This is a genomic window from Pseudomonas sp. NUPR-001 (assembly GCF_052147955.1).
Taxonomy (GTDB): domain Bacteria; phylum Pseudomonadota; class Gammaproteobacteria; order Pseudomonadales; family Pseudomonadaceae; genus Aquipseudomonas.
Window position 1 is genome coordinate 3130816 of record NZ_CP197353.1, and the last position, 461373, is coordinate 3592188.

At 60.4% G+C, this 461373-nt stretch carries 380 protein-coding genes, 1 tRNA gene and 3 pseudogenes (1 of these 384 only partly in view); 196 read left to right on the forward strand and 188 right to left on the reverse strand.

Going from position 1 to position 461373, the window contains the following annotated elements; all coding sequences use genetic code 11:
• The first annotated feature begins 261 nt into the window (after positions 1-261).
• Positions 262-1077, forward strand: a complete 816-nt coding sequence (locus ACP6KB_RS14110; protein ID WP_442107414.1) for a gamma-glutamyl-gamma-aminobutyrate hydrolase family protein — start codon at positions 262-264, stop codon at positions 1075-1077.
• Positions 1078-1241: 164 nt separating this feature from the next.
• Positions 1242-2315 (forward strand): NAD(P)-dependent alcohol dehydrogenase, encoded by a 1074-nt coding sequence (locus tag ACP6KB_RS14115; RefSeq protein ID WP_442107416.1) that lies wholly within the window; start codon positions 1242-1244, stop codon positions 2313-2315.
• A gap of 56 nt (positions 2316-2371) precedes the next feature.
• Here ACP6KB_RS14115 and ACP6KB_RS14120 read toward each other — a convergent pair whose 3' ends face one another.
• Positions 2372-3052: an MOSC domain-containing protein gene (locus ACP6KB_RS14120; protein ID WP_442107418.1), complete on the reverse strand. Its 681-nt coding sequence runs from the start codon at positions 3050-3052 to the stop codon at positions 2372-2374.
• 5 nt (positions 3053-3057) lie between these two features.
• Positions 3058-3615 (reverse strand): MarR family winged helix-turn-helix transcriptional regulator, encoded by a 558-nt coding sequence (locus ACP6KB_RS14125; RefSeq protein WP_442107420.1) that lies wholly within the window; start codon positions 3613-3615, stop codon positions 3058-3060.
• A 124-nt stretch (positions 3616-3739) separates the two neighbouring features.
• Between ACP6KB_RS14125 and ACP6KB_RS14130 the strand changes: the two genes are divergently transcribed.
• From ACP6KB_RS14130 to ACP6KB_RS14145, 4 genes are all read left to right on the forward strand, one after another.
• Complete coding sequence (locus ACP6KB_RS14130; RefSeq protein ID WP_442107422.1) at positions 3740-4474, forward strand: hypothetical protein; 735 nt, start codon at positions 3740-3742, stop codon at positions 4472-4474.
• A gap of 84 nt (positions 4475-4558) precedes the next feature.
• Complete coding sequence (locus tag ACP6KB_RS14135; protein ID WP_442107424.1) at positions 4559-4945, forward strand: hypothetical protein; 387 nt, start codon at positions 4559-4561, stop codon at positions 4943-4945.
• A gap of 33 nt (positions 4946-4978) precedes the next feature.
• Positions 4979-5275 carry a DUF7693 family protein gene (locus ACP6KB_RS14140; protein ID WP_442107426.1) on the forward strand — a complete coding sequence of 99 codons (297 nt, stop codon included), beginning with the start codon at positions 4979-4981 and terminating at the stop codon, positions 5273-5275.
• A gap of 84 nt (positions 5276-5359) precedes the next feature.
• Positions 5360-7252 (forward strand): tetratricopeptide repeat protein, encoded by a 1893-nt coding sequence (locus ACP6KB_RS14145; RefSeq protein ID WP_442107428.1) that lies wholly within the window; start codon positions 5360-5362, stop codon positions 7250-7252.
• On the opposite strand, the gene chrA is transcribed toward ACP6KB_RS14145, so the two are convergent.
• The 5 genes from chrA to ACP6KB_RS14170 all read right to left on the reverse strand — a co-directional run bounded on the left by chrA (position 7245) and on the right by ACP6KB_RS14170 (position 14191).
• A complete protein-coding gene (gene chrA, locus ACP6KB_RS14150; protein ID WP_442107430.1) occupies positions 7245-8438 on the reverse strand; it encodes a chromate efflux transporter in 1194 nt (397 codons plus the stop codon). The two genes, ACP6KB_RS14145 and chrA, sit on opposite strands and share 8 nt — an antisense overlap.
• Positions 8439-8539: 101 nt before the next feature.
• Entirely contained in the window at positions 8540-9280 is a 741-nt protein-coding gene (locus tag ACP6KB_RS14155) for a TorF family putative porin (protein WP_442107432.1), read from the reverse strand.
• A gap of 96 nt (positions 9281-9376) precedes the next feature.
• A complete protein-coding gene (locus ACP6KB_RS14160; protein WP_442107434.1) occupies positions 9377-11119 on the reverse strand; it encodes an amidohydrolase in 1743 nt (580 codons plus the stop codon).
• Between the two features lie 82 nt (positions 11120-11201).
• Positions 11202-12203 carry a response regulator transcription factor gene (locus ACP6KB_RS14165; protein ID WP_442107436.1) on the reverse strand — a complete coding sequence of 334 codons (1002 nt, stop codon included), beginning with the start codon at positions 12201-12203 and terminating at the stop codon, positions 11202-11204.
• Between the two features lie 83 nt (positions 12204-12286).
• On the reverse strand, positions 12287-14191 hold the full coding sequence (locus ACP6KB_RS14170; protein WP_442107438.1) for a M14 family metallopeptidase: 1905 nt from the start codon (positions 14189-14191) through the stop codon (positions 12287-12289).
• A gap of 72 nt (positions 14192-14263) precedes the next feature.
• On the opposite strand from ACP6KB_RS14170, the gene ACP6KB_RS14175 reads away from it, so the two are divergent.
• Together ACP6KB_RS14175 and ACP6KB_RS14180 are read left to right on the forward strand one after the other, a co-directional pair.
• Positions 14264-14590 (forward strand): cupin domain-containing protein, encoded by a 327-nt coding sequence (locus ACP6KB_RS14175; protein ID WP_442107440.1) that lies wholly within the window; start codon positions 14264-14266, stop codon positions 14588-14590.
• A 67-nt stretch (positions 14591-14657) separates the two neighbouring features.
• A complete protein-coding gene (locus tag ACP6KB_RS14180) occupies positions 14658-16886 on the forward strand; it encodes a C1 family peptidase (protein WP_442107442.1) in 2229 nt (742 codons plus the stop codon).
• Between the two features lie 78 nt (positions 16887-16964).
• Here the strand turns inward: ACP6KB_RS14180 and ureG are convergent, their stop codons facing one another.
• From ureG to phnD, 15 genes are all read right to left on the reverse strand, one after another.
• A complete protein-coding gene (ureG, locus tag ACP6KB_RS14185; RefSeq protein ID WP_442107444.1) occupies positions 16965-17585 on the reverse strand; it encodes an urease accessory protein UreG in 621 nt (206 codons plus the stop codon).
• A 12-nt stretch (positions 17586-17597) separates the two neighbouring features.
• Complete coding sequence (locus ACP6KB_RS14190; protein WP_442107446.1) at positions 17598-18272, reverse strand: urease accessory protein UreF; 675 nt, start codon at positions 18270-18272, stop codon at positions 17598-17600.
• Positions 18272-18817 (reverse strand): HupE/UreJ family protein, encoded by a 546-nt coding sequence (locus tag ACP6KB_RS14195; RefSeq protein WP_442107448.1) that lies wholly within the window; start codon positions 18815-18817, stop codon positions 18272-18274. The genes ACP6KB_RS14190 and ACP6KB_RS14195 overlap by 1 nt, the downstream gene beginning before the upstream one ends.
• Positions 18818-18838: 21 nt before the next feature.
• The gene (ureE, locus tag ACP6KB_RS14200) at positions 18839-19318 is read right to left on the reverse strand and encodes an urease accessory protein UreE (protein ID WP_442107450.1); all 480 of its coding nucleotides are present in this window, start codon (positions 19316-19318) and stop codon (positions 18839-18841) included.
• 10 nt (positions 19319-19328) lie between these two features.
• Complete coding sequence (ureC, locus tag ACP6KB_RS14205) at positions 19329-21032, reverse strand: urease subunit alpha (RefSeq protein WP_442107452.1); 1704 nt, start codon at positions 21030-21032, stop codon at positions 19329-19331.
• On the reverse strand, positions 21029-21346 hold the full coding sequence (locus ACP6KB_RS14210) for an urease subunit beta (protein WP_442107454.1): 318 nt from the start codon (positions 21344-21346) through the stop codon (positions 21029-21031). The genes ureC and ACP6KB_RS14210 overlap by 4 nt, the downstream gene beginning before the upstream one ends.
• 9 nt (positions 21347-21355) lie before the next feature.
• Positions 21356-21658: an urease subunit gamma gene (locus tag ACP6KB_RS14215; protein ID WP_442107456.1), complete on the reverse strand. Its 303-nt coding sequence runs from the start codon at positions 21656-21658 to the stop codon at positions 21356-21358.
• A 9-nt stretch (positions 21659-21667) separates the two neighbouring features.
• On the reverse strand, positions 21668-22501 hold the full coding sequence (locus tag ACP6KB_RS14220) for an urease accessory protein UreD (RefSeq protein ID WP_442107458.1): 834 nt from the start codon (positions 22499-22501) through the stop codon (positions 21668-21670).
• A 421-nt stretch (positions 22502-22922) separates the two neighbouring features.
• Positions 22923-23750, reverse strand: coding sequence for a phosphonoacetaldehyde hydrolase (gene phnX / locus ACP6KB_RS14225; RefSeq protein ID WP_442107460.1), 828 nt, complete (start codon positions 23748-23750; stop codon positions 22923-22925).
• An 81-nt stretch (positions 23751-23831) separates the two neighbouring features.
• Positions 23832-24704, reverse strand: coding sequence for a LysR substrate-binding domain-containing protein (locus ACP6KB_RS14230; RefSeq protein WP_442107462.1), 873 nt, complete (start codon positions 24702-24704; stop codon positions 23832-23834).
• Between the two features lie 29 nt (positions 24705-24733).
• The gene (locus tag ACP6KB_RS14235) at positions 24734-26029 is read right to left on the reverse strand and encodes an MFS transporter (protein ID WP_442107464.1); all 1296 of its coding nucleotides are present in this window, start codon (positions 26027-26029) and stop codon (positions 24734-24736) included.
• 87 nt (positions 26030-26116) lie between these two features.
• Positions 26117-27208 (reverse strand): iron-containing alcohol dehydrogenase PsrA, encoded by a 1092-nt coding sequence (gene psrA / locus ACP6KB_RS14240; protein WP_442107466.1) that lies wholly within the window; start codon positions 27206-27208, stop codon positions 26117-26119.
• A gap of 222 nt (positions 27209-27430) precedes the next feature.
• Positions 27431-28255, reverse strand: coding sequence for a phosphonate ABC transporter, permease protein PhnE (phnE, locus tag ACP6KB_RS14245; protein WP_442107468.1), 825 nt, complete (start codon positions 28253-28255; stop codon positions 27431-27433).
• Complete coding sequence (gene phnC, locus ACP6KB_RS14250; RefSeq protein WP_442107470.1) at positions 28255-29052, reverse strand: phosphonate ABC transporter ATP-binding protein; 798 nt, start codon at positions 29050-29052, stop codon at positions 28255-28257. The genes phnE and phnC overlap by 1 nt, the downstream gene beginning before the upstream one ends.
• Positions 29049-29918 carry a phosphonate ABC transporter substrate-binding protein gene (gene phnD, locus ACP6KB_RS14255; RefSeq protein WP_442107472.1) on the reverse strand — a complete coding sequence of 290 codons (870 nt, stop codon included), beginning with the start codon at positions 29916-29918 and terminating at the stop codon, positions 29049-29051. Before phnD ends, phnC begins: the two co-directional genes overlap by 4 nt.
• A gap of 113 nt (positions 29919-30031) precedes the next feature.
• On the opposite strand from phnD, the gene ACP6KB_RS14260 reads away from it, so the two are divergent.
• Complete coding sequence (locus ACP6KB_RS14260; RefSeq protein ID WP_442107474.1) at positions 30032-30946, forward strand: LysR substrate-binding domain-containing protein; 915 nt, start codon at positions 30032-30034, stop codon at positions 30944-30946.
• Here ACP6KB_RS14260 and nfuA read toward each other — a convergent pair.
• On the reverse strand, positions 30943-31527 hold the full coding sequence (gene nfuA, locus ACP6KB_RS14265; protein WP_028941949.1) for a Fe-S biogenesis protein NfuA: 585 nt from the start codon (positions 31525-31527) through the stop codon (positions 30943-30945). The genes ACP6KB_RS14260 and nfuA overlap by 4 nt on opposite strands.
• A 124-nt stretch (positions 31528-31651) precedes the next feature.
• Positions 31652-33952, reverse strand: coding sequence for a fatty acid cis/trans isomerase (locus ACP6KB_RS14270; protein WP_442107476.1), 2301 nt, complete (start codon positions 33950-33952; stop codon positions 31652-31654).
• A 156-nt stretch (positions 33953-34108) separates the two neighbouring features.
• On the opposite strand from ACP6KB_RS14270, the gene metH reads away from it, so the two are divergent.
• Both metH and ACP6KB_RS14280 read left to right on the forward strand, forming a co-directional pair.
• A complete protein-coding gene (gene metH / locus ACP6KB_RS14275) occupies positions 34109-37816 on the forward strand; it encodes a methionine synthase (protein WP_442107478.1) in 3708 nt (1235 codons plus the stop codon).
• A 191-nt stretch (positions 37817-38007) separates the two neighbouring features.
• Positions 38008-38226 (forward strand): DUF2970 domain-containing protein, encoded by a 219-nt coding sequence (locus ACP6KB_RS14280; RefSeq protein ID WP_442107480.1) that lies wholly within the window; start codon positions 38008-38010, stop codon positions 38224-38226.
• A 259-nt stretch (positions 38227-38485) separates the two neighbouring features.
• Here ACP6KB_RS14280 and ACP6KB_RS14285 read toward each other — a convergent pair whose 3' ends face one another.
• On the reverse strand, positions 38486-39568 hold the full coding sequence (locus tag ACP6KB_RS14285; protein ID WP_442107482.1) for an ABC transporter substrate-binding protein: 1083 nt from the start codon (positions 39566-39568) through the stop codon (positions 38486-38488).
• A 218-nt stretch (positions 39569-39786) separates the two neighbouring features.
• Here ACP6KB_RS14285 and ACP6KB_RS14290 point away from each other — a divergent pair, with 218 nt between their 5' ends.
• Positions 39787-41439: a nitrite/sulfite reductase gene (locus ACP6KB_RS14290; protein WP_442107484.1), complete on the forward strand. Its 1653-nt coding sequence runs from the start codon at positions 39787-39789 to the stop codon at positions 41437-41439.
• Positions 41423-41917, forward strand: coding sequence for a DUF934 domain-containing protein (locus ACP6KB_RS14295; RefSeq protein ID WP_133215363.1), 495 nt, complete (start codon positions 41423-41425; stop codon positions 41915-41917). The genes ACP6KB_RS14290 and ACP6KB_RS14295 overlap by 17 nt, the downstream gene beginning before the upstream one ends.
• Positions 41918-41963: 46 nt before the next feature.
• Here the strand turns inward: ACP6KB_RS14295 and ACP6KB_RS14300 are convergent, their stop codons facing one another.
• Together ACP6KB_RS14300 and sohB are read right to left on the reverse strand one after the other, a co-directional pair.
• The gene (locus ACP6KB_RS14300) at positions 41964-47174 is read right to left on the reverse strand and encodes a dermonecrotic toxin domain-containing protein (protein WP_442107486.1); all 5211 of its coding nucleotides are present in this window, start codon (positions 47172-47174) and stop codon (positions 41964-41966) included.
• Between the two features lie 71 nt (positions 47175-47245).
• Positions 47246-48262: a protease SohB gene (sohB, locus tag ACP6KB_RS14305; protein ID WP_442107488.1), complete on the reverse strand. Its 1017-nt coding sequence runs from the start codon at positions 48260-48262 to the stop codon at positions 47246-47248.
• A 197-nt stretch (positions 48263-48459) separates the two neighbouring features.
• On the opposite strand from sohB, the gene ACP6KB_RS14310 reads away from it, so the two are divergent.
• From ACP6KB_RS14310 to ACP6KB_RS14325, 4 genes are all read left to right on the forward strand, one after another.
• Entirely contained in the window at positions 48460-49170 is a 711-nt protein-coding gene (locus tag ACP6KB_RS14310; protein WP_442107490.1) for a histidine phosphatase family protein, read from the forward strand.
• Positions 49171-49227: 57 nt separating this feature from the next.
• Entirely contained in the window at positions 49228-49545 is a 318-nt protein-coding gene (locus ACP6KB_RS14315; protein ID WP_400172988.1) for an SCP2 sterol-binding domain-containing protein, read from the forward strand.
• A 233-nt stretch (positions 49546-49778) separates the two neighbouring features.
• Entirely contained in the window at positions 49779-50846 is a 1068-nt protein-coding gene (locus ACP6KB_RS14320; protein ID WP_442107493.1) for a phosphotransferase family protein, read from the forward strand.
• A 22-nt stretch (positions 50847-50868) separates the two neighbouring features.
• Positions 50869-51636: an SDR family oxidoreductase gene (locus ACP6KB_RS14325; RefSeq protein WP_442107495.1), complete on the forward strand. Its 768-nt coding sequence runs from the start codon at positions 50869-50871 to the stop codon at positions 51634-51636.
• A 13-nt stretch (positions 51637-51649) separates the two neighbouring features.
• Here ACP6KB_RS14325 and ACP6KB_RS14330 read toward each other — a convergent pair whose 3' ends face one another.
• Together ACP6KB_RS14330 and ACP6KB_RS14335 are read right to left on the reverse strand one after the other, a co-directional pair.
• The gene (locus ACP6KB_RS14330) at positions 51650-52249 is read right to left on the reverse strand and encodes a redoxin family protein (protein ID WP_442107497.1); all 600 of its coding nucleotides are present in this window, start codon (positions 52247-52249) and stop codon (positions 51650-51652) included.
• Between the two features lie 24 nt (positions 52250-52273).
• Positions 52274-52540 (reverse strand): DUF2790 domain-containing protein, encoded by a 267-nt coding sequence (locus ACP6KB_RS14335; protein ID WP_442107499.1) that lies wholly within the window; start codon positions 52538-52540, stop codon positions 52274-52276.
• Positions 52541-52763: 223 nt separating this feature from the next.
• Between ACP6KB_RS14335 and ACP6KB_RS14340 the strand changes: the two genes are divergently transcribed.
• Positions 52764-53504 (forward strand): response regulator, encoded by a 741-nt coding sequence (locus tag ACP6KB_RS14340; RefSeq protein ID WP_442107501.1) that lies wholly within the window; start codon positions 52764-52766, stop codon positions 53502-53504.
• 8 nt (positions 53505-53512) lie between these two features.
• Positions 53513-54805, forward strand: coding sequence for a sensor histidine kinase (locus tag ACP6KB_RS14345; protein WP_442114309.1), 1293 nt, complete (start codon positions 53513-53515; stop codon positions 54803-54805).
• A 160-nt stretch (positions 54806-54965) separates the two neighbouring features.
• Here the strand turns inward: ACP6KB_RS14345 and ACP6KB_RS14350 are convergent, their stop codons facing one another.
• From ACP6KB_RS14350 to ACP6KB_RS14405, 12 genes are all read right to left on the reverse strand, one after another.
• Positions 54966-55661 (reverse strand): TraX family protein, encoded by a 696-nt coding sequence (locus tag ACP6KB_RS14350; RefSeq protein WP_442107503.1) that lies wholly within the window; start codon positions 55659-55661, stop codon positions 54966-54968.
• On the reverse strand, positions 55658-58132 hold the full coding sequence (locus tag ACP6KB_RS14355) for a fused MFS/spermidine synthase (protein ID WP_442114310.1): 2475 nt from the start codon (positions 58130-58132) through the stop codon (positions 55658-55660). The genes ACP6KB_RS14350 and ACP6KB_RS14355 overlap by 4 nt, the downstream gene beginning before the upstream one ends.
• 159 nt (positions 58133-58291) lie before the next feature.
• Positions 58292-59857, reverse strand: coding sequence for an arylsulfatase (locus ACP6KB_RS14360; protein WP_442107505.1), 1566 nt, complete (start codon positions 59855-59857; stop codon positions 58292-58294).
• Between the two features lie 80 nt (positions 59858-59937).
• Entirely contained in the window at positions 59938-60939 is a 1002-nt protein-coding gene (locus ACP6KB_RS14365; RefSeq protein WP_442107507.1) for an HAD family hydrolase, read from the reverse strand.
• Between the two features lie 42 nt (positions 60940-60981).
• Positions 60982-62286 (reverse strand): hypothetical protein, encoded by a 1305-nt coding sequence (locus tag ACP6KB_RS14370; protein ID WP_442107509.1) that lies wholly within the window; start codon positions 62284-62286, stop codon positions 60982-60984.
• Positions 62283-63878, reverse strand: a complete 1596-nt coding sequence (locus ACP6KB_RS14375) for a VWA domain-containing protein (protein ID WP_442107511.1) — start codon at positions 63876-63878, stop codon at positions 62283-62285. Before ACP6KB_RS14375 ends, ACP6KB_RS14370 begins: the two co-directional genes overlap by 4 nt.
• A 1-nt stretch (position 63879) precedes the next feature.
• Complete coding sequence (locus ACP6KB_RS14380; protein ID WP_442107513.1) at positions 63880-64881, reverse strand: vWA domain-containing protein; 1002 nt, start codon at positions 64879-64881, stop codon at positions 63880-63882.
• Positions 64868-65374, reverse strand: a complete 507-nt coding sequence (locus ACP6KB_RS14385) for a DUF4381 domain-containing protein (protein ID WP_442107515.1) — start codon at positions 65372-65374, stop codon at positions 64868-64870. The genes ACP6KB_RS14380 and ACP6KB_RS14385 overlap by 14 nt, the downstream gene beginning before the upstream one ends.
• Positions 65371-66330, reverse strand: a complete 960-nt coding sequence (locus ACP6KB_RS14390) for a DUF58 domain-containing protein (protein WP_442107517.1) — start codon at positions 66328-66330, stop codon at positions 65371-65373. Before ACP6KB_RS14390 ends, ACP6KB_RS14385 begins: the two co-directional genes overlap by 4 nt.
• 3 nt (positions 66331-66333) lie before the next feature.
• On the reverse strand, positions 66334-67308 hold the full coding sequence (locus ACP6KB_RS14395) for an AAA family ATPase (RefSeq protein WP_442107519.1): 975 nt from the start codon (positions 67306-67308) through the stop codon (positions 66334-66336).
• 87 nt (positions 67309-67395) lie between these two features.
• Positions 67396-69726, reverse strand: a complete 2331-nt coding sequence (locus ACP6KB_RS14400) for a tetratricopeptide repeat protein (protein WP_442107521.1) — start codon at positions 69724-69726, stop codon at positions 67396-67398.
• A gap of 143 nt (positions 69727-69869) precedes the next feature.
• The gene (locus ACP6KB_RS14405; protein ID WP_442107523.1) at positions 69870-70718 is read right to left on the reverse strand and encodes a type 1 glutamine amidotransferase domain-containing protein; all 849 of its coding nucleotides are present in this window, start codon (positions 70716-70718) and stop codon (positions 69870-69872) included.
• A gap of 98 nt (positions 70719-70816) precedes the next feature.
• On the opposite strand from ACP6KB_RS14405, the gene ACP6KB_RS14410 reads away from it, so the two are divergent.
• Entirely contained in the window at positions 70817-71737 is a 921-nt protein-coding gene (locus ACP6KB_RS14410; protein ID WP_442107525.1) for a LysR family transcriptional regulator, read from the forward strand.
• A 101-nt stretch (positions 71738-71838) separates the two neighbouring features.
• Here ACP6KB_RS14410 and aspT read toward each other — a convergent pair whose 3' ends face one another.
• Together aspT and ACP6KB_RS14420 are read right to left on the reverse strand one after the other, a co-directional pair.
• The gene (aspT, locus tag ACP6KB_RS14415) at positions 71839-73521 is read right to left on the reverse strand and encodes an aspartate-alanine antiporter (RefSeq protein ID WP_442107527.1); all 1683 of its coding nucleotides are present in this window, start codon (positions 73519-73521) and stop codon (positions 71839-71841) included.
• Complete coding sequence (locus ACP6KB_RS14420) at positions 73518-75146, reverse strand: mechanosensitive ion channel family protein (protein ID WP_442107529.1); 1629 nt, start codon at positions 75144-75146, stop codon at positions 73518-73520. The genes aspT and ACP6KB_RS14420 overlap by 4 nt, the downstream gene beginning before the upstream one ends.
• 330 nt (positions 75147-75476) lie before the next feature.
• On the opposite strand from ACP6KB_RS14420, the gene ACP6KB_RS14425 reads away from it, so the two are divergent.
• The 5 genes from ACP6KB_RS14425 to ACP6KB_RS14445 are packed head-to-tail and all read left to right on the forward strand — an operon-like array spanning position 75477 to position 92669.
• The gene (locus ACP6KB_RS14425) at positions 75477-86936 is read left to right on the forward strand and encodes a VCBS domain-containing protein (protein WP_442107531.1); all 11460 of its coding nucleotides are present in this window, start codon (positions 75477-75479) and stop codon (positions 86934-86936) included.
• A 20-nt stretch (positions 86937-86956) separates the two neighbouring features.
• Positions 86957-88489: a TolC family protein gene (locus tag ACP6KB_RS14430; RefSeq protein WP_442107533.1), complete on the forward strand. Its 1533-nt coding sequence runs from the start codon at positions 86957-86959 to the stop codon at positions 88487-88489.
• Positions 88473-89240, forward strand: coding sequence for an efflux RND transporter periplasmic adaptor subunit (locus ACP6KB_RS14435; RefSeq protein ID WP_442107535.1), 768 nt, complete (start codon positions 88473-88475; stop codon positions 89238-89240). The genes ACP6KB_RS14430 and ACP6KB_RS14435 overlap by 17 nt, the downstream gene beginning before the upstream one ends.
• Entirely contained in the window at positions 89233-90573 is a 1341-nt protein-coding gene (locus ACP6KB_RS14440; RefSeq protein WP_442107537.1) for an efflux RND transporter periplasmic adaptor subunit, read from the forward strand. The genes ACP6KB_RS14435 and ACP6KB_RS14440 overlap by 8 nt, the downstream gene beginning before the upstream one ends.
• Complete coding sequence (locus tag ACP6KB_RS14445; RefSeq protein ID WP_442114311.1) at positions 90573-92669, forward strand: HlyD family efflux transporter periplasmic adaptor subunit; 2097 nt, start codon at positions 90573-90575, stop codon at positions 92667-92669. The genes ACP6KB_RS14440 and ACP6KB_RS14445 overlap by 1 nt, the downstream gene beginning before the upstream one ends.
• A gap of 110 nt (positions 92670-92779) precedes the next feature.
• Here ACP6KB_RS14445 and ACP6KB_RS14450 read toward each other — a convergent pair whose 3' ends face one another.
• On the reverse strand, positions 92780-94462 hold the full coding sequence (locus ACP6KB_RS14450; RefSeq protein WP_442107539.1) for a LuxR C-terminal-related transcriptional regulator: 1683 nt from the start codon (positions 94460-94462) through the stop codon (positions 92780-92782).
• A 153-nt stretch (positions 94463-94615) separates the two neighbouring features.
• On the opposite strand from ACP6KB_RS14450, the gene ACP6KB_RS14455 reads away from it, so the two are divergent.
• The 7 genes from ACP6KB_RS14455 to ACP6KB_RS14485 all read left to right on the forward strand — a co-directional run bounded on the left by ACP6KB_RS14455 (position 94616) and on the right by ACP6KB_RS14485 (position 109745).
• Positions 94616-98716 (forward strand): autotransporter outer membrane beta-barrel domain-containing protein, encoded by a 4101-nt coding sequence (locus ACP6KB_RS14455; protein ID WP_442107541.1) that lies wholly within the window; start codon positions 94616-94618, stop codon positions 98714-98716.
• Positions 98717-98973: 257 nt separating this feature from the next.
• Positions 98974-100971, forward strand: a complete 1998-nt coding sequence (locus ACP6KB_RS14460; protein ID WP_442107543.1) for a hypothetical protein — start codon at positions 98974-98976, stop codon at positions 100969-100971.
• Between the two features lie 677 nt (positions 100972-101648).
• Positions 101649-103466 carry an autotransporter outer membrane beta-barrel domain-containing protein gene (locus tag ACP6KB_RS14465; protein ID WP_442107545.1) on the forward strand — a complete coding sequence of 606 codons (1818 nt, stop codon included), beginning with the start codon at positions 101649-101651 and terminating at the stop codon, positions 103464-103466.
• 78 nt (positions 103467-103544) lie between these two features.
• Complete coding sequence (locus ACP6KB_RS14470; RefSeq protein ID WP_442107547.1) at positions 103545-105455, forward strand: hypothetical protein; 1911 nt, start codon at positions 103545-103547, stop codon at positions 105453-105455.
• 63 nt (positions 105456-105518) lie between these two features.
• The gene (locus tag ACP6KB_RS14475) at positions 105519-108434 is read left to right on the forward strand and encodes a hypothetical protein (RefSeq protein ID WP_442107549.1); all 2916 of its coding nucleotides are present in this window, start codon (positions 105519-105521) and stop codon (positions 108432-108434) included.
• Positions 108435-108665: 231 nt separating this feature from the next.
• Positions 108666-109118, forward strand: a complete 453-nt coding sequence (locus tag ACP6KB_RS14480; RefSeq protein WP_442107551.1) for a hypothetical protein — start codon at positions 108666-108668, stop codon at positions 109116-109118.
• A gap of 177 nt (positions 109119-109295) precedes the next feature.
• Entirely contained in the window at positions 109296-109745 is a 450-nt protein-coding gene (locus ACP6KB_RS14485) for a hypothetical protein (protein ID WP_442107553.1), read from the forward strand.
• 426 nt (positions 109746-110171) lie between these two features.
• Here the strand turns inward: ACP6KB_RS14485 and ACP6KB_RS14490 are convergent, their stop codons facing one another.
• A complete protein-coding gene (locus ACP6KB_RS14490) occupies positions 110172-110642 on the reverse strand; it encodes a hypothetical protein (RefSeq protein ID WP_442107555.1) in 471 nt (156 codons plus the stop codon).
• Positions 110643-110802: 160 nt separating this feature from the next.
• The gene (locus ACP6KB_RS14495) at positions 110803-110892 is read right to left on the reverse strand and encodes a 4Fe-4S binding protein (protein WP_442107557.1); all 90 of its coding nucleotides are present in this window, start codon (positions 110890-110892) and stop codon (positions 110803-110805) included.
• Between the two features lie 359 nt (positions 110893-111251).
• Between ACP6KB_RS14495 and napE the strand changes: the two genes are divergently transcribed.
• From napE to ACP6KB_RS14520, 5 genes are read left to right on the forward strand one after another with little or no spacing between them, the layout of a single operon-like run.
• Positions 111252-111419, forward strand: a complete 168-nt coding sequence (napE, locus tag ACP6KB_RS14500) for a periplasmic nitrate reductase, NapE protein (RefSeq protein WP_442107559.1) — start codon at positions 111252-111254, stop codon at positions 111417-111419.
• Between the two features lie 34 nt (positions 111420-111453).
• On the forward strand, positions 111454-111714 hold the full coding sequence (locus ACP6KB_RS14505; protein WP_442107561.1) for a chaperone NapD: 261 nt from the start codon (positions 111454-111456) through the stop codon (positions 111712-111714).
• Positions 111711-114215 (forward strand): nitrate reductase catalytic subunit NapA, encoded by a 2505-nt coding sequence (gene napA / locus ACP6KB_RS14510; protein ID WP_442107563.1) that lies wholly within the window; start codon positions 111711-111713, stop codon positions 114213-114215. Before ACP6KB_RS14505 ends, napA begins: the two co-directional genes overlap by 4 nt.
• An 11-nt stretch (positions 114216-114226) precedes the next feature.
• On the forward strand, positions 114227-114712 hold the full coding sequence (locus ACP6KB_RS14515; protein WP_442107565.1) for a nitrate reductase cytochrome c-type subunit: 486 nt from the start codon (positions 114227-114229) through the stop codon (positions 114710-114712).
• Between the two features lie 9 nt (positions 114713-114721).
• Positions 114722-115318: a cytochrome c3 family protein gene (locus ACP6KB_RS14520; RefSeq protein ID WP_442107567.1), complete on the forward strand. Its 597-nt coding sequence runs from the start codon at positions 114722-114724 to the stop codon at positions 115316-115318.
• Positions 115319-115329: 11 nt separating this feature from the next.
• On the opposite strand, the gene ACP6KB_RS14525 is transcribed toward ACP6KB_RS14520, so the two are convergent.
• From ACP6KB_RS14525 to ACP6KB_RS14535, 3 genes are all read right to left on the reverse strand, one after another.
• On the reverse strand, positions 115330-115779 hold the full coding sequence (locus ACP6KB_RS14525; protein WP_442107569.1) for a hypothetical protein: 450 nt from the start codon (positions 115777-115779) through the stop codon (positions 115330-115332).
• A gap of 121 nt (positions 115780-115900) precedes the next feature.
• Positions 115901-117208 carry an ATP-binding protein gene (locus tag ACP6KB_RS14530; protein ID WP_442107571.1) on the reverse strand — a complete coding sequence of 436 codons (1308 nt, stop codon included), beginning with the start codon at positions 117206-117208 and terminating at the stop codon, positions 115901-115903.
• A 7-nt stretch (positions 117209-117215) separates the two neighbouring features.
• Positions 117216-117917, reverse strand: coding sequence for a response regulator (locus ACP6KB_RS14535; RefSeq protein ID WP_442107573.1), 702 nt, complete (start codon positions 117915-117917; stop codon positions 117216-117218).
• Between the two features lie 157 nt (positions 117918-118074).
• On the opposite strand from ACP6KB_RS14535, the gene ACP6KB_RS14540 reads away from it, so the two are divergent.
• The 3 genes from ACP6KB_RS14540 (at position 118075) to mobA (ending at position 123030) form a co-directional block, all read left to right on the forward strand.
• Positions 118075-119253, forward strand: a complete 1179-nt coding sequence (locus ACP6KB_RS14540) for an efflux RND transporter periplasmic adaptor subunit (protein WP_442107575.1) — start codon at positions 118075-118077, stop codon at positions 119251-119253.
• 11 nt (positions 119254-119264) lie between these two features.
• Complete coding sequence (locus tag ACP6KB_RS14545) at positions 119265-122393, forward strand: multidrug efflux RND transporter permease subunit (RefSeq protein WP_442107577.1); 3129 nt, start codon at positions 119265-119267, stop codon at positions 122391-122393.
• 61 nt (positions 122394-122454) lie between these two features.
• The gene (gene mobA, locus ACP6KB_RS14550) at positions 122455-123030 is read left to right on the forward strand and encodes a molybdenum cofactor guanylyltransferase MobA (RefSeq protein ID WP_442107579.1); all 576 of its coding nucleotides are present in this window, start codon (positions 122455-122457) and stop codon (positions 123028-123030) included.
• 103 nt (positions 123031-123133) lie between these two features.
• Here the strand turns inward: mobA and ACP6KB_RS14555 are convergent, their stop codons facing one another.
• The 5 genes from ACP6KB_RS14555 to ACP6KB_RS14575 all read right to left on the reverse strand — a co-directional run bounded on the left by ACP6KB_RS14555 (position 123134) and on the right by ACP6KB_RS14575 (position 127050).
• Positions 123134-123562: a MarR family winged helix-turn-helix transcriptional regulator gene (locus ACP6KB_RS14555; RefSeq protein WP_442107581.1), complete on the reverse strand. Its 429-nt coding sequence runs from the start codon at positions 123560-123562 to the stop codon at positions 123134-123136.
• Positions 123563-123667: 105 nt separating this feature from the next.
• Positions 123668-124354 (reverse strand): ribulose-phosphate 3-epimerase, encoded by a 687-nt coding sequence (rpe, locus tag ACP6KB_RS14560; RefSeq protein WP_442107583.1) that lies wholly within the window; start codon positions 124352-124354, stop codon positions 123668-123670.
• Between the two features lie 12 nt (positions 124355-124366).
• Positions 124367-125293 (reverse strand): alpha/beta fold hydrolase, encoded by a 927-nt coding sequence (locus ACP6KB_RS14565; protein WP_442107585.1) that lies wholly within the window; start codon positions 125291-125293, stop codon positions 124367-124369.
• 37 nt (positions 125294-125330) lie between these two features.
• Positions 125331-126908 carry a class I adenylate-forming enzyme family protein gene (locus ACP6KB_RS14570; RefSeq protein ID WP_442107587.1) on the reverse strand — a complete coding sequence of 526 codons (1578 nt, stop codon included), beginning with the start codon at positions 126906-126908 and terminating at the stop codon, positions 125331-125333.
• A complete protein-coding gene (locus ACP6KB_RS14575) occupies positions 126895-127050 on the reverse strand; it encodes a hypothetical protein (RefSeq protein ID WP_442107589.1) in 156 nt (51 codons plus the stop codon). The genes ACP6KB_RS14570 and ACP6KB_RS14575 overlap by 14 nt, the downstream gene beginning before the upstream one ends.
• A gap of 85 nt (positions 127051-127135) precedes the next feature.
• Here ACP6KB_RS14575 and ACP6KB_RS14580 point away from each other — a divergent pair, with 85 nt between their 5' ends.
• Positions 127136-128098, forward strand: coding sequence for an IS30-like element ISPsme1 family transposase (locus ACP6KB_RS14580; protein WP_442107591.1), 963 nt, complete (start codon positions 127136-127138; stop codon positions 128096-128098).
• Here ACP6KB_RS14580 and lysA read toward each other — a convergent pair.
• Entirely contained in the window at positions 128021-129565 is a 1545-nt protein-coding gene (lysA, locus tag ACP6KB_RS14585) for a diaminopimelate decarboxylase (protein WP_442107593.1), read from the reverse strand. The two genes, ACP6KB_RS14580 and lysA, sit on opposite strands and share 78 nt — an antisense overlap.
• 449 nt (positions 129566-130014) lie before the next feature.
• On the opposite strand from lysA, the gene ccoN reads away from it, so the two are divergent.
• Complete coding sequence (ccoN, locus tag ACP6KB_RS14590; protein WP_442107594.1) at positions 130015-131442, forward strand: cytochrome-c oxidase, cbb3-type subunit I; 1428 nt, start codon at positions 130015-130017, stop codon at positions 131440-131442.
• A gap of 10 nt (positions 131443-131452) precedes the next feature.
• Positions 131453-131665: a cbb3-type cytochrome c oxidase subunit 3 gene (locus tag ACP6KB_RS14595; protein WP_442107596.1), complete on the forward strand. Its 213-nt coding sequence runs from the start codon at positions 131453-131455 to the stop codon at positions 131663-131665.
• A gap of 34 nt (positions 131666-131699) precedes the next feature.
• Here ACP6KB_RS14595 and ACP6KB_RS14600 read toward each other — a convergent pair whose 3' ends face one another.
• Positions 131700-131888, reverse strand: a complete 189-nt coding sequence (locus tag ACP6KB_RS14600) for a hypothetical protein (RefSeq protein WP_442107598.1) — start codon at positions 131886-131888, stop codon at positions 131700-131702.
• Positions 131889-132092: 204 nt separating this feature from the next.
• Between ACP6KB_RS14600 and ACP6KB_RS14605 the strand changes: the two genes are divergently transcribed.
• Positions 132093-132959, forward strand: a complete 867-nt coding sequence (locus tag ACP6KB_RS14605; protein WP_442114312.1) for a LysR family transcriptional regulator — start codon at positions 132093-132095, stop codon at positions 132957-132959.
• Here ACP6KB_RS14605 and ACP6KB_RS14610 read toward each other — a convergent pair.
• On the reverse strand, positions 132933-134090 hold the full coding sequence (locus tag ACP6KB_RS14610) for an HPP family protein (RefSeq protein ID WP_442107600.1): 1158 nt from the start codon (positions 134088-134090) through the stop codon (positions 132933-132935). The two genes, ACP6KB_RS14605 and ACP6KB_RS14610, sit on opposite strands and share 27 nt — an antisense overlap.
• 285 nt (positions 134091-134375) lie before the next feature.
• Here ACP6KB_RS14610 and ACP6KB_RS14615 point away from each other — a divergent pair, with 285 nt between their 5' ends.
• Positions 134376-134921, forward strand: a complete 546-nt coding sequence (locus ACP6KB_RS14615; protein WP_442107602.1) for an AAA family ATPase — start codon at positions 134376-134378, stop codon at positions 134919-134921.
• Between the two features lie 19 nt (positions 134922-134940).
• On the opposite strand, the gene ACP6KB_RS14620 is transcribed toward ACP6KB_RS14615, so the two are convergent.
• Positions 134941-139638 carry a dermonecrotic toxin domain-containing protein gene (locus ACP6KB_RS14620; protein ID WP_442107604.1) on the reverse strand — a complete coding sequence of 1566 codons (4698 nt, stop codon included), beginning with the start codon at positions 139636-139638 and terminating at the stop codon, positions 134941-134943.
• A gap of 490 nt (positions 139639-140128) precedes the next feature.
• On the opposite strand from ACP6KB_RS14620, the gene ACP6KB_RS14625 reads away from it, so the two are divergent.
• Complete coding sequence (locus ACP6KB_RS14625; protein WP_442107606.1) at positions 140129-143476, forward strand: Ig-like domain-containing protein; 3348 nt, start codon at positions 140129-140131, stop codon at positions 143474-143476.
• A gap of 56 nt (positions 143477-143532) precedes the next feature.
• On the opposite strand, the gene bcsC is transcribed toward ACP6KB_RS14625, so the two are convergent.
• The 13 genes and pseudogenes from bcsC to ACP6KB_RS14690 form a co-directional block, all read right to left on the reverse strand.
• Positions 143533-147093: a cellulose synthase complex outer membrane protein BcsC gene (bcsC, locus tag ACP6KB_RS14630; protein ID WP_442107608.1), complete on the reverse strand. Its 3561-nt coding sequence runs from the start codon at positions 147091-147093 to the stop codon at positions 143533-143535.
• Positions 147081-148181, reverse strand: a complete 1101-nt coding sequence (bcsZ, locus tag ACP6KB_RS14635; protein WP_442107610.1) for a cellulose synthase complex periplasmic endoglucanase BcsZ — start codon at positions 148179-148181, stop codon at positions 147081-147083. Before bcsZ ends, bcsC begins: the two co-directional genes overlap by 13 nt.
• Positions 148178-150484 (reverse strand): cellulose biosynthesis cyclic di-GMP-binding regulatory protein BcsB, encoded by a 2307-nt coding sequence (gene bcsB, locus ACP6KB_RS14640; RefSeq protein ID WP_442107612.1) that lies wholly within the window; start codon positions 150482-150484, stop codon positions 148178-148180. The genes bcsZ and bcsB overlap by 4 nt, the downstream gene beginning before the upstream one ends.
• Complete coding sequence (gene bcsA / locus ACP6KB_RS14645) at positions 150481-153078, reverse strand: UDP-forming cellulose synthase catalytic subunit (RefSeq protein ID WP_442107614.1); 2598 nt, start codon at positions 153076-153078, stop codon at positions 150481-150483. Before bcsA ends, bcsB begins: the two co-directional genes overlap by 4 nt.
• Positions 153075-153767: a cellulose biosynthesis protein BcsQ gene (gene bcsQ, locus ACP6KB_RS14650; protein ID WP_442107616.1), complete on the reverse strand. Its 693-nt coding sequence runs from the start codon at positions 153765-153767 to the stop codon at positions 153075-153077. Before bcsQ ends, bcsA begins: the two co-directional genes overlap by 4 nt.
• Entirely contained in the window at positions 153764-153976 is a 213-nt protein-coding gene (gene bcsR, locus ACP6KB_RS14655; RefSeq protein WP_442107618.1) for a cellulose biosynthesis protein BcsR, read from the reverse strand. The genes bcsQ and bcsR overlap by 4 nt, the downstream gene beginning before the upstream one ends.
• A gap of 17 nt (positions 153977-153993) precedes the next feature.
• Positions 153994-155592 (reverse strand): annotated as a pseudogene (gene bcsG, locus ACP6KB_RS14660) (cellulose biosynthesis protein BcsG).
• Complete coding sequence (locus tag ACP6KB_RS14665; RefSeq protein WP_442107620.1) at positions 155585-155773, reverse strand: cellulose biosynthesis protein BcsF; 189 nt, start codon at positions 155771-155773, stop codon at positions 155585-155587. The pseudogene bcsG and the gene ACP6KB_RS14665 overlap by 8 nt, the downstream one beginning before the upstream one ends.
• On the reverse strand, positions 155770-157329 hold the full coding sequence (gene bcsE, locus ACP6KB_RS14670) for a cellulose biosynthesis protein BcsE (protein ID WP_442107622.1): 1560 nt from the start codon (positions 157327-157329) through the stop codon (positions 155770-155772). The genes ACP6KB_RS14665 and bcsE overlap by 4 nt, the downstream gene beginning before the upstream one ends.
• A gap of 212 nt (positions 157330-157541) precedes the next feature.
• Positions 157542-160265, reverse strand: a complete 2724-nt coding sequence (locus tag ACP6KB_RS14675; RefSeq protein WP_442107624.1) for a cation-transporting P-type ATPase — start codon at positions 160263-160265, stop codon at positions 157542-157544.
• A 288-nt stretch (positions 160266-160553) separates the two neighbouring features.
• Complete coding sequence (locus ACP6KB_RS14680; protein WP_442107626.1) at positions 160554-160940, reverse strand: GFA family protein; 387 nt, start codon at positions 160938-160940, stop codon at positions 160554-160556.
• A gap of 140 nt (positions 160941-161080) precedes the next feature.
• Complete coding sequence (locus ACP6KB_RS14685) at positions 161081-161680, reverse strand: hypothetical protein (protein WP_442107628.1); 600 nt, start codon at positions 161678-161680, stop codon at positions 161081-161083.
• A 66-nt stretch (positions 161681-161746) separates the two neighbouring features.
• A complete protein-coding gene (locus ACP6KB_RS14690) occupies positions 161747-162610 on the reverse strand; it encodes a diguanylate cyclase domain-containing protein (protein WP_442107630.1) in 864 nt (287 codons plus the stop codon).
• A gap of 194 nt (positions 162611-162804) precedes the next feature.
• Here ACP6KB_RS14690 and ACP6KB_RS14695 point away from each other — a divergent pair, with 194 nt between their 5' ends.
• Complete coding sequence (locus ACP6KB_RS14695) at positions 162805-163173, forward strand: hypothetical protein (protein WP_442107632.1); 369 nt, start codon at positions 162805-162807, stop codon at positions 163171-163173.
• A 186-nt stretch (positions 163174-163359) separates the two neighbouring features.
• On the opposite strand, the gene ACP6KB_RS14700 is transcribed toward ACP6KB_RS14695, so the two are convergent.
• The 5 genes from ACP6KB_RS14700 to ACP6KB_RS14720 all read right to left on the reverse strand — a co-directional run bounded on the left by ACP6KB_RS14700 (position 163360) and on the right by ACP6KB_RS14720 (position 171202).
• On the reverse strand, positions 163360-165786 hold the full coding sequence (locus ACP6KB_RS14700) for a TonB-dependent siderophore receptor (protein WP_442107634.1): 2427 nt from the start codon (positions 165784-165786) through the stop codon (positions 163360-163362).
• A 118-nt stretch (positions 165787-165904) separates the two neighbouring features.
• On the reverse strand, positions 165905-166885 hold the full coding sequence (locus ACP6KB_RS14705) for a FecR domain-containing protein (protein WP_442107636.1): 981 nt from the start codon (positions 166883-166885) through the stop codon (positions 165905-165907).
• Positions 166886-166889: 4 nt separating this feature from the next.
• Positions 166890-167399 carry a sigma-70 family RNA polymerase sigma factor gene (locus ACP6KB_RS14710; RefSeq protein WP_442107638.1) on the reverse strand — a complete coding sequence of 170 codons (510 nt, stop codon included), beginning with the start codon at positions 167397-167399 and terminating at the stop codon, positions 166890-166892.
• Between the two features lie 178 nt (positions 167400-167577).
• On the reverse strand, positions 167578-168279 hold the full coding sequence (locus ACP6KB_RS14715; protein WP_442107640.1) for a tRNA (adenine(22)-N(1))-methyltransferase: 702 nt from the start codon (positions 168277-168279) through the stop codon (positions 167578-167580).
• A gap of 106 nt (positions 168280-168385) precedes the next feature.
• A complete protein-coding gene (locus ACP6KB_RS14720) occupies positions 168386-171202 on the reverse strand; it encodes an amino acid adenylation domain-containing protein (protein WP_442107642.1) in 2817 nt (938 codons plus the stop codon).
• Between the two features lie 272 nt (positions 171203-171474).
• On the opposite strand from ACP6KB_RS14720, the gene mexE reads away from it, so the two are divergent.
• The 7 genes from mexE to ACP6KB_RS14755 all read left to right on the forward strand — a co-directional run bounded on the left by mexE (position 171475) and on the right by ACP6KB_RS14755 (position 181772).
• Positions 171475-172716 (forward strand): multidrug efflux RND transporter periplasmic adaptor subunit MexE, encoded by a 1242-nt coding sequence (gene mexE / locus ACP6KB_RS14725; RefSeq protein ID WP_442107644.1) that lies wholly within the window; start codon positions 171475-171477, stop codon positions 172714-172716.
• 12 nt (positions 172717-172728) lie between these two features.
• Positions 172729-175908: an efflux RND transporter permease subunit gene (locus tag ACP6KB_RS14730; protein ID WP_442107646.1), complete on the forward strand. Its 3180-nt coding sequence runs from the start codon at positions 172729-172731 to the stop codon at positions 175906-175908.
• Positions 175905-177308 carry an efflux transporter outer membrane subunit gene (locus ACP6KB_RS14735; RefSeq protein ID WP_442107648.1) on the forward strand — a complete coding sequence of 468 codons (1404 nt, stop codon included), beginning with the start codon at positions 175905-175907 and terminating at the stop codon, positions 177306-177308. Before ACP6KB_RS14730 ends, ACP6KB_RS14735 begins: the two co-directional genes overlap by 4 nt.
• A 307-nt stretch (positions 177309-177615) precedes the next feature.
• Entirely contained in the window at positions 177616-178671 is a 1056-nt protein-coding gene (locus ACP6KB_RS14740; RefSeq protein WP_442107650.1) for a tetratricopeptide repeat protein, read from the forward strand.
• Between the two features lie 121 nt (positions 178672-178792).
• Positions 178793-179614: an endonuclease/exonuclease/phosphatase family protein gene (locus ACP6KB_RS14745; protein WP_442107652.1), complete on the forward strand. Its 822-nt coding sequence runs from the start codon at positions 178793-178795 to the stop codon at positions 179612-179614.
• Positions 179611-180822, forward strand: coding sequence for a cardiolipin synthase ClsB (clsB, locus tag ACP6KB_RS14750; protein ID WP_442107654.1), 1212 nt, complete (start codon positions 179611-179613; stop codon positions 180820-180822). Before ACP6KB_RS14745 ends, clsB begins: the two co-directional genes overlap by 4 nt.
• Positions 180819-181772: a lysylphosphatidylglycerol synthase transmembrane domain-containing protein gene (locus ACP6KB_RS14755; protein ID WP_442107656.1), complete on the forward strand. Its 954-nt coding sequence runs from the start codon at positions 180819-180821 to the stop codon at positions 181770-181772. The genes clsB and ACP6KB_RS14755 overlap by 4 nt, the downstream gene beginning before the upstream one ends.
• Here ACP6KB_RS14755 and ACP6KB_RS14760 read toward each other — a convergent pair.
• On the reverse strand, positions 181763-182224 hold the full coding sequence (locus ACP6KB_RS14760) for a nucleoside deaminase (protein WP_442107658.1): 462 nt from the start codon (positions 182222-182224) through the stop codon (positions 181763-181765). The two genes, ACP6KB_RS14755 and ACP6KB_RS14760, sit on opposite strands and share 10 nt — an antisense overlap.
• A 152-nt stretch (positions 182225-182376) precedes the next feature.
• On the opposite strand from ACP6KB_RS14760, the gene ACP6KB_RS14765 reads away from it, so the two are divergent.
• Together ACP6KB_RS14765 and ACP6KB_RS14770 are read left to right on the forward strand one after the other, a co-directional pair.
• Positions 182377-183081 carry a type 1 glutamine amidotransferase domain-containing protein gene (locus tag ACP6KB_RS14765; protein WP_442107660.1) on the forward strand — a complete coding sequence of 235 codons (705 nt, stop codon included), beginning with the start codon at positions 182377-182379 and terminating at the stop codon, positions 183079-183081.
• Positions 183082-183252: 171 nt separating this feature from the next.
• Positions 183253-184002, forward strand: coding sequence for a CSS-motif domain-containing protein (locus ACP6KB_RS14770; RefSeq protein WP_442107662.1), 750 nt, complete (start codon positions 183253-183255; stop codon positions 184000-184002).
• 516 nt (positions 184003-184518) lie between these two features.
• On the opposite strand, the gene hppD is transcribed toward ACP6KB_RS14770, so the two are convergent.
• Positions 184519-185595, reverse strand: coding sequence for a 4-hydroxyphenylpyruvate dioxygenase (hppD, locus tag ACP6KB_RS14775; RefSeq protein WP_442107664.1), 1077 nt, complete (start codon positions 185593-185595; stop codon positions 184519-184521).
• A gap of 308 nt (positions 185596-185903) precedes the next feature.
• On the opposite strand from hppD, the gene ACP6KB_RS14780 reads away from it, so the two are divergent.
• Positions 185904-187484 carry an EAL domain-containing protein gene (locus ACP6KB_RS14780; RefSeq protein ID WP_442107666.1) on the forward strand — a complete coding sequence of 527 codons (1581 nt, stop codon included), beginning with the start codon at positions 185904-185906 and terminating at the stop codon, positions 187482-187484.
• A 32-nt stretch (positions 187485-187516) separates the two neighbouring features.
• Positions 187517-188404 carry an EamA family transporter RarD gene (rarD, locus tag ACP6KB_RS14785; RefSeq protein WP_442107668.1) on the forward strand — a complete coding sequence of 296 codons (888 nt, stop codon included), beginning with the start codon at positions 187517-187519 and terminating at the stop codon, positions 188402-188404.
• Here rarD and ACP6KB_RS14790 read toward each other — a convergent pair.
• On the reverse strand, positions 188367-189938 hold the full coding sequence (locus ACP6KB_RS14790; protein ID WP_442107670.1) for a TerC family protein: 1572 nt from the start codon (positions 189936-189938) through the stop codon (positions 188367-188369). The two genes, rarD and ACP6KB_RS14790, sit on opposite strands and share 38 nt — an antisense overlap.
• A 285-nt stretch (positions 189939-190223) precedes the next feature.
• Here ACP6KB_RS14790 and ACP6KB_RS14795 point away from each other — a divergent pair, with 285 nt between their 5' ends.
• Complete coding sequence (locus tag ACP6KB_RS14795) at positions 190224-190811, forward strand: LysE family translocator (RefSeq protein ID WP_442107672.1); 588 nt, start codon at positions 190224-190226, stop codon at positions 190809-190811.
• Here the strand turns inward: ACP6KB_RS14795 and ACP6KB_RS14800 are convergent.
• Positions 190800-191585: an AraC family transcriptional regulator gene (locus tag ACP6KB_RS14800; protein WP_442107674.1), complete on the reverse strand. Its 786-nt coding sequence runs from the start codon at positions 191583-191585 to the stop codon at positions 190800-190802. The genes ACP6KB_RS14795 and ACP6KB_RS14800 overlap by 12 nt on opposite strands.
• 5 nt (positions 191586-191590) lie before the next feature.
• Positions 191591-192133 carry a helix-turn-helix domain-containing protein gene (locus tag ACP6KB_RS14805; protein ID WP_442107676.1) on the reverse strand — a complete coding sequence of 181 codons (543 nt, stop codon included), beginning with the start codon at positions 192131-192133 and terminating at the stop codon, positions 191591-191593.
• Positions 192134-192292: 159 nt separating this feature from the next.
• Between ACP6KB_RS14805 and ACP6KB_RS14810 the strand changes: the two genes are divergently transcribed.
• The 3 genes from ACP6KB_RS14810 (at position 192293) to ACP6KB_RS14820 (ending at position 195698) form a co-directional block, all read left to right on the forward strand.
• The gene (locus ACP6KB_RS14810) at positions 192293-193075 is read left to right on the forward strand and encodes an aldolase (RefSeq protein WP_442107678.1); all 783 of its coding nucleotides are present in this window, start codon (positions 192293-192295) and stop codon (positions 193073-193075) included.
• Positions 193076-193113: 38 nt separating this feature from the next.
• Positions 193114-193998, forward strand: coding sequence for a dihydrodipicolinate synthase family protein (locus tag ACP6KB_RS14815; RefSeq protein ID WP_442107680.1), 885 nt, complete (start codon positions 193114-193116; stop codon positions 193996-193998).
• 224 nt (positions 193999-194222) lie between these two features.
• Positions 194223-195698, forward strand: a complete 1476-nt coding sequence (locus tag ACP6KB_RS14820) for a catalase (RefSeq protein WP_442114313.1) — start codon at positions 194223-194225, stop codon at positions 195696-195698.
• A 3-nt stretch (positions 195699-195701) separates the two neighbouring features.
• Here ACP6KB_RS14820 and ACP6KB_RS14825 read toward each other — a convergent pair whose 3' ends face one another.
• Complete coding sequence (locus ACP6KB_RS14825; protein WP_442107682.1) at positions 195702-196721, reverse strand: AraC family transcriptional regulator; 1020 nt, start codon at positions 196719-196721, stop codon at positions 195702-195704.
• A gap of 168 nt (positions 196722-196889) precedes the next feature.
• Between ACP6KB_RS14825 and ACP6KB_RS14830 the strand changes: the two genes are divergently transcribed.
• Genes ACP6KB_RS14830 through ACP6KB_RS14840 form a run of 3 tightly spaced genes read left to right on the forward strand, consistent with a single transcriptional unit; the run spans position 196890 to position 199545 of the window.
• On the forward strand, positions 196890-198074 hold the full coding sequence (locus tag ACP6KB_RS14830) for an acetyl-CoA C-acyltransferase family protein (RefSeq protein ID WP_442107684.1): 1185 nt from the start codon (positions 196890-196892) through the stop codon (positions 198072-198074).
• A gap of 17 nt (positions 198075-198091) precedes the next feature.
• Complete coding sequence (locus tag ACP6KB_RS14835; protein ID WP_442107686.1) at positions 198092-198940, forward strand: 3-hydroxybutyryl-CoA dehydrogenase; 849 nt, start codon at positions 198092-198094, stop codon at positions 198938-198940.
• A gap of 11 nt (positions 198941-198951) precedes the next feature.
• Positions 198952-199545 (forward strand): TetR/AcrR family transcriptional regulator, encoded by a 594-nt coding sequence (locus ACP6KB_RS14840; RefSeq protein WP_442107688.1) that lies wholly within the window; start codon positions 198952-198954, stop codon positions 199543-199545.
• Positions 199546-199625: 80 nt separating this feature from the next.
• Here the strand turns inward: ACP6KB_RS14840 and ACP6KB_RS14845 are convergent, their stop codons facing one another.
• Genes ACP6KB_RS14845 through ACP6KB_RS14860 form a run of 4 tightly spaced genes read right to left on the reverse strand, consistent with a single transcriptional unit; the run spans position 199626 to position 205673 of the window.
• Complete coding sequence (locus ACP6KB_RS14845) at positions 199626-200816, reverse strand: hybrid sensor histidine kinase/response regulator (RefSeq protein ID WP_442107690.1); 1191 nt, start codon at positions 200814-200816, stop codon at positions 199626-199628.
• On the reverse strand, positions 200810-201385 hold the full coding sequence (locus ACP6KB_RS14850; protein WP_442107692.1) for a chemotaxis protein CheB: 576 nt from the start codon (positions 201383-201385) through the stop codon (positions 200810-200812). The genes ACP6KB_RS14845 and ACP6KB_RS14850 overlap by 7 nt, the downstream gene beginning before the upstream one ends.
• Complete coding sequence (locus ACP6KB_RS14855) at positions 201382-202203, reverse strand: CheR family methyltransferase (RefSeq protein ID WP_442107694.1); 822 nt, start codon at positions 202201-202203, stop codon at positions 201382-201384. Before ACP6KB_RS14855 ends, ACP6KB_RS14850 begins: the two co-directional genes overlap by 4 nt.
• A complete protein-coding gene (locus ACP6KB_RS14860) occupies positions 202200-205673 on the reverse strand; it encodes a response regulator (protein ID WP_442107696.1) in 3474 nt (1157 codons plus the stop codon). Before ACP6KB_RS14860 ends, ACP6KB_RS14855 begins: the two co-directional genes overlap by 4 nt.
• 280 nt (positions 205674-205953) lie before the next feature.
• Here ACP6KB_RS14860 and ACP6KB_RS14865 point away from each other — a divergent pair, with 280 nt between their 5' ends.
• Together ACP6KB_RS14865 and ACP6KB_RS14870 are read left to right on the forward strand one after the other, a co-directional pair.
• Positions 205954-206343, forward strand: coding sequence for a response regulator (locus tag ACP6KB_RS14865; RefSeq protein ID WP_442107698.1), 390 nt, complete (start codon positions 205954-205956; stop codon positions 206341-206343).
• A gap of 90 nt (positions 206344-206433) precedes the next feature.
• Positions 206434-207753, forward strand: coding sequence for a glycosyltransferase (locus ACP6KB_RS14870; RefSeq protein ID WP_442107700.1), 1320 nt, complete (start codon positions 206434-206436; stop codon positions 207751-207753).
• On the opposite strand, the gene cobF is transcribed toward ACP6KB_RS14870, so the two are convergent.
• On the reverse strand, positions 207719-208468 hold the full coding sequence (gene cobF / locus ACP6KB_RS14875; protein WP_442107702.1) for a precorrin-6A synthase (deacetylating): 750 nt from the start codon (positions 208466-208468) through the stop codon (positions 207719-207721). The genes ACP6KB_RS14870 and cobF overlap by 35 nt on opposite strands.
• A 68-nt stretch (positions 208469-208536) precedes the next feature.
• The gene (locus ACP6KB_RS14880) at positions 208537-209826 is read right to left on the reverse strand and encodes an OprD family porin (RefSeq protein ID WP_442107704.1); all 1290 of its coding nucleotides are present in this window, start codon (positions 209824-209826) and stop codon (positions 208537-208539) included.
• Positions 209827-210189: 363 nt separating this feature from the next.
• Here ACP6KB_RS14880 and ACP6KB_RS14885 point away from each other — a divergent pair, with 363 nt between their 5' ends.
• The 3 genes from ACP6KB_RS14885 (at position 210190) to ACP6KB_RS14895 (ending at position 211664) form a co-directional block, all read left to right on the forward strand.
• A complete protein-coding gene (locus tag ACP6KB_RS14885; RefSeq protein WP_442107706.1) occupies positions 210190-210549 on the forward strand; it encodes a histone-like nucleoid-structuring protein, MvaT/MvaU family in 360 nt (119 codons plus the stop codon).
• A gap of 218 nt (positions 210550-210767) precedes the next feature.
• Entirely contained in the window at positions 210768-211289 is a 522-nt protein-coding gene (gene gloA, locus ACP6KB_RS14890) for a lactoylglutathione lyase (protein ID WP_442107708.1), read from the forward strand.
• A 126-nt stretch (positions 211290-211415) separates the two neighbouring features.
• The gene (locus tag ACP6KB_RS14895; protein ID WP_442107710.1) at positions 211416-211664 is read left to right on the forward strand and encodes a hypothetical protein; all 249 of its coding nucleotides are present in this window, start codon (positions 211416-211418) and stop codon (positions 211662-211664) included.
• Positions 211665-211673: 9 nt separating this feature from the next.
• On the opposite strand, the gene ACP6KB_RS14900 is transcribed toward ACP6KB_RS14895, so the two are convergent.
• From ACP6KB_RS14900 to tssA, 24 genes and pseudogenes are all read right to left on the reverse strand, one after another.
• The gene (locus ACP6KB_RS14900) at positions 211674-211886 is read right to left on the reverse strand and encodes a DUF3079 domain-containing protein (protein WP_442107712.1); all 213 of its coding nucleotides are present in this window, start codon (positions 211884-211886) and stop codon (positions 211674-211676) included.
• A 70-nt stretch (positions 211887-211956) separates the two neighbouring features.
• Positions 211957-212652 carry an anaerobic ribonucleoside-triphosphate reductase activating protein gene (locus tag ACP6KB_RS14905; RefSeq protein ID WP_442107714.1) on the reverse strand — a complete coding sequence of 232 codons (696 nt, stop codon included), beginning with the start codon at positions 212650-212652 and terminating at the stop codon, positions 211957-211959.
• Positions 212649-214568 (reverse strand): annotated as a pseudogene (locus tag ACP6KB_RS14910) (ribonucleoside triphosphate reductase). The gene ACP6KB_RS14905 and the pseudogene ACP6KB_RS14910 overlap by 4 nt, the downstream one beginning before the upstream one ends.
• Before the next feature lie 146 nt (positions 214569-214714).
• Positions 214715-215398: a DUF3592 domain-containing protein gene (locus ACP6KB_RS14915; protein ID WP_442107716.1), complete on the reverse strand. Its 684-nt coding sequence runs from the start codon at positions 215396-215398 to the stop codon at positions 214715-214717.
• A 145-nt stretch (positions 215399-215543) separates the two neighbouring features.
• On the reverse strand, positions 215544-215981 hold the full coding sequence (locus tag ACP6KB_RS14920; RefSeq protein WP_442107718.1) for a CopD family copper resistance protein: 438 nt from the start codon (positions 215979-215981) through the stop codon (positions 215544-215546).
• 25 nt (positions 215982-216006) lie between these two features.
• A complete protein-coding gene (locus ACP6KB_RS14925) occupies positions 216007-217197 on the reverse strand; it encodes an NnrS family protein (protein ID WP_442107720.1) in 1191 nt (396 codons plus the stop codon).
• 44 nt (positions 217198-217241) lie between these two features.
• A pseudogene (locus ACP6KB_RS14930) lies at positions 217242-218267 on the reverse strand (coproporphyrinogen III oxidase); the annotation flags it as partial.
• 80 nt (positions 218268-218347) lie between these two features.
• A complete protein-coding gene (locus tag ACP6KB_RS14935; protein WP_442107722.1) occupies positions 218348-218791 on the reverse strand; it encodes a CopD family copper resistance protein in 444 nt (147 codons plus the stop codon).
• A gap of 104 nt (positions 218792-218895) precedes the next feature.
• Positions 218896-219948, reverse strand: coding sequence for a serine/threonine-protein kinase (locus tag ACP6KB_RS14940; RefSeq protein ID WP_442107724.1), 1053 nt, complete (start codon positions 219946-219948; stop codon positions 218896-218898).
• Entirely contained in the window at positions 219945-220673 is a 729-nt protein-coding gene (locus tag ACP6KB_RS14945) for a PP2C family protein-serine/threonine phosphatase (RefSeq protein ID WP_442107726.1), read from the reverse strand. Before ACP6KB_RS14945 ends, ACP6KB_RS14940 begins: the two co-directional genes overlap by 4 nt.
• Positions 220673-224179 carry a type VI secretion system membrane subunit TssM gene (tssM, locus tag ACP6KB_RS14950; RefSeq protein WP_442107728.1) on the reverse strand — a complete coding sequence of 1169 codons (3507 nt, stop codon included), beginning with the start codon at positions 224177-224179 and terminating at the stop codon, positions 220673-220675. The genes ACP6KB_RS14945 and tssM overlap by 1 nt, the downstream gene beginning before the upstream one ends.
• Before the next feature lie 14 nt (positions 224180-224193).
• A complete protein-coding gene (gene icmH / locus ACP6KB_RS14955) occupies positions 224194-225063 on the reverse strand; it encodes a type IVB secretion system protein IcmH/DotU (RefSeq protein ID WP_442107730.1) in 870 nt (289 codons plus the stop codon).
• 5 nt (positions 225064-225068) lie between these two features.
• Positions 225069-226400 (reverse strand): type VI secretion system baseplate subunit TssK, encoded by a 1332-nt coding sequence (tssK, locus tag ACP6KB_RS14960; RefSeq protein ID WP_442107732.1) that lies wholly within the window; start codon positions 226398-226400, stop codon positions 225069-225071.
• Complete coding sequence (tssJ, locus tag ACP6KB_RS14965; protein WP_442107734.1) at positions 226397-226903, reverse strand: type VI secretion system lipoprotein TssJ; 507 nt, start codon at positions 226901-226903, stop codon at positions 226397-226399. Before tssJ ends, tssK begins: the two co-directional genes overlap by 4 nt.
• A gap of 5 nt (positions 226904-226908) precedes the next feature.
• Complete coding sequence (gene tagH / locus ACP6KB_RS14970; protein WP_442114314.1) at positions 226909-228102, reverse strand: type VI secretion system-associated FHA domain protein TagH; 1194 nt, start codon at positions 228100-228102, stop codon at positions 226909-226911.
• A 17-nt stretch (positions 228103-228119) separates the two neighbouring features.
• Complete coding sequence (locus ACP6KB_RS14975) at positions 228120-228251, reverse strand: type VI secretion protein (RefSeq protein ID WP_442107736.1); 132 nt, start codon at positions 228249-228251, stop codon at positions 228120-228122.
• A 94-nt stretch (positions 228252-228345) separates the two neighbouring features.
• Complete coding sequence (locus tag ACP6KB_RS14980) at positions 228346-229863, reverse strand: sigma-54 interaction domain-containing protein (protein WP_442107738.1); 1518 nt, start codon at positions 229861-229863, stop codon at positions 228346-228348.
• 10 nt (positions 229864-229873) lie between these two features.
• Positions 229874-232525 (reverse strand): type VI secretion system ATPase TssH, encoded by a 2652-nt coding sequence (gene tssH / locus ACP6KB_RS14985; protein ID WP_442107740.1) that lies wholly within the window; start codon positions 232523-232525, stop codon positions 229874-229876.
• Positions 232522-233544: a type VI secretion system baseplate subunit TssG gene (gene tssG, locus ACP6KB_RS14990; protein ID WP_442107742.1), complete on the reverse strand. Its 1023-nt coding sequence runs from the start codon at positions 233542-233544 to the stop codon at positions 232522-232524. Before tssG ends, tssH begins: the two co-directional genes overlap by 4 nt.
• Positions 233508-235295, reverse strand: a complete 1788-nt coding sequence (gene tssF / locus ACP6KB_RS14995) for a type VI secretion system baseplate subunit TssF (RefSeq protein WP_442107744.1) — start codon at positions 235293-235295, stop codon at positions 233508-233510. The genes tssG and tssF overlap by 37 nt, the downstream gene beginning before the upstream one ends.
• Positions 235296-235381: 86 nt before the next feature.
• The gene (gene tssE / locus ACP6KB_RS15000; protein WP_442107746.1) at positions 235382-235789 is read right to left on the reverse strand and encodes a type VI secretion system baseplate subunit TssE; all 408 of its coding nucleotides are present in this window, start codon (positions 235787-235789) and stop codon (positions 235382-235384) included.
• Positions 235790-235802: 13 nt separating this feature from the next.
• Positions 235803-237278 (reverse strand): type VI secretion system contractile sheath large subunit, encoded by a 1476-nt coding sequence (gene tssC / locus ACP6KB_RS15005; RefSeq protein ID WP_442107748.1) that lies wholly within the window; start codon positions 237276-237278, stop codon positions 235803-235805.
• A 28-nt stretch (positions 237279-237306) separates the two neighbouring features.
• Complete coding sequence (gene tssB, locus ACP6KB_RS15010) at positions 237307-237810, reverse strand: type VI secretion system contractile sheath small subunit (RefSeq protein ID WP_442107750.1); 504 nt, start codon at positions 237808-237810, stop codon at positions 237307-237309.
• Positions 237811-237843: 33 nt separating this feature from the next.
• Positions 237844-239400, reverse strand: coding sequence for a type VI secretion system protein TssA (tssA, locus tag ACP6KB_RS15015; protein ID WP_442107752.1), 1557 nt, complete (start codon positions 239398-239400; stop codon positions 237844-237846).
• A gap of 348 nt (positions 239401-239748) precedes the next feature.
• Between tssA and ACP6KB_RS15020 the strand changes: the two genes are divergently transcribed.
• Complete coding sequence (locus ACP6KB_RS15020; protein ID WP_442107754.1) at positions 239749-240741, forward strand: formylglycine-generating enzyme family protein; 993 nt, start codon at positions 239749-239751, stop codon at positions 240739-240741.
• A 21-nt stretch (positions 240742-240762) separates the two neighbouring features.
• The gene (locus ACP6KB_RS15025; RefSeq protein WP_442107756.1) at positions 240763-241767 is read left to right on the forward strand and encodes a formylglycine-generating enzyme family protein; all 1005 of its coding nucleotides are present in this window, start codon (positions 240763-240765) and stop codon (positions 241765-241767) included.
• A 56-nt stretch (positions 241768-241823) separates the two neighbouring features.
• On the opposite strand, the gene ACP6KB_RS15030 is transcribed toward ACP6KB_RS15025, so the two are convergent.
• The 7 genes from ACP6KB_RS15030 to ACP6KB_RS15060 all read right to left on the reverse strand — a co-directional run bounded on the left by ACP6KB_RS15030 (position 241824) and on the right by ACP6KB_RS15060 (position 255737).
• A complete protein-coding gene (locus ACP6KB_RS15030) occupies positions 241824-244322 on the reverse strand; it encodes a LysM peptidoglycan-binding domain-containing protein (protein ID WP_442107758.1) in 2499 nt (832 codons plus the stop codon).
• A 19-nt stretch (positions 244323-244341) separates the two neighbouring features.
• Complete coding sequence (locus ACP6KB_RS15035) at positions 244342-245175, reverse strand: DUF4123 domain-containing protein (protein ID WP_442107760.1); 834 nt, start codon at positions 245173-245175, stop codon at positions 244342-244344.
• Positions 245172-247220 (reverse strand): type VI secretion system tip protein TssI/VgrG, encoded by a 2049-nt coding sequence (tssI, locus tag ACP6KB_RS15040; RefSeq protein ID WP_442107762.1) that lies wholly within the window; start codon positions 247218-247220, stop codon positions 245172-245174. Before tssI ends, ACP6KB_RS15035 begins: the two co-directional genes overlap by 4 nt.
• 91 nt (positions 247221-247311) lie before the next feature.
• The gene (locus tag ACP6KB_RS15045) at positions 247312-247830 is read right to left on the reverse strand and encodes an Hcp family type VI secretion system effector (RefSeq protein ID WP_442107764.1); all 519 of its coding nucleotides are present in this window, start codon (positions 247828-247830) and stop codon (positions 247312-247314) included.
• 346 nt (positions 247831-248176) lie between these two features.
• The gene (gene glgB, locus ACP6KB_RS15050) at positions 248177-250387 is read right to left on the reverse strand and encodes a 1,4-alpha-glucan branching protein GlgB (protein WP_442107766.1); all 2211 of its coding nucleotides are present in this window, start codon (positions 250385-250387) and stop codon (positions 248177-248179) included.
• Positions 250388-253699, reverse strand: a complete 3312-nt coding sequence (treS, locus tag ACP6KB_RS15055; RefSeq protein WP_442107768.1) for a maltose alpha-D-glucosyltransferase — start codon at positions 253697-253699, stop codon at positions 250388-250390.
• A gap of 13 nt (positions 253700-253712) precedes the next feature.
• Entirely contained in the window at positions 253713-255737 is a 2025-nt protein-coding gene (locus ACP6KB_RS15060; protein ID WP_442107770.1) for an alpha-1,4-glucan--maltose-1-phosphate maltosyltransferase, read from the reverse strand.
• Between the two features lie 143 nt (positions 255738-255880).
• Between ACP6KB_RS15060 and ACP6KB_RS15065 the strand changes: the two genes are divergently transcribed.
• Complete coding sequence (locus ACP6KB_RS15065) at positions 255881-256048, forward strand: hypothetical protein (RefSeq protein ID WP_442107772.1); 168 nt, start codon at positions 255881-255883, stop codon at positions 256046-256048.
• 87 nt (positions 256049-256135) lie between these two features.
• On the opposite strand, the gene ACP6KB_RS15070 is transcribed toward ACP6KB_RS15065, so the two are convergent.
• Positions 256136-257809, reverse strand: coding sequence for an AMP-binding protein (locus ACP6KB_RS15070; RefSeq protein WP_442107774.1), 1674 nt, complete (start codon positions 257807-257809; stop codon positions 256136-256138).
• Between the two features lie 235 nt (positions 257810-258044).
• Here ACP6KB_RS15070 and ACP6KB_RS15075 point away from each other — a divergent pair, with 235 nt between their 5' ends.
• From ACP6KB_RS15075 to ACP6KB_RS15090, 4 genes are read left to right on the forward strand one after another with little or no spacing between them, the layout of a single operon-like run.
• The gene (locus ACP6KB_RS15075; protein ID WP_442107776.1) at positions 258045-259208 is read left to right on the forward strand and encodes an isovaleryl-CoA dehydrogenase; all 1164 of its coding nucleotides are present in this window, start codon (positions 258045-258047) and stop codon (positions 259206-259208) included.
• 19 nt (positions 259209-259227) lie between these two features.
• Positions 259228-260835 carry a carboxyl transferase domain-containing protein gene (locus ACP6KB_RS15080; protein ID WP_442107778.1) on the forward strand — a complete coding sequence of 536 codons (1608 nt, stop codon included), beginning with the start codon at positions 259228-259230 and terminating at the stop codon, positions 260833-260835.
• 2 nt (positions 260836-260837) lie between these two features.
• The gene (locus ACP6KB_RS15085; protein ID WP_442107780.1) at positions 260838-261656 is read left to right on the forward strand and encodes a gamma-carboxygeranoyl-CoA hydratase; all 819 of its coding nucleotides are present in this window, start codon (positions 260838-260840) and stop codon (positions 261654-261656) included.
• Positions 261653-263608 (forward strand): acetyl/propionyl/methylcrotonyl-CoA carboxylase subunit alpha, encoded by a 1956-nt coding sequence (locus ACP6KB_RS15090; protein WP_442107782.1) that lies wholly within the window; start codon positions 261653-261655, stop codon positions 263606-263608. The genes ACP6KB_RS15085 and ACP6KB_RS15090 overlap by 4 nt, the downstream gene beginning before the upstream one ends.
• Positions 263609-263713: 105 nt before the next feature.
• On the opposite strand, the gene ACP6KB_RS15095 is transcribed toward ACP6KB_RS15090, so the two are convergent.
• A complete protein-coding gene (locus ACP6KB_RS15095; protein WP_442107784.1) occupies positions 263714-264337 on the reverse strand; it encodes a S24 family peptidase in 624 nt (207 codons plus the stop codon).
• Positions 264338-264501: 164 nt separating this feature from the next.
• Between ACP6KB_RS15095 and ACP6KB_RS15100 the strand changes: the two genes are divergently transcribed.
• The 3 genes from ACP6KB_RS15100 (at position 264502) to ACP6KB_RS15110 (ending at position 266996) form a co-directional block, all read left to right on the forward strand.
• A complete protein-coding gene (locus tag ACP6KB_RS15100; RefSeq protein WP_442107786.1) occupies positions 264502-264834 on the forward strand; it encodes a DUF6124 family protein in 333 nt (110 codons plus the stop codon).
• Positions 264835-265286: 452 nt separating this feature from the next.
• Positions 265287-265799, forward strand: coding sequence for a DUF4880 domain-containing protein (locus tag ACP6KB_RS15105; protein ID WP_442107788.1), 513 nt, complete (start codon positions 265287-265289; stop codon positions 265797-265799).
• A 48-nt stretch (positions 265800-265847) separates the two neighbouring features.
• The gene (locus ACP6KB_RS15110; protein ID WP_442107790.1) at positions 265848-266996 is read left to right on the forward strand and encodes a M14 family metallopeptidase; all 1149 of its coding nucleotides are present in this window, start codon (positions 265848-265850) and stop codon (positions 266994-266996) included.
• A gap of 8 nt (positions 266997-267004) precedes the next feature.
• Here ACP6KB_RS15110 and ACP6KB_RS15115 read toward each other — a convergent pair whose 3' ends face one another.
• Positions 267005-267502 (reverse strand): PaaI family thioesterase, encoded by a 498-nt coding sequence (locus ACP6KB_RS15115; protein WP_442107792.1) that lies wholly within the window; start codon positions 267500-267502, stop codon positions 267005-267007.
• A 170-nt stretch (positions 267503-267672) separates the two neighbouring features.
• On the reverse strand, positions 267673-267960 hold the full coding sequence (locus ACP6KB_RS15120; protein WP_128325072.1) for a hypothetical protein: 288 nt from the start codon (positions 267958-267960) through the stop codon (positions 267673-267675).
• A gap of 153 nt (positions 267961-268113) precedes the next feature.
• Here ACP6KB_RS15120 and ACP6KB_RS15125 point away from each other — a divergent pair, with 153 nt between their 5' ends.
• The gene (locus tag ACP6KB_RS15125; protein WP_442107795.1) at positions 268114-268545 is read left to right on the forward strand and encodes a hypothetical protein; all 432 of its coding nucleotides are present in this window, start codon (positions 268114-268116) and stop codon (positions 268543-268545) included.
• Positions 268546-268590: 45 nt separating this feature from the next.
• On the opposite strand, the gene ACP6KB_RS15130 is transcribed toward ACP6KB_RS15125, so the two are convergent.
• On the reverse strand, positions 268591-269535 hold the full coding sequence (locus ACP6KB_RS15130) for a LysR family transcriptional regulator (protein WP_442107797.1): 945 nt from the start codon (positions 269533-269535) through the stop codon (positions 268591-268593).
• Positions 269536-269626: 91 nt separating this feature from the next.
• On the opposite strand from ACP6KB_RS15130, the gene ACP6KB_RS15135 reads away from it, so the two are divergent.
• On the forward strand, positions 269627-270679 hold the full coding sequence (locus ACP6KB_RS15135; protein ID WP_442107799.1) for a Gfo/Idh/MocA family protein: 1053 nt from the start codon (positions 269627-269629) through the stop codon (positions 270677-270679).
• Between the two features lie 43 nt (positions 270680-270722).
• The gene (aroQ, locus tag ACP6KB_RS15140; RefSeq protein ID WP_442107801.1) at positions 270723-271154 is read left to right on the forward strand and encodes a type II 3-dehydroquinate dehydratase; all 432 of its coding nucleotides are present in this window, start codon (positions 270723-270725) and stop codon (positions 271152-271154) included.
• A 6-nt stretch (positions 271155-271160) separates the two neighbouring features.
• Here aroQ and ACP6KB_RS15145 read toward each other — a convergent pair whose 3' ends face one another.
• On the reverse strand, positions 271161-271712 hold the full coding sequence (locus ACP6KB_RS15145) for a DUF4174 domain-containing protein (RefSeq protein WP_442107803.1): 552 nt from the start codon (positions 271710-271712) through the stop codon (positions 271161-271163).
• Positions 271713-271903: 191 nt separating this feature from the next.
• Between ACP6KB_RS15145 and ACP6KB_RS15150 the strand changes: the two genes are divergently transcribed.
• Positions 271904-272401, forward strand: a complete 498-nt coding sequence (locus ACP6KB_RS15150; protein ID WP_442107805.1) for an anthrone oxygenase family protein — start codon at positions 271904-271906, stop codon at positions 272399-272401.
• Between the two features lie 38 nt (positions 272402-272439).
• Here the strand turns inward: ACP6KB_RS15150 and ACP6KB_RS15155 are convergent, their stop codons facing one another.
• Both ACP6KB_RS15155 and ACP6KB_RS15160 read right to left on the reverse strand, forming a co-directional pair.
• Positions 272440-274800 carry a DNA polymerase II gene (locus ACP6KB_RS15155; protein ID WP_442107807.1) on the reverse strand — a complete coding sequence of 787 codons (2361 nt, stop codon included), beginning with the start codon at positions 274798-274800 and terminating at the stop codon, positions 272440-272442.
• A gap of 78 nt (positions 274801-274878) precedes the next feature.
• Positions 274879-275799, reverse strand: a complete 921-nt coding sequence (locus ACP6KB_RS15160) for a LysR substrate-binding domain-containing protein (RefSeq protein ID WP_442107809.1) — start codon at positions 275797-275799, stop codon at positions 274879-274881.
• A 112-nt stretch (positions 275800-275911) separates the two neighbouring features.
• Between ACP6KB_RS15160 and ACP6KB_RS15165 the strand changes: the two genes are divergently transcribed.
• The 5 genes from ACP6KB_RS15165 (at position 275912) to ACP6KB_RS15185 (ending at position 279435) form a co-directional block, all read left to right on the forward strand.
• Positions 275912-276529: a LysE family translocator gene (locus tag ACP6KB_RS15165; RefSeq protein WP_442107811.1), complete on the forward strand. Its 618-nt coding sequence runs from the start codon at positions 275912-275914 to the stop codon at positions 276527-276529.
• Between the two features lie 308 nt (positions 276530-276837).
• A complete protein-coding gene (locus ACP6KB_RS15170; protein WP_442107813.1) occupies positions 276838-277488 on the forward strand; it encodes a sel1 repeat family protein in 651 nt (216 codons plus the stop codon).
• 101 nt (positions 277489-277589) lie between these two features.
• Positions 277590-278288, forward strand: coding sequence for an AzlC family ABC transporter permease (locus ACP6KB_RS15175; RefSeq protein WP_442107815.1), 699 nt, complete (start codon positions 277590-277592; stop codon positions 278286-278288).
• Positions 278285-278608 (forward strand): AzlD domain-containing protein, encoded by a 324-nt coding sequence (locus ACP6KB_RS15180; protein WP_442107817.1) that lies wholly within the window; start codon positions 278285-278287, stop codon positions 278606-278608. Before ACP6KB_RS15175 ends, ACP6KB_RS15180 begins: the two co-directional genes overlap by 4 nt.
• Positions 278605-279435, forward strand: coding sequence for an AraC family transcriptional regulator (locus ACP6KB_RS15185; RefSeq protein ID WP_442107819.1), 831 nt, complete (start codon positions 278605-278607; stop codon positions 279433-279435). The genes ACP6KB_RS15180 and ACP6KB_RS15185 overlap by 4 nt, the downstream gene beginning before the upstream one ends.
• An 88-nt stretch (positions 279436-279523) precedes the next feature.
• Here ACP6KB_RS15185 and ahpF read toward each other — a convergent pair whose 3' ends face one another.
• From ahpF to ACP6KB_RS15230, 9 genes are all read right to left on the reverse strand, one after another.
• Positions 279524-281074 carry an alkyl hydroperoxide reductase subunit F gene (gene ahpF / locus ACP6KB_RS15190; protein ID WP_442107821.1) on the reverse strand — a complete coding sequence of 517 codons (1551 nt, stop codon included), beginning with the start codon at positions 281072-281074 and terminating at the stop codon, positions 279524-279526.
• Between the two features lie 121 nt (positions 281075-281195).
• Complete coding sequence (ahpC, locus tag ACP6KB_RS15195) at positions 281196-281759, reverse strand: alkyl hydroperoxide reductase subunit C (protein ID WP_128325693.1); 564 nt, start codon at positions 281757-281759, stop codon at positions 281196-281198.
• 134 nt (positions 281760-281893) lie between these two features.
• Positions 281894-284437 carry a fimbria/pilus outer membrane usher protein gene (locus ACP6KB_RS15200; protein WP_442107824.1) on the reverse strand — a complete coding sequence of 848 codons (2544 nt, stop codon included), beginning with the start codon at positions 284435-284437 and terminating at the stop codon, positions 281894-281896.
• A gap of 20 nt (positions 284438-284457) precedes the next feature.
• Entirely contained in the window at positions 284458-285198 is a 741-nt protein-coding gene (locus tag ACP6KB_RS15205) for a fimbrial biogenesis chaperone (protein ID WP_442107826.1), read from the reverse strand.
• Between the two features lie 60 nt (positions 285199-285258).
• Positions 285259-285726: a fimbrial protein gene (locus tag ACP6KB_RS15210; protein WP_442107828.1), complete on the reverse strand. Its 468-nt coding sequence runs from the start codon at positions 285724-285726 to the stop codon at positions 285259-285261.
• Positions 285727-285940: 214 nt separating this feature from the next.
• A complete protein-coding gene (gene gorA / locus ACP6KB_RS15215) occupies positions 285941-287299 on the reverse strand; it encodes a glutathione-disulfide reductase (RefSeq protein ID WP_442107830.1) in 1359 nt (452 codons plus the stop codon).
• A 93-nt stretch (positions 287300-287392) separates the two neighbouring features.
• Positions 287393-288232, reverse strand: a complete 840-nt coding sequence (galU, locus tag ACP6KB_RS15220) for a UTP--glucose-1-phosphate uridylyltransferase GalU (protein ID WP_442107832.1) — start codon at positions 288230-288232, stop codon at positions 287393-287395.
• Positions 288233-288434: 202 nt separating this feature from the next.
• Positions 288435-289346, reverse strand: coding sequence for a c-type cytochrome (locus ACP6KB_RS15225; protein WP_442107834.1), 912 nt, complete (start codon positions 289344-289346; stop codon positions 288435-288437).
• Positions 289343-289993 (reverse strand): c-type cytochrome, encoded by a 651-nt coding sequence (locus tag ACP6KB_RS15230; protein WP_442107836.1) that lies wholly within the window; start codon positions 289991-289993, stop codon positions 289343-289345. The genes ACP6KB_RS15225 and ACP6KB_RS15230 overlap by 4 nt, the downstream gene beginning before the upstream one ends.
• Before the next feature lie 239 nt (positions 289994-290232).
• On the opposite strand from ACP6KB_RS15230, the gene ACP6KB_RS15235 reads away from it, so the two are divergent.
• Positions 290233-290961, forward strand: coding sequence for a DUF899 domain-containing protein (locus tag ACP6KB_RS15235; RefSeq protein ID WP_442107838.1), 729 nt, complete (start codon positions 290233-290235; stop codon positions 290959-290961).
• 7 nt (positions 290962-290968) lie between these two features.
• Here ACP6KB_RS15235 and ACP6KB_RS15240 read toward each other — a convergent pair whose 3' ends face one another.
• A complete protein-coding gene (locus ACP6KB_RS15240; RefSeq protein WP_442107840.1) occupies positions 290969-292111 on the reverse strand; it encodes a DUF1624 domain-containing protein in 1143 nt (380 codons plus the stop codon).
• 126 nt (positions 292112-292237) lie between these two features.
• Here ACP6KB_RS15240 and ACP6KB_RS15245 point away from each other — a divergent pair, with 126 nt between their 5' ends.
• Positions 292238-293155 carry a bestrophin family protein gene (locus ACP6KB_RS15245; protein WP_442107842.1) on the forward strand — a complete coding sequence of 306 codons (918 nt, stop codon included), beginning with the start codon at positions 292238-292240 and terminating at the stop codon, positions 293153-293155.
• Here the strand turns inward: ACP6KB_RS15245 and ACP6KB_RS15250 are convergent.
• Entirely contained in the window at positions 293136-294128 is a 993-nt protein-coding gene (locus ACP6KB_RS15250) for a bile acid:sodium symporter family protein (RefSeq protein ID WP_442107844.1), read from the reverse strand. The genes ACP6KB_RS15245 and ACP6KB_RS15250 overlap by 20 nt on opposite strands.
• A gap of 79 nt (positions 294129-294207) precedes the next feature.
• On the opposite strand from ACP6KB_RS15250, the gene ACP6KB_RS15255 reads away from it, so the two are divergent.
• The 4 genes from ACP6KB_RS15255 to ampC all read left to right on the forward strand — a co-directional run bounded on the left by ACP6KB_RS15255 (position 294208) and on the right by ampC (position 299321).
• Positions 294208-295020: an AraC family transcriptional regulator gene (locus ACP6KB_RS15255; RefSeq protein ID WP_442114315.1), complete on the forward strand. Its 813-nt coding sequence runs from the start codon at positions 294208-294210 to the stop codon at positions 295018-295020.
• A gap of 81 nt (positions 295021-295101) precedes the next feature.
• Positions 295102-295476, forward strand: a complete 375-nt coding sequence (locus ACP6KB_RS15260) for a hypothetical protein (RefSeq protein WP_442107846.1) — start codon at positions 295102-295104, stop codon at positions 295474-295476.
• 3 nt (positions 295477-295479) lie between these two features.
• Positions 295480-298101 (forward strand): DUF4132 domain-containing protein, encoded by a 2622-nt coding sequence (locus ACP6KB_RS15265; RefSeq protein ID WP_442107848.1) that lies wholly within the window; start codon positions 295480-295482, stop codon positions 298099-298101.
• A 53-nt stretch (positions 298102-298154) separates the two neighbouring features.
• On the forward strand, positions 298155-299321 hold the full coding sequence (gene ampC, locus ACP6KB_RS15270; protein WP_442114316.1) for a class C beta-lactamase: 1167 nt from the start codon (positions 298155-298157) through the stop codon (positions 299319-299321).
• A 92-nt stretch (positions 299322-299413) separates the two neighbouring features.
• Here the strand turns inward: ampC and ACP6KB_RS15275 are convergent, their stop codons facing one another.
• From ACP6KB_RS15275 to ACP6KB_RS15300, 6 genes are all read right to left on the reverse strand, one after another.
• Complete coding sequence (locus tag ACP6KB_RS15275) at positions 299414-300250, reverse strand: IS3 family transposase (RefSeq protein ID WP_442107850.1); 837 nt, start codon at positions 300248-300250, stop codon at positions 299414-299416.
• Positions 300247-300549: a transposase gene (locus ACP6KB_RS15280; RefSeq protein WP_442107852.1), complete on the reverse strand. Its 303-nt coding sequence runs from the start codon at positions 300547-300549 to the stop codon at positions 300247-300249. Before ACP6KB_RS15280 ends, ACP6KB_RS15275 begins: the two co-directional genes overlap by 4 nt.
• Positions 300550-300809: 260 nt before the next feature.
• Positions 300810-302615, reverse strand: coding sequence for a sigma-54-dependent Fis family transcriptional regulator (locus ACP6KB_RS15285; protein WP_442107854.1), 1806 nt, complete (start codon positions 302613-302615; stop codon positions 300810-300812).
• 50 nt (positions 302616-302665) lie between these two features.
• Positions 302666-303556 (reverse strand): transporter, encoded by an 891-nt coding sequence (locus ACP6KB_RS15290; RefSeq protein ID WP_442107856.1) that lies wholly within the window; start codon positions 303554-303556, stop codon positions 302666-302668.
• A 69-nt stretch (positions 303557-303625) separates the two neighbouring features.
• The gene (locus ACP6KB_RS15295; protein ID WP_442107858.1) at positions 303626-304750 is read right to left on the reverse strand and encodes an NAD(P)-dependent alcohol dehydrogenase; all 1125 of its coding nucleotides are present in this window, start codon (positions 304748-304750) and stop codon (positions 303626-303628) included.
• A gap of 19 nt (positions 304751-304769) precedes the next feature.
• Positions 304770-306233, reverse strand: a complete 1464-nt coding sequence (locus tag ACP6KB_RS15300) for a benzaldehyde dehydrogenase (protein WP_442107860.1) — start codon at positions 306231-306233, stop codon at positions 304770-304772.
• Positions 306234-306565: 332 nt separating this feature from the next.
• Here ACP6KB_RS15300 and ppnN point away from each other — a divergent pair, with 332 nt between their 5' ends.
• The 4 genes from ppnN (at position 306566) to ACP6KB_RS15320 (ending at position 310192) form a co-directional block, all read left to right on the forward strand.
• The gene (gene ppnN, locus ACP6KB_RS15305; RefSeq protein WP_442107862.1) at positions 306566-307939 is read left to right on the forward strand and encodes a nucleotide 5'-monophosphate nucleosidase PpnN; all 1374 of its coding nucleotides are present in this window, start codon (positions 306566-306568) and stop codon (positions 307937-307939) included.
• 189 nt (positions 307940-308128) lie between these two features.
• Positions 308129-308812: a TIGR04211 family SH3 domain-containing protein gene (locus ACP6KB_RS15310; protein WP_442107864.1), complete on the forward strand. Its 684-nt coding sequence runs from the start codon at positions 308129-308131 to the stop codon at positions 308810-308812.
• Between the two features lie 116 nt (positions 308813-308928).
• Complete coding sequence (locus tag ACP6KB_RS15315; RefSeq protein ID WP_442107866.1) at positions 308929-309561, forward strand: hypothetical protein; 633 nt, start codon at positions 308929-308931, stop codon at positions 309559-309561.
• A gap of 13 nt (positions 309562-309574) precedes the next feature.
• Positions 309575-310192, forward strand: coding sequence for a helix-turn-helix transcriptional regulator (locus ACP6KB_RS15320; protein WP_442107868.1), 618 nt, complete (start codon positions 309575-309577; stop codon positions 310190-310192).
• Here the strand turns inward: ACP6KB_RS15320 and ACP6KB_RS15325 are convergent.
• Complete coding sequence (locus ACP6KB_RS15325) at positions 310187-310402, reverse strand: TOBE domain-containing protein (protein WP_010227092.1); 216 nt, start codon at positions 310400-310402, stop codon at positions 310187-310189. The genes ACP6KB_RS15320 and ACP6KB_RS15325 overlap by 6 nt on opposite strands.
• A gap of 493 nt (positions 310403-310895) precedes the next feature.
• On the opposite strand from ACP6KB_RS15325, the gene fdnG reads away from it, so the two are divergent.
• The 5 genes from fdnG (at position 310896) to ACP6KB_RS15350 (ending at position 316717) form a co-directional block, all read left to right on the forward strand.
• Positions 310896-313946 (forward strand): formate dehydrogenase-N subunit alpha, encoded by a 3051-nt coding sequence (fdnG, locus tag ACP6KB_RS15330; protein ID WP_442107871.1) that lies wholly within the window; start codon positions 310896-310898, stop codon positions 313944-313946.
• Between the two features lie 16 nt (positions 313947-313962).
• Complete coding sequence (fdxH, locus tag ACP6KB_RS15335) at positions 313963-314853, forward strand: formate dehydrogenase subunit beta (RefSeq protein WP_442114317.1); 891 nt, start codon at positions 313963-313965, stop codon at positions 314851-314853.
• Positions 314850-315494 (forward strand): formate dehydrogenase subunit gamma, encoded by a 645-nt coding sequence (locus ACP6KB_RS15340; RefSeq protein ID WP_442107873.1) that lies wholly within the window; start codon positions 314850-314852, stop codon positions 315492-315494. The genes fdxH and ACP6KB_RS15340 overlap by 4 nt, the downstream gene beginning before the upstream one ends.
• Positions 315491-316402: a formate dehydrogenase accessory protein FdhE gene (gene fdhE, locus ACP6KB_RS15345; RefSeq protein ID WP_442107875.1), complete on the forward strand. Its 912-nt coding sequence runs from the start codon at positions 315491-315493 to the stop codon at positions 316400-316402. Before ACP6KB_RS15340 ends, fdhE begins: the two co-directional genes overlap by 4 nt.
• Positions 316403-316489: 87 nt before the next feature.
• The gene (locus ACP6KB_RS15350; RefSeq protein ID WP_442107877.1) at positions 316490-316717 is read left to right on the forward strand and encodes a hypothetical protein; all 228 of its coding nucleotides are present in this window, start codon (positions 316490-316492) and stop codon (positions 316715-316717) included.
• A gap of 17 nt (positions 316718-316734) precedes the next feature.
• Here the strand turns inward: ACP6KB_RS15350 and ACP6KB_RS15355 are convergent, their stop codons facing one another.
• Entirely contained in the window at positions 316735-317481 is a 747-nt protein-coding gene (locus ACP6KB_RS15355; RefSeq protein WP_442107879.1) for a transglutaminase-like cysteine peptidase, read from the reverse strand.
• 193 nt (positions 317482-317674) lie between these two features.
• Here ACP6KB_RS15355 and ACP6KB_RS15360 point away from each other — a divergent pair, with 193 nt between their 5' ends.
• On the forward strand, positions 317675-318001 hold the full coding sequence (locus tag ACP6KB_RS15360) for a hypothetical protein (RefSeq protein WP_442107881.1): 327 nt from the start codon (positions 317675-317677) through the stop codon (positions 317999-318001).
• 60 nt (positions 318002-318061) lie between these two features.
• Here the strand turns inward: ACP6KB_RS15360 and ACP6KB_RS15365 are convergent, their stop codons facing one another.
• On the reverse strand, positions 318062-318667 hold the full coding sequence (locus ACP6KB_RS15365) for an RNA polymerase sigma factor (protein ID WP_442107883.1): 606 nt from the start codon (positions 318665-318667) through the stop codon (positions 318062-318064).
• A 458-nt stretch (positions 318668-319125) separates the two neighbouring features.
• On the opposite strand from ACP6KB_RS15365, the gene ACP6KB_RS15370 reads away from it, so the two are divergent.
• Together ACP6KB_RS15370 and ACP6KB_RS15375 are read left to right on the forward strand one after the other, a co-directional pair.
• Entirely contained in the window at positions 319126-319740 is a 615-nt protein-coding gene (locus ACP6KB_RS15370) for a LysE family translocator (protein WP_442107885.1), read from the forward strand.
• A 12-nt stretch (positions 319741-319752) separates the two neighbouring features.
• The gene (locus ACP6KB_RS15375; protein ID WP_442107887.1) at positions 319753-321276 is read left to right on the forward strand and encodes an FAD-dependent monooxygenase; all 1524 of its coding nucleotides are present in this window, start codon (positions 319753-319755) and stop codon (positions 321274-321276) included.
• 9 nt (positions 321277-321285) lie between these two features.
• On the opposite strand, the gene ACP6KB_RS15380 is transcribed toward ACP6KB_RS15375, so the two are convergent.
• Positions 321286-322491: a sugar transporter gene (locus tag ACP6KB_RS15380; protein WP_442107889.1), complete on the reverse strand. Its 1206-nt coding sequence runs from the start codon at positions 322489-322491 to the stop codon at positions 321286-321288.
• A 249-nt stretch (positions 322492-322740) separates the two neighbouring features.
• Here ACP6KB_RS15380 and ACP6KB_RS15385 point away from each other — a divergent pair, with 249 nt between their 5' ends.
• The 3 genes from ACP6KB_RS15385 to ACP6KB_RS15395 all read left to right on the forward strand — a co-directional run bounded on the left by ACP6KB_RS15385 (position 322741) and on the right by ACP6KB_RS15395 (position 323877).
• Positions 322741-322965: a hypothetical protein gene (locus ACP6KB_RS15385; RefSeq protein WP_442107891.1), complete on the forward strand. Its 225-nt coding sequence runs from the start codon at positions 322741-322743 to the stop codon at positions 322963-322965.
• Between the two features lie 119 nt (positions 322966-323084).
• The gene (locus ACP6KB_RS15390) at positions 323085-323348 is read left to right on the forward strand and encodes a PepSY domain-containing protein (protein WP_442107893.1); all 264 of its coding nucleotides are present in this window, start codon (positions 323085-323087) and stop codon (positions 323346-323348) included.
• Between the two features lies 1 nt (position 323349).
• A complete protein-coding gene (locus tag ACP6KB_RS15395; RefSeq protein WP_442107895.1) occupies positions 323350-323877 on the forward strand; it encodes a cytochrome b/b6 domain-containing protein in 528 nt (175 codons plus the stop codon).
• A gap of 112 nt (positions 323878-323989) precedes the next feature.
• Here ACP6KB_RS15395 and ACP6KB_RS15400 read toward each other — a convergent pair whose 3' ends face one another.
• Positions 323990-324457 carry a copper chaperone PCu(A)C gene (locus ACP6KB_RS15400; protein ID WP_442107897.1) on the reverse strand — a complete coding sequence of 156 codons (468 nt, stop codon included), beginning with the start codon at positions 324455-324457 and terminating at the stop codon, positions 323990-323992.
• Complete coding sequence (locus ACP6KB_RS15405; RefSeq protein WP_442107899.1) at positions 324457-325068, reverse strand: SCO family protein; 612 nt, start codon at positions 325066-325068, stop codon at positions 324457-324459. The genes ACP6KB_RS15400 and ACP6KB_RS15405 overlap by 1 nt, the downstream gene beginning before the upstream one ends.
• A 269-nt stretch (positions 325069-325337) precedes the next feature.
• Here ACP6KB_RS15405 and ACP6KB_RS15410 point away from each other — a divergent pair, with 269 nt between their 5' ends.
• Both ACP6KB_RS15410 and ACP6KB_RS15415 read left to right on the forward strand, forming a co-directional pair.
• The gene (locus tag ACP6KB_RS15410) at positions 325338-326024 is read left to right on the forward strand and encodes a TetR/AcrR family transcriptional regulator (protein WP_442107901.1); all 687 of its coding nucleotides are present in this window, start codon (positions 325338-325340) and stop codon (positions 326022-326024) included.
• Between the two features lie 111 nt (positions 326025-326135).
• Complete coding sequence (locus ACP6KB_RS15415; protein WP_442107903.1) at positions 326136-326915, forward strand: TSUP family transporter; 780 nt, start codon at positions 326136-326138, stop codon at positions 326913-326915.
• Here the strand turns inward: ACP6KB_RS15415 and nudC are convergent.
• Entirely contained in the window at positions 326883-327713 is an 831-nt protein-coding gene (gene nudC / locus ACP6KB_RS15420; protein WP_442107905.1) for an NAD(+) diphosphatase, read from the reverse strand. The genes ACP6KB_RS15415 and nudC overlap by 33 nt on opposite strands.
• 33 nt (positions 327714-327746) lie before the next feature.
• A complete protein-coding gene (locus tag ACP6KB_RS15425) occupies positions 327747-328589 on the reverse strand; it encodes a crotonase/enoyl-CoA hydratase family protein (RefSeq protein WP_442107907.1) in 843 nt (280 codons plus the stop codon).
• 158 nt (positions 328590-328747) lie between these two features.
• Here ACP6KB_RS15425 and nhaB point away from each other — a divergent pair, with 158 nt between their 5' ends.
• Positions 328748-330250 carry a sodium/proton antiporter NhaB gene (nhaB, locus tag ACP6KB_RS15430; RefSeq protein ID WP_442107909.1) on the forward strand — a complete coding sequence of 501 codons (1503 nt, stop codon included), beginning with the start codon at positions 328748-328750 and terminating at the stop codon, positions 330248-330250.
• A 92-nt stretch (positions 330251-330342) separates the two neighbouring features.
• Here the strand turns inward: nhaB and zwf are convergent, their stop codons facing one another.
• A complete protein-coding gene (gene zwf / locus ACP6KB_RS15435; protein WP_442107911.1) occupies positions 330343-331845 on the reverse strand; it encodes a glucose-6-phosphate dehydrogenase in 1503 nt (500 codons plus the stop codon).
• Positions 331842-332825 carry a phosphogluconate dehydrogenase (NAD(+)-dependent, decarboxylating) gene (gene gnd, locus ACP6KB_RS15440; RefSeq protein WP_442107913.1) on the reverse strand — a complete coding sequence of 328 codons (984 nt, stop codon included), beginning with the start codon at positions 332823-332825 and terminating at the stop codon, positions 331842-331844. The genes zwf and gnd overlap by 4 nt, the downstream gene beginning before the upstream one ends.
• A gap of 198 nt (positions 332826-333023) precedes the next feature.
• On the opposite strand from gnd, the gene ACP6KB_RS15445 reads away from it, so the two are divergent.
• Positions 333024-333191, forward strand: a complete 168-nt coding sequence (locus ACP6KB_RS15445) for a DUF6026 family protein (protein ID WP_442107915.1) — start codon at positions 333024-333026, stop codon at positions 333189-333191.
• A gap of 100 nt (positions 333192-333291) precedes the next feature.
• Positions 333292-333744, forward strand: coding sequence for a DUF4440 domain-containing protein (locus ACP6KB_RS15450; RefSeq protein ID WP_442107917.1), 453 nt, complete (start codon positions 333292-333294; stop codon positions 333742-333744).
• Positions 333745-333751: 7 nt separating this feature from the next.
• Here the strand turns inward: ACP6KB_RS15450 and ACP6KB_RS15455 are convergent, their stop codons facing one another.
• Positions 333752-334243, reverse strand: coding sequence for a GNAT family N-acetyltransferase (locus ACP6KB_RS15455; RefSeq protein ID WP_442107919.1), 492 nt, complete (start codon positions 334241-334243; stop codon positions 333752-333754).
• Between the two features lie 420 nt (positions 334244-334663).
• Here ACP6KB_RS15455 and glgA point away from each other — a divergent pair, with 420 nt between their 5' ends.
• From glgA to ACP6KB_RS15540, 17 genes are all read left to right on the forward strand, one after another.
• Positions 334664-336223, forward strand: coding sequence for a glycogen synthase GlgA (gene glgA, locus ACP6KB_RS15460; RefSeq protein ID WP_442107921.1), 1560 nt, complete (start codon positions 334664-334666; stop codon positions 336221-336223).
• 16 nt (positions 336224-336239) lie between these two features.
• Complete coding sequence (treZ, locus tag ACP6KB_RS15465) at positions 336240-338018, forward strand: malto-oligosyltrehalose trehalohydrolase (protein ID WP_442107923.1); 1779 nt, start codon at positions 336240-336242, stop codon at positions 338016-338018.
• Positions 338011-340080 (forward strand): 4-alpha-glucanotransferase, encoded by a 2070-nt coding sequence (gene malQ / locus ACP6KB_RS15470; RefSeq protein ID WP_442107925.1) that lies wholly within the window; start codon positions 338011-338013, stop codon positions 340078-340080. Before treZ ends, malQ begins: the two co-directional genes overlap by 8 nt.
• Positions 340077-342845 (forward strand): malto-oligosyltrehalose synthase, encoded by a 2769-nt coding sequence (locus ACP6KB_RS15475; protein WP_442107927.1) that lies wholly within the window; start codon positions 340077-340079, stop codon positions 342843-342845. The genes malQ and ACP6KB_RS15475 overlap by 4 nt, the downstream gene beginning before the upstream one ends.
• A gap of 18 nt (positions 342846-342863) precedes the next feature.
• Entirely contained in the window at positions 342864-343103 is a 240-nt protein-coding gene (locus tag ACP6KB_RS15480) for a DUF2934 domain-containing protein (RefSeq protein WP_442107929.1), read from the forward strand.
• Between the two features lie 59 nt (positions 343104-343162).
• Positions 343163-345307, forward strand: a complete 2145-nt coding sequence (gene glgX, locus ACP6KB_RS15485) for a glycogen debranching protein GlgX (protein ID WP_442107931.1) — start codon at positions 343163-343165, stop codon at positions 345305-345307.
• A gap of 62 nt (positions 345308-345369) precedes the next feature.
• Positions 345370-346164, forward strand: coding sequence for an endonuclease/exonuclease/phosphatase family protein (locus tag ACP6KB_RS15490; RefSeq protein ID WP_442107933.1), 795 nt, complete (start codon positions 345370-345372; stop codon positions 346162-346164).
• A gap of 312 nt (positions 346165-346476) precedes the next feature.
• Positions 346477-347562, forward strand: coding sequence for an autotransporter outer membrane beta-barrel domain-containing protein (locus tag ACP6KB_RS15495; RefSeq protein ID WP_442107935.1), 1086 nt, complete (start codon positions 346477-346479; stop codon positions 347560-347562).
• Positions 347563-347772: 210 nt separating this feature from the next.
• Positions 347773-348288, forward strand: a complete 516-nt coding sequence (locus ACP6KB_RS15500) for an autoinducer binding domain-containing protein (protein ID WP_442107937.1) — start codon at positions 347773-347775, stop codon at positions 348286-348288.
• A 158-nt stretch (positions 348289-348446) separates the two neighbouring features.
• Positions 348447-349661 (forward strand): hypothetical protein, encoded by a 1215-nt coding sequence (locus tag ACP6KB_RS15505; protein WP_442107939.1) that lies wholly within the window; start codon positions 348447-348449, stop codon positions 349659-349661.
• Between the two features lie 1293 nt (positions 349662-350954).
• Positions 350955-351698: a hypothetical protein gene (locus tag ACP6KB_RS15510; RefSeq protein WP_023098648.1), complete on the forward strand. Its 744-nt coding sequence runs from the start codon at positions 350955-350957 to the stop codon at positions 351696-351698.
• A gap of 157 nt (positions 351699-351855) precedes the next feature.
• Entirely contained in the window at positions 351856-352095 is a 240-nt protein-coding gene (locus tag ACP6KB_RS15515) for an AlpA family transcriptional regulator (protein WP_023098647.1), read from the forward strand.
• A gap of 10 nt (positions 352096-352105) precedes the next feature.
• Positions 352106-352975, forward strand: a complete 870-nt coding sequence (locus tag ACP6KB_RS15520) for a ParA family protein (RefSeq protein WP_023098646.1) — start codon at positions 352106-352108, stop codon at positions 352973-352975.
• Entirely contained in the window at positions 352959-353219 is a 261-nt protein-coding gene (locus tag ACP6KB_RS15525) for a hypothetical protein (RefSeq protein ID WP_074198446.1), read from the forward strand. The genes ACP6KB_RS15520 and ACP6KB_RS15525 overlap by 17 nt, the downstream gene beginning before the upstream one ends.
• The gene (locus tag ACP6KB_RS15530) at positions 353212-354909 is read left to right on the forward strand and encodes a ParB family protein (RefSeq protein ID WP_023098645.1); all 1698 of its coding nucleotides are present in this window, start codon (positions 353212-353214) and stop codon (positions 354907-354909) included. Before ACP6KB_RS15525 ends, ACP6KB_RS15530 begins: the two co-directional genes overlap by 8 nt.
• A gap of 2 nt (positions 354910-354911) precedes the next feature.
• Positions 354912-355472, forward strand: coding sequence for a DUF2857 domain-containing protein (locus ACP6KB_RS15535; protein ID WP_023098644.1), 561 nt, complete (start codon positions 354912-354914; stop codon positions 355470-355472).
• 3 nt (positions 355473-355475) lie between these two features.
• On the forward strand, positions 355476-356660 hold the full coding sequence (locus ACP6KB_RS15540; protein ID WP_023098643.1) for an STY4528 family pathogenicity island replication protein: 1185 nt from the start codon (positions 355476-355478) through the stop codon (positions 356658-356660).
• 74 nt (positions 356661-356734) lie between these two features.
• Here the strand turns inward: ACP6KB_RS15540 and ACP6KB_RS15545 are convergent, their stop codons facing one another.
• Genes ACP6KB_RS15545 through ACP6KB_RS15555 form a run of 3 tightly spaced genes read right to left on the reverse strand, consistent with a single transcriptional unit; the run spans position 356735 to position 359387 of the window.
• The gene (locus ACP6KB_RS15545; RefSeq protein WP_023098642.1) at positions 356735-358135 is read right to left on the reverse strand and encodes a patatin-like phospholipase family protein; all 1401 of its coding nucleotides are present in this window, start codon (positions 358133-358135) and stop codon (positions 356735-356737) included.
• 3 nt (positions 358136-358138) lie between these two features.
• A complete protein-coding gene (locus tag ACP6KB_RS15550; RefSeq protein ID WP_023098641.1) occupies positions 358139-358756 on the reverse strand; it encodes a DUF3313 family protein in 618 nt (205 codons plus the stop codon).
• 16 nt (positions 358757-358772) lie between these two features.
• Positions 358773-359387: a TetR/AcrR family transcriptional regulator gene (locus tag ACP6KB_RS15555; RefSeq protein ID WP_079280447.1), complete on the reverse strand. Its 615-nt coding sequence runs from the start codon at positions 359385-359387 to the stop codon at positions 358773-358775.
• A 313-nt stretch (positions 359388-359700) separates the two neighbouring features.
• Here ACP6KB_RS15555 and ACP6KB_RS15560 point away from each other — a divergent pair, with 313 nt between their 5' ends.
• The 11 genes from ACP6KB_RS15560 to ACP6KB_RS15610 all read left to right on the forward strand — a co-directional run bounded on the left by ACP6KB_RS15560 (position 359701) and on the right by ACP6KB_RS15610 (position 370252).
• Positions 359701-360486 (forward strand): PFL_4669 family integrating conjugative element protein, encoded by a 786-nt coding sequence (locus tag ACP6KB_RS15560; protein ID WP_023098640.1) that lies wholly within the window; start codon positions 359701-359703, stop codon positions 360484-360486.
• A complete protein-coding gene (locus tag ACP6KB_RS15565; protein WP_023098639.1) occupies positions 360483-361028 on the forward strand; it encodes a DUF3158 family protein in 546 nt (181 codons plus the stop codon). Before ACP6KB_RS15560 ends, ACP6KB_RS15565 begins: the two co-directional genes overlap by 4 nt.
• A gap of 70 nt (positions 361029-361098) precedes the next feature.
• Positions 361099-361497 (forward strand): single-stranded DNA-binding protein, encoded by a 399-nt coding sequence (locus ACP6KB_RS15570; protein ID WP_023098638.1) that lies wholly within the window; start codon positions 361099-361101, stop codon positions 361495-361497.
• 234 nt (positions 361498-361731) lie between these two features.
• Positions 361732-362511, forward strand: coding sequence for a hypothetical protein (locus ACP6KB_RS15575; protein ID WP_023098637.1), 780 nt, complete (start codon positions 361732-361734; stop codon positions 362509-362511).
• 161 nt (positions 362512-362672) lie between these two features.
• On the forward strand, positions 362673-364685 hold the full coding sequence (locus tag ACP6KB_RS15580; protein WP_023098636.1) for a DNA topoisomerase III: 2013 nt from the start codon (positions 362673-362675) through the stop codon (positions 364683-364685).
• A gap of 843 nt (positions 364686-365528) precedes the next feature.
• Complete coding sequence (locus tag ACP6KB_RS15585) at positions 365529-367091, forward strand: ATP-binding protein (protein ID WP_023098635.1); 1563 nt, start codon at positions 365529-365531, stop codon at positions 367089-367091.
• Positions 367092-367455: 364 nt separating this feature from the next.
• Complete coding sequence (locus tag ACP6KB_RS15590) at positions 367456-367668, forward strand: hypothetical protein (RefSeq protein WP_023098634.1); 213 nt, start codon at positions 367456-367458, stop codon at positions 367666-367668.
• 22 nt (positions 367669-367690) lie between these two features.
• Positions 367691-368083 carry a hypothetical protein gene (locus ACP6KB_RS15595; protein WP_023098633.1) on the forward strand — a complete coding sequence of 131 codons (393 nt, stop codon included), beginning with the start codon at positions 367691-367693 and terminating at the stop codon, positions 368081-368083.
• A 96-nt stretch (positions 368084-368179) separates the two neighbouring features.
• Positions 368180-368641, forward strand: coding sequence for a hypothetical protein (locus tag ACP6KB_RS15600; protein ID WP_023098632.1), 462 nt, complete (start codon positions 368180-368182; stop codon positions 368639-368641).
• A 103-nt stretch (positions 368642-368744) separates the two neighbouring features.
• A complete protein-coding gene (locus ACP6KB_RS15605; RefSeq protein ID WP_023098631.1) occupies positions 368745-369404 on the forward strand; it encodes a hypothetical protein in 660 nt (219 codons plus the stop codon).
• A 125-nt stretch (positions 369405-369529) separates the two neighbouring features.
• A complete protein-coding gene (locus ACP6KB_RS15610) occupies positions 369530-370252 on the forward strand; it encodes a DUF5983 family protein (RefSeq protein ID WP_023098630.1) in 723 nt (240 codons plus the stop codon).
• 183 nt (positions 370253-370435) lie between these two features.
• Here ACP6KB_RS15610 and ACP6KB_RS15615 read toward each other — a convergent pair whose 3' ends face one another.
• Positions 370436-372283 carry a bifunctional diguanylate cyclase/phosphodiesterase gene (locus ACP6KB_RS15615; RefSeq protein WP_023098629.1) on the reverse strand — a complete coding sequence of 616 codons (1848 nt, stop codon included), beginning with the start codon at positions 372281-372283 and terminating at the stop codon, positions 370436-370438.
• A 441-nt stretch (positions 372284-372724) separates the two neighbouring features.
• Between ACP6KB_RS15615 and ACP6KB_RS15620 the strand changes: the two genes are divergently transcribed.
• From ACP6KB_RS15620 to ACP6KB_RS15715, 20 genes are all read left to right on the forward strand, one after another.
• Entirely contained in the window at positions 372725-373522 is a 798-nt protein-coding gene (locus ACP6KB_RS15620; RefSeq protein ID WP_023098628.1) for a hypothetical protein, read from the forward strand.
• Positions 373523-373601: 79 nt separating this feature from the next.
• Complete coding sequence (locus ACP6KB_RS15625) at positions 373602-373967, forward strand: DUF3085 domain-containing protein (protein WP_023098627.1); 366 nt, start codon at positions 373602-373604, stop codon at positions 373965-373967.
• A gap of 347 nt (positions 373968-374314) precedes the next feature.
• On the forward strand, positions 374315-375235 hold the full coding sequence (locus ACP6KB_RS15630; RefSeq protein ID WP_023098626.1) for a DUF3577 domain-containing protein: 921 nt from the start codon (positions 374315-374317) through the stop codon (positions 375233-375235).
• A 155-nt stretch (positions 375236-375390) separates the two neighbouring features.
• A complete protein-coding gene (locus ACP6KB_RS15635; RefSeq protein WP_023098625.1) occupies positions 375391-376218 on the forward strand; it encodes a DUF932 domain-containing protein in 828 nt (275 codons plus the stop codon).
• A gap of 88 nt (positions 376219-376306) precedes the next feature.
• A complete protein-coding gene (locus ACP6KB_RS15640) occupies positions 376307-376966 on the forward strand; it encodes a DUF3275 family protein (protein WP_023098624.1) in 660 nt (219 codons plus the stop codon).
• Positions 376967-377060: 94 nt separating this feature from the next.
• Positions 377061-377459, forward strand: a complete 399-nt coding sequence (locus ACP6KB_RS15645; RefSeq protein ID WP_023098623.1) for a hypothetical protein — start codon at positions 377061-377063, stop codon at positions 377457-377459.
• Between the two features lie 11 nt (positions 377460-377470).
• On the forward strand, positions 377471-377731 hold the full coding sequence (locus ACP6KB_RS15650) for a hypothetical protein (RefSeq protein ID WP_442107950.1): 261 nt from the start codon (positions 377471-377473) through the stop codon (positions 377729-377731).
• A 78-nt stretch (positions 377732-377809) separates the two neighbouring features.
• Positions 377810-378460: a hypothetical protein gene (locus tag ACP6KB_RS15655; RefSeq protein ID WP_023098621.1), complete on the forward strand. Its 651-nt coding sequence runs from the start codon at positions 377810-377812 to the stop codon at positions 378458-378460.
• Between the two features lie 16 nt (positions 378461-378476).
• The gene (locus ACP6KB_RS15660) at positions 378477-379640 is read left to right on the forward strand and encodes a DUF6094 domain-containing protein (protein WP_225321758.1); all 1164 of its coding nucleotides are present in this window, start codon (positions 378477-378479) and stop codon (positions 379638-379640) included.
• Positions 379641-379712: 72 nt separating this feature from the next.
• Positions 379713-380018: a hypothetical protein gene (locus ACP6KB_RS15665; RefSeq protein WP_023098619.1), complete on the forward strand. Its 306-nt coding sequence runs from the start codon at positions 379713-379715 to the stop codon at positions 380016-380018.
• Positions 380019-380108: 90 nt separating this feature from the next.
• On the forward strand, positions 380109-380420 hold the full coding sequence (locus ACP6KB_RS15670) for a hypothetical protein (protein ID WP_023098618.1): 312 nt from the start codon (positions 380109-380111) through the stop codon (positions 380418-380420).
• Positions 380421-380521: 101 nt separating this feature from the next.
• Positions 380522-382801 (forward strand): DEAD/DEAH box helicase family protein, encoded by a 2280-nt coding sequence (locus ACP6KB_RS15675; protein ID WP_023098617.1) that lies wholly within the window; start codon positions 380522-380524, stop codon positions 382799-382801.
• Between the two features lie 257 nt (positions 382802-383058).
• The gene (locus ACP6KB_RS15680; RefSeq protein WP_023098616.1) at positions 383059-383802 is read left to right on the forward strand and encodes a hypothetical protein; all 744 of its coding nucleotides are present in this window, start codon (positions 383059-383061) and stop codon (positions 383800-383802) included.
• Positions 383803-383914: 112 nt separating this feature from the next.
• Positions 383915-384490: a PFGI-1 class ICE element type IV pilus protein PilL2 gene (pilL2, locus tag ACP6KB_RS15685; RefSeq protein WP_023098615.1), complete on the forward strand. Its 576-nt coding sequence runs from the start codon at positions 383915-383917 to the stop codon at positions 384488-384490.
• Entirely contained in the window at positions 384487-385149 is a 663-nt protein-coding gene (locus ACP6KB_RS15690) for a hypothetical protein (RefSeq protein ID WP_023098614.1), read from the forward strand. Before pilL2 ends, ACP6KB_RS15690 begins: the two co-directional genes overlap by 4 nt.
• An 11-nt stretch (positions 385150-385160) precedes the next feature.
• Positions 385161-385880, forward strand: a complete 720-nt coding sequence (locus tag ACP6KB_RS15695) for a TIGR03759 family integrating conjugative element protein (protein WP_023098613.1) — start codon at positions 385161-385163, stop codon at positions 385878-385880.
• The gene (locus ACP6KB_RS15700; RefSeq protein WP_023098612.1) at positions 385862-386452 is read left to right on the forward strand and encodes a transglycosylase SLT domain-containing protein; all 591 of its coding nucleotides are present in this window, start codon (positions 385862-385864) and stop codon (positions 386450-386452) included. Before ACP6KB_RS15695 ends, ACP6KB_RS15700 begins: the two co-directional genes overlap by 19 nt.
• Positions 386449-386991: an integrating conjugative element protein gene (locus ACP6KB_RS15705; RefSeq protein ID WP_023098611.1), complete on the forward strand. Its 543-nt coding sequence runs from the start codon at positions 386449-386451 to the stop codon at positions 386989-386991. Before ACP6KB_RS15700 ends, ACP6KB_RS15705 begins: the two co-directional genes overlap by 4 nt.
• A 4-nt stretch (positions 386992-386995) precedes the next feature.
• Complete coding sequence (gene traD / locus ACP6KB_RS15710) at positions 386996-389158, forward strand: type IV conjugative transfer system coupling protein TraD (RefSeq protein WP_023098610.1); 2163 nt, start codon at positions 386996-386998, stop codon at positions 389156-389158.
• The gene (locus tag ACP6KB_RS15715) at positions 389155-389904 is read left to right on the forward strand and encodes a TIGR03747 family integrating conjugative element membrane protein (protein WP_023098609.1); all 750 of its coding nucleotides are present in this window, start codon (positions 389155-389157) and stop codon (positions 389902-389904) included. The genes traD and ACP6KB_RS15715 overlap by 4 nt, the downstream gene beginning before the upstream one ends.
• 13 nt (positions 389905-389917) lie before the next feature.
• Here ACP6KB_RS15715 and ACP6KB_RS15720 read toward each other — a convergent pair whose 3' ends face one another.
• Positions 389918-390898: a hypothetical protein gene (locus ACP6KB_RS15720; RefSeq protein ID WP_023098608.1), complete on the reverse strand. Its 981-nt coding sequence runs from the start codon at positions 390896-390898 to the stop codon at positions 389918-389920.
• Between the two features lie 198 nt (positions 390899-391096).
• Here ACP6KB_RS15720 and ACP6KB_RS15725 point away from each other — a divergent pair, with 198 nt between their 5' ends.
• Genes ACP6KB_RS15725 through ACP6KB_RS15770 form a run of 10 tightly spaced genes read left to right on the forward strand, consistent with a single transcriptional unit; the run spans position 391097 to position 399522 of the window.
• A complete protein-coding gene (locus ACP6KB_RS15725) occupies positions 391097-391477 on the forward strand; it encodes an integrative conjugative element protein, RAQPRD family (protein ID WP_023098607.1) in 381 nt (126 codons plus the stop codon).
• Positions 391474-391707: a TIGR03758 family integrating conjugative element protein gene (locus ACP6KB_RS15730; protein WP_023098606.1), complete on the forward strand. Its 234-nt coding sequence runs from the start codon at positions 391474-391476 to the stop codon at positions 391705-391707. Before ACP6KB_RS15725 ends, ACP6KB_RS15730 begins: the two co-directional genes overlap by 4 nt.
• Before the next feature lie 17 nt (positions 391708-391724).
• Positions 391725-392084 (forward strand): TIGR03745 family integrating conjugative element membrane protein, encoded by a 360-nt coding sequence (locus tag ACP6KB_RS15735; protein WP_023098605.1) that lies wholly within the window; start codon positions 391725-391727, stop codon positions 392082-392084.
• A gap of 12 nt (positions 392085-392096) precedes the next feature.
• The gene (locus tag ACP6KB_RS15740) at positions 392097-392495 is read left to right on the forward strand and encodes a TIGR03750 family conjugal transfer protein (protein ID WP_023098604.1); all 399 of its coding nucleotides are present in this window, start codon (positions 392097-392099) and stop codon (positions 392493-392495) included.
• A complete protein-coding gene (locus ACP6KB_RS15745; RefSeq protein ID WP_023098603.1) occupies positions 392492-393178 on the forward strand; it encodes a PFL_4703 family integrating conjugative element protein in 687 nt (228 codons plus the stop codon). Before ACP6KB_RS15740 ends, ACP6KB_RS15745 begins: the two co-directional genes overlap by 4 nt.
• Positions 393175-394077: a TIGR03749 family integrating conjugative element protein gene (locus tag ACP6KB_RS15750; RefSeq protein ID WP_023098602.1), complete on the forward strand. Its 903-nt coding sequence runs from the start codon at positions 393175-393177 to the stop codon at positions 394075-394077. Before ACP6KB_RS15745 ends, ACP6KB_RS15750 begins: the two co-directional genes overlap by 4 nt.
• Positions 394067-395488: a TIGR03752 family integrating conjugative element protein gene (locus ACP6KB_RS15755; protein WP_023098601.1), complete on the forward strand. Its 1422-nt coding sequence runs from the start codon at positions 394067-394069 to the stop codon at positions 395486-395488. The genes ACP6KB_RS15750 and ACP6KB_RS15755 overlap by 11 nt, the downstream gene beginning before the upstream one ends.
• Complete coding sequence (locus tag ACP6KB_RS15760; RefSeq protein WP_023098600.1) at positions 395469-395903, forward strand: TIGR03751 family conjugal transfer lipoprotein; 435 nt, start codon at positions 395469-395471, stop codon at positions 395901-395903. The genes ACP6KB_RS15755 and ACP6KB_RS15760 overlap by 20 nt, the downstream gene beginning before the upstream one ends.
• Complete coding sequence (locus tag ACP6KB_RS15765) at positions 395903-398791, forward strand: conjugative transfer ATPase (RefSeq protein ID WP_023098599.1); 2889 nt, start codon at positions 395903-395905, stop codon at positions 398789-398791. The genes ACP6KB_RS15760 and ACP6KB_RS15765 overlap by 1 nt, the downstream gene beginning before the upstream one ends.
• Positions 398788-399522, forward strand: a complete 735-nt coding sequence (locus ACP6KB_RS15770; protein WP_023098598.1) for a DsbA family protein — start codon at positions 398788-398790, stop codon at positions 399520-399522. Before ACP6KB_RS15765 ends, ACP6KB_RS15770 begins: the two co-directional genes overlap by 4 nt.
• A 98-nt stretch (positions 399523-399620) precedes the next feature.
• On the opposite strand, the gene ACP6KB_RS15775 is transcribed toward ACP6KB_RS15770, so the two are convergent.
• On the reverse strand, positions 399621-400622 hold the full coding sequence (locus ACP6KB_RS15775; protein ID WP_023098597.1) for a DUF4917 family protein: 1002 nt from the start codon (positions 400620-400622) through the stop codon (positions 399621-399623).
• A 218-nt stretch (positions 400623-400840) separates the two neighbouring features.
• On the opposite strand from ACP6KB_RS15775, the gene ACP6KB_RS15780 reads away from it, so the two are divergent.
• Genes ACP6KB_RS15780 through ACP6KB_RS15800 form a run of 5 tightly spaced genes read left to right on the forward strand, consistent with a single transcriptional unit; the run spans position 400841 to position 405447 of the window.
• On the forward strand, positions 400841-401221 hold the full coding sequence (locus ACP6KB_RS15780) for a TIGR03757 family integrating conjugative element protein (RefSeq protein WP_199798167.1): 381 nt from the start codon (positions 400841-400843) through the stop codon (positions 401219-401221).
• Positions 401218-402159: a TIGR03756 family integrating conjugative element protein gene (locus ACP6KB_RS15785; protein WP_023098595.1), complete on the forward strand. Its 942-nt coding sequence runs from the start codon at positions 401218-401220 to the stop codon at positions 402157-402159. Before ACP6KB_RS15780 ends, ACP6KB_RS15785 begins: the two co-directional genes overlap by 4 nt.
• Before the next feature lie 10 nt (positions 402160-402169).
• Positions 402170-403564, forward strand: a complete 1395-nt coding sequence (locus ACP6KB_RS15790; protein WP_023098594.1) for an integrating conjugative element protein — start codon at positions 402170-402172, stop codon at positions 403562-403564.
• Positions 403561-403908 (forward strand): hypothetical protein, encoded by a 348-nt coding sequence (locus ACP6KB_RS15795; RefSeq protein WP_023098593.1) that lies wholly within the window; start codon positions 403561-403563, stop codon positions 403906-403908. The genes ACP6KB_RS15790 and ACP6KB_RS15795 overlap by 4 nt, the downstream gene beginning before the upstream one ends.
• Before the next feature lie 15 nt (positions 403909-403923).
• Positions 403924-405447, forward strand: coding sequence for a conjugal transfer protein TraG N-terminal domain-containing protein (locus tag ACP6KB_RS15800; protein WP_023098592.1), 1524 nt, complete (start codon positions 403924-403926; stop codon positions 405445-405447).
• A gap of 14 nt (positions 405448-405461) precedes the next feature.
• Here ACP6KB_RS15800 and ACP6KB_RS15805 read toward each other — a convergent pair whose 3' ends face one another.
• Complete coding sequence (locus tag ACP6KB_RS15805; protein ID WP_031629833.1) at positions 405462-405821, reverse strand: DUF3742 family protein; 360 nt, start codon at positions 405819-405821, stop codon at positions 405462-405464.
• A 232-nt stretch (positions 405822-406053) separates the two neighbouring features.
• Between ACP6KB_RS15805 and ACP6KB_RS15810 the strand changes: the two genes are divergently transcribed.
• The 3 genes from ACP6KB_RS15810 to mobH all read left to right on the forward strand — a co-directional run bounded on the left by ACP6KB_RS15810 (position 406054) and on the right by mobH (position 409789).
• Positions 406054-406812 (forward strand): type IV toxin-antitoxin system AbiEi family antitoxin domain-containing protein, encoded by a 759-nt coding sequence (locus ACP6KB_RS15810; RefSeq protein WP_023098591.1) that lies wholly within the window; start codon positions 406054-406056, stop codon positions 406810-406812.
• Positions 406805-407731 (forward strand): nucleotidyl transferase AbiEii/AbiGii toxin family protein, encoded by a 927-nt coding sequence (locus tag ACP6KB_RS15815; RefSeq protein ID WP_023098590.1) that lies wholly within the window; start codon positions 406805-406807, stop codon positions 407729-407731. The genes ACP6KB_RS15810 and ACP6KB_RS15815 overlap by 8 nt, the downstream gene beginning before the upstream one ends.
• A 234-nt stretch (positions 407732-407965) precedes the next feature.
• Positions 407966-409789 carry a MobH family relaxase gene (gene mobH / locus ACP6KB_RS15820; RefSeq protein ID WP_023098589.1) on the forward strand — a complete coding sequence of 608 codons (1824 nt, stop codon included), beginning with the start codon at positions 407966-407968 and terminating at the stop codon, positions 409787-409789.
• 69 nt (positions 409790-409858) lie between these two features.
• Here mobH and ACP6KB_RS15825 read toward each other — a convergent pair whose 3' ends face one another.
• The 15 genes from ACP6KB_RS15825 to ACP6KB_RS15895 form a co-directional block, all read right to left on the reverse strand.
• Positions 409859-410623: an SAM-dependent methyltransferase gene (locus ACP6KB_RS15825; RefSeq protein WP_023098588.1), complete on the reverse strand. Its 765-nt coding sequence runs from the start codon at positions 410621-410623 to the stop codon at positions 409859-409861.
• A gap of 15 nt (positions 410624-410638) precedes the next feature.
• Positions 410639-411403 (reverse strand): enoyl-ACP reductase FabI, encoded by a 765-nt coding sequence (fabI, locus tag ACP6KB_RS15830; protein WP_023098587.1) that lies wholly within the window; start codon positions 411401-411403, stop codon positions 410639-410641.
• Positions 411404-411576: 173 nt separating this feature from the next.
• On the reverse strand, positions 411577-413391 hold the full coding sequence (locus ACP6KB_RS15835) for a PHA/PHB synthase family protein (RefSeq protein ID WP_023098586.1): 1815 nt from the start codon (positions 413389-413391) through the stop codon (positions 411577-411579).
• Between the two features lie 183 nt (positions 413392-413574).
• Positions 413575-415296, reverse strand: a complete 1722-nt coding sequence (locus ACP6KB_RS15840; RefSeq protein WP_023098585.1) for an acetate/propionate family kinase — start codon at positions 415294-415296, stop codon at positions 413575-413577.
• Positions 415297-415396: 100 nt separating this feature from the next.
• Positions 415397-416803, reverse strand: a complete 1407-nt coding sequence (locus ACP6KB_RS15845; RefSeq protein WP_023098584.1) for a bifunctional enoyl-CoA hydratase/phosphate acetyltransferase — start codon at positions 416801-416803, stop codon at positions 415397-415399.
• Complete coding sequence (locus ACP6KB_RS15850) at positions 416803-419202, reverse strand: DUF3141 domain-containing protein (RefSeq protein ID WP_442107964.1); 2400 nt, start codon at positions 419200-419202, stop codon at positions 416803-416805. Before ACP6KB_RS15850 ends, ACP6KB_RS15845 begins: the two co-directional genes overlap by 1 nt.
• A gap of 38 nt (positions 419203-419240) precedes the next feature.
• The gene (locus ACP6KB_RS15855; RefSeq protein ID WP_031629828.1) at positions 419241-420422 is read right to left on the reverse strand and encodes an acetyl-CoA C-acetyltransferase; all 1182 of its coding nucleotides are present in this window, start codon (positions 420420-420422) and stop codon (positions 419241-419243) included.
• Positions 420423-420494: 72 nt separating this feature from the next.
• Positions 420495-421241, reverse strand: coding sequence for an acetoacetyl-CoA reductase (phbB, locus tag ACP6KB_RS15860; protein WP_023098581.1), 747 nt, complete (start codon positions 421239-421241; stop codon positions 420495-420497).
• Between the two features lie 3 nt (positions 421242-421244).
• Positions 421245-421697: a phasin family protein gene (locus ACP6KB_RS15865; protein ID WP_023098580.1), complete on the reverse strand. Its 453-nt coding sequence runs from the start codon at positions 421695-421697 to the stop codon at positions 421245-421247.
• 48 nt (positions 421698-421745) lie between these two features.
• A complete protein-coding gene (locus ACP6KB_RS15870) occupies positions 421746-422870 on the reverse strand; it encodes an ABC transporter permease (protein WP_023098579.1) in 1125 nt (374 codons plus the stop codon).
• A 1-nt stretch (position 422871) separates the two neighbouring features.
• Positions 422872-425625 carry a ribosome-associated ATPase/putative transporter RbbA gene (rbbA, locus tag ACP6KB_RS15875; RefSeq protein WP_023098578.1) on the reverse strand — a complete coding sequence of 918 codons (2754 nt, stop codon included), beginning with the start codon at positions 425623-425625 and terminating at the stop codon, positions 422872-422874.
• Between the two features lie 3 nt (positions 425626-425628).
• Positions 425629-426702, reverse strand: coding sequence for an HlyD family secretion protein (locus tag ACP6KB_RS15880; RefSeq protein ID WP_225321759.1), 1074 nt, complete (start codon positions 426700-426702; stop codon positions 425629-425631).
• A 15-nt stretch (positions 426703-426717) separates the two neighbouring features.
• The gene (locus ACP6KB_RS15885; protein ID WP_023098576.1) at positions 426718-428250 is read right to left on the reverse strand and encodes an efflux transporter outer membrane subunit; all 1533 of its coding nucleotides are present in this window, start codon (positions 428248-428250) and stop codon (positions 426718-426720) included.
• Complete coding sequence (locus ACP6KB_RS15890; RefSeq protein ID WP_023098575.1) at positions 428247-428819, reverse strand: TetR/AcrR family transcriptional regulator; 573 nt, start codon at positions 428817-428819, stop codon at positions 428247-428249. Before ACP6KB_RS15890 ends, ACP6KB_RS15885 begins: the two co-directional genes overlap by 4 nt.
• 14 nt (positions 428820-428833) lie before the next feature.
• Positions 428834-430345 (reverse strand): MFS transporter, encoded by a 1512-nt coding sequence (locus ACP6KB_RS15895; protein ID WP_023098574.1) that lies wholly within the window; start codon positions 430343-430345, stop codon positions 428834-428836.
• Positions 430346-430611: 266 nt separating this feature from the next.
• Between ACP6KB_RS15895 and ACP6KB_RS15900 the strand changes: the two genes are divergently transcribed.
• Complete coding sequence (locus ACP6KB_RS15900; RefSeq protein WP_023098573.1) at positions 430612-431553, forward strand: LysR family transcriptional regulator; 942 nt, start codon at positions 430612-430614, stop codon at positions 431551-431553.
• A 25-nt stretch (positions 431554-431578) separates the two neighbouring features.
• Here ACP6KB_RS15900 and ACP6KB_RS15905 read toward each other — a convergent pair whose 3' ends face one another.
• Entirely contained in the window at positions 431579-432748 is a 1170-nt protein-coding gene (locus ACP6KB_RS15905) for an RES family NAD+ phosphorylase (RefSeq protein ID WP_074198449.1), read from the reverse strand.
• Between the two features lie 356 nt (positions 432749-433104).
• On the opposite strand from ACP6KB_RS15905, the gene ACP6KB_RS15910 reads away from it, so the two are divergent.
• Positions 433105-435489: a type I restriction endonuclease gene (locus ACP6KB_RS15910; protein WP_023098571.1), complete on the forward strand. Its 2385-nt coding sequence runs from the start codon at positions 433105-433107 to the stop codon at positions 435487-435489.
• 119 nt (positions 435490-435608) lie between these two features.
• On the opposite strand, the gene ACP6KB_RS15915 is transcribed toward ACP6KB_RS15910, so the two are convergent.
• The 6 genes from ACP6KB_RS15915 to ACP6KB_RS15940 form a co-directional block, all read right to left on the reverse strand.
• On the reverse strand, positions 435609-437540 hold the full coding sequence (locus tag ACP6KB_RS15915; protein ID WP_023098570.1) for a tyrosine-type recombinase/integrase: 1932 nt from the start codon (positions 437538-437540) through the stop codon (positions 435609-435611).
• Between the two features lie 226 nt (positions 437541-437766).
• A tRNA-Gly gene (locus ACP6KB_RS15920) sits at positions 437767-437842 on the reverse strand.
• 62 nt (positions 437843-437904) lie between these two features.
• Positions 437905-438465: a CDP-diacylglycerol--glycerol-3-phosphate 3-phosphatidyltransferase gene (pgsA, locus tag ACP6KB_RS15925; RefSeq protein WP_442107970.1), complete on the reverse strand. Its 561-nt coding sequence runs from the start codon at positions 438463-438465 to the stop codon at positions 437905-437907.
• A gap of 32 nt (positions 438466-438497) precedes the next feature.
• Complete coding sequence (uvrC, locus tag ACP6KB_RS15930; protein ID WP_442107972.1) at positions 438498-440321, reverse strand: excinuclease ABC subunit UvrC; 1824 nt, start codon at positions 440319-440321, stop codon at positions 438498-438500.
• Between the two features lie 4 nt (positions 440322-440325).
• Complete coding sequence (gene gacA, locus ACP6KB_RS15935) at positions 440326-440964, reverse strand: response regulator transcription factor GacA (RefSeq protein ID WP_133215797.1); 639 nt, start codon at positions 440962-440964, stop codon at positions 440326-440328.
• A gap of 78 nt (positions 440965-441042) precedes the next feature.
• The gene (locus ACP6KB_RS15940; RefSeq protein ID WP_442107975.1) at positions 441043-441450 is read right to left on the reverse strand and encodes a helix-turn-helix domain-containing protein; all 408 of its coding nucleotides are present in this window, start codon (positions 441448-441450) and stop codon (positions 441043-441045) included.
• A gap of 783 nt (positions 441451-442233) precedes the next feature.
• Here ACP6KB_RS15940 and ACP6KB_RS15945 point away from each other — a divergent pair.
• The 12 genes from ACP6KB_RS15945 to ACP6KB_RS16000 all read left to right on the forward strand — a co-directional run bounded on the left by ACP6KB_RS15945 (position 442234) and on the right by ACP6KB_RS16000 (position 457451).
• The gene (locus tag ACP6KB_RS15945) at positions 442234-443196 is read left to right on the forward strand and encodes an IS30-like element ISPsme1 family transposase (protein ID WP_442107591.1); all 963 of its coding nucleotides are present in this window, start codon (positions 442234-442236) and stop codon (positions 443194-443196) included.
• Positions 443165-444490, forward strand: coding sequence for a nucleotide sugar dehydrogenase (locus tag ACP6KB_RS15950; RefSeq protein WP_442107977.1), 1326 nt, complete (start codon positions 443165-443167; stop codon positions 444488-444490). The genes ACP6KB_RS15945 and ACP6KB_RS15950 overlap by 32 nt, the downstream gene beginning before the upstream one ends.
• A gap of 154 nt (positions 444491-444644) precedes the next feature.
• A complete protein-coding gene (locus tag ACP6KB_RS15955; protein WP_442107979.1) occupies positions 444645-446168 on the forward strand; it encodes a glycosyltransferase in 1524 nt (507 codons plus the stop codon).
• 15 nt (positions 446169-446183) lie between these two features.
• Positions 446184-447347, forward strand: coding sequence for a PilZ domain-containing protein (locus ACP6KB_RS15960; RefSeq protein WP_442107981.1), 1164 nt, complete (start codon positions 446184-446186; stop codon positions 447345-447347).
• Positions 447348-447367: 20 nt separating this feature from the next.
• Positions 447368-448819 (forward strand): sel1 repeat family protein, encoded by a 1452-nt coding sequence (locus ACP6KB_RS15965; protein WP_442107983.1) that lies wholly within the window; start codon positions 447368-447370, stop codon positions 448817-448819.
• Positions 448816-450273, forward strand: coding sequence for an alginate export family protein (locus ACP6KB_RS15970; RefSeq protein ID WP_442107985.1), 1458 nt, complete (start codon positions 448816-448818; stop codon positions 450271-450273). The genes ACP6KB_RS15965 and ACP6KB_RS15970 overlap by 4 nt, the downstream gene beginning before the upstream one ends.
• A 14-nt stretch (positions 450274-450287) precedes the next feature.
• The gene (locus ACP6KB_RS15975; RefSeq protein ID WP_442107987.1) at positions 450288-451715 is read left to right on the forward strand and encodes an MBOAT family O-acyltransferase; all 1428 of its coding nucleotides are present in this window, start codon (positions 450288-450290) and stop codon (positions 451713-451715) included.
• A 9-nt stretch (positions 451716-451724) separates the two neighbouring features.
• The gene (locus tag ACP6KB_RS15980) at positions 451725-452819 is read left to right on the forward strand and encodes an alginate O-acetyltransferase (RefSeq protein ID WP_442107989.1); all 1095 of its coding nucleotides are present in this window, start codon (positions 451725-451727) and stop codon (positions 452817-452819) included.
• 18 nt (positions 452820-452837) lie between these two features.
• Positions 452838-453482: an alginate O-acetyltransferase AlgF gene (locus ACP6KB_RS15985; protein WP_442107991.1), complete on the forward strand. Its 645-nt coding sequence runs from the start codon at positions 452838-452840 to the stop codon at positions 453480-453482.
• An 8-nt stretch (positions 453483-453490) separates the two neighbouring features.
• Complete coding sequence (locus ACP6KB_RS15990) at positions 453491-454882, forward strand: alginate O-acetyltransferase AlgX-related protein (protein WP_442107993.1); 1392 nt, start codon at positions 453491-453493, stop codon at positions 454880-454882.
• The gene (locus tag ACP6KB_RS15995) at positions 454873-455988 is read left to right on the forward strand and encodes a polysaccharide lyase (protein WP_442107995.1); all 1116 of its coding nucleotides are present in this window, start codon (positions 454873-454875) and stop codon (positions 455986-455988) included. Before ACP6KB_RS15990 ends, ACP6KB_RS15995 begins: the two co-directional genes overlap by 10 nt.
• 17 nt (positions 455989-456005) lie before the next feature.
• Positions 456006-457451: a right-handed parallel beta-helix repeat-containing protein gene (locus tag ACP6KB_RS16000; protein WP_442107997.1), complete on the forward strand. Its 1446-nt coding sequence runs from the start codon at positions 456006-456008 to the stop codon at positions 457449-457451.
• Between the two features lie 87 nt (positions 457452-457538).
• Here ACP6KB_RS16000 and ACP6KB_RS16005 read toward each other — a convergent pair whose 3' ends face one another.
• Positions 457539-457967, reverse strand: a complete 429-nt coding sequence (locus ACP6KB_RS16005) for a GNAT family N-acetyltransferase (protein WP_442114318.1) — start codon at positions 457965-457967, stop codon at positions 457539-457541.
• Positions 457968-458046: 79 nt separating this feature from the next.
• Complete coding sequence (locus ACP6KB_RS16010; RefSeq protein ID WP_442107999.1) at positions 458047-458439, reverse strand: DUF488 domain-containing protein; 393 nt, start codon at positions 458437-458439, stop codon at positions 458047-458049.
• 112 nt (positions 458440-458551) lie between these two features.
• Between ACP6KB_RS16010 and ACP6KB_RS16015 the strand changes: the two genes are divergently transcribed.
• Positions 458552-460168 (forward strand): inorganic phosphate transporter, encoded by a 1617-nt coding sequence (locus ACP6KB_RS16015; protein WP_442108001.1) that lies wholly within the window; start codon positions 458552-458554, stop codon positions 460166-460168.
• 39 nt (positions 460169-460207) lie between these two features.
• On the opposite strand, the gene ACP6KB_RS16020 is transcribed toward ACP6KB_RS16015, so the two are convergent.
• Both ACP6KB_RS16020 and ACP6KB_RS16025 read right to left on the reverse strand, forming a co-directional pair.
• On the reverse strand, positions 460208-460981 hold the full coding sequence (locus tag ACP6KB_RS16020; protein ID WP_442108003.1) for an OmpA family protein: 774 nt from the start codon (positions 460979-460981) through the stop codon (positions 460208-460210).
• An 11-nt stretch (positions 460982-460992) separates the two neighbouring features.
• On the reverse strand, positions 460993-461373 hold the 3' portion of the coding sequence (locus ACP6KB_RS16025; RefSeq protein ID WP_442108005.1) for a DUF4398 domain-containing protein. It continues 24 nt past the right edge of the window; only the last 381 of its 405 coding nucleotides appear in the window; the start codon falls outside the window, past its right edge; its stop codon occupies positions 460993-460995.

The following is a 461373-nucleotide window of genomic DNA, read 5'->3' on the forward strand; positions in this document are numbered from 1 at the left end:
AATTAACCGCCGCTGTTGCTGGCAGCCCCGACGGACAAGGGCTGCAGACCAATAATTGCACCAAGGCAATGATAAGCTTCGCCCACGCAATCTGAAGTCGTTTGACATATTAAACGGCTCTGGCAAGCTGTATCACAGGTTTCGACCGGAATATCTGGCCCTCTGAGCCCTTCCGGCAGTGCTCGAAACCTCAGGTAGCGCAAAGGTTTCAGCTGCGCGCCTGCACAATAATGACAGGCTGCGCCTGTCCAAAGGTGACATATGCCCAACAGCAACATTGGCAATAAGAAACAGACCCTGCGTAAACCCGTTGTCCTGATGACCATGGGCGCCCAAGAGCGCAAAGGCCACGACTATCAGGTCATGACCCACAAATACATCGTGCCGCTGGTTGAACATGCCGGTTGCGTACCCGTCCTGGTACCAACTTGCTGCGGTATCGAAGACCTCGAAACCTACCTGGACATGGCAGATGGCGTATACCTGACCGGTGCCGGCAGCAACATCGACCCAGCACTGTATGGCCAGGAAAACGAAACCCCCGGCAAAGGCCAGGATCGTGACCGCGACCTGTTCGACATGCCGTTGGTGAAAGCCGCCATTGCCCGTGGCCTGCCGATTTTCGGTATCTGCCGTGGCATGCAGGAAATCAACGTAGCCTTGGGTGGCGACATCTACCAGAAGGTATACGCTGAAGCCGGCTTCAACGATCACCGGGAAAACCCGGAAGATCCGGTAGACGTGCAGTACAGCGCCGTTCACAGCGTGCGTCTGGAGCAAGGCAGCTGGTTGCAGAAGCTGCTGAAAAGCGATGAGATTCGCGTCAACTCGCTACACGGCCAAGGCCTGAAAAACCTCGGCAAAGGCATCGAGCCGCTGGCTTTCGCTGAAGACGGCCTGGTCGAGGCGATTCATGCGCCAAGCCTGTCGCCATTCCTGTTTGCCGTACAGTGGCACCCAGAATGGCAAGCGGCGAAGAACCCGGACTCGGTGAAGATGTTCGAAGCCTTCGGTGATGCCTGCCGAAAGCAGGTGGCCAGAGCTGAAGGCGGCACTAAGCTGAGCTCGGCGGCCTGATTCACGCAATCGCGGGGCAAGCCCGCTCCTACCAAGCTGGTGGGAGCGGGCTTGCCCCGCGATGCGTTTATTGATCCCAATCACTAGCCTTAGCCCAACCAAGGGCGCACCCTGAGCGTTGACTGCACGACCCAGCCACGCACACCTGCTCAGGAGAAATGGCCATGTCCCGCATGAAAGCGGCAATTTTCGTCGAAAAGAACCGTATCGTTCTGGATGAAAAACCGATCCCCGACGTCGGACCCTCCGACGCCCTGCTGCGCATCACCACCACTACCATCTGCGGAACCGACGTGCACATCCTGCGCGGCGAGTATCCGGTGGCCAAACGCCTGACCATCGGTCACGAACCGGTCGGTATCATTGAAAAACTCGGCAGCCAGGTTCAAGGCTTCACCGAAGGCCAACGGGTCATCGCCGGAGCCATTACCCCCAGCGGCCACAGTTATGCCTGTTTGTGTGGCTGCGCCTCCCAGGACGGCCCCGGCACTCCCCACGGCTTTCGCGCCGCCGGTGGCTGGAAGTTCGGCAATACCATCGATGGCTGCCAGGCCGAGTACGTGCTGGTACCCGATGCCATGGCCAACCTGTCGCCGATCCCCGACGATCTGACCGACGAACAAGTGCTGATGTGTCCGGACATCATGTCCACCGGCTTTTCCGGCGCCGAACGTGGTGGCGTGCGCATCGGCGATACCGTGGCGGTGTTCGCCCTCGGCCCGATCGGCCTGTGCGCGGTGGCCGGAGCGCGGCTAATGGGCGCAACGACCATCATTGGTGTCGACACCGTTGCCGCCCGCCTGACGGTTGCCCGCCAGTTGGGGGCCACCCATGTGGTCGACTTCAAGCAAGGCAATGTGGTCGAGCAGATCATGGCCCTGACCCACGGGCGTGGCGTGGATGTGGCCATCGAAGCCTTGGGCACGCAGTCAACCTTCGAGTCGGCGCTACGCATTCTGCGCCCGGGCGGCACCCTGTCGAGCCTGGGTGTGTATTCCTCCGACCTGACCATTCCGCTCTCGGCCTTCGGCGCGGGGCTGGGCGACTACAGCATCGTCAGCACCTTGTGCCCCGGCGGTAAGGAACGCATGCGCCGCTTGATGGAAGTGGTGGGCAGTGGCAGCGTTGATCTTAAGCCGCTGGTCACTCACCGCTTCAAACTCGATGACATCGAGGCGGCTTACGAACTGTTCGCCCATCAGCGTGATGGGGTGATGAAGGTTGCGATTACGCCGTGATGCGTTTCGCGGGGCAAGCCGGCTCCTGTAGGAGCGGGTTTGCCCCGCGATAAACCTCACCCCAACGGCCCCTGCAACCGCGGCGCCCAATCTTCCACTACGGCTTGTTCCAGGCGCCGCTCCAGGGTCCGTCGCCACGACGGCACCAGCGGCAACTCCAAACACTGACGAATAATCTCAAGGTCGACCCGCTTGTCGAACAACACCGACGACAAGCGCGCCACCGACCACTGCGGATGCGGTCGCTCGATCAGCTCGAACGAAGCACCTGCGGCCAATACGCCCTCCTCCAGCACCCGGTAATACCAGCCGGTACGGCCAGTCTGCTGCACACGCAGGGCCATGTCCTTGACCTGAAAACGGTCATTGAGTTTCCAGCACGGCATCCGCCCCTGGGACACTTCCAGCAACGCGCTACCCACCCGCAGGCGATCCCCCAGGCACAGCGTATGCTCGGTCCAGCCGCGGGTACTGAGGTTCTCACCAAACGCGCCTGGCGCCTGCAGTAACGGATGCTCGCCCAACTCAGCCGCCCACAGCGCGTAGTGCTCGCGCGGGTAATGATGGATCGCCTTGTCCTTGCCTCCGTGCACACGCAGGTCACCCTGCTCGTCACCGGCAAGCCCCAGTTCGGTCACCGCCACCTCACCACTGCGTGGCTGCTTGGCAATTGCACTGGAAGATCCCGGGCGGGTGAACGGCACGGCTTTACCGGTCAAGACAGCGTCAAGCTTCATGGGTATCACTCCGTCAGTTCGGCAAGTTGGTGTTCGCGGCAGATCAGCTCGCGCTCAGGGGGCGTCAACGGCTCTTGGGTCAATTCGCAAAAGCCGCCACTGGCGGTCTGGCGGTGAAAGCGGCAGGTCTTGCACAGGCCGAAGCCCGGCACGTTTTCGCTGCGCTGAATGCTGCGCAGCAAGTCGCTGAGCAAACCCTCCAGCGCTTGCGCATCGGTACCCATTCGCGCCATTGCGGTGACGAGAAAATCCGGCGGCATCACCGCCGCGAGCAATGCCCGGGCCGCTTCGGTCAGGCTCAGGTGCACGCTGCGTTTGTCGGCCTGGTCCTGGGTCTTGACGATCAAACCCTTGGCCTCCAAGGCTTTGAGCGATTGCGACACCGTGCCCTTGGTCAGGCCCAGGTACTCGGTGACCGCCAACGGCGTGTTGGAGTAACGGTTGCAGCGTGCCAGGTACAGCAAGGCGCTCAGCTGGATCGGCTGCAGGTCGGCCAATAGCGGGTGCTGGCGGAACCAGACGCGGGTCAGGCTCGACAGCCGTTCCAACAGATCGAATAACACGGCAGCTGGCCTCGATTGATAGGGTCGATAGATAGTATCGAATAAAAACTATATTGACAAAGACCTGGATGAGCTTAGGCTATTTGGTATCGATTCGAAACCAAATGCCCACAGGAGCCCTACCATGAAACGCACCCTCGCCTTCACCCTCAGCCTGCTCGCCACCCAGGTCTGGGCCCACGAATCCCCCGGTATCAGCAGCGCCAAAGGCAATGCCGAAGCGGCCTTCGACCTGGTTCAGACTCGGGTCTTCAAACAAGGCGACAACCTGGTGTTCGAACAACTGGTCGACGGCAAGGCCGGTAGCCGCCTGCCCAGCGCCAAAGGCGCATTCGCCGGTGCCGAGGTCTACAGCTATGTCTGGCCCACCAGCCTGGACAGCAGCAGCGTCGGCTTCGAGGCCAAGGCCGGCATCCTCGCCCTGGCGCTGACCTCTCACCCGGACTTCGATGACACCCCACAGCTCGATGAAAACCGCGACGGCAAAACCGACAACGACGGCGGCCTGTGGCATTCCCATTGGGTGGTGCTGAGCAAGGACGCCAGTTGCGGCCCCAGCGGCCTGAAAGTGCGTGACATCCCTAAAGGCGCACAACCGAAACTGCCGGCCACCTGGCCTGGCGCACCGATCTACATCGACTCCCCCGGCTACGCCCTGAGCGTGGACAAGAATGCCGCGCAGATCAGTGTGCCGCTGGCGGCAGTGGGCTTCCCGCAGCGCTTCAACTATGACGGTGTGACTGCCGCACTCAAGGTCAATGCTGACCTGCACGACCCGCTGCTGTGCGTCAGCAGTGTGTGGGACATCAGCTCCGGTGACCTGTCGCTGCCAGGCACCTGGAAACTCAAGCAAGAGTAAGCCTCGCCAACCGGCGCGCCGCCCGACGCCCCGTCGCGGCGCGCCTCTGGGCAAAAGCCCCTGCGGGTCGCTATGCTGCAAAGCATGAACGCCTCCTTGCCAACCCGCTCCCCTTGCCCACCCGGCGCCTGCGATTGCGGCCGTGACACGCTGCAGGACCCGCGCATCCTGCTGCTTACGCGCCAGGAGGAAAAGCGTCTGCTGGAGCGTCTGGAAAACCTGCAGAGCCTGGCTGACCTTGAGCACATGCAGCGCAAGCTCTTCGAGAACCTCGGCATCCGCCTGCAGATCAGCCCCAGTGACAACGAAGTGCGCACCATGCGCGGCTTCAACATCCAGCTTGCCGAGCAACCGGGCCTGTGCCGCAAGACCCGGCAAAACATTCCCGCCGCGATCCGCCGGGCCCTTGAGCGCCAGCCGGAGATTGCCTACCGGCTGCTGGATGCCAACGACCTGCTGCGTGATACCTGAGCGCCCATTCCCCTTTACAGGAACAGTGTACCGATGTCCGCCCTTTCGCCCCGTGAGGTTTACCAGCAATTGCGCGACGTCGCCCTCGGCGTGCGCCTGATGGGCCGCCCAGTCCCCGTAGCGGCGAGCGGTCAGGTGCAGGTAGAGATCGAAGGCTGGCAACTGCTGCTGGACTTCGAAGGCAACCGTCTGCACCACTGTGAACAGTGCCTGCACCCCGATGGCCGTCAGGGCTCAGCCGACACCTGGCAGCGCTATGGCACCGACCCGGTGAGTTTGCTCAGCACTTGGGAAATGGCGCAGATCGAGCGATTGCTCAAGGCGCAGTGAGCTGCAGTTCAGTACTACGGAGCAACGCGCGGATGTTAGGATCGCCCCCTCGATCGCGCATTGCCCCAAGGAGCCGCTCTGTACATGGACGCCAGCAACTACTTCAGCAAAGCGAAAACCGGTGGCGCCAATGCCTCCAGCGGTTTCGTCTACCAGGATCTGTGTGCCCTGTACTACCTTGCCCAGCATCTTGGTGACGCCAGCTTCCAGGCCTTGGGTATCGAAACCGATGATGATTTCACCCTGCTCCATGCGTCGCGCAAGATGGCTCTGCAGGTAAAGATCCCCACCCTCAGTGTGCCGATGGCCAAGCGGCACATGGGGCCGGACAAGACGCTGATCGGTTCACGAACCGATAACAGCCTGAAAACGCTGCTCACTTACCTCAGTCAATACCGCGAGGTTGAACAGTCGCTGGAGAGTGACGCGACAAAAGCCAAAGTGCGCGAAGACTTCGACACATTGCTCAAACGCTACAAGATCAAAGGCAGCGCCAGTATTCCCGCGACCTGGTATGTGAATGAGCTTCCAGAAAGCAATCTGCCACAGGTCATCAAGTACACGCTGGCAGCCTGGGGCCTGGCGAGCGGTATGCTGATCGATGTCGAATCCTGCTTCAATGAACTCTACCGCCTGGCCGGCGAGCGTCGGCAACGGCGTGGCTACATCAACAAGCAGGAAGTGCTGGACCTGCTCAATACCAAGACCGCTAACCGCGTCGCCCGCTCCAGCAAAGACTTCGTCGATATCATCGGCATCGGCGAAGAGCAGATCCTCGACACGCTGCAGGCGAAAATCGCTCAGGCCCAGGCGTATCTGGACATCGGCGATCATCAGCGCGCGATTACCCTCTACCAGGAGTTGGCGACGCTGCTGGAAACCGAAGCGCTGTTTACCAAGTGCGCAGCCATTCTGCACGCCAGCGACCAGCTCGACGCAGCCATCGCCTATTGCGACAAAGCCTTGGCCAGGTACCCGAATTCGGCCTACGCATTCGCCATCAAAGGTTCATGCCTCGGCGAGAAAGGTGATCACCGCCGCGCCCTGGATTTGCTCAAATCAGCCAATCACTTCAAACCCGAAGACGCGGTGATTCTCTACAACCTCGGCGTCTGCTGCCTGATGCAAGCCGATTACCAGGCAGCCACTGGTTACTTCGAACAGGCCGTCAACGCCGCCCCTGACTTCAGCTCGGCCCACCTCAACTTGAGTATTTGCTTGTTCAACCAGAACGGTTGGCTCCAGGCGGCCAAGCACATTGACACTTGCCTGTTGCTTGAGCCTGAGTTGCCGCAGGCGCTGTCACAAAAAGGCGAAATCAAGCGTTTCTTTGGCGAATACGACGAAGCCCAGGCGTTGTTTCGCCAATGCCTGGCGCAGACACCCGACAACAGCCTGGCGCAGCAGGGGCTGGCCTTGAGTCTGTTAGTACAGGGCGACCCGCTCGGTGCCGCGTTGCTGGTCAGGCATCTGCAAAGCACCCTGGCAAACTACGACATCAACGACTGCATCGGCCTGATCGACATCGGCTGGCACAGAACCATCGCCTTGACCATCACGGTGTTCGACGACATTTCCTACCTGCTTGACTATAACGGCACCCAACACTACATCCCGAAACCGGGTAATGACCCTATCGGCATCGGCGTGATCGATCTTGATGGTGCGCCCATGCCGCTGATTTTCAAGTGCTATGAACGCCTCGGCAATTTCAAGAATGCCGTCAATGCCTTGAACCTGTCAGATACCGGCACGTTATTGTTGACGGTACAAGGACAGGTCCTCGATCTGCACGATCACTGCGACATCAACATTCAATTCGAACACTACGGCATCAACGGCCAGACCAACAAAGGCAGTAACCAGGGTTTCAACGCCTTCAAAACCCATTACAACGGCTACTGCATGCTGTCGCTGCAACACAAACAGAGCCGCCAGCAGCGCGACTTTGTCATGATGGGCCTGGAGGTCAGCTAAAAAACAATCCACCGGCTGCGCCACACCCGACAACCACCAGCCAGGCGGGCACGCGCCAGAACAGCAACGCCACCAGCGCGAGCAGCGCCAGGCCAAAGTCGCTTGGCTGCAGGATCGCGCTGGTCCACACCGGTCGATACAACGCTGCCAGCAACAGGCCGACCACTGCCGCGTTGACCCCTTGCATGGCCGCTTGCATGCGCATATTGGTGCGCAACTGCTCCCAGAATGGCAGCGCGGCAAACACCAGCAGAAACGACGGCAGGAAAATCGCCACCAGGCACAGCAGGCTACCCAACCAGCCAGACAACGGTGCCGGCATCGATGCACCGAGAAACGCAGCGAAGGTAAACAACGGCCCCGGTACCGCCTGAGTGGCACCGTAGCCCGCAACAAAGGTCGCGTTGCTCACCCAGCCATTGGGCACCACTTCCGCCTGCAGCAACGGCAACATCACATGGCCGCCGCCAAATACCAGCGAGCCGGTACGGTAGAAGGCATCGAACACATTCAAGGCCTGGCTCGGCCACAGTTCAGACAGCAGCGGCAGCCCCAGCAGCAAAGCAAGAAACACCATCAGCCAGCCAGCACCGGCGCCACGGCTGATGCCGATAGGCAGCGGCTCGTGCGCCAACGTTTGTGCTGGTTTGAACATCACCAGACCGATGAGCGCGGCCAGGGCAATCACCACCACCTGCGCCCAGGCCGAGGGCACCAGCAGCACCAGGCAGGTGGCAACGGCCATCAGCGACAGCCGCGAAGCGTCAGTACACAGATTACGTGCCATGCCCCAGACTGCCTGGGCGACCACCGCGACGGCGGCGACTTTCAGCCCATGCAGCACCCCCGCAGGCAAGGCATCCGCGAACCCGGCAAGGCCCAAGGCGAACAGCGTCAGCGCCAGGGCCGATGGCAGGGTAAAACCAACCCAGGCCGCCAAGGCGCCACGGTACCCCGCTTGCGACAACCCCAGAGCAATCCCGACCTGACTGCTGGCCGGACCCGGCAGGAACTGACAGAGCGCCACCAAATCGGCGTAACTGCGCTCGCTCAGCCATCTGCGGCGGCCGACGAACTCCTCGCGAAAGAAGCCAAGGTGGGCGACCGGCCCGCCGAAAGACGTCAAACCCAGGCGCAGGAAGATGAGGAATATCTGCCTGGGGCTGCAAGCAAGGTTGAGGGCCATGGACTGTTCTTCTGAAAAACACGCCTCGAACAATACACGAACCTGTGCGATTGCTCTGGACCAGTCACATCAAATCGCGGGGCAAGCCCGCTCCTACCGAGTCAGAAGGTTTTGCTGGCGCTGGCGACCACGGTTGCCGAGCACAGGTCGTCATAGCCATACCAGCTCAGGCATTCGCTTTTCGACAGGTCGGTGTCGATATAGCTCAGCCCCCAGGTAACGCCGACGAATTCACGGGTGAGCTTTACTTCCCACTCGTAATAGGCCTGCCGGTCATCGCCACTGGCCGACCAGTACGCGGGGTCTTTTACATCGTTGCGCCCGGCCCGTAGCGCCAGGCCCACCTCGCCCGGCAAGGCGAAGCTGTAACCCAGGTAGGTATACAGGGTGTCCTGATCCTGGCCAAAGACGTTCGGGGTGTCGTTGGAGTACAAGGCCCCCAGTTGCACCCCGTAAAGATCGAGCACGGCATACACCTCGCTGAGGTTGAACTGCCCCTCCTTGGGATAGGTGTACTTCATGTAGCCGACATCAAGGCTGATGGCGTCGCTCGCCTGCCAGTACCAACCCGCGTAGTAGTCCAGCTCCTGACGGGTCTTGAAGTCAAAACCGAAATCAACGTTCGAGGTCCAGGCCCCAAGGTACAGGCCGCTGCTGTGCATCAAGGTGGCGCCGGCCTGCAGCGCCGGGTCGCCAAGGGTCTGGGAGATACCGCGGCTGCGGTAGTCGCTGACGCTGGTGAGCTCCAGCTCCAGCGACAGGTCATCACTGAGGGTCAGGGCCTGGCTGCTGATTGGCGCCAACATCAGGCTGGCCAGGGAAATCAGAGTGCGTGCGTTCATACACAAGCCTTATTGTTATAGGTCTACGGGCAAAAAACGTGCAGGCGAAACCCGGCCCCCTGCAGTGCAAGGTGCCAGGCAGGGTCAAGCTGCGGGTCAGGAAGCCGGGGCGTAAACCTGCTTGCCGGCGAAGAAGGTCTTCAGGACCTGGGTGTCGAACAGTTCTTCATTGCTGACGTTGAACACATCGCGATCCAGCACGATCAGGTCCGCCTGCTTGCCAGGCGCCAGTGAGCCGATCTGCTGGTCCAGGCGCAGGGTTTTCGCGGCGTTGAGGGTGTAAGCCTGGAACATGACCTGACGGTCGACGCTTTCCTTGGCATTGAGTACCCCCAGCGGCCCTGTGCGGGTAATGGCCTGGGCAATGGCGTTCCATGGGTTGGCGCTGGACACCGGCCAGTCACTGGCCCCGGCAATGGTCGCCCCGGCGTGCTGCAGGGAGTTGGCCGGGTACTGGTGGCTGTAGGCCGCAGCGCTGATGTAGGGTTTGACCAGCTCCTCCGTGTAGTTCTCGGCGGTGGCCCAAAGCATTTGCATGGAGGCGATCACCCCCAGCTGCTTGAAGCGTGGGAAGTCCGCCGGATCGACCACTTGCAGGTGGCTGATACTGTGCGCCCGGGGTGCTGCGTTGAGTGTGCGCGCATAGGCCACACCGTTGAGCGACTCACGCACTGCCCGGTCCCCCACGGCATGCATGTGCACGATCCAGTCACGCTGCTCGGCGGCTGCCACCAACTCGCCGAAATGCTCAGGCTCAATCAGCAACTGGCCGTTCTTCTGACTGTTTTTATAGGGTTCCAGCATGGCGGCCGTCTGCCCTGGGTATTCCAGCACGCCGTCAACGAAGACCTTGATGCCTGGGAAACTCAAGTTAGGCACCCCCTCGAAGGACTTCGCCACCTTGGCCAGCACCTCTAGGTCTGCCGGCCGGCTCTTGGGGTTGGCGATCAACAACGCCGCAACATGGGCGCTGAGCTCGCCTTTCTCGGCCAGGGTCCGGTACAGCGGCAACACACCAACGCTCTGCTCGGTGGGTTTGAAGTCGAACAACGAATCATCACTGCCCGCGTTGGCGGCGGCGTCCATCCAGGCGGTGACACCGTACTGGTTATTGATGCGCACCGCCTCGCGGGTCGCTTTGAGCATGAACGCCTCACTGGCCGCCGGCACCTGACTGCGCACGCTGTCCCAGCGAGACTCGGCGAAATAACCGTTCGGGGTAAAGTCTGCCTCATGGCCAACGTAGCTGCGGTCTTGCTCGGACATGCCTTTGACCAGTGCGGCATCGATCTTCAACCGTTTAAGCATGGCGCTGTTGGCCCAGCCGGTGTGGCCGTCGATGCCGCTGAGCACCAGTGGCTGGTCGGCCCACCGGCCCTGATTGAACACCTGCCCCAGCTCGCGGCTCTTCTCCCAGTACGCCGAACTCACCCCGGAAATAAGGATGACATCACCGGCGCGACCACGGCCGTCCTTGAGCTCGGCCAGTATCCATTGCTCAAGTGCCGGCAGCGGTTTGACTTCATCGGCAAGGTTGGCGCCGAGGCTGGCCATCGCGCCCATGACCGGATGGCTATGGGTGTCGATCATCCCGGGCATCAGCACCTTGCCACCCAGGTCGATCCGTTGTGTGTTGGCGTCAGCCAGCGCGGTGATCTGCGCGTCGCTGCCCACTTGCAGGATCTTGCCGTCCTTGACCGCTACCGCCTGCATCAAGGCCTGTCCCGGCTCGGCGGTGAACACCTTGCCGTTGAACAGCACCAGGTCTGCGGCGGCCATTGCCGGCAGGGAACCACAGGCCAGGGACGCGGCCAACAGCGTGGGAATCAATCGTTGCATCGGAACACTCTCTTGTTGTTATCGGCTCTGGGCTTACCCTATCGCGCGCTACACAAGAACGGACCTCTGCAAATGAGGAGGGTCAGGCGATTTTCTCGGCCAGCGGCGCGGCCGAGCGCAGGGCGGTGCCCAGTTCCACCTTGCTCTTGACCCCCAGTTGAACGTAGCAATTGCGCAGGTAGGTGCGCACTGTGGCCGGGCTCAATGACAACATGCGGGCGATTTCCTTGTAGGAATGGCCGGCGGCAAACAGCATGGCAGCCGTGCGTTCACGCGGTGCCAGCATTACACCCGGCGCTTGAGACTCAAGCGACAGAATCACATGCTCGGCATTCGGGCTCAGGGTCAGTGTGCAGCGGCCCAGGCGCATCACACAGGGTGCCTTGGTCAACTGCGCGATGACCTCCGGCGGCAGCAACGAGCCATCCCAGCCCGGCACTTCGCGCTCGATGGCCGCGCACAGGCGTGCACCGACGTACAGCAGGCTGCCGTCCGGGCGGGCCACACCGAAGTCAGTGGCGCCGTTGCCAGTGTCGAGGCGGATCATGTCCTGGACCTGGAACCGCCACGACTGCAGCAGGTGCGCGCAATAAGCGTCGAACAAGCCCTCTTCGCAGGCAGTAAAGGCCTGCTCCTGGTGGCCCCGGTACACACAGACAAAAAAGCTCAGGCCACTTTCGGGCAGCTCGAAGGTGATGCTCATCAGGTGATAGAGGTCGTAACGCCGGGCAAAGTCATTGACCGCCTCGACCGGATCGGTGAATTCACTGTCGCGGATCACCCGGCCGGGCCTTGCCAGGGTGTCGTGAGCAAAGCTGTCTTGCCCTGCGACCTGGCGCCATTCGCTGGCAAACGCTGCGGGCAGGTCGATGCGCCCATGCATCCAGCTTTGCATCGGCACACGGTCGGCGGCCGCCGACATTTCGCCCCACCAGGCCGAGGCGAATGGCACCACCTGGCGAAACGCGCGCAAGCCATCGGCAATGAAGTGTGAACCGCCCTCCTCTCTGGCCAAGCGCGCCAGTGCCAGCACGCACTGATTGAAGGCCTTGAGGGTGGTCATGGGCAGGTCTGCGGCGAGCATCTGGGACTCTCTTGTTGTTGTGGTTGCCATCGCGGGGCAAGCCCGCTCCCACAGCGTCGAGTGGGCTTGCCCCGCGATGGCTATCAGTACACCACCCCCACCGGATACACAAACGCATTCACGTCATAAAACGGTGTGCGCTGGTAAAACCACTGCAGGCGCGCAGGGGGGCTGGCGGCAAAAACCTTGTCGCTCTTGAGCTTCTTGTCGAACTCCGCCTTGAGTTCCGGACTTTCGGCGAGCATCTTGCGCGCCATGGGCTCCATCACGTATTCCTCCGGTTCCTCGGCAACCACCAGGGTCGAGTTGAAAAAGCCCCAGGCCCAGAACGAATCAGGGCTTTGCGGATAGAGCAAATTGATCGCCAACACCCCCAACGGTTGGTCAAGGTCGATCACCACCGAGCCTGCAGGAAAGGTCTGCAAACGCTGGAACGGCTTGGCCACGCCGCTGACCGGCAAGCGTCCTTCATAGCCGGGAATCTGGTTGACTTGCGCACGGTCCGGCTCGAAACCACCGGCCACCTTGACCTCGTCCATGCGGTACAGAGTCACCTCAATGGCCGTGGCTTTGTCCAGGGTGGTCATCTGGATACCGTGGGCCTTGAGCCGGGCGATCACCTCGCGCCACTGGCCGGGCACCACGTACTGCTGCGGGCGCTTGGTCACCAGGTCCGGCTCGGTATTGCCGGTCACCGGTACGGTCAATGACTTGGGCTTGTTGCTCCAGACGATGGTTTTGGCGCCGGTGATCGGTGACTGTTCGTAGCGGTAGTCACCAACGATAAAAGGCGTGGTCTGGGCCTTGCCCGGCTTCCAGGTGAGGATCACCTCCTGCTGGTTTTCCAGGCGCTCGCGGTCCTGGCGGATGGCCTCCTTGAGCGAGGCCGATTGCTCGCCAATCACCTGGATCATGGCCTTGAGCATCACGTAGTTGCCCAGCACCTGGGTGCGATACGGATGCAGGGCGTGCTGCTCGATCAGAATCGACGGAACGTTGCGAATGTCTCCGTACTGGTTGGAGAAGCGCGCGAAATCGCTGCGGTATGGGTAGTAGCCTTGGGTCGGGTCCTGGTTGTCGTTGAGGCTGATGCACTCGTGGACCACATGCCCGTCCGCCTGCAATGCCTGGTACACCGGCGCGTGCATGACGTTATCCATCCAGGCGCTGCTGGCTGGCGACCAACCGTTTCCGTTGTGACAGTAAGAACTGTCATAGGGGTACATGGCGCCGTCAGTGGAATGGGTGTCGGCAAAAAAACTCAGGTCGTAGGTGTTGAACACCCAGGCGACGTTGCGGATCTCGGCGCTGTCGAGCTTGGTAAAGTCACGGTTGAGGTTGTAATTCAAACCGTTGACCCGCCAACCAGTCTGCTGCGGGCCGTTCTGATTGATCCGCCCATAGGCGCTGCGGCGCAGGTCGCCATCGATGTTGACGGTAGGAATGAACAGGATGTTGACCTTTTCCAGCAGGCTCGCCAAAGGCTTGTCGCCGGTGGTCATGTCACGCAGCAGCATGAACATGGCGTCTTTGCCATTCGCTTCGCCGGGATGGATCTGCGCCTCGACAAAAATCGTCGGCTTGCCCGACTCGTTCAAGCCCGCCGGCGACTTGTCGACCTCCAGTGAGGCAATGGCCATGACCATCGCATGGCCTTCGGCAGTTTTCTCCGGCAGGTCGTGCAAAACAATGCTGCCGCCGGCAGCAGCTACCAGCTTGTTCAGGTAGTCACGCGTCTGCAGGTAGTCGCTGGTCTGGTTGAAGTCGCTGGCTTCAGCTAGCGTAATCAGCGGGTTGTCGGCCTTGGCAATATAGCGAGTGCTGGTTAGCGCCTGCTCGAACATCGGCGGCAGAATGCGTGTCTTGGCTGCCTCCAGGTAGGCGCTATCATCGATATACGATGGCGCACTGGGCAGTGCGGCCAGTACCGGCACGCCAGTAGCCAGCAACAGGGCGACAGACAGCGGCTGCAAAAGCGAGTGTTTCATGATGATTCCCTATCATGAGTGGCAGCAGCCACGATAGACCACAATGGGTCCGCAGACGAGGGTCATGCTTCGATGCTCAACAACCTGTTCAGCCCACTTCCCTGCGATCAGGCCGAGGAACACTTCGACGAACTGTTGGCGCGCCCCGGTTTGTGTATAGAACGCATCGTCTCCCATGGCCAGGCGAGCCCTGCGGGGTTCTGGTATGACCAGCCGCAGTGCGAATGGGTGCTGCTACTCAAAGGCGCGGCCGGACTACGCCTGGAACATGAAGATTATTCACGGGTGTTGCAGCCCGGTGACTTTGTCGAGATTCCTGCCCATTGCCGGCACCGGGTCGAATGGACCGCCCCCCACCGCGCCACCGTATGGCTGGCGGTGCATTTTGGTGAGATGTGAACGCCCTCGCGCGGACGAAGGCGTGGCAGTGCTGTGACGTAACCCCTCACATTGCAAGGAGAAGCGCATGAGCAAATCAACCAGCAAAGCCGTCAAGCGCCCCGCCGCCCAAGCTGCCGTCAGCCGCACGCCCATCAGCGGGCGGCTGTTTGACGCCCGCCCCGACCGCCTGGACTTTCGCGACTTGCCCTACACCCCGCCGCTGCGTTCACTGCCGCCGTGCGCGCCCGTGCAAGCCGACCTGACCACCTACCTGAAAAGCTACGTGGCCCAAGGGCTGGTGCTCGATCAGGGCAACGAAGGCGCCTGCACCGGCTTCGGCCTGGCCTGTGTGGTCAACTACCTACTGTGGTTGCGCCACTTGACCTTTGGCGGCACCGGCAGCTTCGCCGCCGTCAGCCCGCGCATGCTCTACGAACTGGCGCGACGTTATGACGAATGGCCCGGTGACGACTATCAAGGCTCAAGTTGCCGCGGTGCACTCAAGGGCTGGCACAAACACGGCGTCTGCAGCGAACAGCACTGGCCGTTCTCCAGCGAGGGTTTTGTCCGGCCCCTGCCGCAATGGAATACCGACGCGGCGAGCAGACCCTTGGGCGTGTACTACCGCATCAACCGTAACGCCGTGGTCGACCTGCAAGCGGCGATTCTCAACATCGGCGCCGTCTACGTTTCGGCCAGCGTCCACGACGGCTGGGAAACGCTGATGCACAAGCGCGCCACGGCGGTGCCCGACAGCCTCGACAGCCTGCCGCTGATACCGCCCGCCAAATCGCCCGGCTCACTCGGCGGACATGCCTTTGCCATTGTCGGCTACGACCATCGCGGCTTTGTGGTGCAGAACTCCTGGGGCACACGCTGGGGCCGTTCCGGGTTTGCCGTGTTGCCGTATGAAGACTGGGTCATCCACGGCACCGATGCCTGGGCCTGCGCGCTCGGTGTGCCGCAACAACTCTCGGACCCGCGCGCCCTCAAGCCGGGCAAGCTGGAATTGTTCGATCAGGTGTCTTCGGCCTTTCGCGTCGGTTCGGGGCGCTCACTGACCGGGCTTGATCGTTCGGCGCGGGTACCGGCCAACCCGGTGGACGATCCCTGGCCCTTCGATCACCCGTTCAACGAACCGCGCTACCAGCCGGTCAGCACGCCGCGGGCTTACGAACTGACCCTGGTGACCGGCAATGACGGCGAAATCGTGCCGACCGACTTCACCCGTGGCCCATTGGACCGCGCGGGTCTGGTGCACGAGACCGTGCGTGAGCGGCCACTGGCCTGGCTACAAACGCAAGCGCAGAAGAAAACCCTGCGCCTGGTGATCTACGCCCACGGCGGGCTGAACGATGAAGACGCCTCGATTCAACGCATCCGCGTACTGGCGCCGTACTTTCTGGCCAACGGCATTTACCCGCTGTTCATGACCTGGAAAACCGGCCCCGGCGAAACCCTGGCGAACATGGCCGCCGATTGGTGGAGCAAACTCTTCGGGGGCAAGGATGAACGGGTTGCCGGCCTCGATGATGCCCTCAGCGAGGCCAAGGACCGCGCGGTTGAAGCGCTCGGCCATGTGCTCGGCACCGGTATCTGGTCGCAGATGCGCAACAATGCCCGCGACAGCAGCCAACCCGGCCACGGCCTCGATCTACTGAGCCAGGCCCTGCAAGCACTGGCCGCTGACCTGCAAGCGCAAGGGGCCAAACTGGAGCTGCACCTGGTTGGCCACTCGGCCGGCTCGATTCTGCTGGGCCACCTGCTCGATCTGCTGGGCAAGCTCCCCGCGCTGCCGGTCAAGGTGCAAAGCTGCGAACTGTTTGCCGCCGCCTGTTCCAGTGAGTTTGCCTTGAAGCACTACCTCAACGCGCAAGTCACCGGGGTGCTCAGTCTCAACCAGCTCTGGCTCGACGTATTGCGCGATGAAGATGAAAAGGCCGATGGCCTGCCGTCCCCTAGGCTTCCGGCCTATGGCAAGTCGTTGCTGTATCTGGTTTCGCGGGCGTTGGAGGATGTGCGCAAACAGCCGCTATTGGGCATGGCCCGCGCACTGCAACCGGCGTTTGTCAACGACAAGGACCAGTGGGACGCCAGCAGCCTGCCCAGCGTGCAACAGTGGCAGGCGAACTGGCCGAGCAAACCCGATCGCTTGCGTGTCTGGCAGTCACCCTGGGTGCGCACCACCCACGACGGCCAGCAGATACAGGCGACGCATGGCTCGTTCGATAACAACATCGAAATACTCACTTTTGTGCTGATGCGCATACTCGGCAAGCAGCTGATCGGGCCGATTGAGTGGCTGGACTATTAAGGGTTACCCCTTGTGGGAGCGGGCTTGCCCCGCGATGCGGTGAGACAGACAAACCGTAATCGCGGGGCAAGCCCGCTCCTACCGGAGTTTGAGCATGCCGCGCTCGACAATGAAGTCGATGACCCGCTGCAAACCCTGCCCGGTCTTGAGGTTGGTAAAGGTCCAGGGCCGCTCGGGACGCATGCGCTGGGTGTCTTTCTCCATCACCTCCAGCGAAGCGCCGACATAGGGGGCCAGGTCAATCTTGTTAATCACCAGAAAGTCCGACTTGGTGATCCCCGGCCCGCCTTTGCGCGGAATCTTCTCGCCTTCGGCGACATCAATGACATACACCGTCAGGTCGGCTAGTTCAGGGCTGAAGGTGGCACTGAGGTTATCGCCGCCACTTTCAACAAAAATCACTTCAAGGTTGCCAAACCGGCGTGCCAGCTCTTCCACCGCGGCCAGGTTCATCGAGGCATCTTCGCGAATCGCCGTGTGCGGGCAACCGCCGGTTTCCACCCCGACAATGCGCTCGGGGGCCAGGGCACCGGCTTCGGTCAGAATGCGCTGGTCTTCTTTGGTGTAGATGTCATTGGTGACCACGGCGATTTGGTAATGATCGCGCATGGCTTTGCACAGGGCTTCGAGCAGCGCGGTCTTGCCGGAACCGACCGGTCCGCCGACACCGACACGCAGGGGTTGTTGATAGCTTTGCATGGAGCATGTTCCTCAGGATCGGAATAGTCGGGTGTACTGCGTTTCGTGTCGCGACGAGGCAATCGCCAGCAGTGGCAATCCTGCGCCGAGTTCGTCGTCAGGTAATTCCAGGGCACTGTGCAACACGGCGGGCAGCGCTTCGCTCAGGTCACGCAACAGGCTCTGCGCCGCTTGCTGTCCAAACGGCACCAGCTTGACCCCGGCCATCACCGCGCCCTCCAGCCAGGCGTAACCAAGGCCCAGGGCCAGATCACGCAGCGGGATCTGCCAATGCGCCCCCAGCCAGGCCATACCGCCCAGCTGGCTCAACTCGACATTGGCCCGCCAAGCAGACGACTGGCACAACTGCCAACCATCGAGCAGCCGCGCCAGGGCCATGCCGCGCTGGCGTTCTTCCAGGCGCAGTTCAGCGGTTTCGCGGTTGGCCAGCAGGAACTGGCTCCAGCGGGCGAAGGCCTCGGCATCCTCGGCCAGGCAAGCCTGGTAGAGGCGCGCCAGCACAGGCCAGTCGAGGCAGCCCAGGGTGTCGTGCAACTGCTGCAACTGCCAGCGGCGAAACCCTTCGGCGCCTTGTACCCAACCGGCTTCTACTGCCCACTCCAGGCCCTGCGAGTAGGTAAACCCACCGACCGGCAGGCTCGGGCTGGCCAACTGCAGCAAGCGCAGCAGTTTCAGGTCGTTGCTCATCAGCCCGCCAGCACCAGCGCAGCGCCGGCCAACAGACCACCGCCACAGGCTTTTTGCAGACCCTTGTGTTGACGCAGCAGGCAGCCCGCGCCAAAGCCAACCAGCAGCAACAGGCCGCTGACAGTGACAAAGCCGGCACTGAACAACCAGAAGGCACCGGGGCTGGCTTCAACGCCATGGGCCCAGCCGTGGAACAGGGCGAACAGCGGCATCGCCAGGGCCAGCAACAGTTGCCGGCTGGGCAGCAGCAAGGCCGTGGCAGCCACCAGCAGCGAAGCGATAATCATCTGTTCCATGCCGATCACCCCACCGAACACATGACCGAGAAAGGCGCCGCCGAACATCGCACACAGCGTGAGCAACGGCAGCACCAATGTGCGACCGGTCAATGCCGCCAGCACCCCGGTGCCCAGCAACATCAGCAGGTGATCGACACCCGTCAGCGGGTGCAGCAAGCCATCCTGCAACGGGTTGCTGTCATGCCCGGGGTGGGCGAACGCCGGTACGGCAACCAGCAACAGCGCCAGGGCAAAGGCTTTTTTCATCAGTAATCTCCTTGTTGGTAATCAGTGCTGGGCCACACGTACAAAACGGTGATCGCTGTGTGAATGACTGTGCGGTGCGCTCTGATAGGCGCCCGCCTCAGGCTCGAACGGCGCCTGTTCAACGGTGACCTGCAAGCCAAGACCACGGACCATTTCGTCGAGCACGTGGTCATGCTGGTAACGGACCATGCCGGCGTCGATCTGCAACGGCACGTGACGGTTGCCCAGGTGATAGCTGGCCCGCGCCAGCAACAGCGCATCAGCGCAGCGCACTGTCGACACCTGCTCATCGGCGGCCAGCACACGGATGACTTCGCTACCCTGCTCGTCACCCAAGAGATCGCCACCGCGAATCAACTGCCCACGCTCAAGCATCAGCCCGGCCTCACGGCCATCGTCGAGGGTGACGCGCACCCGGCTTTTGATCCGCGTGTCGAGTGTCAGGGTTAGCGTGCCGCTTACCTGGGCGGGTTCGCCCAGGCGCCGGGTCAAAACAATCATGCTCGCTCCTTCAGAACAGAAAATAACGTTGCGCCAGCGGCAATACCGTGGCGGGCTCGCACACCAGCAATTCGCCGTCGGCGCGTACCTCGTAGGTTTGCGAATCCACTTCGATCAGCGGCAGCAGGCCGTTGTGCACCATGTCGCCCTTGCGCACCGTGCGACAGCCATTGGCCACGCCGATCAGGCTGCGCAAGCCCAGTTGCTGGTGAACGCCGCGCTGATAGGCCGACTGCGAAAGAAACGTCATGCGCGTGGCGTTACGTGCCGCCCCCAACGCGCCGAACATCGGCCGGTAGTGCACGGGTTGCGGCGTCGGGATAGAACCGTTGATATCGCCCATCGGCGCCATGGCGATCATCCCGCCCTTGATCACCAGCGCGGGCTTCACCGCGAAAAACGCCGGTGCCCAGAGCACCAGGTCGGCGAGTTTGCCGGCCTCGATCGAACCCACCTCATGGGCAATGCCGTGGGTCAGCGCCGGATTGAGGGTGTATTTGGCGATGTAGCGTTTAACCCGGAAGTTGTCGCTGTAATGGCTGTCTGGCGCCAGCGGCCCGCGGCGGCGCTTCATCTGGTCGGCGACCTGCCAGGTGCGCAGCACCACCTCGCCGACCCGGCCCATGGCCTGGGAGTCGGAGGACGTCATGGAGAACGCCCCCAAGTCATGGAGGATGTCTTCGGCGGCGATGGTCTCGCGGCGAATGCGCGATTCAGCGAAGGCCACGTCCTCGGCAATACTCGGGTCCAGGTGATGGCAGACCATGAGCATGTCCAGGTGCTCATCAACGGTGTTGACCGTGTACGGCAAGGTCGGGTTGGTCGACGACGGCAGCACATTGGCAAAGGCCGCAGCACGGATAATGTCGGGCGCATGGCCGCCACCCGCGCCTTCGGTATGAAAGGTGTGGATGGTGCGATCACCGATGGCGGCAAGGGTGTCTTCGATACAACCGGATTCGTTGAGGGTATCGGTGTGAATCGCCACCTGCACATCCAGTTCTTCAGCCACGCTCAAACAGCAGTCAATGGCCGCCGGGGTCGAGCCCCAGTCTTCATGCAGCTTGAGGCCCACGGCGCCCGCGTGAATCTGCTCGCGTAAGGCCTCTGGCGCCGAGGCGTTGCCCTTGCCCAGCAGGCCAATGTTGATCGGCAGCTCATCGGCGGCCTGGAGCATGCGCGCCAGGTACCAGGGCCCGGAGGTGCAGGTGGTGGCATTGGTACCGGTGGCCGGCCCGGTGCCGCCGCCGATAAAGGTGGTGATACCTGAGGTCAGGGCTTCCTCGACCTGCTGCGGGCAAATGAAGTGAATATGCGAATCGATGCCACCGGCGGTGACGATCTTGCCTTCGGCAGCAATCACCTCGGTACCAGCGCCAATCGGCAAGGTCACCCCCGGCTGCACATCCGGGTTACCCGCCTTGCCGACGCCGAAAATGCGCCCGTTCTTGACCCCGATATCGGCCTTGACGATGCCCCAGTGATCGATGATCAGGGCATTGGTCAGCACCAGGTCCATCGCCTGATTGGCGAGCATCTGACCTTGGCCCATGCCGTCACGAATGACCTTGCCGCCGCCAAACTTGACCTCTTCACCGTAGATCGTGAAGTCCTTCTCCACCTCGACCCACAGCTCGGTGTCGGCCAAGCGCACGCGGTCGCCCACCGTGGGGCCAAACATGTCGGCATAGGCGCGACGGGAAATACGGCTCATCGCACGTTCTCCAGTTTGCCCATCACCCGACCCTGAAAACCGTAGACCTCGCGTTTGCCGGCATACGGCACCAAGGTCACGCTGCGCGCCTGGCCCGGCTCGAAACGCACCGCCGTCCCCGCGGCAATGTCCAGGCGAAAACCACGGGTGGCTTCACGCTCGAACACCAGCGTGTTGTTGACCTCATAGAAGTGATAATGCGACCCGACCTGCACGGGGCGGTCGCCATGATTGGCGACGGTCACGCTCAGGGTCGGGTAGCCCTCGTTGAGTTCGATGTCGCCCTCGGCGACCTGCACTTCTCCAGGAATCATCGGACACTCCTAAACGATGGGGTCATGGACGGTCACCAGCTTGGTGCCGTCGGGGAACGTCGCCTCGACCTGCACATCGGGGATCATTTCGCTCACCCCTTCCATGACCTGCTCACGGCTGAGTACTTCACGGCCCAGGCTCATCAACTCGGCCACCGTGCGCCCGTCACGCGCACCCTCCATGACCGTGGCGCTGATCAAGGCCACCGCCTCCGGGTAATTGAGCTTCAGGCCACGCGCCAGGCGCCGCTCGGCGAGCAACGCGGCGGTGAACAGCAGCAGTTTGTCTTTCTCTCTTGGGGTCAGCTCCATGGCGTTCTCTCAGGTGGCCCAGATGCGTGGCGGGCACGGCGCCAGGCCGACCACGGCCGGACGCAGGGCATGCCAGATGCGCTGCAGGGTGAAGTTCAGGCGTTGGTTATCGTGATCGAGCAGGCGCACCACCAGCAGCTCACCGAGCAGGGTCGCGCCTGCCGGGACGCTGAGGTCGTCGAGCAAGGCGCGGGTCTGCTCCAGCACTGCGCTGTTGGCCGGGTAGGCACAAAAGGTCGCCTGCAACGGGTAGCCGGCCAGTTTTTCCAGTTGCCCGTCGCTGATGCGCAGGCGTTCACACAGGCCGGGATCGTCAGGCACGTCGATCTGCAAGCGGCTGTCGACGGCGCCGTGGCTGAACGTCTCGTTCATCACCGGCCGCCCCAGGCACAGGGTTTCCCAGGCCAGCAGACGCGCACCCGGCGCCAGGCTGAAGCGGTTTTCCAGGCGCACACGGGCACCAGGAAAGCAGATGCTGCCTTGCGGCAACCACTCCAGCACGCTGTCAGCGGCCAGGTGAAAGTGTTGCTTCAGGGTCGAGGTTGCGCCGCCACTGCGGTAGAACTTGGTCGCACCGGGCATGGTTAGCAGTGCGTGACTGCCGGGTTCAAGGTGCACATCGAGCACCAATTTGTCGCCACCGACCACGCCACCGGGTGGGTGCAGCACATAAACGTGGCACGGCGCGCCCTCCGGATAGAAGGGTCGCTGCACCAAAAGAGGACCGAAATGCCGCCGCGCACCAATACAGGTCTTGGTTGCGCGCTGTATAAAGCGCAGCATCAACTCGGCACTCCAGCCAGAATCACGGGCGACGAGGTCGAGTGGTGGGGCAAGCGTCATGCATCTGATCCCTGTAAATATGGAGTCCGATGTACTTGATCGACTGGTCCTACGCACACCGTCGCAAAGACGGCTTGAAGTTTTGACCAATCGATCAGTAATCGTTACAGGGGGCAAAGCACATAGCGGGCCAGCTTGACCGCTATGGGGCAGCAGTTGTGCGTATTGTTATGGACTTATCCGTTGTTTGTGGGGCCTGGGCTGGCCCTACCGGTGGGAGCGGGCTTGTCCCGCGATTTGCTATATCGCGCCAGATCGCGGGGCAAGCCCGCTCCCACCGGTAGGGCCGGATGCAGGAGCGAGCGGCTTTGCCTACTTTGCCCAAGAGCAAAGTAGGCCGCCGTAAGGGCGGAAGGGGCCAGTACAGCCTCCGCACCGCATGGATAAACTCACAGTTTCCAAAACCATTAAGCGAACAGCATTAACAGCTTTGCGGCATTTCACCACGCGCCAGGCGCAGGTTGATGTCATCAATCACCGTCGGCAGCTCGGCGATAGTGTCGATCAGATAGTGCGGCCGCGAACCTTCAAACAGGCGGCCAATACGTGCACGCTCCTGATCCAGAGTGTCGAGCGCCAACGCTTTATAGTCTTCATACGACAGCCCCAGCGCATTGCCCGAACACGTCAACGCCACAGTCCACATCCCGGCCCGTCGCCCTTCCAGAATACCCGGCCAGGTGTCGTCGACTTTCACACAGGCCGCTACATCGTCGACTCCCAGGGCAATCACGTTGGCCAGGGCTTGCGCCGGCCACGGGCGGCCATTGGGTGTTTCATCAGTGGCGACCACATGATCGGCAACGTAACCATTGCGGGCGGCCAGCTCCACCACTTTGTCCATCACCACTTTCGGATAGCCCGAGCACGAACCAATCTTCAAGCCCTGCTCGCGCAAGGTGGCAATGGCCTGCAACGCGCCAGGGATCAACGCCGAATGCTCAGCGATTTTCTCGATCTGCAGGGGCATGAAACGGTTGTAGATCGCCGTGACGTCCTCATCGCTTGGGGTGCGGCCAAACGCCTGACGGTAGCGCTCGGCAATCTGCGGCAGGTCGCACAAGGTGCGGATATGGTCCCACTTGCCCATGCCCATCGGGCCACGGGCTTCCTCCAGCGACACGGCAACGCCGAACTCGGCAAAGGCTTCGACGAAGATTTGCGTCGGTGCGAACGAGCCGAAATCGACCACGGTGCCCGCCCAGTCCAGGACCACTGCTTGCAAGCGTTCAGGGGTGTTGTAATGCATGGTGTTTCTCCAGTTTCGGGATGAGTTGGGCCGCGCCTTGTGAACAAGGCGTTGGCAGATTGCAGGTGCTAGTAAGGTGGATCAGCTGTCGGGCAGCGGACCGCTGTCGAACAGCTCGGCAATGATCGGGCGGTTGCGCCGTATCGCCAGGCAACACAGGTAATAGCTGATATGAAAGGGTTGTTCGATAAACGAAATGGCCTTGGTGCCGGGCCGGTCGACATACTCCACCGCTGCGACAAAACCGACACCAATCCCCTGCACCACCGCATGCACAATGGCTTCGCGGCTGTTGAGCTGCATGACACAGTCCAGGCTGACGCCGTAGCGCTGACAGCCCTCCTCCACCAGTTGTCGGGTACGCGAGGCCTTTTCCCGTAGCACCAGGCGCTGGCTGCTGATTTCGTGAATGCTGACCTGTTGTTGATGAGCCCACGGATGATCATCGCGAACCACCGCCAGAATCGGCACGGTGCGGTACAAATGCGTACTCAAGCGCTGATCGAAGGCCGACAACGCCAGAATCGCCACGTCGATATCAAAGCTGTACAGCCGCTCCAGCGTCTCGGCTTCGGTGGTGAACGAGGTTTCCAGGTCGATGTCCGGGTACTGTTGCATCAGGTTGTAGGTCAGGCTCATGGCAATCGGCGGTGACACCGCTCCGATGCGCAGCATGCCCTGCTTGCGTTGGCTAAAGCGCTGCAGCAATTGCACGGCTTCATCCTCCTGGCCAAACACACCCTGGGTGATCTCGTAGAGTTTGTGCCCCGCGGCACTCAATTCGATGTAGCGGCCACGGCGATGGAACAACTCAACGGAAAACTTCTTCTCCAGGGTGCTGACCTGCTCACTGACGGTGGGCTGCCCGACGCTCAGGTACTCGGCGGCCAAGGTAAAACTACCGGTCTTGGCCACAGCGTGAAAAGAACGCAACCACTTGTGGTACTGGTACATGAGCGTTTCCGGGTCCTTGGGGTCGGTGGTCAGCGGCGCACGAACAGTGCGACAACGGCACTGCACAGGCAACTGACGGTGACGACAATAAAGATCAGCGAGGTATTGCCGGTGGTGTCGAGCATGCGGCCAATCAACGGTTCCGCCAAGCCGGCAAACAGGTACGAGGAGAAGTTCATCACCCCGGTGGCGGTCCCTGCGCGTTTGGCGCCGACCAGGTCCGGGCACAAGGCCCAGAAACTCGAAGCCGGACCGTAAACAAAGAAGCCGCACAGGAACAACGCCACCAGGCCTACCATGCTATGGGCCGGCAAGCTCCACATCCACAGGCTGGTCGCAGCGCCAAGGAACATATAGAGCATGATCGCCAGGTAGCGTTTCGAACCGAACAGCTTGTCCGACACCCAGCCGTTACTCAGGGCGCCCACGGCCATGCCGACCGGCAGCGCCACGGTGATCCATTTGGGGTCGATGAAGCTTTGCCCCGACTTCCAGTCCGCCCCGAGAAAATGCACCGGCACCCAGACAATCAAGCCATAGCGCGCCGCGTTCTGAAAACCTAACGACACGGCGGCGATCAGCAGGCGCACATTTTTCAGCACCGCCTTGTAGCGCTGCGCCGACGTTTCCTCGTCTTCGTGGCCAACTTCATGGCCTTTGTCTTCAGCGTTGGCCACCCCGGTGTCATCCAGCGCCTTGAAGCCCATGTCTTGCGGGCGTTCACGGGCCACCAGGTAGAAGGTGATGCCGCCGGCCAGCATCAGCAGGACCGGCAAGCGGAAGATCCAGCGCCACTCCAGGTGCAGCACCTCCAGCACCACCACCGAAGTCACATACGACAACACCGAAGCGCAACCCGCCGCAAACACGTAGAAGCCATACACCCGGCCACGTTCACCAGCGCTCCACCAGTTCGACAGCAAGCGGCTGCCAGGTGCCCAGCCCAAGGCCTGGAAGTAGCCGTTGACACCCCACGGCAGAATCAGGCTGAGGAACCCGCCAGCAAAGCTGGTGACCCAGTTCGCCGCACAGGACAACACCGCACCCAGGCTCATGATACGGCGGCCGCCGTACTTGTCGGCAAGGTTGCCATTGATCGCCTGGCCGATGGCGTAGGCCCAGAGCATGGCCGTCGAGGCCCAACCCAACGTCTCTTTGCTCAGGCCGAACTCGGCCTGAATGCCGGGAATGGCAAACCCGAAGGTTTGCCTGCCGGTGTAGAAAAACAGGTAGCAGAACATCGCGGCGAGCAGCATGCGCCACTGTGCGGTACGAAACGGTGACGCAGGGACAGCCAGACCGGAGAGACTTTCGGCACGATTCATGATGTTTTCCTTTGTTTTACGCTAGCGCAAGTCAGCGACCTGCGATACGGCACTCTTGGTTGGTGCAACAGGAAACAGCGGCACGTTTCAGGCGGCGTCAGCGCCTATGAAGTTCTTGCCGCGGGCGCCCTGCAGGGCATAGGCGATCATGGCCTGAGCCTGCGCGGCATCGACGCCGTAATCGGCGAACTCGGTCTTGACCCCGAGGCTGTGAAGGAAATCGCGCAACTGACGGCGAGCGCCGTCCAGATCGCTACCGAACACTCGTTGCAAGGTACGGTCGCGGTCAGCATCGCGGCCCCACGCCAGGCTCAGCACCAACGGCAGGGAGAAAGAGCAGGCAATGCCGTGGGGTACGCCGTAGCGCAAGGTCATTTCATAAGAGATCGAGTGCGCCAGCGCGGTTTTGGTGTTGGAGAACGCCATACCGGCTTTGAGCGCGGCCAGGGCCATACGCCCGCGCAGTTCTGCGTTGCCCAGATCACGCTGCAAGCGTGGCAGGCAGTCGAGGATTTCTTCGATGGCCGACACCGCGAAGGTGTCGGAAAGCGGGTTGGCGTTGACGTTCCAGATCGCCTCCAGGGCATGGGACAAGGCATCCAGCCCGGTCGATACGGTAACGCCAGCCGGCACCGTGAGCATCAATTGCGGATCGACGATCGCCGCCTTCGGCCAGGTGCAGTCCAGGTGCAGGGAGTATTTTTTCTGCGCCGCGCTGTCCCAGATGGTCGCCCAGGGCGTGACTTCACTGCCGGTGCCGGCCGTAGTCGGCGCGGCAATCAACGCCTTGCAGCGTGCCGGAACAAAGGGTTGGCCAAGCGCCAATAGCTGCAGCAACTCCTCGAACTGCCCTGATTCAGTGCCGACGATCAACGCCTTGGCAGTATCAATGGCACTGCCGCCGCCCAAGGCGATCACTGTCTGGCAATCACCGGCTTCAGCCCAGAAGCGCTCGTAAGTGGCACGCAACTGCGCCACATCCGGGTTGGGCTGGACATCCTCGACCACATAGCACAAGCGCTCACCCAGCAGCGCCTTGACCTGATCGACCAAGCCCAACGCACGGGCCTCAGGAAAGGTCACCAGGGCGACCTGCTGACCCTCGGTCAGGGCGCTGATGCGGCTGAGGCTGCCGCTGCCAAAGCAAGTGGCTACCGGGTTATGGAAATAGGCAAGCATGGCGGTTCCCTTTGTTGTTGTTTTGGTTGGGGACATACTCATGGCCAAGTGACTTTCGCTCAAATCGATTGATTCAAGGCTTTCATCGGCTGAACCGATAATGACGGGCGTCGATGAATCGCGGAAAAACCGTTGCACGTTGCACACTCCTGGGCAAATCGCGGGCGCAGCCAGGGCGTGCCCTGACTGGCCAGATATCGAAAAAAGAGGGTGAGGTGTAGCTCAGTGGCGACTGGCGCCCTGGATGCGCTGGCGCAGACGGCTGGAAACCAGGTCAGCTGCGACGACCATCAAGGTAATGACAATGATGCAGGTGGCGGTTTCCGGGTATTTGAACAGCTTCAGGCTACTAACCAGTTCAAAACCCAGCCCCCCTGCCCCGACCATGCCCAGCACCGTCGCCGAGCGCAGGTTGACCTCGAAGCGATACAGCACCACAGCGATCCAGGCGGTGATCACTTGCGGTATCACGCCAAAGACAACCACCTGCAATGGCCGGGCACCGGTGGCTTGCAGCGCCTCGATCGGGCCCTGGTCGATCTCCTCGATGCTGTCAGCAAAGAACTTACCGAGCATGCCCACCCCGTGCAGGGCCAGGGCCAGTACCCCCGGAAACGGCCCCAAGCCCACGGCCGACACAAACACCAGGGCGAGGATCAGCTCATTGATACTGCGGATCACGTTCAAGACTTGCCGAGTAGCGGCATACACCCAGCGATTGCCCTGCAGGTTGCGCGCTGCGAGAAACGCCAACGGAATGGCAAACACAATCCCCAGCAGCGTTCCCCACAGGGCGATCTGCAAGGTTTCGATTGCCGGTTGCCACAGCCTCGGCAGAATGCTCAGGTCGGGCGGCATGGAGCGCGCGAGAAAATCGCCAATCTGCGGCAAACCGTTAGTCAACTCGCGCCAGCTCAACTGAGTACCCGCCGCACTCCAATGCAACAAGGTCACGGCCAGCAGCACCCAGGCTGAGGTGACGATCCAGCCCCGTGTGCTGCTGGGGGTATCAACCAACCATTGGTATCGGCGTGGTGAAGGGTTCATCAGGCACGTCCTCCTTCGGCTTGCAGACACGGCATCAGCGGCGTGCGCTTGAGCGTCTCCAGCATCGGCTCAGCTTGCGGATAAATGCGCTGCAGGCTGGCTTCGTTCAACGCCTCGCGACGGCTGTCAAACACCAGACGGCCGTGGGCCAGACCGACGATGCGATCACCGAACTCACGCGCCAGGTCCACCTGATGCAGGTTGCACACCACGGTGATCCCCTGCTCCCGGGCGGCATCACGCAGGTACTGCATCACCCGCCGGGCCGTTTTCGGGTCAAGGCTGGCAACCGGCTCATCGGCCAGGATCACCTTCGGCCGTTGCGCCAGGGCGCGGGCGATACCGACACGCTGCATTTGCCCACCCGACAAGGCATCGGTACGGGCCGTGGCTTTATGTTGCAAGTCGACCTGCTCCAGGCAGTGCCGCGCCAGGGCAACGTCGTCGCGACTGAACAGCTGCAGCACAGAAGCCAGTGTCGACACTGAACCCAGGCGCCCGGTCAGCACGTTCTTGAGTACCGACAGGCGCGGTACCACATTGTGATGCTGGAAGATCATTGCCACCTGCCGACGCAACTCACGCTGCTGACGGTCATTCATGGCATCGATACCGGCGATCTGCAGTTCACCGCTGTCAGCCTGTGCCAGCCGGTTCATGCAGCGCAACAAAGTGGACTTGCCGGCGCCCGACTGGCCCAGCACCACCACGAACTCCCCGGCGTCGATATCCAGATCGATGCCCTTGAGCACGGCGTTGTCGCGGTAGTCTTTGAGCAGAGTGCGCACGCGGATCATTTCATGCTCCGCAGATCGAGATCGAGGACCTTGGCGGTTTCACGCACCACGTCATAGGCGGCGTCGCTGGTCGGCTGAAAGCCGTTGAGCTGGCCTTGGTCGCCCCACGGCACATCCTTGATATTGGCCATCGCACTGGCCAGTTTCTGTTTCAGCGCCGGGTCCAGGTCCTGACGCCAGACCATCGGTGACTCTGGAATGTCGGCGGAAGACCACACCACCTGCAGGTCTTCGGCCTTGACCTGTCCCTGGGCAACGGCGGAGGCGTAAATACGGTCGGCCACCGCTGCGGCATCGACCTTGCGGTTCGCCACCGCGAGAATGCTGGCGTCGTGCGAGCCAGAGAAGATCACCCTGGAGAACAACGACTCCGGGCGATACCCGGCAGCCTCCAGGCCCGCCTTGGGGAACAGATGACCGGAGGCCGAGCTGGGGTCGACAAAGGCGAAGGTACGGCCTTTGAGGTCGCTCAGTTGCTTGATGCCGCTGTCTTTGCGCGCCAGGATCTGGCTACGGTAGGCGCTTCTGCCCGCCTTGCGCGTCACCGCCACGGCGAAGGCGTCAACCCCGGCTACCTGATGCGCCAGTACATAGGAGAACGGCCCCAGGTAGGCCACGTCGAGCTTGCCAGCGCGCAGCGCCTCAATCACACCGTTGTAGTCGGTGGCCACGAACGGCTTGACCGGCATGCCGAGCTGCCGCTCAAGGTCGGCCAGCACCTGTTTGCTGCTTTCGATCATGGCCTGGGAATCTTCGGAAGGAATCAGGCCGATGCTCAACGAGGTTTGCGCTGAAACCTCGGCGCAGGCCAACAGTGGCAACAGGCCAAAAGCGGTCACACGAAGCAATTTGGCAAACGGGTTCATGGTGAGTGTCCTGCAGGTTGTGTTGAGGTCGCTCCACACTAGGGCTGTCACGTGACAGTCACAGCTTCAAATCACTATGTGTTTTCCCGCAAAACCATTGATGGAAGCTATGGATGTCGACCACCAAACTGCGCACCTTTCTGGCCGTCGCCCGCCAAGGCAGCTTCAGCGCCGGGGCCCGCGCCCTGGGCCTGAGCCAGCCGACCGTGACCACTCAGGTTCAGGCGCTGGAACGTGACTACAACGTCGAGCTGTTTCATCGCCGTGGCCGGCGTATCGAGCTGACTGCGGTTGGCCGTCAGTTGCTGCCGATTGCCCAGCACTTGAGCACGCTGGAACTGGAAGCGTTCAACCTGCTGCGTGATTCCGGCAAGCTCAATCGCGGTCAGTTGAAAGTGGGTGCGGTCGGGCCGTTTCATGTCATCGAAATGGTCGACGCCTATCGCCTGCGCTACCCGCAGATCGACCTGTCGATCAAAGTCGGTAACTCCGCCAGCGTGCTGGCCGATCTGGAAAACTACGTCACCGATGTTGGCGTACTGGCCGGCCTGCACGAAGACCCGGCGTTCAGCGCCCAGTTGTATGCGCGCCATCCGGTGGTGCTGTTCGCCCACATCGAGCACCCGCTGGCGCAGTTTGAACAGATTCCACTCACGGCCCTGCAAGGGCAGCCGCTGCTGCACCGCGAAAGTGGATCAACCACGCGCCTGGCGCTGGAAAAGGCGCTGCTTGAGCACGAGGTAACGCCACGCATGGTCATGGAGATCGGCAGCCGCGAGGCGCTGCGGGAGGCGGTGATTCGGGGGATCGGGGTGGGGGCGGTGTCAGAGGCAGAGTTTATTGCCGACCCGCGGATCAGGACGATTCGCCTGCAGGGCGATCCGGTGTGCACCGAAACCTATCTGTACTGCCTGGCTGAGCGGCAAAACAGTCAGGTGATTGGTTCGTTTCTGGCTTTGGTAACGCAATCGCGGGGCAAGCCCGCTCCCACGGTAGGAGCGGGTTTGCCCCGCGATCAAACACCTTAGTAGTAGGCGTTCTCTTTCTGACTATGGTCAGTCACATCACGCACGCCCTTGAGCTCTGGAATGCGCTCGAGCAAGGTGCGCTCGATGCCTTCTTTCAAGGTTACGTCAGCCTGGCCGCAGCCCTGGCAACCACCGCCGAACTGCAACACGGCGATGCCGTCTTCTACCACTTCGATCAGGCTCACCTGACCGCCGTGGCTGGCCAGCCCCGGGTTGATCTCGGTTTGCAGGTAGTAGTTGATGCGCTCGTTGATCGGGCTGTCTTCGTTGACCATCGGCACTTTGGCGTTCGGCGCCTTGATGGTCAGCTGGCCGCCCATACGGTCGGTCGCGTAGTCAACCACCGCGTCTTCCAGGAACGGCACACTGACCGCGTCCAGGTAAGCGGTGAAACTGGCCAGGCCCACGGCCGTGTCTTCAGGCTTTTCTTCGCCCGGCTTGCAGTAGGCAATGCACGTTTCGGCGTATGTGGTGCCCGGCTGGGTGATAAAGATACGAATGCCAATACCCGGGGTGTTCTGCTTGGACAGCAGATCAGCCAGGTAATCATGCGCGGCGTCGGTAATAGTTATGGCGCTCATGGAAGTTCCTCACAGACTTGTCGGCAGTTTACGCCAACCTGGCCGCCGAACAAAGTCCTAGTATTTCTGTCGGGAAAGCCCGGCAACGCCGGGAACGCTCCAGCAGCGCTCCCGGCGGCCAGTTTCACAGGTTTTCGTAGCGGTTCATGTCGAGCACGCCCGCTTCCACCGCATCGGTTTCCTTGATGTAGGTGTTCAGGTCGTGAAAGTACTGCCAGAACTGCGGATGGCTGCGACGTACGCCCCAGCGCATGACCACGCGCTCGAATTTGTCGGTATCGTCACGAGCGGCTTCCAGGTCCTCGACAAACTCCGGCACATCGGCGGAGGGAATGTTGAACATGAAGTTCGGGTAACTGCTCAGCACCCCCGGTACCAGGGTCAGGGTGTCCAGGCCCGGTTGGTAGCGATAGGCTTCACCAAGCATGAAAGCTACGTTGCTGTGCGCCCGGTTGCGCAGCAGGCTGTAGACCTGACGCTGACCGCCCTGCCCTTCGATGCGCAGCAGGGTCGCTTCAGGCAACTGACCGATCACTTTCAGCCCTGCCGCCGGGCGCGACACCAGCCGGCTCAAGGTCTGCTCGACACCGCGGAACTCGTCGTTCATTTGTGGTCGCGAGCAATAGGCACCCTGGCAGCGGTTGATCGGGTCAGGCGCGGCGTTGAGGCTGCCGGTGCGCTGGATCAGCTTGAGGCCGAAATCGCGTTTCGGGTCTTGCCCATCGAGCTTGAGGGCGCTCGGGGTATCGGTGTCGATCTCCTCGTAGTCCAGCCACATCTTCACTTTGCCGCTGTTCTGGTACCAGTCGCTGAGGATCGCCCCACGCGCATCGGCCGGCATCAGGCGCAAGAAGTTGACCTCGGCACCGTTGCGGATCAGGTCGAAATACAAGCGCGTCTGCGCCTGGTGCGAGACGTTGCCGTAGACATCGAAGTTGACCGCCAGCTGATAGTAGGTGCGCTCGAACAACGGGTAGTCGAACAGCCACAGGGTCTTCGGCACATCGCCGATCAAACCCTTGGTCACCGAAGCACTGTCGAAGTGACGGAAGATGGTCAGCAGCGCGTTGTCGTTACCGGCCCACAGCGTCGACCAGCTCGGCGCGGGCATGTCGGCGTAGGCTTCGCGGCGCAGCACTTCGTACTCGTTGCGCTTGTCGCGGTAGGCATGCCACAGGGTCAGGATGCTGCCAACGTCGTCAATCTGCCCGGGCATGGCCAGCAACGGCGTGGCCTGGCCACGGTACTCGGCATCGGTCAGGTAACGGTCATGCGCCGGTTCCTGGAACAACGCCCAGAAATGGTCACGGATCACATCAGTGGCGATCTGGCCGCGGCACACCGGGCCGCGAATGAAGGTACGGACAAAGTACTCCGCGTTATCGAGCATGAACTGATAACGGGCCACGGCCGGGATCGCTTCGAAGGTTTCAAACGGATTGGCCCGGTGTCGCGGACCGTAGCCGGGCAGCGCACTGGCATGCCAGTCGCCGCTGTAAAACAGCTGCTTGACGCGTTTGAGCTTCTGCGGCCCCATCGGGTAGGTGATGTGGGTTTTATGCACGATCACGCCTTGCACCGGCATCAGGCGGTAATAGAAGTCGGTGCCGGGAGGATCGTTGGGGCGACGTGTGGCGATCAGGTCGATCGGCTGGCCGCTGGGCGTGCGCGAACGCACCCACTGGAAGAAATGCCCCTGCTCGCCGCCCACAAAGTAGATGTGCGCAAGGAACAAGTGTTCGTAAAGCCAGCGCCCGACCAGGGCCTCGGTGGAACCTGGGCGGTTGAGCAATGCTTCCCAGTCGGCAATCTGCGCCGCCTCATTGGCGCTTGGCGTAATAGCGTTGTGGTCGATTGGGGCACCTGCTGCCAGCCAGCGTTGCAGCGTCTGGTACTCGGCATCGGTAAGACCGGTGACCGCCAGTGGCATGCCTTCTTTGGGGTGCGCCCCGGCATAGGCATCGAATTCACCGGGCAGCGGGCACATGTTGTTGCGGTTCAGCCCCAGAACGATTTCTTCAGGCAGCTTGGCATTGGGCGTCAGTGGCGTTTTATGCCCCAGCTCCAGCATCCGCGCCATCAGTGCGGCCTGGCTGCCCTGGTTGTCGAGCACTGAGTAGAAGCCCTTGCGCTGCCAGGCTTCAGTGCTCTGGGCATCGTAGAACAAGCGGGTCGGGGCCACCGCCTGGCTGCGGTCGCCCTGATACACCGGCACTTTGGAGCCCCCCCGTGAGGCGCCCTCGGCACTGCCCAGGTTGAGCTGGCAGGCCGCGTCGTTACAGGCGTGGCAGGCCACGCATTTCTCCGTGAAAATCGGTTGGATGTCCCGGGTATACGAAATAGCCGGGCTGGTTTGAGGGGCTTGCCCCAACGCCACGCCACTGATGAACAGAGCGAAAGCGCCGGCAAGTAAGCGATACACCATGTGCCGAATGTCCTGGGTATTGAAAGCTTCACGATTCTACCGGTGCTGGCGGCGTGCCAACATGAATGAAATTCATGTAAATGCTCGACACGTCTAAAAACCGCGCAGCTTTGTTATTATTCCGCAACTTTTGTTTTCGCCCGACCAGGTAGTCCTATGTCTGACCGCAGCGCTCGTTTCCAAGCACTTCAGCAAGCACTCAAAGAGCGCATTCTGATCCTCGATGGCGGCATGGGTACTATGATCCAAAGCTACCGCCTTGAGGAACACGACTATCGTGGCACGCGCTTCGCCGATTGGCCAAGCGATGTCAAAGGCAACAACGACCTGTTGCTGCTGTCGCGCCCGGACGTTATTGCCGCCATCGAGAAGGCTTACCTGGACGCCGGTGCCGATATTCTCGAAACCAACACCTTCAACGCCACGCAGATTTCCCAGGCCGACTACGGCATGGAATCGCTGGTGTATGAACTGAACGTTGAAGGTGCGCGGATTGCCCGTCAGGTTGCCGATGCGAAAACCCTGGAAACGCCAGACAAGCCGCGCTTCGTCGCCGGCGTCCTCGGCCCGACCAGCCGCACCTGCTCGATTTCGCCAGACGTCAACGACCCAGGCTACCGCAACGTCACCTTTGACCTGTTGGTGGAAAACTACATCGAGGCTACCCGCGGCCTGATCGAAGGCGGCGCCGACCTGATCCTGATCGAAACCATCTTCGATACCCTCAACGCCAAGGCGGCGATTTTTGCCGTGCAGCAGGTGTTCGAAGAAGACGGCCTGGAACTGCCGATCATGATTTCCGGGACCATCACCGATGCCTCTGGCCGGACTTTGTCGGGCCAGACCACCGAAGCGTTCTGGAACTCGGTGCGCCACGCCAACCCGATCTCGGTCGGCCTGAACTGCGCACTCGGTGCCAAAGATCTGCGTCCATACCTGGAAGAACTGTCGACCAAGGCCGGTACCCACGTCTCTGCCCACCCCAACGCCGGCCTGCCGAACGCCTTCGGTGAATATGATGAAACCCCGGCGGAAATGGCCGAAGTGGTTGAAGAGTTTGCCGCCAGTGGCTTCCTCAACATCATCGGCGGTTGCTGCGGCACGACCCCTGGGCACATTCAGGCCATCGCCGAAGCTGTAGCCAAGTACGCACCGCGGGCCATTCCGGACATCCCCAAGGCCTGTCGCCTGTCGGGCCTTGAGCCGTTCACCATCGATCGCAGCTCGCTGTTCGTCAACGTCGGTGAGCGTACCAACATTACCGGATCGGCCAAGTTCGCCCGTCTGATCCGTGAAGAGAACTACACCGAAGCGCTGGAAGTGGCCCTGCAGCAGGTCGAGGCTGGCGCCCAGGTGATCGACATCAACATGGACGAAGGGATGCTCGATTCCCAGGCGGCCATGGTCAAGTTCCTCAACCTGATCGCCGGCGAGCCCGATATCTCGCGGGTGCCGATCATGATCGACTCCTCCAAGTGGGAGGTGATCGAAGCCGGCCTCAAGTGCATTCAAGGCAAGGGCATCGTCAACTCGATCTCGATGAAAGAAGGCGTCGACGCCTTCAAACATCACGCCAAACTGTGCAAACGCTACGGTGCTGCCGTGGTGGTGATGGCCTTCGACGAAGTCGGCCAGGCCGACACCGCCGCACGCAAAAAGGAAATCTGTCAGCGCAGCTACGACATTCTGGTCAATGAAGTTGGCTTCCCACCGGAAGACATCATCTTCGACCCGAACATCTTCGCCGTGGCCACCGGCATCGAAGAGCACAACAACTACGCCGTCGACTTCATCGAAGCCTGCGCCTACATTCGCGACCACCTGCCCTACGCGCTGTCGAGCGGCGGGGTGTCCAACGTGTCGTTCTCGTTCCGTGGCAACAACCCGGTGCGCGAGGCGATTCACTCGGTGTTCCTCTACCACGCGATCCAGAACGGCCTGACCATGGGTATCGTCAACGCCGGTCAGCTGGAGATCTATGATGAGATCCCGGCTGCCCTGCGCGACAAAGTCGAGGACGTGGTGCTCAACCGCACGCCGGAAGGTACCGACGCCCTGCTGGCGATTGCCGACGATTACAAAGGCGGTGGCGCAACCAAGGAAGTCGAGAACGAAGAATGGCGTTCGCTGCCGGTCGACAAGCGCCTGGAACACGCCCTGGTCAAAGGCATTACCGCCTTCATCGTCGAAGACACCGAAGAGTGTCGCCAGCAATGCGCACGCCCGATCGAGGTCATCGAGGGCCCGCTGATGAGCGGCATGAACGTGGTCGGCGACCTGTTCGGGGCCGGCAAGATGTTCCTGCCACAGGTGGTGAAATCGGCGCGGGTAATGAAGCAGGCGGTTGCTCACCTGATCCCCTTCATCGAGGCGGAAAAAGGCGACAAACCGCAAGCCAAGGGCAAGATCCTCATGGCCACGGTCAAAGGCGACGTCCACGACATCGGCAAGAACATCGTCGGCGTGGTACTGGGCTGTAACGGCTATGACATCGTCGACCTCGGTGTGATGGTGCCGGCCGAGAAGATCCTGCAGACCGCCCGCGAGCAGAAATGCGACATTATCGGCCTGTCCGGCCTGATCACCCCGTCGCTGGACGAGATGGTCCACGTCGCCCGCGAGATGCAGCGCCAGGACTTCCACCTGCCGTTGATGATCGGCGGCGCAACCACTTCCAAAGCGCACACGGCGGTGAAGATCGAACCCAAGTACAGCAACGATGCCGTGGTCTACGTCACCGACGCCTCACGGGCTGTCGGCGTCGCCACGCAACTGCTGTCCAATGAACTCAAACCCGGCTTTGTCGAGAAGACGCGCCAGGACTATGTTGAAGTGCGTGAGCGTACCGCCAACCGCAGCGCCCGCACCGAGCGCCTGAGCTACGAACAGTCGATTGCAGCCAAACCGCAGTACGACTGGGCCAATTACCAACCGGCAGTGCCAAGCTTCACCGGGGTCAAGGTGCTGGACGACATCGACCTCAAGGTGCTGGCCGAGTACATCGACTGGACGCCGTTTTTCATCTCCTGGGACCTGGCAGGCAAGTTCCCGCGCATCCTCACGGACGAAGTCGTCGGCGAAGCGGCCACGGCGTTGTACAAAGACGCCCAGGACATGCTTGCCAAGCTGATCGATGAAAAACTCATCAGTGCCCGTGCGGTGTTCGGTTTCTGGCCGGCCAACCAGGTCAACCATGACGACATCGAAGTCTATGGCGCTGATGGCCAGCCACTGGCGCAACTGCACCACTTGCGCCAGCAGACCATCAAGCCGGACAACAAGCCGAACTTCTCGCTTGCCGACTTCGTTGCACCGAAGGAATCGGGCGTGACCGATTACGTTGGTGGCTTCATCACCACCGCCGGTATCGGTGCCGAAGAAGTGGCCAAGGCCTACCAGGACAAGGGCGACGACTACAACTCGATCATGGTCAAGGCCCTGGCTGACCGCCTCGCCGAAGCCTGCGCCGAGTGGCTGCACGAACAGGTGCGTAAAGAGCATTGGGGTTACGCCCAGGACGAGCACCTGGACAACGAAGCGCTGATCAAGGAGCAGTACTCGGGTATCCGCCCTGCTCCCGGCTACCCGGCCTGCCCGGATCACACCGAGAAGGAAACCCTGTTCCGCCTGCTCGATGGCACCGCGATTGGCGAAACCGGCCCCAGCGGCGTGTTCCTTACCGAACACTTCGCCATGTTCCCGGCGGCGGCGGTCAGCGGCTGGTACTTCGCCCACCCGCAAGCGCAGTACTTTGCGGTGGGCAAGGTGGACAAGGACCAGGTGCAGAGCTACACCGCGCGCAAAGGCCAGGAACTGAGCGTCACCGAGCGCTGGCTGGCGCCTAACCTGGGCTATGACAACTAAGTAAATTCGCGGGGCAAGCCCGCTCCCACCGGCCAGGGGCTATGACAGCTAAATAAAATCGCGAGTCATGCCCGCTGTGGGAGCGGGCCTTGCCCCGCGTTTGCGGTTTGCCAGTCACATCGCTTCGCGGGGCAAGCCCGCTCCTACAACCGTCTACACTGAGGGGTGATGCCTACACCTAGGAGCCCCTCATGGACGATCCCGCCCACGGCAAACCACCCACCTTCTGGCAAATGCTCCAAAGCATTCTCGCTGCGGCATTCGGTGTACAAAGCGGCAAGAACCGCGCCCGCGACTTCACCTACGGCAAGGCCAGCCATTTCATTGCGCTGGGCACCGTGTTCACCTTGGTGTTCATTTTGGTGTTGGTCGGGCTGGTCCAGCTGGCCATGCATTTGACCAGCCGCTGAAACGTAATCCGCCCGCAGATGTCCATTCTGCGGGCGGCACATGATTACCCATCGCGTGATGTCACTGGTGGCTGACCCAATACACGGCGGTCACCACAACCAGGATGATCAGACAGAGTATCGCCCAAGCATCGACACTGCTGTCAGGCTTACCCGCTTTGGTTGAGTTTCCCATTGCATCGCCTCTTGTAGTGGTTATGGGAATGCATGTCACCCGTAGCAGTTAAGTTCAGCAATGCCCTTTGCTCAAGCAGGGTTTTTAATATTTGACCGGTGCACTCAGGAACGGATAGCGATAGTCGCTGGTATGCCCCTGGGCACTGAAGCGCTTGAAGTCCAGCCCATAGTCGGCCTGCCCCTGAAACTTCAACCAGCGCCGCGCACGCATCGGGTCGATCAATTGCAGCACCGGCGCCTGGTGATTGCGCAGGCCGTCACGGTCGATGGGCAGATTCAGCGCATCATCATGCAATAACACCATCGCCCAGCCGCCCAACGAAAAGTGCCCGCCCATCAGCACGCTCAACTGTCCATCAATGCGCGCCTGCAGGGCTTGTACCGAGCTGTTGACGGCGCTGAACAGCACATCTTTGCCCGGCATGTGACCGGCTTCGACAAACGCCTGCATGGCGCCGAAGGCCATTTCGTCGTTGGCCGACCAGACCAGGTCGATTTTCGGGTAGCGCTTCAACAATTGCTGCGCCTGCTCATAGGCGCGCTGCTGCCCCCAGCCGCCATACACCACCTGACGCAGGCGCACCTGCGGGTGCTCGGCCAAGGCCCGGCGCATGCCCTGCTCACGCAATTGCGCAGCCGGTGTGGTCTTCAGGCCGGAAAAGGCCAGTAACTCGATGGGCCGCTTTCCGGCCGTTTGCGTGCGCAGTGCGATCAGTTCCTTGAGCATCTGATAGCCAGCCTGCTCATCGTTGCCCACCAGGGTACCAAGCAGCGGCGGGTACTTGTCCGGGTGTTCGGCAATCAAGGCGCTCTGGTCTTGGGTCAGGCCGTTATTGACCAGAAACAGCTTGACCCCGCTACCACGCGACAGGCGGATGATTTCCGGCGCCACATACTGTTCGTTGACCAGCACCAGGTAGTCTGGCCGGTCTTTGCCCTCAAGTACCTCACGGGCCTGCAGCAGGGCCAGTTCCGGGCGCCGCTCGCTGTATTGAATGCGCAGCTGCATGCCCAGGTCGCTGGCGGCGGCCTGCATGAAGTGCGAATAGCTGACCCAGAAGGTTTCGTTGGAATAGCCCGGATTGAGAAACACCACCGACGCGGCCTGCGCGCTGGCAGCCAGCGGCAGACTCAGGCACAGGCTTTGGCACAAGGCCTTGAGCATGCGGATTCGCTCCTGCTATTCAAACCGTCAATTATAAACACCGCAGGGGGGCAAACGGCTAAATGGCAGTCAGTCTCACTTAGTCCAAATGGTTCTTTTCATATGCTAAAACATCACTTTTGCGCATAACCGCAAACTGCTATCTTTCCTCCGCTCCGCTTTGGGAGTGCGCGGCCGTGCGCGCGATTAGCTGCAAGCAGCTTGAGAACAGGACCCCTATGTACGTATACGACGAGTACGATCAGCGGATCATCGAGGACCGCGTCAAGCAGTTCCGTGATCAGACCCGCCGCTACCTGGCCGGTGAGCTGAGCGAAGAAGAGTTCCGCCCCCTACGCCTGCAAAATGGCCTCTATATTCAACGTTTTGCCCCGATGTTGCGGGTCGCCGTGCCGTATGGCCAGCTGACTTCGCGCCAAACTCGGATGCTGGCGAAGATCGCGCGCGACTACGACAAGGGCTATGCCCACATCAGCACCCGGCAGAACGTGCAGTACAACTGGCCGGCGCTGGAAGACATCCCCGAGATCCTCGCGGAACTGGCCACCGTGCAGATGCACGCGATCCAGACCAGCGGCAACTGCCTGCGCAACGTCACCACCGACCAGTTCGCCGGTGTCGCCGCCGACGAAGTGATCGACCCGCGCCCATGGTGTGAAATCGTCCGCCAGTGGACCACCTTCCACCCAGAATTCGCGTACCTGCCGCGCAAGTTCAAAATTGCCATCAACGGCGCCAACAGCGACCGTGCGGCTATTGAAGTGCACGACATTGGCCTTGAGCCGGTGTACAACGCTGCCGGCGAGCTGGGCTTCCGTGTTCTGGTCGGCGGCGGCCTGGGCCGTACCCCGGTGGTCGGCGCGTTCATCAATGAATTCCTGCCGTGGCAAGACCTGCTCAGCTACCTGGACGCGATCCTGCGGGTGTACAACCGCTATGGCCGTCGCGACAACAAGTACAAGGCACGCATCAAGATCCTGGTCAAAGCCCTGACCCCGGAAGTCTTCGCCGAGAAGGTCGAGGCCGAAATGGTCCACCTGCGCGGCGGCAGCACCACGCTGACCGAAGCCGAAGTGCAGCGCGTGGCCAAGCACTTCGTCGACCCGGACTACAAGCAGCTGGACAACCTCGACTTCAGCGAGCTTGAGCAACAACACCCAGGCTTCGCGCGCTGGCGTACCCGCAACGTCCTGGCGCACAAGAAGCCTGGCTACGTTGCCGTGACCCTGTCGCTCAAGCCCACCGGTGTGGCGCCTGGCGACCTGACCGACAAACAGCTCGATGCGGTTGCCGACCTGGCCGAGCGCTACAGCTTCGCTCAGCTGCGCACCTCGCACGAGCAGAACATCATCCTCGCCGACGTCGAGCAGAGCCAACTGCACGCGCTGTGGCTGGAGCTGCGTGAAAACGGTTTCGCCACGCCGAACATCGGCCTGCTGACCGACATCATCTGCTGCCCGGGCGGCGATTTCTGCTCGCTGGCCAACGCCAAGTCGATCCCGATTGCCGAGTCGATCCAGCGCCGCTTCGACGACCTCGACTACCTGTTCGACATTGGCGAACTGGACCTGAACATCTCCGGTTGCATGAACGCCTGCGGTCACCACCACGTCGGCCATATCGGCATCCTCGGGGTGGACAAGAAAGGCGAAGAGTTCTACCAGGTCTCGCTGGGTGGCAACGCCAGCCGCGACGCCAGCCTGGGCAAGATCCTCGGCCCGTCCTTCGCCCAGGACGCCATGCCGGATGTGATCGAGAAGCTGATCGACGTCTACGTTGAAAAACGTACCGAAGACGAGCGCTTCATCGACACCTACCAACGTATTGGCATCGACCCTTTCAAGGAACGCGTCTATGCAGCGAATAATTAAAAACAACGAAATCGTCGACGAAACCTGGCACTTGCTGCCCAAGGACGTGTCCTTCGACGAGTTGACCAACTGCGACGACTACATCGTACCGTTGCAGCTGTGGCGTGATCACGGCCACGCTCTCAAGGCCCGCGACGGCGGCCTGGGTGTGTGGCTGGATGCCGACGAAGAAGCCGAAGAAATCGGTGAAGACGTCGCCAGCTTCCAGGTCATCGCCCTGAACTTCCCGGCCTTTACCGACGGGCGCAATTACTCCAATGCGCGCCTGCTGCGTGATCGCTACAAGTTCACCGGTGAGCTACGCGCCATTGGCGACGTGCTGCGCGACCAGCTGTTCTACATGAAACGCTGTGGCTTCGATGCCTTCGCCCTGCGCGCCGACAAAGACCCGGTTGAAGCACTGGAAAGCCTCAAGGACTTTTCCGTGACCTACCAGGCGGCCACCGACGAACCACAACCGTTGTTCCGTCGCCGCTGAAAAAAACAGGCCCCGCGTGCGGGGCCTGTTTTTTACCTGCCGTGCCTCAAGACTCAGCCTCCAGCGCTTTGGTTAACTGGACCATCAACGCCAGTTCCGCGTTACGGCGAGCATTTGCCAGAGCAATGTTCCCGTCCCGATACTGCAAACGACTGATCTCAACTTTGCTCAAGATGCCGTTTTGAAGTGGGTCTTTTCCCAACTCCTTACGCAGCACTTGCAGCACATCGCTATCGAGTGAGTCGGGTAGTTCGTCTGATGTGCCCTTGCAGTACTCCAGGTACTCCACGCCCTTGACCCAAGTGTCATAAAGTCTGTCGAACTGCTCAGTGTTACGCGGTTTCAAGTAACGCTGCCAGTTACTCTCCTCCGCCATCCACGCTTGGCGGTTTGCCGCTGTATCACCCGCCTTTACTGCCTGGGCAACGCGTTGGGTGGTGCGATCCGACAGGTTCGCGGTGCCCCGGAAAAGCATGCCACTGGAAGGTTCGGGATAGTCCAGCACACCCGATAAACTCTGACGCAAGGCCAACCTGATCTCGATGTCATCGACCTTGTACCTGCTCAGCAGGTCATCGCTGATGTCATCCAGGGGGTCCAGCGCGGGTGCAGGCCGCTCTGCAAGCAGGGCCTGACGCCTCAGTTCACGCTTGCTGGTCAGTACATCCGCCATGCGCTGCACTTCATGGCGGCGGAACAATTGCTTGTACAACGCCACCAGCTCAGTACTACGATTCTGGGTAGTGGCCAGCGCGCTGCGCTCGTACATCAGCACAGCAATCTCCATCGCACTGAAGGCATCGGCACCGGCATCACCACAGGTAACCGGGAATGCGTCGGCGATCTCCAACAGCTCTTCCCTGAGCGGCGTGGACTCCGAGGCCAGCCTGAGCATCGACCACACCCGGGCTTTCACATAGTCCGGATTGGTCCGGAACTCACTTGCGTTGGCAAGGCGATTAAGCACCTCACGCATCGCTGCATGTCTGTTTTCCCCAAACCATTGCTGCCAGAGCGCTTGATTGGCCTCGGTCGCGCCGCGCAGCCATTCCTGGTCCGGCTCCACCCGAATTTCTACCTCAGGAACAAAAGCTTCCCCTACCGCACTCAAGCGCGCAATGCTCGGTGCCTCCAACGGGTTTTGGAACATGTCCAACCGATAGGTGCGCTGCGCATCGTTACGCAGATTCTGGCCGAATTGTGTCGTGGCCAGTTCCGGTAACTCAGTGATTTCGTTGCCCGTCAGTTCAACGTGTCGTAGCGCACAGGGCTCACGATTCATCAGCGTGAATAAACCATCAGGGAACGCAGTGAGTCGACACCTGGACAGGTTCAATTCTTCGATCTGCGTCAGACTTGCAAGTTCAGGTGCCCGCCCCAGGGGGTTACCGCTCATACGCAAACGCCTCAGGTGCTCGAAACCTGAGAACATAGCGGCACCGGCTTCGTCCAGCGTCAGGTTTGTAGAACTCAACTCCAGCGTCTGCAGGGGCAAGCGGGCCAGGGTTTGTAGGGCTGCAGTGCTCAGCGCAACCCTGTTGTAGCGCAAGTTCAAGTCGTTCAACACCGGTAATGACGCCAGCGTCTCCAGCGCCGCGTCCGGGATGTTCTCCAAGCCGCAACTCTGCAGATTCAGCTGCTGCAGCCTGGTTAAAGGCCTGAGCGCATCGAACATGGTGTCGCTACTGTCAAACCTCATCTCGCGCAGATTCAGCGTGCGCAACTGGGTCAAGTTGGCAATTTCAGGCGGAAGAACGCTGATGGTGTTGCCTTCCAACGACAGATGCTCGGCGTTGGGAAAACAACGCAGAAAGCCGTCGGGCAGTTCCTGCAATCCCGTGTGCTGCAGTCTCAGGATTCGTATGTGGTCGAAGCGCGCAGTCAAAGGGGGCAGCGGTGCAATGTCCCCACCCTCCAGTATCAGTTGCGAGCTCAGGCGTCCGCCTTGTCGACGCCATGCGCTGATCAGTTGCCTGCGGGTTCGCTCACGGGTGGCGCGTTGGAAGATGTCATCGCCTTCTGCGACCCAGCCTGTAAGCGTTTGTTCAAGTTTTGCAAGCTCCAGTTGCAGCTTGTACACCGCGTCACCCAGATGTTGATTCTCCTGGAGCAAGCTCGTTTTGAGCCTTTCAAGCTCGGCGAGCGGCAAATTGGGAAACAGTGCATTGAACTTGGCGTCAATGGCCATGCTACCCACTGCCCCCCCCAAGGTGTAACCGACTCGACCATCGGCCAGGCGCATGGGCGGGCGAAACCAGGGTTTGATCGGTTGTTGCCCCAGTGCACTGACCGCAGCGCTGCGATCGGTAGCAGCCGTTGTATACAGCTGGGTTTGCAACGATTGTGCTGCCCCGATCTGCAGACCAAGCGCCTGCCGCTCGCTGTCGGGCAGAGCCTTGAGCAGCGAGGCATACAGCGGCTCGCCCCGACTCAACTCAAGCCCCTGTTCATCGTAGGCCACATAGCCGTCGGCCTTGCGCACGATGATCTTCAGTTCACTATCGGCCTTGCCGGCACTGGCCAGCAGGCGTCCGCTGAGGCTGTCTTCGCGCAGTTCAATGCGCACCGTTTCGCTCCAACCTGGTAGTTTGGGTAACAAGCCAACGGCCAGGCGGTCACTGTCCAAGCTGGCCAGGCTGCCTTCATGCAACCCCTGAATCGCTGCACACAATACCGACTGGCGCTGATACACCCGCGCCTCTTCGGCCAGGCGCATCGGTACGCGGCCATCCGTACCCTGCAATTGCTGGCGTTCACCGGCAGTGGCATCGTCAATGATCTCCTTGGTGGCAGCATCGCTGAGCTTGGGAAAATCACGTATCAATAACGCTTGCTCGGCCGTGCGCGGCGCTCGGCCGTGTTCGAGCAAGGTCTTGAAAATCTCGGCACGACGTTTGACCGCACGTTCGGCAATCAGCCTGCGCAGCACGGGCAGGCGCTGATCGGCTTCGACACTGGATCCGAAGAAATTCAGGGCTTCGCCGTCGCTCAAGTCAGCCAGGACCAGCTCGGCCAACCGGTTGGCATACAGTTGCCTGAGGGAGATACGAATAACCCGCCCATCGGGCCAGCGCGTGGCACCATAGCGAATCGGCTCACGGTCCGGGTTCAGCTCGTCAAACACCTCGATTACCCGCTGCGGCCAACGCGCCAGGTCTTGGCTCAGGCTCGGACCTAAATCCAGGCCGTCGGCACCGACCGTGCCGTCACTCAAGCTTGCGATCAAGCGGCTAACCCGGCGATCCACCTGATAACGGTACAAGGTATCCTTGAGCAGCGGCGGCAGCGGCAACTGCTCGGTGTGCATGCGCCGCAGCACGTCATCATTGACGCCACTGACGTTCACTGCCTGCTCAACCTGTTCGTCAGTCAAGCCGTCCCTGGCAGAGTCCAGGCGCTCCAGCAACTGTTCATGATTCCATTTCAGCGGCTCTTCACCCGCGGCCTGCCAGGTGCCCTCGCCGTTGTGCTTGAGGGCTGGCTGGTACGCGTGTGGGTCGTCGGGATGGCGAATCGACCATTGCTCGCTGCCGTCCCGGGTCACTTCAAACGCCTGTTTTCCGATCCGCACATAGGACTTCGAATCCAGCGCATACACGCCTTTTTCATCAGGTTTGATGTCAGATAGCTCGACATCGCGGGCATACGGCCCAAGGTCGGGCTTCCACAGGCGCTCCTGGCCATTGGGCAGGGTCACACGCAACAGGCCATCGACCACTTCAGTGGAACCGTAGGAGCCACTGAAGTGCCCTGCAGCCCCCAAGCCAACGGCGACTACCACATTCAACGCCACCGCCTCGAAATGCGCCAGCGCCTCGTCGATGTCACCCGCTTGCCAGGCATGCACGCCATCAATGATTTCACTCACCAGTTGCACGGCCGCCACCACCGCCATCACCGCGCCGAGCACCGGCACAAAGAACGCAGCGGCATTGAGCACGTTCAAACCAATGCCTTCCCAATAGGCCAGGCGTAGCTTGTTGGCAGCTTCATCGACCTCGGCACTGGGCACCAACCATTCGCGGGCATTGGCTTTGAGTCGAAGGAGATGGCGGTCTTGCAGGTAGTCGAAGAGGTTGCCGCTAATCGGCACATCGCGCAGGTACAGGTTGCCGTTGGCATTGAACTGGCCGTATTTATCGTAGGCCACTTCCTTTAGTCGCTTGAAAAAATGCGGCTGTTCTTTGTGCTCCACGTAGCCGCGAAACAGCTTTTGATAGGCAGGGTTGAGCAGGTTGATGCGCAGATCGTTGCGAAACGCCTCGACCGAGGCATATTCCTTGAGCGGGTACAGCGGTGCGCCGGGCAGGTAGACGATGATTGACGCTTCCTGCTGACTGTCGAGTCGATCGGCACTGAACACCACAACCTGATCCAGCACGGCGCTGAACATGCTCAACGAATGGCAGATCACCGGCTTGCCATGGAACAACGGCGCACGTTCGCCATCGACCAGCCCTTTGATCATCTTGCGCCCTGCGTCGCTGATTTCGCCTTTCATGAAGGCTGTTTGCGCCGCCTGCCACACGTGATCCTTTTCAGCGGCGATCGACAGCGTGCGCACATTACTTTGCGTGGCCGGGTTTTCGTAAATATGGCTGATGTGCTGCTGGTACTGCTTGCCCAGGTCCAACTCATGGCAAAGGCTGGCAAAGCGTTCGGGGGTCACACTCAGCTTTTCGCAGTAGCGGTACTGAAACTGCGGGTAAGCGCCCGGCTTACCGGGCTTGAGTTCAAGAATGAAGGCGCCTTTGGGCGCCAGTGCACTGCCCCGTTCAAAGGTCTTCCCGGCCGCATAGTTTTGCATGGCCGCCTGCATCAAGGTCTGCTGGACGGGTCGAAGTTGCTGCATCGAACCTAACAGCACAGACTCGTAGTGAACCTCGACTATTTGTGCCGTGTTGACGTCGTAGTCCACGCCCAGACTGTTTTTCAGCTCGGCCTTGAGCAATGGCTCGGCAAAGGCGGTGGGCGACTGAAAGTCTTTCAGCGCCTTGGCCAGCGCCTGGGCGGAGGCGCGGCTGAGCGTTTGCGCATTCAGTAGCGTCTGGCGCTCATCGACACTGGCCTGCGAAAACCAGGTATCAGAGTCTTTGGCGTTTAACTGCGCAGGGCGCAGAAGCGCGCGCCAACGTTTGAGATCGTCCGCCGTGGCGTGCTTGAGCACCTGCGGCAAACGCTCGGCAAGAAAGCGTCCGTGCAGGCCGGAAATACTACCTGGATCGAGTTTGACAAGTTCTATAACTTCGCAGGACATGAGTGTTTTCCTGTGGGTGAATGAACCCACAGGAAAACCGAAGGGCGCGATGCCCTGGCGTTACATAATGCTCAGCGCCATTGACCCAGTTTGCTCCAGAGCCCGAGCACGGTGTTTTCGATGGTGCCACTGGCGGCCAGCCCAACGCGCTCCTGCAAGCTTTTACGCTCGGCAAAATGCAGGTGGTAGAGATTCGCCTCGCGCGCACGCTCACCCAGGTACTCATCGCTGGTCTTGAGCTCATCGACCAGTTGCTTGTTGAGCGCGGCAACGCCCAGCCACACTTCGCCGGTGGCCACGTCGTCGATGTGCAGTTGCGGGCGGTAACGTGAAACGAAATCCTTGAACAGCTGGTGGGTAACGTCCAGGTCTTCCTGGAACTTCTCGCGGCCCTTCTCGGTGTTCTCGCCAAACACGGTGACGGTGCGTTTGTATTCGCCAGCGGTGAACACTTCGAAATCGACGTCGTGCTTTTTCAGCAAACGGTTGACGTTCGGCAACTGCGCCACCACCCCGATCGAACCGAGAATGGCGAACGGCGCGCTGACGATCCGGTCGCCGATGCAGGCCATCATATAGCCGCCGCTGGCGGCAACCTTGTCGATACACACGGTCAGCGGGATGCCCGCCTGACGCACGCGTGCCAGTTGCGAAGCCGCCAGGCCGTAGCTGTGGACCATGCCCCCGCCGCTCTCAAGGCGCAGCACCACTTCATCACGCGGCGTGGCCAGGGTCAGCAGTGCGGTGATCTCGTGGCGCAGGCTTTCGGTGGCCGAGGCCTTGATATCGCCATCGAAGTCGAGCACGAAGACCCGAGGCTTGTCGTCCGGGGTTTTCTTTTCCTGCTTTTGCGCCTTGGCCTGCTGCTTGCGCAGGGCCTTGAGTTGCGCCTTGTCGAGCAGGCTGCCTTCCAGGCGCTCGCGCAAGTCTTTGTAGAACTCATTGAGTTTGTTGACCTGCAACTGCCCGCCGGCCTTGCGCCGACCTTTACCACGCAACCCGGCAATCGCCGAGAGGACCACCAGAATCGCGATCACCAGGGTCGCGGTCTTGGCGAGAAAGCTTGCGTACTCTGCAAGAAACTCCACAGTAACTCCTTAACATGCCGGCGCCCGAACGGCGCGAACCGATAGTCAAGCATACCGAGGCAACCTTGACCCTGCCAGTGTGGGAAATGTCCAGCAACGCAGTTCAAACGCTCTTTTCAAACGCTTGTATGTTTTTTCGTTGACAGCCCGCTGGAGGCGTCCTAACCTCGGCCTCATTCTTAGTGCAGGCGTACGACGTGGGCAGCATTTACCTGATTCGACATGGCCAGGCCTCCTTCGGTGCAGACGACTACGACGTCCTCTCCCCCGTGGGCATCCGGCAAAGCGAAGTCCTCGGTGAACACCTGGCTCAGTTGGGCGTGCGTCTGGACCGTTGCCTGGCAGGCGATTTGCGCCGCCAGCAAGACACCGCACGCCTTGCCCTGGCAGCCATACAGCAAGCAGGAATCGAGGTGCCGCCGGTTGAAACCGACGCCGCCTTCAACGAGTTCGATGCCGACGCGATGATCCGCAGCCTGTTGCCCGGCCTGCTGCCTGATGAACCCGAGGCCCGCCATATCCTGCGCAACGGCCGCGAAAATCGCAGCGAGTTCCAGCGCCTGTTTGCCCTGCTGGTGCAGCGCTGGCACAGCGGTGAACACGCCTGCGACAGTTGTGAGTCCTGGCAAGGCTTCGTCGAACGCGTCGACAGCGGCCTGCAGCGCGCCCTGCAACAGGCCCGCCACGGCGACAACATTGCAATCTTTACCTCGGGCGGTACGATCACCGCCCTGCTTCACCTGGTCACCCGTATCACTGCCAGCCAGGCGTTCGCGCTGAACTGGCAGATCATCAACACCTCGCTCAGTCACTTGAAGTTTCGAGACCGCGAGGTGGCCCTGGCTTCCTTCAACAGCCAAGCCCACGTGCAGCTGCTGAAGGCGCCGGAGCTCATCACCTACCGTTGAGCCCCGGCCCCTGGCAACCCTCACCGTTTGCCGTTATCACTTAATAAGGAACACACCATGAGCGAAGTAGCAAAAGCCGTCGAAGCGATGAAAGCCAAGTTCAACCCAGCTGCTGCTGCCGGTCTTGACCTGGTGTTCGGCTTCAACATCACTGACGAAGACAAGCACTACGCCCTGATCGTCAAGGATGGCACCTGCGAAATCCAGGAAGGCGAAAACGCCGACGCCAACTGCACCCTGGTGCTGGACAGCGAAACCCTGAAAGGTATCGTCAGCGGCGAAACCGATGGCATGCAAGCCTTCATGGGCGGCAAGCTGCGCGTTGAAGGCGACATGATGCTGTCGATGAAACTGAGCGAGCTGTTCCCGGCCTGAGCCCTGCGCTGATGCCACTGAAAACCGAAGCGCTAAACCGCTTCGGTTTTTTTTTGCCCTGGCGCCCTGTAGAAGCGGGCTTGCCCCGCGAGACGATTTCGCTGCCCCACCGCTATCAGGGCTGTTGATTCACCTGCAACACGACCGCCTATAAGGCTGTACCGCGCTTGTCCGCAACCGCTGCGAGAATTAGATTAGCCAATAATCTCTGCCTTCGATCATAAGGGAAAAGTATGACGCTCACTGACCAGTCCACCCAGGTCCGCCCCGGCGAAGAACTCGATGGCGCGGTTATCGACCCTTATCTGAAAGCGCACATCGATGGCCTGCGTGGTACGCCAACAATCAGCCAGTTTCCCGGTGGCGCCTCGAACCTGACCTACCTGGTGCAATACCCTGAGCGTGAGTTTGTGTTGCGCCGCCCACCGTTTGGCCACAAAGCCAAATCGGCCCACGACATGGGCCGCGAATTTCGTATTCTCAACCAGCTCAACAGCGGTTTTCCGTATTGCCCCAAGGCATACGTGCACTGCACCGACGAGACCTTGATCGGCGGTGAGTTCTACGTCATGGACCGGGTCAAAGGCATCATCCTGCGCTCCGACCTGCCGCCTGAACTGGGCCTGGATGCCCCGCGCACCGAAGCGCTGTGCAAGAGCTTCATCGAGCGCTTGGTGGAGCTGCACAACGTCGACTACAACGCCTGTGGCCTGGGTGACCTGGGCAAGCCCGAAGGTTACGTGGCGCGGCAAATCGAAGGCTGGAGCAGCCGCTACGAAAAAGCCCTGACCCCAGACGCCCCTCGCTGGGAAAAGGTAATCAGCTGGTTGCGTGAAAAAATGCCGGCCGATCACCCCAAGCCAGCGATCGTGCACAACGACTACCGATTCGATAACGTCATCCTCGACGCCGACAACCCTATGCGCATCATCGGCGTGCTCGACTGGGAGATGACCACCATCGGCGATCCGCTGATGGACCTGGGCAACACCCTGGCTTACTGGATCGAAGCGGCAGACCCGGCACCGGTGCAGCTGATGCGCCGTCAGCCCAGCAACGCCCCAGGCATGCTTACCCGTCAGCAGTTCGTCGACTATTACGCCGAACGCGCCGGCATCCGCATCGACAACTTCGACTTCTATTACACCTACGGCCTGTTCCGCCTGGCCGGCATCGTTCAGCAGATCTACTACCGCTTCTACCACGGCCAGACCCAGGACAAGCGCTTTGCCCAGTTCATTCACATGAACACATTGCTGGAGCACATGAGCCTGCAGGTCATCGCCAAGTCCAGCCTCTGACAACTACAACAAGGAAAACACCATGTCCAAGACTCAACTGTTCGACCTCGATGGCAAGATCGCGTTTGTATCCGGGGCCAGTCGCGGCATCGGCGAGGCGATTGCCCATCTGCTGGCTCAACAAGGCGCCCATGTGATCGTTTCCAGCCGTAAGCTCGACGGTTGCCAGCAAGTGGCCGACGCGATTATCGCTGCCGGTGGCAAAGCCACTGCAATCGCCTGCCATATCGGTGAAATGGAACAGATCAGCGCCGTGTTTGCCGCCATCCGTGAACAGTTCGGGCGCCTGGACATTCTGGTCAACAACGCCGCCACCAACCCGCAATTCTGCAACGTACTGGACACCGACCTTGGCGCCTTCCAGAAAACCGTCGATGTGAACATCCGTGGCTATTTCTTCATGTCGGTCGAGGCCGGCAAGCTGATGCGCGAACACGGTGGTGGCAGCATCATCAACGTCGCCTCGATCAACGGTGTGTCACCCGGTGTGTTCCAGGGCATCTATTCGGTCACCAAGGCCGCCGTAATCAACATGACCAAGGTCTTTGCCAAGGAGTGCGCACCCTTCGGTATTCGCTGCAACGCCCTGCTGCCCGGCCTGACCGACACCAAGTTCGCCTCGGCACTGGTCAAGAATGACGCGATCCTCAACACCGCATTGCAGCAGATTCCGCTCAAGCGCGTGGCCGATCCGAAAGAGATGGCCGGTGCGGTGCTGTACCTGGCCAGTGATGCCTCCAGCTACACCACTGGCGTGGCCCTGAATGTGGACGGCGGTTTTCTCTCCTGAGTGCTGAGCGGCATCAGGGAGCGAGCCCGCGACGTTCTGCCAACAGTTGCTGGATCACTTGCTCCTGGGTGTCGTAGGCGCCTTCGCCGAAGTGGACAAAACGCACCTGCCCCTGGGCATCGACAAAAAAATGCGCTGGCCAGAACTGATTGCCAAAGGCATTCCAGATGGCATAGCGGTTGTCGATGGCCACCGGGTACTCAATACCCAGTTTGCCGACCTGCTCGCGCACGTTTTCAAGCTTGTTTTCGTAATCGTACTCAGGCGTATGCACGCCGACCACCACCAGCCCCTGGTCGGCATAGCGCTTGGCCCAAGTGTTGACGTAAGGCAGGCTGCGCCGGCAATTGATGCAGTCGTAGGTCCAGAAGTCGACCAGCACCACCTTGCCTTTGAGTGCCTCGCGGTCCAACGGCGGCGAATTGAGCCATTGCACGGCGCCACTGAGTGATGGCATCGGCCCGAGGCTATCCAACGAGCCAGGGCCGGCGAGCAGCGTGCGACCCAAGCCCAGGGCAAGCACCGCGGTCACCAACAGCGCGGCAACACCCACCCGGCGATGCTTGCGGTTAAGACGGCGCCAGACGCCGCCCAACACAGTGAATGCAGACATAAACGAAGCGCTCCTTGCGAATGGTTAACCGCCTTCGTGGCAGGCACCGGTGGCGTAGCTCTGGTATTGCACGCTGCGTGGTTGGCCCTTGGAGTCCAGGTAATCCATCTTCGCGGTCACCACACCACAGGCATTAGCGTTCTGATCATGAATGGCCAGGACTTTCTGGACATCCAGGCGCTGGCCGTAATGATAGGTCTGCACCGGCACGCTGGCGTCGGCAAGTGCACCAAAAGCTGCCATGCCGAAGGTCGCGAGTACAGCGATGCGGGTCAGGGTCTTGAAGGTCATGTCCAGTCTCCCGGGTGAAACATTCACCCTCTGCCAGCGAAGAAAGGCCCTCGCCGTTGAGACCTATTTGAGGCGCGCAAGGTATCGGTGATGTGTCGGGATCAGGCGCTATTGCCTCTTCAGGTATCAGCCGCCAGAGCAGATACACTGCAATACAAACCCGGCAGGCAAGCGCCACCGGGCTCTGTACACTGCGAGCCACGCACTGGAACAGGAGCCGGGCATGGATCATGTCGATCATGTGCTGATCGTTGACGACGATCGCGAAATCAGAGAACTGGTAGGCAACTACCTGAAGAAAAACGGCCTGCGCACAACCATTGCCGCTGATGGCCGGCAGATGCGCGCCTTTCTCGAAGCCGACGTGGTCGACCTGATCGTCCTGGACATCATGATGCCCGGCGATGATGGCCTGCTGCTGTGCCGCGAACTGCGCGCCGGCAAGCACAAGGCCATACCGGTGCTGATGCTCACCGCCCGCAACGATGAAACCGACCGCATCGTCGGCCTGGAAATGGGCGCCGACGACTACCTGACCAAGCCCTTCTCCGCTCGCGAACTGCTGGCCCGGATCAATGCCGTGCTGCGCCGGACGCGCATGCTGCCGCCCAATCTGAGCCTGAGTGAAAGCAGTCGGCTGATCGGTTTTGGCCAATGGCGCCTGGACACCAGCGCCCGCCACCTGCTCGATGGCGAAGGCACCCTGGTGGCCCTCAGTGGCGCCGAATACCGCTTGTTGCGGGTGTTCCTCGATCATCCGCAACGGGTGCTCAGCCGCGATCAACTGCTCAACCTGACCCAAGGCCGCGAAGCGGATATCTTCGACCGCTCCATCGACCTGCTGGTCAGCCGCTTGCGCCAGCGCTTGCAGGATGACGCCCGCGAGCCGGCCTGCATCAAGACCGTGCGCAGCGAGGGCTATGTGTTTGCCCTGCCGGTGCAACGCCTCGAGCCGTCTTCATGAGCCTGCCGATGCGCTGGCCACACACCCTGGCCGCACGCCTGGCGCTGATATTTTTCACTGGGCTGGTACTGGCCTATGGGCTGTCGTTCAGTTTTCAGTTCTACGAGCGCTATGTCAGCTCGCGCTCGATGATGCTCAATAACATGGAGCAGGACATCGCCACCGCAGTGGCGATCCTCGAACGCTTGCCGGCGGCCGAACGCCAGGCCTGGTTGCCGCGTCTGGAGCGGCGCACCTACCGTTTTCGACTCGATCAGGGGATAAACGGTCAGCCGCTGGCACTGCCCGCGGCGCCGATGGCGGCGCAGTCCATCGATAAAGCCATCGGCCAGCACTACGCGCTGAGCTTTCAGCGCCTGCCGGGGGCTGATTCGCACTTTCAGGTGAACCTGCGCCTGGGCGATGGCGAACCCTTGACCGTGGATGTCACGCCAGCGCCTGTCCCGTTGTCGGCCTGGCTGCCGGTGGTGCTTTTGATTCAGCTGGCGTTGTTGCTGCTGTGCACCGGGCTGGCCGTGAAAACCGCCATCGGCCCGCTGACCCGCCTGGCACAGGCAGTCGACAGCCTTGATCCCAATGCCCCGGGGCCGCTGCTGGATGAAAGCGGCCCGCGCGAGGTGCGCTACGCTGCGCAGGCGTTCAACTCCCTGCAAAGCCGGATTGCCGCCTACCTCAAAGAGCGCATGCAACTGCTGGCGTCGATCTCCCATGACCTGCAAACCCCCATCACGCGGATGAAGCTGCGTGTTGAAGTCATGGACCCCAGCCACGAACGAGACAAGCTCTGGAGTGATCTGGAAGCGATGGAACATCTGGTGCGCGAAGGCGTGGCCTATGCGCGCAGCATCGATGGCAGCACCGAAGCCAGTTGCCGGGTCAACCTCGACGCGTTTCTCGATAGCCTGGTTCTCGACTACCAGGACAGCGGCCAACAGGTGGTGCTTGAAGCCAGCACCGACGCGCTGATCGAGACCCGCCCGCATGCCTTGCGCCGGGTGTTGGTCAACCTGATCGACAATGCCCTGAAATTCGCTGGCGCCGCGCAGATACAAGCCGAGGCAACTGCTGATCGGCGCATCGTGATCCGCGTGCTGGACAACGGCCCCGGTATTCCTGCAGAGCAGTTGAGCGACGTCCTCAAGCCGTTCTACCGCGTCGAAGGTTCGCGCAACCGCAGCACCGGCGGTACCGGTCTGGGCCTGGCCATCGCCCAGCAGCTGACCCAAGCCATTGGCGGCAGCTTGAGCCTAAGCAACCGTGAAGGCGGCGGCCTGTGCGCGCAAATCGAACTGCCCGCTTAGCGCCCATGATGCGAGGGCTGACGCTGTGGGAGCGGGCTTGCCCCGCGAAGCAGGCACTGCGGTGAATGGCACGGGCTTCGCCCGCGTTCGCGGGGCAAGTCGGGTCGCCGCACCGCCGCTCCCACAGGTAGACGGTATCTCCTACACAGGATGATGACGCTTAGGGGACAACAAGCTTGATCAGCGCCAAGTGCACGGGGTAGAACCCATAACCCCAGCGCCCCACCGGCCACACCTGCCTGGAATGCAGCCCGTGCAACAGGCGCATCCCCAACGGCGCCGACATAAACGCAACTGCCAGGGCCATCAGGGTAATCGGCGCTGTCGGGTGCTCACGCAGCCACTGGTTGCTCAGGTTGGCCGCCACGGCGATAAACCCCGGCAGCAGCCAAGTCCCCCGGCCACCGCGCAATGCCAGCACAAACGCTGCTGGCAGTACCACCCCCAGCCAGCCGTACATCAGCACGTCGCTGACTAGCAGCGCAAGCACCAGCACTGCCAATGCCTGACGTTTGTGATGGTGAACACCCCAGGCTAGCAGCAACCCCAGGGTCAACGTGGGCATGATGTTGAAGGTACCGGTACCAACATCCAGTGCATGGTACGGCCACTCGGACAACACCGAGAACGCCAGCATCCAGCCCAGATAACGGCCGTTGGCGGCGGTGTACATCTGCCCAGGCGTGGTACGCGCGACGTTGGCGGCGATGCCCAGGCAGAACAACGGGAACGCCAGACGGCCGACAACAAACAACCACTCGGCCGTCGGCCAGATGAAGCGCAGGTGATCGATGACCATGCTGAGCATCGCCAGCCATTTGATCAGGTCCAACCCTGCTGAACGTCGCGCGTTCATTGGCTGCCTTGCGCTTGCCCACCACCGATGAACCAGCGAAAGTACGGGTTGCCCGCCTCTGTTTGCATCAGTTGCCGCACCTCACGCGCCCAGCCCTGGCGGTTGCCGTTGTAAGCCAGCAGCGTCAACCCGTAAAAGCGTTTGAGTACCTGCCATTGATCGGCGACGGCGGCCTGCAAGGCCGGGTCGGCGTTGCTCAGCGGCGGCGCCGTTCTCAACGCCAGCAACTCCGGCAGCACCCGGGTAATCTCGCGGGCGCGCACCCACGGTGCATATTCTATGCGCGGACGGTCGTCGGTGACCGCTTCGGCGCTGCCAGCAAAGCGTTCCAGGCCTTGGCGATCGGTCACCCAGGTAGCGAGCAAGGCGCTGACCGAGTCAACCCCGACCTCGGCCAGCGCGCGATTGACCTCTGGCTGCGCAAAGCGCTGGCTGATACGCGCAGCGTCCAGCTCCAGCGGCGTTTGCGAGCCGATCAAGAGCATTTCGTGAAACTCGGTGGTCCACAACGACGCATGCGGGAAGACATTCAGAAAGCTGCGCACCAGCGAGCGGCTGTCGTCAGTGTTCTGGGTCGGCAAAGGCAGCCATTGGGCAACCATGCCGCCCTGCTCCAGACGCGATGCCGCCAGCTGGTAAAAGTCTTGCGAGTACAGGTTCACCACCCCGGCAGCCGAAGGCGGAGGCGGCTCCAGAGTGATCAGATCGTAGCGCTCGGCGCTGCGCAGCAGCTCGCGACGCCCGTCACGCAAACGGATATCCAGGCGCGGGTCGTTGACCGCATCGAAGTTGCCCTTGAACAGCGGCGCAGCGGCCAGTACCTGCGGCAGCAGTTCAGCCACTACAGGGCGCTCCAGGCCGGGATAGCGCAGCATCGCCCCGGCAGTAATGCCTGTGCCGAACCCGATCACCAGCGCCGAACGCGGTTGCTGAGTGTGGATCAACAGTGGCAGCAAGGCCTGCAAGCGCATGTAGCGCAACGACGGCATGGCATCGCCGGTATTCGACACGCCTTGGATGTATAGGCGATTGAAAGTGCTGTTCTGGCGTTGCTGGGACACCACCGCCACCGTGCCACCTCGGCCCTCTTCATAGAAGGTGATGTTGCCACTGCGCGCCCCCGGCAGCAGTTCGGCCAAGCGCTGCGGCGGTGTCAGGGCACCGATGAGCACAGTCGCCAGGGTGACGCCGAAAATCGCCAGGCGCGTGCCTTTGCGCAGCGTGTCGCCGCGCCAGGCAGCCACACAGCCCACCGCTGCCGCCAGCAGTGCCAGCACCACCAGGGTACGTATCAGGCCGATGCCGGGCACCAGTACAAAACCGGTGAGCATCACCCCAGCGATACCACCCAAGGTATTCAAGGCAACCACAGTGCCGACATCGCGGCCGACTTGCTGGCTGTCCACGCTCAAGCGCAGGGCGAGCGGAAAGGCGGCGCCGAGCAACGTGGTGGGCAGCAACACCACCGACACTGCGGCGACGGCGAAACGGGCGCACATCCCGGCCAGTGCATTGCCGGTCAGGTGCAGCACCCAGGCCTCGAACTGGGTTTGCGCGATGATCAGCCAGCGCCCAAGACCGGCGATCTGCACCAGCGCCAGCAATCCGGCCAGGGCAATCAACAGGCCGAACAGCCCCCACGGATCGCGAATCCGGTCCGCACGTCGCGCATACACGGCACTGCCCACGACCAACCCCGTCAGGTAGGTGGCCAGCACCACTGAAAAGGCAAAGGTACGGGTACTCATGAACTGCACGATCGACTGCGTCCACACCACCTCATAGCCCAAGGCGACCCCACCGGCTACACAGTACAAGGCGATCGCCAGACGCGCGGGCGCTGAACGCGAGGTTGTCATGGGCTGAGGTTGTACTGGAAGGTGCTCATCACGCCGACGCGCCAGCCATGCCCCCAGCGCCGCCAGCAGGTTGAGCGTGGCGGCCGCCAGCGCACTGCCGGTGACCCCCAGTTGCGGCAGCAACACAAAGGCCGCCAGCAAGGTACCGAGAATGGCACCGGCGGTGTTGGCAGCGTACAGACGCCCTCCCGCCTCGGCCAATTGCCCTTGGGCGGGTGTTAGCGCACGCACCAGCACCGGCAGCGTGCCGCCCATCAGGAACGCAGGCACCCCCACCAGCAAGAACGGCAGCCCCCAGGCCAGCAGACCAATGCTGCTTTCCAGGCGGGCGAACAGCCCAGCGCAGTGGGCCAGTGCCAGGGTACTCGACACGCCCAGCAACGCCACAGCCACTTCCAGGCTGGCATACAGCCGCACCGGATGGCGCAGGCGGTCGGCCCAGCGGCCGAACACCAGGCCGCCGAGCGCCAGCCCGGCAAAAAATGCGCTGATCCCGGCGGTGATGGCATAGACCTCCACCCCCACCACCAATGACAGTTGTTTGACCCACAGCACCTGATACACCAGTGCCGCGGCACCAGACAGACACAGCAACAGGGCCGGCACCCGCATCGACAGCGGCACGTGCCGATCGGCCTGAGCAGGCGCAGCAGTATGGACGTGAGAGGCATTGACCGCTGAAGGCATCGCTTGACCTTATCGGAGCACTTCAGGCCTCCGAAAACATGCGTTTAGAAAAGCGCCCGTCGAGTGACGGGCGCTGGCATTGCCTTACTGTTTCATTTTCGCTTCGATTTTCTTGTCTACGTCAGCACGGATCTGGTCAATGCTGAAGCTCGCCGGGCGCTGGCTCGGTGGGTATTCAACAAAGGTTTGCAGGAAAGCAGCGGCTTTGCTGGTGGCCTGGAACACCAGGTAGTCGTTTTTCGTCAGCCAATCGTAGTACTGGTCAGAAACCACGTCTGCGCGTTCATACGGGTCCATGCGCAGGTTGAACAGCTTCGGCACCCGCAGGCAGGTGAACGGTTCGCTCCAGACTTGCAGACCACCAGGAGCGCGTTGCTCGCAATACACGATTTTCCAATCGTTCATGCGCATCGACACCAGGTCACCGTCGTCGTTGAAGTAGTAGAACTCTTTACGCGCACTCTTGTCGGTTTTACCGGTCAGGTAGTCCAATTGGTTGAAGCCGTCCAGGTGCACTTTGAAGTTCTTGCCACCAACATCAGCGCCCTTGAGCAGGCGCTCTTTGATATCGGTGTCACCCACGGCTGCAAGTAGCGTCGGGAACCAGTCCAGGCCTGAGAACATCTGGGTAGAGATGGTGTCTGCCTTGATCTTGCCAGGCCAACGGACCATCGCCGGTACCCGGAAGGCACCTTCCCAGTTGGAGTTTTTCTCGTTACGGAACGGTGTAGTTGCCGCATCTGGCCAGGACCACTGGTTCGGACCGTTGTCGGTGGTGTAGACCACGATGGTGTTATCAGTGATCTTCAAATCATCGAGCGTCTTGAGCAATTTACCGACATCGCCGTCGTGTTCCAGCATGCCATCAGCGTACTCGTTGCCGAGCATGCCACTTTGCCCTTGCATCGACTGGCGCACGTGCGTGAAGGCATGCATGCGCGTGGTGTTCATCCAGACGAAGAAGGGTTTATCGGCCTTGACCTGCTTATCGATGAAGTTGATCGCCGCTTGGGTGGTCTCGTCGTCGATGGTTTCCATGCGCTGTTTGGTCAGCGCACCGGTGTCTTCAATCTTGCCATCGGCGCTGGATTTGATCACGCCGCGAGGCGACGCGGCTTTGATGAAGTCCGGGTCATCTTTGGGCCAGTAGGGCCGCTCAGGTTCTTCCTCAGCGTTAAGGTGGTAGAGGTTACCGAAGAACTCGTCAAAACCATGGTTGGTCGGCAGGTACTCATCGCGGTCACCCAAGTGGTTCTTGCCGAACTGCCCGGTGGCATAGCCTTGCGCCTTGAGCGCCTGGGCAATGGTCACGTCCCGCGCCTGCAGGCCCACCGGCACGCCCGGCATACCGACCTTGGAGAGCCCGGTACGCAGCGGTGACTGGCCGGTGATGAACGACGAGCGACCCGCCGTGCAACTGTTCTCCGCATAGTAATCGGTGAAGATCATGCCTTCTTTGGCAATCCGGTCAATGTTGGGGGTCTGGTAACCCACTACGCCTTTGCCGTAGGCACTGATGTTGGTTTGCCCGATGTCATCCCCGAAGATCACCAGAATGTTGGGTTTATCCGCAGCGAATGCGGTACTGGTTGCCGTCGCCACCGTTGCGGCGAGGGTTAGTGTCGTTAACCACCTCTTACTCAGTTTCATATGGCCTTGTCTCCGTCTGGCATTACTGACGCTGGCCACGACTTCGCGTACAAAAGGGACTGTACGCCTGCGGTTTGGGTTTACTGGCTATCAATGGTGTCGAAGGGATAGACACGCTGCCACTCGCGGGCCATGTCTACCACGGTCCAACCCTGCTTGTTGGCAACTATCAAGGCCTTGTCCAGACGACCGACTTTACTGTCGTGGTCATAGGCCCATTCGCGCTTGCTGTCAGTGTGGTGTACCAGGCCGGCAAAGCGTTTGCCGGGGCCGGCCATGGTCCATTGGAGCATTTGCAAGTCTCCGTCGGAATTGCCGAAGGCCAGAATCGGCCGGCGGCCAATGATCGAATCGATGCTGACCGGTTTACCTGGGCCATCGTCGTTATGCGTGAGTTTCGGCAGACGCTGAATCGACAACTGACCGTCCTTGTCTTGAAAACGTGCATCGAGGGTGGTGCCGATCACCTGCTCAGGTGGAATGCCGTAGACCTCTTCGGCAAATGCACGCATAAACGCGACTTCACCGCCCGAAACAATGTAGGTTCTGAAGCCATTGGCACGCAGGTACTGCAGCACCTCCAGCATCGGCTGAAAGACCATCTCGGTGTAGGGCTTACCGGTTTTCGGGTGCACGGCGGTAGCCAGCCAGCGCCGGGTCTGGGCAATGAACGCCTCGGTGCTCATGCCTGAATGGGTCGCGGCGACGATCTTCAGCATGCCGTCCATGCCACTGGCAGCCAGGGCCTTCTGATCGCCTTCCAGCACAGCCTTGAACGGCTGCTGGGTTTTCCACTCGGGGTGTTTCGGGGCCAGGCGCTTGACTTCGTCCAGGGCAAACAGCACCTCGAAGTACAGCGGTTGCTCGCTCCACAAGGTGCCGTCATTGTCGAACACCGCAATGCGCTCGGCGGGCGCGACGTAGTCTTTGCCGCCCTCCTCGGTCACCGCACTGACAAACTGCTCGATCGCCTGACGCGAGGCACCGTTGTACCAGGACGGTAGCGGATCGGCGGCCATCGCCAGCAGCGGTAACAAAAACAGCAGACTGAACAGCCAACGCAAACGAAGTGGTTGAGGCATAGCGCGTCCTTGAAGTGTCACCTGGGGCCTGAGCGGTTGAAGTCAGGGATTCAGCGGTTTCAATCCATGCGGCAATGGGGCATCTGTACCTTTCGTTAACTGCTGACGCGATTGCTCCAGCGTTTCAAGCATGTTTGCAGGGGGAGCATCTCCCGAAAAACCGGGCCTGAAGCGAATCTTGAGCAAGTCTAGTGAACGATTAACCGTTGAGTCGGATAATTGATCAGAAAATGCCGACAGCGTCCGTTTTCCACTGCTACGCCGTACCCACAGGTACAGCCCGCTCAGTTGCAACGGACGCTCACTCAACTGCTGGCGCATCAGTTGCCAGGCGTAATCGGCAGACGCCAGCCAGGCTGTATGACGACGTTGCCGCCAGGCGTGGTAGCCGGCCAGTGCAGTGCGCGTCCAAGGGCGGGCAACATAGATCAAGCCCGCACCAGCCAGTAGCAATACCGCCAGCAACACGCCGTGCCCGGATAAGCGCACATGCGCCTGGCGCCCCAGCGCGCGTAAATCGTCGTTGATGGAGAACGGCGCGTTGTAGCTGCCTTTAACGGCCTCGAAGTCCAACGCTTCCAGTGATGCGGTGCGTGTTTGTCCAGTGCTGGCATCCCACCAGGTGAAGGTAATGGCCGGCAGGCTGAGTTTGCCTTCCTCGCCGATCACATAGGTCACGCTGTCTTCGCGCTGACCACCTAACACCCCGCCACGGCCGTCGCTCAAGGCACTGACGCTGGGGGTCTGCACATAGCGCTTCAACCCCGGAACCTGGGCGAATGCGGGCGGCGGAATCAGCATGGCCTGGGCGCCTTGCGCTTGAATCGAAACCTGCCGGGTAACACTGTCGCCAACCCGCAAGGGTTCATGCGAACGTTGCAAGGTCTGGCTGATCGTCAGTGCATTGGCCACCAGGTGTGGTTGATTGCCTGCACCGGCTTGCGCTTTGGCCACAAAGCTCAACGGCTGGCTGTTGAGCGTCACCAGGCCGCTGCCCTGCCCCGGCTGCACCTGAAAGGCCAGCGCCGGGATGGTGAACGACTGCGCCGTCTGTGGAGTGATCTGGTAGGTGTAACGCAGGCCAAAAAAGGTCTTGCCATCGAGCGTCTGGTTCAGGTGTTGCGCCTCGCCGCCAGGCGGCGTCACCAAGGCACCGGGCAGTTCGAGTTTGGCCAGGATCGGTGCGGCGGTGAACCAGGTATCGACCAGCAGATCGACCTCCATGCTGAGTGTGCCGCCCACCACGACTTCGGCCTGCGGCAGCAGACGGCTTTGCACCCGGACTTCAGGCGCGGCGCTGGCCAGCAGCGGTGCGCACACCAATAGCATCATCAGCAGCAATTTCATGGCTGACCCTCAGGCGCTTGGCGTGCGGCGTTCTGGAGCATGAACTTGCGTTTGAGAAACTGCGCTGGCGAGGTTGTCAGGTTGTTCAACCACTGTTGATCCGAGGCCGCCTGCGCGGTGGTCAGCTGCTTTTGTTGCGCGCCGGCACTGGGGGTCTGGTCTTCGACCACTTTGTCGGCCTTCTCATCGGGGGTACCGGCCTGTTGCTGGTCTTCATAGTCTTTGAGCAAGGCCTGGGCCAGGGCCAGGTTGGCGCTGGCCTGGGGAAATTCTGCCTGTTTGTGCAGGGCCTGCTGATAGGCGCTGATCGCCTCGGGGAACTTGAACAGGCGTACATAGATATTGCCCAGGTAGAACTGCGCCGCAGCACTGTCGAGCCGGGCAAAGCCAGCCAGCGCTGCCGGATAGTCCGCCGCGTTGTAGGCCGCCAGCGCTTTCCAGTACGGATCGTGAAAGTGCTCGGCTGCCTGAGGAAAGTGACCATGCTCAAAAGCCCAGCGGCCTTGCTGGTCCGGGGTAAAAAAGGCATCGGCCAAGGCCCCGGCCCGCGCCGGTTCAGCGGGCATGCTCAACAGCACGACCAGCCACAACCCAAGCCAGTTCACGCGCCAGCCACGCCGCACGCAGCACAGCGCGATTAGCGCCAAAGGCCAGCACAGCCAATACCCTGCGTCCTTCCAGTGCACCTGTTGCTGATCACCTTGAACCGCCTGCAAGTGCTGCTGCGCATGCAGGGTGATCCAGTCCAAAACGTCATCGTCCAGGGTCAGGCTACCCAGCGGGGCGTCGGCCGCTTGTGCCAGCTGCTTCAAGCCCTGGGCATCGAAGCTTGCCTGCACTGGTTGGCCATCTTCGGCAATGCGTGGACGCCCCTTGGTATCCAGCAGCACCCCACCGTCCTGACTGCCGACTGCCAGTACCAGCACTTGCAGGTCGCTGCCGGACAGTCGCTTGGAAATGCCCTGCAACTGCTCCGGCGCCCCCCCATCGGTGACCAACAACAGGGTGGCGGGCATCTTCTCGGCATCCAGCAGTTTCTGTGCTTGCTCGATCACGCCGAGCACGTCTTTGCCGGGCTGACTGATCAGATCGGTGCTCAATGCTTGCAGGAAGCTGTCGAGCAAGGCCGGGTCTTCAGTGGCGGGCAACACCAGATGCGCATTACCGGCATAGGCAATCAGCGCCGTACGGGCACCGGCACGGCGCTGAATCAGGTCATGCAAGGTGTGCTTGGCCGCGATCAGCCGCGAAGGCGGTACATCGTCGGCATCCATCGACGGCGACAGGTCGACGGCCAGAATCAACACCGCACGGTTGTCGAGAAAATCAGGCGTGTCCTGGGTCCAGGTCGGCCCGGCGGCGGCCACTGCGCCCAAGCCCAGCAATAGCGCCAGCAGGTGCACAGGCTGCACACGAGGCTGCTGCTCAGGGGTAATCAGCAAGGCCTCGACCAGGTGCGGGGCAATCAGCCCGTGCAACTGCCGGCGCAGGTCATGTCGACGCATCCAGGCCCACGGCAGCACAAGCGCCGGGACCAGAAGCAAAAGCCACAGCGGGCGCAGGAAGTGAAAGGCGCTGAGGTCGATGTCCATGTCAGCCTCCGGGCTCGGTACCGGGTGCCTGGCGCTGCAACAGCCAGCCCGACACTGCCGTCACGCTGTGGCTGAGCAGCAACAACAGCAATGCCGCGCCCAACGGCCACCAGAACAGGTCGCGCTTGGGTTGGTGACTCAGGGTCTTGACCTGGTGCGGGGTGATCTGGTCCAGGGTCGCATACACCGTTTGCAGGGCGTGGCGGTCATCGGCGCGGAAGAAGCGCCCACCGGTGGTGCGCGAGATATTCTGCAGCACCGTCAGGTCAACCTTGGCATCGCCGCTGGCCTCGGGGTCGCCAATGCCGATGGTGTGGACCAGAATGCCGCGCTGCTTGGCCAGTTGCGCAGCGTGCTCAGGGGTAATGGCACTGCCGGTGTCGTTGCCATCGGTCAGCAGGATCAGCACTTTCTCCTGTTCCTTGGCCTGTTCGAACAGCTTGATACTCAGGCCAATGGCATCACCCAGCGCGGTATTCGGGCCGGCCATACCGATGCCGACTTCGTCGAGCAGCAGCCCAAGGCTGGCATGATCAAGGGTAAACGGCGCCTGCGGGTAGGCTGCGGTGCCAAAAACGATCAGACCGATGCGATCATCCTTACGCTGCGCGATAAAGTCGCGCACCACGCCTTTGACTGCGGTCAAACGGTCGCTCTGCACGCCGTTGGCGTCGGTGTAATCGGTGGTCTGCATGGACTGGGAGATATCAATCGCCAGCATCATGTCGCGAATCGGCTGTTGCTTTTCGATGGCTTGTTCGACCCACACCGGGCGGGCGCAGGCTGCGATGATCAGCGCCCAGACCAGCAGGTTCAGCAGTAACTGCCACCGCCCGGCGCTTGCCGCCGGGGTGCCCGGCTGCTGGCCAACCGCCCGACTCATGGCCGCGAAAAACGGCACCCGCAGTGAGCTGCGCGCGGCGCGATAAGCGCGCAGGTAGCGGTAGGCCAGCCAGGGCAGCGGCAACAGCAGCAACACCCAGGGGTAGTCAAACTGCCACATGATGGGTCTCGATCCAGGTTCGGCTGGCGGCAAACAGCGTCTGCACCTCGCTTTCGCCGATGCCCAGGACTTCGGCATCTGGCGCATACGCCAGGGAGAACAGGCGCGTCGCGAAGTGTTCCGGCAAAGGTACTCGGGCATGGGTGGTCAAAAATGCCTGCCACTGCGCACCGCTGAGCGCGGCCACCGCCGCAGTGCTGGTCGCCGACAAGGCCACACGTTTAAGCAGCACCGGCAACTGGCGCAGGCCGCGCAGGCGCCCTGCCGTGTCACTCAAGCTGTGTTCCAGGCCTTCGAGCATCAGCAGCGCTTCGCGCCGGTAGCGATCACGTTGCCAGCGCCGCCAGCGGTGCAGCGCCCACCACGCGGTGGCGCACAGCACCATCAGCAGCAGTACCAGCCAGCCCCAGGTCTGCGGCAGGTAGCTGAACGGCGGCGTGGTCAGCGGCAGCTCCTGCAACTGATCGATGTTCGGCAGCGCTGGCGTGGTCATCGCACAATTCCCGAGAGCCGGCCCAGCTCGCGGCGCACTTGCATCAGCGCATCTTCGCCGGTACTGATCATCATTACCGGCACTTGGCTACGTTGCAGCAGCTCGGCGACCTGCTGCAATCGACCGGAAAGAAACTCGGCCATGGGCCGGTGCACATGACGCCGGCCGATTTCCAGCTCCACCTGCACCTGACCTTGGGTGACGGTCACCCGCCCCTGTTGCGGCAACGCCAGTGCGAGCGGGTCGTACACCTGCATGGCGATCACATCGTTGTGTGCACTGAGTTGGCGCAGCAACTGCAAGGTGTGCGCTGAAGCACCGGAAAAGTCGCTGATGATGCACACCAGACTGTCGTGCCCGGCATTGGCGATGCAGGTGCGCAGTACCAGATCCAACTGATCGGCGCCTTCGGCATCAGGGCCTGTGGCTGACAGTGCGTGGTTGCTGCGTATCACTGCGGCGCACAAGGCTTCCACTCGCGCCCGGCTACGCAACGGCCGCACAGGTTGCACCTGCTGGTCGTCAAATACCAGGCCGCCAACGCGGTCGCCCGCGTGAAAGGCAATCCACGCCGACAGCGCTGCCAGTTCGGCGGCGGTCACCGACTTGAAACTGCGTTGCGAGCCAAAGAACATGCTCATGCGCTGGTCGATCAACAGCCACGTCGGGCGGTCGCGTTCTTCGGTAAAGGTGCGCACGAAGGGTTTGCCGAAACGCAACGAGGCGCGCCAATCCAGATGGCGCAGGTCATCGCCGGGGATGTAGCGGCGCAGTTCGTCGAAACTCAGGCCACGGCCACGCAGGCGCGACGCGTGGTTGCCGGACAGGATGCTCGCCAGTGGCTGGCGCGCGAGAAAACTCAGGCCGCGGATACGGTGCTCCAGCGCCATGAGTTGCGCCAACGACGCGTAGACCTGGCCATCGGCCCTGCGGCTACCCGATTGTGGTCCCGGCATGGCTCAGGCCGGGACCGCAACGCGATCGAGCAGCCGGTCGATCACCTCATCGGCGCTGACGCCATCGGCGATCGCATCGTAGGACAGCTGCAAACGGTGGCGCAGGACCGGGTGCACCACGGCACGCACATCGTCCGGTGAAACATAGTCATTGCCCGACAGCCAGGCATGCGCGCGCGACACCCGGTCCAAGCTGATGCCACCACGCGGGCTGGCACCGATCTTGATCCAGCGGGCCAGGTCATCGTCGTAGTCGTGCGGCCTGCGCGTGGCGTTGACCAGGTCGATCACATAGCGATCGATGGCCTCGGCCACCTGTACCGCCGCGACTTCTGCCCGTGCGGCAAATACCACCTCTTGCGGCAAACGCTGGGGCGCTGGCGCCGCCTTGCCGGCTTGCTGATCTTCGCCACGCACCAGGCGCAACACCAGGGTTTCGTCTTCGATCTTGGGGTAGTCCAGTTGCAGCTTCATCAGAAAGCGGTCCATCTGCGCTTCCGGCAACGGATAGGTGCCTTCTTGCTCGATGGGGTTTTGCGTTGCCAGAACCATGAACAATCCCGACATCGGGTAACTGTGCCCGGCCACGGTGATCTGCCGCTCTTCCATGGCTTCGAGCAATGCGGCCTGGACCTTGGCCGGTGCCCGGTTGATCTCGTCGGCAAGAATCACATTGCCAAACAGCGGGCCAGGCTGGAACTTGATCTGGTTGCCCTCGGCGGTTTGCTGCAGGATTTCCCCGCCGGTGATATCCGACGGCAGCAGATCCGGGGTGAACTGGATGCGCCGCATGTTGGCATCCAGGTGGGTGGCCAGGGCTTTGACCGTGCGGGTCTTGGCCAGGCCCGGCAAACTTTCCAGCAACACATGACCATTGGCCAGAAGCCCAAGCAGCACGTGCCGGATAGTGTCGGCCTGCCCCAGAACCTGCTGCGCCACACTGGCCTCCAGCGCCGCTACCTGCTCACGTATGGTCATTAGTGCAGTCCCTGACTGGCTGGCAATGGATTGATCCTAGCAGCCGCTGACCTGCTCGCAAGCCAACGGACTACAGGCGATACACACTCAGGGTTTTTGCCAATAGGGTTCGATCCCCTGCAGGCGCGGGTCATCCGGCGCAACCTGGCGCATGCGTTTTACATACTCGAACGCCTCATCACGCTCCCCAGCCAAGGCATGTAGGTAAATCAGCGAATAGAGCAAGTCCGGATCGTCTGGCGACTGCTGCAACCCGCTGCGCAGGGCACTGATAGCGTCATCACGGCGATTCAGACGCGACAACAGCAAACCCTGGTTGTAGCGAATCCGCGAATTGCCCGGCAGCGCCACGGCTGCGGTTTCCATCCACTCCAGTGCCTGCTCGGCTTTGCCCTGCTCAACCAGCAACAAGGCCAGCATATAGGCCAGGTTGCCGTGGTCGGCGGGGGGCATTTTGTCCAGCGCGAGGCCTTCGCGTAGCACCTGCTCGGCGTCGTCCAGGCGTTGTGCGCCACTCAATTGGGTTACCAGGTTGACCCGCGCGGGCACAAAGTACGGGTCGAGCTTCAAGGCCTGGCGGTATTCATCCATTGCTTCGTTGCCACGGCCCTGCCGGTTCAACAGGACTGCCAGGTTCAGACGGCCACCGGGCAGATCCGCGTTGCCGCGCAAGCGTTGCTCGTAGTCTGCCAGCAAGGTTTTGAACGACTCGCGCGACTCCACCGGCAGTTGCTCGGCCGGCACATCGGCCAAGGCCCTGACAGCCTCATCGCGCACGGCCAGACTCGGGTCCTTGAGCAGCGGCAACAGCGGCTGCAGGCGTTGCGCTGCCGGGACACTGGAAAAACCGGAAACCGCATAGGCACGCACCAGGGCACTCGGATCGTTCAGCGCCCAGCCCAGGCTAATGACGGAACGGGGGCCGAGGTCGGCCAGCTGTTCAGCCGCCGTGGCGCGGACAATCGCGGGTTTGCCTTTATCTGCCAGCACGGCATTGAGCGCATTGAAGGGGATGCCCTCACCGCTGCGCGCCGCATGGAAGTTCTCACCATAGTGAGGCGGACGCTGTGGCTGCCCGAACCAGCCTTCGATGGCCTTGGCGGCCCACTGCGGCTGCTGGTCTGTGTGGCAGCTGGTACAGGCGTCCGGGCTGGCATCCTTGCTGGCCAGGTCGGGGCGTGGAATGCGCAGGCTATGGTCACGCCGGGGGTCGACCACCATGTAGGTCTTAGTCGGCATATGGCAACTGACACATTGGGCGCCCGCCGTGCCTGGCGTGTGGTGATGGTGCGCCTGGCTGTCGTAGTTCTTGGCCTGCAGGCTGGGGAAACGCGCCCGCGGCGGCTGCTCGTTGTGGCATTGCAAGCACAGCCCGTTGCCTTCGATCTTGACCTTACTGGTGTGCGGGTTGTGGCAGTCGGTGCAGCCTACCCCCGCTGCATACATCTTGCTCTGGGTGAACGAGCCATATTCGTAGACTTCGCCGTCAATCTGGCCATCGGCATGATAAAGGCCGCTGCGCAAGGTCGCGGGCAGGCTTTGGTCCAGCTGTGGGTGACCCGGCAGTTGCCCGGCGCCGAGGGTTTGCCGACGGCTGTGGCAAAACGCACACTGCTCGACCAGGCCCTGGCTGCCCAGCGCCTTGTAGTCCACCTGCAAACCAATGTCCTTGGCTGTGGCATAGCTCGGCTGCGCCGCTTTGTTTGCCTTGGCCCAGTCAACATGGGCCTGGCCTGGCCCGTGGCAGCTCTGGCAACCGACGTTCTTTTCCTGCCAGGTCGAGGCAAAGCTGTCGTCACGGTCGTTGTAGTTTTTCATCAGGCGCGTGGAGTGGCAGTCGGCGCACATGCCGTTCCAGTTCTGGTAGCGCCCGGTCCAGTGCAGCGGATCATTGGGGGCAAAGCGTTGGCCGGGGTACAGCGAGAACCAGCGCTGGCCGCCCTCACCGCTGGTGCGGCTGTCCCAGGCGATGGTCAGAGCCTGCAAGCGTCCACGGGGCAAAGCCACCAGGTATTGCTGCAGCGGGTAGTGGCCGAAGGTGTAGAGGATCTGGAAGTCTTCGGCCTTGCCCTGCTCGCCCTCTGTATTGACGAAGAACTGCTTGCCCTTGCGAAAGAAGCGCGCCTTGACACCGGCCTCGTCAAAGCGTGCATCGTTGAAGTTGCCCAGCACGTTGGCGCCGGTGGCGTCACGCATGGCCCAGCCATGGTCGGAGTCTTGCCATTGTTTGGCTTGCTCAGTGTGACAGCCCAGGCAACTGGCCGTGGCAACGTAGCCTTCGGCCACGCTGGCCTGTCCGGGCAGCGGTGTGGCGGGAGCACTGGCAGCCCAAGCCGGTAACACACCGGCCAATAGCATCAGGGCTGCATATGAGCGGATCCGCTGGCAATAGCGGGACACCAGGGTGTGTTGCCTCATTCCTTGCTCCACGGTCGAATCTCAGCGCCCTGATCCGGGCTTTCTTATCGGCTAGCAGCGTTGGCCGTGGGGCTTAGGGTAGTGCATCCGTGTAGGCAGGTCTTGGTGTAATGCTAAAAAGCGCTACTTTTTATTCCAAAGCACTATAGCGCCTTTGCCGCGTCCAGCTTGTGCAGGAGCTCCTTGGCCAGCGCGTGGTCAGAGAACGGATTCTGGCCGGTAATCAGCTCACGATCGACCACCACATTCGGCGACCAGGCCTGGGCGTAGTTCATGTCACCTCCCGCACCGGCCATGGCGGCGGCTGGGTAGAATTGAATGCGATCACCGTTAAGCGAGCCTTCGAACACCTGCTCTTCCGGGTCGGCGAAAATGGTCATGCGGTAGCCCTGGTAGATCCAGTTAGCTGCTGCCGGCTTTTCACCTCGGGTCAATGCCGCCTGGTAACCGAGCGGATCGTCCTGCGCCGACAGCAGCGCAATCGGCCCGTGGCAGATGGCGGCCGTGGGCTTGCCAGCCTGGTGGAAGTGCCGCAGCAGCGCGCCGACTTGCGGGTTGTTGGCCAGGTCGATCAAGGGCGCATGGCCGCCCGGGATCAGCAGCCCGGCAAAGCGGTCGAGATCGCCCTCCAACACTTCCTTGAGCGACACGCTGTCATTGATGCCGGGCAGGCCCTCGACCAGCGTCTGGATACGGCGCATCTCTGCGGCATCGCCAGCGAAATACATGGGGTCGATCGAGCGCTGGTCGACACTCGGTTTGTTGCCTTTCGGGGTCACCAATACCAGTGTGTAGCCAGCCTTGAGCAGTTGATCCGCAGGCACACCGAACTCGTTAAGGTAAAACCCTGTGGGGTACTGCTTGCCGTCTTTGAGTGGCAATTGCTGTTCGCTGGACAGCAATACCAGCACCTCGCCCTTGCTGGCAGCCGGCGCCGTACCGGCCAGCAGCGTGGTGCCCAGGGCGAGTGCCAGGGTGGATAGCGTGCGCATAGTGATGCTCCTGCAGGTCTGTGGGGTGAGTAGCCAGCATCCTACTCAAGGCACTAATATTCGTTAATTCGAAAGCTTTTATTTCTGGCATTCAAAAAATGAATATCACCAACAAGGACCTCAACCTGCTCCTGGTGTTTCACGTGCTCTACCAGGAACGCAACGCGTCGGTGGCCGCAGCGCGTATCGCCCTGAGCCAGCCGGCCCTGAGCCATAAATTGAACAAGCTGCGCCAGCAGTTTGCCGACCCGCTGTTTGTCCGCGCGCCTCGCGGCCTCTCACCCACTCCGCGGGCCCACGAACTGGCGCCCCATGTGCAGCGTCTGGTGAGTGAGTTGGAGGCGTTCTACGACCTCAGTGATGGCCGTGATTTTCTGCAACGGGCCGAGCGTATCCACCTCTACAGCACCGACTACATCGAGCAAACGCTACTGCCGCACTTGTTACCGATACTGCGTAGCCAGGCGCCAAACCTGCTACTGATCACCCATAACACCCGTGGTCAGTTGCCACGCAATGAATTGGAAAAAGGCACCTGCGACCTGGCGATTGCCGGTTTTTATACCGACCTGCCCGACACCTTTCATCAGCAACGGTTGCTCAGTGAAGACTTCGTGGTGCTTGCCTCACGCAGCAATGCACGACTGGCTAATGGCTTGGACCTGGACGCCTTTCTCGCTTGCGAGCACCTGCTTACCACCCTCACTGGTGATCTCGATGGCTTAGTGGACCAGGCGTTGCAGGCCAAGGGCCTCAAGCGCCGGGTAGCGGCCGGGCTCGCCAGTTTCGTAGCGCCTACGCGGTTGATTCGAGGTACCGACATGCTGCTCACCTGCTTGCGTTCACTGGCCCAGGAGGCCGTTGAGCGCGATCCCGACTTGCGCATGCTGGCCTTACCCTTGTCGTTGCCACGGGTTGAAGTGATGCAGATCTGGCATGCGCGCACCGCTGCCGACCCCTTGCGCCGCTGGCTACGCCAACACGTGCAGGCCGTGGCGGCCACCCTTGAACGCCTGTAGGAGCGGGCTTGCCCCGCGATTGCAATCTGTCTGACACACCGCCATCGCGGGGCAAGCCCGCTCCCACAGGTGGTGCAAGACGGTATCTCCTACCTCAGCCTTCAACTGGCTATGTAAACAATGATCGGCCCGCAAACCGCCAGCAGTACGTTGGAAATCGCGTAGCACACGGTAAAACCAATCACCGGCGTGTTGCTCCCGGATTGTTCGATGATTTTGTTCATCGACGCCGCTTCGGTCTGCGCCCCGGCCAGGGCACCGAACAGCACCATCGGGTGCAGGCGCAGCACATAACGCCCGAAATACAGCGATACCAGCGGTGGCACCAAGGTCACTACCACGCCTGAAATCAGCAACGCGACCCCCTGGCTTTGCATCGCGGCAATCGCCGCAGGCCCTGCCAGCAGCCCCACCACCGCACCGAAGGCGGTCAGCCCGAACTCCGAGAATGCCCACTGCGCCGCCGATGGCAAGGCACCAAATTCCGGATGCCGGGAGTTGTACCAACCAATCAGTAACGCAACCAGCAACACACCACCGCCCACCCCCAGTTCAACCGGAATCATGCCGATATGCGTGGACAGCATGCCCAGCAGCGCACCCACGACCATGCCCAGGCTGTGAACGGCGATATCACTTTTGTGATTGCGCTCGCGTATACGCCCCAGTTGCTCCGCCAGGGCTTCAATGCTGGCCGTACGCCCGGTCAGGGAGATGACATCACCTTTGCGTAAAATGGTGTTGGGTAACTGCGGCAACTCCAGCCCCTGGCGGGTGATGGTGTTGATAAAACAGCCCATCCGCTCGGAGCCGACCAGGGCGGCCTTGATGTCGTGCAAGGTCTTGCCGGCCAATGCATCGCGGGTCAGCACCACTTCAACCGAACGGGTGGGAAACGACATCGCCTCAGGGTGATCGATTTCCGGGCCCAGCCATTGCACCAGTGAGGCGACATCTTCACGCAGGGCATACACCCCGACGATGTCGTCTTTTTGCAGGAACAGTTCGCTGTTGCGTTCATGGACCTGGCCTGCACGCACCACGCGCTCGATGCTGATGTTGGCATGCTGTTGCTCGAACGCAGCGATCGACTGGCCATCGGCACGCTCCCCTACCCGGTGCGCGCGAACCACGATACGGGTGTAGGGAATGCTGATGATCTGCTCGTTGCTGGCAATGCCCAACTCCAGCTCCAGTTCGCGGGCAGCGCTGCGCAAATCCACGCCCAACAGTTTCGGGGCAATGGTGCCGACAAACACCACCAGACCAATGGTGCCGAACACATAGGTAATGGCATAGGCCACTGCCATGTGGCTGTACAGCTGATTTTTCGCCGCCTCGTCCAGGCTCAGCTGGGCAATGGCGCTGCTGGCGGTGCCCATGATCGCCGTGTCGGTCAGGGCGCCAGCGCCCAGGCCTGCGGTGAACCCGGCATCGAAGTGATAAATCGCATTCATCAGCAAGATGGTGGCCAGCGCCGTGGCACACAGCACCACGGAAAACAGCACCAGTTTCAGGCTGCTGCTGTTCAAGCAACTGAAGAACTCGGGGCCGCTCTTGAAGCCCACGGCGTAGATAAACAGCACAAAAAACACCGATTTCAGTTCATGCGGCACCTCAAGGCCGATCTGGCCGATGATCAGGCCCATCAACAGCGCCCCGGCCACTGAGCCCAGGTGGAAGTTGCCCAGCTGAATTCGACCGATCAGCACTCCCGAAGCAATCGCCAAAAACACCGCAATTTCGGGATTGGAACGCAATGCGTGGAGCACAAAGTCGATCATGGCTCGCGTCCTGTTTCGTCGGGGGCTTGCGCGGGGGCCATGTACCAGCGGTCTTTGGGCACGCGCTTCTCTTGTTCGGGGTCACCCAGGTAGTGCGGCGACATGATCTGCACGTCGTATTCATTGAAGACATCCTGAATATTGGCATGCAGCATGGTCAGCAACTCGGCACGCGGCCGCGGTTCGCTGGGCACGGCCTGGGCAACCAGGCGGTACTCCGGATAAAAGTCTGACAGCGCCGTCTGGAACACTTGGGGTGTCGGTGAGCGCAGAATCCCTGGCGTGCGCTGCGCCGCTTCCAACAGCATGGCTTCAACCTGACGCCACGGTGTGTCGTAGCCAATGGTTACGACGGTATCAACCACATAGCCTGCGCCCTGCACCACCCGCGAGTAGTTTTTCGTCACCGCCCCGGTAATCATCGAGTTGGGAATGGTCAGTACTTCGCCCAAACCGGTGCGGATGCTGGTGGTGAACATGCCGAGTTCAGTCACGGTGCCCTCGTGTTCGCCAATACGGACAAACTCGCCGGGGCGCAAGGTGCGGGTGTAGGTCAGGATCAAGCCGGCCGCGGCTTGCCCGACCACGCTCGATGCACCGAGGGAAATCATCAAACCGATCAACACCGAAAGGCCTTTGAACGCTTCGGTACCGGCGCCCGGCAGGTAGGGATAGGCCATGGCCAGGGCAAACAGCCAGATCGCCAGCGCAGTCAGGCGCGTGGTCGGCTGCAGGGTTTCGCTGTTGAGCCAGCTGATGGTGCCAGGCTTGGACAAGCGCTCCAGCACCCGCTTGGTAAAGGCACTGATGCCACGGGCAATGAAGAAGATCATCAGGGCAATGATCAGCCCCGGTATGGCGCTGACGATGGCATCGAGCACGTAGCGCAGCAAGTTGAGCAAGTAGTGGTCAAGGCTTTCCCCCCACGGCCGGGTATAGGGAAAGCGTTGCAGCACGAAGGTCAGCCATTCGTACGTCAGCAACAGCGCGACGATCCAGTAGAGCAAATCCAGCAAGCGCCGCACCAGCGGAAACAGGTTGCTGGTATCGAGCAGCGAGGTGTCTCCCACTTTCAATACGCCGTGATGACGACGTATGCGTTTGGGCAACTGGGCCAGCAGTTTGCTGCGGACAAACCCGGCCAGGCGCAGCAACGCAATAAACAGTAAGGTGGCCACCACACTCAGGCCAACAGCGGTCAGCAGAAAGCGCACACTGCGGGCCTGCTGCGACTCCTTCACCACTTGTTCAAGCCGCTTGCCCGCCTGTGCCGCCGCGTCGGCTACCGAGGTTTCCGGGTCGGCGTCCTTGGGGGTGACGATAAAGGCGCGGCGCTCACCCAGTAGCACCATATAGCTATCCTGGATGGTATCCAGGCGCACCTGCGGCTCTTCGGTGCCGCTGAGCACTTCATTGATCACCGTCTGGGCGCGCTGGGCACGTGCCTCGGGTGACTCGCCGAGCAGGCTGGCCTTGAAGGTAAAAATCAGCCGATTGGCAATTTTCAGTTCGGCAGATGCGCCCGCTTCCGTCGGTGCTTCTGGTGCTGCTTGAACGGTGGAAAAAAAACCCATCCACAACAGAAAAGCAACGTGCACATACCAACGTTTTACCCACTCCCCCATGGCACTTGCTCCAGCCAGATGTCCTTGTCAGGGCACAACCGTCGCCTGCTGCACCTTCGTGGCCGTTGACTGCATCGCACCTCCCTGCATCAGTTGATCTGAAGCAGGCAAGCTGAGGATAGTCGCGGTTGCTCACTTGTACCTGTAGTTGCCAGCCGCTATAAAAATGCGCTCCATCAGAATTTTCCTACAGAGCAAAAAAAACAGACTAGGCTGGATCTATCATCCAATGCTACGAACCCCTCAAGGATAGGTATCTGGGGCGGGCATTGGCATGACCAATACGAAGACGGTTCGCCCTTACCCAGGGCTCAAAGTGATGATGTGGACATGACGACCCAGACCCGCTCCGCCGTACCCATTGCATTCAAACCCCAACGCCAGGCGCTGGCTTTGGAGCCGCGCATCCTGTTTGACGGTGCTGCTGCAGCCGCAGCAGACCAGCAGCATCAGGACAGCGGTGACAAGGCCGATACTGGCGCTGCCCACGCCACCCCGTCCGATGCGCGCAGCGAACCGGGCCAGCAGCCTTCGGCCGCGCGTCACCTGCTGGTGCTCGACAGCCGCATCGAGGGCCGCCAACAGCTCACCGCCAACCTGCCCGACAACGTCGAGGTGTTGGTGGTGGATGCCAAGCAGGATGGCCTGGCCGCGATCTCCACGGCACTGGCCAAGCTCGGCCAGGTCGACTCGATCCAGATCCTGTCGCACGGCGCCGCCGGCGAGTTCACCCTCGGCAAAACCACGCTCACGGCAGACAACGTCGGCAAGTTTTCGCAAACCCTGAGCCAGTGGGGCCAGTCGCTGAGTGAAGGCGCCGACATTCAGCTGTATGGCTGCAAAGTCGGTGAAGGCAGCGAGGGTCGCACCCTGGTCGATCAGCTGTCGCGCTGGACCGGTGCCGACGTCGGTGCCTCCAGTGACAATACTGGCAGTGCCAAAGCCGGCGGCGACTGGGCCCTGGAAGTCACCCGCGGCGCTATCGACAAACCCATTGCCTTGACCGCAGCGGCCATGGCCGGCTACGACCGCCTGCTGGCGGCTGGCCCCAGCACCGACCTGTCGGGCGGTGCCGATGTGCTGCTGGGCAACACCTTCAATTTCACCGTCACCTTCACCAACAGTACCAGTGACACTGGCTATGCCCCCTTTGTCGACCTGTTCTTCCCGGCCACGGGCAAAGACGGCGCCGGTACCGAGATCGACGATGGCATCACCTTTGTGTCCGCCACCTACCTGGGGCAAGCACTCACGGCCCATGCGGTGACCTTCGATGCCAGCGGTCGGGCCAATCATCCGTTGGCCGTGGGCGTCGATGGCAAACCGTTGGTGATCAATGCCGCCGATTTCGGTATGCGCGCAGGCGATCAGATGGTGGTAATCGAGCTGCCGTTCGCCAGCGTCAGCCAGGGCCAACCGCCGATCCCTATCCAGGTCACGGCAACCCTGAGCAACCTGGCAGATACCGATTTCTCGTTCTCTGGCTCGACGCCCGACCTGACCATCCGTGCCCGCAGTGGCTTCCAGTACGGCAACGACTCGCTGAACAACCCAGCCACCGACCCGAGCATCCTGGAGCCATCGGCCAACGCCGACAGCTATGTAGTGCATCCGACGGTCATTACCGTCGACCAAGTGGTCACCACGCCGGAAGGCGAAACGGCCACCGGTCCCAACTTCAAGCGTGACCTGACCGTCACCGTGACCCCGGCCAATTCGCAAACCCTGACCAACGTGGTGATCACCCAGCCGGTGCCCGACAACGTCATTGTCACCCGCATCACCCCCGGCGGTGGTGGCACACTGACCTCGGTTACCCTGTACGACGGGCGCACTATTACTGACCCGGTGGTGATCCAATCGCTGCTGGCGCGTAACAACGACAACGACCTGAGCAACGACCTGTACATCAGCTCGTTCACCGTCACCTACCCGACGCTCAGCGCGCCGACCAGTACCGACGTGCAGTTCTTTGTCCCCGATGACGATGCCGACGGGGTACCGGTACTCAATCCAGTCACCGGTGACGACGTCACCATCACCTTCGACGGCCCCACCGCCTCCGGCAGCTGGAAGCCACTGGACCCGCGCGACGCAGCGAACGGCCAGATCAACTTCAATGGCCAGGGCGACGACGTCAGCTTCGTGGCCAAGTCGATCACCCTGCAAAAACAAGTCACCGTTACCGTTGACGGTGGCAGCGCTGGCATCAGCCCCGGCGATACCCTCACCTACCAACTCAACATTGCACTGTCGGATTACTTCGCCTTCGGCAAGACCTTCCTCGGCAATGGCAGCTTCGTCATCGCCGATGGCCTGACTGACGGCCAGTCCCTGGTACCCGGGACCGCGACCTTGAACGTAACGGTAAACGGCATCAGCCAGACCATTACCTTGGTCAGCACCGTCGTGGTCAACGCCGACGGCAGCACGTCACTGGTGTTCGACGTTGGCCAGTCAATGCGCAACGCTTTTGCGGGGCGCAGCTGGCTCAATGGCGACCTGGCCTTCGATGACGTGCTGCAAGGCGCCACCCTGGCGGTCATCAGCTACCAGGCCCGGGTTGGCCAGAGCTATACCCCGCCTGCTGGCGCGCCACACAGCGAGATCAACGAAGGCGACCCATTGGGCAACAATGCCACGGTCACCGCCACCGTACTGCTCGACCCGCTCAACCTCAGCGGTGACGACCAGAGCGACAGTTCCAACACCCTCGTCCGCATTCCCACCAGCAAGGTCGAGATCGACCTGGCCGACCTCAACGGTGGCGGCGCCCCTGCCCCCGGCACCGAGCTGCGCCCCGGTGACCGCGTGACCTTCCGCCTCAGCTACGACCTGGTCACCGGTGACTACGAGAACTTCAAGCTCACCGCTTACCTGCCGCTGCCATTGTTCAACCTCAGCGGTCTGGACCTCAACAGCATCTGGCGCCTGGCCACCGGCAACACCAACCCCAACAGCCCGACCTCGGTAACCCTGGGCCCCGGCAACTCGCTGGTGTTCACCTTCGCCGACTACGTCAATACCGGTGTCAATGGCAGTCGCATCGCCATTGATTTCACCCTGACCGTCAGTGATCAGCCATTCGCCGACCAGCGTGCGTTCAACGTATTGGGCGAATCCAGCCAGACCCGCACCCTGGACAAGAGCGTCCTGGTGACCACCGACGATGTGACCCTGATCGCCTCGGTCGCCGAACCGGCCTTGACCATCAGCCATGGCGTGGTGTCCACCAGCCACGGCACGGTGACCGGCACCACCGGCAGCTGGAACCCGCCGGGCGGCACGGGTGTGCCGTTCAACGGCAGCATTACCGACATCGCTGCGGTCAACGGTAACGTCAGCGGTATCGATGGCAATGACCGCCTGCGCCTGGCAACGGCCATCGAGAACCACGGTGGCGGCAATGCCTTTGACGTCAGCACCCGCATTACCCTTGCGCCGGGGCTGTCGTTTGTCGGCGGCAGTCTGTCGGCGGCCAACCTGCTGATCTATCGCGGTGATGGCACACGGCTGATCGCTGGCACCCATTACACCGTGGACAACGCCACCAACACCATTACCTTCATCGACGGCGCAGGTACAGGCGCCCTGCTCGCCGGCCGCCCTGGCACCGCTGCCGACAACAGTGGGGCAAACGTTGTCGTCATCACCTATGACGTCAACGTCGCCGCCAACATTGCCGCCAGTGCCACCCTGCAGACCAACGCCGAACTGACCCGCTACGCCAGCGTCGAGGGCGGGCAGAACTTCCTCGGTGCCACACCGTTGAGCGACCTGGCCAGCCAACAGGTTGCCGCACCCTCCATCACCAAGACCTACGCCGGTGGCAGCCTCGACAACACTGACTCCAGCGCCAGCCACACCACCGGTGCCAATCTGGTGGTGGGCGAAAGCATGCTCTATGACATCGTCGTCACCCTGCCCGAAGGCACCACGCAGAACCTGCGCATCGATGACCTGATCCCGCCCGGCATGCGCCTGGACACCAGTTTCAACGGTCAGGGCTACCTGGTGATCACCACCGCCGGTGGTGTACTGGCACAGAATTTCGGCGGCACCGTCACCGTTGGCAGCCTCAGCGCGCCGTCCGGCACCCTCGGCGGCGATGGCGTGGATGCGCGGTTTGTCTTCAGCGTCGCCAATACCACCGGCGACAACAACACCGGCAACAACAGCTTCGTGATTCGCCTGCGCCTGGTTGCCAGCAACGTTGCTGGCAACCAGACCAGCGCCGTACACCTCAATGATGCAACCCTGACCTACAGCGACCCCGACGGCGACACCCCCAACGGCAGCACCGCAGTCAATCGGGACGTGCAGGTAACCGGTGCCAAGCCCAGCGTGACCATTCAGGAACCGACCCTGCAACTGACCCAGCAACTGGTCACCCCGCCGGGCCTGGGCTTCGACCAGGGTGACCCGGTCGAATTCACCATCAGCGTCAGCAACGGCGCGGCAGGCAGTGACTACGATGCCTTCGACATCGCCTTCAACAGCACCCTGCCCAGCGAACTGGACCAGTTGACCCTGGTCAGCGTGATCTACACGGTCAACGGCGTCAGCACCAACATCACCGCCAGCTTCAGCCTCGACCCCAGTGGTCGTACCCTGGTCAACACTGGCAATGTCGATATCGCCAAAGGTGGCACGCTGGTGATACGGGTGACCGGCGTGGTCAACGCCACCGGTGCTTCGGTCGCGCAATTCGACAACCTTGCCCAAGTCCGCTGGACCAGCCTCGATGGCAACGTGGCCGGTGAACGTACCGGCCAGGATGGTCCACTCAACGGCGGCACACTCAACGACTATCGGCGTGACAGCGTGCTGATCATCCCGGTGGCGCAAGGTATCAAGTTTTCCCGGGTCGGCGGACTGTCGGACACCGCCGCACCCAACCCGACCAACGCCCTGCAAGAGAACGTCGCGGTGGGTGAAATCATCCGCTACCGCGCCACTGTGCTGGTGCCTGAAGGCAATAACCCCAACTACCAGCTGGTCATCACCCTGGACCAGGGCCTGACCCTGGCCGACCTGAGCAGCATGCGCATCGGCTTTATCTCCGATGGTGGCCTGACCACCAGCCTGACCGACCTGATCACCGGCGGCACGCTGCAGATCATCGGCAACGAGAACAGCCCGCAGGCACAGTTCATCAGCCCGGATCTTTCCGGCGCTGGCCCTACCGGGGTGCTCAACTCGATCTATGTAGCGCTCAGCACCGATGCCAACGGTAACCAGATCGTCACCCTCAACCTGGGCAACATCACCAACGGCGCCCACGGCGGTGGCGACGACGGCAACGACGACGACCTTGAAGGCATCGTCGTGGAGTTCAGCGCCCGGGTCGACAACCGCGTAGAAAACCAGGCCGGTGACATTCTCGGCGCCGTGGTCCAGGACCGCGTCAACGGTAACCTGCGCGCAACCAGCCTGCTGCTGACCGAACGCATCGTTGAAGCCAGCTTCAGCGGTATGAACAAACAGGTCACCGACTTCATCCCCAACCCCGGCGGCACCCAGGGCAACGCCACGGTCAGCATAAGTTTTACCGCCAGCGGAGAATTGCCGGCCTACGACGTGCACCTGACCGACGGCTTCCCCACCGGCACTAACTACACCCTGATCAGCGTCACCATCGGCGGCACCACGTATGGTCCGGGCAACCTGCCAGCGGGGGTCACCTTCAGCACCAGTGGCGGCCTCAGCGTGGACATCGCCAGGGTCGATAGCGGCACACAAGTGCGGGTGGTGTACTCGGTCGACGTGCCCAACGGCACCACCATTGCCAACAGCGACGCCAACCTGAGCTGGAGCAGCCTGCCCGAGACCTTCACCAGTTGGGGCGGCAGCACCGTCGGCGTCGACGGCAGCATCAGCGGCGAACGCACCGGCGCCGACGGCCCGGGGCCAGACGCCAGTGTCCTGAACAACTATGTGCTGCGCGAAGGCGCAGGCCTGGGGATTATCAGCGGCACGCTGTGGAATGACACCGGTACTGCCGCCACTGCGCCCAACGACACCACGCCTGACGCCGATCCGGTGCCTGGCACACCGGGCTACGAGCTGGCCATCCCGAACCAGACCATCACCTTGGTCTGGGCCGGTGCCGATGGTGTACTGGGTAACGGCGACGACAAATCGTTCACCACCACCACCGACAGCAATGGCCGCTTTACCTTTGGCGTGCTGCCTTCGGGCCTGTACCGCCTCGATGCCCCCACCACGGTCAACAGCATTGCCCAGTTCGGTGAGCTGCGCATGCGCATCGATACCGATCAGGCAACGCTAGGCCAGGTCAATGTCAACCTCGGTGAAGGCAGCAGCGCGCAGGCCAACTCCGGCTATGTCGAAGTCAACGATGCGCCCGTCAACACCCTCCCCGGCTTCCAGAGCGGCAGCGAAGACACACCGCTGGCCATCCCCGGCATCAGCGTCAGTGACGTCGATGCCGAGCGCAACCCGGACGTCAACGGCCGCAATATCCAGGTCACCCTGACCGTGACCCACGGCACCTTGTCGCTCACCGGCGCCACTACCGGGGTCACCGTCACCGGTGCCGGTACCGCCACCCTGGTGCTGCTGGGGCGCATCGCCGACATCAACGCGGCACTGAACGGCCTGAGTTACCTGGGCAACCTGAACTTCAACGGCAATGACTTCCTGCAGGTCACCACCAATGACCTGGGCAACTATGGTGACTTCGACAACAACGGCGTGCCGGGGCAACCAACCGATGCACGCCAGGACCAGGATTTCCTGGTGATCAACCTGCTGCCGGTGAACGATGCCCCCGTGGGCGTGCCAGACAGCGCCACTGCGGTTGAGGCCGGCGGCACCGACAACCGTCTGCCCGGCGTCGATCCGCGCGGAAACCTGTTGGATAACGATACCGACGTCGACATTGCAACCAACGCCGATCAGCTGTTCGTCGTCTCGGTCACCTCGCCGCTCGGCGTGGTGGTACCGGTCCCCGTGGCCGCCGTCGAAGTGCTGGGCCGCTACGGCAAACTGGTGATCCAGGCCAATGGCGCCTACCAGTACATCGTCGATAACAGCAACGCCGCAGTGCAGGCGCTGCGCCTGGCCTCCGACCAGTTGACCGAGGTGTTCACGTACGTCCTCTCCGACATCGGCATTGGCGGCGCGCCGCTGCAGGCCACTTCCACCTTGACCGTCGTGATCCAGGGCGCCAACGATGCCCCGGATGCTGAAAACGACGTCGGCACCGCGATCGAAAAAGGCGGTGTCAACAACACCGACAGCGGTAATCCCAACGACACGCCACCCACTGGATTCCCGGTACCCGGGGCGGATGCCACGGGCAATGTGCTGAGCAACGACAACGACGTCGACGGCGGCCCAGGCGACCCGATCGACTATGGCGAAAGCAATTCCGTTACCGGTATACGCCCCCTGCGCGAAACGGTACCCGGTGCCCTGACCGTTGTTCCGCCTGGCGGCAGCGTGAGCATTGCCGGTACCTATGGCACGCTGACCATTGCCTCGGATGGCACTTACAGCTACGTCATCGACAATACCAACACCGCGGTGCAGCGACTCGGCCCCAATGATCGGCTGGTGGACTTCTTCAGTTATCAGGTGTCCGACGTACAGGGCCTTAACGACCTCGCCGAACTGCGCATCAATATTGTCGGCAACTACGACAACCCGGTCGCCAGCGACGACCAGGCCACGGCGCAGGCCGGGGCCAGCAACGCCGACCCTGAAAGCAACCCGGTCGGTAACGTCATCCTCTTCCCCAGCCGCCCAGGCAGCATCACCCAACCCGGTGGCAACGGCGTCGACCTCGACGTAGACCGCGCCGACCGGCCCAGCAGCGTGCTGAAGGTCAACGGCATACGCAACGGCCCTGAACTGGCCGGTGGCACGCTGACCAGCGTCGCTGGCGGCGCCGTGACCCTGGATGCGACCTTTGCCCAGTTCAGCAACGGCACCCCGGTCGGCAGCCCGGTGAACTACGGCACCCTGACCATCAACCCGGACGGCTCGTTCAGTTTCGACGTCAACAGCGACAACCCGGCGATTGTGGCCCTGGCGCGTGGCGCCACCCTGAACGTGATCTTCACCTACCAGATCGTCGATTCGGCCGGGCTGACCGACACTGCGCAATTGGTGATTGTGGTGCGCGGCGCCAACAACCCGCCCCACGCTCAGGACACCGTGGCCCTGGCCACCGAAAAAGGCGGCGTGAATAACACCTCGCCGGGGCTCGACCCTGGCGTGCCGCCAGCGCCGGTACGGCAGGTGACCTTTGTCGACCCCGACAGCGACCCGGTCAGCGTCACCGGCGTGCGCACCGGTCCGGAGGGCGGCACCGGCACTGCCGGCACCGTCGGTAGCGCGCTCAACGGCCAGTACGGTGCCTTGACCATCAACGCCGATGGCACCTACCGCTACGAGATCAATAACAATAACCCCGAGGTCCAGGCCCTGCGCGGCGAGGACGACTTGCTGGTTGAAGTCTTCACCTACCGGGTGACCGACAGTGATGGCGAGTTCGACGATGCGCAAATCATCATCGTCATCCGTGGCCAGAACGACAACCCGGTCGCCAGTAACGACACCGCCACCGCCGTAGAGGCCGGTGGCGTGAACAACAGCAGCGGCGGCGTTGACCCGACCGGCAATGTGCTCAACAACGACAACGATGTCGATGGCGGTGTTGGCGACCCGATCGACTATGGCGAAACCAAGGCCGTGGCATCGGTGCGCACTGGCGCCACCGAGGGGGCTGGCACTGCCGGTACCCTGGGCAGCGAACTGCGCGGCACTTACGGCTGGCTGACCCTCAACGCCGATGGCAGCTACAGCTATCGCCTGGACAACAGCCTGGCCGCCGTTCAGGCCTTGCGCCCGGGCAACACGCTGGTGGAAACCTTCAACTACACCGTGGTCGATACCGCGGGTGCTACCGACACAGCCCTGCTGAGCATCACCATCCAGGGCAGCAACGATGCCCCGGTGGCCAGCAACGACAACGCCCTGGCCGTAGAGGCCGGTGGCTTGAACAACGCCAGCCCGGGTATCAACCCCAGCGGCAATGTGCTGGGCAACGACACCGATGTCGACCGTTTCGGCGAAACCCTCAGCGTCATCGGTATTGCCCAAGGCCAGACCAATGGCAGCGTCGGCAGCAGCTTTGCCGGGCAGTACGGCAGCCTGACGGTCAACGCCGATGGTAGCTACACCTACCTGGTCGACAACAATGATCCGCTGGTGCAAGCCCTGCGCACGCCGAACGATACCCTCAGAGAGACGTTCACCTACACCATTCGCGATCTGGCCGGTGCCACCAGCATCGCTACCCTGACCATCACGATTCAGGGCCGCAATGACAATCCGCTGGCGGTCAACGACAGTGCTGTGGCGGTGGAAGCCGGCGGCACCAACAACGCCACGGCGGGCGTCGACCCGAGTGGAAACCTGCTGATCAACGACCGTGACGTCGATGCCGGTGACAGCAAGACGGTCAACGGCATCCGCGCTGGCAGTGAGGCGGCGGGCGGCACGTTCACCGCGGTCAGTGGCAGCCAGGTGATCCGCGGGACGTACGGCACCCTTACGGTGTTCGCCAATGGCGACTACCAATACCGCGTCGACAATACGCTGGCCGCAGTCCAGGCGCTCAAGCCTGGCGATACCCTGCAAGAGCAGTTCACCTACCGCATGCGCGACAGCGCCGGTGCCCAGGATGTGGCGCAACTGGACCTGACCATCCAGGGCGCCTGGGACGCCCCCGTGGCGCGTGACAACCTCAACATTGCCGTGGCCGACAACGGCGACGGCCTGGTGCTCAACCCCAGCGGTAACGTGCTGCCCAACGACAGCGACGTTGACCAGGGCGACCAGCTCACGGTGACCGGCATTCGCACCGGCGCAGAACTCGGCAGCGGCGTGGCCGGTACCGTCGGCAACGTACTGCAAGGCCAGTACGGCACCCTGGTGATCAACGCCGACGGCAGCTACACCTACACCATCGACACCAACAACCCGGCTGTATTGGGCCTGGACCTGCTGCAGACGCTGACCGATCACTTCACCTACGAGGTGACCGACCGTGGCGGCCTCACCGACCTTGCCCAACTGTCGATCATTGTCATCGGCCGCAACGATGCCCCTACCGGCGTCGATGACAGCGCCACCGCCATCGAAGCCGGCGGCTTGAACAACGCCACGCCGGGCCTGAACCCCAGCGGTAATGTGCTGGGTAACGATATCGACCTGGAGAAAGACACCCTCACGGTCACCGCGATCCGCACCGGCAGCGAAACCGGCTCTGGCACCAGCGGTACCCTGGGCACCAGCTTGCGCGGGCTGTACGGCAACCTGGTGATGAACGCCGATGGCAGCTGGACCTACACCGTCGACAACAGCCTGGCGGCAGTCCAGGCGCTGCGCACCAGTGGCCAGGTACTGGTGGATATCTTCACGTATACCGTGCAAGACCCTCACCTGGCCGATGACACCGCGCAACTGCGCATCACCATCGACGGTCGCAACGACACGCCGATTGCCGTTGACGACAACACCATCGCCATCGAGGCTGGCGGTGTCGGCAACAGCACCCCGGGGCTCAACCCCGGCGGCAACGTGCTGGACAACGACACGGATGTCGACAGCCCGGCCCTGGGCGAAACCCGCCAGGTGCTGTCGGTACGCAGCGAAACCGGCAGCGCGGCCCTGGCTGGCCAGGTGTTGACCGGCCGCTATGGCACCCTGACACTCAATGCCGACGGCAGCTACAGCTACCAACTGGATAACGCCAACCCAGTGGTGCAAGCCTTGCGTACGGCCGGCGAAACCCTGCGCGAAGTCTTCACCTACCGCATGCGTGATACCACCGGGGCCGAGTCCGAAGCGCGCTTGAACGTGCTGATCCAGGGCGCCAACGATACCCCGGTAGCCCGCGACGACAGCAACGTGGCCAGTGACCAGAGCCCGGCGCCGCAAGCGTCCGGCAACGTCCTGCCCAATGATGGTGATGTCGACGGCGGCGACGCCTTGAGCGTGACCGGCATCCGCACCGGCAGCGAAGCGGGCAGCGGCACCGCAGGCAGCGTGGGTCAGCCGTTGGCCGGGCGCTATGGCACGCTGGTGATCAATGCCGACGGCAGCTACACCTACAGCATCGACCTGAGCAACCCTGAAGTGTTGGCGGCAGCAGGCCTGGGGCAGGTCTTGCAGGATGTCTTCACCTACACCCTCAGTGACCGCGCTGGTGCCACGGACCTGGCGCAACTGACCATCACCCTGGACATTACCGCGCCGTTCATTCCGGCACCCGCCGGGCCATTTTTCGGCCGCGACAGTGATGATCCGTTCCAGCGCCTGCCGTTGCCCGATGTCGATCCGGTGGTATTCGTCGGCCCGGTGGTCGAGCGCCAGGAGCAGATCCTCGAGCTTTCCAGCTGGCAGGCCGATGGCAGTAACCTGAGCTACGGGCGCACCCCGGAGATTCTCAGCGAAACCCTCAACCAGCGCCTGGGCACGATTCAGGGCCAGTTCGTCGCCAATGCGGTACGCGGCAGCCGCCAGGCCAGTGATAACGACATGGCCTGGATTCTCGGCCGTCAATCGCGGATCAACCTCAGCGCTGATGGCCTGCTGCCCGACCCTTCGGTGTTCGCCACCGATGCCGCACACCTCACCCAGGGTGATACCCAGTTACCTGCGCCCTCTGAGGCTCGTATCGCGTCCGGTTTTCGTGCTCAGTTGCGCGAAGCTGCCGAACGCCTGCGGGCCATGGATAACAGTACTCGCGAGTAAGCAAAGACCAAGGACTGACTATGCTAAGACTGCCGCAAACGTTGTTCAGTACGGCCATCGCCTCCACTTTTTTGTTGGCCGCCTGCTCTGCGACCAAACCGCATGAGTACACCGAGGACGAAGCGCGTCAGCGGATCGTGCGTGATCAGGCGCAGATGTATGCCAACCAAGAGCCGGTAACCCGGCCGATCACCTTCTATGAGGCGGCGGCGCGTGCCCTGAAGTACAACCTCGACTACCGTCTGAAGCTGATGGAAAGCGCGCTGGCCAGCGATCTGCGTGACGTCTCCAGCCACGAAATGCTCCCGCGTCTGGTGGCCTCGGCCGGCTACGCCGGGCGTAACAATGATTCGGGCGGTACCTCCATCGGCATCGAAGACCGCGAAGAAAGCTTGCGCGCTTCCACCTCCGAAGAGCGCTATCGCGAGCTGTACGGCCTGGGCCTGAGCTGGAGCCTGCTCGACTTTGGCGTGGCCTATTACCGCACCCAGCAGAAAAGCGACCAGATCCTCATGGCCGAGGAACGTCGGCGCAAGGTGGCGCAGAACGTTCTGCAGGACGTGCGCAATGCCTATTGGCGTGCGCTGAGCGCGCAACGCCTGATGCCGCAGGTTGACCGTTTGCTGGTGCGCACCCACCAGGCGCTGCTCTCGGCTCGCCAGGCAGAAACCAAAGGCTTGCTGCCACGCCAGGAGGTGTTGGCCTACCAGCGCGCGCTGCTCGACTCGATTTACCTGCTGACCGTGCGCCGCCAAGACCTGGAGTTCGCCCGCGCCGAGCTGTCGGCACTGATGTCGCTGCCACCGGGTTCGCGCCTGGTGCTGGCCGATGAGGTTGAGCCGCGCTTGCCCGAGGTGTCTCAGGACATCGACAAACTCGAATTGCTGTCGCTGAAAAACCGCCCGGAAATCATGGAAGAGTGGTACCGCAAACGGGTCAACGAGAACGACCTGAAGATCGCCAAGGCGCAGTTGTGGCCGAACGTCAGCCTCGATTTCGGCTACAAGTACGACTCCAACAAGTTCCTCTACAACAGCGGCTGGACCGAAACCGGCCTGCAAGTGTCGATGAACCTGTTGCGTCTGCTGCAGTTGCCTTCGCTCAACAGCGCCGCCGAGTCGCAGAGCAAAACCGATGATTTGCGCCGGGTCGCCTTGTCCATGGCCATCCTCACCCAGGTACGGGTAGGCACCCTGCGCTACCAGCTGGCACGCCAGGAAGTCGAGTTTGCCGACCAGAGCCTGCAGGTCGACCAAAGCCTGTTGAACTACGCTGAAGCGGCACGCACCACTTCGTATGGTTCGGAGCTTGAAGTGATTCGTGCCGAAGGCCGCTACCTGCTCTCGCGTTACCAACGCGAAGCCGCCTATTCCAGCGCCCAGGCGGCCTGGGGTCGACTGTACAACTCGGTAGGCCTGGACACCTTGCCCAAGCAGATTGAACAGCACGACATCCAGACCCTGGCGCGGGAAATCAAGCGCACGCTGGATACCCAGGAAAACGCCAATCTTCTCGTCAGTACGCAAGGAACGCCGAATGCCACGCAGCCTTGAGCGCCGTTTGCTCGCCGTATTTCTGTCGCTTTCACTCAGCCCTGTGCTGGCCGAAGACACCGCGCCAGCCCCTGACCCGCAAGACCCTGGCACCATCCGCGTGTTGTTGGTGGCACGCCTGGAAACCACGCTGTCGAGCCAGATGGCCGGCACCCTCGGTGAGTTCAAAGCCAGCCTTGGCCAGGCCGTGGCCAAAGATGCGCTGCTGGCCCGCTTCGACTGCGCCGAGGCTCAGGCCCGGTCGCGGGTCGCCGCTGCCGAGCTGACCATGGCCAAGCAGAACCTCGACGCCAAGCGCAACCTGCGCAAGCTCGATGCCGTGGGTGATCTGGAAGTGGCGATGGCCAACACCGAGCTGCAAAAGGCCGATGGCGCCCGCGCCCTGGCCCAGGCCCAGAGTGGCTATTGCCTGGTGCAGGCGCCGTTCGCCGGGCGGGTGGCCAATGTGCATGCCAAACCCTTCCAGACCGTCGCGGCCGGCACGCCGTTGTTCGACCTGGTCAGCGATGGCGCCTTGAAGGTGCGTTTGAATGTGCCCTCCAGCCTGCTCCCCCGGCTCAAGGCCAACCAGGCGCTGGACGTCGAGATTCTCGAAACCGGCAAAACCTATCCGGCCCACGTCAGTGCCATCAACGCCCGGGTCGATGCCGTCGCCCAGACGGTCGAGCTTGAAGCCCGGCTGGACGCCGAGCATCCCGAATTGATCGCCGGTATGAGCGGCACTGCCCGGTTCCCACGCGCCGATGACTGAACCTCTACCGCACCCGCAATTGCTGATGGCCATCGCGGCCCTGCGCGACCGCGCGCTGGCCGCCGATTCCCTCAATGCCCTGGGCTTTTCGATTGCCAACGATCCATACTCGCTGTTGCAGTACCACCAGGCGCTGGTGTTCCAGCAGCAAGGCCAGCGCCTGGAGCTGCTGTGCGTGTCGGGCCTGGCCCGCCCCACCGAAGACTCGCCGTACCTGGTCTGGCTGCAGCGCGCCGTGCGCTGGCTGGCCACCCAGCTAGAAGATGACCAGCCCCGTTGGCTTGGGCGCGAGGCCGTCACGCCACCAGACGACATTGCCGAAGGTTGGGCCGAATGGTGGCCCACTGGATTGTGGTGTATTCCCCTGCACGACCGCGAAGGCCAGCGCCTGGGGCTGGTGCTGTTTTTGCTGGATGCACCGCCCGCACCCGCCTTGCAGCCGTTGTTCGACGGGCTGTGGCGCACCTGGGCGCATTGCTGGGCAGGCTTTGCCAAACAACGCCGGCTACTGCGTTGGCGGCCCAGTAAACGTCAGTGGATGCTGGCCCTGGCGGTGGTGCTGGCGTTGTTGCTGGTGCCGGTCAGGCAAACGGCGCTGGCGCCGGCAGAGATCGTTTCGCGCGAGGCCGTCATCATCAGCTCGCCGATTGATGGGGTAATCGACAAAATGCTGGTACGCCCCAATCAGCCAGTGGAAAAAGACACCGCACTGTTCAGCCTCGATGAAACCACGCTCAACAGCCGCGCCGAGGTGCTCAGCAAGGAAGTCGCGGTCGCCGATGCAGAGTTGATGGCAGCCAGCCAGCGCGCTTTTGACAACCCTCAGAGCAAGAGCGAGCTGACCTTGCTCAATGGCCGGGTGCAGCAGCGCCGGGCCGAATTGGCAGCGGTCAAAGCACAACTGCAACGCACCCAGGTACGCGCGCCCAGGGCTGGCGTGGCGGTGTACAGCGACCCCAACGACTGGCTAGGCAAACCGGTATCCACCGGCGAGCGCATCCTGTTGATCGCCGAACCGAAACAGCCGGCCATGCTGATCCAGCTGCCGGTGGCTGACGCCATTGCCCTGGAGCCGGGGGCCGAAGTCACCTTGTTCCTCACCGCTTACCCGCTGACGCCGCTCAAAGGGCAGGTGCTGGAAACCAGTTACCAGGCCCAGGCCAATGAAGAAGGTGTGGTTGCCTACCGCTTGCTGGCCAGTGTCGAAGGCCAGCCCGAGCATGCGCGGTTGGGCCTGCACGGCACTGCGCGCCTGCATGGTGAACGTGTGGTGCTGGGTTATTACCTGCTGCGCCGGCCGTTCGCCGCGCTGCGCGCCTGGAGCGGGTTGTGATCGCCAACGCGGCTGAGCAGCCGCTGGCACCGCTGCGCGATGACCTGCGCTTGCAGGAAACCGCACCCGACAGCCACGGTGAACCGGCCTGGGTGATCCAGGACACGGTGGTCAACCGCTTCTACCGCATTGGCTGGCTGGAGTTCGAATGCCTGCTGCGCTGGGACCGCACGCCGCAAGCCATCTGCAACGCCATCCACGCCGAAACACCGCTGCGCCCGGACGTCGAGCAAATCATCGAGTTTCGCCAGTTTCTGGAGAACCATCAATTGCTGCGCCCCAGCCGCGAAGCGCTCGCCCGCCTTGCCGCGCGCAGTGAAGGCAATGCCTGGCTGAGCTGGCGCTGGTGGCTGCACCATTACCTGTTTTTCCGCGTACCGTTGCTGCGCCCGCAGCAGCACCTGCAATGGCTGGCGAAAAAACTCGACTGGCTGTTCCAACCGTTGACCGGGCTGGTGGTGTTGCTGCTGGGCATCACCGGCGTGCTGCTGGTACTGCAACAGTGGGACACTTTTACCACCGCAGTGGTCGAGTCGTTCTCCGCTTCCGGTTTGGTCAGCTTTGCCATCGCCCTGGCACTGGCCAAGACCCTGCATGAACTGGGGCATGCGCTGGTGGCCACACGCCTGGGGCTGCGCGTCGGCCACATGGGAATCGCCTTTGTCGTGATGTGGCCGATGCTCTACACCGACACCGGCGAAAGCTGGAAGCTGCGCAGTGCCAAACAGCGGCTGGCGATTGCCTCGGCGGGGATCATCACCGAACTGGCGTTGGCCGGGCTCGCCACCCTCGGCTGGGCATTGTCCGACCCCGGCCCGTTGCGCAACGCCCTGCTCTATCTGGCCACCACCAGTTGGGTGTTGTCATTGGCGCTCAATGCCAGCCCGTTCATGCGCTTTGACGGCTATTTCATCCTGTCCGATCTGCTCGACTTTCCCAACCTGCACGAACGCTCCTCGGCGCTGGCGCGGGTGACCCTGCGCCGGGTGCTGCTGGGGCTCGACGAAGACTGGCCGGAAGCCTTCAGCCCAGGTAAGCGCCGCGCGCTGGTGGCCTTCGCCATGGTCACCTGGGTCTACCGCCTGGTGCTGTTTCTGGGGATCGCCGTGGCAGTGTACCTGCTGTTCTTCAAGGTCCTGGGGATACTACTGTTTGCCGTCGAGGTGGCCTGGTTTATCGTGATGCCCGTCTGGAGAGAATTGAAATATTGGTGGAGCCATCGCACCGGTATCCGCCGCAGCCGCCGTCACCTGTGGTGGGCTGTCGGCGCCGTGCTACTGATACTGTTGGCGGTGCCTTGGCGTACCCAGGTGCATGCCCTGGGCGTAGCCCGTGCCGAACAGCAGCTACGCGTCTTCGCCCCTTACCCGTCGCGCTTGCAGACCCTGCACCCGGCAGGTGCGGTGGCGGCCGGTGCGACCCTGGTGACCCTCGATCAACCCGATATCGCCTCCCGGCTTTCGAGCAGCGAGGCCAGTGCCAAAGGCTATCAGGCGCGGCTCGATGGTTTGATGGCCGATCCGACAGGCGCCGATCAGGCCATTGCCACCCGCCAGCGCCTCGATGTGCAGTTTGAAGAAGCGCGCGCCGCGCGTTCGGAAATCGCCCGCCTGACCTTGCAGGCGCCCTTCGCCGGGCAATGGCTGGATCTGGACCCCAACCGCCAGCCAGGCCAGTGGGTGCACAGCCGCGAGCCCATCGGCATTCTCATCGACCCCAGCCGCTGGCAGGTGGATGCCTACGTCGATCAGGACGAAGTGCAGCGCTTGGTACAGGGCGGCGCCGTGCGCTTCTACCCCGAAGGCCAACCCACACCGATCAACGGTAAGGTCCTGGCCATCGGCAGCACCCGTGTCAGTCAGTTGCATCACGCCATGCTCACCTCGCGTTATGGCGGACCGCTGACGGTTGCCAGCCGCGGCAAGGAACTGGTGCCCACGCCGCCGCTGTTCCATGTGCTGATTCAGCTCGACCAGGCCCCTCCTGCCCTGCGCGAAACCCGTGGCCGCCTACAGATCGACGGTGAACGGCGCAGTCTGCTCGGTGAAGGACTGACCCACGTCGCCGCCGTGCTGTTGCGCGAAAGTGGCTTCTAGGTTGTGTAGGAGCGGGCTTGCCCCGCGATAGCGGTGTGTCAGGCAGATCGCGATCGCGGGGCAAGCCCGCTCCCACCAGCGAAGGCTTCCGGCTGATCGTTCTGCAGCGATCAGACGGGCACGACTGCGGGGCATTCAAGCCCGACCAGAAACGCCACCTCGCCATTCTCGTGCACCACCCGAAAACTCCCATCCATCGACTGCGCCAGGTGCTGGCACAGGCGCAAGGCAATGCCGCGGCGGTGTTCCAGTGCCTGGCACAAGGTGATTGCCAGATTAAGGCTCACCACCCCATTCGCTTGCAGGTGGGTGGCGACGCTGATGCGCAGCGGGGCTTTCGGCGCAGCCTCGTGGACGTACTGCAAGAGGTTGTCCAATAACGCCCCGAGGCGCTGGCCATCGAGCCACACCTGCCGCACTGCAACCGCGCCCATCTCCTGCCGGGGCACAGCGGCGTCTTTGGGCAGTGTCGCGTTGAACACGGCAATGCGCGCGGCAAGCCATTCGACGATGTCCAACTGCTCTGCAGCCACCAGCGGCCGTGTACGCCTCAGGCTATTCATCTGCGCCAACTGCGCCAGGCATTGGGTTAGCCTGTCCAGCGCAGCTCGTCCCGGCGCAGGCAGTTGCACGCTGCCAAGGCTGGCATGCAGGCGCTGTAGGGGCACGGAAAGTTCCTCCAGTGCTACAGCAGAGAAATCGGTCAATTCGCGGAATCTAGCCTGAGCCTGCTCATGGGCATCACGCAGTTGACCGAGCAGGGTTTGCCGGTCGGTGAGGTCTTCAAAGCTACCGACCATGCCCTGCACAGCGCCCTGTGCATCACGCCAGGGCTCGCCCCAAAACTGCAGAAAATGCGGTTCGCCAAGAATCTCGACACGGCTCTGGATGCTGACGGCCTCGGCTTTTTCCATGAACGCATCATACCGGGCCTGGTAATGGCGGCCCTGCTCGGCCGTGAACCAGAAAGCATCGGCAAACCGCCCTCCTTGTACGCGATCCAGGGTGGTGTGGTGCAGCACCAGAAAAGGCTGGTTGCACAACAACAAGCGCCCGGCACGGTCACGCACAAACATCGGGTTGGGCGAGGCTTCAAGCAGCGCACGCAACAGCGCATGCTGCGACGGGTCACTGAGCGTCTGATCCTGCGGGTCGGCAGGCACCAGGGTGGTGACCCCCGAGGTGCCGATGCCATTGCGCTGGGCAATGCTTGCCAAGGCCAGGCGCGAGTCCACCTGAAGCTTTTCCTGCAGGCGGGTCTTGTAGGTGCTAACGGTCTTGTAACTGATCGACAGCTGCTCGGCGATAGCCTGGTTCGAGCGCCCCTCGCTGATCAATTCCAGTACCGTCAGTTCCCGTGCTGACAGGGTGTCCAGCTCTGTTGCCCCGGGAGTGGCCGACGCCGCTGCGCCCTCGCGGGGAAAATAACGCCGACCATGCGCCACGGCATGCAAGGCCCGTTCAAGTTCGAGCGGCTCATCGTGCTTGCTGACAAAACCGTCCACGCCTGCCTGCATGCACAGGCGCGCGTACGGGTTGCTGTTGTGCCCGGTGTACACCAGAAACTGCAGGGTCGCATCGCGCAGCTTCAAGCGCTGAATCAGGTCCAGACCGCCCAGCCCGCCAATGGTCAATTCAAGAATGAGCAATTGCGGTGAGTCGTTGCGGGCATGCACCAGTGCCTCTTGGGCATTACCAGCCTCGGCCACTACCTTATGCCCCAGGCGCGTCACCATCTGGCCGATGGCCGCGCGCAATAACGGCTGTGGCTCAACGATCATCACCCGACTCATCCGAGCACTCCTTCGCGGCCAGTACAACGCTGAAAGACAAGCCTAGACCAGTGCAGCCTTCAGTGAAGCTCCTACAAGCACCTAAGGCGACTCCTACAGAGAAAGTACCTGCCTAGGCAGACACTTCCACCCTACATTTTGTTGGAGGTCGTCATGAAACACACCACCGAACACGTACTGCCTCTCGACCATCTGGCCCATAACCACCTGGCCCTGGCGATCAGCCTGATCCTCGGTAGTCTGTGCTATCTGCCGGTACGAGAGGTAGAAGCCGAAGATGCCGTCATCACCGTTGAACGTCTGGACGAGCCACTGCCCTCCGCTGCCGGCCTGAACATCGGCCGTATGGCGCTGATGGGCCTGTTGGGCGCACCGGCGCCGATCATCATTACCATCGCCAATGGGGTCGGCATCACCAGCGGTGCCGCAGACAGCTCCAGCGTCATCCTGCGTGCAGCCAACAGCACCGGGGTGAAAGCCACTGCCGGGGTGCAGATCAGCTTCGAGCAAGGTTCGGTGGTCAACGGTGCAGTGACCGGCGCCACCGCCAATGGCCAGAAAGGTCTGCTGGCTGAAGACAGCGGCAAGATCAGCGGCAGTGGTGTCAAGGTCGAGATGCTGCCACAGACGGCGCTCGGCGTACCCTTCACCGCCAGCAACATGACCGGCGCCACCGCGCAGAACGGCGGTAGCATCACGCTCGACAACAGCCACATCAGCATGGGCGGCTTGAGCGGCAGCAACAACGTCGGCCTGCTGGCAAGTGGCAATGGCAGTGCCATCAACTTCAGTGGCGGCGACATCAGCACCCTGGCCAAAGGCTCGGTAGGCGTGCTGGCCAAGGATGGCGCCGGCATCACCCTGAGCAACGGCACCACGGTCAGCACCAGCGGCGCGGTAAGCGGCAGCAACATCAGCCACAGCCTCAAAGCCGAGTCTGGCAGTCATATCAACGCCAGCGACATCACCGTCAACACCAGCGCGGCATCGGCCAGTGGCGCACGTGCCGAGAGCGGTAGCGAGATCACCCTTAACGACAGCACCTTCAACTCCACCAATGCTGCCACCAGCACCACCAGCACGGCGGTATTGCACGCCCTGGATGGATCGAAGATCACGGGTAAAGGGCTGAACCTCAGCAGCAGCGGCACCTACGTCGCCGGTGCCCGCGCCGAAGCGAGCAGCATTTCGCTGACCGACAGCCAAGTCAGCGTCACTGGCGGCGGTGCGATCCTCAACCCCAATGCCGCGGCCAGAGCCATGGCCGGCGGCAGCCTGGTGCTCGACCACAGCGTACTGTCTGCGCAAGGCACCTACGGCCACGGTGTCTCCATCGAAGGCAGTGGTAGCCAGGCGCAGGTCAGCGACAGCACAATTTCGGTACTTGGCCCACGCTCGATCGGCCTGAACATCACCGGCGGCGCCACGGCCGAGGTGAACAAAAGCCAGATCAACGTCGATGCCCTCAATGCCACCGGCCCGTGGTCGCCGGGGGTATTGGTCGAAGGCCCTGGCTCAAGCCTTGTGCTCAATGACAGCCAGGTCCATACCACACCGAAAACCAGCTATGGCATCAGCGCCGGCAACGAGGCCGAGGTCAAGATCTCCCATGGCAGTGTCAGCACCGAGGGCAACTATTCGGCGGGTATCAGCGCCGGCAACGCCACAATCACCGCCGACAACGTCAACGTCTACACCTCGGGTAACGACAACGCCATGGGCGTGGTCGCCAACGAGAACGCCACGATCATTCTCAATGGCGGTACGGTTACCACCAGCGGCAATGGCTCAACGCTGCAGTCCAACCTGACCTTCCCCCATGCCCTGGCCTCACGCAACGAAGGCGCTCTGTTGATTGCCAACGGCACCCACCTGCTGACCACAGGCCTGCAGGCCTACGGCGCAGCGGTGGATGACGGCGGCAGCATGCAGCTCAATGGTGTGTCGGTGAAAACCGAGGGCGATCGCTCGATTGGCCTGTACGCCGGCATTGGCGGTCCGAAACCAGGCAGTGTCAGCCTTGAAGCCAACAGCGTCACCATTGAAACCCTTGGCGCCAACGCTGCCGGGGCGCGGGTCAGCCGCAACTTCAAAGACGGCTACGATGCCAGCCTGAGCCTCAAGGACTCAAGCATCCGCACCCACGGTGAAAACTCGGCCGCCTTGCACGCTGAACGTGGCGGCCAGTTACAGGCCGACAACAGCGTTGCCAGCACCACCGGCAACGGCGCCCATGGCGTGCTGGTCAGCAGTGCGCCAAGCTCGGCCACGCTGTCCCAGGCCAGCGTCATTACTCAGGGCGAAGCGGCCCATGGCATGCTGGTCAAAGACGGTGCTCAACTGAGCGCCACACAATCGACCGTCAGCGCCGCAGGCGCTGATGCCGCCGCGCTGTACCTGCAGGGCAGCAGCCTCGCCGCCAGCGAGGCGGAGCTGAGCAGCACCGTGCTGCACAACCTCAGCGGCGCCACCGTCGCGGTTGACGGCGTTGCCGACCTCGACTTCGAAGACGTGATCGCCGGCGGCAGTGGTCTGTGGTTGCAGGTCGATGCCGGCGCAACTGAGCCCGGCCTGGCCACCCTCAACCTGGCCAGTTCCCAGGTCAATGGCGCCGCAACCACAGCAGCAGACAGCACCTCGAACCTGACCCTGAGCGATACCAGCCTGTGGAAGCTCACCGGCAACTCAAATTTGACCAGCCTGCGCAACGACAACAGCCTGATCGACTTCAGCGCGCCGGTCGGCGGCAGCTACAAAACCCTCACCGTCAGGGACTACGAAGGCAACAACGGCACCTTTGCCCTCAACACCTACCTGTACGATGACCAATCGCCCTCGGACAAGCTGGTCATCGATGGCGGCAAAGCCACTGGCAGCAGCAACCTGCAGATCAACAATGCCGGCGGCCCCGGCGCTCTCACCACCGGTAACGGCATTCAGGTGGTCGATGCGCTCAACGGCGGCACCACCGAAACGCAAGCGTTCCGCCTGCTCAGCCGGGTCAAGGCGGGCCCTTATGAGTACACCCTGCACCGCGCCAGCCTGGACGACAGCAACGGCGAAGCCTGGTACCTGCGTTCGACCAAAGACGCCACCCCGGTCGACCCAACACCAAAACCTGACGACGACAAACCGAAACCCGATCCTGATGATGACAAGCCGGTGAAGCCCACTCCAAAGCCTGACAACGACAAGCCCGCTCCGGTCAAACCTGTCCCCACCCCGGACAACAACACCCCGGCGCCAACACCCGCCCAGGTGCCGAACTATCGTCCGGAAACCTCGCTGTACAGCGCCATCCCCGGCATGACCCTGCGCTACAGCCGCATGCTGGTAGACACCTTGCACGAGCGTATGGGTGAAGAAGTACGCAACGCGGTCGACCCGCTGCCAGGTGAAGAACGCAGCGACTACGGCCCGTCGCTGGGCTGGGGCCGCCTGATCTACGGCCAGGGCGAACAGGACCTGGGCAACGGCAGTAGCTTTGACTATCACCAGCAAGCCTTCCAGGTGGGTATCGACCTGTACCACAACGAAGACACCGATGGCAGCACCGACCAGGCCGGCCTCTCCCTGTCTGCCGGCAAGATCAGCGGCGACATCGACCACACCGATGGCAGCTCGGCAGGCGACGCTAAAGTACGCGCCACCGGCGTGGGCGGCTACTGGACCCACTTCGGCCCTGAAGGTTGGTACCTGGACGGTGTGCTGCAGTTCAACCACTTCGACATCCAGGCCCAGTCGCAAGACCTGCCACGCTTCAACACCAAAGGCAAAGGCATCACCGCCTCGCTGGAAGCCGGCTACCCGTTCAAGCTGAACAAGGACGAATCGCTGAAGATCGAGCCGCAAGCCCAAATCATTGTCAGCAAGATCAAAATCAACGACAGCCACGATGCCGCAGCCGACGTGCGCTTCGAAGACGTCGACTCGCTGACCGGGCGCCTTGGGGTACGCCTGGACAAAGACATGTTCCGCGAAGACGACAAAGGCAAGCTGCACCGCACTAATGTCTGGGTCCGCCCCAGCATCTGGCACGAGTTCAGGAGCCAGCCGAAAACCGAGTTCTCTTCCCGCGATGGCTTTGTGCCGTTTACCACGGACATGGGCGGTACCTGGATGGAGGTGAACCTCGGCGTTGATTACCAGGTCAGTGAAAAAACCACGATCCATGTCTCCGGTGGCTACGAGAAAGGCATGGACAACGACAGCCACGGTTACGAAGGAATGCTTGGCATCAAGGTCAAGTTCTAGTCGCCATCTAGCGCAATAAACCAAGGCCCGAAACAGTTCGGGCCTTGGTGTTTCTGTTGTCTGATGTTTGCTTTCTCATCAACGGCTGACCGGGTCTCTCAGCCCGCTTCAACATCGACTGCCACAGTGATGCTGCCGTTACACCTAGCATTTTTGTCAGGTTACGGCCCGGTGAACAGCGGGTATAAATCACAAACACGTCTTGGACGTTTTCGCCGAACTTGCTGATCAACAGACCAATAGACAGAGGCCTTTAAATGAACACAAAAGTCCCATCTCTGACCGGTGAACAAGTACGAGAAGCATATCAACTGAGTCAGCTAGAGCGGCGCAAGGCTGCAGAAAAAGTAAGAGACCTCGTTGAACTGGACCCAATCGTTTTGCTCAAATTGCTTCCCAATGATGAGGGGTTTGAGGAGAATCTCATTCCAACTGCGATGCTCTCCAACGACCTTGAGGCGGAGATAAAGAACGCTTGGGCAGGCACGGGAGTAGCTGATTTCCTTGTCTTTTTCAATCAGGGCACCACGCCTATCATTGAAACAAACTACCCCAGACGTCCGCCGTTTCCCTTAGCCATATTGATACCCTCCGGACACTTCCAGGCAGCAGGCACTTACACGCTGCGCTATTCCGTATATAACGGTGGAGGTGACAATAATTCTTCACCCAGCACGTTCACCGTGGATCGAGACGACCCCCATCGGAACATCGTACCGCCTCAAATTGAATTTGATACAAACGTCATCACCCCTGACTACCTCAACACCAATAACGGTTTGCCTTTCACTCTTCCGCTATTCAGTCATCCGCGGCCTGGAGATACGGCAGAAATCCATATGAAAATAATGGATACGGGGGTCATTCATCACGTCGCAAGCATCGCCAAGCGACCAGTCCAGGGCTTTGACCCACTCGTGCCGATGACCGGCGTCATTGCAAAAGATGTTTTCATCAATAGCAGTGGCGATCCTATTTTTGAAGACGGCACCGTCGAGTTTTACTACTACGCTTACTCTCGCGCAGGTAACCAAACGAAATACCCCGATGTCGCTCAGGTTTCGATCGCATTCAAGCCCATGGCAAGCGGCTTGAAAAAGGCCATCATTCCTTTAGCAACGGAAAGCCCTGACCCATTGATCGATCGCTCCGATGCCATCCTCGGTGTTGTCGTTGAAATCGAAGAGTTCCTGAACTATCTGCCGAAAGATGAAATTGAAGTGACCTGGGGTGCTCGTTCCTTGGCGCGCTTCCCGGTCGGCAGCAACCCACAGTTTCCGTTGCAGTCGCCTGCTATCCCCTACGGCGTTTTAATCAGCGAAGGTGATGCAAGTGGCGAAGGACCCAAAACCGTTTCAGTCGACTACCGCGTGATGCGAGGACTTATCGAGGCCAAGCCCGATACAGCGGTAACAACCTCGGTAGACCTGCGCATTCCAGGCCCGGTAAACCCCAATCCAGGGCCCGAAAACCCGCTATTGGGCACGGTGGTGGTGTATGGCGGTGGGGCCAATCCAGAAAAAGACAGCATCAGGGTCGAGGACATCGGTCAACCTGTCAGAGTGCAGTTGCCGGCTTATCCCAACATGCAAGCCGGGGATGTGCTTGAGGTTGTCTGGAACAACACGCTGACAGGCGCCACGCACGTTGTACAAGGTACTGAAACCGACTTCGACATTCGCATGCCATTCGACGTTGTCACGGAGCACGGTGACGGACCCGCTGTACCCGTGCAAATTCAAATCACCAACCCCTCGCTGCCCCCAGGCAACCCCACCATTACCGTACTCACGCCCGTATCGGTCAACACCTTCCAGTTGGGAACCCTGACTTCGGTGATCTTCCCCGACAGGAATAGGTACAACGCCTTGGGTTGCTGCCAAAGCATTTGGGAAGGTGCGAAAGCCAGGATTGGCGGTGACCCGGTGAACTTTGCCGAAAAGGATACCGTTACCGTGTTCTGGGTCGGACGTGATGAGTTGGGAGCAGATGTTCCGGATACCGATGGCAGCCAGGCGTACACACTCACCGCCGCACAAGCCACAGATGGTTTTGACCATGTGGTTGCCTTTGCCGAGTTTGTCCAGCCGATAGCGAAAGAAAAAGCCAATCTCTTCGTCTGGTACGAACTGCAGAAAGTCGGAGGCGCAAGCGGTAAAGCAGACCCATCGGATATCGAAGTAACTTACACCAGCCCTGACGGATGCGAATGCATCGGACCTGGCGTCTGTGATACCAGCGCTTGCCGAACCTAAGGAAGAAAGACCTGAAGCTGCGATCACTTGTTGATACAACCATCAGGCTCATCGGATTTTTCCTACATAAATAATGCAAAATTAACCCTATTGTCTGCAGCGTCAAAACAGAAGTTGATGAGCCTGGCGCTTGTGCACGCCCATCAACTTCTGACTCACCTATAGATACAGGGAGCCGATGCATGCCAATGAATAACACATACACAAAAAAAACGTTTCGCAAAGTTTTACCTTTATGCCTGAGCCTGGCGACCGCAAATGCCGTCGCTGACCAAGTCTTGGACAATGAACAGCGTACGCTGGCTAAAGGTACCGCAGCTGACAATTACAGCCTGGTCAACGGTTCTGTATTAACTAGCGACGGCAGCAACTTGCTGAATGTCTTGATCTCCAACTCCACATTAAACTTAAGCAATGCCGCTGCCGGGCAAATTAGAGCCATTTCCTCTAACGTTAATATCGACAACGCCCAAATCGCCGGTAACGGTCAGTTCAGACAAGCTGTTACTTTGACAGCCAGTAGTGCGCGTATCAATGGTTCAACCTTGGTGAATAATGGAACCCGAGGTGCAGCCATTGCTGTACATAGTAACCTTGGTGGCGTCATCTCGCAGGCGCAAGTCACCGACAGCACCTTGAGGGGTGCAGATGTCGGGGCACTTGTTACAGATCAGAGTGTGCTCGAACTACGCAACACCCTGGTCGATACCACGCAAGACACCGGTATCGGCTTGAGTTTGCAGGCTGCTCACGCCAGCGCCGTCGGCGGCAGGCTGGAAGGCGGGCTGCATGGCGTGGCCTTCAGCCAGGGCTTCAACGAGCCGGTCCGTGCCGACAGCACCCTGAAGCTCGACGGCACCGCAGTGGTTGGCCGTAACGGCTCTGCCGTGTACATCGGCGACGGCAGCGAGGCGACCCTCGATCTGCTCAACGGCACCACGCTGAACGGCAAAGACGGCCTGATCCTCGAGGTCGATCAGGCCTCCCGCGCAACCGTGAACGTGGGCAACAGTGCACTGGAGGGCAACCTCAACATCTCCGGCAACAGCACTGCGGCCTTCACCTTCGACGGCGCCAGCCTGAACGGCAACATCGACAACGAGGCCGGTAGCACCACCAATGTGCGCCTGCAAAATGCCTCAACACTCACCGGCACCCTGAACAACGTGACCAGCCTGACCGCCAATGGCAGCCACTGGCAGATGACCGGTGACAGCCGCGTCGCGACGATGAGCCTGACCGACAGTACCGTCTCGCTCGGCGACGCCGGTGAATTCTATCGCTTATCGATCGGTAGCCTTGCCGGCAGCGGTACGTTCGTCATGTCGGCCGACTTTGGCCAGCAGCAATCCAGTTTCATCGATATCAGCGGCACCGCAACCGGCAACCACACCGTGGTAGTGCGCAGTACCGGGATCGACCCTATCGTCGATACGCGCTTGCACGTGGTTCATGCAGAAGGCGGTGATGCCAGCTTCGCGCTCGGTGGCGGCACGGCCGACCTCGGCGCCTGGTCCTACAAGCTGGTTCAGGACAGCAACGGCAAAGACTGGTACCTCGATGGCAGCACCCGTACCGTCAGCCCGGGCACGCGTACCGCCATGGCCTTGTTCAACACCGCCCCCACCGTGTGGTACGGCGAGCTGGCATCGCTGCGCAGCCGTATGGGCGAACTGCGTTACAACGACGGCCGCAGCGCCGGCCTGTGGATGCGTACCTATGGCAGCAAATACAACGTCGCCGATGCTTCCGGTGTCGGCTACAGCCAGAACCAGCAGGGCATCTCGTTTGGTGCCGACGCACCGCTGCCGATCGGTGACGGCCAATGGCTGATCGGTCTGCTGGCCGGTCACAGCCGTTCCGACCTGGACCTGACCCGTGGTTCCAGCGGTTCGATCGACAGCTACTACGCCGGCGCTTACACCACCTGGCTGGATGCGCAAAGCGGTTACTACTTCGATGCCGTACTCAAGTACAACCGCTATCAGAACAACGCCAAAGTCATGTTCAGTGACGGCGCCCGCGCCAAGGGCGACTACGACAACCATGGCCTGGGGACCAGCCTGGAGTTCGGCCGCCACATCAAACTCGACCAGGGCTATTTCGTCGAACCCTATGCCCAACTGTCAGCGGTGTTCATTCAGGACAAAGACTACGCCTTGAGCAACGGCCTGCAGGCGGAAAGCGATCAGACCCGCTCCTACCTGGGCAAGCTCGGCGTTACCACCGGCCGACGCTTTGAACTGGACGGTGGCCGCAGCGTACAGCCCTACGTGAAAGCCGCGTATGCCCACGAATTCGCCAATAACAACAAAGCGCGCGTCAATGACAACGTGTTCAACAACGACCTGTCTGGCTCACGCGGGGAGCTGGGGGTTGGTGTATCGGCAACGCTGTCGCGCAGCTTCCAGGTGCACGGCGAGTTCGACTACAGCAATGGCAAGCACATCGAACAACCCTATGGCTTCAATGTCGGCCTGCGCTACTTCTGGTAACCGGTTGCCCAACGCCAGCGTGCTCTGGGCGGTGAATTGCAAAGGGCTGTTTCAACCCTTTGTCACAAGGATGCCCCTATGCCAAACGATCACACGCCTCGAGCCGCACCTACCCTGGATGCACCGTCGTTTCCCGATGCATTGCCGCCGCTGGCCGGTGAAACCGCCTTTCTGTTGCCTGTGTCGAAAAGAGCGACGGCTCTGCGCGTCACCATCGAGGACATCTGGCCCGGCTATATGCCGGTCAACCAGGTAACCTTCTTCACTGCGCAGCGCCAACTTGATTCGGTAACCGTAAGTAATCCCGATCCAAGTCAGTTTCCCATGACCTTTGATGTCAGGCTGCTCGACCTTAACATCGGCGGGACTCACCCGTTTTGGTACAGGGTTGAGACAGCAGGCGGGGGAAGTACATCGCAAGACGTCGAATTGGACCTCGACAATATTCCCCCTAACCTCGGCGCACGGCCAACCGCCCTTGAGTTCCCGCCAGAGATTCTGGCTCAGGGTGTGACCCAGCAATACCTCGACGCCAACGACGACAAGGTCATCGCCACCGTCGTGCCGTGGCCTGACATCCGCCTTGGCGATGAGCTCTGGTATTACCTGCGGGCAAGCGTCAGCGGCGGGCAGCAAACCCAGGCGCAAGAGGCCGGCCGCAAGGTCATTACCGCCTCGGATCTGAATCAGCCGACACTCGAGATACCCTTTGCAGGCGACACCTTTCGAGCCTTGGGTAACGTCAGTTGCTATGCCTATTACTTTCTCAAAGACCGCGCCGGTAACGAAGGGCTGAACAGTTTTGACAGCCCGATCTTTGCCATCCACCTCGAACCGCCCCTGCAGTTGCTACCTCCCAGGGTGCCACTGTTCGAGCAGTTTGGCCTGATCGATGAAACGCTGGCACGCACGCCGGTATACGTGCTGGTCCCGGCCATGGCGGGCATCATCGCAGGTGATCAGATTGCGCTGCACTGGGGCGGCGAAGATCTGCCGATACACACCATCAGCGATCCCGGCACCGATCCACTGTTGCGCATCAATATTCCCTACCGTGTGATCCAGGCCGCCGGCAACGGCGTGCTGCAGGTCAACTATGACCTGTGGCGCAACGGTGCTGTGCTGGACCAGTCTCCCGACACTACGGTGGTGGTCGATATCGAGCTACCCGGCGGCCCGGATCCGGATCCGGAAACACCGGAGCATGAAAACCTCCATTTACCCGTGGGGCTGGGCGCCAGCGGTGTACCCAATGTCATTTCCTCGGCGGATCAGGAACTGCCAGCGCACGTCGTCATTGAATGGTATGGGGTCAATGGTGAGGAAGTCTTTCTGCTCAAAGACCGTATCAGCGCGCACTGGGCCAGTATCACCCTGAACCATGAAGTGAGCGCTGCCGATGTGGCGGCCAAACAAGCACTGCAACTTGAGATCAGCAGCGCGCAGATCAAACAGGCGGGCCAGGGTCGCTTGAGCCTGCGCTACAGCGTGACCCGCGACCTGCCCAGTCACCCCGGCCACGCCAACACCGCCTGGTCTGACATACAGACACTGCTGGTGGTGGACGACAGCGAGCTGCCAGGTGGCGGTGACCCGCTGCCGCCCGGCGACTTCCCGGAGAAAAACGCGAATAACAGCATTAACAAGGAAGCAGCCCTGGACGGAACGCCCTATGTGGTCCGACTGGACTACAAAAACGCGGCGGTCGGCGACCGGATCACCTTCAAATTTCGCGGCCATCAAGGCTTTGCCGACGATCCGGCACTGGAGCCGGCCAGACCCTTCCCAGGTTCCTATACCGAAGACCAGCATGACGTCTGCGCAGAAGACCTCGAACGCGGCAGCTATGCGTTCACGGTACCGCGTCAGTTCCTGGTGGCGATCAAATTCGGCTCAGGCAACGGCTATCACTGGGTCAGCAACGCGGCCGGTATGGCAGGTGGGGCTTATTACCACGTGTTCGTCGATACCGCAGACCTTGAGCCGTGAACCTGTACACCCGGTGTCAATCAGCGTCACACCCGACCACCCAAGCAGCCAGCAGGAATCGTCATGACCACCTACCATCGCCTCAGTGCCTTAAGCCGTTTGCTCGCCAGCCTGCACCCCTTCAGCCTGTTTCAAGACCCTGACCCGACCCTGCCCAAACCGCGCATCCCGACTGCCGAGGGCAACGGCGGTATTCGCCTCAAAGACATCTCTGACCCCAACGTCCCGGTGCAGGTGTTGATCACCGCCTATCCACAAATGCTGGTCAACGACACCGTCGAACTGTTCTGGAACGGCCGCCTGGTCGATACCCGCCTGGTTACCGAAGAGCATATCGAGCAAGGCAGCGTTACCCTTAATGTGCCCAGCCTCGCCATCCAGGACGGCACTCCGCCGGTGCATTACCTGATTACCAGCGCCATTGGCGGTAACGTGCGCAAGTCCTTCCCCCTCGATATCCGGGTCAAGACCAATGTACCCGGCGGCACCGACCCGATCCCTTCCACCCCCGAGGTCAATGAAAACCTGCTCGCCGTCACCGGGGTACCGGTGCTGGTCGAAGACGCCGATGCCGACCGCATCGTCGCCACGGTGCCGCCCTACCTGAACATGACCGAGGGCGACAGGATCAACCTCAGTTGGGGCGGCTATTTTGTCGAGCACCTGGTGACCGCGCCCGAGGTCAACCAGCCCATTGCCTTGCCCGTGTCCCGCGCCATCATCGAGCAGGCCGGTGCCGGGCCGGTGGTGGTCGAGTACGAAGTGCGCGACATCGTCAACAACTGGTCGCTGTGGTCGAACAAGTTCCATGTCGATGTCGAGGTCGGTGCTGGCTTGTTGCGCGCCCCGGATGCCCTTGATGCCGTGGACGGCAAGCTTGACCTGGACAAGCTGGGTGGTAGTGATGCCAGCGTCCGCGTGCGGTCCTACGATGGCATGGCCGAAAAAGACGAGATCAGCCTTTCCTGGCTCGGTCGCCCGCCCGTGGGCGGCCCTGTCGAGCACACTGATTCGTTCACAGTCCCTGAGAAAGGCGACGGTTTGCCGACCGAGTTCAAAGTGCCCAACGCCATTGTCAAGGCCAGTGCCGGTGGCACAGTGGCGATCAAGTACAGCGTGAGTTCCAGTCGCGGCCAGCAACATTCCAAACGCACCTCGTTCGAAGTCATCGGCGAGGCCCAGCGTTTGCCTGCGCCCGATGTCGAGCAAGCCCCGGGTGATGAGCTCGAGCTGGACAATCTGCCGCCAAGCGGGGCGACGGTGCGCATTTTGCCCTACCCCAACATGGACGACGGCGACCGCCTGGTGCTGTTCGTCCGCGGCCAGGACGCCAATGGCAGCCCGTCCAGCGACAGCTTCCCCAAGGACATCACCCAGAATGAGGTCGGTGAACCTGTTTACCTGTTCGTGCCCAAGGCCTTCATCACCCCCTTGCTCGATGGCTCATTGAGCCTGCACTACCAGGTCAGAGGTAACGAGTCGGACACCCGCGTATTGAAAGTCGTTGGCCAGATCGCCAATCTGACCGAACCCTCGGTCAACGGCGTGCAGGACGCCCTCCTCGACCCCGACACCGTAGTTTCCGGCACCCAGGCGGTCGTCCCCAACTACCAGGGTAAAGCCATAAACGACACCATTACCCTCAGCTGGGCCGGACTGGCCGAGGCCAGCTTTACCAACAGCATCAAGGTCACTCCCGACAACCTCGGCTTCCCCATCAGTTTCAGCGTGGCCTACACCCCGTACATCATCGGCAATCTCAACACACAGGTGCGCGTGAGCTACCAGGTGCAGCGCGCCAGTGGCGGTTCGGGCGGTTCGCGGCCCCTGACGTTCCAGGTGCAGCGCCAGGCGGGTGAAAACTTTGTGCCGCCAAGCGTGATTCAGGCGCCTTCCGGCACACTGGATCCGATCAATGCATTGACTGGCGCCACCGTACGGGTGCGTTATGAGGGAATGCTCAGCACCGATATCCTGGCCGTGGCCTGGACCGGCCGCAACGACGCCGACTCACTGATCACCGATCAGCAACCTGGCAATGCTTTTGGCTCCGTCGATTTCCCGATCCCGGCGGCGATCGTCGCGGCAAGCCAGGGCAAGACCATCACGGTGATCTATGCGGTAGCACGCAATGGCCAGCCGGGCAAACCCTCTCAGGAACTGGCACTGCGGGTGAACACACTGCCGCCCAGCGAGTTGCCCAAGCCGAACGTGCCAGAGGCCCAGGCGGGGGTGCTCGACCTCAGCACCTTCTCAGGTGACGCCACCATCACCGTGGCGCCATGGAAACTGATTGGTGCAGGCCAGCGCTACTGGATCAGCGTCGATGCCACCTTGGCCAACGGTTTGCCCTACAGCTTTTATCCGGCCCGCGCCGTGGAAGTCAGCCCGGCGCAGGAGGGCACTGGCCTAAGCGTGCCGTTGCTGCGCAGTGAACTGGAAAAGCTTGCCCCTGACAGTGCGTTGACTATTACCGCGAAGGTCAGCTTTGATCGCGCAGTTGAGGAGTCAGCGGCAATTATCTTTCCGGTTGAAACCCTGAAGTTGAAAGCATCGGCGGCGGGCGACTATCTTGATTTTTCAAAATTCATCGCAAATGAAAGAATCTTTAAAGGTAAACCCAGGGATGTCGGTTTCGGCTGGCTACACTGCGATAACAACGAAATCCAGATAAGAAGCACCGAGATCGCCCCGTTCATTACAGGTAATTATCTATTTGGTGAAGACGACGGCTTTGCCCGCCAGGGACAAGCCTATCTGGCGCTTCACAAGGCGGCCACGAGCATCAGGCTGGGGGTCGGATCGTTCGTTAGAATTCACTATGTAGACGAGTCAGGAAAAGAATACCCGAAGGTAGACTACGCTTCAAATCAATGGATTACGATCCACTTTGATAAGCCAACAAAATTGATCTATTTTGCGGCCAAATACGACCGCTCAGGAAAGATGCAAATAGACAATATTACTATTACCTATTGAGCTATCGCCACTCTAATAACTTCAAGCTCAATTCACACTGCAGATCCGTTGCACAAGGCCAAGCTCCGAGTCCCCTCGGGGCTTGGCCTTTTTCCTATCGAATACCAGAGAAACAAGTCCGATGCACCTGACATTTTTATCAGGTTACAACCAGGAGACTCTTATGTATATATAGAAACCACAGTCTAGGCTGTTCTCTTCGGCCTACTGTTCATTGAGAGAGGAACTTACATGAACACCATGGCAGCGTCCGCATCCACCCGCACTGACACACTTGATTTTTCACAGTTCACCACAAATGAGAGAATCTGGAAAGACAAACCCAGGGATCTCGGTTTCGGCAGGCTATACGTCACAAACGACTTGATCTACATAAAAAGCGCCGAGATCCCTCCGTTCATTAGCGAGAATTATCTCTACGGTGAAGATAACGGCTATGCCGGCCAAGGACGTTGCTATATTGAGCTGCACCAGGCGGCCACGAGCATGAGACTGGGGGTCGGAGCATTCGTTAATATTCACTATGTAGACGAAAACGGAAAAGAATATCCAAAGGTAGCCTACGGCCCCAATCAATGGGTTACGATTCAATTTGCAGAACGCACAAAACTCATCTATTTCGAGGCAAGATTCGAATACAATAAAGGAAAAATGCAAATAGACAATATTACCTTTACCTATTGACCTGTCGCTGCGCTAATGAATTCACGCTAAAAATCCAATGTTAATTCGTTACACAAGGCCAAGGCAGGTGCACCTGACATTTTTATCAGGTTACAACCAGGAGCCCCCTATATAAAAATGGCAACTCCAGTCTAAGCTGCACGCTTCAGCCTACTGCTCATTAAGAGAGGAACTTACATGAACACCATGACAGCGTCCGCATCCACCCGCACTGACACACTTGATTTTTCACAGTTCACCACAAATGAGAGAATCTGGAAAGATAAACCCAGGGATCTCGGTTTCGGTAGGCTATACGCCACAAACGACGTGATCGAGATAAGAAGCGCCGAGATCCCCCCATTTATTAGCGAGAATTATCTGTTTGGCGAAGACAGGGGCTATGCTGTCCAAGGACGTTGCTATATTGAGCTGCATCAGGCGGCCACGAGCATGAGACTGGGGGTCGGAGCATTTGTTAATATTCACTATGTAGACGAAAAAGGAAAAGAATATCCAAAGGTAGCCTACGGCCCCAATCAATGGGTTACGATTCAATTTGCAGAACGCACAAAATTGGTCTATTTCGAGGCAAAATCCGACCAAACAGGAAAGATGCAAATAGACAATATTACTTTTACCTATTGACTTGTCGCTACGCTAATAACTTCACGCTAAAAATCCAATGTTGATCCGTTGCACAAGGCCAATGCCCGAATTAGCTCGGGCCTTGGCCTTTTTATCCCCTGACTTTTACTGCCTTATCAGTGAGCCACTCAATATTAGCTGCTACAGTAGCACGGACATTACATCTGACCTTTCTATCAGGTTACGCCCCCGTAGGCAGCGCGTATAACGCATAATCAGCTTTCGATAACACAGACCTAGGGCCTGTACGAAAAGTGTTATGGGAGCGCCGATGGGTGACCCTACTTTTCGTACAAAACCTAGCAGAATTTTGACTTACTAACGTCTCTTGCCCTGCGAAGCCACAGCATTAATTACTGCAGATTCGTAGGGCATCAGAGGAAGATTGAATTAAAGATAAAACGCTGGCCCCGCTCAAGCCAATAGCTATTTCGGCCCCTTGCCCGGTTCCAGCTGAATGAATTGGCCAAGCGCAGCAGCATCGTGACGCGCGGGCTCACACTGGACACTTAAACTCTTGATAGGCAAAGCCAGATACAACTGCTGAGCCGCGCCCCACGAAAACATCGGACGAAGGGTTAAATTCCTGTACACCTCAGGGATGTTTTGAGTATTTATATCCCATTTCATTGCAAAGCTATCGCCAGGATGAACCTCATGCTCAGGTACTTCGTAGTCGTACTCCAGCTCAACAAAAACAGGATCTGTAAAATTTGTCACATTGGCCCACGCCTGAGGCTTGAGTAATCGTGCAGATCTGGCAGTGTTATTGATGAACACCACTTTGAAAATCAACCTGGAAAACTCACGAATGGCAAAATCCTCAGTGCTGTACGCCGTTCCATTGTAGCTACTGAACAGTTTTTTTGGGCAAGCTGAATCGAATACATAGGTCATGTCAAACTCCTTGGAAGATAAGTGACACCCCATTAGACACAGACTGACAATACTCAACAACTAGCATTTTTATCAGGCTATCCGAATTCCAGCAACGCTTCTGCAGGCTATTTAAAATTGGAGTAGCCCTGAACGCTATTCCGCCAATATCATGCGCCGTTCAGGCAGCACTGCTATGTGATATTGCATCAACGGGACAGGCACTTATACAGATATCACAACTAATACAAATATCGTGGTCAACTTCCACTTTTTTGTCAGCCTTATCGATTCAATGCACCGGGCATACTTCAATACAAGCGTCGCACCCCTCACCCACATCCACAATACACGCATCACTTACGGCATAAGTATTCATGGCGCAGCCCTTTGGAAGCTGAGCAAATGCTAATAGACAAAGCATTGCCACGCACCTGACAAAAATAATAGGGCCATTATTCAAACCATCAAAATAAATGATAATTACTTGCGTCTTTATTTAGATTAAACTCCACCACCGGCACATTAAAACAGCGAATAAACGCACCGTCGGTCTAATTCAATCGATAATCTTCAGCCCTTGAAATCGCCTGATCTACGCTGATGCAAGGTCCGCCCGGAGCGCATTCAATGCCAACGGCTGAAGAACAAAAACCTGTGCGTCGCAAGGAAGCCCGGCTGTTCATCTTCCTGGTCGCCTTCCTCTTCCCGCTACTGTCTGTGGCGATTGTCGGTGGCTACGGCTTCATCATCTGGTTTTTGCAATTGCTCTATGGCCCGCCGGGGCCACCCAGTTGAATCAACATCTCACTGTGACTGTTGGAGCCAGCGCATGGACGACACTGTGCATATTGCCAGCCTTGTAGTACTTGCCCGCCCTGAACTGCTTGAGGCCGTGAAAGCCAACTTGCGCCTGCTTGATGGCCTTGAATTGCATCAGCAAAGTGCGGCCGGAAAGTTGGTCGTTGTGCTTGAGACCACGGATGAACAGCAGATTCTGCAACGCATCGATCTGATCAACAATTTGCCGGGCGTCCTCAATGCGGCGTTGATCTATCACGAACTCCTCGACCCCGCAGGAGATAGCCAATGAGCATGACCCGCCGTGAATTCGCCAAGGCCCAGGCCGCCGCCATTGCCGCAGCGGCAGCCGGTTTGCCGATCTACACCAGCGCCAGCAACCTGATCACTGAAGCGGACATGGTCACCCTGGACTGGAACAAGGCGCCCTGCCGCTTCTGCGGCACTGGCTGCAGTGTGATGGTCGCGACCCGCGACAACCGGGTGGTCGCCACCCATGGCGATGTCAAAGCCGAGGTCAATCGGGGCTTGAACTGCGTCAAGGGCTACTTCTTGTCAAAGATCATGTATGGCACCGACCGCCTGACGCAACCGCTGCTGCGCATGAAGAACGGCCAGTACGATAAACAGGGCGAGTTCCAGCCAGTGAGTTGGCAGCAGGCCTTCGACATTATGGAGGCCAAGTTCAAAGCGGCCCTGAAGAACAAAGGCCCCAGCTCCGTGGGCATGTTTGGCTCGGGGCAATGGACGGTGTGGGAAGGCTATGCCGCCAACAAGCTGATGAAGGCTGGCTTTCGCAGCAACAATATCGACCCTAACGCCCGCCACTGCATGGCGTCGGCGGTCATGGGTTTCATGCGCACCTTCGGCATGGATGAGCCGATGGGGTGCTACGACGACATCGAAGCCACCGACGCCTTTGTGCTGTGGGGCTCGAACATGGCCGAGATGCACCCGATTCTCTGGAGCCGAGTCACCGACCGGCGCCTGAGCCAGCCACAGGTCAAGGTCGCGGTGCTGTCGACCTTCGAACACCGCAGCTTCGAACTGGCTGATATTCCAATGGTGTTCAAGCCGCAGACCGACTTACTGATCCTCAACTACATCGCCAATCACATCATTGAAAGTGGCGCGGTCAACAAAGACTTCATCAGTAAACACACGCGCTTCGCCCACGGCGCCGAAGACATCGGCTATGGCCTGCGTCCGGACAATCCGCTGGAAACCGCAGCCAAGAACGCCGACAAGGCCAACACCTGGAGCGACATCGATTTCGAGCAGTTCGCCGCCTTCGTGCGTCCCTATACCCTGGAGCGCGCGGCCAAGGAATCCGGGGTGCCGGCAGAACGGCTCAAGGCCCTGGCCGAACTGTATGCCGACCCCAAGCGCAAGGTCGTGTCGTTCTGGACCATGGGTTTCAATCAGCACACCCGCGGGGTGTGGGCCAATAACCTGATTTACAACATTCATTTGCTCACTGGCAAAATCAGCGAGCCGGGCAACAGCCCGTTCTCGCTCACCGGCCAACCCTCAGCCTGTGGCACTGCACGGGAAGTCGGCACCTTCTCGCACCGCTTGCCCGCAGACCTGGTGGTCAGCAACCCCAAGCATCGCGCCACTGCAGAAAAGATCTGGAAACTGCCAGCGGGCACTATCGAGGAGAAGGTCGGTTTTCATGCCGTGCAGCAGAGCCGCATGCTCAAAGATGGCGTGCTCAACGTGTACTGGACCCAGGCCAGCAACAATATGCATGCCGGCCCCAATATCATGCAGGAGGTACTGCCGGGCTGGCGCAGGCCGGAAAACTTCGTGATTGTCTCTGACGTTTACCCGACCGTATCGGCCCAGGCTGCCGACCTGATCCTGCCCAGTGCCATGTGGGTTGAAAAAGAAGGTGCCTACGGCAACGCCGAACGCCGCACGCAGTTCTGGCACCAACTGGTCAGCGCCCCCGGTGACGCCAAGTCGGATTTATGGCAACTGGTGGAGTTTTCCAAACGCTTTACCACTGACGAAACCTGGCCCGCCGAGTTGCTGGCCAAGTCACCTGAATACAAGGGTAAAACGCTGTACGAGGTATTGTTCAAGAACGGCCAGGTCGACCAGTTCCCGGTCGAGCAGTTGGAAGCAGGCTTCAAGAACGATGAAGCCAAGGCGTTTGGCTTCTACCTGCAAAAAGGCCTGTTCGAAGAGTACGCCCAGTTTGGCCGTGGCCACGGCCACGACCTTGCACCGTTTGATCAGTACCACAGCGAACGCGGCCTGCGCTGGCCGGTGGTGGACGGCAAGGAAACCCGCTGGCGCTACCGTGAAGGCCTTGACCCTTATGTCCAGGCTGGCAGTGGCGTGCAGTTCTATGGCTATCCGGACAAGAAGGCAATCATCTTCGCCCTGCCCTATGAGCCGCCCGCCGAAGCGCCCGATGCCGAGTATCCGTTCTGGCTGAGTACTGGGCGAGTGCTTGAGCACTGGCACACCGGCAGCATGACCCAGCGCGTCGAAGAGCTGTACAAGGCGGTGCCCGATGCCCTGGTGTACATGCACCCTGAAGATGCCAAGGCGCTGAATGCACGGCGCGGCAGTGAGGTGAAGCTGATCAGTCGGCGTGGCGAAATTCGCGCGCGCATTGAAACCCGTGGGCGTAACAAGCCACCGCAAGGCTTGGTGTTCGTGCCGTTCTTCGACGCCAACAAGCTGATCAACAAAGTCACCCTCGATGCCACCGACCCGATCTCCAAGCAGACCGACTACAAAAAATGCGCCATCCGCATCGAGCTGATCAGCGTGGCCTGAGGAGACCCATCATGCCTTTTCGAGTCTTGCCGTTGCTTGTGTTCGCTGTGATCGGTGTGGCCCTGGCCGCTGACGTCGACTATCCGCTCGATGCCCCAGGCCCCGACGGGCGTCGGCCCGGCGGCACCTTGACCCAGAGCATGCCGGCCCCGCCGATTGCCAACGATGAAAACAAAGACCTCAAGCGCGAGCGCAACTACCCCGACCAGCCACCAACCATTCCGCACAGCATTCGTGGCTATCAGATCGACAAGAATGGCAACAAGTGCCTGTCCTGCCACAGCCGTGCCAACAGCGCGCGCAGCCAGGCAACGATGATCAGCATTACCCATTACATGGACCGCGACGGCCAGGCGCTGGCGGCGGTGTCGCCACGGCGTTACTTCTGCAACCAGTGTCATGTGCCGCAAAAAGAGGTAAAGCCGCTGGTGGGCAACAGCTTCGAAACCATCGACAAAATCCTGCAAGACGACGCCAACGCCACGAAAAAACCTTGAGGAGGCGCCATGAAAGCACTGTTCGCCCTGCTTAAGGAATACTGGGGCATCCTCTGTCGGCCGAGCGTGTATTTCAGCCTGGGCTTTTTGACCCTGGGCGGCTTTATTGCCGGGATTATTTTCTGGGGTGGCTTCAACACCGCACTGGAGCTGACCAACACGGAAAAATTCTGCGTCTCGTGCCACGAAATGCGCGACAACGTGTTCGTCGAGTTGAAGGAGACCATCCACTACACCAACCGCTCCGGAGTACGCGCCAGTTGCCCCGACTGCCATGTGCCGCACGAATGGACGCACAAAATTGCACGCAAGATGCAGGCCTCCAAAGAGGTGTGGGGCAAGATCTTCGGCACCATCGATACCCGCGACAAATTCCTCGAACTGCGCCGGGAACTGGCCGAACACGAGTGGGCCAGGCTCAAGGCCAACGATTCACGCGAGTGCCGTAACTGTCACAACTTCGAATTCATGGACTTCACCCGCCAGAGCAAGCGCGCGGCGGCCATGCACTCGACTTCACTGGCCAAAGGGGAAGCCACCTGCATTGACTGCCACAAAGGCATCGCCCACCGGCTGCCGGACATGCATGGCGTCAAAGGCTGGTAGCCAGAGGCTAGTCAGGGCGATACCTGATAACCCTTGCCTTGCAGGCAGCTGGTATACGCCGTAGCAGCGTTCGACTCGTTGCTGCGGCGTTGCTGACGACGCTCCTGGCGTTGATGGGCACCGCCCACCACGGCCCCCGCGGCTGCGGTTTCTTTGGCGCGGTTCTGCCGGTAGTCCTGCTTCACATCGTCGTCGACGCGGTCATAGATTTCGTCGTGTTGGTTGCCCCGCACCTGCGCCCCCACTGCACCGGCGGCAGCACCGACCGCCGCACCACGCACCCGACCGCCGGCCACTGGCGCCGTATTGGTACTGCTGTTGGCGATGGTGTGACATTCACTGATGTCCTGCTGGGTTTGCTGCGAGCTCTGGCCCTTGAGCGGCACCACCGTTTCGGCCAGCGCCGGGGCAGCCGCCAGTGACACAAGCAGGCAAAGGCCGAGAGGCGATAATCTGCACATGATCAGCTCCGCGAAAAAAAAACAGCCACATTAAGTGTAGATCCCCTACGCGCTTGTAGGAGCGGGCTTGCCCCGCGAGGCGATGTGACAGATGGACCGCTATCGCGGGGCAAGCCCGCTCCTACCGGGGAGTGCTGCGTGGCAGGCGGATTCTGAACTGTGCCCCGCCCAGCGCCGATTGCTGAACGGTCAAGGTGCCGCCCTGCCCCTCGATCGCCCGTCGGCTGATTGCCAAGCCCAAACCAAAACCACCAGTAGCACGGTCACGGCTCCGATCAAGCCGATAGAACGGCTGGAAAATCAGTTCACGCTGGTCCGCCGGAATGCCAATACCGTCATCTTCAACGGTCAGCAGGCAGTGTCCTTCGGCATCCAGACTCAGGCGCAACAATAGCTGCCGGTCACAGTAGCGCATCGCGTTGCGCACCAGGTTCTGCACCGCCCGGGCGGTCAAGCGTGGGTCGAGAATAAAGCGCGGCAGGTTGTCTTCAGCGCACACCTGCCATTCGATACCGCGGCCATCAAGCTCTTCGGCAAAGCTGCCAAGGATGCTGTCGACCAGCTCCAGCAACGACACTTCAACGCGCTCACGCGCCTGGTCGATGTTCTGCAAGCGGCTGTACGACAGCAATTCCAGCACCAGTTCGTCCAGCTCCCGCACATGCCCGACCAGCTCCAGCAGACGCTTGCGGCAATGGCTGGGCACTTTATCGAACAGCAGCACCAGACCAAAATCCAGGCGGGTCAAGGGTGTGCGCAATTCGTGCGAGACGGCGTTGAGCAGCTCGCGCTGCTGCGTCAGCAACCGCTCAACGTCCTGGGCCATGGTGTCGAACACCTGGGCCAGTTCACCGATGTTTGAACGCGCCGGGATGTGCGTACGCTCCGACAATTGCCCTTGGCCCAGGCGCCGCGCGGTTTCCTTCAGGCGTTCCAGATCACGCCAGTGCGGCCAGACCCAGAGCAACAGGCAGCCCAGCAAGGCGGCAACAATCAGTACGGTAACGCCCCAGGACAGCAGGTTGATGTCCATCGGATCCGGGGGATTACGCAGTTCCACCGCCCAGGTGCCATCCAGCGGCGCCAGCGCAGACTTGTAATAGCCCCAGTCGCCCAACTGCACGACATTCTCCCCGCCCGCCAGTCGCACCTGATCGGCGGGCGGCAAGCCGAGCTGGTCCTGACGGCGCAACTCGATTTGCAGCGGCGCAAAATCGGCCGCCAGCTCGTCGGCCACCGTCGGCCAACGCGCCTCGGGCACTTGACGAAAGCGCTCGACGATAAGCTTCTGTACGCCCTTGGCCTGATCCAGGTTGTAGGCAATGAAGCGCTCATGGAAGGCACCGACAATCGCGTCGGGAATCAGCAGCAGTGCACCTGCGTAAGCGACGATGATGACCAGGTACAGGCGAACCAGAATCTTCAGCATGCTGGCATCAGTACTCCCACTCCAAACGACTGAACAAGTAGCCCTTGCCCCACACCGTCTTGATTTTGCGCGCTTCACCGGCGCTGTCATCGAACTTGCGCCGCAATTTGGAAATCGCCACGTCGACCGAGCGATCTGTGCCGTTGAATTCGATGCCGCGCAGTTGTTGCAGAATCCGGTCGCGGCTGAGTACCACCCCGGCGTTACGGGCCAGCACCACCAGCAAGTTGTACTCGCCGCTGGACAGTTCCACCGACTGATCGCGCCAGAACACGGTGCGCTCTGCCAGGTCGATACGCAGGCCGCCGACCACGATCAGGTCGGTGTCCAGGCGTGGCTCGTTAATGCTACTGCGGCGTAACAAGGTGCGCACCCGTGCCAGCAGCACACGGGGTTCACAGGGCTTGGTGACATAGTCGTCGGCCCCCATCTCCAGGCCCAGCACCTGATCATGGCTGTCATCGCGGGCGGTCAGCATGAGAATCGGCAACGACTGCGATTCGGCGCGCAGCAGGCGGCACACCTGCAGCCCATCAAGGCCTGGCAGCATCAGGTCGAGAATCACCAGGTCCGGTTTACTGCGCCGGGCCTCGGCCAGCACGTGGTCACCACGGGCAATCACGCTGACGCAAAAATCGTTGCGTTGCAGGTAGCTGGCAATCAGTTCAGACAAGGCGCAGTCGTCTTCGACCAGAAGGATGTTGGGCATGGGTAGTTTGACAGGCTGGGAAAGTCAGGCAAGGATATAGGACCTGACGCGCCGCCAGCGCAACCCTTCACACTTTTTCACACTCGGCCTACACAGCTTAACAGTTGGACGTTGGCCTCCTGCCTTAGCATTGCCGGGTCATTTATGGAAGATCCGCATGTTCAGTTCAAGCCCTGTCCGTCTGCGCGCCTTGCTGGCGTTGCTGGTTGTTGCCCTGCCGCTCAGTGCCTGCAAAGACAGCACCCCTGACGAGGAACAAACACCACCCAGCGCGGTGAGCGTCGAAACCGTACGCGTCGAAGCGCTGGCCATCAGTACCGAACTCAATGGCCGCATTCTGGCCCCGCGTACGGCCGAAGTGCGCGCACGGGTAGCCGGGGTAGTGCTCAAGCGGGTGTACCGCGAAGGCAGTGATGTCAAACAAGGCGATGTGCTGTTTCGCATCGACCCGGCGCCCTTCCAGGCTGACTACGACAGTGCCCGGGCCAGCCTGGCCAAAGCCGAGGCCAACCGCTACCAGGCGCGTCTGCAGGATGAACGCTACCGCGAGCTGATCGCCATCAACGCCGTCAGCCGCCAGGACCACGATAACGCCCGTGCCGCGTTCATGCAGGCTGATGCGGCAGTGGCCGAAGCCAAAGCGGCGCTGGAACGTGCGCGCCTGAACTTGAGTTACGCCACGGTAACGGCGCCGATTTCCGGACGCATTGGCCGCGCGCTAGTGACCGAGGGCGCCTTGGTTGGGCAGAACGAAAGCACCCCCTTGGCAACCATCCAGCAGCTGGACCCAATCCACGCTGACGTGACCCAGTCAACCCGCGAGCTCAATGCACTGCGCCGCGCACTGCGCGCCGGTGAACTGCAGCAGGTCGGCCAGGATCAGGCCGGTGCGACCCTGATTCAGGATGACGGCACGCCTTACCCACTGCCGGGCAAGTTGCTGTTCTCCGACATCAGCGTTGACCCCAGCACCGGGCAGATCACCCTGCGCAGCGAGTTCCCCAACCCAGACCTCGACCTGCTGCCCGGCAGCTTCATCCGCGTACGCCTTGACCAGGCCATCAAGCAGCAAGGCATCAGCGTGCCACAGCGTGCCATTTTGCGTGACAGTGCCGGCCAGCCGCGGGTGTTGCTGGTAGATGCCGAGCAACGCATACAGGAACGCTCCGTGGTCCTCGGGGCCGTGCAAAACGACCGCTGGATCGTCAGCCAAGGCCTGGCTCCAGGCGATCGGGTGGTGGTTGAAGGCTTGCAACACGTCACGCCAGGCGACCAGGTACGGGTCGACAACGCCGGCAAACACACGCCGTCCATCGTTCAGAACACTGGCCAGTGAGGGCCTGATTCATGCCGCAGTTTTTTATCGACCGCCCGATTTTCGCCTGGGTGGTCGCACTGTTTATTGTGCTGGTCGGCGCCCTGGCGTTACCGCAGTTGCCCGTTGCCCAATACCCCGACGTAGCGCCGCCACAAGTCGAGGTTTACGCCGTCTATCCCGGCGCATCGGCTCAGACCATCGACGAAAGCGTGGTCAGCCTGATTGAAGAAGAGCTCAACGGCGCCGACAACCTGCTCTATTTCAGCTCCCAGAGCAGCCTGGGCAGCGCCCTGATTACTGCGACCTTCGAGCCGGGCACGAACCCGGACCTCGCCCAGGTGGACGTACAGAACCGCCTGAAAGTCGTAGAGTCGCGCTTGCCACGCCCCGTCACCCAGCAAGGGCTGCAAGTGGAGAAGGTGTCAACCGGCTTTCTGTTGATGGTCACCCTCACCGCCGAAGATGGCCGTGTGGACGAAGTCACCTTGAGCGACTTTCTGGCACGCAACGTGATGAACGAGATCCGTCGCCTCAAGGGCGTCGGCAAGGCCCAGTTGTACGGTGCCGAACGCGCCATGCGGATCTGGATCGACCCGCGCAAGTTGATCGGTTTCAACCTCACCCCCGATGACGTCAATGAGGCGATTGCCGCCCAGAACGCCCAGGTCGCCCCGGGCAGCATCGGCGACTTGCCCGGTACCGGCAGTCAGGAAATCACCGCCAACGTGATCATCAAGGGGCAACTGAGTACCGTGCAGGAGTTCTCCGATATCGTCTTGCGCGCCAACCCTGACGGCTCGCGGGTGACCATCGGTGATGTCGCCCGGGTCGAAATCGGCAGCCAGGAATACCTGTACGGCACGCGCCTCAATGGCAAGCCGACCAGTGCGTTCAGCGTGAAACTGTCGCCGGGTGCCAACGCCATGGAAACCGCGAATCTGGTTCGCGGCAAACTCGACGAACTGTCGCGCTACTTGCCGCCGGGCACCCGTTTCGAAATTCCCTACGACACCTCGCCGTTCGTCAAGGTGTCGATCCAGCAGGTGATCACCACCCTGCTCGAAGCCATGGCCCTGGTGTTCGCCGTGATGTTCCTGTTCCTGCAGAACATCCGCTATACCCTGATCCCGACCCTGGTGGTGCCCGTGGCGTTGATGGGCACCTTTGCGGTGATGCTGGCGCTGGGCTTTTCGGTCAACGTCTTGACCTTGTTCGGTATGGTTTTGGCCATTGGTATCCTGGTGGACGATGCCATCGTGGTGGTCGAGAACGTCGAACGGATCATGAGCGAAGAAGGTCTGGCGCCACGCGAGGCGACGAAAAAGGCCATGGGCCAGATCAGCGGCGCGATTATCGGCATCACCCTGGTGCTGGTCGCCGTGTTCCTGCCGATGGCCTTCATGACCGGCTCGGTGGGGGTGATTTACCAGCAGTTCTCACTGTCCATGGCCGTGTCGATTCTGTTTTCCGCCTTCCTCGCCCTGAGCCTGACTCCGGCCCTGTGCGCCACCCTGCTCAAACCTGTCGGCAAAGGTGAGCATCAGCACAAAACCGGGTTCTTCGGCTGGTTCAACCGGCGCTTCGAGGCGCTGAGCAATGGCTACCAGCACTGGGTAGTCCGGGCACTCAAACGCACCGGCCGCTACCTGTTGGTTTACCTGGTGCTGGTCGCAGGCCTGGTGTATGGCTTCAACCAACTGCCCTCTTCGTTCCTGCCCACCGAAGACCAGGGTTACACCATTACCGATATCCAGCTGCCGCCTGGCGCCAGCCGCGCACGTACCGAAGCGGTTGCAGCACAAATCGAGGCGCACAACGCCACGGAACCGGGCGTGGGTAACAGCACCCTGGTGCTTGGCTTCAGTTTTTCTGGCGATGGCCAGAACGCTGCGCTGGCCTTCACCACCCTCAAAGACTGGTCCGAACGGGGTGCCGAGGACAGCGCTCAGTCAATCGCCGACCGCGCTAACGCAGCGTTTAGTCAGCTCAAGGACGCCATTGCCTACTCGGTATTGCCACCGCCGGTGGACGGCCTGGGTAACTCCACTGGCTTCGAGTTCCGCCTGCAAGACCGTGGCGGCCTCGGGCACACGGGTTTGATGCAAGCGCGTGACCAACTGTTGGCCGCCGCCGAGAAAAGCCCGCTGCTGGTCAACGTGCGCGAGAGTGCGTTGGCGGAAAGCCCGCAAGTGCAGCTTGAGGTTGACCGCAAACAGGCCAATGCCCTCGGTGTTTCGTTCGCCGACATCGGTAACGTGCTCAACACGGCGGTAGGCTCCAGCTACGTCAACGACTTCCCCAACCAGGGGCGCATGCAGCGCGTGGTGGTGCAAGCCGAAGGCGACCAGCGCGCTCAGGTCGAAGACCTGCTGAAGATTCACGTGCGCAACAGCAGTGGCAAGATGGTGCCGTTGTCGGCCTTCGTCCAGGCCAAGTGGGTCAAAGGCCCGGTGCAGCTGACGCGCTACAACGGCTATCCGGCGGTTGCCGTGTCGGGTGAACCAGCCCCAGGTTACAGCTCGGGTCAGGCCATGGAAGAAATCCAGCGTCTGGTCGATCAGTTGCCTGCGGGAATGGGCCTGGAGTGGACGGGGCTGTCGTTGCAGGAGCGTCTGTCGGGCGCCCAGGCGCCGATGCTGATGGCCTTGTCGCTGCTGGTGGTGTTCCTGTGCCTGGCGGCGCTGTACGAAAGCTGGTCGATTCCGACCGCCGTACTGCTGGTAGTGCCGCTGGGTGTGCTCGGTGCGGTACTGGCCGTGAGCCTGCGCGGGATGCCCAACGACGTGTTCTTCAAAGTCGGCTTGATCACCCTGATCGGCCTGTCGGCGAAGAACGCCATCCTGATTATCGAGTTTGCCAAACACCTGGTCGATGAAGGCCATGATCTGGTTGAAGCTACCGTGCAGGCTGCCCGCTTGCGCTTGCGGCCGATTGTCATGACTTCGCTGGCGTTCATCCTCGGCGTAGTGCCATTGGCCATCGCCAGCGGCGCCAGCTCCGCCAGCCAGCAAGCCATCGGTACCGGGGTGATTGGCGGCATGCTGAGTGCCACCTTGGCAGTGGTGTTCGTGCCGGTGTTCTTCGTGGTGGTCATGCGCCTGACCAGCAAACGCCGGGCCCAGCGCAATGAGCTTGAAGCAACGCCGCAGGAGCACTGATCTGGACAGGCGGTGGCGTGCATGGGATGGTGAACCGTTGAATCAACCTGGAACCTTACCCATGCCCGCCACCACGCCACCCTGCTCTGTTCTTCTGCTCGCTGGCGGTCGTGGCCAGCGCATGGGCGGCCAGGACAAAGGTCTGCTGGAATGGCAGGGCAAACCGCTGATTGCCCATGTGCAAGCCGTGGTGCGGCCTTTGACTGACGACCTGATCATCTCCTGCAACCGTAATCAGACGCAGTACCAACCTTACGCTGATCAACTGGTGAGTGACGCCGAAGCTGACTTTCCCGGGCCGCTGGCCGGAGTACTGGCTGGGCTGGCGGTCGCTCGCCACCCCTGGATGCTGGTGCTGGCCTGCGATGCGCCGATGATCGATCGCCGCCTGGTGCTGGACCTGCTGAGCCAGGCCGATGATCAACAGCAGCCGGTGATGATCCGCCAGAGTGGCTACTGGCAGCCAATGTTCAGCCTGATACCTTGCGCCTTGCGTGGCGAGCTTGAGCGGGCCTGGCAGCAAGGCGACCGCGGCATTCAACGGGCCTTGCTCAAGCACCCGGTGCGGGCGCTTGAGTACCCCGAGGATGACCTGCGCTTGAGTAACTTCAACACGCCAGCGTTTCTGCAGCGCTGACCTACCCTTGTAGGAGCGGGCTTGCCCCGCGATTGCGTTCTGTCAGTCACATCGCTTCGCGGGGCAAGCCCGCTCCTACAACAAGTCCGCTCCTACACTGCCTTCAGCGCAAGCGTGAACGAATGCGCTGACACACGTTGAGCACCTGCTGCACATCACTTTCCACCAGGTCGATCTTGCAGGCCATGTTATTGAAGACCATGGCCGCCTCTTCCTTGAGGGCACGGCCTTTGTCGGTCAGCAACAGGTTACGTCGCCGACGGTCGTTGGGGTCCAGGTAGACGGTGATGAAGCCGTTATCGGCCAGGCGTTTGACAATCGGCGTCAAGGTGCCCAGGTCAAACAGGGTCAACTCACTCAAGGTACTCATCGACACATCGTCCTGACCCCACAATCCGGCCATCACCAGCAACTGCGGATAAGTGATGCCGCGCTGCTTCAAGGGTTCGGCATAATCGCGAACCATGGCGTTGGCCGTCGCGTACAGCGAGAAGCACAGCATTTTGTCGAAGTCGAAGGTAGGGTCAAGCATGCCCGCCCCCCCAGCCCCGCGCAAACGGCTGTAATGTAATTTCGGATTCAATGTGCAAAGACAGATAACTCATGCAGGATTCACGCAAATCGTGGGTAAGACCACTTATTGGTTATGGTGTGACACAGCCGCGCTGATCTCATGGCGCAAGGCCGAAATCGTGGCGCGGTAATCACGTTCAGCGAAGATTGCCGTACCCGCAACGAACATGTCTGCGCCGGCAGCTGCGACCTGACCAATGGTCTGCAGATTGACCCCGCCGTCGACTTCCAGGCGGATGTTTAGGCCACTCTCGTCGATCAGCTTGCGCGCTGCGGCAATCTTGGGCAACACCTGCGGGATGAAACGCTGACCGCCAAAGCCCGGGTTAACCGACATCAACAGGATCAGGTCGAGACGATCGAGCACATACTGGGCAGCCTCCAGGGTGCTGGCCGGGTTGAACACCAGGCCCGCCTTGCAGCCCAGGTCCTTGATCAGCTGAATCGAACGGTCCAGGTGCTGGGTGGCCTCCGGATGGATCGAAATGTAGTCGGCGCCGGCTTCTGCGAAGGCTTGAATCATGCTATCGACCGGGGTCACCATCAGATGCACATCAATCGGTGCGGTGATACCGTGGCTGCGCAACGCCTTGCAGAACTGCGGGCCCATGGTCAGGTTGGGTACATAATGGTTGTCCATCACATCGATATGGATAACATCGGCGCCTGCCGCCAGCACCTGCTCGGCCTCCTCGCCCAGGCGGGCGAAATCTGCCGCCAGAATAGATGGCGCAATCCAGAACTCTTTCACGTACATACTCCGTTATTGATTGACAATGCGTTGTTGCGGGCCCGGATCACTGGCTGCCAGCGCCATATTGAGCTGCTCGATCAACGCGGTGCTCGGGGCATCCAGGTGAAAGTGATGGCCACCGTCGTGCCAATGCACCTGGGTACCCGGGGGCAACGCACTTTTGCGTTTTTCGAATGCGTCGCCAGCGAACAGCCCTTGGCGTCCGAGCATCAGTTGCAGTGGGCAGGTGATCTGTTGCAGGAACTCACAGGCTTGACGCTCCGTCAGTTGCAAGGGTTCTGGCAGCACCAGGCGCGGGTCATGGCGCCAACGGTATCCATGACCGAGGTTGATCAGGTCACGCATCGCCAGCAACCTGGCCCCTTCGGCACTCAGGCTGCCGTCGATGCTGTTGCGCCGCTCACTGATGGCCGTTTCCAGGCTACTGAACTGGGCTTCTTCCGGCCCGCTGAAACCGTGCATACGTGTACGCAGTGCCAGGCGCAGCAAGCGTTGGGACTTGCGCAGGTGCTCGACGGTCTGGCCGTCGTCCACGGTAAAGGGCGCGCCCATGCCATCGATGAACACCATATGCTCGATATTGCGGTTCATCGCCGCCAGAATCGACGCCACACCGCTGCCCATGGAGTGACCCAGCACGCCAAAGCGCTTCCAGCCCAGGCACTCGACCAAGGCATTCATGTCATCGGCGTGTTCCCACAGGTAGTAGCCACTGTCGGCCCGGCGGTGATCAGACCGGCCGTGTCCGGCCAGATCCGGCGCCACCACAAAGCAGTCGTGCAGCCTGGGGGCGATCAGTTCGAAAGACGCGGCATTATCAAGCCAGCCGTGCAGCGCCAACACCGGGCGACCGCCTTCCTTGCCCCAGGTACGCAAGGCAAAGTGGTTGCCGTTGACATCCAGCGACCGGTCGCGACCGCTTCGACCTTGAATCATGGCCCTACCTCCCTCTTCATCCGGCGCGCCCTGGCGCTCATCCGGCAATCATCAGCTGGGCGTTGTGTGCCGAGCGCTGTAACTGCTGCAGGTCGATTTTGCCGTTGGCGGTACGCGGCAGGCTGCTTTCGATACTGATGGACAACGGCACCTTGTGCGGTTCCAGGCCGTGCCGACACTGCTCTAGCAGTTGCCCGGCAGTCAGGCCTACCCCCTGCTCCAGGGTGATGAACGCGCACAACCCTTCGCCGACCGAATCATGCTCGATCCCCACCACGGCGGCGGCTTCCACACCCGCAATGGCATAGAGGAAGTTTTCCACTTCACTGGGGCTGACCTTCATGCCGCGCGACTTGATCATGTGGTCCATGCGCCCGCGAAAATACAGATAGCCATCTTCGTCGAGGCTGCAATAGTCACCGGTGTACAGCACGCTTTCACCCGGATAGCGCCCGGGTTTGAGCTTGAGTGCGGTAGCTGTAGGGTTGCGCCAATAGCCCGCCATGACCGTGGCACCCCGTATGACCAACTGGCCCACCCGATGGGGCTCGTCGATACGCCGGTCCTGCTCGTCGACCAGCCACAACTCGGTGTTGGGAATGGCTATACCAACGCTGCCCGGCTTGCTGTCGATGTCTTCAGGTGGCAGGTAAGTACACCGCTTGCATTCGGTCAGCCCGTACATCGAGAAAATCTGCGCCTGGGGAAACAGCGCTTTCATTTGGGCGATATGCGGTGCCTTGAGCGCTGCGCCGGTGTTGGTCACCATCCGTACATCGGCGAAGACGGCCTCGCGCTTGCGCGCATACTCATGCAGCAAGGTCAGCATGGTTGGCACGAACGGGATCACCGTGATCTGGTACTGGCGGATCTTCTTGATCAGGAAAATCGGCCAGGTGAATTCCTTTTCCAACACCAGGGTGGCCCCGGCGTCGATGGCCATGATCATCTGATACAGGCCGTAGTCGAAGGACAACGGCAACGCGCAGAGCACGTTGTCGTGCTCGTTGTAGCCCAGGTAAGTGTGCAGTGACGCCAACGCCGCCAGCATATTGCGATGCGTGAGCATGACGCCCTTGGGCGCACCGGTAGAGCCGGAGGTGTAGATGATCGCTGCCAGGTCCAGGTCCAGGTTGCCGCTTGGCAGCGGTACACCGGCACCCTGACCGAGCAGGCTCTCGAAGGTCTGGGCCACGGCTGATCCGGCTTCGCCGTCGAGCAGCACGATCTGCCGCAGATGGCTTAGTTCAGCGATGCTGGCCGGCATACTGGCGATTTTATCGGTGGTGGTGATCAACACCGATGCCTCGGCATCACGCACGATATAGTCGAGGCTGTCAGCCGTGGTTTCCAGACCGACATTGACCACTACGCCACCGGCCTTGAGGATGCCCCAAAAAGCACAGACCATCTCAACCCGGTTGCCCAGGCACACCACAACCCGCTCCTGACGCTGCAAGCCATTTGCCTGCAGCCCGGCTGCCAGGCGCGCGCTTGCTTCATCCAGCTGCGCATAGGTATAGGCCTCATCGGCATAGATGATCGCCGGCTTGTCGGGATGCAGGCCATTACGGGTTTCCAGTACGTCCTGCAACAGAACTTCACGCGCTTTCATGTTGCACCTCGAGAGCCTCCACGGATCGTTGCGCCACCCGTGGCTGGCGATGCGCATCGATGTAGCCGGCCAGGGTCGCTACCGTGTTGAAGTGTTTTGGAACGATGGTGTCCGGGTTGACGAAAAACCCTCCTGAATTCATAGAATAAGTGCAACGTTTGAAACGATAGGCAGAGAGTCAGCCACCGGTAGAATCCAGGCTCTCACACCGAAGGATTCAAGCGCAGATGACTACGCATTACCGGCAGCTGACTCAGGGCCAACGTTACCAGATTGAGGCCGGTCTGAGCGCCGGAAAAAGCCAGGCAAGCATCGCGAAACAGGTTGGCGTACATCCCTCGACGATCAGTCGTGAGGTTCGCCGCAACAGCTCCCAGAAGACCTACAAAGCGGTTGCTGCGACCCATGAAAGTGATGCCCGTCGAGCGCAGGCGCGCAAGCACTGCAAGCCATTAACGTGGTTCAGCCATTATCTGCCGCTCTGGCTAAAACACGGTATGAGCCCGGAGCAGATTGCTCAGCGCCTGAAGCAAGAGCAGCCGGAGCGCGCGGTCAGTCACGAGTGGATTTATCGGTTTATCGCCACCGACAAACACGCAGGTGGCGAGTTATACAAGTATTTGCGGCACCGCAGGAAGCTGTACCGAAAACGCTACGGAAGCCACGACCGGCGCGGACAGTTGCGTAATCGCGTATCGATAACCGAGCGCCCTGCTGAGGTCGAAGCCCGCGAGCGTCTAGGTGATTGGGAGGGTGACACGGTGCATGGCGTAGGCGGCAATCTGGTCACGCTGGTTGATCGTAAAAGCGGCTACCTGAGCGCCTATCCGGTCAAGCGCAGGACGCGCCGGCAGGTAACGCGGGCGATCAATCTGTTGCTCAAGGGGCATGCTGTTCACACGCTGACGCTGGATAACGGGAAGGAGTTTGCCGGGCATGAACGCATTGCGCATCGGAGCCAGTGCCAAGTCTTTTTTGCAGAACCCTATTCATCCTGGCAGCGAGGCACTAATGAAAATACCAACGGCCTGCTCCGGCAGTATTTTCCCAAGGGCGGCGACTTCAGCAAGCTGACCGTCGAGGCGGTCAGTCGCGTGGTAACGAAGATCAATTTACGCCCGCGAAAACGCCTGGGCTGGAAGACGCCGTACGAAGTTTATGCAGGGGCGAGCGTTGCACTTATGTGTTGAATTCAGGCCTTCGATTTCGTCTTCCAGGCTGATCAACAGCTCCATGGAGGTCAGCGAGTCCAGCCCCAGGTCGTCACGCAGATGCGAGTCGGCATTGATAAGCGTGCCTTCCGGCAGCTTCAGCACCACGCGCAAAATATCGCTCAACTGACGTTGGGTTGCCGCACACAGATCAGCGTCTGGTTCATTGGCCGTGGCTTTGCTGAGCATCGCTTCAAGCGGTACGTCGGCATGGCTGTCGCGAATGTCCAGGGCCGTCTGGCGCGCACGGACGAGAAACAGCTGGTCGTTGCTGACCACTACCTCGGCCGGATGTCCATGACTATGGAACAGCGTCGGCGAGGCCGAGGGGCCGTAGGCGCCTGAGGCGGTTACGGCCAGCAGGTCGCCCTCCTGCAAGGTTGCCAGGCACACATCCCGGCCCAGCAGATCATCAGGACTACAGAGCGGCCCGGAGACATGGTACTGGCACAGCGGCGCGGCAGAACTGCCTGTCACTTTGACAATATTGAAATTGCGCTTGAGCACCTGTCCGCTGCCTGCCGCTGCACCATGGCAGTTGGTCCCGCCATCGGTGACGGCGAACAGCTTGCCGTGGTTTTCCTTGATGTTGTCGACCGTCACCAGCAACGCGCCGCATTTACCGGCGATGAAGCGCCCGGACTCCAGAATGATGCGGGTTTGCGGGAACTCGTGATGGAAGTCATTGAACAGCGGCGCCAGCAACTGTTTGAGTTCAGCCGTATCCAGCTCTTTTTCGTTTTCGTAATACTTGATACCCAGGCCGCCACCGACATCGACCATACGCATGTCCAACTGGTGGCGCCGGGACAGGTTGCGGAACAGCTCGAGGATGTACGCGGCGTTGTCATACACCGACTGGGCGTCGAGGATCTTGGTGCCGTTGTAGACGTGAATACCCTTGATGCGGATATTGGGCAGCGCCAGGTACTCGGCAAAGTTGGCCACTGCGGTGTCTTCCTGGATGCCGAAATGCGTGGGCCGCCCGCCCATCTTCCAGGGAGAACCTGCCGCCGAGAAGTTCGGATTGATGCGAATGGCGACCGGTGCCTGACACCCGAGCTCCCCAGCCAGGACAGACAACTTGCGCAACTCGCTTTCGGACTCAACCACAATGGCGAACACCCCGACCTCAAGCGCTCGGCGGTGCTCCTCCGGCTTCTTGTACGGGCCTAGCAGAATAATGTCCTGCGGCGCCACACCCGCCTTCAGGGCAATTTCCAGCTCGCCCAGCGAGCAGACTTCCGTGTTGCCACCGTAGGAGCGAATCAACTTCACCAGGGACAGGTTGGGATTCACTTTCAGCGCATAGAAAATGTCGACACAGTCCGGCAGTGCATTGCGCAACTCGTTGTAGCTACTGCGTAGCACTGCCTCGTCATAGAGGTAGGTTGGCGTCCCGAACGTCGCTTTTGCCTGTAGGACGAGTTCCTTTGATAGCTTCATCTGTTGCTCCCGTCGTTCTTATAGTGTCCCGCTCTATTAGTTCTGTTTGCTGACAATGTGTAAGCACCGTCTTACAGACTCATTGGCGGATTGGCTTCATTTTTGATCGCGCTGAACTGACATGACCTTAGGATCAAGGCAAAACTTTGCGCGCAAAGTTTTTCGAAATTCTGCGTCCGGTCAAAGGTGCTGTCAAGGCAAATCCAGCGTCTGCAGGCTGCGGCATAAAAGCACGTCAAGCGGTGCGATGAACGGCAGAACAGAGATATTTCGTCGCACCCTGAGCGGATCAGAGAAGCTTTTCCCCAGTAAATACGGGGCTATTATCTGATCCGCTGTTCTGCCCAGTTTCTGAGCCTGTTTTGAAAGTGGGCAAGTTCCTACAGTCTGCGCCAATGTCCTACCCCTTCCAGGAAGGACGCGCCCTACAGGAACTGTGGAAACTAGCGATGAGCACACATCAACAGGCCCAAGCCTATAACTACAAAGTGGTCCGGCAATTCGTCATCATGACGGTGTTCTGGGGCATCGTCGGCATGGCGATGGGCGTATGGATCGCCTCTCAATTGGTTTGGCCGGAACTCAACCTGGAACTGCCCTGGACCAGCTTTGGCCGTTTACGCCCCTTGCACACCAGCCTGGTGATCTTCGGCTTCGCTGGCAGCGCGCAATTTGCCGCCAGTTACTATGCCGTGCAGCGTACCTGCCAGGTCCGGCTTTACAGCGACAAGCTGGCAGCGTTCACCTTCTGGGGCTGGCAGGCGACCATCGTCATCATGCTGATCAGCCTGCCGCTGGGCCTGACCACCACCAAGGAATACGCCGAGATCGAGTTCACTGGCGCCGTGTGGATGGCCATAGTCTGGGTGGCCTACGGCGTCGTGTTCTTCGCGACCCTGATGCGGCGCAAAGCCAAGCACATCTATGTGGGCAACTGGTTCTTCGGTGCCTTCATCGTGGTGATCGCCATGCTGCACGTGGTGAACCACCTGTCGATTCCGGTCAGCTGGTTCAAGTCCTATCCGGTGTACTCCGGGGCCACCGACGCCATGGTGCAGTGGTGGTATGGCCATAACGCCGTGGGCTTCTTCCTGACCACAGGTTTCCTCGGCATGATGTACTACTTCGTGCCCAAGCAGGTGGGCCGGCCGGTGTACTCCTATCGCCTGTCGATCGTGCACTTCTGGGCATTGATCACCCTGTATATCTGGGCCGGTCCCCACCACTTGCACTACACCGCACTGCCAGATTGGGCGCAGTCGCTGGGCATGGCCATGTCGCTGATCCTTCTGGCACCCAGCTGGGGCGGCATGATCAACGGCATGATGACCCTCTCCGGCGCCTGGCATAAGCTGCGCACCGACCCGATCCTGCGCTTTCTGGTGCTGTCGCTGGCGTTCTACGGGATGTCGACCTTCGAAGGCCCGATGATGGCGATCAAGACGGTCAACGCCTTGTCGCACTACACCGACTGGACCATCGGTCACGTACACGCTGGCGCACTGGGCTGGGTCGCGATGATTACCTTCGGCTCGCTCTACCACATGATCCCGAAAGTCTTCGGCCGCGAGCAGATGCACAGCATCGGCCTGATCAACTTGCATTTCTGGCTGGCGACCATTGGCACCGTGCTGTACATCGCGTCGATGTGGGTCAATGGCATCACCCAGGGGTTGATGTGGCGTGCCACCAACGAAGACGGCACCCTCACCTACTCCTTTGTCGAGGCACTGGTGGCCAGCCACCCGGGCTTCCTGGTGCGCTTTATTGGCGGCGTGTTCTTCCTCACCGGCATGTTGCTGATGGCCTACAACACCTGGCGCACCGTGCGCGTGGCGGATGAAAAAATGGCGCTGGCCAACGCTCGTCTGGCCTGAGGAGAACGACATGGACAGCTGGATGTACGCAGTGTATTGCCTGACCGGCGTGGTGTTCTTCTATCTGGTGACCAGCGCCTGCCTGCGCGACCATAGCCAGGAAGTGGATGAGCACGTCAGCCTGCTGCCCTTTGCCGATGATCCGGCAGTGGCGCAGCGGGTCGAGCAAGCCATTGGTAAACCGGTGCCGGCAGCCAGGCCGGATGCGGCACTCGAGGTCTGAAGTTGCAGAGTAAATCGGGCGCCGCAGCGCCCGTTTACTCTTCTAGCTGAGGGAAATTGCGACAACTCTTGCGCTCAGCCAGCTCCCGCTCACTGGGACGCTGATCGACAAATACGGCATGACCGTCCTTGTAGATCTCCAGGTAGCCCCAGTGCAAATCTTCCTCGCGCTGACCGGGCTTGGGCGGTTCGCGCCACCAGGGTTCTCGACTGATCAGTTCCATGGCCAGGCTCCGCGCTGAACGATCAGTTCACTATAGCCACTGACTGTACGGTGGGGTGGGCTTGTTGTAGGAGCGGGCTTGCCCCGCGATTCGTTATACCTGACACACCGCAATCGCGGGGCAAGCCCGCTCCCACAGCAAGCCCGCTCCTACTGGCTGCCCAAAGCCATTAGAATGGGCAACCTTTCCCCAACGGCAATCTCCATGGATATCGAGCTGGCCCGCACGTTCCTTGAAATCGTCCGCACCGGCAGCCTGGTGGCTGCCGCCGAACGCTTGCATGTCACCCAGACGGCAATCAGCGCCCGGGTGCAAAAGCTCGAGCAACAGTTGTCGTGTCAGTTGCTTATCCGTAGCCGCAGTGGTGCCAGCCTCACCGCCGATGGTGAAGCGTTCGTGGTGTATGCCAATCAACTGGTGCAAACCTGGGAAGCCGCACGCCGCGACCTGCCGCTGCCCGAAGGCTGCCATCAGGTGCTGCATATCGGCGGCGAAGTCAGCCTGGGTAACCCAATGCTGCTCGACTGGGTCAGTGCGCTGCACCGCAGCATGCCCAGCCACGCCATTCGCAGCGAAGTCAGCGATGGCGAATCATTGCTGCACAAACTGGAAATGGGCGTGCTCGACGCCGTGCTGGTGTATCAGCCTACCTACGGTCCGGGCCTGCAGGTTGAACAGCTGATGGAAGAAAAGCTCATCCGCATCCGCCGCAAAGATAAACCCGAACCTTACATTTACATCGACTGGGGCCAGGCGTTCCGTCGTCAGCACGATGCGGCCCTGCCCGAATGCGCGCGTCCGGCCTTGAGCTTCAACCTCGGGCCACTGGCGCTGCAGTTCATTCTGGAGAACGGTGGCAGCGGCTACTTTCGCACCCGTGTGGTCCAGAGCTACCTGGACAGCGGCATCTTCGAGCGCGTGCCCCAGGCACCGGAATTCACCTATCCCACTTATCTGGTGCATGCCCGCGAGCGCGACAGCGAAGCCTTGCAGCAGGCCTTCAGGGTCTTGCGCCAGTTGGTTGCCGACGGTGACAGCGACTGGTCACAACGCTGGGACCCGGTGATCTGAGCTTGCTGCGGCGTTGAGCAAGTGGCGCTTGAGCCCGGCAATCAAGTCAGTCTGGGTAATCACCCCGACCAATTGCGCCCCCTCCAGCACCGGCAGGCAATGCAAGCCCTGCTCGCTGAGCAGCGGGATCAACGTCACGGCAAGCGCATCACTGCGTACGCTGATCACCGGTCGACTCATGATCTGCCCGACCTGCACCTGGCGGCGACGCCACAGCCCACGCCAACTCAAGCGCCCCTGGGCCATCGCCGCGGTAAGCAAATCGCTGAGCGTCACGATGCCCACCAACTGGTGCGCCTCATCCAGCACCGGCAGGGCTTTGAGGTGGTGGCCCGACACCAACTGCCAGGCCTGCTGTAATGAGGTGTCAGGGCGAACCTGTTGTACATCCCGCGACATCACTGAGGCTGCGGTGATCCCGCCAAGGCTGCGCTGCAACGCATGCTGCTCAGTGGCCAGGATGATCCGTTCCAGCTCATCGCGGGTAATGTCGACAAACTCGCCCAACTCCTCCAGCGCCTGATCCAGGTCCGTGGCACTGATGCCCACCCGCTCACTCGGCAGGGCATCGGAGGTATGGTGCAAGTCCTTGCGCGGCGCAGCGGTCTTTGGGTAACGCACCCCGGTCAGGCGGTTGTAGACCACTGCCACCGCCAGCAGTACCAAAGCGTTGAGCAGAATCGGCTCAAACACCCGGTCTCCCAGCGCCGAGAGCGTTGAATCAGCCAACACCACACTGACCGCCACACCGCCACCCGGTGGGTGCAGGCACCGCAGCACACACATCACCACCAATGCCACCCCCAGCGCCAGTGCTGCCACCCACAGCGCCGAACCGAACCAGTGGTGCAGCACCAACCCTACCACCGTTGCACAGGCATAGCTGCCAACAAACGGCCAAGGCTGTGCCAGTGCTCCGGAATGTACGGCAAACAGCAATACCGCCGAAGCCGCCAACGGGCCAAGCAAATGCAGCGCTACAGCAGCACCAAAGAAGTAGCTGCAGGCCGTGCCTGCCAGAAACAGGCCGAGCAACACACCACAGCCTGCGCGCAACCATTCTTTCGGAGGGATATTCAGCGGGGCCGGCAATAGCCGGGCAAACCCTTTATTCAGACGGCGGGAAAACATGGGGAGACGTACTACCTGGCAGTAAAAAAATGCCCGGCCCCCAAGGGCCAGGCGGAGTATCGCAAACGCAATACCTAATGGGCTCCGTCCATGGAGATGGAATGCTTTGGAATATTTTGAAACATGCGTGGATTGTGCCGGGCAAGCGCAACGAGGTGGTAATTCAAAAAACTGCAGTGTGAATGCAATTTTTTTGCAGCATCGGCCCAACAGCCACCCTGGAAATCTGCTTTCACTCGAGCAAAGCCAGCATAATTAGCGGTTTGATCGGAAAGGACGCCTACCATGCAGCGCATCGTCATTCTGGGTAATGCCGGAAGCGGTAAATCAACCTTGGCGCGAGCCCTGGGCCAACAGCTGAACCTGCCCGTCGTGCACCTGGATCGTTTGTTCTGGGAGCCCGGCTGGAAAGAACCCGACCCACAACAATTCCGCGCGCGCGTTAGCGACGCTGTGTCATCAGACGCCTGGGTGTGCGAAGGCAACTACGCTCGGCGCACCTTTGACTTGCGCCTGCCTCGAGCGCAGTTGGTCATCTGGCTGGATACGCCACGGATCACCTGCTTTGCCCGGGTGATCGTGCGCAGTCTGTTGAACCGACCGCGCCCAGACCTGGCGGTCGGCTGCAGCGAGAAACTCGACAAGGCGTTCCTGACCTTCCTCAAATTTGTGTGGACCTTTGATCGTGCCTATCGCCCTGGTATCGAAGCCACGCGTACGGCTGCAGGGCCGCAGGTTCCGGTCATCCACTTGCGCGGAACGCGGCAAATTGCAGCGTTCGTACAAGGGCTGGCAGTTCCCGCCGCACAACACCCGTCGCGTGTCCTGTAGAGGCGACAGCCCCGACAACTCAGGTGAAAGGTATTATCCCTTCAACATCAGCCAACGCCAGGTTTCCTCGGTACACCGCCAATAACTCACGTGAACTGCCGCGCGCCGCTTCCATCTGGATTTTTCGACCTATCAAGCGCTGTGACCAGATTTTGAGATGTCCTTTGACAAACTGCCGTGCCGGAACCATTGCATCTTTATAGTGGAAATGCGCCTCCCAAATGACCCTGCCCTGCTCGTTATGGCGTGACGGCACACGCCGGATCTCATAGACATCCAGATAATCGTTGGCCGCAAGCTCTTTTCGGCTGACGGTATGCTTAATGGCTATTTTGTTTTCTTTGAACAGAAACCGAAGACTGGCCGCCGTAGGATGACTGGTGGTCAGGTGGTAACTGCTCAATAGATCCGTTTGGGTGTCGCCCAGGCGTTTGATGGCATCGCTTAACTGCGTGTCGAACTCACTGGCGATGCCGGCACTTTCCAAGGCTGTACTTGCTTCCTTGAGTTGTTCAACGTGTCCTTCGATAACCGATTGCATGCCAATCGGCTCATTGTTCCCGATGTACTGCTTGGCCAATTTGAGAATGGATTCTACCTGGCCAAGTGCGGCGCGAGCACTCGCTCTTGCGGCGCCCACATCCCTGGAGTCAGGGGCTGGCTGGACTTCAACCGCAGGCTCCTCGACCTGTTCAACCCCCTCCTCGTTGAACGTCTTCAGCACCTTTTTGCCGCTGGAGTCCTTCTGCTGCACAACACTAACGCCATCAACCTCCACCTCTTCGGCGATAACGCTACGTCCCTTACTGGTTTTAACAACCCGATGCTTACCCGTTCGGCGCGAATACACATGAGGTTTAGGTACAACAGGATCAGAAAACTCCGACTCACGTATCGCCTGAGCAAGATCATCCTCTGCCGACGCAATTAACGTATTCAGGGTGTCCTGGTACTGTTTCAGTGGCTCAACTCTAATAGCCGCACCACCTGTCTCACTCAGGTACATCGCGTTACCCTGGAAGGCTTCATAAACTTTCAGTGTGCTGGTCAAGACGCTGATCCGGTCTGCTACCGGCAACTCCAGCGCTGCCAACTGACCATGAGCGGTGCCCGAACTGTCCAGTTCTGCGCTCCACAACTTTTTGTGGTACTGCAGCAAAACTTCTTCATCAACTTCGGCTTTGCGATTGATACACAGTTCGGCCAGATCTTCGAGCAGGCCCAATTGCAAGTCGTTATGAGTGAGTCGGCGCTGCGCAATGTAGTCTGTCAACTGCGCTGACTTGCTTCTTTTCGGCTGTCCTGGTTTCGGGGTAAAAACGATGTCGTTATCTTTTATCGTGTCAACCAATAGCCAGTCCAGTTGCTTCGATACCCAAACAATATCAGACCTCAGCGCCACAACCTTCTCAACCAATGAGTTGACGAAGTCGTAATGCCTGATTTCTTGGTCAGTGATTGGCCGAGCAACCATCTCATCGAGCAGCGGATTCACACCGAGGGAATTAATGTGGTAGGCCTCATCGTTGTAAAGGGCTACACAATCCTCTATCAACTCTTGACGAAGCGAACTGCGCTGTATTTTCGCAAAGCTGAACAACTCGTGCCGCGCGTACTTCAGCTGAACCATCTCGGTCAGTCCCCGATCGAGCTTCAGGGTTATCTTTATCAACTCTTTACAGTCTTCCAAGACCTGGTACTCGGCAGCCGTGAGATCTGCCTGAGCGGCAGCAATCTTTCGGTCGAACGCCAGAATCAAGCTGGCACCGGCCGCAGTGTCTGGAACTTTTCCCCGCTGCGCTTTTAGATTTTCAACGTGCTTTACTCGACTGATACGCACGCTTTTACTCAGTTCGAAACCATCAGCAATACGGTTTCGCTCGCCAATCATGGTCACATTCTGTGCGTTCAGCTCAGCAAACGCTTTGATGTTCGCTTCTCTGGCCTGGTCCGATCGCCGTTTCGGCCCACCACCGAGCAAGCGCAATCCGGCGTCGATGTGCCATTGCCCGTCCTCCCGGCGCAACCAGGGTCCCTGTTCGCCTTCAGCGCCAATCACCCGTATACCTTGCGCCGATAGCTCTACGCGATAGATGTCACTGGCCAGCTTCGCATAGTGATGACCATCAACTTCATACAAGCCACGGGCCTCCCCGGACGTGAGCGCCTGCAAGCCGTTCAAAGAAACGCCCGAACGCATGCCGGACAGCGCTTGGCGTTGCTGCTCCGGCAGGCTGTTGAGCCCATGCCCGTTGCGCCAGGAGAAGTCCAGCGGCAGGTCTTGACGCGTGGCCAACGAACCCGCCAGGCCTAGCTTTCCTTGTTCCGGCACCAGGTTGCTGATTTCGAACCCAGGACTTTGCGGCGCAGCGCCGTTAAACAATGCAGCACCGGGCAAGCGGCTGACCACTGGCGGCTCCACACGGGGAAGACTCAGATGGAACAGGGCCATAGCGAAGTTCATAACGATATCGATCACAGCGGCTATCTTGTCGGATTGGCTGCCATGCTCCAGGGCCGCGTTGTCACCCTTCAATCCCTGAATCGCCTGCACCAGCCAAACGACGCCCGCCACCGGCCCGCTCAGAACCAGGGTAGTCACGTTGAACAACAACCAGGCACCTTGAACCACCACCGCCCAACGACTCTCGGCATTGGAAACAGACTGGCGATCGGCCAACTCGACCAGGAAATTACGATTGGCTTTATACAGCTTGGCATCGACGTCCAGGCGCCAGAACTGCGTCGCCAAGCTGATTGGCTTGACCGGCTCCGGCTGAATCGAGCTGTCAATGATCGGTCGCCCCAGATGCGGTTCATGAAAACCACCGTACTCATACACAGGGCGAGCCTCTGGCTGCAGCCACTCAAGGACACTGTCCTGTAGTGGCCCTGCCTCCGCTATCGCCTCCATCAACGCCTCAAGCGAAGCGAATTCCATCAGGGTACTGCTGCTGTACAACGGCCTGTACAACAACACCAACGCCGGCTGCACCGAATAAAACACGTACATGACGCTGACCAAATCAGATTGGCTGTCTGAGGGTTCACGCTTGAATGCCAGCGGCATCATCATAATGGCCGGCACCTGCGGGTCTATGTTGCCATGGCAGTAATCAACGGCGCACTGCAAGCCCGCATCGCTCAGGGTTCCGGCCAACTTCGCACTCAGTGCACTGAACATCAACGAACAGCGCCATTCCCGCGAAAAGTTGCTGACCCGCTGCTCACGCGTCAGCGGGTCGTCCAGTTTGTCGGCCACGTATCTCGGATAGTTTGCGCCGATGTCGACCTGTTCGATCAGCTTCATCACATAGTCGTGGTTCATCCACTCCATGATCAGTTGGCCAGTGCGATGCTCGATCGAGTGCAATACTGCGCCTTTGAGCGAGCTGAGATTGCCAATGGCAAACTCGGTCAAGGTCATGCGCTTGGTTTCCAGCATGCCGCCGCCAACACCGGCGCCTGCCCCACCTGGATTCGCCTCGGCGTACCAGAATGTCAGGATCAGATCGTCAGGGAAGTAGTTGGCATCCACCGGGTGCTCGGCCAGCAACTGCGCTCTCAGGCGTTGACTGGCATAGCTATGCAGGTCGAGAATTTCTTCGGGCATCTCGGCATCGTTGAACTCGGCCTGCGCCAAGGCCAGTTCAAACAGCGCGCGTTGATAGGCGAAGCTGTCCGCCGCCGAAGCACTTCTCAAACCCGGTGGCAGGATAATCTTGGCAGTACTGACGTGGGTATACCCTTCGATGAACCATTGCGACGGGTCGGTGAGCGCCGCATACAGCTGCTCCATGGCCTGGACATCGGCCACTTGCGAGAGACGCAGTTGCTGCATTGCCTCAAGCATGCCGTTAAGCAACAACGCGGTTTGCTGAGCGAACGCATCCCCTTCCAGCTCATAGCGATTCCAGCGCATCGAATCGAACCGATACTGGCTGCCCATTTCCTCGCACAGGGCCTGGGCAAAATCATCGAACGAGTCAAAGCACTTCACCACGCTCGACGGTGAACACCACAACACTACCGTGCGCTCATCCCACTCACCGTGCAGCAGCAAGTTTGGCAGCAGGCGCGAATGGCTTTGCCCCTCGGCCTCGAGCTGCACCTCCACGACAAACACAGTGGGGCGCTCTCGGCCGCCCTTGAGCAGCCCATACACACAGGCTCTTTGTTGGGCATCCAGGTCGTGCAGTGGCAGGTTCTGCAACAGTGCCGCTTTCAGGGTTTGCTGCAGCCAGCGATCGCGGCTGACACCTGAACTGGAGTTGCCTTGCCAGTATTCAACCTGGGCCTGCTGGAAGTGGAATGGCAGCTCCTGCAGCAGGTCATTGAATGCCTGCGTGGTGTCTGGCAACTCAATGTACTCAAAGCCATCGCTGCCCTTGAAGCGGTAAGGTTCAGGAAAACTCAGGCCGTAAAGCTGGTCGTGGATTTTCTCCAGACTCAACGGCTTTCCATCCAGCACGGCCTGCATGACGCGGTCCATCAGCGATACTGGCGTGAAAGTATATTGAGCCGTGGGCACCATCAAGTGCAGAAGCTCGGCGTCGTTGAGTGGCGGATGCACGGTGGCAAGATTGGGATGACGCTCGACAAAAAACTGCAGCACTTTCTGCCCGACCAGCTTGCGTAGGGTAGGACGGCTGGCGAACTGCAACGCCACGGCGCGTTTGAAGTCCTTGGCGGGAGGTGGGGTGACTTGGCTGTTCATGAACGTGAGGCTCCTGACTGAGGGTAAGGGCTCACGCTATCCAGCTGCACACGGACAGCGACGGTACATATTGCTGGCCAACACATTCTGAGAAAAATCGGCCTGGGTGGGTGGCAACTGTCTTTATCATCCAGTGTGGGAGCGGGCTTGCCCCGCGATAGCGAACTGCCTGGCACACCGCTTTCGCGGGGCAAGCCCGCTCCTACAGGTGGTCCACCGGGGATCTGTCACCAGTATTGGGGGTAGACAGCGGAAATCCCCCACTCCCCACTTTTCCGCCTCAGAAACAATTAGAAACATCCCATTAATAATCCTCAGCTTTTATTTTCCTGCTGGCACATGGCCCAGCAGTTGCTTCTGCCCCTTCAACGCAGCAGCTGCCGCCCCTACCGGGTCGGCAGGTTTCGCCGTTTCGGCATGACGCGAGGGGAAAGTAATGAAAAACGTTACACGAGGGGTCGCTTCACGAAACCACTTGTGGGGGCCGGGCATGGCCTCCATTCTGTTAATTGCCTCCAGCCTTAACTCCGTCAATGCCGCCCCACTCGACGATTTCGGCCCACCGCCGGCGACCGACCCTTCGGCGTTCAACAACCCACCCGACGATCCCAAGGCCGCGCTTGAAGCGTTGAAAACCTTGCCAGAGGCCAATCAAGGCGCACTGGCGCTGCCCAATGGGGTGTTCGGCGACCGCAATACACCACGGGCCGACAACGTGCTGCCGCCGGCCGCGCAGACCTCGTTCAACTTCCCCACCAATGGCAAGCCCAGCCCGCTGTTCGGCGCCCTGCCCTACACCCAACAATTGTTACTGTTCGAAGAGTTCGGCACGGAAAAGCTCGATCCGACCCTGCCAGTGCCACCCCTAACCTTTCCGGTCCCCACCGTCGGCCCTGCGCCGCAACAGGACCCGAACAGCGTTGCCCGCAGTGCGCCGTCAAACGCGGCCCTGGACGCGTTCATGCGCCAACCCGGCTTGTATCCATTCCCGTCTGAGTTTTCCAATGTACTGGATCGCAACCCCTGGAAAGCGCAAATCGAGTTCTTCCTCAACCGTCAGCCGGTGGGGTCGCCCGCCGAAGGCCGGCCACCAGGAAAAGGCTGGTCGCACCAACGCTGGAACGAGTTCTTCCCTCAGGTCGATTTCAAAACCGCGCAAACCGGCGCGCGGCTGAACCTTGGCTTGCGTGACCGCGGGCAACTGCACAAATACGCAGTCGGCGAGTTCGGCCCGGGCGGGCTCTATTACCAGACCTCGGACATCCCGACCACCACCGGCACCACCCGCGGTATCGACACGCGCTTTCACCCCAACATGCCACTGCAAAATCACAATTCGCTGTGGACCTTCGACGGCACCTTTCCACCAAAACTGTTGATGGCCCGCTACGGTCAGCCGTTGCTGATGCGCCACTACAACGCGTTGCCGATCGACCCGTCAGCCAACGCCGGATTCGGCCTGCACACCATCAGTACCCACGAGCACAACGGTCACTCGCCTGCCGAGAGTGATGGCTACACCAATGCGTTTTTCTTTCCAGGGCAGTACTACGATTACCGCTGGCCACTGCAACTGGCCGGCTATGACACCATCAACACCGACGCCCATGACCCGCGTGCGGCGTTCCCCTGCGCACCGGGCGAAACACTCTTCGTCAACGACAAGAGCCCGGGCCTGAAGACCTGTGACAATGGCAGCATCAAAATTCGCGGCGACTGGCGCGAAACCATGAGCACCCACTGGTTCCACGACCACATGCTCGATTTCACCGCGCAGAACGTCTACAAAGGCAATGCGGTGATGATGAACTACTACAGCGCCCTGGATCGCGGCAACGAAGCCCTCGACGATGGCGTCAACCTGCGCCTGCCCAGCGGCTCGGCATTGCCTTGGGGCAACCGCGACTACGACGTGAACCTGGTCATCGCCGACAAGGCCTGGGACGAAAACGGCCAGTTGTGGTTCAACCCGTTCAACACCGACGGCTTTCTTGGCGACCAGATCCTGGTCAACTGGCAGTATCAGCCACGCTTGAAAGTGCGCGCGCGCAGCTATCGCTTTCGCATCCTCAATGGTTCGGTGTCGCGCTACTTCAGGCTGGCCCTGGTGCGTGAAATCAGCGGCAACGGCGGCGAGTTTCCCGGCCCATCGGGCTCAGGTGTGTCTTACACGCGCGTGCCATTCCACCTGATCGCCAACGACGGCAACTTGATGGAGCACACGGTGCCGTTCGACGGCAGTATCGACCTGGACGGCGATGGCGACCGGCAGAATCACAACGCCATCCTGCCGACCCAAGGCATCGCCGAACGCTTTGACATCATCGTCAACTTCGCCAAGAACGGGATCAAAGTTGGCGACAAGCTGTATTTCGTCAACCTGATGGAACACAAAACCGGCAAAGGCCCGGAGAAAAACCCTCTGAGCCTGGCGGATGTGCTGTCGGAGAAGTACAAAGCGGTGATCAAGCAGACCAGCAAAGGCCCGCAGTGGGACAAGGGGGATCCGGCGGTGGGTAAGTTCATGCAACTGCTGGTGCAGCCTTACACCGGGCAAGACCTGAGCATGAACCCGGCCGACTACGAGCCAGCAAAACCGGGCAAGCCAGCGGGTAAAACGATGATCCCCCTGACGCTGGACCGTGACGACCCTGCGGTGCAGGCCAAGCTCAAGGTGGCACGGCATCGCGAATACATTTTCGGTCGTTCCGATGGCACCGACGAGGCGCCATGGACAATCAAGACCGACGGTGGCGTAGGCTACAACATGGACCCGCGACGTATCAGCGCGGCCCCGCAATTGGCCAACGGCCCGACCGATGCCGGGTTTGCCGGTGAAGGCACGCTGGAGGTGTGGAATATCAAAAACGGTGGCAACGGCTGGAACCACCCTGTGCATGTGCACTTCGAAGAAGGCATCATCCTCAACCGCGACGGCAAGGCGCCACCGGAATGGGAAAAGTGGGCACGCAAGGACGTCTACCGCATCGGTGAAGGCATCGACAGTTCCGTTGATGTGGAAATGGCGATTCGCTTCCGGGAATTTGCCGGGACCTACATGGAGCATTGCCACAACACCCAGCACGAAGACACCTCGATGCTGCTGCGTTGGGATGTCGAACATCCGGGGCAGTTTCAGTTGATGCCAACCCCGTTGCCGGGCTGGGACGGTGTTACCTACGTCAACTCTGCCGCGTTGCCAACGTTCCGCACCGGTGATCGGGTTGATGACAACCAGGGCGATAACAAAAAACCGCTGGCCAACCCCGACAGTGCCGTCAGCAACAACGGTCAGCCGCTGGTCATTAATGTACTGGCCAACGACACCGACCCCGACGGTAACCTGCCGCTCAAGGTCGTGGACCTGACCCAGCCGGACTCCGGCCAGGGAACCACCAGCACCGATGGCGTGCGCGTCACCTACACGCCACCGCCCAGCGTCCCGGCGCCGTTTACTGCGACCTTCACCTACAACGCCAGTGACGCCAAGGATGCGGTCTCGGAGAAGCCGGCCACGGTGTCGGTGGCGGTCAGTGCCGCGGCGGTCAATGAAGAACTGGTGGTCAGCAGCGCAACGGTGACCGCGCGCAGCAACAACCGCTACACCTGGGACCTGGCCGGTACAACGTCACAAGCGGCGGGCAATACGATCAGCGTGACGGCCTCGACCACCGGCGGGCCGGTGAGCCTCGGTAGCGCTACGTTAAGCCCGACTGGCAGTGGAGCACGCTGGCGAGTCTCGGTCACCACCACCGGCAACGCCCCGACAGCGAGCCCGACGGTGACCGTCAGCTCGTCGCTCGGGACGAAAGTGACTGCGCCGGTGGGGGTTCGCTAGGGCATTGCGGATCGCGGGGCAAGCCCGCTCCTACAGGCCAGTAGGAGCGGGGCTGTTCAGCGGAACTCGGCATAGGGCTTGAGCGGGTTGACCGGCAATGGCAGGTTGCCTTGCCACGGATCAAAGCTGTAGCGCAGGTAGAGCAACGCACGGTTCGGTGAGTAGTCTTCGCTGCGCTGCAAGGTGAAACCGCCACCCAGCACCCAATGATCATCCAGACGCCGCTCGACCAGGGCCTGGGCCAGGTAGCCCAGGCCTTTGTTGTCATCCCCGCGGCGTACTTCATCGATGTTGCTGCTCAGCAGCGGGCCATACTGCTTGACGATGTCATCGTTGACCGACGACAGCGGAAACGCCCGCTCATCATCGCTGCGTGCCCAGGAATAACCCAGCGAACCTTCGAGATAAACCGACCAGTCCGGGTTGCGCCAGGCATAGCTGACTGGCACACCGAACGACAGGTAGCGCTGCGGGCTGTAGTAACCGCCCTGGCCGAGGGTGTAGCCACTGAGGTTGCGGTCGTAGTGCCAGGTCATGGCCGTGGCACCGATGCGCAGCTCTTCGTCGACGCGGTTGATCAAACGGTAGTAGTACCCGCCCATGACCCGCCAGCGTTTGTTGTCTTCGACGTTTTTTCCTTGCAACCAGTGGTAGCCCAGGCTCGCCCACAGGCCATCGTCGAGGCCACGGTCATGGCTCAGGCCAAGGGTCAGCCCGGTAGCGGTCACCCCGCCCCAACTGATGTCGGTACGCGGGTCTTTGGCCCCGGCGTACGACAGCAACGAGTTGTTCATCGGCCGCCGTGAGCCGGTGAGCGACCAGCCAACGCCATGGGTTTTGCCATCGAAGGTGACGCCGCCCAACAGGTTCTGCACCTCAAAACCCATTGGCGAGGTGCCGAGGTCGGCACTGATACCATCGCCCTGCCAGCCGAGCGCCAAGGTCGTGCCATCGGCCGTTTCTTTGCTGCCCGGGCAACCGCTGGGAATCGCGCCAGCAGCGTTGCGACCACGGAACGAGCAAGTGCCGAAGGCTTCATGGTGCTGGTCATTGGCGTCGGTGTCGAAACTCGCTGCCCGCAGCCCCACCTGCTCGACACGGGCAAAGCCCAGGCCATCGCCAACCGGCATCTGTGCATGCACCATGGTGGTCGAAGTGGTCAGGTCGGAGATGCCTTTGGCACCGTCGTTATCGCGCCAGCCATAATCCTGCTGCACGGTCACCGTCGGGCTGTTGCGCTGATAGCGCTGGTCAACGTCACGGCGCAGGCTTTGCAGCAACCAGTCATCTTCGTCCTTGGCCCGGCTGGCGCGGGTCAGGGCGAAATTGTCCCGTGGGCTGGCCTGTTCAGCGCTCAACAACTGCGCATCGCGCATGGCCAGCGCATAGTAGTCCAGCGCCTGCTCGGCCTGTTGCGGTGGCAGCATGCGCGCCAGATCGCGGTACAACAAGGCATCGGGGGTGGTCTTGCGCCGTGCCACGTCTGCCAGCACCACCCGCGCCCTGTCGGTATCGCCGACTGCCGCCCAGGCGTTGCCCAGACGGCGGCGCTGGTCAATGTTGTCGGCCGGGATCTGCGCTTCAAGTGCTGGCAGTTGCTGCCGTGCGGCGTCGGTGTCGCCCCGCTCAACCAACACCTCAACGTGCCCCAGACGCGCTGCCGGGTTGTCCGGTTGCAGGGCCAGGATGCGGCTGTAGTAGCCCTCGGCGGCGCTCAGGTTACCCGACTGCCGCGCCCATCCGGCCAACTGTTGCAAGTCGCCGACGTGCTGCGCAACCGGCTGGGCAGTGCTCAACTGCCCTTCGAGCAGCGCCATTGCCCCGGCGACGTCACCGCTGTCGGCAAGTGCGCGGGAGCGATCCAGCGTCACCTGACGCTGTAAGCGCTGCTGCAACCCCTGCATGCCTTCATTCCATTGATTGCTCGGCACCTGTGCCAGGCTGTCCAGCCCGGCCTGGCTGCGACCGTCCGCCTCCAGGTACAGAGCGTGGGCGAAACGCGCGGTCGGATCTCGCCCCTGGCGCGACAGCAGGTCGGCGAACACCGCATCGGCCTGTTGGCCCTTGCCCTGCATGCGCAAGGCACGCGCCAGATCGGCAGCCAGCCAAGGGTCATTGGCGGCGAGCTGCCGGGCCTGGGTCAGCTGGCGTTCGGCCTCTGGCCAGTCTTCACGCGCCAGCGCCTGACGGGCCTGGTTGCGCAGCAACTCCACCTGCGACCCCGTGCCGCCAGACGCGCCGGTGGCAGGCGCCGCCGCCCATTGCCGTTGCTTGGCAGGCAAGCTGGCGACATAGCGTGAATAGCGCGCCGGGGACTGCGCCTGATACAAGCGTGACAACGCGCGCACGGTGTTTTCGTTGCCCGGTTGCAGGCGCGCGGCCTGCAAATAGTACTGCTCCGCCTGCGGCAGTTGCTTGCGCGCCATGGCCACGTTGCCCAGACCGATCTGCGCCAACGGCTCTTTCGGATCGCGTTTGGCCGCTTCCTGGTACACCTGTTCAGCAGCAGCGTACTGACGCGCCTGCAAGGCCTGACGGCCACGCTGCATCAACAGCCAGTATTCGGTGGAGGCCAGCAGTTCGTGCCATTTGCTGAGGATGTAGGTGTCTTGCTCTTCAGCGACCGCTTGCTTGAGCCAGTCGACTGCTTCCTGCCGCCGCCCTTGCCGCGCCAGGGCCAGGCCCAGGTAACCCTTGAGCGTGGCGTCTTTGGGATAGGCGGCCAGGGCTTTACGCAAGTTGCGTTCGGCCTGCGCCGGTGAGCGTTTCTCCACCAGCATGCGAATGCCCTGCTGGCCGGCGCGCCAGGCCGGGTCGCCAGTCAGTTTGAGCTGGTCGGCCAGCAACTCCTGCACCTGCGCCTGGTGGCTGTCTCCTGGATAGCGCTGCAGAAACGCCTGCCAATCGCGCACGCTGGCATCGCTGATCGGCTGTTTGCTCAGGTAGGCGTATTCAAGGCCAGCAGCAAGGCTGCGCGACTGACTTTCGTCGGCCATGCGCCTGACCACCAGCAGTGCCTCGTCATTGCGCTTGGCGCGAAACAATTGCTCGGCGAGAAACTGCTGCAACTCAGGGCTGCCGGGATACTGTTTGTCGAGGGCGTAGAGGTGCTCGAGGGTGGTCGGTAACTGCTCGGGCAGGCGACTGCGGATGCGCCAGTACTCCAGTGCCAGTTCCAGGCTCGGTGGCGCGCCCTTGCCGAACGCCGCTTCGTAGCGGGTCAAGGCTTCCTGGAAGCGCCCGGCCGTGGCCAGCAAACGGATCTGCTGCAGGGTTTGCTCGCCCTCCCCGCTGCTCATTTCCAGCAACCGGGCCATTTGCCGATCTTGCGGGCTGCCGGGCGCCAGGCGCTGCAGGTCGCTGTACAGCTGCCGGGCGCGATCAAGCTCGCGGGTGCGTACAGCCTGACGGATCGACGCGGTGAGCGCATCGAGGTTGTTTGGCTCCAGCAAGCGCAGGCGCGCCAGCGAATCTTCCACCAGGCTTTCGCGATGGGTCGCCTCCCCCAGCCGAATCTGCTGCATCAGCCATTCGCGCTGCTCGCTACGGTCTGCTGGCTGAGCCAGCAAGGTCATGGGCAGTGCTCCCAGGCACAGCAAGGTGGTCAGTTTTCGCATTGCGCAGTTTCCCAGCCTGGTACCAATCTTCCTTTACCGTCAAAACGATAGCGATGCTCATCCCAGCCCTGGCCAAACAGGCTCAGCACCCGGTTGTAGTAACCGCTGGCTGGCGTCTGGACCAGGCGCTGACGTTGTTGCTGCAGAGCGCTGTGTTCTTTGAGCGCCGCCAGTAGCGGCAACATGGCTGCGGAGAAACCCACCGGGCCCTGGCCGGTGCCCGCGCCAGACTCGACATTGACGGTTTCCGGCGGCACACCCTGTTTGCGCGTCAACTCGACCATGGGCCGGTAGCGTTCAAGCAAGGCATTGCGCTCGGGCGCCGAGGGGTCGAGCATGCCCAGCCACAGGTACACGCGGATGGCATCGTAGCTGCCCTTGGCGCCGTTGACCGGGTCATGGCGCAAGGTGCCGTTGTCGGTGACGGCGAGCCAGTCAGGCGCCAGGCCCTTGGGCGCGCTGTCGAGCAACAGTTTGCGGCTGTTGCGCGCCAACTCATCCCACAGTGGCGCCAGTTCGGTAAAGCGCTCCAGCACCTGCGGCGGCAGGTAGCTGGTGTTCAACCGCGTACCTTGCGCGGTGACAAACCCGCGGTCGCCGGGCAGCAACATGACGCCGACGCCCGGCAGCGGCCGCAAGGTCTGGGCCGCCACCCGCCAGAGCACCTCAATCGCCAATTCGCGGTACTCGGCCACCGCCCACAAGCGCCCTGCTTCGAGCAGGCTGTAGGCCAGCCACAGATCGGCATCACTGGCGTTGTTGCTGTCGAGTATCCGCCATTTGCCGTGTTCATCCTGGCCCCACTTCCACGCCGGTAGCTGTTTGCTCAGGTTACCGCCAGCGAGGTTGTTTTCGGTCCAGTTGAGCAGGTGCTGAAAACTTTCGCGATCATTGGCCACCAGGGCGAAGAACAGCCCGTAGGTCTGCCCTTCCGAGGTGCTGATGCGCCCTTGGGCCGGGTCGATCACCCGCCCGTCCGCACTGATCAGGTCAGTCTTGAACTGCTCCCAGGCCGGCCAGCAGCCCGCCGTGGCCATCGAGGCGAACAGCCACAGCGCACTGCCCAGCAGCCACTTGCCCGCGGTCATTCCTTGCCCTCAGCCAAGCGACGACGGGCTACCCAGGCCAGCAGACGCCAGGCAACCACACCCAGCAAGACAATGCTCAGCACGGCGCCCAGGGCCAACAGCACCGGGTGGAAGGAGAGTTTCACCCAGAGCAGCATCCACCACGGCAGACGGCCAACGAAATACGTGTCGCCGACGTAGTGGCTGCTCACACCGCTGCTGCGGATCAGGCTGATCGATCCGCCAATGTGATCATTGAGTTTGCCCGGGTCGGTCAGGGCCTGACGCAACAGCGCGTAGTCGGCGTTGTCGGTGGCCAGCAGCGCAACAATGCTGCGTTGCTTGTGAAACGGTGACTGCATGCCGGTGATCGCCGCAATCGGTGCCCGCGCCACCACGTCAACCTGGCTGGCAGGTGTGTTGCGCACACCGTCACGCAAGCGTTGTGCGCTACTGGCATCCAGCGGCCACGGCGAGCGGGCCTGGCGCAGCCAATCACGGGAGCGGTCGAGCAGCAGGTTCAACTCACGACCGCTCGCACCACGCAAGTCGTCTGGCAGCGGCCCGAGCACCAGCAGGTCGGCATCGGCCTTGGCCGCTGCAGCCCAGTCGTTGGTAATGTTCAGGCCGACTGCCGGGTAGCCGATGCGCGAGGCCATGCCGGCGACCAGGTCAAGCATGGTACCTACTTGCAACTCGTTGGCTGTGCCCGGCATCAGCAGCAGGGTCTGCGACAGATCGGCCATGCGGCTGAACGGGAACGCACTGCGGGCAAACGCACGCAGGTCCGGCATGGCGATGTAGTGGTAGTAGCCCGACAGATCGATGGTCGAGTTCTCATCGATAGCCGCCTGCACGTCGGCTGGCAGGAAAGTCTGGCATTGGCCGTTCTGGGCGTTGCCGACCTTGCTGGCAAAGCTGAAGTCGTAGCGCAGTTTGTTGCGGTCTTCGACTTTCGCCGCCGGCACCAACGTCTTGTCGGACAGCGTCGAGCTGTCGGCCGAGAACACCTGACTGCGCAAAGCCTGCAGCGCAGCACCCATGCCATCGGAACCCGGCAATGGAATGCTGCCGACAAAGTGATCGTTGAGGCGGATGGTCAGGCGTGACTCATCGGTGACCACTGGCGGCGTGTAGCGGTACAGGGTCTGCACCGCGACCCCTTGGTTACGCCAGACGAACAGGTCAGGCGGCAGGTTCAGGCTCAGCTCAATCGGTTGTGGCCGCAGGCCGTTGACCTGCAGTTGCCCCGGGTAGTCGAGCAATTCGGCAAAGCGCACCGGGCGATCGGTGCGGACCCAGTTCGGCGCATCGTACGGTTCGCGCGGCTTCAGCGCCTCGACCGACTGCACCGCCACCCGCGAACCGCGGAACAGGTCGGTGCCGACCGCCAGCGCCGAGGCGGCCTTGACCAGATCCTCTTCATTACGCCCCAGCACCAGCAACACCTTGCTGTAGCGGTTGTCCGGGTGGGTGATCTGCTGAATCACCGGCCCGTCTACGGGTGGAAACTGCTCGAGATCAGCGAGAAACGCCGGGCGCCGGTCGTTGGTGGCAAACACGATACTCGGCACCGGCTGCGTAGCGCTCTGCGCTGGCAGCTGGTTATAGAGCACCGGGAAGGTCGCCAGACGCCACTTGGCCTTGCTGCCGAAGTACGAAGCGAGAATCGCCGCCGCCTTCTGCTCGCCCAGCCCAGGGCTGCCGGCAAACACCATGGGGATGCTCAGTTGGTCGGTGTCGCGCGCATCAAAGTACGGCAGCGGGAAATACGCCAGGTCGTTGTCGGTCACCAGCGCCTGTTCATCGACGCGGATCACGCTGTTACGGTTGATGTTCAGCCACAACGAACTGTGCGCCGGGTCTTCGCAGATGTCGGTGTAATGACCGACAAACTCCACGCGCACCCGGTTGAAGTCCTGCACCAGTTTCGGATCGAGGGCCATGCGTTGCTGGCGCTGCTGGCCAATGTCGTCGGCACTGATCGGCACCACGCCCATCAGCGCATCGTTGAGGTACACGCGCAGATGCGACAGGCGCGGCACCAGGGCCGGCGACGGGGTGAAGTTCAGCTCCAGCTCGACGCTGCTGGCCAAGCGGTCGCGGCGCAAACTGAATTCGATCTGATCGCTGTTGCGCACGCCCATCAGCAGGCTGTCACTGCCACGGCCAAGGCTTTCGAAGGTTTGTGCACGCAACCAATGCGGCACCTGGGGTGCGGCAGCCGCCGGCGCTGCTTGCTCTTCGGCGGCCTGCGCCAGGGGCAGGCCCAGGGCAGCCAGCAGCAGTGGCAGGGTCAAGGGAGACAGGAATGAACGCTTCATGTCGTACTCTTCATTGAGTCAGTGGGAATGGGACGCGGCATGCGCGGGAAGAAGCTCAGCAACCAGCGCGCAAGGCCTATGAACGGCATGACCGGCAGGCGCACCCAGGCCGGGGCGTATTCGATGACCCGGTAGTAGCCCATGGCACCGAGCGCCAGCACGTCGAAGAAACTGCGCAGCGGGCGGTCCGGCACATGGCTGTCGCTCCAGCCCAGCCAGTTATCCGCACGGGCAAAGGTGCACTGCACATAGTCGATGCGTTGCTGCACGCTCAGGTCCGCCAGGCTGATGCCTATCTGGCGATCAACGCTGCGCATGACCCGGCCAGGAAAGACGAACTCGCGCCCTGCCCGTTCCAGCAGCAACTGCACCTCGGTATCGGGCGCCAGCGTGCGGGTGGTTTGCAGCTCGATCCCGACACCGCTGTCGGAGTAGTCGTAGAGCAGGCCCGGGTACAGGTGGCCGTCTGGCAGGCGCAAAGCCGCAGGCAGCTTCACCGGTACGCGCTGGAAGCGCCGTACCTGACGCACTTCAGCGGCCACCGCCAGCGCGGAACCAATGAGCAACAGGTTGTAGATCACCCACAGTGAGCTGACGATCACCGTGCCGTACTCGTTGCTCGGCCCATACATGAAGCGCCATACCGCGAAGGCCAGGCCGACAAAGTTGAAGGCGGCCAACACCAGATACGGCCGGGCGATCTGCCAGTCGAGCCGATCGCTTTCGTTCATCCCGCCTTTGACGGTGACGTCGAACTTGCCGCGCTTGGGCGAGAACAGCGCCACCAGGGTCGGACGCATGATGTACCAGGCCAGTACCGACTCGTACACCTCACCCCAGAAGGTTTGCCGATAAGGCCCCTGCACCCGCGAGTTGACCAGGCTGGCATGCAGCATGTGCGGCAATACATAGAGCAACAGCAGCACTGCCGGGGCATAGATCACATAGGCGTGTAGCAGCAGGAACGCCAACGGTGCGGTGAGGAAAATCAGCCGCGGCAGGCCCGAGAGAAAGTGCAGCATCGCGTTGGCATAGCACAGGCGCTGAAACAGGCTCAGGCCCTTGCCCAGCAGCGGGTTGTCCATGCGAAAGATCTGCACCATACCGCGCGCCCAGCGAATGCGCTGGCGCACGTGGGCGGCCAGGCTGTCAGTGGCCAGGCCCGCCGCCAGCGGGATACGCATATAGGCCGAGTTCCAACCCGCGCGGTGCAGGCGCAAGGCAGTGTGGGCATCTTCCGTTACGGTCTGGGTGGCGAAGCCGCCAATGTCGTCCAGAGCTGAGCGGCGCAACACCGCGCAGGAGCCGCAGAAGAACGTCGCGTTCCACAGGTCATTGCCGTCCTGGATCAGGCCGTAGAACAATTCACCTTCGTTGGGTTTGCGCCGGAACGACCCAAGGTTGTGCTCGAACGGGTCGGCGGAGAAGAAGTGGTGCGGGGTCTGCACCAGGGCCATTTTCGGATCCTGGAGGAACCAGCCGACGGTCAGTTGCAGGAAGGCGCGCACCGGGATGTGGTCGCAGTCGAACACCGCCACCAGATCACCGTTCAGGCGTTGCAGCGCATGGTTGAGGTTGCCCGCCTTGGCGCCACGGTTGTCGTGGCGGTCGATGTAGCCTACTCCCACTTCTTTGGCAAACGCGCGGAACGCAGGACGTGCGCCGTCGTCGAGGATGTACACCTTGAGTTTGTCCTGCGGCCAGTCCAGGCCAAGCGCGGCCATCACTGTGGTGCGTATCACCGACAGGTCTTCGTTGTAGGTCGGAATCACCAGGTCGACCGTCGGCCACTGGCTGCGGTCTTCTGGCAGCGCCAGCACCGGGCGGCGCAGCGGCCACACGCTTTGCACAAAGCTCAGGATCAGCACCAGCCACGAGTAAGTCTCGGCCAGCAGCAGGATCATCCCCAGTACCAGGTCGAGGTCGTTGGCCCAATGCAAGGTCGAGGTGTAGCGCCACCACAGGTAACGGCAGGAGATGGTGATCGACAGAATGATCATCATCAAGGTGGGGAAACGCCCGGGCATGTAGCGCATCAACATCGCCATTGCGCCCAGGGTCAAGACGAACACCAGTTGCGCATAGAGGTTGAACGGTGAGGTGATACACAGCAAGGCGATGGCCATCCCCACCACGGCCAATACCCAATAGAACAGGCGCTCGCCAGCTGAGCCACTGGCTTTGATGCGCCGCTGGGTGTGCGCCAGGGCATCACTGCGGCCAATCAGGCGCGGCAACCTGCGCATCAGCCCGACCAGGGGCAGGCGCACTCGCTGCAGCAGATTGAACAAGGTACGGCCCAGGCGTTGCAGCCAGCGAATGCCGCGCCCGCGCTTGAGGTCCGCGCCGCGGGCCGGGCGGGCCGGACGCAACAGCATCAACCAGAGGGTTTGCAGCAGCCCCCGCAGAGGATCGCCCAGGCTCGGGCGCTTGTTTGCCAGTTGCGGGTAATACTGCCGCCAGTGACGCAGCAAGCGCTGCCATTGCGGCGAGTCCAGGCGCAGAAACACCCAGGCCAGCAACGCCCCCGCGCTGAGCACCAGGGCGGTAAACGGCCGGGCACCGCGTTGCCGGTAAGCGCGGTAGCGACTCATACCTGATGCTCCTGCTGCGCCAACAACCAGGTGGCCAGGCTGCGCACATCATGGCTGGCCAGGGAATCTGCGGCGTAGTGCCCCACCGGGCTCTTCCAGGCCAGGGCACCGGCCATGGCTTCGTCGCGGTGAATCACCTGGGGAATCAACTGCGGATGACGTTCACGCCACAGCAACAACAGGTCACGCTGCAACTGGCTGATCGGGTCGAAACGGTTGACCAGCAGGTAGTCATCGCCCGCCCCTTCAAGGCTCAGCAGAGCGTGACAGGCCGCATCGGCCTCCAGCACCCGCAGGCGCATCACCGCATCCGGCAATTGCGGTAACGTCGCCGGAGTGTCCAGCACGATCCAGTCGAAGTGGGCCTGCAAGTGCTGCAAACGTTGCGCCCAGGCCTGCCCCTCAACCGCACGCCCGGGCGCCTGCACCTGCCCAAACGGCAGCAGGTATAAGCCCTCTTCGACCTGGAACAATGCCTCGCTCCAGCTGCCCTCGGCATTCTGCTCGGCAGTGGCCCAGCCATCGGTTGAAGCCAACGCCAGGTTGAAGTGCAGACGCAGCAGATTGCGCGGCTGCAGATCGACCATCAACACCCGTTGCTGCAGCTTGTGCAGCGCAAAGCCCACGCCCGCGACCAGCGCGGTGGTGCCCACGCCGCCACGCATCCCACTCAGTGCAACCACCGTCATAGGTGCGGCACCGGCTGATCGGCTGGCGCCTGCGGAGTATCGCCGCCAGTTACCCAGCCCTCGCTTTCGGCCAGCAGTGGCCAGCGCCGGCAGGCGGCCAACAGTTCGCCCTCGCGGCTGATGTCCTGATAGGCCATGCCCTCATCACCCAAACGCTGCTTGAGCTGGGCAATGTCATCGCTTTGTTGGGTACGCTCGTCCCTTGTCATATCGCCTCCTGTGATGCTCATTCGGGGTAGAGCATCCATTGGGTTTGCCCTTTGATGCGCACATAGGGCCTGCCCTGGAATTCAACGACGGCAGAATCGGAGTTCTCGGAAACCGCTGCCGTGGTCGGCAAGTCGTGAATCAACGCCGCCAGATCAAGCGGGCCGCCCTGCTGCGCATACAGCCGCGCGATCAACTCGGACACCGCCAGGTAACTGGCTGGCGTGGTCACGTGCTGCGGGCCTTGCTGGTCGTTCTCACCCATGTTGATCAGCTTGATCGCCGCCGGCACGTGGGTGATCGACCGCGAAGGAATCTCGCGCATACCGGAAATCTGCATGCGGTCACCGTGCACCGCCGCGCCATGCTCGGGCACCAGCACCAGCACTACCCTGCGGCCGCTTTGCTGGACCCTGTCGATGAACTGGTCGATGTCATCGAGGAAGTTTTTCGCCCGCTCCTGGAACGAGGCGCGACGGGTGCTGCCATCGGCATTGGTGATGCGGTTGCCGTCATGCAGGGTGATGGTGTTGTAGAACAACGACACCGCCGGTTTGTCTTCTTTGAGCCGATGCGCCCACCAGGTCTGCAGCACGTCGCGATCGCGGGCGATGTTGGCACCGTCATACGACTTCAGCGCGGTGGGGAACTCGTCGCTGCTCATCAGCGGTGGCGGCAGGTGCTGGCCGGCCAGGAAAGTCATGTATTTACGGGTGATTGGCCCGTTGTGATTGAGCATCAGCTCCGGGCTGTAGCCGAGCTTGGCGAGGTTATCGAAGAGCATGCACTGCTCGTTCGCCGGCTCGTACAGCTTGATGTGATGCGGCTGACCACAGCTGGCGCGCAACATGCGAATCGCCGCCGGACCGCTGTAGGAGGTGGCCGAGTTGAAGCGGTCGAACACCACGTTCATGCGCCGGAACAAGGCGTTGTCGCGCATGCCGGCATCTTCCAGGTCATCCCAGGCCAGCGAGCAGACGTTGAGCACCAGCAGGTCGAAGGGTTCAGCCGTGGGATTCGCCTCAGGGAAGCGTGTCATCTTGCCGGCCTGCTCGCGGTAAAACTGCTCCAGCCAGGCGTCAATCGCTTTGCTTTCGGCCAACGGACTGTCGGCACCTTGCGCGGCACTGGTCTCGCTCGCAACCGTTTGCGTCGACACGTGAAACGCAGGCAAGGCACCGGCCAGGTACACCCACAACAGCAGTGCCACGCTGATCAGGGTCAGGCGCACCCAAGGGGCAATGAACAGGTAGGCCAGGGCCAGGGCGAAGAGCACGCCGAGCACATCCCAGTTGACGAAACGCCCGAGCAGATCGATGACATAGTCAACGGAAAAGGCCAGCAATTCAGACTGCTCGAACAGCCGCCGAAACGGTGGGTACCAGGTGTCCTTGTACAGCAGTGCGGCACCCAGCGGCACGGCAACAATCGTGCGTAGGCGCGGTAGCCATTGCCCGGGCTACGGCAGCAACAGGCCAGCGGCGAATAACAGGTTGAGCAGTGGATTGAAGTCCAGCAGGCCCATCCACAGCAACACAAACTTGCCGAGAAAGTACAAATTCCACAGCCCGAGCTCCGGCCACTTCAGCGCCGGTGCAGTGGCAACCGCCTCACTCATGGGCGCTCTCCTTGTCTGCGTCATGGCAGATGCGTACACCGCGTGCGATCAGGTGGCGCGGTGGCAGGCGACGCTCGAACCAGGTGAGCAAGCGCCGCCCCAGCACGAATGCGGCGATGGCCAACGGAGCTGTGAGCAAGGCGGTCAGGCCGATGACCCACAGCAGTTCGTCATAGGTCATTGACGTGACTCCAGCGATTGCAAAGAAATTTTCCGTGGTTGCAGCGGCCGAAACGCCTCGGCCTCTGCCGCTGCCTCTGCCGGGGCCAACAACGTGGCATCGGCGGGCGCCTCGGCATCGGACTGAAACTGCGCCAGGGGCAGTACCTGCGACGGCAGCACACTTTCAACGCCGGCCAACAATTGCTGCCACGGCAAGCGGAACACGTTGCGTAACGCGGCATCGACCTGCGTAGGGCTGCAGGCAAACAGGAACAGGTACGGCACACCGTCGGCGACACAGGCGATATCGCCGTAGCGACGCAGCTGCAATTGCTGCAACACCACGCCTGGATTGAGCGTTGGCAATGGCTGCAAGCGCAGCAACTGGTGGCGGACCTCGGTACCGACCGTGTTGTCGCTCATCTTTTTTACCGCTGCGGCAAAGGCCTTCGGTGACAAGCTGCCGCGCACCTGCAGCGGGTGCAGACGCGCCAGCAGGCTCGAAGGTTCGGCAGCCAGCGGGCGCTGCCAGCGCAGCCCCTGGATCGACCGCACCAGGGTCAGAAAGCGCAGAAACGGTGTGCCCTGCGGCACGATCAGGTTGGCGCCGCTGGCCAGCAGCAGTTGTTCTTCATGCTGTCGCATGCCTTGCAGCATCTCGCGTACCACCAGCTTGACCGAGCGCCCGCAATGACTGCGCAGTTGGTACAAACGCGTGGCAAGCGAATTGACGTCGTCGGTGCCACCCAAGGCGAAGATCACCGTCGCTGCCTGCGCATCCATGGCCCGCTCCAACAGCGCATCCGGCGCGTCAAACAGCTGCCATTGAGCGGTCGGCGGCGCTTCGTTACCGAGCACCGCGGCTTGCGCCAGCACCTGGCGTTGATCGTTGGTAGTCGGCGCCAGGTTGTCGTCATCAGGGCGTGACGACACCCGAAAGCCGCTGCCCTCGTCGAGCAGTAGAAAATCATGCGGCCCACTCACCCCAGCGTCGTTGCTCCAGAAGTGCACCAGCAGGTGCCGCGCGCCCTGAGCGACGTAGACCTGGGCCAGGCCCGACAGGTTGTCGTTGTGGCGCAGCAGAATATCGAGCAGCGCTGGCGGCGGCGAGTCGCCTACCACCAGCAGTGTGCTGCCCACCGAGCGCAGCCAGTCCTGGGCGCGGGAACACCACAGCGCCAGCGACTCGGCTACCAGCTCATCCCAGCCGCTGTGCGGCACGCGGATCAGCCAGAAGGCATTTTCACCACCGCGTACCCGCGGGACGTCCTGGCGCACGGCCTGAATCAAGCGTTTAGTGGACATTTTTGGCAGGTCGAACAGGCTCAGGTGCCCCGGCCCGCGCTCATCGGGAATCTGCTTGACCAGATCACGCGAGGCGCCGGCTGCATTCACCAACAAGGCCCGCGCTGAGGCTGGCAAGCTGCTCAGCAGTTGCGTGCACAACCGGTCGGCAGTATCCGGCGACTCGCAGGCCAGCCAGTACAGACCCCCTGTGCGCATGTGCGCTTGTCTGTCGGGAAGACCGGGCAATACCGGTGTCGACGCATGCAATGGCCACCTCCTGGAGGGCATCAATGACAGTTCAAACCGTCAGGCGCGCAAAATTGTGAAATGCGTGCCGCACACGCCTCGATTGTGTCGAGGGTGCTGGGATTAGAAAGATGAACGGGCCTGCAGCAAAAACTTTAGACCGTTTTTTCAGGTCGCAAGATGTTTGCGCGGCAGCAGGATGAAAATCCTGAAGCGGCTGCACACCCTGGCGAACCAGGGTGTGCAGTACATGACTATGTTCTGTTGCTCGCCTTCCAACGGCGCACCACCAGTTTTTCGAGTTCGACTGCGAAGAAAACCAGTACGCCAATAGCCAATGCCACCATCCAGTTACTGAAGGTCAATGGCACGGTATGGAACGCCGTTTGCATGAAGGGCACGTAGAATAACAGGCACTGCAGCAAGATTAAACCCAAGGTAACGGTGAGCAGCGCGCCGTTGCGCAGCAGGGCCAGGTTCAGCGAGAACTGATCCTGCAGGCGGCAGTTGAACAAATAGGCCCATTGCGCCGTCACCAGGGTATGCAGAATCATGCTACGAATGTGGTCTGTGTCCTGGCCGTCGGCGACCATCCACGACTCCAGCAGAAACGCCGCCGCCGTCAGCAGGCCGCCCACAAACAGCACACGCCACACCGCGTAGGCATTGAGAATCGACTCACCGGCTTTTCTCGGCTTACGGTGCATCATCCCCGCCTCACCCGGCTCGAACGCCAGGGCAAACGACAAGGTGGTGGAGGTGGCCATGTTCATCCACAGAATCTGCAACGGCGACAACGGCACCACCGCCCCTACCAGCAAGGCCATGACGATCAACAAGCCCTGCGCCATGTTGGTCGGCAGAATGAACAGCACCGTTTTTTTCAGGTTGTCGTAGACCCGGCGCCCTTCACGCACGGCATTGGTGATGGTGGAGAAGTTGTCGTCGGTCAGCACCATGTCGGCCGCTTCTTTGGTCACCTCGGTGCCTTTGATGCCCATGGCGATACCCACATCCGCCTGCTTCAGTGCCGGGGCATCGTTGACGCCGTCGCCGGTCATACCGACCACCTGGCCGTTGGCCTGCAGCGCGCGTACCAGGCGCAATTTGTGCTCCGGGCTGGTACGGGCAAATACCGAATACTGCATGGCCACGGTTTTCAGGGTGTTGTCGTCGGTCTGCTCCAGCTCTTTACCGGTCATGGCCCGCAGGTCGTTGCCCATGCCCAGCATACGGGCGATGGCCACTGCGGTGTCCGGGTGATCGCCGGTGATCATCTTCACCTCGATGCCCGCCTGCTTGCACAGGGCAATCGCCTCGACCGCTTCCGGACGCGGCGGGTCCATCAGCCCGGCTACGCCGAGGAACACCATGCCTTGGCGCAAATCGTCATGATCGATGTCACCACCGGCATCCGACACCGGCCGGTAGGCGGCTGCCAGCATGCGCAAACCATGCTCGGCGATGTGGTGCATCTCGCGTTCCCAATAATCACGGTCCAGCGGCTGCGGGCCGTCGACACCCAATTGCTGCTCGCACAGGCTCAACAGCACATCAGGAGCACCCTTGAGGTAGATCAGGCGCTGGCCATCGACATCACTGCGCCGGGCCATGTATTTGTACGCCGAGTCGAAGGGGATCTTGCCCATGCGCTGCACCTCGACCGGTGGCAGATCGGCTTTCAGGGCAAGCACCTTCAGCGCCCCTTCGGTGGGACCGCCGACCACCGTCCAGCGGCCGTGCTCGTCGCGCTGGACGCTGCTGTCATTGCAGATGTCCACGGCGCGAATCAACGCCACCAGATCAGGATGCTCAGCCCAGTCCAGGGCTTCGGTGGCCCCGGCCAGGGTGATGCGTCCACGGGGCTCGTAGCTCTCCCCACCCACCGCGTAGAAGCGGTTGGCAGTCAGCACGTGCTTGACCGTCATTTCGTTCATGGTCAGCGTGCCGGTTTTGTCCGAGCAGATCACATTCATCGCGCCGAGGGTTTCTACCGTCGGCAGCTTGCGGATGATCGCCTTGTTGCGGGCCATGCGCTGTACGCCAAGCGAAAGAATGATCGACACGATCGCCGGTAACCCTTCAGGCACCGAGGCCACTGCAAGGCTGATCAGCGACAGCGACAACTCACCCAGCGGGTAGTCGTGAACGAAGAAACCGATAAAGAACAGCAGCACCATCATCCCGACAATCAACTGGAAGATGCGCTTGCCAAGCTGGGCGATCTGACGCAGCAGCGGCGTTTCGGTTTCGTCCACCGTGGCAATCATGCGGTTAATCTTGCCCAGCTCGGTAGCGATGCCGGTCGCGATCACCACACCCTTGGCGTTACCGGCACTGACATGGGTGCCAGAAAACGCCAAGTTGGTGCGGTCGGCCAGTTGCGCCTCGTGGTCCAGCGCATCGCTGTGCTTGGCAACGGTGAGCGATTCACCGGTCAGCATCGACTCCTCGACCTGCAAGTGGTGCACCTCGAACAACCGCACATCCGCAGGGATCTTGTCGCCCGGGCGCAACAGCACCACGTCACCCGGTACCAGCTCACTGGCCTCGATGTTCAGCTTTTGGCCGTTGCGCACTACATGGGCGGTGCTGCTGAGCATGCCGCGCAAGGCGGCCAGGGATTTCTCGGCCTTGTTCTCTTGAAAAAAGCCGATAGCCGCATTGATCACCGCCACGCTGATGATCACCAGGGTATCGGTCCAGTGCCCCATCATCGCCGTGGCCAGCGCTGCAGCCAGCAATATGTAGATGAGTACATCGTTGAAGTGACGTGCAAAGCGGAGCCAGATCGGGTCCACGGCCTTGGCAGGCAGTGCGTTAGGCCCCACGCGCAGCAGCCGTGCCTTGGCCTCCTCGGGTGCAAGCCCGGTGCTGCTGGTTTGCAAATCAGCCATGGTTTGCTGCGCGCTTTTACGGTACCAGGGCTGCGCGGTGCTGCTCGTAGTGCTCGGCGCTTGCGGTTGCAATGATCCCATATCGTCCTCCCGGCATTCGTCCTGAGGTGAATGAGTCAAGCAGCGATTTGCACTCAGCGGGTAAACCAGCAGCTGTTTTTTACGCCGAATATCGCGTTCCACCCCGGGCTACTCATAGTGGTGGTGCATTTTTGCGCCTTGCCGGTTGTCAGTGCTTGATTCAGATCAGCACTGCAAACGCTTGAGAATTTGGGGGGATAGTTCAGCTCCCTGTCGGGCCTTAGCGCCAAAAAGGTGTGCGCTTCTGGCTGCCGACAGCTCTACCATCGTGGTTTTCCCTGAAATCAATTACTGATCAGCCTGCTCGAACCACAGCGCCCTGCTGTCGAGATGAACGTGCTTGTGTTTGCCTGGCGTAAAGGGCGTATCCAGTGTTCCCAGAGCCACCGAAATCCAGTCGGCAAACGCGCCTTGGCTGCGTGACCAGAACAGGGTCGAGCCACACTGGGCGCAGAACTGGCGCAACACCGACGCCGAGGATGCATAGCCGCTGATGTTCGCGGCGCCAGCGACAATCCGCAAGGCCTCACGTGGCACGCTGGCATAGGATGCGAAAGCCGCACCGTGGCCTTTGCGGCATTGCTGGCAATGGCAATGGCTCACGGCTTTGGGCGCACAGAGCAGCTCATATTTGACCGCTGCACACAGGCAGCTGCCTTGGTAAATCTGTGTCATGCCCTTCCCTGACGAGTCTCTGTATGAAAAGTGTTGTGGGGGCAACTGTCTTGATCATTGGCTGTAGGAGCGGGCTTGCCCCGCGAGGCGATGTGGCAGACAGACCGCAATCGCGGGGCAAGCCCGCTCCCACAGATGACCTAGTTGCCTACTGCGTAAGCAGCGGTTGCACGCAGCACCACGGAGATGTCGTAGGTTTCATAGCCACCCCGGTGGGTTTTATAGATGTTGCAGCGCAGTCTGCCCTCCGCTGGGGGAGCGATCAGCGAAATTTCCCGTCCGCGGGTACGGTCAAGATCAAGCGGCGCAGCGGCCAGCTCTCCGCTTTGAATGCCGGCGATGACAACGCCTTTGACCATCTGCCGGACCGCCTTTTGGCGGGCGCCCTGGGTGAGCGCCTTGAGACCCTGGGCAATATACCTGACACACTGCTGGTCCAGCTCGGCAGCCAGCGTGGTGCCAGGTTGTTTGAGCGGCAAGCGGATAAAGCCGCCCTCGCGCGCCGGCATGGGTTCGCTCAGCAGATTGGCACCTGACGCTTTGAATCCGGGCGCGTCGGCAGCGTAGACATAGCTGACGCTCGGGTGGAACGCTGAGCGGTACAGGGCAGGATAACGGTCTTTGATGTGTTCTTTTACATAGGCCTCGGTGTACCAGCGTGCATCAAACAGTACCCTGTTTTTGTCCGAGCCCGCCTGAGCGCCATTGATTGCGGCCCAAGAGATAACGGCTATCGCCAACGTCCTTAGTTTCATCCGTAGTCCTTTGCGGTGGGTATTACTGTTGTAGCTGGGGTGCTGGGGGCATTATCGCGCCAGTGAGCGGCGCTTTTTAATCCGGTACATATCGCCATCGGCATGGCTGAGCAAGGTATCGGCATCCTCACCGTCTGCCGGGTAACAGGCCACGCCGATACTACAGGACGGCATGGCGATGCCGTCGAATTCAGCACCAAGCGGCTCAGCCATAACCGCCAGGATCTGCTCCACCTTCTCGGTTACGGCACTGTGCGAATGCAGGTCAGTCAACAGCACGGTGAACTCATCGCCGCCCATCCGCGCCACCGTGTCGGTTTCACGCACGCAGTGCTGCAAACGTCGGGCAATAGCGCAGAGCACCCGATCGCCCGCCGCATGCCCATGCGCATCGTTGATGCCCTTGAAGTCGTTGATATCGAGAAACAGCAAGGCCAGGGTGCTTTGGTGACGGTGCGCAGCGCGCACGGCAGACTCCAGGCGGTCATTGAACAACGATCGGTTGGTCAGTTTGGTCAGCGGGTCATGATGGGCAAGAAAACGCAGCTCTTCTTCCGCTTTGGCCAACGCGGTGACATTGCGTGCGACACCAATCCGTGCCCCCACCTCCTCTGACCAGAACGCCGCCCAGAGGATCGAGACGACACCGCCATCCTTGCGGATATAACGGTTGCGGAAATCGACGTGGGATTGACCATTCATGACGCGGATTATCGAGGCGCGCGTGGCTGCCAGGTCATCAGGATGCATGTAGTGGGTGATCAGCGTGCCCACCAGCTCATCGGCGCGGTAACCGAGCAAGGCTTCGCAGGCATCACTGACAAACACGATCTGGTTGTCCCGGTCGACCACAAAGACCGTGTCCAGCATCAAATGGATCAGCTTGGGATAGAGCGCTTGCAAGTCGACGGGCATGGGGCTGAAGCATCCGGTTCAAAGGGCTTGGTCAACGCCTGATCGCCAAGGAACACGGCGAACAATCCTGGCGACTTTAAGCAAGTCCGCGGGGCTCAAGCAAGCGTATATCGTGCAAAACATGAACGATTCAGCCGGCGCGCAGGTCAACAGCTTCAATGGTCAGCAAAAAACCCAACAGCACGAGGTTTACCATGAGTACCCTGACAATTGAAGGTTGGTGCAAAGGCGATGGTGAACAACGGTCGACGCCGATAGGCGACATCCACTTTGACATTCTGGGCGCTAACCACAGGCGCCTGGAGCAAGCCGAAGAGCAGTTGCAGGCCAGCCAAGCGCCGGAAGCCATAGTGGAAGCCAACCACACGTGGGAAGCCATGGTGGAAGTCGATATGGCTGCGCTGAACCTGGTTTTGCCAGAAGGGTACGGCCCTCTGGCCGACTGCAGGTTTCGCGTCTACCTGGACGAAGACCAGCGCGGCCAGTTCCACCTGGTGGGTCATCGGGCCACTGATGGCAGCCTGATCTATACCAATGCGGTGTTGATTGCGCAGTTGAGCTAGGGTCTGCACGACAAATTTTGTGTGAGCGGCGGTGCGGCGACCCGATTTACCCGCGAAGCAGGTACTGTGGTGAATGGCACGGGCTTCGCCCGTGTTCGCGGGGCAAGCCCGCTCCCACACTTTTCGCACAAAACCTAGCACGGCAATCCGGGCAGCGGCGGCACCCCGCCGTTGCCCGCTGGCAACTCAGAACGCCGGGCTGTAGCGCACGGTGAACATCAGATTGCGTGGCTCGCCAAAGCTGTTGGCGCCCCAGCTGTTACTGATGTTCTGGTAATAGCGCTTGTCAAAGACGTTATTCAGGTTCGCCTGCAACTGCCATTGCGTACTCGGCTGGTAAGCCAGCATGGCGTCACTGACGCTGTAGCCACCCTGTTTCACACCATGACTCGTGTAGGCACTGCTCTGGCTACGAATGCCACCGCCCACCGTCCAGCGCTCGAGTTCGCCGGGCAGTCGGTAAGTGGTAAACAGCTTGAACAGGTTGTACGGCGTATCGCTGTCGTAGCGATCTCCACGCTGTTGCGTCGCGCTTTGAGTCTTGGTGTATTCAGCCGCGGCATAGGTGTAGCCTGCCGACATCTGCCAACCAGGCATCAATTCGCCCCCCAGCTCCACGTCTACCCCGCGGGTACGCACCTCTCCGCTGGCCTCGTAGCATTCAGGGACACCTTTGGTGCATTGCCCAGATGGCAACGACTTGGCGAGGTTTTCCTGAACCAGCTGGAACAGGGCCAGGCTGGTGTTGAGCGCGCCACCGAAGTACTCGCCTTTGATACCGGCCTCGTAGTTGCTGCCGGTGACCGGGTCCAGCAGGCTGCCACTGGTGTTGCGGGCGGTCTGGGGTTTGAAGATCCGCGTCCAGCTGGCGTAGACCGAGTAGGTATCGTCGAGGTCATAGATCACCCCGGCATAGGGGGTGTACTCGCGGGTCGCCTTGGAGTCGTCACCGAAGCTGTAACCACCGGACTGGGTGGCTTGCTCATACTCGTACCAATCCAGGCGCGAGCCGAGGATCAGATGCAGGTCGTCACGCAGGTTGAAACGCACCGTCGCGTAGGTACTGGACTGCTGTTCACGGCCATCGCGCGACCAGTTGTAGTCGATCGCAGGTTTAGCATACGCATCGGGGTCGAAATGTTGCGGGTCGATAATCACATCCGAGTTGATGCCCGGTCCGCCTGGGCCATCGTCGGTGTCGTCACGGCGCCAGCTGGCGCCCACCACCAGTTCGTGGGTCGCGCCAAACAGGCTGAAGGGACCGGAGACATAGCTGTCGACACTTTTCTGAGTGTGCTGGTAGGTGTACCGGCCGATGTTCAGGTGATAGTCATTGTTTGCGTCGGTGTAAACGCTGCCACCGAGCATTTCCATGTCACCACGCAGCCAGGTCGCGTTGGTGCGCAGTTTCCAGCCATTGTCGAAACGCTGTTCCAGCTCAACGAAGGCGCTGCGGTTGGTTTTGTCCCAGTAGGTCCAGTCGGGTGCGCTGCGGGCTGAACGCGGATAGTCGAAAAAGCTGCCGTCCGGATGGGTGGGCAGGCCGTTCCAGTCGGCGCCCGGGTTGTCTTCACGGTTGTACCAGGCGCCAAACGTCAGGGTGGTGGCTTCATTCAGGTCATACTCGCCGATACCGTAGAACAGCTGACGCTGGTTGCCATAGGCATCAACGAAACTGTTACGGTCCTGGTAGGCGCCCACGAAGCGGCCACGCAGATCTCCATTGGCATCGAGCTTACCGCTGATATCCACTTCACCACGGTAGTCATCCCAGCGTCCGGCGCTGCCGGTGAGGGTCAGTTGCGGTGCCACGGTCGGGCGCTTGCGCACCAGATTGAAGGTGCCTGACGGGTTGCCTGCCCCCACCATCAACCCGGAGGCACCGCGTACCACTTCCACACGATCGTACATGGCCAGGGTCGAGGTACCCAGGGTATCGCTGTCATAGGCCACCGGCAGGCCGTCGATCATGATGGCGTCGATCGCCGTGCCACGCGAATAGAACTCCGGGCGTTCGCCACCGGTTTTGCGCAGGGTCAGGCCTGGGGTGTAGGTGGCAATGTCATCGATCTTCTGCAGGTTCTGGTCGTCCATGCGCTGGCGGCTGACGACGGTGACTGACTGCGGCGTTTCACGCGGCGACGCCGCCAGCTTGGTGCCAACACTCATACTCGAGGTGGTGTAGGAGCCGGTGTGCTCAGTCACCGCGCCCAGGGTATTGCTCGACACCTGGGTTGCCTCGATTTCCAGCGCCGCGCCTGACACTGGCAGTGCCACCAGACTATAACCGCCGCTATCCAGACGACGCATGCCCAGGCCAGTACCTGCCAGAAGCCGGATGAACCCCTGCTCGATGCTGTACTCGCCATTCAACCCGACACTGCGCTTGCCTTCGGTCAGCCCGGCGTTGACCGAGATCGGGATACCAGCACGGCGGCCGAACTCACCAAGGACTTGATCGAGCGGGCCGGCCGGGATGGCAAAAAGCTGAGTGCGCTGAGTGTTGCTGGCAGCGTGTACCGACAGCACTGGCATGACCGCCAGCACGGAACAGCAGACCAGCGTGGCACCAAGCGACTGACGCACGGCGCGAAAAAGTGGGTGAGGCATCATGGGCAAAGGGTCCATTTCTCAAAAGACGTCCGCACAAGCAGACAGGGATTTCTCCCTAAGCCACGCGAGAACTGAAAACCTGCCTCAGTTTGTGTAGTTTTTTCCGCGATCATACGACTTAGCGTGGGCCGACACTGATCCAGTAGCGGGTCGTGCGCCGGACACGCACTGGCAAACTGTCCTCGAGCAAGGCCAGAACCTGATCGGTGTCGGCCAGCGGGTAGGTGCCGCTCAAGCGTATATCCGCCACTTGCCCCGCACAGCGCAGCACGCCCGGGCGGTAACGCTCTAGCTCAGCGAGAAAGTCTGCCAGGCGCATGCGCTCGGCAACCAGGTAACCATCGACCCAGGACCCGTCAGTGCCTTGTAGTACTTGAGGTGCGCTGACACCGGCGGCATCGATCCGCGCCTGCCAGCCGGCCTCGATCACCCTCCTCTGCGCCCCGCTGCGGGGGCTGGCGGCGACACGCCCTTGAGTCACCGCCAACAAAGTACCGCGGTTGTCGTTGTCACGACGCACGCGAAAATGCGTGCCCAGCGGCTGCAACCAGGCATCGTCGCTGACAACCTGAAACGGTCGCCCTGCAGGATCGCTGGCGGTGAGTATTTCAATTTCGCCATAGCGCAAGCGCAGCTGCCGTGTGCTGGCGCTGAACTGCAGATCGATTGCGCTGGCAGTGTTGAGCCACAGCTGGCTGCCATCAGGCAGGCTAAGCTGGCGACGTTCGCCGGTGCCTGTTCGGTAGTCGGCCACAGCCCCCTGCAGTAAATGCGTTTCGCGCCCCTGCCAGGCAACACCGCCAAGCACGCCAAAACCAACCAGCACCTTCAGCGCCCGGCGTCGCTCGGCATCGTGGTAATGCCCCTGCCCGGCCAACTCCCTGCCCAGCGGTGTTGCCAACGTGGTGCTGCGTTGCTGCAAGCTCTGGGTGATGCTGTCCAGGCGCAGCCAGGCGCGCTCATGCTCACTGTGCGCTTTACGCCAAGCCAGCAACTGGCGCTGCTCACTGGTTGTCATGCACCCCGACTGGGCCAGGGTGAACCAGGCAATGGCCTGATCGCGGACCGCGGCGCTTACTGGCAGGTGGTCATGTGCCATGCTGTTACTCGAACCGACTGGCATAACAGGCGGCAAAGGCCTTGCCCATGGCTTTCTGCACCTGGTTGACACTCAGGCCCAGGTGCATGGCGATCTGCGGATAAGTCAGACCATCAAGCTGCGACAACAGGAAAATCTCCCTGACCCGCGACGGCAAGCCTTGGAGCAATTGATCAACCTCCACCAGCGCTTCGATCAGCAGCAGACGCTCTTCCTCCGACGGCACCAGTACTTGCGGGTGTGCAGCCAGGGCCTCCAGGTAAGCACGTTCCACGGCCTGACGCCGCCAGCGGTTGATCAACAGGCTGTTGGCGATTGTCGCAAGGTAGGCCAACGGCTGGCGCAAATCAGCGATGGCACTGCGTGAGCGCATGATCCGGATGAAGGTATCGTGTGCCAGGTCCTCGGCATCGCCATGCCCGCCCAAACGCTTGCGCAACCAGCCTTTGAGCCAACCATGGTGGGCGACGTAGAGCTGTTCCACATCCCGTTCAAATGCCCGCTCGCTGTCCATGCACACCCGTCGTCGATACTTATGATAATCGTTCTCAACTATAACGAATGTTCGACGACTAAGGCAATTGCGCTAATCGTTTGCTGCTTCATTGAGTGGTGGGGCTCTGCAGGCGATGCGGTTAATTGGGTAGCTGTACCGCAAACGCAAACCCGAGCAATCTGTACAGCAAGATGATTTAGGCCTGTTCCAGCAGCTCAGCGATCCAGCGCACTTGCTGCGTCAGTTCCTGGACCTTGCGCGCGGGCACGGCCTGTCGCGCTTGGGCGAATCCGGCCAGAGTCTGCTGCTTCTGCCGCAGCCTGCGCTGCCATTTGCCGAGGAACGCCGGGCTGCGCACCTGCATCTGCAACGGGCCGAAGAACAGTTGCTCGGCGCTGTACTGCACCGCTTCGGCACGTTCGGCGACAATGATTTCGTAGTCGAAGCGGTTTTCCCGCAGTACCTCTTCGTAAAGAATGCAGTAGCCGTTGTCCATCAGCCATTGCCGTAGCGGCTGCTCGCCGCCGTTGGGCTGCAGGATCAGTCGCTCCTGGCCGCTCAGGTGTGCGTTGCCGCTGTCGAGGATGTCGCGGATGGTCTCGCCGCCCATGCCACAGAGGCTGACTGCAGTGATGGCGTCTTCTGGCCTGATCGCCGCCAGCCCGTTGGCCCGGCGCACGCTGATCTGCGGCTCCAGGCCGTTGTCGCGCACCGTGCGTTTCGCCGCCTGGTAGGGCGTCAGTGCGACTTCGCCAGCCAGCGCCACGGCGATCACACCACGGCGCACCAATGCCACCGGCAAGTAACCGTGGTCCGAGCCGATATCGGCCAGGCGCGCACCGACTGGCACCTGCGCCGCCACGCGCTCCAGGCGCATGGACAATGTGTGTTCGTTCAACAACCGCCCCTTTTCACTACCAGCGTCCAGCACCTGTGACTGGATCGGGGCGCGATTCTGTCGGGCTACGCCAAGCTTTTCAACTGCAAAGCGACCACCGCCAGGGTCAGGCAACACCTTCGAGGGAATCGGCCCGACCTCCCTTCCCTGCCCTGTTCCAACGCGCCAAAGCGATGCGCAGCACGGTATTCCAGCAATAGCTCACCAGCACACCCCCCAGGATCGCCAGCAGCACGGAGAACGCCGGATGATCAAACAGACGACGCCCCAGGGAATGGAACTGGAAATGGGTCAGATAGATGTACAAGGTTGCCGAGGCAATCACCGCCCCTGCCCGCGCCACAGGGCCCGGTACACGGATAGACTTGACCCAGATCACCGCGAGCACCGCCGGCAAGGCGATGTCGATGTAGCCGCGCAGTGTCGCCACCTGCAAGTGGTAACCAGCGATAGCGACGTAATCCAGCTCGCCGATCACCAACACCGCCACCGCGCTGGCCACCCATTTCTGCGCCGAGGAATGGGCGAAGTGAATCGCCATACCGAGTACCGTGATCGCCAGGAAGTGTTGCGGCACCCGGTTGTACAGGTGCGTGGCGTCGAACACCAAGCGGTTGAGGGCAATATCCAGCACCACCAGTGCGCAGGAAGCCAGCACCAGGCGCCGGAATGGATCGGCCATGATCAGTCTGCGCACGCGCTCGACCGACACCACCAAGCCGATGATCACGATCATCTGCAGCAGCACTTCGACGTACCAGGCATTGAAATGGCCGACCAGGTGCGGAGGGAACCAGTTGGAAATCAGCAACAGCGATTGCCAGTGCAGCTTGTCGAACAGTATCTGGGTCAACACCGTGTACAGAATGGTCGGCACGGCGATCGTAGCGATCGACTTCAGCAGCACACGCGCATCACCGCGCTCCTCGATGGCCTGGAACTGAAACCTGGCCAGGCTCAGGCCGGAGATCAGAAACAATAACGAAGTCTCACCTGCAACCATCCAGTTGGAAAACACACTGAAGTGGCCGATGACGATGAGGATGATCGCGATCACCCGCAGGCACACCGGCATTTCCATGGCCCGCAGTGACCACCTCGATACCTTGCCCGGCGACCCTTGGGCGGCGAGCTCGGCCAACTGGCGTACTGGGGTCAATTCCCAGCGCTCGGGTAACTGGCCGACCAGCTGTTCCAGCACCATAGACGCCTGAACAAACGACAGTGAATCGCCACCCAGTTCCACGAAGGTCAGGTTGGCGTCGACGCGCGGCACCTGAAGGATGCGCGCCCAGGCTTCACTAAGCTGTTGCGCGACCGGTGACAGCGGCTGGCTGTCACCGCTAGTGTGCACTGCCGGGCTGTCGAACGCCGGTGGCAGCGCGCGCTTGTCGATCTTGCCATTGGGCGTGAGTGGAATCGCGTCGAGGAAAACGAACAGCGCTGGCACCATGTAGTCCGGCAACTGGGCGGCGACTTCCTCGCGCAGTTGCGCCGCAGGCACTGGCTGTGATGCCACGCAGTAGGCCACCAGCCTGAGCATCGCGCTGTCCTGGTTGGCCAGCACCACGCATTGTTTGATCTGCGGGTGCCGGGCAATCGCAGCTTCGATCTCGGCCAGTTCGATACGATGGCCGCGTATTTTCACCTGACTGTCAGCACGCCCGAGAAAACTGACGTCGCCGCCAGGCAGATAGGTGCCAAGGTCGCCAGTGCGGTAGCACAGGTCACCTGCAATGCCCGTAAACGGATTGACCACGAACTTTTCCGCGGTCAGCGCAGCGTCGCCCCAATAGCCCAGCGACAGATAGGGGCTGCGGATCAGAATTTCCCCCACCTCGCCTTCGCCGACCTGTTGACTGGCCTCATTGACCACCAACAACTGTGCACCCTCGATACCAGTCCCCAAAGGAATTTTGCCGCTGTCGGCGAGTGGGTCAATTTCGTGGAACGCCATGGCTTGCGGCGTTTCCGTCGTGCCATAGAAGTTCACTTGAGCGGCCATGGGGGCGACCGCACACATCTGCTCGTGCAACAGCGGGCTAAGGGCATCGCCACCCCAGAACAGGTAGCGCACGCGATTGAGCACTTGCCCGTTAAGCCTCGCGCCGGTTTCGATCAGCTTGCCCAGCGGTGGTGTCAGGTGAATGACCGACACCTGCTGATGGTGCATCCACGCAGCCAGCACCGCCGGATTGATCAGGGTCGATTGCGCCGGGCAGACGATCGTTGCGCCGATCGACAGCGGGGTAAACACATCCCGGTACACCGGGTCATGACCCAGCCCCGACAGCAGCGAAAAGCGCTCATCACGGGTAAAACCATGGCGCCGCACATGCCATTCAATGAAGTGAACAAGGGGCGCGTGATGGGTCACGATGCCCTTGGGCTCACCGGTGCTGCCGGAGGTGAAGGTGATATAGGCTGGCTGGCCGGGATCAACCTCAGGCAGCGGCGTTTGTGGGCAGGCAAACTGCGCCAGCGATGCAGCGACTGCCTCAGGCACGCGGACGACCTGCGGCGGGCGTTCAACGTCGAGTTCGAGCTGAGCCTCACCGCACAGCAACACCACGCTTGGCTCGAGCGTACGGATGATCTGCGCGATACGCGCCGGTGGATAGGCCGCGTCGGCAATGCTGAAGGTCAGACCGGCACGCAGCGCACCGAGCATGGCGTACACAAGGCCTGCACAGCGGCTCGCCACAATCACCACGCGGTCGGAGCGGCCGCCTGCCTTTTCGCGCAGGCCGAACGCTATACCCCGGCTGATCTGCTCAAGCTGGCGATAGCTGCAGGTTTCATCATGCGCAATGATGGCCGGGGCGTCAGGCGTATCGACCGCCTGTTGCAGAAAATCCTCGAAAATCGGGCGCTCGGCACGGTAGTGCAAGCGCTGTGTCGGGTCTGGACGAAGATCCGGCATGTATTTTTCTGCTCCGCATGGTCGGTGCACGCCAGAGCACTGATAGCACCTGGCCGATGGGCTGAACGTTAGTGCACGCCACGGCTCGGCGCCAATGTGTTTGGGCAGTTGCATGCGCTGGAACCCCGTGCCCCGTGAAACGACCGGCGGGATCGACCCAATTGCGGGCGTCCTATCATTCCCAGTGATAGTTATCTTCGCCCCGTTCGATTCGTTGTTAATAGTTACAAATCGCAAAATCCGCCCACTCTCAATAAATTGGCGGATTTCCCATGGAACAGTCACTCAAACCTTTGCGTTACCCCTTGGCGTTACTGGCAGTACTGGTGATGAGTGCCTGCGGTCGTACCCCGGAAGCCGTGCAGGCGCCGGCCGCGACCAAGGTGAGTGTGGCCAAGGTACTGGAACAACCGATCAACGAATGGGACGAGTTCACCGGGCGCCTGGAAGCGCCGGAAACCGTGGAAGTACGCCCGCGGGTTTCCGGGCAGATCGACCAGGTAGCTTTCACCGAAGGCGCGCAAGTCAAGAAAGGCGATCTGCTGTTCCAGATCGACCCGCGCCCATTCCAGGCTGAAGTCCGCCGTCTGGAGGCACAACTGCAGCAAGCCCGCGCTACTGCTGCACGCAGCGATAACGAAGCCCGCCGTGGCGAGCGCCTGCGCAGCAGCAACGCCATCTCCGCAGAGCTGGCCGAGTCGCGCAGCAGTGCCGCCGCCGAAGCCCGCGCCGGTGTCGCCGCGATCCAGGCGCAACTGGACCTGGCGCGCCTGAACCTGAGCTTCACCCGCGTCACCGCCCCCATCAGCGGGCAGGTCAGCCGCGCTCAGTTCACGGCCGGCAACATTGTCAGCGCCGATGTCACCCCGCTGACCAGCGTGGTCTCGACCGACAAGGTGTACGCCTACTTCGACGCCGACGAGCGTGTGTACCTCAAGTACACCCAACTGGCCCGTGACGGCCAGCGCGGGCAAAGCACTCCGGTTTACCTGGGCTTGTCCAACGAAACCGGCAATCCGCACCTGGGTCAGATGAACTTTGTCGACAACCAGGTCAACCCAAAGACCGGCACCATCCGTGGCCGCGCTGTGTTCGATAACAGCAACGGGCAGTTCACTCCGGGCCTGTACGCACGCCTGAAACTGGTAGGCAGCGCCACGTATTCAGCGGTGTTGATCAATGACGAAGCGGTCGGTACCGATCTGGGCAAAAAATTCGTGCTGGTGATGGACAAAGACAACACCGCAGCTTATCGCGCCGTCGAACTGGGGCCCAAGCTTGAAGGCCTGCGTATCGTGCGCAGCGGCCTGAGCAAGGATGACCGCATTGTGGTCAAGGGCCTGCAGCGGGTGCGTCCGGGTTCGCCAGTCGATCCGCAAGACACGCCAATGGCCAGCGAGGCAACCATCGCCGCCCTCGCCCAGCAACGCCAGGCGCTGGAAGCCAGCACCCAAGGCAAACCTGCCGCCACTGCCAGCGTAAAACTTGCCAGTGCCTCGGCCCCCCGTAGCTAAGGAATCGGTCCGATGAATTTTTCCAAGTTCTTTATTACCCGGCCGATTTTCGCTGCCGTGTTATCGCTGCTGATCCTGATTGCCGGCAGCATCTCGCTGTTCCAGCTGCCGATCAGCGAATACCCTGAAGTCGTGCCGCCGACCGTGGTGGTGCGCGCCAACTTCCCCGGTGCCAACCCCAAGGTGATCGGTGAAACCGTGGCCGCGCCCCTGGAGCAGGCCATCACCGGCGTCGAGAACATGCTGTACATGTCCTCGCAATCGACTGCCGACGGCAAGCTGACCCTGACCATCACCTTTGCCCTGGGCACCGACCTGGACAACGCCCAGGTGCAGGTGCAAAACCGGGTAACCCGCACGCAGCCCAAGCTGCCTGAGGAAGTGACCCGCATCGGTATCACCGTCGACAAGGCCTCGCCCGACCTGACCATGGTTGTGCACCTGACCTCGCCAGACAACCGATACGACATGCTCTACCTGTCGAACTACGCCATCCTCAACATCAAGGATGAGCTGGCACGCCTGGGCGGTGTCGGCGATGTGCAACTGTTCGGCATGGGCGACTACTCGCTGCGGGTCTGGCTTGATCCGAACAAGACCGCTTCGCGCAACCTCACCGCCAGCGATGTGGTTGCCGCCATTCGCGAACAGAACCGCCAGGTGGCCGCAGGTCAGCTGGGGGCACCACCGGCGCCGGGCAGCACCAGTTTTCAACTGTCGGTCAACACTCAAGGGCGTCTGGTCACTGAAGAAGAGTTCGAGAACATCATCATTCGCTCCGGCGCCAATGGTGAAATCACCCGCCTCAAAGACATCGCCCGGATTGAACTGGGTTCCAGCCAGTACGCCCTGCGCTCGCTGCTGAACAACCAGCCGGCCGTCGCCATCCCGATTTTCCAGCGCCCAGGCTCTAACGCCATCGAGATCTCCGATGAAGTGCGCTCGAAAATGGCTGAGCTGAAGAAAGACTTCCCGCAAGGAATGGACTACAGCATCGTCTACGACCCAACCGTGTTCGTCCGTGGCTCCATTGAAGCGGTGGTCCACACCCTGTTCGAAGCCCTGGTGCTGGTGGTACTGGTGGTGATCCTGTTCTTGCAGACCTGGCGCGCCTCGATCATTCCACTGGTGGCCGTACCGGTTTCGCTGATCGGTACCTTTGCGGTCATGCACCTGTTCGGCTTCTCGCTCAATGCGCTGTCGCTGTTCGGCCTGGTGCTGGCCATCGGTATCGTGGTGGACGACGCCATCGTCGTGGTGGAAAACGTTGAACGTAACATCGGCCTGGGCCTCAAGCCGCTGGAAGCCACGCAAAAGGCCATGGGTGAAGTCACCGGCCCGATCATCGCCACCGCCCTGGTACTGTGCGCAGTGTTTGTGCCGGCGGCGTTCATTTCCGGGCTCACCGGGCAGTTCTACAAGCAATTTGCCCTGACCATTGCGATTTCCACAGTGATCTCGGCGTTCAACTCGCTGACCTTGTCGCCCGCATTGGCTGCCGTGTTGCTGCAGGAACACCACGCGCCGAAAGACCGCTTCTCGCGTGTGCTGGAACGCCTGTTCGGCGGCTGGTTGTTTGGCCCCTTCAACCGCTTCTTTGATCGCGCCAGCCACAGCTACGTCGGCACCGTTGGCCGGGTCATCCGCAGCAGTGGTATCGCCCTGTTCGTCTATGCCGGCCTGATTGGCATGACCTGGCTGGGCTTCTCGTCCACTCCGACCGGCTTCGTCCCGGCCCAGGACAAGCAGTACCTGGTGGCCTTTGCCCAACTGCCAGACGCCGCCAGCCTTGACCGCACCGAAGCGGTGATCAAGAAGATGAGCGAGATCGCCCTCAAGCAACCCGGCGTTGCCGACTCTGTGGCGTTCCCGGGGCTGTCGATCAACGGTTTCACCAACAGCCCGAACAGCGGCATTGTGTTCACCCCGCTCAAGCCCTTTGATGAGCGCAAAGACCCAAGCCAGTCGGCTGAAGCCATCGCCGCCGCGCTGAACGCCCAGTTTGCTGACATTGAAGACGCCTACATCGCGATTTTCCCACCGCCGCCGGTTCAGGGGCTGGGGACCATCGGTGGTTTCCGTCTGCAAATTGAGGACCGTGGCAACCTGGGCTACGAGGCGCTGTACAAGGAAACCCAGAACATCATCGCCAAAAGCCACAACGTGCCGGAACTGGCCGGGCTGTTCACCAGCTATCAGGTCAACGTCCCGCAAGTGGATGCCGCGATTGACCGGGAAAAAGCCAAGACCCACGGCGTGGCCATCAGCGACATCTTCGATACCCTGCAGATCTACCTGGGCTCGCTGTATGCCAACGACTTCAACCGCTTTGGCCGCACCTATCAGGTCAACGTCCAGGCTGAACAACAGTTCCGTCTTGAAGCTGAACAGATTGGCCAGCTCAAAGTGCGCAACAATCAGGGCGAAATGATTCCGCTGGCTACCTTCATCAACGTCAGCGAAACCTCCGGGCCTGACCGGGTCATGCATTACAACGGTTTCATCACTGCAGAAATCAACGGTAATGCGGCCCCCGGCTACAGTTCTGGCCAGGCGGAAAAGGCCATCGAGAAACTGCTCAAGGAAGAATTGCCCAACGGCATGACCTTTGAGTGGACCGAGCTGACCTACCAGCAGATTCTTGCCGGTAACACCGCGCTGTTCGTCTTCCCGCTGTGCGTGCTGCTGGCCTTCCTGGTACTGGCCGCCCAGTACGAAAGCTGGAGCTTGCCACTGGCGGTGATCCTGATCGTACCGATGACTCTGCTCTCGGCAATCACCGGGGTGATTCTGTCGGGCGGTGACAACAACATCTTCACCCAGATCGGCTTGATCGTACTGGTGGGGCTGGCGTGCAAAAACGCCATCCTGATCGTCGAATTTGCCAAAGACAAACAGGCTGAAGGGCTCAACCCGCTGGCCGCCGTACTGGAAGCCTGCCGTCTGCGTCTGCGGCCGATCCTGATGACCTCGATTGCCTTCATCATGGGCGTGGTGCCACTGGTGTTCTCCTCCGGTGCCGGTGCCGAAATGCGCCATGCCATGGGTGTGGCGGTGTTCTCCGGAATGATCGGGGTGACCTTCTTCGGCTTGCTGCTGACGCCGGTGTTCTTTGTCTTGATCCGTCGCTATGTCGAGCGCCAACAGGCCCGCAAGGCCGAGCGTGCACTGAAGCTGGAGAGCCATGCATGAACCGTTTGAAACAATGGGCACCCAGCCTGCTGGTGCTGGCCTTGTCCGCCTGCGCGGTGGGGCCGGATTACCAGGCCCCGGACACTGCGGCTGCGCAACTGAGCGCCGCCAACGACCCGGCAGCCAAGGGCACGTTTGACCGCAGCCACTTTGAAAGCATCTGGTGGAAGCAGTTCGACGACCCGATCCTCAACCAACTGGTCAGCCAGTCGCTGCAAGGCAACCGCGAGTTGCGCGTGGCCTTCGCCCGCCTCAAGGCCGCGCGGGCAATCCGCGACGACGTCAGCAATGATGCCCTGCCGACGGTTACCAGTCGGGTCAGCAGTGACCTTGGCAAAGGACAGATCCCGGGGCAGACCGAAGACCGGGTCAACAGCGAGCGTTACGACCTGGGCCTGGACATGGCCTGGGAGCTGGACTTGTTCGGGCGCATCCAGCGCCAACTGGAAGCCAGCGAGGCGCAGCAGGACCAGGCCCAGGCCGACCTGCAACAACTGCAGGTCAGCCTGATTGCCGAACTGGTCGATGCCTACGGCCAGCTGCGAGGTGCGCAGTTGCGCGAGAAGATCGCCCTGGCCAACCTCAAGACCCAACAGGACTCGCGGGGTATCACCGAAACCCTGCGTGATGCCGGGGTCGGCAATGACCTTGATGTGGTGCGCGCCGACGCGCGCCTGGCGCAGGTAGAAGCCACGGTGCCGCAGTTGCAAGCCGAACAGGTGCGGGCGCGCAATCGCATCGCCACCTTGCTCGGCCAACGTCCCGATGCCTTGAGCGTTGACCTGTCACCTGCGCAACTGCCGGCCATTGCCAAGGCCCTGCCGGTGGGCGACCCGGGCGAACTGCTCAAGCGCCGCCCGGACATCCGCAGTGCCGAACGGCAACTGGCCGCCGCCACCGCCAACATTGGCGTGGCGACCGCTGATCTGTTCCCGCGGGTCAGCCTCAGCGGTTTCCTTGGCTTTACCGCAGCGCGTGGCTCGCAGCTGGGTTCATCGGCGGCGCAAGCCTGGGCCCTGGGCCCGAGCATCACCTGGGCAGCGTTCGATCTGGGCAGCGTCCGTGCGCGTCTGCGCGGTGCCAATGCCGATGCCGAAGGCGCCCTGGCCACCTATGAACAGCAAGTGCTGCTAGCGCTGGAAGAGTCGGAAAACGCCTTCAGTGACTACAGCAAGCGTCAACAACGCCTGCTGGCACTGCTGCGCCAAAGCGAAGCCAGTCGCAAGGCGGCAGAGCTGGCTTCGGTTCGCTATCGCGAAGGAACCGTGGACTATCTGGTGCTGCTCGACGCCGAACGCGAACGCCTGAGCGCCGAGGACGCTCAGGCCCAGGGTGAAGTCGACTTGTACCGGGGTATCGTTGCCATCTACAAAGCGCTGGGTGGCGGCTGGCAAGCCTGACGTGCTGTTGTAGGAGCGGGCTTGCCCCGCGATAGCGGTCCAACTGTCACACCGCATCGCGGGGCAAGCCCGCTCCCACCGGTAGGGCCAGCACAGCCACCACACTGATGGATAAGCCCACATTCGCACACACAAAGCCAATCTCCCCCGCCAAAAAAACGCCGCGACCTCATCAGGGTCGCGGCGTTCCTCTTAATTGCACTGCATTACGGCAGATACCGGGCTTTATATACGGTCAGCATTTGACGCAAGACCCTCGCCTGTCCCAAGCTGATACTCTTGCCTGCCGTATGCCCCGGATCCACCCATGTCGAAACAACGCCAATTCACCCTTATCAGCCTGACCCTGCTAATCATTCTGGGCCTTGGCGGGTACTTTTGGCGCGATGACAGCCCGGCACCGACACCGGCACTCAAACACTCTTACTCCAAGGCACTGGCCATGGCCCATAACGGTCAGCCGGGTGCCGCCAGGGTGCTGTATCAGCAACTGGCACGCACTGATCTTTCCGCCATTCGCCGTGCCAGCCTGTACGAAGAACTGCCTAACTACCCCTCGCCACTAGCCTTGAAACTGGCCAGCGCTGACCTGCAGCACGCCGATCCGCTGGTGCGCCGGGCAGCAATCAGCGCTATTGCGGCGATGTTGCCCGACGCCCAGCGCAGCCTGGTACTCGGCCCGCTGCTCGAGGATGAAGAACAGCGTGTGCGCTTTGCCGTGGTCGATGCCTTGCTGGGACTGCGCCCCGACGATATCGGTCTGTACTTCGGCCCGTTCCAGCACACGCTGGAGCAGTATCAACAAGCGCTGGCACAACAAACCGACGACCTCGCGGCGCAACTGCACCTGGCCCAGCTGTACCTGCACGAGAACAGCCTAAAGGAAGCCGCTGAAGCCGTTGAAACGGTCTTGAAGCTGGACCCGGACAACCTTGAAGCCCTGGCCGTGCAGGTGCAGATACTGGAACGCCAGGGCCAGACCGACGCCTCGCGTCAGGTTCTGGCCACCGCCCTGCAGCAACGCCCGGACTCTGCGTTCCTGCAGCATGAACTGGGGCGCTGGCTGTTGCGCCACGATCAGGACGAATACGCACTGCTGGCGTTCGCCCGGGCTCTGGAGCTTGAGCCGGACAACAACGAATACCGCTACACCCTGGCAACCAGCCTGCATCAGCTGGAGCAAGTGGAACCGGCGCAAAAACAGCTGGAAGCGCTGCTCTCACGCGATCCGGCCAACCGCAAGGCGCGGGTATTGCTGATCGAGTACTGGAAAGAAACCGGGCAGATGCAGAACGTGCAAGTGCTGCTGGCTCAGCTTGAGCAGCTCAACCCCGACGATCCTCTGGTGCAGCAAGGGCTGTAGCGCTCTGCTGACCGTTGGGCACAAGGCATGAACCTGCGCCTCGATGCCGTGGTCCAGTGATAGTGCAGCAACAGTAACCGCCTCTGGCGAACACTGCCTGCCCTACCACAGGAGACTCCAGGTGAGCGACTCGTCACACGCCCGACAGCGCGACACGGCCACGCACCAGGCACAACCGGCAGACGCCCTGGCCAAAGCCGCTACGGTATCCCATCTACGTATTCTGACGGTCAACGCTCACAAGGGCTTCAGCCCGCTAAACCGCCACTATGTGCTGCCCGAACTGCGCGAAGCAGTGCGCAGTGAAGACGCTGATCTGGTGTTCCTTCAGGAAGTGCTCGGCAACCACCGCCGTCACGGTGCACGTCACCGCAACTGGTCGGATGTGCCTCAGTATGAGTTTCTTGCCGACAGCCTCTGGCCAGTGTTCGCCTACGGCCGCAATGCGGTGTACCCCGATGGTGAGCACGGCAACGCGCTGCTGTCCAAGTACCCGATCGTGCGTTACGACAACCTCGATATCAGTGTCAAAGGCCGCGAACAGCGCGGCCTGCTGCATTCAGTGTTGGCACTGCCGCATGCGCAGGAGCTGCATGCCATCTGCGTTCATCTGGGCTTGGACGAGCGCCAGCGTCAGCAGCAGATTCAGCTGCTATGTGCAGTGCTCGACAGCCTGCCTGATACCGCACCGGTTGTTGTCGCTGGCGACTTCAATGACTGGCGCCAGCGCGCAGATGCGCAATTAGAGCAGTGCGGGCTGCACGAGGTATTCAGCCGGGCCTATGGCCGCCCGGCGCGAAGCTTTCCGGCGCGCTGGCCGCTGCTGTGCCTGGACCGCATTTACCTGCGCAACGCTCAGGCCCACGCCCCCAAAGTCATGTCACGCAGGCCCTGGACGCATTTGTCCGACCACTTGCCGTTGACCGTGGAGGTGCGGCTGTGAACGCGCAATGGCGGGCCGACAATCAGGTGCAGTTGCTGATCAACGGCGAGGCGTATTTCCCCAGCGTTTTCGCCGCTATCGAACAGGCGCGCGAAGAGATTCTTCTGGAAACCTTCATCATTTACGAAGACAAGGTCGGTCGCCAGCTGCAGCAACTGTTGATCAGTGCCGCACAGCGTGGCGTGCGCGTGGAAATGCTGGTGGATGGCTATGGCACCGCTGACCTCAGCGCCAACTACATCAAGGCACTCAGTGACGCTGGCGTGCATCTGCAAGCCTTCGACCCGAGCCCCAAACGCCTGGGCATGCGCACCAATCTGTTTCGCCGCTTGCACCGCAAGATTCTGGTAGTGGATGGCGAAATCGGTTTTGTCGGTGGCATCAACTTCAGCGCCGACCATCTGAATGACTTCGGCCCGATGGCCAAACAGGACTACGCCGTGCACGTGCGCGGGCCGATCGTCACTGACCTGCGCAACGCTACCCTGGCACTCCTTGAGCAATGTACCCGGCTGCAACAACGCAGCCGCCGCTGGTGGCAGCGGGCATTGCCACTGGCAGCCGACAGCGATCAGGCCAGCATGATCCTGTGCATTCGCGACAACCAGGACCACCCCAACGACATCGAACGCCATTACCTCAAGGCGCTGGACGCGGCCCGTGAACGCATCACCATTGCCAATGCCTATTTCTTTCCGGGCTATCGCCTGCTGCGCACCCTGCGCAATGCCGCGCGCCGTGGCGTCAAAGTGACCCTGGTGCTGCAAGGCAGGCCGGACATGCCGTGGGTACGTCTGTGTTCACGCTTGCTCTACAACTACCTGCTGCGCGACGGCGTGCGCATCTTCGAATACTGCGAACGGCCGCTGCACGGCAAGGTCGCCTTGGTTGACCATCACTGGTCAACCGTGGGCTCAAGCAACCTCGACCCCTTGAGCCTGGCGCTGAACCTTGAAGCCAATCTGGTGATTCACGATGTGTCGTTCAACGCATGCCTGCATGAGCACCTTCAGGCGCTTTGCGTACAGCGCTGCAAGCCGGTAAGCCTGCAACGCGCGCTGCGTGGCCACTGGTGGCGCGCACCGCTGATTTTTCTGACCTTTCACTTCATTCGTCACTTCCCGGCCATGGTTGGCTGGCTACCGGCACACATACCGCGCCTGCAACCGTTGCTCCGCGAACAGCAACCAACCGGCAAGGCCACATGAACGCGCACGACGGACACTGGCATCGAGCCAGACAGTTGCTCACCCTGGGGTTCTTCGTTCTGGTACCGGTGCTGTTGTACAGCTTGCTGAAGGACCTGGACTGGCAAGAGCTTCGCCATGCATTGACCGCCTATCGCTGGCAAACGCTGGCGCTGGCCGCCCTGATCAGCGCCTGCAGCTTTGCACTATTCAGCAGCTTCGACCTGATCGGCCGACGCTACAGCGGACATCACTTGCCTGCGACTCAGGTACTCCCACTTGCCTTCGTATGCTACGCCTTCAACCTCAACCTGAGCGCCTGGGTCGGTGCCATTGCCCTGCGCTATCGCCTTTACAGCCGCCTTGGCCTGCCGGTGGCAACCATCACAAAGATTCTCAGCCTGGGCCTGCTGACCAACTGGACCGGCTACCTTTGCCTGGCAGGCACCTTGTTCCTTTGTGGATTGCCGCACCTACCGCCAGGCCTTGAGATGGGTAGCAGCGGGTTGCACCTGATCGGCTTGCTGCTGGTGTTGATGGTGCTGGGTTATCTGCTGGCCTGCCGCTTCGCCCGGCGCCGGGCCTGGCAACTGCGCCAGCATGAAATCACCCTACCCAGTTTGCCCATGGCAACACTGCAGCTACTGATGGGGGCCAGTAACTGGGCACTGATGGCGTTGGTGGTCTATACCCTGCTTCCGGACAAGGTCGGTTACCCGACGATACTGGCCGTGTTGATGATCAGCAGCATCGCCGGGGTCATCACCCACATACCGGCGGGCGTGGGTGTGCTGGAAACCGTGTTTCTCACCTTGCTCCACGGCCATTACAGCCAAGGTACGCTGTTAGCGGCGCTGATCGGCTATCGAACGGTGTATTTTCTCATGCCGTTGCTGGTCGCCGGTGTGGTCTATCTGCTGCTGGAGCGCCTGGCCAGTCAGCGCAGCGGTGCTGCGTCCAGTCACTCCTGACCGATGTCTTCGTTCCACAGTTCCGGCCGTGCGGCAATGAAATCGTTCATCATGCTGACACAGGCGGCATTGTGCTGAACCTCAAGTGCCACACCGCGCGACTTGAGCAACGCTTCTTCGCCCATAAAGGTCTGGTTTTCACCGACGATCACCCGCTTGATCCCGTACAGCAGAATCGCCCCACTGCACATCGCACAAGGGGACAAGGTGGTGTACAGCGTCGACTCGGCGTAAGTCCTCGCAGGCTGGCGGCCGGCATTTTCCAGCGCGTCCATCTCGCCATGCAAAATAGCGCTGCCTTGCTGCACCCGCCGGTTGTGCCCGCGCCCGATAATCTGCCCACGGTGCACCAGCACCGAACCAATTGGAATGCCCCCTTCACTCAGGCCCTTACGCGCCTCGTCGATGGCGGCCTGCATGAACTCATCCGTATGCGTTGTGCTACTGCTCATAGGGCGTTTGACTCCGATGTCAGCTTCAAGGTTACGACAAGGCTAGCACAGCGCTCGACGGCAATGGCAACCCGGCCAGGCACAACTATGCTGTAGGGGTTTACCTTGGCGATCCGGACAGGCCGGGTTCGCCCCATCAAGGGAGCCTGATGATGAGCAAGAAGATGCTGGTGGTGCTGACCAATACGGCCAAATACCCGACACTCAAGCGCGCCACCGGGCTTTGGCTGGGTGAGGCGGTGCATTTCGTCAATAAAGTTCAGGAAGCGGGCTACACCGTCGACTACGTCAGTCCAACGGGGGGCTATGTACCCATCGACCCCCACAGCCTGAGCATGGCCCAAGACATCGACTGGCAATGGTACAACGACAAGGCCTTCATGAATCGCCTAGGCACCACTTTCAGCCCGGGACAGGTCAAGGCTCAAGACTACGTCGCGATCTATTATGCTGGCGGACACGGCGTGATCTGGGATTTCCCTGACAATGCCGGCCTGCAAGACCTGGCTCGCCGTATTTTCGAAGCCGGTGGCGTTGTCGCCTCGGTGTGCCACGGCGCCGTCGGGCTGCTCAATATCAAGCTCAGCGACAACACCCTGCTGGTCAAGGACCGAGAAGTCACCGGTTTCTCCAACGTCGAAGAACAGCTGGCCGAACTGGACAAGGTCGTGCCGTACCTGACCGAGAACGAGCTTGGAGCCCGGGGTGGGCTGTACCTTAAAGCAGAGAATCCTTGGGAAGCCTTTGCTGTCGCCGATCAGAAAGAAGGCCGTTTGGTCACTGGCCAGAACCCCGCCTCCGGAGCCGCGGTTGCCGAACTGGTCATCAAGGCCCTGTCTACGGGCAAGCGCGCTTGACCTTGCCATCACGCTGAAGGGTACTACAACGGCTGAAAATAGCGCCTACAGGCGCCTAAGATCCAGTTCTCTATGCTGATCCTCCGTTCAGCATAGAGGCATCCCTACATGGTCCCACACTCCCACGCCGGGCGTAGCCTGATCGAGTTTCTGGTTACGCTTCTGATCGGAATGGCGCCGATCGCCTGCGGCCTGTTTGTACTGACGTTGCAAGTCGACCGTAAGCAAGAAGAAACCATTGACGTGACCGCACGCGAAGCCGTGTACATCATCGACAGGGTGATCGAGACCCTGCAAACCACTGGCACACAGGCCATGCGGCTGACCGGCCAGGCGTGCGACTCAATTTTGCCGCACCTGCGCGAAGAGGCGGTCAGGCAGCCAAACGTACGCTCGCTGGCGCTGGAGAAAGAAGGTCGAATCTACTGCAGCACCCTGTATGGCAGCACCGATATCTCGATCGACCCCAGTAGCTACGTCAATGGACGCCTGCGCATCTTTACCGGCGACCGTGCGACCCCTGGTTCTGCGATCTTGTTGTACCGGATGCAAGCAAGTGGCTATGCCACAGTCACCTCGGCAAACTTGCGTGCCCTGCAGGCCGAACTGCTGGGTTTTCAGAACGCTGTAGTGTTGAGCCTGGACTTTGGCGGGCATCACGTTTGGGCCACCGGCAACGGCGAGCGTTATCAAATACCCGATCACGCCGAAAACACGACGCAACTTACCTCGCAGCGATATGGCTATACGGTCACTGCGGGCTATCCCGCCGGTGAATCCTGGGATGTCATCAAGCAGTCGATGAAGGCCGTCATGCCCTCTCTGCTGTTGGTTGGAATCATGACCTCTGCCGCCGCCTATTGGGGGTTGTTCAGGAGAAACAAACCTCGCGCTCATCCGCGACCAGAAACACTTCGCTGAGATGCCTGGTAGGATTGGCCTGAGGGCTGCGGGCTTATCCAATTGCTGTGGTGGCACCATTGGCCCCTTCCGCCCTTACGGCGGCCTACTTTGCTCTTGGGCAAAGTAGGCAAAGCCGCTGGCTCCTGCATCTGGCCCTACGCTGCGCTTCGGGTTCCTTCCTTCCGGCATTGCTCCCGCGAGGACTGCCCGTCACCTCACTACGCAAAACCTCCACTCAGCCTCCTGAAGTCGCAAACTGTGTCGCCTGATCCACCGCAGAGGTGCCTTTAGGGCTTGACCCGGTAGGAGCGGGCTTGCCCCGCGATCTGGCGCGATACAGCAAATCGCGGGGCAAGCCCGCTCCCACCGGCAGGGCCGGATGCAGGGGCCAGTGGTGCCACCACAGCAAATGGATAAGCCCGCAGCCCTCGAAGCCAAAGCCAAAGCCAACCCGTCCCCCGACAATCCGTGAAGCACCAAAAAAAAGGCCACTGAGGAAACCCTCAATGGCCTTTTGCCGACTGCTGAACAGAATTACTCGACGTTCAGCACACCACGGCGCACCTGGTCACGTTCAATCGATTCGAACAGGGCCTTGAAGTTACCCTCGCCGAAGCCATCGTCACCCTTGCGCTGGATGAATTCGAAGAACACCGGCCCCATCAGGGTTTCCGAGAAGATCTGCAGCAGCAGACGCTTGTCGCCCGGCTGCGAAGAACCATCCAGCAGAATACCGCGCGCCTGCAGTTCGCCCACCGGCTCACCGTGGCCAGGCAAGCGACCTTCAAGCATCTCGTAGTAGGTTTCTGGCGGCGCGGTCATAAAGCGCATGCCCAGCTTCTTCAAGGCATCCCAGCTCTGCAGCAGGTCATCGCTGAGGAAGGCCACGTGCTGGATGCCTTCACCGTTGAACTGCATCAGGAACTCTTCGATCTGCCCGGCGCCCTTGGACGACTCTTCGTTCAACGGGATACGGATCATGCCATCGGGTGCAGTCATGGCCTTGGAGGTCAGGCCGGTGTACTCACCCTTGATGTCGAAGTAACGGATTTCGCGGAAGTTGAACAGCTTCTCGTAGAACGCCGCCCAATAGGCCATGCGCCCACGGTAAACGTTGTGCGTCAGGTGATCGATGATCTTCAGGCCGGCACCGACCGGGTGGCGGTCTACGCCTTCAATGAAGTTGAAGTCGATGTCATAGATCGAGCTGCCTTCTTCGAAACGGTCGATCAGGTACAGCGGCGCGCCACCGATACCCTTGATCGCCGGCAAGCGCAGTTCCATCGGGCCGGTCTCGATTTCCACTGGCTGAGCACCCAGTTCCAGGGCGCGGGCGTACGCCTCATGGGCATTGCGCACACGGAAGGCCATACCGCAGACCGAAGGGCCGTGTTCGGCAGCAAAGTAGGAGGCGATGCTTTTCGGTTCGTTGTTCAAAATCAGGTTGATGCCACCCTGGCGATACAGGTGCACATCTTTGGAGCGGTGGGTTGCCACCTTGGTGAAACCCATGATCTGGAAAATCGGTTCCAGGGCGCCTGGGGTTGGCGATGCGAATTCGATGAATTCGAAGCCCATCAGGCCCATCGGGTTTTCAAAAATGTCGGCCATGTTCATTACCTCATCATCAAAGCGCTAAAAACAGAAATTACTTGCTATCGATGTCGAGCGAAGATGGCGGCGCGCAGGAGATGCCCCTCACACTGCGTGCGAGGTAGTCACCATAAATCAGCTTGAACCCATGACACTTCATATGGACCCATTCTCGGCGGGTTGATTCTTCAATGGCGAAGAACCTTATTATTGTATGCGTAAGGTGATTCTACAGTGCGTAATAGATTTTGTCGCACTTTAAGTTCAAGCACGATCCCGACGTACGGCTATCCTCTGCACAGTGTGGTTCTTTCAGGTTAGTCGCTATGCCCTTCTCGGTAAAACGCAGGCCCACGCGTCTGTGGCGTACAGTCTTGCCCTGGCTGGTAGGCGCCTTGCCTATGGCGTTTGGCTTGTTGATCATGCACTGGCAAGCCGAGCGCGAGCTGCAAAGCCGCAGCGAGGCCAGTACACGGCAAGTGGTCGCGCAGATCGAGCACATCCTCGACAACATCTCCGACGCCGCCAAAGCACTGCTGCCAATCGCCGGGCAACCCTGTTCCGAGCAATCACTTGCGCTGCGCGAGCAGGTGGTTCGCCATGCCTATGTACGCTCTACCAACCTTGAATACCGCGGCGAGCTGTATTGCAGCTCACTGTTCGGTGACTACAGCGAGCCCGTCAACAGCAGCGACTACTACCACGGCCAGCTCTGGCTGATGGACGGTAATTCGGTAACCCCGGGCCATCCGTTGCTGGTGTACCGCACGTCTGCCAGCGATCGCGGTGCTATCAGCACTGCCGACGGTGAACATCTGGTTGGCGCGCTGCACCTGCTCGACGACGATACCCGGCTGATTCTGCAAGTCGGCCCGAACTGGATGAACCAGCGTGGTGAGGTTCACAAAGGCCCCAAACCTGAACCGCAAGTGGCCCTCAACGAGCTCAGCTCCTTGCGCTACCCCTTTTCGATCCACGGTGGATACGACCAGGGCAAGGTCGGCAAGCTGATGCGCAGCGAGTACCCGGCCTTGTTCGGCTTGCTGATTCTGCTCGGCGCCATGGCTGCCGTTACCTGCTACTGGCAACTGCGCCGGGCCAGTTCGCCGCGCGTCGAACTGCAGCGCGCCCTTGAGGCCGACGAGTTCGTGCCCTACTTCCAGCCGGTGGTGCGCAAGGGCGACTATCAATGGGCCGGTGTCGAGGTGCTGATGCGCTGGCAGCATCCACGCGAAGGTCTGGTCAGCCCGGACCTGTTCATTCCCTATGCCGAACATAGCGGCCAGATCGTGCCCATGACGCGTCAGCTCATGGAGCGTACTGCCCACGTACTGGCACCCTGCGTCGAACATATGGACAACGGCTTTCATATCGCCATCAACATTACTGCCGACCATTGCCAGGACCTGGCGTTGCTGGACGACTGCCGGGCATTTCTGGCGGCCTTTCCAGCCAATCGGGTAAAACTGACCCTGGAGCTGACCGAACGCAAACTCATCTCTCCCAGCGCGCTGACCCACTCGTTGTTCGCCGGGCTGCATGAACTGGGCGTGCTGATTGCCCTGGACGATTTCGGTACCGGGCAATCCAGTTTGGCGTACCTGCGCCAGTTTCAGGTGGACTACCTGAAGATCGACCAGAGCTTTGTCGCTATGATTGGCGGTGACGCCCTGTCCTTGCACATTCTCGACAGCATCATCGAGCTATCGAGCAAGCTGGGCCTGGGCATCGTTGCCGAAGGGGTCGAGACTGAAGCCCAACGTGACTATCTGGCTCGGCACAACGTCGATTTCCAGCAAGGCTACCTGTTCGCCCGGCCGATGTCGGCTGAGGCGTTTGTCGAGGCGCTGCAGGTACAAGGTCTGACGTCGGCACCTGATCAACCGGCGCTGATCAACAGTGGCTGAGCGCCGTTCTTTTTCCTGCTATAGAGGCCCTCGTGTCCAAAGGCATCATTTCATCGGTCACAGCGTCCTGCCTGTTTGCCGTCATGTATTTCTACACCTCGCTGCTGACCCCGCTGGACGGTGAAGAAGTGTTCGGTTGGCGCACCCTGCTGACCCTGCCCTGCCTGACCCTGTTCATGCTGCTGAGCAAAGACTGGCCACTGGTGACCGGCTTGCTCAAGCGCATTCGGCAAACACCGGTGTTGTTGCTGGGACAGATCGGCACCTCATCGTTGCTGGGTGTGCAACTCTGGCTGTTTCTCTGGGCGCCGTTGCACGGCCGTAGCCTGGAAGTGTCGCTGGGCTATTTCCTGTTGCCGCTGGCCATGGTGCTGACCGGCCGTGTGGTTTACGGCGAGCGCCTGTCACGCCTGCAGACCATTGCCGTGGCCTGTGCGGCGACCGGCGTCGGGCACGAGCTGTATCAGCACGGCAGCTTTGCCTGGGAGACCCTGGTGGTCACCATCGGCTACCCGCTGTACTTCGTGCTGCGGCGTAAATGTCGCACCGATCACCTGGGCGGCCTGTGGGCCGACATGTGCCTGCTGCTGCCCGCTGCGCTGTACTTTGTCATCCAGGGCCCATTGAGCGCCCAGGACCTGGTCGAACACCCGGCCCTGTACGCGTTGATTCCAATCTTGGGGGTGATCAGCGCACTGGCGCTGATCTGCTATGTGCTGGCAAGCCGCCAGTTGGCCTTCAGTCTGTTCGGCTTGCTCAGCTATGTGGAGCCGGTGTTGCTGGTGGCCGTGGCCCTGCTACTGGGCGAGACCATCGGCCCCGACCAGTGGCTGACCTACCTGCCGATCTGGCTGGCGGTGCTGGTGCTGATCCTTGAGGGCATCAAGCACCTGCTGCGCCATCAACGGCGCTCGGTGTAAGGCGCACTTCGCGCACGCGACGCTCCTCCACCGCGACCACCGTCATTCTCCAGTTGTTCCAGACCAGGCTGTCACCGACCACAGGCAGCCGGTCAAGCAGGCTCATCACCAGGCCCGCGAGGGTCTGGTAATCCTCGGTGGGTTTGGCGGCAAAGCCTGTGCGCGCCTGAATCTGGCTCAGGTTCAAGGCACCACTGACGACGAAGCCGTCAGCGTCCTCGATAATTCCAGGCCCCTCCACCTCACTGGCATCGGGCAACTCACCGGCAATCGACTCAAGGATGTCGGTCATGGTCAGGACACCGGTGAAATCACCGAATTCGTTGACCACAAAGGCAATGTGCGTCGACTCGTTGCGCATCTGTTCCAAGGCGTTGAGGATGCTGAAACTCTCCAGCAAATTCAGCGGTGCGCGCACCAGGCTTTCGAGGTCGGGTTCGTTGCCGGCCAACAGTTCCTTGAGCAGTTCCTTCTTGTGTACGAAGCCCAGCGGTTCTTCGATGCGACCATGACGGATCAGTGGCAAACGCGAATACGACGAGTGCATCAACGTTGTGCGAATGGCTTCAGGCGACTGCGCCAGGTCGATCGCGTCAACCTTGGCGCGCACCGTCATCAGCGTTTTGATCGGGCGTTCGGCAAGGTTCAGTACGCCACTGATCATCACCCGCTCACGCCGGTCGAACAGCACCTGCTCTTCACCACCTTCGACCAGATCGGCAATTTCCTCACCGACCTCGTCGGCCTCGATACGCCGCCCACCGAGCAGACGCATCACCGCATGGGCGGTACGCTCACGCAACGGCCGATGCTGCTGCAGGCTGCGCTTGCGACGAGCACGGGCGACCTGGTTGAACAGCTCGACCAGAATCGAGAAGCCGATGGCCGCATACAAGTAGCCTTTCGGAATATGGAAGCCCAGGCCTTCGGCGGTAAGGCTGAAACCGATCATCATCAAGAAGCCCAGACACAGCATGATCACGGTCGGGTGGCTGTTGACGAAGCGAGTCAGCGGTTTGCTGGCGACGATCATGATACCGATGGAGAAAATCACCGCGATCATCATCACCGACAAGTGCTCGACCATACCCACGGCAGTAATCACCGCATCCAGCGAAAACACCGCATCGAGCACCACGATCTGCGCCACGATCGGCCAGAACGCCGCATGGCGGGTGCTGCCGTTGCTCTGGGCGACATGGCCTTCAAGGCGTTCGTGCAACTCCATGGTGGCCTTGAACAACAGGAACACACCACCGAAGAGCATGATCAGGTCGCGGCCGGAGAAACTCTTGCCCAATACCTCGATCAACGGCGCGGTGAGCGTCACCATCCACGAGATACTGGCCAGCAGGCCCAAACGCATGATCAACGCCAGGGACAAACCGATTACCCGCGCGCGGTCGCGCTGATGAGGCGGTAGTTTGTCGGCAAGGATCGCGATGAACACCAGGTTGTCGATACCCAGTACCAGCTCAAGAACAATCAGCGTGGCAAGGCCCAGCCAGGCCGTAGGGTCGGCTAGCCATTCCATGGGCGAGTACTCACAGGGGCGAACAACGGGGAAACGTCACAAGGACGGGGGAATGGCCGGGACGGCCAGGTACTGGGGGGCTCCGAGAACGAAGTCATATCAACCTGAAATCAATTGGGGACGTGATCCTACAATTGCAGCAGGGATTTCTAATAGTGCGAAACTATTTCAAATTCTGTATCTGAACTCGCCCGCCGAGAAACAAGCTGCCAGGGTAATTTCCTTCAATACCCTTACCTGCTCAGCCCTCAGACTCAGTCACCCTCTCCCTAAGGATGAACCTTCATGAGCCTGACGCTTTCAATGGCCGCCTTTGCCCTGGCGGCCTCCATCTCCCCTGGCCCGGTCAACATCGTTGCCTTGGGCAGCGGCGCCCGCTACGGCCTGCGCGCAAGCTTGCGGCACGTCACAGGCGCTACCGTGGGTTTCAGCCTGCTGCTGTTGCTGATCGGCCTGGGCTTGCACGAGCTGCTGCGCCATTGGCCTGGCATGACACAGGTGCTGCATGCTGGCGGCGTGGCGTTCTTGCTGTACATGGCCTGGAAACTGGCCAGCGACCGCGGCGAACTGGCGCCCGGCAACACGCAGGCGGCACCGTCGATGCTGGCCGGTGCCACCCTGCAGTGGCTCAACCCCAAGGCGTGGCTGGCCAGTGTGGCCGGCGTCGGCGCCTACGTGGGTGAAGGTGAAACCGCCCTGCTCTGGCAATTTGTCGGGATCTATTTTGTGATCTGCTACCTGTCGGTCGCCAGCTGGGCCTGGGCCGGCAGCCTGATCAGCCAGTACCTGGGCAATGCGCGCCGCGTGCGTGTGTTCAACCGAGTGCTGGCGGCGCTGTTGGTTGGCAGTGCGCTGTACCTGTTAGCGGGCTGACCGGTAGTGCCCCGGGGTCGCGGCCAGGTGGCGTTTGAAGGCACGCTGCAGATGGGCCTGGTCGGCAAATCCGGACTCCAGCGCCACCTCGGCGATCAGCGCGCCGCGACGCAGCCGTGCGCGTGCGTACTGCACCCGCTGATCCAGCAGGTAACCGTGTGGCGTAAGGCCGAAGTGCTGTTTGAACGCCCGGATCAGGTATGAAGTGGACAGCCCTGCGGCTTCGCTGATGTCTTCGAGCCGCAGTGGCAAGGTGCAGTGTTCTCGGATATAGGCTGCGGCGACCAATAAGCCCGGATTGACCCCGCGCACCGCCGGTACATCGCAGGGCAGGCGCTGGATCAACTCACTGAAGAAAATACAGGCTGCGGCGTGCTTGCTGGCCACACTGCACTGATCGTCCACCAGCAAGGCGTGCAGCTGGCACAGCGCCTGGTACAGGTAAGGCGAGCGACTGCTGAGTACGTCGAACGGCTGAAAGCCAAGGGCGTGTAGCCAGGGCAGGTCCACATACAGCATCAGGTACGACCAGGGCTCATCTTCGATCGGGTTGCAGTGATGCACCACACCTGGATTCATCAGCACGACCGTACCTGCGTCGATCTGCTGATGCTGGTCGCCACTGACATAGGTGCTGCGCCCAGCCGTGATCGCGCCGATGGAAAAACCCTCGTGCGAATGCGGTGCATAACAGACCGTACGCCCATCCGCGACACTGCGCGCCTCGATGAAAGGCAGTGCCGGGTCACGCCAGAACCGCGACTGGCTGCTCATCGCCATCAATCCTCAGCGTCGTGCACCACCACCAGCAATTGCGCCTGCTGCTCACCCAGCGAGCGCAGACGGTGTGGGGTCTGGGCGTTGAAATACAAGGCATCACCGCGCTCGAGAATCACCCGCTCGCTCATGAAGTCCACCTCCACCTGGCCTTCGTGGACGAACAGGAACTCCTCGCCCAGGTGCTCCTTGAACGTCGAATCACTGAAGTCGCGCGGCGGGCTGATGATGAACGGTAGCAGGCTGCGGCTGCCGATGTGGTTCGCCAATACGGCATACCCTGGCCCCTGGGCGCTGCCCGACAGCGCCTGACGCTCACCACTGCGTACCAGGCTGAAACGTGCCTGGCCCGGTGTGTCCTCGGCAAACAGCTCTTCGACATTGACCCCCAAAGCCCGCGCCAGCTTCAACGCGGCGGCAATCGAGGGGGTGTTGAGGCCGCGCTCAACCTTGGAGAGGTAGCTTTTGGTCATGCCGGACTTTTCGGCCAACACTTCCAAGGTGATCCCCAGTTTTTTTCTCAGCAATTTCAATCGGATAGACATGCGGTGCAATTTTCCCAGTGCCACGGGCAAGCTTTTTCTTGCTAATGACACATTGTGTCATTTATCCTTTTTTGTGTCATCCGCTTGACCGCCCCTCCACCTTCCAAGTAGCCGGGGCGGGCCAGCCTGACATTTCTCTTCACCATTGAGGATATCCCCATGGCCAAGACTCTGGCACTGCCCAAGGACCAACTGATTAAGCAGGCCCTTACACAGATGCAAGGCTCGCTTGCCGATAATACGTGGACTGCACGGGAAAAGCTGGCCCTGACCTGCCGAATTCTGTTCGACAACGGTCACGACTCCGGCCTGGCCGGGCAAATAAGTACCCGCGGGCCGCAACCGGGCACCTTTTACACGCAACAACTGGGGCTGGGTTTCGATGAAATTACCACCAGCAACCTACTGCTAGTCAATGAAGACCTTGAAGTGCTCGAAGGTCAGGGTATGCCCAACCCGGCCAATCGCTTTCACAGCTGGGTATACCGGGCGCGTCCGGATGTGAACTGCATCATTCACACCCATCCGACCCATGTCGCCGCCCTGTCGATGCTGGAAGTACCGCTGCAGGTGTCACACATGGACCTCTGCCCACTGTATGACGACTGCGCCTTTCTGCAGGCCTGGCCGGGCGTGCCGGTCGGTAACGAAGAAGGTGAAATCATCAGCGCCGCCCTGGGCGACAAGCGCGCCATCGTGCTCTCGCATCACGGCCAACTGTCGACCGGCGCCAGCATCGAAGAGGCTTGTGTCATCGCCCAATTGATCGAGCGTGCGGCCAAGCTGCAACTGCTGGCCATGGCTGCGGGTGAAATCAAGCCGATTGAACCGGCACTGGGCCGTGAAGCCCACGACTGGATCTCACGCCCGAAGCGCCACAGCGCCGCCTTCAACTACTATGCGCGCCAGTGCCTGCGGGTGCATGCCGACTGCCTGAGCTGATTGTTCGCCCTATTTGCCTTCCTTGCGGAGTACTTTTCATGAGCACTAAATTTCACGGCATCATCGGCTACACCATCACCCCGTTCAGCAGTGACGGTCAGCACCTTGACCTGCCAGCCCTGGGCCAATCCATCGATCGTCTGATTGCCGGTGGCGTGCATGCCATCGCACCGCTGGGCAGCACCGGTGAAGGCGCCTACCTGAGTGATCGGGAATGGGAACAGGCCACTGAATTCAGCCTCGCACACATCGCCGGGCGGGTACCTACCATTGTCAGTGTCTCGGACCTCACCACCGCCGGCGCCATCCGCCGCGCAGGCTTTGCCCAGGCCCATGGCGCCGACGCGGTGATGGTGTTGCCAACCGCCTACTGGAAGCTCAGCGAAGCGGAAATCTTCGAGCATTACCGGGCCATCGGTGCCAGCATCGACATCCCGATCATGCTCTACAACAACCCCGCCACCAGCGGCACCGACATGTCGGTGGAGCTGATCTTGCGCATCGTGCGTGAGGTGGAGAATGTCACCATGGTCAAGGAGAGTACCGGCGACATTCAACGCATGCATAAACTGCAACTGCTCGGCGAGGGCAAGGTGCCGTTCTACAACGGTTGCAACCCCCTGGCCCTGGAAGCGTTCATCGCCGGTGCCAGCGGTTGGTGCACGGCCGCGGCCAACCTGATTCCCGAGCTCAATCAGTCGCTGTACAAGGCCGTGGTGGCCAACGACCTGAAAACCGCCAAGGCCGTGTTCTACCGGCAGTTGCCGCTACTGGACTTCATCCTCAAGGCGGGCCTGCCGGCAACGGTCAAGGCGGGTCTGGGCATTTGTGGTTTGTCGGTGGGCGAGCCACGCCGACCGGTGTTCGCCCTGAATCAGGCCGGGACCGATCACCTGCGCACGCTGTTGCAAGAACTGCGCTGATTCCAGCCTGGGTACCAGCCGCCTGTTGCGCGGCTGGTTCTACACCACGGCCTATCCTTTCAATCTTCAATGCCCTACACGCCTGGGCGATCTCCCCGATAGTTCACCCGCGTGCAGGTTTCTAGCATCGCTTGGGCACTTCCCCGATAAATTTGGAGCAGTAGTCCATGATCAAGAAGATCAACACCCACGCACGTTGCACACTGGGTTTACTCGCCTCGGTGATGATTGCCAGCAGCGCGGTCGCCACGCCATTGACCCGCGATAACGGCGCCCCGGTCGGCGACGACCAGCACTCGCAAACCGCCGGCAGCAACGGCCCTACCCTGCTACAAGATGTACACCTGATCCAGAAACTGCAACGCTTCGACCGTGAGCGAATTCCTGAGCGCGTGGTACATGCCCGTGGCACCGGTGCCCACGGTGAGTTCATGGCCTCTGGCGACATCTCCGATCTGACCCTGGCCAAGGTATTCACACCCGGTCAGAAAACCCCGGTTTTTGTGCGTTTCTCCTCCGTCGTACACGGCACCCACTCGCCCGAAACCCTGCGTGATCCGCGCGGCTTCGCCACCCGTTTCTATACCGCCGACGGTAACTGGGACCTGGTCGGCAATAACTTCCCGACCTTCTTCATTCGCGACGCGATCAAGTTCCCGGACATGGTCCACGCGTTCAAGCCCGACCCTCGCTCCAACCTCGGCAACGATGCCAGGCGCTTCGACCTGTTTTCACACATGCCCGAGGCAACCCGTACGCTGACGCTGCTGTACTCCAATGAAGGTACGCCCAAGAGCTATCGGCACATGGATGGCAACAGCGTGCACGCCTACAAGTTCATCAACGCAGCGGGCGAAACGACCTATGTGAAGTTTCGCTGGAAAACCCTGCAAGGGCAGGAAAACCTCGACCCTGGTGCCGTGAGCAAAATCCAGGGACAAGACTTCAGCCACATGACCAACGACCTGGTGAGCGCTATCAATCGTGGCGATTACCCGAAGTGGGACCTGTACATTCAAACGCTAAAGCCGGAACAACTGGCCGCGATGGATTACGACCCATTGGACCCGACCAAGATCTGGCCTGATGTCCCCGAGCAGAAGATTGGCCAGATGGTGCTCAATCGCAATGTTGCCAACTTCTTCCAGGAGACCGAGCAGGTCGCCCTGGCCCCGTCCAGCCTGGTGCCCGGTATCGAACCGTCCGAAGACCGTCTGTTACAGGGGCGGCTGTTCGCCTATGCCGATACCCAGATGTACCGGGTCGGCGCCAATGCCCTGAACCTGCCGATCAACCAACCGCGGGTCAAGGTCAACAATGGCAATCAAGATGGTGCGCTCAACGGGCAACGCACGGTGGGCAGTACCAACTATGCGCCGAGCCGCCTGCAGCCCCGCGCCACCACCGAATCAGCGCGTTACAGCCAGTTGCCTGTACACGGAACCACCCAGCAGCAGCCTCTGCACCGTCAGCAGAACTTCAAGCAGGCAGGCGAACTGTTCCGTAGTTATGACCACAAAAACCGTCAGGACCTGATCAACAGCTTCGGGCAGTCGCTGCTCAGCAGCGACGACGAAAGCAAGCACATTATCCTGTCCTTCCTGTACAAAGCCGATGCCGACTACGGCAAAGGGGTCACCAAGGTCGCCAAAGGCGATCTGGCCAAAGTAAAGCAACTGGCCGCTCAGCTGCAGGATTGAGCTTCAGCGCTGGCGCAGCGCTGCCATTCGTAGCCGGTAGCTGCCCGGGCTTTCGCCGGTCCATTTCTTGAACGCGCGATGAAACGCACTGGGTTCCTGAAACCCGGTGCGTTCTGCAATCTCGGCAATGCTCATCTCCGTGGCGCGCAAGCACTCGAACGCGGTGGCGCGACGCACTTCGTCTTTGATCTGCTGATACGAGCGGCCTTCGCGCTCCAGTTGGCGGCGAAAACTGCTGGCGCTCAGGCCTTGGCGCTTGGCCATGGCCACCAGCGTTGGCCACTCACCCTGCTCGCGCTCGCGCAGGTAGCGGTACACCTGGGCTACCTGGCCATTCTGGTTGCGATAGCGAATGACCAACCATTGCGGCGCGCTGCGCAGGAAGGTTTTCAGCCCCGCCAGGTCCTGGATCACCGGCAGGCGCAGGTAATCGGCGGCAAATTCGATTTCACTCACCCCGGCGCCCAACTGCAGGTTGGGGCCCCAGAGCAGCGGGTCGTCGTCCTGTGCCGGACGCAGGTCGGTCAATGCCGTGCGGTCGATCACCAGACGCTGGCCAGCCAGCCAGCACAGCAGGCTGATCACCAGGGCCAGGAAGGTTTCTTCGGCATACACCCGGGTCAGTGGGTCGTCGATGCTGGCTTGCACGCTGATCACCGCCCGAGCGCCCTTGATCGACACGCTGCCGCGCAGGTCACGCAGGAACAGGGCAAAATTGCTCAGGCACTGGCGCAGCGCCTTGCCCAGCGTTGGCTCCTGAATCAGGCCGCGGCAGATCAGGGCGAAACTGCCAATCGGCATGCCATGGCTGTCCAGATTGAAGAACTCGTCATCCAGGGCCTGGATCAGAATCAGCCACAGGCGGGTGAAGGCCGTGGCCGGCACCCGTGCAGTGGGATCGTCGAGCACCTGCGGATCGATGCCGGCCTCGCGCAACAGCTCTGCCGCGCGCTGTGGCTGGTCGCGCAGCGCGTGCAACATGCTATGAACGAAGTAAACCGCGACTGTGTCGTTGTCCCGCATGGCGGATCTCGAAAAGGTGTGGCAAAAAATACCAGTTTCGCTGAACAGTTAAGGCATAGGCCTGGCTGAAGGCTTTGCCTAGACTCGATGGCAACCTGAACTGGCGTGGCGCGCATTCTCTCAGAGCCTGCCCCCACCCCGCCATGCTTTCGCTTACTGGAGTCGATCATGAGCACCCCGGAAATCTACGTAGTCAGCGCCGTCCGTTCGGCCATCGGCAGTTTTGGCGGCACCCTCAAGGACCTGCCACTGGCCGACCTGGCCAGCACCGTGACCCGCGCCGCCATCGAGCGTGCCGGCGTGGCACCTGAGCAGATTGGCCATGTGGTCATGGGTACCGTGATTCCTACCGAAGCCCGTGATGCCTACCTGGCGCGGGTGGCGGCAATGAACGCTGGCGTGCCAAAAGAAACCCCGGCCTTCAACGTCAACCGCCTCTGCGGTTCGGGCTTGCAAGCTATCGTTTCTGCCGCCCAGAGCCTGCTGCTCGGTGAAGCCGAGGCCGTGGTCGCCGCCGGTGCCGAATCCATGAGCCGTGGCCCTTACCTGCTGCCGCAAGCCCGTTGGGGTGCGCGTATGGGCGACCTCGCAGGCGTGGACTACATGCTCGGTGTGCTGCACGACCCGTTCGCCGGCTTCCACATGGGTATCACCGCCGAAAACGTAGCCGAGCGCAATGGCATCACCCGTCAGATGCAGGACGAAGTCGCCCTGACCAGCCAGCAGCGCGCCGCCCGTGCCATCGCCGAAGGCCGTTTCGCCAGCCAGATCGTCCCGATCGACATTCCGAGCCGCAAAGGCACTGTGCGCTTTGAAATCGACGAGCACGTGCGTGGCAACGTGACGATTGAGCAACTGAGCGGCATGAAAGCGGCGTTCAAGAAAGACGGTACCGTGACCGCCGGTAACGCCAGCGGCCTGAACGACGGCGCCGGCGCACTGGTGCTGGCCACCGGTGATTTCGTCAAACGCCACGGCCTCAAGCCGCTGGCACGCCTGGTGTCTTACGCCCATGCCGGTGTCGAGCCTGAGCTGATGGGCCTGGGCCCGGTTCCGGCAACCCGCAAAGCGCTGGCCAAAGCCGGTATTGAAGTCGCTGACCTGGACGTTATCGAATCCAACGAAGCCTTTGCCGCACAAGCGTGTGCAGTGTCTGCAGAGCTGGGCTTCGACCCGGAGAAGGTCAACCCGAACGGTTCCGGCATTTCCCTGGGCCATCCGGTCGGTGCCACCGGTGCGATCATCGCCACCAAGGCCATTCACGAACTGCAGCGTATTGAAGGCCGTTACGCGCTGGCCACCATGTGCATTGGTGGCGGTCAGGGCATCGCCGTGGTCTTCGAGCGCGTCTGAATCAAGGAGCTTGCAAGGTGAGTATTGAAAACATTGCGGTAATTGGCGCAGGCACCATGGGCAACGGTATTGCCCAGGTGTGTGCAGTGGCCGGTTACCAGGTGACCCTGATCGATGTGTCCGACGCCGCGCTGGAGCGCGGCCTGGCCACCCTGCGCAAAAACCTCGAGCGTCAGGTCAGCAAACAGACCCTGACGGCTGAAACCGCCGCGGCGGCCGTGGCACGTATCCGCACCAGCACCGACTACGCCCAGCTGCAACAGGCGCAATTGGTGATCGAGGCGGCTACCGAGAACCTCGAGCTGAAACTGCGCATCCTGCAGCAGATCGCTGCCAGCGTCAGCAGTGAGTGTGTGATTGCTACCAACACCTCGTCGCTGTCGATCACCCAACTGGGCGCAGCGGTCAGCCATCCTGAGCGGTTTATCGGCGTGCACTTCTTCAACCCCGTGCCGATGATGGCGCTGGTCGAGATCATCCGCGGCCTGCAAACCAACGACAGCACCTACGCCACGGCGTTGGCCCTGACCGAAAAAGTCGGCAAAACGCCGATCAGTGCCGGTAACCGTCCAGGTTTTGTGGTCAACCGTATCCTGGTGCCGATGATCAACGAAGCGATCTTCGTGCTCCAGGAAGGCCTGGCCAGCGCTGAAGACATCGACACCGGCATGCGCCTTGGCTGCAACCAGCCGATCGGCCCGCTGGCATTGGCTGACTTGATTGGCCTGGACACCCTGCTGGCGATCCTCGAAGCCTTCTACGAAGGCTACAACGACAGCAAATACCGCCCTGCTCCGCTGCTCAAGGAAATGGTTGCCGCCGGCTACCTGGGGCGCAAGAGCGGTCGTGGTTTCTTCACTTACTGAGGAACAAGCCCATGAACGCCGCTTTGCGCTGTGCGAACTTCGATGAGCGGCGTGACAGGGCCTTGGCGCTGTTTGCCGAGAAAGGTTTTGGCCAGGTGAGCATGCGCGAACTGGCCAGCCACCTGGGCCTGACCGCAGGGTCGTTGTATCACCATTTCCCCAGCAAGCAGGACCTGCTGTACGACTTGATCGAAGAGTTGTACGAAGAACTGCTTGCCACCCTCAATCAAGGGCGTCGTAGCCATCAGCAAACCCTGGCGCAGGTGATTGCTGCGCATTGGGCGCTGCATGCCGAGCGGCCGTTGCAATTTCGCCTGGCCGAACGCGATCAGTGCTGTCTGACGCCGGAGCAGCAGGCGCGTATCGGCGCGTTGCGCCAAGAATATGAAACCGCGTTGCTGCGCCATATCGCACCCAAGGCGACGTTGCGCGGCAAGGCGCTGACGGCGACCGCGCATGTCATTGCCAATTTGCTCAATAGCCTGCCCGCGTGGTTGCAGGCTTCACAGCTGCCTCAGGCACAAGGGCTGGCCTTGATGGAAAGCATGGTGCTCGGCGGCATAGAGCGGACTTTGCGGGGTGAAAGCCTCAACACCATGGTGTGAGTTCTTGGTAGGAGCGGGCTTGCCCCGCGATTGCGGTGTGTCAGCCACATTGCAATCGCGGGGCAAGCCCGCTCCTACCGTCAAATCGCATTGCGCGGCAAGCGCACCGTGAAGGTTGCGCCCTCGCCTTCAGCGCTGTGCACGTCAATGCGCCCGCCATGCGCCAACACGATCTGCTCCGAGATGTACAAGCCCAGCCCAAGCCCGGCATTGCCCTGGTTTGAGGCCACACGCTCGAACTGCTGAAAGATGCGCTGCTGGTTCTGGGCGCTGATTCCAATACCCTGGTCACGCACCTCGACACAAGCCAACCCCTGCGCCTCGAAGGCCCGCACCTGAATGGGCTTGTGTGCCCCGTAACGCAGGGCATTGGTCAGCAGGTTGGCCACTACCTGTTCGATCCGGAACTCATCCCAGACGCCCGACAACGACGCCTGCGCGTTGAAGGCAATCGTCGAACCCGCCGCTACAGCCTGCGCGCTGAAGTTCTCGACCAGGCCCGCCACCAGTTGCGTCAAGTCAAACGGGCTGGGTCGGATGGACAGTTTGCCGGTGCGTATACGCGATACATCAAGCATGTCTTCAATCAAGCGGATCAGGCTATTGATCTGACGTTCATCGCGATCAACCATCGCCTGCATCTTGTCGAGGGTAAAGGCTTCGGCATTGCCACGCGCCAGGTGCAGCTTGCGCAGTTGGGTCTCCAGAATCAGGCCGTTGAGCGGCGTACGGACTTCATGAGAGACAATCGACATGAAGTCATCACGCATGCGCACCGCATGTTCCAGCTCTCGTCGGGCGCACTGCAGCTGGGTCAGCAACTGTTCCTGTTCCTCGCGGCTGCGCTCCAGTGCTTCGAGTTGTTGACCCAGAGCTTTGCGCTGGCGGAACAGGTCGACAAACACCGCCACTTTGCTTTTCACCGCCTGGGTGTCCAGCGGCTTGTGCAGAAAATCCACCGCGCCGCTTTCATAGCCCTTGAAGGCATAGTTCATCTCGCGCCCGGCGGCGCTGACAAAAACGATGGGGATGTTCTTGGTCTTCTCCGTGCCGCGCATCAGTTCGGCCAGTTCGAAACCGTTCATGCCCGGCATCTGTACATCAAGGATCGCCAGCGCGAATTCGTGTTCGAGCAACAACGAAAGCGCCTGGTCTGCGGACTGCGCTTGATGCACTTCAACGTCGTTGCCCTTGATCAACGCTTCCAGCGCCAGCAGGTTTTCCGGCAAGTCGTCGACGATCAGCAGTTTCGCTTGGATATGACTTAGCATTGCGCAAGTTCCAGTGTGGCGAGCAATTGCCCGATGCCGCTCAACGGCAGTATGTAGTCAGGATGATGCAAGGCCAGCGCCGCCTGGGGCATGGTCGCGACCTGTGCCTCGTGCGGGTCTTGAACGATGGTGTAACCGCCCTGCTGCTTGATCTGCGCAAGCCCCCGGGCGCCATCCTCATTGGCACCGGTCAGCAGCACCCCGAGCAGCGCCGGGCCATAGGCATCGGCGGCGGAGGCAAACAGAAAGTCGATCGAAGGGCGGGAGAAATACACCCGTTCCTCCTGACTCAACGAGAAGCTGCGGTCGCGCTCCACTGACAGGTGGTAACCGGGGCCAGCGAAATAAATCATGCCGGCGGCCACCGGCTGCTTGTCCTGTGCCTCACACACCGGGCGCCCCAGCCTGCGGCTGAACACTTCTGCCAACTGGCTGTGGCGGTCGTCGGGCAGGTGCAGCACACACACCAGCGGCAGGTGATAATCCAGCGGCAAGGCATGGAACAGGCTGAGCAAGGCACTGACGCCACCGGCAGAGGCACCGAGCACAACCGCCTCTATGCCGTTCATGACTTGCGGTAGATCCGTTCGGGTTTGGCCTGGGCCTGGAAACGATCGGCATAGGCGGAGAAATCCAGGGTTTCCTTGCTGCCCAACAGCAAAAAGCCACGGTGGCACAGCGACTCATGAAACAGGCCAAAAGCACGGTCCTGCAGGCGCTTGTTGAAATAGATCAGCACATTGCGGCAGGAAATCAGCTGGGTTTCGGAAAACACACTGTCGGTGGCCAGGCTGTGGTCGGCAAAGGTCACGTTGTCGCGCAGGCTGCTGTCGAGAATCGCGTTGCCGTAGGCACAGGTGTAGTACTCACTGAAGTCACGCTGGCCGCCAGCCTTGCGGTAGTTCTGGGCATACTCGCGCATGCTCTGCATTGAATAGATGCCCTGCTTGGCCTTGTCCAGGGAACTGGGGTTGATGTCGGTGGCATAGATGATGGTACGTTCCAGCAACCCCTCCTCGCGCAGCAGGATGGCCATTGAGTAGACCTCCTCACCGGTGCTGCAGCCGGCAATCCAGACTTTCAGCGAAGGCCAGGTGTGCAATAGCGGCACCACGTCGCGGCGCAAGGCCAGAAAGTGCTCCGGGTCGCGAAACATCTCACTGACGGGAATGGTCAGGAACTGCAGCAGGTGCATGAACGCGCCGGGGTCGTGCAGTACCCGCTCCTGCAGCGCTGACACCGTGCTGCAGTCGAACTGGCGCACCGCATGCAGGATCCGGCGTTTGATCGAGGCACCGGAATAGTCACGAAAGTCGTAGCTGTACTTGAGGTAGATCGCCTCGATCAACAGCCCTATCTCGATGTCGGTGTTATGTTCGATAGTCAAATGCGCTCCAGTTGCGGTAGCCAGACACGGATCAGCGAAAACAAGCGGTCAAGGTCAATCGGCTTGGCCAGGTAGTCATTGGCGCCGGCCTGCAGGCAGCGCTGTTGATCGTCCTTCATGGCCTTGGCCGTGACGGCGATGATCGGCAACTTGCGCCAGCGCGGTTGTTCGCGAATCAGCCGTGTGGCCTCATAGCCATCCATCTCCGGCATCATCACGTCCATCAGCACCAAATCAATGTCCGAGTGTTGTTCCAGGCGCTCGATGGCCTCGCGCCCGTTGCGGGCGATCTCGACGATCGCGCCCTTGTGCTCCAGCGCACTGGTGAGGGCGAAGATGTTGCGTACGTCATCATCTACCAACAACAGCTTGCGCCCTTCGAAGACCTTGTCGCGACTGCGCGCAGTCTTGAGCATGCGCTGGCGCTCATGGGACAACGTCGATTCGACTTTGTGCAAAAACAGGGTCACTTCGTCGAGCAAGCGTTCCGGTGAGCGCGCGCCTTTGATAATGATCGAGCGCGAATACTTGAGCAGATCGGCTTCTTCATCGCGGGTCAGGTTGCGCCCGGTGTAGACGATTACCGGTGGGAAGGCACAAATGTCTTCGGTCGACATGCGCTTGAGCAGTTCGTTACCAAGCATATCGGGCAGCTTCAGGTCGATGATCATGCAGTCGTAGAGGTTCTCGCGCAGCAGGTCCAAGGCCTCCTGCGCCATGCCGACGGCGGTGATCTCGATGTCGTCGTCGCCAATCAGGCGGGCAATGCTCTCGCGCTGCAGGTCATCGTCCTCTACCAGCAGAATGTGTTTGAGCTTCTGGGTCAGTTTGGCTTCCAGACGGGCGAACACCGCCTTGAGCTCTTCCCGGCTGGTGGGTTTCACCGCATAGCCGACGGCGCCCATATGCATGGCCGCCTCCACCCGATCCTCCACCGAAATGATATGCACCGGAATATGGCGAGTGCTGGCTTGCTCCTTGAGCCGTTGCAGCACGGTCAGGCCGGAGTGATCCGGCAGGCGCATGTCGAGCAGGATCGCATCGGGTACAAATCGGGCCGCCAGTTCAAAACCCTCGTCAGCGGCTTGAGCCACCAGGCAGCTGTAACCAAGCTCATGCGCCAGGTCGAAGAGAATGCGGGCGAAATTAGGCTCGTCCTCCACCACCAGAATGCATCGGTTACTGAATGGCGCCAGCTCACGGTCGTCGGCAAATGCCGGTGCACTGCGTGGCAGCAGCGCGCTGGTGAGTGGTACTTGCGGCTCGGCGGCCAGCATCTGGGCCGGTGGATGACTGAGGCGCGGCGCGGCCTCCTGGTTGATGATCGGCTCGTAGCGTTCCGGCACAATCAGACTGAACACACTGCCCTTGCCCAGACTGCTGTCAACGCTGATCTGGCCACCGAGCAGTTGCGCCAGGTCGCGGGAAATCGACAAGCCCAGACCCGTACCGCCGTAGCGCCGGTTGCTGGTGCCATCGGCCTGATGGAAGGCTTCAAAAATGCTTTGCTGCTGGTCTGCTGCGATACCGATGCCACTGTCGCGCACGGCGAAGACCACCCCTGCTCCTGGCTGGTAACTGACGGTCAGGTTGACCTCACCTTTCTCGGTGAACTTCAGCGCATTGGACAGCAGGTTCTTGAGGATCTGCTCCAGCCGCTGGCGATCGGTGAACAGGCTGTGCGGCACCTGCGGTTCGATGACGATGCTGAAGTTCAGCTGCTTGTCGCTGGCCAGCGGCTCGAACAGCGCTTGCAGGCCCTCGCACAAGCCTGCCAACGGTGTATTTTGCGGGCGCACTTCAAGCTTGCCGGCCTCGACCTTGGCAATGTCGAGGATGTCATTGATCAGGTTAAGCAGATCGTTGCCCGCCGAGTAGATCGACTCGGCAAACTTGACCTGCTCATCACTGAGGTTTTCTTCGGTATTTTCTGCCAGCAACTTGGCCAGAATCAGTGAGCTGTTGAGCGGTGTGCGTAACTCGTGGGACATGTTGGCGAGGAATTCAGACTTGTATTTGCTCGAACGCTGCAGCTCTTCAGCCCGCGTCTGCAGCTCTGCCTGCGCGTGCTTCAATTCGCCGTTTTTCCGGTTCAGCGCGTCACGCTGCTCGGCCAGTTGCTCATTGGTTTGCTCAAGCTCGGCTTGCTGCGTCTCAAGATGGGCTTGCGACTCCTTGAGCACCCGCGACTGCTCTTCAAGCTCTTCGTTGGCGGTTTTCAGCTCTTCCTGTTGTACTTGCAACTCTTCGTTGAGCTGCTGGGTTTCGGCCAGCACTTGCTGCAGGCGTTGACGATAGCGGGCGCTCTCAATCGAGGTACCGAGGTTCTCGGCAACCAGCTCAAGCAGCTCGATGTCACGCTCAGTCACCGGGCGCAAAAAGCCCAGTTCGACCACACCGTTAATCTGTCCGTCATTGTTCGCCGGCATCACCAGCACGCTGCGCGGCAAACCCTCGCCAAGGCCTGAACTGACCTTGAAGTAGTCTGCCGGCACATCATCAAGGCGCAGCAAACGCCCCTGATTCACGGCCTGGGCGAGAATACCTTCCTGATGGCCGATCACCTGCTCACGCGCTTCTTGCTCTCGAGAGAAACCGTAGCACGCCACACGATGCAGTCCGCCATGCTCATCACGCACGTACAGTGCCGCCACCACGCTACCCAGGTAGTGGGCAAAAAACCGCAGGACATTGCTGCCCAGCATCGGCAGGGTCAGTTGGCCAATCACTTGTTCGGCCAACTGCGTCTGGCCGCTGCGCAACCAGGCTTGTTGTTCCAGGCGTTGGGCCGAGCGCTGCTGGGCTTGCAGATTGCTGGTAAAGCTCGACGACAACGCCAACAGATCGCGCCGGCCACGGTAAGCCAACAGCGCGCTGAGCAAGACAATAAAGGCCAGGTACACGGAAATCGCCCACACCGTCTGGGTACTGACCTGTTCGTTGCGCGCCACCCGGAACTGCTGCTCCATGCCGATGAACGCCTCGAACTCCTTGCGGATTTCATCGGTGATACGTTTGCCTCGCCCTTCTTGAATCGGTTCGCGGAAGTCACCGTCTTCGCGGCGCAGGCTGATCACCTGGTTGGCGAAGGTGTTCCATTCCTGCTGTAGCGCCATCAAACGCTCCAGACGCTCAACCTGTTGCGGGTTGTCAGTGACCATTTGCTGCAAGTTCATCAAGCCCGTCAGCGCCTGCGGCTTGGCCAGCTCGTAGGGTTCAAGAAAGCGTTCGTCACCGGTGATGAGAAAACCGCGCATACCGGTTTCCATATCGATCGACAGTTTCACCGCCTCGTTGGCGTTGTTGATCACCCGATCGGTATGTTCCACCCACTGGATGGCCGACAACAGGTAGTTGATCACCACCACGAACACCACAGCGCTGAGCAAGCCAACCCCAAGGGGCAGACCAATGTTGCGGCTCAGCAACTTGCGAAAACTTTGCTGATCGATTGAGGCTGGTTGAATCATCGCGAACGTCCGGGCAAGTGAATCAATCAAAAGAGTGTGGCGGATTATTCGAGTATTTGTTCTATATTCCGCTGACTGAAGGCGCTCCAAGCAGCCTTGCAGTCATGAGTCTAAACAGCTTTGGCGCAGCCAACAGGGCATTTAGCCAGTATTTGAGGCCTGAATGCCATAATCGTTCCCTACAGGTATTACAGACTGCCATTGGTAAAACACCCGGGGAACTTCAGGCAACGATCGGCTTACAGAGTAAGTACGCACACCAAAAAACAGGACCTTGAACATGCTTCCACCCAACGCGCCCCTTCTGGTTGTTGAAGATGACGCTATCGTGCGCATGTTGATCATCGATGTGCTGGAAACCTTGGGTTATGCAGTGATTGAAGCCGAGGATGGTGCAGCGGCGCTGAAGATCCTGAATGATCCCGGGCAACCACTGGCATTGATGATGACCGATATCGGTCTGCCTGACATGAACGGCCGGGCATTGGCGGCCAAAGCACGCGAAGCACGGCCCTTGTTGCCCGTACTGTTTGCCAGTGGCTACGCCGAAAACACCGAGGTGCCGGACGGCATGTACCTGATTGGCAAGCCGTTCAGCATTGATCAGTTGCGCGACAAAGTGCAGAGCATCTTGTCAGTAGGAGCGGGCTTGCCCCGCGATGGGGTGTAACGGATCAAGTGCATCGCGGGGCAAGCCCGCTCCTACAAAGGGCATTAGAACCGGGTAGAATGCGCCTTTTTTCCAAGGCCTTTTCCGCTCATGCTCACGCCCGCTCTCAACGTCCTGGTCATTGGTTACGTCTGGCCTGAACCACGCTCCTCGGCTGCCGGCGGGCACATGATGCAGATCCTCGAAAGCTTCGTGCAGCGCGGTTGGCGGGTCACTTTCAGCAGCCCGGCAATGGTCGGCGAACACAAGGCTGACCTTGCCGCGCTGGGGATTGCCGAGCAGGCCATTAGCCTCAACGACAGCAGCTTTGACCACTTTGTCAGCGCGCTGGCCCCGGATGTGGTGCTGTTCGACCGCTTCATGATGGAAGAGCAATTCGGCTGGCGCGTGGAAAAACACTGCCCCAACGCCTTGCGCGTACTGGAAACCTCCGACCTGCAAAGCCTGCGTGATGCCCGCCAGCAACTGCTGCGCCGACGCCTAATCGAAGGGCTCGACCCCAACGACTTCCGCGCCTTGTTCGCCACCTCCGGGCCCGAGCTGTATCGGCAGATGGCCACGGCTGACCTGACCCTGCGTGAGCTTGCGGCGATCTACCGCAGCGACCTGAGCTTGATGATCTCCGATGTCGAAATCGACCTGTTGATCAACGGCTTCGGCGTACCCGAGCACCTGTTGCACTGGTGCCCGTTGATGGTCGATGTGCCGACCACAGCGTACAAGCCTTACGAAGAGCGCGCGCATTTCCTCAGCATCGGCAATTTTCGCCATGCGCCCAACTGGGACGCTGTGCTGTGGATGAAGAACAGCCTGTGGCCGATGATCCGTCGGCGCCTGCCGCAGGCCCAGTTGCACATCTATGGCGCCTACACGCCGCCCAAAGCCACAGCGCTGCACAAGCCGGTGGAAGGCTTTCACATCATGAACTGGGCCGAAGACGCCCTGCAGGTGATGAGCGATGCGCGCATCTGCCTGGCTCCGCTGCGCTTCGGCGCTGGGATCAAGGGCAAGCTGACCGACGCCATGCTCTGCGGCACCCCGAGCGTGACCACACCGATTGGTGCCGAAGCCATGCACGGTGCCCTGCCCTGGCCTGGCGCCGTGAGCAGCACTGCTGAAGGACTGGCCGAGGCCGCCGCGCAGCTGTACAGCGACCCAGTGCGCTGGCAGCAGGCGCAGCAACAGGGACTTCAGCTGCTGGGCGCACGCTACGACCGCCGCCAACACAGCGCAGCGCTGGTCGAACGCATCGAATATGCCCTGGGCGACCTCGACCAGCACCGCCTGTTCAACTTCACCGGTGCGATGCTGCGTCACCATCAACACAAGAGCACGCAATACATGGCGCAGTGGATCGAGGCCAAGAACCGCCTGGCTATAGCGACCGACGCAGCAGATAAGTGTCCATGATCCAACCCTTGCGCAAGCGCGCCTGCTGGCGCTGCTCAAGGATCTGCTCACGTACCGCGTGCAAAGGCCCGGCGATGAGTATTTCATCCGCTGTGCCGAGGTAGGCACCCCAGTAAATCTGCAACTGTGGATCGTCCAGCGCGGCAAACGCGCACTGGCCATCGAGCATCACCACCAGGTTGTCGATCTTCACTTGCTCGGCCAGGCGCCGCCCCGGCAATACCGTCAAGGGCTCGCCAATGCGGTTCAGGGGAATCTTATGACGCGCGGCCAGGGCCTGGACGCTGCTGATGCCGGGGATCACCTCAAGCTCGATGGCAACGCCGCGGGCCTGCACGTGATCAAGGATGCGCAAGGTGCTGTCATACAGCGTCGGCTCGCCCCACAGCAGGAAGGCCCCGCTCTCGCCATCGGCCAGTTCGCTTTCAATCAACCGGGCGTACAGTGCGGCGCGTTGCTGGTGCCAGTCTTGCACTGCGCCCAGGTAATCGCTGGCGTCGGCATCGCGCTGCGGGTCCTCAACCTGCACCAGGCGGTAGTCCGTATGTGGGATGTAGCGTTCAAGGATGTCCTTGCGCATCTGCAGCAGCTCGTCCTTGGCCGCGCCCTTGTCGAGGACAAAGAACACCTGGGCACGTTTGAGTGCATCGACCGCCTCAAAGGTAATCTGGCGCGGATTGCCCGGCCCGATGCCAATCAACAACAGCTGTTTCATTGCATTTGATTCCCTGTCTTGGCCAGCCGCCATTGTCGGCCGGTCAAGAAACAGGGGCAATGTACTGTTTACCAGATAGAGAAGTTGTAGCTGACGATCACCCGGGTTTCATCCATGTCCCGCGCCCACTGCTCGTAGTTGCTGCGATAGGTGGAGTTACGCAGGCGCACGCTGACGTCCTTGAAGGTTCCGCTCTGAACCTGATACTTGAGCTCGGTGTCGCGTTCCCACTCCTTGCCTTCAGCCAGGCTACCGGGCACTTTGATGTGGTCACCGTTGATGTACCGGGTAAAAAAGCTCAAGCCAGGCACGCCCAAGGCTTTGAAGTCATAGTCGTAGCGCAGTTGCCAGGAACGCTCCTGGGCAGCGGCAAAGTCGTTGACCTGCGCGTAGTTGACCAGATACGGATTGCTGCCATCCAGGTACGGCATAGCACTTTCACCGTACATGCGCTGCCAGCCGGCACTGACTTTGTGTCCGCCCAGGCTGTAACCGAGCATGCCACTAAAGGCACGATGGTCGATTTCACCGGCGCGGGCGTTGCCAATGTCATCACTTTTGATCAGGCGCAGATCTGCCGACACACTACCAACGTCAAGGGGTTGGCTGGCCACTACACCGAAGTAATGCTGACGGTAGATGTTCTCCAGCTTGGCAACCTGATACTGAGCGCTGAGCCGCTCATTGAAGCGGTAGTTGATGCCGGCCATATCGAAATGATCGGCAGTGGTGTTGCAGGCATAGCGCTTGTTTTTGCAATGCACACGAATGTCTTGGCGATCGGTCGAATCGCGCGCCGTGTACTTGTCCAGCCGGGCAGCCGTAAAGGTGAGGTTGTTGATTTCCTCGGAGGTGAGCAACGCGCCGTGAAACAGGGTGGGTAGCAAACGGCCGTCGTTGTACTTGAGCAAGGGCATGTCGGGCATCAGCGCACCGTACTTGAGGACGCTGCGCGAATAGCGCAACTTCCCGGTCACGCCGAGCTTGGCATATTGGTCCACCGATTCCCGCGGGTCGTGGCCAGTGGACGGCATCAAGCCACTGTTGCTGTCGGCCGGGCTGGAATCAAGTTTGATCCCGAGCATACCCACGGCATCAACGCCAACACCCACTGGGCCCTGGGTATAACCAGACTGCACGTTGAGAATGAATCCCTGAGCCCACTCTTCGCGTTTCGAAGCGCCCTGGCTGGAGCTGACATGGCCATCACGAAAGTCGCGATTGAAATAGACATTGCGTGCTTCGACTTTAGCGCTGCTGTCTTCGAGAAATCCGCCGGCTTCAGACGAAGCGGCAGCCAACATCGCAAGCAAGCCAGCCAGGCTGCGACCGGGTGCAAGTGGGAATGGGGCAAACATGAGAAGCGCAATCCGAAAGAATGACAAAACACAACCGGCACCGTTCTTGGCCCCGGCAACACAACCGGCGCTCATACATCTTGAGGCCGACCATGAATTATCTCGAAACCGCTCTATTACGGCCCATTGGACCATGGTCTAAGGAGACGACGGGATATTGACTAGTTATTTCCTATTAACGCGCAGGTAAGTAAGAAAGTTCCATTGCAGCAACGTTAAATTTCAAATGTTTACCCGCTGCCGTCGGACTACTACACTCTTTAGTAGTGCCATGTTGTACCCACCCAGTGCTGGCTGCGTTATTCAGACCGTTCCTTGTGTTTACGTATGCCGGGTCACTGCTGACATAAAGGAGTGATGACAGTGTCCAGACTTGCAGAGTTTCGTGCTGCCGAAAAAGCGCTTCAAGAACAGATGGCGCAATTGGAGGCGCTGAAAAAGGACGCCGGCCTCAAGCGCGAAATCGAGTTCGAACAAAAACTTGTCGGGCTGATGAAGAATTATGGCAAGAACCTGCGCGATATCATTGCAATCCTCGACCCCAAAGCCGTGGCCAAAGGGGCGGGAGCTGCACCGAAAACGCGTCGCGCCCGGGTGGTTAAAGTGTATGAAAACCCCCACACCGGCGAGCTGATCGAAACCAAAGGCGGCAACCACCGCGGCCTCAAAGCCTGGAAAGAACAGTACGGGGCAAAAACGGTCGACGGCTGGTTGCGTCAGTGACGGTGTTCTTCACACTTTTTTCACAACCACTCACTCAGGATGAAGACCGCTAAAGGAATAGCGCCCCATACGCCCGCTTCGGCGGGCTGCTAATGCTTGCGCCCCGCCCTTGCCAGGCGGGGCGCTTTTGCTTTGCGCAATGATTTGAGTTCCGTATCATGTGGCCCTGACTGTTTTGCTGGCACTGCAGTTGCCAGCCTCTTGAAAGCGGAGTGCCCATGAGCCTGAACCATCTCGACACCCTCCCGGGTGTCACCGCGCAACCGGATGCCGCGACCCAGAACTTTGTCTTCAACCACACCATGCTGCGGGTCAAGGACGTCGCCAAGTCGCTGGACTTCTACACCCGCGTCCTGGGCTTCAGCCTGGTGGAAAAACGCGACTTCCCAGAAGCCGAGTTCAGCCTGTATTTCCTTGCCCTGGTCGACAAGGCGCAGATCCCGGCTGACGCCGCCAAGCGTACCGAATGGATGAAGTCGATCCCTGGCATCCTCGAACTGACCCACAACCACGGCAGCGAAAACGATCCGGACTTTGCCTACCACAACGGCAACACCGATCCTCGCGGCTTTGGCCACATTTGCATCTCGGTGCCAGACATTCGCGCCGCGTGCGAGCGCTTTGAGCAACTGGGCTGCAACTTCCAGAAGCGCCTGAGTGATGGCCGCATGAAGCACCTGGCCTTTATCAAGGATCCGGACGACTACTGGGTCGAGATCATTCAGCCGACCGAGTTTTAACGAAGCGCTCGCGTTCGTCGGCCCGGCGTCCTCCGGGCCGATGCTGTGGTATACCCGAAAGAGCACCTGAACGAGGAGTGCTTGAGAACGGCGAACGACCGATACCCCAGTAGCGAGGTCAGGACGATGAAAACCCTTCAGTGCACGCATCGCAATTACACCATCACCGCCAGCGTCGAAACCCATGACGGCATCCCCACACCGTTTGCCGGCGGCTGCTTGATCACCGATCCCGAAGGCCACACCAGCAGGCGCTTGTCACTGCCGGTGAAGATGGCATTCATGGCCGACCTGGAAAACGCCCAACATGCCTCGCTTGCGCATGGTAAATGGCTGGTCGATCAGCAGTTGGACAGGCACCAGCGCGTGTTCTGAGCGGTATGTTCAATCGCGGGGCAAGCCCGCTCCCACCCTGGGGGCTGGCTCGCCCAGGCCATAGTCCTTCGGCATATTCCAGTCTTCACCGAACAGCTCTGCCGGGTGCAAGGTCCGTTCGGCACCATTACCGCAAGCCAGAGCGTTTGCCGCGCAATAGCGGTCGCAACCCCAACAGATACGCTCGGGATGCTTTGGGTTGACGGGAAAGGGCTTGGCCATGAAATCTCCCAGACAGACAATGGGCGAGCTTCCACGTTAGTACTTCGCTACCGCGCTGCCTTGATTCACATCAACTGCGCACCTCAAGCTCCGGAAATATCTCGCCAAGGCTGTCCCACAACGCGGACAGCGCGTTTTGCGTCGAAACCTTTGCCAGGCTTGCATCCAACATCTGCGCAGTACGTACCGGCTGTACCACGAAACGTTTGACCCCACGCTCGCTCAGGCGCTGGCCCAGCACCAATAGCCGTGCAGGATCGATCAGTTGCCAATGCACCGTAGTACGGCATTCATAATCAACATCACTGGCCAACAGTAGCTCAAGACTGCGCCAGTTGGCCGCCCCACTGCCCCGCACCCGGGTTATCAGTGCGCACTCTTCGGCTAACGCCTTGACATCGAAGCCAACCCAATCAGCCATCGGCAGGGCCCGGGCAAATGCCTCCGGTTTGATACCCGCACTGTGCAGGCCAACACTGAAACCCATTTGCCGGACTTCTGCCATGGCATCAGGCAATTGCGCTTGCAAGGTCGCCTCACCGCCGCTGAATACCACCGCATCGAGTAAACCGATGCGACGCCCAAGAAACGCCTGCACCTGCTCCCAGGCCAGCTCATGACAACTGCGCGCGGCGATCAATTGTGGGTTGTGGCAATACCGGCAGCGCCAGGCGCACCCCTGGCAAAACAGCACGCAGGCCAACTTGCCCGGGTAGTCGAGGGTGGTCAGGGGCACCATGCCCCCGACCCGTAATGCTCGGCTCATTGGCGCGTCGATGCCGGGCGTTCGGTGAAATGCTGGCGTTCGCGGTGCTCGGTCTGTTTGCCCGGGTTGAACGCCGATACCGGCCGGTGATAGCCCATCACCCGCGTCCAGACTTCGCAGCGCTGGCGTTGTGCTTCAGGCAGGGTATGCAGTGCAGTCATGATTACAGCTCCTTGTGCTCAGGTTGAACGAAATCAGTGCGCCGCAGCCGATTGCTGCGCCCACACCAGCGCCTCATCACATTTGGGGCAAAACTCATGTTCACCCGCCAGATAGCCATGCACCGGGCAGATGGAGAACGTCGGGGTCACCGTCAGGTAAGGCAGGCGGAAGCGACTCAACGCCTTGCGTACCAATTGTTTGCAGGCCTGCGCTGAGGAAATCCGCTCGGCCATGTACAGGTGCAGTACCGTGCCGCCGGTGTACTTGCATTGCAGTTCATCCTGCAGCTCCAGTGCCTCGAACGGGTCATCGGTGTAGCCCACCGGCAACTGTGACGAGTTGGTGTAGTACGGCGCCTGCGCACAGCCCGCCTGGAGAATGTCGGGGTAGCGCTTGCGGTCTTCTTTGGCGAAACGGTAAGTGGTGCCTTCTGCAGGTGTCGCTTCAAGGTTATAGAGGTGGCCAGTCTGCTCCTGGAAGCGCACCAGCGTGGCCCGCACGTGGTCCAGCAGGTTTAGCGCAAAGCGCCGGCCTGCTTCAGTGTGCAGGCCCATCTGGTCATCACTGAAGTTACGCAGCATTTCATGCAGGCCGTTAACGCCAATGGTCGAGAAGTGATTACGCAACGTCCCCAGATAGCGCTGGGTGTAGGGATACAAACCAGCGTCCATATGCTGCTGGATGACCTTGCGCTTGACCTCAAGGCTTTCCATGGCCAGTTCCATCAAGCTGTCCAGGCGTTCGATCAGGCCGTTGCTATCGCCTTTGAACAGATAGCCCAGGCGCGCGCAATTGAGGGTGACCACGCCCAGTGAGCCCGTCTGCTCGGCCGATCCGAACAGCCCGCCGCCCCGCTTGAGCAGTTCCCGTACATCCAGTTGCAAGCGGCAACACATTGAGCGCACCTGGTTGGGCAGCATGTCGGAATTGAGAAAGTTCTGGAAATACGGCAGGCCGTAGCGCGCGGTCATCTCGAACAGGCGCTCGGCGTTGTCGCTGTCCCAGGGGAAATCATGGGTGATGTTGTAGGTCGGAATCGGAAAGGTGAACACCCTCCCCTTGGCATCGCCAGCCTGCATCACTTCAATGTAGGCACGGTTGAGCAGGTCCATTTCAGCCTGCAGCTCACCGTAGGCAAAGGGCATTTCCTCGCCACCGATTACCGGTATCTGCTCGCGCAGGTCCTGCGGACAGACCCAGTCGAAGGTCAGGTTGGTAAAGGGCGTCTGGGTCCCCCAACGCGACGGTACATTGAGGTTGTAGATGAACTCCTGAATGGCCTGACGTACCTGCTCATAGTCGAGCTGGTCCTTGCGCACGCAAGGTGCCAGGTAGGTATCGAAGGAACTGAAGGCCTGGGCACCGGCCCATTCGTTTTGCAGCGTACCGAGGAAATTGACCATTTGCCCCAACGCACTGCTCAGGTGCTTGGGCGGCCCCGCCTCGACCCGACCGGGAACGCCATTGAGCCCTTCGTGCAACAGGGTGCGCAGCGACCAACCGGCGCAATAACCGGCGAGCATGTCGAGATCGTGCACATGCAGATCGGCCTCACGGTGAGCCCGACCAATCGCCTCGCTGTAGACCTCATCGAGCCAATAGTTGGCGGTCACCTTGCCCGCCACATTGAGCACCAATCCGCCCAGCGAATAGCCCTGATTGGCGTTGGCCTGGACCCGCCAATCTTCGCGGTCGAGGTACTCGTTCATCGAGCTCGCCACCTCGATCAGCGTCTTGCTGTCGCGCTTACGCATCCATCCCCCTGGCACTACATATAGGTGTTAATTTTCAAAAAAACACAATATGCAGTGCAGGCTACGGCTAAAGCCAAGGAACAGAATTGATCGACATCAAGCTTGTAGGAGCCGGCTTGCCCCGCGATACGATCAAACGGCCCGACTCAAACCGCACTACCGGGAAGAAATGAAATATCAACGTGATACCTCGTAGGGTCCTTGCTATCGACAAACACGCTGATCGACTGATCCTTGAGATAGCCGGAAGGATCGAACCAGATATTGTCACTTTCAAACACATGAACCTTGGAGGTACGTGGATTCAGCCATTGGCTGCGGATCATGTAAGGGTGCTGGCCGTTGATTGCAAAACGCGGGTTCGTTTCCACCGACTGAATGTCCGCCTTCACCAACTGGCCATGCTTGCGCAAATCGGCTTGCTTGCGCGATTTCCGGCGCCCCATCAGCACCATGATTATGCCAACCGCCAGCAACACTGCACCGAGCGCAGCGAGAATAATCGTCGCGAGCCACACGGTGATTCCTGCAATTTTCCCATCCGCCGGGGCACCTGCTGAATACACCACCTCAACCCGATCACCCACCGAATAGGCTGGTGGGTTGCTGGAAAAGCTGGAAATCAACTCGAAAGGCTTGCCCTCACGGTCAACATAGGCGATGACCGGCGCATAGCCACCTTGATTGTTCAACAACGCCACTACCGAGCCTGTCGCAGATTCAGCCTTGGCCAGGAACTCATCGGTACTTTTATAAGAGACACCTGCTCCCAATAGCAGCAAAGCGCCGATAGCCAAAAATGAACATTTTATGATGCCGATTGCTTTCATCATCCCCCCTGAGCACGCTGATTGAAATGCCACTTCGCTTTTTGCGCTGGCATTAGGCCAATCAGTTAGGGGATCTGAAAGAAGACCTTTCTCAGGTGTTGGTGGGAAACTTCTGAATGGCAGCGTTTCCCTGTGTGCAGCCGGCTCAATGCCCGTAAAACATCGCCTTGGCCAGGATCACGATGAGCAGCATGTGCCCGAGGATACTGCAGCGAATCCAGCGCGCTCGGCCTTCGCTCAAGCGCCCCCGCTGCAACCAGTAGGCCAGCAACAAGTAATGGCCGATGATGCTCAGGGCGAGGACGATCTTCAGGCTCAACAGGCTGGCAAAGCTGCTGGCCAGCGGTTGACTGAGCGCGCCGCGATGGTGCCAGGCCAGGCCAATGCCAGCGCCATACAGCACCAGCACCACCCCATGCAGGACCTTGCGTGAGCGCGAGGCGATGGCCTGGTCTGCCGCAGGTCGGGCAGTGGCTGATAGCTGCCCGCGTGCCGCATACCAGATGAACACTTCAAAGAATAACGAGCCGATGAAGGCAATCGCCGCCAGTAGGTGGATGATCAGTAAATAGGGATACACCATCGTTCGCCTCCTGCCTGGCTAACGGTTATCCGGGATGTCCATCGACCCGGGGGCGCAGCAGCATCGGCGCATAGCGCCAGGCATACAAGGCAAACGCCCCCACCCAACACAGCGCAGCCAGCCACAGCCCCATCAATGGCCACCACAACACCAACAGCACGCGGCTCACTGCCGCCAGATTGAGCAGAATGAACGCCAGGGTCAGCCCCGCTGGCGGCTGCAAGGGGCGCCCGGTATGGCCCAGGCTGACCCGAGCGATCATCGCCAGAATCAACCCGGCCATCGCCCCGACGGTCAGGCAATGCACTGCAAGGCTGGGGTTCAATGCAACGCCGAAATGCCACAAGGCCATACCCAGACAGGCCAATGCCAACCAGCCATACGCCAAGTGCAACGACCACAGCAACGGTACACGCCACAGCCCGCGATCATGCCAGCGCCACAAACGCACCCCGTGCCCCAGTGTCAGCGCAGCGAACAGCGCGCCGATCCAGGCGTTGGCCGACAGCGCCGGGCCAGCGGCATACAGCAAGGCCACCAGGATGGCTCCCGCCAGCAACACGCCGTCAAGCCAGGGCCAGGGGGCAACGCCTTCGACCCGGCCCAGGCCACGCTGGGTAAAAAACGGAATGACCCGACCACCGATCAGGCCCATCATCGCCGCCACCAGCCAGATAGCACTGAACACGCCCTGACGCTGCCAGCCGTCGTGTCCCAGGATCAGTCCGTACAGCGACATAGCATCTGCGCCTGTCAACAGCAGCAATACCAGCACTACCGGGTAGTTTCGCTGCTGCCGGACACGCCAGAGCATGGCGCCCATCAACAGCGCCACAACAAGCGGAAACACCAGTTCCAACAGCGCCAGCAACGGCCACGACAGATTGACCAACCAGGCAATCCGCGCGGCCAGCCACACCAACGCCAATGCCGCCAGCGGTTTGCCACTCACCCCCGGCTGGCCGGTCCAGGTCTGCCCGGCGGTGAGCAAAAAGCCGGCGATAATAGCCAGGCCAAAGCCGAACACCAATTCATGGCGGTGCCAGGCCAGCCAGCCGCCAGCAGGCTGCCAGTCGCCCAGCGCACCACCCAATGCAAACAACCATAACGGCACAGTGACCAATGCCAAGCCACAACCGGCCAGAAAGAACGGACGGAACGCCAGACGCAACACTGGCGTGATGGCCAAGGCTTTACGGCGATCAAGCACTTGCATAGGTCGACTCCTGCCCAATGCTAGGCGGTCGTGGTGGGCACACACCAGCCACGGCAAGTGGCCAACTGCCCCTGTTCGAGCTTTTCCAGATATAGGCCAAGTACCTCGGTGTTTTGTGCGTACAACCGTTCAAACTGGCTGACCGCGCCGAGGCCAAAGCCAATATGATCGCAATCACCATAGCGGGTAAAGCCCAGCGCATTACGGTGCAGACGGCCACGCTCCTGAGCAATGGCCAAGTCATCATCGGGCCGTACAAACAACCCCAGACCGATATGCTGATACCCAGCAGCCAGCAAGCGCTCAAAGCAGATTTGCCGCATCAACGCCGTGTCTGGCTGATGACCTGCCTCGGCTTGAGCACCGTGCATGTACCGTAACGGCGGCTGGGCGTAGTCGAACACCTGCAGGCGGTCGGGCTCCAGTTCGATCAGGGTGGTCAGTTTGCGCGCAACACTCTGTGGGGTTTGCCAGGCATGGCCATAACCGATGTCGACGCTGACTGTATGGTAGCCAAAGGTGCGCGCGGCATCGATCAGCGACTGAATAGGCGCCGGGTTCTGAAAGCCTGCCACCGACAGCCCGTTGCTGATGTTCGGAACGCCGATGCTGACATGATGAAAACCCAGGTCGCGCAGCAGGCCCATCGTCGCCCACGTCGTATGGTGCAGATCAACATCAACGCTGTAATCAGCGCTTTCATGGCTGAGAAAATTGAAGCGACGGCGCAGCTGGCTCATCAATTGCTGCAGCATCGCGGGCTCCGGCGTCATCCCAGCCAGGTGAAACTGTTCAACCCGCTGCTGCATCGCCACGTGACAGCCGACCCGCTCGATCTCCCGGGCCAGGCCTTGGTAATACGCATCGATACCGGGTTCAGCGCTGGCCGGCACCTGCAGGTTCAACGCCAGCGAACGTTGCTGCTGGCGGCTGCGGCGTAGCGCGCGCAGTACATCCAGTGAACCGACACCAGAGTGGTATGCGCCAACATCGACATGGCAATTGCCATCGAGCACGCCTTCATCGTGTCGATCAAAGGGCTCGTTGTGGGCGTGAAGGACGTCGAGCATGACGGGGCTCCGAGACGGGCTGCGGAGTTTCAGTGTCTGCCGAGAATGGCTGATAGGCCTTGATTTGTATCAAACCCAGGCTACCAAGTCAGGTAGAACATGCCTTTGGCCAGCAACACGATCACCACCATATGCGTAAACACACTGGTGTGAATGAACTTCACCCAAGCGGCGCTCATGCGCTGGGTCTTGAACAGCAGCATGGCCCCCAGAAAGTGCAACAGCACGCTGACAGCAAGCACGATTTTCAGCAGCAGCAAGGTGCCGAATGACGAAGTGAATGGATGTTCGATCAGCGGCAGATAACGCAACCAGACCATCCCGGCCCCGGCACTGAACAGTACCAGCAACACCCAAGGCATCAGCTGCCGGGCACGACGGCCGATCGCCTGCTCCAGCAGCACCATCAGCCGGGCGGGCAATTGTTTACGAATAGACTCCAGAAACAGCACTTCGAAGAACACCGTGCCGATAAAGATCAAGGCGGCGAACAGGTGCAGGGTCAGCAGTATTGGATAGATCATCAGGCCCTCTCGGCGCACAGCCTATGCCTGGCATTCAACCTACAGGCCTGGCAGATGAACGAGGTTGATGTTGATCAAGGAAAGCCGCAGCAGCTTGCCGGACATCAGCGCCGATATCGCCAGCGCTGGTACCACGGCAACGGCTCGCTGAACACATCCCGTAACTGCACAACCGAGGCCCGACGGGCAGCGGGATCAAAAGCCAGCGCCCTCTGCAAAACAGGCCAACAATGCTTCGGCAGGTTCGGCGGTGCTTGCAGTTGCTGGTCAAGACGCTCATCACGCGCCTGAGTCGAAGGCAATCGTTGGAACGGGTGCTTGCCGCCGGCCAGCTCATAGATCACACACGCCAGCGAATACAGATCACTACTGATCGACAGTGAAGCCCCCTCCAGCAACTCCGGAGCAGCATAACTGGGCGTCCAGGCGTTGAAACGACTGCGGCTAAGCTGCGGTAACCCGGTCAGAATGCCCTCCTCTGCCCGGCTGAGACCGAAGTCGAACAGGCGTACACCGTCCTCGCACAGCATCACGTTACTCAGCTTCATGTCGCCATGCAGTACGCCGCAAGCGTGGCTGTATGCCAACGCCTCAAGCAGCGGCAACACCACATCGCGCAGCTCGTTCCATGGCAACCCCAACGGCCGTTCGCAGAGCAACTGGTCCAGGGCCAGACCACGCATTAGCTCCATGGTGAAGAAGGCACGCCGACACTCGGTGTCGACCTCGAAACTGTGCACACGGACGATATTCGGGTGACGCAGGCGTCGGCTCAGGGCGAACTCGCTATAGAGCAAGGCGCTGGCATCCGGCGTCTCGGAGAATGCTTCGCTCATGACCTTGAGCGCGATGTAAGGGTCCGGATCGCCGTACTGTTCGTGCAACAGATCCCGTGCACGGTATACCGCCCCCATGCCGCCCGCCCCAAGCAGGCGCTCAAGGCGGTAACGTCCGGCCAACACATCCGGCAGTTCGCCCACCGACGCCACCGTTTTGTTACTGCGGCTACAGTGCTTGCTGGCGCGCTTGCGGCCTTTGCCCTTGGTGGCCAGTCCAGCGGGTACTGCAAGGGCGTTGGCGAAAGCGAAATAGGTCAAGTTACCGACCGCTTCCTCGTCGCTCTGACTGTCGTCGAGCGCTGGTTTGAGCTCGCTCATTGGCGGATCACCACAGCCGTCATGTTGTCCCGTGCGGCCCCGCGCAGGGCGTCGTCGAACAGACGCGCCAGTGCCTGCTGCGGCGACGCCAGGTTCAAGGCTTCGCCCAGGGCATCGCTGCTCAGCCCCTGATACAAGCCATCACTACACAGCAAAAAGGCGTCGCCGGGATAGACCTGCAGCTCCAGGATCTCCAGCGCCAATTGCTCGCGGGCACCCACGGCCCGGGTCAATGCGTTGGCCGCCGGATGCGCGCGCGCCTGCTCGATGCTCATCTGTTGCCCGTCGATCAATTGCTGCATCAGCGAATGGTCTTTGGACAGCTGGTACAAACGCTGCCCGCGCCACAAGTAACAGCGACTGTCGCCGGCCCAGATGCACGCCGCGCGGTCGCCTTTGAGCAACAAGGCAACCACGGTGCTGCCCATGATGCTGTCCTGGCGTCCGGCGCCCACGGTCAACTCCTGGCTGAGGCGTCGGTTAAGCCAGTGCAGGCACCGACGCAGGCCCTCAAGCTGATGCTCGAAACTGTCCTGCGCCGGTAGCTCGGCCAGGCTGGCAACGATCAACTGGCTGGCAATATCGCCGCCCTGATGCCCGCCCATGCCGTCGGCAACCACCCAGAGCCCTTGCCCCGGGCAGTCGAGGAAGGCATCTTCGTTGCGCGCCCGAACCTTGCCTGGATCGGTGCGCGCCGCGCTGCGCCAGACACGGTTATGCGCCATCAGAGCGCTGCCGGCATGCGGAACGTGCGCAACACCCGCATATCAAACGGGTTCGGTACGCGCTGGCTCATCAGCAGATAATTGGCGCGCAGGCCTGCCACCTCAGTCTTGAGAACCAACACATCGCGCCCCGTCAGGTACTCGGTCTGCATCAGGTCGAGCAAACGGAACAGCGACCAGGGCCCGGTGTTTTTTTCGATGCCGATCGAGCGCCCGACCCGCTTTTCCAATACCAGGCTGGTGCGGCCGTCCTCAGCATCGGTTGGCCACTTGAACGCCATCGGTACGATCGGGCCGTGACGGTACTCCAGGGTCTTGTCACCGAAACGGAATTCGGCACGGCTGACTGCCGGATCAAGGGTGTACGGCTCCAGCTTGAACTGCACCTGCGGCTGCGTCGGATTCTGCGCGAAGAAACTCTGGCGGATCACCTGGGCTGCGCCCATCTGATCGAGGTAAGCCCTGGACACCGGCAGACTGTGACCGTCGATACTGCGCAGACGGTAGTTGCCTGAATCGCCACTGACGAACGGGCGCATGTAGGTGTCAAAGAAGCGATCGGCGACGCCTTGCGCCTTGAAGAACTCGCGGAAGTCGCTGATGGCAACATCGCTGGCACTGTGGGCGTTGAACGGATAGCGCTTGCTGATGGCCTTGCCATAGAAGCTGTACAGCTCGCTCTGATAGCGCTGGTTCAGGTACTGATAGGCGTCGCTGAGCACCAGGCGCCAGGCGTCCTCCGCCAACAGATTGAACCAGGCACTGACCGGACGCGGCAGGCGCCCCGAGGCACTGCGCAGGTTGTTCAACGCGTCGCGCTGGCCGCCCATGCGCATCTTGGCCATCTCATACGCCGCCTGCTCGGGTAAGCTGGCGCGGGCCAGGCCGGCCAGTTGCAGCTGCAGGTCATTAAGCGCCTGCAGCACTGGCGCCAGATCCGCTGCCGGGCCGTTGTGCTCATCGAGCAGACGGTGCAACGGCTCGAAGCGACGCTGCAGTGATTTCTTCGCGGTGTCCGGCTGGTGCTGGCCGAGAACCCCCTGCATCTTGCCGGCAGCCGCCGTGGCCACCTTGTCCAGCGCCCCGCCCTTGGCGACGGCTTTGTTCGCTGCGGCGCCAAGCGCTTCAACGTCTGTGCCGATGACCTGGAAACGGGTGTTGTCTCGGACCGCCACCAGCAACTGCACGACCGGCGAGTTGGCCGAAATCAAGCTGGCGAGCTGATCGGCGCCTTCGCCGGCATCATTGAACGGTTGCAGGCCAACCTGGCCGACGGCTTCACTCCAGTAGTTGGCGTAGTCGCCGAAATACAGCTGCTCAAGCGCTACCATCAGGCGGCGCAAATCCATGGCGCTGATAGCGCTGCTTTCACCCAACACCCAGTTATCACGCAGGATGTCGCTGACCAGCGCGCTGCCCTGAACCGAAAAGTACTGCTGGTAGCCCTGCTGGGTGTAGAAGCCCGGGATTGCATAGTCAGTGCCGTAGAACAACTCAGCCTGTGACCCCAGGTGCTGGCTCAGGCGATACTCCGGCAGGCTGCGCCCCTGTTCGCGCAACGCGCGATACACCACGTTGGCCAGCGATTCACTGCGCAGCACCTGACGGGCCTGGGCTACCAGGGTGTCGTTGAGCGGGTAACTGAACGGCAGTGCGAGCAGGTGTTCAAGGTGCAGGTTCAGGCCATTCTGTGCTGCACTGTTGCCGGCATAGCGGGTAGACCAATCGCTGGCGACCCAGTGCTTCAGCCAGGCACGATCGCGACGATCCTCCAGGTTCAGCATCAGGTACGCCCGCAGGCTGTTGAGCAACAGTTCGCGATCGCCCATGCTTGCGCGGATCTGCCCTTCGAGCCTCTGCGCCAGCCGTGGCAGCAACTGTTCCTGCAGCTCACCTTCATAAGCACGGAGCACCACCGGGTTGCTTTCATTACCCTGGTACAGGCCGACCCGCTCGTACAACGCCACCTCCTGCGTGCCCGGGAAGACGCGGGTGGACTCGAATCGGGTGTCGAGGGATTTCAGTATCGCCAGCGCATCGTCGCCTTCACTCAGGCTGCTGCGCTGCTGAATCCAGCCCTGCGCCAGGACGCGCAGCTTTTCCAGTCGCTCGTAGTTGACCGAAAAGCCGCCGGCCCAGAGCAGGCCGAACAACACCAGCGTCACCAGCGCGCCACCGTACAGGGCACGCTGGCCCCAATGGATACGTTTACGCTCGCGCTTGTCCAGACCGGCCAGATTGGCTTCCGGGAAGATCACCCGGCTCAGCAGGTGGTGAATGAAGCGTGTACGACCACTGGGCAGAGCGCCGTTCGGTTCGGCGCCACTGGCGTCATCACCGTCAGGCTTTTCTGTCAGGTGCGGTGCACTGGTCAGATAGAATCCGCGCAAGGCGTTAGCCCGCTGGTAGCGATTGCCAGCGAACGCTTTCTCGACGAACAGGCACAGGTGCGCACCGATCTGTTCCAACTGATGCGGGAAATCCAGAATACGGCCACGGCGCTGCGTGTCGCGTTCCTGGTGCATGCGCATGATCACCTGGCTGTTCAAGCGCAGCAGCAAGGCTTCAAAGGCCTGGCGCAGTACGTCGACGTCGGTGCCGTTCTGCTCCTTGGCAAAGCTGGTGCCGAGTACCTGATCACTTTCCTCGCGGCTCAACTGATCGAAAAACGCGTCGAAGCCCAGCAACTGGTCGGCCTTGCTCAGTACCAGGTACACCGGCACTTTGACGTGCAGTTTCTGCTGCACCTGCTGCAGACGCAGGCGCACCACGCCCGCCAGGTCCTGGACCTTCTGCGCAGTGCCATCGAGCAGTAGTTCCACCGGTACAGTCACCAGCACACCGTTCAGCGGCCGCCCGCGCCGGCGTTTGCGCAGCAGCGTGAGCAAGGTGTTCCAGCCACTACCGTCGACGGCTGCATTGTCCTGGCTCAGGTAGCGGCCCGCGGTATCGATCAACACACCGTGGTCAGCGAAGTACCAGTCGCAGTAGGGGGTGCCAGCGGTGGCGCGCGTGAGCTTGCGCTCGTTCGTATTGATCGGGAACTCCAGCCCGGAGTAATCCAGCAGGCTGGTTTTGCCACTGCCCTGCGGGCCAATCAACAAGTACCAGGGCAGCTCGTCACGCCAGCGTTCGCTACGCCCGCGGTACAGGCTCGAGGTCTTGAGGGTGCGCAGGGCCTGCTTGAAGCGCTTGCGCAGTGCTTGGCGCTCGGCGTCGATCTGCGCTTCACGCTGCAGCCGCGCCTGGCCGTCTTCGCTGTCCTCGCGTTGTTTTTTTCGCACCCCGGCGCGCCAGCTGACAAAGACCATGCTCAGGCCCCAGATCAGAAACAGCACGCTGATGCTGAGCAGGCGCGAGGTCGCGCTTTCCCAGAACTTGTAATCGTTGACCGCCAGCAGCGGCCCGACGCCCCACACCAGCAGCGCCACAGCAAGCACCAGCAAGAGTGTCCAGAGCCAGGTCTGGCGCAGCAAGGAAGCGGTTTTGTTGAAGAAGTTTTTCATTACACGTACCTGTATTACTGCTGCAGCTGGGCCACGGTGGGGTCAAGCTGCTGGTAAAGTTGCAGAACGCTGTCGCGCTGCTCGCCCAGCACCCAGGCGAATCCCGAATACATCACTGCCAGGCTGACCACCGTGAACAGCCCGACCATCCACCACGGCACAATGCGCACCAGGCTGCGGCGCTTGTCGCGCAGGCCCTGCCAATGAGGCGACAACTCACGCGGCACATCACCACGCAACTGGCGAATCTGCCGGTACAGCCCATCACGGATATCGTCCAGCTCGCGTACGCCGCGCGGTATGATCCGGTACTTGCCCTCGAAACCCAGCGCCAGGCACAGGTACATCAACTCCAGCATTGGCAGGTGCCGGACCGGGTCCTTCGACAGCCGATCGAGCAACTGGAAGAATTTCTCACCACCAAAGGTCTCGCTGTGGAAGCGACTGAGCAGACTCATCTGCGACCACATGCTCTCTTCGCCCTGCCTGGTGATGACCACCGCCTCGTCGACCACGGTACACAGCAGGTAGTGGGCGGTGGTGACCTGGCTAGCTGACACCCCGCTATGGCGGGCTCGCGCCTCGAACTCCTTCAGACCATTGGCTAGCCGCTGATTGAGCGCAGGCAAATCTTCATCGGTGTTACTGTGCTTGAGGCGAACCACTTCAGAGAGCACGTCGGAGGCCGCCGCCACCAGCGTATTCAGGCTGATGTTGAAGGTCTCGGCCGGGCGCAGGCGCGCGGCGTAAACCATCCGTTGTTCGAGTTGTTCAACACGCGGCGACGCAGCGACATCCGTCACCGGTGCCTGCGTCGGGCCATTGCCCTGGTGGTCGAGCAGGACGGTTCTGTCATCCTGGTTGTGTTCCACGTCATTGTTCATGTCGGTCAGCCCCTGATGGCCCAGAATTTCAGTTCGAGCTCGGCGAACTCGCCAGACACATGGAAGGCAAAACCGCCCGAACGTTGCAGTTGCGCCAGGTCTTCGGCAGTGAGGTCGAGGATGAAATAGGATTTGTTAGCGTGAAAGGCGATCTGCCGCGGCGCCACCGGCAAGGGTTTGACCTTGAACCCTGGCAGGTGCAGGTTGACCAGGTGCCGAATCTGCTCCACCGCACCAACCTTGAGGTGCGCCGGCAAGCGCTGGCGTAACGCCTCAGCATCGCAGTTGGCACTGGCTGCCAGGACGAACGAGGCCGCCCCCAGCAGGTTGCGGTCGTGCAAGGGCGCGACGCGGATCCCGTACTCCCGCGTCTGCAGCGCTAACTCGATGGCATGCTGTTCGAGCACCATCGACAGCACCTGACGGATTGCGTCCATCAACGTGCGGAAACATGCGCCCTGGTCACTGTGCTGGTAACTGCTGTCCAGGCGCGGCCGCTTGCTGTCGCTGGCAAAGGTGGCCAGGTCACCGAGCATGGTCAGCAGCGCGCGATACAGTTGTTCCGGCTGCACCTGTTCCAGGCCCAGGTCATGGCGCAGCAACAGCTCGGTGCGGTTGATCAGTTGCAGCATCATGAAGTCGCCGACCTCTGCACCGCCGACCTTGCCATTGGCGCGAATCCGCTCGGCAATGGTGTCGCCGCGATGGGCGAGCATGCTGATCACTTCCTTCAGGCACGACAACAGATAGCTCGAAGCATGCACATGGATGAAGGTCGGGACGAAATCAGGGTCGAGGCTGATCACCCCGTCCGGCGTGGTGTCGAGCACTTCGCAGACTTTCAGCTTCACATAGGCCTGGTCGCTCAGTTGCTCGCCGAGCAACAGGCGCAGGTTCGGTCGCGCGCAACTGACCTGACTGCTGGTGTCTTCGCCAGCGTTGGAGTCGGCGACGTCCGCTTCATAGGCGGTGTAGCGTGCCAGCACGTCGGACTGCTCGGCGCGGCGCGCCTCGACATGGTTGCCAGTGACCAGCGGCAAAGCCAGATAGACCGGGGTATTGCTGGTGTTCGGCGGCAAATCGAGGACCAACGGCTCGGTATTGCCACTCAGCTCGAACAGGCTGCCGTCGGGCAGAATGCCGGACGCCTGACTGATCACCACCTTGCCCATGTCGAGAAACTGCAGGTCGATTTCCAGGCGCAGAAAACCCCAGGCATAACTGCCCAGCAGTTGGGTGCGGGTTTTCATCTGGTAGTCGTAGTAACGATCGTTGTGCTGGAAGTGCTGCGGACGCAGCAGCATGCCTTCCTGCCATATGACTTTGTGTGCATTCATGATTTGTTGTCCGCTGTGGTGAGCGTTGCGTGACGGCTGCGGATACCGGTGTCGTCGAGGGTCAGGTCGGCGTCGGTCAACTGCGCGGGCGAGAGCTGCATTACATAGCGCCACTGGGTTTCAGACAGATCGCGGTAAGCCGCCAGTACACCGACGTAGCGACTGCCTGGCTCGACGCTGAGCTTGAGTTCCACGGTTTCGCCCGGGCGCAGTTCCAGTTCTTCACTGACCACCATGTCCGGTGCCAGAGATTCCTTGGCATGCTCGTACAGGCTGAAGAAATCGGCGTTCTCGAAGGCCACCGGGTGCTTGAGCTCGATCAGCCGCACCACGATCGGCGAGGGACGACCATTGAGGTCGGGATTGAGTTGCTCACTGGCGGTGAGTGTGAGGTTCAGCTTGGTCATGTTCGAGTACGGCGACAGCGACGAGCAGCCGGCCAGCAATACCAGGGCGGTCAACGCCGCCAGTGTTTTGAGCAACAGGGTCGAACAGCGAGTCATGCGCATCATCCTTGGACTCCGGTATGAAGAGAGCCGATCAGGCGAATCTGCTCTTCGTAGGCCAGGGCGAAGTCACGGGCCAGCAGGCGCTCGCTCCAGTCATCATCCTGGCGCAAGGCCTGGTGGTAGCGCTTGTAGGCCTTCCAACGACTGCCGTCGGTGACCAGCAAAGGTTTGCTTTGGCGCTCCAGACGCAGGGTCAACTGCTGCGGCGAGAAATGCTCGAGGGCGCCACGCAGCGCCGCGCGGCTGGCCGCCAACAGTGCCACCTGATGGGCCTGCAAATCGCGCCAGGCCTCAAGGATTGCCTGCTCTGCCGACAACTGGCCGGGCTTGCTGGCGCGCAGCAGACTGTCCAGTGCTTCGCTGGCGTCCTGGGCGTACTTGAGCGGGTTGTTGCTGCGCCCCTGGACGATGCTCAACGCCAGACGCAGTTCGTTTTTCAGCTCGTTACGGGTACGCAGGCCCTGTTGCAGGCCGCTGATACTGTGCTTGAGCAACTGTGCGGCGTTGATCGCCAGCGCTTCGCGGCCGTCGTGGTCGAGACCGTTGAGATCCACCCCCAGTGCTTCGCCAAACTGCGCCCAGAAATCATCACGCTGACGCGCAATTGGCACCTGCTTGGCCTCAACGGCTGCTTCAGGTTGCACCACCAGCTCCGGAATCAGCAGGCGCTCGGTGTCGATGCGGGCGAAGTCCCGGTGTTGCCCGAGGTCCTGGTGCGGCGTGTCGAGCGCAGCCAGCGCATCGAATTCCGTGTACAACCGCTCCTGCTCGTCAAGCAGGCTAAGCGGATCGAGGTCGATCAATGCGTCATCGGGAATGGTGTTAGCGGCCGTTTGCGCACGACCGATCTCGACCTCGCCATTGAACACATCGTGCACCAGCTGCGCACGGATCTCGACATCGCCCAGCTGGAAGACGCTGCCCTGTTCAATACGCTGCGCCTGCCCCTTGCGCAAGTACGCGCCGCTGTCGTTGAGCCTGATGCCGTTACGACTGACATCGGTGAGAAAAAACGCCCCGTTGAGGTAACTGACGAGCGCGTGGCGCTTGGACAGGTGACGATCTTCATCGGGGATTGTCCAGTCGCAATCCTCATGCCGCCCGATCACCCCGCCGGCCTGCGTGAAGGTGTGACGGCTTGACGTTTTCGCTGCGGGTTGCTTGCTCTTGAGCAGTTCGAAAACCAGTTCCATCATGATGCTCCTTGCGGTCATTTACCGCGATTGACCGCCTGTGGATCACCCAATGGGCGATAGGTGTTGTCGTTGAATTTGTAGTTGCCGCTACAGCCGCCAAGGACGATCAGGGCCAGTAGCGCAACGAGCCAGTGACGAACAGGCATCAGGCGTTCTCCTTAAGTAAAAAATGCGCACAGCGTCAGCCCTTGCCGGCAACGCTGACGGTTAAAAAAGCGCTTGGGCACAGCGCGTGCCGCGCTAGTGTTCGAAGTCGCTGAGGTTGATGTTCAGTCGCCCGAGGCGATACAAAAGCGTGCGCCTGGGCAAGCCAAGCTCGCGGGCTGCCAGGCTCTGGTTGCCGGCGTTTTTGCGCAGGCAGTCGAGCAGCAGATGACGCTCGACCCGCTCCAGTCGCTCGCGCAGGTTCAGCCCGGTTTCTTCCGGCAGCGTTTCACTGCTCAGGGAGAAGTGCTCAACCTGCAGCTCACCGCCTTCGCACAGCAGCACCGCCCGCTCCACCAGGCCCTTGAGCTCACGCACGTTGCCTGGGAAGGCGTAACTCGACAGCAGGTTCAGGGCGGTTGGCGACCAGCTGAGCAAATCGCGCTGCAGGAACGTGCAGGCCTTGTCGGCGAAGTGCCGGGCCAGATCGAGGATGTCGCCTTCACGCTGGCGCAAGGCCGGTAATTCAATCGGAAACTGCGCCAGGCGGTAGTAGAGGTCTTCGCGAAAGGTGCCTTCGCTGACCAGCACTGCCAAGTCGCGATGGGTCGCGGCAATGATGCGTACGTCGACCTTGTGCGTGTCGTTGGAACCCAGCGCACGAATCTCGCTTTCCTGCAGCACACGCAACAACTTGGCCTGCAGAGACAGCGGCATGTCACCAATTTCATCCAGCAGCAGGGTTCCGCCATTGGCCGCATCGAACAGCCCGGGCCGGTCGCGGTCGGCACCGGTAAAGGCGCCCTTGCGGTAGCCGAACAGTTCGCTCTCCAGCAGGCTCTCGGGAAACGCCGCACAGTTCTGCACAATGAACGCCTGCGAACGCCGTGGCCCATAATCGTGGATGGCGCGGGCGACCACTTCCTTGCCGGTGCCGGTCTCGCCGCAGAGCAATACGGTGTAGGGGCTGTGCAGCACTTTGCTGATCAGCCGACAGGTTTCACCCATGGCAACGCTGCTGCCTATCAAACCGTAGCCACTGGCGCTGACCGGGGCACTGACCTCAACTGCTGGCTCGCCCAGTGGCCGCCGCAGGTGCTGCAGCCGCTGCAACTGCCCGAGCACGAACGACCCCAGTTGCAGCATTGAATCGGCAAAGGCGTGAAGGTCGACAGATTCACGGCTGGCGCACAGCAACAGGCCTTCAACGGCCTTTTGCGTATTCACCAGTGGCACGCACAACAGCGACTGCCAGGGTGTATCCCGGGGTGGCAGGAAGTTGGTGTCGTGCAGGCTGCCGTTCAACCCGACCAAGCTCACCACACGGTTCTGACACAAGGCGAATTGCAGCAACTGCTCACCGTTGTAATCCGCCGGCAGGCTCGCTGCGTCCCTGGGCTGCAGGATCCCGTCCAGGCATTCGGCACTCAGGCCCAGACGGGTATGGGTGGCATCGAGCAAATACACCTGGCTCAACTCGCAACCACTAAGCCCAGCCACTGCGCATACGAAATCCCGCAGCAGCGCGCCGCCATCAGGCGCCTGCGGCAAGCTGACGAACTGCGCCAGCAGTGCCTCCGCGTAGCTCAGTGGTTGCGGTATACCCGAGAACATCACACCCACCTCAAGAGAACTCGCAGGTCACGCTGCCGCTACTGTCGAGCGTTGCGTGCACGTGTTTGAGGGCCTCACCATTGGCCATGGCATCAAGCAGGCGGTCGGCCACCAACGGCAGCACCTGCAGGTCGAGCAAATGGTCGATCAGGCGCGCGCCGCTGTCGCTCTGGTTGCAGCGCTCGGCCAGGTGGTCGACCAGCCGTTGGCAATGCGTGAACCCCAGCTGACGGCGGCTCAGACGTTCACCCAGGCGCTCCAGCTTGACCTCGATCAGCTCACGCAGTACCGGCCCGCCAACCGGGTAGTACGGTATGACGCGCATGCGCGCCAGCAGTGCAGGCTTGAAGTGCTGGCTGAGAAGTGGACGGATGCTTTCCTCCAGAACCTCGGCGTCCGGCCGCTCGCCGTTCGCGCACAAGGTGCTGATGCGTTCACTGCCCAGGTTCGAGGTCATCAGGATCAGGGTGTTGCGAAAATCAATGGCCCGCCCTTCGCCGTCATTGACCACGCCTTTATCGAAAATCTGATAGAACAGATTCAGCACGTCGGGGTCGGCTTTCTCGACCTCATCGAGGAGTACCACCGAATACGGTTTCTGGCGCACGGCCTCGGTCAGCATGCCGCCCTCGCCGTAACCGACATAACCTGGCGGTGCGCCGATCAGGCGCGAGACGGTGTGCTTTTCCTGGAACTCGGACATGTTGATGGTGGTAATGAAACGATCGCCGCCATACAAAAGGTCTGCCAGGGCCAGAGCGGTTTCGGTCTTGCCAACACCGCTAGGGCCGACCAGCAGGAATACCCCCACTGGCGCGTCCGGCTTGTTAAGGCCGGCGGCGGTGGCGCGCATCGAACGGTCCAACGCGTGCACCGCTTGTTCCTGACCGCGAATCCTCACCCGCAGGTCGGCGGCGAAGCTTGCCACCTTGGCGTTGTGTTCAAGGGCCAGTTGCTCAAGCGGTACGCCGGTCCAGGCGCTGATCACTTCAGCCACCAGGCGCGGGCAAACTTCAAAGCTGACCAGACGCTGCTGATGCTGCGCATCACTCAAGGCCCGATGGGTCTCGTTCAGCGCAGCTTCCAGTGTTTCGACGCCCTGCTCCGCGTGCCCTGCGACGGCAAGGGATGAATTCACCGCACCTTCACCGCCCTCTTCCACCGAGGCCTGCAACTGGCAACTCGTAGCGCGGGCCTTGGCCAGTTGCTGGCGCAGGTCGAGCAAGCGCTCGGCCAGGCCGCGCTGTTCAAGCCACAGGGCTTCCAGGCTGTGCTGCTCGGTGGTGGCCTCCGCCAGACGCGCCTGCAGTGCACTCATTACGTCCTGGTCGATTGCCAGTCCGGCTTCTGCATCGCGGCGCATCGCCTGAAGTTTGCGGTTACCTTCGGCCAGTTCGCCACGCAGCGCTTCCAGGCTCTGCGGCGCCGCTGCCAGGCTGATGCGCACCCGCGCACAGGCGGTGTCCAGCACGTCCACCGCCTTGTCCGGCAGTTGCCGCCCAGCCAGGTAGCGGGCCGATAATTCAGCCGCAGCCACCACCGCATCGTCGCGCAGGTAGATACCGTGGCTCTGCTCGTAAACCTGGGCCAGGCCACGCAGAATGGTCACCGCCTCGCTGACGGTCGGCTCAAGCAACTGCACCGGCTGGAAGCGCCGGGCAAGTGCCGGGTCTTTTTCGAAGTACTTCTTGTATTCAGCCCAGGTCGTGGCGGCGATCGTGCGCAACTCGCCGCGGGCCAGGGCTGGCTTGAGCAGGTTGGCCGCGTCGGAACCACCGGCGTTGTTACCCGCACCGATCAGCGTGTGGGCTTCGTCGATAAATACAATGATCGGCGTGCGCGACGCCTTGACCTCGTCAATCACACCCTTGAGGCGGCGCTCGAACTCCCCCTTGATGCTGGCACCCGCCTGCAGCAGGCCCATGTCCAGCGATAGCAGTTCAACACCCATGAGCACCTGCGGCACTTCACCGGCGGCAATGCGCGAGGCCAGGCCTTCGACCACGGCGGTTTTACCGACACCGGCTTCGCCCACCACAATCGGGTTGTTTTTGCGACGCCGGGCAAGGATGTCGATCATCTGCCGGATGGCACCATCGCGGCACAACACGGGATCAAGCTTGCCTTCGCGTGCCTGCTGGGTCAGGTTGTGGGTGAAACGCTGCAACATCAATTCACCCGGCACCGGCGGTTTGCCATGGCTCGGCGCTGGAGTCTGCGACAGGGCAAATGCTTTCAGCCGCTCGATATCAAGCCTGGCCAGCAGCGGCTGGTAACGGCTACCGGCGTAACGCAACGGGTTGCGCAGCAACGCCAGGATCAGCGCCGCCTGATCAACCTGACTGCGACCCAGTTCGAGATTGCCCACCAGCAAGGCATCCTGTAGCCATTGCACCAGCTCAGGCGCGAACACCGGGTTGCGCGAGGCACTCTGCTCAACCTGCGGCTGTAGCGCCGCGCTCAGCTCTGCGGCATCCACACTGGCGTCCTGCAGCGCGCGGGCGAGCAGACCACGGGGTCGCTGCAACAGGCCCAGCAGCAGGTCTTCGACCAGAATCTTGCTGCCACCGCGGGCAACGCAACGTTCGGCGCAGTATTCCAGGTCACGGCGGGTTTCGGCGTCCAGCGCCTGGATAAGTTGCTGCAGGTCTACGTTGATCATGTCATTTGTCCTTCATCAATTTTGCTGCCCAGGATGACCACGCCGTCCGCACGTTCGCGGCCAAGCCAAGAGGTCCATCCGAGGCGACACGCGTTCTGCTCACCGATGCGCAGTTCGTGAATGTCTTGCTGGCGCAACACCAGGCGAATGTCGTAATCCAGCGGATCGCGCAGGGTGAAGCGCACCAGCGCACACAGCGGCTGGTAACCAAAACCGATCGGCAGGAACTCATGGAAACGTTGCCAGTCGAGCTGGCGGATATGAATGCGGAATTTCCCGCAACGGTCGCGTACCTGCTCGCCCAGCACCAGGTCCTCACCAAGCACGCTATTGGCGCGGGCCAACTGGTTGCGTTGCTCCTCCAGAATCACCACCCGGCGCTCGATGCATTGTTCGATCACCAGGTCGGCATGCTTGAAGTAGTAACGCAGCACCGCCTCGATCAGCGCCGCCGAATGGGCGCGCAGACTGAGCAGGCCGAGGTACGGCAGCAGGCGTTTCCAGTTCAGCTCCCTGGCCTCGCGGATGACTTCACCGCCAAGACCGATCAGGGCAAACAGCTGCGCTGAAAACGGGTCGAATGCGCCGCTCCTGAAACTGGCGCGGTAGCGGTACTTGCACCAGATCGGCAGCATCAAGCGCTGCAGGCGATGGTGAAACAAATCGAGAAAATTACGGGTCAGGTTGCCCTCTTCGCCGTCTCCCAGGGCCTGCTCACCGTAAAAAGCCGGCAACGGCGATCCGGCCCCGAACAGGCCGATCAGGTTGAATCTCAGCCGTGCCCGCAGGTGTCCGTGCTCTTGGAAAAACTCCACGCGATCAATGTCACTGCCAGGAAAACCCAGGCTCGGATTGGCCTGGAACTCCAGCTGTTCATAGAGCTCTTCTTCGCCCAGTTCCGGGTGAGCATCGCGTAGCCGATCCACCACCACCAGCACCGCCTGAAACAGCGAGTACTCGCGGATGACCTGGGTCAGCCCATTTAAAGCAGGGGCTGCAGACCCATACGGGGTGTCCATTGGTACACCTCTCCTTGTGTACTTTTTACGCGCAGTTCGTGATAGGAGTTGAGGCTGGCGTAAAGCGCGAAAAACTCATTGAGTACCGAAGCGAACACGAACAGGTCGCCTTCGCCGATGTAACTTTGCCGATCCATGGTCAACTCGGTGCGCAAGCCACGCATCGGCAAGCCCCGGTGCAGCCTGTCGACATGCGTGTGGCGGATCGCCTTGAGCCCGTCCAGCAGGCGCTTGCTGACTTTTTCCTGGTGTTGGTCGTAATAGCGCGGCAAGTCGTAGGTTTCGAGAATCACCTTCAGTGCATCGACGTTGGCCAGCGACAGGTAGTTGAGCGACATGTTGCTGATCAGTTTCCACAGGAAGTCGCGATTCAACGGTGGCGCAAAACTCGAGGTGACCGGGGTGATATTGCTGAACTTCAGGAACTCCGGGGTTTGCGCGCACGTCTGGTTGATCGCGCCGCGCTTCAAACGCCGTGGCAAGTTCTGGTTGGTGCAGGTCAGCTCGATGGACAACGTTTCCTGGGCCTCGGAGTCGAGCACACCAAAGCTCAGGTAAGTGTCCAAACCATCGTGCAACAACGAAGGACGCTGGCGGATGCTGTAGTGCGGGCGCCGTTGCGGGACGTCAAAACTCGGGTCGTGCTCGAAGGACTCGAACGGCACATAGTCCTGGTAGCTGCGAGTGCCGGGGTTCCAAGCGGTCACGGCGTCCACCGAGAACACTCCACAGTTTTCTTGGCTGTAGGTGGCAGGCAGCAGCAGGTACTCATCCTGCTTGCCGTCGAGACGGATCGGCAGGGCATCGTGCTTGAACAGGTTGACGATTGGCGTGCAGTACAGCTTGACGTTGTCCAGCGTCGGCCGCAGGCGCTGGATATCGCTTTTGCGAATATCAAAGCGCAGCTCCAGGCCGTGCATGTGTTTGAGCCTGTCTGCTGGCAGCGACTGGAGCAGGTCGAGGCCATCGAGGTCGACGAACAGGAATTTGTCCTGGAACGCGAAGTACTCCTGCAAATAGCGATAGCCACGAAAGGTATTGAGCGGATACGGGATCAACGCCTCTTCTTCGGCAAAGCCCACCGGCTGCACGCGGCGGCCCGGCAGGTTGAACGACAAGGCGTTGCCGCTGGCATCCAGGCACGGCTGGCCATCCGCATCGAGCGGCAGCAACTGTATGCCTTGGAGGTTGCGCAGCAGGCACAGATAGAGCATCTGGCTGATGTAACGCTCGCCCGCCAGGTGCAGCCGCAGCCGCTCCAGCTTGAGCTCGCCGAGATGGCCGTCGCAGTTCATCTGCAGGCGCAGGCTCAGCAGTGCGCCATCGCCCTTCACCGAGTAATTGAGCGCGTCCAGCCTCAGCGCCTGGACGTCGGTCGGGTAGCACGTGCGAAAGCCGCAGCTCACCTCATCAATCAGCTCGCTCTGCACCGGCGTTTCACGCGCCACGCACCGCGCCGGCCCGGCCTGCGTCAACGGCTCGAACTGCAGGATGCTGAACGCCGGCAGCGGCCGCATGTAGTTCGGCCACAGCAGGTGCATCAACGAGTGGCTCAGTTCCGGCAACTCATCATCGAGCTTCTGTCGCAGCCGCCCGGTGAGGAACGCGAAACCCTCGAGCAAGCGCTCGACATCCGGATCCCTCCCGGCCTCGCTGAGAAACGGCGCCAACGCCGGACTACGCTCGGCGAAGCGGCGACCTAACTGGCGCAGCGCGGTCAGTTCGCTCTGGTAGTAGTGGTTGAAGGACACGTGTTGATCCCTGCTGTGGTGCTGGTTAACGTTGTGAAGTCAGTTGCATGGGCAATGCCGCGCCGAGAGCGGCCATCGTCGCCGGGTTAGCTGACCTTGACCTTGCCGCTGCCATCCAGGTGCGCGGTAAAACGGACCTGGCGCTTGAAACCATCGATCTCCAGCAGGCCTTCAATGTTGAAGGCCAAACGAAGCTGCTCAGGCTCACGCGGCAGGGAAACGACACGCACGCTGCTCAAACGCGGCTCATAGGCTTCGATGAAGGTCTCGATGGCCGCGCGTGCCTGGCTCAAGGCATCGTGCAGGCTCAAGCGCATGTCGTTCAGATCAGGTAGCCCGTAGTCGGACAACGTCTGCACACTGCCCGCACGGGTGCTGAGCATCTTGTCCAGATGGGCAGCCACCGACGCCGTGGCCCCCGCCTCGCGGCTCCAGCCGACACGCTCGTTGGCTTCGCCACTCAGGCGTTCGAACAGGCTGCCGTATCCGTTCATGGCCTAGCCCTGCCTACTCTTTGTCCAGCTTGCCGACCAGCGACAAGGTGAAGTCGGCACCCATGTACTTGAAGTGCGGGCGCACGTTGAGGCTGACGCGGTACCAGCCCGGCTCCCCTTCCACATCGCTAACGACAATCTGCGCGGCGCGCAGCGGACGGCGACCACGCACTTCTGCGCCAGGGTTCTCCTGGTCCGCCACGTATTGGCGAATCCACTTGTTGAGTTCCAGCTCCAGGTCGGTACGTTCTTTCCACGAACCGAGCTGCTCGCGCTGCAACACTTTCAGGTAGTGAGCAAGGCGGTTGACGATCATCATGTACGGCAACTGGGTGCCAAGCTTGTAGTTCAACTCGGCGGTTTTGCCTTCGGCACTGATGCCGAAGAACTTCGGCTTCTGCACCGAACTTGCGGAGAAGAACGCCGCGTTGTCACTGCCTTTGCGCATGGTCAGGGAGATGAAACCTTCCTCGGCCAGTTCGTATTCGCGGCGGTCGCTGACCAGCACTTCTGTTGGAATCTTGGTTTCGATCTCGCCCATGCTTTCGAAGTGATGCAGCGGCAGGTCTTCGACTGCCCCGCCACTTTGTGGGCCAATGATGTTCGGGCACCAGCGGAACTTGGCAAAGCTGTCCGTCAGTTTGGTACCGAACGCATACGCGGTGTTGCCCCACAAGTAATGCTCGTGGCTGTTGGCGACGGTTTCCTGATAGACAAAGGATTTGACCGGGTTCGCTTCCGGATCGTACGGGTTGCGCAACAGAAAACGCGGCAAGGTCAGGCCGATGTAGCGCGAGTCTTCCGACTGGCGGAAGCTCTGCCACTTGGCAAATTGCGGGCCTTCGAAGTGATCTTTGAAGTCTTTGAGGTCTGGCAGGCCGGTAAAGCTTTCCAGGCCGAAGAACGCCGGACCGGCTGCGGCGATAAAAGGCGCGTGGGCCATGCAGGCGACACTGGAGACGTATTGCATCAACTTGACGTCTGGTGCGCTGGGCGACATGAAATAGTTGGCGATGATCGCGCCGACCGGCTGACCACCGAACTGACCGTACTCAGCGGTATAGATGTGCTTGTACAGGCCGGCCTGCATGACTTCCGGCGAATCCTCGAAGTCGTCGAGCAGGTCCTGCTTGGAGACGTTGAGAATTTCGATCTTGATGTTTTCGCGGAAGTTGGTGCGTTCAACCAGCAACTGCAGGCCACGCCAGGCCGACTCCAGCGACTGGAAGTCGGCGTGGTGAAGGATTTCGTCCATCTGCCGGCTGAGCTTGGCATCGATCTCGGCGATCATGCGGTCGACCATGGCCTTCTTGACCGGCTCACCGTCATTCTGAGGCTTCAACAGCTCTTCGATGAACGCCGACACGCCGCGTTTGGCGATATCATAGGCTTCGTCGCCCGGTGTCAGGCGGGTTTCGGCGATGATGCTGTCGAGAATGCTGTACTCGCCATTGTCTTGGCTGTTCTGTGGTGCTGCACGAGTGCTCATAGGGTTGGCTTCCTTTGCGGATGGTGACTCAGGCGTCCGGGGCGGTGGCGTTCAAGCCCAGCTCACCCAGCACGCGGCCGCGCGATTCGTCGTCGGCGAGTACACCTTCGATGGCTTTACGGAATGCAGGGGCGTTACCCAGCGGACCTTTGAGGGCCACCAGCGCATCGCGCAGTTCCATCAGTTTTTTCAGCTCAGGCACTTGCTCGACCAGGCTGGCGGGATTGAAGTCCTTCATCGAGTTGACGTGCAGCGTCACCGCCAGCTCTTCTGTCTCGCTGTCTTGCTGCAGACGGTTAGGCACGCTCAGCGTCAGGCTCAGCTCTTGCTTGGCTAGCACCTCGTCGAAGGTCGCCTTGTCGATGCTGATCGGCTTGCGGTCTTCCACCTTGCGTTCGTCGCTGCGCAGGGTGTAATCACCGACGCTCAATAACTTCAACGGCAGTTCGATTTCTTCCTGAGCATCCCCGGTGCCAGGTTTGAAGGTGACGTTGATCCGTTCTTTTGGGGCTACCGAGCCTTCTTTGGCCATGGCTTTTCTCCGTGCGGTTGTTGGCCGAGTGGCCTATTCGAGTACCACTTCGAGGTCGAGGTGGCACAGCCTGCGATAAATCTCTTCTTTGCGTTCTCGCACGACGTGGTTCTGCGGCAACAACTCACAGCAGCTGTGCAGGAGGTGCAGCACATCCAGGGCAAGATCCGGCTCCCAGGCATGCAGGCCCGAGCGCTGAAGGTCTGCGTCGAGGGTTTCGAGCTGGGCTTTGGCCAGCTCGTACTTCTTGGCCATGTAGCACAGCCGGGCCAGGCTCAATTGCCAGCAAAACCGCGCGCGCCCGCCATGGGCGCTGTGCAGGCCTTGCTTGAGGGTCTGCACGGCAACCTTGAGGCCGTCCCGGCGCAGCACCGGCACTACCTGTTCAAGGGCCAGATCCCAAGCCGGCTGGCTGACAGCCGTGTCAACCTTGCGCGGCGCCCTGGCGCTTTGCAGGTGGGGCATCACATGGCCACTGATCCAGCTGCGGGTGGCCGGATCGGCGAATGGCGTGCCGTCGTGAAAGTGCAGCTCCACCACGCCGGGCAAGCGTTGAAGCAGCAGTGCAAAATGAAACTCCACTTCGCGCATCGCCTGATCGGCCTGCAACCCTTGCAGGCACTCCCAGGTCAGGCGCTGGCCGTCGAACCAGAACGGCGCCCGCGCCAGGCTCGCTTCAACCTCCACCAGCAAATCGGCGTATTGCCCATTGGCGTAGCGCTCCTGGTAGGCCTTCAGCTTGTCGGCCGGCAGCCCGCGTAGCGCCGTGACCTGTTCGCTGTTGCGCTCAGGGACGGTATCGATCGGCAGCCACAGCATGGTGCGGTTCAAACGCAACGCACGCACATCGACAGCCTTTTGCTTGAGCCACCAGGCGCACAGCGGCCGGGCCTGTTCCTGCAACCCACGCAACGTCTTCTGCGCATCCTTCTCGTTGTCGATCGGTGCGCCGGGGGCAAGCAACTGGCTGGCGACCTGCTGAACCTGGGTCACCACCGCCGCCACGATACCGGGCTCTGGCTGGCTTTCTGCCGCCCGCTGCACCATGGTTTTCAACCGTCGGCACAGCGGCAGTAACAGCGGCGCGTCATCCGCCAGATGCTCGGTAAACACGGCATCCAGACCTTCCAGATGCTCGACCATGCAGCGAAACAACGTCAGTTGCTCCCTGATCGGGACGCTATCGCTCAGCACCTGCTCAAGACGCAGCAGCAACCAACTGACAGCCGCCGTGCGGGTACGCCATTTGCCGGGATGAACCTGCAACCAATGGTGTTCACACAGGTAGTGCAGCATGCCTATGCCCGCCAGCAACCCGGCAAAGGACTCACGCTGATACAGCGCCCAGGTCAACCACACGGCAACGCGCAAATCCTTGGATTGCGTACGCAGCAACGCCTCACTGAGCGTTTGCACCTGCAACCAGTCGATTTGCCCGCTTTCATGCATGGACTGGGCTTTGGCCAACTCCGCTTCCAATGCCTCGAACTCGCTTGAAAAACGCACGTCCTCACCTGCAAAGCTTTCGCTGCAGATGGCGGAACTCGCGAGTTCAAGGTAGTGAGCCGACAAGGTACTTGAGTAGGACATTTATAGTGCTTTCATTGAAGTTGGCCGATACAACCACTTAGCGTGCGAACAGAACACCAAAGTATCCAGGTGCAAAAAACGCCACCAATACTTCCGAATGTTTGAACGCGAAAAAAACAGTGGAGCCAAGATACTCCGGGCAAGAAATAGTTCCCATAAGACCATTCCTCGTGGCTTGTGGGAATTTTCCCAAGAAGGCTGTCAGGAACAATATCTCGCACACTATGACATTGCGCCGCTGCGACACCGGTGTGAGAATTCACAACAATAAGCCCTGCCCTTAAAGGTCAGGTCAGAACTGAAACACGCCAATCACAGACTCAACTGGGCAACCATCCGAGCGTTCAAATGCAAAGAGCAATACAACTTTCGCTGTTAGGCATAGTGCTGCTGACAGGCTGTCAGGCTCAGTCCTATCCACTGCCCGAAAGCCAGAAGTTATCTGCCGAAAAAATTGCGCGAATTGCTGCGACAATCGAGCAGGCATACCCAAAACTTTCCGTCGAGGTCCGCAGTAAGCTGTTGATTACTGTGGTGCAGTCGCTGGACAACATGGTGTTTGTTGAAGGTGGCGAGTTTCAGATGGGGGATTTTGGTTGGCCGTATGATGACGATCCCACAAATCTATGTGACTGGCCGTGCGGGATAGAGCCGGAGGCGATGGGACGCATCAGCCCGTTCGGGGATGATGACTTTGTTCATCCCGTTAAGCTGAGCAGCTATCACCTATCTAGGTTTCAAGTAAAAATTGAAGAATTCGATCTATTCTTTACTGCCCACGGCAGGCCAGTATTTGATGCAAAATATCGGATTCGTGAGGATTTACAAAAGCGCTTTCACCCTGATCTTCCTACCGCGACCAAGGACTGGCAAGAAGCCAAGGATTATTGCAACTGGCTAGGGCAATTGAGTGGCTACCCGGTCGATCTGCCGACAGAGGCACAATGGGAGTATGCCGCTCGAAACCGAGGGCAGCACGTGGCATTTCCTACTGACAATGGTAGTTTAAACTACGGGCGAAACTTCCCAGACCCCGATATATTAGACACCTTTCCGGTCGCTAGTTTTGTTCCTAATCCGCTGGACATTTACAACCTTTCTGGCAATGCGACGGACTGGGTCAATGACTGGTATGGCAAAGATTATTATCGGTATTCTCCCATCGATAATCCACAAGGACCAAGCACCGGAACCCATCGAATCAGGCGAGGTGCGGATGTGACTGAGGAACCAACTTACAATTCCAGTACTGTCCGCCGCTGGGGCGACGAGCCGATAAAAAAAGACTACTACCCCACTGTGAGTTTTCGCTGCGCGATTCGGTCAGAAAAGCCCCTGTAATTTTCTCTACAGAGCTAGAGCATGAACTCTCAAACAGAAAGAAAAATAGCATTTCCTTTTTTAACCCTACTGCTTTTGGCAGGCTGCCAAGCCCAGTCCTACCCAATGCCTGAAAGCCAGAAGCTACCCGCCGAAAAAGTCGTCCAGATTGCAGTGACCATCGAGCAAAAATACCCAGAACTTCCTACCGAGATGCGTAGCAAGCTGTTGAATACCGTCGTGCAGTCGCTGGACAACATGGTGTTCGTCGAGGGCGGCGAGTTCCAGATGGGGGATTTTGGCTGGCCGTATGATGATGATCCCGCAAACCTATGTGACTGGCCGTGCGGAGTAGAACCTGAGCAGATGGGGCATATCACTATATTCGGGGATGACGACTTTGTTCATCCCGTCAAGCTGAGCAGCTACCACCTGTCTAGATTCCAAGTAAAGCTCGAGGAATTTGACCTTTTTTTTGTGGCACATGGAAAGCCGTTGTTCGACACAGCATTCAGAGAGCGTGAAGATCTAAAATTTCGCTATCGACCAAATCTTCCAGCACCTACTAAAAGTTGGCAGGAGGCCAAGGACTATTGCAGCTGGCTAGGGCAGTTGAGTGGTTACCCAATCGATCTACCAACAGAAGCGCAATGGGAGTATGCCGCTCGAAATCGCGGTCAGCATGTGATTTTTCCTACAGATAATGGAAGTTTAAATTACGAGCGAAATTTTCCACATCCTGATGAATCTAGAACATTTCCAGTTGATAGCTTTGTACCAAACCCATTGGGTATCTATAACCTCTCTGGCAATGCGACGGATTGGGTCAGTGACTGGTACAACAAGGACTATTACCGTAATTCTCCTGTCGAAAACCCGCAAGGGCCAAACTCCGGTACCCAACGAATAAGGCGCGGCTCAGGTGTACTAGAAGGTCCACTTCTGAGCGCCAGTACCGTTCGCCGCTGGGGAGTTGAGCCGATAAACAAAGGCTACTACCCTTCCGTGAGTTTTCGCTGCGCAGTTCAGTCAGACAAGAAACTATAACTTTAAAGGGCAAAATCACTCACAAGCGCCTTTGCCCTTTAAACACACTACTAATTTTAAGCCAGACCATCAAATAGTCCGCTATTACGAGCAGTCAGCAGCACTTTCTCTTTACGCCAAGCATTGCTAGGCGTCCACGCCACTCTGGTCGAAGACTCAACCCGTTGGTTAATCGCCAGATGCTCCACAAATCTATTGAACTGGTTTTGCTCATACCCGTCCAGAATGGCGTTTATTCTTTCTAAACTCACCATCGCATTGACCTTTTGAGCCGAGGGCGAGCAGTGCTCCAGTACTTCAATAAAATGCCGCCAATTGCGTATCTCCGAGAGCAGAATGACAAGTGCCTCCTCTTGCCGCTCATTAAAACTTTCGACAAAACCTTCGGTCAGCATGTAGACCATCGGGCCAAGCGTTTCAGGCGGGAGCAGGCTAAAAGATACTGGCTGCCCCTGAACCATCATGACTTTTTCCGATTTATGCTGTATCAAAAAATCAGCCATGTTCCGCGCCTCAGCTTTAGATGCAGAACGATTATTCCACCACTGGCTTATTGCTTCAGCACCTTCTTCAAACGCACTAAAATCGACCTTTGCTGGTAAAGTGGCGACCTGATAGAGACCAGAAGTTAGGTAGTCAAAAGCATCTTTCGTCACTCCCAAAAGGAACCGGTAGTCCATGTCCGCCAAGGCATTGCAAAACAGCAAGCTGGCCTTCCCTATCTGCTCAATATCCACCACCGTGCCAAACCCGCCTCCAGCTCCCGGCCCCAAAATCACAGAGCCTTTGCAGCTAAATGCCAAGCGATCTCTCGATACATCGAACCCAAACTCCCCACTCCCCCCAACCCCAAACGCCGCATTCCCCTCCGCAGTAATCTTCGCCAACTCCACCCAATTACTACTGGCATTCGCCTGCCCCACAACCACCTCCCCCAACCCTTGCTTGTCCGGCGCCACCCATTCAAACGCCCCGCTCAGCGCCCCACCGGCCTGCGCCCCGGCAAACGCATCGGCTTTGACGCCGATATGCCCGCTGGGGCCGACCGCCATGTTCGGTGTCCCTAACAATGCAGTCGCACCCGCCGGGGTTTCGCTGGGTTTGTATTGGGTTTTAACCCCCGCCTCGCCCTGCGCTTTGGCGCCAAGAAAACACGACAGTTCCAGCTTGCCGTTCAGGCGAAACACGCCAATGGGGTGCAGCACTTCCTTGCCCAGGGCATTGCGGTAGGACATGTTGGCGACATAGCCGCCCTGACTCGGGAAGAACCGGGTCAACGAGGCGGAGGCCTCTGCCAGCGAGAAGGCGGCGCTGCCTTTGACGCCGACTTCGATGTTGCCTTCCCTGGGGTTCCAGTTGTTCACGCCAGCACTGGCGCTGGCGGCAAAACGCAGGGCATGGGCCTCGGCGCTGACCGCATACCGCGAGGCATCGTTCTGATCGGAGGTCCAGGCCACTTCTTGATGCAAGCTGTTGAGCAGGTTGTCTTCCTTGCTGGTCCAGCTACTGAGCTTGAGTTCCAGATTGCCCAAGGGGCCGGCCTTGCGCCCTTCGCTGATGCCAGCTTTGATGTCCTTGATCAGATCACCTGCCAGCTGTTTGTTGAACGGTTTGCCGGCCATGACCCGTGTCGACACGCGCACCTTCCAGCGGGTGGTTTCGTGGTAAGGGACCGAGATGTAGTGACGCCGGGAGGGATCACTGAACAGAATGATTTCCACTACGCTGACACCACTTCGGGTTTGCTTGCCCTGCTGACGTGCAACGCTACGCCCTTTGCCATGCTTCAGGTCGGGCGCCGCGCTGTTGGCGTTGGTGGCGCTGTCTGCAGGCTCGGCGTTGCGCCGCGCTGCCAGTTGCACGCGCAGTGCGTTGATTTCACCGTCCAGCGCCAGGATCTTCTTGTCCTGCAAGCGCTTCCAGTTACTTTCAAACTGCGTTGAACCAACAAAGCTGGGGCTGTAACGCTGGTACCAGTCCCGCGCCTGCTGCAAGGTCGCCAGCTGTCCCTGCAGGTCTTCTGCCGAGGTCAGAAATGTGGCTTCGGGCGCTGGCGGCTTGCTTTCGCGGGTCAGCAACCCGGCCCCTTCGGCCTTGGTGGCCCAGGCTTGTTTGACGCAGTCGGCGCAGGCGCAACTGGCGTCGGAGTTCTGGCGTTTACTGCACTGGATAGAGGGTAACGCCTTGGCCAGGTTCTGATGCAGTTCGTCCATCAGTTTCTGCACCGCGTTGATTTCCTGCTTCAGCGCCTTGCACTGGGTGTCGGTCAACACGTAGAAGTGCGGTTCGCCGGTGATATGCGCGATATCGGCCAGTTCTTCCTCGCATTCGGTCTGGCACTTGGGCGTTGTCACGCTGCTGTTGTGCGATTGCAGCGGTGGCGGCAGCTCAGGTTCTGGCGCGCTGGCGGGGAGCTTCAGTTGCCAGCCGGGTTTGATGTAATCGGGGTGGTTGATGACCGGGTTAAGTGCCTGTATCTCGGATACTGTCGCGCCATGCTGCTGAGCAATTTTTCCCAGCGTGTCGCCGTGTTTAACCGTGTAGGTACTACTCATTTTTTGTCATCCTTGTGTTTCACAGGCGCTCTAGCTCAAGCAGCTTGTCGCCAAGGCCCAAGCCATCACGGGCCAGTACGTCGGCATAGGCAGCCTGACGGCTGAAGTCTTCGCCCTTGCGTAATGCCAGGCGTAGCCAGCGTTCCTGTTCGGCCACTTGCAGGTACCCGGCCTGGCGGGCTGCCAGGAGTTGTCGATAGACGAAGGCGGTTGGTTCGGGCATGGCCAGCACGGTTTGATAGCCCTGGGCAAAGCGTGCGGCCAACACCTGCAAACGCTGCAGCTCGAGCAGTTGCTGACGTTCGTGCCCGATGTGCAGCCAACCTGGTGCTTGTACCTCGACGTGCAACTCCGGCTGCGGGTGAGCCACACCACGCCAGCCCAGCTCATTGCGCCAGGCAAGGGTGGTGAGCGGCCCCATGAACTGCAGCACTTCGCGTTCGTCGAGGCAGCTCAACAACGGCTCCAGCCAACGCGGTTCGAAAAAACGCATCATCTGCGTCGGTGCGTCTTCCGTGCTGACGGTGAGCAGGCTGCGCCAATGTTCAACGGCCTGATCAAAGGCATGCTCATCCTTGAGATACGCCACAAAGCCAGCGCTGGCCTGCTCCAGCAGGTTGGCGGCATAGTCGGTGATTGCACCAGAGCGCGGACACATCAGGGCAAATGGTCCTGCGCTTTGCAGCGCGGCATAGCGGGTACCCTCCAGCAACGGGACACAACGTTCGATGTCATAACCAATGGCTTGCTCGACACGGGACGGCAAGTCCGGATCAAAACTGGTGTCGAGCATCACGCACAAGGTTCCCGCTGCTGCCGGCGTTTGAAACGGCGATGGGATGGACTGGATCATGATGAGTGACCTGCAGGATGGATCGGGCATTGACCTGAGGCGTCAGGCTGGCAATCCGGCGTGGGTAAAAGCGCGCCAGCCTGCGCTTGCTGTTGCAATAGCGCTACGCTCGGCAGCGCCAGTGCGACGGCGCTCGGCAGCGCTGCCAACATGCCAGGCAACAGTGCAGCAGCGCTGGCCATTGCAGGAGCGCCACCAATTTGAATCTCGCTGCTGCTGAAAATCCCGCCGGGGCCAATGACGATATGCTGGCCACCGCCTTGCAAACTGATGCTGCCCCCGGCGTCGATCACCACGTGGGCACCTGCCTTGATATGCACTTGCTGACTGGCATCGATCACCAGCGTTTGCCCGACCTGGACATGGCGGCTGTCGGCGACGAGCAGATAATCGTTGGCCTTGAGTTCCACTTTGCGATCGGCTTTTACCGTGTGCTGTTCTTCGGCTTCGAGCACGACGATGCTGTTGCCCTTGATGGTCTCCCGCCTTTCGTTGCCGACTTCCAGGCGGCTGTCGTTTTCGATTTTTTGCTCCATATCGCGCTGGGCACGCAGGTAGATCAGTTCCTGCCCACTGCGGTCTTCGATCGAAAGTTCGTTGTAGCCGCCGCTGTCAGGCGTGCTGCGGCTGCGCAGCACGGTTTTGGTCTTGTTGGCGGGCAAGGGATATGGCGTTGGTGTGAGCTTGTTGGCAATGCAACCGCTGATCAGCGGCTGGTCGGGGTCGCCTTCCAGGTAGGTGACCAGCACTTCCATGCCGATGCGCGGAATCGTCACCGCGCCAAAACCCGGGCCCGCCCAGTTGGAGGCCACCCGCAGCCAGCAACTGCTTTTTTCGCTGTTCAGCTCGGCGCGGTCCCAGTGGAACTCGACTTTGACCCGGCCGTATTCATCGCAGTAGATTTCTTCGCCTTCCGGGCCGGTGACCCGAGCGGTCTGGCAGGTCAACTGCGCTGGACGCTTGACCAGCGGCGGACGGTAAAACACATCCCACGGCGTGGCCCTGAAGCAGTTACGGTAGCCCTGGCTGAAACCGCCTTCGGGCGGGCTATCGATGCTGGCCGACTCTTCCAGCACCTGCGGCTGTTTGCCTTGGTGAGTCACACTGAGCAACAGCCACAAATCGTTGTAGGCTTTGCGCGGGTGCTCGCTCAGTTCAAAAAAATGGCCGCTGCGCAGCAAGGGCTGATCGCTGCTGCCTTCGGCCAATTGATAGTCGGTGCGGTGCCGTTCCAACGCCTGACGAGCAAGCTGTTTGCTGCGTTCTTCGCTTTCGTTGGGGACCGGGTAGCGGTAGTCCTCTAGGGCCGGGCTGAAGTCGGCGCTGGTCTGTTTCTCCAGCAAACGGCTGGGACGCTGAAAATCATAGGTGCGTTGGGTCACCTTGTTGGTACGGGTGCTGAAGCGCTGGCTGAACTGGCTGACCACCGGGTACTCGGCGACCATACCGGCCCCTTGCCGAAAAGGCGTTGCACTGAGCTTGGGGAAAAACGTCTGGTGGTCGCTGAACTCCAGGTGGTGGCCCTGGGGGCTGTGCTGGTGAAACCAGGCAATGCCCTCTTCGCTGCAGAGCCTTGATACAAAGCTGAAATCCGACTCCGCATATTGCGTGCAGTATTCACGTTCGCTGCAGTTGCTGACATGAAACGTGAAGGCATCGGCCTGAATGCCATGCCCCTGCAGCACCTCGGTGATGATCTGTGGCACCGTCTTCTGCTGGAAGATCCGCTGCTGACGGCTGAACTGCAGGTAGTGCAGCGCCGGTACCAGGGTCAGTTGATAGTGGATCAGGCGGGTACCGGGTTCGCCGATCAAAACATCTTCGATGTGGCCGTGAATGCCTTCGCCATTGTGGCCAAAGCGCAGGAATGCCGACTGGCCAATCAGGCTGTCGAGGTCGAAGTCTGGGTGCTCGCTGACCAGCTCAACAGTAATCGCATACAGCTGGCTGATGGCTTCGGTGCCGTGAAAGGCCAGGACTTTGAAGTCGTTGCGCACGCTAGGAATAAGTAATTCGAAATGCACACCCTTGGCCGACGTAAACATAGGCTTGTCCTTGAGAAAGACGCTCAGAAAGGCGCATCAACAGTGATGAGCGCACGCAGGCCGGTCCTGCGTGCGCGACGGTCAGAACGCCTTAGCCAGCGACCGGGACACGCCAGTCATCGGAACCGGAAGTACCGGAGACTTCGTGGGTCCAGGTGATTTTGCGGTAGGTGAAGTGCACGTCTTCGAGGTGGGTGAAGTGCGAGTTCGCCGGGTCCTGGCAGTTGTGCATGTAGTCCTTGATATCGACGATGATCGCGTCTTCCAGGGTGGTGGTGTAGTAGTGCTCCTGGGTGCCGGCCGCCGAGGTGCGGTACCACTTGATTTCGATTTTGGTCAGGCGTTCACCAGACGTCAGGGCCGCCAGCAGTAGCGGCGAGGCCTTGTCGAAGACTTTGGTGATGACCACAGGTTTGTGCACGCGCTGACCAGTCGGTTGGCCGGACTGTGGGTCACGCGGGATGATCACCTGGTGCTGGAAACCCTGAACCATGACCTGGTCTTCGTGACCTTCCTGGTAGGTGTTGCCAACCGAATCGGCGGTGAACGCACCGGCGGTGATCAAGCCTTGTTTGGTGCCGGTCACGGACATGTAAGCGGGGGTAGCCATGAAAACTCCTTGCTGAAAATAAAGGTGCCCGACCGGGAAAAATCACCCGGCGGGTACCTATAGCCAAAACAAGGAGCGTGCCAGAAGCTGCAGAAGCCTTGTAAACCGGGGCTTGCAGCAGCTCAAGGGGTGGCTGCAGCCACAGATGCCAGGGCACTCAGGTAAAAAGTGCGCAACTTCTTGCGCAGTGCTGCGCAAGAAGTTGCGCACTCGTCTGTACACAACGAAATACAAGGCCTACAGCGCTGTGCACAGAGCCTTACCCACATTTGAGTGCGCAAAAAGTTGCGCAGTGCGTTTGCCTTGAATCAGCGCATTGCCGTTGCAACAGCAACCTGGCGAACGTTCACTGCGGCCGCAAAATCAGCACCCCCAGTGGTGGCAGATTCAGCGCCAGTGACAGTGGCTGCCCATGACTGGCCAGCGCCTCACTGCTGACTTCGCCGAGGTTGCCATAGTTGGAACCGGCATAGCCCTCGGCATCGCTGTTGAGCACCTCACTCCAGCGCTCACCGAACGGCACCCCAATGCGATAACCCTGGCGCGGCACCGGGGTGAAGTTGGCCACCACCAACAGCGGTTCACCACTGGCGCTCCAGCGCAGCCAGGCATACACGCTGTTGTGCGCATCGTCGCCAATCAGCCACTGGAAGCCTTGGGATTGGCAGTCCTGTTCATGCAACGCACGCTCCTGGCGGTACAGCCGGTTCAGATCGCCCACCAGGCGCTGCACGCCTAAGTGCTCAGGGTATTTGAGCAGGTACCAGTCCAACTCGCTGTCGTGGTTCCACTCTCGCCACTGACCAAACTCGCAGCCCATGAACAGCAATTTTTTGCCTGGATGGGCCCACATGAAGGTCAGGTAGGCGCGCAGGTTGGCGAATTTCTGCCAGCGGTCGCCGGGCATTTTGTCGATCAGCGAGTGCTTACCGTGCACCACTTCGTCGTGGGAAATCGGCAGGATGAAATGCTCGGAGTAGGCGTAGATCAGGCCAAAGCTCATCTCGTTGTGGTGGTAGGTACGGTGGATCGGGTCGTTCTGGATGTAATGCAAGGTGTCGTGCATCCAGCCCATGTTCCACTTGTAGTTAAAACCCAGGCCGCCCTGCTGGGTCGGCTGGCTGACCCCGGGCCAGGCCGTGGACTCTTCGGCGATCACCAGTGCGCCGGGGGCTTCCAGGGCGACGACATCGTTGAGGTGGCGAATGAAGTCGATGGCTTCCAGGTTCTCCCGCCCACCATGACGGTTAGGCACCCATTCACCGGCCTTGCGCGAGTAGTCGCGGTAGAGCATCGAGGCGACGGCATCGACGCGCAGGCCATCGATGTGAAAATGTTTGAGCCAGTGCAAGGCCGAGGCCAGCATAAAACCGTGCACTTCGGTGCGGCCCAGGTTGTAGATGAGCGTGTCCCAGTCCTGGTGGAAGCCCTCAAGCGGGTTTTCATACTCATACAGCGCGGTGCCGTCGAAGCGCGCCAGGCCGTGGCTGTCGGTGGGAAAGTGCGCCGGTACCCAGTCGAGGATCACGCCGATCTGCGCCTGGTGACAGGCGTCGACAAAGGCGGCGAAATCGTCCGCCGAACCGTAGCGGGCCGTGGGCGCGAACAACGACAGGGGTTGATAGCCCCACGAGCCGCCAAAGGGATGCTCCATGATCGGCATCAGTTCGATATGGGTGAAGCCCAATTGCTGGATGTAAGGCACCAGACGATCAGCCAGTTCGCGCCAGTTGTAGAAGCGCGCCACTTCGCCGGTGTCATCCAGTTCACATTGCCAGGAGCCTGCGTGCAGTTCATAGATCGACAGCGGCGCACTGCTGACGTGGCGGTCGCCACGGTTGTGCATCCAGTGCTGGTCCTGCCAGTCATGGATCAGCGGGCCGGCCACTTTTGACGCGGTGCTCGGTGGCAGCTCGGTAGCCCGGGCCAGGGGGTCGGCTTTGAGCGGCAGGATGCCGTCGCGGCCGAGCACTTCATACTTGTACGCCTCTCCCGCCTGCAGGCGCGGCACGAACAGTTCCCAGACGCCTGAGGCGTGGCGCAGGCGCATGGGGTGACGGCGACCATCCCAGTTGTTGAAGTCGCCCACCACCGACACTCGCCGGGCGTTAGGCGCCCACACCGAAAAACGCACGCCACTGACCCCGTCCACCGTCAGCAGTTGGGCACCCATGCTGGATGCCAGGTCGCGGTGATTGCCTTCGCCGAACAGGTAAAGGTCCATGTCCCCCAGCTGTGGCCCGAAGCTGTAAGGGTCCTCGGTGACCTGCTCGCCATTGGCCCACTGGATCTGTAAGCGATAAGGCTGCTGTTCGCTCAGGTGGGCGATAAACAACCCCGGTACCGGCTGTTGCTCCAGCTCACCCAACAGCCGCCCATCGTCGCGGGCAAGCGCCTGCACACTCAAGGCGTTAGGTAGATAGGCGCGGACAAACTGGCCGCCCGCCCCATCCGGGTGCGGGCCAAGCACGGCGAACGGATCAGCATGCTCGGCCCTGACCAGGGCGTCGATATCACGTTGATCCAGCCCGCCTTCCTCGCGCTTGCGTTGTTTCATTCAGCTTTCTCCCCAGGTACTTGTCAGGCCATGGAGACCATGCAAAGGCACGGCCAACCAACTTGGGCGGTTTTCGGCTTCGTACAGAATTTCGTAGGCCGCTTTTTCCAGGCTGAACAGTTCCAGTGCCGCTCGCTCGCCGTCGGCATCTTCCCAGGCATGGGGCATGGCCGCAGTGGCCAAGCCGTAGGCCTCGACAAACGCATGTCGGACCTGGTGCAGATAACGCCTGGCGACTCGCTGACGGGCCTGGCGGGCGTTGTCCGAGAGATCGACACTGGAGGCACTGCGCAGCACCATGGCAGCAGCATAGTCGAAGGATCGCAGAACGCCGCTGACATCCTTGTACGGGCTGTGTTTGGCCCGGCGCTGATCCAGCGGCCGGGCCGGTTCGCCTTCGAAGTCAATCAGGTAGGCATCGCCCTGCACCACCAGCACCTGGCCCAGGTGCAGGTCGCCATGCACGCGCATCATCAGCCCACCCTGGGCCTGTACGCTCAAGGCTGAGACGGTGGCCAGCAGGTCCTCGCGCTGCTGGTGCAGGTCGTCGATCAGGCGTTGGCTGTCGCTATCGAGATCGCCACGGTGGGCTTGCAACAGATCCAGGGCGTGGCTTAATTGACTGCCGATGTGCGTTGCCCATGCCTGGCAGTCCTGCGTGTTGCTGGGCCGGGGCCGGAAGGCCGGGTCGTGGCTCGGCGCTGCCAGCAACAGGTGCATTTCGCCCAGACGCTGCCCCAACATGGCGGCAAAGTCGGCCAGGTCTTGCAGGGCATCGGTATGGCCGTCGCGCTCAGACTGACCGGGCTCCAACTCATCGCGAATGGCGCGTTCGAGGTTGTTCTGGGTCCAGTCCCAGGCATCACCCTGATTACTCAGGTAGCCCTGGGCAATCATCAGCAAGTGGCTGTGCTGCGCCGTGTCGACCCGATTCATCCATCCCAGTAACGGCGAAATATTGCTGAAACCGGCCGCGGTGAGGTAGGCACTCATTTCCAATTCCGGGTGAATCCCCGGATTGACCCGGCGAATCAGTTTGAGCACCACACTGCCGCCGACCACCACCGAGCTGTTGGACTGCTCGGTGGAAAGGTAGCGCACCGGCGCATCGTCACCCAGATTCAGCGCCGCCAGTTGCTCGGTGGCATGAAACTGCAGCTCACCTTCGGCACAGGGCAAACGCTGGCCGTCGCGACATGCCGCCAGCAGCGCATGGATAAAACTGTCGAGGACAAAACCGTCGGTGATCAGCCCGACCTGACGCCCGCGCCGCACCCGGGCCAGGGCCAGCTGTTGCGGCGGTGCGCTGGTGATCTGCTCTTCAGCGATCAAGCCGAACGGCAACTGATAGCGACTGCTGTGGCCGGCGCTAGTTACCTCAAGCTCACTGAGCAGCACCGGACTGCTGGCACTGCCGAAGCGCACACCGTAAGCGATCTGCACCTGGTCGATGCTGGCATCCTTGCCCGCGAACCAGCGACGCTTGGGCAGGTACTGGGGCAGGATGCTGTCTTGCAGCGTCGAACGTGCTGGCGCTTCGAGCAGTTCTTCCATGCGTTTTTTCAGCACCAGGGTGGTGAATTCCGGCAGGCTTTGCGCCGGTTCCACGTGCCAGCTGGGCATCTGGTCCTTGTCGGCCAGCAGGAACCAATAGAACCCGTACGGCGCCAGGGTGAGCAGAAACGGCAACTGGCCAATCGGCGGAAAGGCACTGCCGCCGAGCATCTCCACCGGCACACTGCCAACGTAGGCTGACAGGTCCAGTTCAGCCGCCTGGGCAGCGCGCGATACGTTGGCGACACACAGGATGATCTCGCGTTTGCCAGTGCTATCGGTGTATTCGCGCAGGTAGGCAAGAATCCGCCGGTTGCTCGGCGACAGCATGATCAGGCTGCCGCGGCCGAAGGCTTTTTGCTGCTTGCGCACCGCCAGCAAGCGCCGGTTCCAGTTCAACAGCGAATGCGGGTCATGGGCTTGGGTTTCGACGTTGACCGAGGCGAAGCCATACAGCGGGTCCATGATCGGCGGCAGTACCAGACGTGCAGGGTCCGCCCGCGAAAAACCGCCGTTGCGATCGACCGACCACTGCATGGGTGTGCGCACGCCATCGCGGTCGCCGAGGTAGATGTTGTCGCCCATGCCGATTTCATCGCCGTAGTACAGCGTCGGCGTGCCGGGCATCGACAACAACAAGCTGCTCAGCAGCTCGACGCGTCGCCGGTCACGTTGCAGCAACGGCGCCAGGCGTCGGCGAATGCCCAGGTTGATGCGCGCCCGGCGGTCTTCGGCGTAGAAGTTCCACAGGTAGTCACGCTCGCGGTCGGTGACCATTTCCAGGGTCAGTTCATCATGGTTGCGCAGAAAGATTGCCCACTGGCAGTTGGCCGGGATTTCCGGGGTCTGACGCAAGATATCGGTGATCGGAAAACGGTCTTCCTGGGCCACCGCCATGTACATGCGCGGCATCAACGGGAAGTGAAAGGCCACGTGGCACTCATCGCCCTGCCCGGCGCCAAAGTACAGCTGGGTGTCTTCCGGCCATTGGTTGGCCTCGGCCAGCAGCATGCGGTCGGGGTAGTTGGCATCGATCTCGGCACGTATCTGTTTGAGCACCTGATGGGTTTCCGGCAGGTTCTCGTTGTTGGTGCCGTCGCGTTCGATCAGGTACGGGATCGCATCCAGGCGCAGACCGTCGACGCCCAGATCGAGCCAGTAGCGCATGACGCCAATAACGGCCTTGAGCACTTGCGGGTTATCGAAGTTGAGGTCTGGCTGGTGCGAGTAGAACCGATGCCAGAAGTACTGGCCGGCCACCGGGTCCCAGGTCCAGTTGGACTTCTCGGTATCGAGGAAGATGATCCGCGTACCGTCGTATTTCTGGTCGCTGTCCGACCACACGTAGTAGTCCCGGGCCTTGCTGCCGGGCTTGGCGCGCCGCGCCCGCTGAAACCAGGGGTGCTGGTCGGAGGTATGGTTGATGACCAACTCGGTGATCACCCGCAGGCCACGTTTGTGGGCTTCGGCGATAAAGCGTTTAACGTCGCTCAACGTGCCGTAGTCCGGGTGTACGGCTTTGTATTCAGCGATGTCGTAACCATCGTCACGCCGTGGCGACGGGTAGAACGGCAGCAGCCAGAGGGTGTTGACCCCAAGGGCGGCGATGTAGTCGAGCTTGGCGATCAGGCCGGGAAAATCACCGATGCCGTCGTTGTTCGAATCGAAGAAGGACTTCACGTGCACCTGATAGATGATCGCGTCCTTGTACCACAGCGGGTCGTCGATGAAGGCTGCCGGGCGGGTTCGCTTGGCCATGGTCGACTCCTTTCTAGAGGGCTTTTTCGATACGCCAGATAGCAAACGGCAAGTGCCAGGGTTCGATGCGCATCCATTGGGTTTTGCCGTGCCAGGTCCAGCGGTGGCCGGTCATCAGGTCTTCACCCAGGGTATCGGCGTTGTCATCCAGGCCGAGTTCCCATAGCGGTAACTCGAAATGCGCCTCCTGGGCGTTGTGTGGGTCAAGGCTGATGGCAATCAGAATGAAGTTGTCGCGCTCGGCAGTGCGCTTGCCGAAGTACACAATGTTGTCGTTCCAGGCGTGATAGAACGCCACCCCCAGGTGCGTCTGCAGCGCCCGGTTCTGACGACGGATGCGGTTGAGCTGGGCGATCTCGGCGATGATGTTGCCGGGCTGGCTGAAATCACGCGGGCGGATCTCGTATTTTTCCGAGTCCAGGTACTCTTCCTTGCCCGGTATCGGCGTTGCCTCACACAGCTCGAAGCCCGAATACATCCCCCATAAACCCGAGCCCATGGTGGCCAGGGCTGCACGGATGAGAAAACCGGCGCGACCGGATTCATGCAGGAAAAACGGGTTGATGTCCGGGGTATTGACGAAGAAATTCGGCCGGTAGCAATAGCACCACGGGGGTTGATTGAGCTCTTCGAAATAGCTTTGCAGCTCGGACTTGGTGTTACGCCAGGTGAAATAGCTGTAGCTCTGGGAGTAACCGACCTTGCCCAAGCGCGCCATCATCGCCGGTTTAGTAAAGGCTTCAGCGAGAAAGATCACCTCCGGGTACTGACTGCGCACATTGGCAATCAACCAGTGCCAGAATGGCAGCGGCTTGGTGTGCGGATTGTCGACGCGAAAGGTTTTCACCCCTTCCTGCACCCAGCCCAGCACCACATCACGCAGCGCCAGCCACAGCGACGGCACCGCCTCGGCGGCATAGAAGTCGACGTTGACGATGTCCTGGTACTTCTTCGGTGGGTTTTCCGCATAACGAATGCTGCCGTCCGGGCGCCAGGAGAACCAGCCGGGATGCTCCTCGAGCCAGGGGTGATCCTGGGAACACTGGATGGCGAAGTCCAGGGCGATCTCCAGGCCATGTTCGGCAGCCGCGGCCACCAGGCGGCGAAAATCCTCGCGACTGCCCAGTTGCGGGTGAATCGCGTCGTGACCGCCCGCCTCGCTGCCAATGGCGTAAGGGCTGCCCGGGTCATCGGCTTCGGCCTGCAGGGCATTGTTGCGGCCTTTACGGTAACGCATGCCGATCGGATGAATCGGCGGAAAGTACAGCACGTCAAAGCCCATATCGCGGATCATCGGCAAGCGCTCATGGACATCGTTGAACGTGCCATGGCGCTGGGGATCATCGGTGATCGAGCGCGGAAACAACTCATACCAACTGGCGAACAGCGCCTGCTGGCGTTCGACATCCAACGGGTATTCGGGGCTGCGGCTCAGATAGGTACGATGATCGGCCTCGCGCATCAGCAGCGCCGTTTCTGCCTGCAGCAGCCGCGCGACCTGCGCCTCAGATGCCAGGCCCGGCAGCGCCTGGTGCAGCGCCTGTAGCTGTTCACGCAACAGGCCGTGACTACGCTGGATACTCTGTTCGAGCAGCAGCAACCCTTCTTGCAGCTCCAGCTCCACGGCCAGCCCGGCGCTGAACTTTTTCTCCAGGTCGTGGCAAAAGGTGGCAAACGGGTCGATCCAGGCCTCGATGCTGAACAGGTAACGCCCCTGCTCCGTGACACTGAACGGCGCCTGCCACAGGTCATTACCAGCAAAGCTCATCGGCACGCAATGCCAGCGCCGGCTCGCGGCCTGACGCCAATTGAGCATGACCGCCAGGGTGTCGTGGCCATCGCAGTACACCTTGCTGCTGACCTGGACCTTCTCGTTGACCACCGCCTTGACCGCAAACAGGCCGCCATCGAGCACGGGTTGCGTGTTCTCGATCACGATCCGCGGCTCCAGCAAGGCCTGAGAGAGGCTCACGGCCTGGTCGGGGTGATCGTTTGCCGGGGCGACGCGGTCGGTTTCGAAGGGCTCATCGCGGGTCATCGATCCTTGCTCCGTTACGAGGTGGCAGTAAGAGTTCAGAGCGAGCCTGTGGCGTGGGGTTCAAAAAAAATGAGCGATTGAGGCGCTGTGCAGTCCAAATGCACGAAGTCCGCTCATGCAGATCCCCATTGCGAGGTCAGGCTATGAACATACCTATTCCGGCTGAAACACCCGATCCGAATATAGACGACCCGACACTGCCGCCTGCGGTGCCGGAGGAAGATCCCGATGAACTGCCGATCAAGCCGACACAGCCACCCAGTGTGGGTGACCCGCCGGTGGAGGAGCCGCCGTTGAAGGCTGGGCGCTGAGGGTAGGAGCGGGCTTGCCCCGCGCTGCGATGTGACCGATGGTCCGCTATCGCGGGGCAAGCCCGTTCCTACACAGAGCCGCGCGAATTAGCGGTTACTCAGCTCTTCGATGCTGATTTCGCGCATGCGGAATTTCTGCACCTTGCCAGTGACGGTCATCGGAAATTCATCGACAAAGCGGAAATGCCGTGGGGTTTTGAAGTGGGCAATGCGGCTTTTGCACCACTGCTGCAGTTCGATCTCGCTGGCGTTGTGCCCGGGATGGAACTTGATCCAGGCAACGATTTCTTCACCGTAGCGCTCATCCGGAATGCCGATGACCTGGACATCAGCCACCGCCGGGTGCGTGAAGAAGAACTCCTCCAGCTCGCGCGGATAGATGTTCTCGCCACCGCGAATGATCATGTCCTTGTTACGCCCGGCGATGCAGACATAGCCCGCCTCGTCCATGGTCGCCAGGTCGCCGGTGTGCATCCAGCCTGCCGGGTCGATGGTTTCGTGCGTGGCGTCGGGGTTGCCCCAATAGCCGAGCATCACACTGTAACCACGGGTGCACAGTTCACCGATCTGCCCGCGCGGTACGACGCAGCCGTGTTCATCGACAATCTTGCTTTCCAGTTGTGGCTGCGTGCGCCCAACGGTCGTTACGCGCAGTTCCAGCTCGTCTTCCGGGCCGGTTTGCAGTGACACCGGGCTGGTTTCGGTCATGCCGTAGGCAATCTGCACTTCGCTCATGTGCATCTGGTCGATGACCCGGCGCATGACTTCGATCGGGCACGTGGCGCCGGCCATGATGCCGGTGCGCAGGCTGCTCAGGTCGAATTCGCCGCGCTGCGGATGGTCGAGCATGGCGATGAACATAGTCGGCACCCCATACAGTGCCGTGGCCTGCTCTTGCGCGACCGTGTCCAGGGTCAGCAACGGGTCGAAGGCGTCGTTGGGGTAGATCATGGTGCTGCCGTGGGTCACACAGCCCAGGTTACCCATGACCATGCCGAAGCAATGGTACAGCGGCACCGGGATCACCATGCGGTCCTGCTCGCTCAGGCCCAGGCTTTCGCCCACCATGTAGCCATTGTTGAGGATGTTGTAATGGCTGAGGGTCGCGCCCTTGGGGAAGCCGGTGGTGCCGGAGGTGTACTGGATGTTCACCGGCTGATCGAACTGCAGGCTGTGCTGACGTGCCTGATAGTCGGCCAGCGAGGTCTGCTCGGCCAACGCCGACAGCTGTGCCCAAGGTAGGAATCCCGCCGGTGGTGCGTCATCCAGGCTGATCAGGCCACGCAGATCAGGCAGACGTTCACCGCTGACCTGCCCTGGCTGCTGTTCGGCAAGACTTGGCAGCAGTTCTGCCAGCATGGCGTGGTAATCGGACGACTTGAACGCCCCGGCGCAGACCAGCCACTGGCAGCCGGACTGTTTGAGCACATATTCAAGTTCGCTGGTGCGGTACGCCGGGTTGATGTTGACCAGGATCACGCCGATCTTGGCGGTGGCAAACTGGGTGATGCACCACTGCGCGCAGTTCGGCGCCCAGATGCCCAGACGGTCGCCGGTCTTCAGACCAAGCGCCATCAGCGCCCTGGCGTGGCGATCTACACTGTCAGCTAATTGCTGCCAGCTGTAGCGTAGTTGCTGGTGACGCACGACCAGTGCCTCGCGTTCGGCGAAGCGCGACACGGTGTTGTCAAACGCCTGGCCAATGGTCATGGCCAGCAAGGGCTTGTCTTGACGCCCTTGGGTATAACTCGGTTGATTCATGGCGATCCCTTGTTGTGGTTGTTCTGGGAGCTGATTCAAGCGGGTCTTACTCTGGCGCATATTTACGTTAACGTAAAGGTCATGATGCGATTGACAGTTCATTGTCTCAGGTTTACGTTAACGTAAAGGTGATAGCTGATCGCGGGGCAAGCCCGCTCCCACAGGAACCACACACAACTGTAGGAGCGGGCTTGCCCCGCGAATAACTCCAAGAACAATCAAAGAAGGTGCCCGCATGCATTATCCAACCCTGAACTTCGCCCTGGGCGAAACCATCGACATGCTTCGTGACCAGGTACAGTCGTTTGTTGCTGCAGAGCTGGCACCGCGCGCCGCACAGATCGACCAGGACAACCTGTTCCCCGCCGATATGTGGCGCAAGTTCGGCGAAATGGGTTTGCTCGGCATTACCGTCAGCGAAGAATACGGTGGCAGCGGCCTGGGCTACCTGGCTCACGTGGTGGCCATGGAAGAAATCAGCCGGGGTTCCGCTTCGGTCGCCCTCTCCTACGGCGCCCACTCCAACCTCTGCGTCAATCAGATCAACCGCAACGGCAACGCCGAACAGAAAGCCAAGTACCTGCCCAAGTTGATCAGCGGCGAACACATCGGCGCCCTGGCCATGAGCGAGCCGAACGCCGGTTCCGACGTGGTATCGATGAAGCTGCGCGCCGAACAACGCGGCGACCACTTCGTCCTCAACGGCAGCAAGACCTGGATCACCAACGGCCCCGACGCCAACACCTATGTGATCTACGCCAAAACCGACCTGGACAAGGGCCCGCACGGTATTACCGCGTTTATCGTCGAGCGTGACTGGAAAGGCTTCAGCCGCAGCAACAAGTTCGACAAGCTGGGCATGCGCGGCTCCAACACCTGCGAGCTGTTCTTCGACAACGTTGAAGTACCCAAGGAGAACATCCTCGGCGTGCTCAACGGTGGCGTAAAGGTACTGATGAGCGGCCTGGACTACGAGCGCGTGGTGCTCTCGGGCGGCCCGACCGGGATCATGCAGGCCTGTATGGACCTGGTGGTGCCTTATATTCACGACCGCAAGCAGTTCGGCCAGAGCATCGGCGAGTTCCAGCTGATCCAGGGCAAAATTGCCGACATGTACACCCAGCTCAACGCCAGCCGCGCCTACCTGTACGCCGTGGCCCAGGCCTGTGACCGCGCGGAAACCACCCGCAAAGACGCCGCTGGCGTGATCCTCTACACCGCTGAGCGTGCAACCCAGATGGCCCTGGAAGCGATCCAGATCCTGGGTGGCAACGGTTACATCAACGAGTTCCCGGCTGGCCGTTTGCTGCGTGACGCCAAGCTCTACGAGATCGGTGCTGGCACCAGCGAAATCCGCCGGATGCTGATCGGCCGTGAACTGTTCAATGAAACCCGCTGAGCAAAAGGACTAGGCGCCCATGGCTATCCTGCACACCCAGATCAACCCGCGCTCGGGCGAATTTTCCAGCAACAGCGCGGCCATGCTCGAACAGGTCCAGGCCCTGCGCACCTTGCTGGCCAAGGTCCATGAGGGCGGTGGCCACAAGGCTCAGGAGCGCCACACGTCGCGCGGCAAGCTGCTGCCGCGCGAGCGCATCGACCGCCTGCTGGATCCCGGCTCACCCTTCCTGGAGATCGGCCAACTGGCGGCCCATGAGGTGTATGGCGAAGACGTACCGGCGGCGGGCGTGATTGCCGGCATCGGCCGGATCGAAGGCGTTGAATGCATGATCGTGGCCAACGACGCCACGGTCAAAGGCGGCTCGTACTACCCGCTGACGGTGAAAAAGCACCTGCGTGCCCAGGCCATCGCCCTGCAGAATCGTCTGCCTTGCGTGTACCTGGTGGACTCCGGCGGTGCCAACCTGCCACGCCAGGATGAAGTGTTCCCGGACCGCGAGCATTTCGGCCGGATTTTCTTCAATCAGGCCAACATGAGTGCACTGGGCATTGCCCAGATCGCCGTGGTCATGGGCTCGTGCACCGCTGGCGGCGCCTATGTGCCAGCCATGGCCGATGAAGCGATCATGGTCCGTCAGCAAGCCACCATTTTCCTCGCCGGCCCGCCGCTGGTCAAAGCCGCGACCGGTGAAGTGGTGAGCGCCGAAGACCTTGGCGGCGCCGATGTACACTGCAAAACCAGTGGCGTTGCCGACCATTACGCCGACAACGACGAGCATGCCCTGGCCATCGCCCGGCGCTGCGTGGCCAACCTCAACTGGCACAAGCAGGGCAAGCTGGCCCAGCAAACCCCGATTGCGCCCCTGTACGACGCGCAAGAGCTGTACGGCGTGGTGCCTGCAGATGCCAAGCAACCGTTCGATGTGCGTGAAGTCATCGCCCGTCTGGTAGACGGTTCGGTGTTCGATGAATTCAAAGCGCTGTTCGGTACCACCCTGGTGTGCGGCTTCGCCCACCTGCACGGTTATCCGATCGCGATCCTGGCCAACAATGGCATTCTGTTCGCCGAAGCTGCGCAAAAAGGTGCGCACTTCATTGAGCTGGCTTGTCAGCGCGGTATTCCGTTGCTGTTCCTGCAGAACATTACCGGTTTCATGGTCGGGCAGAAATACGAGGCTGGCGGCATCGCCAAGCATGGCGCCAAGCTGGTGACCGCCGTGGCCTGCGCCCAGGTACCAAAGTTCACGGTGATCATCGGCGGCAGCTTCGGCGCTGGCAACTACGGTATGTGTGGCCGCGCCTACGACCCACGTTTCCTGTGGATGTGGCCGAACGCGCGGATCGGTGTGATGGGTGCCGAGCAGGCAGCCGGTGTACTGGCTCAGGTCAAGCGCGAGCAAAGCGAGCGCAGCGGCCATCCGTTCAGCGCCGAAGACGAAGCGCGGCTCAAACAACCGATCCTCGACCAGTACGAACACCAGGGCCACCCCTACTACTCCAGCGCCCGCCTGTGGGACGACGGCGTCATCGACCCGGCGCAAACCCGCGAGGTTCTTGGCCTGGCGCTGTCTGCGGCCCTCAACGCACCGATTGAACAAAGCCGTTTCGGCATTTTCCGGATGTGACCATGAGCGACTTCACTACCCTTGAGCTGATCAAGGACCCCCGTGGTTTCGCCACCCTGTGGCTGAGCCGGGAAGACAAGAACAACGCCTTCAACGCCCAGATGATCCGCGAGCTGATCCTGGCCATCGACCAGATCGGTGCCGACAGCAGCCTGCGCTTTGTCTTGCTGCGTGGCCGTGGCCGGCACTTCAGCGCTGGCGCCGACCTGGCCTGGATGCAGCAGTCTGCGGCACTGGATTACAACAGCAACCTCGACGATTCCCGCGAGCTGGCCGAACTGATGTACAACCTGGCCAAGCTCAAGGTGCCGACCCTGGCGGTGGTTCAGGGTGCAGCCTTCGGCGGTGCGCTGGGTCTGATCAGTTGCTGCGACATGGCCATCGGCACCACTGACGCGCAGCTGTGTCTGTCGGAAGTGCGTATTGGCTTGGCCCCTGCGGTGATCAGCCCGTTCGTGGTCCAGGCCATGGGCGAGCGCGCGGCACGGCGCTATGCAATCACCGCCGAACGCTTCAGTGGCGAGCGTGCCCGCGAGCTGGGCCTGCTGGCAGAGGCCTATCCGGCCGCCGAGCTTGAACAGGCGCTCGAACAGTGGATTTCCAACCTGCTACTCAACAGCCCCCAAGCCATGCGTGCCAGCAAAGAGCTGCTGCGCGAAGTGGGTCACGGTGAGCTGACCCCAGCGTTGCGCCGCTATTGCGAGAACGCCATCGCCCGCATCCGTGTCAGCCCCGAGGGACAGGAAGGTTTGCGCGCTTTTCTGGAAAAACGCAGCCCGGCCTGGCAGGCCGAACCGTCGAACAAGGAGCCGCGCTCATGACCCGCACCCCGTTGACCACCCTGCTGGTTGCCAACCGTGGCGAAATTGCCTGCCGCGTCATGCGCACAGCCAAAGCCCTGGGTCTGACCACCGTTGCCGTGCACAGCGCCATCGACCGTGATGCCCGGCACAGCCGCGAAGCCGACATCCGTGTTGACCTGGGCGGCGCCAAAGCCGCTGAAAGCTACCTGGACATCGACAAACTGCTGGCAGCAGCCAAAGCCAGCGGCGCCCAGGCGATTCACCCGGGCTATGGCTTTCTCTCGGAAAACGCCGGTTTTGCCCGCGCCATCGAACAGGCCGGGCTGATTTTCCTCGGCCCACCGGCCAGCGCCATCGACGCCATGGGCAGCAAATCGGCGGCCAAAGCCTTGATGGAAACCGCCGGAGTACCGTTGGTGCCCGGTTACCACGGCGAAGCCCAAGACCTGGAAACTTTCCGCGCTGCCGCCGAGCGCATTGGCTACCCGGTGCTGCTCAAAGCCACCGCTGGCGGTGGCGGCAAAGGCATGAAGGTCGTGGAAAGCGAAAGCCAGCTGGCCGAAGCCCTGGCCTCGGCCCAGCGTGAAGCACAGTCGTCGTTCGGCGATGCGCGGATGCTGGTGGAAAAGTACGTACTCAAGCCACGCCACGTCGAGATTCAGGTGTTCGCCGACCAACACGGCAACTGCCTGTACCTCAACGAACGCGACTGCTCGATCCAGCGCCGTCACCAGAAAGTCGTTGAAGAGGCCCCTGCCCCGGGCCTGAGCAGCGCCCAACGCCAAGCCATGGGTGAGGCGGCGGTCAAGGCTGCCCAAGCCATCGGTTATGTCGGTGCGGGCACCGTGGAGTTCCTGCTCGACGCACGTGGCGAATTCTTCTTCATGGAGATGAACACCCGCCTGCAAGTTGAACACCCGGTTACCGAAGCCATCACCGGCCTTGACCTGGTGGCCTGGCAGATCCGCGTGGCGTGCGGTGAGCGCTTGCCGATCACCCAGGACCAGGTGCCGCTCAACGGCCATGCCATTGAAGTGCGCCTGTATGCCGAAGACCCCGCCAACGACTTCCTGCCAGCGACCGGACATCTTGCGCTGTACCGCGAGTCGGCCCCCGGTGAAGGACGCCGGGTCGACAGCGGGGTCAGTGAGGGCGACAGCATTTCGCCGTTCTACGACCCGATGCTCGGCAAACTGATTGCCTGGGGAGAAACCCGCGAACAGGCTCGCCTGCGCTTGCTGGCCATGCTCGACGAATTCGCCATTGGCGGTTTGAAGACCAACATTGCCTTCCTGCGCCGCATCCTCGCGCACCCGGCCTTTGCCGACGCTGAGCTGGATACCGGCTTCATTCCGCGTTACCAGGAACAATTGCTGCCGCCTGCGCAGCCGTTGTCTGCGCTGTTCTGGCAGGCGGCGGGTGAGGCATTCATCCAGAGCCAGCCGCTGACAGCACGCCAGGATGACCGCCATTCACCGTGGGCTGCTACCAACGGTTTCCGTGCCGGGGTACCTGCGCAGATCAGCCTGCACCTGAACTGCGAGGGCCAGAATCAGGCCCTGAGCCTGGTGCGCGCCAGCGCCTCGCCGTTCACCCTGGTCGGCGAGCAGTTGCAGGTTGATGCCGAGGGTATGCGTCAGCGCCACCTGGCGATCCGCCGCGACAATACGCTGTACCTGCAGTGGCAAGGCGAGCTGCACGCCGTAACCGCCTACGACCCGATTGCCGAAGCCGATGCCAGCCACAGTCATCAGGGCGGCCTCAGCGCGCCTATGAACGGCAGCATCGTGCGAGTGCTGGTAGAGCCAGGCCAACAGGTTGAAGCAGGTACCGCGCTGGTGGTGCTCGAAGCCATGAAGATGGAACACAGCATCCGTGCAGCACAGGCCGGGACCGTCAAGGCGCTGTTTTGCCAGGAAGGTGAGATGGTCAGCGAAGGGACCGTGTTGGTGGAGCTGGAAGAGGCGTAGGACCGGGTAATTCCGGGTGGCAACTGTCTTGCACCACCTGTGGGAGCGGGCTTGCCCCGCGATAGCGATCTTTCTGTCACATCGCCTCGCGGGGCAAGCCCGCTCCTACAGTTTCAACAGCACTTGTACGACGATACCGAGCACTTGCGTCTGCTCGGTGAACAACGCCTTGGGATAGGTCGGGTTCAGCGGCTTGAGATAGCGCTGACCACCCTCTTCGATCAATTGCCGAAACACCACCGCGCTGCTGTCGGATGCGCGGGCAATCAGCAGCTTGCCCGGCGCCGCGCTTTGGCCGGTATCGACCAGAATCAGCATACCTTGCGGCACACTCAAGCCCACCGGCGCGGTCATCGCGTCGCTTTCCACCCGCAACCAGAAGCCCCGCCCCAACGCCGCATGGTCGCTTGACTGGCAGTCGCCGGCGTCTGCCGGGGTTTCATCGAGGCTGTCCCAGCGCAGAATCGGATAGCGAAAATACAATTCGTACCGCTGGCCGTCAGCACCGGTTACCGCTCCGGGGAAGGCACTGTCACCATACGCCGCGCTGTCTTCGCGCAGTTGATGCGGATAGACCATGCGCAGTGGCGGGAACCCCACTTCCACCAGAATCTGGTTGAGCACCCGCAGTTTGGGCTCACGACCGCCGCGCAGCCAATGGCCTACGGCGCCTTGAGTGACGCCGATTCGTTCGGCGAGGTTTTCCTGCGTGATCTTCAGTTCACGCATTCTGGTTTTAACCAGATCAGTCCAATTATCCATCGCTGGCACGATACGGACTGCCCTTCGGCGCTCAATACACAAATTGTAGTATTTAAAGATTAGTAGCAACTACAAAACGTATTAATATCGCGCACGACGCTAAATTGTTCACCCACAAGGCAGGTAGCCGCATGAGACACCCCACCTCTGAAAAGGACATCCCCCTGGACAACGAATCGCTGAGCAGCAGCGATGCCGCCCGGCGCGCACTGGATTTCTACTTGAACCCCAGCCCGCCCACCGAGCCGCTAGCAGACTGCTGGCTGGTGCCGCGCGAAGGCCTCGACGACGCCCAGGCCACCGAACATGCAACCCAGCTACTGCGCTGCGCCGCAGCCACGGCACAAGAGTCGGCCAGTGGCTTGCAGGGCATGCAGCGCGACCTGGCGTTGACGGTGGTGCACATGATCAACATGGCCAAAGCGGTGCTCGAACACCTGCCCGCCACTGATCCGCGAAGTTAATTTACTGCGTGGGAGATAAGCGTGAATGTCGCTGCAACAACGGCAGCAGAGCCGTTGGTTGAACGAGGGGGCGCATTCGGTAAAAGTTTTTTACGGAATGGGAGAAAAAATCATTTGACTTGCAAATGATAACGATTATTATTGCTCACAACTGGTCGCGAGACTGGTTGGATAAGCTGAAAGCCCTTAGGTCGGACTCTCAGATTATCTCCTCATCAGGCTAATCACGGTTTTTGACCCGGCTTTTTGCCGGGTCTTTTTTTTGGCTCTTCAGGCTAATGAAGGCGGGTGTTGCTTGAATGGCCGCGATGATAGCAAAGGAATGTCGCATGGTGAAGCCGCGTACGCTGCTTTGCAGAATTAGCACTTGAGAATCAATCTCGTTACGATTAATCTAGTGCTGCGTCACGGACGATGCCCCCTCTTCCCTCTCTTCAGCAAGGAGCTTGTACATGACCCGTCTGTTGCTGCCCCTTGAGCATCACCCGCACACGCAAGACCTGGCCGACGACGCCATGCTGGAGCAACTGAAAAAGCTGCCACGCCGTGTACAACAAGTGTTCCTCCTCAGCCGCCTTGACCAACTGAGCTTTGCTGACATCGCCAAACGCCTGGACCTGCCCGCACTGTCCATAGAGCGCCACATGAACCAGGCCCTGCAGAGCGTACGCCCAACGCATGACGCCTTGGCCAGTCGCGCTGGCCAGTGGTATGTACGCTTGCAAAGCCCGCAGGTTACCGCCAGCGAGCGCATCGACTTTCGTCGCTGGCTGGACGCCGCGCCCGAGCATCGTGAAGCATTCCACGCCACCGAACTGCGCTGGCGCACGCTGTTGGCGCCGGCCCGGCAACTGGGCCACGACGCCTGGTACCGTCAGGCCGGCGCGGCATTGTCGGTCGGCGGCTGCTCGGTAGCCATCGGGCTTGTCATGGCAGCACTGGCAGCGATCGGTTTCTGGTCCTGAGCCAGACGTGTAGAGTGAGGGTCACAACAACTCTACAGGAGCCTGGTGATGAGTGTGACGCTGCCCCCTTTGCACATCGACTGCGATTTCGATTCCGGCAATATCCTGATCAATGACGCCAGTGACCCACGCCGCACACTGCTGGCGATTCGGCCTGATACGCACAGCGATCATTTTCAGTGGTTTCACTTCAAAGCCAGCGGCCTGACCCCAGGCCAGCGCCACAGCTTTGTTCTGGAGAATGCCGGTCAGTCGTCTTACAACGAAGCCTGGACGGGTTATCAGGCGGTAGCGTCGTACGATCAACAGCAGTGGTTTCGTGTGCCTACCGCGTTTGACGGCAAGGCCCTGAGCTTTGCCCTCGACGCTGAGCAACCACAGGCCTGGTTCGCCTACTTCGAACCCTACCCCCGCGCCCGCCACAATCAACTGATCGAGCGCGCCCGCAGCCTGCCTGGCGTCACCCTGCTGGCCACCGGGCGCAGTGTCGAAGGCCGCGACATCCCGTTGCTGCGCGCCGGTGACGGTGCCGACGGCAAACGCAAGATCTGGATCATTGCCCAGCAGCACCCCGGCGAACACATGGCCGAGTGGTTCATGGAAGGCGTGATCAACCGTCTGCAAAGCAATGACGCTGGCGTGCAGGCCCTGCTGCAGGAGGCCGACCTGTACCTGATCCCCAACATGAACCCCGATGGCGCGCTACGCGGCCACCTGCGTACCAATGCGGCGGGCCAGGACCTCAACCGTGCCTGGCAGAACGCAAGCACCGAGAAAAGTCCGGAAGTACTGTTTGCCCAGGTGCAAATGAAACAGCACGGTGTCGACCTGTTCCTCGACGTGCATGGCGACGAGGAAATTCCTCATGTGTTCACCGCAGGCTGCGAAGGCAACCCCGGCTTCACCCCGCGCCTGGCCGAGCTGGAAAAAACCTTCCGCGACAGCCTGTGCGCACGCACGGCCGACTTCCAGCAGGTTCACGGCTACCCACGCTCGGCCCCGGGCCAGGCCAACCTGACCCTGGGGGCCAACAGTGTCGGTCAGGCTTATGAGTGCCTGTCACTGACCCTGGAGATGCCGTTCAAGGACCACAACGATGCACCCAACCCGGTCACCGGCTGGAATGGCCAACGCTCGCAAGCGCTGGCGCATGCCGTGCTGGATGTCATCGGGCAGATGATCCCGCGCCTGCGTTAGGGGTTGCCTCAGGCCTGACCGTGGGCCTTGTGCTTGAGCTTCTCGGTGTCGACCCGCACGAACACCGAGTCGGCACTCACGGTCAGCACATCGCCGGCCCAGACCTCACAGATCACCCGGCTCTTGCGCCCTGGCTCACCTTCGACCCGGGCCTTGAGCAGCAGCTCGACGCCCATCGGCGTGGGTTTGAGGTAGGTCAGGTTGAGTTGCCCGGTGACGCAGTCGATGCGTGGCAGGCTCCCCGGCTCGCGCTCTTCGGCGCGGTAGTGATAGGCCATGGCCGTCCAGTTGGAATGGCAATCGACCAGCATGGCCAGCAGGCCACCGTAGACCAGCCCGGGCCAGCCGAGAAAGGTGCTGTCGGGCGAGTGTCGGCAGACCAGATGAATACCGTCGGCATCCCAATGGCTTTGCAAGTGCAGACCGCTTGGGTGGGAGCAACCGCAGCCGTAACAGACGCCCTCGGGGGCGGCCAGTTCCTGAATGGACAACAGGGGGTTATTCATAAGCTTCCTGATTGTTGTTTTGGAGGGAAAGCGTTGCCGATAGTACCGTTCTGCACAGCAAAAGCCCATGAACAGGTCATGGGCTTTTGCTGCATCGCGCATTCAATGCGCATGCGTTCGAACAGGGCAACGCTTTGCCTTCCCGCCCCCGGCTGATACTCAGGCCCGGGTTACAGCCCCAATTCCTGCGGGGTGAGCATGTCGCATTCAAAAGCGATCCAGCCGCCTTCCAGCTCAGCGTGGCCGTTGACGATCGGGCCGTAGTAGCTCAGGCCGTTGTCCAGGGTCACACAGATGTGCGTCGCCTTGTCGGGGGCCGCCAGGGTGCCAACGAAATGCACCTTCTTCAGCGTCTCGGTCACGGCCTCCAGGCCGACCCGAATCGCGACGTTCTCCACCGCTTCGACATCTTCGTGCAGATCGTCGCTGACGGTCACGGTGGCTGTGTAGTTGTACATGCTTGAACTCCAACGACAAAGATCGGCGTCTACTGACGCACGCGGCCGCATAGGGTAATAGAGTGTCGAGGAAAAATCCCGTGCACTTCGACATCCGGCAGGCGCAAAGACTGGTATTGTGCGCCCCCGCCAAGACTATTCTGGGACAACACATTGACCGCTGAACAACCCCTGATCGCCGATTTGTTTGAAGTCGACAAGCGCCTGAGCCTCAAGCCCGTGGTGGATTTCAACACTTACCTGCTCAAAGCCTTCGGCGACGGCCCGTGCCGTTGCAGCCGCTGCCTGGCGGCTGGCGGTGATGAAGCGGGTTTCGAGCACGCACACACTTTCGTGCTTGAAGGCCAGAGCGTGCATCGACGCTTTGCCACCACCGCTGGCAGCGACGTGCTGCTGGTGCTGAAAAAAGCCTGGCTGTCGTACACCAAGGTCGAGCTGTCGCCACTGGGCACGCTGGACATGGACACCCTGCGCGCCTTCGTCGAACCCGAGCTGCGCAAACGCCTGGCGCCCTTGCTGCTGGCCAGCGGCCTGGTCCGCGAGGTTGAGGGGCAATGGTTGTTGCAGGCTCAAGCCGGCGACTGACCCATGCCCTGCCCGCTCCTGGTGCCGGACCAGGAGCGCGGCCGCTTACCCGCCTAGCGCCAATGCATAAGGCCCCTCGGCCAGCTGTTCACGCAGAAACGCCACGCAACTGCGCACCTTGGCCGAACTGCTCGAGCGCGCCGCCGTCACCGCCCAGACGTCTGCGGGCTGGTAGTACGCCGGTAACACCCGCACCAATGACCCCTCCTGCAGGTTACTGACCAGGTCCCAGTAAGACGCCATGATGATGCCGTGCCCATCCAGCGCCCACTGGCGGACGATATCGCTGTGGTTGGCAGCCATGGGCCCGGTGACTTTGACCGTCTCGGCGCCTTGCGGCCCGACCAGGCGCCACACGCCGAAGCGGTCATCGCGGCTGCGAAACAGCAGGCAATCGTGCTGCGCCAGTTCTGCCGGCACCCGGACCGTGCCACGCCGCGCCAGGTAGTCGGGGCTCGCCGCCAGCACCCGTTTGTTCTCGGCGATGCGGTGGGCGATCAGGTGCTTTTCCTGCACCTCCCCCACGCGAATATCGATGTCGAAGTTCTCGCCAATCAGGTCCACCCGGCGGTCCATCAACTCCAGCCAGATATCCAACTGCGGGTGTCGATGGCGCAACAGCGAGAGAATCGGCGCCACATGCTCACGGCCCAGGCGCAAACTGGTGCTGATCCGCAGGGTGCCACGCGGTTCACTGTGCGCTTCGGACAGCGCGTCGAACATCGACTCAACGTTTTCCAGGATCTTCTGCGCCCAGACAAACGCCGCCTCACCGTCGCTGGTGATGTTCACCCGCCGCGTGGTGCGGTTGAACAGCTTCACCCCCAACAGCGCTTCCAGGGTGGCGATGCGCTTGCTGACATGCGCAGGCGACAGGCCGATCTCGGTGGCCGCGCCAATGAAGCTGGAACGCCGGGCCACCTCGCAGAACAACTGCAGGTCGCGCAGCAACGGATCATTATTCGCTATCAGCGCATTCTGATTCTTCATTCAGCCCGATTATCTCCCCAGCGTTTTTTATTAGCCTCTCACAAAACCGCCGCTGCGGTCTGCCTTGTCCTACAAGAACAACGAGAGTGCCATGATCCCCTTACGCATCGCCGTTGCCGGCGCCGGCCTGATCGGCCGTCGCCACATTGAACTGATCCAGGCCAGCGGCGACTGCCAGCTGTGCGCGCTGGTCGACCCTGCGCCTGCCACCACAACGTTGGGGGAATTGACTGGGGTGCCGGTGTATCCATCGCTGCAAGCGTTGTTCAGCGAGCAACGCCCGGACGGCGTCATTCTCGCCACCCCTAATCAACTGCATGTGCAAGGTGCACTGACCTGTGTCGAACAAGGCGTGGCGGCGCTGATTGAAAAGCCGGTGGCCCACAGCCTTGAGGAAGGCAAACGGCTACTGGCCATCGCTGAGCAGCGCCAAGCGCGGCTGCTGGTGGGGCATCACCGCGCGCACAGTGCCATTCTCGATAAGGCCCGCGAGCTGATCAGCGAAGGCGTGCTCGGGGATCTGGTCGCGGTGATGGGCAGCGCGCTGTTCTACAAGCCTGCCGATTACTTCGACAGCGCGCCCTGGCGTTGCCAACCCGGCGGCGGACCGGTACTGATCAACATGATTCACGAAATCGGCAACCTGCGTTCGCTGTGCGGTGAGATTGTCGCTGTGCAAGCTCAGGCCTCCAACGCTACCCGCGGCTTTGCCGTGGAAGACACCGTGGCAATCAGTCTGCGCTTTGCCAGAGGTGCCCTGGGTACCTTTCTGCTCTCCGACACCGCCGCCAGCGCCCGCAGTTGGGAACAAACCGCCGGGGAAAACCTCGATTACCCCCGCTACACCGATGAAGACTGCTATGTGCTGGCTGGCACCCGTGGCTCGCTGTCGATCCCGAGCATGCGTCTGAAGTACTACGAACACCCCGAACAGCGCTCCTGGTGGACGCCCTTCAGCACCGCCGTTGCGCCTCTGCAAGCGGTCGATCCGCTCCAGCGTCAATTAGCGCACTTCTGCCAGGTGATTCGCGGTGACGTCCAGCCCCTGGTCAGTGTGCGCGACGGCTTGCGCAACCTACAGATCGTCGAAGCGATCAGCCAGGCCGCGCTCAGCGGCCAGACCATCGACACCAGCAGCCTCTGACACCCGCCTCTCTCACCACTCCATTGAACGGAACCTTGCCTGCATGACGAACGTGCTTGTACTCAACGGCCCAAACCTGAACATGCTTGGCCTGCGCCAGCCCGAGGTCTATGGCCACGAAACCCTGGCCGACCTTGAGCAGCTATGCCAGCAGACTGCCGAGCGGCTGCACCTGACGCTGGAATTTGCGCAGACCAACCATGAAGGGCAGATGATCGACTGGATTCACCAGGCGCGCGGCCGAGTCGATGGCATCGTCATCAACCCCGGCGCGTGGACCCACACCTCAGTGGCGATCCACGATGCGTTGATGGCCGCCGAAGTGCCGGTGATCGAAGTACACATTTCCAATGTCCATCGCCGTGAAGCCTTCCGTCACCACTCCTACGTCTCGCTGGTGGCCAAGGCGGTGCTGGCGGGGTTCGGCACCCACGGCTATGTCCTGGCCATCGAGCACTTTGCCCGTGGCCGTTGATTAACTTCAGTCTTCCAGCGGCTTGGGCGGTGCCGCCGGTTTGGCAGGCTTAGCCGGTTTGCCGGGTTTGGCATCGGCAGCCGGCTTGGCGTCGGCCTGCTTTTTCTCGGCCACGGTAGGCGCAACGATGGCCTTCTCTTCCGCCGGCAAGGCGTCTACCGCATCGAAAATCGATTGGGGCTCGACCGAGCCGTCATGCTTGATCTCATGTTTCTGGCCGTCCTTGCCGACCAGAATCACCTGGGTGCCATTGCGTGCACCCAGGCTCAGTTCGCGGATCAAGGCCATGGTGGTTTGCTGCTCAAGGTTTTTGTCATCGCGCTTGCCGATCATGCCGGCAACGCTGTAGAGCACCAGGCTGCGGTCATCGAAGGCTTTCTTGGTGGCCGGGTCTTTGAGCGCTTCGTTCAAACCGCGCAGGGTCGGGTCGGCGGTGCTTGGCGCAATGACTATCAAAGGGCGGGACTTGTACAGGTCCTGGTTCAAGGGGGCATCGTCAGCGAGGACGGGGCCGGCTATGGCCAACAAGGTGGCAAGGGTCAGTGACCGTACGAGCATGCGCATCTCCTTCAATTTCCATGCATCAAAGACTACAGATCGCGACGAAAGATCCGAGGTGCGAGCCTAAACTACAGGACGAAATCCGTGGACAAGTCAAAGGTAACTTCCGATTTCCATGTAAGGCCTTGACCCTGACCAGAACAGGCTGACATCTGATTCTGAGGATAGCTGATCTAAAGGAGCGGACCATGAGCATTGTCGATACCCTGCTGTTGTTGCTGATCCTTGCCACAGCCTTGGGTTGCGGCCTGATGGGCGGGTTGTTCTTCGCCTTCTCCAACTTTGTCATGACCGCCCTGGAGCGCATCCCGGAACAGAGTGCGGTAACGGCCATGCAGTCGATCAACAAGGTGGTGCTCAATCGCCTGTTCCTGGCCTTGTTCCTCGGCACCGCAGCCACCAGCATCGGCCTGCTGATCTGGGCGTATCAGCGCTGGCCACTGCCGGGCAGCCTGTGCATGGCCATCGGCAGTGCCCTGTACCTGGCCGGCAACATCGTCGTCACCCTGCTGTTCAACGTGCCGAAAAACCAGGCCCTGGCCCGCCTCGACCCGGCCAGCAGTGAAGCGGCGGCGGCCTGGCACCGCTACGTACCCAGCTGGAATCGTTGGAACCATGTGCGCACCATCACCGCGCTGGCAGCCGCCGCCTGGCTGATGGCCGCCCTGTGGCTAGCCCGCCCGTAGGCGCGTGCTAGCCCCGCGGGGCGATGTAACAGCAACCGCTAAAACAACCCCATCTGCCGATCGATCAGCGCCGTAAAGTCATCCTCCACAAACGGCAGAATGGCATCGGCCACCGGTTGCAGTTGGCGGGTCAGGTAGTGGTCATAGTCGATGGCTGAATGGCGGGTTTCCAGCGGCTCCGGGCCGGCCACGGTGATCACATAGCTGATCCAGCCGCCATTCTGGTACTGCCGTGGCCGCCCCTGACGCTGGTTGAAGTCATCAGCCATGCGCGCTGCCCGCACATGCGGCGGAACGTTGCGCTGATAGTCCGCCAGCGGGCGGCGCAGGCGCTTGCGGTAAACCAACAATTCATCCAGCTCGCCGGCCAGGGTCTGACGCACGTATTCGCGCAGGTAAGCCTGGTAGGGTTGCCGACGGAAAATGCGTTCGTACAGTTCCTGCTGGAATTGGCGCGCCAATGGCGACCAGTCGGTACGGACACTTTCCAGGCCCTTGAAGACCATTTCATCGCGCCCGTCGTTACGCTGCACCAACCCGGCGTAGCGCTTTTTGCTGCCTTCTTCGGCACCGCGGATGGTGGGCATCAGAAAGCGCTTGTAGTGCGTCTCGTATTGCAGCTCAAGGGCGCTGTCCAGATCGTAAGTGTCGCGCAAATGTGTGCACCACCATTGATTGACCTGCTGCACCAGACGGCGGCCGATGGCATCGGCATCAGCCTCGCTGTGCGCGCTCTTGAGCCAGACAAAGGTGGAGTCGGTATCGCCGTAGATCACTGTATAACCCTGAGCTTCGATCAACTCGCGGGTGCGGCGCATGATCTCGTGGCCGCGCAGGGTGATCGATGAGGCCAGACGCGGGTCGAAGAAACGGCAGCCACTGGAACCGAGCACGCCGTAGAAGGCGTTCATGATGATCTTCAAGGCCTGCGACAACGGCGCATTCTTTTCGCGCTTAGCGGTCTCGCGCCCCTGCCAGACGCGTTCGACGATCGCGGGCAAACAGTGATGAAGGCGCGAAAAGCGCGCACCACGAAAACCCGGAACCGAGGTGGCGTCACCCGGTTCACGCAGCCCCTCGACCAACCCCAGCGGATCGATGAGAAAGGTGCGAATGATCGAGGGGTACAGGCTCTTGTAGTCCAGCACCAGCACCGACTCGTACAAGCCGGGCCGCGAGTCCATGACAAAGCCGCCGGGGCTCGCCTCTTCCGGGCGCTCACCTTGATTGGGCGCGACGAAGCCCTGGCGATGCATCAGCGGGATGTACAAGTGGCCGAAGGCAGCGACTGAACCACCACTACGATCAGCCGGTAAACCGGTGACCGTCGCCCGTTCCAGGAGGAAGGTCAGCAGTTCGGTCTTGGCGAAGATCCGCGTGACCAGCTCGCAGTCCTTGAGGTTGTAGCGTGCCAGGGCCGGTTTGTCCTCGGCAAACATGCGATTGATTTCATCCATGCGCTGATACGGGGTATCAATGGCCTTGCCTTCACCGAGCAGGGTTTGCGCTACGTTTTCCAGGCTGAACGAAGGAAAGCTCCAGGTCGCCGAGCGCAACGCCTCGATGCCATCGATGATCAAACGGCCACTGGCCCCGGCAAAGAAATGCGTGCGACTGCCGTGTTCGCGCCACTCCATCGGCTCACCGTCGCGGCCCAGGCACAGGGGAACCTGCAACTGCTCGGCGTGGGCCTGCAACACGCGCAGGTCGAACTGCACCAGGTTCCAGCCGATGATCGCGTCCGGATCATGCTGCGCCAGCCATTGATTCAGGCGCTCGAGCAACTGCGCCCGACTGTCACAGTAGTCCAGGTCGAAATCCACCTCGCGGTCATCGCCATTGGCCGGGCCAAGCATGTACACCTGGCGCTGGCCGCAGCCCTCAAGGGTAATCGAATACAATTCGCCGCGTTCGGTGGTTTCGATGTCCAGCGACACCAGCTTCAGCGTTGGCCGGTAGTCGGGCGCCGGTTTGAGCAAGGCATCCTGCACCACGCCCTGCTCATCGGGCGTGCCACTGAAACTGACCGGGGCGGTGATGAAACGCTCCATCAGGTAGCGATCGGGCGGGCGGATATCGGCTTCGTAAACCTGCACCCCGGCAGCACGCAGGCGCTTTTCCAGCTGGATCAACTGGCGATGCTGGCGGCAGTACAAGCCCATCACCGGGCGCTGCTCAAAATCGCGCAGTTCAAGCGGGCGTAACGCTACCCCGCGTTCACTGCGCAACACCGTCTGTGCCTGCTGGCGGTGCGTCGCCGGGATGAAAGCCACAGAGGTTTGCAGCGGCACGCGCAAGCGACGCGGGCCTTGGTCGGTGGCCAACCAGAACTCGACGCAGGTCCCTGCCGGGGTATCGCGCCAATGTCGGGTCAGGACAAAGCCCTGCTGTAACTCCACCACTACAACCTCTGAACCACCTGATCTGTGCTGCGATTCTACCCCAGCACCGCAGCGGCCGAGCAGCCGTATCGAGTATTAGTCATACAAATAGTCGTAGCCCTGGGCAGGCAGTTGCGGCACTTGCGCCAGCAGGTAATGACCCAGTGCCTGAATCTGTCGGGCCTGTGGGCTGGATTTGAGCCAAGTCAGGTAATAGCCCTCGCCGGTCGACACCGCCTGCGGCAACGGCGGCACCAGGCGCCCGGCGGCAAGTTCTGTGCTGGCCAGCAACAGGTCGACCACCGCAACCCCCGCACCTTGCTGGGCCGCCGACATGCCTTGATCCAGGGTATCGAACAGTTGACCACGTTCAAGCCCGGCGGGCGACGCACCGAGGCGCGCCAGCCAACGCCGCCAGTCGCGGCGGTCTGCCGAGCAGTGCAGGTAATCAGCGCGTTGCAGGCCGTCCAGCCCTGGCCCGAGCGTTGCCTGATAACCAGGACTGCACACCGGCAGCAACCACTCATCGAACAGCTTGAGGCTGTCGACATCGGCGGCAAAACGGCCGTCAGCCAAGAGCATCGCGGCGTCATAGGGCTCGCTGTAGAAATCGACACTGTCGATGTCCATCCACACGCTGGACAGTTGCACATGGCTGGCTGGCACCGACTGACGATAGCCCTCCAGTACCCCGAGCAGCCAGCGGGTGGTCAGGGTCGAAGGTGCTTTCAGGCGAATGCTGTTGCGCTCCTTTTTCAGCAGCGCGCAGGCGTTGTCGATAATTTTGAAGCCTACTTTCAACTCTTGCGCCAATACCCGCCCGGACTCGGTCAGCGACAGTTTAGGGCCACGGCGTTCAAACAAGGCGCAGCCAAACAAACCTTCGAGGGTTTTGATGTGGTGACTGATAGCCCCTTGGGTCAGCGCCAGTTCCTGAGCGGCGCGGGTAAAGGAGCCATAACGCGCGGCCACCTCGAACGCCCTTAAGGCCAGCAATGCAGGAATACGTTCGGACATAGGCCACCTGAGGCATGAGCAGGACTAATAGAAAGCCATAGCAACAGTCGTTTTACAAGGCGCGGGGGGCTGCCGAAAATGCCCACACACCTGACGACCACCGAGCCTGCCAATGAACACCGCCCTGCTCCTGACCTACGCACTGACCGTTTTGCTGCTGATTGCCACGCCCGGCCCGGTGGTTGCCCTGGTGGTCAACACAGCCGCCAGCACTGGCCGCCGCCAGGCGCTGTGGACCGCCGTCGGCACCAACGGTGCCTCGCTGGTGCTGATCGCACTGGCCGCCAGCCTGATTCTTACCAGTGCGGTGATCGCCCCCCATGTGCTCAGTGCGCTGAGTGTGGTGGGCTGCCTGTTCATCGGTTACCTGGCCATTAGCGGCCTGCGTCAGGCACTGACACCCAACGCGGACGTTGCGCCGCCTGACCGCGTGCGTGGAGGCCTGTGGAAAGGCTTTGCCATCGGCTTGTCGAACCCGAAAGACATCCTGTTCTTCATGGCCTTTTTCCCGCAGTTCATCCACATCACCAGCCAGACAAGCCACAGCCTGTTACTGCTTTCGCTGGTTTGGGTGATTCTCGATATGGCGATTCTGGCGGCGTACATTCTGCTGACCAGCACCTTGGCGAGCCCACAACATCAGCGGCTGATCGGCCTGGCCAGCGGCGCGATGCTGCTGGTGATCGCCTTGGCAGGGCTGTTTTACAACCTTCGGACATTTTGGTCCTAAGGCTTGCCCGGTAGGAGCGGGCTTGCCCCGCGATGCGATGTGCCAGATAAATCGCATCGCGGGGCAAGCCCGCTCCTACCGGCCAGTCATCACTTGGACACCATGTTGCGTGGCTTTCGAGAACGCCCCTACAAAGGTTAGAATGGTCGCCTTTGCCCAGGCCCCTTCGAACCCTACTATGGACAGTTGGATTGAACCCTGAACCTCAGCGTACCGTTATTCAATTGATGCCCAGCCCTCAAGCAGTGCCCTCCTCAGGCTTTACCCGGTTGCGTGCACGCCTCTGCTCCTTCTTATTAGCCATATTGGTGCCCGGCTGCGCGCTGGCTGACGGCTTGCGCATCGACCCGCACGCCGACCTGCTGTATCGCCAGGCCGTGACACTGCTGGAGCAAGCCGAACATCAGGCCGACAGCTTCAGCCTCAAGACCAGCTCCACCGACCAGGACCTGGCGCAACAGGGGCAAGCTCTTGGGCGAACCCTCACCCCTGCCGTCAGCCTGCTGACCAAAGCCGTGGAGCTGGACCATCCGGTCGCCCGTTATCGCCTGGCGTTGTATTACATGACCTACCTGCCCACCGAGCAGATTCCAGTTGCCGCTTGCCCGCTACTGCAAACCAGCCTTGCGCAGGGTTTTGCACCCGCGGCACTGGGGATCGAAGCCTGGTGCACCGACTACCGTGACAGCACGGCGTTTGGCAAAAACCTTGAGCATGTCCAGGCCATAGCCAACCGCTACGCCTCCTATTACCCGCAACCGGCCGAGCGTCTGCTGTGCAATCCCGAACAACCTCAGGGCCTGGCCCTGCAATGGGGACGCCAACGCGACTTCCAGGCCGAAATCTACCGTTTGCAGGGCAACAGCCAACCCGATCAACGCCAGCGTTACTGGCAAAAAGCGGTTGATCTGAACGGTTGCTTTGCCGTACGCCAACGTCTGCTCAGCAAGCATTTTTGACCCGCCCTGGCGCCAGGTGAGCCTGAACAGCAAGATCGTTCAAGTCACCTGCGCGCAGCTCTGGCATGCTGTGCAACCTTTTCCAGTTGTTGCAGATAGCCATGTCCAGCCCACCCTTCGCCCGCCAGGCCTTTACCCGCGGCGCAATCGCCATCCTGCCATTGTCTTTGGCGGTCGCCCCCTGGGGGCTACTCGCCGGCTCAATGGCCATCGAAGCCAACCTCACCCCTTGGGAAGGCCAGGGGCTGTCGGCCATCGTTTTCGCCGGGGCGGCACAGCTGGTGGCCATTGGCATGCTCAAAGGCGGAGCGAACCTGTTCTCGATCCTGTTGACTACCCTGCTGCTGACCTCCCAGCACCTGCTCTACGGCCTGTCGATGCGCCCGGTACTGTCAGGGCTGCCTACCCGCTGGCGGCTGGGCCTGGGATTCTTGCTCACTGACGAGTTTTTTGCTCTCACCAGCCAGTACGACCAACAGCAGTTCAACCGCTGGTATGCGTTAGGCGTTGGCCTGACCTTCTACATCGCCTGGAACCTGTTCACCCTGGCGGGCATTATTCTTGGCCAAAACATCCCGCACCTCGACCAGTTGGGCCTGGATTTCTCCATCGTCGCCACCTTTGTTGCCCTGATCGCCCCGCTGGTGCGCAATCTGCCCACCGTGGTGTGCGTTGCGGTGTCGTTGTTCAGCTCTGTGCTGTTCAGCTTCTGGCACTGGGAAACCGGCCTGGTGGCAGCCGGCCTGCTGGGCATGAGCGCCGGTTTCATCTGCCAGAAATTCAGCGGAGCACGCTCATGATCTTTGCCTTGATTGTCGGGATGGGCCTGCTGGTATTTCTCAACCGCTACGCATTCCTTGAACCACGCTTGCCGCTGCGCCTGAGCTCCAACGCCCGGCAATTTCTCGGTTTTGCCGTGCCGGGTATGTTGACCGCCATCTGTGGGCCGATCATTTTCCTGCCTGGTCATCAACTCGACCTGAGCCTGAGCAACCCGTACTTGCTCGGTTCAGTGGTGGCCGTGGTGCTGGTGCTGTTGACCCGCAGCACCTTGATCAGCATGCTGGTGAGCATGATGTTCTTTTTCGTCTTTCGCTGGTGGTTGAACGGCAGCCCATGAACGCAGCACCGCAGGAACAGACCCACTTCTGGCAAGCGCCGGCGCTGGGAGATGTCGAGATGCTTCACGCTCGATATTTCCAGCAACGCTTTGCGCCGCATGTGCATGAAGGCTATGCGATCACCATCATCACCTCGGGTGCCCAGCGTTTCTGGCATCGTGGCAGCGATCATGTGGCGGCGGTGGGCAGCATGGTGCTGATCAACCCCGATGAAATGCACACCGGCGCCAAGGCCCATGAACAGGGCTGGCGTTATCGTGGCTTGTACCCACAAGGTGAACGTATCACCGGTGTGCTGGATGAGCTGGATATCAAACGCGACGGCCTGCCGCGCTTCGAGGCCAGCGTGCTGCACGATCCGCAACTGGCCAAGGCGTTCAACTGGCTGCACTGCCTGGCTGAACAGGGTGCCAGTGACCTGGAGCAACAGAGCGCGTGGCGCGAGGCCGTGCTGATGCTGGTGCACCGCCATGCCCGCATCGGTAGCCCGCGCGAGCCTGGCAACGAACCCTGCGCCGTGGCACGAGCCAAAGAGCTGATGGAAAGCTGCCTGGCCGACCCACCGTCACTGCAGGATCTGGCCAGTGCGGTCAATCTTTCACCTTTCCACTTCGCCCGGGTGTTTCGCCAGGCCACCGGTTTGCCTCCGCATGCCTGGCTCAAACAGCGGCGCCTGAGTCGCGCACGGGAACTGCTGAAGAACGACTGCCTGCCGTTCAACGTGGCCTTTGCTTTGGGGTTTTCGGATCAGAGCCATTTGAACCGGCAGTTCAAACAGGCTTATGGGGTGACGCCAGGGGAATACCGCCGGGCGTGTGTGGGTTAGGTAGGAGCGGGCTTGCCCCGCGAGGCGATGTGTCAGATCAATCGCCATCGCGGAGCAAGCCCGCTCCTACCAGTAGCCCTGCGGTGTTTCAGGCACGAATCAGGTGATCGAACGCCGCCAGCGAAGCCTTGGCGCCCTCACCCACGGCAATCACGATCTGCTTGTACGGCACGGTGGTCACATCACCGGCAGCAAACACACCCGGCAGGTTGGTCTGGCCACGGGAGTCGACAATGATCTCACCACGTGGCGACAGCTCTACCGTGCCCTTGAGCCAGTCAGTGTTGGGCAACAGGCCGATCTGTACAAAGATCCCTTCCAGTGCGATGTCATGCAGCTCATCGCTGTTGCGGTCCTTGTAGCGCAGGCCGCTGACCTTCTGGCCATCACCCAGCACTTCGGTGGTCAGCGCGCTGGTGATCACCTTGACGTTCGGCAAGCTGTGCAGCTTGCGTTGCAACACCGCGTCGGCACGCAGTTGGCTGTCAAACTCGATCAGTGTTACCTGGGCCACGATACCGGCCAGATCAATTGCCGCTTCTACACCCGAGTTGCCGCCACCAATCACCGCCACGCGCTTGCCCTTGAACAGCGGGCCGTCGCAGTGCGGGCAGTACGCCACGCCACGGCTGCGGTACTCTTTTTCACCCGGTACGTTCATTTCCCGCCAGCGCGCGCCAGTGGCGAGGATGACGGTTTTGGCCTTGAGTGAAGCACCACTGGCCAGGCGTACTTCATGCAGCCCGCCATCGCTGGCCGGGATCAGCGCTTCACCGCGCTGCAAGTTCATGATGTCGACGTCGTACTGCTTGACGTGCTCTTCCAGGGCCATGGCCAGTTTCGGGCCTTCGGTTTCCTGAACCGAGATGAAGTTCTCGATGGCCATGGTGTCGAGCACCTGCCCACCAAAACGCTCCGCAGCCACACCGGTACGGATGCCTTTACGCGCCGCGTAAATGGCCGCTGCAGCACCGGCGGGGCCACCGCCAACCACCAATACGTCGAAGGCGTCTTTGGCGTTGATTTTTTCCGCCTGGCGCTCAGCGCTGCTGGTGTCCAGCTTGGCGACGATTTCTTCCAGGCCCATGCGGCCCTGGCCAAACACTTCGCCATTGAGGTACACGCTGGGTACCGCCATGACTTTGCGCGATTCGACTTCTTCCTGGAACAGCGCGCCGTCGATGGCAACATGACGAATGTTCGGGTTAAGCACCGCCATCAGGTTCAGTGCCTGAACCACGTCCGGGCAGTTCTGGCACGACAGCGAGAAGTAGGTTTCAAAGTTGAATTCACCTTGCAGCGCGCCGATCTGCTCGATCAGTTCGGCGCTGGCCTTGGACGGATGGCCGCCGACCTGCAGCAGTGCCAGCACCAGCGAGGTGAACTCATGGCCCATGGGGATGCCGGCAAAGCGCAGGCTGATGTCGGCCCCAGGGCGGTTGAGCGAGAACGAAGGACGCCGGGCGTCGTTACCGTCCTCACGCAAGGAAATCAGGGTGGACAGGCTGGCGATTTCAACCAGCAGGTCGCGTAATTCGCGGGACTTCGCGCCGTCATCGAGGGAAGCGACGATCTCGATCGGCTGAGTGACCCGTTCCAGGTAGGTTTTCAACTGAGTTTTAAGCGTGGCGTCCAACATACGGGCGATTCCTTTTTCAAACGGTAGAAATAACAACGCCCGGGCGAAAGCGCCCGGGCGTTTTGCGGGGCGGTGACAACATCAGGTGCGGTGCAGCACCGCCCTCGGCTGGCTCACGGTCTTAGATCTTGCCGACCAGGTCCAGCGATGGCGCCAGAGTGGCTTCGCCTTCTTTCCACTTGGCTGGGCACACTTCGCCTGGGTGAGCAGCGACGTACTGGGCAGCCTTGATCTTGCGCAGCAGCTCGCTGGCGTCACGGCCAACACCGCCGTCGTTCAGTTCAACGATCTTGATCTGACCTTCCGGGTTGATCACGAAGGTGCCACGGTCAGCGATACCGGCTTCTTCGATCAGTACGTCGAAGTTGCGCGAGATGACGTGAGTCGGGTCACCGATCAGTGGGTACTGGATCTTGCCGATGGTGTCCGAGGTGTCGTGCCAGGCTTTGTGGGTGAAGTGGGTGTCGGTGGACACGCCGTAGATTTCCACGCCCAGGTCTTTGAACTCAGCGTAGTTGTCGGCCAGGTCGCCCAGCTCGGTCGGGCAGACGAAGGTGAAGTCAGCCGGGTAGAAGAATACGACAGACCATTTGCCTTTGAGGTCGGCGTCGGAGACTTCGACAAACTTGCCCTGGTGGTAAGCAGTGGCTTTGAACGGTTTTACCTGGCTGTTGATGATAGGCATAAGTAACGCTCCTTCAGGGGGTTGAAAAACTTGATGGGAGAATCGTAGCTAATACATTCCCTCAATGCTCATTGGCAAAGCTCATGCTGCCGATTGGTTTTGGCTATAAGTGGCGGGTTAGATAGCTTGAACGCTCATAACAAGGATTCCACGGCATCACTGCCCTGCTGTTCACAGGTCGCCTGCAGTACGGTCGGGGCATTGCCTGACGGCTGGCCCGCAGGCAGCCGATAGTTCAGGGCACAGTGCTGCTGCATGCCGTCCCCCCAGCGCACCTGCAAACGCCCCTGCGTGTTGATCCCGCGCACATGCAATCGGCTGCCCTGCCCGACCAGCCCCAGCTCCTCGCCCGTTTCATCCAGCACCACCGCGCCGAAGGGCAACACGCTGCCATCGGCCTGGCGTGCGTCGATCAACGCGCTGCGCCCGCTGCGTGTGGGGTAGTAGAGCAAGGCCGCAGCACCGGCTCGCGGCACGACTTGCTGGCTGCTCAGTTGCAGTTCGATGTCTTGCGAGGTGCCTTTAGGGTCCAGCTCGACGGTATTGAGGCTGTACGGCAAAAGGTGCGGCAGCACCGCATAGCCCTTGCTATCCAGCTGCACCTGCGGCGCCTGCTTGAGTCGTGCGCGGGCAGCGCCCGGCGCATGCACGATGGCAAAGCTTTCGCCCAGCGACTGGGTCGCCGTCAGCCCTCCGGCATGTGCCACCAACGCCCCGCGAGCGCCCAGCGAGGCCTGTTGGTAGTCACGGTGCTGACTGAGTGTTCCACTGAGCTGTGCTCCCGCACCGCTGTACTGCGCTTGGGCGTCCACACCTGCGGTATCGCGCTGCGATTCATGCCGTGTGCTCAGCCCCAGGCCATACCCCCACTGGCCATGCTCACCGGCAGTGCTGCTGAAGCGGGTGTTGGTTGTGTTGTGTCCACTGCCGTTGCTGGTGAAGGTACTGGACAGTGAGCCACGCCGACGCTCACCCAACGGCAGACTCAAGGTCACGGCGATTTGATTGCGATGCCCTGCCGACGTCGATTGCTCGCGGGAGGCCGTGATGCCATAGCCCAGCGCGCCATAGCGGTTGAAGTAGCCAAGCGAATAGCTCAAATCACTACCCGGCCGCTGCCAGCGCTGCGTCCGCACGGCTTGCAGGCTCAAACGCCCCCCCTGCTCACCCAGGCCTTGGCTGACTGCAACGCGTGCGCTCAGGCGTGTCGGGTGCGGGTTCGGCGAGTGCTGCTCGCCCTCGTACCGAGCACGGGCAACGTCATTGAAGCCCTGGTACTCAGGACCACTGCTGGTCAGGCTGACGCTCAGGTCGGTGCGCGACGCCGCCAGCACTTGACGCCAGCTCAACCGCACGGCCTGGCCAGCGCTGCGCTCCTGCTCTGGCGAGTCGCTGTGCGATCCGAGTACAGTCAGGGCCACCGCCCCCAGGTGGCTGTTCAGCGTGCCCCCCAGCGCAGCCGATTGATACCCTGGAGCTGCGATCAATCCGGCATGTACGCTGAAGCGATTGCTCAGGCCCTGTTGCCAACTTCCCTGGGCATGCTCCAGGCCAGTGTTGCCCAGACCATCGCGCCAGCGCCCGAGGCTGAAGTCAAAACGCCGGGCGCCCGGGCGCAAGGCCAACGGCGCTGCCTGATACGGCACCGTGAACGTGCGTTGATTGCCATCAGCTTCCGTCAGGGTCACCTCCAGGTCATCACTGAAGCCGTTGGCATACAGGTCACTGATTTCGAACGGCCCGGGCTGCACGGTTGACTCATGCAAGAGCACGCCATTCTGGCGGATAGTCAGCAACGCCGTACTGTAGGCAACGCCACTGACAGTCGGGGCAAAACCGCGTTGCGATGCCGGTAACATGCGCTCGTCGCTGGCTAACCCGGCGCCGGTGTAGGCGATGCTGTCAAACACCTCACCGCGACTGTAAGCCTCGCCCAGTGTCAACTGCGCTTGCCATGGGGCGATATCACGCTGCACATAGCTGGCCAGTGCCTGGTAACGCTGCTCGATACCCTCGCCGGCTTGCAGGTAGCCTTCATGACGCCAGTACCAGGCCCCGGTGTTGAGGCCACTGCGCAAGCCCAGGAAGGATTGATTCCACTGCTGACCGTCAATGCGGCTGCGCTGACTGAACAGGTTCAAGCGATAGTCGACAAACGCTGCAGGCGTGCCGCTGTCCCATTGCTCCGGGGGCAAATAATCCAGGGGTAGCGACACCAAGGCCGTTTGAGCGACCTGTAGCGACAAGCGCAAGCGACCATAATCCAGGCGCTCACTGGCCTCTATTCCCAACGCCGACAATGGCAGGCAGCTGTCGGTCGGCTGCAACTGCTCGCGCACCGAAGCGCCAAGCTGTGCTTGATCAATGGTCAGCGCCTGCAGCAATGTGCCGCTGTAACAAGGACTGGCCTGCGGCTCATCGCCTTGTTGACGCAAGGCTACCGACCAGCGTCCCTTCCAGTGCTCATTGACCACAACATCCAGCACCTGCTCGCCTTCAGGTACGCTGTCGGCATGCTGGAAACGACTGACATCGACAGCCGCCGCCCCCTCCGTTTGCAGGAATCGGGGATCGAACGCAACCGGTGCTGCATGCAGTCGATTGCTTGCCAGTGCGCTTGCCAGGCACAGCAAGGCCCCGGCCGTACGCCATGCAGGCGCGGCAGAACATTTCATCATCACTGTCGCCTCCACCGCGCTCAGTGCCGGTGGACGACCTCGGCGGACTGTTGGTGGAGCAACACCGCACCGTAGTCATTGACACTGCTGAAGTGCACGCGGGCGCTAGACGCTGCGGCCAATTCCAGCCCCTCTAAAGCAAACAGCTGGGTCGACATTGGCGCGAGGTGGCTGCTTTGGGCTTCGTGCATGCCCGCTGCCGTCTGGATCGCCAGCGCAGCGAGGTTGACGTGATAGCGGCTGGGATTGTGCGCTTCGAGCATCCATGCCTGATGCTGCTTGAGCAGACGCCAGGTCAACGCCTGCGGCGCTTGTTCTGCGGTTCCAGCAAGGCCTTGGGGGCGATACAGCAGCTTGATCCGCGAACGCACCGCAACCTGCAGGGCATTGCCTTGCCCCTTTGGCGGGATTTCCAGCACATTGAGCCAATACAGGCCTTCGCGGTCCTGGGGAAAGTCGTGCTCGGTTTGAAACAAGCGCAGTGTTTGCCCATTGCCCGGATCCAGGCGAAACAACGACGGCGTGAGGCTGAACGGCACCTGCAATTGCTCGATCGGGACCTCTGCCTGGCCCTCATCGATCCAGGCTTGCACCAACGACGGATGCTGCCCTTTGTGGTTCAAGCTGACCGTCACTTCTGCGGCATTCGCGGGATAGATCACCCGGGTTGTGGCAATCACAACACTGGCATTGGCCGCGCTACTGGACAGACAGGCAGCCAGAAGCCACCCGCGCCAGAACGGCAGGCAGATTGTTTTCATAGGAGGTCCTGGGTCGGCAAACAATAGAGGTTGGCAGCCCGGCAAGGGCTGCCAACAACTTCATGGGTACATCAGGGTGTACTGCACGCGGGTGTTCACCAGGCCTGGCGTTGTGCCGCCCAGTGAGTAGTATTCCGCCGAGTAAGCGAGCACTGCCTGACCGTTGATGATGTCAACGATCTGGGAGTTCTGGTTGCCTTGGGCAGCCGACAGGTTCATCGGCGCATTGGTGTTGTTGCGCAGCTGAACTTCAACGTTCTCGCTACCACCGGTATCCACAATCAGGCGCCCCTGCGGGCTGATGGTAGGACCAGATTCAAAGTAGGTAGAAACGCGGGTCAAGCCAGGCGAGCAGTTGGCCAGACGCAGATCGAAGCGCGTGTTGCCTGCGACCTGGCCTGGAGTGATCAACAGACTGGCCGGCACCGTCGGCAAGCTCACGGCCACATCGTTGTTGCCGCCATTGACTTCGCAAGTGCCCGCCTCAACGCTGCCGCTGAAGCTCATTTGACCGCTGGCCTGTGCCATCCCAGTGCTCAGGAGAAGACAGCAACTCAGCGCAAGAAGCGTTTTATTTGTAGGTTTCATCGTGACATTCTGCTTGGAAGTGAGTGGGGCAATCAGTATCTGAAATGTCCGACTCGGAGAATGTCAGCCGCAGGTCACGGCGATGGCCGCTTAAGTAACGGCTCAGGTAGGAAACGTTGGCCACCCTGCGTAGCTCCTACGCAGGGTGGGTGACTCAACGTGAAACTGGCGTGCGCAGGGTCACGAACTCTTCGGCTGCGGTCGGATGCACACCGATGGTTTCATCGAACTGCTGCTTGGTAGCCCCGGCCTTCAGCGCGATACCCAGGCCCTGGATAATCTCGCCCGCGTCCGGGCCGACCATATGGCAACCCAACACACGGTCGGTGTCGGCATCGACCACCAGCTTCATCAAGGTCTTTTCCTGAACATCGGTGAGGGTCAGCTTCATCGGCCGGAAACGGCTTTCAAAAATCTGCACCTTGTAGCCTTGCTCAAGCGCTTGTTCTTCGGTCAGGCCAACAGTGCCGATAGGCGGCTGGCTGAACACCGCGGTGGGGATATTCTGGTAGTCCACTGGGCGATATTGCTCGGGTTTGAACAGACGCCGCACCACCGCCATGCCCTCAGCAAGTGCCACGGGTGTCAGTTGCACCCGGCCAATCACGTCACCGATGGCCAGGATCGACGGTTCAGTGGTCTGGTACTGCTCGTCGACGCGAATGAAACCACGTGGGTCCAGCTCTACCCCCGTATTTTCCAGGCCCAGGTTATCGAGCATCGGCCGCCGGCCGGTGGCATAGAATACGCAGTCGGCAACCAGCTCACGACCGTCTTTGAGGGTCGCCTTGAGGCTGTCGTCGTCCTGACGCTCGATGCGCTGGATATCGCTGTTGAACTGCAAGTCCAAACCGCGTTTTTCCAGTTCTTCCTTAAGGTGGTTACGCACACCACCATCGAAACCGCGCAAGAACAGATCACCGCGATACAACAGCGAGGTTTTCGCCCCAAGGCCCTGGAAGATGCCAGCAAATTCCACGGCAATGTAACCACCACCCACCACCAAGACACGCTTGGGCAGGTCTTTGAGGTAAAAGGCTTCGTTGGAACTGATCGCCAGTTCCTTGCCAGGAATATCCGGGATCTGTGGCCAGCCGCCGGTGGCAATCAGAATGTGCTCGGCGCTGTAACGCTGGCCGTCGACTTCCACTTCGTGGGCGCCGGTCAGCTTGGCGTGGCCTTCAAGCAAGGTCACGCCGCTGTTGATCAATAGATTGCGGTAGATGCCATTAAGGCGCTCGATTTCGCGGTTCTTGTTGGCAATCAGCTGGCCCCAGTCGAACTGAGCGTCTTCCAGCGACCAGCCAAACCCTACGGCCTGCTCGAAGTCATCGGCAAAATGCGCGCCGTAGACCAGCAGTTTCTTCGGCACACAGCCGACGTTGACACAGGTCCCGCCCAGGTAACGGCTTTCAGCAACCGCCACCTTTGCACCGAACCCTGCGGCAAAACGCGCAGCGCGCACACCACCGGACCCGGCACCAATCACAAACAAATCAAAATCGTAGGGCATCTCGATGCTCTCAAGCCGCAAGTATCAAGCTACAGGCTACTAGAAAAAGCCCTGTGCGTTCCACTTGCGGCTTGCAGCATGGCGCTGGAAGACTTAGTACGCCTTACCGGTTTTGTAGAAGTTCTCGAAGCAGAAGTTGGTTGCCTCGATGTAGCCTTCAGCGCCACCGCAGTCGAAACGCTTGCCCTTGAACTTGTAGGCAATCACGCAGCCATCCTGGGCCTGCTTCATCAGGGCGTCGGTGATCTGGATTTCACCCCCTTTGCCTGGCTCGGTTTGTTCGATCAGACTGAAAATGTCCGGGGTCATGATGTAGCGACCGATGATCGCCAGGTTCGACGGGGCATCTTCCGGTTTTGGCTTCTCGACCATGTTGCGCACACGGTACAGGTCGTCGCCGATCAGGTCGCCGGCGATCACGCCATACTTGCTGGTTTCCTGCGGGTCGACTTCCATGATTGCAACGATGGTGCAGCGGTACTGTTTGTACAGCTTGACCATTTGCTTGAGCACGCCGTCACCGTCGAGGTTGACGCACAGGTCGTCGGCCAGCACCACGGCGAACGGCTCATCGCCGATCAGTGGACGACCGGTGAGGATCGCATGGCCCAGGCCTTTCATTTCGGTCTGACGAGTGTAAGAGAACGAGCACTCATCGAGCAGACGACGGATGCCGACCAGGTATTTTTCCTTGTCGGTGCCCTTGATCTGGTTTTCCAGCTCGTAGCTGATGTCGAAGTGATCTTCCAGCGCGCGCTTACCACGGCCGGTAACAATGGAAATCTCGTTCAACCCAGCTTCCAGCGCTTCTTCAACGCCATACTGGATCAGTGGCTTGTTTACCACTGGCAGCATTTCCTTGGGCATAGCTTTGGTAGCAGGCAGGAAGCGAGTGCCGTAACCGGCTGCCGGGAACAAGCATTTCTTGATCATATACGTCCTTAACAAGGGCTTTGCGTACGAAATTCGGCGCAGTCTAATCAGGCAGCGGCCACCTTACAATGCCCCCACCGACTGGCCGATGCCATCATAGAGAAATCCTAGTGTAGATAGTTCCCGCCGATCGTAAATATCGCCCCGTGATTTCATTGTGCTATTTCTTGTGAAATCACGGGGACGCCAGCAAAAACAGGCGTTACAACACTCCTTTACCGATCAGTACACCGTCTACCGTCTGTCCGTACAGGTTGACCCCGTCATTGGCATGGAACTTCAACCGGGTTTTCTCGATTGAGCCCTCGACCAGGCGCGGATCCTGCGGCCGTTCGTGGCGGTTGATGAAGGCCGCGACATCCCAGGCCTCTTGATCGCTCAGCGATCCAGGCTTGCCCAGCGGCATGTTGTACTTGATGAACGAGGCCGCCGTGTTGATCCGGTGCATGCCCGCGCCCCAGTTGTACGAGTCTTTACCCCACAGCGGTGGCATCACATAGTCCTGAGCGACTTTCTGCCCCTGACCTTCTGCCCCGTGGCAGATCGCACACTGCTGCTGATACACCTGCTCGCCGCGTTTGAAGTCATAGCCCTGGGCCGGCTGCGCGACCTCGGGATAGCCCCGGCCCGGCGTCTCGACGCCGATCGGCGCCTTGCTCGCCAGCCAGTAGGCATACACCGAGAGCGCAGTCATTTCCGGGCTGTCGGCCGCTGGCGGAGTACCGTTCATGCTGAACTGGAAGCAGCCCTGTATGCGCTCGGCGAAGGTGTTGACCTTGTCGTTTTTCTTACGGTAAGCCGGGTACATCGGGTACGCGCCCCACAGCGGCGCCGAGTGGCCCAGGCGCCCCTGGTCCAGGTGGCAGTTGCTGCAATTGAGGCCATTACCCACCTTGTCAGGCATCAGGCGCTTGGTGTCGACGAACAGGGCATGCCCCTGACGGACCATCTTGCCAAAGGCGTTGTCGGGCAACTCACTTTCTGCGGGCGGGGTAAACGCCGGAGCGCTGCCCGCCGCGGGGACTTTGAGTTGCGACTGGTCTTCCATGGCGATCGGCGCGGCGTGCGCAGTCCCCAGGGCCAACGCCAGGGCAGCGAACATCAATGCTTTCATGGTTTCACCTCCTGGCTGGCGGCGCTGGCAAAGTAATCGGCCACGGCCTTGATTTCCTCATCGTTCATGGCCTTGGCCACCCCCACCATCAACTGGTTCGGGTCGTTGCTGCGACTGCCATCGCGCCAGGCATTGAGCTGCGCCACCAGATAGGCTGCGGGCTGATGAGCCAGCGGCGGGAAATGCTCGCCAACCCCCACACCACCCGGGCCATGACATTGCACACAGCCCGGAATTTTGCGGTTCCAGTCACCGTACAAGGCCAGTTTCTGCGTGGCGTCGCTTGCCATCTGCTGCCTACGAGTGTCGGCTACCGCGTCGCTGGGCATCGCTGCCAGGGTGGTGGTCACCGCCTGGATTTCCTCATCACTGAGGGCCTTGGCCAGCGGTTCCATGATCGGATTCTTGCGACTGCCGTTACGAAAATCGTGCAGTTGCTTGCTCAGGTACGCCGCCGGCAAGCCGGCCAGGCGCGGAAAGCCCGCAGCCGCCATGCCTTTGCCATCCACACCATGACAGCCCAGGCAGGCCATCGCCGCAGGATTCTGGCCGCCTTGGCTGAAGACTTTCTGGCCGTCTGTGGCGTGGGCCGCGGAGACGGAAAACAGCAGCAGGCTACTTATCAGGATTCGATCCAGTGGGATCATCACGGACTCCATTCTTTTGTTATAAGCTTAGGCTTATTTTTCATAAGCCTATGAATAGTAGGCCTATCTGGCGCCCGCAACAACGTTGATGCTGATGTTCAAATGGCTAATGGCCAGCTGAATCGATTCGTGAGCACCGCCACCACCGCTCATCAGGCAAATGCGCTTATTCAGGCCCCGCTGTCGAAACACCCCCGCTGCGGACGACCATCCATACATCCCCCCACCGGAGCGTCACCATGGACAACTACCGCAACCCGCAAGTGGTTTCCCGCAGCGAATGGCTCAGCGCGCGCCGACAGTTGCTCTTGCATGAGAAAGCCCTGACCCATCAACGCGATGAGCTCAGCCGGGCGCGCCGCGCATTGCCGTGGGTACGCATCGAGCAGCCCTACCGCTTCGAAGGCCCTCAGGGGCAATTGAGCCTGGCCGATCTGTTTGGCGCACACAGTCAACTGCTGATCTACCACTTCATGTTCGACGAGGGCTGGAGTGAAGGCTGCGGCGGCTGTTCGTTCCTCGCCGACCACTTCGACGGTGCCAACCTGCACCTGGCCCACCACGACGTTTCACTGGTGGCCGTATCGCGGGCGCCGTTTGCCCAGTTTCAGGGCTTCAAACAACGTATGGGCTGGCGCTTCCCGTGGGTGTCGTCGCACGGCAGCACCTTCAATCGGGAGTTCGGCGTCAGTGTCAGCGACGACGGCAACAGCCAGTACAACTACGAACCCTACTCGGGCAATGAAACCGAGTTGCCCGGCTTGAGCGTGTTCTATCGCGATACCGACGGCACCCTGTTCCACACATACTCAAGCTATGCCCGTGGTTTGGACATTCTGGTCGGCGCCTATAACTTCCTCGACCTGATGCCCAAGGGACGCAATGAAGAAGGCACGATGGACTGGGTGCGTCATCACGACCGCTACGAGGGGGCCAGCGCCGACCAGCCCCACTGCTGCCACGAGTGAACCGGGCTCAGAAATACTTGAGCCAGGCAACATCCCGGCGCCGCTGTTTCAAGGCCGCGAACCAGCGCGTCGGGTAATACAAGACCAAGGCCAGCACCAGACTGCACAGCCACACACCGCTGACCTGATCGAAACCGAAATAAGCGCCCTGATTCAGCCCCCACAGCGCGACGGCGATCAGGTACAGCGCCTTGAGCACGTACAGGTGCAGCAAGTAGAAGAACATCGGCGCTGCCCCGAACAACGCCAGCAGTGGCACCCAGACGCGGCGCTGGTAGCGTTCCAGCAGTGCCAGCAGCAATAGACACAGGCCAAGGGTGGGCAGCAGGAACATCAGCGACGGCGGGTATTTGCGGGCGCTGAGAAAGCTCATGGTCGTGCGCAGGGCGTCACCTGTAGCCACCCACGGCAACTCGCCATACACGTTCAGATAGCGCACGCCAACGAACGCCAGTAACAGGCCACCCCCCCAACGCATGAGTAGCCTTGACCGGCGCACCGTCGGCACGCCCTGGGCAAACCACGGCCCCGCGCTCCAGCCCAATAGAATGACGCCAATCCACGGCAATACCGGGTAGGTGGTACGCGCGCGGATGCCGCCACCCAGCTCGATGAAATCACGCTGATGCAGGATCGCCCACGGTGTAAACCATGGGGAGTCAGCGCTGAGTACCCAGGGATCCAGCAGGTTATGGCCAGCGACGATCAACGCGCCGAAGCCCAGCAGCAGGCCACGCGGCAGATGCAGGGCCGCCGCCAGCACGATCATGCAGATCCCGATGCACCAGATCACCTGCAGCCACAGGGTTGGCGGCAACAGCGTACCGTTCCAGGCCAGGTTGACCAGGGTCAGTTCCAACAACACCAAAAACAGGCCGCGTTTGAGCAGAAACAGCGAGGTGTCGCGCCGAGTGTGCTTCTGGCTGTACAGCCAGGCAGAAAGCCCGGTCAGAAAGATGAACACCGGCGCGCACAAGGCACTGAGCAAGCGGGTAAAAAACAGCTCGGGCGGCACACTCGTGGCATCCATCGGGTCACCGACCTGACGGTGCAAGTAAAAGGTTTCGCGCACATGGTCGAGCAACATGAACAGCATCACCAGGCCTCGTAGGGCATCGATCGATTGCAAGCGGGAGGATGGAGGGGACATGAACGGCTCACGGCAAATGATAACGATATAATGTAACACCTCATCATCACCGAGCTGTATCCCGGCAAAGCTTTGCCCTACAGTAATGCGCGCACGTTCTCGCGCTTCTGTACAAGGTTTGCCTTGATGATCATCCAGCCGCAAAAACCCTCCATCCGCGTCCTGTTGTTCTCGCTCAAGGGCTCGATCATTCCAGTGATATGGCGCAAAGTGCTGTACACCGTACTGATCAGCTCCGCCGTGGTTGCTACTCACGGCACCCTGTTCGAATACAAGGTCATCCTCACCGCCACGCCCTTTACCCTCTGGGGCCTGACCCTGGCGATCTTCCTCGGCTTTCGCAACACCGTGGCCTACCAGCGTTTCTGGGAAGCGCGCACGTTGTGGGGCGAGTTGCTGATCGTCAGCCGCAACCTCACCCGCCAGACCCTGAGCCTGTTGCCCAACCTTGAGGCGGTCCAGCGCCGCGGCCTGTTCGATACACTGATTGCCTTTGCCTATGTGCTGCGCGATCAGTTGCGTGGAACGCCGCCGAGTGCCGACCTGCAGCGTCTGCTCGATGGCCCGACCCGCACCCTGATCGCCAGCAGCGGTGCGCCGGCCAGCCGCCTGCTGGGAATCCTCGGCCAGCGCTTGATGGCCCAGGCGCGCGAAGCCGGGGGTGGTGAAGTGCTGCAGGCCAACCTTGATCAGCAACTGAGCCGGATGTCTTACGTACTGGGCGGGTGTGAACGGATCAAGAACACCCCGATCCCCTACCCCTACATCCTGATGCTGCACCGCATCGTCCACGTCTACTGCTTCTTGCTGCCGTTCTGCCTGGTCGACAGCATTGGCTGGTTCACCCCGTTTGCCGTCTGTGTGCTGGCTTACACCTTCTTTGGCCTGGATGCCCTGGGCGACCAGATCGCCGACCCGTTCGACACTCAGCCCAACGACCTGGCCCTGGACGCCATGTGCCGCAACCTGGAAATTGCAGTACGCGAACTCGCGGGCGAAACCGCGCCAGCGCCCCTGCAACCGGTCAAGGGCGTTCTGCTCTGAGCGCCAACGCGTCATCGCGCGCAGCGTAACGCTGCGCCAACACCGCACAGACCATCAGTTGAATCTGATGGAAGATCATCAACGGCAGAATCATCGCGCCGATGCCGCCACCGACAAACAGCACCTGCGCCATCGGCACGCCGGTGGCCATGCTCTTTTTCGAGCCGGCAAACAGAATGGTGATGCGGTCTTCCAGGTTGAACCCCAGCCAACGCCCCAACGCACCGGTGCACCACAGCACCAATGCCAGCAACAAGCAACACACCAGCACCAGCCCGGCCAGGCGCGACGGCGCCACCGAATGCCACAAACCGCTGACCACCGCGTCGCTGAATGCGGTGTAGACCACCAGCAGAATCGAGCCCTGATCAACCACCTTGAGCCAACGCGCGTTACGCGCCACCCAGTTGCCGATCCAGCGGCGCGCCAACTGCCCGGCAACAAACGGCAGCAACAATTGCAGAACAATCTTCATGACCGCCTCAAGGCTGGAGCCGGTATCACCCTCCACGCCCATCAACAGCACCACCAGTACCGGCGTCAGCACAATACCCAGCAGGCTCGACGCCGCAGCACTGCAGATCGCCGCGGGCACGTTGCCACGGGCGAGCGAAGTGAAGGCAATGGCTGATTGCACCGTCGCTGGCAACGCGCATAGATACAGCACACCCAGGTACAGCTCGTCCCCCACCAGCGGCAACACCAGTGGCTTGAGCGCCATGCCCAGCAACGGAAACATCACGAAGGTACAGGCGAACACCAGCAGGTGCAGGCGCCAATGCCCGGCCCCGGCGGCCACCGCTTCGCGCGACAGTTTGGCCCCGTGCAGAAAGAACAGCAGGCCGATGGCCAGGTTGGTCAACCCGCCAAACAGCACTGCTGCACTGCCCTCACAGGGCAACAGCGTGGCCACAAGGATGACCCCGAACAGGGCCAGGGTGAAATTGTCGAACAGCATCCGCAGGTACTTCATGGTCAATCCTGACATGTTATGGTGGCGCGCCAGACGATAAGGTCTTTGTCCCTTGCTCACTAACGCCGGTACCCCGCCAGTGTCGCCAAACGGACAAACCAGCGCGCCCGAGCCGCACCTGCTCGAACAGCTGAGCGAACTGCCACGCCCGGTCTACGGCCAACTGCAGAGCCTGCCCAACATCGTCCTTGATTACCGGCACGCGCATCCCTGGGGGCAGTTGTCGTATGCCATCGATGGCGTGCTGCAGGTGCACACCGACCACGGCTTTTACCTGGTGCCGCCCCAACGCGCAGTGTGGGTGCCGGCGCAGGTCCCGCACCGCGTCAGCTGCCCCGGCGAAACCTGCCTGCGCAGCCTGTACCTGCAACATGCCCCGGCCAACTGGTCGAACACTGAGTGCCGGGTCATCGCCATCAACCCGCTGCTACGTGAGCTGATCCGCACCTTCAGCGAACTCCCGGTGCACTACGACCTGCAAGGTGCCGACGGTCGTCTGGTGCAGGTGCTGCTCGATCAGTTGGCAATGGCCACCGAACAACCCTTGATGCTGCCGCTGCCGCAGGACAGCCGACTGCGTGATCTGTGTAGTCACCTGCAGGCCCAACCTGATGCCAGCACCAGCCTGGGCGAATGGGCGCTACACACTGGGGTATCGGAACGCACCCTGAGCCGCCTGTTTCAGCGCGAAACCGGTTTGAGCTTCCGGCTCTGGCGTCAGCGCATGCGCTTGCTCAACGCGCTACCGGCACTGGAGCGTGGTGAGCGGGTCACCGACGTTGCCCTGGCCTGTGGCTACGATTCGCTGTCGGCCTTCATTGCCGCCTTCGGCAAGCAGTTCGGCGCGCCACCGGGGGCGTTCTTTCGTGCGCGCGAGCGCATTGTTTCGTAATCCGTGTCGTTTCTAAATTCGACGCCCGGCCTGCTATCCTCGCCCCACCTGACCTGCTGCCTGCCAGAAAAAGGAGTTTCCATGGCAACACTGACCGTACGCGACGAATCTGTTTCGGGCGAAACCTATGACGCCTTCACCCTGCAGTTTCCCAGCGCCAGCATCACGGTGCGCCAGTTGATCCGCGAGCGGGTCCACCAGGAAGTCCTCCTGCATGAGCAAGGTCGGGGCAGCTCCCCGCGGCAACCGCTGGTAGTACCCACCCGCCCGCAGGCCATTGAGCAAAAAGCGGTGGACTGGCGCCAACAGGCCGAGATTGCCTGCCAGGCGTTCGAACGCAACGGCTTTGTTGTGTTGCTGGATGAGCATCAGGCCGAGCAGCTCGATGAGGTATTGAGCATTCGCCACGACAGCGTCGCCAGCTTCATCAAATTGACCCCGCTGGTAGGAGGCTGAGGCATGGCGCTGGAACAACTGCAGGCGTTGATCAACGACATCCCGCAAACCGAGCTCGGCGCCGTCGAATACATCGGCCCGGACGGCTATCCGCTGCTGAGCAGCAGTGAGCTGCGCGCCGAACACCAATTGATCAGCACACTGCTACCGCAGTTGCAAAGCCTTGACCCTCAACCGCAAACGCTGGCCCGGTCGCTGGCCGCACTGCCCGCCATTCGGGCAGTGGCCGAGCAACAGCAACAGCAACGGGTACGGCTGGTGCTGGCACTGATCGAACGGATGGTGGCCTACGACAGTGGCTTGAGCCGCGCCAGCCTCAAGTATGAGTTCGCCCGTAGTTTCGACGAAGGGGTCATGCCGACGCTGGTCAGCCTGTTGCTGCAAACCGAGGGTGTGCTTGAGCAGGTGGCCGTGCCGGTATTGCGGTGGATCACCAGCTACCGCTTCGGCTATTACCACGTGTTACCGACACTCGGCGTGGTCAACTGGGCCATTGCCCGGCAACCGCTGGCACTGCCTGAAGGGTTGCTTGCGCTCCTGCGGCTGTTGCGCAGCCAGTGCTCAGACGCCGACCTGTACTGCGGTTCATTAAAGCACGGCAGTTTCGGCGAGCACTTGATCGGCCTGCTCGACCCACTGTTGGGCGACGGCACCTGGCAACTGTTGGTGCCCTGCGAATACTGGGCCCAGTTGGCAATCAACGACATCGACGCAATGCCCGCCGCGCACAGCAAACACTGGCTGGCCCTGCTCCGCCAGGCCAGTACCGCGAGCGCAACGCGGCCTTCGGCGAAATGGCTGAAACACGCCCGGCTTGTGCTCGACAATATCGGTGAAGTGCCACTGCGGGCCGCGCTGCTGCGCTGGTTCGCAGAGGTCGATCGCGGGCGAGCAGGCTCACTACTGTTCGACCGCTGGAACAGTGTCGATGATCGCGCCCGCATGAGTGAAGGCAATGCCATCATCCTGCGTGGCCTGTTGTGGATGACCCCGCTGCTGGCCGACAGCGAGCTGATTCGCGCACTCACCCGGGTAACCCTGAGCGCTTACCGCAAAGTCCGCGGCATCGGTGCCCGGGCGCCGAAAGTCGGCAACGCGGCGGTGTATGCCTTGTCATCGATTGCCACGACCGAAGCGGTGGGGCAACTGGCCCTGCTCAAGGCCCGGGTAAAGCTTTCCAGCGCCCAGAAAGAGCTGGAAAAAGCCTTCAGCACGGCCGCCGAAGCGCTCGCACTTCCACGCGACCAGATCGAAGAACTCAGCGTACCCAGCTACGGCCTTGAGCAGGTTGGCCTGCGCCGCGAAACCTTGGCCGACGGCGCGTACCTAGCCGAGCTGCGTGTAGAGGGCAAAACGGTGTCCTTGAACTGGTTTGACGCCGACGGCACGCCACGGAAGTCGCTGCCGGCCCAAGTCAAGGCCGACTGCAATGAAACCCTCAAGGAGCTGCAAGCGGCGGCCAAAGACATCAGTGTCATGTTGACCGCCCAGGCGGCACGCCTCGATACCCTGTTCCTGCTGGAAAAACACTGGCCACTGGAGCAATGGCAGCAACGCTACCTCGACCATCCGCTGGTCGGCACCCTGGCTCGGCGCTTGATCTGGAGTATCCGGGAAGGCGAGCAATCGCTTGCGGTCATGTTCATCGACGGCGGCCTGCACACCGTCGATGGTCACCGCGTGAATTTTTCCAGCACGGCTGAAGTCAGCCTCTGGCATCCCATCGGCCGCACAACGGAAGAAATCCTTGCCTGGCGTGAGCGCATCGAATCCTTGCAGATCACCCAGCCGTTCAAGCAAGCACACCGTGAGGTGTACCTGCTGACCGAGGCCGAGCGCCAAACCGCCACCTATTCCAACCGTTTCGCCGCGCACATCCTGCGTCAGCACCAGTTCCATACCCTGGCCATTGGCCGTGGCTGGCGCAACACATTGCGCCTGATGGTCGATGCCGACTACCCACCGGCGACCCGCGAGTTACCCAGCTACGGCCTGCGTGCCGAGTTCTGGATCGATGGCGTAGGCGATAATTATGGAGTCGATTCCAATGACACCGGTACCTTCCTGCACTTGAGCAGCGACCAACTGCGCTTCTACGCCAGTGATGCCGAAGAGGACGCAGCGCTGCCGCTTGAGCAGGTTCCGGCGCTGGTGCTCAGTGAAGTGATGCGTGATGTCGATCTGTTTGTTGGCGTGGCGTCGCTGGCCAACGACCCACAGTGGATCGACAGCGGGCCTGAGGGCCGCTTGCGGGATTACTGGCAAGCGCATTCGTTTCCTGAACTGGGGGCCAGTGCCCAGATCCGTAAGCAGTTACTGGAAAAACTGCTGCCACGCATGAGCCGCCTGAAGAACAAATGGGCCTTGCATGGGCGCTTTCTGGAAGTCACCGGTAAGCTGCGCACTTACAAGATTCACCTGGGCTCTGCCAACATTCTGATGCAACCGAATGACCAGTACCTGTGCATCGTCCCTGACGCCAAGGCACGTACCCAAGCCACACCCGAGTACCTACCGTTCGAAGGTGATGCGCTGTTGTCGATCATTCTGTCCAAGGCGCTGCTGCTGATTGACGACGACAAAATCAGTGACCCGAGCATCACCGATCAACTTGCGCTGCAGTGACCCGGTGACCACCCCGTGAACGCCCTTCAACTGATATGGAACCTGACCCGATGATGCGCTTCAGAACCCGGATCAGACCGGGGCTACTGGCGGCTGTAACACTTGCCTGCATCAGCACTCAAAGCCTCGCCAGCCCCCTGCCCGACGACCGTCTGGCGTCCACCGTGAATGCACACGTCCGGCCGTTGATGGCGCAACAGAACATTCCCGGCATGGCGGTTGCCGTCAGTGTGAATGGCCAACGCCATTATTTTAACTACGGGCTGGCCTCAAAGCAGACCGGCCAGGCCGTCAGCGATGACACCCTGTTCGAGATCGGCTCGGTGAGCAAAACCTTCACCGCAACCCTTGTCGCCCTTGCCCAGGCTAATGGCGCGCTGGCGTTGAGCGATCCGGCCAGCAAACACTGGCCCGCGCTCAAAGGCACCGCCTTCGATGGCATCACCCTGCTCAACCTTGGCACTTACAGCGCAGGGGGCTTGCCTTTGCAGTTTCCTGACGCTGTCACCGATGAGGCGAGCCTGCTGGCCTACTACCGTCAGTGGAAGCCCGACTACGCCCCCGGCACCCAGCGTTTGTACTCCAACCCAAGCCTGGGTTTGTTCGGATACCTCGCAGCCAGGAGCCAGAACACCCCGTTTAGCGAGTTGATGCAGCAGCAACTGCTGCCGCAACTGGGCCTTCAGCACACCTTCGTGCAGGTACCTGCGGCACAGCTGAACCATTACGCCCAAGGCTACGACAAGGATGACAAACCTGTGCGGGTCAGCCCGGGGCCACTGGATGCAGAGGCCTACGGGGTGAAAACCACCGCTGCCGATTTGCTCCACTACCTTGAGGTGAACATGCAGCCGGGCAGCCTCAGCGAGCCGTTGCAGCGAGCCATCGACACCACCCAGCGTGGCTATTACCGCGTTGGTGAAATGACCCAGGGGCTGGGTTGGGAACAGTACCGCTACCCTGCTTCGCTGGATCAGTTGCTGGCGGGGAATTCCACGTCGATGACCCTCGATCCTCATCGGGTGACGTGGTTCAAGCCTGCGCAGCCGCGGCAAGCCGATAGGTTGCTGAACAAGACCGGATCAACCGGTGGCTTTGGCGCTTACGTGTTGTTCGTGCCGTCCAAAGGCATCGGTATCGTGCTGCTGGCCAACAAGAATTATCCGAATGCCGAACGGGTGAAAGTGGCTCATGCGATTCTCACTGAGCTGGAGCGGTAGGAGCGGGCTTGCCCCGCGATGCGATGTGACTGAATGATCGCCATCGCGGGGCAAGCTGAACTGGTCAAGTAATCCTGGACACCCGTTAAGGTTTACGCCGCCAGCTTCTCTGCCTCGACCGGCGACCGGTATCCGTTGTAGCTGTGAGGCCTAGTGGTGTTGTAGCGGGTGATAAAGCGCTGCACATCCATTCGGGCCTCATGCTCCGAGTCGTAGCCATCTTCGGGTACCCACTCAGATTTCAGGCTTCCAAAAAACCGCTCCATCGGGGCGTTGTCCCAGCACTCGCCTTTACGGCTCATGCTCTGCCGGTGCCCATGCTCGCGCAGCTCATTTCTGAACTTGTGGCTGGTGTACTGACAGCCTTGGTCAGAGTGAAATAGCACACCCTTGGGGCGTCCGCGCAGCTCGGTTGCCATGCGTAAGGCCGCGCAGGTCAGTTCAGCATCCGAGATCATCGAGAACGACCAGCCGACAATCCGCCGTGCAAACAAGTCCAAGACAGCCGCGAAGTACAGCCAGCGCTTACCAGCCTTGATGTACGTTACATCTCCGCACCAGACCTCATTTGTCGCCCGCACATCGAATTGCCGTTTGAGCTCGTGCGGTGCGGTCAGGGCTTCAACGCCTGAAGATTTGTATTTGTGGCGTCTGCGTTGACGGCTGCTGATCCCAGCTTCTTGCATCAGGCGGCGCGCCTTGAAGCGGCCGACTGGGTGTCCACTGGCTTGCAGCATCTTGGCCAAGGTGCGCGAACCTGCCGCCCCTCTCGACTCACGATGATGTCTGATCAACTGGGCCTTGAGTTTTTCCCGTCCGGGGTAACGCCGGTCCTTACGCTGGCGCCAGCAGTAGAAACTGCTGCGGCTGACCCCAAGCACCCGACAACACTCATTAACGCCGTATTGCTCACCCAGCTCATCGATCAACGCGAGTGATCTTTGGCGTCCAAAAGCAGGAGAGCGCTGGCCTTTTTTAGGATTTCGATATCCCGGTCTTTCTGCTTGAGCAGGGCTTTGAGCCGTTGGATTTCCTGCTGGTCTGCCGTTATTGCCTTGGCACCCACAGGGGTTAAGCCTTGACGCTCCTGGCGCAGTTGATCGACCCAACGACGCAACGCTGTAGGGCCAATGCCTAAACTGGCACAGACCTGTGGAACTGATTGGCCTTCGTCCAGCACCATGCTGGCCGCCTGTAGCTTGAAGTCACTCGAGTAAGAATTACGCATATCCAAACACCTCAGGTTTGGGCGCCATCATAGCGCCCGATTGAGGTGTCCAGGATCATTAGGCCAGTTCAAGCCCGCTCCTACCGGAGGGCCGCCTGCGGGGAATTCCACTTCAAGAGCGGCTCAAGCGGTGGTTTAGGTGGCCCATGCAATTCTCACTGCACTGCAGCAGTGGGAGCGGCTTGCCCCGCGATGCGATGTGACTGAATGATCGCTATCGCGGGGCAAGCCCGCTCCTACCAGGAGGGACGCGTGGCCTGTCAGCCCTCGCGCAGCTTCTTGTAGAGCGTCGTCCGGGAGATTCCCAGCTGGCTGGCCGTAGCCGTCACGTTGCCGCCATTGGCGTCCAGCGCCATTTGAATGGTGTTGAGCATCGCCTCCTGCAAACGCCCTGTACGCGGTTCGCTACCCTGCTCATCACACCCCAGGTGCTCCGGCATTACCCACGGTTCGCCTTGCGCCAATGCAGCGGCAAGGCGCAATGCCTGTTCGAGTTGACGAATGTTGCCCGGCCAGTCGCGGCTGTGCAGCAAGCGCCGCGTCTGCGGGTGCAGTGGCGGGCTGGCATAACGTTGCGCCAGGCGGTCGATCAGCAGGTCCAGATCCTTGCGCTGACCAAGCGTAGGCAAGCGCACTTCCAGGCCACTGAGCCGGTAATACAGGTCTTCGCGAAAGGCCCTGGTGGCAATCAACTGCTTCAGATCGCAATGGGTAGCGCTGATCACCCGCACATCCAGGGCGATACTGCTGGTTGCCCCCAGGCGCGTCAGCCGACGCTCCTGCAACACGCGCAGCAAGCGCGTTTGCAGGGCCAGGGGCATGTCGCCAATTTCATCAAGCAGCAGCGTGCCACCATTGGCGGCTTCTAGCTGGCCTTTGGCACCACCCTTGCGCGCGCCGGTAAAGGTGCCTTCGCTGTAACCGAACAACTCGGCTTCGATCAGGCTTTCCGGAATCGCCGAGCAGTTGATGGCGAGGAACGGCGCTTGCGGCTTCCAGCGCTCATGCAGGGCACGGGCAAACACTTCCTTGCCGGTACCGGTCGCACCTTGCAACAACACCGGGACCCCGGCGGCAAAGGCTTTGCACGCCGCCTCAAAGCGTTGGTTCAATTGCCCATCAGCGCCCAGTGGCGCCGCCTCAGTTGGCACACTGACCGTACGGCTGAGGCGAGGCTGCGGGCTAAGCAGTTGCGCGTACAGTTGTGAGCCATCGGCCAGGGTCAGCAACTGCGGTGCGGGTGACGATGGGCTGGCCGGACGTTCGCCAAGCAAGCCTTCCAGACGCTCGCCGACGCGGCGCTCGCGGGTCAGGCCCAACAGGCTTTGCGCCACGCGGTTGGCGGCCTGGATATGCCCGGCCGCGTCGACTGCCAGCAAACCCTGCAACGGCGTGTCGAGCTGGCGCGGGTCATGCTGCAAGGAAAGGATCTGACAATCGCTGAGGTCGGCGTACAGGCGATTCTCCGCCGCCATCGCCGCGTAAGTGAGTTGCTCCATTACAGAGCTGGCCTGACGCTCACCGATCCCGGTGAAGTCCAGCGCGCCGATCAGTTCACCATTGAGCCCATGCAATGGCACGCTGACACAAAAGAAGCGCTCGAATTCGGTGAGGTAATGCTGGGTACCAATCAGCACGATCGGTTGCCCATCGGCCAGCACACAGACTGGAGCGGTGGTGCCAAAGCGGCTCTCATGGATGCGCCGTCCGGTATGCAACTGGTCCAACGGGCTGGGGCAGTTATGCGGCCGCCGACCGTAGACGATCACCCCCTGCATGTTGACGCAATAGAGGGTCCAGGATGGCCCGCCGATCAGCCGCCACAAGCGGTCGATCTCGGGCGCCACACAGTCCGCCAGGCGGCGATCGCTGTCGCCCAGTTCGCAAGGCTCGGGCTCAAGGGCTGCGAGGCACGCCTGCCCTGGCATCAACCCGGCGTCGCGGGAGCGGCGCCAGGAGCGGCTGATCGGTTCCGGCAACAGCCCCTCAGGCAGAGGATCGCCTTCGATGAAACGCTGGCGGGCCAGCACCAGTTGCTGTTGATTACGCAAAGCACCGGCATCCATGGAGACACCTTTATCGTGAGTCGGGCAAAGGTTCAGGGTATCGATCCTGGTCAAAATAGCAATAAAGCCCGCAGGTTGACGCCGCTGTCCTCCTGAAAACCGCCGACCACATGCACATCACGCGTCAGCTGGGCGCTGAGCTGCACCGAGCGCCCAAGCATCTGCTGGACCTCGAAGCGGACTTGCTGCACTTCGGTCTTCTGCCCCAGGTAGTCACCGTCCAGGTATTGCTTGCCGCCCATCGTGCTGCTGACACCCAGGGCGATGCGCTGGGCCGGATTGAAGTCGTAGCGCAGGTTGCTCTGCACCTGATAGGTCGGGTCTTGCTTGAGGGTCTGTGAGCCAGTGCCAGCCTGAGTGTTATGGCCATACACCACGACATCGCCGTACAGTTCCAGCGAGAACCGCCCCCACAACGGCTCGACCCAGCCCAGCTGCAGGTCACCCTTGTAGCGATTTTCACCGATGTTGAGGGTGTCGTGACGGTCGTACTGGCCCCACGGCAGGGTCAGCAACGGCGTGATGCCAACGTAGCGCCCGCTCGCCCCCGCACTGGGTTGATTGACCAACCAGAACGTCGCGCCGACGATCGGATCGCCCATGCCGCTGGCACTGCCCAGGGCGTTGCCGGCGATACGAGCATCGTAGACATGGCCGAATGGCAGCAGGATCTGCGGGTCGACGGTGATGCCGGCAACCTCCATGAAATGGATCAGACGCACGATGCTGATAGTGGATTTGAGGCCGGTGTCGTGCCGGCTGTCGGCCGCGCCATCAGCGTTGAAGCGCTCTGAACGGCTGTATTGCTGGTACCAGGCGGCGACCTGGGTGCCGGCAGGCAGGGCTGTGTAGTCCCCGGCGTTGACGTCTACCGCCAGCGCTTTGGCGGAAATCAGGCTGCAAGCAAGCAGCCCCAGCATGGAGCGGGAATGAGTGGGCACAGTAGAGGTTCCAGATTGTTGTTATTAGAGGAAAGCGCTGCGGGGTGCTGAACACACCCCGCAGGTGTTTCAGCGACCGATACGGATGATCGGCTTCAGGGTGATGCCTTTTTCGCTGTCTTCGGCGGCCTGGTTGATCTGGTCGAAGTCGTAGAACTTGACCAGCTTGTCGAAGGCGAAGCGACCTTGCAGGTACAGCTCGACCAGTTGCGGAATGAACGTCTGCGGCACGCTGTCGCCTTCGACGATGCCACGGATGGTCTTGCCGCCCAGCAACAGGTCATTGACGTCGAACTCGGCAGTGGTGCCCAGCGCCGGGGCGCCGACCACACCCAGGCTACCGCGCAGCCCCAGGGCATCCACGGCCTGGCGAAGCACTGCTGGCCTGCCGGTGGACTCCAGCGCGAACTTCACCCCACCGCCGGTGATTTCGCGGATGGCCGCCACCGGGTCGACGTCTTTGCTGTTGATCACATGCGTGGCACCCAGCGACTTGGCCAGTTCCAGGCGCGAGGGCACGACGTCTACCGCGATGATGGTGGTCGCGCCCGCCACCTGCGCCGCCAGTACCGCGCTCAAGCCCACCGCACCGGCACCAAATGAGGCAAAGCTGCTGGCCGGGCTGACCTTGAGGGAGTTGATCACCGCACCCGCCCCGGTCTGGATACCGCACCCCAACGGCCCGAGCAGCTCCAACGGTGCCTCGACGGGCACTTTGACGGTGTTGTTTTCACGCCCCAGGGCATAGGTAGCGAAGGACGACTGCGCGAAGAAGTGATCGTGCAGGCGTTCACCGTCAGCGTCTTCGATGGCGCACTGCCCCTGTGGGTCGGCACCACTGAAGTTGCGGCCGAAAAACTCCTGGCAATAGGCCGTCTGGCCACTGCCGCAGGACGGGCAATGGCCGCAGTAGCCATACGTCAGCACCACGTGGTCGCCCACGGCCAGGCCCTGAACCAACGGTCCCACCGCCTCGACCACCCCCGAGCCTTCGTGGCCCAATACCGCAGGCAACGGCACCGGGTAATACTGGTCGCGGACGATCATGTCGGTATGGCACATCCCGGTAGCGACGATGCGCACCAGCACCTCATCACCCTTGGGATGACGGATGCGGGCCGATTCCAGCACGAAAGGCGCGCCCTTGGCCCGGGTCACGGCAGCAGTAATTGTGTAGAACGCTTGTTCAGCCATTTATTATTATCTCCGGCGTTTACAGGGGGTAGGCAGGGGCGTCGCCTTTGACCGTCAGCCACTGCCATTGGGTGAATTCTTCGTGGTTGGCAGCGCCACCAATGCTGGTGCCATTGCCAGAAGCGCCAACACCGCCAAACGGGTTGATAACCTCGTCGTTGACCGTCTGATCGTTGATGTGCAGCAGCCCGACGCGCAGTTGCTCGCCCAGCTTCAACGCGCGCCCGACGTCTTGCGAAAGCACCGCCGCCGACAGGCCGTACTCGGTGTCATTGGCCAGGGCAACGGCCTCTTCATCGGTGTCAAACGGCACCACCACCGCCACCGGGCCGAAAATTTCCTCATTGAAAGCGGGGTTATCGCGGGTCACGCCACCCAGCACCGTTGCCTGGAAGAACAGCCCATCAAAACTGCCACCGGCTTCCAGCGTCGCGCCGGCCTGTTGGGCGGCTTGCACCACGCGGTAGGCATGGTCGCGCTGTTGAGCGTTGATCAACGGTCCCAGGTGCACCTCGGCGGTGGCCGGGTTACCGACAGTGAGGCTCTTGGCCTTGCTGGCCAGGCGGGCGAGAAACTGTTCGTAGATGCCCCGTTGTACCAGCAAGCGGCCGGTCGACATGCAGATCTGCCCCTGGTGCAGGTACACGCCCCAGGTGGCGTTGGCCACGGCCAGATCGAGGTCGGCGTCATCGAGCACGATCAGCGAGTTCTTGCCGCCCAGCTCCAGCGAGACCTTTTTCAAATGGCGCCCGGCCGCTTCGCCAACTTTGCGCCCGGCGCCGGTCGAGCCGGTGAACTGGATCATCGCCACGTTGCCATCGCTGGTCAGCGCCGCACCGGCTTCGGCGCCGCCTGGCAGTACATGCAGCAGCCCTGTCGGCAGACCGGCCAACTCAAACAGACGGGCAATCACAAAGCCACCACACACCGCGGTGCGCGGGTCAGGCTTGAGCACTACGCCATTACCGACCGCCAGCGCTGGTGCCACGGCACGCATGGCCAGGTACAGCGGGAAGTTGAATGGCGAAATGATCCCAATCACCCCCAGCGGTCGACGGCGCGCCAGGCTCAGGCGACCGGGGGTCGATGGCAGTACCTCGCCCTGGCTGCGCGATGGCAGGGCCGCGCTTTCATGCAAGGCCTTGAGGGTGATCGAAGTCTCGAACGCCGCCTTGGCCCGGGTCGAGCCGCTCTCGCGGACCAGCCACTGGACGATGTCATCGAAGTGCTCATGGCCCAGTTGCGCCGCGCGGCGAAACACGGCGGCACGTTCCTCATAAGGCTGGGCGAACCAGGCGGCCTGGGCACTTTTGGCCGAGTGGGCAGATCGGGCAATCTGCGCGGCATCCGCATTGGCAACACGGCCAAGCGTCTCGCCGGTGGCAGGCTCGATCACGGCGCTGGCGGGCAACGGCCCGGTCTCCCAGCTACCGGTGAAAAAACGTTGATCCCAGAGGCTCGCAGGCAAAAAAGCGTTACTCATTGCATATTCCTTCTTGTGTGTTTCAACTGGATCGCAAGGTCAAAGGCACCACGGCACCATGACCTGCTCGACACTGTTGCAATGTCTTTAGCAGATGCCGTGCCAGCAGCGACGGATGGCCTGCAGAGCCCGGTTTAGAGGGGGAAAGACGCTGCGATTGCGGCCATCGCAGCGTTCAGTTTCTGGACTGCGGCGTGCACCACCGTTCACATTCTGAACGGTCGAATGCAGCTTCCAGCGCAGCACAACGACAAGGCACTCGTTGCTGCAGCAATTTGTCGGTATGGTGGTGTACAGAAGATGGACGTTTACCCGCTCACAGGAAACCCAGAATGCCTCAACGTGAAGTTATCAATGCATCTGTCAGCCCCAAAGGCAGCCTGGAAACACTGTCTCAACGTGAAGTACAGCAACTGAGTGAAGCCGGATCCGGCAGCCTGTACACCTTGTTCCGCCAGTGCGCACTGGCGATTCTCAACACCGGCGCACATGTCGATAACGCCAAAACCATTCTCGAAGCCTACAAAGACTTCGAGGTGCGCATTCACCAACAAGATCGCGGCGTACGCCTGGAACTGCTCAATGCACCGGCCGATGCCTTCGTCGATGGCGAGATGATTGCCAGCACCCGCGAAATGCTCTTCAGCGCCCTGCGCGACATCGTCTACACCGAGAGCGAACTGGCCAGCCAGCGCATCGACCTGGAAAGTTCCCAGGGCATCACCGACTACGTGTTCCACCTGCTGCGCAACGCCCGCACCTTGCGTCCGGGCGTCGAGCCGAAAATGGTGGTGTGCTGGGGCGGTCACTCGATCAGCACCGAGGAATACCAGTACACCAAGAAGGTTGGCCACGAGCTTGGCCTGCGCAAACTGGACGTCTGCACCGGTTGCGGCCCCGGCGTAATGAAAGGCCCGATGAAAGGCGCGACCATTGCCCATGCCAAGCAGCGCATGAGCAGCAGCCGCTACCTGGGCCTGACCGAGCCGGGCATCATTGCCGCCGAAGCGCCGAACCCGATTGTCAACGAACTGGTGATCCTGCCGGACATCGAAAAGCGTCTTGAAGCGTTCGTGCGGGTCGGCCACGGCATCATCATCTTCCCCGGCGGCGCCGGTACTGCCGAAGAGTTTCTGTACCTGCTCGGCATCCTCATGCACCCGGACAACCGCGAGCTGCCGTTCCCGGTCATCCTCACCGGGCCGAAAAGCGCCGAACCGTACCTGCAGCAACTCAACGCCTTCGTGCAGGCCACCCTCGGTGCCGAGGCCGGCAACTATTACCAGATCATTATCGACAACCCGGCCGAAGTGGCCCGACAAATGGTCGAAGGGCTCAAAGAGGTCAAACAGTTCCGTCGCGAGCGCAACGACGCGTTCCATTTCAACTGGCTATTGAAGATCGAAGAAAGCTTCCAGCGCCCCTTCGACCCGACCCACGAAAACATGGCCAGCCTGCAACTGAGCCGTGACTTGCCCGCCCATGAACTGGCGGCCAACCTGCGCCGCGCGTTCTCCGGCATCGTCGCCGGCAACGTCAAGGACAAGGGTATCCGCCTGATCGAAGAAAAAGGCCCGTACGAAATCCATGGCGATGCCGCGGTGACGCAACCCCTGGGCAAGCTGTTGGAAGCCTTCGTGGCTCAGCACCGTATGAAGCTGCCCGGCGGCGCTGAATACGTTCCTTGCTACCGGGTGGTGAGCTGATTCAGCCCTGATTTCACCTCCCCCCAGCGTGCGGGCACTGCGTGTGCCCGCAACATTTGCTGCCATTTTCCTGCCTACCCCAGTGAACCTGCCTACAGAATAATGGTCTTTCTGCTGGCGGCTGCGTGCACGCCTGTGTTCATCGGCCCAGTCATCGGGCTTTTATTTTTACTCCACGCGAAGACCATCATGCCTATCTCTCGTTCTGTTGCTACGGCGCCTGTTGCTGATTCCACCCCTTTACTGCGCCCGCGCAACAGACTCGCCCTTGGCGTGGTCGCTGCCTTGATCGCCCTGAGCGGCCCGGCCCAGGCCGAAGAAGCCCCGAGCGCCGAGCGTTGGGTCAGTGACAGCCTGACCACCTACGTACGCAGCGGGCCCACCAACGGCCACCGCATCGTCGGCAACCTCAAGTCGGGCCAGAAAGTCACCCTGCTCGACACCCAGGGTAACTTCAGCCAGGTGCGTGGCGAGTCGGGCGACATCGTCTGGATCACCACCAGCGACCTGCAGTCGGTTCCCGGCCAGGCCGAACGCCTGCCGCAATTGACCGAGCAGGTCAGCGAACTGAGCCAGCAACTGAAGACCATCGACGACGGCTGGAAGGCCCGCGTGCAGGGCATGCAAGAGACCATGGACTCGCGCAAAACCCTGATCGATGAACTGGAAGCCCGCAACAAAGCGCTCAGCGCCGAGTTGAGCGACACCCAGTCGGAGCTGCGCAGCACCCAGGCGCGTCTGGGCGATGAGAACAAGCAGGTGCTGATGCGCTACATGGTCTACGGCGGCGGCATCGCCGGTGCCGGCTTGCTCGCGGGCTTGATCCTTCCGGCCCTAAGCCGTGGGCGCAAACGTAACGACCGCTGGTTCTGAATCCCACCCACATTCAAGGCGCCGCAACCACGACCGTTCGGCGCCTGAGCCATTAACGGCATATTTATATGCTGTAATTGATCTTGTAGGCCACTTCACCCGTTGAGGGTACTGCCATGAAGATCAGATTGCCGGTTGTGCTGCTACTTGCAGCCTTGTGTGCCCTTCCCACTTTGAGCCCCGCCGCTCAAACCGCCCCTCCCCAAGCCGAGTCTGCGGCACTGACTACCCGCCTGGCCCTTCGCGACCTGTGGGTTGAACATATTTTCTGGATCCGTAACTACGCCATTGCCAATCAGGTCGGCAATCGTCAGGCCGCCGAGGTGGCCAGCCAGGAGGTGGTCAGTAACGCCACCGCCATTGCCAACAGCATCGCCCCGCTCTACGGCCAGGCGGCCGCCGACCAGTTGTTGAAACTGCTGGCCGGGCATTGGGGAGCAGTCAAGCACTACAGCGATGCCAGCGTCAGTCAATCGGCCTCAGGTAAGCAGGCCGCTGTCAGCGAACTGACCAGCAACGCCAAAGCCCTGGCCGCGTTCCTGGCCAAGGCCAATCCCTATCTGCCTGAAGCGACGCTCAATACCCTGCTCGCCGCTCACGGCGGCCACCATATCGCCCAAATCGACGAACTGGGGAAAAATGACTACACGGCAGAAGCCAGTACCTGGAAACACATGCGCGAGCATATTCTCAGCCTCGCCGATGCCCTGACTGCGGCGCTGGTCAAGCAGTTCCCCGACAAATTCTGAGCGAGGCTTGCCGATGTTCGAAGGTTTGGGACGTACGCAACAGGACCTGCTTTGCGCCCTGCTGTACAAGGCTGCCGGCATGAGCATCGAAGAGCTGGCCAGTCAGTTGGCCGTCACCCGTACGGCGGTGCGCCAGCATCTGGCGGCGCTGCAGGGTGATGGCCTGGTGGTGCGTGGCGAGCTGCGCGCCACCGGCCGACGCCCCGAGCAGCTGTACCGGCTCAGTGCGGCTGGCCACGAGCTGTTTCCCCGGCACTATCACCTGCTGGCCAACTCACTGATCGATGAAGTGGCCAGCCTGATCGGCCATGACGCGTTGGTCATGCTGATGCGCACACTGGGCGAGAAAATGGCGGCAGACCTGAGCACGGAGCGGCTCGACGAACAGCAGATCGCCGCGCACATGAAGGACGTGGGTTATGAATCGGAAGTGTTCTTTCGCTCCGGTGCACCGGCGCAGATCGTCGCCCACAACTGTGTGTTTCATCAGCTGGCCGAAGCTCACCCTGAAGTCTGTGAGCTCGACCTGGCGCTGATCGGCAGCCTGGGTGGAGGGACGGTAGCGCACCTGGAATGCATGCTGCGTGGTGGCCATGTGTGTCGCTTCGAACTCACGCACAACGGCTCATAACTTGGCGATCGACACCTCGGTGGATTTGACGAAGGCAATCACCTCACTGCCCACCCGCAACTCCAGCTCATGCACCGAGCGGGTGGTGATCACCGAAGTGACGATACCTGCCGAAGTCTGCACATCGATTTCCGAGACCACTGGCCCTTCAATGATCTCCTTGACCGTGCCCTTGAACTGATTGCGTACGTTGATCGCCTTGATGGTCATGTTCTGCTTCCTCGTTCCGGGGTGCACTGCGGCGCAGTGCTTGAGGTGCAGAGTGCACGCTTACGCAAAAAACCAAAAAGAATAATTATTAATTTTTATAGAACATTTAGAGATATACGAGATTACCTGTAGGAGCGGGCTTGCCCCGCGATCCGATACACCTGACACACCACTATCGCGGGGCAAGTCGGATCGCCGCACCGCCGCCCCTACTTTAGTCTATGACCCGCCACCCGCCGCGCGTTGGCAGGCCGTCTAGAACGGGACTTACCGCTGTTGATAGAGCCGCTCGATAGCGCCATCAACACCCTTGATTAGTCCTACTTTTAATGCGGGAATACACTACTGTTCATCCGCGTTACCCAAGCCCTGCACCAGACAGGGCCTGCAACCAATCGTGACCTCATCCCCAGCCCACTGCGCTTGCGACGCCCTGTTGCCGGGCATTGCTATGCCCGCTGCTGTGTGCAGCCAATAGAATAAGGAGATAACCATGGGACTTGGCCGACGCCAGTTCTTCAAGCTATGTACCGCCGGTGTCGCCACCGCCACCTGCGCGACCCTGGGTTTTGCCCCCGGCATGGCCCAGGCCACGCAGTCACGCCAGTACAAGCTGTTGCGCGCCAAGGAAACCCGCAACAACTGCACCTACTGCTCGGTCGGTTGCGGCATTCTCATGTACAGCCTCGGTGACGGCGCGAAAAACGCCAAAGCGCGAATCTTCCATATCGAAGGCGACCCCGATCATCCGGTCAGCCGTGGCTCGTTGTGCCCGAAAGGCGCGGGCCTGGTGGACTACGTGCACAGCGAACAGCGCCTGCTGTTCCCCGAGTACCGCGCGCCGGGTTCGAACACCTGGCAGCGCATCAGCTGGGACCACGCAATCGAGCGTATCGCGCGCCTGATGAAAGACGACCGCGACGCCAACTTCATCGAGAGGAACGCCAAGGGCACCACCGTCAACCGCTGGCTGAGCACTGGCATGCTGTGCTCTTCGGCGGCCAGCAGTGAAACCGGTTCGCTCGACCAGCGCTTCACCCGTGCCCTGGGCATTCTCGGTACCGACAGCCAGGCCCGCGTCTGCCACGCCCCGACCGTTTCGGCGCTGGCGCCGACCTTCGGCCGCGGCGCAATGACCAACAACTGGGTCGACATCAAGAACGCCAACGTCGTGCTGATCATGGGCGGCAACCCGGCCGAAGCGCACCCGGTGGGCTTCAAATGGGTGATCGAGGCGAAGATCCGCAATGGCGCCAAGGTCATCGTCGTCGACCCGCGCTTCAACCGCAGCGCCGCCGTTGCCGATATCTACTCGCCGATCCGCGCCGGTTCCGACGTGACCTTCCTGATGGGCGTGGTCAACTACCTGATCAGCCACGACAAGGTCCAGCACGAGTACGTGCGCCACTACACCAACGCCAGCCTGATCGTGCGTGAGGATTACCACTTCGACGACGGCTTGTTCAGCGGCTATGACGCGAAAAAACGCAGCTACGACCGCAGTACCTGGACCTATGAGCTGGACGAAAAAGGCTACGCCAAGCGCGACCTGAGCCTGAGTCATCCACGCTGCGTGTGGAACCTGCTCAAGGCGCATGTCAGCCGCTATACCCCTGAGGTGGTCAACAACATCTGCGGCACGCCGCAAGAAGACTTCCTGCAGATCTGCGAGATCCTCGCCAGCACCTGCGTGCCGGATCGTACCGCGACCTTCCTGTACGCCCTGGGCTGGACCCACCACACCAACGGCGCGCAGATGATCCGCGGCTCCGGCATGATCCAGCTGCTGCTCGGCAACATCGGCATGGCTGGCGGTGGTGTCAACGCCCTGCGCGGTCACTCCAATATCCAGGGCTACACCGACCTGGGCTTGCTGTCGCTGCGCCTGCCCGGCTACATGAACCTGCCCTCCGACGAGCAGACCAGCCTGGCCACCTACCTCAAGCAGACCACGCCGACGGCGCTGCTGGAAGATCAGGTCAACTACTACAAGCACACCCCTAAGTTCTTCATCAGCCTGATGAAAAGCTTGTGGGGCGACAAGGCCACTGCCGACAACGACTGGGGTTTTGACTGGCTGCCGAAGTGGGACGACAGCTATGACGTGCTCAACTACAGCAACCGCATGTACGAGGGCAAGGTCAACGGTTATATCGCCCAGGGCTTCAACCCGGTGGCGGCGTTCCCGGACAAGAACAAAGCACAGGCCGCCTTGGCCAAACTCAAGTTCCTGGTGATCATCGACCCGTTGGCCACCGAGACGTCGAGTTTCTGGCAAAACCACGGCGAACAGCACGATGTCGACACCGCCGCAATCCAGACCGAGGTGTTCCGCCTGCCCTCCTCGTGTTTTGCCGAGGAAGACGGCTCGATCGTCAACTCCGGACGCTGGCTGCAGTGGCACTGGGCTGGCGCCGCACCGCCGGGCGAGGCCTGGCACGATGGCAAGATTCTCGGCCATCTGTTCATGAAGATTCGTGAGCTGTACCAGCAGGAAGGCGGCGCCAACCCAGCGCCGATTCTCAACATGGCCTGGGACTATGCCGACCCGTACGACCCGAAACCCGAAGAAGTGGCCAAGGAGTCCAACGGCCGCGCCCTGGCCGACCTGCATGACGAACAGGGCAACTTGATCTTGCGCAAAGGCCAGTTGCTCAACGACTTCTCGCAACTGCGCGATGACGGCAGCACCCAGTGCTTCAACTGGATCTTCGCCGGTTCCTGGACCGAGCAAGGCAACCAGATGGCCCGCCGTGACAACGCCGACAGTGGCCTGGGCTGCACACCGGGCTGGGCCTGGGCCTGGCCGCAGAACCGACGCATTCTCTACAACCGCGCCTCGGCCGACCCGCAAGGCAAACCCTGGGATCCGAAGCGCCAGTTGATTGGTTGGGATGGCCAGCGCTGGAGCGGCGTGGACGTTCCCGACTTCGCCGTGACCGCAGCACCTGGTGGCAAGGTCAATCCGTTCATCATGCTGCCTGAAGGTCTGGGTCGACTGTTCTCGGTCGGTGCCCTGAACGATGGCCCGTTCCCTGAGCACTACGAACCGACCGAAAGCCCGTTGGCGAGCAACCCGTTGCACCCGCAAGTCACCTACAGCCCGACTGCAAGGGTGTACGAAAGCGACCGTAAACGCATGGGCAAACGCGAAGACTTCCCGTACGTGGCCACCACCTACTCGATCACCGAGTTGTTCCGCCACTGGACCAAGCACGCGCGCCTGAACGCCATCATCCAGCCTGAGCAGTTCATCGAGATCGGCGAAAAACTCGCCGGTGAAAAAGGCATTGTTCAGGGCGACACCGTCAAGGTCAGCACCCAGCGCGGCTACATCAAGGCCAAAGCGGTGGTAACCAAACGCATCCGCCGACTGACCGTTGCCGGCCAACAGGTCGACACCATCGGTATCCCATGCCACTGGGGTTTCGAGGGTGCTACCCGCAAGGGTTTCCTGGCCAACACCCTGACTCCAGGCGTTGGCGACTCGAACACCCAGACGCCGGAGTACAAGGCGTTTCTCGTGAACATTGAAAAGGTCTGAGGGCGAAACCATGTCCATGCAATCTCAAGACATCGTCCGCCGCTCAGCCACCAACGTGCTGACCCCGGCGCCGCACACCCGCGACCACCAGGCCGAAGTGGCCAAGCTGATCGACGTCAGCATCTGCATCGGCTGTAAAGCCTGTCAGGTGGCCTGCAACGAATGGAACGACCTGCGTGACGAAGTCGGTCATAACGTCGGCGTGTACGACAACCCGGCCGACCTCACGGCTGACACTTGGACGCTGATGCGCTTCGATGAAGTCGAAGACGAAAGCGGCAAACTCGAGTGGTTGATTCGCAAAGACGGCTGCATGCATTGTGCCGACCCCGGCTGCCTGAAAGCCTGCCCGCAACCGGGGGCGATCATTCAGTACGCCAACGGCATCGTCGATTTCCAATCCGAGCATTGCATCGGTTGCGGCTACTGCATCGCCGGTTGCCCGTTCGATGTGCCGCGCATCAGCCAGAAAGACAACAAAGCCTACAAGTGCACCCTGTGCGTCGACCGCGTTTCGGTGGGCCAGGAGCCTGCCTGCGTGAAAACCTGCCCGACCGGCGCGATCAACTTCGGCAGCAAACAAGACATGCTGCATCAGGCCGGTGAGCGCGTCACTGAGCTGCAGGGCCGCGGCTTTGCCGGGGCTGGCATCTACGACCCGCAGGGCGTTGGCGGCACCCATGTGGTGTACGTGCTGCAACATGCCGACAAGCCGCAGCTGTACCACAAGTTGCCGACCGACCCGCGCATCAGCAGCGCCATCCAGGGCTGGAAAGGCTGGATGAAACCGGTGGCCGCCGCGGCGTTTTTCGCCACCCTGGCCGGCACCCTGTTCCACTACATCGGCGTAGGCCCCAACGAGGTCGACGAACAGGACGAGAAACGCGAGGAGGATAGCCACGCATGAACACCGACAAACTGATCCTGCGCACCCGCTTCATCGACCGCGCCTGCCACTGGTTCATGGTGATCTGCTTTTTCGCCGTGGCGTTGTCGGGGCTGTCGTGGTTCTTCCCGTCGTTCAATGGCCTCAACGCAGTGTTCGGCACCCCGCAGCTGGCGCGCATCCTGCACCCGTTCTTCGGGGTTGTGGTGTTCGTCCTGCTGATGTTTCTGTTCGTGCGCTTCGTGCGCTACAACCTGCCGGAGCGCGAAGACCTGCAGTGGTTCAAGAACCTCAAGCAGGTACTGGCCGGTAAACATGACCCGGCCTTGAACATCGGCAAATACAACGCCGGGCAGAAGGTACTGTTCTGGGGGATCATGAGCCTGATCACCCTGTTGCTGCTCAGCGGCGTGGTGATCTGGCGGCCCTACTTCGCGCCGCTGTTCTCCATCCCCACGATCCGCATTGGTCTGCTGCTGCATGCCGTTGCCGGCATCAGCCTGATCCTGTTGATCATTGGCCATGCGTACCTGGCGTTCTGGGTCAAAGGATCGATTCGCGGCATGGTCACCGGTTATGTGAGCCGTGGCTGGGCAAAAACCCACCATGATCGCTGGTACCGGCAGATCAGCAAGTCAGGCAAAAACGGGGGCAAATCATGAGCAGCATTCAAATGAACCCCGTACAAACGCCGACGGGCGGGGTCAACGAAATCATCCCGGTGGTGCTGCCGTCACTCAAGGACCGTTACCGCAAACGCGCTGCACGCCTGCGTGAGCTGGCCGAAGGGCATGCCATGGGCGACTACCTGGGGTTTTGTGCGCAGTTGGCTGACAGCCAGCAGCAGCTGCTTGAGCGCCTGCCATTGCCGCAGGCGCTCAAAGACTCGCTGGCACAGCGGCTGGGCAACGGCCAGGCGCCGCTGGCCACTGGCGACTATCCGCGCGACCGCTATTGGCAGCAATTGCTGCAGGGGGTCATCGATCAGCTTTACCCTGAAGCCAACCCGGCGGTGCGCAGTACCCTGGACGCATTGCGCGGGCACAGCCCCGAGCAACTGGAACACCTGGCCAGCGCCTTGCTGGCCGGTGACTATGCACAGGTCGGTAGCGCGCGGGCGTTGTTTGTCTGGGCAGCGCTTTCGCTGTACTTCACCCAACTGGCCAACGCCCTGCCCGCCTCGGCCAGCGCTGCCCTGGGTGAACAGCGCCAACACTGCCCGGTGTGCGCCAGTGCGCCGCTGGCCAGTGTGGTGATGACCGGCGCGCAAGCCGGTTTGCGTTATTTGCAGTGCAGCCTGTGTGAATGCCGTTGGCACATGGTGCGGGTCAAATGCAGTAACTGTGAAACCACCGGCGCGCTGGACTACTGGTCGCTGGAACGGCAGGATGCCGCGGTCAAAGCCGAAAGCTGCAACGATTGTCACAGCTACCTGAAAGTCTTTTACCCGGAAAAAGACCGCGACCAGGAACTGCTGGCCGACGACCTTGCCTCCCTGGCCCTGGATGCCGAGGTGGAGCGTGAGGGTTATGGCCGCAGTGGTGTGAGCCCGTATTTGTTTCCTGGCTGAATGAACATCGCGGGGCAAGCCCGCTCCCACAGCGATCGGGTGGGAGCGGGCTTGCCCCGCGATCAAAGCCACTACCTAGGAGGCCCCATGGCCCTGAAAAAATCTTCCGCCGAACTCAAGCGCGACCTGAAAAGCGTTGCCGCCAACCTGGAGCGCACCGCTGGCGAAATCAGCAGGCTGGCCGAGCGAATCGACGGTGTCGATGTGGTTGCCGTGCTGCACCTGATGAACCGCTTGTACAAAGATTCGGACAAGCTCCACGCTTACGCCGACGAGATCAAGAGCGGGCGCATCATCCGGGCCAAGGCCGAGTGATCAGCCGTTGGCGCAGATCAGTAATTGAGCGCCGACAGCAGCAGCTCGTGAGGCGCGCCGCTTGCCTCTTCACGGGCAATGACCGATTCCTCACGCTTGGCTCTTTGCAGCAAAGGCTGCCAGTTCGGTAACTGATCGACACCACTTACCCATTGCAGGCGGGCATGATCAAAGCTGAACAGATTGCGCTCATCAAAAGCGAATTTCACGTTTAAATCATTGCGTTGGCTAATCGGTAGCATGGCTTTTTCAAGGTTATCCAACAGCACCGGCTCTGCCTGTTCATTTGCCCAGTAGCCGAGCACCATATGCGCTTGCTGTGTTGCTGTCTGTGTGGCGTAAACCATACGCAACTGACTGTCGGCAATACCAAGCAGTTGCAGGGTGAAGAATTTAGCCAAGGCAAAGTCTTCACAATCGCCCATGCCCTTTTCTACGGTTTGCATGGGCGACGCCCAGTAATCAGATTGCTTCCATACATCGATATCTTCGCCATAGCGAATCGTGCGATTGAAGAAATCATTCACCCGCTGCAGCTTTTCTTGATCTGACAAATGGCTTGAGTCGCTGATCAAAGCGCGCCAGGCACTTACCCGCTGGGTGGCTTGCTGGCGTTGCTGGCTGTCCGCGACTGGCACTGTCTGCGTCAACGGGGTGGCAATGGCGCTCCCCGAAACAATTGCACAACCCAGTACAATAGCGGAAAGAAATCGAATGGTTCGTGCACCACTACATTTGGAAATAAGCGCATTGCGAATTATCAAGCAGTACCTCACTTAATAAGCATTGGTTCCTAAAGCCGAACCGCCTAAATCGGTTCGCACCATAAGGTATTGCCAGATTGGCAAGCAAGGTGCATCCGTCGGAAAGCCGCGAAAAATTGGCTGTAACAAACCGCCTTCTCGTTCGTCTATGAATAGCACGCCTCAAGCGCTTGAGCTTTCTGAGGGCTTCATCATGAAACTGATATTTAAAATGTCGGTATTACTTGCGGCTGCCTGCTTTAGCAGTATTGGCACCGCAGCAAGCAACGCAAATAACTCGACACTATTACTTGCCGAAGGTGGTAGTGATCGCTTGCTCAACTATCATTTTGAAAATGCAGCCGCTAGAAGTCAGTTCGATCAAAATGCGGGCGAACGTTATGTACAAATGGTCAAAGAACAACCAACAGCCTCTGGCGTAACTACAACTAAAGAAGCACTTCCACAAACTAACGAGCTTGATCCTCGGTTAACCTCCCCCATCATCAGAGACCGAGAAGAATACCGCAGTGCACACTGAACACTGACGCTGACCGCGCGCACAGGGAGGTGCGCCGATAACCGGAACGCCCATGGCAAGTTAAAACCGGCCGTCCTGTTGAAAGACGCTGAGACGCGCCCGCATGCGCTGGCGGCCTCTGTGCAGATGTACGCGTACATTGCCTTCTGTCATCCCCAGGGCACTGGCAATTTCCTTGTATTCCAACCCGCCAAACTCACGCATGATCACTACATTGCGCTGCGCTGTCGGCAAGTCATGCAACTGCTTTCGGATATAGGCATGCAACTCGACTTCGGCGAGCAGTTCCTCCGGGCCGTCGTGGTGCCATTGCCTGGGGATCGACAGCCATGCGTCATCTTTATCGACGCTGGAGATGATGGGCGAGTAGCGATCAAAACCCCAGCCGTCCAGCGACACCTCGCGCCCCTTGCGGCGGTTGATGGAGTGAGCTTCATTGATGGCGATTCTTGCCAGCCAGGTACGAAATTTTGAACGCCCTTCGAACATGCCAACGGCCGCGACCGCCTTCAACCAGGTTTCCTGAGCGACATCATCGGCAGCGTCTGGGCCGACCAGCGGGGTTACCAGTGTAATGAGAAACGCATGATGCTTTTTTATCAAGCCCTCCAGCGCATGAGCATCACCGTTGCGCAGCCGCTCTAACAGATCATGCTCATGGTCCATAAGGGTTCTCCCAAGTGCTCCGACCTTTGAGCACTTTCAACACACCAGCACAATTAAAATATCACCCCCACTACTAAACATTAGAAATTAATAACTTGGACTCAAATAAGTAGAGAACCTAATAGTTACTCAGGCGTACTTCCCCAACACCGTGTAACGCTGGCATTACACTGATCACCTATAGCGCGCCATGGATCCAATGCAGCGCATGCTCATGTAAATGCTAGATCACTTCAGGCGTTATGCAAACCTGAAACGCGCCCTTACAAACTTCGCAAGTTCATCTTATTCCGGCATTAAAGGCTGCCCCGGCAATGACGCAACACCCGGTTATTTTAGTTACTGAAACCGAAGTGAGTACCATGCGCATTACTTGAGCGCTGGAAGGCGGACTGAAGTCGGGTGTATGTTAAGGCGCTTCACCTTCTCCCCTTACTACCGCATGGAGCGCACTACAAATGCCAAGCCTGGATTTTCTCATCACTTGCCTGATCGTCGTGCTGATACCAGGCAGCGGCGTGATCCTGACCATCTCCACCGCGCTGGTGGCCGGTAAACGCGCCAGCCTGTACACCGCACTGGGCTGTACCGCCGGGATCATCCCCCACCTGCTGGCCTCGATCCTCGGCCTGTCGGCGATTCTGCACACCAGCGCCCTGGCCTTCCAGGCCCTGAAATTTGCAGGTGTCGCCTACCTTCTATACTTGGCCTACGCTACCTGGCGCGACCGCTCGGCCTTTGTCGTGGATCGCAACAGCAAAGTCAGCAGCGCTGGCAGCCTGATGTTGCGTGCCGGTTTGTTGAATATCCTCAACCCCAAGCTGACCTTGTTCTTTCTGGCCTTTCTGCCTCAGTTCATCACGCCGCAAGGCGGATCGGTCACGGGGCAGATGCTCAGCCTGAGCGGGGTGTTCATGCTCATGACCTTCGTGGTGTTTGTGTTGTACGGCCTGCTGGCCAACGTCTTCCGCCGTGCGGTGATTGAATCGCCGCGGGTTCAAGACTGGTTGCGCCGCAGTTTTGCTGCATCCTTTGCCGGCCTGGGCCTGAACCTGGCGTTCGCCCAGCGCTGAGGAGCGCGCGCGATGAAGCGCTGTGAGGTATTGATCGTAGGCGCCGGCCCGACCGGGCTGGTGCTGGCCTTGTGGCTGAGCAAACTTGGCATCAAGGTACGCATTATCGACAAGAGCGCCGCGCCCGGTACCACCTCCCGTGCCTTGGCGGTGCAGGCGCGGACCCTGGAGCTGTACCGCCAGCTGGACCTGACTGCCGCCATCCTTGAACAGGGCCATCGGGTGCCTGCGGCCAATCTCTGGGTCAAAGGCCAGGCGGCGGCCCATTTGCCCTTCAGCAGCATTGGGGGCGGTTTTACCCCCTACCCCTTCCTGCATATTTACCCTCAGGATGAGCACGAAAAGCTGTTGATCGAACGCCTGCAGGGCTACGGTGTTGAGGTAGAGCGCGAGACCGAACTGCTGGAACTCAACCAGGATACGCGAGGCGTCAGCGCTCGCTTGCAGCATGCCGATGACCCGGAGCAACACTGTCAGGCGCGCTATGTGGCCGGCTGCGACGGTGCCCGCTCTACGGTGCGTAAAGCACTGGGGATCGGCTTTCCCGGCGGTACCTATCAACAAGTGTTCTACGTTGCCGATGTGCAGGCCTCAGGCCCGGCACTCAACGGCGAATTGCATGTGGACCTGGACGAGGCCGATTTTCTTGCAGTGTTTCCACTGGCAGGCAGTGGTCGCGCGCGGCTGATTGGTACGGTACGCGACCAACGTGCCGAGCACGCCGAACAGTTGCGTTTCGCCGACGTCAGCCGCCGCGCCATTGAGCACCTGCATGTGGAGGTGCAGCAGGTGAATTGGTTCTCCACCTACCGAGTCCACCATCGGGTAGCGGAGCACTTCGGCCGCCAGTCTGCCTTTCTTCTGGGTGACGCGGCGCATGTCCACAGTCCAGCCGGTGGCCAGGGCATGAATACCGGCATTGGTGATGCCATCAACCTGGCCTGGAAACTGGCCAGCGTCCTCAAGGGCAGCGCTCAACCGAGCCTGCTCGATACCTATGAAATTGAACGCAGCGCCTTTGCCAAACGCCTGGTGTCGACCACCGACCAGGTGTTCAACTTTGTGACTGCCGATGGCCGCCTGGCGGCCTTGTTGCGCACGCGCCTGGCGCCGCGGGTGATCCCGCGAATGGTGGCGTTCAAGGCAGCGCGCGAGTATCTGTTTCGCAGCGTTTCGCAGATCAACCTCAACTATCGCTACATGCCGTTGAGTACCGGCAATGCCGGGCACGTCCAGGGAGGCGATCGCTTACCCTGGGTTGCCGAAGGCGGACGCGACAACTTCGCCGGTCTGAACCGCATGTGCTGGCAAGTGCAGGTGTACGGCGCAGTGGGCGCCAGCCTGGTGCAATGGTGCAGCGGCCACGGCATCCCGGTAGACGTATTCATCTGGAGCGAAGCGCATCAGGCGGCGGGCCTGGTGCGCGATGCGGTCTACCTGATACGGCCGGATACCTACATTGCCGGCGTCTGGAGCAGTGCTGACCCGCACGTCCTGGAGGCCTATTTCGAGGAGCGTGGCCTCTATCCGCGCTAACCGACCTGCTTACCGTTGGTCACCGGCAAGCCCGTTGCCCGCCGCTGACCTGGAAAACCGATAGGTGGTGACTGCACACAACACCAGCCCCAGCAGCGCCAACGCCCCGCCAACCAACCCGATGTTGGCCAATCCCAGGTGTACGCTGACCAGGCTACCGATCAGCGCCCCGGCACCGATGCCAATGTTATAGATCCCGGAGAACATCGCCATCGCCACATCCGTGGCATCAGACGCCAGAATCAACACCTTCGACTGCAACGCCAGGCTGAAGCACATGATCGCGATGCCCCAGAACACACTCAGGGTACCGAGCAGGCTGAACTCACCCGACAGCGGCAACAGCAGCAAGAGGCAACTGGCAAGCAGGGCAATGGCGGCCAGCAAAAACGCGCTGGGAAAACGTTCGCTGTAGCGACTGAACAGCAGCGAACCAAATACGCCGGCGCCACCAAACAGCAGCAACAGCAGGGTCGTGCGCTCGCCTCCGACCTGGGCGACGTTCAAGGCAAACGGTTCGATGTAGCTGTAGGCGGTGAACTGGGCGGCGATGACCAACGCGACCAGCACATACACGGTCACCAACGCCGGACGCTTGAACAGCACCGGCACGCTGCGCAACGACCCGGAGTTCTGGCTGGGCAACAACGGCAGCGACTTCACCAGGCACAGCAAGGTCGCCAGCGCCACCCCGGCGATGGCCAGAAAGGTCGTGCGCCAACCCAATGCCTCGCCGACTACCCGGCCCAGCGGGATACCCATCACCATCGCCAGGGTGGTGCCGGTTGCCAACAGCCCCAGCGCCTTGGCCTGCTGCCCTGGCGGCGCCACACGCACAGCCAACGACGCAGTAATTGCCCAGAACACCGCATGAGCCAACGCGATGCCGATGCGGCTGAGCAACAGCGTGGTAAAACTCTGCGCCACCCAGGACAGTAAATGGCTGGCGATAAACAACACAAAGATCACGATCAGCAATTTGCGCCGCTCGACATTACGCGTCAGCAGCATCATCGGCAGCGACGCCAGGGCGACCACCCAGGCGTAAATGGTCAGCATCAGGCCAACTTGCGCGGTGGACATGTCAAAACTGGCGCCAATGTCACTGAGTAGCGCCACTGGCACGAATTCAGTGGTGTTGAAAATAAAGGCTGCCAAGGCCAGGGCGATCACACTGAGCCAGCTGCCGGCTCGCGCATCCACAGGTGTAGTCATCGGTGGGGGTGTTACTCCAGATCGATTGCAGGTGCCGGACGCAAGTGCGCGCCCAGCATGAAGCGCTCATGGCCGTCGGGCCTGAGTGCAAGCGTGTGCGCTGAGGAATGGATTATAAGTATGCGGGGTATCGCTTGCGGGCAAGGATAGTACGTCAGGGCAAAGCCTGTCACCTGTACAGCGCCCGGCTGGCGACAGCAGATTTCCTCGGCACTGCTACACTGAAGTCGCCGAAAGGAGGATTGCACCATGTCCGAAAAAGACATCACCACGCTACTGACCTTGATCGACCACCGGCAAGCCACGCTGGCCAGCGCCTGCAAAGAAATTGCCGACTGGATCGACCGTCAGGGCGACGTACCCGCTGCTGGCAGGATCCGCGCCAGCCTCAAGGCAGTGGAAGCAGACGGGGCACTGGTCAAAAAGACCCTGACTTCACTGAAAGTCGACCGCCCGCTGCCACGCTTTCGTTGATCGATCCCTGCAGGGCACCACGGCTTGGCGATGTATTCGCAACGCCGCACGCCCTGACTCAAGCTTAATCCGGCTTCATGGCTGTGCTGCCGCGTGTTTGCCCTTCACGAGGACTCGTCATGCGTAATCTTTTGCTCGTTGCATTGCTGATCGCTAGCCCCTTGGCCCTGGCCAAAACCGAATGCACCAAGGCCGACAAAGCCCAGTGGCAAAACCCGGACACTTTTCAGCAATCGTTGAAAAGCCAGGGTTACGAGATCAAGAAATTCAAAGTCACCGACGGCAACTGCTACGAGATCTATGGCTGGGACAAGGATAAACGCAAAGTCGAGATCTATTTCGACCCGGTCAGTGGCAACAAGGTAAAAGAAGAGATCGATTGAAGTGAGCAACGGCACCCTGCGCCTCTGGGATCCCTTGGTGCGGTTTTGTCATTGGTCGCTGGTGCTGGCGTTTGTCGGCGGATACTTCTTCACCGAAGAGGGTGATGGCTGGCATCGCTGGCTCGGCTACTACGGCGTTGCCATCGTGCTGATTCGCGCTGGCTGGGGGTTTGTCGGCACACCGGCTGCGCGCTGGAAAGACTTCTGGCCGACCCCGGGCAGAGTGAAGTGGCACCTGCAGGCCCTGTTCAGCGGCGAGGATTACCACCGCCTGGGCCACTCCCCGCTTGGGGCGCTGGTGATGGTGCTGATGCTGGCCCTTATGCTCGGCCTGGGTTTGAGTGGCTTTCTGATGGAGGAAGTGGATTACTTCTGGGGCGAAGAGTTGCCGCGGGATATTCATGAGTACATGGCCAACACCTTGCTGGCGCTGGTTTGTCTGCACATTGCTGCAGCCGTATTCGAAAGCCTGCGCCTGAAGGAAAACCTGCCGCTGTCGATGGTCACCGGCAGGCGCCGTAAACGCTGACTGTGTTGATCATCCTGTGTGGGAGCGGGCTTGCTGTGGGAGCGGGCTTGCCCCGCGATGGCGGTGTGTCAGATACACCGCCATCGCGGGGCAAGCCCGCTCCCACACACTGTCAGTGCATGTGCTCGTGGCCGTGCATGGCTTCGGCGTTCAGCGCGCGTACTGGCGCGTTGACTTCCAGGCGCTGCTTCTGGCCCTTGGCGTCTTCAATCACCAGGGTCAGCGGGACTTGCTCGCCTTCCTTGACCTGTTGTTTGAGCTTCATCAGCATCACGTGGTAACCGTTAGGGTCGAGGCTCACCGCCTTGCCTGCTGGCAACTCGACGCTCTGCACCTGCTTCATGCCCATGACATCGTTGTCCATGGTCATCTGATGCACCTGGACGATCTCGGCCACAGGTGACTGCACCTCCACCAGCTTGCTGTCGCTGCTGGCGGTGAGGGTCATGAAGGCACCGGTGGACTGCTGGTGCGGCACGGTGGCGCGAACCCAGGCATCACTGACGGTGGTGTCCGCAACCGCTGGCAGCGCCAGGCCGATGAGGGCCAGCGCGGCCAAGGTACGTTTGAACATAGGCATCAGCAAACCTCCATGACCGTGAGCAGATCTTCCGTACACTCTTTAGCGGTCAGTGAATGAGACAACCCCAGGCGCAACTGGCCACGGGAATCGAAGACGTAACTGGTCGAGGTGTGCGAGATGGTATAGGTGTCGCCACTGGGCACCTTCTCGTAGAACACACCGAATTCCTTGGCCGCAGCGGCTGTTTCTTCCAGGGTACCGGTCAGCGCCACGAACGAAGGGTCGAACGCCTTGACGTAGGCATCAAGCACTTCGGGGGTATCACGCTCCGGGTCCAGGCTGATGAACACCACCTGCAGGAAACCGCCATCGCGCCCCATCAACTTTTTGATCTGCGCCGCACGGGCCAGCGTGGTCGGGCATACCGCCGGGCACTGGGTAAATCCGAAGAACACCATGGGCATCGTGCCCCAGAAACTCGACAGGGTGCGTGGGTTACCCTGGGTGTCTTTAAGCTTGAATGAGCGACCAAGGATCTTGTTACTCATGTCCTTGCCGTATTTGAAATCGAGCACACCACCGGAGCGGGGGTCGCAACCTACCAGGGCGCCCAGGCCCAGCAGGCTGATCCCGGCCATGATCTGGCGCCGGGTCAGTAAATCAGTCATGTAACCATCCTTTTGGGAAGGTGTTGCGCCTCGTGTAGGAGGCCTGTCGAGAAAGCGCGACATTTTGTCATGGCGCTCTGCCAAGGTTCCAGCACCTATCGCCCCGTACGTCTGTAACCCTTGATTTTCGGGGTGCGGCCCGTTGTCGCAGAATGTGACAAGAACCTTGAGCTAAAGCCTGCGCAGGCATTTTCCTGCGGAAAACTATCACTACCGCTATATATTTTTGTATATTGCGAAGCTGTTGAACCAGCCAGGCGAGCGCGTAAATGGAACACATGCTGTATGAGGAACCTGCGAGCACGACAGGCAGCGCAGCGTGTGGGGAACACCAACCGCTGGAGAAAAAGGCCAACGCGCCTGGGCGGCGCAATCGCGCGCTGATTCTGCGCATGGCGGCAAAATCCTTTGCCCGCAAAGGCTTCGCCGCTACCACCTTGAGTGAGGTGGCGACGCTCAGCGGCGTGCCGAAGGCCAACGTCAATTACTACTTCCACTCCAAGGAAAACCTCTACCAGCAGGTGCTCGACAGCATTACCCCGCAGTACCTGGATGCCTTTGCCCAGTTGAGCCCTGCCAGTGATCCGCTGGAGGCCGTCGATCGCCTGATCCGCGCCAAACTCAGCATCATCCGCAGCCAACCCTGGGCGGCCAGGGTGTTTATTGCCGAGATGATGCACGGCGCCCGGCATCTGCCGGCGGAGCAGACCGAACGTCTGCAAGGCGAGATTCAGAAGGGCGTGGCGTGCCTGCAGCACTGGATCGACAACCGCCAGCTGAATGCTGTCGATGCCAAACACCTGCTGATCAGCTTGTGGGCGACCACCCAGGCCTACGCCAACTTCAATGCGCAACTGAGCACCGATACCGACCAGGGCACACCACTGAGTGCCGATCTGGACAGTGCGGTGGCGAGCATCACTCGCCTGGTATTGCATGGTGTGCTGCCCGGCTGAGCACCGGCACACGCGAAAGCCGCAGCCGACCCTGACACCGGGCCTGGACTCTATTACCATACCGGGCCTCGGGCGCAGCTCCTTCTGTGCCCACCCGATTAAGCCCATGCCATGCCTTTCGAACTTAGCGTAGACCTGACCACCCTCGCCATTCTTGCCGCCGTTGCCTTTGTTGCCGGTTTTATCGATGCCATCGCCGGCGGCGGCGGACTGTTGACCACCCCCGCCCTGCTCACTGCCGGCATGCCGCCGCACCTGGTGCTGGGCACCAACAAGCTCAGCTCGACCTTCGGCTCGGCGACCGCCAGCTTCACCTACTACCGGCGCAAGCTGTTCCATCCGGCGCAGTGGCGCCACGCCTTGATCGGCACCTTTGTCGGTGCCCTGATCGGTGCGGTGGTAGCGCACTACCTGCCCGCCGAGTGGCTGAACAAGATGCTGCCGGTGATCGTCTTTCTCTGCGGTGTGTACCTGCTGTTCGGCGGCACGCCCAAGGCGCCACTGGATGCCGATGCGCCGGTGAAAAAGAAATGGCAACTGCCCCAGAGCCTGACCCTGGGTTTCTATGATGGCGTGGCCGGCCCTGGCACCGGGGCGTTCTGGACGGTGAGTACCTTGCTGCTCTACCCCATCGACCTGGTCAAGGCCAGCGGTGTGGCGCGCAGCATGAACTTCGTCAGCAATGCGGCGGCGTTGTCGGTGTTCATCTTTTCCGGGCAGGTCGACTGGCTGGTCGGTCTGTCCATGGGCTCAGCGCTGATGGTCGGCGCGTTCTTCGGTGCGCGCACCGCCATCAGTGGCGGTAGCAAGTTCATCCGCCCAGTGTTCATCACCGTGGTGCTGGCCCTGACTGTGCGCCTAGCGTGGCAGCACTGGTTCGGCCAGGCCTAAACGCCGCGCCACGTACAGATCGATCAGGTACCGGGCAATCGAGCGCCCCGCTGGCAACGGCGGCAGCGCATCGACCCGGAACCATTGTGCATCCTCGATCTCGTCCGGCTGCATGACAATCTCGCCACTGGCGTACTCGGCATGAAAGCCGAGCATCATCGAGTGCGGGAACGGCCAGCACTGACTGCCGACGTACTGAATGTTCTGCACCTCGATCGCCACTTCTTCGCGCACCTCGCGCACCAGGCAGTCTTCGGCGGACTCACCCGGCTCGGCAAAGCCGGCCAGGGTGCTGTAGACCCCGGTGACAAAACGCGGTGAACGCGCCAGGAGAATTTCGTCGCCGCGGGTGATCAGCACGATCATGCTCGGCGAAATGCGCGGATAGCTGCGCAAGTCACAGGGCTGGCAGTGCATCGCGCGCTCCAGGGGGATCTGCGTCATAGCCTGGCCACAACTGCCGCAAAACCGGTGTTCGCGGGCCCAGGTAGCGATCTGCGCTGCGTAGCCGAGAATCTTGTAGGTGTCGAAATCACCTTCCAGCATGAACTGGCGCAAGCCGCGCCAGCTGCAAGCCGGCACCGCCTGCGCCTGGCGCAGTTCGAGCAGGTACACCGGCTGCCCATCGAAATGGCCGATGCCATGCTCGAACAGCACGTCCAGGTCCTGACGCTTGAGCCAGTCGCGCGGGAACAACGCGCCGTTGGCATCAACCAGAAAACCTTCACTGCAGCGCGCGACCGCCAGGCCGCCCGCCAATGTCGTGTCCAGTACCGCGGTGGTCCAACGCACAGCCATGTTCCGGTTCCTTGCGCGGGCCCGCCGCTGCAATCAGTCGGCGAACTCGGGTTTCTGTTTGCTCATGTGGGCAGCCACGGCCACCCGCAGATCGGTGGATTGCAGCATGGCGGCGTTCCAGGTGGCAATGTACTCCAGGCCATCGTCGATCCGGTGATCGCGCATATAGCTGAGCATTTCCTTGGTGCCGGCCACGGCAATGGGGGATTTTCCCGCAATTTCGGCGGCAATGGCAAAGACTCCTTCGAGCAATGCCTCATGGCTGTCGTACACCCGGTTGACCAGGCCGATACGCTGCGCCTCGTCGGCCTCCACCGTACGCCCGGTGTAGGCCAGCTCGCGCATGATGCCGTCGCCGATGATCCGCGGCAGGCGCTGCAAGGTGCCGACATCGGCAGCCATGCCCATGTCGATTTCCTTGATCGAAAACTGTGCGTCGTTGCTGCAGTAGCGCATATCGCAGGCCGACACCAGGTCGATAGCGCCGCCAATGCAATAGCCCTGGATGGCTGCCAGCACCGGCTTGCGGCAATTGTCCACGGCATTGAACGAGGCCTGCATGCGCAAAATGGTGCGGCGCAACAGACGCGCGTTGCGCCCGACATCCTTGCCCAGCTCATTGGCCACCGAGGCCAGCAGCATCAGGTCGATGCCAGCAGAGAAGTGTTTACCCGCCCCGCTGATCACCACTGCACGCACTGCATCGGTGTCGTCGATCCACTTGAAGATATCGACGATTTCGCTCCAGAACGCCGCATTCATGGCGTTGTATTTTTCCGGGCGGTTGATCTGCACGTGGGCGATGCTGTTCTTCAGCTCGACCTTGAAGGCCTGATAGGCGGTAAGTTCAACTTCGAGTGCTTGGTAGTCGCTCACAATTGCGTTCCTTGAGAGGGGCTGGTCAATCCGCCGACTATATCAAGGCGCGGAATACGACCAAGGCCGTGCTTGTGCCAAAACCGGGACTTTTACCTTGATCTGACGGCGCGTATCCGGCACCGTGCGCTCCTGTAGAATTATTAGGATACATTTTCATGCCCCGCTCCCTCGCCGGCGCCCTGGCCCACAACTTCCTCGGACAGTCGCCCCGCTGGTACAAGGCCACCCTGTGCCTGTTCCTGATTCTCAACCCGGTCCTGCTGTTCACCCAGGGCCCGGTGGTAGCCGGCTGGGTGCTGGTGATCGAGTTCATCTTTACCTTGGGCATGGCCCTCAAGTGCTACCCGTTGATGCCCGGCGGCTTGCTGGTAGCCGAAGCCCTGGTACTGCGCATGACCACGCCGCAGGCGCTGTATGACGAGCTGCAGCACAACTTCCCGGTGATCCTGCTGTTGATGTTCATGGTCGCCGGGATCTACTTCATGAAAGACCTGCTGCTGTTCGTGTTCTCGCGAATTCTTCTCGGGGTACGCTCCAAGGCGCTGCTGGCCTTGCTGTTCTGCTTTCTCTGCGCCTTCCTCTCGGCGTTCCTCGATGCCCTGACGGTTACCGCGGTGATCATCAGTGCTGCGGTGGGTTTCTACTCGGTGTACCACCGGGTCGCCTCGGGCGCCAATCCGCGGGAAGAGTCGAACCTGGACAGCGACCAGGACATCGCCCAGATGCAGCGCGATGACCTGCAACAATTTCGCGCCTTCCTGCGGAGCCTGCTGATGCATGGCGCGGTGGGTACTGCCCTGGGTGGCGTGTGCACCTTGGTGGGCGAGCCGCAGAACCTGCTGATCGGCCATGAAATGGGCTGGCACTTCGGCGACTTTTTCCTCAAGGTGGCCCCGGTGTCACTGCCCGTGCTGGTTGCCGGCCTTGTGACCTGCGTGCTGCTGGAAAAGCTGCGCTGGTTTGGCTACGGCACCTTGCTGCCAGACAACGTGCGCCAGGTGCTGGCGGCCTATGCTGCCGAAGACGATGCCCAGCGCACCTCGCAGCAACGTGCCGCCTTGCTGGTACAAGGCGTGGCCGCGTTGATCCTGATTGTCAGCCTGGGCCTGCACATCGCTGAAGTGGGCTTGATCGGCTTGTTGGTGATCGTATTGATCACCTCGTTCACCGGCATCACCGACGAACACCGCCTGGGCCGTGCGTTCCAGGATGCCATGCCGTTCACCGCGCTGCTGGTGGTGTTCTTTGCGGTGGTGGCTGTGATCCATGATCAACAGCTGTTTACCCCGCTGATCCAGTGGGTGCTGGCGCTGCCGGCTGATCAGCAACCAGGCATGTTGTTCATTGCCAACGGTTTGCTGTCGGCGATCAGCGACAACGTGTTCGTGGCGACCATCTACATCACCGAGGTCAAGCAGGCGTTCCTCAACGGCCATATGAGCCGTGAACACTTCGAGACCCTGGCGGTGGCCATCAACACCGGCACCAACCTACCGAGCGTCGCCACCCCCAATGGCCAGGCAGCGTTCCTGTTCCTGCTGACCTCGGCAATTGCCCCGCTGATTCGCCTGTCGTACGGGCGCATGGTGTGGATGGCCCTGCCTTACACCGTAGTGATGGGCGGCCTGGGCTGGTGGGCAGTGACCTACTGGTTGTAATCGATTACGCACGGTAGGAGCGGGCTTGTCCCGCGATTGCGGTCTGTCAGTCACAGCGCATCGCGGGGCAAGCCCGCTCCTACCGGTGGGCCTCACTTGCCGATGGGATGCCATACCCGCCGCTCGCGGCTCAGCAGCTCATCCGCCGCCACTGGCCCGTCCTCACCGGCCGCATAGGGCTGCACCTCCCCCGCCTCTTTCCAGGCATCCAAAAACGGCTGCACGGCGCGCCAGCCGTTTTCGATGTTGTCGGCGCGCTGGAACAGGGTCTGGTCACCGGTCAGGCAGTCGTAGATGAGGGTCTCGTAGCCGGTGGACGGGCGCATTTCGAAGAAGTCCTTGTAGGCAAAACCCAGCTCGATGTTCTCCATGATCAACGCCTGCCCCGGACGCTTGGCCTGCAGGTCAAAGGCCATGCCCTCGTTGGGCTGGATCTGGATACGCAGGTAATTGGGCTGTAACCGCTCGACCTCGGTATCGCGAAACTGCGCATACGGCGCCGGTTTGAAACAGATGGCAATTTCAGTGTCGCGTTGACTCATGCGCTTGCCAGTGCGCAGGTAGAACGGCACACCCACCCAGCGCCAGTTATCGATCATGACCTTCAGGGCCACGTAGGTTTCGGTCTGGCTGTGCGGGTCGACCCGGGGTTCTTCGCGGTAACCGGGTAATTTTTTGCGTCCCTGTTTGCCGGCGGTGTACTGGCCACGCACCGAGTTCTTCAAGGCCATGGTCTTCGACCAGGGCCGTATGGCACCAATGACCTTGGCTTTTTCACTGCGTACCGCATCAGCGCCAAAGGCTGCTGGCGGCTCCATCGCCACCATGGCCAGCAGTTGGAACAGGTGATTAGGCACCATGTCGCGCAGTGCGCCAGTGCCGTCATAGAAGGCACCCCGGCTTTCCACACCAACGGTTTCGGCCGCGGTGATCTGCACGTGGTCAATGTAATGGTTGTTCCAGAACGCTTCGAAGATACCGTTGGAGAAGCGGCTGACCAGAATGTTCTGCACCGTTTCTTTGCCCAGGTAATGGTCGATACGGTAGATCTGCTTTTCGCTCATGACGTTGAGCAGGCAGGCGTTGAGCGCTTCTGCGCTGGCAAGGTCGGAGCCAAAGGGTTTTTCCACGACCACGCGGCGAAAGCCCTGGCTTTCATCCAGCAGCCCTGCAGCGCCCAGACGCTGAACCACGTCGCCGAAGAATCGTGGCGACGTGGCAAGGTAGAACACCGCGTTGGCACTGGGATTTCTGGCGATCCGTCGGGCAATGGCTTGATAGGTAGCCTCGTCGAGGAAATCGCCGGTCTGATAGCCAATGCGCTTGGCCAGGCGGCCCCAGAGTTTCTCATCCAGGCAGTGCGCGCCCTGGCTTGCCTTGTCACGCTCATGCATGAACGCGTGCAGACGCTCGACGAACTCCGCGTCGCTGGCCGGGTTATGGTCAATGCCAACGATTCGCAGGTTTTTATCCAACAGCCCGTCACGACTGAGGTTGTACAGGGCCGGCATCAACAGGCGCTTGACCAGATCGCCATTGGCACCAAAGAGGAACAGCGTGCACGGCGGTGCCGCGTCGATCTGAGGTTTACTCATTCGGTTTTCTTCTCAACGTGACCACCAAAGCCGAAGCGCATCGCCGACAGCATGCGGTCGGCATAGGTGCCCTGCTGCTGTCGGGAGCGGAAGCGAGCGAACAAGGCGCTGGACAATACCGGCACCGGCACCGCCTGTTCCACAGCCGCATCGATGGTCCAGCGCCCTTCGCCGCTGTCGGCCACCGAGCCGCTGTAGCCACCCAGTTGCGGGTCGGCCACCAGGGCGTCAGCGGTCAAATCCAGCAGCCAGGAGGTGACCACGCTGCCGCGGCGCCACACCTCGGCGATCTCGGCAACATCCAGGTCGAAGCGCTGGTCGGCGGGCAAGGCGTCGCTGCCTTTGCTCTTGAGGATGTCAAAACCTTCGGCATAGGCCTGCATCAGGCCGTACTCGATGCCGTTATGGATCATTTTCACGTAGTGCCCGGCACCCGCCGGGCCCGCGTGGATGTAACCCTGTTCGGCGCGACCTGCAGGCCCCTGGCGTCCGCGGGTACGGGCAATGCTGCCGACTCCCGGGGCCAGCGTGGCAAACAGCGGATCGAGGCGCTCGACAACACTTTGCTCGCCACCGATCATCATGCAATAGCCGCGTTCCAGGCCCCAGACGCCACCTGAGGTGCCGACATCGATGTAATGCAACTGACGCTTGGCCAGCTCTTGGGCGCGGCGGATATCGTCTTTGTAGAAGGTGTTACCGCCATCGATGATCACGTCATCGGCATCCAGCAGATCGGCCAGCTGGGCGATGGTCTGCTCGGTTGCCTCACCTGCGGGGAGCATGACCCAGACCGCGCGTGGCTGTTTCAACTTGGCCACCAGCGCGCCCAGGTCATGGGCGCCATTGGCGCCCTCGGCCTCCAGGGTTTTCACCGCGCCGTGATCTCGGTCGTGCACCACCGTGCGATGACCACCGCGCATCAAACGCCGTGCAATATTGCCGCCCATGCGGCCGAGCCCCACGATTCCCAGTTGCATGTGCCGATGCTCCCCTGACTGATAAAAACACACCACTCAAGCGTTAAAGGTTAGTCCAGCCTGGGTCGGCTTGGTTCATCGACGAGCGGCAAGACAGCAAGAAACAAAAAAGTTCCCATCGCTGCAAAAAGAATTCAGAATCGCGCCCGATCGAGCAGCTACGCTTGCAACAATGACCCACCATTTGCGAGGTGTGCAATGGCAACCCTTCTACCGAAAATGCCGCCCCAGACCCTCTACGTGACGGTACACCGGGATGAATTGCGACGCTTGCGCGAAGAGCGCGACCGCCTCCAGCAGCAAGTCGCGCAGCTGAGCCTGCAACTGCAACAAGCCCAGGCGGGAGCAAAAACCGCAGCGGTGTGACTGTGCAGTGGAGATTGCTCCCGATGTCACCCACTGTGGCATTGCTCGCACATTAAGGGCCCAGGCGCCATGAGCGTCGCCTATCTGATGGGCCCTTTGCATGAAACACTGTTCCCTGTTTTTACCGCTGGCCTTGCTGAGCATGGCCTCTTTCCCTGTGCAGGCATCGAACTGTGCGCTGATCAGCGAAGCGCAGGTGCTCGAACTCTTCAATCAGTGGAACGCCAGCTTGCACAGTGGTGAACCGCAACAGGTGGCAGCGCTCTACCGCGACGATGCGATTTTGTTACCGACGTTGTCCAGCGAGCCACGCCTGAATACCGCAAGCCGTGTGGATTACTTCACAGGCTTCCTCAGCAAGCAGCCCTCCGGTGAACTGGATACCCACCACGTCACGTTGGGCTGCAACATGGCCAGCCTGTCAGGGCTGTACACCTTTACCTTTGCCCAGACCGGTGAACAGGTGCCCGCACGCTATTCATTCACCTACCGTCTGGACGGTGAGCGCTGGCTGATCGACAGCCATCACTCATCATTACTGCCAGCCAGCTAGGCGGTGATCACAGCGCCTTGTGCCAAAACTGCATGGCGCCGTGGGCCGGGTCGAATCGGGCGTGCTCAAAGCCAAAGGTGCGGTAACTGCCCTGGGCGGCAGGGTTGCCGTCGAGCACTTCCAGGGTCAGTTTGCAGCAACCACGCTGCCGGGCGATCTCTTCGACCTTGGCCAACATCTTGTGGCTCAGGCCTTTACCACGATGCTCAGGCACCACCGACACGTCATGGATATTGACCAGTGGCCGGCAGGCAAAGGTGGAAAATCCTTCAAAGCAATTCACCAGGCCTGCAGGCTGGCCACCGACAAAGGCCAACACGCTGAAAGCATGAGGGCGTTTGGCAAGCTCTTGCGGTAGCTGCGCCAACAGCTGCGGATCAAGCGGCTGCCCGCCCCCCATCGGGTCGCGCGCGTAGTGGTCGAGTACCAGCGCAATCGCCTCGGCGTGCATCGGGTTGCTGTAGCTGGCTTGCAGTACCAGAATCTGTTCGACGTCCATTGTCATCCCCAACGCGCAATAAAAAAATGGCCCGGCAACTGCCGAGGCAGAGCGCCGATTGTACGGCAAGCCATCGAGCGAAAGTAAAGTGACCAGCGGGTCACATATTTCGCGTGATCTCTCCTACACTCAGTATTCGGCCACGAGATTGTCTGGAAAATACGACAGAAATAAGTCGAACTTTCTGAAATCGCAGTAGGTCTGCAACAGTAAGGGGCTACATTTCCGGGCATCCGGATGCGCCCCAACCACCCCAGAACGTATGTACGCCGTCGGCTGGACTGCCGCCTCGCTTAGCGCTTGCGCGCATGGTTTACGGGCACGGAACGCAAGGTTGATTCCACACACAGAGAGAACCTTAAGCAGACACACAACAACACTACGGGTGACCACACCCGCAACATAGGGACGGAGAGAAGTATGATCAGTGCCGCTGTCGAACCTCATGTAGAGCATTTCACCCCGGACAACCGTGCGTCTGTGACCACGGACTTCACCACGACAGCCAAGGCACCCGGCGCCGACTCCCGGCATAACCCGAACAAACGCAAAGTCCTGTTCGTCACGTCGGAAATCGCCGATCTGGTCAAGACCGGCGGCCTGGGCGACGTTTCTGCCGCCCTGCCGCGCGCGATGCGCCATTTGCATGACGTACGCGTGTTGATTCCGGGTTACCCGCAAGTACTGGAGAGTGACAACCCGATTCACCTGGTCGGTGAGCTGGGTGGCCATGCGGCCCTGCCGCCGTGCAAGATCGGACGCATGGACCTGGCCGATGGCCTGGTCATCTATGTCCTGATCTGCCCGGAACTGTATCAACGTGAAGGCACACCCTATGGTGCCAACAACGGCCGCGACTGGCCGGACAATCACATTCGCTTCGCCCGCCTGGGCCTGGCAGCAGCGGAAATCGCTGCGGGCGAAGGCATGGTGCACTGGAAGCCCGACCTGGTTCACGCCCATGACTGGCCGGCAGGGCTGGCCCCTGCCTACATGCACTGGCGCGGCTTGCAAACGCCAACCCTGTTCACGATTCACAACCTGGCCTATCAAGGGGTGGTCAGCCGTGCCTGCTGCCCGGAGCTGGCGATTCCCGCCCATGCCCTGCAACAGGAAGGCATGGAGTTCTACGGCAAGTTGTCGTTCCTCAAGGCGGGCCTTGCCTACTCCAGCCACATCACCACGGTCAGCGCCACCTATGCCCGGGAAATCACCACCCCGGCATTTGGCTGCGGCCTTGATGGGTTTCTCGGCAGCAAAGCCCAGCAAGGGCTGCTCAGTGGCATCCCCAACGGCATCGATGAAAGCTGGGATTCGGCCAGCGACCCCCACCTGGCCCACCCGTTCAGCCTCAATGACTGGGACGGCAAAGCGGTCAACAGCCGCCAGGTGCGCGAACTGTTCGAACTCAAGCCGTCTACCGGGCCGCTGTTTGCCGTGGTCTCCCGTCTGGTTTACCAAAAAGGCCTGGACCTGACCTTGGGCGTGGCCGATTACATTGTCAGCCAGGGCGGTCAGATCGCGATCATCGGCCGCGGTGAGCCGGAAGAAGAGCAAGCCATGCGCGAACTGGCCCTGCGTCATCCGGGGCAAGTCGGTGTGCGTATCGGCTTCAACGAAACCGATGCCCGGCGGATGTTCGCTGGCAGCGATTTCCTGCTGATGCCGTCGCGCTACGAACCCTGTGGCCTGAGCCAGATGTATGCGCAGCGTTTCGGTTCTCTGCCGGTGGCACGCAACACCGGCGGGCTGGCCGACACCATTGAAAACGGTGTTACCGGTTTCCTGTTCGATGAATCCACGGTCGACAGCTACCGCGAGGCGCTCAGCCGGGCGTTCTATGTGTACGGTAAAAAGGATCTGCTCGGCGCCATGCGCTGCCTGGCCATGACCCAGCCGTTCAACTGGTGCCAGGCGGTGGAACCTTACGCGCGACTGTATGAGGAGCTGGTCGAGCGGGTTCAGGTGACGGGCCGCTGAGGCCGAGGTGGCAGGTATGCCCTTGCGGTCAGATCAATTCGCGACCCACGGGGCCGTGATGCTCGACAGCAACACCGTGCGTTTCGCACTGTGGGCACCCGATGCCCACAGTGTCGAGGTGTGCCTGGAGCCGGACCTGCGCCAGCCCTTGCAGCGTGGTGCCGATGGCTGGTTCCGCGGCCGTTGCCCGGCGGGCGCGGGCAGCCGCTACCGCTATTGCATCAACGGCGAACTGCAGGTGCCCGACCCGGCCTCACGCTTTCAACCCGACGGCGTGCACGGCCCCAGTCAGGTCGTCGACCCAAATGCCTACCCCTGGCAACACAACGACTGGCAAGGGCGCCCCTGGCATCAGGCGGTGATCTACGAGCTGCATGTCGGCCTGCTGGGTGGCTACGCAGCGGTCATCGAGCAATTGCCGCGACTGGCGGCGCTGGGCATTACCGCCATCGAGTTGATGCCGCTGGGGCAGTTTCCCGGTGAACGCAACTGGGGCTACGACGGCGCCCTGCCCTTCGCACCGCAACACAGTTATGGCACGCCACAGCAGCTATGCCAGTTGATCGACCAGGCTCACGGGCTAGGTCTGATGGTGCTGCTGGATGTGGTCTACAACCACTTCGGCCCGGACGGTAATTACCTCGGTCAGTATGCCGGCGAATTCTTTCGCCATGACCGTCATACGCCCTGGGGCGATGCCATCGATTTTCGCCGCCGTCAGGTGCGCGACTTCTATATCGAGAATGCCCTGATGTGGCTGCATGACTACCGCTTCGACGGCTTACGCCTGGACGCGGTGCACGCCATCGATGACCCAGACTTCCTGCAGTTGTTCAACCAGCGCGTGCGCCGCAGCCTGCCCGCCGACAGGCATGTCTGGCTGGTGCTGGAGAACGAGCACAACCAGGCCAGCCTGCTCGGCAGCGGCTTCGACGGGCAGTGGAATGATGACGGCCACAACGCCTTGCATGTGCTGCTGACCGGGGAGGATGAGGCCTACTATGCCGATTACCGTCAGAACACCATCGACAAACTGGCCCGGTGCCTGAGCCAGGGCTTCGTGTTCCAGGGAGAGCCTGATCGCAACGGTCGCCCTCGCGGTGAGCCCAGTGCCCAGCTGCCGCCAAGTGCTTTCGTGCTGTTCTTGCAGAACCACGACCAGGTGGGCAACCGTGCCCATGGCGAACGGCTGACCCAGCTCTGCCCGCCCCAGGCGCTACGCGCGGCCATCACCCTGCTGTTGCTGTCGCCGATGATCCCGCTGCTGTTCATGGGCGAAGACGTGGGCAGTGAGCAACCCTTCCTGTTCTTTACCGATCACCACACCGAATTGGCCGATGCCGTACGCAACGGACGACGCGCCGAGTTCGCCGGTTTCAAAGCCTTCACTGACGCCGAGCAACGGGCAGCGATTGCCGACCCCAATGCGCTGACCAGCTTCAACGCTTCACGCCCTCGCTTCCCGGAAGATCCGCCTGGCCCTTGGCAAGCGTTCTACCAGCAGCTGCTGCAGCTACGCCATCGGCACATCATTGCTCATCTGCCGGGTAGCCGTTCCTTAGGTGCTGAAGTGCTTGCCGACAAAGCCCTGACCGCACGCTGGCGCCTGGGCGATGGCAGCGTGTTGCGTATTGACCTGAACCTCGGCGCCCACGCGGTGCCCTGCAAACTGCCCGCAACCGCCACGTACCTCTACCGTTGCACTGCCGATTCGCCGGACACCGAGCAATTGCCTGCCTACAGCACCCTGGTCAGCCTGCTACCGCCTCACACACCGGAGCCCGCCCATGACTGATGCCCACCTGCAGCACCTGGCGCAATTGGCCGGCATCGCCGTGGACTGGATTGACGCCAACGGCCAGGCACAACGCGTCAGCGACATCGCCCTGCGCCAGGTACTGGCTGGGCTTGGCCATCCTGCGGCGGATACGCAAAGCATCAGTGCCAGCATTGATGCACTCAAAATAGCTCACGACGCCCGTCACCTGCCGCCACTGTTTACCGTCGATGAGCAGCAAGCGCTGGACCTGTCTGCCTACTTCCCCGCCGCCAGTGCTTGCCGGGTGCTGGAGGAGAACGGCAGCGAGCATCACCTGCAACTGGATGCCAACGGCGCGCTGCCGCCCGGGTTGCCGTTGGGCTACCACCAGCTCGAGATCAATGGCCAAGCGTTCATCCTGGCCGTAGCCCCCACACGTTGCTTCAGCCTCAACGATGCCCTGAACACACCCACACCAAGGTGTTGGGGCATCAGCGCCCAACTCTACAGCCTGCGCCGCCCCGGCGATGGTGGCTTTGGTGATTGCCTGGCCCTGGAACAACTGGCCCGCAGTGCCGCCGAGCGCGGTGCCGATGCCCTGGCGATCAGCCCGCTACACGCCATGTTCGCCAGCGATACGCGCCGCTACAGCCCCTATTCGCCGTCCAGCCGTTTATGGCTCAACAGCCTGTACGCCAGCCCGGCAGCGATGCTCGGGGAGCGTGCTGTGCGCATGGCCATAGAGACCCTGGGGCTGGAGGAAACCCTCGAGCACCTTGAGCAACAGCCACTGATCGACTGGCCGCAAGCGGCCACTGCCCGCTATCAGTTGCTGCATTGCCTGTATGAGGACTTTATCGACGGAGATCATCCGTTACGCGTGGATTTCGACCATTACCGCACCCTGGCCGGCGCCCCGCTTGAACAGCACTGTCGTTTCGAAGTGCTGCAAGAACAGGCTCAAGCCCGCGGCCTGACCCCGGACTGGCGCCAGTGGCCCACCGCCTGGCACAACCCCGACAGCCCCGAAGTCGCAGCCTTTGCCGTCGAACATCAGACGCAGGTTCAGTTTCATGCGTTCTGCCAATGGTTGATCCAACGCAGCCTGCAACGTGCCCAGGACGCCGCGCGCAGTAATGGCATGGCCATCGGCCTGATTGCCGACTTGGCGGTGGGCACTGACGGTGCTGGCAGCCAGGCCTGGAGCCGCCAGGATGAACTGCTGGCCGGGCTCAACGTCGGCGCACCGCCCGACATTCTCAACCGTTCGGGGCAGAACTGGGGGATCTGTGCCTTCTCGCCAGAAGGCTTGCGCCGTAACGGCTACCGCGCCTTCATCGAATTGCTGCGGGCCAATTTTGCCCACGCCGGCGGCCTGCGCATTGACCACGTCATGGGCTTGCAGCGCCTGTGGCTGATCCCTCAGGGCAAGCACGCCAGTGAAGGCGCCTACCTGCACTACCCGGTTGACGACCTACTGCGCCTGTTGTGCCTGGAATCGGTGCGCCATCGGGCGATTGTCCTCGGTGAAGACCTCGGCACCGTACCTGCAGGCCTACGGGAAAAACTCGCCGAGCGGGCCATTCTGGGGATGCGCGTGCTGCAATTCGAGCAAGACCCACCCGGCCACTTCAAGCCTATCCTGGACTGGCCCGACAATGCCCTGGCGACCTCCAGCACCCACGATCTCCCGCCGCTGGCCGGCTGGTTACAAGGGCGAGACATCGACTGGAATCAACGCCTGTCACTGATCGACGCGATCACCGAACGACACTGGCGCGACACCCGCAACCACGAAGCCGAGGGGTTGAAACGCGCGCTGGAACGCAATTACGGCGCGCACGCCGACAGCGATCAGTTGATCGACGCAAGTATCCGTTATCTGGGGCATACCCGCGCGCCGCTGGTGCTGGTGCCGCTGGAGGATTTGTTGGGCGTTGTCGAGCAACCCAACCTGCCGGGCACGGTCGACACCCACCCCAACTGGCGCCGACGCTTTGCGCTACCCGCCACCCGACTGCTCGACGATGAGGATGCGGCGCGGCGCCTGGAGCTGTTGGCCCAAGCCCGCGAACAGGCCTGGGAGCGCGACCGGTGACGGCCTTGAACGCCACGTTGCGCGTGCAGTTTCATGCCGGCTTCAGCCTGGACGATGCACTACCGCTGGTGCCGTACTTTGCACGCTTGGGTATCAGCCATCTCTATGCTTCGCCCTTGCTCAGTGCGCGCCCAGGATCGCTGCATGGCTATGACGTGATCGACCCGAGCCAAGTCAATCCGCTGCTGGGTGGCGAGGCCGCGCTGATTCGGCTGGTAGCGGCGCTGCGTTTGCACGGCATGGGCCTGATCGTCGATATCGTCTCGAACCACATGGCCGTTGGCAGTGACAATCCCTGGTGGCAAGACCTGCTGACCTGGGGGCGGCGCAGTCGCTACAGTCAGTTCTTCGACATCCAATGGCACTCCACCGACCCCTTGCTTGAAGGCCAGTTGTTGCTGCCGTTTCTCGCCAGCGACTACGCCAGCGCCTTGCGCGCCGGTGACACACCGCTGAGCTTTGAGCCGCATGAAGGGCGTTTTTACATCCGTCACCATGAACATCGCTTTCCCCTCAACCCCTGCGATTACGGGCACATCCTGTGTTTGAGTGACCACCCTGAGCTTCAGGCGCTGGGTACGCGCTTCGCCGCCTTGCATGGCATTGCCGCGCCTGCCGAGACGGCCGTGCGGTTACAACAGGCACTGGCGGCGCTGGCCGCGCGGGTGCCGATCGACAGCCTGCTCGAAGCCTTCGACGGGCGCACCGTAACAGGCTTCGAACGCCTGCACCGTCTGCTCGAACAGCAGGCTTACCGTCTGGCCAGTTGGCGCACAGCCGCCGATGACATCAATTGGCGACGTTTTTTCGATATCAATGAACTGGCCGGCTTGCGGGTCGAGCGCCCTGAGGTGTTCGAGGCCAGCCATCAAAAGATTTTCGAATTGATTGGCCGAGGGTTGATCGACGGCCTGCGCATCGACCACATCGACGGCCTGGCCGACCCACGCGGCTACTGCCGCAAACTGCGGCGTCGCGTCGATGCACTGCTGGCACAACGGCCGCTGCACGCGGCGCTGGATCATTTGCCGATCTACGTCGAGAAGATTCTCGGCGCCAACGAGCAGTTGCACCGTGACTGGGGGGTGGATGGCACCACCGGTTATGAGTTCATGAACCAGGTCAGCCTGCTGCAACATGACCCCGCTGGCGAGCTGACCCTGACTGACGCCTGGAGCGCCCTCAGCGAGCGCCCGGCCTTTGCCGAAGAGGTGCGCCTGGCCCGCCAGCAGGTGCTGGGCGCAAGCCTGGCCGGCGACTTCGAATCGGTGGCGCAAGCACTGTTGCAGGTCGCGCGTGATGACCTGATCAGCCGCGACCTGACCCTGGGCGCGATTCGCCGGGCGTTGCAGGCACTGGTGGAGCATTACCCGGTCTACCGGACTTACCTGCATGCTGGCGGCTGTCCAAGCCAGGATGCCCCCTTCCTTGAGCAGGCATTGGCGGGCGCTCGACAAACTCTCAATGAAGGCGACTGGCCGGCGCTCGACGCACTGCAGTGCTGGCTCGGTGGCCAGCCATGGCGCACGCTACCGCCCGGTCGTGCACGCAAGCACTTGCGTCATGCCTGCATCCGCTTCCAGCAACTGACGGCGCCTACCGCTGCCAAGGCCGTTGAAGACACCGCGTTGTATCGCTCGGCCGTGCTGCTTTCACGCAATGACGTGGGCTTTGATGCCGAGCGTTTCAGTGCCCCGGTTGCCGACTTCCACCATGCCAATGCACAGCGTCTGCAGCATTTCCCGCACAACCTGCTGTGCACCGCGACCCATGATCACAAACGCGGTGAAGACCATCGTGCGCGCCTGGCCGTGCTGAGTGAGCGCAGCCAATGGTTCGCCAGCCGTGTCGAGCACTGGTGTGAGCTTGCCGCACCACTGTGCAGCACGCTGGCTGACGGCATCGCGCCGGGTCCAGCCGAGCAGTGGTTGCTGTACCAGACCATACTCGGCAGTTGGCCCATGGACCTCGACGAAAGCGATACCTTGGCACTGCAGGCATACGCCGAACGCCTGCAGCAATGGCAACGCAAGGCCTTGCGCGAAGCCAAGCTGCGCAGCAGCTGGAGCGCGCCCAACGAGGCCTATGAGCAAGCGTGCCTGGCGTTCATTCACGACCTGTTGCTCGACCCACAAAGCCAACAGTTACGCCATTCTCTAACCCAGGCCGCGCAGTCCATCGCCTGCGCTGGGGCCCTGAACAGCCTGGGCCAGTGCCTGCTGCGCATGACGTCCCCCGGTGTGCCCGACCTGTATCAGGGCACGGAGTTCTGGGACCTGAGCCTGGTCGATCCGGACAACCGCCGCGCCGTGGACTACGCCGTGCGGCGCCAGGCTCTGGACGACAGCACCCATACGGCGCAGTTGCTTGAGCAATGGCGCAATGGCCGCATCAAGCAAGCGCTGATCAGCCAGGTGCTGCAACGTCGTCAGCAATACGCCGAGCTGTTCGCCTACGGCCGCTACCTGCCCGTGCAGGTGCACGGCAAGCACGCGCAGCAGGTGCTGGCATTCGCGCGGATAAGCGATGAGGCGCGCGCGCTGGTGATCGTCCCGCGCCTGGCCTGTGGCTTGCTTGCTGAAACATCAATGCCCTTGATCCCGGCACAGAACTGGGACGATACCCACCTGCGATTACCGTTTGACTTGTCACCTGCCAATTGCTCGGGACTTTTTGCCAGCAGCGTAGTCACAGCCTCAAAGGAGCTGTTACTCAGCGCTGCACTCAAGGAGTTTCCGGTCAACCTGTTGATTGATCATGCCTAAGCCCTCAGGAGCGTCGAGATGAGTATTGAAGAAAAACGTGTACGTGAATTTGCCTACCAGATCTGGGAGTCCGAAGGTAAACCCGAAGGCCAGGAGTCGCGCCACTGGGAAATGGCCCGCAAGCTGGCCGAAGCGGAATCACTGGCGCCGAAGGTTGCGCCGCGCAAGGCCAAGGCCAAGCCGGCTGCAGAGACGGTGCCGAGTAAGCCGGCGGCGGTGAAGAAGCCGCGTGTGAGCAAGAAGCCACCTGTTGCTTGATTGTTTTCGCGGGGCAAGCCCGCTCCTACCGGGGCTTGCCAGGCGACTGAAGGAGCACTATGAAAAAGCCGATGCCCGCCGCCGAACCTTCACGCCTGCGTGAAGGCCTGCCATTTCCCCTGGGGGCCACCTGGGATGGCCTGGGGGTTAACTTTGCCCTGTTCTCGGCCCACGCCACCCGGGTAGAGCTGTGCCTGTTCGATGCCAGCGGCGAGGTTGAGCTTGAACGCATTGAACTGCCGGAATACACCGATGAAATCTTCCATGGCTACCTGCCGGACGCTCACCCCGGGCAGATTTATGGTTACCGGGTACACGGCCCCTACGCGCCACAACAAGGTCACCGCTTCAACCCCAACAAGTTGCTGATCGACCCTTACGCCAAGCAACTGGTGGGCAGCCTGAAATGGTCCGAGGCGCTGTTTGGCTACACCATTGGCCACGCCGATGGCGACCTCAGTTTCGATGAGCGCGACAGCGCGCCGTTCGTGCCCAAATGCAAGGTCATCGACCCCGCCTACACCTGGGGGCGCGACCAGCGCGTCGGAGTCCCCTGGGACCGCACCATCCTCTACGAAGCCCATGTGCGTGGCATCAGCATGCGTCATCCAGCGGTACCGGAAGCGAATCGCGGCACTTTTGCCGGGCTGATGTGCGATGAACTGCTCAACCATATAAAGCAGCTGGGTGTGTCTTCCATCGAACTGCTGCCGATTCACGCCTTCGTCAATGATCAGCACTTGCTGCAAAAGGGCTTGAACAACTACTGGGGCTACAACAGCATCGCCTTTTTCGCCCCGCACCCACGCTACTTGGCCAACGGCAAGATCGCCGAATTCAAGGAGATGGTCGCGCACCTGCACGACGCCGGCCTGGAGGTGATTCTCGATGTGGTCTACAACCACACCGCCGAGGGCAACGAGCTGGGCCCGACCCTGTCGATGCGCGGTATCGACAACGCCTCTTACTATCGGCTGATGCCCGAGGACAAACGCCTCTACATCAACGATTCGGGCACTGGCAACACCCTGGACCTGAGCCACCCTTGCGTCTTGCAATTGGTCACCGACTCGTTGCGCTACTGGGCCGGGGAGATGCATGTCGATGGCTTTCGCTTCGACCTGGCGACCATTCTTGGCCGCTATCACGAAGGTTTCGACGAACGCCACAGCTTCCTCGTCGCCTGCCGTCAGGACCCGTTGCTCAGCCAGGTCAAGCTGATTGCTGAACCCTGGGATTGCGGCCCCGGTGGCTATCAGGTCGGCAACTTCGCCCCCGGCTGGGCCGAGTGGAACGACCGTTTTCGCGACACTGTTCGCGCCTTCTGGAAAGGCGATGAAGGCCAGTTGGCGGACTTTGCCGCGCGTATGACCGCCTCCGGTGAGCTGTTCAATCGCCGTGGCCGCCGGCCCTATGCTTCGGTCAACTTCGTTACCGCGCACGATGGTTTCACCTTGCGTGACCTGGTCTCGTACAACGACAAACACAACGAGGACAACGACGAGAACAATGAAGACGGCAGCAACAACAACCTGTCGTGGAACCACGGTGTCGAAGGCCCCACCGATGATGCCGACATCAACGCCCTACGCCTGCGCCAGATGCGCAACTTTTTCGCCACCTTGCTCCTGGCCCAGGGCACACCAATGATCGTCGCTGGCGACGAGTTCAGCCGTACCCAGCACGGCAACAACAATGCTTACTGCCAGGACAGTGAAATCGGTTGGGTCAACTGGGCCCTGGATGACGAAGGCGCCGCCCTGCTCAAATTCGTCAAACGCCTGACCAAACTGCGCCTGGCCTATCCAGTGCTGCGACGCTCACGCTTTCTGGTAGGCGATTACAATGAGGCTATCGGCGTCAAGGATGTCACCTGGCTCGACCCGCACGCCAATGAAATGAGTGTTGAGCAATGGCAGGACAAGCAAGGCCGCTGCCTGGGCATGCTCATGGATGGTCGGGCTCAGGTCAGCGGTATCCAGCGCCCGGGCGCAGATTCCACCTTGCTATTGATCGTCAATGCGCACCACGACAGCGTCACCTTCAGCCTGCCACAGGTGCCCCAAGGTGAGCACTGGAACTGCCTGATCGATACGGACCGGCCCCAGTTGCGCAAGGGTGAACGCCATGAGTTTGCAAGCCCGCTGCAGGTTGCAGGGCGCTCGCTGGTGCTGCTGGAACTGCAGCCAGAAGACGACAGTTGAACAGTGGAACTGTGATCCCCAGAGCCGGTCCCATGCAGTAGGCTTGTTGATCAGGAGCAATCGTGAACGTCAAACCCGATCCTACTCTCCTTTCAACCACACAGGCAGCATCGCCGGTGCGACGCCTGCAAGTGCTCACCGTCAACACCCACAAAGGCTTCACGGCTTTCAACCGGCGCTTCATCTTGCCGGAATTGCGTGAGGCGGTGCGTAGCACCCAGGCCGATATCGTCTTTCTTCAGGAAGTACTGGGCAGCCACGACCGTCATGCGGCGCGCTACAGCGGTTGGCCGAAAACCTCCCAGTACGAATTTCTCGCCGACAGCATGTGGACCGATTTTGCCTATGGACGCAATGCGGTCTATCCCGACGGCCACCATGGCAACGCGCTGCTGTCCAAATACCCGATTATCGAGCACCGTAATCTGGACGTCTCGATCAACGGTCCGGAACGTCGTGGCCTGCTGCATTGCGTGCTGGATGTCCCCGGTCAACCGCACGTCCACGCCGTGTGCGTACACCTGTCATTACTGGAAAGCCATCGGCAAAAGCAATTGCAACTGCTGCGCCGTCTGCTTGACGCCTTACCCGCCGAGGCACCGGTGATCATTGCCGGAGACTTCAACGACTGGAAGCTGCAGGGCAACCGAACCTTGGGCCTGCATCGGGGGCTGCATGAAGCGTTCGAACGCCATCACGGCCTGCTCGCCCGAACCTATCCGGCACGCTTGCCGTTGTTGCGCCTGGACCGCATCTACCTGCGCAATGCCGGTAGCCATGCGCCGCGAATACTGAGCAATAAACCCTGGAGTCACCTGTCCGATCATCTGCCTCTGGCAGTGGAAGTGCAGCTCTAGCAATGATTCGGCATAGCCGTGCTGGCTGAAATCGCCAGCACGACTATACAAAGTAAATAATTGTTTAATTTCAGCAAATTGCCCCATCCAATAGCTTGACAACGGTTATTTCACGCCTTCTTGACGCCCGCCCGCTCCTCTCCTTAGCTACATGTAATGCAGCATTGCGTAACTCGATTCCGGGCCTCTAGCTCGCGGCTTTCAGCGCGCGAAAGAGACTGGTTTTGCTGGTTTGGGTCGCCCTCTGGTTTTGTTTTACAGCCCGTGACATCAGGCCAGAATCCTTGGCTGTTACATCAGAGGAGATCCGCCATGAAAAAAGCTCTGAATCCTACTGGCTTTGAGTATGTTTTCTACGCGGTTTCCACGTCGCTGCTACTGGCAACCCCGTTGGAAACCTTCGCGTCGGGCCTGGAAGACAACGACCCGTTCAGCACCCTTGTACAAGCACAGGCACACGCCCTACCCGCGTTATCGCTGACCCCGGTCAGCGCCAGCGGCCTGGGCCTGAATGCCCTGAGTGCCTTGTCTGAACGCCTGGCCGAGCGCAACGCGCCCCTCGCCAATGACAGCATCGCCAGCCAGTGGGCACCGTTCTTCCCTGCAACGCCGATGAGAAACGGCGCGCCTGCCCCTGCGCGGCTGGAAATGAACAATCAGAGCCTACAGATCAGCCCGGACCTGTTCATACGCGAAAGCAGCAACGGCAATATTCACCGCGTCGGTTTCTTTGTGGGTCACAGCAACCTGCAAAGTGGCTTCGATGGCATGCGCAAACCCCAGGTCGGCGACAAAAAATCCAACGTCAGTCTGGAAGGTGAGAGCCTGGGTATGTACTGGAGCATGACCCATGATCAGGGCTGGCATGTGGATGCCGTCGCCATGGGTACCCGTTTCGACGTGAACGGCCGTAGCGAAAACGGTCAACGTCTGGATGGTGATGGTCACGCGCTGACCTTGTCGGTTGAGGGCGGTTACCCGATTAGCCTGGGCAACAACTGGACCCTCGAGCCGCAAGCGCAGTTGATCAACCAACAGTACTTCCCCGGCAGCCAGACCCAAACCGATACCCGCCAAGCCTTCGAGCAACAACCCAACTGGACCGGCCGGGTCGGTGCCAAATTGTCTGCACGCTACAACGTGCGCGGCATGCCCATCGAACCCTTCGTCCGCACCAACCTGTGGCACGACTTCTCCAATGCCGACAACGTCAGCCTCGACAAGGTCGACAAGATCAGCAGCGGGCGTAACTCGACCACGGTGGAACTGGGCTTGGGACTGGTGGCACGGGTCACCCCGAAAGTGGCGTTGTTTGTCAGCGCCGACTACAGCAGTGATATTGATGACAATGACCTGAACGGGGTAATCGGCAACCTCGGGGTCAGAGTCAGATGGTGAGGTATCCGTGAGTGTAAATGGGGTCGTTCAAGGCGGCGACAATGTGCATCGTTAATGCCATCAAGCCGCCGGACTCACGCCTGTGAACAACGCGCGCCCTACGACAGATGATCATGATTTTTGCAGCACAGAACCGAAGAGCCGCTAAGCTGAGAACCGGCGAGCCCGGAAACTCACAGCAAACGCTAACTCGTCATACAGGGACGTACTATGAAAAATTGGACTGCACTGCAACGCCAGCGTCTGATCGAATTGCCCGATTTACTTGATTACCTGCCGTTGCTGATTAAAGACTTGGGGTTTTGCTTCTACGCCTATACCTTCATTCACCCCTGCCAACAAGACAGCACCACCAACTACCCCGCCCGTTGGCTCGCCCATTGCGAACGCCACGGTCACTCCCCGCATGAGCCCATCGACGCCCATTGCCGGACTTCCCGCCTGCCACTGCTGTGGACCGCTAATACCTTTCACAACTCACCCGAGAGTTGGGCTGCGGCACAAGAATGCGGCCTGCGCCACGGTTGGGTTCAACCTTTGCATGACCAACAGTCGCGCAGCAGCTTGAGCATCCTGCGCCCTCACGTGTGCATCTCAACCCAGGAGCTTTACGAAAAAGCTGCGCAGGTCATGTGGCTCGGCGAACAGCTACACCGGGCTTCCATGCGCTTTTTCACACGCTCGAACAATAACCAGGCGCCGGGAACATCGGTTTATAGAGCCTGACGTCTGACAACCGTGAGTTCACGCTCAGCCGCTGCATAAGCATCCACACAATAGCCACATGCAGCTACTGACAAAAATGCCAGTTACCGCCGTGTATCGCTTCAATTACGCTCACTGAGACGCCGTATTTACCTCTGAGAAACACAAGGATCGTGCCAGTGAAAACACTCACTCTCTGCGCTGCTGTTACAGGACTGCACCTGCTCGCTCAAAGCGCATCGGCAGCTGAATTACCCGAGCGTATCGAATCCATCGAACATAAAACGGCCCACTGCTTTTCGGCTCCTCCAGCCGTCAACTGCGAAGTATCCGCAGTGGTGCGAACAGGAGGAAGTCTGATACTTGCCAATGATAAGCCGGTACCAGACCGCGAAGGCGCTGCTGTATTCACGCTCGCTTTCGCAGAGGGGCAACTCAGTGGACTGCCAAGCTATTTGCCCGGCAAGGCACTCAAAGAGGCAGACAAATTCGAAGCACTTACAACAACACTCGATGGTCGATACGTCATCGCCAGCACCGCGTTCAACAAAGCCGGTACTGAGCAAAACCCTCGCGCCGACGTGCTCAACACCCTCGTTTACTGGCCGGTAAATGATCCCCAGTCAGCCAAAGTACTGTCGCTGTCTTCACGCGGCGGAGTCAGCAGTTCAATGACCCTGCGCAAGCAGATTGGTGAAGCCGTTGGTTCGCCCTACTTTCAAATCGAAGGTATCAGCATGGCGCCGAGCGAGCCAGGCATGGCCAGCCGTGCGGATGAGCAGTTGATTCTGGGTGTTCGCAAGCACGGCAACAGCAGTGCTGATTCAGCATTCAGCTTTCTGCTCATCTCAGCGCATGTGAAGCTCAACGACGGCGAGCTGAGACTTGTAGACAGCTTCAAGAACATCAAACGACTCGAACTGAGCGCGTCAGGGCATGCGCTCGGGCTGTCGGGCATCGAATATGACCGTTACAACCAGGACCGGCTCTACGCGGTGACCAGTTTTGAGCAGACGTCAGTCGATGATAAGGGGAACAAGGTCGACGAAATCGGTGGATTTCTGTGGGTGCTGCCGTTCACTGAAGGCAAACCGGGTGAGCCGCGGCTGGTGCACCGTGCAGATGGCAAAGCGCTGATGTTCAGCAATAAACCCGAAGGTGTAGAAGTGCTGGACGCCCGGCACATACTGGTGGTTCACGACGATGACCGTGTGGAAGTGCAAACCTCGGAAGCCGGCATCAAACGCGGTAACAGCGAGTTCGCTTACAGTCAGATCACCTTTGCGCACGTGCCCCCTGAGCAAGATTCCGCCGCAGCCGGCCCTGCTGTACACAAAGAGGTGCTCAATGTTGATCGCGGGGCAAGCCCGCTCCCACCGGAGCCGCTTGAATAGCCATTCAAGGCTGTTGCTCCCATGCTTGGCATCCTGGCGGAAACGAAAAAAGACGCCGAAGCGTCTTTTTTTGTACCTCGCAGACTTCCGTAGAATTCTGCAAGGCTATATCTGGAGCGGGAAACGAGACAAGCACTAAGCTTATAAGTCTTTGATTTCCTTCGCTTTCATTTCACTGTGCAAATCAGTGAAGCCACGATTCTAGCCTCGTTTTCGCGCACCGTCAACGAAGTCGCTCCAAAAATTTCCATCAACCGCCAGTGACGGCCAACGAAGTGGCACAGAACGTGAGAACGATCGCCCTTCCGTACGCCGACCGATGGTGCCTTCGCCATGCAGGTCACCCTTCAAGCTCGCCGCCGTTCCGATGAGCATCTAGCACATGCAATCTCACCTGGCCCTTGGCCCACGACGTCGCGTCGCATCGGCAGCTTCTTAATGCCCAGATGCTGCTCATCAGGTGCCAGTTGTCGCGAGCAAAAAGAAGTCAACCGAGGATGCTCGTCTCCGGAGCCCGACCTCTGAGCTTTACGGATCGCCCCTCGTGCTACGCAAAGGAACGATCCTCGAAGTCACCACCAAGACTTTGGGCCATGCTCCGGCTGTAGTTCTTGGTCAGGGCAACAGATACTCTTTCTGGCTTCTGCTCTAGGATAGAGACAGCAGGTGCACCGCGTGAACACGGACAACCGCTAAGCCTGTGACCGTGTTGCAAAGCAGCGGGCAACAACATGCCCGCGACATCTGTAGCCTAGCGAAGAATCTGCATCGTGGAGCACGTCACTTGCCCATGGAACCTTGCCCAGCTTGAGACTGGGAGACGTAGCGAAGATGCCCCGACACCTTAGAGCAGCACATGTGATCATGTCGCGTTAGGCGATCACCACCATCGTCGTGAAATTCTCTCTGTGTCGAATTTGGTCTAACAGCATTCGCGCTCGGTCTCACCCAAGAGCCCCGGGTGCTAAGCGACCAGTTTTACAAGCCACCGACGGCCAACATAGACCTCCAGGGGGACAGAGGAGACCTAAATGGTCTTGCCGGAGCAGGCTGCCTCCATAACGCTGGCATGTGCGGACACGTACCACTTGTGAAAACACACCGTTCGCCGACTCCAGGGCATCGTCTTTTCATTGATGACTGGCTTGCCCATTCGTCGAATACAACGCAGCCCTGCACTCGGGCATCGAGATGCAGGATCCTGAAGAAATTAACTCAGCAACATCATCGGACCGACGCGCAGTCGGTAGCAGAGGAGTAAGTGATGTAGCACTCCCCAAAGGAGCTTGATGCATGCATAAGGATCCGCCAAGGTCTAAGGTGTTCTATCGCCCCATCGAAGCAGCCATCCGATGGGCAGGTCTTCTGAGATACAAGCAAGCTATTTTGTCCGCGATTTCTTCGCTGCGATGTCTGCCCACGAGGCTAGAATGCCCGCGCTGGGAAGAGTTAATGCTGTGCAACGATCGCATTTATGATGCGATCGTCAACGGCGATCTCCCGTACGGCCGAGAGGGCATCACACTCAATGACGAGTCGCTGCTTGGCACCAGCGATTTGACAATCAGACACGTTGACCTCAAAAGGTGGATGCAGATGCACTACCCGGAGCACCGTCCGGGCTTCCTGTTCAGCCGGGCGGAGCGAATCGTGCACCCCGTTATCACCCTAGAAACAGGTCAGGCGATGCTGATCGAGCGTCAAGCACTGAAGGCCGAGTTAGAACACTGCCGTCGTAAGTTGCAGGCGCTACAAGAAAGCCATGACGGGCTACTGAAACAAGCATCTCGCATCCCTGCTTGCAGCCAATGTCCCATCACCGAACGGGCTGAGTCTACATACCTCAACATAGTTGGGGGAATGCTCGATCTGATGCTGGGTCAATCACCAGCAGGAGCGGCCTACTCATGCTTCAGGACCCAAGAGGCTGTCGTCTCAGCCCTGATTGCTCATCACAGCGGAGCTATGGGTATCACCGAGCGTACGCTGAATGGCAAGTTCGCTCTGGCGCGCAGAAAGCTCCGCGACTCCAGCTAGTAGAACGCGGCCCCTCTCACCGAAACCGCGTTCGTGGCAGTTAGGCAAGCTTGTATCTGCAACTCCGGAAATTGCATTTGCAATGTACTTCAGCAGCCATGTCTATTGAATAGAGGTCACGCCAACAAACGCCACTGAGCGTTAAGGAGTGACCAACATGTCGCAGACACCGGTACTGCAGCCAGGCGAACGCCGCATCTTGCGGCTTGATGAGGTCGAAGCCAAGTCGGGCTTCAAGCGCGCGCACATCTATGCCCTCATGAAGAAGGGCCAGTTTCCGCAAGCCTTGCGCCTTGGCGTACGGGCGGTCGGCTGGGACTCAGTCGAAGTCGATATCTGGATCAGCGATCGCCTGAAGAACCGGGTGCCCCCGTCCCCACATACACACGACGCCTGAGGAGAGAGCCATGCAGGTTGTCTCCATCATTTCAACCAAAGGCGGGGTCGGCAAGACAACCACCGCAGCCAATCTCGGTGGATTGGTCGCAGACGCCGGGTTGCGCGTGCTGCTGATCGATCTTGATGTACAGCCGACCCTATCATCGTACTTCGAACTAGCGCACCGAGCGGTCGGAGGCATCTATGAGCTACTTGCCTTCAACGAGCGCCGTCCAGAGCAGTTGATCTCCCGCACCGTGATTGACGGACTGGACTTGGTGCTGTCCAACGATGATCGCGGCGAACTCAACACATTGTTGCTGCATGCGCCAGATGGCCGATTGCGCCTACGTCATCTGCTACCAACGCTTGCCACTCGGTATGACCTTGTGCTTATCGACACCCAGGGCGCGCGTAGCGTCATGCTGGAGATGGCGATTCTTGCATCGAACATGGCGCTGTCGCCCGTCACACCCGAGATCCTGGCGGCGCGAGAGTTGCGTCGGGGTACTCTTCAACTGATTGAGGATATTGCGCCCTATCGTCATCTAGGCATCGAGCCGCCTACGCTGCATCTGCTGATCAACCGTGTTCACCCCGTGTCATCGAATGCCAGGCTGATCCAACAGGCCTTGCGCGATGTATTCCTGGGACACGCTGGTGCGCGCGTTCTGGATACCAATGTTCCGGCTATCGAGGCCTATCCGCGTGCGTCAACGCGGGGCCTGCCGGTGCATCGAGTCGAGTATCGGCAACCTTTGGGCCGCGTCGCACCCGCTGCACTGGAAACCATGCGAGCCCTAGCCAGCGAACTGCTACCAACTTGGCAAGAGCACTTCGCATTGGTCACCGGCAAGACTCCTGAGATAAAGGAGGCCGGCAATGGCGAACGCGCATGAGTTGGCCCGCGGTCACAAGAGGCTGAAAGCGTTGATTGAGTTTGCACTGGCTGAAGGCTGGCATGTCAAACGCACACCCGGTGGCCACTTGAAATTCACCAAGACCGGCTGCTCGCCGATCTACACCAGCTCAACTGCAAGCGACCATCGCGCGGGATTGAATGCACGTGCTCAAATCCGACGCGCAGAGCGAGAGGCAGTAGACCACTTACGGGCCGCTGTTCCGGGAGCCAGCCATGGCTGAAATGACCCAGAAGGACATGGCTGAAAAACTGCTCGCTGCGGGCTTTCCACGCAACGGCCCAAGCGCCTCCGCACTGAGCGACCCGATCGCCGATACGCCCATGGTGGTGACGTTAGACCAACTGCGCTCGTATGACCATGACCCCCGCGTCAAACGCAACCCGGCCTACGAGGACATCAAGGCATCCATCCGCGAACGGGGCCTCGATGCTCCACCTGCGATCACCCGCAGACCTGGCCAAGAGCACTATGTCATCCGCAACGGCGGCAACACCCGGCTGGCGATCCTGCGCGAGCTGTGGTCCGAGACCAAGCAAGAGCGCTTCTATCGCATCTCATGCCAATTCCGTCCTTGGCCGGAGCGTGGCGAAATAGTCGCCCTTACCGGGCACCTGGCGGAGAACGAGCTACGCGGGGGGCTGACGTTCATCGAACGAGCCCTCGGTGTCGAAAAGGCGCGAGAGTTCTACGAACAGGAGGCTGGCAGCACGTTGAGCCAGTCGGAGCTAGCAAGGAGGCTTTCAGCTGACGGATATCCCGTCCAGCAATCGCACATCAGTCGCATGCGAGATGCGGTTCACTATCTCCTTCCGGCTATCCCGAACGTTCTTTACGGCGGCTTGGGCCGCCATCAGGTGGAGCGCATTGCAGTAATGCGCAAGGCCAGTGAGCGCATCTGGGATCGCTACGCCGCCGAGCGAAAACTAACCTTGGGATTTGAGGATTTCTTTCAAGACGTGCTGGCACAGTTTGACGTTCAGCCGGACGAGTTTTCCGCCCAGCGAGTGCAAGACGAGCTCATCGGTCAAATGGCGGAGCTCCTGAGCATCAACTATGACACGCTGAGCCTGGATCTCAATGAGAGCGAGAACCGCCATCGCGCCTTGATCAGCGAGCCGTCCACCTTCCCACAGCATGAGACAGGAGTGCTTAGCGAAGCAAGTGAGACAAGGAAAACCTCGCCTTCCGGCTCAAGTGACCATCCGTCTGAAATCCCCAAAACGGCTCCCGATACATCCCCTCGACCTTCAGTTCGGTCGCCCGAAAATTCGACACCACCTACCACGGCAGCCTCCGATCAAAAATCAGCCGATGACGAGACTTCGACCGGAAACAATGCTGCAGGAGCATTTCTACAAGATCACATTGTCTCCCGCGCACCAACGACTGAACGTTTGCAATCGATACAGCGCCTCGTCGCGGGGCAGTTGGGCGATGCGCTTCCGCCAGACTTCGAGCAAAACGTGCTGCAGGCGATTCCCGTCCAGGCGGGTGGGCTCTATCCGATTTCAGATGTCTGGTACATCGATCCCGGCCTCGACGCCCCCGAGTATCTTCGCGTCCACATTGCTCAGTTTGCGCGAGAAATTGCGAACGAGGCTTCGCTTGTCGACTGTATCGCACCATGCGACTACGGCATTGGATTCCGATGCCTGCCGGAAAAAACCGGTGAAACTGAAGCCGCCTCGGGGGCCTGGATGCTTTTGGCGTCCCTTTGCGGGCAAGGGTCTGCCGCGGAGTTGGATCGTCTCCCTCAGTCCCTGCCGCAGCTTCTGCACGGCAAGGGTGACCTCGCCAAGCGGTTGAGTGACACCGCGCTGGTCAAGCTGTTCCGACTGCTGCGTCTGGCTCGCCGCCTGCTGGATCTTGAGTCCGGTGGCGACGATCACGGCATGAGCAAAGGAGGCTAGCCATGTCGCCCCCCCATCCGCTCAACCAAGCCGTCATAGCTCAGGCCCTCCATGACCTGCGCAATGGGCAGTTGCGTCGTTGTAAGGCGATGGGGTTTGGCGATGACGACTTGGACGCACTCAAGCATCCGGCCCTCATCAGCGTTTTGGCCAATGCATCCGTGTCTTGGTGCTCCGTCTCCATCAATCGCGAGGTGCTACGTCGCCTGCTCACTCAGGCTTTGGACGTAGAGAAGGAAATCGCGACCGTTGACCGTATGCTGCGTCTGGGCGCGAGCACTGAGATGGTCAGCCGCTTCTACGGCCTGACCCATCAGGAAGTCGCCCTGCGCCGCGAGATCCTCAACCTGCCGAAGCGAAAAGGCCGGCATCCTGTACTGGACGAGACACAAGATACAGAGCTGTGGCGGCGCTGGAAGGAGCTAACTGCGCGGCAGACTGTAGACCGCGACAGTGAGGTTTCGCTCCTGTCGGTCGCCATGGATCTTGCCGAAGGTATGGCGTTACCTCTGTCGGTGATCTGGGCCACCATCAAGTCCTGGATCGACCAGGGACTGGTTTAGCTCATGGCAGTGGAAGATGGGTCTCAACGCCGTGGCCCTGTTCCGCTGTCGGACCTGTTCGATGGCGCGTTGAAAACTCTTGCGGCCCAACAGCAGACCGCGCCAGCGCCTACCCCCACGGACGGGTTCCTGTACAGCGGCAACCGGCACGAAAGCGTGCCCCGTTCGCTGTTTCTTGATCGACGGCTTACACCACTGGAACGAAACGCCTGGCAAGTATTTCGTTTGCTGCTCAACGACGATGGGCTCACCGCATTCCCTACCTACGAGCAACTGCGTCCATGGCTGGCGTCCATGCCTTGTGGCCCGCAAGCCTCGCATGAAACCGTCGCACGGGCTCTGACTCTACTACGCCTGACACGCTGGCTTAGCCTCGTCCGCCGGCGACGCGATGCCTCGACAGGTCGCATACAAGGGAACCTCTACGTGTTGCACGACGAACCCTTGACGCCATTCGAAGCCATGCAACTGGATCCTGACTACCTGGGCTTGGTCAGCCAGGCGCTGGGCCATTCAGCAAAGGCAGTTCAGGCCGTTGGTGTCCAGACGCTCAAGGATATTGCCGAAGACCCGATGCTCAGCGGCCGAGAGTTGCCAACGCGCCTGCAGGTGCTTACACAACGCATGACCAAGGGCGGCTGGCTCACCGAAAGTTATTCACAGGACGACACCAGCCACGATTCCGAAGAAGGCTCGGACCGCTTTCTTCGGAATGCCGATGCACCGGCTACGGAATCCGAAGCAGGAGCGAAACCCGCGCAAAACGCCTCTCTTCGGAATCCGAAGGAGGACCGTACAGTACGTAAGGAAAGTATTAATGAAATACGTACTACCGCGCGGGCGCGGGCGCTGAACAGCCTGCAATGGCCAAAACGTTTCTCCGATCTCAAGCCCGAACAACAAGGAGGGGTGATGGTGGCGCTTCAACAGGTCGAAGAGCCCATGCGCCAAGCCGTCCTTGACGAATGGGACGCACGCTGTAAAGGCACATCAATCCGTAATCCGGCCGGTTATCTGTTTGGCATTGTTCAGCGCGCTATTCGAGGCGAATTCAATGCTTGGGCTGGTCAGGTCAAGCCAGCCCCCCCTCCGGCGTCACTTCAACCGGCAGAGCCACGAAATGTTGTGCCACCAGAACTGGCCCGTAAGCACATCGAACGATTGCGTGACCTGCTTAAGAAGAGCTAAGCGCGTACAAGCAACGTCTTTTTAAGCTATCCCCAGGGGATACCCAGAGATGCCAACATCTCAATGTGCATGCCTCAGCGCTTGTCCAAATGGTCCAACGATTGCTTCAGCCCCTGGAATGCAGTTGACGAACGTAGAGCGGCAGCGCCCGCATCTTGAAGAGCACGTACGTCAAGCGCTTCGATCGTAAAAGCTGTTGGCACACGAAGCAGTGAAGTGCGTATGTCTGGTTCTTCAAGGTCCCGCAGGCTGACAGTGATGAGATGGATTTCGACGTCGGGAGAGAATGGACTGTCTTCCTGGTTTCGATTTTCATCAAGCTCCGCTGCAATTCGCTTGATGTCGTTTTCCAGCAAGGAAAGCGTTATTTGAGTCTCGCGCGCGCCAGCGCCATAGAGCAACGTCTCCAGGACTTCTCCGGTCGACGGCACTTCATCACTAAGGTCAACCCTTGTTGCCAGATCGCGGGCAGAGTTCACCGCAACCAAGACAATGCGACGAATCGAATGTCGAGGCACACCAGAAAAAGAGTTATAGATTGAGCCATTAGCCATTAGCCTATCGATCATCAATCGTATGCCTAGGTTGTCACTGACCCCGCCATCTACCAAATGAATGTAAGGGCGCGCCTTGGCATCTAGGTAGCCATCTGTGCTTTGCCGCAGCAGCTGAATACGAAAATCAGTGCTACTGGATGCTTCGCCATCCGGTGGGAAAAGCGCTTTACCGCATCGGTCGGAAAAATTGCGTAGCGTCATCGGGGACAGGATGATCGGAACGGCCGATGACGACGCCACAGCAAAGGACAATGGCACACTGTTCAGATCCGAACAGATTAGCGAAAACTGCTCTGGGGTGAAGTCGAAAGGTGCGCCGGTTGTTAGGTCCGTCGCCGTGATCAGTAAGCTCGGCGCTTTCGGATTCTTGCGGACATCACCAAATGTCATGCCTTCGTATAGTTCGTCGAACCGGTGTGCCAATATGTGCGTGCGTCCGAACCAAGGAGAGGTGAGGTTGAACAAGTTATTTGGATAAAAGACTTGTTTGAGCAGGGTCGACTCGAAGGGCTTCAACAAAAAGTCTGGTTCAAATCGCTCTAAGGTTTGATCACCAAAGGCAGCGTAGTGCGCTGCGAGAATACTTCCTCCCGAGACGCCGCTGACGATTGAAACCTCATCGAGAAGCGTCGTTGGTCGTCCGTCTAGCGTGAACTCTGTGCGCTTTAATTCCTTGAGCACGCCCAGACCAAATGCGGCCGCGCGTGCTCCGCCTCCCGACAGCGTGACCGCAACCACCACAGGCCCTGTTCTGTAGTCGTCCTGCTGCGCCTCGGTTATCTGTGCCACATTGACCCAGGGGCGAAAGCTAGAGCAGCCACTCAAAATCCCCAGGGCAGCAACAGTCAGGATTCTCGCGCACAGCATGCCAGAACGAGGTGTTTTGCAACTGCGGAAGAGATTTAGCTTATTGTCCATGTGTCAAGGGCTCTCATCGCGCCAGACGCTACCGACGTGTTCGATACATGCACGAATTGAATTCTTCGCATGGCCCAACAATGAGTAGGAAGAAGCAAAATCTGCAATTGGACTGCCATGCTCAAAGCAGCTGGCAGCCAATACGCGGTGACCTGTTCGATCGTCCTCTGCCAAAAACTCCAGGCTTGCACCACCCGTTGTCACAGGCCCAACAAGTAGTGTTGTAAGCGCATTGACTGCTCTGTTAGGTGTCTGCAGTTCAGTGATCGCCACACGTATTCGGATTCGATCTGATGCACTAGTAGCAAGAGATGCCGCAAAGTACGATCGCAGCTCTGCAGAGGTATAGCCTAGGATCTCTCGTTGCTGTTCCGCGTCTAGCCCCGTTATGACACCCGAGTTCGTTGCGACCAAGGCATCATCTACGACTACTTCAGTGCAACACCCCCAACTGAATCCGGGCGCCCTGTATAGCAAAACATTTTCAAACTGCGTTGGAACGAGAATCTCGCGATCGCCGAGAAACGGGGAGCGAGTCATGCCGTTAGTCGCGCAGCCGGAGATCAGGCCAACGACGCATAGCGTTGATCCCGCAAGGATAAATCTGCGTAGTGGATTCATTGCTTAGCCTCTAGTGTCAGCGTTGCTTGGACGGTATGAGTTCAAGCTCACCTGAAGCCAGCCCTTGAAGAGTTCGCAGTAGACGATGGCGCTCTTCGAGCTCAAGCGTGGGAAAACCCATCATCTCCGCGAAGAAGGCACCATCCAGAGCAACTAGGACGAGTGCAGCCACTTCAACACTTCTCGCGGAAATGCGCGCTCTCGCATATTGCCGCCTGTACCAAGCGCGAATGGGCTCAAGCAATGTCGGGTCTTCTGCCACAGCCGCTAACAACGCCGCACCCAATTTTTCCATTTCATTGTTGGGCATTGACGCAACCTGGCTGGATAGCCAAGGGTCCGGGTCACCGGCGAATTTCCGCTCGCGCTCTTCCTGTGAGGAGTCAAAGGCATGCACCTGGTCGTCGATCAGCGTAAGGAGCAAGTCCCGCTTTGTTTTGAAGTGATAGAGGAATGCCCCTTTGCTTAGACAGGCCCGCGCAACAACCGCGTCGATCGTCAAGCGGTTCGCCCCCTCTTGGACGACCACATCACGTGCGGCCTGAAGGATGCGTTCACGTGTTTGTTTCGCTCGAGCTGAAGACGGAGCAACAGCATCATCACTAGGCTCAGCATTTTTTTTGTCGGCCAAAATCGTGCTCCCATAATTAGAATTAGTACCGTCGGGACGGTATGTTATCAGGTCGCACTGGCGGCTGTCCAAGTCTTACCTTTGCAGTAGCAAGGGTTGACGGTTGCAGATGCTCTGACACTGGGCGTCGACAACAGCCCGGACCATGAGCTGCGGCACGTTGTTGGATGTCCTTGGAGCTATCCCCTGGGGATGGACCAGGGTGAGGGGGCTCATCGCAAAGCTGGGAAGCACCAGGTTCGGTTTGTTGACAGACGGCCTTCTCTGCCCACGCGAAGCTGTCGACTCGTTTCCCCAATAGCGAGTCCACACCATGGCAACCAACGAACCTTTGCAGTTGAATCTAGGGGCACTTCGCAGCGCAATGTCATTGACGCTGCACACCCACCACGCCTCTCGCATCTGGCATGGGCGTGCCGCAGGTGAAGGCCGAGCGGCGATAGTTGGCCTCAACGGCTACGTCTCGGTCATGAACAAGATGAAACGCGGCGCCGAGCAGGATGACCCTTACTCAGACTGGTGGATGCTGCGCATTGAAGAGAAGCTCGATCAGACGAAGGAGACCCTGCAGACATTGCGCGAGCAGGTTGATCAGGCCCTGGCCGGTGTGCCAACAGCACTGACACTCGGCGAGAACCTCAATGTGCAGCCCGTCAAGCTTCCACTGTTCGTCAATGCCCAATTGGGCTTTGCCGCGGTCTATCTGCTGGCTGACTACGACGACATCGCCCGCAAACTGATCCTGGCCCATCACACCGCGCTGATTGATCGCAGCACGCTCGAGCGCTGGCTGAATGACGGCGCACATGCCTTGCGCAGCCTCTTCTCGCTGGCGCAGCAGTTCCGGTACTCAGGCACGACGCGCGATGACTTTGCCGCGAAGAATGCTGCAGCGCGCGCGGCAATGGAAAAACTAGGCGAGCTGCCGCAGGACGTGCTGGAAGGCACACGCCGTTCGCGCTTTGCGCCGCCGATTTCGCGCCGTGGTCTGCAGCAGCGCGAGGCTTCCCAGCCCACGGAGCCAGCTGCAGTCGAGAGCGCCGGCACGGCGCTAGTGCCGCCCGCGTCCGGCACAGATGCAGAGGACGAACCAGCATGACGGATCCTGGCCTGGGGCAATACGCCCACTTTCGTCCACTAGAACAGGCGGACTTCATCAAGCTGGAACAGGCAGCCTATCTAAAAGGCCTTTTAAGACCTTTTAAAGGTAAGGGGACTCTTGAGGACTGGGCCATCCGTTGTCACGAGCAAAGGGACCAGCTTATCGCCCTGGCGCAACGCCGCGTGCTGCGGCAAGCAGCAGGGCATCCCTTCAACCTGTTGCCCGCGGAACTGGCCCAGCAGAAAACTGGCGCAGGGACGACCTTTCTGCGCTGGCGCAGGCCGGACCGCTCGGCCATGGGCGTAGCGCTGTGGCAGGAGCTCATCGCCAGCGCCACCACCCCAGTCAGCCTGCTCGCAGACTTGTATGCCCTGGAACAGCAGCGCATCGTGCTGAACATGCAGATCAGCCTGTTGCACACGCTGGGCCGCCAGGCACAGGAGTGCGCCAGCAAGATGACTCAGGCCGAACTCGCGTACATGCGCCGAGTGCAGGGCACAACTACCACCGCACGGTCAGCAAATATGCTGCTCCCATGACCGCCAATCGCGCCCCTCTCGCATTGGCCATAGGCCAGGCGGGCACTTCACCCACCAAGGAGATTTCGACATGAGCACCCACTTCTACGGCGAAGGCAACATCGGGTCCACCCCTGACTTCCGCGAGTTCGCCAACGGAAACGACGAGCCTAACCGTCTTCTGCGGCTGAACGTCTATTTCGACAACCCGGTGCCGAAGAAGGACGGAACCTTTGAGGACCGCGGTGGGTTCTGGGCGCCGGTGGAAATCTGGCACCGCGATACCGGCCACTGGAAGGATCTGTATCAGAAAGGCATGCGTGTCATGGTCGAGGGACGTACGGTCAAGGACGAATGGGAGGATGCCGATGAAAACGAGCGCACCACGTTCAAGATCGAGGCCCGGCGCGTCGGCATTCTTCCGTTCCGTATCGAGTCGGTAAAGCTAAGCGCCAGGCCCGCGAACGAGCAGGACAACGAAGCCAAATGATCCATCGGAGCGGTGCAGTGCGTCCTAGTCCCGCACCTCGCCCCCCAGGGCAATGCCATCCCCTGGGGATTACTCCACTAACGTCTACTGAGGATTTTCTGGCGGGCCAGCAGAAGCTCCTGCGAACGCCGCAGAGCTTTCGGCCATGGATCAGAGCTTCAAGGCGATCTCGCCACTCGATAGGACTCATCTTCACCGGCATACTGATGGAATTTCATTCAGGAGATTTCATCCGTGATCAGCCATAGAACCCGCTATTCGCTTGCCCAGTTTCTCTCGATCCAAGAAGCCTCTGTCTCCATCGCGCTGTTCAGCAAGTACGGCGTTGAGCATCTCGCGCTGTATCCAGCCCAGTTGCTGCCTAGCATCGTTAATACCGTCCGTGACCAGGATGATCGAACCCTGCTCAAGGTACTACAGGAGATTGTTGCAACGCCTGGAAACCTTCGCGCTAAGGTGTCCCCGAAGACGCTTTTCGAGGAGCGCATGCATGATCTGACACAGTGTCTGCTGATAGACGGCTATATTGCGCAGGATAAGAAGTTGCTGCAGACGGACCCGTCCATCGCCGACGCGGCACCTGTCGAAGACGATCTGATCACCGCATTGCGTGGCTTTGGATCGCCACAACGGGACGCGATCATCGACAAGATAAACGACTCGGCCGAAGCATTCCGGGCCGCGCCGCCTGACTACAACGCAGCGCTGACCAATGCACGCGTCGCGCTCGAAGCGCTCTCGGTGGATGTCGCAGCAGAAGTTGTCCACCAGCAGCAGATAAACGCCTCCTACAACCCCGCCAAATGGGGCGAGGTCATTGGCTTCTTGCGAAGCAGCGGAGAGATCACGCTCGAAGAGGAAAAAGGCTTGGCTGGCGTCTTTGGTTTCCTCAGCCCTGGCGCTCACCGGCCGGTCGGTATTCCCGAAAACCAGATGGCCCGTTTGGGGCGATCGTTCGCACTCAATATGTGCTGGTTCTTGCTGCAGAATCGAATTGCTCGCCGCAGCAGCTGATCTCGCGTCACGGCGACTCCGTCGCCGTGTAGTTAGAGAGCGATTTCACGCACCAAGCCGCAGACACAACGCGATCGCCCGGCATCCGCGTTGTTTGCTGCCTCACCCTCAAGCTCGCGACATGCTTGCGCCCATGAACAACATCGTGCGGGTGAGGCAACATGCGGCTATTTCTCTGCGAGAAGCCCTCTCAGGGTAAGGACATCGGGCGAATCCTGGGCGCCACACAGCGTGGCAACGGCTGCTTGAGCGGCCCCGGCGTCACCGTCACCTGGTGCATCGGTCATCTTGTGGAAGCCGCTCCACCCGAGTCCTACGGGGAGCAGTACAAACGATGGTCGATAGAGCAACTGCCCATCATTCCAGAGCGTTGGCGCGTCGAAGTCAAACCCAAGACGGCGACGCAGTTCAAGGCAGTCAAGCAACTGCTTGCACAGGCTACGGAGCTGGTCATTGCAACAGACGCGGATCGTGAAGGCGAATTGATCGCCCGCGAAATCATCGAACTGTGCGGCTACCAAGGCCCCATCCAGCGACTGTGGCTATCGGCGCTCAACGACGCATCCATCCGCAAGGCACTGACCTCCCTCAGAACATCGGCAGACACGCTACCGATGTACTTCTCAGCGTTGGCGCGCTCTCGTGCAGACTGGCTGATCGGCATGAACCTCAGTCGACTGTTCACCGTCCTGGGCCGGCAAGCCGGATACGAGGGTGTGCTTTCCGTGGGGCGCGTGCAGACGCCCACGTTGAAACTGGTCGTGGACCGTGATCGTGAGATCGCACGCTTCGTCTCTGTGCCCTACTGGGTTGTCGAGGTAGCGCTGAACGCTGGGTCGGCCACCTTCACGGCCAACTGGCAGGCACCGCCCGCTGTCTGTGATCCGAACGGTCGCTGCCTTCAAGAGGCTGTCGCCCGGCAGGCACTGGAGCGCATCCGTGCAGCGGGTTTGGCCAAGGTTGGCTCAGTGGAAACCGAGCGCGTCAGGGAGGCCCCGCCGCTGCCGTTTGACCTGGGCACTTTGCAGGAGGTCTGTTCTCGTCAGTTCGGCCTCGACGTGCAGGAAACGCTGGATATCGCGCAATCGCTCTATGAGACGCATAAGGCCACTACCTATCCCCGCTCGGATTCAGGCTACCTGCCCGAATCCATGCTGGCTGAAGTGCCTGCCGTGCTGAGCGCCTTGGTTGCGACCGATCCGACGCTCGGCGCGATCGTCGCCAAGCTCGATCCTGCCCAGGTGTCCCGCGCCTGGAGCGACAGCAAGGTCACCGCTCACCACGGCATCATTCCCACCATGGAGCCAGCCAAGCTGTCTGCCATGTCCGAGAAAGAGCAAGCCGTCTATGGCCTGATTCGCGCCCACTACCTTGCCCAGTTCATGCCACACCACGAATATGACCGCACTGTCGCGCTGTTGTCATCGGCCGGAGAATCGTTGCAGGCCACGGGCAAGCAGGTCGTCGCGCTGGGCTGGCGCCTCGCGTTGATCAACTGCGGCCCGGACGCCACGGACGACGAGCCGGCCCAGCGGGCTCAAATCCTGCCAGCGCTCTCGAACGGCATGCAGTGCCGGGTCGCGCAGGCGGAGATCAAGGCCATGAAGACCACGCCGCCCAAGCCCTTCACACAGGGCGAGTTGGTCAAGGCGATGAAGGGCGTGGCCAAGCTGGTCTCGGATCCGAGGTTGAAGCAGAAACTCAAGGACACCGTGGGTATCGGCACCGAAGCCACCCGTGCCAACATCATCGGAGGCCTGCTCGGACGTGGATACCTCCTGAAGAAGGGCCGTGCCATCCGTGCATCGGATGCGGCCTTCACTCTGATTGAGACGGTACCGGCCGCCATCGCGGACCCAGGAACCACGGCAATCTGGGAACAGGCTCTTGACATGATCGAGTCGGGGCAACTGACCCTCGATACCTTCATTGAGAAGCAGTCGTCCTGGATCGCCCAGCTGATCCAGCAGTATCGCGGCACCAGTCTGGCCATCAAGGTACCGCAGGGGCCGGCGTGTCCCGAGTGCGGCACCTCCACCCGCCAACGTACCGGCAAAAGTGGACCATTCTGGTCCTGCAGCCGGTATCCGGATTGCAAGGGCACGCTGCCCGTCGAAACGGGCAATCGCGCTCGTGGTGCAAGTCGCAAGCGTGGCGGCAAGCCGAAAGCTTGAATCCCACCACCATGTCGGCCCGCAGCCGGCGACATGGCAGTCCGTCCCGCAGCCCAGCGGGACAACCAGCGCGCGACTCCTTCTGCAACGGTGTGCGCGCCCCAGCGGGCCCTGCGGTCCATGGGGCGAGAAGGCTACTTTTACTTGAATCGCGTTCCCGCGCATTCTCCTGATCGGCTTCTCTTCCATCCGCAGAGAGGGGTCTCCTGGTCGCTTGCCGGCATGCGTTGCAGCGAGCTACCAGGAGATCCCTCCGGGTCGATGGTATTCAGCGCCGGAGCCCGCCGGCGAATCAACGGGCGCCTTTTGTGCGCGGATGTGCGCCAGGCAATACCGACCCCAGCCACGATATGGGTCGGATGTGAACGCTGAGACAGCGGACGGTTATACCGACGACCGAACCCTGTGCAGCCCATGGGTGGTGACCTTGTCCTGAGTCGGAGGCCAGATGGCCTCCGGCACCTCCTCATGCCGAACCCAGGCGTGTAGCGCACCCAATCAATCGCACACCATCGCGGAACGTCTCAGTTCCCATTTCCCGACGACAGGACCAGCCCCGACCAAGATCCTTGGCATTGGCTCGCTGATTCATCAGCAACCCGCCAGCAGCCAAGGTCGCCCCAGGCTGCGCCACGCCCTAGGCGTGTCGACCATCCCCGTCCGCATCGCATCGTGCCGCGGATGCCCGCCCGCCAGGGCGGTGATGCATCGCAATCCGTCGGGTCCTCCCATCCATTTCAAGCTCAAGCCAACCACCTCCGTGTGTACGCGGTGCTTCCGTTCGCCTTCCGGCATTCCACCCTCCACGCGTCCAAGGGCGCTGAACCTTCTAAGGAGTTTCCTATGACCACCATCCGTCTTCAGACGAACCAGAACCGTCTCATCGCCAACCTGCGCCATGCGTTCAACCAGAGCTCGATGCTCGGAGAGCTGCTGCAGAACGCCAGGCGAGCTCAAGCGAGCGCCATCCACTTCACCGTGGACGACAGCAGTCTCACCATCCGCGACAACGGCAGCGGCATCGCCAACCTGCAGACCCTCATCCACATTGCCGAGTCCGGCTGGGACGAGAAAACCCAGACGTGCGAGAACGCTTTCGGCATGGGCGTGTTGTCCACGTTGTACTTCGCCGAGCGCCTGACCGTCCGGTCTGGTGGGAAGGCATTCAGTGCGGCGACCGTGGACATCATCCGGGGCGAGCCGATTCAGGTGATCCCCTGGGATCTGGTTGAGGGCACGGAAATCCGATTGGATGGCATCCAGCCGACACAGCCCGGGGAGACCCTGTCTGTTTGGGCTGAACGCCTTCTGCGCACACTGTGCGAAGCCTTTCCAGTTCCCATCTGGCTCAATGGCCACGCTGTGCTTCGGCCCCTGGCGGACCCCGCGCTGCAATGGCGTGAGACGCCCATGGGCCAGATCCTGCTGGACCTGTCTGCTTCACGCACGCAGTGGCGATGCTTCCTCCAGGGGCTTCCGATCGGCCGATCACCGTCAACCTGCAGGCACCACGTCGTCCAGTTGCCAAACAACACGCTCGCCAGGCTTCCCGATCGCCAGCATCTGTTGAATGAAGCGGAAGACCACAAGCGCATCCAAGTCGCGATCGACAGCGCCTTTCGCCAAGCATTGATCGAGACCAAGGAGCGCCTCTCGACCAGCGACTTCATCGTGCACTACGCGCGCATCTGCATGGACTCATCCAACGCCGACTTGCTCAACGACGTTCCCTTCGTTCCACGAGCCTGGTTCCGATCCTGGGCCCTTGAACCGTCCGGATTCCGCCGTTACTGGGATCGCCACTTGGCCGAGGGCATCGTGGCTCGGGAGGTACTGGAAGAAACTGGCGCTTGGCGGATCGAATCGGATGGCGATGACGCGCCCACGGCTGAGGTGTACCTGGAGGCTCGCAAAGCGTTCTTGCTCGATGAAAGCGGGATCGATGCCGGGCACTGGTTACTGGGGCTTGTAAGGCCCATCACGCCGGAGGAAGTCCAGGTCCGCCCAGGTGCCATCCTGCATCATGACGCCAGCCTGTGTCTGGCCGACTACGAGGTCGAATTGACCTTGGCCGACGGCCTGAACGTCTGCATCGAAGGCGAGCCGGACGTTGCGGTCGGCGCCATTCGCAAAGGCGTGACGTTGTTCCTCACTGCCGATGCAGGCGGTGCGACTGCGCTGGTCTCCGACTACATCTTCGATGATCGCTATGACGAGGATCGCGAGGACGAAGACGGCAGGACCATCGACACCTTCATCGCAGTAGGGTGTTCGCAGTCTCCGGCCGGTGTTGTGCAGGCCCTGCTGCCCGTCACCTTGCGGTATGCAATGCAACCAAGGTTGGCAGGTGCCGTTGTTCATCTGACCTTCGATGCTGAAGGAAGACTGGCAGCAGTCACCGCCTGACACTGCCGTCCACCAACCACTGCGCCCCCGGGATTTCCGGGGGCTTTTTTTTGCGACAAGAGGCACACCTAGCATCGGGATGGCATGAATCCGGTCCAACCTGGGTTCCCATTTCTCCCAGACGCCAAATGCTGCATGGGCAAAGCTGCCCGCATGTGTCGCTGACGTTGTCAGCACCATGCCAGCAGCAAGGATCCTCCGGCTGCGCAGGGAATCCCCGCCCTGAGATCCACCAGTCCGCCATCGCATCGGTTCCGCGGACGAACGCCATCCAGGCGTCGATGCAACTTTCTTTCTTCACCCCTCGCGGGAACTGCCATCCCGACAGGGACAAGGCCGTCTCGCCGTCACCTAGGAGCCGTCCATGTCTCACCGTGCCTCTTTTGGTCATCTGGCCTTGGTCTATGTCGGCAAGTTCCTGCCGCTTGAAGTCATGCAAAGCGCGGCGGGCCACTACATCGGCACACGCGATAGCGAGGGCCCTGTGTCTCGCGAATCGATCGAGTACTTCCGAAGCGCGGCCACCGCTCAGCGCGCCCTCGAAAGAGGCGGCTGGACCCAGTTGCCCAACCCCTGATCCATCAGCTAGGAGAGAATCCATGAACCAGCTTCTGCCCCCGGAAGTCGTCGAGCAGATCGTGCGGGAAGAGCGGCATTTCGCATGCGCTCCAGACGCATTCTTTCAAGCCTGGAAACGCGGCGCCGAAATTGCGGGGCCCGAGTGGTTTGGCAACGGCACCTGCGAAGGCCTGCAGCACGCCACCAGCAAATGGGACCTTCGGCCCAACATGCTGATGCTCAACGAAGCCCTCGGCGTTCTGAGCAGCGGCCAACGCATGTTCCTGTCCGCAATGGTCAGCTTCTACAACGCCCCTGAGGGCGCTGCCATGCTGCGTCGTTGTGGATTTGAAGGGCTTGCCGATCTCGGCGGCCTGGATCTGGAGCGCCGTCAGGTCATCGCCGACCTGGTGTTGAACTACAGCGGCTGGTAAGTCACCAAAGCCGACCTCCGCATCCATTTTCCACACCCAAGAGGGACATCCGTCCTTTCGGGGCGGTGTCCCTCCCTTTTCTACAGGAGCCACACCATGTCCCGAACCCCCTCCTTTGCGATAGTCCTCGAAGGTGGCCTGGTCCAAGCCATCGTCGTACAAGACTGGCCACGCCACCTACCGCTGCCGCCATTTGTTGTCGTGGACTACGACACCGAGGGCGCCGACGATGACGAGATCACGCGGTTTGACATCGGCCAGAGCACGGCCGAAGCCATCTGTCGCAGCGACACGCCAACAGTATTCGAATCTCTTCCAGACGCCCTGTCTCCTCAGAGCATCCTGACGGCACTGGGCGAGTCAATCGCCGAAAAAATGCCCGAGCCTCTAGCCCTCGCCCGCTCGGTACGTGAGGAGATCGTCGACCTGGATGCTCGCCTGAATGCCGCCGAACAGTCACCGACGGGCGACGACTACAACCAACTCTACGTCATTGCCAACTGCGGCCTCATCGAGGTGCAGAAGGCACTGGGCGACACCACCGACTTCGGCGACTGATTCGCCTTCTACCTCTTGGCCCGATGCGACGAGCATCAGGTCCGTCCCCGCGGATGCCACGTCCGCAAGGGGCTGGCTCCGCTCCAACCTCAAGGAGCCAATCATGGCCAACAATTACTACGACGCCACCGGCGTTCTCGTCCTCAACCAGGTGACCCCCGTCATCTCCGCGCTGTTCGGCGGCTTCAAGCTCGACGCTTCCTTCCCCAGCGAGGGACAAGCCTACATCGCGCTCGTTGCCGAGGACCACAACCCGAGTTGGGAAGACCTCTGCGAAGGACTGTCGGAGCTGGCCACCTCGCTCGACCTGCCGCTACCCGATGATCCGCTGGCAGTGGAACCGCTGCTGGAGACCCTGTCTCGACATTTCGGAACCGACCAGGACGAAGCGCTGGCGCATCTCATCGAGCACCATCAGTTTGAGGACGCCGCAGACCTTGATGCGCTGTTCCTGATCGCCACGCGATTCGATGACGGCCACGGCCTTCAGGAAATCCGCTTCGAGGGCTGCTGGCACTGCAGCAAGCCGCGCCTCTTCAACTTCGGAGGCGATGCGCAGTTCTTTAGCCGAGAGTTCGAAGCGTACTGCGCTTCCGGACAGGCGCTGCAGTTTGGCGATTCGGTTCGCCAAGCACTACTCAAACAAGACCTGGAAGCGGTCGCCAACCACTTCACGCGCGAGGTCCACCGCTTGCTTGCAGGCATTCAGGACGCATCGGTGCGAGCTCAGACGCAAAAGCGGATGTCCGCACTGCTGCACTGAAATCGGCGCCATTCGGCGCTGGGTATCCACCTCACACACCGCCTGAGCGCGGTGAATTTCCTTCCCTCGGGGCCAAGCCCCGGTGGGGGTTGGCTCCATTTCAACCCTCACCGGAGAATGGCACCATGATCCAGAAGATCAATCCCTTTGCTCGCGGCTACTACGGCTTCGAGATTCGACGCGTAGCGGTGATCAGCTATGACGATCGCCATCCGCAAATTTTCGTTCCGCTGCACCCCTCTCAGCGCCACCTGCCTGATAACCAGGTGGCCTTGCATGCCGGCATATTCAACGAGGAGTATGCGCTGGTCACTGACGACCAGGTGGTAGCCGAAGAATTGGATGCCACCTGCGGTGGCAGCGGAACCATCCTGGCGGTTTTTCATAGCATCTACGGCAAGAATGTCGAAGGATCGCTCATCCATATTGGCGACAGCCAGACCCGGGAATCTGCGCAGGAGGTTGTGCGTACGCTTGCATTCGAGACCGGCTTTTACAGCCGGTGCTGGGAAATCAGCACTGTGCACATTACCGAGGATGCGGGTCGATTCCTTTTCGAACTCGCCGACATCGCAACACCGACGGCGCTTCTCTTCGTCGCATTTCGCATTCCTTACAGCCCGGCCATCGGCATCAAGCTGATCGCCACCCCCTGGACGGATACGAATCTGCAACAGGTCGAAGGCCTCACCGCTACCGAACTGCGTGCGGAACACCGCGCAAAGGGTGTGCCAGAGGAACTGGCCGACCTGTTGCACCTAGCTGGCCAGGCTGACGTGCGCATGTTGATCCTCGATGCGGACGCTTCCATTCTGGAAGGACTGTCGGTCATCGAGGAACGAGCATAGACCCTTACCACCGCGTCAACCACCAACCCACTCCGAGCCCCTCCAACGAGGGGCCCTTTTTTTATTGGCCAAATTTGAACCGATCACTCTTCTGGGTCACCGTCAGACGCCACGCTCCCTGTAGTAGCCCGCGCGCTGGCCATCGACCTCCCGGTAGCGAAGCTCGATCGAGCGTGCAAATAGTCACTTAGCCTCTTCCGTGTTTGCAGCAATAGACTTAATCGCAACCGCCTGGATCCGGCCTTTGCCTCCTTTTTTTACTGAATACATCATTTCGTCCGCACTTCGCAGCAAGTCTTGCGGAGCAGAGTCCCCGGATCCAACAACTATTCCAATACTTGCGTCGATTTGCACGTACTTACCAGGCGCAATCTCAATGCTCTCGCGAATCTGCTCAAGGCAGCGCTGTATTACTACCGTTGCTCCGGCAGTGCCTTCGACAGAGTTCAGCAGGACAGCAAACTCGTCTCCTCCAAGCCGTGCGACTACATCGTTACCGCGGATGGCTTCCGTCAATCGCTTAGCCGTCTGACACAGTACGGTATCACCGGCATCATGGCCGTAGACATCATTGATTTTCTTGAACCCATCAAGATCCATGTAGCAAACTGCAATAAATTTTTTGTTGCGGCGGGCATTGGACAAAGCGCCCTCAAGGCGTAAATCAAACGATCTCCGATTTGCAATTCCGGTAAGTGCGTCGCTTAATGCCAAATCCTGGGCATTCTTTTCACTGCGCTTTATGGAGTCAATGTCTACCATCATCCACAAGCTTTCTTTTTCAGACACTGCTGCACCACTTAGATCAATCCAAATAGCGTCACCATTCTGTCGCTGCATTTGCAGCTGCACTGAATATCGACCATCATTGCGGAGCGCTGTGTACCCAGCAATTCCAATACGCTGATGATCCTCATCGTTCAAGTACAGATGCCGTGATGGCTGCCCATCCAGCTGCCCGTTTTCATACCCAAATATGCGCGACGTCGCCATATTCGCCCAGACTATTTTCCTCTCGCGCACCCTCATCATTCCAACGAGATTATTCTCAAGCATCAGGCTCTGTTCTTGAACAACGCCAATAGCCTCAAGCCGAGCTTTTCTCTCTGCTCGCTGCGTACGGAAAAGATAGTAGGAGTAGGCTGCAGTAATTCCTAGAACCATAAGGACAAGAAGAGCCTGACGAAGAGCCTCAGCCCTCCAGTTTTTAAGAAATTCATCCGTAGCCAAACCCGTAAGAGCGATAAGCGGATAGCCCTCGATTCGAGAATACGCAGTGATTCGCTCGATATGATCAAGCGGCGTTGGCGTGATATACCAGCCCCTTTCATCTCCCTTGCTCAATTGATCCAAAAGCTCGTCTGAAACGATTTTTTCACCAACCCCTTTTTTTGACCAGGGATCAGACCTAGAAAATCTAGCAACTAGATTTAGAGAGTTTGTTCGTAAAGCGATCGCACCAGCATCCCCCATATCCAGACGGGAAAATCTCGTCATCAGTGCATCCGACCTGACCTCAGCATAAATGATGCCGTAGAAGTTTCCATTTTTAGTTCGGAGCCCGCGAGCCAAAACAATGCACCACTCATTCGAGTCATCACACAAAACCGGCTCTGAAAAAACCATCTTCTCCACATGCGCAGCTGATAGAAAGTGTGAGGATTTAGAGACATCCACTGCCTTTCCGTTCACCTCGATCCCCACTGTTACCGAAGCGTCGGCAAACCTGAGATTAGATACTTGCGGCAGCAACATCCCTTGCTCCGCCAGTTCTTTCGTCACAATCCTATTACGCTCTTCCTCTGAGTGGACATCACTCACTCTCAAAGCAATGGTCGATAAAGAGTTCTCGATCAAGTGCATTTGCGCACCAATCTCAATACTCAAACTGTTCGCAAGATTCGCCGCGGCCTGTTGCGCCTCGTATATATCCGCATCGCGGCTGTTTTTTAGGCTCAGCGAGACCCCAAAAATGAGAATGGAGGCAACAGCCACATTAGAGAAAACCAACAAAGAAGCAAGGCGCAGCATTCATAATCCTCTTTCGACAGCCTTTTGAAACCCCGTGATTACTGGAACATTCCCCAGATGGCCATCATATTTATGATATGTCAGGCACAACCTGCAGAAAATGCCGGCGAGCCCTCTGATGATCCGATATGCATGCCGAGGCCGGGGCTCCACCACTAGAGACCATTCTCCCCATGCACCTCGAAGGTGCTGCCAACAATGCGAAGACATGAGATTCGGTTTTCGAGTGACGTTGGAGGTGTCTGGGTTCACGCTGCGTATATGTTCGTCGGCGTAGCCGGCAGCATCCCAGGCGGTCAAGGCCATCAAGACCGCGGCACGCCATCGGTGTGCTGGCTGCATCAATCCTCGGAACGTTCGCCGCTCTACATTCAATCCACCCCAAGGGACAATCCATCCCTTGCGGTTGGGGAGTCCCGTTTTTTTTCAGGAGACTCCACCATGGATCACCAAGCCATTCGCCAGCAGCTTCCCTCGCTGGTCGCCGGCCACCTGCCACGCACAGCGCGTAGCTTTCAGTTCAACATCTTCGACGGCCAGCCCAAGGAATCCGCCCTGGGCTTTCGCATCGACCCCAAGCCCTTCGAAGGCAAGGTCGTTGCGACCACCGATGAAGCCATCGTCGTCAAGATCGGCCGCACACAGTTCGCCGTGCTGGACCGCGAACTGGTCACGAACATCCCGGTCGAAGGGGCCAAGGTCGCTGTCCAACCCTACGCACGCCGTCGCTTCGATGGCTTGCGCGCGGACACCCCGGAAGAAGTCGTGGAACACTCCTCGGACGGTACGCCATACAAGGTCACCCGCCTGATCCTCGGCTCGGCACCTGCACATTTGCCGATCGCTAAGCCGGAGTGCCTTGAACTTCAGCAGCTCATCGAGCAATTGGAGTCGATGCCCGCACCAGACAGGCATCGCACCATCAGCCACATGTTGGTCGATGCCCACGCCAGCGACTTCGCACTGGTCGACCCGTCACCGAAGGACATCATCCGCACTCCGCCGACGATCAGTTTCAACGTGACTACCGGCAAGTTCGTCGGGCGCGTGAGCGTGCTGTATCTGCGCGGCGACGACGTCTATGCCATCGAAATGCACCGCGATGGCGTATGCGTCGAGCGGCGCGACGAAGTGTACTTCGACATGCTAGGCGACACCTTGGCACATCTGATCGACGATGGCTCCTGGCGCCGCATCCAAGTTCAGTCCATCTCCGGTCGCAAGGCCACCTCCCACTAACTACCCGACCGCGACCGAGCCACCCACCCTGGTGGTGGCTCGTGCTCGCCCCTCATCCAATCCCGTGAAGGAATTTCTCATGACTCTGCTCTTCAAAGGCAGCGCGCTTCGACCCGTCCTGGCCGAAGCCATTACCAACCAATGCCGCGTCATCCTGGTCAAGGATCATGGCGTGTACTGGCTCGCCGAACACGGTGAGCGCAGGCCCGACAAGCGCCAGAAGCTGATTGCCTATGCAGTTGGCTGCGACCCGGATGTCGATCCGTTCGATGACTGGTGGGAACTGGCGCGCATCGAGCTGGGCGGCGACGACTTCGGCGAGTTCTTCGACCCGAACGAAGTCGTGCTCACACGCATCCTGAACAGCACCGATGACCTGATGCTGTCGGCCACGCCCACGCACCTGTCGCTGCAGGCCGTGGCACCTACCGCACCAGAACACTGACCCTGCATCCCAAGAGCCTTCGCCAGTCGAAGGCTCTCTTTCTTGGGCCTGCGCAAAACGGGCTCGGGGCATTTCCTATTGGTCGTGGCGGCCCGGCGCGCATGGTGTGACGCTGCGTCCATGCTTGCTGACGTTGTCAGCGACATGCCAGGCAACCATCGGTCTTCGAGGTTGCGGCGCAGCACCCGCTGCGTGACCACACCAGTTCGCACCGCATCCATGCGCGAACGGCCACCGGCTCGCCGGTGGTGGATGCATTTGCCGTTCTCAACCCATCGCGGGGTTACGCACCTCTCCCCGCATCGTGGGGTTGGTGTGTCTCCGCTCTTTTCCTATGGAGATTCACCATGAGCACCACGTCCAACGAGAAATCCTATTTCGACCTTCACACCTCCGGCATCGGCTACCTGCAGCGTGCCCGTGAGGTTCCCGTCAAGGGAGGTCGCCGCGCACAGCCGTTCCTGGCTTGCACGATCGCCGCCCTGGTTGGTTCCGCCAAGGAGCCGTCCATCCGCTACTTCGACGTCAAGGTGTCCGGCACCGAGGCCAAGAAGCTGGTTCAGTCGTACGTCGGCATCGATGATCCCAAGCAGCGTCCGCTGGTCCGTTTCCGGCTCGGCGACCTCTGGGGCGATGCGTTCATCCGCCCCAGCGGTGAACGTCAGGGTGAAGTGGCAGCGAGCCTCAAGGGGCGCCTGCTGAAAGCCGAGGTGATCGATCGCGCCGAACTGGCTAAGATCGAGCAGCACGAGCTCATCACCCGAGGCATCGGCTACCTGAGCCGTCCGAAGGAGGTCACTCCCAAGGACCGCGATCCGTTCCTGTCGTGCACCATCGGCGCACTGACCGGTCCGGTCGATGAGCCGGAGTATCGCTACTTCGACACCATCGTCGCTACCACCGACGCCCAGCACCTGGTGCGTCGCTGCGTTCAGGCCATCGAGGCTGAACGCAAGGTCCTGATCGCCTTCCGGCTGAACGACATGCGGGCTGACCCGTACGTGCGCACCAAGGGCGAACGAGCCGGCGAACCGGGCGTGAGCCTGGAGTCCACGCTGATCCACATCGGTCTGATCAAGGTCGATGGCCAGCAGGTCTATCCGGCTCCTGCGGACAAAACCGAAGCACCTGCAACCCCGGACGCACAAGCGCCCAAGGCCAAGAGCACTGCCGAAATCGGCGACGCCGCCAAGCCCACCGAGCCCGCCCCGCGCGAGCACGAAGCTGAAGCGGTCGAGCACGAACCGGCAATGGCCGCTTCGTTCTGACCCACGTCAGGCTCCACTCCGGGGCCTGATCGTTTCTCCCACCTGATCCGTGCCCTCCCCTCGGGGAGGTGCACGCGTTCGCGCTTTTTCATCCCTAGCGTCAAGCCAGGCCATCCGGCCCAGGCAGATGCACGTCTTATCTCAGGAGAATTGCCATGTCTCTCGCAACCCGCTTTGCCCATCGTTCCCCGGTGCTGCGCGCGGATCGTCCCTTGTCGGACGACCAGATCCGTGCTGTTGCCCCTTCCATCTTCGCTGACGCTCCCCACGGAAGCCGATCCGAGCGGTATGCCTACATACCGACCGCGACCGTGCTGACCAAGCTGCGTCAGGAGGGCTTCGAGCCCTTCATGGTGTGCCAGACCCGTGTCCGCAACGAAGACCGGCGCGAGTTCACCAAGCACATGATCCGCATGCGCCATGCGAGCCAGATCAACGGCTCGGAAGCCAACGAGATCATCTTGCTCAATAGCCATGACGGCACCAGCAGCTATCAGATGCTGGCCGGCATGTTCCGCTTCGTCTGCCACAACGGCCTGGTCTGCGGTGAAACCACTGCCGACATCCGTGTCCCCCACAAGGGCGACGTGGCCGGTGAGGTGATCGAAGGCGCCTACGAGGTCCTCCAGGGCTTCGAGCAGGTGCAGGCGTCGCGAGACGCCATGCGCGTCATCACCCTGGAAACAGGGGAAGAAGAAATCCTCGCGCGCTCCGCACTGGCGCTCAAGTACGACGATCCGACCAGGCCTGCGCCTGTCACGGAGACTCAACTGCTTGCGCCCCGGCGCTTCGACGATCGACGACCGGACCTGTGGTCGGTGTTCAACCGCATCCAGGAAAACATGGTCAAGGGTGGCCTGACGGCACGCACGTCCAATGGACGCCGGCAGCGCACCCGCGAAGTGCAAGGCATCGACCAGAACCTGCGCCTGAACCGGGCGTTGTGGATGCTGGCCGATGGCATGCGCCAACTGAAGGCCTAGCGCCGCACGGATCACACCCCTCGCGGGTGCGGTCCGTTTCTTTTTCCCTTGGATCTCACGATCCCCCCAATCATCGAAGGAGCACACCATGGCGGCCAAATCAGCCCCGAAGTCCAGCGCACCCCTCATCGTCCCCGGGCAGCTCACGCTGCGCACCATCAACGGCCGCAATGGCCGGTTCAATGTCGGCCGCCTGGTCACCGCCATCGGTGAGTTCGCCGTCAAGGATGCAGAGCTGGAGCAGTACCCCGAAGGCAAGTACGACGGGGAGTTCCACATCCGCTTCATCTATCCCAAGGCCTATCCCACGGCCGGCGGAATGCGTTTCGAGATCCGCGCCAACCTGGACGGCATGACCCTCTCGGGCCTGGACCGGCTGAGCAAGGACGAGGCTCGCAGCTTCGCCACGCAAGAGGTCGATCCGCTGGACGAGGACGTGACTCAGCCATCGGCTACGCCAGCGGTCAAGCCTGCTGCCGATCCTGTGCAGGCCTCGGCCGATCCGCTGATCGATACCACGCCCTTTGGTGTGGATGCGCCATCTGCGACCGTGGCTGCCTCCGGCGGCCCCGACAGTGACGATGCCGCATTGTTCGGCCTGCTGTGGCCGCTGGGCGACTCCGTGAAACTGGATTCGACCATCGACCGCCGCACCCTGCGTGCACAGATCGCCCGGCTGGGCGAACTGGGCTACGCCCTCGACTTCAAGTCACAGCAGTGGAACCGGCCGGAACAACAGGCCGCCTGATCTGCCTCGCCGCATCCGCGGCATCTTCATCCACCCGCCGGGGCTCCGTCCCGCCAGGGAGGACTCCGGCATTTTCTTGCAGGAGAACTTCATCATGGGCTGGCTTTTCTCATCACGCACCCGGTCAGAACTGATCCGGGACCTCATCCAACCCGAAGAGCGCGAGCGCGCCAGCGTCCGCATCATCGCGCATACGCTGCGTGGCAACGTGTTGTGGTCCGTTGTCGAGATCACGGCCAAGGCCGAAGGCGTTCACCAGGAACTCGCGCCCGGCGAGTCCATGTGCTACATCCGCTGCGACCTGCTCCAACGCAGTGGCGGTCAGTGGGGGTACAAGGGCATGGACGAGTCCGTGTCACCGTACTACTTCACCTGCCCGCTGCGCTATCTCGAGATGGCCAAAGAGATCTCGCCCGATTGGCGCGAGAAGGTTCGGGCCTATCACGCTCAGCGGCGCCGGCCGGCAGCTTCGTCGCAACTGGCCGTGGCCTGAAGGAGGACGCGATGGACACTTCGCTGCAATCCCTCTCGCCCAAGCTGCTGGGCCAGGTCGAAGACCAGCTGTCCAACAACGAGGTTTCCTCAGACGAGGAACTGGTTGAGGACTTCATCCAGGCCGGCCTGACCGACGCACAGGCGCGGGAAGCCATCGGCTACCGCGACCGCTATCTCATCAACGTGTACCACCAGGACTTCACGCCGATTCGTACCCCAGAACGTGCATTGCGTTTCAACCCGCACGCCAGGGACTTCGAGCCGGAGTAGTCCGCATTCCTTCATTCCTTCCGGGGCATCACTGCCCCTGCGGGCGGTGCTGCCCCTCATTTCATCGAGGACACCACCATGCCTGAACCTTTATCTCCCAACCCCCTGTACCGCATCGATGAATGCAGCGACCTCATGGCCGATGCATGCGTTTGCAGCGATCAGGGCGATCTGATCTTTCTCTCAATCTGGGCGCGGGATACCGCGATCCAGCAGTTTCTGGCCCGGCTGACGCTGGGCCGCGACGAAGATGGGCTGGAGCAATTCCACCTCATCACCGATCAAGGGGGCTCCATCCCCGTGTTCGTCGGATCGGTCGACCGCTTGGAAAAGCGCCTGACACGCTCCTATCGCCGCACGCTGTTCGGCTCGATGGTCAATCTATGGCTGTTCGACCGGCGCTGCACCCGTCCGGACAAAGCCACGGCCAGCGCGCTCACGCTGCTGCCGCGTGCCTCGGCCGATCCCACCTTGCGCCTGTGGCACCTGGTCAAGGACACATGTCCACTGCCGCTGCTGGACCACTGGCAAGCGCCGGTACTGGCGCTGCTGCGCGAGCGCGACATGCTCCAAACCCTGACGGTGGCCCTTGGTCCGCTGCAGGGCTTCCGGATCGGGCTCGATGTCCCGGTTCTCACCGATGCCCTGGGCGAACTGATCCGCCGCGGCGTCCTGACCGCCTACCCGGTACCGGCTCACGCCGAGCTGCCAATGGAAGCGATGGCTTGATCCGCCCGTCACGGATGTGCGCTCTGCGCGCGCATCCGACCTTTATCCCCCCGCCAATAAGGAGACTGCCATGGCACTGATGTTCCCGCGGCTCGCCCGCAATTTCGCCAAGAACGGGTACTACCCGACCGACGAATCCACGCTCGAACGAGCGCTCAGCGCACTGGCGCCCAGCGATGGGCCGATGTGCATCCTTGATCCCTGCGCAGGTGAAGGTGTGGCCATCGCGGAAGCCGCGCATGCCCTCGGGCATGCGCAGGTCCGCGCGTACGCCGTGGAGTACGACCAGGAGCGTGCCAATCACGCGCGGCTTCTGGTCGATCACTGCATCCACGGTGACCTCATGGACACGCTGGTCTCGCGCCAGTCGTTCAGCCTGCTGTGGCTCAACCCGCCTTACGGCGACCTGTCCAAGGATGCCAATGGCAACATCGGCTACGAAGGCAAGGGCCGCGCCAGGCTGGAGAAGCTGTTCTATCAGAAGACGCTGCAGCTGCTGCAGTACGAAGGCATCCTGGTTTTCATCGTGCCGTCCTATGTGCTCGACGCCGAACTGGTCGGGTGGCTGACGCGACACTTCACCGATCTGAGCATTCACCGTGCGGTGGATACGCAGTTCAAGCAGGTGGTCGTATTTGGACGTCGGATCCGCCAGCGCGAGCTGGTCGGTGACGACACCAAGGCAGTCCGGGCCCGATTGCTACAGATCGGGCAAGGTGAAGTCGAGGCGGATGAACTTCCGTCCGAGTGGACATCGCTGCCATATGTGGTTCCCACGACCTCGGTCGAGCCGGAGCATTTCTACCGGATCAGCATGGAGCCGGCGCAGTTCGCCGAGGAAGTGAACCGGCTGCAGGGCCTTTGGCCCGCATTCGAGACACACCTTGGTGCTGCCCAGCAATCCCTGCGTGCCCCGGCACGTGCTCTGTCCCACTGGCACCTGGCACTGGCCCTTGCGGCTGGCGCCATCTCGGGTGTCGTGCAGTCCAAAAGCGGCCGCATCCTGGCCGTCAAGGGCGACACCTACAAGCGCAAGGCCACCGCCGTCGAGCACCGTGAGCGCGACGATGGCTCCATCGCAGAGACACGCATCCTCACGGACAAGTTCGTGCCGGTCATCCGCGCATGGGACCTGTCTCCCGACTCGGCCTCACTGGGGCAAGTCATCACCATCCACTGAGCACAAGGCTGTAGCGCGCTCGAAGGCGGACGCGCTGTTGTGGCCCAATGAAATCACCAAGGAGGACTATCGATGGCGTCGATCAGGATTGACACCTACATCCACCAACTGCAGTTCCCCATCGGGGCGCTGATCATCAGCAAAGGCGTCGATCGCCTGATTCGTGCCGGCACCGAAGAACCGTTCCAGTTTCTGCGGCGTCACGCCCGCGGCGATTGGGGCGATGTCCCCGCTGACCAATGGGAAGCGAACATCGCGGGAATCCAATCCGAGGCCAAGCTCGAATCGTTCTATGTTGCAACCAACGGCCAGCGCATCCGCATCTTCACCGAAGCGGATCGCAGTGCCACCCACATCGTGCTGGCTTCCGAGAACTGACTCGGTAGACCCGCACCATTCATCAACCCACTGGGGCCATGTCGCCCCGATGGGGTGCCATGGCCCCGCTCTCCCTATCCAGGAGGCCCCATGGCAACCGAAGCAGTTTCCCTCAGCGCCAGTCCCACGCGGCGTTTCAACCCCGGCCAGATGGTCGTGACCTCAGGCGTGGATGCGCTGATCCGTCAGGGTCGGCTCAATCCCACCCCGTACCTGCGCCGCCATCTCAGCGGTGACTGGGGCGATCTCGATGACAGCGACCGGCAACAGAACGACGCCGCGCTGCAATCGGGTGAAGATCGCCTGTTCTCTTCCTACCAGGTCACCACCGACCTGAAGATCTGGGTCATCACCGAGTGGGATCGCAGCGTCACCACGCTGCTGCTACCCAGCGAGTACTGATCCAACCACGGCGGCCATAGGTCGCAACTTCGCTTTCATCCCCCTGGGGCATTCATCAGCCCTCAGGGACGGTGCGTGCCCCTTTTATTTGGAGCATCACCATGACCATGCAACTCGAAGCGGCGCCCGCCGCAGACACCTCGCCCACGACCGACGACCTTTTCGATCCCGCATCCAGCGAGCTCTCCCTGAGCCTGCAAGACTTCGTCGCCGAGTTCGGCGACGAATTGCTGGACTCGCTCAACCGGGCCAATCCACCCGTCTACAGCGGTACGCCGCACGCCCACCGTCAGCTCGTGCTAGCCGGTCTCAAGCGCAAGCTGTTCCCAGCCCAGGCCGAAGTCGTCCATGCCGCCGCCGAGCTGCTCGCCAACCATGGCGAGCGGGCGGCGATCGTCAATGGCGAAATGGGTACGGGCAAAACCACCGTCGGCATCGCGCTGGCGGCCGTTCTCCACGCCGAAGGCTATCGCCGCACCCTCGTCCTCAGTCCGCCACACCTGGTCTACAAGTGGAGGCGGGAGATTCTGGAAACTGTCGCAGGCGCAAAGGTCTGGGTGCTCAACGGCCCTGACACGCTGCTCAAGCTCATCAAGCTGCGCGAGCAGTTGGGTGTGCCGGCCGCTGGCCAGGAGTTCTTCATCATCGGCAGGGTGCGCATGCGCATGGGCTTCCATTGGAGGCCCGCATTCACACGCAAGCGCACCCGGTACGGCGTCATGGGGGCCTGCCCGCACTGCGGGACGGTCGTCAACAACCTTGACGGCGAGCCGATCAATGCTCTGGAGCTGGAGGCGGAGGAAGTCCGCCGCAGGTGTGGCGTCTGCAACACCGCTATGTGGACACTGGTTCGCCCGCGAACCCTGTCCGGCAGCGATCAGCACTCGGCCGTGCTGCGGGCCTTGAAGCGTATCCCGACGATCGGCGAAGCCACTGCGCAGAAGCTGATGAAGACGTTCGGAGATGGCTTCCTGGCCTCGATGCTTGGCGACAACCTCCACAACTTCATAAATCTGATGGACGACCGGGGAGAACTGGTCTTTTCCGATCGCCAGGCACAGCGCATGGAACGCGCGATGTCCAGCATGGAGTTCGGCTTTGGCGAAGGCGGCTACCAAGCCTCCGAGTACGTCAAGCGCTATCTCCCGCAGGGCACCTTCGACCTGCTCATCGCCGATGAGGCCCATGAGTACAAGACGGGTGGTTCCGCGCAAGGCCAGGCCATGGGCGTCATCGCAGCCAAGGTCCGCAAGACCTTGCTGCTCACCGGCACCCTCATGGGGGGCTACGCAGACGACCTCTTTCATCTGCTGTTCCGGGCTTTGCCCACGCGCATGATCGAGGACGGATACCGTCCCAGCAGTAACGGCAGCATGAACGCGGCCGCCATGGCGTTCATGCGGGACCACGGCGTCCTGAAGGACATCTACTCCGAGAGCGACGGGCCAGCCCACAAGACGGCCAAAGGCTCGAAGATCACAGTCCGAACGGTGAAGGCACCGGGCTTTGGTCCGAAAGGTGTCCTGCGCTGCGTCCTGCCTTTCACGATCTTCCTGAAGCTGCGCGACATCGGGGGCATGCTGCCGCCGTATGACGAGGAGTTCCGGGAAATCGCGATGGATGCCGAACAGGCCCACGCCTACCGCGACCTGGCCACGCGCCTGACCGCGGAACTCAAGGAGGCCTTGCGCAAGCGGGATACCACCTTGTTGGGTGTGGTGCTCAACGTGCTGTTGGCCTGGTCCGACTGCTGCTTCCGTGCAGAAACCGTGCGTCACCCACGCACGCGCCAGGTCCTGGCGTTCACACCGGCTCAGTTCAACGAGCTGGAGATCATGCCGAAAGAGCGTGAGCTGATCGACATCTGCCGCGAGGAGAAGGCAGCGGGTCGCAAGACCCTGGTCTACTCGGTCTATACCGGTACGCGCGACACCACGTCGCGCTTGAAAGGGCTGTTGGAGCAGGAAGGCTTCAAGGTCGCTGTGTTGCGCGCAAGCGTGGATGCGAGCCGCCGAGAAGACTGGATCGCCGAGCAGCTCGACCGGGGGATCGATGTCCTCATCACCAACCCCGAGCTCGTCAAGACGGGGCTGGATCTGCTGGAGTTCCCCACGATTGTGTTCATGCAGTCGGGGTGGAACATCTACACGTTGCAGCAGGCCGCCCGCCGTTCGTGGCGCATCGGCCAGAAGCTGCACGTGCGGGTGATCTACCTGGGGTACGCGGCCACGTCGCAGATGACGTGCCTGGCCTTGATGGCCAAGAAGATCCTGGTGTCCCAGAGCACGTCAGGCGACGTCCCGGAATCCGGGCTCGACGTGCTCAACCAAGACGGTGATTCGGTAGAGGTCGCCCTGGCCAGACAGCTTGTTGCTGCTTGATGGTCTTTGTATGCCGGCGCCCTCGGGTGCCGGCATTTTTTCGTGCACGAATCACCTAATCGCGTAACCCTGTCGGCGATAGGTAAACTGAGTCGATTAGGTTACTCGCAGAAGGCAATCTGCTGCGATTGCTAAGGTGATGATTACGAAAAAAGTTGAGTGCGGCATCACTGACAACGCGCCGGGAGTCGCTAGGCTGCTGCTTTGGAAAAACGCTGTCTCGGATTGGAAAAACGTTCATATCGGAGGAAAAGAAGATGAGTCCAGATGATGTCGCCGCGATCCAGAGAATCGTGCACGATGCGATGCAAAACACCGAGTTCATCAACAAGGTTTGGATCGCGGGCGCTGCCGTAGTTGTGTCCGTTTTTGCCGCTCTTGTCGCCTCGTTCACGCAAATGCTGGTAGCTCGATCGCAGCGTAAGACACAGCTAAGGTTGGCCGCTCAGCTAGAGCTTCAGCAGAAGCAAGCACTCAGCGAGCAACTGTCCATGCAGGAACTCGCATCGCGTCGAATAGCAAACGCCAACGTCTCTGCAAAGCGGCAGATATGGATTGACGAGTTGCGAAAAGACATCGCCAGATACCTGTCGCTATGGCAGGAGATATGTTATCGGTGGGATGCCATCGTGAGCGAACCCCGGACCGAGGAGATCTCCGACCAAGCGCTCAACGCGTTCAAGCAGCCTATCGCCGAAATGCGCCTGGAGGCCTTGGAACTGCAGTTGCGTATCGAGTTGCGATTGAATATGACAGAAGTGGATCATCAGGAACTCAAAAACCTCATGAAGGAGCTGGAGACATCCACCATCCTGTTCCAACGTACCGCGAGTTCGCTTCCGCCTGCAGACATTCAGAAGGTCTTCGGAACGATCAAGCAACAGCTGATCGCCAAGTCTCAGAAGATCCTCAAGGACGAATGGGAACGGGTCAAGAAGGAGTCGTACGCAGATCCCAGCGTAACAACTTCCAGCAAGCCCACCTCCAGGTCGGCTGCCTGAGGTAGCCGACCGACATCCCGTAAAAACTGGGCGCGCGCCATTGCGCATTCTTTGCTGACTGGGTCGAGGCGCCCGGCGAAGGTATCGGCTTACTGCAACAGGAAGCCGATCCATGCAAACATTCAGTCTCGTCCCCCGCGCGGTCGCGTGTGGCTTGTTGAGCATCGCCACACTGCTTGGCGGCTGCGCCACCGCTTCAGCGCCTGCTGTCATCGAGTCGGTTCCGGACGAAGCGGCGATCTCTGCTCGCGTACAACTGGAGCCGGAGTTCATTCCGGTGGCGCGCTACGGCCGCTACACCCTCGTCGAACTGGCACCGCTCACAGCGCAGCGTGACCTGCTTCAGCAGGTGATTGACGTGCGGATGCCGGAAGAGGCCAGAGCCAGCATAGGCGATGGTCTGCGCCACGTACTCAAACGCAGCGGCTACCAGATGTGCGAGACGGCACACGCGGTCATCCAGCTGTATTCGCTCCCAATGCCCGCCGCCCATCTGCAGTTGGGCCCCATGACGCTGCGTGACGCGCTGCTCACCCTTATCGGGCCGGTCTGGGATCTGGAAGTGGATGACCGCTCACGGCAGGTGTGTTTCGTCCAGCCAAGAGCCCAGGGGGCTCTACCCATCCAAGAACTACCGCCCACCGGAGCAATCCCGCCTATCCAGGTTGAAGAGGGTTCCCAGCCATGACCACATCACACCCCCTTCCCGCGGCGAAGTCATCGCGCGCCCCATCTCTCGCCCACATATTGCTGTGGGCGTGGCTTGTGGGCCTGACGGCGTTGGTCTTGGTCGCGCTCCAGATAACCGGCGAGCTTGCTGGACAGTCTCAGCTCGACAGCTCCGTGCAGCGTCTGCAAGCACTGGAGTCACGCGTGGGTGAGATTGTGCAGGCCAATCGTGCTCTGCAAGAGCGACCTGCGCCGGCGACCGCTACGGCACTACAGGAGGTGCACCAGTCATTGAAATCCCGCGCTGATTCCCTGGACCAGGCATTGGTCACGCTTGCCAGCCAAGAGGATCTTGTTGCATTGCGGGCGGATCTGGAACAAATCAAATCGCGCCAAACGACAGCACGCAGCAGCACCGTAGCGAGCAAGCCCCATCCCGTGCAGCAGGCAGCAGTCAAGCCAGCGGAGGCTCCCATGCCATTTCGAGTGATTGGCTCGGAACTGCGTGCAGGCCAGCGCACGGTATCGGTCGCACCGGCAGGTGGCGCTCTCTCCGCCTCTCAAATCCAGGTGCTACTGCCTGGCGAAAGCATCGGCCATTGGCGTCTGCAAGATATCGACCGAAACACCGCCGTGTTTCGTGCCGGGGAGCAGATCCGTCGCGTGGCCATTCCCTGAGGGACTATCCCATGAAGCAGCCACTCCTGCTCACCGCAATGCTTCTGGCAGCCCTCAACGAACCAGCCTGGGCACAGCAAACACCGGCTACACCGTCGCATACTACCCAGAGCCAGATCGAGCACAGTCAGGACGACAAGCTGGCCCGCGACTGGGGGCTGCGCCGGGAAGAGTGGACGCGCTACCGAGAGCTGATGGCCGGTCCCCTTGGCATTTACTCGCCCAATCTGGATCCCCTTTCCGCCCTCGGAACAGAAGCTCGTTCCGACGAGGAGCGACGGCGCTACGCCGAGCTCCAGGTGCAAGCTGAAGCACGCCGCGTGGAAAAACTACTGGCCTACCAACGCGCTTATGACGAAGCTTGGCAACGGTTGCAGCCCAATGCCCAGCGCGTCAACCTGCCAGACGCTGGCCCGCGTCAAACCAACGCCTCAGTTCAGGGAAGCGGACGCACCGCCGTTTTCGTGCGTGACAACTGTGCCCCTTGTGACCAAGCCATCGCGCGGCTGCAAGCGTCGGGCTCGGCCTTCGACGTATACGTTGTAGGTAGCCGAGCCGACGATGCCCGCATTCGCGACTGGGCACGCCGGACCAAGATCGACCCGTCCCGCGTTCGTGCCCGCACGATCACCCTCAATCACGATGCAGGTCGCTGGCTGGCCCTCGGGCTGCCAGGTGAACTGCCCGCTGTCGTACGGCAGGTGGATGGCCAATGGCAACGGCAGCCCTAGGCCTGGCCCGACAAGCCCTGATGCTGTGGCTGGTCGGTGGGGTGATCAGCGAGACCGCCGTGGCCCAAGAGATCCCGCCGCCGGCCTACCAATTGGCCGCCAGGCAGGCTGGAATTCCCTCCGTTGTGCTGTACGCCGTCGCATTGCAGGAAAGCGGCATGCGCCGCAATGGACGCGTTGTGCCCTGGCCCTGGTCCCTGAACGTCGCGGGCGAGTCTCAGCGGTTCGCCACCCGTGTCGAAGCATGCGCCGGCCTGCAGCTGGCCTTGCGCCAAGTTCCGCCAACACGCGTGGACGCAGGCCTGGGCCAGATCAATCTTGGTTATCAGAAGCATCGCTATGGCCGCCCCTGCGACTTGCTCGATCCTTACGCCAATTTGGCGATCGCCGCGCAGATCTTGCGCGAGCAGCACACCCCGGGCGAGGACTGGCTACTGGCGATAGGTCGCTACCACCGACCGGCTGGTGGTGCACCTGCCGCGCGCTACCGGCGCAGCGTCGCCCAACATCTGGAGCGCGTGCAAGCCTCGTCACGCGCAGCATCTGATGTCCGCAAGGAGACCCCACCATGAACCTCTCCCACCTCTCGGCTGCACACGGGTTGGTCGTTCTGCTGACCATACTGGCTACTCCATTACATGCGGCCAAGCCCTTAGTCGTTGTCCAAGACCACGGTGGCACTTCAGCGCTGCCTTACTACGAAGCGCTCAACCTGCTGCCGCGTATGTCGGGTACGCCAAAGCCTCCCATCGTAATGCCCGTGCCACCATCCAAGGCTGGCGGTGAAGCAAACATGCTGCCGGTGCGCAGTACCAAGCTAACGCCAGGCACGGTTAATCGCCGTGTCATCGAGGCACCAGGGCTGCAGCCGTTCTTCTTGATCGGAGACGATGAAGCCTCACATGCTTGGTTGTTCCGCCATGCAGCCTCTCTGCGTGAGCGCAACGCCGTGGGTCTAGTCGTGAATGTAGACTCGATGCAGGGGCTCACCCGTCTGCGGGCTCTCGCACCCGGTATCCAGCTCGCCCCCGTAGCTGCCGACGATCTGGCTGACCGGCTTGGCGTTCGGCACTACCCCGTGCTGATCACCAGCACCGGCATCGAGCAATGACGCCATGGGCCAGACCCAGCCTGTAGAAGTCCTGCTGCGCCCAGCGGTGGAGCTTTACACCGTGGCGGCTTGCGCCGGCGCGGCGTTTTTGTCCTTAGTAGCTCCATGGTCGCTCGCGCTAAGTCCGGCCATGGGGATTGGCAGTGCGCTGGCATTCCTGGCCTTCGGTGCGATCCGCCTGAGACAGGCCCACGCGATCCTCCGATACCGCCGCAACATCCGACGCCTTCCCCGCTACGTGATGATCAGCCGAGACGTACCAATCAGCCAGCAGCGGTTGTTTATCGGCAGAGGCTTTCTCTGGGAGCAGAAGCACACGCACCGGCTGATGCAAACCTATCGTCCGGAGTTCCGACGCCATGTCGAACCCACGCCAGCCTACATGATGGTCCGACGTTTGGAAGAGCGCCTGGAGTTTGCGCCGTTCCCGCTCTCGCGTTTGGTCAGGATCACTGCCTGGGACATCTCGCTCAATCCTTTTCGCCCATTGCCACCGGTTGGCGGTTTACCGCGCCTACACGGCATTGAGCCAGATGAGGTCGACGTCAGTTTGCCGCTTGGCGAGCGTGTTGGTCACTCGCTGGTGCTGGGAACCACCCGTGTCGGCAAAACGCGATTGGCCGAGCTATTCATCACCCAGGACATACGGCGCAAGAGCGCTACCGGTGAACATGAGGTGGTTATCGTCTTCGACCCGAAAGGTGATGCCGATCTGCTCAAACGCATGTACGTAGAAGCCAAGCGGGCTGGGCGCGAAGGTGAGTTTTACCTCTTCCACCTGGGCTGGCCCGAGATCAGCTCGCGCTACAACGCAGTGGGGCGATTCGGGCGCATCTCCGAGGTTGCCACTCGAATCGCCGGGCAACTCTCGGGCGAGGGCAACAGCGCCGCCTTCCGGGAATTCGCTTGGCGCTTCGTAAACATTATTGCGAGAGCACTCATCGAATTGGGCCAGCGCCCCGACTACCTGCTGATCCAGCGGCACGTCATCAACATTGATGCCTTGTTCATCGAGTATGCGCAGCACTACTTCGCCAAGCACGAGCCCAAGGCTTGGGAGGTTATCGTCCAACTTGAGGGGCGGCTGAACGACAAGAATATTCCACGCAACATGATCGGCCGTGAGAAGCGTGTAGTGGCCTTAGAGCAGTATTTAAGTCAGGTGCGCAACTACGATCCCGTTCTGGACGGACTGCGCAGCGCGGTGCGCTATGACAAGACCTACTTCGACAAGATTGTTGCGTCATTGTTGCCGCTGTTGGAGAAGCTGACCAGCGGGAAAATCGCTCAGCTGCTGGCGCCGAATTATTCCGACCTCGAAGATCCGCGTCCGATCTTCGACTGGATGCAGATCATCCGCAAGCGCGCAGTCGTTTATGTCGGTCTGGATGCCCTGTCAGACGCGGAGGTTGCTGCCGCAGTGGGGAATTCAATGTTCTCGGACATGGTCTCGGTGGCAGGTCACATCTACAAGTTTGGCGTCGATGATGGCTTGCCAGACGCAAATCCGGGAGCGAAGGTCCCCATCAATGTCCATGCGGATGAATTCAATGAGCTGATGGGCGACGAATTTATCCCCATGGTCAACAAGGGCGGTGGTGCCGGTATTCAGGTCACCGCATACACACAGACACTGAGCGACATCGAGGCGCGCATTGGCAATCGCGCCAAGGCTGGCCAGGTTGTGGGCAACTTCAACAACCTGTTCATGCTGCGTGTGCGGGAGACGGCCACTGCGGAACTGCTGACCCGCCAGTTGCCAAAGGTGGAGGTTTACTCCACAACCATCGTCAGCGGTGCCACCGACAGCTCAGACATCCGCGGTGCCACCGACTTCACATCGAATACCCAGGATCGCATCAGCATGTCCAGCGTGCCGATGATCGAACCATCGCAGGTGGTTGGACTTCCCAAGGGGCAGTGCTTTGCTCTATTGCAAGGCGGCAACTTGTGGAAGATCCGCATGCCGCTGCCTGCACCCGACCCCGATGAGGTCATGCCCAAGGATCTACAGCAGTTAGCCGGCTATATGCGCCAGAGCTATAGCGAGGCAGCACAGTGGTGGGAGAACACTGGATCACCAGGCCTGCAGGAGGAAGATCTGCCGGAGGATCTGACCGATGACACGATCCCGCCCGAAGCTGCCGGCAGCGAGCAGTTGCCATGAGCGATGCGGTCAGCACCGCGAAGCGCCAGGAGGCCCGCCGTGAAGGACTGCTTGTCGGCTTGATCAGCACGCCGTTCAGGTTGTTCGGCGTCTTGATCGGCTCGCTGCTGATCTCGATCGTGATCGAATGCGTGGGGATGCACTTCTTTTGGAAGGATCAGGGCTGGCGTCACTCTCAGGCTATGCTGCAGTACGAGCTGACCCACCTGTCTGGGCATTTCACTCGCAGTGCCATCGTCACGGAGCCCACGCGCACAGCGCATGAGCTCGTGGATACAGGCTACCGCTGGATGTTCGTGCGCACTGGTCTGCTGGCGCGCATGGAGCAAACGGCTGACCGCGCCCGCGCGCCCAGTCAGCATCGCACACGAGACTTCCGCTACTTCATCAGCCAAGCCTACGTGTGGGCGGAAAGCTACTTGATTGCCGCTGCCTTTACGACGCTCACGTACCTGGTTCGACTACTTGTGCTGGTGCTGACCCTGCCTTTGTTCGTAACAGCAGCATTCGTAGGCTTCGTGGATGGATTGGTTCGCCGCGACGTACGCAAATTCGGTGCAGGGCGGGAGTCCGGTTTTCTCTATCATCGCGCCAAAGCCTCGCTCATGCCACTGGCAATCTTGCCTTGGGTGATTTACCTGGCTTTGCCAGTTTCGGTTCACCCGCTGATCATTCTGCTGCCGAGTGCGGCTCTTCTTGGGCTGGCCATGAATCTCACCGCTGGCAGCTTCAAGAAGTATCTGTGACAGACTCTCGGCTCTAGATTCCAACAGCCAAGGAGTGAATGAATTTCTTTATTTCTGCTTGGCGTATCTCAGGTAGGCCATCGTTGATGTAGTAATTCATAGCCCTGGCCGGCACCGGAATAACCTCATTATCGTACTCAAATATAAGGCAGTGGCTCAACTGGAAAATGACGGCAACTTTCTCAGAATCAAGCTTCTCCATCTCGGATTTCTTGAAGTTGCTATAAAAAACTGACTCCAAATGGTGGGCCGTAAAGTTGCTTATTATTGCTTGAAAGTTTCGATTGACGAGAATAGAACGAAGTAAACCTTGTTCCTTGATGTTTTGAGAAAATACACCTCGACTCTGCTCTAGACGTTCGTAGTTGGCGGCGAAAGAATCAAAAATAGAGCGCGCCATTTCAAAAATGCGGACCTTGTCAACCAAATTAGTTAAGTCGTATGCAACATACCCCACTTCTGCCTGCCCGTTACTTATGCGTTTGTCCAGCTGTTTTATGGCATCAGAAAACTCATGTCTGAATTTTCTTTCGCTGTGTAGGTACTTGCACTCAATCGCTATTTTTTGTCGACACAAGACCACATCGCATTCGGTAGAGAGGTCGATTTCCACTCCGTCACCCATACTTGCTGCGAATCTGATTGCCATGGCAAGCTCGAAGAATGCGTCGTTGTATCTCTCATCCTCATCAGCAAGGGTGTGCCCCCCATCGAGCAAGTCAAGCAACTTCTGTTGCGGGACGATGATTTTACTATCGACATCGAACAGAGCATTGATCGAACGATATTTGTTGACTATTCCAATGAGCGCCGCAACCTCCATCTCGTCCATTTTTTCAAGGTCGTCCAGCTTTTTCCGATAGCCCCACAACTTTGTGCTTTCAATCGGTGCGCCTTTTCCAATCTTCAACCTTAATTTTCTAAAATTATTGATCAATAGATCAAACTCTTCTAGCAACCCATCGAAGGCGAGCGATTTCGCTACAAAACTCATACTTACCCCATTCAGTTCAGTCCCAACGTTGATTATCACCCGGTCCGGACGGCGAGACTGGAACCGATCCGGACAATCTATCCACCGTGTCGTCCTAGCGCCTCAAATCCGGTAGCCCGCATTTCTCATTGTTTGCAGCCAAGGGACGCTCGCCTTGCCACGATCACTCCATTGCTGATCTGACTAGGACATAGCGCGATGGTGCTGCCAATCCGTCCCGGCGTTGCACGCAGCGGCGCCTACTTGCTGCTGAATACCCTCCTGATGACAGGACTACCCCTGGCCGCCAACGCTGACACGCCAGCGCAGCGCCAGGACTTAGCCGCCGCTGCCCGCCAGCTTGAGACTCTGGAACACCTCGTAGCTCACAGCGCTGCCAATGTCAGGATTACGCCGGGCGAGCGCTACCACTTTGACTACGCCCGGCTACGCAATGACCTAACCCGCGTGCGAAGCGGTCTCCAAGACTACCTAACGCCACCGCGCGCCCAGCCTCGAGATCCTGCCGAGCTGACCGGCCAGTACCGCACCGAACAAGAAGCCTCCGACTATCCAATCGGTAGCGAGCCCAAGCCATGAATGGTGCTCAGCTCTCAGCATTTCAAGCCAACAGCGGTTTCACGCCTGCAGTGATGGCCACCGTGCTCGTAGGCGCCGTATTTACGGTGCTGCTGCTATGGGGGGTCTGGGCGATCCGTACAGCCTATGTGGGCTGGGCAGAAAGCCGAATCAACCAGCGCCAGTTCCTCGGCGTCCTTGTGCGGTTTCTTGCCATGTACATCGTGCTGACGTTTTTCCTTATCTCCTGACTTCGAAAGGGCCAATCATGAAGACCAGCAGTTCCCCCACCCAACGCCTCCGGCTCTCGACACTCGTCCTCGGTGTGCTGACGCTGCCGGTGGTGTCGTTTGCCCAAGGCCTGCCCACACTGGAGAACCCCTCGCGTGGCACCGGCAACGGCATCATGCAGACCATTCGCAACTACGGCTACGACATCGTGCTGCTTGTCGCGCTACTCGTGGTCGCCTCCATGTTCATCGGCGTCTGCTATCACGCCTACGGCACATACGCCGAGATCCACACCGGCCGCAAGACCTGGGGCCAGTTTGGCCTCACGGTGGCCATCGGCGCGGTACTTCTCGTGATCGGCATCTGGCTGCTCACCGAAGCCACCGGCATCCTGTAAGGAGGCTTGGCCATGTCCGAGCATCAGCATGTGCGGGAGGACGGCACGGTGTCCTTCCTGCCGCACCGGCTCAACCGTCATCCGGTGGTTGTGCGCGGCCTGACTGCAGACGAACTTTGGATCTGCTGCGGGCTGTCCGGAGCTGCCGGGCTGATGTTCGGTGCGCCACTGTCGTGGATGTTCTCGACCATCGCGCTAGCACCGACATTCGTCGTCGTAGGTGTGGTGCTCGGTGTGCTCGTTGGCGGCGGCATCTTGCGCCGCCAAAAGCGCGGCCGACCCGACACCTGGCTGTACCGCCATCTGCAATGGTGGCTGACGACGCATCACCCCATCGTCTCGGACAGGATCGGCGGGCGGGCGCTGATCACTCGCTCCGGCTTCTGGTCGGTACGAAGGGCGTCGCGATGAGCCGGTTCAAGAACGAGGTTGCGCACCTGCAGGCGCACATCAAGACCCTGCGCATGGGCGCCGTAGCGTTGTTGCTTCTTGCGCTGGTCATGGGCGGGGGGTGGTGGAGCTCGCCGCGCGATCTCACCGTCCATGTGCCACCGGATCTGCGCTCGGGCAGCACGCGCAAGTGGTGGGAGGTTCCACCGGAATCGGTGTATGCCTTTACCTTCTACGTGTTCCAGCAGCTCAACCGCTGGCCGACCAACGGTGAGGATGACTACGCGCGAAACCTTCACGCACTTTCGCCTTACTTCACTCCCGCGTGCCGAGCTTTCCTGCAAGCCGATTACGACTATCGCCGCAACGCAGGTGAGCTGCGCCAACGCGTGCGCGGAATCTATGAGATTCCCGGTCGTGGCTACGGCGACAACCCCAACGCACGCGTGCGGGTCGTCTCGGACCGCGACTGGGTAGTGACCCTGGACATCAGCGCGGACGAGTACTACAGCTCCGAGCAAATCAAGCGTGCGCTCGTTCGCTATCCAATCAAGGTGGTTCGGGCGGATGTGGATCCCGCTCGGAATCCGTTCGGACTGGCACTCGATTGCTACGACGGCGCGCCGCAGCGCATTGCCGCACCCGAGACACCACCTCATCCTCCCGCCCGCGGTGGTCTGGGCGTCCAAGGAGAAACGCCATGAGAAAGCAAGTCCCCCTTTGGCTGAGTGCTGCCGTAGTGGTCGCGATCGCACCTCTGGTTCATGCGGTGGAGATTCTTCGCTGGGAACGGCTGCCGCTGGCGGTGCCTCTGGTCGTGGGCCAGGAGCGAATCGTGTTCATCGATCGCAATGTGCGCGTCGGTGTACCGGCCAATGTGGGTGAGCGTCTGCGTATCCAGAGCGCCGGAGGCGCGGTGTATCTGCGCGCTATCGAGCCCATCGAGCCAACGCGACTGCAACTGCAGGACGCCGATACGGGCACGCTAATCCTGCTGGACATCGCTGCCGAGCCCGCACGCGAAGGTGCTTCGCCGTTGGAGCCGGTGCGCATCGTGGATGGCACCAGCGCTGCAACGCGCTATGGCGAGCAAACAGCCGAAAGCGGCAATGCCGTGCCAGACAGGACCCAACCCGCGCAGAGCCTGCGTGAAACCCCGATTGCCGTGGTGCTCACACGCTATGCAGCCCAGAACCTCTACGCGCCGTTACGTACGGTCGAACCCGCTCCCGGCATCATGCGTGTCAACCTGAGACGCAATCTGGCGCTCGACACGTTGTTGCCCACTTTGCCGGTCAAATCCACCGCGCTTGCTTCCTGGCGCCTAGAGGACCACTGGGTTACGGCGGTCCGCGTCACCAACACCAGCAACGTCTGGGTCGATCTGGATCCGCGCACGTTGCAAGGCGACATCCTGACAGCGACCTTTCAGCACCCTGCACTGGGGCCGAAAGGCCGACCGGAAGACACCACGATGGTGTATCTAGTGACACGACGCCATGGCCTGCCACAGTCCCTGCTGCCAGCCATCCAACGCTTCAATCCAGCGGTGAATCTGCCCGAGCCAACCACATCGACGCAAGGAGACGTCCATGCGCAGTAACGGTCTGCTCAAGTGGTTAATGATTCCGGTGGCGCTGATCGTGCTGTTCTTTGGCATCCGGCTGTTTTCCAGTAACGGCGGCAAAGCCCCCGCCAGTGTCGACGCCAGTGCCCAGCTCACGCCTGAAGAAATGAAGGCACTGGGGATCGAAGGCGACACACCACGCGACACAGTCGCAACTCTGGTCGCCCAGGTAAAGCAACTTCGTACAGAACTGCAGACGGCCACCTCGGACAACAAGACGCAACGCGAAGAGAACCAGCGCCTGCGTCAGCGGGAATCGGCGATCGACCAGCGCATCGGCACCGCCCTAGAGTCCGAACGCGCTAGTCTTCGCCGCGACCAGAAGCAGATCGCCAGCGAGCGCCAGCAGGCCGAAGGTTTGCTGGAAGACCTACAACGCCGCCTTGAGAACATCGGTAACCGCAGCAATGGCCATTCCGATCTGCCAGTGGGGCTGGGCCTGGGTGAGGGCGATTCAGACGGCATGCGGAGCGCAACGAGCGGTATGCGCTGGGTGGAGCCCGACGACGCCAAACAAACCGATGGACGGGGCCGGAGCAGCGGCAGCACGCTCAGCTTCCCCACCAGTTTCGGCCCGGCCCAACGCACCCTGGAAGCCACCGCCGACTCGGTCGCCAATGCCGGCACCAAAGCCGCTGGGATCAGCAAGGCCAAGGCGGTCTACACCGTACCGACCAACTCGACGCTAATGGGCTCGGTGGCGATGACCGCACTGATTGGCCGCGTGCCCATCGATGGCACGGTGAACGATCCGTATCCGTTCAAGGTTCTGGTCGGGCCGGACAACCTGACCGCCAACGGCATAGATATCCCTGACGTGGCAGGCGCAGTTTTCAGCGGTACTGCAGCCGGCGATTGGACGCTCTCGTGTGTGCGTGGCCAAGTGCGCAGCATCACCTTCGTCTTCAACGACGGCACGATCCGCACCATTCCCGAAGACCGCGATGGAAACCAGCAAAACAACAACCAGCAAGACGGCCTAGGCTGGATCAGCGATCCGCACGGTATTCCCTGCGTCAGCGGCGACCGCCGCAGCAATGCCCAGCAGTACTTGGGCACCCAGGCATTGATCACGGCCGCAGGTGCCGGCGCGGCCTCGCTGATCAAGTCTGACAGCGGGCGGTCGTCCTATGTCGGCGCAGATGGTTCCATCGGAACTGTTGGCATCAGTGGCAAGGAAGCTGTCGGTCGGATCCTGGCTGGCGGCGTCCAAGAGATGTCGAGCTGGGTCAACAAGCTTTACGGGCAGGCATTCGCCGCAGTGTATGTGCCGCCGGGAGCCAAGGTGGCCGTCCACCTGGAGAAGCCACTCGCCATCGACTACGACCCAGAGGGCCGCAAAGTCAATCACCGTGCAGGAGAATCCCATGCGCTCGAACTGGACTAAGTCTCTTGTACTGGCACTCGCGGTGGGCGCACTCGCCGGCTGCGCCACCAACAAGGAAGAGCTGCTCACCCACGGTGGGCGGACCATGCAGGTCATCTGGCAGCAGGAGGCTGGCGACGGGGGCACCGGCCAGGCGGCCCGGCGCCAATTGCTCGATGCGCGTCAGACCCTGCGCCGACCGTTGCTCGAAGCGGACATCGCCGCCGCACCTGCCGAGCAGGCCCGCTATACCCGCACCGCGGCGAACGAGATCTACCGTCAGTTTCATCGGCTTCCCAACCCCGATCTAGTGATGTACGTATTCCCGCATCTCGCGGGAACGGATCCTGTGCCGGTGCCAGGCTATACCACGGTATTCCCGCTGTACCAGCGCATCCAATACGCCATGCCGGGCGAGCGTGTGGAGGACTATTGATGACCTGGACGCTGCCCTGGCGCCGCCGGACGGAACCCGGCGCTTCATCCTCTGAGCAAGCACAGCCAGATGGCTGGCAGCGCCATATCCATGCGCTGAGAGATGGAGGCGTACAGCCGCCTGGCGAGGCCGTTCAGGGTGTGCGTGCCGCAACTACGACTGATGAGCAGGCCCTCTACGACGTAGCGCCATCGTTCGTCTCTCTCCTGCCGTGGGTGGAATACCTGCCCGAGTCTGGCTGCATGCTGCTCGAAGACGGCCAATCGGTCGCTGCCTTCTTCGAGCTCACGCCCCTGGGTACTGAGGGCCGTGAGGCCGCCTGGCTAGCGCAGGCACGTGACGCACTGGAGAACGCGCTGCAAGACAGCTTTGACGAACTGGATGAGAATCCCTGGGTTGTCCAGCTCTACGCCCAGGACGAAGCAAGCTTCGCCCAATACCTGGATGCTCTGCGCCGCTACATCCAGCCACGGGCGCAGGACTCACGCTTCAGCGAGTTCTACCTTAAGTTCTTCGCTCACCACCTGAGCGCCGTCGCCAAACCTGGCGGCCTTTTCGAAGACACCGTGGTGACCCGCCTACGCTGGCGTGGCCAAAGTCGTCGCGTGCGCCTGGTGGTGTATCGGCGTGCGGTAGGTCCAAGCAGTCGGCGCGGCCAGACGCCCGAGCAAGCCATCAACACCGTATGCGATCGTTTGGCAGGAGGATTGAGCAACGCCGGCATCCAGGCTCGCCGGTTGAATGCGCCAGCGATCCATGCCTGGCTGCTGCGCTGGTTCAATCCCTATCCCACAATACTGGGTCCCGACTCGCAGGACCGTGAGCGCTTCTACCAGCTGGCGGCTTACCCGGAGACCCCCGAGGCTGACGAAATCGAGTTGGCCAGTGGCACGGACTTCAGTCAACGCCTGTTCTTCGGGCAGCCGCGCTCGGACGTGGACCAGGGGCTGTGGTACTTCGATGGTATGCCACATCGCGTCTTGGTCACTGACCGGCTGCGCACGCCGCCGGTCACCGGACACTTGACTGGGGAGACACGCAAGGGCGATGCGATCAACACACTGTTCGACCAGATGCCGGAAGACACCACGCTGTGCCTAACGCTGGTCGCTACACCACAGGACGTGCTTGAAGCCCACCTCAACCACCTCGCCAAGAAGGCCGTGGGCGAAACCTTGGCATCGGAACAGACACTCAAAGATGTCCACGAGGCCCGCTCGCTGATCGGGAGTTCCCACAAGCTCTACCGCGGCACGCTGGCGTTCTACCTGCGCGGCCGTGACGAAGCCGAGTTGGATCAGCGCGGGCTGCAGCTCGCCAATGTCATGCTCAACGCCGGCCTGCAACCGGTGCGCGAGGAAGACGAGGTGGCACCGCTCAACAGCTACCTGCGTTGGTTGCCGTGTCTGTACAACCCTAGCGCGGACCGCAGACAGTGGTACACCCAACTGATGTTCGCCCAGCATGCTGCAAACCTGTCGCCTGTCTGGGGACGCAGCCAAGGCACGGGCCACCCCGGCATCACGTTCTTCAACCGTGGCGGCGGTGTGATTACCTTCGACCCCTTCAACCGCCTGGACCGGCAGATGAACGCCCATCTGTTCCTGTTCGGCCCGACCGGTTCGGGCAAGTCAGCAACTCTGAACAACATCCTGAACCAGGTCGCAGCGATCTACCGCCCACGCATGTTCATCGTCGAAGCAGGTAACTCCTTTGGCCTATTCGGCGACTTCGCCAAGCGGCTGGGTCTTACTGTCAACCGGGTCAAGCTCTCTCCGGGCTCCGGAGTCAGTCTGGCACCGTTTGCGGATGCACGTCGCTTGATCGAGACGCCCAGCGCCGTGCAAACCCTCGACGCCGACGCCCTTGATGAAGAGCAGCCTGGGCCGACCACGAATGAGGCCGACGAGCAACGTGACGTGCTTGGCGAACTGGAAATCACCGCGCGTTTGATGATCACTGGCGGGGAAGACAAGGAAGAGGCACGCATGACTCGCGCCGACCGGTCGCTGATCCGCCAGTGCATCCTCGAGGCCGCGCAGCGCTGTGTCGCGGACAACCGGACCGTATTAACTCGCGATGTGCGCGACGCGCTGCGCGAACGCGGCCGCGACACAACACTGCCCGAGACCCGGCGTTCTCGACTGCTCGAAATGGCCGATGCCATGGACATGTTCTGCCAGGGCACAGACGGCGAGATGTTCGACAGGCCGGGAACTCCATGGCCAGAGGCCGACGTCACTGTGGTGGACCTGGCCACCTACGCCCGCGAGGGCTACAACGCCCAGTTGTCCATCGCCTACATCTCGCTGATCAGCACGGTCAACAACATCGCCGAGCGTGACCAGTTCCTCGGGCGGCCCATCGTCAATGTGACCGACGAGGGCCACATCATCACGAAGAACCCATTGCTTTCGCCCTACGTAGTCAAGATCACCAAGATGTGGCGCAAGCTGGGGGCTTGGTTCTGGCTCGCCACACAGAATGTGGATGATTTACCCAAGTCCGCCGAGCCCATGCTCAACATGATCGAGTGGTGGATCTGCCTGTCGATGCCACCGGATGAGGTCGAGAAGATCGCGCGTTTTCGCGAACTGAAACCCGCACAGAAGGCACTGATGCTCTCGGCCCGCAAGGAAGCGGGCAAGTTCAGCGAGGGCGTCATTCTTTCCAAGTCGATGGAGGTGCTGTTTCGTGCAGTGCCGCCCAGCCTGTATTTGGCATTGGCCCAAACGGAGCCTGAAGAGAAGGCCGAGCGCTTCCAACTCATGCAGCAGCACGGCATCGGTGAACTCGAAGCCGCCTTCAAGATCGCCGAGAAGATCGATCGCGCGCGCGGTATCAACCCGCTGCCATACGACGACGTGTTCGCCGGAGAAGCGGGATGACTCTCACATCGCATCCCGTTGCCAAGAAATTCCGGCGCGCTTGGTGGCTTGCTGCAGCCTGCGTAGTCTTTGCTGCGTCGGCATGGGGATTCCTCGCATCGTTCCAGCCTGAAAATCCTGTCGCCGTTGAGCAGGCCGCTGTCGAGAAAGCGCCAGGTCCGCCGTGGCGCTACGGCCCCGTCTCGGCGCGCTTCACGATCATTGTCTACGCCGATTTGGAGTGCCCGTTCTGCCAGTCCTACACTCCGGTACTACGAGCCTGGATCGACGGACATCCCGACGTCAACCTGCAGTGGCATCACCTTCCGCTCACGACGCATGAGCCGGCTGCCAGCGAGCAAGCACGTTGGGTTGAGTGCGTGGGAGAGACGTTCGGACATGCACGTTTCTGGGAGGCTATCGCCTGGGTGTATCAACACACGCGTGGCGGCGGCCAGGGATTGCCGCCTGGCACGGCCTATCCCAATGATGCAGCGGTGCAAGCCTGCCTGAACAGCGAGCGACCTGGGCAGTCGGTGCGCCAACAGGCAGATCAGGCGCGCAAAGATGGACTCAATGCCACCCCGACCATTCGACTAGTCGACCGCAGTATTGATCGGTCGATGACGCTCAGCGGGCCGATCGTGGGTGATGCCCTGCTGTCTGCCCTGGACTATCTGGCCTCTGACCAACCTGATAAAGCGCAGGAAACCCAGATGCCTTCAGAGGCCGTCGACACAGACGCGAAGTAGCCTTGCTGCCCACAGTCCGAGGCCACCTTCTTCCCGAGCAGGCCCGGAAATGCCGGCATGCATGGTGCTGCCAGATATGACGGCTGTCGCACTTGACACTACGCACCCTGGTGATTCCAGCAGCCGGCGCTTTGACTGTCGAAAAACTCTACTGGCACCGCACCCAAGGCTCCTTGGATGATCGCCATCACCCGATTGCAGTAGATCTGGTCTGCGCCGTACACAGAAACCGCAACGCGGCGGATGCCGGTGCCTCGCATCCGCTGTAGCAGGTGTATGTCCTGCTCGCCCAACCCCCATCCATAGATGACGAGCGTCTCGCGCTCAGAACCCAGCACCTCCCGATAGACCGTGGAGAGGTAGTAGCTGTTCTGGATCGAACTCACCTTTTGCTGCCAGGTCCCCTCGCTCACGAACAGCGGCACAACCTCTTCGCTGCGCCACCGCGTCAAGATGGCCTCCAGCAGTCCCGCATCGGCGTTGTAGATCTTGCGCTCCTGCTCGACGCGATTGCGGCACAGCACCAGGCTGCCATGCGGATAAAACACCAGCGTGGTCGATCGCTGGCGCCGAATCGGCGTTCTCAGCCTGCGCCAATCATCCTGGAACACCCCGCCCGCACCGAAGCAATCTTTGATGGCGTGCTCGTCGTCATGGTCATAGCCATACATCAAGGCCCAATAGACGATGAGGTCGTAATTCAACGACGCAACCGTATCGAAGTGCTTTATGAATCGGTAAATCGCCGGCAAATGCCCGCTGACCTGGTCGAACTCGGGATGGATGTCCTGGACACTCTGGATGAGGCAGTCCCGAACCCTAAGGTATGCCTCATGCGTTCGTTGGTCCGGGATCAGCAGTGATCGATTGACATTCGATGCCTGCCACACGATGCGCAGGATCAGCTCGAAGTCCGTCGTCCCGAAGAATGCGAACAACCGCTCGACGTCCGGGGCGATCAGCTCGTTCGTTCGGGCATGTTCCAACAACGAGCCATAGGAAAAACTCGGGCTCACCGCAATGCTGGCGCCATTTCCCAATATGGCGGTGCCTCGGTAGTTCGGGGCAATGGCCTCCCACGGCTGAATCACATAGGGCATCGGTTCCTCTCTCCAATCTTTGTCTCCCGTCACCTTACCGCAGTCCTGACCGAGGAATGGACGATCCGGCCGCACCAGCGCGGGAAATGAGGGTTCGGGGCAGTACGCATTGTTCGTGGCACTAGTCGGCGCTTTGCGTTGGACTACAGGGGTTTCTAACTGCCAGGCCGCATACCATGCGAAATCTCTACCTTCTGCTGCGACAAGCTCTACTCGGTATGACAATGTCAGTCGCCGGCGCGGCCAGCGCCCAGGAGGTCTGGATCGTCACCGATTCGAGCCATCGCGTGACCGGAAAAGCCACTGTCCACCGCCTCATTGAGCTGGACACCCCGCAGCGCTTCGAGGCTGAGTTGGCTGCGCAGTTGCCGAGCGATCCGCAGCGTGCCGCCGCGATGGTCCAACAGCGTCTGCAGCAAGGCGGCCAGCTCCTGCAAAAGCGCATGCTGGATGCCTACCAAGGCGTGGCCGACGCCTGGAGCCTCGGAATCACCACACTCCCGGCCGTCGTTGTGGACCAGCGTTACGTGGTCTACGGCGAATCTGATCTCGACAAAGCCTTGGCGCGCGTCGCACAGCATCGCAAGGACACACCATGAGGCCCCGTGTCCCCCGCCGACTGCGAATCTCTGCCGCTGTTGCGCTGCTTTGTGGCGCCACATCGAGCTTCGCGCTCAACACCGCGAGCATCGTGTCCTCTACGCTCTCGCCCGACTGCCTGGAGTACCGGGTGGTCGGCATCTGCTACTGGCTCCATTGCACTTGGACAGGATGCACAGTGCGCACCTCGATCAAGGTGCGGCACTACATTCCCGACGCCGTGGTTTCCAGCTATTCCAACACGGGCGAGAACCCCTGGACTGAAGTTCGTGCAATGAGCACGCCCAACCCGACTGCACAGGCGGGCGGGGATGGCACGACCAACCACGACAACGAGAACAACCTTGCGAAGTTCAAGAACGCCGATGTCATCGGCCATCCAGGAGGTCAAGTGTTCGGCCAGTTCGCGAGCTCGTCGGGCTACGCGTGCGAGGGGGCAGGCACGGCATTCATGCCCTACCTGCTCAGCACGCTGGACACCATCGCTTGGCGGTACAACGTGCCGGAGGCTGTGTACCCCGAAGCGCTGATTCCGGGCATGCGCGAGATTGGTGCCCGCACCAGCCTGAATCTGTGGGGAGCGGTCTATCCCCGGGGCGGCTTCCTGCACCAGGCCGACGACCACAAGTCCGGCGCTGTGGTCGCACAGCGCGCCGGCGATGTCGTCACCCGCCGCGGCCAACTGCACGTCTATCAACCCCTCCTCGCCAACAGCCGCGATGGCTACTGGCCGGCCGGGGCACTGATGGAAAGCGACGCCTCGACCGGCAAGTGGCAGGAACTGACACCGCGCCTGTCCTCGTCCTGCGCGGTGTTCCCGAACCACGGTCCGCTCACCCAAGCCCAGCAAGGTGACTACGCCTGGGCGCTGTGGCGCCCCTACAGCTGCTGCCAGCGGCGGGGCCAGGTCTTTCTTGGCAGCGTCGACTTCAACTGAGGCCATTACCATGAACTGCCAAGACAACTTCCACCCGTTCCGCCGTCTGTCCGTGCGCAGGCAGTCCTCGCTGCTCGCCAGTGCGCTGGTACTGGCGACCGGACTGGTCTGGGCTCAATCCGGCTTTCAGAACAGCGGCAGCGTGATAGGTGACGAGGTCATGTATTCGATTGGGGGTGGCAACGCTGTCTCGATGAGCGGTGCCGCTGGCATGCGCTCAATCGGCGTGGGTATGGGTTGGAACAGCAACCTGATTTGCGGTGACATGAGCATTAGCACGACGATCCAGAACCAGCTCAACGGGCTCACGAACGGCTTCCAGAACATCATGAGCAACGTGATCCAGAGCGCGACTAGCGCGGTCGCCTCGCTGCCGGCCCTGATCATCCAGCGTGCTGATCCGGGCTTGTACAACCTCTTGACCAACGGCGTCCTGCAAGCGCGTCTGGACTTCGACCGTTCCAAACTGACCTGTCGTGCGATGGCGGAACGGATGGCGGACGCGGCTGGCGGACAGCTCGGTTGGAACCAGATCGCCGAAGGCATGGCCCTGCGCCAAGCGGTGGCTAGCACAGACGCGGTTTCAGCCATCGAGCAGGCGGAGAGCAGCCGCGGCAACGATGGTGTGCCTTGGGTGGGCGGCAACAATGCTGGTGGCTCCGGCCAACCGTCCATCAAGGTAGTCGGCGACGTGACTCGTGCAGGCTACAACCTCGTCAATGGCCGTGGCGTGGCCGATACCTCGTCGATCTCCGCTGCCAACTGCAACAGCCTGGCCTGCGCGACCTGGCCTACGCCTCAGGCTGCGGCAGATTGGGCAACACGGGTCCTGGGCGAAAAAGAGCAACGCACCTGCGAGAGTTGCACCAAGACCCAGACCATACCGGGCGTCGGGTTGACGCCATTGATCCAGGAAGAGTACGAGACGAAGCTGGAAGTGCTACAGGAACTCATCAGCCGCACTCGCAACACCACTGTGGAAAACCTGCGCGCCGCCGGCAGCATGTCGCTGCCGATCACCCGTGGGGTGGTCGAGGCCCTGCGCGACGAACCGGACCAGGACATCCTCGCACGCCGCCTTGCATCCGAGGTGGCGCTTGCGTCAGTGCTGGAAAAAGCATTGTTGCTGCAGCGCACCTTGCTCACGGGTAAGAAGGAGCCCAACGTCGCAGCCAATCAGCTGGCGACCGAGGCGGTGAACCACGAGAGCGACACGCTAGATCGAGAGATCCTCAACCTCAAAACCGAACTCGATCTGCGCCGCGAATTGGCCAACAACTCACCGATGACCATCATCCAACGCCATGGCACTCGGGCATCCGGTTCGCGCGGTGTCTTCGAGGGTGACCCAACGCCCGACCGGCTCAACCGTCTGCAGCGGCGGGCACCCGGTGCTACCCCATGAGCACCCGGTGGCTGCGCATGAGGTGGCTGTTCAACCGGCGCAACGCGAAGGCACTGGCATGGGCCATCGTCCTGCTGGGCCTGGCGGTGGCTGCCAATGTGACCGGCATTTACCTGGTTGGCAGTGTGGCGGGCTGGGAACGCTGGATGTCTGCATCAGCTGGCTACTTCCTGGCCTGGCGGATCTGCCTTTACGCCGCCACCGTCTATGGCTGGTTATGGATGCGTCGGCGGCTGCTCACGCGCGAGGCATCTTCCGACGCGCGTCACCGTCTGGTTCGCGTGGAGGTGGCAGGCGTGATTGCCATCGTTGCCCTGGAAGCCAGCCTGCTACTGCAGACGTAACGAGGGATTCGGAACATGACACTCTTCACCACCGACTACCTCGAGTATTACCTGACCTTGGTAGGCTGGATCGTGCACAACGGGATCTGGTCCGTCCTGGTCTCCAGCGGCGTGTTCGCCATTCCCTTTGTGGCCATCATCATCCAAGAATGGCTGAAGGCCCGGGCCGAGGGCGCAGACGAGGGCAATAAGGGTGTGCTGTCGTCCATGCGTATTGAGAACCGCGTCTGGGTGGCAATCGTCGTGGTGATGTTTGCCGGCATCCCCTTCATCGACGTCGATCTCAATATGGTCCGACTGGACGACTCGCGCTCCCAGCAATGCCAGGTCAGTGTGCCCCAGCCTTCAGAAACGGGCTGGAGCCAGTCCTTTACCGCCCTCAATAACCAGAGCGCGAAGGTGCCCGTCTGGTGGGCCTTCATCCATACGCTTTCGCGCGCGGTCACTGGCGCTTCGGTGGCCGCCATCCCGTGCGGCACGGATCTTCGGCAGATGAGGATGGAGATCGACGCCACGCGCATTGACGATCCGGTGCTGGCCCAAGAGGTGGCGGACTTTACCCACGACTGCTACGGGCCAGCACGGGCCAAGCTCTTCATGAGTCGCCCGAGCCTAGACGAGTCCCAGATGCACGATGTCACCTGGATCGGCTCCAACTACTTCGTCAACACCGGCGGCTATTACGACACTTACCGTGCCAGCACACCTCAGGATAGTTGGGCCTATGACAGCAACCGCGATGCGGGTCTGACACAGGTGCCCAGCGGTGCTGGCTACCCGACGTGCCGCCAGTGGTGGAGCGATGGCGGCAATGGCCTGCGTGCCCGGTTGCTTGCCGAAGTTGATCCAACCCTCATGAATCGGTTGGCCGGCTGGGCGGGTTTCCTGAGCCGCGCCCAAGTAGATGACTCGGTGATCCGTGCGATCGCCTCGCCGCGCCAGCAGAAGCTTAATCAGGGAGCGGTCTACTCCGACTACGGCGGTCAGATCGACAAGACGCTGCCGAACATCGTCACCCGCGCGGCCGGCGACGTGGGTCTGGCGGTGGGCTCGCTGGGTTTCTTCCCCGCTATGGACGTGGTACGGCAGGCGCTGCCGATGGTGCTCTCACTGCTGAAGATGGCCCTGGTCATCTGCATCCCGCTGGTGCTCGTGGTCGGCACCTACGATCTGAAGACGGTGGTGACGATCAGCGTGGTGCAGTTCTCTCTGTTCTTCGTGGACTTCTGGCTCCAGCTCGCCCGATGGATCGACAGCACCATCCTAGACGCGCTGTACGGATGGGGGTGGGGCTGGAACCGACCGCACTCGAACTTCGATCCGGTGATGGGCTTGAACAACGCCTTCGGCGACATGCTGTTGAATTTCGTCATGGCGTCGATGTTCATCGTGCTACCCACTTTTTGGGTAATGGCCTTGGGCTGGGCTGGCATTCGCACCGGAAACGTTCTTCAGGGGCTTGCCGGCGGAACAGGAGATGCCAAAGCTGCGGGCGGCAAAGGTGCCGGAGCGGCCATGGGCGCAGTCACCAAGAAGTAACCCTTGCCTGACGTTTAGTCGTCATCCGAAACGTGAGGATCGATTCGAAACCCGTCATATGTGTAGAGACCGAAACCGGCAGGGCCGTTTCTCCACTCCGCCTCGGGCCTCGACGCAGCCTCCGAATTACGCGCTACCCATGCTGCGGCGATGGCGAAGAGCAGGATGACCGCAAGCCCAGTCGCGACATACAGCATGACACCCGCGGCAACCAACTTCACCGCCCACAGCAACGCCAAAGCGAGACCTTTGGGCACGCCTTTGCCCAACAGCCAAGACGATAGTTGCCGTTCGATGCGCGCGCCCGCACGCCAGGCGCAGCCGAGCCAATGGCCTAAGCGTTCGGGGAAGCTGCGATGTGTCTTTGCGTTCATGGCGGTCACCTGTCGTGCGCTATATGTTTGCTCCAGTTTGCCCTGCACGCCGTTGCGCGCAGAGCATCAATGCGATTTTGGCACCGCGCGGTTCAGGTGCCCAAGGCAATAGGGATCATCAAGATGACATCCATGATTAGATTTATACGTCAAATTCAACCAAGAGGCTACTTTTTCTGCATTTCTGCGTTTCGACCTGGAGTCTGATTGGATTTTTACGTATATTTAACTCATGAGTGGATTTTCTAGACATCAAGTAATCAAGCATCTGCAAGCGGACCTTCCCAGGGGGGCACCGTTCGATCTGCAGCTGCTCGAAACCTTCGGCGTTTCGCCCCAGCTTGCCGCCCGCTACGTAGAAAGCGGATGGCTGGTGCGCCTTGGCCACGGGACATACGCGTTTCCCAACGACAACTTTGACGTCACCGGCGCGCTGCGCTTCCTCCAACAGCGCGTCGCAGGCCTGCACGTAGGCGGCAAAAGTGCTTTGGCTATGCAAGGGGTGCGGCACAACCTGAGCACACGCGAAGTCTTAGTGCTGTGGGGAGAGGCGCGCTTCAGCCTGCCGGCTTGGTTCAGTGCACGCTTTCCTGCCAGGTATGTCAACGCGCGGCTGTTTGACTGGCCTGACACAGGCGTGGCCAACAAGACTCTGCACACGCCTCCGGGCCAGCCGAAGGAACTGCAAGTGGCGGTGCCCGAACGCGCCGTACTCGAGATGCTGTACGAAGCGGGAACCCGACAGAGTCTGGAAGAGGTTCGCAACCTTTTCGACGGTTTGCGCTCGCCCCGTAAGGAAATACTGGGCCAGCTCCTGTCTTGTTGCACCAGTGTCAAAACCGTACGCCTGTTCCTGACTTGGGCTCGCGAGACCGGCGTGGTTGATGTCGATGCACTGGTACAGCAATACCCGCTACGCACCGGCAGCAGCAAGCGTTGGATGAGCCGCATGGACGACGGCACCCTACTGAGCCTCAAGCCTCATGGATAAGCAATACGCGGACACCGTCCGCCTACTACTTAACATCACCCCCGACGTGTTCGCCAACGACATCTTCGCGATGAAGGGCGGAACGGCCATCAACCTGTTCGTTCAGGACATGCCACGCCTGTCGGTCGACATCGATGTCGTCTATCTTCCCTGGCAAGTTCCTCGGGATGAGGCGCTAATGGCCATCAATGAAGAGCTAGCCGCGATCGCCCAACGCGTCGAGCCACTGGGCATCCAAGCCCGTTTGATTCGCAGCAAGGAGCTGGGTGACACCAAGCTGATTGCCGAGGACGAGACCAGCCAGGTGAAAGTGGAGGTCAACGTTGTGTTCCGAGGCACCGTCCTACCTGTTGCCCAACGCCCCTTGGGCACCAAAACCAGTGACCGGTTCGGTGTGGAGTTCAGCGTGCCCACGTTGGACGTGGCCGAACTCTACGCCGGCAAACTGGTTGCAGCTCTCGATCGTCAGCACCCGCGAGATCTATTTGACGTCTGGCGCCTATTCGAGACGGGAGGTATCACCGACGAGATGGTTGAATGCTTCGTTGTCTACCTTGCGGGCCACAACCGTCCGATCCATGAAGTGCTGTTCGGCAACGACAAAGACATCGCCAATGAGTTTGAGCGCGCGTTCGTCGGTATGACAGAACTTGATTGTCCGCTCGAGCAACTAATACGCACTCGAGCTAGGTTGAGACATGAGTTGCCTAAACGCTTGAGTAGCAAGCACGAGAGTTTTCTGCGTGGGCTGGCGCGTGCGCAACCTGACTGGGCTCTGCTGCAGTGCCAGCATGCGGAGCAACTCCCCGCGCTGCGCTGGAAATTATCAAATTTGTTGAAATTCATGGATAGCAGGCCAGGCGATCTACTGCTTCAAGCCGACATGCTTGATGCTGCATTTAAGAGTGTTCGGAAGTAGCGGCCCCAGGCCTCACATCATTGCTTTATGGCAATTATGCGACCCGCAAAGCAAGCGCCTTAGATGCCGACAAAAGGGGAAACGGCATTGCGTATAGAGCCTTGCCTTGTCTTGACACCTTGACGGATCCTGTCAGCAAACGGGTTCGAAGGGTGAATGGAAGGGATGCCAAGGGGAATGGGCCTACCCGAAAAAGGAAAAGGCCCGTTGCAGCCCACTCCCTTGAGGTCCGCGATGTTTAACCTGTTCCAGAGAAAGCCACCAGCAGTACCCCGCACCGAAGTGGTAGAGACGGCCGATACGGTCAACGGATTCACGAATCCAAAGGGAGCCGCGGTACTGCTCGCCACGCCACGCCGCCAGAAGCTACTTGAGCACATCTGGCAACGTACTTCACTGCCGCGGGAAAAATTCGCCTCGCTCTATCAGGCCCCTTTGAACCGCTACGCCGAACTAGTCCAGCAGTTTCCTGCATCTGAAAGTCATCATCATGCCTACCACGGAGGCATGCTCGATCATGGTCTTGAGATCGTTGCATATGCCCTGAAGCTTCGGCAGTCGTATCTACTGCCCACCGGTTCAACACCAGAAGACCAAGCTGAGCAGGCTGAGGCCTGGACTGCGGCGACAGCCTATGCATCCCTATTGCACGACATAGGTAAGCTTGCAGTGGATATAAGCGTCGAGCAGTCAGATGGCGCCACGTGGCATCCCTGGCATGGACCCTTGCAGTTACCGTATCGATTTCGGTACCGCGAGAATCGTGAGTACCACTTGCATAGCGCTGCGACAGGACTGTTATACAACCAGCTTCTCAATCGAGAAATTCTCGATTGGCTCAGTGGGTATCCGACGCTGTGGTCGGCGTTGCTGTATGTTCTGGCCGGGCAGTATGAGCATGCTGGTGTTCTAGGTGAGCTAGTCGTACAAGCAGACCGCGCATCAGTGGCACAAGAACTTGGCGGCGACCCTGCACGAGCAATAACAGCACCGAAACATGCTCTTCAGCGCAAGCTGTTGGATGGATTGCGTTACCTAGTCAAGCACGAACTAAAGCTGAACCAGTCGGAGGCTTCTGACGGCTGGATAACTCAAAATGCCTTGTGGCTCGTGAGCAAGACCGTTTCTGACAAGCTCCGCGCACATTTGCTATCTCAAGGTATGGACGGCATTCCGTCAAATAACACTGCCATCTTCAACGTACTTCAAGAGCATGGCTTATTGGTTCCCACAAAAGATGATCGGGCAATCTGGCGTGCGGCAGTCAATAACAATGCTGGATGGTCGCATAGCTTTACTTTGCTGCAGCTTTCGCCAGCATTGTTTTGGCAAGCTAACGAACGCCCCCTATCATTCTCAGGAACGGTGACTGCTCTCGATGATCAGGAGGGCATCGAAGCAGAGATTCCTTTGCCGTCCACAATGACAGCATTACCGATCCATTCCGACGCTACCGCACACGGGACGACAACCGATGATGGAGAGGCTGTATCAATTGATGGACAGAACTCTCCCGACACACAAGTGGTGGATGATCTGTTGTCACTTTTCTCCTCCCAAGAAGAAGGAACTGCGAAATATTCGTCACCACCTCCAAAACAGTCTCTCTCACACGATAAACGGCCAGTATCATCTAAAGAGATACCATTCCAACAGTCTCCTACCCCCGCCACTCTGCCTTCAGGAAAGCACTTTATTTCCTGGCTAAAGGAAGGCCTTCAGTCGCACAAAATTCTTATAAATGATGCGAAGGCCCTTGTGCACACCGTCGCTGAGACCGCATACCTCGTTAGTCCGGGTGTGTTTCAACGATATGCACAGGAACATCCTGTGATTTCATCAATGGCAAAAGCAGAAAAACAGCAGGATTGGCAATGGATTCAAAAACAATTTGAGAAGCTTCAAATCCACCGCAAACAACAAAGCGGATTGAACATTTGGACATGTGAGGTGGTTGGCCCACGGAGGTCACGGAAACTGCATGGCTATCTACTGGAGGACCCCGCGCAAGTATTTGACGAATGCCCCCCGAATAATCCGTATCTTCAGGTGGTGTGACCGATGTACTTTCGTCGCTGCGAACCGCCCATTTTGAAATCTGTCGCTGAAGAACCCCAAACAGGTAACTTAATTATTTTCGAACGCACGCTGTGACATCAAGGCAAATACCCCCCAGCCCAAATACTCGCGGGTGTATGTGGTATGACGCTCCGGCTCTGAGGTCAACTTGGAGCGGACCACCTCAGTCAGTTCATCCTCAGGATTCGCTTCAAGCCAACGGCGCATAGTGATCCATTTGGCAGCTTCGTAACGATCCCAACCATCTTGATTGGCCAGAACCATTTCAACTACGTCATAGCCAATCTGGCCGAACGAGGCGATAAGTCTTGGAAGCACAAGAAAGTCGGAGATCGAGTTAGCAAGACATCCCTTGGCCACGTCCTCTGTCGGTGGCAACTGCCGCCAATACGGCTCGCCGATCAGAATGACTCCTCCAGTCCTCAGGCTTTGCGCGAGAAGCTCGATAGTGCCGGCGACTCCTCCACCTATCCAAGTAGCCCCTACGCAAGCAGCGACGTCAAACTTATCCTCAGAGGCGTAGCCAGCTGCATCGTCATGGATGAATTCAACCTGTTGAGCCACGCCTAGGTCGTGCGCCCGCAGCTTTGCTTGCTCAGTGAACAACGGACTCATGTCAATGCCAGTACCGACGATGCCGTGATCACGGGCCCAAGTGCACAGCATCTCACCGGACCCACTACCTAAATCGAGCACTCGCGTCCCAGGTTCAAGACGCAACGCCAAACCCAACGTTTCGAACTTGTCGGAGGTGAACGGATTATGAATCCGGTGCGCGCTCTCCATAATGCTGAATATTCGAGGGATGTCCATTATTCTTCCCAATGTTCAAGTAACGATGGAATAACCGCCGTCAATATAGTGCACTCCGCCTGTTAGATTCCCTGCCTCAGGTGAGGCCAGAAACGCGGCCATCTCCCCGACATCCTCAATTGTGGCCAAGCGATGCGTTGGTGCTTGCCTGATGACATTCTTCATCAGCTCATGAAAATCATCTATGCCGGATGCGGCCCTTGTTGCTATGGGTCCTGGCGAAAGGGCGTGCACACGAATACCTTTTTCACCAAGCTCCGCAGCTGCGTAACGCATGGCGCATTCAAGTGCAGCCTTTACTGGCCCCATCATGTTGTAGGTTTGTACTACCCGATTCGCACCAAGAAAAGAAACAGTGAGACAAGTTCCACCGTTGGTCATCCGTGACTCTGCCATGTGGAGCATGCGTAAAAAAGAATGAACGGACACGTCCATTGCTTTCGAGAAACCGATTGCAGAGCTGTCTATTAATCGACCATTCAAATCATCTTTTGGTGCAAAGGCAATAGAATGCACCAAAGTGTCAAGCCTCCCCCATCGCTTATCAATTTCAGAAAACACCGCTTCCAATTGATCGGGGTTGGTGACATCCAGCGGCAGCATTATCTCCGCGCCCAATTGCTCAGCAAGAGGCCGAACATATACCTCCGCCTTTGCATTTAGCCAGGTAACTGCCACCTTGGCTCCGCAACGGTGCAGAGCCTTTGCACAGCCCCACGCAATAGAATCCTGATTGGCAATGCCTACCACGAGAGCGTACTGCCCCTTTAATGAATTCATGCTCTGTAGTCCCTTCGAAAATATCAACGGAATAGTCGAATAAGATCGTTTTCATGACAGCTTTCTAACGTGCAGAAAGCACCCAAAAAACACCCCGGTATCAGAAAATCGGCCAGCCTCAGTTTTATCTTGAGAAAGCTCAGACGCTTGAAGTGCGGCGAGCAACTGAGGACCTACTTTTGTGGAGACTCCGAGCGAGCACTGACGTCATTGACTCCATCGCCCTTTGGGTGCCCCACGTCTGAAGCCCGCTCCATGACATAACTTCCAGGTGCGTCCCCGCAGGGACGATAGCCTTTACCTACAGCCCCAATTCTTGGGGGCTTGACGGGAGTTCCACCCTGGCTGTTAAGCCAATCCACCCAAGCGGGCCACCACGAGCCCGTGCGGCTTTGCGCAATCTGACGCCACTCGTCTGGACCTTGGTACGGAGTACGTGCGGGGCGCCTATGTATCAAATACTCGCGACGTGGACGCCCAGGCTCACTGACAATACCGGCATTGTGCCCGCCGTTAGTGAGCACAAAAGTGATCTCTGCCTGGGAAAACAGGTGCAACCTATAAACGGACTGCCACGGAGCAACGTGGTCAGATGTCGTGCCCACACAGAATGTAGGTAGGTTGATGTCTCCTAGCGAAACAGGGCGCCCATCCACAAGGTACCGTCCTCCGCTCAGATCATTGTTGAGATACAAGCGCCGAAGATACTCAGAATGCATACGAGCAGGCATGTTGGTGGTGTCGGCATTCCAAGCCATCAAATCGCTCATTGGCCGCCGATCTCCCAGCATGTATTCATTGACTACGCGCGACCACACAAGATCGTAGGAGCGCAGCATTTGAAATGCGCCACTCATTTGACGGGAATCAAGATAGCCTGCGACAGCCATGTGAGCTTCTAGAAGCGCCAACTGCCCCTCGCTTATGAAGAGCCCCAATTCACCAGGTTCACTGAAGTCGGTCTGAGCCGCTAAAAGCGTGAGTGAAGCCAGACGTGTGTCCCCATCCCGCGACATGGCCGCAGCTGCAATAGATAGAAGCGTTCCCCCCAGACAGTACCCTGCGGCATGAACCTGGCGCTTCGGGACTATGGCATTGATCGCCGAAAGAGCAGCTTGGATACCGAGCACTTGGTAATCCTCCATGCTCAGTTCTCTATCTTCTGATGACGGATTTCGCCAAGAGATGCAGAAAACCGTGAATCCCTGCTCAACTAGGTACTTGATAAGTGAGTTATGCGGCGACAGATCCAAAATGTAGTACTTCATGATCCATGCTGGAACGATCAAAAGCGGTTCTGAGTTGACCTTTTCAGTAGTGGGCTCGTACTGTATTAATTCAATCAGGCGATTCCTAAGAACCACTTTGCCAGGCGAAACAGCCACATCTCGGCCGACTTGAAAGTTCTCCGCTCCAGGCGGGAGATTTCCAGAAACGCTGCGATTAAAATCGTCCATTAGATTGGAGAATCCACGCAACAGGTTCGCACCATTTTCAGCGCGTGTTCTTTCCTGGACAACTGGATTTAACAAACCAACATTGAATGGTGAAATGGCATCCAACCATTGTTTCGTTGCAAACTCGACAATGCGTTGTGACTTTGGATCAACACCCCATATTCCCTGGGTTGCCTCTGCCCACCAGCTCGACTGAAGCTGAAACGCTTCGCGGAATAGACTGTAGGGAAATTCATCCCAAGCGGGATCAGTTAAACGTTGGTTTGGAGTGATGGGCAGCTGAGGCAATGGATCGCCTTGAGCTACGTTAATGCAAGACTGCATGATTAAATTGGACAGATGCCGGGCATGGTCATCCCCCAACTTAATCAAATCGTTCAGCTTGGCCGGACTTGATGCGAGATGTAGAGACCAGTCCAGCCAGGCAAGAACTCCTGATTCAGGTGAAAAATGTGACCAAGCTTTCGCCCACGCCGCATGGAACTCGCCGTCGTCTTTTTTCGAATGCGCATCTTTGTCGTGTTGAGTCATGGGATATCTCCGCGCGCTTATACAAGGCTGCTGGCAAATACATACCTAGAGCGCGCCAGTGTTAAATTGGCGACGCACCTAATATCAGTCTTTTTATCTAAAATATCCGGGCTGGCCCACTGAGTTTCGAGCGATTTGAATTGGGTAGGCCCAGAAATTCCTCAGAGACTTCAGTGGAGTTCTTTATTGCTCTCGCAGTGCCGGTGGATTTGCTGTCGCCGGATGGGACTGTCGAACCAGCAGTACTGGAACAGGTGCAAGGCGCGCTACTTGCTCTGCATCACTGCCTATGAGGACACGATCAAGCCCTCTACGACCATGCGTACCAATGACCACGACATCACAACGAGTGGTCTCGACCTGCTCCACTATCAAATCAGAAACGCGCTCTCCCTTGCTGACGATCAGCGCTGTCTCGACAGCGATCCCATCCTGCCGCAAGCGGGTTGCAGCTTGATCAAGCATTGCCTGACCTCTGGACAAGAACCCTGGAAATACTTCGTCGATGTAGACTTTTGGCGGTTCATATCCGCTGCTGAGTCTCAGTTCCTCGATCACATGCAAAAGAACAACCATGGCACCATTCGTTTTTGCTAGGTCGGCGGCATGCTCCATCGCGTGATGGGAAGTTTCACTGCTATCTAGGGGAACCAGGATTCGAGAGTACATAGCTTTTTTCCATGAGTCAGGACGATGAAAAGGCAAACGCAACAGGCGGCGAACATGGCGTGCGGCCACCCATTCTTCATTGGTTGGTTCGACGCCTACGACGACTCGGCTATCTGCGCATGAGATCACTCGCGAATTTATGGCGTTCGCTTGTACATCAATCTTCACCCCAAGATATTCAAGATCACGGCAGACGCGATCACGAATAAAGTCGTTGTGCTCACCAACTCCAGCAGTAAAGATCAAGAGATCAAGTCCACCTAGAACGGCAACTAGAGCGCCTATCTCTCGAACAATCCGCCGTACATAGAGATCTAGCGCCAGGCGAGCGCGTTCACCGGCCTCGCCGGGGTCAGACTCATGCTTACGAATTATTCGTGGCTCTGCCGAAACGCCGGAAATACCTAGCAAGCCGGATCTGCGAAACAGGACATCATTGACTTGGTCAAGTGAGAGTTTGTCTGCACTCATCAAGTAAAGAACAGCACCTGGATCGACAGCGCCCGTACGCGTCCCCATCATCAGCCCATCAAGGGCAGAGAATCCCATTGTGGTCGCAACGCTCTCCAGATTCAGCATTGCACATAGGCTGGCACCATTTCCAAGGTGCGCGACAATCGTGCGCCCCCGTGCTGTCTGAGGATACTGTTCGGCCAAAGTGGTCGACATGAACTCGTACGACAAACCATGAAAGCCATAGCGGCGAACACCCCGTTGCCAAGCCTCATACGGGAGCGGCAGCACCTGTTCGAGCTTTGGTATGGAATGATGGAACCCCGTGTCGAAGCACGCTATTTGCGGAATCTCAGGGTGCTGACGTAATAGATGTTCTATGGCTTGAACTGTGACTGGCTGATGCAGGGGCGCTAATGGAATGAAACTTTTCAAATCAGCCAACACATCAGCGTCAATGCGCACCGGCGAAAAGTACTTGCTTCCACCATGGACCACTCTATGCGCAATGCCGCATAATTCTCGTCCGTTCAGTCGATGGAAGACCTGCTCAAGGATATGTTCCAACGCATCTCGAAACGGGTGCTCAGCGTTGAGATTGATGCGATACGGTGCCGTCCCTGTCTCACCAAAGTCCGGACGTTCCTCTCCTATACCTTGCACCTTTCCATTCCACAGCGGTTTACGAGGGATAACGGGAAGCGATGCATCGAACACGGCAAATTTAATGCTCGATGATCCGCAGTTGAGGACAAGAATTAAAGCGTCTGCAATTTGATTCATAGAAAATTAAGCCTTTCAAATATGAATGAACAAGAAGAGCTTATTGCTGATGCATGGAGTCATCAGCGTCATGACTTTGCTGTTCTGGATAGTGGCGTGCTCATGGCGGCGAGTTTTCGTAATATCTGGCCAGCATCACGGCGATGGCACATGAGGAGATTCTTGCCTCGCGAGAGTCCGCGCGGCTGGTCAGCACGATCGGCACCTTCGCACCCATAACGATGCCGGCGCTGGCCGCATCACCCATGTACTCGATTTGTTTCGCGAGCATGTTGCCACTCTCCAAATCGGGGACAACCAACACGTCTGCCTGTCCAGCGACTTCGGATCGAATCCCTTTAATTTGCGCTGCAGCTAGCGACACCGCGTTGTCGAGAGCCAATGGTCCGTCCAGCACTGCGCCACTGATTTGACCTCTGTCTGCCATCTTGCATAGCGCGGCGGCTTCGAGCGTGGCTGGCATGGATGGATTAATGGTTTCCACTGCAGCGAGTATTGCGACGCGAGGCCGCTCAACACCGATGACATGCGCCAGGTCGATCGCATTTCGGATGATGTCGGCTTTGTCCTGCAGGCTAGGAGCAATGTTGATTGCTGCATCAGTGATGATGAACGGCCGCGGGTAAAATGGCGTCTGCATCAAGAAGCAATGGCTCACGCGGCGCTTGGTGCGAAGCCCCGCTGATGACGTCAGCACCGCAGCCATGAGCTCGTCGGTATGCAGGCTTCCCTTCATCAGAGCTTGTACTTCGCCCTGTGCTGCCATCTTGGCTGCCTGTGCTGCTGCGGCATGGCTATGAGGGACGTCGACAATGGACAGGCTCGTTAGATCAAGCGCAGCTTCAGCGGCGATGGCTTGCAATCGCGCAGCAGGTGCCACCAAGATCGGCTCGACCAAACCAGCCTTCTGCGCGTCCAGCGCTGCTGAGAGGCTCAGGGCATCGCAGGGATGCACGACGGCTATCCGGATCGGGCCGAGTGGCTTCGCATAGTCGATAAGCGCCTTCGAGCCTGCCTTTGCGCTCGTCAATAGTCGCACTTCAGGCAGCGCTGTGCGGTCAACCACAATGTGTTCTCGCGTGGCGGTAATCTCGGCCTCGCCCTCGATCACAACGACTCCATCCTGGTTAACGCATTGGCAGTCTAGAACGACACCTAGGTCCGTCGGATCAAGGCGAAGAATCTCCACCGTGACTCGCAGCGAGTCTCCAATCCTGATGGGCTGCAGAAATTGAAAGTTCTGACGTCGATAGGTCGAGCCAAAGCCAGGCAGGCGAGTGCCCAGGAGTCCGGAGATCAGTGATGCTGCCCACATGCTATGGGCAAGAACACCTTGCCACTTGGGAAATACATCAGACTTCGGATCAGCGTTGGGCGGCTCGAAGCCACCGGACTGTATCGCGAAGAGCTGAGCGTCCTGAGCGGTTAGAGTGCGTTCAATGCTGGCGACATCACCAATAGCCAAGTCATCGAAAATCCGATTGCGCAATACGGAGACATCTTGCATCACGACCGTCCTCTGCGATTTACCGGCACTCGCTTGGCCGGAGGTTGCTTGACTTGAGCCTTAGGTTTTTGCTGAGCAGGTGATCTTGGAGCTTTAGGTTGCGCAGCTATTCGTTTAGAACCGACCTGTTGTTTTGATTTCTGCACTCCGCCAAACGCCCCGGTCTCAGTTGTCTCAGATAGCGTACTTTCAGAAGGTAGAGCACTTAAGTTGCGCTGTTCCGCAGCAACGCTAAATACGGTAAGCATGCGTGCGAGCGACGTTCGTTCGTCGTCGGAGAGTTCGGTTTCAGCGAGATGAATCATCTGCTCAACAGATGAAGCCAATAAGCGGATTTCATCCGCGCTCGCGCTTGCGAGTAATGTTGGGATTGCTGAGATAGCCGCATCCATGTCATATGCCAGCAGCAGCGCCTGGCCGCGTACAAGGTGGCGCCACTCGGCCATGTCGTAGCGTTCATGCTCATGTCGCGGGTCGCGCAGCTGCGCAGCATGGCGATAGCGTGTCGCGTTGCCTTCAGTGCGATTGCGAAGTACATAGAACAAGGCTCGCACGCCAGCTTCCAGCAAACCTCCTTGCAACATACGAGCTTGAGCTTGGCCTAGCTCATACTCCATGAATTCACGGTGTTCGAGGGAGTCGCCAGGATGCGGCCGAATACTCTCGTTATTTGAGTGACCCTGTGCCGCAAGCGCCTGAACCCATGGCGATCCATAGATGCTTTCAAAGATCCACGCCTGAAGTTGGTCTCGATGATCTCTATAAAGGTCCAGTAGAAATACAACGGATCTCGACAGCTCCTTTTCGGCGACCAAGAACGGGTTGGTGTCATCCACGGGGCAGCGTAGCTCTTCAATTTGCCGCGTAGCTTGCTGGATTGTTTCTGCCAAAGGATGGGCACTAGACCACCATCCGTAGGACAGTCGCAGTGGGTGGAGTGCTTGCATCCACTGCGCCGAATAACTCGACGAGCACGCCTTCACCCAAGGTTGAAGGAACGTACGGTAGAGACCAAGATTGATATTGGATATCTGCTCCGCGGCAGCGAATCGGCGGTCACTTTGCGGATCTGGTTTAACGATAGACCGCACCTCATCCACGCTACTGGGCCGGATGAGCATCGTGTATTTGCCATCGGCAGCAACTTCTGGCGTCTCAGCGTCCACCACGTCTGCACGGTAGACTCCAGCAGGAAGAAGGTCGATGATGTCGATACCGGCAGTAAATTCCCGGTGTTCCTTTCTTCCTACGCTGCCTGACACGAAGATGCCGAGATGGCCGATGCTCTCATGCGTTGCAAACACAATAGTTTGATCGTGGCTTAGTACGTCCGAATCATCTCGATAAAGATCCGTGATCCAACCCAGCGCCTGTGGTGGTGGGGTTATGTTGTCCCCATACGAGCAGAAAACCACAATGGGCGAGCGAATGTTGCGCAGATCAATGCGCATGCCATCAGAGGTAATCATCTCTGCCGAGGACAGCTTGTTGCCAATGAACAAGTTGTCCACGATGTATTGCATCTCTACATCATTGAGAAAAACGTACCCGCCCCAGTACTTCTCAAAGCTCAGATAGCGTGAAGCCTCGGTGTCTACGTTTGCGTACAGGTTGTACTGCTTACCCCACCATGTATTCGCGGGGTTAAGGCTTTCGAAATTGCGCACCAGCCAAGCACCATCGAACCGGCCAGCACCAAGGTCACTTGTCATTGCCGTGAGCCAACTCCCACCCAACAAGCCGCCGGCATATCGCATCGGATTGTTGCCCGCCCAATACGAAAGTGGCGCACCAGCCACGATGATGGGACCGAAAAGGTCAGGCCATAGTGCGGCAGCCATCAGAACCTGCCAGCCGGCCTGGCAATTGCCAATCACAGCGGGCTTCCCTACGCTCTCGGGATGCAGTTCGCTCGCTCTACGCACGAACTCAGCATCTGCGCGAGTGACGTCCTCAATGGTTTGACCAGGTACAGGATCTGGAAGGAAACCGACGAAGTAGCACGGATGGCCAGCCTTCAGTGCCGCGCCAATTTCGCTGTCGGGTTTAAAACCTCCGATACCTGGGCCATGCCCTGCGCGCGGGTCGAATACGATGAAAGGACGTTTGCCCTCGTCAGTCGGTTGGTCGATGGTTGGCAGGATTCGCACCATCGCGTAATTGACCGGCCGCGGTAGATCTAGACCAGACATTACGAATTCGCTAGCGAAGTCCAGAACGTTGGGGGTTTCTTCGAGCAAATGCGCGCGGTACTGATCACCCCGTTGTCGCCGAACATCGCTGTACAGGATCGCCCTTTGCCAAGCATCGACCGTATACGATGCTGCGGCCTGCGTTAGGGCCCAGGGACTGCTCATGAGCGAGGTCCACTGCTGGGTATTGAATGTTTCATTGCTCATGACAATCTCCTAGGTCCAGTACCGTGGTTAGTACGCGCTTAGCGCCGTTCGATTGCCAAAGCGATACCTTGGCCCCCGCCAATGCACAGCGTTGCCAATCCTTTGTGGGCATCGCGACGGATCAACTCATGCACCAGGCTTACGAGGATGCGAGCGCCTGATGCTCCGATCGGGTGTCCCAATGCGATCGCGCCGCCATTGACGTTGACTTTCGATGCATCAAGTTCCAGGTCATGGGACACGGCAAGCGCCTGGGCGGCAAATGCCTCGTTGGCCTCGATCAAGTCCAGCTCCTGAAGCGCCCAGCCTGCCTTTTCCAACGCACGCCGAGTTGCCGGGACAGGTCCGATCCCCATGATGGCGGGATCGACACCAGCGGTTCCCCATGCCTTGATCCAAGCCAGCACTGGCAGCCCCAACGCTTGTGCTTTGTCGGCGCTGGCCAGCAGCAGCATTGCTGCACCGTCGTTGATCGTGGAGGCATTTCCGGCGGTAACCGTACCGTCCTTCATGAAAGCGGGTTTCAGCTTGGCAAGAGCCTCCGCCGTCGTACCTGCGCGCGGTTGCTCATCGGTGTTGAACTCAATCGGATCGCCCTTGCGCTGGGGGAGACTCACAGGTGTGATTTCATCCTTGAAGCGACCGGCCGCGATGGCTGCGGCAGCTTTTTCTTGCGAGGCGGCGGCGAAGCTATCCTGTTGAGCACGCGTTAGGCTGAACTGCTCCGCGAGATTCTCTGCAGTAATGCCCATGTGGTAGTTGTTGAATGCATCCCACAGGCCGTCTTGAATCAGGCTGTCTTGCAATGGCGCATGTCCAAGCCGCAGGCCTGTTCGCGCTTTGGGCAACACATAGGGTGCGAGACTCATGTTTTCCTGGCCGCCCGCCAGTACCAACTGGGCATCGCCCGCCTGGATGGCTTGCGCCGCCAGCTGAACCGCCTTCAGGCCCGAACCGCATACCTTGTTGATAGTCAGTGCTGATACCTGATGCGGCAGCCCTGCAGCAAGCGCAGCTTGGCGAGCCGGGTTCTGGCCGCTGCCGGCTGTGATCACCTGCCCGAGAATGACTTCGTCGATCTCTTGGGCAGCCACACCGGTGCGTTGCAGGATGGCCTGAATCAAAAGGGCTCCAAGTCGTGGAGCAGGAATCTCAGAGAGACTGCCTTGAAAACTGCCAATGGCAGTACGCGTAGCTGCCAGGATTGCGATATCCATCATGTTCCGAGCCTTGTTCAAATTGGTAAGGGCCCTGCCAGGGGGCCCAGCGCCCCCTGGCAGTGAAGCCATCAGTCAATACATGTGCTGTCCACCGTTCATCGATACGTTGCTGCCGGTCATGAAAGCAGCGGCATCGCTCACGATGAATGCGACCAACGCCGCAATTTCCTTGGGCTTGCCCAGGCGTCCAATGGGGATTGCCGCGACGATCTGCTTCAGAACATCCTCAGCCACCGCCGTGACCATCTTGGTTTCCAAGTAGCCGGGTGAGACCGTGTTGACGGTTACTCCCTTGCGCGCCACCTCTTGGGCCAAGGCCTTAGTGAATCCATGTATGCCTGCCTTAGCAGCCGAGTAGTTCGTTTGACCGAACTGCCCCTTGTTGCCATTGATGGAGGACACGTTGACGATACGGCCCCAGCCACGGTCCAACATCTTGTCAACCAGTGGACGAGTGACATTGAAGACCGAGTCGAGGTTGGTTCGCAGAACCGCGTCCCAACTTTCCTTGGTCATCTTGCGAAGCGTCCCGTCGCGAGTGATGCCGGCGTTGTTGATGAGGATGTCGACCTTATGGCCATCAGCGTGGATCTTGTCGGCCATGGCTTGGCACGCCACATCGTTGCTGATGTCCGCCTCGTAGGCAGTGAATGCATAACCTTGGGCCGACTGCTGTGCGAGCCAAGCCTGGGCATGGCTGTTCTGCGGCGAGTAAGTCACTAACACGGTGTGCCCGGCGTCATGCAGTGAACGCGCAATCTCCTCGCCAAGACCTCCCATGCCCCCCGTTACAAGGGCGGTACGTTTTTCCGCGCTCATGGCTCAACCCGCCTTCTCAGCCTTGGTTCTGGTGTTTGCAGCGGCGGGCTGCCAAATGGCGCCCCATTGCTTGAAAATGTCCTGGAGAGGCTGTGCAGCAGTGGTGGCTCCCACCACCTCCGTCACAGACTTTTGCCAGCTTTCCAGCGCTTGCTGCACACCAACGGTGAAGGCTGCTTGATTCTTGACTGCGATCTGATTGATCGTCTGTGCATCTGTGATGCGCGACTGGAAGAGCCTCCAGAAGCTTTCGGCTGGCAGAGTAGTCAACGATTGCCAATTGGCCGACCGCAACAGGCCTTCGATCTCAGCAGTCGTTTCAGAGATGTTCTCGCTACTGGCCTGCTGAGTGGCTTCAAGCCAGCGATGACCACTTTCCTGCACCAACCGGGTCAGCCGCAGTTGAAGTTCGGTGTTGGCCTTGTACAGATTCAAGGGAAGGGCTTCGATACTCATGGTCATTTCCTCTGTGGTTTTCCTAGGTTATGCCCGTGCGGGCGGCTCTCAGCCCATTTGGCTGATCGTCTTCCGAAAGCGTCGCAGTGACATTACGAACAGAGCTGTCCCTATCACGAGCAACGCCAGAAAATTCGTCCAGACAACCTCCAATCCGGCACCGCGGAAGAGGATGGATTGGCCTAATTCAAAGAAATGAGTTGTCGGCGCGAGCAGCATGAGGTTCTGCAAGAGCTCAGGCATTGACTCACGAGGCGTCATGCCGCCAGACAGCATCTGTAGCGGGAAAAGCGTGAGCATCAGAAGCAGCCCGAACTGAGGCATGCTTCGCGCAAGGGTTGCCATGTAGATGCCCAAGGCAGTCATGGCAAATATGCACAAGGCTGCGCCGGTAAAAAACAGAAGCAATGACCCTTGGACAGGGACTTGCAGTGCTCCATGTATCACGAGGATGAGCGACAGCCCTGTGCAGACCAAGACCACTGATCCCATGGACCAGATCTTCGAAATCATGATCTCGCCGGCCGTGACAGGCATCACCAGCAGGTGCTCGATCGTTCCATGTTCGCGCTCACGGATCAGTGCGGCGCCGGTCAGAATGATGGCGAGCATCGCAACCATGTTGATCAGTTCCGCAACGCTGCCAAACCAAGATGCCTCCAGCATTGTGTTGAAGCGTGCTCGCACAACCAACTCGACCGGCTGCTCGGGCGCATTGCGAAAGCGCTTTACGAACTCTTCAATTTCCGCGTAGACAATCTGCTCAACGTACTGATGCCCAATGAAGGCCTGACTCATCTGGGTAGCGTCGATATTGAGCTGGATCTCCGGAACTCTTCCAGCAAGGACATCGCGCTGAAAACTGGGAGGAATATTCAGAACAAAGGTGAACTTCCCGCGGTCCATGCCGGCATCCATTTCCGCCACGGAAATCCGCTGTGGCTGTGTGAACTGCGGTGCATAAAACGCCGAGGAGATCCGCTCGGAGAGCAACGATTGATCTTCATCGACAATGGCGATGGATGCGTTATGGAGTGGCTCCGGTACAAGCGTTGCTGCGCTATAGATATCGAGCGTGAATATGTACGCTGTCAGCAGGAGCATGATGGGGTCTCGTATCAGACTCCAAAACTCCTTACGCCCAAGCCGGAGGATATTCATGAGGCTGCGCATCTCATCTCTCCTGCTTCTTCAAAAAGAAAATTGCGGTGCCAAGGATTAGTGGGATGGAAATGCCCATCGCGATCACCGTCAGGTACAAATCATTCATGCCCAGCGCTTTGCTAAAAACCCCGCGACTGATCAGCACCATGTGCGTTGCTGGATACATCTCCCCAAAAGTTTGAGAGCTTCCTTCTAGAGAACTCACCGGGTTGATGAGGCCGGTGTACTGCATCGCCGGAATGAGCGTGCCGATCACAGCAATGAAGAGCGCGGCGATCTGACTGCGCGTGATGGCGGATGCCAACAAACCCATGCCCGTTGAAACGATGCAGAACAGCAGGGCCGATAACGTGAGAGTGATGAAGCTGCCCTTGATCGGAACTTGAAAGAGGGTGACCGACAACAAGCACATGCACAGAAAATTCACCATGCCCAGGCCTACATACGGAAGCTGCTTACCGATGAGAAACTCTGTGCGGGTGACCGGTGTGACGTAGAGATTGATGATGGAACCCAACTCTTTCTCACGCACCACCGCCAGGGCAGTCAGCATGGCCGGCAGCATCAGCAACAGCAGAGCGACGATGGCAGGCACCATGGCCTTGATGCTTTCAACATCTGGGTTGTAGCGGTAGCGTGCCTGTATCGAGGCCTGGCCAGGAGCCACGGAGTTCGAACGCAGACCCGTTTGCTCGACCAGCCAATGCGCATACACGCCGTTCACATAGCCCTTTACTGTCTCAGCGCGTGATGGCATTGCACCGTCAATCCAGGCAGCGATTTCCACCTTGCGCCCACGGGTCAGGTCTCGACCAAAACCGGGAGGAATCTCAATGGCGACTGTCAGTTCGCCGCGCCGCATCCGTCGATCCAGTTCGCCTTGAGAACTGATTGGCGGCTGCTCCAGGAAGTAGCGAGAGCCCGACAAGCTCTGTATGAAACTCCGGCTGGCGGCACTTTGGTCGCCATCCAGAACAGCAAAGCGCATTTGGTTGACGTCCATGTTGACGCCAAAGCCCATCATGACCATGAGCAGCAAAGAGCCCACCAACGCCGTCGTCGCCCGTATGGGATCTCTTCGCAACTCCAGCACCTCACGCCAGGCGTAGCTCAGGAGGCGCTGCAAGCTGAAGGATTTAGGGCTCACTGCGTCCGAGTGTGGCTTGCTCTCAGTGCTCTTTTCAGCCTTGTCATCCCCCTCGGATTCGTTGCCAGGGGCACTACCGCCTGCATCGACCAGATATCCAATAAACGCCTCTTCCAGAGTCTTGGCGCCGCGCTTCTCCACCAACCGGGCTGGTGCGTCACTGTCGAGCACCTTTCCTGCGTGCATCATCGACATGCGATCGCAGCGCGCTGCCTCGTTCATGAAGTGGGTAGAGATAAAAATCGTCACGTGATCACGACGCGACAGTTCGACCAACAGATGCCAGAAGCCGTCGCGTGCGACCGGATCCACCCCAGAGGTCGGCTCATCCAGAATCAGCAATTCCGGCTTGTGCACCATTGCCACAGCCAGCGACAGACGTTGGCGCATGCCAAGGGGCACACTGTCTGGAAGGCTGTCGAGGATAGGAGCGAGGCCAAACCGCTCAACCATTTCCTCGACGCGCCCAGCGACTTCGCCAGCAGGGACGTGGAATAGCTGAGCGTGAAGCACCAGGTTCTGGTGAACAGTCAACTCGCTGTACAGAGAGAACGCTTGCGACATGTACCCAACGCGCCGTCGCGTATCGATGTCCCGGGGATCTACTTCATGCCCGAACAGCCATGCATTACCTTCGGTGGCGACCAGCAACCCGGTCAGCATCTTCATCGTCGTGGACTTTCCGCAGCCGTTGGAGCCAAGGAAGCCAAATATCTCGCCACGGCGAATACGGAAGGACACGTGGTCTACGGCGGTGAAGTCACCAAACCGCATCGTCAGATCCTTGGCCTCGATCGCGATGTCATCCGCATCCGTTTGAAGCGGTGGGATTTCTACCGGTTTGTGACCACGCTTCTTCTCTTCTGGAAGCAGCCTGATGAATGCCTCTTCGAGGCTTGGACTACCTGTACGCTCCAAGATATCTTTGGGCGTGCCAGTGGCCAGCACTCCACCGTCGTCCATTGCAACCAGCCAGTCGAAGCGCTGGGCCTCATCCATGTAAGCGGTGGCCACAATGACGCTCATGGAAGGGCGCTCACTGCGAATGCGATCAATCAAATCCCAGAACTGTGCGCGGGCTAGCGGGTCGACGCCTGTTGTTGGCTCATCGAGTAGCAAGAAGTCAGGGTCGTGAATCAGTGCGCAACACAGTCCCAGCTTTTGTTTCATTCCGCCGGAAAGCTTGCCCGCAGGGCGGTTCAGGAACGATTTCAGGCCGGTGCTCTGCGTCAAATCGTCAATCCGTCTACGCCTTTCAGACTCCGAATGGCCGAAGAGCCTGGCAAAAAATTGCAGGTTCTCTTCCACCGACAAGGTCGGATAGAGGTTTTTTCCCAACCCCTGAGGCATGTACGCAATGCGAGGACATACGAGATCGCGGTGCGCCTTGCTGCGCATGTCACCGCCCAATACCTCTACCTGTCCATCCTGGATTGCGCGCGCACCGGCCAGTAGAGACAGCAAGCTGGATTTACCGACGCCGTCGGGGCCGATCAAGCCGACCATGCATCCGGACGGTACTTCAAGATCCAGAGCGGATAGCGCGACCGTGGAGCCATAGCGCAGGCTGAGTCCACCCACCCGCGCAACGGCCTTGTTAGACACCCCAACGTTCATGGATCACTCCTGCGCGCGAATGGCAAGTGGAGTGGGCCAAGGAGACTCGGCATCGAGTTTTACCCAAGCGACGCCTGGCACACCTGCCTTGACCTCCTTGGCATGGCGACGCAAGAAGTCTTCGGAGACTTGGGCACGCACCCGAAACATCAGCTTCTGGCGTTCGCTGGCGGTTTCTACGGATTTAGGTGTGAATTGAGCATTGCTGGCAACAAAGGAGACCGTTGCCTTGATCGGATTGTCGGGGGCTGAATCCAGAACAATGCGAACTTCGCTGCCAAGTGCGATACGTCCTGCTGCCTTCTCCGGAAGAAAGAAGGTCATATAAACATCGGACAGGTCGATGATGTTTAACACCGTCCCGCCAGGGCTTAGTACCTCACCCGGCTCGGCAACGCGAAACTGCACGCGGCCATCTCTGGGCGCACGCAACTCGCTGTCGTTGATGTCGGCATCGATGCGGCTGACCGTGGCGAGGGCTGCAACGACGGCGGATCGAGCGCCCACCACATCCGCTTCACTCGCTTTGACCGCGGCCTGCGCGGCCGACACCTGCGCGACGCTAGCCGCGACAGCCGCTTGAGCACCACGCACAGTCGCTCTGTTGTCATCCAACTCTTGAACCGACGAGGCACCTTCTTTCGACAGGACCTCCGACCGCGCGACGCGGCGACGTGCCGCGTCCAGTTCAGCTTCTCGCTGCGCAACCACGGCTTGCGCGGCAACCAGGTTGCTCTTGTTCAGTGCCACTTGGGCTTCTGCTGAGCTGACCGCATGCTCAGCTCTCTGGCGCCCCGCATCCGCTTCCGCGCGCTGTGCTTGCAGGATGTCCACTTGCATCCTCGCCAACGGGTCGCCAGCTTTGACCACGTGCCCCTCGCGCACCAACACCTGCTCGATGCGCCCTCCGAGCTTGGTTGAAATGTCCGTTTGAATCGCTTCGATTCTCCCGTTGCCACTGACGAATCCTTCGCCGTAGGCATCGCCAGATTGTGACGACCAGTACCACCAGCCGGCCAGGAGCGCGCCTGTTATCAGCACTGCCGGTACAACTTTATTTTTCAAGGAAATAGACATAGTCATGTGCGTCATTCACCGAATGGAGGAAGGAGTCTCTGCCTGTGCGGGGTGCACAGGCATGGAGCGAGATTGAAGATCTGCTCCACCACCAAGCGCGGCGTACAACGCCACCTGACTGGAGAGGAACGAGCGACGCACCTGGATGAGTGACTGCTGGGTATCAAGCAGGTCGCGCTGTGCGTCCAACACTTCCAGGTAGGCTGCAGAGCCGTTGTCGTAGAGCAGTTGTGCAAGGCGCGCACGTTCTTGCTGAACATCCAAAGAAGTGCGCGCGATACTCAGCTCATCGGCAAGCCATCGTTGGTCGGATAGCGCATCAGCAACCTCCCGAAAGGCGGTCTGGACAGTCTGCTCATAGCTTGTGATCGCCATGTCCCGCCGGACTTCGGACAAATCGAGACTGGCCCGCCTTTGCCCACCGTCGAAGATGGGCAGGGAAACTGTGGGGACGAACGCCCACGCTCGACTACCTGACTCGAACAAGTCGTTGAGCTGTGAGCTTGCAGTGCCCCACGTGCCGGTCAAGGCAATACGTGGAAAGAAGGCGGCACGTGCTGCACCGATGTTGGCATTCGCCGCACGCAAGCGATGTTCGGCTGAAAGAACATCGGGGCGGTTCACCAGTAACTCCGACGGTAGCCCAGGCGTCAATTCGATGAAGTCCGCAGGCTCAGGCATTTGCTTTACCGGCCACTCGAGGTCAGTACCGCTGCCAAGCAGCTGCGCCAGGGCGTGGTATTGATTCGCCCGCTGCTTGGCGAGCTGTACCTGCAGAGATTTGGCCTGGTTCAGGAGCGTCTGAACTTGGGTGAGAGCAAGTTTGGAGGTCGATCCAACCTGATATCGGCGCTCGAAAATGCGATAGGACTCTTCGCGACTGGCGACCGTTTGCTGGGCGATCGCGACCCGATCGTCCAGTTCTCGCAGCCCTAGATAGCCGTCTGCGACTTGCGTGATCAAGGCGATCCGTACAGCTTGATGCGCTGCATCCGTGGCCAACCAGCTTTCCAGCGCTGACCGATTAAGGCTACGGATTCGCCCCCAGAGATCAAGTTCCCAACTGCTGAGGCCTACCTCAGCTCGGTACTCCCCGCCCACCTGGGGTACACCTGGTGGGTTGAGGTCTGCAGGGACTCTTGACCGTGCTGCTTTCCCTCCAACACCGATCCCCGGAAAACTCTCGGAGCGCTGGATGCGGAAGGCTGCACGAGCCTCTTCGACACGAAGTACCGCAGAGCGCAGATCCTTATTGTTTTCCAGCGCTGTCGCAATCAGTTGGCGCAGAAGTGGGTCGGCAAAGTACTGATCCCAAGCAAGCTCAGTTGCTTGTCGGCCTACGCTGCCCGGTCGCGTGCTGACATCCAGCCACGCATTGGGAACAGGCAGCGGCGGAGTTGCATCCGGCGGGGCCATAGAGGTGCAGCCGGCAAGCAAGCTAATCAAAACCCCAGCGGCAACAGTGCCGAGAGGCGTAGCGCCTGGAGACCTCCGAGAGGCGCACAGGCGTGGCGTACTAGCGCCTTGATCGCCAGGCTTGTAAGTCATACGGAGCCCTTCCCGTCTTTGTCGGAGACGGACGCTCCAGGGAGCATGCTTAACAGTTGCTTGCTGATACGTTCCCGCAATTCCGCAGGGATGGCCTGGTTCGTAATTGACTCATATGCCCAAAGACCATCGGCGGCCAGGCGGACAATCCAGTGCATCGCATCGTCATCCGTTGCTTCACCGGCCAATCCCGGTGCCCACCGAGTAATGACATCCGTCCAAGGGGCCGCCAGCTCAGGACTGGTAGAGCCCTCCAGCATGAACTGCAGCTCCACGCGAGTGGCGCTCATTTGGGTGGCCACCTTCACATATGCTGCGAAGCGCTCCTGTGCCGTAGCCTCCGCTGCAGTTTTTCCGGCCGCGGCTTCCAGGCCGCTTTCCCATTGCTGGGAAACATATTCGTGAAGCCCCAACAGCAAGGCTTCACGCGATGGGAAGTGATACAGCATGCCTCCTCGGGTCAACCCGGCTTCGGCGGAGATTGACTCATAGGCGAGAGCGGTTATTCCTTCTCGACTGACGACACGAATCGCCGCGTCGAGGATTTTTGTACGATTGCTTGAGCGCATATACCGAAACTCCATTAATGAATTGAGGACGCAGATGAGCCTGGCCCATACGCACGCAGCATGCGGCGTGCGACGACTGCGCCAATGCCCAGGATTCCCCCAACAACCCACAGCACTACGACGTAGGCATTTGCAAATGCCAATGACGCGGCTTCAATAATCTCTTGATCTGTCTGACCGCCCTGCGTGGCGAGCTCAAAAGCCTGCGCAACGCCCGAAGCAGCAATGTCAGGTGTTCCTGGCGGAAATTCCACGCCTGTGGAATACAGCATTCCCAATAGGCTGCCGAGCAGCGCGACAGCGATGAGGCCGCCAAACTCGTAGGAAACCTCTTCGACTGATGAGGCCATGCCAGCCCGCTCGGGAGGGGCATTACCAACAATAGCTGCGGACGCCACGGCCATCACGAGGCCGAGTCCAGCACCGTTCAAGACCATGCCGGCTATCAGCCAACCGATTCCGTAGTGAAGACCTGCCGATGTCGCGAAAGCACCGAGCGCCGCAATGGCTAGGCCACTGGAAATCAGCATGCGCAAACCGAGCTTGTGCAGAAATGCTCCGCCAAGCAGAGCCGTTGGAACCGTGCCAACCACGACTACGGACACAAGCAAGCCTGCCTGCAAGGGGGTAAAGCCTGCGACCAGCTGGAAGTACTGGGTGGTCGCCAACTGGGTACCCCCAACTGAGAACATGGTCAGGGCCGCAGCGATGACCCCTGCGGAGAACGCTGGATTGCGAAAGATTGAGAAGTCGAGCAGCGGATGAGGCAATTGAGTTTGCCGACGAACGAAGACATACCCCGCGCCAACTGCAACCAACCAAGCAACGCCAGCCCCAAGCCAATCAGGATGGGCCTGGGCAAGATGCTTGATCCCGAGGGTCAGCGCCGACAAGGCGACTAGCGCAAGTAACGAGGAAGCAAGATCCCAGGGCTTTTCTTTTTCGATTGAACCTGACGGGGCAAAAATCAACGTCCCGATGATGGCCACCACAACTACCGGGACATTGATGAGGAAGACCGACCCCCACCAAAACCGCGCCAGAAGGAGTCCACCAATGATCGGACCTAGTGCCGCACCGACGATGGCGATGCAGCCCCAGATCGATATCGCAATATTGCGCTCTCGCTCGTCGACAAAGGTGATACGTATCAGCGCAAGCGTTGCCGGCATCATTGCCGCAGCACCTACAGCCAAGGCAGCGCGGGCACCGATCAAGACGGTAGAGCTTGGGGCGAAGGCGGCAGCTATCGACGCGATGCCGAAAATGACCAACCCCCCGAGGAACATCCTCCGATGACCAAGTCGATCGCCGAGGGTTCCGGCCCCCAGTAGCAGCCCGGCCATGACCAACGGATAAGCGTTGATGATCCACAAGCCCTCCGTCGGAGACGCATGCAGCTCACGGCTCAGTATTGGCAGCGCTGTGTAGAGCACTGAATAGTCGACCGTGACCAGCAGGAGGCCCGCCGCAACGGTGACCAGCAGGAGCCATCGCCTTGATGTTGAGAGGGTTGCTATTTCCATTGTTCTGAATTCCGAAGTGAGACGACGCAGCAGCCTTCACGAGACTGCATGCGGTTCATGCAGGTTGAGACTGTACATTGCATCCTGTACAGTTACAAGCTTGAATCATGTGCCAAGTGCTGCTTGTTGCTCTGCCACTCGTGGAGCAGCGCTGACTGCGCGGCGTCTGACACATGCCTGGTCGCGGAGCGCGCAGCGCAAGCACTTTGGCCTGACACGGAGCGCCTCTGGAGACTGCGCGCGCCCGCTGCGCGGGAAGCACGGTCATGCTCATCAAGCCCCGAGGGGCTCAATGGAGTCGAATGGAACTACGACATTTGCGTTGCTTTATGGCATTGGCCGAAGAACTGCACTTTTGCAGGGCTGCAGCGAGGCTTCACATTGAGCAGTCCCCGTTGTCCAGGGCCATCAAGGAGCTTGAGGAGCACGTTGGTGCACGCTTGTTTGAACGCAACCGGCGCGGGACGTATCTGACGCCAGCTGGAGAAGCCTTCCAGCGAGAAGCGAGGCGGGTCTTCCTAGCACTGGAAAATGCGATTGAAGAAGCAAAAGCTGCCGCAGCAGGCCAGGCAAACTCTTATCACCTTGCGATTTGCGACGGGCTTACTCAGCCGAGACTTGCAGCATTTCTTGCAAATCTAAGAGAGGAGCAACCTGAGATTTCAGTACGAATATCAGAGGTGACCCTAGCTGAACAATTGCGAGGACTTCGCGATGGCACCTTTGATATTGGGTTTTCTCGCATGAGCAGCACCGGCGACGACATCGTTTCATTGCCTCTATGGCAAGAAAGGCTCGTGCTGGCCATACCTAGGCGACATCCATTACTTGCCTACGCAAGAGTGCCACTTGAGGAACTGCTTCGATACCCATTAGTAGGGTGCCACCCGGAGGTGTGTGAAGGCTATTTCCATAGCATCGAAAACTTACTGCGCGGATCTAGCGTTCAGCCCAATTTTATAGGGCAAGCAACCTCCTTGAGTATGCTCATGACGTTGGTAGCTGCCGGATATGGTGTTGGGTTTGTTACCACCCCTCAATCGGACGCTTGCAAATGCTCCGACGTCGTCACACGCCCAATATCCATGCAAAGCCCAATGCTGACAACATTCCTACTTCGAAAGATGCGTGAGGACACGCCAGAAAGCTTGACAGGATTTGTAGACCGCGCGCTCAGGGAGCTGGGCGACGATCTCAGCGACTGTTAATACAGTTCGATTTGCAAAAACCCAATCATCCATAATGTCGGTCATTGAGTGAAGTGACGCTTTCCACGGGATGCGGCTTGCTGTAGTAACGTACGGCTGATATTTCATGAATGACAATCGAGTCCCGTCTCAACGATAGCGCCGGATGCACCGCACGGTGCCCATGCCGCGACGCGTTCCGGTCCATGAAATTGATCGATGGACGGAACCAGCGGCCAGGCCCATCCTCCTCATACTCCCATAGCGCGATTTGGGCAGTCGCGTCCTCGGCATCGGAGAGAGTTACATCGCAGGCTTTTCGAAACAACACAACGTTATCTCCTGCCGGCGGCTCATCTGGGCGACGGCTTTGCGCCGATGGGTAGATGATGCCGTCGACAGCCAATTTATGATGGGCAGCAAGATAGTCGGCAACGGCCTGCGTCACGAGATAGTCTCGATCTTGCAGTTCAGGGACCACAGGTGCCGACAGGCGCTCGCCCAACGTCCTCAGAAAGTCGCGTCGCTGCGCTGCGGCACGTGTCGCCGGATCGAAGAGGCTTGTACCGGGTGGCAGCTCGACGTTAGCCAGTCGCCGAAGATCCAATAAGCGCAGCGGGCGAATCACCTCGAATGCCGCCATAGCAATCCGGCTGCCCACTGGTGGGCGTACCTCGGCAATGCAAATATCAGGATCCGTGGCGCCGTAGAACGCAGGCTGGCCCTGCCCGTTCATTCGGCCGGCAGCGCCAAGTCCCGCCGCAGGTGACCCCAGAAATCGTTCAGGCCAACGAAGCGCGGCAACAAGTGCTTCGTCAGTTTGGAATACTCGCCCCCTGTAGAGCGTCTTCAATGATGTATGTGGTCCCGCATCGATAACGACCGGCTGGCCCTCTTTGTCTCGATCATTGATGAGCTCGCCGAAGATCGTGCTGAGCAATGTTAGCGCCTTGGGATTGAAGTAGCGTATGTCAGAGCGCAGGCTGTCTTCCATCTCGCGCCATGCGTGCCCGAGCGGCTCCGCCATAGAAGACCTGAGGACAAACCAGGGGTCGTCATCGCCGTAGCGAGACTCTCCCGAGTCAGCGTCGTACCATAGCGTGCCGAGATGTTCGACGACCACCTCGACGGCCTCCTGAGGAATGCCGGTCAGCTCCGAAATCGTGGCCTGCAGGTCATTCCCGGCCGGCGTTCGGCCGAAGTGGATCACCGCCATGGTGTGGCTAGATTCCTCAAAAAACGTATCGATAACTTCCCCGCAAAGTTGGGCGACCTCCCAAAGGTCTGCTGCAGGTGCATCACCATCGCAGTACTCGCAAGAGTTCTCGGATGTCGCGGCGTCTCGCACCAGCCGCTGTAGATACGTCTCTCCAACACAATCAGCGCATATAAAACCCATACGGAAGCCCCAAAGCAGTTTGTCAACTCCATCAATTGACAGAACTATGACATGGGCTTGCCAACATCGGCGAACTTAGACCGCTGCCAGGGAGCGATGCGACGGGCGCCAACCTCTGGAGTTGGTTAAGCTGGCCAACATGGAAAATGAACCTGGGCACACAAGGAAGCACTATGCCAAGCAAACGAGCGACAACTGAAGAGACGGAAGCCGATCTGGAAGCACGCGTCCGGGCGGCGATCAAAGTGGCATTTCCTTGGATGCCAGACGGCGCCATCAAGCACCAGATCAAGTTCACTTTCAAATTCGGACGCCAGACCCTGGAGGTCGATGCCGGGAAATCCCGTGCCGAGGCCCGACTAGACATCCTTCTGGAGAAGGATGAAAAGCCTCTGGCCATCATGGAGCTTAAGAGACCCGGCATCACCCTGACCGATGACGACAGCGCACAAGGGTTGTCGTATGCACGATTGGTCCAGCCTCCGGCGCCGCTTGTGGTGATCACTAACGGCACCGCCGTCAGGATCCTTGAAACCTCCACGGGGAATCCCTGGCAACCAGCAACCCCGACAGAAGATGCGTTCCAGGACCTCATAACGCAAGCGAGCCGCGTCGCAGGTGCCGACGTCCGGCATGCCGTCGATACCTTGATGGGTACCACACCGACTGTATGGATGCAGGCCGTTCGCCTCGTGTCCTCGGAGACGATCGCAGAGCTCACAGCGTCCTGGGACGAACCAGCTCTTCCGTTCGCTGCTGAATTCCTAGCTCCACGTGCTGCAACACATCAGTTGTGGCGGAGCTTGGTTACGGGTGAGCGATTGCTGATTCTAGAAGGCTCGCCTCTCACTGGAAAAAGCAACGTGCTTCGCGAACTTTGCGCACGCACAGAGCAAAGCGATACGCTCGCTATCCTGTACGTTGAGACGGGTGTTGGAGGCGGCGCGCTCCAAACACTGGCCGATGCCCTCTCGCGATCGCTGAGTTGGCCCGTGTCCCCTCAAGAGGCCCGTAACTGGCTGATCCGTGTCTCAAAACACGACGGCGTGAGGTTGGTTTTGGCGTTTGACGGGTTGCACGTGGCCGACACCACGTCCCTGCGCGAGATCGAAGATCTCACCTCCAGCACTTTTGGCGCGTCGCTGTCAGTCGTGCTCGCGATGGATGACACTGTGGCGCAGAGCGTGCTCAAAGCACCAAACCAGCGCTCTCTTTCTCCATTGGGGCGCCGATCCAAGGTAGTGCGCGTCGGATATCTGAGTGACCGGGAGTTCAAGCTTGCTCATGCTCTTTTGGGAAAGCGCCGCCTGTACTTGATGCATGGCGCTGATATGACCCCCGAGTATCGAGAACCATGGGTGCTGCGGGCGATCAGCGGATATGGTCATGCAGCACTCACAGGCAAGCCAGATACGCAGGCCCTCTCACTGCCCTCGCTGCTCGGGCCACGGTTGATGCAGCTCGTACGAACACGTTTCGCAAACGACCACGAACTGCGGCGGAGGTTCAGGGGCTTAGCGCGCTCGATGATTGCGGATGCACAAGACAGAACACGGCCACCAGAAATTGCGCTCCAACAAATGGAGATGGGTGTAATCCGCCGTGCTGCGGTAAGGGCGGAGCTTGAACCCGATGATCTTCAGTGGCTGATTGATCATGGATTCGTTCGCCCTGACATGCACGACGTCGCAGGAGCTACGATTTTGATTCGACTGCCAGAGTTGCTGGCAAGCGAGATGGCACACGCGCTGGCAGACGAAATCGTGCAGCGGTCAAAGAACGACCTGCACGAAGCTGCTGCCTGGATCTCCGGCGCGGCAAGTAATCTTCCACTCGGTGAAGTGGTTGCGGCTCAAGCCCTTGTCGATGCGGCCAAACGGCCAAGCGGCCTGCCCGTCGGCCTCATCACTGCCCTGGTGGACATACCGCCCGAACGCGAGGTACTGGATGCAGGTGGCCACTATGCACTGGCGCTGCCTGATGGCACTTTGGTGGACATCAAGCACCAGCTCGATGGCAAAGCCTTTGTGGTCATTGAGGGGGTTCATCACGAGATTGATCTCGGTGATGATGAACAGGTCGCCTACAAAAACATCCACCCATGGCTAATTCTGTCTCACGTGGCATCCACGCCTTTCGAGGTGGAAGGAGAACATGGGGCGCGCAGAGAAGACCCGAACCTGCTCCTGCAGATTGCGACGTGCCCAATGCCTCTTCGAGGAAATCGTGGCCCGCAATCGCTTCGAATGCTACCCACGGTAGACTTACCCAATGGTATATCAATCGTGGATTCAGAAGCGGGGATCATTGAGCCGATCACGCTCGGCATCCTAGACTATCTTTCCGGCGATGAGGATCAGGCGGACAACTGGGTCGCGACTGCGGCCCATTCAGGCTCAATCGCCTTGCTCTCGCGGGTTCATACGGCACTCGGGGTCCTTGCGGCCTTCGAGACCCACGCAAGAAGCGAATGGGCGAAGTCCCAACTCAGTGCGGTGATTCTTCCCAAATTAGGTGAAGCACTGAACGATGCGGAAGAACCTTCGCCGGAAAACTGAGCCAGCTTGGTCAACTTTCGGAAGGGCGCGCAGTCCAGCAGACGGAGAATATGGCCTAACTATTGAAGATTGCTGGGCGAGGGACAACGATGCGTTCTAGCCCCTCGCTCAGCACAATCCTACCCAACCTCGAGCACGGCTGCTCTGTCCACGAGACGCCTCACGCTTTCGCGAACCGGATCCGGGAACTCAGGCGAATCAATAGGAACCTCCAATGCGGGTTGTGCTGCGGTCAGCAATGCCTGCACTACCTTATCCAGGTTGGTCGGCGTCACTAAGTCGATGGCTACGCGATCGCCCAGCCCAGGCTGAGGTTTTGTCAACAGGTGATACAGCGCCCATGATTCGGCGTGTGAGGCGCGCTTCAGCATCACCTGCGCAAGCTTGAGCTTGAGCGGCACCAACTGCCAGTCGGGCACTCGCTGTCCGCGGTTGCCAATGCTGATGGACAGCAGCTTGCCCGCCTTCAGTTCGCGGTTTATCTGGTCCTTGGACTTGCCCGCCAGCTTGGCGAATAGGGGCACGGGCAAGCTGCTCGACGCCTCGTAGATCTCCAGCATCTCCTCTCGCTCGCGCTGGATGTCCGACACCGCAGGCTCCCGCGCCACCGGGGCCTGCACGATGGGCACAGGAGATAGGCGCTGGAACGCGACGCCTTGACTCCCAGCACTGACAACAATGGGTACGCCATCCGCGGACGGCACACCACCCATTGCCGCTACGATCGCAGCCTCGGCCAGTTTCTCGTCGTCAGCCATCGTCGGCACACCTTCGATGTGGATCGTCAGATGCGTGCTCGCAGCCTCCACCTGCCCCTGCTCCAGAAGGTCCAGGCGGTCGGCCCAGTCCTGCATCATCCGGCGCCGTGGTTCCACATACTTGGCATGGTTGTACGCAGAGCTGACCTTGTTCGGATCGGAATGGGACAACTGGGCGTCCACCCAGATTTTGGGATATCCAACCTCATTGAGCGCCGTCGACAGAGTGCCACGGATGCCATGGCCGGTCAGTTGGTCTTCATAGCCCATCCGGCGCAAAGCGCTGTTGAGCGTGTTTTCGCTGATGCGTTTCTTGAGCTCACTGCGATGTGCAAGGAGATAGCGCTGAGCCGGCTTCATTTCACCGAGGAGATAGCGCACCACCTCAATGGCCTGCAGGGACAGCGGAACGACATAGGGCGGAACATCCTGGGGCCGCTTGCCAGCCTTGCGCATCTCGTCCTGCAGTTGTTTGACGAACTCAGGCGGGATGATCCACAGGCCACGATCTAGGTCAAACTGATCGGGGGTCGCTAGGCGCAGCTCTCCGGTGCGCACACCCGTCAGGAACAGGAGGCGGATGCCCAACTGCGTCTGCAGACCACGCCGACGATAGTCGCGTAGCCTCAGGAGCATCTCGGGCAGCTCATGCAGGCGCAGATAGGGGTTGTGGGCCGTCGGCGGTTTGGGGGCCGCAACCACGTCAAGATCTGAGGCCGGATTGACCTCCATTCCTTCGGCGATCACCAGGGCATAGCGGAACATCTGCCGGAACCAGGTTCGAACCTTTTCCGCAGTGGTGAAAGCCTTGCGTTCCTCAATCTTTGCCAGGACCCCCAGAAGCTGAGGTCGCCGGATGTCGAAGATCGACATCTTGCCCAGGCTCGGCAGCACGTCGCGATCAAAGATCCGCAGAATCTGCGAGAGCGTGCTTTGACGACCCTCCTTGAGTTCCTTGCGGCGATGCTCCACCCAGGCGTCGAAGACCGCCTTGAAGGTATGCTCGGCGGCAAGCTGAATGGCGTGCCGCTTCTGCTTGCGATCGGTGTGCGGATTGATGCCCTTGGCCAGCAGGGCTCTAGCTTCGTCACGCAGGATGCGAGCATCACGCAAACCGATCTCAGGATAGTTGCCCAGTGAGATGCGTTTTTGCTTGCCTAGCCAGTAGTAACGGAAGTGCCACGACTTTCCACCGACTGGTGAGACTACCAGGCCGAGGCCATCAAGATCGGGGAGGTTGTAGAGTTTGCCAGTGGTCTTGGCCTGGCGGACGATCAGATCAGAGAGTGCCATCATCGAGCTCCTAAGTTGAGACTTAGGCTCAATGCTCGTCACGGTTCCACTCCTGGCCCAGCAACAATCCGGTCCTGGATCCACCCGTATTCTTTGGCCTCAATTTTGGCCTTAAAAACACTGGCTGCCGGTGGATTTCGGTGGACGGCCCTGGAATGAAAAAAGGGGCCGAAGCCCCTTTTTTCAACGACTTACAGACATCAGTGGAAGTCTGTAGATCCTAAATTGGAGCGGGAAACGAGACTCGAACTCGCGACCCCGACCTTGGCAAGGTCGTGCTCTACCAACTGAGCTATTCCCGCATTTGGTGACGGCCATTCTATAGATTCATCAAACGCCGTCAAGCCCTTGATTCAAAAAAGTTTTATTTTTGTTCCGAACCTTCGCGCAGGTGCGGCCAGGCAGCACGCAGGTAGTGCACCATCGACAACAACGTCAGGCCAGCAGAGACCATCAGCAAGGCATAGCCGAGGATGACCCAGAACGTCAGCACCGGCGGGTTGGCCAGCAAGATCACCAGCGCCAGCATTTGCGCCGCAGTCTTCCATTTGCCCAGGTTCGACACCGCCACATGCGCCCGCGCGCCCAGCTCGGCCATCCATTCGCGCAGCGCCGAGACCACGATCTCACGACCGATGATCACCGCGGCTGGCAAGGTCAGCCAGAAGTTCGCATGCACTTGCACCAACAGCACCAGCGCCACGGCGACCATCAGCTTGTCGGCGACCGGGTCGAGGAAGGCGCCAAATGGCGTGCTTTGCTGCAGACGACGGGCCAGGTAGCCGTCGAGCCAGTCAGTGGCCGCCGCAATGGCAAAGACGCTGCTCGCTGCGATATAGCTCCAGTGATACGGAACATAAAACAGCAAAATGAAGATCGGTATGAGCAGGACGCGAAGAACTGTAAGTAGATTTGGGATATTCATCGGCACAACTGGCTGCAAAGTGAGCGTGCATTCTACTCGCTATGCAGGTTGGCATAAATCGACTCGGCAAGCTTTTTACTGATTCCCGGCGCTTTGGCAATTTCGTCGATGCTGGCGCGGCTCAGTTCCTGCAGGCCACCAAAGTGTTTGAGCAGGTCGCGGCGGCGTTTCGGCCCTACCCCGGCGACATCTTCCAGGCTTGAGGTACGCCGCGCCTTGCCACGCCGCGCACGGTGGCCGGTAATCGCAAAGCGGTGCGCTTCGTCACGGATCTGCTGAATCAGGTGCAGCGCCGGTGAGTCGCCTTTAAGGGTGAACTCATGGGCCACATCGTTGAGGTACAGGGTTTCGAAACCGGCCTTGCGCGTGACACCTTTGGCCACGCCCAGCAGGATCAGGTCGGGAACCGCCAACTCCTGCAGCACGTCGCGGGCCATGTTCAACTGACCTTTACCACCGTCCACCAGCAGCACATCCGGCAACTTGCCCTCGCCGTCCTTGATCCGCCCGAAACGGCGCGTCAGGGCCTGGTGCATGGCGGCATAGTCGTCGCCCGGGGTAACCCCTTCGATATTGAAACGCCGGTAGTCGGACTTCAGCGGCCCCTCCGGGCCGAACACCACACAAGAAGCAACGGTGGCCTCACCGCTGGAGTGACTGATGTCATAACACTCCAGGCGCTGCGGCACTTCATCAAGGGCCAGGACCTGGGCCAGCGCTTCAAACCGTGCGGCCATGTGTTGACGGTTAGCCAGGCGCGCACTCAGCGCCTGTTCAGCGTTGGTCACCGCCAACTGCTGCCAGCGCGCACGGGTGCCGCGCACGCGGTGGCTGATGCTCAGCTCGCGCCCGCGCAGCGATTCAATGGCCGCCGTGATGGCAGCGAAATCGTCATGCACCACGTTGACGATCAGCTCGCCTGGCAGGTCGCGCTCGGCATTGCCGATGTAGTACTGGGAAAGGAACGCGGCCATGACGTCAGCCACCTCCTCCTCGATGCCAACCTGCGGAAAAAAATTCTTGCTGCCCAACACCCGCCCGCCGCGCACACTGATCAGGTGCACGCAAGCACCGCCCGGGTTGGTGAACGCGGCCACGACGTCGACGTCACCACTGCCGCCTTCCATGCTTTGCTGGTCTTGCACCCGGCGCAGCAAGGCGATTTGGTCGCGGAGTTCGGCCGCCTTCTCGAAGGCCAGGGCCATGGCCGCCTGTTCCATTTCGGCATTCAGCTCGTTGGTCAGCTGATGGCTGCGGCCTTCGAGGAACATCACCGAGTGGCGCACATCAACGGCATATTCCTCCGGCTCAACCAGGCCGACGCAAGGCGCCTTGCAGCGCTTGATCTGGTACTGCAGGCACGGCCGGGTGCGGTTGCTGTAGTAGCTGTCTTCGCATTGCCGAACGAAAAAGGTTTTCTGCAACAGGCTCAGGCTTTCGCGAATCGCACCGGCGCTGGGATACGGGCCGAAGTACTTGCCCTTCTGCTTCTTGGCCCCACGATGAATCCCCAGGCGCGGAAACGGGCCGTCAGAAAGGAACACATACGGGTAGGACTTATCGTCACGCAGCAGGATGTTGTAAGGCGGCCGCCACTCCTTGATCAGCGTTTGCTCGAGTAGCAGCGCTTCGGTTTCGTTGGCGGTGATGGTGGTTTCGACCTGGGCGATGCGCGCCACCAGGGCAGCCGTCTTCGGCGCCAGGCCAGTTTTGCGAAAGTAACTGGCCAGGCGCTTCTTCAGGTTCTTGGCCTTGCCGACGTACAGCAGCCGGGCCTCACCGTCGAACATCCGGTAGACGCCCGGGCGACCGCTGCAGGTCGCCAAGAATGCACTTGAATCGAACACAGGGGTCATGAGCCTAGAGATTGGCGTCAACCATGCCATGGCGGACAGCAAGCAGCGTCAGTTCGACGTCGCTGGTGACCGAGAGCTTTTCAAAGATCCGATAACGGTAAGTATTGACCGTTTTCGGCGACAGGCACAGCTTGTCGGAAATGATCTGCACCTTCTGGCATCCGACGATCATCAGGGCGATCTGGATTTCCCGCTCCGACAATGCATCAAATGGCGAGCCTTGCGGCTGGAACGACTTGAGTGCCAACTGTTGGGCAATCTGCGGGCTGATGTAGCGTTGCCCGGCAAACACCAGGCGAATGGCCTGGACCATTTCGTCCAGCCCCGCGCCCTTGGTCAGGTAACCGGCGGCGCCGGCCTGCAACAGGCGGGTGGGGAACGGGTCTTCTTCACACACCGTCACTGCGACCACTTTCACATCCGGGTGGCTGCGCAGCAATTTGCGTGTGGCCTCAAGGCCACCGATCCCGGGCATTTTTACATCCATCAGGACCACATCAGGCTTGAGCTCGCGCGCAACCTTCAACGACGCCTCGCCAGAATCAGCCTCGCCCACCACCTGCAAGCCATCGATATCGGCCAGCATACGGGTAATGCCCGTACGTACCAGATCGTGGTCATCGACCACCAGGACCCTAATCAAGCAGACACCTCACACTGCGGCGGCAATTGGATCCCGCCACCTTAGCAAAAAACCTAGCGCCAGAGCTAACGGAACACGTCATCGCAGCGACGTCATTTTGCCTTTGCCCGCCATCCGGGCAAAGGCGTTGCTCTCGCGCCCCGGAGCGGTCGAGCGCACCCTCGGCAGCGCCTCGGCAAGACGGCCAAGCAATTGCTGTATCACGGCCTGATCCATGGCAGGCAAATCGCGAAAGGTCCCGAGCAAGCGGTGCTCGTCGGGGCTCAGGCTGCCTTGGGGGACGGGCGTGCGGGTACCACTCAACACATACAGGGCATCGACACCGCGCGCGGCCAGCGCTGCCAGGTAATCCGCCTTGGGTGTACGTTCGCCGCTCTCGTACTTGCCTTGCGCGTTGGGCTCTACCCCACCGATGTCACCGAATACGCGCTGAGTCAGGCCCAGACGCTCCCTTTCTTCCCGCAGTCGGGATCCGATTCCGTTCATCGCCATTCAAATTCCTTGTACATCTCCATGCTGGCCACCCGCGCAAACGCGCTAGCCCGGCCGCTCAGGCTGCACTATGCACAGGAATGCCAGCACTGCACAAGTGAACGGACGCACTTCCTGTCTGTGCTTGTCTGTACAGGGCCATCATCGCCCAAGCCACTACTTGATGGCCATAAGCCATAAGAGCAACTTTGCTGCCTGAAACAGTGAACTTCAGCTGAATAAAACACTATCTATCTGCCTTCACTGTCAACAACTTCAAACGCACAACTAACGCCCGTGCGAGATGAAAAAAGCACCTGAAAATCCGCCAGAAGATCGTCAAAAACCCACGAAAACACGATTTTCTGACGCCTGTAATTTGGCATAAAGACTGAGACTGTTTTTTGACATGCAACTTATTGACAACTTTAACTAATTGATTTTTAAGTGTTTTTTAAACTTAACAGAGAAATTGTGAATTAATTCTAATTACATAGAACAGATTGCTTGCGTAACTAAAAAACTCCCCCTTAGGATAGAAATAAGACAACGAACAACACGGCCATCGCCTGTTCAGCGCGCGATGTACTCATGTGTGCTTGCAACGTCGACTTCACCGATAAACTGAGTAACCGCGTCAGTACTGCAACCACAGTACTGATCACGGCAGAGGGAACTATGAATATCAGTATTTTTGGACTGCCTGAATTCATAGAATAAGTGCAACGTTTGAAACGATAGGCAGAGAGTCAGCCACCGGTAGAATCCAGGCTCTCACACCGAAGGATTCAAGCGCAGATGACTACGCATTACCGGCAGCTGACTCAGGGCCAACGTTACCAGATTGAGGCCGGTCTGAGCGCCGGAAAAAGCCAGGCAAGCATCGCGAAACAGGTTGGCGTACATCCCTCGACGATCAGTCGTGAGGTTCGCCGCAACAGCTCCCAGAAGACCTACAAAGCGGTTGCTGCGACCCATGAAAGTGATGCCCGTCGAGCGCAGGCGCGCAAGCACTGCAAGCCATTAACGTGGTTCAGCCATTATCTGCCGCTCTGGCTAAAACACGGTATGAGCCCGGAGCAGATTGCTCAGCGCCTGAAGCAAGAGCAGCCGGAGCGCGCGGTCAGTCACGAGTGGATTTATCGGTTTATCGCCACCGACAAACACGCAGGTGGCGAGTTATACAAGTATTTGCGGCACCGCAGGAAGCTGTACCGAAAACGCTACGGAAGCCACGACCGGCGCGGACAGTTGCGTAATCGCGTATCGATAACCGAGCGCCCTGCTGAGGTCGAAGCCCGCGAGCGTCTAGGTGATTGGGAGGGTGACACGGTGCATGGCGTAGGCGGCAATCTGGTCACGCTGGTTGATCGTAAAAGCGGCTACCTGAGCGCCTATCCGGTCAAGCGCAGGACGCGCCGGCAGGTAACGCGGGCGATCAATCTGTTGCTCAAGGGGCATGCTGTTCACACGCTGACGCTGGATAACGGGAAGGAGTTTGCCGGGCATGAACGCATTGCGCATCGGAGCCAGTGCCAAGTCTTTTTTGCAGAACCCTATTCATCCTGGCAGCGAGGCACTAATGAAAATACCAACGGCCTGCTCCGGCAGTATTTTCCCAAGGGCGGCGACTTCAGCAAGCTGACCGTCGAGGCGGTCAGTCGCGTGGTAACGAAGATCAATTTACGCCCGCGAAAACGCCTGGGCTGGAAGACGCCGTACGAAGTTTATGCAGGGGCGAGCGTTGCACTTATGTGTTGAATTCAGGCTGGGTTATGTGGGTGCGGTCTGTGCGGGCTGTTTGTCCGCACGCGGCCACCAGGTGCTGGGGGTCGACATTTCCCAGGACAAGGTCGACATGATCAACCAGGGTAAATCGCCGATTGTCGAGCCAGGGCTTGAGCAACTGCTGCTCAACGGCGTGAACCAGGGGCGTCTGCGTGGCACCACCGACGTCCAGGCCGCCGTGCTGGCAACCGAGCTGTCGCTGCTGTGCGTTGGCACGCCGAGCAAGAAAAACGGCGACCTGGACCTGGTCTACATGGAAGCGGTGTGCAACGAAATCGGCATGGCGCTGCGCGACAAAGCCAGCCGCCACACCATCGTGGTGCGCAGTACCGTCCTGCCAGGCACGGCGAAAAACGTGGTGATTCCGCTGCTTGAAAAAGCCTCGGGCAAACGTGCCGGTGTCGATTTCGGAGTGGCAGTCAACCCCGAGTTCCTGCGCGAAAGCACCGCGATCCAGGATTATGATTTCCCCGCCATGACGGTGATCGGCGAGCTCGACCAACATTCCGGTGACCTGCTCGAATCGTTGTACAAAGGCCTTGATGCACCGGTGATTCGCAAGTCGATCGAAGTCGCCGAAATGATCAAGTACACCTGCAACGTCTGGCACGCGACCAAGGTCAGCTTTGCCAACGAAATCGGCAATATCGCCAAAGCTTCGGGCGTCGATGGCCGGGAAGTGATGGACGTGGTCTGCCAGGACTACAAGCTCAACCTGTCGCGCTATTACCTGCGCCCGGGCTTCGCCTTCGGTGGCTCTTGCCTGCCCAAAGACGTGCGCGCCCTCACCTACCGCGCTGGCCAGCTGGACGTCGAGCATCCGCTGCTGGCCTCAATCATGGACAGCAACCGCAATCAGGTGCGCAATGCTTACGACCTGATCGCCCGTCAGGACAAACGCCGTATCGGCCTGCTCGGCCTGAGCTTCAAGTCCGGCACCGATGACCTGCGCGAGAGCCCACTGGTGGAGCTGGCCGAAATGCTGATCGGCAAAGGTTATGAGCTGAGCATTTACGACGCCAACGTCGAGTACGCCCGGGTGTTTGGTGCCAACCGCGACTACATCGAATCGAAGATCCCGCACGTGTCTTCCCTGCTCTGCAGCGATCTTGACCAGGTGATCAACGGCGCCGATGTCATCGTCCTGGGCAACAACGACGACCGCTTCGCCCAGGCCCTGGATGTCAGCGAAGGCAAGCAGGTCATCGACCTGGTCGGCTTCATGCCGCACGCCAGCAACCGCAATCAACAGGGTATCTGCTGGTAACGCCCCACGCTCCGTAGAGAGCACCCGGTAAGCAGTATCCACACCTGCGCCTGAGCGAACTGAACACCTACCTTTGCCTGCCGCCCTGCGGCCGGGCCCGGTAAGTGCGCGTTTCGCTCAGGCTGCAGCGCCTGTACAACGGAGCAACGGTTAGATGGAACGACAGCAACAACCGCCTTGCGGCGCACGCCGGGCCGCCGCGAGCTTCTGCGCCTGGGCCTGCCTGTTCGGCCTGATTGCACTGGCCTCGGAGATGATCGCCCCGGCGTATCTGGACCCCAGCCACCACAGCTTCATCTTCATCATCGGTACCCTGGGGATGTGGCGCTATGGCAATGCCATCGTGCACTTTCTGCGCGGCATGTACTTCCTGCACTGGAAGTTTCCACGCATCCGCAAAGCGGTCGAGCGCATGGGTGACGCAGCGCTACCAGCCCATATGTTCATGGTGGTCACCAGCTTTCGCATCCCCACCCACACCACCTTCAAGGTCTACCAATCGGTATTCCAGGAGGTGCAACGGCTGAAGGTACCGTGCACGGTGATTGCCTCGATCGTCGAAAAGGGCGACGAGCAGTTCATCAAGCAGATCATGCGTAACGAAGTCACCGACCGCGACGACATCAAACTGGTGATCGTCCGCGCCCGCGGCACCGGCAAGCGTGACGGCCTGGCCCACGCCTTCCGTGCCTTGTCGCGCCAGATGCCGCTGGAAGACTCGGTGGTCGGCGTGGTCGATGGCGACACCATGATGTTGCCTGGTTGCGTCGAGCGCGCGGTCAAGCTATTCGCCTACCTGCCTAAAGTCGGCGGCTTGACCACCAACGAGTTTTGCGAGGTCGAAGGCAGCAACCTGATGCGCCAGTGGCACTCGATGCGTTTCGTGCAGCGGCACATCAACATGTGTTCGATGGCGCTCTCGCATCGCGTGCTGACCTTGACCGGTCGCCTGTCGTTCTTTCGCGCCAGCGTCATGACCGACCCCGACTTCATCCGCGATGTCGAAGCCGATTTTCTCGAGCACTGGCGCCTGGGCCGCTTCCAGTTCCTCACCGGGGACGACAAGTCCTCATGGCTGAGCCTGATGCGCGCGGGCTGGGACACCTTCTACGTACCCGACAGCAATACCCTGACCGTCGAGCATCCACCCGATAACAGCTTCTGGCGTGCCACCCGGCAACTGATGTTCCGTTGGTACGGCAACTCGCTGCGCCAGAACTTCCGTGCCACCGCCCTGCTCGGCCGCGCGCGCCTGGGCCTGTTCACCCTGTACGTGCTGCTCGATCAGCGGGTGTCGATGTGGACCTGCCTGATGGGCCTGACCGCCTCGGTGGTGGCCGGCCTGGTGTTCGGCATCCAGTACCTGCTGGTGTACCTGTTCTGGGTGCTGCTGTCGCGCAGCATTGTCACCGTGCTGTTCCTGTTCGCAGGCCATCCAGTGAGCCCGGTGTACCCCTTCGTTCTTTATTACAACCAGATTGTCGGCTCGGTGATGAAGATCTACGCGCTGTTCCACATGGACCAGCAGCGCTGGACCCGACAAAAAACCACATTAAGCAACGGTAGCGTCAACTTCGATGCCGCCCTGAACCGCTGGTCCTCGAAGGCGATGCTGTTTTCATCGATCGCCATCTTCTTCGGGGTCATCTCGGTTCTTCTCGAACTCACGCAACGTTAAGGAAAGGCGCCTGCCATGAGTAGCTCAAGTACACCTACCGTTTCTGCCAAGACTGCAGCCAATGTGGTTCATGAAGCGATCGACGAACGCCAGTACGTGCGCACCCGCATCAATGCCCGGGTCACCCTGAGCGCCGCCGGGCAACCGAACATCGAAACCAGCCTGCAGGACATCTCCCTGGGCGGTATCGGCCTGCGTCACGACAAACCGCTGACCACTGGCAGCCTGTACAACGCCTCGATCCGCCTGCGCCTGAATCAGGTTGACCTGAGCCTGGACAGCAAAGTGCGCATCGTGTCCCAGCGCGGTGAAGAAGTCGGCGCGCAGTTCGTTGACCTCGATGCACAGAAGCGCGACATCCTGCGCTACATCATCAGCGCCTACCTGTCGGGCGAGATTGCCGACATCAACGGCCTGTTCAATGTGATGCAGCGGGAAAACTACATCAAGGAGCGCAAGCAACAGCACGCCAGTGCCCGCAGCAGCGCTGATCGCCTCAAAGCAGTGACCGGTACTCTGCTCTACGCCGCAGCCGGACTCGCCGCCCTGGGCTTCGTGGCGTACAAGAGCTACCAGTTGTTCTTCCGCATTCCGGCCGTGCAGGCCCAGGTCTCGGCCAACGCCCAGGTGATCAGCATGCCCGACAACGGCTATGTGAAGTTTCTCCTGCAACCCGGGCAGACCGAGGTGAAAGCCGGCCAGCCGCTAGCCAATATCTCCACGCAACTGGCCACCAGCTTCACCAGCCCTGCCGACATGAAGGCCTTGGCCGACCTGGCACCGGGCGATCTGCAGACCTTGCTCGGCCGCGCGACGATTGAAACGGTGATCAACAGTCCGTGCGATTGCGAAGTGTACTTCCCTGGCAAGCCGCTGGATGGCTATGGCTACAAGCAAGCGCCGCTGATGCACCTGCTGCCACGCGATGAAAACCTGTTCGTTACCGCCAATGTGCCCTTCGACAAGCTGGCCGATATCAGCCGGGTGACTTCGGTGGAGCTGAAAGTGTTCGGCCTCGATGAGCGCTTCAGCGGCAAGGTCGTTGATTCGCGTGTCGATGAAGCCAACAAGAACCTGGCCCTGACCATCGCCCCGGACACGCCGTTGCCGCGCCAGGCCTACCAGAAGCCGGTGGCGGTTGACCTGTTCCTCGGTTTGCCATTCATGGCCTCGCGCTGAGCGCAAAGGAAGGATTGGCGATGAACGCGATGATGCCCTCCCGTCTGCTGTTGGCAAGCCTGAGCCTTGCCTGCGCCAGCGCGGTTTCGGCCGGGCAAAGCCTGGAGCAGATCCGCTATGCGCTGTACAAGGACCCCAGTGCCAATGTCAGTGGCGACCTGCGCCTGCTCTCTGAACGTGGCGACCTGGCCTCCAAGCTGCTGCTCGGTGATGTGCTGGCCAACACCGACGGTGCCAACCGTCAGGAAATAATCGCCCTCTATAAAGAGGCGTTTGCCGACGGCCGCGGGCAGGTTCCGGCACTGGCTTCCCTGGCACGCTTGCTCGACCGTACCCCCAGCCTCCAGCAAGGTCAGCGCGACTGGGTCGCTCAGGCTTTGACGCGCTACCCGGCCACCCTCGACCCGCGCAACGCCAGCACCACGCTGGAGGTGTTTTTGGTCTACCCGCAATTGGTGTCCAACGACCAGGCTCAACAATTACTCGCGCTGTACCAACAGTCGTGCTTGCTCAATTGCCGCCCCGAGTTGTACCGCGCGGTGTTGGCCGAACGCCAGGGCGAGCGACACAACGCGGAGCATTGGTACCAGCAAGCGGTGCGCGTGGATGTGCGGGCCATTGATCGTTACTACCGCTTTCTCGGCGACGATCAAGACCGCGCCTTCCCGGCGTTTGCCCGTACCCTGGAAGCCCAGCGCCCGACTTTGGCCGTAGACATCGTACACCGCATCGGCGCGACGCTCGACAGCATCAACAGTGTGCAGCGCGCCGAACTCGAAGCCGACCGATACCAGCGCCAGAGCAGCGCCATGGGCACGGCCCAGGTAGCGCCGGACGCCGCGCAACTGGCAGCGCAAAAGGCCCGTACCGACGCCCTGGATAGCGCGCGCGCCGAGGCGCATCGTTGGCGTGAAAATGCCGTGGAGCGCGGTTTTGTGCCAGCGATGGTGTCGAAAGCCAACTTCATGATCTCCAACCCCACCGAGCATAACGCCGAGGAAACCCAGGCCCTGATCGATCAGGTGCGCGCGCGCGAAGCGACCCGGGCCAAGGCGCTGCAAGCCTCGTTCTACATGGTCAACAACTGGCTGACCCTGGACCCGCAAAAAGCCCGGGCGCTGATCGACGAACTGATCGCCAGCGACTACCCCGACGCCCAACTGCTGCTCGCCGAGTACTACAGCAAAGGGGTTGAAGATGAGCCGGATCAGGACAAGGCCCTGCAGATTTTCCAGGCACAGGCCCGTGCCGGCTCAACCACCGCCTGGTACCGCATGGCCACCCTGCACGCCTACGGCCGCGCCATCTGCCATGACCCGGTGAAAGCCTACACCTATGCCCAGGTGGCCCTGGCGCTGGGTGAAAACGGTGCACGCAACTTGATCAAGCGTCTGGAAAAGTCGCTCAAAAAGGATGACATCGAGCGCGCCCTGGCAGCACGCGCCGATCTGTTGAAGGAGGCAACCCTGTGAAAGCGCATCACTCCCTGTTCGGTGCCCTGCTGGCCCTGACCCCGCTGTATTCGGCCATGGCCGCCGAAGAAATCACCGGCCCCGAGGCCGACAGCATCGAACCGGTGCGCGTACTGCCCAGCGATGGCAGTGCGCCGGTGATCACCTCGGAGTTTTTCAACAAGCTCACCGTGCAAACCGGCTATGGCCCGGAAAACTCCGAAGTCGGTCGCAGCCGCGAGATGTTCTACAGCCTGCGCTATGAACCGTCCTTCGCCTGGTACTCGCCGGAAAAGCGCTGGGCCAAGTGGATGGTCTATGGTCGCCTGTGGCTGAACTACGATTCCAGCCAGTCGCTCACCAGCCAGAACGAAAACAGCAACAGCTTTGACCGCGAACAACCCGAAGGCTGGTATGCCGAACTGCGTGAGCTATACGTCAAACGCAACCTGCTGGGTGACGACCCGCGCTTCTCGCTGTCGGTGGGCCGCCAGCGCTATTTCGATGACTACGGCATCTGGTGGGACGACAGCCTGGAGTCGCTGCGTTTCAACTACAACGACACCTTTTCCCGTGGCTTTTTTGCCGTGGCGCAGAAGTTTTACAACTACAACACGGACGTCAACAGCCTGGCCAACAGTGAGGAGCGCACCACTTACCTGATGGGTGAGTACGCCTACCGCTGGAGCGAGCGCAACTGGGCCGGCGTACGCCTGATGCACGAGAACGATCATAGCGACCACGACCCGCAAGACCGCTACGACTTCAACGGCATGCGCTACGGCTTGTTCTTCAAGGCCGACGACTTGCAGGTCAGTCCGCTGTTCAGCGACTACCACCTGGAACTGGCGGGCCTGGATGGCAAGGTCGACAACACCGATGGCAATGGCGTCACCAGCACCGGCAATCACGCCAGCGGCTGGGCCGCGCTGGGAGAGATCGGCAAGCGCTTTCACGACCTGCCCTGGACCCCACGCCTGGCTTTGCGCGGCGGCCTGACCGACAAGCCGAGCAATGACAACGACGGCTTTCGCCTGAACACCATCCAGTCCGACCGCATCACCCGCCAGGGCAGCTACAGCACGCGCCTGACCAGCTCGTTCGTCAGCCTCGACCTGCGCAACCTCAGTTACTACGGCATCAGCCTGGAAACCAACCCGACGCCGCGCAGCGCCCTGGATTTTCGCGTCACCGACCTGAAACTGCGCGACGCCGACGGCACCTTGCCGGTACGCATCGATGGCGACCAGCGCAGCCGGCGCAACCAGGCCATCGCCCAGGGCAACGCCAGCGGTAGCAAGCAGGTCGGGCAAATGTACGACCTCAACTACTACTGGAAGATGTTTCCGATGGCCATCGACGGCAAGCATCTGGACGTCAACGCCCTGGTCAGCGCCAGCTACCTCAACGCCGGTAACGCTCTGGATAGCGGTGATGACTACCAGCTGAGCGTCGGCGTGGTGATCAGTTACTAAGGACGGACCCTTCGATGATCTTCGCCTCCAACGTCTTTTTATTCCTCTATCTGCCGCTGTTCCTGGCGGTGTACTTCCTGTCCAAGGCGCAGTGGCGCTCGACCGTGATCGTCGCCGCCAGCTACATCTTCTATGCCTGGTGGCGTCCGGACTTTTTGCTGCTGTTCGTGGCGATCACCTACTGGAACTACTGGTTCGGCCTGCGCATCAAGGCGCGCCTGGACGCCGGTGACAAACGCTGGGCATTGCGCCTGTTGTGGATCGGTATTGCCGGCAACCTGTCGACCCTGGGCTACTTCAAATACGCCAACTTCGGCGCTGAGGTACTCGCTGCCCTGCTGGCACCACTGGGCATCAACACCTGGACCCTGGAAACCATCTTCCTGCCGCTGGGCATTTCCTTCTACGTGTTCCATGCCCTGAGCTACATCGTCGACATCTACCGCAAGGATGCAACGCCGACGAACAACTTCATCGACTTTGCCGCCTTCGTTGCCCTGTTCCCGCACCTGGTGGCCGGGCCGATCCTGCGCTACAGCCAGCTGGCGCCGCAACTGCGCCAGCGCACCCACTCCCTGGAGCTGTTTTCCCTCGGCGTTTGCCGCTTCATGCTCGGCTTTATCATGAAGGTGCTGATCGCCGACCAACTGGCGCCGATCAACGTGTTGTTCATCAGCGAAGGCACCCTGCAGCTCAGCGATGCCTGGTTCGGCCTGATGGTCTCCACCCTGCAGTTGTATTTCGACTTCGCCGGCTACAGCCATATGGCCCTGGGCCTGGCGCTGATGATGGGCTTCCGCTTTCCGGAGAACTTCAACCAGCCTTACGTCTCGCAGAGCATCACCGAGTTCTGGGCACGCTGGCACATGACCCTGGCGCATTTTCTGCGTGACTACGTGTACATGCCGCTGGTGCGTAAACGGGTGGCCGGGGCGCTGCCGGCGCTGGTCTACACCATGCTGTTGTCGGGGCTGTGGCACGGCGCAAGCTTTGCCTTTATCTGCTGGGGCCTGTTCTTTGGCTTAGGCATGGTCATCGAACGCAAGTACAACCTGGCCACCAAGATCACCACGCCGTACCACCTGGGGCGCAACCTGCGCACCTTCGTGTTGATCATTCTGAGCATGCCGCTGTTCTTCACCAACGACCTGCGCCACAGCCTGGATATCTACCAGGCGCTGTTCGGTTTCAACGGCTTCGGCTCGCTGGACCTGTACGTGCTCGGTGCCTCGAAGATGGCCATGTCGTTTGCCGCCGTTGCCCTGTGCTGGCTGGTGCTGGCGGGCAGCAACAACGTGCGCTACTACGCCGGCAACAAAGAGCACTACTTCATGCGCCACGTCGGCGGCCTCAAGGCCGTGCTGTTGTGGGCCGGCTTCGCCCTGGCCCTGAGCAGCCTGGCGGCGAACTCCTTCTCACCCTTTTTGTACTTCCAGTTCTAGGAGACGGCCATGTACCCGGTCATGAGTTCGGCGAGCAAGGTCAATGGCATTCTTTTCGGCGTGGTGCTGGCCGGGATGTTCGTCTATTCCCTGCCCCCGGTGTTCAGCTTCGCGAAAAACCAGAGCGATGCCTGGAACCTGTTCGTCGATGGCAAGTTGCTGCGCAAGTTCGAGCAGGTCTATGACAAGCGGTTTTTCTTGCGCGAGCCGGCGGTTGAGGGCTGGGCCAACGTCCAGTACCGGCTGTTCGGCGAGGGCACCAAAGGCGTGGTGCTGGGCAAGGACGGCTGGCTATACACCAATCAGGAATACCGCGTACCGAACGACCTGCAAGGCAATCTGGACAGCCAACTGGCGCAGATTGCAAAGGTCGAGCAACAGCTCAAATTCCACAACAAGCGCCTGATCGTGCTGCCGCTGCCGATGAAAGTGGATGTCTACAGCGCCCACACAGAACGTGCTGTCGACCCACGGGCGATCAGCCTGTACGACCGCTTCGTCAGCGCCCTGCAAGCGCAAAAAACCGAAGTTACGCCCGTGCGCTCGGCATTTCTCGGCAACCTCACCGGGCCGGAACTGTTCCTCAAATCCGATACGCACTGGAGCCCGCAAGGTGCGCGCCTGACCGCCTATGAACTGGCCCGTCAGCGCCCGGAACTGCTCGGTGACGAACGCTACGTGTCGCACAAGGTCGCGGACAAAACCGTCAAAGGCGATTTGATGAACTACATCCAGTTCAACCACGCCCAGCTGGCGCCGCAGTTTGGCCCGAGCCAGATCGCCCTGTACGAAACCCTCAAGGCCGAGCAAAGCAGTGACGCGCTGTTTGCCGATGAGCAACAGAGCCTGCTGCTGGTCGGCACCAGCTACAGCAAGCTCGACGACTGGAACTTCACCGGTTTTCTCAAAGAAGCGCTCAACCGTGACCTGCTCAGTGTGGCAGTTGAAGCCCGTGGTCCGTTTGAAGCAATGAACCAGTTCCTCGCCAGCGACGACCTGAACAACCCGCAGATCGACACGGTGATCTGGGAGTTCCCGCTGCGCACTCTACTCGCCCACCGCATGGGATCGCTGAGCCGTCCTGGCCAGACCCAACATTTCTGACCTTTCAAGGAGATCATCATGAACCGTTCGCTTACCGCTCTGCTCAGCGCCGCTGCCCTGCTACTGGTCAGCACCCAGGGTAACGCCGCCGAAGGCAATGCCGACCTGTACGATGCCGTAGCCCCGGCCGACTCGGCGTTCGTGCGGGTGCTCAACCTGTCTGACAGCAACATCGATGTGACCTTGAGCGGCAAGCTCAACCCGCAGCGGGTCGCCGCAGGTCAACTCAGTGGCTACCGCTTCACCCCGGCCGGCAGCCACAAGATTGCCGTCGGCGCCAAGGCCATCGAGCCGCAGCTCAAGGCCAACGCCGCGAGCACCGTGGTGTATGACGGCAACACCTTGACCTTGATCGCCGACAAGTACGTCAACGAGCCGAAAAAAGCCCAGATCGCCTTCTACAACCTGACCCCGGCCAACGTGGCGTTGAAAACGGTCGATGGCAAGAGTGTGGTGGTCGACACCCTGAGCAACGGCCAGACCGGCAGCCGCATGGTCAACGAAATCAAGATCGGCTTCGCCGCCTATGACGCGCAACAGAAAGTCGCCCAGTTCGACGAACTGTTCCTCAAGAAAGGCCGTTCCTACAGCTACGTGCTGCTGCCCGAGGGCGGCGGTTATCGCAGCATGAGCCTGGCCAACAGCATCGACCCGAGTGAGTGACTGGCACCATGAAAAGCCTATTCGCCCTGGCCCTGGCCGTCGGCGCGCTGTTCAGCGTGCAAGGCGCCGCAGCCGACAGCAATCCGCCTCCCTGCAAGGGCCTCGAATGCCTGACCTGCCAAGGCTTGAGCAACCCTCAGCACTACACCGAGGGGCGCATGAAGCTGATGCGCGAAATCGTCCCGGGCAAGGATCGCTGGCTGTTTCGCTCAGCAGTCGACCTGACCAACGACTTCGGCATTCCGGCGCCGATGCGCCCGGAGTTCGCCCGCCTGATGGACACCTTCCATCGCCAGGGCATCCAGGTGGCCATGGCCATCCAGCCAACCCGTGGCCTGATGCACCGTGACAAGCTGTACGCCGACAAACTGCACGGCTTCGACTACAGCCGTGCCAGCAGCAACCTGAGCAGCTACCTGCAACAGTTGCGCAACGGCGGCGCGGTGGTCGCGCCGATGATGCAACTGGTACAAAAACCGCCTGCAGGCGAGTTCTTCTTCCGTCGCGACCACCACTGGACACCCGCCGGTGCTGAAGCCACCGCACGTCTGCTGGCTGAAGAAGTACGCCGCCAGCCGTTCTACGCCGCACTGGAGAAAAAGCACTACCGCACCGAGCCCGGGGTGATGGTGCCCAAGGACGGTACCCTGAACCTGGCCCTGAGCTATATCTGTGGCAACAACTACGGTTTCCAGTACGTCCGTGGCTACCAGACCATCCCTCAAGACCAGGGTGCCGATGCCCTGTTCGACGATGCGCCCGACCCGCAAGTGATCCTGGTCGGCGACAGTAACGCTGCAGCCCGGGAAGACGAGAGCAAGCAGTTCAACTTTGACGGCTACCTCAAGCAATACCTGGACGTCGATATCCTCAACTACGCCCTGCCCGGCGTCGGCCAGGATGGCTCGCTGCTCGAATACCTGCTGTCGCAGGACTACAAGCCCAAGGAGCCGCCCAAGCTGATCATCTGGGAACTGCCGGCCAACTATCAGCTGGAGTCCGAGCTGATGTATCGCCAACTGATTCCGGCGATCAAAGGTGGCTGCCCGGTGTCCACTGAGGTCATGGCAAACCGCCTGCAGCGCCCGGCGCTGAAGGTCAATGAACGGATTGAGCTGCTCAGTAACGCTGGCGAAGCGCGCAAGACAGTAAACGGTGGCTTTCTCGACATCCGCATCAGCGACAAGAACGTCAAGGACTTCTACGTGATCGTCTACTACGACAACGGTGCCCGCGACAAAGTCTGGTTCCGCCGCGAGGCGGTGGTGAGCGGTGGCCAGTACTACCTGGAGCTGAGCCGGGCCAAGGAATTTGCCGGGGCCAACCTGCTCTCGGTATTCATGGAGCCGACCAAACCCGGTAGCGCTGCCACCCAGGTGGAAACCCGACTATGCCTGTAAAAACCTGGAGCGCACTGGCCCTGGGCCTGTGCGCCAGCCTGCAGCTGAGCCAAAGCCTGGCGGCCAGTTCGATCTGGCCGCCACGGGCCACCGCTCAATCGGCGATGATTGCCGACTACCGCACCCTGCAGTGCAGCAAAACGCCGCCCGTGCCCTACACCGGCAGCCTGCAGATGCAGAGCAAATACGATCAGCGTGATGCCAGCAAGTCGACCCTGCGCAGCAGCCCCGATGCCAACAGTGAAGCGATCGGCAAGCAGGTCAAACAGTTCATCGGCGGTTTGATCTATGCCAGCAAACGCTTCCAACGCGCGAAAACGCCGCAGGAAGCCAACATGGCCCTGGCTTGCCAGGACCAGTGGCTGGAACACTGGGCCAACGCCGGGGCCCTGCTCAACCCCGACGCCAGCAGCACCGGCATGGCCGCGCGTAAATGGGCGGTCGCGGCCATGGCTTCGACCTTGTTGATGACCCAGGCGGCCAGCGACGGCAAGCTGCAACTGTCAGCAGCGCAACGCCAATGGTTCAACCAGTTGGGCGAACGCATCATCGCCGAGTACCAGCCACGTCGGGCACAAGGCTTCGCCTGGTTCAACAACCACGACTACTGGGCGGCCTGGGCGGTGGCGGCCACGGGCATGTTAATCCAGCGTGACGACTTTATTCAGTGGGCCGACGGCAACCTGCGCCTTGGCCTGCAACAGGCAGTCAAGGCCCGGGATGGCAGCTACGCCTACCTGCCGCTGGAAGTCGCCCGCGGCAAACTGGCTGCCACCTACAGTCAGTACGCGCTGGTGCCGCTGGTATTGCTGGCCGAGTCGGCGCGCGCCAATGGCCTGCCGTGGAGTGCCGAGGATCAGCAGACGCTGGAGCTGCTGGGCAATTTCGCCGCGCGCAGCATCCTTGATCCGGAGCACCTGCCGGAGCTCAAGGGGCAATCGCAGATCAGCGTGGCGCCCTACAAATTAGCCTGGCTGATCCCGTTCCTGCAGCGTGTGCCGCAGCACCCGCTGGCGCGTGAGCTGTATGACAGCGAAGACGGCGACGTCGACAACTACAGCCAGATTGGCGGCCCACTCAAGCCGTTGTATCCCAAACTGCCGTAACCCAAGGACGAACCGCTATGGCCATGCGCCCTCTTTCCCTTTGCTGCCTCGCGCTGCTGCTGTGTGCAGGCAGCGCCCAGGCCACCCGCCAACACCTGCCAGAGCAACAGTCATTCAGCGTGATCAACCCGTCCGAGCACCAAACGCAGCTGCAGCAGTTGCAACAGGTTGCGCAGGCGCTTCAGGTGCAGGTAAAGGAACGCCCCCGCCCCGCCGGTCGGGCCAGCGTCAGCCTGCAACCGATGTTCTCCTCGCAGAGCGGTAGCTGGCCGTTTGAACCGTTCGTCAACAATGGCTTGTTCCGCGCGATCGCCGGTTATCAGGCCCACCACCCGCAAGCGGTCGTGATCCGCGGCGGTAGCATCACCCTGGCGCAACTGCAGCAGGCCCTGAACGATCCGCGCATCCTCAAGCCGTACAAGGATGGCTACCTGCTCAGCTACCCGCTGATGATCGGCAGCGACGCTGGGCTGGTTGTTGAAGGCACCAGCCTGTACCTGTATAGCTATTCCGGCACGGCGCTGATCAACCAGGGTTGGCTGGGCCTGAACCAGTCGCGCCTGGAGAGCGTTGCCGGTGACAAGCCTGGCAGCACTGATCGCGCCTGGCGACCGTTCGTAGTGGCCTGGGCCGGCAGCCATACCCAGGTCATCGGCTCAACCCTTGAACGGCTGGGCTACAACGCACACCTGTCCCGGGGACTGAGCACCGCACTGAGCGCCCAGCAAGCGGCGAACAGCGCCCCGGCCACCCTGATTGTGCGCGACAGCCAGTTCAACGCGCTGTCCAGCGCGGTGGAGCTGCAGCACACCCAGGCGCAGATCAGCGGTAGCCGTTTTGAGCATTCCCAGCAGTACGGAATTGATGTGCGCGACAGTCAGGTCAACCTGCTCGACAACCAGGTGCGTGGTATCGACAACAACAGCGGCATCCGCCTGCGCGGGCAGACTGTGGCGCGGGTCGAGCGCAACCTCATCCTCGGCGCGCACAAGGCCGCTATCGAAGTCAGCGATCAACGCGGGCCCCTGCTGCTGCGAGCCAACCTGATCGGCGACAGCCGTGGCAATGGCATACAACTGCGCAACCTGTCAGCCACTGCCCAGGCGCCGCTGCTGATCGAAGACAACCTGATCGGCAACAGCCAGGGCAGCGCCGTGGATGGCAGCGAAGTGAGCGGCATCGCGCTGATCAACAACCGCATCGGCAACACCCCGGAATATGCCATCAGCCTGCGCAATGCCGCGCCACTGACAGGGCCGCTGATCCTCAGTGGCAACACTCTGGGTAAAGCAGGCAAGGCGGTGGTGCGCGTTGAAGGCATGCAGCAGGTGGTGCTGGGCGGCAACCACTTTGAAGGCAAACCCTTGCTGCAGAACCTGCTGATCGGCGACTTGCTGAGCATTCAAGGGCCATTGCTGGAAGCGACTCAACGCCAAGGGCATGTGGTGCGCGTCAGCCAGTAACACGCCTCCGGTGGGAGCGGGCTTGCCCCGCGATGGCGGTCTGCCAGATACACCGCCATCGCGGGGCAAGCCCGCTCCCACCGTGCGTTAAATAACACGTTGCATGCGCACGAAACACTCATCCTCACCCACCGCGGCAAAGCCCCGGCGCCGGTACAAGGCCTGCGCCGGGTTGCTTTTAAACACCGTCAAGCGCAACAACGGTAAGCGCCGTTCGCCAGCCCACACGGCCAGCTGTTCCAGTACCTGGCTGCCAATCCCCCGCCCCCGTGCCGCCTCGATCAAGTGCAGCTCGCGGATGTACAAGGCCTGGCGGTCCTGGCTGAGGCTACAGAAGCCCAACGGCGTGTCACCCTCCGCAATCAACCACTGCTCGCGCCAACCCCAGGCCTGGTCGAAGGCCTCTTCGATCCACAGCAGGTCGAACTCATGGTAATAACGCAGCATGGCCCGGCGGGTCAGATCACGGGCGAAGGTGCGATGCTGGGCGGTGGCGGGAATCAGTTGCAAGGTAATCGGATCCATGAAGGTGGGAGCGGGCTTGCCCCGCGATGCGATGTGCCTGACTGTCTGCAATCGCGGGGCAAGCCCGCTCCTACCGCTCGTCGGCGTAACACACGGGTGAACTCGGCGGGCCTTGCCGGTCCAGTTCGTCTTCCAGCCATTGGGCCAGTACTACGGCATTATTGTGCAGGGTGTCTTTGCCGGCATACAACAAGGTCAAGTCCCCCTTCGCGGCCATGCCCAACAGCGGCCACCAATGTTCAGGACAGGCCGTCAGCTGTTGGCGGTAGCGCTCGGTAAAACCGACAAAATCCACTTCGCCTTTGTGGAACGCCTGGCGCAACGCCGTAGACGGCGCCACTTCTGGCAACCACAAGGCCTGCAACTGCTCTTTACGCACGTTGCGCGGCCACAAACGATCAACCAACACACGCTGGCCATCCGCCACTTCCTCAGGGTCATAAACGCGCTTGCAGCAGATCATCGGAACCTCGGCTACTTTTGTTCAGCCTAGTCTTTTTCATTGATCGGGATCAGCTCGGTAGCTGCGATTTTTTTTATGCTTGCCGCCTGAGGTAACCAACCCGGAGTCATCCATGACTACCCCAACGCTGGCCGGCAATTCGCCGCCGGCCACTTCCGATCCACGACCGCAGTTGCATCACAAACCCGGTCGCAGCACGCTCATTCTGTTCTTCGGCCTGTTGTTGGCCGGCCTGCTGTTCACCGCCTGGAGCCTGGCTCACGACATCGACGCCAGTGGCACAGTGGTCACCACCTGGACGCCCTTCTTGTTACTGGGCGTGGCGCTGGTGATTGCCCTGGGGTTCGAGTTCGTCAATGGCTTCCACGACACCGCCAACGCCGTGGCCACGGTGATTTACACCCACTCCTTGCCGGCCTCGGTCGCCGTGGTGTGGTCGGGCTTTTTCAACTTCCTCGGTGTGCTGCTGTCCAGCGGTGCCGTAGCCTTTGGCATCATCGCGCTATTACCGGTGGAGTTGATTCTCAAGGTCGGCTCGTCGGCCGGTTTTGCCATGGTCTTCGCCCTGCTGCTATCGGCGATCATCTGGAACCTGGGTACCTGGTGGCTCGGCCTGCCAGCCTCTTCTTCGCATACCCTGATCGGTTCGATCATCGGCGTCGGCGTGGCCAATGCATTGATGCACGGCCGCGATGGCACCAGCGGTGTCGACTGGGCCCAGGCCAGTAAAGTGGGCTATTCATTGCTGTTGTCGCCGCTGGTCGGTTTTGCCTGTGCGGCGTTACTGTTGATTGCCCTGCGCCACCTGGTCAAACGCCGCGATCTGTACCAGGCTCCGGTCGGCAACACCCCACCACCGTGGTGGATTCGCGGGGTGCTGATCATGACCTGCACCGGCGTGTCGTTTGCCCACGGCTCCAACGATGGCCAGAAAGGCATGGGCCTGATCATGCTGATTCTGGTCGGCACCCTGCCCATGGCATACGCCCTGAACCGCACCATGCCCGCTGAGCAGACACTGCATTTCGCCGCCGTGGCCGAAGCCACCCAGCACGCTCTGCAGCGCGGCGAAGTTCCCGTTCTGCACGCCGACCCGAGAAAGACCCTGACCGAGTTCATTCGCCAACCGGCGGTCAGCCCCGAGCTGGTGCCCGCCCTCGCTGCCCTGACCGGCGCTATCGGTAGCGAAGTCAAAGCCTATGGCTCGTTGAACCGGGTACCGGCCGAGGCGATGGCGAACGTGCGCAACGACATGTACCTGACCAGCGAGACCATTCGCCTGATCGACAAGCACCAGTTGATCGCGTTCGATGCCGACACACAGGCCAACCTGAAGATGTTCAAGCATCAGCTCGATGATGCCACCCGCTACATCCCGCTGTGGGTGAAGATCTCCGTGGCAATTGCCCTTGGCCTCGGCACCATGGTGGGCTGGCGGCGCATTGTCGTGACCGTTGGCGAGAAGATTGGCAAGACCCACCTGACCTACGCCCAGGGCGCCTCGGCGGAGCTGGTGGCGATGTGCACCATTGGTGCAGCCGACATGTATGGCCTGCCCGTATCGACTACCCATGTACTGTCGTCCGGCGTGGCCGGGACCATGGTTGCCAACGGCTCGGGCCTGCAGATGCGTACCATCTTCAACCTGCTGATGGCCTGGGTGCTGACCTTGCCAGCGGCGATTGTGCTAGCGGGTGGGTTGTACTGGCTGTTGAGCCACGTGTTCTGACGCACAAGGGCCCAGCGCCAGGCTGGGCCCGTTTTACCCTCAGCGACGATCGCTGACTGCGTTACTACCGTGGGAAATGATCACTTCCACCCGACGATTGAGCTGACGCGACTGGGCGTCGGCATTCGAGGCGACCGGGTATTCCTTGCCATACCCCGCCACCTTGACCCGCTCAGGGGCAATGCCGTTGCGGCGCAAGGCGTTGGCCACAGATGCCGCACGTCGCTCCGACAACTGCTGGTTGAACAGGTCACCACCGGTTGCATCGGTAAAACCCTCGACACGCACCTTACGCTCAGGGTTGGCGAGCAAATACTCCGTCAACTGGTCCAGATTGCGCAGGCTGTTGGCCTTGAGCTCGGCACGGCCGGTATCGAACAGCACATCACCAAAGGTGACCACCGCACCGCGCTCTGTCTGTGTGGCTTTGAGCTGCTGCAACGCCTTGAGCTGTGCAGTGCGCACATCCAGGCGCGCCAAGGTACGCTGAGCCTCGATGCCTTGCAGGCCCGCTTCAGCCACGCGCAAATCGATGGTCTGTTCGGCGATGGCAATTTTCTGTTTGGCCAGGTAAGCCAATTGCTCGACCTGAGGCGCCTTGCGATCCTTGAGCGAAGCCAGATCAGCCTGGCTCAAGGCGGCAAATGCCGCTTTGGTTTCCAGCCCGGCCAGGCGGCTGGATTCTGGCTTGCTTTGCAAGGCGCTGAATTGTTCGCGCGCTTCGAGTAGACCAGCATGTTCAGGGGTGGTGCCACAGCCGCTGAGCAGCAGGCCGGTCATTGAGGTGGCAACGAGCAGGTATTTGATGTGCATACAGGCACTCCTTATTGGCTGAGCGGAACAATGGCGTCGGGGGCTTGCAGCATTTCCTCGCGCAAAACCTCGATGCCTTGGCGGGCTTCGCTGAGCTGTTGCTGGGCGCGCAGTGCCCGAGCCTTGCGCTCGGCCAGGTTGGCATCGGCCTCGGCCTGTTCGGCCAGCAGCCGGGCGCGGGTAAAGTCTTGCTCGCCGAGGGCACGCTCCAGCGCGTAGAGCTTGTCCTGGGCGTCTTTCATTTCTACCGGGGCAAACTGCGTGGCGTCGGCGGTTACCGCGCGACTGACCGCATTGCGGGTCAGTTCGACCTGCTCGGTGGGTGCGACAACACTGGCGCAGCCGCCCAGTGCAGCCAATAGCGCCACCATCAGGCCGGAAACGGCCAGGTG

Bases quoted from the DNA above. Each gene is read 5' to 3' on its own strand.
- ACP6KB_RS14110 (WP_442107414.1), top strand. From the start codon at position 262: ATGCCCAACAGCAACATTGGCAATAAGAAACAGACCCTGCGTAAACCC.
- ACP6KB_RS14115 (WP_442107416.1), top strand. From the start codon at position 1,242: ATGTCCCGCATGAAAGCGGCAATTTTCGTCGAAAAGAACCGTATCGTT.
- ACP6KB_RS14120 (WP_442107418.1), bottom strand. From the start codon at position 3,052: ATGAAGCTTGACGCTGTCTTGACCGGTAAAGCCGTGCCGTTCACCCGC.
- ACP6KB_RS14130 (WP_442107422.1), top strand. From the start codon at position 3,740: ATGAAACGCACCCTCGCCTTCACCCTCAGCCTGCTCGCCACCCAGGTC.
- ACP6KB_RS14135 (WP_442107424.1), top strand. From the start codon at position 4,559: ATGAACGCCTCCTTGCCAACCCGCTCCCCTTGCCCACCCGGCGCCTGC.
- ACP6KB_RS14140 (WP_442107426.1), top strand. From the start codon at position 4,979: ATGTCCGCCCTTTCGCCCCGTGAGGTTTACCAGCAATTGCGCGACGTC.
- ACP6KB_RS14145 (WP_442107428.1), top strand. From the start codon at position 5,360: ATGGACGCCAGCAACTACTTCAGCAAAGCGAAAACCGGTGGCGCCAAT.
- chrA (WP_442107430.1), bottom strand. From the start codon at position 8,438: ATGGCCCTCAACCTTGCTTGCAGCCCCAGGCAGATATTCCTCATCTTC.
- ACP6KB_RS14155 (WP_442107432.1), bottom strand. From the start codon at position 9,280: ATGAACGCACGCACTCTGATTTCCCTGGCCAGCCTGATGTTGGCGCCA.
- ACP6KB_RS14160 (WP_442107434.1), bottom strand. From the start codon at position 11,119: ATGCAACGATTGATTCCCACGCTGTTGGCCGCGTCCCTGGCCTGTGGT.
- ACP6KB_RS14165 (WP_442107436.1), bottom strand. From the start codon at position 12,203: ATGCTCGCCGCAGACCTGCCCATGACCACCCTCAAGGCCTTCAATCAG.
- ACP6KB_RS14170 (WP_442107438.1), bottom strand. From the start codon at position 14,191: ATGAAACACTCGCTTTTGCAGCCGCTGTCTGTCGCCCTGTTGCTGGCT.
- ACP6KB_RS14175 (WP_442107440.1), top strand. From the start codon at position 14,264: ATGCTCAACAACCTGTTCAGCCCACTTCCCTGCGATCAGGCCGAGGAA.
- ACP6KB_RS14180 (WP_442107442.1), top strand. From the start codon at position 14,658: ATGAGCAAATCAACCAGCAAAGCCGTCAAGCGCCCCGCCGCCCAAGCT.
- ureG (WP_442107444.1), bottom strand. From the start codon at position 17,585: ATGCAAAGCTATCAACAACCCCTGCGTGTCGGTGTCGGCGGACCGGTC.
- ACP6KB_RS14190 (WP_442107446.1), bottom strand. From the start codon at position 18,272: ATGAGCAACGACCTGAAACTGCTGCGCTTGCTGCAGTTGGCCAGCCCG.
- ACP6KB_RS14195 (WP_442107448.1), bottom strand. From the start codon at position 18,817: ATGAAAAAAGCCTTTGCCCTGGCGCTGTTGCTGGTTGCCGTACCGGCG.
- ureE (WP_442107450.1), bottom strand. From the start codon at position 19,318: ATGATTGTTTTGACCCGGCGCCTGGGCGAACCCGCCCAGGTAAGCGGC.
- ureC (WP_442107452.1), bottom strand. From the start codon at position 21,032: ATGAGCCGTATTTCCCGTCGCGCCTATGCCGACATGTTTGGCCCCACG.
- ACP6KB_RS14210 (WP_442107454.1), bottom strand. From the start codon at position 21,346: ATGATTCCTGGAGAAGTGCAGGTCGCCGAGGGCGACATCGAACTCAAC.
- ACP6KB_RS14215 (WP_442107456.1), bottom strand. From the start codon at position 21,658: ATGGAGCTGACCCCAAGAGAGAAAGACAAACTGCTGCTGTTCACCGCC.
- ACP6KB_RS14220 (WP_442107458.1), bottom strand. From the start codon at position 22,501: ATGACGCTTGCCCCACCACTCGACCTCGTCGCCCGTGATTCTGGCTGG.
- phnX (WP_442107460.1), bottom strand. From the start codon at position 23,750: ATGCATTACAACACCCCTGAACGCTTGCAAGCAGTGGTCCTGGACTGG.
- ACP6KB_RS14230 (WP_442107462.1), bottom strand. From the start codon at position 24,704: ATGTACCAGTACCACAAGTGGTTGCGTTCTTTTCACGCTGTGGCCAAG.
- ACP6KB_RS14235 (WP_442107464.1), bottom strand. From the start codon at position 26,029: ATGAATCGTGCCGAAAGTCTCTCCGGTCTGGCTGTCCCTGCGTCACCG.
- psrA (WP_442107466.1), bottom strand. From the start codon at position 27,208: ATGCTTGCCTATTTCCATAACCCGGTAGCCACTTGCTTTGGCAGCGGC.
- phnE (WP_442107468.1), bottom strand. From the start codon at position 28,255: ATGAACCCTTCACCACGCCGATACCAATGGTTGGTTGATACCCCCAGC.
- phnC (WP_442107470.1), bottom strand. From the start codon at position 29,052: ATGATCCGCGTGCGCACTCTGCTCAAAGACTACCGCGACAACGCCGTG.
- phnD (WP_442107472.1), bottom strand. From the start codon at position 29,918: ATGAACCCGTTTGCCAAATTGCTTCGTGTGACCGCTTTTGGCCTGTTG.
- ACP6KB_RS14260 (WP_442107474.1), top strand. From the start codon at position 30,032: ATGTCGACCACCAAACTGCGCACCTTTCTGGCCGTCGCCCGCCAAGGC.
- nfuA (WP_028941949.1), bottom strand. From the start codon at position 31,527: ATGAGCGCCATAACTATTACCGACGCCGCGCATGATTACCTGGCTGAT.
- ACP6KB_RS14270 (WP_442107476.1), bottom strand. From the start codon at position 33,952: ATGGTGTATCGCTTACTTGCCGGCGCTTTCGCTCTGTTCATCAGTGGC.
- metH (WP_442107478.1), top strand. From the start codon at position 34,109: ATGTCTGACCGCAGCGCTCGTTTCCAAGCACTTCAGCAAGCACTCAAA.
- ACP6KB_RS14280 (WP_442107480.1), top strand. From the start codon at position 38,008: ATGGACGATCCCGCCCACGGCAAACCACCCACCTTCTGGCAAATGCTC.
- ACP6KB_RS14285 (WP_442107482.1), bottom strand. From the start codon at position 39,568: ATGCTCAAGGCCTTGTGCCAAAGCCTGTGCCTGAGTCTGCCGCTGGCT.
- ACP6KB_RS14290 (WP_442107484.1), top strand. From the start codon at position 39,787: ATGTACGTATACGACGAGTACGATCAGCGGATCATCGAGGACCGCGTC.
- ACP6KB_RS14295 (WP_133215363.1), top strand. From the start codon at position 41,423: ATGCAGCGAATAATTAAAAACAACGAAATCGTCGACGAAACCTGGCAC.
- ACP6KB_RS14300 (WP_442107486.1), bottom strand. From the start codon at position 47,174: ATGTCCTGCGAAGTTATAGAACTTGTCAAACTCGATCCAGGTAGTATT.
- ACP6KB_RS14315 (WP_400172988.1), top strand. From the start codon at position 49,228: ATGAGCGAAGTAGCAAAAGCCGTCGAAGCGATGAAAGCCAAGTTCAAC.
- ACP6KB_RS14320 (WP_442107493.1), top strand. From the start codon at position 49,779: ATGACGCTCACTGACCAGTCCACCCAGGTCCGCCCCGGCGAAGAACTC.
- ACP6KB_RS14325 (WP_442107495.1), top strand. From the start codon at position 50,869: ATGTCCAAGACTCAACTGTTCGACCTCGATGGCAAGATCGCGTTTGTA.
- ACP6KB_RS14330 (WP_442107497.1), bottom strand. From the start codon at position 52,249: ATGTCTGCATTCACTGTGTTGGGCGGCGTCTGGCGCCGTCTTAACCGC.
- ACP6KB_RS14335 (WP_442107499.1), bottom strand. From the start codon at position 52,540: ATGACCTTCAAGACCCTGACCCGCATCGCTGTACTCGCGACCTTCGGC.
- ACP6KB_RS14340 (WP_442107501.1), top strand. From the start codon at position 52,764: ATGGATCATGTCGATCATGTGCTGATCGTTGACGACGATCGCGAAATC.
- ACP6KB_RS14345 (WP_442114309.1), top strand. From the start codon at position 53,513: ATGCGCTGGCCACACACCCTGGCCGCACGCCTGGCGCTGATATTTTTC.
- ACP6KB_RS14350 (WP_442107503.1), bottom strand. From the start codon at position 55,661: ATGAACGCGCGACGTTCAGCAGGGTTGGACCTGATCAAATGGCTGGCG.
- ACP6KB_RS14355 (WP_442114310.1), bottom strand. From the start codon at position 58,132: ATGCGGGTGCCGGCCCTGTTGCTGTGTCTGTCTGGTGCCGCGGCACTG.
- ACP6KB_RS14360 (WP_442107505.1), bottom strand. From the start codon at position 59,857: ATGAAACTGAGTAAGAGGTGGTTAACGACACTAACCCTCGCCGCAACG.
- ACP6KB_RS14365 (WP_442107507.1), bottom strand. From the start codon at position 60,939: ATGCCTCAACCACTTCGTTTGCGTTGGCTGTTCAGTCTGCTGTTTTTG.
- ACP6KB_RS14370 (WP_442107509.1), bottom strand. From the start codon at position 62,286: ATGAAATTGCTGCTGATGATGCTATTGGTGTGCGCACCGCTGCTGGCC.
- ACP6KB_RS14375 (WP_442107511.1), bottom strand. From the start codon at position 63,878: ATGGACATCGACCTCAGCGCCTTTCACTTCCTGCGCCCGCTGTGGCTT.
- ACP6KB_RS14380 (WP_442107513.1), bottom strand. From the start codon at position 64,881: ATGTGGCAGTTTGACTACCCCTGGGTGTTGCTGCTGTTGCCGCTGCCC.
- ACP6KB_RS14385 (WP_442107515.1), bottom strand. From the start codon at position 65,374: ATGACCACGCCAGCGCTGCCGAACATCGATCAGTTGCAGGAGCTGCCG.
- ACP6KB_RS14390 (WP_442107517.1), bottom strand. From the start codon at position 66,330: ATGCCGGGACCACAATCGGGTAGCCGCAGGGCCGATGGCCAGGTCTAC.
- ACP6KB_RS14395 (WP_442107519.1), bottom strand. From the start codon at position 67,308: ATGACCATACGTGAGCAGGTAGCGGCGCTGGAGGCCAGTGTGGCGCAG.
- ACP6KB_RS14400 (WP_442107521.1), bottom strand. From the start codon at position 69,726: ATGAGGCAACACACCCTGGTGTCCCGCTATTGCCAGCGGATCCGCTCA.
- ACP6KB_RS14405 (WP_442107523.1), bottom strand. From the start codon at position 70,718: ATGCGCACGCTATCCACCCTGGCACTCGCCCTGGGCACCACGCTGCTG.
- ACP6KB_RS14410 (WP_442107525.1), top strand. From the start codon at position 70,817: ATGAATATCACCAACAAGGACCTCAACCTGCTCCTGGTGTTTCACGTG.
- aspT (WP_442107527.1), bottom strand. From the start codon at position 73,521: ATGATCGACTTTGTGCTCCACGCATTGCGTTCCAATCCCGAAATTGCG.
- ACP6KB_RS14420 (WP_442107529.1), bottom strand. From the start codon at position 75,146: ATGGGGGAGTGGGTAAAACGTTGGTATGTGCACGTTGCTTTTCTGTTG.
- ACP6KB_RS14425 (WP_442107531.1), top strand. From the start codon at position 75,477: ATGACGACCCAGACCCGCTCCGCCGTACCCATTGCATTCAAACCCCAA.
- ACP6KB_RS14430 (WP_442107533.1), top strand. From the start codon at position 86,957: ATGCTAAGACTGCCGCAAACGTTGTTCAGTACGGCCATCGCCTCCACT.
- ACP6KB_RS14435 (WP_442107535.1), top strand. From the start codon at position 88,473: ATGCCACGCAGCCTTGAGCGCCGTTTGCTCGCCGTATTTCTGTCGCTT.
- ACP6KB_RS14440 (WP_442107537.1), top strand. From the start codon at position 89,233: ATGACTGAACCTCTACCGCACCCGCAATTGCTGATGGCCATCGCGGCC.
- ACP6KB_RS14450 (WP_442107539.1), bottom strand. From the start codon at position 94,462: ATGAGTCGGGTGATGATCGTTGAGCCACAGCCGTTATTGCGCGCGGCC.
- ACP6KB_RS14455 (WP_442107541.1), top strand. From the start codon at position 94,616: ATGAAACACACCACCGAACACGTACTGCCTCTCGACCATCTGGCCCAT.
- ACP6KB_RS14460 (WP_442107543.1), top strand. From the start codon at position 98,974: ATGAACACAAAAGTCCCATCTCTGACCGGTGAACAAGTACGAGAAGCA.
- ACP6KB_RS14470 (WP_442107547.1), top strand. From the start codon at position 103,545: ATGCCAAACGATCACACGCCTCGAGCCGCACCTACCCTGGATGCACCG.
- ACP6KB_RS14475 (WP_442107549.1), top strand. From the start codon at position 105,519: ATGACCACCTACCATCGCCTCAGTGCCTTAAGCCGTTTGCTCGCCAGC.
- ACP6KB_RS14480 (WP_442107551.1), top strand. From the start codon at position 108,666: ATGAACACCATGGCAGCGTCCGCATCCACCCGCACTGACACACTTGAT.
- ACP6KB_RS14485 (WP_442107553.1), top strand. From the start codon at position 109,296: ATGAACACCATGACAGCGTCCGCATCCACCCGCACTGACACACTTGAT.
- ACP6KB_RS14490 (WP_442107555.1), bottom strand. From the start codon at position 110,642: ATGACCTATGTATTCGATTCAGCTTGCCCAAAAAAACTGTTCAGTAGC.
- napE (WP_442107559.1), top strand. From the start codon at position 111,252: ATGCCAACGGCTGAAGAACAAAAACCTGTGCGTCGCAAGGAAGCCCGG.
- ACP6KB_RS14505 (WP_442107561.1), top strand. From the start codon at position 111,454: ATGGACGACACTGTGCATATTGCCAGCCTTGTAGTACTTGCCCGCCCT.
- napA (WP_442107563.1), top strand. From the start codon at position 111,711: ATGAGCATGACCCGCCGTGAATTCGCCAAGGCCCAGGCCGCCGCCATT.
- ACP6KB_RS14515 (WP_442107565.1), top strand. From the start codon at position 114,227: ATGCCTTTTCGAGTCTTGCCGTTGCTTGTGTTCGCTGTGATCGGTGTG.
- ACP6KB_RS14520 (WP_442107567.1), top strand. From the start codon at position 114,722: ATGAAAGCACTGTTCGCCCTGCTTAAGGAATACTGGGGCATCCTCTGT.
- ACP6KB_RS14525 (WP_442107569.1), bottom strand. From the start codon at position 115,779: ATGTGCAGATTATCGCCTCTCGGCCTTTGCCTGCTTGTGTCACTGGCG.
- ACP6KB_RS14530 (WP_442107571.1), bottom strand. From the start codon at position 117,208: ATGCTGAAGATTCTGGTTCGCCTGTACCTGGTCATCATCGTCGCTTAC.
- ACP6KB_RS14535 (WP_442107573.1), bottom strand. From the start codon at position 117,917: ATGCCCAACATCCTTCTGGTCGAAGACGACTGCGCCTTGTCTGAACTG.
- ACP6KB_RS14540 (WP_442107575.1), top strand. From the start codon at position 118,075: ATGTTCAGTTCAAGCCCTGTCCGTCTGCGCGCCTTGCTGGCGTTGCTG.
- ACP6KB_RS14545 (WP_442107577.1), top strand. From the start codon at position 119,265: ATGCCGCAGTTTTTTATCGACCGCCCGATTTTCGCCTGGGTGGTCGCA.
- mobA (WP_442107579.1), top strand. From the start codon at position 122,455: ATGCCCGCCACCACGCCACCCTGCTCTGTTCTTCTGCTCGCTGGCGGT.
- ACP6KB_RS14555 (WP_442107581.1), bottom strand. From the start codon at position 123,562: ATGCTTGACCCTACCTTCGACTTCGACAAAATGCTGTGCTTCTCGCTG.
- ACP6KB_RS14565 (WP_442107585.1), bottom strand. From the start codon at position 125,293: ATGATTCAAGGTCGAAGCGGTCGCGACCGGTCGCTGGATGTCAACGGC.
- ACP6KB_RS14570 (WP_442107587.1), bottom strand. From the start codon at position 126,908: ATGAAAGCGCGTGAAGTTCTGTTGCAGGACGTACTGGAAACCCGTAAT.
- ACP6KB_RS14575 (WP_442107589.1), bottom strand. From the start codon at position 127,050: ATGAATTCAGGAGGGTTTTTCGTCAACCCGGACACCATCGTTCCAAAA.
- ACP6KB_RS14580 (WP_442107591.1), top strand. From the start codon at position 127,136: ATGACTACGCATTACCGGCAGCTGACTCAGGGCCAACGTTACCAGATT.
- lysA (WP_442107593.1), bottom strand. From the start codon at position 129,565: ATGAAGCTATCAAAGGAACTCGTCCTACAGGCAAAAGCGACGTTCGGG.
- ccoN (WP_442107594.1), top strand. From the start codon at position 130,015: ATGAGCACACATCAACAGGCCCAAGCCTATAACTACAAAGTGGTCCGG.
- ACP6KB_RS14595 (WP_442107596.1), top strand. From the start codon at position 131,453: ATGGACAGCTGGATGTACGCAGTGTATTGCCTGACCGGCGTGGTGTTC.
- ACP6KB_RS14600 (WP_442107598.1), bottom strand. From the start codon at position 131,888: ATGGAACTGATCAGTCGAGAACCCTGGTGGCGCGAACCGCCCAAGCCC.
- ACP6KB_RS14605 (WP_442114312.1), top strand. From the start codon at position 132,093: ATGGATATCGAGCTGGCCCGCACGTTCCTTGAAATCGTCCGCACCGGC.
- ACP6KB_RS14610 (WP_442107600.1), bottom strand. From the start codon at position 134,090: ATGTTTTCCCGCCGTCTGAATAAAGGGTTTGCCCGGCTATTGCCGGCC.
- ACP6KB_RS14615 (WP_442107602.1), top strand. From the start codon at position 134,376: ATGCAGCGCATCGTCATTCTGGGTAATGCCGGAAGCGGTAAATCAACC.
- ACP6KB_RS14620 (WP_442107604.1), bottom strand. From the start codon at position 139,638: ATGAACAGCCAAGTCACCCCACCTCCCGCCAAGGACTTCAAACGCGCC.
- ACP6KB_RS14625 (WP_442107606.1), top strand. From the start codon at position 140,129: ATGGCCTCCATTCTGTTAATTGCCTCCAGCCTTAACTCCGTCAATGCC.
- bcsC (WP_442107608.1), bottom strand. From the start codon at position 147,093: ATGCGAAAACTGACCACCTTGCTGTGCCTGGGAGCACTGCCCATGACC.
- bcsZ (WP_442107610.1), bottom strand. From the start codon at position 148,181: ATGACCGCGGGCAAGTGGCTGCTGGGCAGTGCGCTGTGGCTGTTCGCC.
- bcsB (WP_442107612.1), bottom strand. From the start codon at position 150,484: ATGAAGCGTTCATTCCTGTCTCCCTTGACCCTGCCACTGCTGCTGGCT.
- bcsA (WP_442107614.1), bottom strand. From the start codon at position 153,078: ATGAGTCGCTACCGCGCTTACCGGCAACGCGGTGCCCGGCCGTTTACC.
- bcsQ (WP_442107616.1), bottom strand. From the start codon at position 153,767: ATGACGGTGGTTGCACTGAGTGGGATGCGTGGCGGCGTGGGCACCACC.
- bcsR (WP_442107618.1), bottom strand. From the start codon at position 153,976: ATGACAAGGGACGAGCGTACCCAACAAAGCGATGACATTGCCCAGCTC.
- ACP6KB_RS14665 (WP_442107620.1), bottom strand. From the start codon at position 155,773: ATGACCTATGACGAACTGCTGTGGGTCATCGGCCTGACCGCCTTGCTC.
- bcsE (WP_442107622.1), bottom strand. From the start codon at position 157,329: ATGCCCTCCAGGAGGTGGCCATTGCATGCGTCGACACCGGTATTGCCC.
- ACP6KB_RS14675 (WP_442107624.1), bottom strand. From the start codon at position 160,265: ATGGGATCATTGCAACCGCAAGCGCCGAGCACTACGAGCAGCACCGCG.
- ACP6KB_RS14680 (WP_442107626.1), bottom strand. From the start codon at position 160,940: ATGACACAGATTTACCAAGGCAGCTGCCTGTGTGCAGCGGTCAAATAT.
- ACP6KB_RS14690 (WP_442107630.1), bottom strand. From the start codon at position 162,610: ATGCCCGTCGACTTGCAAGCGCTCTATCCCAAGCTGATCCATTTGATG.
- ACP6KB_RS14695 (WP_442107632.1), top strand. From the start codon at position 162,805: ATGAGTACCCTGACAATTGAAGGTTGGTGCAAAGGCGATGGTGAACAA.
- ACP6KB_RS14700 (WP_442107634.1), bottom strand. From the start codon at position 165,786: ATGATGCCTCACCCACTTTTTCGCGCCGTGCGTCAGTCGCTTGGTGCC.
- ACP6KB_RS14705 (WP_442107636.1), bottom strand. From the start codon at position 166,885: ATGGCACATGACCACCTGCCAGTAAGCGCCGCGGTCCGCGATCAGGCC.
- ACP6KB_RS14710 (WP_442107638.1), bottom strand. From the start codon at position 167,399: ATGGACAGCGAGCGGGCATTTGAACGGGATGTGGAACAGCTCTACGTC.
- ACP6KB_RS14720 (WP_442107642.1), bottom strand. From the start codon at position 171,202: ATGCCGGATCTTCGTCCAGACCCGACACAGCGCTTGCACTACCGTGCC.
- mexE (WP_442107644.1), top strand. From the start codon at position 171,475: ATGGAACAGTCACTCAAACCTTTGCGTTACCCCTTGGCGTTACTGGCA.
- ACP6KB_RS14730 (WP_442107646.1), top strand. From the start codon at position 172,729: ATGAATTTTTCCAAGTTCTTTATTACCCGGCCGATTTTCGCTGCCGTG.
- ACP6KB_RS14735 (WP_442107648.1), top strand. From the start codon at position 175,905: ATGAACCGTTTGAAACAATGGGCACCCAGCCTGCTGGTGCTGGCCTTG.
- ACP6KB_RS14740 (WP_442107650.1), top strand. From the start codon at position 177,616: ATGTCGAAACAACGCCAATTCACCCTTATCAGCCTGACCCTGCTAATC.
- ACP6KB_RS14755 (WP_442107656.1), top strand. From the start codon at position 180,819: ATGAACGCGCACGACGGACACTGGCATCGAGCCAGACAGTTGCTCACC.
- ACP6KB_RS14760 (WP_442107658.1), bottom strand. From the start codon at position 182,224: ATGAGCAGTAGCACAACGCATACGGATGAGTTCATGCAGGCCGCCATC.
- ACP6KB_RS14765 (WP_442107660.1), top strand. From the start codon at position 182,377: ATGAGCAAGAAGATGCTGGTGGTGCTGACCAATACGGCCAAATACCCG.
- ACP6KB_RS14770 (WP_442107662.1), top strand. From the start codon at position 183,253: ATGGCGCCGATCGCCTGCGGCCTGTTTGTACTGACGTTGCAAGTCGAC.
- hppD (WP_442107664.1), bottom strand. From the start codon at position 185,595: ATGGCCGACATTTTTGAAAACCCGATGGGCCTGATGGGCTTCGAATTC.
- ACP6KB_RS14780 (WP_442107666.1), top strand. From the start codon at position 185,904: ATGCCCTTCTCGGTAAAACGCAGGCCCACGCGTCTGTGGCGTACAGTC.
- ACP6KB_RS14790 (WP_442107670.1), bottom strand. From the start codon at position 189,938: ATGGAATGGCTAGCCGACCCTACGGCCTGGCTGGGCCTTGCCACGCTG.
- ACP6KB_RS14795 (WP_442107672.1), top strand. From the start codon at position 190,224: ATGAGCCTGACGCTTTCAATGGCCGCCTTTGCCCTGGCGGCCTCCATC.
- ACP6KB_RS14800 (WP_442107674.1), bottom strand. From the start codon at position 191,585: ATGAGCAGCCAGTCGCGGTTCTGGCGTGACCCGGCACTGCCTTTCATC.
- ACP6KB_RS14805 (WP_442107676.1), bottom strand. From the start codon at position 192,133: ATGTCTATCCGATTGAAATTGCTGAGAAAAAAACTGGGGATCACCTTG.
- ACP6KB_RS14810 (WP_442107678.1), top strand. From the start codon at position 192,293: ATGGCCAAGACTCTGGCACTGCCCAAGGACCAACTGATTAAGCAGGCC.
- ACP6KB_RS14815 (WP_442107680.1), top strand. From the start codon at position 193,114: ATGAGCACTAAATTTCACGGCATCATCGGCTACACCATCACCCCGTTC.
- ACP6KB_RS14820 (WP_442114313.1), top strand. From the start codon at position 194,223: ATGATTGCCAGCAGCGCGGTCGCCACGCCATTGACCCGCGATAACGGC.
- ACP6KB_RS14825 (WP_442107682.1), bottom strand. From the start codon at position 196,721: ATGCGGGACAACGACACAGTCGCGGTTTACTTCGTTCATAGCATGTTG.
- ACP6KB_RS14830 (WP_442107684.1), top strand. From the start codon at position 196,890: ATGAGCACCCCGGAAATCTACGTAGTCAGCGCCGTCCGTTCGGCCATC.
- ACP6KB_RS14840 (WP_442107688.1), top strand. From the start codon at position 198,952: ATGAACGCCGCTTTGCGCTGTGCGAACTTCGATGAGCGGCGTGACAGG.
- ACP6KB_RS14845 (WP_442107690.1), bottom strand. From the start codon at position 200,816: ATGCTAAGTCATATCCAAGCGAAACTGCTGATCGTCGACGACTTGCCG.
- ACP6KB_RS14850 (WP_442107692.1), bottom strand. From the start codon at position 201,385: ATGAACGGCATAGAGGCGGTTGTGCTCGGTGCCTCTGCCGGTGGCGTC.
- ACP6KB_RS14860 (WP_442107696.1), bottom strand. From the start codon at position 205,673: ATGATTCAACCAGCCTCAATCGATCAGCAAAGTTTTCGCAAGTTGCTG.
- ACP6KB_RS14865 (WP_442107698.1), top strand. From the start codon at position 205,954: ATGCTTCCACCCAACGCGCCCCTTCTGGTTGTTGAAGATGACGCTATC.
- ACP6KB_RS14870 (WP_442107700.1), top strand. From the start codon at position 206,434: ATGCTCACGCCCGCTCTCAACGTCCTGGTCATTGGTTACGTCTGGCCT.
- cobF (WP_442107702.1), bottom strand. From the start codon at position 208,468: ATGAAACAGCTGTTGTTGATTGGCATCGGGCCGGGCAATCCGCGCCAG.
- ACP6KB_RS14880 (WP_442107704.1), bottom strand. From the start codon at position 209,826: ATGTTTGCCCCATTCCCACTTGCACCCGGTCGCAGCCTGGCTGGCTTG.
- gloA (WP_442107708.1), top strand. From the start codon at position 210,768: ATGAGCCTGAACCATCTCGACACCCTCCCGGGTGTCACCGCGCAACCG.
- ACP6KB_RS14895 (WP_442107710.1), top strand. From the start codon at position 211,416: ATGAAAACCCTTCAGTGCACGCATCGCAATTACACCATCACCGCCAGC.
- ACP6KB_RS14900 (WP_442107712.1), bottom strand. From the start codon at position 211,886: ATGGCCAAGCCCTTTCCCGTCAACCCAAAGCATCCCGAGCGTATCTGT.
- ACP6KB_RS14905 (WP_442107714.1), bottom strand. From the start codon at position 212,652: ATGAGCCGAGCATTACGGGTCGGGGGCATGGTGCCCCTGACCACCCTC.
- ACP6KB_RS14915 (WP_442107716.1), bottom strand. From the start codon at position 215,398: ATGAAAGCAATCGGCATCATAAAATGTTCATTTTTGGCTATCGGCGCT.
- ACP6KB_RS14920 (WP_442107718.1), bottom strand. From the start codon at position 215,981: ATGGTGTATCCCTATTTACTGATCATCCACCTACTGGCGGCGATTGCC.
- ACP6KB_RS14925 (WP_442107720.1), bottom strand. From the start codon at position 217,197: ATGCAAGTGCTTGATCGCCGTAAAGCCTTGGCCATCACGCCAGTGTTG.
- ACP6KB_RS14935 (WP_442107722.1), bottom strand. From the start codon at position 218,791: ATGATCTATCCAATACTGCTGACCCTGCACCTGTTCGCCGCCTTGATC.
- ACP6KB_RS14940 (WP_442107724.1), bottom strand. From the start codon at position 219,948: ATGAGCGAGCTCAAACCAGCGCTCGACGACAGTCAGAGCGACGAGGAA.
- ACP6KB_RS14945 (WP_442107726.1), bottom strand. From the start codon at position 220,673: ATGGCGCATAACCGTGTCTGGCGCAGCGCGGCGCGCACCGATCCAGGC.
- tssM (WP_442107728.1), bottom strand. From the start codon at position 224,179: ATGAAAAACTTCTTCAACAAAACCGCTTCCTTGCTGCGCCAGACCTGG.
- icmH (WP_442107730.1), bottom strand. From the start codon at position 225,063: ATGAACAATGACGTGGAACACAACCAGGATGACAGAACCGTCCTGCTC.
- tssK (WP_442107732.1), bottom strand. From the start codon at position 226,400: ATGAATGCACACAAAGTCATATGGCAGGAAGGCATGCTGCTGCGTCCG.
- tssJ (WP_442107734.1), bottom strand. From the start codon at position 226,903: ATGACTCGCTGTTCGACCCTGTTGCTCAAAACACTGGCGGCGTTGACC.
- tagH (WP_442114314.1), bottom strand. From the start codon at position 228,102: ATGGAACTGGTTTTCGAACTGCTCAAGAGCAAGCAACCCGCAGCGAAA.
- ACP6KB_RS14975 (WP_442107736.1), bottom strand. From the start codon at position 228,251: ATGCCTGTTCGTCACTGGCTCGTTGCGCTACTGGCCCTGATCGTCCTT.
- ACP6KB_RS14980 (WP_442107738.1), bottom strand. From the start codon at position 229,863: ATGTTCTCGGGTATACCGCAACCACTGAGCTACGCGGAGGCACTGCTG.
- tssH (WP_442107740.1), bottom strand. From the start codon at position 232,525: ATGATCAACGTAGACCTGCAGCAACTTATCCAGGCGCTGGACGCCGAA.
- tssG (WP_442107742.1), bottom strand. From the start codon at position 233,544: ATGGACACCCCGTATGGGTCTGCAGCCCCTGCTTTAAATGGGCTGACC.
- tssE (WP_442107746.1), bottom strand. From the start codon at position 235,789: ATGAACGGATACGGCAGCCTGTTCGAACGCCTGAGTGGCGAAGCCAAC.
- tssC (WP_442107748.1), bottom strand. From the start codon at position 237,278: ATGAGCACTCGTGCAGCACCACAGAACAGCCAAGACAATGGCGAGTAC.
- tssB (WP_442107750.1), bottom strand. From the start codon at position 237,810: ATGGCCAAAGAAGGCTCGGTAGCCCCAAAAGAACGGATCAACGTCACC.
- tssA (WP_442107752.1), bottom strand. From the start codon at position 239,400: ATGTCCTACTCAAGTACCTTGTCGGCTCACTACCTTGAACTCGCGAGT.
- ACP6KB_RS15020 (WP_442107754.1), top strand. From the start codon at position 239,749: ATGCAAAGAGCAATACAACTTTCGCTGTTAGGCATAGTGCTGCTGACA.
- ACP6KB_RS15025 (WP_442107756.1), top strand. From the start codon at position 240,763: ATGAACTCTCAAACAGAAAGAAAAATAGCATTTCCTTTTTTAACCCTA.
- ACP6KB_RS15030 (WP_442107758.1), bottom strand. From the start codon at position 244,322: ATGAGTAGTACCTACACGGTTAAACACGGCGACACGCTGGGAAAAATT.
- ACP6KB_RS15035 (WP_442107760.1), bottom strand. From the start codon at position 245,175: ATGATCCAGTCCATCCCATCGCCGTTTCAAACGCCGGCAGCAGCGGGA.
- tssI (WP_442107762.1), bottom strand. From the start codon at position 247,220: ATGTTTACGTCGGCCAAGGGTGTGCATTTCGAATTACTTATTCCTAGC.
- ACP6KB_RS15045 (WP_442107764.1), bottom strand. From the start codon at position 247,830: ATGGCTACCCCCGCTTACATGTCCGTGACCGGCACCAAACAAGGCTTG.
- glgB (WP_442107766.1), bottom strand. From the start codon at position 250,387: ATGAAACAACGCAAGCGCGAGGAAGGCGGGCTGGATCAACGTGATATC.
- treS (WP_442107768.1), bottom strand. From the start codon at position 253,699: ATGGCCAAGCGAACCCGCCCGGCAGCCTTCATCGACGACCCGCTGTGG.
- ACP6KB_RS15060 (WP_442107770.1), bottom strand. From the start codon at position 255,737: ATGACCCGCGATGAGCCCTTCGAAACCGACCGCGTCGCCCCGGCAAAC.
- ACP6KB_RS15065 (WP_442107772.1), top strand. From the start codon at position 255,881: ATGAACATACCTATTCCGGCTGAAACACCCGATCCGAATATAGACGAC.
- ACP6KB_RS15070 (WP_442107774.1), bottom strand. From the start codon at position 257,809: ATGAATCAACCGAGTTATACCCAAGGGCGTCAAGACAAGCCCTTGCTG.
- ACP6KB_RS15075 (WP_442107776.1), top strand. From the start codon at position 258,045: ATGCATTATCCAACCCTGAACTTCGCCCTGGGCGAAACCATCGACATG.
- ACP6KB_RS15080 (WP_442107778.1), top strand. From the start codon at position 259,228: ATGGCTATCCTGCACACCCAGATCAACCCGCGCTCGGGCGAATTTTCC.
- ACP6KB_RS15085 (WP_442107780.1), top strand. From the start codon at position 260,838: ATGAGCGACTTCACTACCCTTGAGCTGATCAAGGACCCCCGTGGTTTC.
- ACP6KB_RS15090 (WP_442107782.1), top strand. From the start codon at position 261,653: ATGACCCGCACCCCGTTGACCACCCTGCTGGTTGCCAACCGTGGCGAA.
- ACP6KB_RS15095 (WP_442107784.1), bottom strand. From the start codon at position 264,337: ATGCGTGAACTGAAGATCACGCAGGAAAACCTCGCCGAACGAATCGGC.
- ACP6KB_RS15100 (WP_442107786.1), top strand. From the start codon at position 264,502: ATGAGACACCCCACCTCTGAAAAGGACATCCCCCTGGACAACGAATCG.
- ACP6KB_RS15105 (WP_442107788.1), top strand. From the start codon at position 265,287: ATGACCCGTCTGTTGCTGCCCCTTGAGCATCACCCGCACACGCAAGAC.
- ACP6KB_RS15110 (WP_442107790.1), top strand. From the start codon at position 265,848: ATGAGTGTGACGCTGCCCCCTTTGCACATCGACTGCGATTTCGATTCC.
- ACP6KB_RS15115 (WP_442107792.1), bottom strand. From the start codon at position 267,502: ATGAATAACCCCCTGTTGTCCATTCAGGAACTGGCCGCCCCCGAGGGC.
- ACP6KB_RS15120 (WP_128325072.1), bottom strand. From the start codon at position 267,960: ATGTACAACTACACAGCCACCGTGACCGTCAGCGACGATCTGCACGAA.
- ACP6KB_RS15130 (WP_442107797.1), bottom strand. From the start codon at position 269,535: ATGAAGAATCAGAATGCGCTGATAGCGAATAATGATCCGTTGCTGCGC.
- ACP6KB_RS15135 (WP_442107799.1), top strand. From the start codon at position 269,627: ATGATCCCCTTACGCATCGCCGTTGCCGGCGCCGGCCTGATCGGCCGT.
- aroQ (WP_442107801.1), top strand. From the start codon at position 270,723: ATGACGAACGTGCTTGTACTCAACGGCCCAAACCTGAACATGCTTGGC.
- ACP6KB_RS15145 (WP_442107803.1), bottom strand. From the start codon at position 271,712: ATGCTCGTACGGTCACTGACCCTTGCCACCTTGTTGGCCATAGCCGGC.
- ACP6KB_RS15150 (WP_442107805.1), top strand. From the start codon at position 271,904: ATGAGCATTGTCGATACCCTGCTGTTGTTGCTGATCCTTGCCACAGCC.
- ACP6KB_RS15160 (WP_442107809.1), bottom strand. From the start codon at position 275,799: ATGTCCGAACGTATTCCTGCATTGCTGGCCTTAAGGGCGTTCGAGGTG.
- ACP6KB_RS15165 (WP_442107811.1), top strand. From the start codon at position 275,912: ATGAACACCGCCCTGCTCCTGACCTACGCACTGACCGTTTTGCTGCTG.
- ACP6KB_RS15175 (WP_442107815.1), top strand. From the start codon at position 277,590: ATGTCCAGCCCACCCTTCGCCCGCCAGGCCTTTACCCGCGGCGCAATC.
- ACP6KB_RS15180 (WP_442107817.1), top strand. From the start codon at position 278,285: ATGATCTTTGCCTTGATTGTCGGGATGGGCCTGCTGGTATTTCTCAAC.
- ACP6KB_RS15185 (WP_442107819.1), top strand. From the start codon at position 278,605: ATGAACGCAGCACCGCAGGAACAGACCCACTTCTGGCAAGCGCCGGCG.
- ahpF (WP_442107821.1), bottom strand. From the start codon at position 281,074: ATGTTGGACGCCACGCTTAAAACTCAGTTGAAAACCTACCTGGAACGG.
- ahpC (WP_128325693.1), bottom strand. From the start codon at position 281,759: ATGCCTATCATCAACAGCCAGGTAAAACCGTTCAAAGCCACTGCTTAC.
- ACP6KB_RS15200 (WP_442107824.1), bottom strand. From the start codon at position 284,437: ATGATGAAATGTTCTGCCGCGCCTGCATGGCGTACGGCCGGGGCCTTG.
- ACP6KB_RS15205 (WP_442107826.1), bottom strand. From the start codon at position 285,198: ATGAAAACAATCTGCCTGCCGTTCTGGCGCGGGTGGCTTCTGGCTGCC.
- ACP6KB_RS15210 (WP_442107828.1), bottom strand. From the start codon at position 285,726: ATGGCACAGGCCAGCGGTCAAATGAGCTTCAGCGGCAGCGTTGAGGCG.
- gorA (WP_442107830.1), bottom strand. From the start codon at position 287,299: ATGCCCTACGATTTTGATTTGTTTGTGATTGGTGCCGGGTCCGGTGGT.
- galU (WP_442107832.1), bottom strand. From the start codon at position 288,232: ATGATCAAGAAATGCTTGTTCCCGGCAGCCGGTTACGGCACTCGCTTC.
- ACP6KB_RS15225 (WP_442107834.1), bottom strand. From the start codon at position 289,346: ATGAAAGCATTGATGTTCGCTGCCCTGGCGTTGGCCCTGGGGACTGCG.
- ACP6KB_RS15230 (WP_442107836.1), bottom strand. From the start codon at position 289,993: ATGATCCCACTGGATCGAATCCTGATAAGTAGCCTGCTGCTGTTTTCC.
- ACP6KB_RS15235 (WP_442107838.1), top strand. From the start codon at position 290,233: ATGGACAACTACCGCAACCCGCAAGTGGTTTCCCGCAGCGAATGGCTC.
- ACP6KB_RS15240 (WP_442107840.1), bottom strand. From the start codon at position 292,111: ATGTCCCCTCCATCCTCCCGCTTGCAATCGATCGATGCCCTACGAGGC.
- ACP6KB_RS15245 (WP_442107842.1), top strand. From the start codon at position 292,238: ATGATCATCCAGCCGCAAAAACCCTCCATCCGCGTCCTGTTGTTCTCG.
- ACP6KB_RS15250 (WP_442107844.1), bottom strand. From the start codon at position 294,128: ATGAAGTACCTGCGGATGCTGTTCGACAATTTCACCCTGGCCCTGTTC.
- ACP6KB_RS15260 (WP_442107846.1), top strand. From the start codon at position 295,102: ATGGCAACACTGACCGTACGCGACGAATCTGTTTCGGGCGAAACCTAT.
- ACP6KB_RS15265 (WP_442107848.1), top strand. From the start codon at position 295,480: ATGGCGCTGGAACAACTGCAGGCGTTGATCAACGACATCCCGCAAACC.
- ampC (WP_442114316.1), top strand. From the start codon at position 298,155: ATGCGCTTCAGAACCCGGATCAGACCGGGGCTACTGGCGGCTGTAACA.
- ACP6KB_RS15280 (WP_442107852.1), bottom strand. From the start codon at position 300,549: ATGCGTAATTCTTACTCGAGTGACTTCAAGCTACAGGCGGCCAGCATG.
- ACP6KB_RS15285 (WP_442107854.1), bottom strand. From the start codon at position 302,615: ATGGATGCCGGTGCTTTGCGTAATCAACAGCAACTGGTGCTGGCCCGC.
- ACP6KB_RS15295 (WP_442107858.1), bottom strand. From the start codon at position 304,750: ATGGCTGAACAAGCGTTCTACACAATTACTGCTGCCGTGACCCGGGCC.
- ACP6KB_RS15300 (WP_442107860.1), bottom strand. From the start codon at position 306,233: ATGAGTAACGCTTTTTTGCCTGCGAGCCTCTGGGATCAACGTTTTTTC.
- ppnN (WP_442107862.1), top strand. From the start codon at position 306,566: ATGCCTCAACGTGAAGTTATCAATGCATCTGTCAGCCCCAAAGGCAGC.
- ACP6KB_RS15310 (WP_442107864.1), top strand. From the start codon at position 308,129: ATGCCTATCTCTCGTTCTGTTGCTACGGCGCCTGTTGCTGATTCCACC.
- ACP6KB_RS15315 (WP_442107866.1), top strand. From the start codon at position 308,929: ATGAAGATCAGATTGCCGGTTGTGCTGCTACTTGCAGCCTTGTGTGCC.
- ACP6KB_RS15320 (WP_442107868.1), top strand. From the start codon at position 309,575: ATGTTCGAAGGTTTGGGACGTACGCAACAGGACCTGCTTTGCGCCCTG.
- ACP6KB_RS15325 (WP_010227092.1), bottom strand. From the start codon at position 310,402: ATGACCATCAAGGCGATCAACGTACGCAATCAGTTCAAGGGCACGGTC.
- fdnG (WP_442107871.1), top strand. From the start codon at position 310,896: ATGGGACTTGGCCGACGCCAGTTCTTCAAGCTATGTACCGCCGGTGTC.
- fdxH (WP_442114317.1), top strand. From the start codon at position 313,963: ATGCAATCTCAAGACATCGTCCGCCGCTCAGCCACCAACGTGCTGACC.
- ACP6KB_RS15340 (WP_442107873.1), top strand. From the start codon at position 314,850: ATGAACACCGACAAACTGATCCTGCGCACCCGCTTCATCGACCGCGCC.
- fdhE (WP_442107875.1), top strand. From the start codon at position 315,491: ATGAGCAGCATTCAAATGAACCCCGTACAAACGCCGACGGGCGGGGTC.
- ACP6KB_RS15350 (WP_442107877.1), top strand. From the start codon at position 316,490: ATGGCCCTGAAAAAATCTTCCGCCGAACTCAAGCGCGACCTGAAAAGC.
- ACP6KB_RS15360 (WP_442107881.1), top strand. From the start codon at position 317,675: ATGAAACTGATATTTAAAATGTCGGTATTACTTGCGGCTGCCTGCTTT.
- ACP6KB_RS15365 (WP_442107883.1), bottom strand. From the start codon at position 318,667: ATGGACCATGAGCATGATCTGTTAGAGCGGCTGCGCAACGGTGATGCT.
- ACP6KB_RS15370 (WP_442107885.1), top strand. From the start codon at position 319,126: ATGCCAAGCCTGGATTTTCTCATCACTTGCCTGATCGTCGTGCTGATA.
- ACP6KB_RS15375 (WP_442107887.1), top strand. From the start codon at position 319,753: ATGAAGCGCTGTGAGGTATTGATCGTAGGCGCCGGCCCGACCGGGCTG.
- ACP6KB_RS15380 (WP_442107889.1), bottom strand. From the start codon at position 322,491: ATGACTACACCTGTGGATGCGCGAGCCGGCAGCTGGCTCAGTGTGATC.
- ACP6KB_RS15385 (WP_442107891.1), top strand. From the start codon at position 322,741: ATGTCCGAAAAAGACATCACCACGCTACTGACCTTGATCGACCACCGG.
- ACP6KB_RS15390 (WP_442107893.1), top strand. From the start codon at position 323,085: ATGCGTAATCTTTTGCTCGTTGCATTGCTGATCGCTAGCCCCTTGGCC.
- ACP6KB_RS15400 (WP_442107897.1), bottom strand. From the start codon at position 324,457: ATGCCTATGTTCAAACGTACCTTGGCCGCGCTGGCCCTCATCGGCCTG.
- ACP6KB_RS15405 (WP_442107899.1), bottom strand. From the start codon at position 325,068: ATGACTGATTTACTGACCCGGCGCCAGATCATGGCCGGGATCAGCCTG.
- ACP6KB_RS15410 (WP_442107901.1), top strand. From the start codon at position 325,338: ATGGAACACATGCTGTATGAGGAACCTGCGAGCACGACAGGCAGCGCA.
- ACP6KB_RS15415 (WP_442107903.1), top strand. From the start codon at position 326,136: ATGCCTTTCGAACTTAGCGTAGACCTGACCACCCTCGCCATTCTTGCC.
- nudC (WP_442107905.1), bottom strand. From the start codon at position 327,713: ATGGCTGTGCGTTGGACCACCGCGGTACTGGACACGACATTGGCGGGC.
- nhaB (WP_442107909.1), top strand. From the start codon at position 328,748: ATGCCCCGCTCCCTCGCCGGCGCCCTGGCCCACAACTTCCTCGGACAG.
- zwf (WP_442107911.1), bottom strand. From the start codon at position 331,845: ATGAGTAAACCTCAGATCGACGCGGCACCGCCGTGCACGCTGTTCCTC.
- gnd (WP_442107913.1), bottom strand. From the start codon at position 332,825: ATGCAACTGGGAATCGTGGGGCTCGGCCGCATGGGCGGCAATATTGCA.
- ACP6KB_RS15445 (WP_442107915.1), top strand. From the start codon at position 333,024: ATGGCAACCCTTCTACCGAAAATGCCGCCCCAGACCCTCTACGTGACG.
- ACP6KB_RS15450 (WP_442107917.1), top strand. From the start codon at position 333,292: ATGAAACACTGTTCCCTGTTTTTACCGCTGGCCTTGCTGAGCATGGCC.
- ACP6KB_RS15455 (WP_442107919.1), bottom strand. From the start codon at position 334,243: ATGGACGTCGAACAGATTCTGGTACTGCAAGCCAGCTACAGCAACCCG.
- glgA (WP_442107921.1), top strand. From the start codon at position 334,664: ATGATCAGTGCCGCTGTCGAACCTCATGTAGAGCATTTCACCCCGGAC.
- treZ (WP_442107923.1), top strand. From the start codon at position 336,240: ATGCCCTTGCGGTCAGATCAATTCGCGACCCACGGGGCCGTGATGCTC.
- malQ (WP_442107925.1), top strand. From the start codon at position 338,011: ATGACTGATGCCCACCTGCAGCACCTGGCGCAATTGGCCGGCATCGCC.
- ACP6KB_RS15480 (WP_442107929.1), top strand. From the start codon at position 342,864: ATGAGTATTGAAGAAAAACGTGTACGTGAATTTGCCTACCAGATCTGG.
- glgX (WP_442107931.1), top strand. From the start codon at position 343,163: ATGAAAAAGCCGATGCCCGCCGCCGAACCTTCACGCCTGCGTGAAGGC.
- ACP6KB_RS15495 (WP_442107935.1), top strand. From the start codon at position 346,477: ATGAAAAAAGCTCTGAATCCTACTGGCTTTGAGTATGTTTTCTACGCG.
- ACP6KB_RS15500 (WP_442107937.1), top strand. From the start codon at position 347,773: ATGAAAAATTGGACTGCACTGCAACGCCAGCGTCTGATCGAATTGCCC.
- ACP6KB_RS15510 (WP_023098648.1), top strand. From the start codon at position 350,955: ATGCATAAGGATCCGCCAAGGTCTAAGGTGTTCTATCGCCCCATCGAA.
- ACP6KB_RS15515 (WP_023098647.1), top strand. From the start codon at position 351,856: ATGTCGCAGACACCGGTACTGCAGCCAGGCGAACGCCGCATCTTGCGG.
- ACP6KB_RS15520 (WP_023098646.1), top strand. From the start codon at position 352,106: ATGCAGGTTGTCTCCATCATTTCAACCAAAGGCGGGGTCGGCAAGACA.
- ACP6KB_RS15525 (WP_074198446.1), top strand. From the start codon at position 352,959: ATGGCGAACGCGCATGAGTTGGCCCGCGGTCACAAGAGGCTGAAAGCG.
- ACP6KB_RS15530 (WP_023098645.1), top strand. From the start codon at position 353,212: ATGGCTGAAATGACCCAGAAGGACATGGCTGAAAAACTGCTCGCTGCG.
- ACP6KB_RS15535 (WP_023098644.1), top strand. From the start codon at position 354,912: ATGTCGCCCCCCCATCCGCTCAACCAAGCCGTCATAGCTCAGGCCCTC.
- ACP6KB_RS15540 (WP_023098643.1), top strand. From the start codon at position 355,476: ATGGCAGTGGAAGATGGGTCTCAACGCCGTGGCCCTGTTCCGCTGTCG.
- ACP6KB_RS15545 (WP_023098642.1), bottom strand. From the start codon at position 358,135: ATGGACAATAAGCTAAATCTCTTCCGCAGTTGCAAAACACCTCGTTCT.
- ACP6KB_RS15550 (WP_023098641.1), bottom strand. From the start codon at position 358,756: ATGAATCCACTACGCAGATTTATCCTTGCGGGATCAACGCTATGCGTC.
- ACP6KB_RS15560 (WP_023098640.1), top strand. From the start codon at position 359,701: ATGGCAACCAACGAACCTTTGCAGTTGAATCTAGGGGCACTTCGCAGC.
- ACP6KB_RS15565 (WP_023098639.1), top strand. From the start codon at position 360,483: ATGACGGATCCTGGCCTGGGGCAATACGCCCACTTTCGTCCACTAGAA.
- ACP6KB_RS15570 (WP_023098638.1), top strand. From the start codon at position 361,099: ATGAGCACCCACTTCTACGGCGAAGGCAACATCGGGTCCACCCCTGAC.
- ACP6KB_RS15580 (WP_023098636.1), top strand. From the start codon at position 362,673: ATGCGGCTATTTCTCTGCGAGAAGCCCTCTCAGGGTAAGGACATCGGG.
- ACP6KB_RS15585 (WP_023098635.1), top strand. From the start codon at position 365,529: ATGACCACCATCCGTCTTCAGACGAACCAGAACCGTCTCATCGCCAAC.
- ACP6KB_RS15590 (WP_023098634.1), top strand. From the start codon at position 367,456: ATGTCTCACCGTGCCTCTTTTGGTCATCTGGCCTTGGTCTATGTCGGC.
- ACP6KB_RS15595 (WP_023098633.1), top strand. From the start codon at position 367,691: ATGAACCAGCTTCTGCCCCCGGAAGTCGTCGAGCAGATCGTGCGGGAA.
- ACP6KB_RS15600 (WP_023098632.1), top strand. From the start codon at position 368,180: ATGTCCCGAACCCCCTCCTTTGCGATAGTCCTCGAAGGTGGCCTGGTC.
- ACP6KB_RS15605 (WP_023098631.1), top strand. From the start codon at position 368,745: ATGGCCAACAATTACTACGACGCCACCGGCGTTCTCGTCCTCAACCAG.
- ACP6KB_RS15610 (WP_023098630.1), top strand. From the start codon at position 369,530: ATGATCCAGAAGATCAATCCCTTTGCTCGCGGCTACTACGGCTTCGAG.
- ACP6KB_RS15615 (WP_023098629.1), bottom strand. From the start codon at position 372,283: ATGCTGCGCCTTGCTTCTTTGTTGGTTTTCTCTAATGTGGCTGTTGCC.
- ACP6KB_RS15620 (WP_023098628.1), top strand. From the start codon at position 372,725: ATGGATCACCAAGCCATTCGCCAGCAGCTTCCCTCGCTGGTCGCCGGC.
- ACP6KB_RS15625 (WP_023098627.1), top strand. From the start codon at position 373,602: ATGACTCTGCTCTTCAAAGGCAGCGCGCTTCGACCCGTCCTGGCCGAA.
- ACP6KB_RS15630 (WP_023098626.1), top strand. From the start codon at position 374,315: ATGAGCACCACGTCCAACGAGAAATCCTATTTCGACCTTCACACCTCC.
- ACP6KB_RS15635 (WP_023098625.1), top strand. From the start codon at position 375,391: ATGTCTCTCGCAACCCGCTTTGCCCATCGTTCCCCGGTGCTGCGCGCG.
- ACP6KB_RS15640 (WP_023098624.1), top strand. From the start codon at position 376,307: ATGGCGGCCAAATCAGCCCCGAAGTCCAGCGCACCCCTCATCGTCCCC.
- ACP6KB_RS15645 (WP_023098623.1), top strand. From the start codon at position 377,061: ATGGGCTGGCTTTTCTCATCACGCACCCGGTCAGAACTGATCCGGGAC.
- ACP6KB_RS15650 (WP_442107950.1), top strand. From the start codon at position 377,471: ATGGACACTTCGCTGCAATCCCTCTCGCCCAAGCTGCTGGGCCAGGTC.
- ACP6KB_RS15655 (WP_023098621.1), top strand. From the start codon at position 377,810: ATGCCTGAACCTTTATCTCCCAACCCCCTGTACCGCATCGATGAATGC.
- ACP6KB_RS15665 (WP_023098619.1), top strand. From the start codon at position 379,713: ATGGCGTCGATCAGGATTGACACCTACATCCACCAACTGCAGTTCCCC.
- ACP6KB_RS15670 (WP_023098618.1), top strand. From the start codon at position 380,109: ATGGCAACCGAAGCAGTTTCCCTCAGCGCCAGTCCCACGCGGCGTTTC.
- ACP6KB_RS15675 (WP_023098617.1), top strand. From the start codon at position 380,522: ATGACCATGCAACTCGAAGCGGCGCCCGCCGCAGACACCTCGCCCACG.
- ACP6KB_RS15680 (WP_023098616.1), top strand. From the start codon at position 383,059: ATGAGTCCAGATGATGTCGCCGCGATCCAGAGAATCGTGCACGATGCG.
- pilL2 (WP_023098615.1), top strand. From the start codon at position 383,915: ATGCAAACATTCAGTCTCGTCCCCCGCGCGGTCGCGTGTGGCTTGTTG.
- ACP6KB_RS15690 (WP_023098614.1), top strand. From the start codon at position 384,487: ATGACCACATCACACCCCCTTCCCGCGGCGAAGTCATCGCGCGCCCCA.
- ACP6KB_RS15695 (WP_023098613.1), top strand. From the start codon at position 385,161: ATGAAGCAGCCACTCCTGCTCACCGCAATGCTTCTGGCAGCCCTCAAC.
- ACP6KB_RS15700 (WP_023098612.1), top strand. From the start codon at position 385,862: ATGGCAACGGCAGCCCTAGGCCTGGCCCGACAAGCCCTGATGCTGTGG.
- ACP6KB_RS15705 (WP_023098611.1), top strand. From the start codon at position 386,449: ATGAACCTCTCCCACCTCTCGGCTGCACACGGGTTGGTCGTTCTGCTG.
- traD (WP_023098610.1), top strand. From the start codon at position 386,996: ATGGGCCAGACCCAGCCTGTAGAAGTCCTGCTGCGCCCAGCGGTGGAG.
- ACP6KB_RS15715 (WP_023098609.1), top strand. From the start codon at position 389,155: ATGAGCGATGCGGTCAGCACCGCGAAGCGCCAGGAGGCCCGCCGTGAA.
- ACP6KB_RS15720 (WP_023098608.1), bottom strand. From the start codon at position 390,898: ATGAGTTTTGTAGCGAAATCGCTCGCCTTCGATGGGTTGCTAGAAGAG.
- ACP6KB_RS15725 (WP_023098607.1), top strand. From the start codon at position 391,097: ATGGTGCTGCCAATCCGTCCCGGCGTTGCACGCAGCGGCGCCTACTTG.
- ACP6KB_RS15730 (WP_023098606.1), top strand. From the start codon at position 391,474: ATGAATGGTGCTCAGCTCTCAGCATTTCAAGCCAACAGCGGTTTCACG.
- ACP6KB_RS15735 (WP_023098605.1), top strand. From the start codon at position 391,725: ATGAAGACCAGCAGTTCCCCCACCCAACGCCTCCGGCTCTCGACACTC.
- ACP6KB_RS15740 (WP_023098604.1), top strand. From the start codon at position 392,097: ATGTCCGAGCATCAGCATGTGCGGGAGGACGGCACGGTGTCCTTCCTG.
- ACP6KB_RS15745 (WP_023098603.1), top strand. From the start codon at position 392,492: ATGAGCCGGTTCAAGAACGAGGTTGCGCACCTGCAGGCGCACATCAAG.
- ACP6KB_RS15750 (WP_023098602.1), top strand. From the start codon at position 393,175: ATGAGAAAGCAAGTCCCCCTTTGGCTGAGTGCTGCCGTAGTGGTCGCG.
- ACP6KB_RS15755 (WP_023098601.1), top strand. From the start codon at position 394,067: ATGCGCAGTAACGGTCTGCTCAAGTGGTTAATGATTCCGGTGGCGCTG.
- ACP6KB_RS15760 (WP_023098600.1), top strand. From the start codon at position 395,469: ATGCGCTCGAACTGGACTAAGTCTCTTGTACTGGCACTCGCGGTGGGC.
- ACP6KB_RS15765 (WP_023098599.1), top strand. From the start codon at position 395,903: ATGACCTGGACGCTGCCCTGGCGCCGCCGGACGGAACCCGGCGCTTCA.
- ACP6KB_RS15770 (WP_023098598.1), top strand. From the start codon at position 398,788: ATGACTCTCACATCGCATCCCGTTGCCAAGAAATTCCGGCGCGCTTGG.
- ACP6KB_RS15775 (WP_023098597.1), bottom strand. From the start codon at position 400,622: ATGCCCTATGTGATTCAGCCGTGGGAGGCCATTGCCCCGAACTACCGA.
- ACP6KB_RS15780 (WP_199798167.1), top strand. From the start codon at position 400,841: ATGACAATGTCAGTCGCCGGCGCGGCCAGCGCCCAGGAGGTCTGGATC.
- ACP6KB_RS15785 (WP_023098595.1), top strand. From the start codon at position 401,218: ATGAGGCCCCGTGTCCCCCGCCGACTGCGAATCTCTGCCGCTGTTGCG.
- ACP6KB_RS15790 (WP_023098594.1), top strand. From the start codon at position 402,170: ATGAACTGCCAAGACAACTTCCACCCGTTCCGCCGTCTGTCCGTGCGC.
- ACP6KB_RS15795 (WP_023098593.1), top strand. From the start codon at position 403,561: ATGAGCACCCGGTGGCTGCGCATGAGGTGGCTGTTCAACCGGCGCAAC.
- ACP6KB_RS15800 (WP_023098592.1), top strand. From the start codon at position 403,924: ATGACACTCTTCACCACCGACTACCTCGAGTATTACCTGACCTTGGTA.
- ACP6KB_RS15805 (WP_031629833.1), bottom strand. From the start codon at position 405,821: ATGAACGCAAAGACACATCGCAGCTTCCCCGAACGCTTAGGCCATTGG.
- ACP6KB_RS15810 (WP_023098591.1), top strand. From the start codon at position 406,054: ATGAGTGGATTTTCTAGACATCAAGTAATCAAGCATCTGCAAGCGGAC.
- ACP6KB_RS15815 (WP_023098590.1), top strand. From the start codon at position 406,805: ATGGATAAGCAATACGCGGACACCGTCCGCCTACTACTTAACATCACC.
- mobH (WP_023098589.1), top strand. From the start codon at position 407,966: ATGTTTAACCTGTTCCAGAGAAAGCCACCAGCAGTACCCCGCACCGAA.
- ACP6KB_RS15825 (WP_023098588.1), bottom strand. From the start codon at position 410,623: ATGGACATCCCTCGAATATTCAGCATTATGGAGAGCGCGCACCGGATT.
- fabI (WP_023098587.1), bottom strand. From the start codon at position 411,403: ATGAATTCATTAAAGGGGCAGTACGCTCTCGTGGTAGGCATTGCCAAT.
- ACP6KB_RS15835 (WP_023098586.1), bottom strand. From the start codon at position 413,391: ATGACTCAACACGACAAAGATGCGCATTCGAAAAAAGACGACGGCGAG.
- ACP6KB_RS15840 (WP_023098585.1), bottom strand. From the start codon at position 415,296: ATGAATCAAATTGCAGACGCTTTAATTCTTGTCCTCAACTGCGGATCA.
- ACP6KB_RS15845 (WP_023098584.1), bottom strand. From the start codon at position 416,803: ATGCAAGATGTCTCCGTATTGCGCAATCGGATTTTCGATGACTTGGCT.
- ACP6KB_RS15850 (WP_442107964.1), bottom strand. From the start codon at position 419,202: ATGAGCAATGAAACATTCAATACCCAGCAGTGGACCTCGCTCATGAGC.
- ACP6KB_RS15855 (WP_031629828.1), bottom strand. From the start codon at position 420,422: ATGATGGATATCGCAATCCTGGCAGCTACGCGTACTGCCATTGGCAGT.
- phbB (WP_023098581.1), bottom strand. From the start codon at position 421,241: ATGAGCGCGGAAAAACGTACCGCCCTTGTAACGGGGGGCATGGGAGGT.
- ACP6KB_RS15865 (WP_023098580.1), bottom strand. From the start codon at position 421,697: ATGAGTATCGAAGCCCTTCCCTTGAATCTGTACAAGGCCAACACCGAA.
- ACP6KB_RS15870 (WP_023098579.1), bottom strand. From the start codon at position 422,870: ATGCGCAGCCTCATGAATATCCTCCGGCTTGGGCGTAAGGAGTTTTGG.
- rbbA (WP_023098578.1), bottom strand. From the start codon at position 425,625: ATGAACGTTGGGGTGTCTAACAAGGCCGTTGCGCGGGTGGGTGGACTC.
- ACP6KB_RS15880 (WP_225321759.1), bottom strand. From the start codon at position 426,702: ATGTCTATTTCCTTGAAAAATAAAGTTGTACCGGCAGTGCTGATAACA.
- ACP6KB_RS15885 (WP_023098576.1), bottom strand. From the start codon at position 428,250: ATGACTTACAAGCCTGGCGATCAAGGCGCTAGTACGCCACGCCTGTGC.
- ACP6KB_RS15890 (WP_023098575.1), bottom strand. From the start codon at position 428,819: ATGCGCTCAAGCAATCGTACAAAAATCCTCGACGCGGCGATTCGTGTC.
- ACP6KB_RS15895 (WP_023098574.1), bottom strand. From the start codon at position 430,345: ATGGAAATAGCAACCCTCTCAACATCAAGGCGATGGCTCCTGCTGGTC.
- ACP6KB_RS15900 (WP_023098573.1), top strand. From the start codon at position 430,612: ATGCTCATCAAGCCCCGAGGGGCTCAATGGAGTCGAATGGAACTACGA.
- ACP6KB_RS15905 (WP_074198449.1), bottom strand. From the start codon at position 432,748: ATGGCGGTGATCCACTTCGGCCGAACGCCGGCCGGGAATGACCTGCAG.
- ACP6KB_RS15910 (WP_023098571.1), top strand. From the start codon at position 433,105: ATGCCAAGCAAACGAGCGACAACTGAAGAGACGGAAGCCGATCTGGAA.
- ACP6KB_RS15915 (WP_023098570.1), bottom strand. From the start codon at position 437,540: ATGGCACTCTCTGATCTGATCGTCCGCCAGGCCAAGACCACTGGCAAA.
- pgsA (WP_442107970.1), bottom strand. From the start codon at position 438,465: ATGAATATCCCAAATCTACTTACAGTTCTTCGCGTCCTGCTCATACCG.
- uvrC (WP_442107972.1), bottom strand. From the start codon at position 440,321: ATGACCCCTGTGTTCGATTCAAGTGCATTCTTGGCGACCTGCAGCGGT.
- ACP6KB_RS15940 (WP_442107975.1), bottom strand. From the start codon at position 441,450: ATGAACGGAATCGGATCCCGACTGCGGGAAGAAAGGGAGCGTCTGGGC.
- ACP6KB_RS15945 (WP_442107591.1), top strand. From the start codon at position 442,234: ATGACTACGCATTACCGGCAGCTGACTCAGGGCCAACGTTACCAGATT.
- ACP6KB_RS15950 (WP_442107977.1), top strand. From the start codon at position 443,165: ATGCAGGGGCGAGCGTTGCACTTATGTGTTGAATTCAGGCTGGGTTAT.
- ACP6KB_RS15955 (WP_442107979.1), top strand. From the start codon at position 444,645: ATGGAACGACAGCAACAACCGCCTTGCGGCGCACGCCGGGCCGCCGCG.
- ACP6KB_RS15960 (WP_442107981.1), top strand. From the start codon at position 446,184: ATGAGTAGCTCAAGTACACCTACCGTTTCTGCCAAGACTGCAGCCAAT.
- ACP6KB_RS15965 (WP_442107983.1), top strand. From the start codon at position 447,368: ATGAACGCGATGATGCCCTCCCGTCTGCTGTTGGCAAGCCTGAGCCTT.
- ACP6KB_RS15975 (WP_442107987.1), top strand. From the start codon at position 450,288: ATGATCTTCGCCTCCAACGTCTTTTTATTCCTCTATCTGCCGCTGTTC.
- ACP6KB_RS15980 (WP_442107989.1), top strand. From the start codon at position 451,725: ATGTACCCGGTCATGAGTTCGGCGAGCAAGGTCAATGGCATTCTTTTC.
- ACP6KB_RS15985 (WP_442107991.1), top strand. From the start codon at position 452,838: ATGAACCGTTCGCTTACCGCTCTGCTCAGCGCCGCTGCCCTGCTACTG.
- ACP6KB_RS15990 (WP_442107993.1), top strand. From the start codon at position 453,491: ATGAAAAGCCTATTCGCCCTGGCCCTGGCCGTCGGCGCGCTGTTCAGC.
- ACP6KB_RS15995 (WP_442107995.1), top strand. From the start codon at position 454,873: ATGCCTGTAAAAACCTGGAGCGCACTGGCCCTGGGCCTGTGCGCCAGC.
- ACP6KB_RS16000 (WP_442107997.1), top strand. From the start codon at position 456,006: ATGGCCATGCGCCCTCTTTCCCTTTGCTGCCTCGCGCTGCTGCTGTGT.
- ACP6KB_RS16010 (WP_442107999.1), bottom strand. From the start codon at position 458,439: ATGATCTGCTGCAAGCGCGTTTATGACCCTGAGGAAGTGGCGGATGGC.
- ACP6KB_RS16015 (WP_442108001.1), top strand. From the start codon at position 458,552: ATGACTACCCCAACGCTGGCCGGCAATTCGCCGCCGGCCACTTCCGAT.
- ACP6KB_RS16020 (WP_442108003.1), bottom strand. From the start codon at position 460,981: ATGCACATCAAATACCTGCTCGTTGCCACCTCAATGACCGGCCTGCTG.